The sequence below is a fragment of the Ruegeria sp. C2 genome (genome assembly GCF_056537765.1).
The window spans coordinates 112,000-565,773 of the sequence record NZ_JBQFRZ010000001.1 but is presented as its reverse complement, the minus strand read 5'-3'; the positions used below and the strand labels follow the sequence as shown (position 1 = coordinate 565,773).

At 58.4% G+C, this 453,774-nt stretch carries 450 protein-coding genes, 6 tRNA genes, 1 other RNA gene, 1 pseudogene and 1 riboswitch (2 of these 459 cut by a window edge); of the genes and pseudogenes, 196 read left to right on the top strand and 262 right to left on the bottom strand.

Annotation, left to right across the window (positions count from 1 at the left end; genetic code table 11):
* From ACR0IV_RS02860 to ACR0IV_RS02815, 10 genes are all read left to right on the top strand, one after another.
* Positions 1-145, top strand: the 3' end of a protein-coding gene (locus ACR0IV_RS02860) for a DUF3305 domain-containing protein (RefSeq protein ID WP_480470066.1). It extends 410 nt beyond the left edge of the window; the window shows 145 of its 555 coding nt (coding positions 411-555); the start codon falls outside the window, past its left edge; the stop codon is at positions 143-145.
* Positions 142-723: a DUF3306 domain-containing protein gene (locus ACR0IV_RS02855; protein ID WP_480657958.1), complete on the top strand. Its 582-nt coding sequence runs from the start codon at positions 142-144 to the stop codon at positions 721-723. The genes ACR0IV_RS02860 and ACR0IV_RS02855 overlap by 4 nt, the downstream gene beginning before the upstream one ends.
* Positions 724-727: 4 nt before the next feature.
* Positions 728-1,339, top strand: coding sequence for a TorD/DmsD family molecular chaperone (locus ACR0IV_RS02850; protein ID WP_480657959.1), 612 nt, complete (start codon positions 728-730; stop codon positions 1,337-1,339).
* A gap of 61 nt (positions 1,340-1,400) precedes the next feature.
* A complete protein-coding gene (locus ACR0IV_RS02845) occupies positions 1,401-1,589 on the top strand; it encodes a ubiquinol-cytochrome c reductase iron-sulfur subunit N-terminal domain-containing protein (RefSeq protein ID WP_068334771.1) in 189 nt (62 codons plus the stop codon).
* 105 nt (positions 1,590-1,694) lie between these two features.
* Positions 1,695-4,589, top strand: a complete 2,895-nt coding sequence (locus ACR0IV_RS02840) for a formate dehydrogenase subunit alpha (RefSeq protein ID WP_480657961.1) — start codon at positions 1,695-1,697, stop codon at positions 4,587-4,589.
* Between the two features lie 12 nt (positions 4,590-4,601).
* Positions 4,602-5,195, top strand: a complete 594-nt coding sequence (gene fdh3B / locus ACR0IV_RS02835) for a formate dehydrogenase FDH3 subunit beta (protein WP_037307340.1) — start codon at positions 4,602-4,604, stop codon at positions 5,193-5,195.
* Between the two features lie 73 nt (positions 5,196-5,268).
* Positions 5,269-6,477: a formate dehydrogenase subunit gamma gene (locus tag ACR0IV_RS02830; protein ID WP_480657962.1), complete on the top strand. Its 1,209-nt coding sequence runs from the start codon at positions 5,269-5,271 to the stop codon at positions 6,475-6,477.
* Positions 6,478-7,740, top strand: a complete 1,263-nt coding sequence (locus tag ACR0IV_RS02825) for a c-type cytochrome (RefSeq protein ID WP_480657963.1) — start codon at positions 6,478-6,480, stop codon at positions 7,738-7,740. It begins immediately after the preceding gene.
* A 13-nt stretch (positions 7,741-7,753) separates the two neighbouring features.
* On the top strand, positions 7,754-7,879 hold the full coding sequence (locus ACR0IV_RS02820; protein ID WP_480657964.1) for a hypothetical protein: 126 nt from the start codon (positions 7,754-7,756) through the stop codon (positions 7,877-7,879).
* Positions 7,880-8,752, top strand: coding sequence for a substrate-binding domain-containing protein (locus ACR0IV_RS02815; RefSeq protein WP_480657965.1), 873 nt, complete (start codon positions 7,880-7,882; stop codon positions 8,750-8,752).
* A 38-nt stretch (positions 8,753-8,790) separates the two neighbouring features.
* Here the strand turns inward: ACR0IV_RS02815 and ACR0IV_RS02810 are convergent, their stop codons facing one another.
* From ACR0IV_RS02810 to ACR0IV_RS02765, 10 genes are all read right to left on the bottom strand, one after another.
* Positions 8,791-9,603 carry an ABC transporter substrate-binding protein gene (locus ACR0IV_RS02810; protein WP_480657966.1) on the bottom strand — a complete coding sequence of 271 codons (813 nt, stop codon included), beginning with the start codon at positions 9,601-9,603 and terminating at the stop codon, positions 8,791-8,793.
* Between the two features lie 22 nt (positions 9,604-9,625).
* Positions 9,626-10,360: an ATP-binding cassette domain-containing protein gene (locus ACR0IV_RS02805; RefSeq protein ID WP_480657967.1), complete on the bottom strand. Its 735-nt coding sequence runs from the start codon at positions 10,358-10,360 to the stop codon at positions 9,626-9,628.
* Positions 10,353-11,066 carry an ABC transporter permease gene (locus ACR0IV_RS02800; protein WP_480470076.1) on the bottom strand — a complete coding sequence of 238 codons (714 nt, stop codon included), beginning with the start codon at positions 11,064-11,066 and terminating at the stop codon, positions 10,353-10,355. Before ACR0IV_RS02800 ends, ACR0IV_RS02805 begins: the two co-directional genes overlap by 8 nt.
* A gap of 159 nt (positions 11,067-11,225) precedes the next feature.
* Positions 11,226-12,215 carry an ABC transporter substrate-binding protein gene (locus ACR0IV_RS02795; protein ID WP_480657968.1) on the bottom strand — a complete coding sequence of 330 codons (990 nt, stop codon included), beginning with the start codon at positions 12,213-12,215 and terminating at the stop codon, positions 11,226-11,228.
* Between the two features lie 56 nt (positions 12,216-12,271).
* On the bottom strand, positions 12,272-13,117 hold the full coding sequence (locus ACR0IV_RS02790) for an ABC transporter permease (RefSeq protein ID WP_480657970.1): 846 nt from the start codon (positions 13,115-13,117) through the stop codon (positions 12,272-12,274).
* Positions 13,114-14,031, bottom strand: a complete 918-nt coding sequence (locus tag ACR0IV_RS02785) for an ABC transporter permease (protein WP_480470079.1) — start codon at positions 14,029-14,031, stop codon at positions 13,114-13,116. The genes ACR0IV_RS02790 and ACR0IV_RS02785 overlap by 4 nt, the downstream gene beginning before the upstream one ends.
* Positions 14,028-14,459 (bottom strand): N-acetyltransferase family protein, encoded by a 432-nt coding sequence (locus ACR0IV_RS02780; RefSeq protein ID WP_480657973.1) that lies wholly within the window; start codon positions 14,457-14,459, stop codon positions 14,028-14,030. The genes ACR0IV_RS02785 and ACR0IV_RS02780 overlap by 4 nt, the downstream gene beginning before the upstream one ends.
* The gene (locus ACR0IV_RS02775) at positions 14,459-15,256 is read right to left on the bottom strand and encodes an ABC transporter ATP-binding protein (RefSeq protein ID WP_480657974.1); all 798 of its coding nucleotides are present in this window, start codon (positions 15,254-15,256) and stop codon (positions 14,459-14,461) included. The genes ACR0IV_RS02780 and ACR0IV_RS02775 overlap by 1 nt, the downstream gene beginning before the upstream one ends.
* 54 nt (positions 15,257-15,310) lie before the next feature.
* Positions 15,311-16,765 (bottom strand): dihydropyrimidinase, encoded by a 1,455-nt coding sequence (gene hydA, locus ACR0IV_RS02770; RefSeq protein WP_480657975.1) that lies wholly within the window; start codon positions 16,763-16,765, stop codon positions 15,311-15,313.
* 92 nt (positions 16,766-16,857) lie between these two features.
* Positions 16,858-18,108, bottom strand: coding sequence for a Zn-dependent hydrolase (locus tag ACR0IV_RS02765; RefSeq protein WP_480657977.1), 1,251 nt, complete (start codon positions 18,106-18,108; stop codon positions 16,858-16,860).
* 171 nt (positions 18,109-18,279) lie between these two features.
* On the opposite strand from ACR0IV_RS02765, the gene ACR0IV_RS02760 reads away from it, so the two are divergent.
* On the top strand, positions 18,280-18,888 hold the full coding sequence (locus ACR0IV_RS02760; RefSeq protein WP_480658573.1) for a TetR family transcriptional regulator C-terminal domain-containing protein: 609 nt from the start codon (positions 18,280-18,282) through the stop codon (positions 18,886-18,888).
* A gap of 310 nt (positions 18,889-19,198) precedes the next feature.
* Here the strand turns inward: ACR0IV_RS02760 and preA are convergent, their stop codons facing one another.
* The 3 genes from preA to ACR0IV_RS02745 all read right to left on the bottom strand — a co-directional run bounded on the left by preA (position 19,199) and on the right by ACR0IV_RS02745 (position 22,676).
* Complete coding sequence (gene preA / locus ACR0IV_RS02755; protein WP_480657979.1) at positions 19,199-20,503, bottom strand: NAD-dependent dihydropyrimidine dehydrogenase subunit PreA; 1,305 nt, start codon at positions 20,501-20,503, stop codon at positions 19,199-19,201.
* Positions 20,504-20,548: 45 nt separating this feature from the next.
* Positions 20,549-21,883, bottom strand: coding sequence for an NAD(P)-dependent oxidoreductase (locus ACR0IV_RS02750; protein WP_480657981.1), 1,335 nt, complete (start codon positions 21,881-21,883; stop codon positions 20,549-20,551).
* Positions 21,884-22,043: 160 nt separating this feature from the next.
* Positions 22,044-22,676: a cupin domain-containing protein gene (locus tag ACR0IV_RS02745; protein ID WP_480470087.1), complete on the bottom strand. Its 633-nt coding sequence runs from the start codon at positions 22,674-22,676 to the stop codon at positions 22,044-22,046.
* Between the two features lie 150 nt (positions 22,677-22,826).
* Between ACR0IV_RS02745 and ACR0IV_RS02740 the strand changes: the two genes are divergently transcribed.
* The 3 genes from ACR0IV_RS02740 to ACR0IV_RS02730 all read left to right on the top strand — a co-directional run bounded on the left by ACR0IV_RS02740 (position 22,827) and on the right by ACR0IV_RS02730 (position 25,896).
* On the top strand, positions 22,827-23,822 hold the full coding sequence (locus ACR0IV_RS02740; protein ID WP_480657982.1) for a hypothetical protein: 996 nt from the start codon (positions 22,827-22,829) through the stop codon (positions 23,820-23,822).
* Between the two features lie 72 nt (positions 23,823-23,894).
* Positions 23,895-25,187: an O-acetylhomoserine aminocarboxypropyltransferase/cysteine synthase family protein gene (locus ACR0IV_RS02735; RefSeq protein WP_480657984.1), complete on the top strand. Its 1,293-nt coding sequence runs from the start codon at positions 23,895-23,897 to the stop codon at positions 25,185-25,187.
* A gap of 4 nt (positions 25,188-25,191) precedes the next feature.
* The gene (locus ACR0IV_RS02730) at positions 25,192-25,896 is read left to right on the top strand and encodes a GNAT family N-acetyltransferase (RefSeq protein WP_480657985.1); all 705 of its coding nucleotides are present in this window, start codon (positions 25,192-25,194) and stop codon (positions 25,894-25,896) included.
* 2 nt (positions 25,897-25,898) lie between these two features.
* On the opposite strand, the gene ACR0IV_RS02725 is transcribed toward ACR0IV_RS02730, so the two are convergent.
* Positions 25,899-26,594 (bottom strand): SIMPL domain-containing protein, encoded by a 696-nt coding sequence (locus tag ACR0IV_RS02725; protein ID WP_480657986.1) that lies wholly within the window; start codon positions 26,592-26,594, stop codon positions 25,899-25,901.
* 164 nt (positions 26,595-26,758) lie between these two features.
* Between ACR0IV_RS02725 and ACR0IV_RS02720 the strand changes: the two genes are divergently transcribed.
* A complete protein-coding gene (locus ACR0IV_RS02720; protein ID WP_480733237.1) occupies positions 26,759-28,816 on the top strand; it encodes a hypothetical protein in 2,058 nt (685 codons plus the stop codon).
* A gap of 63 nt (positions 28,817-28,879) precedes the next feature.
* On the opposite strand, the gene hppD is transcribed toward ACR0IV_RS02720, so the two are convergent.
* Positions 28,880-29,977 (bottom strand): 4-hydroxyphenylpyruvate dioxygenase, encoded by a 1,098-nt coding sequence (gene hppD, locus ACR0IV_RS02715; RefSeq protein WP_480657988.1) that lies wholly within the window; start codon positions 29,975-29,977, stop codon positions 28,880-28,882.
* Positions 29,978-30,125: 148 nt separating this feature from the next.
* Here hppD and ACR0IV_RS02710 point away from each other — a divergent pair, with 148 nt between their 5' ends.
* Positions 30,126-30,581 (top strand): Lrp/AsnC family transcriptional regulator, encoded by a 456-nt coding sequence (locus ACR0IV_RS02710; protein WP_480561468.1) that lies wholly within the window; start codon positions 30,126-30,128, stop codon positions 30,579-30,581.
* A 20-nt stretch (positions 30,582-30,601) separates the two neighbouring features.
* On the top strand, positions 30,602-32,485 hold the full coding sequence (locus ACR0IV_RS02705; RefSeq protein WP_480470095.1) for a monovalent cation:proton antiporter-2 (CPA2) family protein: 1,884 nt from the start codon (positions 30,602-30,604) through the stop codon (positions 32,483-32,485).
* 24 nt (positions 32,486-32,509) lie between these two features.
* Here ACR0IV_RS02705 and cobT read toward each other — a convergent pair whose 3' ends face one another.
* Positions 32,510-33,520, bottom strand: a complete 1,011-nt coding sequence (cobT, locus tag ACR0IV_RS02700; RefSeq protein WP_480657990.1) for a nicotinate-nucleotide--dimethylbenzimidazole phosphoribosyltransferase — start codon at positions 33,518-33,520, stop codon at positions 32,510-32,512.
* 79 nt (positions 33,521-33,599) lie between these two features.
* Between cobT and cobS the strand changes: the two genes are divergently transcribed.
* Positions 33,600-34,364, top strand: a complete 765-nt coding sequence (gene cobS / locus ACR0IV_RS02695) for an adenosylcobinamide-GDP ribazoletransferase (protein WP_480657991.1) — start codon at positions 33,600-33,602, stop codon at positions 34,362-34,364.
* Here the strand turns inward: cobS and ACR0IV_RS02690 are convergent.
* The 6 genes from ACR0IV_RS02690 to ACR0IV_RS02665 all read right to left on the bottom strand — a co-directional run bounded on the left by ACR0IV_RS02690 (position 34,361) and on the right by ACR0IV_RS02665 (position 40,259).
* A complete protein-coding gene (locus ACR0IV_RS02690) occupies positions 34,361-35,122 on the bottom strand; it encodes an ion channel (protein WP_480657992.1) in 762 nt (253 codons plus the stop codon). The genes cobS and ACR0IV_RS02690 overlap by 4 nt on opposite strands.
* Positions 35,123-35,245: 123 nt before the next feature.
* The gene (locus ACR0IV_RS02685) at positions 35,246-35,755 is read right to left on the bottom strand and encodes a CarD family transcriptional regulator (protein WP_170792284.1); all 510 of its coding nucleotides are present in this window, start codon (positions 35,753-35,755) and stop codon (positions 35,246-35,248) included.
* A 284-nt stretch (positions 35,756-36,039) separates the two neighbouring features.
* Positions 36,040-36,378 (bottom strand): ferredoxin FdxA, encoded by a 339-nt coding sequence (gene fdxA, locus ACR0IV_RS02680; RefSeq protein ID WP_010439399.1) that lies wholly within the window; start codon positions 36,376-36,378, stop codon positions 36,040-36,042.
* A gap of 66 nt (positions 36,379-36,444) precedes the next feature.
* Positions 36,445-36,810 (bottom strand): RNA-binding S4 domain-containing protein, encoded by a 366-nt coding sequence (locus ACR0IV_RS02675; protein WP_480657994.1) that lies wholly within the window; start codon positions 36,808-36,810, stop codon positions 36,445-36,447.
* A gap of 6 nt (positions 36,811-36,816) precedes the next feature.
* Positions 36,817-39,627: a helicase-related protein gene (locus ACR0IV_RS02670; RefSeq protein WP_480657995.1), complete on the bottom strand. Its 2,811-nt coding sequence runs from the start codon at positions 39,625-39,627 to the stop codon at positions 36,817-36,819.
* Between the two features lie 23 nt (positions 39,628-39,650).
* Positions 39,651-40,259 carry a tetratricopeptide repeat protein gene (locus ACR0IV_RS02665; protein ID WP_480470100.1) on the bottom strand — a complete coding sequence of 203 codons (609 nt, stop codon included), beginning with the start codon at positions 40,257-40,259 and terminating at the stop codon, positions 39,651-39,653.
* Between the two features lie 30 nt (positions 40,260-40,289).
* On the opposite strand from ACR0IV_RS02665, the gene ACR0IV_RS02660 reads away from it, so the two are divergent.
* The 3 genes from ACR0IV_RS02660 to ACR0IV_RS02650 all read left to right on the top strand — a co-directional run bounded on the left by ACR0IV_RS02660 (position 40,290) and on the right by ACR0IV_RS02650 (position 43,451).
* Complete coding sequence (locus tag ACR0IV_RS02660; RefSeq protein ID WP_010439389.1) at positions 40,290-40,580, top strand: SCP2 sterol-binding domain-containing protein; 291 nt, start codon at positions 40,290-40,292, stop codon at positions 40,578-40,580.
* Positions 40,580-41,551: an alpha/beta fold hydrolase gene (locus tag ACR0IV_RS02655; protein WP_480657997.1), complete on the top strand. Its 972-nt coding sequence runs from the start codon at positions 40,580-40,582 to the stop codon at positions 41,549-41,551. Before ACR0IV_RS02660 ends, ACR0IV_RS02655 begins: the two co-directional genes overlap by 1 nt.
* A 79-nt stretch (positions 41,552-41,630) precedes the next feature.
* A complete protein-coding gene (locus ACR0IV_RS02650; RefSeq protein WP_480657998.1) occupies positions 41,631-43,451 on the top strand; it encodes a M3 family oligoendopeptidase in 1,821 nt (606 codons plus the stop codon).
* 28 nt (positions 43,452-43,479) lie between these two features.
* Here the strand turns inward: ACR0IV_RS02650 and ACR0IV_RS02645 are convergent, their stop codons facing one another.
* From ACR0IV_RS02645 to ACR0IV_RS02625, 5 genes are all read right to left on the bottom strand, one after another.
* On the bottom strand, positions 43,480-44,376 hold the full coding sequence (locus ACR0IV_RS02645; RefSeq protein WP_480657999.1) for a DMT family transporter: 897 nt from the start codon (positions 44,374-44,376) through the stop codon (positions 43,480-43,482).
* Between the two features lie 15 nt (positions 44,377-44,391).
* Positions 44,392-44,661: a DksA/TraR family C4-type zinc finger protein gene (locus tag ACR0IV_RS02640; RefSeq protein ID WP_480470104.1), complete on the bottom strand. Its 270-nt coding sequence runs from the start codon at positions 44,659-44,661 to the stop codon at positions 44,392-44,394.
* 56 nt (positions 44,662-44,717) lie between these two features.
* Positions 44,718-45,692 (bottom strand): Gfo/Idh/MocA family protein, encoded by a 975-nt coding sequence (locus tag ACR0IV_RS02635; RefSeq protein ID WP_480658001.1) that lies wholly within the window; start codon positions 45,690-45,692, stop codon positions 44,718-44,720.
* A gap of 140 nt (positions 45,693-45,832) precedes the next feature.
* Positions 45,833-46,729: an RNA polymerase sigma factor RpoH gene (gene rpoH / locus ACR0IV_RS02630; RefSeq protein WP_480470106.1), complete on the bottom strand. Its 897-nt coding sequence runs from the start codon at positions 46,727-46,729 to the stop codon at positions 45,833-45,835.
* Between the two features lie 147 nt (positions 46,730-46,876).
* Positions 46,877-47,911 carry an RluA family pseudouridine synthase gene (locus tag ACR0IV_RS02625; protein WP_480658003.1) on the bottom strand — a complete coding sequence of 345 codons (1,035 nt, stop codon included), beginning with the start codon at positions 47,909-47,911 and terminating at the stop codon, positions 46,877-46,879.
* Here ACR0IV_RS02625 and ACR0IV_RS02620 point away from each other — a divergent pair.
* Positions 47,910-48,212, top strand: a complete 303-nt coding sequence (locus ACR0IV_RS02620; RefSeq protein WP_480470108.1) for a DUF6476 family protein — start codon at positions 47,910-47,912, stop codon at positions 48,210-48,212. The genes ACR0IV_RS02625 and ACR0IV_RS02620 overlap by 2 nt on opposite strands.
* Here the strand turns inward: ACR0IV_RS02620 and nagA are convergent.
* The 4 genes from nagA to ACR0IV_RS02600 are packed head-to-tail and all read right to left on the bottom strand — an operon-like array spanning position 48,209 to position 51,998.
* Positions 48,209-49,330, bottom strand: a complete 1,122-nt coding sequence (nagA, locus tag ACR0IV_RS02615) for an N-acetylglucosamine-6-phosphate deacetylase (protein ID WP_480658004.1) — start codon at positions 49,328-49,330, stop codon at positions 48,209-48,211. The two genes, ACR0IV_RS02620 and nagA, sit on opposite strands and share 4 nt — an antisense overlap.
* A complete protein-coding gene (locus tag ACR0IV_RS02610) occupies positions 49,327-50,355 on the bottom strand; it encodes an SIS domain-containing protein (RefSeq protein WP_480658005.1) in 1,029 nt (342 codons plus the stop codon). Before ACR0IV_RS02610 ends, nagA begins: the two co-directional genes overlap by 4 nt.
* A gap of 13 nt (positions 50,356-50,368) precedes the next feature.
* Complete coding sequence (locus ACR0IV_RS02605) at positions 50,369-51,124, bottom strand: GntR family transcriptional regulator (protein WP_480470111.1); 756 nt, start codon at positions 51,122-51,124, stop codon at positions 50,369-50,371.
* Positions 51,111-51,998 carry a glucosamine kinase nucleotide-binding domain-containing protein gene (locus tag ACR0IV_RS02600; protein ID WP_480658006.1) on the bottom strand — a complete coding sequence of 296 codons (888 nt, stop codon included), beginning with the start codon at positions 51,996-51,998 and terminating at the stop codon, positions 51,111-51,113. Before ACR0IV_RS02600 ends, ACR0IV_RS02605 begins: the two co-directional genes overlap by 14 nt.
* 147 nt (positions 51,999-52,145) lie before the next feature.
* On the opposite strand from ACR0IV_RS02600, the gene ACR0IV_RS02595 reads away from it, so the two are divergent.
* The 7 genes from ACR0IV_RS02595 to ACR0IV_RS02565 all read left to right on the top strand — a co-directional run bounded on the left by ACR0IV_RS02595 (position 52,146) and on the right by ACR0IV_RS02565 (position 61,676).
* Entirely contained in the window at positions 52,146-53,069 is a 924-nt protein-coding gene (locus tag ACR0IV_RS02595) for an N-acetylmuramic acid 6-phosphate etherase (protein ID WP_480658007.1), read from the top strand.
* Positions 53,066-54,316, top strand: a complete 1,251-nt coding sequence (locus ACR0IV_RS02590; protein ID WP_480470114.1) for an ABC transporter substrate-binding protein — start codon at positions 53,066-53,068, stop codon at positions 54,314-54,316. Before ACR0IV_RS02595 ends, ACR0IV_RS02590 begins: the two co-directional genes overlap by 4 nt.
* Before the next feature lie 66 nt (positions 54,317-54,382).
* On the top strand, positions 54,383-55,297 hold the full coding sequence (locus ACR0IV_RS02585; protein WP_480658008.1) for a carbohydrate ABC transporter permease: 915 nt from the start codon (positions 54,383-54,385) through the stop codon (positions 55,295-55,297).
* A gap of 10 nt (positions 55,298-55,307) precedes the next feature.
* Positions 55,308-56,147 (top strand): carbohydrate ABC transporter permease, encoded by an 840-nt coding sequence (locus ACR0IV_RS02580; protein WP_170393445.1) that lies wholly within the window; start codon positions 55,308-55,310, stop codon positions 56,145-56,147.
* The gene (locus ACR0IV_RS02575) at positions 56,144-57,178 is read left to right on the top strand and encodes a Gfo/Idh/MocA family protein (RefSeq protein WP_480658009.1); all 1,035 of its coding nucleotides are present in this window, start codon (positions 56,144-56,146) and stop codon (positions 57,176-57,178) included. The genes ACR0IV_RS02580 and ACR0IV_RS02575 overlap by 4 nt, the downstream gene beginning before the upstream one ends.
* Positions 57,175-58,170 (top strand): ABC transporter ATP-binding protein, encoded by a 996-nt coding sequence (locus ACR0IV_RS02570; RefSeq protein ID WP_480658010.1) that lies wholly within the window; start codon positions 57,175-57,177, stop codon positions 58,168-58,170. Before ACR0IV_RS02575 ends, ACR0IV_RS02570 begins: the two co-directional genes overlap by 4 nt.
* 770 nt (positions 58,171-58,940) lie before the next feature.
* The gene (locus ACR0IV_RS02565) at positions 58,941-61,676 is read left to right on the top strand and encodes a hypothetical protein (protein WP_480658011.1); all 2,736 of its coding nucleotides are present in this window, start codon (positions 58,941-58,943) and stop codon (positions 61,674-61,676) included.
* Positions 61,677-61,718: 42 nt separating this feature from the next.
* On the opposite strand, the gene ACR0IV_RS02560 is transcribed toward ACR0IV_RS02565, so the two are convergent.
* The 4 genes from ACR0IV_RS02560 to ACR0IV_RS02545 form a co-directional block, all read right to left on the bottom strand.
* The gene (locus tag ACR0IV_RS02560) at positions 61,719-63,059 is read right to left on the bottom strand and encodes a phosphatase PAP2 family protein (RefSeq protein ID WP_480733216.1); all 1,341 of its coding nucleotides are present in this window, start codon (positions 63,057-63,059) and stop codon (positions 61,719-61,721) included.
* A gap of 58 nt (positions 63,060-63,117) precedes the next feature.
* Positions 63,118-64,899 (bottom strand): adenylate/guanylate cyclase domain-containing protein, encoded by a 1,782-nt coding sequence (locus ACR0IV_RS02555; protein WP_480658014.1) that lies wholly within the window; start codon positions 64,897-64,899, stop codon positions 63,118-63,120.
* Between the two features lie 193 nt (positions 64,900-65,092).
* Complete coding sequence (locus ACR0IV_RS02550) at positions 65,093-65,356, bottom strand: hypothetical protein (RefSeq protein ID WP_480658016.1); 264 nt, start codon at positions 65,354-65,356, stop codon at positions 65,093-65,095.
* Between the two features lie 520 nt (positions 65,357-65,876).
* Positions 65,877-65,963, bottom strand: a tRNA-Leu gene (locus tag ACR0IV_RS02545).
* Between the two features lie 129 nt (positions 65,964-66,092).
* On the opposite strand from ACR0IV_RS02545, the gene ACR0IV_RS02540 reads away from it, so the two are divergent.
* Both ACR0IV_RS02540 and lipB read left to right on the top strand, forming a co-directional pair.
* The gene (locus ACR0IV_RS02540) at positions 66,093-66,752 is read left to right on the top strand and encodes a DsbA family oxidoreductase (protein ID WP_480658017.1); all 660 of its coding nucleotides are present in this window, start codon (positions 66,093-66,095) and stop codon (positions 66,750-66,752) included.
* Positions 66,753-66,791: 39 nt separating this feature from the next.
* Entirely contained in the window at positions 66,792-67,448 is a 657-nt protein-coding gene (gene lipB / locus ACR0IV_RS02535) for a lipoyl(octanoyl) transferase LipB (protein WP_480658019.1), read from the top strand.
* A gap of 389 nt (positions 67,449-67,837) precedes the next feature.
* On the opposite strand, the gene ACR0IV_RS02530 is transcribed toward lipB, so the two are convergent.
* Complete coding sequence (locus ACR0IV_RS02530) at positions 67,838-68,257, bottom strand: HIT family protein (protein WP_480658020.1); 420 nt, start codon at positions 68,255-68,257, stop codon at positions 67,838-67,840.
* 279 nt (positions 68,258-68,536) lie between these two features.
* On the opposite strand from ACR0IV_RS02530, the gene ctaD reads away from it, so the two are divergent.
* The 3 genes from ctaD to ACR0IV_RS02515 all read left to right on the top strand — a co-directional run bounded on the left by ctaD (position 68,537) and on the right by ACR0IV_RS02515 (position 71,472).
* Positions 68,537-70,195, top strand: a complete 1,659-nt coding sequence (ctaD, locus tag ACR0IV_RS02525; RefSeq protein WP_480470124.1) for a cytochrome c oxidase subunit I — start codon at positions 68,537-68,539, stop codon at positions 70,193-70,195.
* Positions 70,196-70,341: 146 nt separating this feature from the next.
* The gene (locus tag ACR0IV_RS02520; protein WP_480658021.1) at positions 70,342-70,941 is read left to right on the top strand and encodes a DsbA family protein; all 600 of its coding nucleotides are present in this window, start codon (positions 70,342-70,344) and stop codon (positions 70,939-70,941) included.
* Between the two features lie 45 nt (positions 70,942-70,986).
* Complete coding sequence (locus tag ACR0IV_RS02515) at positions 70,987-71,472, top strand: DUF2244 domain-containing protein (protein WP_480658022.1); 486 nt, start codon at positions 70,987-70,989, stop codon at positions 71,470-71,472.
* On the opposite strand, the gene ACR0IV_RS02510 is transcribed toward ACR0IV_RS02515, so the two are convergent.
* Positions 71,473-71,955 carry a GatB/YqeY domain-containing protein gene (locus ACR0IV_RS02510; RefSeq protein ID WP_480470127.1) on the bottom strand — a complete coding sequence of 161 codons (483 nt, stop codon included), beginning with the start codon at positions 71,953-71,955 and terminating at the stop codon, positions 71,473-71,475. It abuts the gene before it with no gap.
* Positions 71,956-72,138: 183 nt separating this feature from the next.
* Between ACR0IV_RS02510 and carA the strand changes: the two genes are divergently transcribed.
* Positions 72,139-73,305 (top strand): glutamine-hydrolyzing carbamoyl-phosphate synthase small subunit, encoded by a 1,167-nt coding sequence (gene carA / locus ACR0IV_RS02505; protein ID WP_480658024.1) that lies wholly within the window; start codon positions 72,139-72,141, stop codon positions 73,303-73,305.
* A gap of 80 nt (positions 73,306-73,385) precedes the next feature.
* Positions 73,386-75,296 (top strand): glycosyltransferase family 2 protein, encoded by a 1,911-nt coding sequence (locus ACR0IV_RS02500; RefSeq protein ID WP_480658025.1) that lies wholly within the window; start codon positions 73,386-73,388, stop codon positions 75,294-75,296.
* On the opposite strand, the gene ACR0IV_RS02495 is transcribed toward ACR0IV_RS02500, so the two are convergent.
* Entirely contained in the window at positions 75,253-75,900 is a 648-nt protein-coding gene (locus ACR0IV_RS02495) for a GntR family transcriptional regulator (RefSeq protein WP_480470130.1), read from the bottom strand. The genes ACR0IV_RS02500 and ACR0IV_RS02495 overlap by 44 nt on opposite strands.
* 100 nt (positions 75,901-76,000) lie before the next feature.
* On the opposite strand from ACR0IV_RS02495, the gene ACR0IV_RS02490 reads away from it, so the two are divergent.
* From ACR0IV_RS02490 to ACR0IV_RS02480, 3 genes are all read left to right on the top strand, one after another.
* Positions 76,001-76,645 (top strand): pyrimidine 5'-nucleotidase, encoded by a 645-nt coding sequence (locus ACR0IV_RS02490; RefSeq protein WP_480470131.1) that lies wholly within the window; start codon positions 76,001-76,003, stop codon positions 76,643-76,645.
* An 87-nt stretch (positions 76,646-76,732) separates the two neighbouring features.
* Positions 76,733-76,981: a hypothetical protein gene (locus tag ACR0IV_RS02485; protein ID WP_480470132.1), complete on the top strand. Its 249-nt coding sequence runs from the start codon at positions 76,733-76,735 to the stop codon at positions 76,979-76,981.
* A gap of 88 nt (positions 76,982-77,069) precedes the next feature.
* Positions 77,070-78,266 (top strand): UbiH/UbiF family hydroxylase, encoded by a 1,197-nt coding sequence (locus ACR0IV_RS02480; RefSeq protein ID WP_480658026.1) that lies wholly within the window; start codon positions 77,070-77,072, stop codon positions 78,264-78,266.
* Positions 78,267-78,276: 10 nt separating this feature from the next.
* Here the strand turns inward: ACR0IV_RS02480 and ACR0IV_RS02475 are convergent, their stop codons facing one another.
* A complete protein-coding gene (locus tag ACR0IV_RS02475) occupies positions 78,277-79,404 on the bottom strand; it encodes an aminotransferase class V-fold PLP-dependent enzyme (protein WP_480658027.1) in 1,128 nt (375 codons plus the stop codon).
* Between the two features lie 233 nt (positions 79,405-79,637).
* On the opposite strand from ACR0IV_RS02475, the gene ACR0IV_RS02470 reads away from it, so the two are divergent.
* Positions 79,638-80,339, top strand: coding sequence for a GntR family transcriptional regulator (locus tag ACR0IV_RS02470; RefSeq protein WP_480658029.1), 702 nt, complete (start codon positions 79,638-79,640; stop codon positions 80,337-80,339).
* Here ACR0IV_RS02470 and ACR0IV_RS02465 read toward each other — a convergent pair.
* Both ACR0IV_RS02465 and ACR0IV_RS02460 read right to left on the bottom strand, forming a co-directional pair.
* A complete protein-coding gene (locus ACR0IV_RS02465; RefSeq protein WP_480470136.1) occupies positions 80,336-80,794 on the bottom strand; it encodes an Lrp/AsnC family transcriptional regulator in 459 nt (152 codons plus the stop codon). The two genes, ACR0IV_RS02470 and ACR0IV_RS02465, sit on opposite strands and share 4 nt — an antisense overlap.
* A complete protein-coding gene (locus ACR0IV_RS02460) occupies positions 80,791-81,246 on the bottom strand; it encodes an Lrp/AsnC family transcriptional regulator (RefSeq protein ID WP_480470137.1) in 456 nt (151 codons plus the stop codon). Before ACR0IV_RS02460 ends, ACR0IV_RS02465 begins: the two co-directional genes overlap by 4 nt.
* Before the next feature lie 131 nt (positions 81,247-81,377).
* On the opposite strand from ACR0IV_RS02460, the gene ilvC reads away from it, so the two are divergent.
* Complete coding sequence (gene ilvC / locus ACR0IV_RS02455) at positions 81,378-82,400, top strand: ketol-acid reductoisomerase (RefSeq protein ID WP_170689671.1); 1,023 nt, start codon at positions 81,378-81,380, stop codon at positions 82,398-82,400.
* Between the two features lie 45 nt (positions 82,401-82,445).
* On the opposite strand, the gene ACR0IV_RS02450 is transcribed toward ilvC, so the two are convergent.
* Both ACR0IV_RS02450 and ACR0IV_RS02445 read right to left on the bottom strand, forming a co-directional pair.
* Positions 82,446-82,901, bottom strand: a complete 456-nt coding sequence (locus ACR0IV_RS02450) for an SRPBCC family protein (RefSeq protein WP_480658031.1) — start codon at positions 82,899-82,901, stop codon at positions 82,446-82,448.
* The gene (locus ACR0IV_RS02445) at positions 82,898-83,209 is read right to left on the bottom strand and encodes an ArsR/SmtB family transcription factor (RefSeq protein WP_480658032.1); all 312 of its coding nucleotides are present in this window, start codon (positions 83,207-83,209) and stop codon (positions 82,898-82,900) included. The genes ACR0IV_RS02450 and ACR0IV_RS02445 overlap by 4 nt, the downstream gene beginning before the upstream one ends.
* 78 nt (positions 83,210-83,287) lie before the next feature.
* On the opposite strand from ACR0IV_RS02445, the gene ACR0IV_RS02440 reads away from it, so the two are divergent.
* Positions 83,288-84,190 carry a DMT family transporter gene (locus tag ACR0IV_RS02440; protein ID WP_480658033.1) on the top strand — a complete coding sequence of 301 codons (903 nt, stop codon included), beginning with the start codon at positions 83,288-83,290 and terminating at the stop codon, positions 84,188-84,190.
* Here ACR0IV_RS02440 and glmM read toward each other — a convergent pair.
* From glmM to ACR0IV_RS02395, 9 genes are all read right to left on the bottom strand, one after another.
* Positions 84,187-85,530: a phosphoglucosamine mutase gene (gene glmM / locus ACR0IV_RS02435; RefSeq protein WP_480658034.1), complete on the bottom strand. Its 1,344-nt coding sequence runs from the start codon at positions 85,528-85,530 to the stop codon at positions 84,187-84,189. The genes ACR0IV_RS02440 and glmM overlap by 4 nt on opposite strands.
* Before the next feature lie 34 nt (positions 85,531-85,564).
* Complete coding sequence (gene folP / locus ACR0IV_RS02430) at positions 85,565-86,563, bottom strand: dihydropteroate synthase (RefSeq protein WP_480470142.1); 999 nt, start codon at positions 86,561-86,563, stop codon at positions 85,565-85,567.
* The gene (locus ACR0IV_RS02425; RefSeq protein ID WP_480658035.1) at positions 86,560-87,480 is read right to left on the bottom strand and encodes a dihydroneopterin aldolase; all 921 of its coding nucleotides are present in this window, start codon (positions 87,478-87,480) and stop codon (positions 86,560-86,562) included. Before ACR0IV_RS02425 ends, folP begins: the two co-directional genes overlap by 4 nt.
* 102 nt (positions 87,481-87,582) lie before the next feature.
* Positions 87,583-88,956: a multicopper oxidase family protein gene (locus ACR0IV_RS02420; RefSeq protein WP_480658037.1), complete on the bottom strand. Its 1,374-nt coding sequence runs from the start codon at positions 88,954-88,956 to the stop codon at positions 87,583-87,585.
* 73 nt (positions 88,957-89,029) lie between these two features.
* Positions 89,030-89,668 carry a cell wall hydrolase gene (locus tag ACR0IV_RS02415; protein ID WP_480658039.1) on the bottom strand — a complete coding sequence of 213 codons (639 nt, stop codon included), beginning with the start codon at positions 89,666-89,668 and terminating at the stop codon, positions 89,030-89,032.
* A 186-nt stretch (positions 89,669-89,854) separates the two neighbouring features.
* The gene (locus ACR0IV_RS02410) at positions 89,855-92,416 is read right to left on the bottom strand and encodes a putative PEP-binding protein (protein ID WP_480658041.1); all 2,562 of its coding nucleotides are present in this window, start codon (positions 92,414-92,416) and stop codon (positions 89,855-89,857) included.
* Between the two features lie 36 nt (positions 92,417-92,452).
* Complete coding sequence (gene glyS / locus ACR0IV_RS02405; RefSeq protein WP_480658042.1) at positions 92,453-94,654, bottom strand: glycine--tRNA ligase subunit beta; 2,202 nt, start codon at positions 94,652-94,654, stop codon at positions 92,453-92,455.
* Positions 94,655-94,663: 9 nt separating this feature from the next.
* Positions 94,664-95,872 carry a sodium/glutamate symporter gene (gene gltS / locus ACR0IV_RS02400; RefSeq protein ID WP_480658043.1) on the bottom strand — a complete coding sequence of 403 codons (1,209 nt, stop codon included), beginning with the start codon at positions 95,870-95,872 and terminating at the stop codon, positions 94,664-94,666.
* 3 nt (positions 95,873-95,875) lie between these two features.
* The gene (locus tag ACR0IV_RS02395) at positions 95,876-96,397 is read right to left on the bottom strand and encodes a DUF6446 family protein (protein WP_480658044.1); all 522 of its coding nucleotides are present in this window, start codon (positions 96,395-96,397) and stop codon (positions 95,876-95,878) included.
* A 78-nt stretch (positions 96,398-96,475) separates the two neighbouring features.
* On the opposite strand from ACR0IV_RS02395, the gene ACR0IV_RS02390 reads away from it, so the two are divergent.
* On the top strand, positions 96,476-97,108 hold the full coding sequence (locus ACR0IV_RS02390; protein WP_480658046.1) for a MarC family protein: 633 nt from the start codon (positions 96,476-96,478) through the stop codon (positions 97,106-97,108).
* An 8-nt stretch (positions 97,109-97,116) separates the two neighbouring features.
* On the opposite strand, the gene ACR0IV_RS02385 is transcribed toward ACR0IV_RS02390, so the two are convergent.
* Positions 97,117-98,046 (bottom strand): glycine--tRNA ligase subunit alpha, encoded by a 930-nt coding sequence (locus ACR0IV_RS02385; protein WP_480470151.1) that lies wholly within the window; start codon positions 98,044-98,046, stop codon positions 97,117-97,119.
* A 205-nt stretch (positions 98,047-98,251) separates the two neighbouring features.
* Here ACR0IV_RS02385 and ACR0IV_RS02380 point away from each other — a divergent pair, with 205 nt between their 5' ends.
* Entirely contained in the window at positions 98,252-99,988 is a 1,737-nt protein-coding gene (locus ACR0IV_RS02380) for a serine protease (protein ID WP_480658047.1), read from the top strand.
* A gap of 54 nt (positions 99,989-100,042) precedes the next feature.
* Here the strand turns inward: ACR0IV_RS02380 and ACR0IV_RS02375 are convergent, their stop codons facing one another.
* The 5 genes from ACR0IV_RS02375 to metZ all read right to left on the bottom strand — a co-directional run bounded on the left by ACR0IV_RS02375 (position 100,043) and on the right by metZ (position 106,715).
* Complete coding sequence (locus ACR0IV_RS02375) at positions 100,043-101,617, bottom strand: thiamine pyrophosphate-binding protein (RefSeq protein WP_480658049.1); 1,575 nt, start codon at positions 101,615-101,617, stop codon at positions 100,043-100,045.
* Positions 101,617-103,065: a TrkH family potassium uptake protein gene (locus ACR0IV_RS02370; protein ID WP_480658050.1), complete on the bottom strand. Its 1,449-nt coding sequence runs from the start codon at positions 103,063-103,065 to the stop codon at positions 101,617-101,619. Before ACR0IV_RS02370 ends, ACR0IV_RS02375 begins: the two co-directional genes overlap by 1 nt.
* Before the next feature lie 51 nt (positions 103,066-103,116).
* Positions 103,117-103,959 (bottom strand): hypothetical protein, encoded by an 843-nt coding sequence (locus tag ACR0IV_RS02365; RefSeq protein ID WP_480658051.1) that lies wholly within the window; start codon positions 103,957-103,959, stop codon positions 103,117-103,119.
* A gap of 281 nt (positions 103,960-104,240) precedes the next feature.
* Positions 104,241-105,344 (bottom strand): GTP cyclohydrolase FolE2, encoded by a 1,104-nt coding sequence (gene folE2, locus ACR0IV_RS02360; RefSeq protein WP_480658052.1) that lies wholly within the window; start codon positions 105,342-105,344, stop codon positions 104,241-104,243.
* A 180-nt stretch (positions 105,345-105,524) separates the two neighbouring features.
* The gene (gene metZ / locus ACR0IV_RS02355) at positions 105,525-106,715 is read right to left on the bottom strand and encodes an O-succinylhomoserine sulfhydrylase (protein ID WP_480658053.1); all 1,191 of its coding nucleotides are present in this window, start codon (positions 106,713-106,715) and stop codon (positions 105,525-105,527) included.
* A gap of 60 nt (positions 106,716-106,775) precedes the next feature.
* A riboswitch (SAM riboswitch) is annotated at positions 106,776-106,853 on the bottom strand.
* Positions 106,854-106,982: 129 nt separating this feature from the next.
* On the opposite strand from metZ, the gene ACR0IV_RS02350 reads away from it, so the two are divergent.
* From ACR0IV_RS02350 to ACR0IV_RS02335, 4 genes are all read left to right on the top strand, one after another.
* Positions 106,983-107,672 (top strand): glutathione S-transferase N-terminal domain-containing protein, encoded by a 690-nt coding sequence (locus tag ACR0IV_RS02350; RefSeq protein ID WP_480658055.1) that lies wholly within the window; start codon positions 106,983-106,985, stop codon positions 107,670-107,672.
* Between the two features lie 114 nt (positions 107,673-107,786).
* Positions 107,787-108,620: a TPM domain-containing protein gene (locus ACR0IV_RS02345; RefSeq protein WP_480658057.1), complete on the top strand. Its 834-nt coding sequence runs from the start codon at positions 107,787-107,789 to the stop codon at positions 108,618-108,620.
* A 194-nt stretch (positions 108,621-108,814) separates the two neighbouring features.
* Complete coding sequence (locus tag ACR0IV_RS02340) at positions 108,815-109,138, top strand: 2Fe-2S iron-sulfur cluster-binding protein (protein ID WP_480658059.1); 324 nt, start codon at positions 108,815-108,817, stop codon at positions 109,136-109,138.
* 62 nt (positions 109,139-109,200) lie between these two features.
* The gene (locus ACR0IV_RS02335; protein ID WP_480733196.1) at positions 109,201-109,899 is read left to right on the top strand and encodes an FG-GAP repeat domain-containing protein; all 699 of its coding nucleotides are present in this window, start codon (positions 109,201-109,203) and stop codon (positions 109,897-109,899) included.
* Between the two features lie 94 nt (positions 109,900-109,993).
* Here the strand turns inward: ACR0IV_RS02335 and purD are convergent, their stop codons facing one another.
* A complete protein-coding gene (gene purD / locus ACR0IV_RS02330; RefSeq protein WP_480658063.1) occupies positions 109,994-111,256 on the bottom strand; it encodes a phosphoribosylamine--glycine ligase in 1,263 nt (420 codons plus the stop codon).
* Positions 111,257-111,331: 75 nt separating this feature from the next.
* Here purD and xseA point away from each other — a divergent pair, with 75 nt between their 5' ends.
* On the top strand, positions 111,332-112,819 hold the full coding sequence (gene xseA, locus ACR0IV_RS02325) for an exodeoxyribonuclease VII large subunit (RefSeq protein ID WP_480658064.1): 1,488 nt from the start codon (positions 111,332-111,334) through the stop codon (positions 112,817-112,819).
* 2 nt (positions 112,820-112,821) lie between these two features.
* Positions 112,822-113,469 carry a glutathione S-transferase family protein gene (locus tag ACR0IV_RS02320; RefSeq protein WP_480658065.1) on the top strand — a complete coding sequence of 216 codons (648 nt, stop codon included), beginning with the start codon at positions 112,822-112,824 and terminating at the stop codon, positions 113,467-113,469.
* A gap of 2 nt (positions 113,470-113,471) precedes the next feature.
* On the opposite strand, the gene ACR0IV_RS02315 is transcribed toward ACR0IV_RS02320, so the two are convergent.
* Positions 113,472-113,867: a hypothetical protein gene (locus ACR0IV_RS02315; RefSeq protein ID WP_480470164.1), complete on the bottom strand. Its 396-nt coding sequence runs from the start codon at positions 113,865-113,867 to the stop codon at positions 113,472-113,474.
* A gap of 130 nt (positions 113,868-113,997) precedes the next feature.
* Between ACR0IV_RS02315 and ACR0IV_RS02310 the strand changes: the two genes are divergently transcribed.
* The 5 genes from ACR0IV_RS02310 (at position 113,998) to ACR0IV_RS02290 (ending at position 118,211) form a co-directional block, all read left to right on the top strand.
* Positions 113,998-114,636, top strand: coding sequence for a lysoplasmalogenase (locus ACR0IV_RS02310; protein ID WP_480658067.1), 639 nt, complete (start codon positions 113,998-114,000; stop codon positions 114,634-114,636).
* Positions 114,637-114,695: 59 nt separating this feature from the next.
* Positions 114,696-115,823: a signal recognition particle-docking protein FtsY gene (ftsY, locus tag ACR0IV_RS02305; RefSeq protein WP_480658069.1), complete on the top strand. Its 1,128-nt coding sequence runs from the start codon at positions 114,696-114,698 to the stop codon at positions 115,821-115,823.
* Between the two features lie 88 nt (positions 115,824-115,911).
* Complete coding sequence (locus tag ACR0IV_RS02300; protein WP_480658070.1) at positions 115,912-116,814, top strand: EamA family transporter; 903 nt, start codon at positions 115,912-115,914, stop codon at positions 116,812-116,814.
* A 16-nt stretch (positions 116,815-116,830) separates the two neighbouring features.
* On the top strand, positions 116,831-117,436 hold the full coding sequence (locus tag ACR0IV_RS02295; RefSeq protein ID WP_480658072.1) for an inner membrane-spanning protein YciB: 606 nt from the start codon (positions 116,831-116,833) through the stop codon (positions 117,434-117,436).
* Positions 117,437-117,542: 106 nt separating this feature from the next.
* Positions 117,543-118,211, top strand: coding sequence for a Crp/Fnr family transcriptional regulator (locus ACR0IV_RS02290; RefSeq protein WP_480470169.1), 669 nt, complete (start codon positions 117,543-117,545; stop codon positions 118,209-118,211).
* Between the two features lie 228 nt (positions 118,212-118,439).
* On the opposite strand, the gene ACR0IV_RS02285 is transcribed toward ACR0IV_RS02290, so the two are convergent.
* From ACR0IV_RS02285 to rpiA, 6 genes are all read right to left on the bottom strand, one after another.
* Positions 118,440-119,879: a Do family serine endopeptidase gene (locus ACR0IV_RS02285; protein WP_480658574.1), complete on the bottom strand. Its 1,440-nt coding sequence runs from the start codon at positions 119,877-119,879 to the stop codon at positions 118,440-118,442.
* A gap of 184 nt (positions 119,880-120,063) precedes the next feature.
* The gene (locus ACR0IV_RS02280; protein WP_480658074.1) at positions 120,064-120,258 is read right to left on the bottom strand and encodes a DUF2065 domain-containing protein; all 195 of its coding nucleotides are present in this window, start codon (positions 120,256-120,258) and stop codon (positions 120,064-120,066) included.
* Positions 120,258-121,154: a protease modulator HflC gene (gene hflC, locus ACR0IV_RS02275; protein WP_480658075.1), complete on the bottom strand. Its 897-nt coding sequence runs from the start codon at positions 121,152-121,154 to the stop codon at positions 120,258-120,260. Before hflC ends, ACR0IV_RS02280 begins: the two co-directional genes overlap by 1 nt.
* Entirely contained in the window at positions 121,154-122,296 is a 1,143-nt protein-coding gene (gene hflK, locus ACR0IV_RS02270; RefSeq protein ID WP_480470172.1) for an FtsH protease activity modulator HflK, read from the bottom strand. The genes hflC and hflK overlap by 1 nt, the downstream gene beginning before the upstream one ends.
* 81 nt (positions 122,297-122,377) lie before the next feature.
* Positions 122,378-123,736, bottom strand: a complete 1,359-nt coding sequence (gene gor, locus ACR0IV_RS02265) for a glutathione-disulfide reductase (RefSeq protein ID WP_480658077.1) — start codon at positions 123,734-123,736, stop codon at positions 122,378-122,380.
* Positions 123,737-123,866: 130 nt separating this feature from the next.
* Positions 123,867-124,652 (bottom strand): ribose-5-phosphate isomerase RpiA, encoded by a 786-nt coding sequence (gene rpiA / locus ACR0IV_RS02260; RefSeq protein WP_480658078.1) that lies wholly within the window; start codon positions 124,650-124,652, stop codon positions 123,867-123,869.
* Between the two features lie 167 nt (positions 124,653-124,819).
* Here rpiA and ACR0IV_RS02255 point away from each other — a divergent pair, with 167 nt between their 5' ends.
* Genes ACR0IV_RS02255 through ACR0IV_RS02240 form a run of 4 tightly spaced genes read left to right on the top strand, consistent with a single transcriptional unit; the run spans position 124,820 to position 128,294 of the window.
* A complete protein-coding gene (locus ACR0IV_RS02255) occupies positions 124,820-125,521 on the top strand; it encodes a glutathione S-transferase family protein (RefSeq protein WP_480658079.1) in 702 nt (233 codons plus the stop codon).
* 1 nt (position 125,522) lies between these two features.
* Positions 125,523-126,896 (top strand): L-serine ammonia-lyase, encoded by a 1,374-nt coding sequence (locus ACR0IV_RS02250; protein ID WP_480658081.1) that lies wholly within the window; start codon positions 125,523-125,525, stop codon positions 126,894-126,896.
* Positions 126,897-126,918: 22 nt separating this feature from the next.
* The gene (locus ACR0IV_RS02245) at positions 126,919-127,335 is read left to right on the top strand and encodes a GFA family protein (protein ID WP_480658083.1); all 417 of its coding nucleotides are present in this window, start codon (positions 126,919-126,921) and stop codon (positions 127,333-127,335) included.
* Between the two features lie 44 nt (positions 127,336-127,379).
* Entirely contained in the window at positions 127,380-128,294 is a 915-nt protein-coding gene (locus ACR0IV_RS02240; RefSeq protein ID WP_480658084.1) for a DMT family transporter, read from the top strand.
* Here the strand turns inward: ACR0IV_RS02240 and ACR0IV_RS02235 are convergent.
* Positions 128,239-128,850, bottom strand: coding sequence for a thiamine diphosphokinase (locus ACR0IV_RS02235; protein WP_480692615.1), 612 nt, complete (start codon positions 128,848-128,850; stop codon positions 128,239-128,241). The two genes, ACR0IV_RS02240 and ACR0IV_RS02235, sit on opposite strands and share 56 nt — an antisense overlap.
* Positions 128,851-129,068: 218 nt before the next feature.
* On the opposite strand from ACR0IV_RS02235, the gene ACR0IV_RS02230 reads away from it, so the two are divergent.
* Both ACR0IV_RS02230 and ACR0IV_RS02225 read left to right on the top strand, forming a co-directional pair.
* Positions 129,069-130,718 carry a hypothetical protein gene (locus ACR0IV_RS02230; RefSeq protein ID WP_480658086.1) on the top strand — a complete coding sequence of 550 codons (1,650 nt, stop codon included), beginning with the start codon at positions 129,069-129,071 and terminating at the stop codon, positions 130,716-130,718.
* Positions 130,719-130,942: 224 nt separating this feature from the next.
* Complete coding sequence (locus ACR0IV_RS02225) at positions 130,943-131,485, top strand: GNAT family N-acetyltransferase (protein WP_480658087.1); 543 nt, start codon at positions 130,943-130,945, stop codon at positions 131,483-131,485.
* Here the strand turns inward: ACR0IV_RS02225 and ACR0IV_RS02220 are convergent.
* The 5 genes from ACR0IV_RS02220 to nthA all read right to left on the bottom strand — a co-directional run bounded on the left by ACR0IV_RS02220 (position 131,482) and on the right by nthA (position 134,851).
* Complete coding sequence (locus tag ACR0IV_RS02220; RefSeq protein ID WP_480658089.1) at positions 131,482-131,724, bottom strand: DUF2842 domain-containing protein; 243 nt, start codon at positions 131,722-131,724, stop codon at positions 131,482-131,484. The two genes, ACR0IV_RS02225 and ACR0IV_RS02220, sit on opposite strands and share 4 nt — an antisense overlap.
* Complete coding sequence (locus ACR0IV_RS02215) at positions 131,724-133,016, bottom strand: adenylosuccinate synthase (protein ID WP_480470183.1); 1,293 nt, start codon at positions 133,014-133,016, stop codon at positions 131,724-131,726. The genes ACR0IV_RS02220 and ACR0IV_RS02215 overlap by 1 nt, the downstream gene beginning before the upstream one ends.
* A 214-nt stretch (positions 133,017-133,230) precedes the next feature.
* Positions 133,231-133,566, bottom strand: a complete 336-nt coding sequence (locus ACR0IV_RS02210) for a nitrile hydratase accessory protein (protein ID WP_480658091.1) — start codon at positions 133,564-133,566, stop codon at positions 133,231-133,233.
* Positions 133,563-134,240, bottom strand: coding sequence for a nitrile hydratase subunit beta (gene nthB / locus ACR0IV_RS02205; RefSeq protein WP_480658092.1), 678 nt, complete (start codon positions 134,238-134,240; stop codon positions 133,563-133,565). The genes ACR0IV_RS02210 and nthB overlap by 4 nt, the downstream gene beginning before the upstream one ends.
* Positions 134,237-134,851, bottom strand: coding sequence for a nitrile hydratase subunit alpha (nthA, locus tag ACR0IV_RS02200; protein WP_480658576.1), 615 nt, complete (start codon positions 134,849-134,851; stop codon positions 134,237-134,239). The genes nthB and nthA overlap by 4 nt, the downstream gene beginning before the upstream one ends.
* 151 nt (positions 134,852-135,002) lie before the next feature.
* Here nthA and secG point away from each other — a divergent pair, with 151 nt between their 5' ends.
* The 10 genes from secG (at position 135,003) to ACR0IV_RS02150 (ending at position 143,022) form a co-directional block, all read left to right on the top strand.
* The gene (gene secG, locus ACR0IV_RS02195) at positions 135,003-135,368 is read left to right on the top strand and encodes a preprotein translocase subunit SecG (protein WP_480658093.1); all 366 of its coding nucleotides are present in this window, start codon (positions 135,003-135,005) and stop codon (positions 135,366-135,368) included.
* Positions 135,369-135,529: 161 nt separating this feature from the next.
* Positions 135,530-137,173: a CTP synthase gene (locus ACR0IV_RS02190; RefSeq protein ID WP_480470187.1), complete on the top strand. Its 1,644-nt coding sequence runs from the start codon at positions 135,530-135,532 to the stop codon at positions 137,171-137,173.
* Between the two features lie 92 nt (positions 137,174-137,265).
* Positions 137,266-138,042, top strand: coding sequence for an isocitrate lyase/PEP mutase family protein (locus ACR0IV_RS02185; RefSeq protein ID WP_480658094.1), 777 nt, complete (start codon positions 137,266-137,268; stop codon positions 138,040-138,042).
* Between the two features lie 71 nt (positions 138,043-138,113).
* Entirely contained in the window at positions 138,114-138,407 is a 294-nt protein-coding gene (locus ACR0IV_RS02180) for a DUF1330 domain-containing protein (RefSeq protein WP_480470189.1), read from the top strand.
* Between the two features lie 41 nt (positions 138,408-138,448).
* The gene (locus tag ACR0IV_RS02175; protein ID WP_480470190.1) at positions 138,449-138,898 is read left to right on the top strand and encodes a tellurite resistance TerB family protein; all 450 of its coding nucleotides are present in this window, start codon (positions 138,449-138,451) and stop codon (positions 138,896-138,898) included.
* Between the two features lie 77 nt (positions 138,899-138,975).
* A complete protein-coding gene (locus ACR0IV_RS02170; protein ID WP_480658096.1) occupies positions 138,976-139,413 on the top strand; it encodes a tellurite resistance TerB family protein in 438 nt (145 codons plus the stop codon).
* A gap of 279 nt (positions 139,414-139,692) precedes the next feature.
* Entirely contained in the window at positions 139,693-140,469 is a 777-nt protein-coding gene (locus ACR0IV_RS02165; protein ID WP_480470192.1) for an ABC transporter ATP-binding protein, read from the top strand.
* Positions 140,470-140,500: 31 nt separating this feature from the next.
* Positions 140,501-141,250, top strand: a complete 750-nt coding sequence (locus ACR0IV_RS02160; protein ID WP_480470193.1) for a transporter substrate-binding domain-containing protein — start codon at positions 140,501-140,503, stop codon at positions 141,248-141,250.
* Positions 141,251-141,331: 81 nt separating this feature from the next.
* A complete protein-coding gene (locus ACR0IV_RS02155) occupies positions 141,332-142,219 on the top strand; it encodes an ABC transporter permease (RefSeq protein WP_480658097.1) in 888 nt (295 codons plus the stop codon).
* A complete protein-coding gene (locus tag ACR0IV_RS02150; protein WP_480470195.1) occupies positions 142,216-143,022 on the top strand; it encodes an ABC transporter permease in 807 nt (268 codons plus the stop codon). Before ACR0IV_RS02155 ends, ACR0IV_RS02150 begins: the two co-directional genes overlap by 4 nt.
* Here the strand turns inward: ACR0IV_RS02150 and ACR0IV_RS02145 are convergent.
* Positions 143,019-143,828, bottom strand: a complete 810-nt coding sequence (locus tag ACR0IV_RS02145) for a M90 family metallopeptidase (protein WP_480658098.1) — start codon at positions 143,826-143,828, stop codon at positions 143,019-143,021. The two genes, ACR0IV_RS02150 and ACR0IV_RS02145, sit on opposite strands and share 4 nt — an antisense overlap.
* Before the next feature lie 194 nt (positions 143,829-144,022).
* Here ACR0IV_RS02145 and ACR0IV_RS02140 point away from each other — a divergent pair, with 194 nt between their 5' ends.
* On the top strand, positions 144,023-145,222 hold the full coding sequence (locus tag ACR0IV_RS02140) for a DegT/DnrJ/EryC1/StrS family aminotransferase (RefSeq protein WP_480658100.1): 1,200 nt from the start codon (positions 144,023-144,025) through the stop codon (positions 145,220-145,222).
* Here ACR0IV_RS02140 and ACR0IV_RS02135 read toward each other — a convergent pair whose 3' ends face one another.
* From ACR0IV_RS02135 to ACR0IV_RS02120, 4 genes are all read right to left on the bottom strand, one after another.
* Positions 145,223-145,981 (bottom strand): trypsin-like serine peptidase, encoded by a 759-nt coding sequence (locus ACR0IV_RS02135; RefSeq protein WP_480658101.1) that lies wholly within the window; start codon positions 145,979-145,981, stop codon positions 145,223-145,225.
* Between the two features lie 8 nt (positions 145,982-145,989).
* The gene (phaR, locus tag ACR0IV_RS02130) at positions 145,990-146,544 is read right to left on the bottom strand and encodes a polyhydroxyalkanoate synthesis repressor PhaR (RefSeq protein WP_480658102.1); all 555 of its coding nucleotides are present in this window, start codon (positions 146,542-146,544) and stop codon (positions 145,990-145,992) included.
* A 137-nt stretch (positions 146,545-146,681) separates the two neighbouring features.
* Positions 146,682-147,128, bottom strand: coding sequence for a phasin family protein (locus ACR0IV_RS02125; protein WP_480470200.1), 447 nt, complete (start codon positions 147,126-147,128; stop codon positions 146,682-146,684).
* 131 nt (positions 147,129-147,259) lie between these two features.
* Positions 147,260-149,062: a PHA/PHB synthase family protein gene (locus ACR0IV_RS02120; protein ID WP_480658104.1), complete on the bottom strand. Its 1,803-nt coding sequence runs from the start codon at positions 149,060-149,062 to the stop codon at positions 147,260-147,262.
* Positions 149,063-149,173: 111 nt separating this feature from the next.
* On the opposite strand from ACR0IV_RS02120, the gene phaZ reads away from it, so the two are divergent.
* Together phaZ and ACR0IV_RS02110 are read left to right on the top strand one after the other, a co-directional pair.
* Positions 149,174-150,448 (top strand): polyhydroxyalkanoate depolymerase, encoded by a 1,275-nt coding sequence (gene phaZ, locus ACR0IV_RS02115; RefSeq protein ID WP_480470202.1) that lies wholly within the window; start codon positions 149,174-149,176, stop codon positions 150,446-150,448.
* Positions 150,445-151,029 (top strand): DUF6151 family protein, encoded by a 585-nt coding sequence (locus ACR0IV_RS02110; protein WP_480658106.1) that lies wholly within the window; start codon positions 150,445-150,447, stop codon positions 151,027-151,029. Before phaZ ends, ACR0IV_RS02110 begins: the two co-directional genes overlap by 4 nt.
* Here ACR0IV_RS02110 and ACR0IV_RS02105 read toward each other — a convergent pair.
* The 4 genes from ACR0IV_RS02105 to ACR0IV_RS02090 all read right to left on the bottom strand — a co-directional run bounded on the left by ACR0IV_RS02105 (position 151,026) and on the right by ACR0IV_RS02090 (position 154,194).
* Positions 151,026-151,736, bottom strand: coding sequence for an alpha/beta fold hydrolase (locus tag ACR0IV_RS02105; RefSeq protein WP_480658108.1), 711 nt, complete (start codon positions 151,734-151,736; stop codon positions 151,026-151,028). The genes ACR0IV_RS02110 and ACR0IV_RS02105 overlap by 4 nt on opposite strands.
* Positions 151,737-151,820: 84 nt before the next feature.
* The gene (locus ACR0IV_RS02100) at positions 151,821-152,435 is read right to left on the bottom strand and encodes a hypothetical protein (RefSeq protein ID WP_480658577.1); all 615 of its coding nucleotides are present in this window, start codon (positions 152,433-152,435) and stop codon (positions 151,821-151,823) included.
* A gap of 17 nt (positions 152,436-152,452) precedes the next feature.
* Positions 152,453-153,445 carry an alpha/beta hydrolase gene (locus ACR0IV_RS02095; protein WP_480658110.1) on the bottom strand — a complete coding sequence of 331 codons (993 nt, stop codon included), beginning with the start codon at positions 153,443-153,445 and terminating at the stop codon, positions 152,453-152,455.
* Positions 153,445-154,194, bottom strand: coding sequence for an alpha/beta fold hydrolase (locus tag ACR0IV_RS02090; protein ID WP_480658111.1), 750 nt, complete (start codon positions 154,192-154,194; stop codon positions 153,445-153,447). The genes ACR0IV_RS02095 and ACR0IV_RS02090 overlap by 1 nt, the downstream gene beginning before the upstream one ends.
* A 219-nt stretch (positions 154,195-154,413) precedes the next feature.
* Here ACR0IV_RS02090 and thrS point away from each other — a divergent pair, with 219 nt between their 5' ends.
* From thrS to ACR0IV_RS02065, 5 genes are all read left to right on the top strand, one after another.
* Positions 154,414-156,372, top strand: coding sequence for a threonine--tRNA ligase (gene thrS / locus ACR0IV_RS02085; RefSeq protein ID WP_480470207.1), 1,959 nt, complete (start codon positions 154,414-154,416; stop codon positions 156,370-156,372).
* 222 nt (positions 156,373-156,594) lie between these two features.
* On the top strand, positions 156,595-156,897 hold the full coding sequence (locus tag ACR0IV_RS02080; RefSeq protein ID WP_480470208.1) for a BufA1 family periplasmic bufferin-type metallophore: 303 nt from the start codon (positions 156,595-156,597) through the stop codon (positions 156,895-156,897).
* Positions 156,898-156,967: 70 nt separating this feature from the next.
* Positions 156,968-157,825, top strand: a complete 858-nt coding sequence (gene bufB / locus ACR0IV_RS02075; RefSeq protein ID WP_480658114.1) for an MNIO family bufferin maturase — start codon at positions 156,968-156,970, stop codon at positions 157,823-157,825.
* Positions 157,822-158,583: an HvfC/BufC family peptide modification chaperone gene (locus ACR0IV_RS02070; RefSeq protein WP_480658115.1), complete on the top strand. Its 762-nt coding sequence runs from the start codon at positions 157,822-157,824 to the stop codon at positions 158,581-158,583. Before bufB ends, ACR0IV_RS02070 begins: the two co-directional genes overlap by 4 nt.
* Positions 158,580-159,098 (top strand): hypothetical protein, encoded by a 519-nt coding sequence (locus ACR0IV_RS02065; RefSeq protein ID WP_480470211.1) that lies wholly within the window; start codon positions 158,580-158,582, stop codon positions 159,096-159,098. The genes ACR0IV_RS02070 and ACR0IV_RS02065 overlap by 4 nt, the downstream gene beginning before the upstream one ends.
* A gap of 1 nt (position 159,099) precedes the next feature.
* Here ACR0IV_RS02065 and ACR0IV_RS02060 read toward each other — a convergent pair whose 3' ends face one another.
* Both ACR0IV_RS02060 and ACR0IV_RS02055 read right to left on the bottom strand, forming a co-directional pair.
* Entirely contained in the window at positions 159,100-159,468 is a 369-nt protein-coding gene (locus tag ACR0IV_RS02060; RefSeq protein WP_480470212.1) for a hypothetical protein, read from the bottom strand.
* A 43-nt stretch (positions 159,469-159,511) separates the two neighbouring features.
* A complete protein-coding gene (locus tag ACR0IV_RS02055; protein ID WP_480658117.1) occupies positions 159,512-159,829 on the bottom strand; it encodes an ArsC/Spx/MgsR family protein in 318 nt (105 codons plus the stop codon).
* Positions 159,830-160,044: 215 nt separating this feature from the next.
* Between ACR0IV_RS02055 and ACR0IV_RS02050 the strand changes: the two genes are divergently transcribed.
* Positions 160,045-160,251, top strand: coding sequence for a cold-shock protein (locus ACR0IV_RS02050; protein ID WP_008758035.1), 207 nt, complete (start codon positions 160,045-160,047; stop codon positions 160,249-160,251).
* 121 nt (positions 160,252-160,372) lie between these two features.
* Here ACR0IV_RS02050 and thyX read toward each other — a convergent pair whose 3' ends face one another.
* Positions 160,373-161,284 (bottom strand): FAD-dependent thymidylate synthase, encoded by a 912-nt coding sequence (gene thyX, locus ACR0IV_RS02045; RefSeq protein ID WP_480658118.1) that lies wholly within the window; start codon positions 161,282-161,284, stop codon positions 160,373-160,375.
* Positions 161,285-161,461: 177 nt separating this feature from the next.
* Between thyX and ACR0IV_RS02040 the strand changes: the two genes are divergently transcribed.
* Together ACR0IV_RS02040 and ACR0IV_RS02035 are read left to right on the top strand one after the other, a co-directional pair.
* Positions 161,462-161,890, top strand: a complete 429-nt coding sequence (locus ACR0IV_RS02040; RefSeq protein ID WP_480471907.1) for a VOC family protein — start codon at positions 161,462-161,464, stop codon at positions 161,888-161,890.
* The gene (locus tag ACR0IV_RS02035; RefSeq protein ID WP_480658120.1) at positions 161,887-162,591 is read left to right on the top strand and encodes a DUF1194 domain-containing protein; all 705 of its coding nucleotides are present in this window, start codon (positions 161,887-161,889) and stop codon (positions 162,589-162,591) included. Before ACR0IV_RS02040 ends, ACR0IV_RS02035 begins: the two co-directional genes overlap by 4 nt.
* 117 nt (positions 162,592-162,708) lie before the next feature.
* On the opposite strand, the gene ACR0IV_RS02030 is transcribed toward ACR0IV_RS02035, so the two are convergent.
* The 3 genes from ACR0IV_RS02030 to ACR0IV_RS02020 all read right to left on the bottom strand — a co-directional run bounded on the left by ACR0IV_RS02030 (position 162,709) and on the right by ACR0IV_RS02020 (position 163,931).
* Entirely contained in the window at positions 162,709-163,206 is a 498-nt protein-coding gene (locus tag ACR0IV_RS02030) for a MarR family winged helix-turn-helix transcriptional regulator (protein WP_480470216.1), read from the bottom strand.
* 78 nt (positions 163,207-163,284) lie between these two features.
* Complete coding sequence (locus tag ACR0IV_RS02025; RefSeq protein WP_480658121.1) at positions 163,285-163,542, bottom strand: succinate dehydrogenase assembly factor 2; 258 nt, start codon at positions 163,540-163,542, stop codon at positions 163,285-163,287.
* Positions 163,539-163,931 (bottom strand): helix-turn-helix domain-containing protein, encoded by a 393-nt coding sequence (locus tag ACR0IV_RS02020; RefSeq protein WP_480658122.1) that lies wholly within the window; start codon positions 163,929-163,931, stop codon positions 163,539-163,541. Before ACR0IV_RS02020 ends, ACR0IV_RS02025 begins: the two co-directional genes overlap by 4 nt.
* A gap of 92 nt (positions 163,932-164,023) precedes the next feature.
* On the opposite strand from ACR0IV_RS02020, the gene ACR0IV_RS02015 reads away from it, so the two are divergent.
* Both ACR0IV_RS02015 and ACR0IV_RS02010 read left to right on the top strand, forming a co-directional pair.
* A complete protein-coding gene (locus tag ACR0IV_RS02015) occupies positions 164,024-165,226 on the top strand; it encodes a pyridoxal phosphate-dependent aminotransferase (protein ID WP_480658124.1) in 1,203 nt (400 codons plus the stop codon).
* 7 nt (positions 165,227-165,233) lie between these two features.
* Positions 165,234-165,635 (top strand): hypothetical protein, encoded by a 402-nt coding sequence (locus ACR0IV_RS02010; protein ID WP_480658126.1) that lies wholly within the window; start codon positions 165,234-165,236, stop codon positions 165,633-165,635.
* 3 nt (positions 165,636-165,638) lie between these two features.
* On the opposite strand, the gene ACR0IV_RS02005 is transcribed toward ACR0IV_RS02010, so the two are convergent.
* Entirely contained in the window at positions 165,639-166,991 is a 1,353-nt protein-coding gene (locus tag ACR0IV_RS02005) for an MATE family efflux transporter (RefSeq protein ID WP_480561474.1), read from the bottom strand.
* A gap of 146 nt (positions 166,992-167,137) precedes the next feature.
* Positions 167,138-168,067: a polyphosphate kinase 2 gene (gene ppk2, locus ACR0IV_RS02000; protein ID WP_480470222.1), complete on the bottom strand. Its 930-nt coding sequence runs from the start codon at positions 168,065-168,067 to the stop codon at positions 167,138-167,140.
* Between the two features lie 111 nt (positions 168,068-168,178).
* Between ppk2 and ACR0IV_RS01995 the strand changes: the two genes are divergently transcribed.
* The gene (locus tag ACR0IV_RS01995) at positions 168,179-169,057 is read left to right on the top strand and encodes an alpha/beta fold hydrolase (protein WP_480470223.1); all 879 of its coding nucleotides are present in this window, start codon (positions 168,179-168,181) and stop codon (positions 169,055-169,057) included.
* Positions 169,058-169,121: 64 nt separating this feature from the next.
* Here the strand turns inward: ACR0IV_RS01995 and ACR0IV_RS01990 are convergent, their stop codons facing one another.
* A complete protein-coding gene (locus ACR0IV_RS01990; RefSeq protein WP_480658128.1) occupies positions 169,122-169,730 on the bottom strand; it encodes a carboxymuconolactone decarboxylase family protein in 609 nt (202 codons plus the stop codon).
* Between the two features lie 113 nt (positions 169,731-169,843).
* Complete coding sequence (locus tag ACR0IV_RS01985; protein WP_480658129.1) at positions 169,844-170,491, bottom strand: TIGR02466 family protein; 648 nt, start codon at positions 170,489-170,491, stop codon at positions 169,844-169,846.
* A gap of 251 nt (positions 170,492-170,742) precedes the next feature.
* On the opposite strand from ACR0IV_RS01985, the gene ACR0IV_RS01980 reads away from it, so the two are divergent.
* The 3 genes from ACR0IV_RS01980 (at position 170,743) to parE (ending at position 174,075) form a co-directional block, all read left to right on the top strand.
* Positions 170,743-171,309 carry a hypothetical protein gene (locus tag ACR0IV_RS01980; protein WP_480658130.1) on the top strand — a complete coding sequence of 189 codons (567 nt, stop codon included), beginning with the start codon at positions 170,743-170,745 and terminating at the stop codon, positions 171,307-171,309.
* Between the two features lie 36 nt (positions 171,310-171,345).
* Entirely contained in the window at positions 171,346-171,846 is a 501-nt protein-coding gene (locus tag ACR0IV_RS01975; RefSeq protein ID WP_480470227.1) for a helix-turn-helix transcriptional regulator, read from the top strand.
* Positions 171,847-172,116: 270 nt separating this feature from the next.
* Positions 172,117-174,075 carry a DNA topoisomerase IV subunit B gene (gene parE / locus ACR0IV_RS01970; protein ID WP_480470228.1) on the top strand — a complete coding sequence of 653 codons (1,959 nt, stop codon included), beginning with the start codon at positions 172,117-172,119 and terminating at the stop codon, positions 174,073-174,075.
* Between the two features lie 4 nt (positions 174,076-174,079).
* Here parE and ACR0IV_RS01965 read toward each other — a convergent pair whose 3' ends face one another.
* Positions 174,080-174,517, bottom strand: a complete 438-nt coding sequence (locus ACR0IV_RS01965; RefSeq protein WP_480658132.1) for a hypothetical protein — start codon at positions 174,515-174,517, stop codon at positions 174,080-174,082.
* An 800-nt stretch (positions 174,518-175,317) separates the two neighbouring features.
* On the opposite strand from ACR0IV_RS01965, the gene ACR0IV_RS01960 reads away from it, so the two are divergent.
* Complete coding sequence (locus ACR0IV_RS01960; protein ID WP_480658134.1) at positions 175,318-175,650, top strand: hypothetical protein; 333 nt, start codon at positions 175,318-175,320, stop codon at positions 175,648-175,650.
* A gap of 451 nt (positions 175,651-176,101) precedes the next feature.
* On the opposite strand, the gene ACR0IV_RS01955 is transcribed toward ACR0IV_RS01960, so the two are convergent.
* On the bottom strand, positions 176,102-176,899 hold the full coding sequence (locus ACR0IV_RS01955) for a matrixin family metalloprotease (protein WP_480658136.1): 798 nt from the start codon (positions 176,897-176,899) through the stop codon (positions 176,102-176,104).
* Between the two features lie 147 nt (positions 176,900-177,046).
* Here ACR0IV_RS01955 and ACR0IV_RS01950 point away from each other — a divergent pair, with 147 nt between their 5' ends.
* Positions 177,047-177,169, top strand: a complete 123-nt coding sequence (locus tag ACR0IV_RS01950; protein ID WP_480658139.1) for a hypothetical protein — start codon at positions 177,047-177,049, stop codon at positions 177,167-177,169.
* A 7-nt stretch (positions 177,170-177,176) separates the two neighbouring features.
* Here the strand turns inward: ACR0IV_RS01950 and ACR0IV_RS01945 are convergent, their stop codons facing one another.
* The 8 genes from ACR0IV_RS01945 to ACR0IV_RS01910 all read right to left on the bottom strand — a co-directional run bounded on the left by ACR0IV_RS01945 (position 177,177) and on the right by ACR0IV_RS01910 (position 185,947).
* The gene (locus tag ACR0IV_RS01945) at positions 177,177-177,947 is read right to left on the bottom strand and encodes an alpha/beta hydrolase (RefSeq protein ID WP_480658140.1); all 771 of its coding nucleotides are present in this window, start codon (positions 177,945-177,947) and stop codon (positions 177,177-177,179) included.
* A gap of 58 nt (positions 177,948-178,005) precedes the next feature.
* Positions 178,006-179,151, bottom strand: coding sequence for an iron-containing alcohol dehydrogenase (locus tag ACR0IV_RS01940; protein ID WP_480658141.1), 1,146 nt, complete (start codon positions 179,149-179,151; stop codon positions 178,006-178,008).
* A 67-nt stretch (positions 179,152-179,218) separates the two neighbouring features.
* On the bottom strand, positions 179,219-180,601 hold the full coding sequence (locus tag ACR0IV_RS01935) for an aldehyde dehydrogenase family protein (RefSeq protein ID WP_480658143.1): 1,383 nt from the start codon (positions 180,599-180,601) through the stop codon (positions 179,219-179,221).
* 128 nt (positions 180,602-180,729) lie between these two features.
* Positions 180,730-182,082: a glutamine synthetase family protein gene (locus ACR0IV_RS01930; RefSeq protein ID WP_480658144.1), complete on the bottom strand. Its 1,353-nt coding sequence runs from the start codon at positions 182,080-182,082 to the stop codon at positions 180,730-180,732.
* A 90-nt stretch (positions 182,083-182,172) separates the two neighbouring features.
* Positions 182,173-183,207 (bottom strand): TRAP transporter substrate-binding protein, encoded by a 1,035-nt coding sequence (locus ACR0IV_RS01925; RefSeq protein WP_480658145.1) that lies wholly within the window; start codon positions 183,205-183,207, stop codon positions 182,173-182,175.
* A gap of 51 nt (positions 183,208-183,258) precedes the next feature.
* Positions 183,259-184,578 (bottom strand): TRAP transporter large permease, encoded by a 1,320-nt coding sequence (locus ACR0IV_RS01920; RefSeq protein ID WP_480658146.1) that lies wholly within the window; start codon positions 184,576-184,578, stop codon positions 183,259-183,261.
* Entirely contained in the window at positions 184,575-185,159 is a 585-nt protein-coding gene (locus ACR0IV_RS01915) for a TRAP transporter small permease subunit (RefSeq protein ID WP_480470239.1), read from the bottom strand. Before ACR0IV_RS01915 ends, ACR0IV_RS01920 begins: the two co-directional genes overlap by 4 nt.
* Positions 185,156-185,947: an N-formylglutamate amidohydrolase gene (locus ACR0IV_RS01910; protein WP_480658147.1), complete on the bottom strand. Its 792-nt coding sequence runs from the start codon at positions 185,945-185,947 to the stop codon at positions 185,156-185,158. Before ACR0IV_RS01910 ends, ACR0IV_RS01915 begins: the two co-directional genes overlap by 4 nt.
* A gap of 130 nt (positions 185,948-186,077) precedes the next feature.
* Between ACR0IV_RS01910 and ACR0IV_RS01905 the strand changes: the two genes are divergently transcribed.
* Together ACR0IV_RS01905 and ACR0IV_RS01900 are read left to right on the top strand one after the other, a co-directional pair.
* Positions 186,078-186,941, top strand: coding sequence for a MurR/RpiR family transcriptional regulator (locus ACR0IV_RS01905; protein WP_480658149.1), 864 nt, complete (start codon positions 186,078-186,080; stop codon positions 186,939-186,941).
* Positions 186,942-187,012: 71 nt separating this feature from the next.
* Positions 187,013-187,768, top strand: a pseudogene (locus tag ACR0IV_RS01900) (hypothetical protein); the annotation flags it as partial.
* Between the two features lie 7 nt (positions 187,769-187,775).
* Here the strand turns inward: ACR0IV_RS01900 and ACR0IV_RS01895 are convergent.
* The gene (locus ACR0IV_RS01895) at positions 187,776-188,450 is read right to left on the bottom strand and encodes a TIGR04283 family arsenosugar biosynthesis glycosyltransferase (RefSeq protein WP_480658151.1); all 675 of its coding nucleotides are present in this window, start codon (positions 188,448-188,450) and stop codon (positions 187,776-187,778) included.
* A 73-nt stretch (positions 188,451-188,523) separates the two neighbouring features.
* Here ACR0IV_RS01895 and ygfZ point away from each other — a divergent pair, with 73 nt between their 5' ends.
* Together ygfZ and ACR0IV_RS01885 are read left to right on the top strand one after the other, a co-directional pair.
* Positions 188,524-189,261, top strand: coding sequence for a CAF17-like 4Fe-4S cluster assembly/insertion protein YgfZ (gene ygfZ, locus ACR0IV_RS01890; protein WP_480658152.1), 738 nt, complete (start codon positions 188,524-188,526; stop codon positions 189,259-189,261).
* 105 nt (positions 189,262-189,366) lie between these two features.
* Positions 189,367-190,305 (top strand): ABC transporter transmembrane domain-containing protein, encoded by a 939-nt coding sequence (locus tag ACR0IV_RS01885; protein ID WP_480658153.1) that lies wholly within the window; start codon positions 189,367-189,369, stop codon positions 190,303-190,305.
* Positions 190,306-190,352: 47 nt separating this feature from the next.
* Here ACR0IV_RS01885 and efp read toward each other — a convergent pair whose 3' ends face one another.
* Entirely contained in the window at positions 190,353-190,916 is a 564-nt protein-coding gene (gene efp, locus ACR0IV_RS01880; protein WP_420586640.1) for an elongation factor P, read from the bottom strand.
* A 218-nt stretch (positions 190,917-191,134) separates the two neighbouring features.
* On the opposite strand from efp, the gene ACR0IV_RS01875 reads away from it, so the two are divergent.
* Entirely contained in the window at positions 191,135-191,455 is a 321-nt protein-coding gene (locus ACR0IV_RS01875; RefSeq protein WP_170572372.1) for a DUF6280 family protein, read from the top strand.
* 73 nt (positions 191,456-191,528) lie between these two features.
* On the opposite strand, the gene ACR0IV_RS01870 is transcribed toward ACR0IV_RS01875, so the two are convergent.
* Positions 191,529-192,098: a cobalamin biosynthesis protein CobQ gene (locus ACR0IV_RS01870; protein WP_480658155.1), complete on the bottom strand. Its 570-nt coding sequence runs from the start codon at positions 192,096-192,098 to the stop codon at positions 191,529-191,531.
* A 59-nt stretch (positions 192,099-192,157) separates the two neighbouring features.
* Here ACR0IV_RS01870 and ACR0IV_RS01865 point away from each other — a divergent pair, with 59 nt between their 5' ends.
* A complete protein-coding gene (locus tag ACR0IV_RS01865; protein ID WP_480658156.1) occupies positions 192,158-193,615 on the top strand; it encodes a cobyric acid synthase in 1,458 nt (485 codons plus the stop codon).
* Positions 193,616-193,618: 3 nt separating this feature from the next.
* Here the strand turns inward: ACR0IV_RS01865 and ACR0IV_RS01860 are convergent, their stop codons facing one another.
* The 3 genes from ACR0IV_RS01860 to ACR0IV_RS01850 form a co-directional block, all read right to left on the bottom strand.
* Positions 193,619-194,371, bottom strand: coding sequence for a hypothetical protein (locus tag ACR0IV_RS01860; protein ID WP_480658157.1), 753 nt, complete (start codon positions 194,369-194,371; stop codon positions 193,619-193,621).
* A 74-nt stretch (positions 194,372-194,445) separates the two neighbouring features.
* Positions 194,446-195,864, bottom strand: a complete 1,419-nt coding sequence (locus ACR0IV_RS01855) for a TolC family outer membrane protein (RefSeq protein ID WP_480470248.1) — start codon at positions 195,862-195,864, stop codon at positions 194,446-194,448.
* A 96-nt stretch (positions 195,865-195,960) separates the two neighbouring features.
* Positions 195,961-196,614, bottom strand: a complete 654-nt coding sequence (locus ACR0IV_RS01850; RefSeq protein ID WP_480658158.1) for a protein-L-isoaspartate O-methyltransferase family protein — start codon at positions 196,612-196,614, stop codon at positions 195,961-195,963.
* Positions 196,615-196,839: 225 nt separating this feature from the next.
* Between ACR0IV_RS01850 and ACR0IV_RS01845 the strand changes: the two genes are divergently transcribed.
* Both ACR0IV_RS01845 and ACR0IV_RS01840 read left to right on the top strand, forming a co-directional pair.
* A tRNA-Cys gene (locus tag ACR0IV_RS01845) sits at positions 196,840-196,913 on the top strand.
* Between the two features lie 159 nt (positions 196,914-197,072).
* On the top strand, positions 197,073-198,512 hold the full coding sequence (locus tag ACR0IV_RS01840) for a tyrosine-type recombinase/integrase (RefSeq protein WP_480658160.1): 1,440 nt from the start codon (positions 197,073-197,075) through the stop codon (positions 198,510-198,512).
* A gap of 161 nt (positions 198,513-198,673) precedes the next feature.
* Here ACR0IV_RS01840 and ACR0IV_RS01835 read toward each other — a convergent pair whose 3' ends face one another.
* Genes ACR0IV_RS01835 through ACR0IV_RS01825 form a run of 3 tightly spaced genes read right to left on the bottom strand, consistent with a single transcriptional unit; the run spans position 198,674 to position 201,141 of the window.
* Positions 198,674-199,831, bottom strand: a complete 1,158-nt coding sequence (locus tag ACR0IV_RS01835) for a DGQHR domain-containing protein (RefSeq protein WP_480658162.1) — start codon at positions 199,829-199,831, stop codon at positions 198,674-198,676.
* Positions 199,828-200,310: a hypothetical protein gene (locus tag ACR0IV_RS01830; RefSeq protein WP_480658163.1), complete on the bottom strand. Its 483-nt coding sequence runs from the start codon at positions 200,308-200,310 to the stop codon at positions 199,828-199,830. Before ACR0IV_RS01830 ends, ACR0IV_RS01835 begins: the two co-directional genes overlap by 4 nt.
* Positions 200,311-200,325: 15 nt before the next feature.
* Positions 200,326-201,141: a DNA adenine methylase gene (locus tag ACR0IV_RS01825; protein ID WP_480658164.1), complete on the bottom strand. Its 816-nt coding sequence runs from the start codon at positions 201,139-201,141 to the stop codon at positions 200,326-200,328.
* A gap of 362 nt (positions 201,142-201,503) precedes the next feature.
* On the opposite strand from ACR0IV_RS01825, the gene ACR0IV_RS01820 reads away from it, so the two are divergent.
* From ACR0IV_RS01820 to ACR0IV_RS01810, 3 genes are all read left to right on the top strand, one after another.
* Positions 201,504-201,803, top strand: a complete 300-nt coding sequence (locus ACR0IV_RS01820; protein ID WP_480658166.1) for a hypothetical protein — start codon at positions 201,504-201,506, stop codon at positions 201,801-201,803.
* A 138-nt stretch (positions 201,804-201,941) separates the two neighbouring features.
* Positions 201,942-202,283 carry a hypothetical protein gene (locus ACR0IV_RS01815; protein WP_480658167.1) on the top strand — a complete coding sequence of 114 codons (342 nt, stop codon included), beginning with the start codon at positions 201,942-201,944 and terminating at the stop codon, positions 202,281-202,283.
* A gap of 134 nt (positions 202,284-202,417) precedes the next feature.
* The gene (locus tag ACR0IV_RS01810) at positions 202,418-202,990 is read left to right on the top strand and encodes a tyrosine-type recombinase/integrase (protein ID WP_480658169.1); all 573 of its coding nucleotides are present in this window, start codon (positions 202,418-202,420) and stop codon (positions 202,988-202,990) included.
* Positions 202,991-203,101: 111 nt separating this feature from the next.
* Here ACR0IV_RS01810 and ACR0IV_RS01805 read toward each other — a convergent pair whose 3' ends face one another.
* The 5 genes from ACR0IV_RS01805 to ACR0IV_RS01785 all read right to left on the bottom strand — a co-directional run bounded on the left by ACR0IV_RS01805 (position 203,102) and on the right by ACR0IV_RS01785 (position 207,965).
* Complete coding sequence (locus ACR0IV_RS01805; protein WP_480658170.1) at positions 203,102-204,343, bottom strand: DnaB-like helicase C-terminal domain-containing protein; 1,242 nt, start codon at positions 204,341-204,343, stop codon at positions 203,102-203,104.
* Between the two features lie 18 nt (positions 204,344-204,361).
* Positions 204,362-205,222, bottom strand: a complete 861-nt coding sequence (locus ACR0IV_RS01800) for a hypothetical protein (RefSeq protein WP_480658171.1) — start codon at positions 205,220-205,222, stop codon at positions 204,362-204,364.
* A gap of 790 nt (positions 205,223-206,012) precedes the next feature.
* On the bottom strand, positions 206,013-206,390 hold the full coding sequence (locus ACR0IV_RS01795; RefSeq protein WP_480658172.1) for a hypothetical protein: 378 nt from the start codon (positions 206,388-206,390) through the stop codon (positions 206,013-206,015).
* Between the two features lie 120 nt (positions 206,391-206,510).
* The gene (locus ACR0IV_RS01790) at positions 206,511-207,146 is read right to left on the bottom strand and encodes an AAA family ATPase (RefSeq protein ID WP_480658174.1); all 636 of its coding nucleotides are present in this window, start codon (positions 207,144-207,146) and stop codon (positions 206,511-206,513) included.
* Between the two features lie 60 nt (positions 207,147-207,206).
* Entirely contained in the window at positions 207,207-207,965 is a 759-nt protein-coding gene (locus ACR0IV_RS01785) for a hypothetical protein (RefSeq protein ID WP_480658175.1), read from the bottom strand.
* A 236-nt stretch (positions 207,966-208,201) separates the two neighbouring features.
* Between ACR0IV_RS01785 and ACR0IV_RS01780 the strand changes: the two genes are divergently transcribed.
* From ACR0IV_RS01780 to ACR0IV_RS01760, 5 genes are all read left to right on the top strand, one after another.
* Complete coding sequence (locus tag ACR0IV_RS01780) at positions 208,202-209,026, top strand: hypothetical protein (protein ID WP_480658176.1); 825 nt, start codon at positions 208,202-208,204, stop codon at positions 209,024-209,026.
* Positions 209,027-209,127: 101 nt separating this feature from the next.
* Positions 209,128-209,946: a heparin lyase I family protein gene (locus tag ACR0IV_RS01775; RefSeq protein WP_480658177.1), complete on the top strand. Its 819-nt coding sequence runs from the start codon at positions 209,128-209,130 to the stop codon at positions 209,944-209,946.
* A 526-nt stretch (positions 209,947-210,472) separates the two neighbouring features.
* Positions 210,473-212,329: an SLC13 family permease gene (locus tag ACR0IV_RS01770; protein WP_480471909.1), complete on the top strand. Its 1,857-nt coding sequence runs from the start codon at positions 210,473-210,475 to the stop codon at positions 212,327-212,329.
* A 359-nt stretch (positions 212,330-212,688) separates the two neighbouring features.
* On the top strand, positions 212,689-215,283 hold the full coding sequence (locus ACR0IV_RS01765) for a coiled-coil domain-containing protein (protein WP_480658179.1): 2,595 nt from the start codon (positions 212,689-212,691) through the stop codon (positions 215,281-215,283).
* A 31-nt stretch (positions 215,284-215,314) separates the two neighbouring features.
* Positions 215,315-216,370, top strand: coding sequence for a TAXI family TRAP transporter solute-binding subunit (locus ACR0IV_RS01760; protein WP_480658181.1), 1,056 nt, complete (start codon positions 215,315-215,317; stop codon positions 216,368-216,370).
* A 20-nt stretch (positions 216,371-216,390) separates the two neighbouring features.
* On the opposite strand, the gene ACR0IV_RS01755 is transcribed toward ACR0IV_RS01760, so the two are convergent.
* Complete coding sequence (locus ACR0IV_RS01755) at positions 216,391-218,115, bottom strand: AAA family ATPase (RefSeq protein ID WP_480658182.1); 1,725 nt, start codon at positions 218,113-218,115, stop codon at positions 216,391-216,393.
* A gap of 302 nt (positions 218,116-218,417) precedes the next feature.
* Positions 218,418-218,507, bottom strand: a tRNA-Ser gene (locus tag ACR0IV_RS01750).
* Positions 218,508-218,709: 202 nt separating this feature from the next.
* Here ACR0IV_RS01750 and ACR0IV_RS01745 point away from each other — a divergent pair.
* The 8 genes from ACR0IV_RS01745 (at position 218,710) to ACR0IV_RS01710 (ending at position 226,281) form a co-directional block, all read left to right on the top strand.
* Positions 218,710-220,020, top strand: a complete 1,311-nt coding sequence (locus tag ACR0IV_RS01745) for an SPOR domain-containing protein (protein WP_480658183.1) — start codon at positions 218,710-218,712, stop codon at positions 220,018-220,020.
* A 16-nt stretch (positions 220,021-220,036) separates the two neighbouring features.
* Complete coding sequence (locus ACR0IV_RS01740) at positions 220,037-221,203, top strand: D-alanyl-D-alanine carboxypeptidase family protein (RefSeq protein ID WP_480658184.1); 1,167 nt, start codon at positions 220,037-220,039, stop codon at positions 221,201-221,203.
* Between the two features lie 11 nt (positions 221,204-221,214).
* Complete coding sequence (gene tmk / locus ACR0IV_RS01735; RefSeq protein ID WP_480658185.1) at positions 221,215-221,826, top strand: dTMP kinase; 612 nt, start codon at positions 221,215-221,217, stop codon at positions 221,824-221,826.
* A gap of 7 nt (positions 221,827-221,833) precedes the next feature.
* On the top strand, positions 221,834-222,949 hold the full coding sequence (locus ACR0IV_RS01730) for a DNA polymerase III subunit delta' (RefSeq protein WP_480658187.1): 1,116 nt from the start codon (positions 221,834-221,836) through the stop codon (positions 222,947-222,949).
* A 2-nt stretch (positions 222,950-222,951) separates the two neighbouring features.
* Entirely contained in the window at positions 222,952-223,758 is an 807-nt protein-coding gene (locus ACR0IV_RS01725) for a TatD family hydrolase (RefSeq protein ID WP_480658189.1), read from the top strand.
* A complete protein-coding gene (locus ACR0IV_RS01720; protein WP_480658190.1) occupies positions 223,755-224,552 on the top strand; it encodes an MBL fold metallo-hydrolase in 798 nt (265 codons plus the stop codon). Before ACR0IV_RS01725 ends, ACR0IV_RS01720 begins: the two co-directional genes overlap by 4 nt.
* Positions 224,553-224,598: 46 nt before the next feature.
* Positions 224,599-225,531: an AEC family transporter gene (locus ACR0IV_RS01715; protein WP_480658192.1), complete on the top strand. Its 933-nt coding sequence runs from the start codon at positions 224,599-224,601 to the stop codon at positions 225,529-225,531.
* Positions 225,532-225,594: 63 nt separating this feature from the next.
* On the top strand, positions 225,595-226,281 hold the full coding sequence (locus ACR0IV_RS01710; RefSeq protein WP_480658193.1) for a CbiX/SirB N-terminal domain-containing protein: 687 nt from the start codon (positions 225,595-225,597) through the stop codon (positions 226,279-226,281).
* Between the two features lie 22 nt (positions 226,282-226,303).
* On the opposite strand, the gene ACR0IV_RS01705 is transcribed toward ACR0IV_RS01710, so the two are convergent.
* The 5 genes from ACR0IV_RS01705 to ACR0IV_RS01685 form a co-directional block, all read right to left on the bottom strand.
* Positions 226,304-227,302, bottom strand: coding sequence for a diguanylate cyclase domain-containing protein (locus tag ACR0IV_RS01705; protein WP_480658194.1), 999 nt, complete (start codon positions 227,300-227,302; stop codon positions 226,304-226,306).
* Positions 227,299-227,886 carry a heme NO-binding domain-containing protein gene (locus tag ACR0IV_RS01700; RefSeq protein WP_480658195.1) on the bottom strand — a complete coding sequence of 196 codons (588 nt, stop codon included), beginning with the start codon at positions 227,884-227,886 and terminating at the stop codon, positions 227,299-227,301. Before ACR0IV_RS01700 ends, ACR0IV_RS01705 begins: the two co-directional genes overlap by 4 nt.
* Before the next feature lie 116 nt (positions 227,887-228,002).
* Complete coding sequence (locus ACR0IV_RS01695) at positions 228,003-229,562, bottom strand: trimethylamine methyltransferase family protein (protein WP_480658196.1); 1,560 nt, start codon at positions 229,560-229,562, stop codon at positions 228,003-228,005.
* Between the two features lie 119 nt (positions 229,563-229,681).
* Positions 229,682-230,374 carry an HAD family hydrolase gene (locus tag ACR0IV_RS01690; RefSeq protein WP_480658197.1) on the bottom strand — a complete coding sequence of 231 codons (693 nt, stop codon included), beginning with the start codon at positions 230,372-230,374 and terminating at the stop codon, positions 229,682-229,684.
* Positions 230,375-230,393: 19 nt separating this feature from the next.
* Complete coding sequence (locus tag ACR0IV_RS01685) at positions 230,394-230,678, bottom strand: DUF3572 domain-containing protein (protein WP_480658199.1); 285 nt, start codon at positions 230,676-230,678, stop codon at positions 230,394-230,396.
* Positions 230,679-230,767: 89 nt separating this feature from the next.
* Between ACR0IV_RS01685 and ACR0IV_RS01680 the strand changes: the two genes are divergently transcribed.
* A complete protein-coding gene (locus tag ACR0IV_RS01680; protein WP_480658201.1) occupies positions 230,768-232,168 on the top strand; it encodes a diguanylate cyclase in 1,401 nt (466 codons plus the stop codon).
* Positions 232,169-232,172: 4 nt separating this feature from the next.
* Here ACR0IV_RS01680 and ACR0IV_RS01675 read toward each other — a convergent pair whose 3' ends face one another.
* From ACR0IV_RS01675 to ACR0IV_RS01660, 4 genes are read right to left on the bottom strand one after another with little or no spacing between them, the layout of a single operon-like run.
* Positions 232,173-232,646: a periplasmic heavy metal sensor gene (locus ACR0IV_RS01675; protein ID WP_480470289.1), complete on the bottom strand. Its 474-nt coding sequence runs from the start codon at positions 232,644-232,646 to the stop codon at positions 232,173-232,175.
* On the bottom strand, positions 232,643-232,993 hold the full coding sequence (locus tag ACR0IV_RS01670) for a hypothetical protein (protein ID WP_480484978.1): 351 nt from the start codon (positions 232,991-232,993) through the stop codon (positions 232,643-232,645). The genes ACR0IV_RS01675 and ACR0IV_RS01670 overlap by 4 nt, the downstream gene beginning before the upstream one ends.
* Positions 232,980-233,594 (bottom strand): RNA polymerase sigma factor, encoded by a 615-nt coding sequence (locus tag ACR0IV_RS01665; RefSeq protein ID WP_480470291.1) that lies wholly within the window; start codon positions 233,592-233,594, stop codon positions 232,980-232,982. The genes ACR0IV_RS01670 and ACR0IV_RS01665 overlap by 14 nt, the downstream gene beginning before the upstream one ends.
* A gap of 6 nt (positions 233,595-233,600) precedes the next feature.
* Positions 233,601-234,056, bottom strand: a complete 456-nt coding sequence (locus ACR0IV_RS01660) for an EF-hand domain-containing protein (protein WP_480470292.1) — start codon at positions 234,054-234,056, stop codon at positions 233,601-233,603.
* Positions 234,057-234,278: 222 nt separating this feature from the next.
* Here ACR0IV_RS01660 and ACR0IV_RS01655 point away from each other — a divergent pair, with 222 nt between their 5' ends.
* Complete coding sequence (locus ACR0IV_RS01655; RefSeq protein ID WP_480470293.1) at positions 234,279-234,677, top strand: DUF983 domain-containing protein; 399 nt, start codon at positions 234,279-234,281, stop codon at positions 234,675-234,677.
* Positions 234,674-235,375 (top strand): NUDIX hydrolase, encoded by a 702-nt coding sequence (locus ACR0IV_RS01650; protein ID WP_480658203.1) that lies wholly within the window; start codon positions 234,674-234,676, stop codon positions 235,373-235,375. The genes ACR0IV_RS01655 and ACR0IV_RS01650 overlap by 4 nt, the downstream gene beginning before the upstream one ends.
* Here ACR0IV_RS01650 and ACR0IV_RS01645 read toward each other — a convergent pair.
* The 30 genes from ACR0IV_RS01645 to ACR0IV_RS01500 all read right to left on the bottom strand — a co-directional run bounded on the left by ACR0IV_RS01645 (position 235,372) and on the right by ACR0IV_RS01500 (position 263,352).
* Positions 235,372-237,039: a ribonuclease J gene (locus ACR0IV_RS01645; protein ID WP_480658205.1), complete on the bottom strand. Its 1,668-nt coding sequence runs from the start codon at positions 237,037-237,039 to the stop codon at positions 235,372-235,374. The genes ACR0IV_RS01650 and ACR0IV_RS01645 overlap by 4 nt on opposite strands.
* The gene (locus tag ACR0IV_RS01640; RefSeq protein WP_480470296.1) at positions 237,036-237,815 is read right to left on the bottom strand and encodes a type III pantothenate kinase; all 780 of its coding nucleotides are present in this window, start codon (positions 237,813-237,815) and stop codon (positions 237,036-237,038) included. Before ACR0IV_RS01640 ends, ACR0IV_RS01645 begins: the two co-directional genes overlap by 4 nt.
* Positions 237,816-237,826: 11 nt before the next feature.
* Positions 237,827-238,576, bottom strand: coding sequence for a biotin--[acetyl-CoA-carboxylase] ligase (locus ACR0IV_RS01635; protein WP_480658207.1), 750 nt, complete (start codon positions 238,574-238,576; stop codon positions 237,827-237,829).
* Between the two features lie 54 nt (positions 238,577-238,630).
* A complete protein-coding gene (gene nuoN / locus ACR0IV_RS01630; RefSeq protein ID WP_480658209.1) occupies positions 238,631-240,073 on the bottom strand; it encodes an NADH-quinone oxidoreductase subunit NuoN in 1,443 nt (480 codons plus the stop codon).
* Positions 240,074-240,088: 15 nt separating this feature from the next.
* A complete protein-coding gene (locus ACR0IV_RS01625) occupies positions 240,089-241,633 on the bottom strand; it encodes an NADH-quinone oxidoreductase subunit M (protein WP_480658210.1) in 1,545 nt (514 codons plus the stop codon).
* Positions 241,633-243,795, bottom strand: a complete 2,163-nt coding sequence (nuoL, locus tag ACR0IV_RS01620) for an NADH-quinone oxidoreductase subunit L (RefSeq protein WP_480658212.1) — start codon at positions 243,793-243,795, stop codon at positions 241,633-241,635. The genes ACR0IV_RS01625 and nuoL overlap by 1 nt, the downstream gene beginning before the upstream one ends.
* Positions 243,796-243,802: 7 nt before the next feature.
* The gene (gene nuoK / locus ACR0IV_RS01615) at positions 243,803-244,108 is read right to left on the bottom strand and encodes an NADH-quinone oxidoreductase subunit NuoK (protein ID WP_005984024.1); all 306 of its coding nucleotides are present in this window, start codon (positions 244,106-244,108) and stop codon (positions 243,803-243,805) included.
* Between the two features lie 4 nt (positions 244,109-244,112).
* A complete protein-coding gene (locus ACR0IV_RS01610) occupies positions 244,113-244,715 on the bottom strand; it encodes an NADH-quinone oxidoreductase subunit J (protein WP_480658213.1) in 603 nt (200 codons plus the stop codon).
* A complete protein-coding gene (locus tag ACR0IV_RS01605; protein ID WP_170400322.1) occupies positions 244,712-245,122 on the bottom strand; it encodes a carboxymuconolactone decarboxylase family protein in 411 nt (136 codons plus the stop codon). Before ACR0IV_RS01605 ends, ACR0IV_RS01610 begins: the two co-directional genes overlap by 4 nt.
* Positions 245,119-245,613: an NADH-quinone oxidoreductase subunit NuoI gene (gene nuoI, locus ACR0IV_RS01600; protein WP_170769278.1), complete on the bottom strand. Its 495-nt coding sequence runs from the start codon at positions 245,611-245,613 to the stop codon at positions 245,119-245,121. The genes ACR0IV_RS01605 and nuoI overlap by 4 nt, the downstream gene beginning before the upstream one ends.
* A 3-nt stretch (positions 245,614-245,616) precedes the next feature.
* Positions 245,617-246,654, bottom strand: a complete 1,038-nt coding sequence (nuoH, locus tag ACR0IV_RS01595) for an NADH-quinone oxidoreductase subunit NuoH (protein WP_058274400.1) — start codon at positions 246,652-246,654, stop codon at positions 245,617-245,619.
* 204 nt (positions 246,655-246,858) lie between these two features.
* A complete protein-coding gene (gene nuoG / locus ACR0IV_RS01590) occupies positions 246,859-248,880 on the bottom strand; it encodes an NADH-quinone oxidoreductase subunit NuoG (RefSeq protein WP_480658216.1) in 2,022 nt (673 codons plus the stop codon).
* A 3-nt stretch (positions 248,881-248,883) separates the two neighbouring features.
* Positions 248,884-249,288: a DUF5333 domain-containing protein gene (locus ACR0IV_RS01585; protein ID WP_480470303.1), complete on the bottom strand. Its 405-nt coding sequence runs from the start codon at positions 249,286-249,288 to the stop codon at positions 248,884-248,886.
* Positions 249,289-249,386: 98 nt separating this feature from the next.
* Entirely contained in the window at positions 249,387-249,740 is a 354-nt protein-coding gene (locus ACR0IV_RS01580) for a hypothetical protein (RefSeq protein WP_480470304.1), read from the bottom strand.
* Positions 249,741-249,810: 70 nt separating this feature from the next.
* Positions 249,811-251,109: an NADH-quinone oxidoreductase subunit NuoF gene (gene nuoF, locus ACR0IV_RS01575; protein ID WP_480470305.1), complete on the bottom strand. Its 1,299-nt coding sequence runs from the start codon at positions 251,107-251,109 to the stop codon at positions 249,811-249,813.
* 12 nt (positions 251,110-251,121) lie between these two features.
* On the bottom strand, positions 251,122-251,340 hold the full coding sequence (locus ACR0IV_RS01570) for a DUF5337 domain-containing protein (RefSeq protein WP_480471911.1): 219 nt from the start codon (positions 251,338-251,340) through the stop codon (positions 251,122-251,124).
* Between the two features lie 31 nt (positions 251,341-251,371).
* The gene (nuoE, locus tag ACR0IV_RS01565; RefSeq protein ID WP_480658219.1) at positions 251,372-252,472 is read right to left on the bottom strand and encodes an NADH-quinone oxidoreductase subunit NuoE; all 1,101 of its coding nucleotides are present in this window, start codon (positions 252,470-252,472) and stop codon (positions 251,372-251,374) included.
* Positions 252,472-253,695, bottom strand: a complete 1,224-nt coding sequence (locus ACR0IV_RS01560; protein ID WP_480658221.1) for an NADH-quinone oxidoreductase subunit D — start codon at positions 253,693-253,695, stop codon at positions 252,472-252,474. The genes nuoE and ACR0IV_RS01560 overlap by 1 nt, the downstream gene beginning before the upstream one ends.
* Positions 253,695-253,820, bottom strand: a complete 126-nt coding sequence (locus tag ACR0IV_RS01555; protein WP_010442774.1) for a hypothetical protein — start codon at positions 253,818-253,820, stop codon at positions 253,695-253,697. The genes ACR0IV_RS01560 and ACR0IV_RS01555 overlap by 1 nt, the downstream gene beginning before the upstream one ends.
* Entirely contained in the window at positions 253,820-253,993 is a 174-nt protein-coding gene (locus ACR0IV_RS01550) for a hypothetical protein (RefSeq protein WP_170397057.1), read from the bottom strand. The genes ACR0IV_RS01555 and ACR0IV_RS01550 overlap by 1 nt, the downstream gene beginning before the upstream one ends.
* A gap of 3 nt (positions 253,994-253,996) precedes the next feature.
* The gene (locus ACR0IV_RS01545; RefSeq protein WP_480658223.1) at positions 253,997-254,599 is read right to left on the bottom strand and encodes an NADH-quinone oxidoreductase subunit C; all 603 of its coding nucleotides are present in this window, start codon (positions 254,597-254,599) and stop codon (positions 253,997-253,999) included.
* Between the two features lie 11 nt (positions 254,600-254,610).
* The gene (locus ACR0IV_RS01540) at positions 254,611-255,144 is read right to left on the bottom strand and encodes a NuoB/complex I 20 kDa subunit family protein (RefSeq protein ID WP_010442777.1); all 534 of its coding nucleotides are present in this window, start codon (positions 255,142-255,144) and stop codon (positions 254,611-254,613) included.
* Entirely contained in the window at positions 255,135-255,500 is a 366-nt protein-coding gene (locus tag ACR0IV_RS01535) for an NADH-quinone oxidoreductase subunit A (RefSeq protein ID WP_170325678.1), read from the bottom strand. Before ACR0IV_RS01535 ends, ACR0IV_RS01540 begins: the two co-directional genes overlap by 10 nt.
* Before the next feature lie 176 nt (positions 255,501-255,676).
* Positions 255,677-256,465 carry a crotonase/enoyl-CoA hydratase family protein gene (locus ACR0IV_RS01530; protein WP_480658225.1) on the bottom strand — a complete coding sequence of 263 codons (789 nt, stop codon included), beginning with the start codon at positions 256,463-256,465 and terminating at the stop codon, positions 255,677-255,679.
* Positions 256,466-256,468: 3 nt separating this feature from the next.
* Positions 256,469-257,323, bottom strand: a complete 855-nt coding sequence (locus ACR0IV_RS01525; protein WP_480658227.1) for a hydroxymethylglutaryl-CoA lyase — start codon at positions 257,321-257,323, stop codon at positions 256,469-256,471.
* An 81-nt stretch (positions 257,324-257,404) separates the two neighbouring features.
* Entirely contained in the window at positions 257,405-259,333 is a 1,929-nt protein-coding gene (locus ACR0IV_RS01520) for an acetyl/propionyl/methylcrotonyl-CoA carboxylase subunit alpha (protein WP_480658229.1), read from the bottom strand.
* Between the two features lie 3 nt (positions 259,334-259,336).
* On the bottom strand, positions 259,337-259,762 hold the full coding sequence (locus tag ACR0IV_RS01515) for an ASCH domain-containing protein (protein WP_480470312.1): 426 nt from the start codon (positions 259,760-259,762) through the stop codon (positions 259,337-259,339).
* Position 259,763: 1 nt separating this feature from the next.
* On the bottom strand, positions 259,764-261,368 hold the full coding sequence (locus tag ACR0IV_RS01510; RefSeq protein WP_480658231.1) for a carboxyl transferase domain-containing protein: 1,605 nt from the start codon (positions 261,366-261,368) through the stop codon (positions 259,764-259,766).
* On the bottom strand, positions 261,365-261,826 hold the full coding sequence (locus tag ACR0IV_RS01505; protein WP_480470314.1) for a hypothetical protein: 462 nt from the start codon (positions 261,824-261,826) through the stop codon (positions 261,365-261,367). Before ACR0IV_RS01505 ends, ACR0IV_RS01510 begins: the two co-directional genes overlap by 4 nt.
* Positions 261,823-263,352 (bottom strand): AMP-binding protein, encoded by a 1,530-nt coding sequence (locus ACR0IV_RS01500; protein ID WP_480658233.1) that lies wholly within the window; start codon positions 263,350-263,352, stop codon positions 261,823-261,825. Before ACR0IV_RS01500 ends, ACR0IV_RS01505 begins: the two co-directional genes overlap by 4 nt.
* Before the next feature lie 136 nt (positions 263,353-263,488).
* On the opposite strand from ACR0IV_RS01500, the gene ACR0IV_RS01495 reads away from it, so the two are divergent.
* Positions 263,489-264,094, top strand: a complete 606-nt coding sequence (locus ACR0IV_RS01495) for an OmpW/AlkL family protein (protein ID WP_480658235.1) — start codon at positions 263,489-263,491, stop codon at positions 264,092-264,094.
* 47 nt (positions 264,095-264,141) lie between these two features.
* Here the strand turns inward: ACR0IV_RS01495 and ACR0IV_RS01490 are convergent, their stop codons facing one another.
* From ACR0IV_RS01490 to ACR0IV_RS01480, 3 genes are all read right to left on the bottom strand, one after another.
* Positions 264,142-265,305 carry an isovaleryl-CoA dehydrogenase gene (locus ACR0IV_RS01490; RefSeq protein WP_480470317.1) on the bottom strand — a complete coding sequence of 388 codons (1,164 nt, stop codon included), beginning with the start codon at positions 265,303-265,305 and terminating at the stop codon, positions 264,142-264,144.
* A gap of 164 nt (positions 265,306-265,469) precedes the next feature.
* Positions 265,470-266,660 (bottom strand): DegT/DnrJ/EryC1/StrS family aminotransferase, encoded by a 1,191-nt coding sequence (locus tag ACR0IV_RS01485; protein ID WP_480658237.1) that lies wholly within the window; start codon positions 266,658-266,660, stop codon positions 265,470-265,472.
* Between the two features lie 39 nt (positions 266,661-266,699).
* The gene (locus ACR0IV_RS01480) at positions 266,700-267,371 is read right to left on the bottom strand and encodes an HAD-IA family hydrolase (protein WP_480658239.1); all 672 of its coding nucleotides are present in this window, start codon (positions 267,369-267,371) and stop codon (positions 266,700-266,702) included.
* 134 nt (positions 267,372-267,505) lie between these two features.
* Here ACR0IV_RS01480 and glmU point away from each other — a divergent pair, with 134 nt between their 5' ends.
* From glmU to ACR0IV_RS01465, 3 genes are read left to right on the top strand one after another with little or no spacing between them, the layout of a single operon-like run.
* Positions 267,506-268,858: a bifunctional UDP-N-acetylglucosamine diphosphorylase/glucosamine-1-phosphate N-acetyltransferase GlmU gene (glmU, locus tag ACR0IV_RS01475; RefSeq protein WP_480470320.1), complete on the top strand. Its 1,353-nt coding sequence runs from the start codon at positions 267,506-267,508 to the stop codon at positions 268,856-268,858.
* 3 nt (positions 268,859-268,861) lie between these two features.
* Positions 268,862-270,682, top strand: coding sequence for a glutamine--fructose-6-phosphate transaminase (isomerizing) (gene glmS, locus ACR0IV_RS01470; RefSeq protein WP_480658241.1), 1,821 nt, complete (start codon positions 268,862-268,864; stop codon positions 270,680-270,682).
* Positions 270,679-271,371 carry a DNA alkylation repair protein gene (locus ACR0IV_RS01465; protein ID WP_480470322.1) on the top strand — a complete coding sequence of 231 codons (693 nt, stop codon included), beginning with the start codon at positions 270,679-270,681 and terminating at the stop codon, positions 271,369-271,371. Before glmS ends, ACR0IV_RS01465 begins: the two co-directional genes overlap by 4 nt.
* On the opposite strand, the gene ACR0IV_RS01460 is transcribed toward ACR0IV_RS01465, so the two are convergent.
* Positions 271,359-271,775: a hypothetical protein gene (locus tag ACR0IV_RS01460; protein WP_480470323.1), complete on the bottom strand. Its 417-nt coding sequence runs from the start codon at positions 271,773-271,775 to the stop codon at positions 271,359-271,361. The two genes, ACR0IV_RS01465 and ACR0IV_RS01460, sit on opposite strands and share 13 nt — an antisense overlap.
* Positions 271,776-271,867: 92 nt before the next feature.
* Here ACR0IV_RS01460 and moaA point away from each other — a divergent pair, with 92 nt between their 5' ends.
* The gene (gene moaA, locus ACR0IV_RS01455) at positions 271,868-272,875 is read left to right on the top strand and encodes a GTP 3',8-cyclase MoaA (RefSeq protein ID WP_480658244.1); all 1,008 of its coding nucleotides are present in this window, start codon (positions 271,868-271,870) and stop codon (positions 272,873-272,875) included.
* A gap of 1 nt (position 272,876) precedes the next feature.
* Positions 272,877-274,199, top strand: a complete 1,323-nt coding sequence (locus ACR0IV_RS01450) for a 3-deoxy-D-manno-octulosonic acid transferase (RefSeq protein ID WP_480658246.1) — start codon at positions 272,877-272,879, stop codon at positions 274,197-274,199.
* A 45-nt stretch (positions 274,200-274,244) separates the two neighbouring features.
* On the opposite strand, the gene ACR0IV_RS01445 is transcribed toward ACR0IV_RS01450, so the two are convergent.
* Genes ACR0IV_RS01445 through ACR0IV_RS01425 form a run of 5 tightly spaced genes read right to left on the bottom strand, consistent with a single transcriptional unit; the run spans position 274,245 to position 280,784 of the window.
* Positions 274,245-275,408, bottom strand: a complete 1,164-nt coding sequence (locus ACR0IV_RS01445; protein ID WP_480658248.1) for a M20 aminoacylase family protein — start codon at positions 275,406-275,408, stop codon at positions 274,245-274,247.
* Positions 275,409-275,425: 17 nt separating this feature from the next.
* Complete coding sequence (locus tag ACR0IV_RS01440; protein WP_480658250.1) at positions 275,426-276,589, bottom strand: M20 aminoacylase family protein; 1,164 nt, start codon at positions 276,587-276,589, stop codon at positions 275,426-275,428.
* Between the two features lie 14 nt (positions 276,590-276,603).
* Positions 276,604-277,770, bottom strand: coding sequence for a M20 aminoacylase family protein (locus ACR0IV_RS01435; protein ID WP_480658252.1), 1,167 nt, complete (start codon positions 277,768-277,770; stop codon positions 276,604-276,606).
* A gap of 21 nt (positions 277,771-277,791) precedes the next feature.
* The gene (gene argE / locus ACR0IV_RS01430) at positions 277,792-278,958 is read right to left on the bottom strand and encodes an acetylornithine deacetylase (protein ID WP_480658253.1); all 1,167 of its coding nucleotides are present in this window, start codon (positions 278,956-278,958) and stop codon (positions 277,792-277,794) included.
* Between the two features lie 5 nt (positions 278,959-278,963).
* Positions 278,964-280,784: an ABC transporter ATP-binding protein gene (locus tag ACR0IV_RS01425; RefSeq protein WP_480658255.1), complete on the bottom strand. Its 1,821-nt coding sequence runs from the start codon at positions 280,782-280,784 to the stop codon at positions 278,964-278,966.
* 285 nt (positions 280,785-281,069) lie between these two features.
* On the opposite strand from ACR0IV_RS01425, the gene ACR0IV_RS01420 reads away from it, so the two are divergent.
* The 3 genes from ACR0IV_RS01420 (at position 281,070) to ACR0IV_RS01410 (ending at position 284,851) form a co-directional block, all read left to right on the top strand.
* Entirely contained in the window at positions 281,070-282,776 is a 1,707-nt protein-coding gene (locus tag ACR0IV_RS01420) for a peptide ABC transporter substrate-binding protein (protein WP_480470331.1), read from the top strand.
* A gap of 94 nt (positions 282,777-282,870) precedes the next feature.
* Complete coding sequence (locus ACR0IV_RS01415; RefSeq protein ID WP_480479486.1) at positions 282,871-283,878, top strand: ABC transporter permease; 1,008 nt, start codon at positions 282,871-282,873, stop codon at positions 283,876-283,878.
* On the top strand, positions 283,871-284,851 hold the full coding sequence (locus tag ACR0IV_RS01410; RefSeq protein WP_480470333.1) for an ABC transporter permease: 981 nt from the start codon (positions 283,871-283,873) through the stop codon (positions 284,849-284,851). The genes ACR0IV_RS01415 and ACR0IV_RS01410 overlap by 8 nt, the downstream gene beginning before the upstream one ends.
* Positions 284,852-284,857: 6 nt before the next feature.
* Here ACR0IV_RS01410 and ACR0IV_RS01405 read toward each other — a convergent pair whose 3' ends face one another.
* From ACR0IV_RS01405 to ACR0IV_RS01380, 6 genes are all read right to left on the bottom strand, one after another.
* Positions 284,858-285,994, bottom strand: a complete 1,137-nt coding sequence (locus ACR0IV_RS01405; protein WP_480658257.1) for an MFS transporter — start codon at positions 285,992-285,994, stop codon at positions 284,858-284,860.
* Between the two features lie 69 nt (positions 285,995-286,063).
* Complete coding sequence (locus tag ACR0IV_RS01400) at positions 286,064-287,341, bottom strand: DUF3422 family protein (protein WP_480658259.1); 1,278 nt, start codon at positions 287,339-287,341, stop codon at positions 286,064-286,066.
* 106 nt (positions 287,342-287,447) lie between these two features.
* The gene (locus ACR0IV_RS01395) at positions 287,448-287,804 is read right to left on the bottom strand and encodes a VOC family protein (RefSeq protein WP_480658260.1); all 357 of its coding nucleotides are present in this window, start codon (positions 287,802-287,804) and stop codon (positions 287,448-287,450) included.
* Positions 287,805-287,963: 159 nt separating this feature from the next.
* On the bottom strand, positions 287,964-289,418 hold the full coding sequence (locus tag ACR0IV_RS01390; RefSeq protein ID WP_480658261.1) for an NAD(P)(+) transhydrogenase (Re/Si-specific) subunit beta: 1,455 nt from the start codon (positions 289,416-289,418) through the stop codon (positions 287,964-287,966).
* A 13-nt stretch (positions 289,419-289,431) separates the two neighbouring features.
* Positions 289,432-291,003 carry a Re/Si-specific NAD(P)(+) transhydrogenase subunit alpha gene (locus ACR0IV_RS01385; protein ID WP_480470338.1) on the bottom strand — a complete coding sequence of 524 codons (1,572 nt, stop codon included), beginning with the start codon at positions 291,001-291,003 and terminating at the stop codon, positions 289,432-289,434.
* 132 nt (positions 291,004-291,135) lie between these two features.
* Positions 291,136-291,585, bottom strand: a complete 450-nt coding sequence (locus ACR0IV_RS01380) for a methyltransferase family protein (protein ID WP_480658263.1) — start codon at positions 291,583-291,585, stop codon at positions 291,136-291,138.
* 197 nt (positions 291,586-291,782) lie between these two features.
* Between ACR0IV_RS01380 and kynU the strand changes: the two genes are divergently transcribed.
* Positions 291,783-292,976, top strand: coding sequence for a kynureninase (gene kynU, locus ACR0IV_RS01375; protein ID WP_480658265.1), 1,194 nt, complete (start codon positions 291,783-291,785; stop codon positions 292,974-292,976).
* Here kynU and ACR0IV_RS01370 read toward each other — a convergent pair.
* On the bottom strand, positions 292,969-293,547 hold the full coding sequence (locus ACR0IV_RS01370; RefSeq protein ID WP_480658266.1) for a TetR/AcrR family transcriptional regulator: 579 nt from the start codon (positions 293,545-293,547) through the stop codon (positions 292,969-292,971). The two genes, kynU and ACR0IV_RS01370, sit on opposite strands and share 8 nt — an antisense overlap.
* A 98-nt stretch (positions 293,548-293,645) precedes the next feature.
* Here ACR0IV_RS01370 and ACR0IV_RS01365 point away from each other — a divergent pair, with 98 nt between their 5' ends.
* Both ACR0IV_RS01365 and ACR0IV_RS01360 read left to right on the top strand, forming a co-directional pair.
* Complete coding sequence (locus ACR0IV_RS01365) at positions 293,646-294,110, top strand: (2Fe-2S)-binding protein (RefSeq protein WP_480658267.1); 465 nt, start codon at positions 293,646-293,648, stop codon at positions 294,108-294,110.
* A gap of 3 nt (positions 294,111-294,113) precedes the next feature.
* Positions 294,114-296,354: a xanthine dehydrogenase family protein molybdopterin-binding subunit gene (locus ACR0IV_RS01360; RefSeq protein ID WP_480658268.1), complete on the top strand. Its 2,241-nt coding sequence runs from the start codon at positions 294,114-294,116 to the stop codon at positions 296,352-296,354.
* Positions 296,355-296,372: 18 nt separating this feature from the next.
* Here the strand turns inward: ACR0IV_RS01360 and ACR0IV_RS01355 are convergent, their stop codons facing one another.
* The 3 genes from ACR0IV_RS01355 to ACR0IV_RS01345 all read right to left on the bottom strand — a co-directional run bounded on the left by ACR0IV_RS01355 (position 296,373) and on the right by ACR0IV_RS01345 (position 299,907).
* On the bottom strand, positions 296,373-297,152 hold the full coding sequence (locus tag ACR0IV_RS01355) for a gamma-glutamyl-gamma-aminobutyrate hydrolase family protein (RefSeq protein WP_480470344.1): 780 nt from the start codon (positions 297,150-297,152) through the stop codon (positions 296,373-296,375).
* A 132-nt stretch (positions 297,153-297,284) separates the two neighbouring features.
* Positions 297,285-297,710: a GlcG/HbpS family heme-binding protein gene (locus ACR0IV_RS01350; protein WP_480658269.1), complete on the bottom strand. Its 426-nt coding sequence runs from the start codon at positions 297,708-297,710 to the stop codon at positions 297,285-297,287.
* A 61-nt stretch (positions 297,711-297,771) separates the two neighbouring features.
* Positions 297,772-299,907 (bottom strand): malate synthase G, encoded by a 2,136-nt coding sequence (locus ACR0IV_RS01345; protein ID WP_480658270.1) that lies wholly within the window; start codon positions 299,905-299,907, stop codon positions 297,772-297,774.
* A gap of 206 nt (positions 299,908-300,113) precedes the next feature.
* On the opposite strand from ACR0IV_RS01345, the gene pepN reads away from it, so the two are divergent.
* The 7 genes from pepN to ACR0IV_RS01310 all read left to right on the top strand — a co-directional run bounded on the left by pepN (position 300,114) and on the right by ACR0IV_RS01310 (position 309,490).
* Positions 300,114-302,666 carry an aminopeptidase N gene (gene pepN / locus ACR0IV_RS01340; RefSeq protein ID WP_480658271.1) on the top strand — a complete coding sequence of 851 codons (2,553 nt, stop codon included), beginning with the start codon at positions 300,114-300,116 and terminating at the stop codon, positions 302,664-302,666.
* A complete protein-coding gene (locus tag ACR0IV_RS01335; RefSeq protein WP_480658272.1) occupies positions 302,663-303,091 on the top strand; it encodes a hypothetical protein in 429 nt (142 codons plus the stop codon). The genes pepN and ACR0IV_RS01335 overlap by 4 nt, the downstream gene beginning before the upstream one ends.
* A gap of 160 nt (positions 303,092-303,251) precedes the next feature.
* Positions 303,252-304,478: a hypothetical protein gene (locus tag ACR0IV_RS01330; RefSeq protein ID WP_480658274.1), complete on the top strand. Its 1,227-nt coding sequence runs from the start codon at positions 303,252-303,254 to the stop codon at positions 304,476-304,478.
* 77 nt (positions 304,479-304,555) lie between these two features.
* The gene (gene gatB, locus ACR0IV_RS01325; RefSeq protein ID WP_480470350.1) at positions 304,556-306,067 is read left to right on the top strand and encodes an Asp-tRNA(Asn)/Glu-tRNA(Gln) amidotransferase subunit GatB; all 1,512 of its coding nucleotides are present in this window, start codon (positions 304,556-304,558) and stop codon (positions 306,065-306,067) included.
* Positions 306,068-306,220: 153 nt separating this feature from the next.
* Entirely contained in the window at positions 306,221-307,459 is a 1,239-nt protein-coding gene (gene pepT / locus ACR0IV_RS01320) for a peptidase T (RefSeq protein ID WP_480658275.1), read from the top strand.
* Between the two features lie 111 nt (positions 307,460-307,570).
* On the top strand, positions 307,571-308,002 hold the full coding sequence (locus tag ACR0IV_RS01315) for a DUF4177 domain-containing protein (protein ID WP_480470352.1): 432 nt from the start codon (positions 307,571-307,573) through the stop codon (positions 308,000-308,002).
* A gap of 114 nt (positions 308,003-308,116) precedes the next feature.
* Positions 308,117-309,490: a DUF3179 domain-containing protein gene (locus tag ACR0IV_RS01310; RefSeq protein ID WP_480658277.1), complete on the top strand. Its 1,374-nt coding sequence runs from the start codon at positions 308,117-308,119 to the stop codon at positions 309,488-309,490.
* Here the strand turns inward: ACR0IV_RS01310 and ACR0IV_RS01305 are convergent, their stop codons facing one another.
* The 17 genes from ACR0IV_RS01305 to ACR0IV_RS01225 form a co-directional block, all read right to left on the bottom strand.
* A complete protein-coding gene (locus ACR0IV_RS01305) occupies positions 309,491-311,176 on the bottom strand; it encodes a chloride channel protein (protein ID WP_480658278.1) in 1,686 nt (561 codons plus the stop codon).
* 93 nt (positions 311,177-311,269) lie between these two features.
* Entirely contained in the window at positions 311,270-312,919 is a 1,650-nt protein-coding gene (recN, locus tag ACR0IV_RS01300; protein WP_480658280.1) for a DNA repair protein RecN, read from the bottom strand.
* A gap of 36 nt (positions 312,920-312,955) precedes the next feature.
* Positions 312,956-313,816 (bottom strand): outer membrane protein assembly factor BamD, encoded by an 861-nt coding sequence (locus ACR0IV_RS01295; RefSeq protein ID WP_480470356.1) that lies wholly within the window; start codon positions 313,814-313,816, stop codon positions 312,956-312,958.
* A 127-nt stretch (positions 313,817-313,943) separates the two neighbouring features.
* Complete coding sequence (gene lpxC / locus ACR0IV_RS01290; protein WP_480470357.1) at positions 313,944-314,864, bottom strand: UDP-3-O-acyl-N-acetylglucosamine deacetylase; 921 nt, start codon at positions 314,862-314,864, stop codon at positions 313,944-313,946.
* Between the two features lie 214 nt (positions 314,865-315,078).
* Entirely contained in the window at positions 315,079-316,680 is a 1,602-nt protein-coding gene (gene ftsZ, locus ACR0IV_RS01285; protein ID WP_480658282.1) for a cell division protein FtsZ, read from the bottom strand.
* A gap of 350 nt (positions 316,681-317,030) precedes the next feature.
* Entirely contained in the window at positions 317,031-317,450 is a 420-nt protein-coding gene (locus ACR0IV_RS01280; RefSeq protein ID WP_480658284.1) for a hypothetical protein, read from the bottom strand.
* Entirely contained in the window at positions 317,437-318,771 is a 1,335-nt protein-coding gene (ftsA, locus tag ACR0IV_RS01275; protein ID WP_480658578.1) for a cell division protein FtsA, read from the bottom strand. The genes ACR0IV_RS01280 and ftsA overlap by 14 nt, the downstream gene beginning before the upstream one ends.
* A gap of 8 nt (positions 318,772-318,779) precedes the next feature.
* Positions 318,780-319,787 (bottom strand): cell division protein FtsQ/DivIB, encoded by a 1,008-nt coding sequence (locus ACR0IV_RS01270; RefSeq protein WP_480658286.1) that lies wholly within the window; start codon positions 319,785-319,787, stop codon positions 318,780-318,782.
* The gene (locus ACR0IV_RS01265; protein WP_480658579.1) at positions 319,775-320,698 is read right to left on the bottom strand and encodes a D-alanine--D-alanine ligase; all 924 of its coding nucleotides are present in this window, start codon (positions 320,696-320,698) and stop codon (positions 319,775-319,777) included. The genes ACR0IV_RS01270 and ACR0IV_RS01265 overlap by 13 nt, the downstream gene beginning before the upstream one ends.
* A 102-nt stretch (positions 320,699-320,800) precedes the next feature.
* Entirely contained in the window at positions 320,801-321,727 is a 927-nt protein-coding gene (murB, locus tag ACR0IV_RS01260) for a UDP-N-acetylmuramate dehydrogenase (protein WP_480658287.1), read from the bottom strand.
* Entirely contained in the window at positions 321,724-322,017 is a 294-nt protein-coding gene (locus ACR0IV_RS01255; RefSeq protein WP_480470364.1) for a hypothetical protein, read from the bottom strand. Before ACR0IV_RS01255 ends, murB begins: the two co-directional genes overlap by 4 nt.
* 22 nt (positions 322,018-322,039) lie before the next feature.
* Positions 322,040-322,306: a DUF2484 family protein gene (locus tag ACR0IV_RS01250; RefSeq protein WP_480470365.1), complete on the bottom strand. Its 267-nt coding sequence runs from the start codon at positions 322,304-322,306 to the stop codon at positions 322,040-322,042.
* The gene (locus ACR0IV_RS01245) at positions 322,303-322,551 is read right to left on the bottom strand and encodes a DUF2484 family protein (protein ID WP_480470366.1); all 249 of its coding nucleotides are present in this window, start codon (positions 322,549-322,551) and stop codon (positions 322,303-322,305) included. The genes ACR0IV_RS01250 and ACR0IV_RS01245 overlap by 4 nt, the downstream gene beginning before the upstream one ends.
* Before the next feature lie 4 nt (positions 322,552-322,555).
* On the bottom strand, positions 322,556-323,962 hold the full coding sequence (gene murC, locus ACR0IV_RS01240) for a UDP-N-acetylmuramate--L-alanine ligase (protein WP_480658288.1): 1,407 nt from the start codon (positions 323,960-323,962) through the stop codon (positions 322,556-322,558).
* Positions 323,959-325,056, bottom strand: a complete 1,098-nt coding sequence (locus ACR0IV_RS01235; RefSeq protein WP_480470368.1) for a UDP-N-acetylglucosamine--N-acetylmuramyl-(pentapeptide) pyrophosphoryl-undecaprenol N-acetylglucosamine transferase — start codon at positions 325,054-325,056, stop codon at positions 323,959-323,961. The genes murC and ACR0IV_RS01235 overlap by 4 nt, the downstream gene beginning before the upstream one ends.
* Entirely contained in the window at positions 325,056-326,219 is a 1,164-nt protein-coding gene (gene ftsW, locus ACR0IV_RS01230; RefSeq protein WP_480658290.1) for a putative lipid II flippase FtsW, read from the bottom strand. The genes ACR0IV_RS01235 and ftsW overlap by 1 nt, the downstream gene beginning before the upstream one ends.
* A 294-nt stretch (positions 326,220-326,513) precedes the next feature.
* Entirely contained in the window at positions 326,514-327,563 is a 1,050-nt protein-coding gene (locus tag ACR0IV_RS01225; protein WP_480658292.1) for a Hint domain-containing protein, read from the bottom strand.
* 245 nt (positions 327,564-327,808) lie between these two features.
* On the opposite strand from ACR0IV_RS01225, the gene ACR0IV_RS01220 reads away from it, so the two are divergent.
* Positions 327,809-328,987: a BaiN/RdsA family NAD(P)/FAD-dependent oxidoreductase gene (locus ACR0IV_RS01220; protein ID WP_480658293.1), complete on the top strand. Its 1,179-nt coding sequence runs from the start codon at positions 327,809-327,811 to the stop codon at positions 328,985-328,987.
* Here the strand turns inward: ACR0IV_RS01220 and ACR0IV_RS01215 are convergent.
* The 10 genes from ACR0IV_RS01215 to mraZ all read right to left on the bottom strand — a co-directional run bounded on the left by ACR0IV_RS01215 (position 328,984) and on the right by mraZ (position 338,969).
* A complete protein-coding gene (locus ACR0IV_RS01215; protein WP_480470372.1) occupies positions 328,984-329,358 on the bottom strand; it encodes a glycine zipper family protein in 375 nt (124 codons plus the stop codon). The two genes, ACR0IV_RS01220 and ACR0IV_RS01215, sit on opposite strands and share 4 nt — an antisense overlap.
* A 111-nt stretch (positions 329,359-329,469) precedes the next feature.
* A complete protein-coding gene (murD, locus tag ACR0IV_RS01210; RefSeq protein WP_480658294.1) occupies positions 329,470-330,864 on the bottom strand; it encodes a UDP-N-acetylmuramoyl-L-alanine--D-glutamate ligase in 1,395 nt (464 codons plus the stop codon).
* Complete coding sequence (locus ACR0IV_RS01205) at positions 330,861-331,319, bottom strand: hypothetical protein (RefSeq protein WP_480658295.1); 459 nt, start codon at positions 331,317-331,319, stop codon at positions 330,861-330,863. The genes murD and ACR0IV_RS01205 overlap by 4 nt, the downstream gene beginning before the upstream one ends.
* On the bottom strand, positions 331,319-332,401 hold the full coding sequence (gene mraY, locus ACR0IV_RS01200) for a phospho-N-acetylmuramoyl-pentapeptide-transferase (RefSeq protein WP_480658297.1): 1,083 nt from the start codon (positions 332,399-332,401) through the stop codon (positions 331,319-331,321). Before mraY ends, ACR0IV_RS01205 begins: the two co-directional genes overlap by 1 nt.
* Entirely contained in the window at positions 332,401-333,819 is a 1,419-nt protein-coding gene (locus ACR0IV_RS01195; RefSeq protein ID WP_480658298.1) for a UDP-N-acetylmuramoyl-tripeptide--D-alanyl-D-alanine ligase, read from the bottom strand. The genes mraY and ACR0IV_RS01195 overlap by 1 nt, the downstream gene beginning before the upstream one ends.
* Entirely contained in the window at positions 333,816-335,297 is a 1,482-nt protein-coding gene (locus tag ACR0IV_RS01190; RefSeq protein ID WP_480658299.1) for a UDP-N-acetylmuramoyl-L-alanyl-D-glutamate--2,6-diaminopimelate ligase, read from the bottom strand. Before ACR0IV_RS01190 ends, ACR0IV_RS01195 begins: the two co-directional genes overlap by 4 nt.
* A gap of 22 nt (positions 335,298-335,319) precedes the next feature.
* Positions 335,320-337,107 (bottom strand): peptidoglycan D,D-transpeptidase FtsI family protein, encoded by a 1,788-nt coding sequence (locus ACR0IV_RS01185; protein ID WP_480470378.1) that lies wholly within the window; start codon positions 337,105-337,107, stop codon positions 335,320-335,322.
* The gene (gene ftsL, locus ACR0IV_RS01180; protein WP_480470379.1) at positions 337,104-337,472 is read right to left on the bottom strand and encodes a cell division protein FtsL; all 369 of its coding nucleotides are present in this window, start codon (positions 337,470-337,472) and stop codon (positions 337,104-337,106) included. The genes ACR0IV_RS01185 and ftsL overlap by 4 nt, the downstream gene beginning before the upstream one ends.
* A complete protein-coding gene (gene rsmH, locus ACR0IV_RS01175; RefSeq protein WP_480658300.1) occupies positions 337,469-338,461 on the bottom strand; it encodes a 16S rRNA (cytosine(1402)-N(4))-methyltransferase RsmH in 993 nt (330 codons plus the stop codon). Before rsmH ends, ftsL begins: the two co-directional genes overlap by 4 nt.
* Before the next feature lie 4 nt (positions 338,462-338,465).
* Positions 338,466-338,969, bottom strand: a complete 504-nt coding sequence (mraZ, locus tag ACR0IV_RS01170) for a division/cell wall cluster transcriptional repressor MraZ (protein ID WP_170669849.1) — start codon at positions 338,967-338,969, stop codon at positions 338,466-338,468.
* A 902-nt stretch (positions 338,970-339,871) separates the two neighbouring features.
* On the opposite strand from mraZ, the gene ACR0IV_RS01165 reads away from it, so the two are divergent.
* A complete protein-coding gene (locus tag ACR0IV_RS01165; RefSeq protein WP_480470381.1) occupies positions 339,872-340,096 on the top strand; it encodes a DUF1127 domain-containing protein in 225 nt (74 codons plus the stop codon).
* 407 nt (positions 340,097-340,503) lie between these two features.
* On the opposite strand, the gene ACR0IV_RS01160 is transcribed toward ACR0IV_RS01165, so the two are convergent.
* Positions 340,504-343,113 (bottom strand): ATP-dependent helicase, encoded by a 2,610-nt coding sequence (locus ACR0IV_RS01160; RefSeq protein ID WP_480658301.1) that lies wholly within the window; start codon positions 343,111-343,113, stop codon positions 340,504-340,506.
* Between the two features lie 176 nt (positions 343,114-343,289).
* On the opposite strand from ACR0IV_RS01160, the gene ACR0IV_RS01155 reads away from it, so the two are divergent.
* The 3 genes from ACR0IV_RS01155 to ACR0IV_RS01145 all read left to right on the top strand — a co-directional run bounded on the left by ACR0IV_RS01155 (position 343,290) and on the right by ACR0IV_RS01145 (position 349,331).
* Positions 343,290-345,077 (top strand): sensor domain-containing diguanylate cyclase, encoded by a 1,788-nt coding sequence (locus ACR0IV_RS01155; protein WP_480658581.1) that lies wholly within the window; start codon positions 343,290-343,292, stop codon positions 345,075-345,077.
* A 361-nt stretch (positions 345,078-345,438) separates the two neighbouring features.
* Positions 345,439-348,876: a pyruvate carboxylase gene (locus ACR0IV_RS01150; RefSeq protein ID WP_480658302.1), complete on the top strand. Its 3,438-nt coding sequence runs from the start codon at positions 345,439-345,441 to the stop codon at positions 348,874-348,876.
* A gap of 71 nt (positions 348,877-348,947) precedes the next feature.
* Positions 348,948-349,331: an MAPEG family protein gene (locus ACR0IV_RS01145; RefSeq protein ID WP_480658303.1), complete on the top strand. Its 384-nt coding sequence runs from the start codon at positions 348,948-348,950 to the stop codon at positions 349,329-349,331.
* Positions 349,332-349,340: 9 nt separating this feature from the next.
* Here ACR0IV_RS01145 and ACR0IV_RS01140 read toward each other — a convergent pair whose 3' ends face one another.
* Positions 349,341-349,493 carry a hypothetical protein gene (locus ACR0IV_RS01140; RefSeq protein ID WP_480658304.1) on the bottom strand — a complete coding sequence of 51 codons (153 nt, stop codon included), beginning with the start codon at positions 349,491-349,493 and terminating at the stop codon, positions 349,341-349,343.
* A gap of 148 nt (positions 349,494-349,641) precedes the next feature.
* Here ACR0IV_RS01140 and ACR0IV_RS01135 point away from each other — a divergent pair.
* From ACR0IV_RS01135 to ACR0IV_RS01125, 3 genes are all read left to right on the top strand, one after another.
* Positions 349,642-349,716: transfer RNA gene (locus ACR0IV_RS01135), tRNA-Gly, on the top strand.
* A 34-nt stretch (positions 349,717-349,750) separates the two neighbouring features.
* A tRNA-Gly gene (locus tag ACR0IV_RS01130) sits at positions 349,751-349,825 on the top strand.
* 85 nt (positions 349,826-349,910) lie between these two features.
* Positions 349,911-350,777, top strand: coding sequence for a GNAT family N-acetyltransferase (locus ACR0IV_RS01125; RefSeq protein ID WP_480692602.1), 867 nt, complete (start codon positions 349,911-349,913; stop codon positions 350,775-350,777).
* Here the strand turns inward: ACR0IV_RS01125 and ACR0IV_RS01120 are convergent.
* Positions 350,774-351,013, bottom strand: coding sequence for an Lrp/AsnC ligand binding domain-containing protein (locus ACR0IV_RS01120; RefSeq protein ID WP_170615187.1), 240 nt, complete (start codon positions 351,011-351,013; stop codon positions 350,774-350,776). The genes ACR0IV_RS01125 and ACR0IV_RS01120 overlap by 4 nt on opposite strands.
* Positions 351,014-351,167: 154 nt before the next feature.
* Between ACR0IV_RS01120 and hisB the strand changes: the two genes are divergently transcribed.
* Together hisB and hisH are read left to right on the top strand one after the other, a co-directional pair.
* Complete coding sequence (gene hisB / locus ACR0IV_RS01115; protein ID WP_480470387.1) at positions 351,168-351,755, top strand: imidazoleglycerol-phosphate dehydratase HisB; 588 nt, start codon at positions 351,168-351,170, stop codon at positions 351,753-351,755.
* The gene (gene hisH, locus ACR0IV_RS01110; RefSeq protein WP_480470388.1) at positions 351,756-352,394 is read left to right on the top strand and encodes an imidazole glycerol phosphate synthase subunit HisH; all 639 of its coding nucleotides are present in this window, start codon (positions 351,756-351,758) and stop codon (positions 352,392-352,394) included.
* Between the two features lie 3 nt (positions 352,395-352,397).
* On the opposite strand, the gene ACR0IV_RS01105 is transcribed toward hisH, so the two are convergent.
* On the bottom strand, positions 352,398-352,799 hold the full coding sequence (locus ACR0IV_RS01105; protein ID WP_480658306.1) for a DUF2147 domain-containing protein: 402 nt from the start codon (positions 352,797-352,799) through the stop codon (positions 352,398-352,400).
* Positions 352,800-352,933: 134 nt separating this feature from the next.
* Here ACR0IV_RS01105 and hisA point away from each other — a divergent pair, with 134 nt between their 5' ends.
* Positions 352,934-353,653 (top strand): 1-(5-phosphoribosyl)-5-[(5-phosphoribosylamino)methylideneamino]imidazole-4-carboxamide isomerase, encoded by a 720-nt coding sequence (hisA, locus tag ACR0IV_RS01100; protein WP_480470390.1) that lies wholly within the window; start codon positions 352,934-352,936, stop codon positions 353,651-353,653.
* A 1-nt stretch (position 353,654) separates the two neighbouring features.
* On the opposite strand, the gene ACR0IV_RS01095 is transcribed toward hisA, so the two are convergent.
* A complete protein-coding gene (locus tag ACR0IV_RS01095) occupies positions 353,655-354,047 on the bottom strand; it encodes a DUF302 domain-containing protein (protein WP_480658583.1) in 393 nt (130 codons plus the stop codon).
* A gap of 174 nt (positions 354,048-354,221) precedes the next feature.
* Between ACR0IV_RS01095 and hisF the strand changes: the two genes are divergently transcribed.
* From hisF to ACR0IV_RS01080, 3 genes are all read left to right on the top strand, one after another.
* Entirely contained in the window at positions 354,222-354,983 is a 762-nt protein-coding gene (hisF, locus tag ACR0IV_RS01090) for an imidazole glycerol phosphate synthase subunit HisF (protein WP_170466287.1), read from the top strand.
* The gene (locus tag ACR0IV_RS01085; protein WP_480470391.1) at positions 354,980-355,297 is read left to right on the top strand and encodes a phosphoribosyl-ATP diphosphatase; all 318 of its coding nucleotides are present in this window, start codon (positions 354,980-354,982) and stop codon (positions 355,295-355,297) included. The genes hisF and ACR0IV_RS01085 overlap by 4 nt, the downstream gene beginning before the upstream one ends.
* A 74-nt stretch (positions 355,298-355,371) precedes the next feature.
* A complete protein-coding gene (locus tag ACR0IV_RS01080) occupies positions 355,372-355,932 on the top strand; it encodes a hypothetical protein (RefSeq protein WP_480658307.1) in 561 nt (186 codons plus the stop codon).
* 8 nt (positions 355,933-355,940) lie between these two features.
* On the opposite strand, the gene ACR0IV_RS01075 is transcribed toward ACR0IV_RS01080, so the two are convergent.
* From ACR0IV_RS01075 to rlmB, 5 genes are all read right to left on the bottom strand, one after another.
* Positions 355,941-356,399, bottom strand: coding sequence for a GFA family protein (locus ACR0IV_RS01075; RefSeq protein WP_480658309.1), 459 nt, complete (start codon positions 356,397-356,399; stop codon positions 355,941-355,943).
* A 104-nt stretch (positions 356,400-356,503) separates the two neighbouring features.
* The gene (locus tag ACR0IV_RS01070; RefSeq protein ID WP_480658311.1) at positions 356,504-356,974 is read right to left on the bottom strand and encodes a CoA-binding protein; all 471 of its coding nucleotides are present in this window, start codon (positions 356,972-356,974) and stop codon (positions 356,504-356,506) included.
* Positions 356,975-357,176: 202 nt separating this feature from the next.
* Positions 357,177-357,638: a YHS domain-containing (seleno)protein gene (locus ACR0IV_RS01065; RefSeq protein ID WP_480658312.1), complete on the bottom strand. Its 462-nt coding sequence runs from the start codon at positions 357,636-357,638 to the stop codon at positions 357,177-357,179.
* Positions 357,639-357,716: 78 nt separating this feature from the next.
* Positions 357,717-357,866, bottom strand: a complete 150-nt coding sequence (locus tag ACR0IV_RS01060; RefSeq protein WP_480658313.1) for a hypothetical protein — start codon at positions 357,864-357,866, stop codon at positions 357,717-357,719.
* Between the two features lie 138 nt (positions 357,867-358,004).
* Complete coding sequence (rlmB, locus tag ACR0IV_RS01055; RefSeq protein ID WP_480658314.1) at positions 358,005-358,778, bottom strand: 23S rRNA (guanosine(2251)-2'-O)-methyltransferase RlmB; 774 nt, start codon at positions 358,776-358,778, stop codon at positions 358,005-358,007.
* A gap of 116 nt (positions 358,779-358,894) precedes the next feature.
* Here rlmB and ACR0IV_RS01050 point away from each other — a divergent pair.
* Positions 358,895-358,978: transfer RNA gene (locus ACR0IV_RS01050), tRNA-Tyr, on the top strand.
* A 45-nt stretch (positions 358,979-359,023) separates the two neighbouring features.
* On the opposite strand, the gene ACR0IV_RS01045 is transcribed toward ACR0IV_RS01050, so the two are convergent.
* The 6 genes from ACR0IV_RS01045 to ACR0IV_RS01020 form a co-directional block, all read right to left on the bottom strand.
* Positions 359,024-360,466: an ArnT family glycosyltransferase gene (locus tag ACR0IV_RS01045; protein WP_480658315.1), complete on the bottom strand. Its 1,443-nt coding sequence runs from the start codon at positions 360,464-360,466 to the stop codon at positions 359,024-359,026.
* Between the two features lie 156 nt (positions 360,467-360,622).
* Complete coding sequence (locus tag ACR0IV_RS01040; protein ID WP_480470399.1) at positions 360,623-361,147, bottom strand: DUF2478 domain-containing protein; 525 nt, start codon at positions 361,145-361,147, stop codon at positions 360,623-360,625.
* A gap of 72 nt (positions 361,148-361,219) precedes the next feature.
* Positions 361,220-361,885 (bottom strand): NnrU family protein, encoded by a 666-nt coding sequence (locus ACR0IV_RS01035; protein ID WP_480658316.1) that lies wholly within the window; start codon positions 361,883-361,885, stop codon positions 361,220-361,222.
* 103 nt (positions 361,886-361,988) lie between these two features.
* Positions 361,989-364,052 carry an ABC transporter permease gene (locus tag ACR0IV_RS01030; RefSeq protein WP_480658317.1) on the bottom strand — a complete coding sequence of 688 codons (2,064 nt, stop codon included), beginning with the start codon at positions 364,050-364,052 and terminating at the stop codon, positions 361,989-361,991.
* Entirely contained in the window at positions 364,049-365,098 is a 1,050-nt protein-coding gene (locus ACR0IV_RS01025; protein WP_480658318.1) for a quaternary amine ABC transporter ATP-binding protein, read from the bottom strand. Before ACR0IV_RS01025 ends, ACR0IV_RS01030 begins: the two co-directional genes overlap by 4 nt.
* Positions 365,099-365,108: 10 nt before the next feature.
* Positions 365,109-366,059 carry an ABC transporter substrate-binding protein gene (locus ACR0IV_RS01020; protein ID WP_480470403.1) on the bottom strand — a complete coding sequence of 317 codons (951 nt, stop codon included), beginning with the start codon at positions 366,057-366,059 and terminating at the stop codon, positions 365,109-365,111.
* Positions 366,060-366,396: 337 nt separating this feature from the next.
* Between ACR0IV_RS01020 and ACR0IV_RS01015 the strand changes: the two genes are divergently transcribed.
* Positions 366,397-367,059, top strand: a complete 663-nt coding sequence (locus ACR0IV_RS01015; RefSeq protein ID WP_480658320.1) for a DNA-3-methyladenine glycosylase I — start codon at positions 366,397-366,399, stop codon at positions 367,057-367,059.
* A 42-nt stretch (positions 367,060-367,101) separates the two neighbouring features.
* The gene (locus ACR0IV_RS01010; RefSeq protein ID WP_480658321.1) at positions 367,102-367,788 is read left to right on the top strand and encodes a hypothetical protein; all 687 of its coding nucleotides are present in this window, start codon (positions 367,102-367,104) and stop codon (positions 367,786-367,788) included.
* Positions 367,789-367,791: 3 nt separating this feature from the next.
* On the opposite strand, the gene ACR0IV_RS01005 is transcribed toward ACR0IV_RS01010, so the two are convergent.
* Positions 367,792-368,199, bottom strand: coding sequence for a c-type cytochrome (locus ACR0IV_RS01005; RefSeq protein ID WP_480658322.1), 408 nt, complete (start codon positions 368,197-368,199; stop codon positions 367,792-367,794).
* A gap of 96 nt (positions 368,200-368,295) precedes the next feature.
* Between ACR0IV_RS01005 and ACR0IV_RS01000 the strand changes: the two genes are divergently transcribed.
* Positions 368,296-368,733, top strand: coding sequence for a DMT family transporter (locus ACR0IV_RS01000; RefSeq protein ID WP_480658323.1), 438 nt, complete (start codon positions 368,296-368,298; stop codon positions 368,731-368,733).
* On the opposite strand, the gene ACR0IV_RS00995 is transcribed toward ACR0IV_RS01000, so the two are convergent.
* Entirely contained in the window at positions 368,717-369,403 is a 687-nt protein-coding gene (locus ACR0IV_RS00995; RefSeq protein ID WP_480658324.1) for an ABC transporter ATP-binding protein, read from the bottom strand. The genes ACR0IV_RS01000 and ACR0IV_RS00995 overlap by 17 nt on opposite strands.
* Positions 369,396-370,682: a lipoprotein-releasing ABC transporter permease subunit gene (locus tag ACR0IV_RS00990; RefSeq protein WP_480658325.1), complete on the bottom strand. Its 1,287-nt coding sequence runs from the start codon at positions 370,680-370,682 to the stop codon at positions 369,396-369,398. The genes ACR0IV_RS00995 and ACR0IV_RS00990 overlap by 8 nt, the downstream gene beginning before the upstream one ends.
* Positions 370,683-371,064: 382 nt before the next feature.
* Here ACR0IV_RS00990 and ACR0IV_RS00985 point away from each other — a divergent pair, with 382 nt between their 5' ends.
* Positions 371,065-371,415, top strand: a complete 351-nt coding sequence (locus ACR0IV_RS00985) for a hypothetical protein (RefSeq protein WP_480470410.1) — start codon at positions 371,065-371,067, stop codon at positions 371,413-371,415.
* 30 nt (positions 371,416-371,445) lie between these two features.
* Here ACR0IV_RS00985 and proS read toward each other — a convergent pair whose 3' ends face one another.
* Positions 371,446-372,786 (bottom strand): proline--tRNA ligase, encoded by a 1,341-nt coding sequence (gene proS, locus ACR0IV_RS00980; RefSeq protein ID WP_480470411.1) that lies wholly within the window; start codon positions 372,784-372,786, stop codon positions 371,446-371,448.
* A 168-nt stretch (positions 372,787-372,954) separates the two neighbouring features.
* On the opposite strand from proS, the gene ACR0IV_RS00975 reads away from it, so the two are divergent.
* The 5 genes from ACR0IV_RS00975 (at position 372,955) to ACR0IV_RS00955 (ending at position 378,740) form a co-directional block, all read left to right on the top strand.
* On the top strand, positions 372,955-374,319 hold the full coding sequence (locus ACR0IV_RS00975) for an FAD-dependent oxidoreductase (protein ID WP_480658327.1): 1,365 nt from the start codon (positions 372,955-372,957) through the stop codon (positions 374,317-374,319).
* Positions 374,319-375,293 (top strand): isopenicillin N synthase family dioxygenase, encoded by a 975-nt coding sequence (locus ACR0IV_RS00970; protein ID WP_480658329.1) that lies wholly within the window; start codon positions 374,319-374,321, stop codon positions 375,291-375,293. The genes ACR0IV_RS00975 and ACR0IV_RS00970 overlap by 1 nt, the downstream gene beginning before the upstream one ends.
* 89 nt (positions 375,294-375,382) lie before the next feature.
* The gene (locus ACR0IV_RS00965; protein ID WP_480470414.1) at positions 375,383-376,456 is read left to right on the top strand and encodes an AI-2E family transporter; all 1,074 of its coding nucleotides are present in this window, start codon (positions 375,383-375,385) and stop codon (positions 376,454-376,456) included.
* Entirely contained in the window at positions 376,456-377,145 is a 690-nt protein-coding gene (locus ACR0IV_RS00960; RefSeq protein ID WP_480470415.1) for a P-loop NTPase family protein, read from the top strand. Before ACR0IV_RS00965 ends, ACR0IV_RS00960 begins: the two co-directional genes overlap by 1 nt.
* A gap of 50 nt (positions 377,146-377,195) precedes the next feature.
* On the top strand, positions 377,196-378,740 hold the full coding sequence (locus ACR0IV_RS00955) for a Ppx/GppA family phosphatase (RefSeq protein ID WP_480658332.1): 1,545 nt from the start codon (positions 377,196-377,198) through the stop codon (positions 378,738-378,740).
* Here ACR0IV_RS00955 and ACR0IV_RS00950 read toward each other — a convergent pair whose 3' ends face one another.
* The 7 genes from ACR0IV_RS00950 to ACR0IV_RS00920 form a co-directional block, all read right to left on the bottom strand.
* The gene (locus ACR0IV_RS00950; protein ID WP_480733093.1) at positions 378,741-379,100 is read right to left on the bottom strand and encodes a hypothetical protein; all 360 of its coding nucleotides are present in this window, start codon (positions 379,098-379,100) and stop codon (positions 378,741-378,743) included.
* Between the two features lie 49 nt (positions 379,101-379,149).
* The gene (locus ACR0IV_RS00945) at positions 379,150-380,142 is read right to left on the bottom strand and encodes an endonuclease/exonuclease/phosphatase family protein (protein ID WP_480658335.1); all 993 of its coding nucleotides are present in this window, start codon (positions 380,140-380,142) and stop codon (positions 379,150-379,152) included.
* A gap of 3 nt (positions 380,143-380,145) precedes the next feature.
* A complete protein-coding gene (locus ACR0IV_RS00940) occupies positions 380,146-380,826 on the bottom strand; it encodes a TerB family tellurite resistance protein (protein ID WP_480470419.1) in 681 nt (226 codons plus the stop codon).
* A gap of 9 nt (positions 380,827-380,835) precedes the next feature.
* A complete protein-coding gene (locus tag ACR0IV_RS00935) occupies positions 380,836-381,360 on the bottom strand; it encodes an N-acetyltransferase family protein (protein ID WP_480470420.1) in 525 nt (174 codons plus the stop codon).
* Positions 381,357-381,959 (bottom strand): VOC family protein, encoded by a 603-nt coding sequence (locus ACR0IV_RS00930; protein ID WP_480658336.1) that lies wholly within the window; start codon positions 381,957-381,959, stop codon positions 381,357-381,359. Before ACR0IV_RS00930 ends, ACR0IV_RS00935 begins: the two co-directional genes overlap by 4 nt.
* Before the next feature lie 107 nt (positions 381,960-382,066).
* Complete coding sequence (scpA, locus tag ACR0IV_RS00925; protein WP_480658337.1) at positions 382,067-384,193, bottom strand: methylmalonyl-CoA mutase; 2,127 nt, start codon at positions 384,191-384,193, stop codon at positions 382,067-382,069.
* The gene (locus ACR0IV_RS00920; RefSeq protein WP_480658338.1) at positions 384,190-385,005 is read right to left on the bottom strand and encodes a hypothetical protein; all 816 of its coding nucleotides are present in this window, start codon (positions 385,003-385,005) and stop codon (positions 384,190-384,192) included. Before ACR0IV_RS00920 ends, scpA begins: the two co-directional genes overlap by 4 nt.
* Before the next feature lie 170 nt (positions 385,006-385,175).
* Here ACR0IV_RS00920 and ACR0IV_RS00915 point away from each other — a divergent pair, with 170 nt between their 5' ends.
* Positions 385,176-385,622 carry a DUF4174 domain-containing protein gene (locus tag ACR0IV_RS00915; protein WP_480658340.1) on the top strand — a complete coding sequence of 149 codons (447 nt, stop codon included), beginning with the start codon at positions 385,176-385,178 and terminating at the stop codon, positions 385,620-385,622.
* 76 nt (positions 385,623-385,698) lie between these two features.
* Here ACR0IV_RS00915 and ACR0IV_RS00910 read toward each other — a convergent pair whose 3' ends face one another.
* Positions 385,699-387,744 (bottom strand): acetyl-CoA carboxylase biotin carboxylase subunit, encoded by a 2,046-nt coding sequence (locus ACR0IV_RS00910; protein ID WP_480658342.1) that lies wholly within the window; start codon positions 387,742-387,744, stop codon positions 385,699-385,701.
* Between the two features lie 117 nt (positions 387,745-387,861).
* On the bottom strand, positions 387,862-388,065 hold the full coding sequence (locus ACR0IV_RS00905; protein WP_480470426.1) for a hypothetical protein: 204 nt from the start codon (positions 388,063-388,065) through the stop codon (positions 387,862-387,864).
* A 650-nt stretch (positions 388,066-388,715) separates the two neighbouring features.
* On the opposite strand from ACR0IV_RS00905, the gene ACR0IV_RS00900 reads away from it, so the two are divergent.
* Positions 388,716-389,867 (top strand): DcaP family trimeric outer membrane transporter, encoded by a 1,152-nt coding sequence (locus tag ACR0IV_RS00900; protein WP_480470427.1) that lies wholly within the window; start codon positions 388,716-388,718, stop codon positions 389,865-389,867.
* An 86-nt stretch (positions 389,868-389,953) separates the two neighbouring features.
* Here the strand turns inward: ACR0IV_RS00900 and ACR0IV_RS00895 are convergent, their stop codons facing one another.
* From ACR0IV_RS00895 to ACR0IV_RS00885, 3 genes are all read right to left on the bottom strand, one after another.
* Positions 389,954-390,307, bottom strand: coding sequence for a hypothetical protein (locus tag ACR0IV_RS00895; protein ID WP_480470428.1), 354 nt, complete (start codon positions 390,305-390,307; stop codon positions 389,954-389,956).
* Between the two features lie 136 nt (positions 390,308-390,443).
* A complete protein-coding gene (locus ACR0IV_RS00890) occupies positions 390,444-390,923 on the bottom strand; it encodes a DUF6497 family protein (protein ID WP_480658343.1) in 480 nt (159 codons plus the stop codon).
* A gap of 30 nt (positions 390,924-390,953) precedes the next feature.
* A complete protein-coding gene (locus tag ACR0IV_RS00885) occupies positions 390,954-392,486 on the bottom strand; it encodes an acyl-CoA carboxylase subunit beta (RefSeq protein WP_480470430.1) in 1,533 nt (510 codons plus the stop codon).
* 182 nt (positions 392,487-392,668) lie between these two features.
* Here ACR0IV_RS00885 and ACR0IV_RS00880 point away from each other — a divergent pair, with 182 nt between their 5' ends.
* A complete protein-coding gene (locus ACR0IV_RS00880) occupies positions 392,669-393,874 on the top strand; it encodes a multidrug effflux MFS transporter (protein ID WP_480658345.1) in 1,206 nt (401 codons plus the stop codon).
* A gap of 63 nt (positions 393,875-393,937) precedes the next feature.
* A complete protein-coding gene (locus ACR0IV_RS00875) occupies positions 393,938-395,338 on the top strand; it encodes a helix-turn-helix domain-containing protein (RefSeq protein ID WP_480658348.1) in 1,401 nt (466 codons plus the stop codon).
* Between the two features lie 56 nt (positions 395,339-395,394).
* Here ACR0IV_RS00875 and ACR0IV_RS00870 read toward each other — a convergent pair whose 3' ends face one another.
* From ACR0IV_RS00870 to ACR0IV_RS00840, 7 genes are all read right to left on the bottom strand, one after another.
* Entirely contained in the window at positions 395,395-395,634 is a 240-nt protein-coding gene (locus ACR0IV_RS00870) for an HP1242/YdcH family protein (RefSeq protein ID WP_480658350.1), read from the bottom strand.
* 98 nt (positions 395,635-395,732) lie between these two features.
* Positions 395,733-397,391: a choline dehydrogenase gene (gene betA / locus ACR0IV_RS00865; protein ID WP_480658352.1), complete on the bottom strand. Its 1,659-nt coding sequence runs from the start codon at positions 397,389-397,391 to the stop codon at positions 395,733-395,735.
* 76 nt (positions 397,392-397,467) lie between these two features.
* Positions 397,468-398,928, bottom strand: a complete 1,461-nt coding sequence (gene betB / locus ACR0IV_RS00860; protein WP_480658353.1) for a betaine-aldehyde dehydrogenase — start codon at positions 398,926-398,928, stop codon at positions 397,468-397,470.
* A gap of 29 nt (positions 398,929-398,957) precedes the next feature.
* The gene (betC, locus tag ACR0IV_RS00855; protein ID WP_480658355.1) at positions 398,958-400,466 is read right to left on the bottom strand and encodes a choline-sulfatase; all 1,509 of its coding nucleotides are present in this window, start codon (positions 400,464-400,466) and stop codon (positions 398,958-398,960) included.
* Complete coding sequence (gene betI, locus ACR0IV_RS00850) at positions 400,463-401,035, bottom strand: choline-binding transcriptional repressor BetI (RefSeq protein WP_480658356.1); 573 nt, start codon at positions 401,033-401,035, stop codon at positions 400,463-400,465. The genes betC and betI overlap by 4 nt, the downstream gene beginning before the upstream one ends.
* Before the next feature lie 58 nt (positions 401,036-401,093).
* Complete coding sequence (locus tag ACR0IV_RS00845) at positions 401,094-402,038, bottom strand: DMT family transporter (RefSeq protein WP_480658357.1); 945 nt, start codon at positions 402,036-402,038, stop codon at positions 401,094-401,096.
* A gap of 40 nt (positions 402,039-402,078) precedes the next feature.
* Positions 402,079-402,678 carry a LysE/ArgO family amino acid transporter gene (locus ACR0IV_RS00840; RefSeq protein WP_480658358.1) on the bottom strand — a complete coding sequence of 200 codons (600 nt, stop codon included), beginning with the start codon at positions 402,676-402,678 and terminating at the stop codon, positions 402,079-402,081.
* Positions 402,679-402,764: 86 nt separating this feature from the next.
* Here ACR0IV_RS00840 and ACR0IV_RS00835 point away from each other — a divergent pair, with 86 nt between their 5' ends.
* Positions 402,765-403,652 (top strand): LysR family transcriptional regulator ArgP, encoded by an 888-nt coding sequence (locus ACR0IV_RS00835; RefSeq protein ID WP_480658360.1) that lies wholly within the window; start codon positions 402,765-402,767, stop codon positions 403,650-403,652.
* Here the strand turns inward: ACR0IV_RS00835 and ACR0IV_RS00830 are convergent.
* Together ACR0IV_RS00830 and ACR0IV_RS00825 are read right to left on the bottom strand one after the other, a co-directional pair.
* The gene (locus ACR0IV_RS00830) at positions 403,649-404,920 is read right to left on the bottom strand and encodes a permease (protein WP_480658362.1); all 1,272 of its coding nucleotides are present in this window, start codon (positions 404,918-404,920) and stop codon (positions 403,649-403,651) included. The two genes, ACR0IV_RS00835 and ACR0IV_RS00830, sit on opposite strands and share 4 nt — an antisense overlap.
* A gap of 143 nt (positions 404,921-405,063) precedes the next feature.
* Positions 405,064-405,804 (bottom strand): YebC/PmpR family DNA-binding transcriptional regulator, encoded by a 741-nt coding sequence (locus ACR0IV_RS00825; RefSeq protein ID WP_171175476.1) that lies wholly within the window; start codon positions 405,802-405,804, stop codon positions 405,064-405,066.
* Positions 405,805-405,915: 111 nt separating this feature from the next.
* Between ACR0IV_RS00825 and ACR0IV_RS00820 the strand changes: the two genes are divergently transcribed.
* The 4 genes from ACR0IV_RS00820 (at position 405,916) to ACR0IV_RS00805 (ending at position 411,042) form a co-directional block, all read left to right on the top strand.
* On the top strand, positions 405,916-407,688 hold the full coding sequence (locus ACR0IV_RS00820; RefSeq protein ID WP_480658363.1) for an SLC13 family permease: 1,773 nt from the start codon (positions 405,916-405,918) through the stop codon (positions 407,686-407,688).
* A gap of 16 nt (positions 407,689-407,704) precedes the next feature.
* Positions 407,705-408,439: a glutamine amidotransferase gene (locus ACR0IV_RS00815; protein WP_480658365.1), complete on the top strand. Its 735-nt coding sequence runs from the start codon at positions 407,705-407,707 to the stop codon at positions 408,437-408,439.
* 72 nt (positions 408,440-408,511) lie between these two features.
* Positions 408,512-409,369: a bile acid:sodium symporter family protein gene (locus tag ACR0IV_RS00810; RefSeq protein ID WP_480658366.1), complete on the top strand. Its 858-nt coding sequence runs from the start codon at positions 408,512-408,514 to the stop codon at positions 409,367-409,369.
* Between the two features lie 11 nt (positions 409,370-409,380).
* Complete coding sequence (locus ACR0IV_RS00805; protein WP_480658368.1) at positions 409,381-411,042, top strand: FAD-binding dehydrogenase; 1,662 nt, start codon at positions 409,381-409,383, stop codon at positions 411,040-411,042.
* On the opposite strand, the gene ACR0IV_RS00800 is transcribed toward ACR0IV_RS00805, so the two are convergent.
* The 3 genes from ACR0IV_RS00800 to ACR0IV_RS00790 all read right to left on the bottom strand — a co-directional run bounded on the left by ACR0IV_RS00800 (position 411,043) and on the right by ACR0IV_RS00790 (position 414,569).
* Positions 411,043-411,789 carry a YbaY family lipoprotein gene (locus ACR0IV_RS00800; protein ID WP_480658370.1) on the bottom strand — a complete coding sequence of 249 codons (747 nt, stop codon included), beginning with the start codon at positions 411,787-411,789 and terminating at the stop codon, positions 411,043-411,045.
* Between the two features lie 97 nt (positions 411,790-411,886).
* Positions 411,887-413,665, bottom strand: a complete 1,779-nt coding sequence (locus ACR0IV_RS00795; protein ID WP_480470448.1) for an SLC13 family permease — start codon at positions 413,663-413,665, stop codon at positions 411,887-411,889.
* A gap of 91 nt (positions 413,666-413,756) precedes the next feature.
* Positions 413,757-414,569 (bottom strand): TIGR00282 family metallophosphoesterase, encoded by an 813-nt coding sequence (locus ACR0IV_RS00790; RefSeq protein ID WP_480658372.1) that lies wholly within the window; start codon positions 414,567-414,569, stop codon positions 413,757-413,759.
* A 253-nt stretch (positions 414,570-414,822) separates the two neighbouring features.
* Between ACR0IV_RS00790 and ACR0IV_RS00785 the strand changes: the two genes are divergently transcribed.
* Positions 414,823-415,662: a 2OG-Fe(II) oxygenase gene (locus ACR0IV_RS00785; RefSeq protein ID WP_480658373.1), complete on the top strand. Its 840-nt coding sequence runs from the start codon at positions 414,823-414,825 to the stop codon at positions 415,660-415,662.
* Here the strand turns inward: ACR0IV_RS00785 and ACR0IV_RS00780 are convergent.
* Together ACR0IV_RS00780 and mgtE are read right to left on the bottom strand one after the other, a co-directional pair.
* A complete protein-coding gene (locus tag ACR0IV_RS00780) occupies positions 415,659-416,231 on the bottom strand; it encodes a 5-formyltetrahydrofolate cyclo-ligase (protein WP_480658375.1) in 573 nt (190 codons plus the stop codon). The genes ACR0IV_RS00785 and ACR0IV_RS00780 overlap by 4 nt on opposite strands.
* Complete coding sequence (mgtE, locus tag ACR0IV_RS00775) at positions 416,228-417,622, bottom strand: magnesium transporter (protein ID WP_480658376.1); 1,395 nt, start codon at positions 417,620-417,622, stop codon at positions 416,228-416,230. Before mgtE ends, ACR0IV_RS00780 begins: the two co-directional genes overlap by 4 nt.
* 138 nt (positions 417,623-417,760) lie before the next feature.
* Here mgtE and guaD point away from each other — a divergent pair, with 138 nt between their 5' ends.
* On the top strand, positions 417,761-419,050 hold the full coding sequence (gene guaD, locus ACR0IV_RS00770) for a guanine deaminase (RefSeq protein ID WP_480470453.1): 1,290 nt from the start codon (positions 417,761-417,763) through the stop codon (positions 419,048-419,050).
* A 66-nt stretch (positions 419,051-419,116) separates the two neighbouring features.
* On the opposite strand, the gene ACR0IV_RS00765 is transcribed toward guaD, so the two are convergent.
* From ACR0IV_RS00765 to ACR0IV_RS00755, 3 genes are all read right to left on the bottom strand, one after another.
* Complete coding sequence (locus ACR0IV_RS00765; RefSeq protein WP_480658377.1) at positions 419,117-420,451, bottom strand: 8-oxoguanine deaminase; 1,335 nt, start codon at positions 420,449-420,451, stop codon at positions 419,117-419,119.
* A 115-nt stretch (positions 420,452-420,566) separates the two neighbouring features.
* Complete coding sequence (hisN, locus tag ACR0IV_RS00760; RefSeq protein ID WP_480658378.1) at positions 420,567-421,358, bottom strand: histidinol-phosphatase; 792 nt, start codon at positions 421,356-421,358, stop codon at positions 420,567-420,569.
* A gap of 45 nt (positions 421,359-421,403) precedes the next feature.
* Positions 421,404-421,775 carry a helix-turn-helix domain-containing protein gene (locus ACR0IV_RS00755; RefSeq protein WP_480470456.1) on the bottom strand — a complete coding sequence of 124 codons (372 nt, stop codon included), beginning with the start codon at positions 421,773-421,775 and terminating at the stop codon, positions 421,404-421,406.
* A 324-nt stretch (positions 421,776-422,099) separates the two neighbouring features.
* Here ACR0IV_RS00755 and ACR0IV_RS00750 point away from each other — a divergent pair, with 324 nt between their 5' ends.
* Complete coding sequence (locus tag ACR0IV_RS00750; protein ID WP_480658379.1) at positions 422,100-423,059, top strand: NADPH:quinone oxidoreductase family protein; 960 nt, start codon at positions 422,100-422,102, stop codon at positions 423,057-423,059.
* On the opposite strand, the gene ACR0IV_RS00745 is transcribed toward ACR0IV_RS00750, so the two are convergent.
* Positions 423,052-423,930: a LysR family transcriptional regulator gene (locus ACR0IV_RS00745; RefSeq protein ID WP_480470458.1), complete on the bottom strand. Its 879-nt coding sequence runs from the start codon at positions 423,928-423,930 to the stop codon at positions 423,052-423,054. The genes ACR0IV_RS00750 and ACR0IV_RS00745 overlap by 8 nt on opposite strands.
* 127 nt (positions 423,931-424,057) lie before the next feature.
* Here ACR0IV_RS00745 and ACR0IV_RS00740 point away from each other — a divergent pair, with 127 nt between their 5' ends.
* From ACR0IV_RS00740 to ACR0IV_RS00730, 3 genes are all read left to right on the top strand, one after another.
* Entirely contained in the window at positions 424,058-424,276 is a 219-nt protein-coding gene (locus ACR0IV_RS00740; RefSeq protein ID WP_480470459.1) for a DUF1127 domain-containing protein, read from the top strand.
* A gap of 173 nt (positions 424,277-424,449) precedes the next feature.
* Positions 424,450-425,187 (top strand): Bax inhibitor-1/YccA family protein, encoded by a 738-nt coding sequence (locus ACR0IV_RS00735; RefSeq protein WP_480470460.1) that lies wholly within the window; start codon positions 424,450-424,452, stop codon positions 425,185-425,187.
* A 195-nt stretch (positions 425,188-425,382) separates the two neighbouring features.
* Positions 425,383-425,511, top strand: coding sequence for a hypothetical protein (locus tag ACR0IV_RS00730; RefSeq protein ID WP_480658381.1), 129 nt, complete (start codon positions 425,383-425,385; stop codon positions 425,509-425,511).
* Positions 425,512-425,704: 193 nt separating this feature from the next.
* Here ACR0IV_RS00730 and ACR0IV_RS00725 read toward each other — a convergent pair whose 3' ends face one another.
* Positions 425,705-426,211 (bottom strand): membrane lipoprotein lipid attachment site-containing protein, encoded by a 507-nt coding sequence (locus ACR0IV_RS00725; RefSeq protein ID WP_480658383.1) that lies wholly within the window; start codon positions 426,209-426,211, stop codon positions 425,705-425,707.
* 184 nt (positions 426,212-426,395) lie between these two features.
* Positions 426,396-426,563: a 50S ribosomal protein L33 gene (gene rpmG, locus ACR0IV_RS00720; RefSeq protein WP_010441901.1), complete on the bottom strand. Its 168-nt coding sequence runs from the start codon at positions 426,561-426,563 to the stop codon at positions 426,396-426,398.
* Between the two features lie 365 nt (positions 426,564-426,928).
* Between rpmG and ACR0IV_RS00715 the strand changes: the two genes are divergently transcribed.
* Positions 426,929-427,261 (top strand): GYD domain-containing protein, encoded by a 333-nt coding sequence (locus ACR0IV_RS00715; protein ID WP_480470463.1) that lies wholly within the window; start codon positions 426,929-426,931, stop codon positions 427,259-427,261.
* 6 nt (positions 427,262-427,267) lie between these two features.
* Here ACR0IV_RS00715 and rnpB read toward each other — a convergent pair.
* The 5 genes from rnpB to gatC all read right to left on the bottom strand — a co-directional run bounded on the left by rnpB (position 427,268) and on the right by gatC (position 430,964).
* An RNA gene (gene rnpB / locus ACR0IV_RS00710) (RNase P RNA component class A) lies at positions 427,268-427,667 on the bottom strand.
* Between the two features lie 114 nt (positions 427,668-427,781).
* Positions 427,782-428,486, bottom strand: a complete 705-nt coding sequence (locus tag ACR0IV_RS00705; protein WP_480658384.1) for an N-acetylmuramoyl-L-alanine amidase — start codon at positions 428,484-428,486, stop codon at positions 427,782-427,784.
* Entirely contained in the window at positions 428,437-429,144 is a 708-nt protein-coding gene (locus ACR0IV_RS00700) for a hypothetical protein (protein ID WP_480470465.1), read from the bottom strand. The genes ACR0IV_RS00705 and ACR0IV_RS00700 overlap by 50 nt, the downstream gene beginning before the upstream one ends.
* A gap of 41 nt (positions 429,145-429,185) precedes the next feature.
* Positions 429,186-430,673, bottom strand: a complete 1,488-nt coding sequence (gatA, locus tag ACR0IV_RS00695) for an Asp-tRNA(Asn)/Glu-tRNA(Gln) amidotransferase subunit GatA (protein ID WP_480658385.1) — start codon at positions 430,671-430,673, stop codon at positions 429,186-429,188.
* A 3-nt stretch (positions 430,674-430,676) separates the two neighbouring features.
* Entirely contained in the window at positions 430,677-430,964 is a 288-nt protein-coding gene (gene gatC / locus ACR0IV_RS00690; protein ID WP_480658387.1) for an Asp-tRNA(Asn)/Glu-tRNA(Gln) amidotransferase subunit GatC, read from the bottom strand.
* Between the two features lie 211 nt (positions 430,965-431,175).
* Here gatC and ACR0IV_RS00685 point away from each other — a divergent pair, with 211 nt between their 5' ends.
* Positions 431,176-431,334 (top strand): hypothetical protein, encoded by a 159-nt coding sequence (locus ACR0IV_RS00685; RefSeq protein ID WP_480470467.1) that lies wholly within the window; start codon positions 431,176-431,178, stop codon positions 431,332-431,334.
* A 153-nt stretch (positions 431,335-431,487) separates the two neighbouring features.
* Positions 431,488-432,051, top strand: a complete 564-nt coding sequence (locus ACR0IV_RS00680; RefSeq protein ID WP_480658389.1) for a DUF4202 domain-containing protein — start codon at positions 431,488-431,490, stop codon at positions 432,049-432,051.
* Here ACR0IV_RS00680 and ACR0IV_RS00675 read toward each other — a convergent pair.
* The gene (locus ACR0IV_RS00675) at positions 432,028-432,705 is read right to left on the bottom strand and encodes a ceramidase domain-containing protein (RefSeq protein ID WP_480658390.1); all 678 of its coding nucleotides are present in this window, start codon (positions 432,703-432,705) and stop codon (positions 432,028-432,030) included. The two genes, ACR0IV_RS00680 and ACR0IV_RS00675, sit on opposite strands and share 24 nt — an antisense overlap.
* Before the next feature lie 57 nt (positions 432,706-432,762).
* Between ACR0IV_RS00675 and ACR0IV_RS00670 the strand changes: the two genes are divergently transcribed.
* From ACR0IV_RS00670 to ACR0IV_RS00660, 3 genes are read left to right on the top strand one after another with little or no spacing between them, the layout of a single operon-like run.
* Positions 432,763-433,455 carry a metal-dependent hydrolase gene (locus ACR0IV_RS00670; RefSeq protein ID WP_480658392.1) on the top strand — a complete coding sequence of 231 codons (693 nt, stop codon included), beginning with the start codon at positions 432,763-432,765 and terminating at the stop codon, positions 433,453-433,455.
* Positions 433,455-434,624, top strand: a complete 1,170-nt coding sequence (locus ACR0IV_RS00665) for a M24 family metallopeptidase (RefSeq protein ID WP_480658393.1) — start codon at positions 433,455-433,457, stop codon at positions 434,622-434,624. Before ACR0IV_RS00670 ends, ACR0IV_RS00665 begins: the two co-directional genes overlap by 1 nt.
* Positions 434,621-435,589: an adenylate/guanylate cyclase domain-containing protein gene (locus tag ACR0IV_RS00660; protein ID WP_480658395.1), complete on the top strand. Its 969-nt coding sequence runs from the start codon at positions 434,621-434,623 to the stop codon at positions 435,587-435,589. The genes ACR0IV_RS00665 and ACR0IV_RS00660 overlap by 4 nt, the downstream gene beginning before the upstream one ends.
* A gap of 4 nt (positions 435,590-435,593) precedes the next feature.
* Here ACR0IV_RS00660 and ACR0IV_RS00655 read toward each other — a convergent pair whose 3' ends face one another.
* A complete protein-coding gene (locus tag ACR0IV_RS00655) occupies positions 435,594-436,043 on the bottom strand; it encodes a nucleoside deaminase (RefSeq protein WP_480658397.1) in 450 nt (149 codons plus the stop codon).
* Between ACR0IV_RS00655 and ACR0IV_RS00650 the strand changes: the two genes are divergently transcribed.
* From ACR0IV_RS00650 to ACR0IV_RS00580, 15 genes are all read left to right on the top strand, one after another.
* Positions 436,024-436,920 (top strand): pseudouridine synthase, encoded by an 897-nt coding sequence (locus tag ACR0IV_RS00650; protein WP_480692600.1) that lies wholly within the window; start codon positions 436,024-436,026, stop codon positions 436,918-436,920. The two genes, ACR0IV_RS00655 and ACR0IV_RS00650, sit on opposite strands and share 20 nt — an antisense overlap.
* A 175-nt stretch (positions 436,921-437,095) precedes the next feature.
* Positions 437,096-438,010 (top strand): 5-bromo-4-chloroindolyl phosphate hydrolysis family protein, encoded by a 915-nt coding sequence (locus tag ACR0IV_RS00645; protein WP_480658399.1) that lies wholly within the window; start codon positions 437,096-437,098, stop codon positions 438,008-438,010.
* A 30-nt stretch (positions 438,011-438,040) separates the two neighbouring features.
* Positions 438,041-439,231: a toxic anion resistance protein gene (locus tag ACR0IV_RS00640; protein WP_480470476.1), complete on the top strand. Its 1,191-nt coding sequence runs from the start codon at positions 438,041-438,043 to the stop codon at positions 439,229-439,231.
* A gap of 14 nt (positions 439,232-439,245) precedes the next feature.
* Positions 439,246-440,202: a DUF2927 domain-containing protein gene (locus ACR0IV_RS00635; protein ID WP_480658401.1), complete on the top strand. Its 957-nt coding sequence runs from the start codon at positions 439,246-439,248 to the stop codon at positions 440,200-440,202.
* 22 nt (positions 440,203-440,224) lie between these two features.
* Entirely contained in the window at positions 440,225-441,373 is a 1,149-nt protein-coding gene (locus ACR0IV_RS00630; RefSeq protein WP_480658403.1) for an SPFH domain-containing protein, read from the top strand.
* 34 nt (positions 441,374-441,407) lie between these two features.
* Positions 441,408-442,499, top strand: coding sequence for a TFIIB-type zinc finger domain-containing protein (locus ACR0IV_RS00625; protein WP_480658405.1), 1,092 nt, complete (start codon positions 441,408-441,410; stop codon positions 442,497-442,499).
* 59 nt (positions 442,500-442,558) lie between these two features.
* The gene (locus ACR0IV_RS00620) at positions 442,559-443,227 is read left to right on the top strand and encodes a nitroreductase (protein ID WP_480658407.1); all 669 of its coding nucleotides are present in this window, start codon (positions 442,559-442,561) and stop codon (positions 443,225-443,227) included.
* Between the two features lie 33 nt (positions 443,228-443,260).
* Positions 443,261-443,698, top strand: a complete 438-nt coding sequence (gene dtd, locus ACR0IV_RS00615; RefSeq protein ID WP_480658408.1) for a D-aminoacyl-tRNA deacylase — start codon at positions 443,261-443,263, stop codon at positions 443,696-443,698.
* Positions 443,698-444,801, top strand: a complete 1,104-nt coding sequence (locus tag ACR0IV_RS00610; RefSeq protein ID WP_480658409.1) for a glycerate kinase type-2 family protein — start codon at positions 443,698-443,700, stop codon at positions 444,799-444,801. Before dtd ends, ACR0IV_RS00610 begins: the two co-directional genes overlap by 1 nt.
* A 44-nt stretch (positions 444,802-444,845) precedes the next feature.
* Positions 444,846-446,840 (top strand): CocE/NonD family hydrolase, encoded by a 1,995-nt coding sequence (locus ACR0IV_RS00605; protein ID WP_480658410.1) that lies wholly within the window; start codon positions 444,846-444,848, stop codon positions 446,838-446,840.
* 125 nt (positions 446,841-446,965) lie between these two features.
* Positions 446,966-448,552: an ABC transporter substrate-binding protein gene (locus ACR0IV_RS00600; protein WP_480470484.1), complete on the top strand. Its 1,587-nt coding sequence runs from the start codon at positions 446,966-446,968 to the stop codon at positions 448,550-448,552.
* 1 nt (position 448,553) lies between these two features.
* Complete coding sequence (locus ACR0IV_RS00595) at positions 448,554-449,510, top strand: ABC transporter permease (RefSeq protein WP_480470485.1); 957 nt, start codon at positions 448,554-448,556, stop codon at positions 449,508-449,510.
* Positions 449,507-450,364 (top strand): ABC transporter permease, encoded by an 858-nt coding sequence (locus ACR0IV_RS00590; RefSeq protein ID WP_480470486.1) that lies wholly within the window; start codon positions 449,507-449,509, stop codon positions 450,362-450,364. The genes ACR0IV_RS00595 and ACR0IV_RS00590 overlap by 4 nt, the downstream gene beginning before the upstream one ends.
* On the top strand, positions 450,361-451,998 hold the full coding sequence (locus ACR0IV_RS00585; protein ID WP_480658413.1) for an ABC transporter ATP-binding protein: 1,638 nt from the start codon (positions 450,361-450,363) through the stop codon (positions 451,996-451,998). The genes ACR0IV_RS00590 and ACR0IV_RS00585 overlap by 4 nt, the downstream gene beginning before the upstream one ends.
* A 149-nt stretch (positions 451,999-452,147) precedes the next feature.
* Positions 452,148-452,984, top strand: a complete 837-nt coding sequence (locus tag ACR0IV_RS00580) for an alkaline phosphatase family protein (protein ID WP_480658415.1) — start codon at positions 452,148-452,150, stop codon at positions 452,982-452,984.
* Between the two features lie 3 nt (positions 452,985-452,987).
* On the opposite strand, the gene ACR0IV_RS00575 is transcribed toward ACR0IV_RS00580, so the two are convergent.
* Positions 452,988-453,774, bottom strand: partial view of an alpha/beta hydrolase gene (locus tag ACR0IV_RS00575; protein ID WP_480658416.1) — the 3' portion only. Its footprint extends 137 nt past the window's final position; the window shows 787 of its 924 coding nt (coding positions 138-924); its start codon lies off the right edge, out of view — the gene reads right to left on this strand; its stop codon occupies positions 452,988-452,990.

The window sequence follows — 453,774 nt, the reverse complement described above, 5'->3', positions numbered from 1 at the left end:
CACCCTGCAGCATCACCATGATGAGGTGTTTGTAAAACGCCGCCGCGACAAGAAACGCGTTGATCTTGTCGAAGACGGGAAAGGTGACGCGCGCATTCGCCAGGATTCGGATGTCTATCGCGCACCGCGCAGGGTGCTGCAATGACCGAGACCCGCGATTTTTGGTCCCGCCGCAAGGCTGCCGTTCAAGCCGAAGCCAAAGCCGACGCTCTGGTGGCAGAAGAACAGACCATCGCAGCACAACAAGCTGAACTGGAAGAAAAGAGCGACGCCGAGATTTTGGCCGAGTTTGATCTGCCCGATCCCGACACGTTGCAAGCAGGTGATGATGTCTCGGGCTTCATGGCCAAGGCTGTCCCAGATCGTCTGCGCCGCCGCGCCTTGCGTCGCCTATGGCGGCTAAACCCGGTGTTGGCCAATGTCGACGGGCTGGTCGACTACGGAGAAGATTATACAGACGCCGCCTGCGTGATCGAGAACCTCCAGACGGCCTATCAAGTTGGCAAGGGCATGCTGGCGCACATCGAAGCGCTCGCTGCCGAGGCAGAGGTTTCCGAAGCGGAACCAGAGGCTGACGCGCCCGAGACGATCGAGTCAGGTGAAGAACCGATCAACGCCGTCGAACCTGAACCGGAAGCCCCACAGATGGCTGAGATGGAAGAGCCGGAGGAGATCGAACTCACCCCCGCTCCACGCCGCATGAAATTTGAATTCGAAGGATAATTCTATGACCGCAGACAACGCGCAAACCATTGATATCTCGACTGAGGATCGTCTGCGCGCGGATTTCTACAATTTTCTAGGGCTGCTACTGGCCGGTCCGCCCGATCAGTTGCTACTGGATCAGATGGCCGGGCTGGGCGGTGATGACTCGGATCTGGGTCAGGCCATTCAGGCGATGGCACGGGTGGCCAAGGTCACCAAACCTGCCGCCGCAGAGCGCGAATTCAACGCGTTGTTCATTGGCTTAGGTCGGGGAGAATTGTTGCCCTATGCCTCTTTCTATCTGACCGGGTTCCTGAACGAAAAACCGCTGGCCCAGCTGCGCAATGACATGGCAGCGCGTGGGATCACGCGGGCACAGAATGTCTATGAACCCGAAGACAACATCGCCTCGCTGATGGAGATGATGGCGGGCATGATCGTCGGTCGGTTTGGCGCGCCTGCTTCGCTCGACGATCAAAAGGCGTTCTGGAACAAACATATCGGCCCCTGGGCCGCGCATTTCTATTCGGATTTGGAAGGTGCCGAGAACTCGGTCCTCTATGCCTCGGTCGGCACGGCCGGTCGGGTGTTCATGGAGATTGAGCGTGAAGCCTTCCGAATGACGGCAGCGTGAACCGCTGTCATTCGCCAGCGTCCTTCGGGGCGCTAAACTGCAAATGGGAAAGGAGAAACCCATGAGCAAGACCAAGGAAGAAGGCGCAACCCGCCGCGACTTCCTCAAACTGGCCGGAACCGCAGCACCCGCTGCTGTCGCCGCCGCCAGCCTGACCGGACAAGCCGAAGCAGCCGAGCTGCCGACGGACGAGACCCGGATGCAGGACACCGCGCACACGCGCGCTTACCTCGACAGCGCCCGGTTCTAACCCGGACGAAGTCACACCCGACAGACGGTTGCGATTGGCCCTGACGTCGGTTTTGCGAAGTACCAAGCCAGCCGTGGCTTACACGGCGCGCAAGGGAGGAAAGAAATGCTTAGGAAAAAGACCAACGGGGTTGCGAGACGCCCCCAGCGGACAAGTATCCTGTCCCAGGTCGGCGAGAAAACCGTCGATCGCCGCGCATTCCTGCGTGGCTCGGGCCTGACGATCGGCGGCCTTGCCGCGATCAGCGCCACGGGTGGAACCGTGACGCCAGCCAGCGCCCAGACGGCGGCAAACACCGCCGTTGAGAACATCAAATCCGTATGCACTCACTGCTCGGTCGGCTGTACGGTCGTTGCCGAAGTTCAGAACGGTGTCTGGGTCGGGCAGGAACCCGGCTGGGACAGCCCGTTCAATTTGGGAGCACATTGCGCCAAGGGGGCCTCGGTCCGCGAGCACGCCCATGGCGAGCGCCGCCTGAAGTATCCAATGAAAAAGGAAGGCGGCGAGTGGAAGCGCATCAGTTGGGAACAGGCGATCAACGAGATCGGCGACGGCATGATGAGCATCCGCGAAGAGTCCGGTCCAGACAGCGTCTATTGGCTGGGATCGGCCAAGCATAACAACGAACAGGCCTATCTGTTCCGCAAGTTCGCCGCCTATTGGGGCACGAACAACGTGGACCATCAGGCCCGTATCTGCCACTCGACCACTGTTGCGGGCGTTGCGAACACATGGGGCTACGGCGCCATGACCAATTCGTACAATGACATGCACAACAGCCGGGCCATCTTCATCATCGGTGGTAACCCGGCCGAGGCGCACCCCGTCTCGCTGCTGCATATCCTGCGCGCGAAAGAGCAGAACAATGCGCCTTTAATCGTCTGCGACCCGCGCTTTACGCGCACCGCGGCCCATGCGGATGAATATGTCCGCTTCCGCCCCGGCACCGATGTCGCGCTGATCTGGGGTATCCTGTGGCACATCTTCGACAACGGCTGGGAAGACAAAGAGTTCATCCGCACCCGTGTCTGGGGCATGGACCAGATCCGTGAAGAGGTTGCCAAGTGGAACCCGGATGAGGTTGAACGTGTCACCGGCACGCCCGGCTCACAGCTGCGCCGCGTCGCGCGGACCATGGTGAACAACCGCCCCGGTACCGTTGTATGGTGCATGGGTGGTACGCAGCACACCAACGGCAACAACAACACTCGCGCCTACTGCGTGCTTCAGCTTGCGCTGGGCAACATGGGCACCTCGGGTGGTGGCACCAACATCTTCCGCGGCCATGACAACGTGCAGGGCGCGACCGACCTTGGTGTTCTGTCTCACACGTTGCCCGGCTACTACGGTCTGTCGAAAGGTGCATGGGGTCACTGGGCCCGTGTCTGGGGTGAAGAGCCCGAGTGGCTGGCTGGTCAGTTCGCCACGATCAAGGACAAGGAAGGCAAGGACAAGCCGCTGCAGAATGAGCGCGGCATCCCGGTCTCCCGCTGGATCGACGGTGTTCTGGAAGACCCGGCCAACATGGATCAGGACAACAATGTCCGCGCCATGGTTCTGTGGGGCCACGCGCCCAACTCGCAGACCCGGATGACGGAAATGAAGACGGCGATGGAGAAGCTGGACATGCTGGTCGTGATCGACCCGTATCCCACCGTCTCGGCCGTTCTGCATGACCGCACTGATGGCGTCTATCTGTTGCCCGCTTGTACCCAGTTCGAAACCCGTGGCTCGGTTACGGCGTCGAACCGGTCGCTTCAGTGGCGCGACAAGATCGTCGAACCCCTGTTCGAGAGCCTGCCGGACGAGGTCATCATGGCCAAGTTCGCCAACAAGTTCGGCTGGGCGGATCGGTTCTTCCGCAATATCGAGATGGACGACCCGGAAACCCCGAATGTTGAAAGCATCACGCGTGAGTTCAACTCGGGCCTCTGGACTATCGGCTATACCGGTCAGTCACCGGAACGTCTGAAAAGCCATATGGCCAACCAGCACACGTTCGACAGAACAACGCTGCAAGCCATTGGTGGACCCAACGACGGTGAGTATTACGGTCTGCCCTGGCCCTGCTGGGGAACGGCTGAGATGGGTCATACCGGGACACCGAACCTCTATGACATGTCCAAACCGGTGGCCGAAGGTGGCCTGACTTTCCGCGCCCGTTTCGGTGTGGAACGCGATGGCGACAACCTGCTGGCCGAAGGGGTCTACAGCGTTGGATCGGAGATTCAGGATGGTTATCCCGAATTCACGATGCAGATGCTGATGGACCTTGGTTGGGACGGCGACCTGACGGCTGAGGAACGCGCGGCGATCGATGCCGTTGCAGGACCAGAGACCAACTGGAAAACCGACCTGTCCGGCGGCATCCAGCGGGTTGCGATCAAGCATGGCTGTGCGCCCTTCGGGAACGCCAAAGCCCGCGCGGTCGTCTGGACCTTCCCGGATCCGATCCCGCTGCATCGCGAGCCGCTCTATACCAACCGGCGCGACCTGGTGGAGGACTATCCAACCTATGAGGACCGGCATGCCTATCGCCTGCCAACCCTTTATGCTTCGATCCAGAAGAACGACTTTTCAAAGGATTACCCGATAATCCTGACGTCTGGTCGTCTGGTCGAATATGAAGGCGGCGGCGAGGAAACCCGGTCGAACCCGTGGCTGGCCGAGCTTCAGCAGGACATGTTCGTCGAGATCAACCCGCGCGATGCCAACAACCTTGGTATCCGTGACGGGCAACAGGTCTGGGTCGAAGGCCCTGAAGGCGGCAAGGTCAAGGTGATGGCGATGCTGACCAACAGGGTCGGCGCCGGCGTGGCCTTTATGCCCTTCCACTTCGGCGGCCATTTCCAAGGTGCGGACCTTCGGGAGAAATACCCTGCTGGTGCCGATCCCTATGTACTGGGTGAAAGTTCCAACACCGCACAGACCTATGGCTACGATTCAGTGACCCAGATGCAGGAGTCCAAGTGTACTCTCTGCAAAATCTGGGCAGCGTAAGGAGGACGATTAATGGCTAGAGCAAAGTTTCTCTGCGACGCTGAACGCTGCATCGAGTGCAACGCCTGTGTCACCGCGTGCAAGAACGAGCACGAGGTACCATGGGGCATCAACCGCCGCAGGGTGGTAACGATCAATGACGGCAACCCGGGCGAACGCTCGATCTCGGTGGCCTGTATGCATTGTTCGGATGCGCCTTGCATGGCGGTGTGCCCGGTCGATTGCTTCTATCAAAACGAAGAAGGCGTCGTCCTGCACTCCAAGGACCTGTGCATTGGTTGCGGCTATTGCTTCTACGCGTGCCCCTTCGGCGCGCCGCAATACCCGCAGGCGGGCAACTTCGGATCGCGCGGCAAGATGGACAAGTGTACCTTCTGTGCCGGTGGCCCCGAGGAAACGCACTCGACAGCAGAGTTCGCCAAATATGGTCGCAACCGGATCGCCGAGGGCAAACTACCTATCTGCGCCGAGATGTGTTCTACCAAGGCCCTGCTCGCCGGTGACGGCGACGTGGTCTCGGCCATCTACCGTGAGCGCGTTGTTGCACGCGGGTTTGGCTCGGGCGCATGGGGTTGGGGCACTGCCTACGACCAGAAAGACGGCTGATCCCGTCTGCTAAAGCAAAGCGGATGACCCGCATCTGCGGGTCATCCTGCATTGGATTTTTATTGAGGTTCCGATGTTGCGCTTACTCATCGCATTCCTGCTGTCGCTGACACTGACCCAAGTTGCGGTCGCCCAAACCAATGAGGATCCTGCCTCTGCAGAGATGGCCGACCGGTCCACGACTGGCGGCGCAACCACGCTTGAGGACATTCTGGCCCGTCAACGCGGCGAGAAGGTCGACAACAGCTACCGGTCGGAAAACACCGGACAGGGCAATGTGGAAGGCTTGCTGGGGCAGTTCGGCACCCGCGGTGTCTCCTCTGACAGCGACGTCTACCGCGCCCTGCGCTACGGATCTGCGGATGTCACCGTTTCATCTCAGGGTCCTGCGGACAGCGTACTGATTCAAGACGGGGGGATGTGGTGGTTGAATTTCCGCACCGGCCCATTGCGTGAATACGGAACCTACATTCTGGGCGGAATGCTTGCGATCATCGTTTTGTTCTTCCTGATCCGAGGAAAAATCCGCATTGACGGAGAAAAAACCGGTCGCACGGTCCTGCGCTTCAACAGTTTCGAACGGTTCGGTCACTGGCTGTTTGCGGGGTCGTTCCTTGTGCTCGGCATCACTGGTCTGCTGACGCTATATGGTCGCGATTTCCTGATCCCGATTTTCGGCAAGGAAGGGTTCGCCACCATTGCGCAGGGGTGCAAGTGGCTGCACAACAACCTCGCCTGGGCTTTCATGTTGGGTCTGATCATCGTCACTGTGAACTGGATCGCCCATAACATCCCCAACAAGACCGATCTGAAATGGCTGGCCGCTGGGGGTGGACTATTCACCAAAGGAAGCCATCCACCCGCCAAGAAATTCAACGCAGGTCAAAAGGTTATCTTCTGGGCCTGCATCCTGTTGGGCGCTTCGATCAGCCTGTCTGGCCTGTCGCTGCTGTTCCCGTTTGAACTGCCGATGTTCGCCAAGACATTCCAGATCGCCAATTCGACCGGTATTCCGCAAGCATTGGGCTTGAATCTACCCGTACAGATGTCACCGCAGGAAGAGATGCAATATGCCCAAGTCTGGCACGTGATGATAGCCTATGTCTTCATCGCGATCATCATCGCTCATATTTACCTCGGCTCGGTTGGCATGGAAGGCGCATTCGACGCCATGGGAACGGGCGAAGTCGAAGAGCAATGGGCGCGTGAGCATCATTCGCTGTGGCTGGAAGAGGTGCAGGAAAAAGAAGCCGGCAAAGTGGCGGCCTCACCCGCAGAATAGATGCGCTGGCTGGTTCTCGCGATTGTACTGATCCCCCTGCCCGCCTGGTCCGAGTTCTTTACGCTCAAAGGCCATGGCGGTCCGATCATGGGGATCGCGACGGCACCGGACGGGCGCATCGCAACCGCCAGTTTCGACAATTCGGTCGGTCTTTGGACAGGGCAGACCCCGGAATGGCTGGAGGGGCACGAGGCGGCGGTCAATTCCGTCGCATTCAACGGCACCGCGATCTATTCCGCCGGAGATGATTTCACATTGCGACGCTGGCCCGGAGGTGACGTGGTCGGTCGGCACAAGGGCAAGATCGTCGGCATCGCGGCATCAAAAACCCACGTTGCGACGGCAAGTTGGGACGGCACCGTCGGGCTGTGGCCCGTTGACGGGTCAGAACCGACTATGCTTGGACCAACTGGCAGCGGCGTGAATGCCGTTGTCTTTACTCCGGACGGGTCGCAGCTCTATTCGGCAGGCGTTGATGGTGCCCTTCGTATCTGGGATGTCGCCAGTGGTCAGGAAACGGACCGATTGATCGAACATGGCTTTGGCATCAACGAATTGGTCCTAAACACTCAAGACGGCTGGATCGCCTATGGTGCCGTTGATGGCGTGACCCGCATTCTGAACCTGACCAACAGGGAAGAGCGAGACTTTACCCTCGATCGGCGTCCTATCCTTGCCATGGCGCTGAGCCCCGATCGCAAGCTTTTGGCGGTGGGCGATGGCGAGGGCTACATCATGGTCATCGACACGGCTGACTGGCGCATCGCTCAGGATTTCCGTGCCACACTGCGCGGTCCGGTCTGGGCGCTGGCTTTTTCTGCGGACGGCCGGAACATCCATGCAGGCGGCATTGATGAGGCAATGTACAGCTGGCCCGTTTCAGCGCTGGGCGATCGCGAGCAGATGGCCGCTGCCGAGCCCAGCTTTCTGAAAGACCCAGACGAGATGAGCAACGGTGAACGGCAATTCGCACGCAAATGTTCGATCTGCCACAGCCTGACCCCGGACAGTGAACGGCGCGCAGGCCCCACCTTGCATGACATCTTCGGTCGGCAGGCTGGAACCCTGCCCGATTATTTGTACTCGGACACGCTGCAAGACTCTGATATCATTTGGAATGAAGAGACTATAAATGCTCTTTTCGACGAGGGCCCGGACCATTACATTCCAGGGTCAAAGATGCCGATGCAGCGGATCACGCAAGCTCAGGACCGGATCGATCTGATCGCGTTCCTGCGCCGCGCCACCGCTTTACGGGACTGAGCCGGAGGAAACTATGAAAGCCTTTCTGACCGCCGTCGCCGCGATGGTCGTGATCACTGTCGCCGCTCCGTACACGCTGGATCAGTTCGGTTTCAGCGCTGCTGACACGACGACCGGTGCGGCTGTACGCATCGACTGAATGCCGCAATACCTGACCACCCGCGAACTGGCGGATCTGCTACGTATTGGCGAGCGGAAGGCCTATGACCTGGCATCGTCGGGCGAAATCCCTTGCGTACGCGCCATGGGTAAGCTGCTGTTTCCCAAGGCCGAGATCATTGCCTGGCTCAACGCCTCACGCTCTGGCCCGCATGTGGCCGAACCGCCGCTGCCACCAATCGTTGCCGGCAGTCACGATCCGCTTCTGGACTGGGCGTTGCGGGAAAGCGGATCAGGGCTTGCTACTTATTATGACGGGTCCTTTGACGGGCTCAACCGTCTTGCGGATCGCAGCGCCCAAGCTGCGGCCCTGCATATCCACGAGCCTGATGGTTTCAACACTCGGACCCTAAGCGACACAATGGGCGATGCCCCGATCATCCTGTATCAGATCGCCCACCGTCAACGTGGCCTGCTGCTGGCCCCCGGTACTTCCGGAATCTCGGGCTTCAAGGATTTGAAAGGTCGACGCGTCATCTTGCGTCAGGACAGCGCCGCGAGCCAGCGGCTGTTTGATGCCGAGCTCGACGCACATGGGCTGAGCCGCGATGATCTGAACACCTTGCCCGTCTGCGCACGAACCGAGGAAGAGCTGGCCACCGCCCTACGCGATGGCAAAGCCGAGGCCGGGTTCGGCCTTGGGGCACTCGCGCGGCCCTACGCCCTTACATTCGTTCCCACCCATTCCGAGCGCCTGGACCTCGCTATCTGGCGTCGTGCTTTCTTCGACCCGCCCATGCAGACTTTGACCCGGTTCCTTTGGTCCGAACGTTTCGCCGAACGGGCCACCGAACTGGGTGGATATGACCTAAGCAATCTTGGCCAAATCCACCACAACGGTGCCAGCGGTTAAACTTTCACCATTTCCCAAAGCGCTTGCTTAAGAAGCAATTACTGCGCGTTGGGGAAGAACAGCTGCTCACCATCCAGCGTGTATGACGCTATTGCAGCCTGCCCATCAGGGCCGGTCAGCCAATCAATGAACCGTTGCCCGGCGGCTGCGCGCACACCAGAATGCTTCTCTGGATTCACGAGAATCACACCGTATTGATTGAAGAGACGCGGATCGCCCTCGACCAGAATCTGCAGGTCACCCCGGTTGCCGAATGACAGCCATGTCGCCCGGTCGGTCAGCACATAGGCGTCCATACCACTGGCCACGTTCAATGTGGCCCCCATGCCCGACCCGGTTTCACGATACCACTCGCCCGAGGCCGCGGTCGGGTCGACACCCGTCGCGTCCCAATGGCGCAGTTCGGCCTTGTGTGTGCCGCTATCATCGCCACGTGAGGCAAACGGGACCTCGGCCTCGGCCACCGCGGTCAGGGCGGCCACGATGTCGCCGCCGCCGGCAACCCCGGCAGGATCGGAATTTGGACCAACCAGCACAAAATCATTGTACATGACGTCCAACCGCTCGACGCCCCAGCCATCAGCCACGAACTGCTCTTCGGCAGGCTTGGAGTGCACCAGCAGCACATCGCCGTCACCGTTGACCGCGTTTCGGATCGCCTGTCCGGTGCCTACGGCGACGACACGCACATCGATACCGGTTTCAGCTTCGAAACCCGGCAAGATGTAATCCAACAGGCCCGAGTTCTGGGTTGAGGTGGTGGATTGCACCACGATGAACGGCGATTCCGCGGTTGCCGGGGCTGACAGCCCAAGTGCAACCGCCGACGCCAGAATAAATTTCCGGATCATTCCAAACTCCATCTTTCGTAAATCAGGTTACCAATCCGCCAGCCAGATAGCGGCGGGACTCGGCGCTGCGCGGTGCGTCCAACACCTGCTGTGCGGGTCCATGTTCGACCACGCGACCGGCCTGCATCATCACAATATCTGCGGCCAATCGGCGGGCTTGTCCGATGTCATGCGTCACCATCACGATGCGTACACCGCGCGCCGATGCGCGCAACACCATCTGTTCGATCTTCTGCGTGGCACTCGGGTCCAACGCGCTGGTAGGCTCGTCGAGAAACAGCGTCTCAGGCTCAAGCGCCAGGGCGCGCAAAATCGCCAGGCGCTGCGCCTCGCCCCCCGACAGCGAGCGTGCGGACTGACGTGCCTTACCTTCCAATCCGCCTTCCGCGAGCAGTTCAACGATACGCTGCTTGCGCAAGCTGCGCGGCATAGCCTGCCGCTTCAGCACAAATTCAAGATTGGCCGCAACCGATCGGCGCAGCAGGACCGGGTTTTGAAACACCATTGCCTGTCGCGCCTTATGTGCAGCGTTAAGCGAACGCCCATCCTGAGTGACACCCCCACGATCCGGAGCAATCAACCCATGCAAACACCGCAGCAGAAGGCTTTTTCCTGCCCCGTTCGGCCCAAGGATCAAGGTCGGCCCCGGCCCATCGAGACAGAGCTGCGACACGTCAAGAAGCACCTTGCCTTTGCGGCTGATATGCAGATCGCGCACTTCAATCACGCCGGGCATCGCGGTTACCACATCACGCATGGCGCAACCCCTCCTGCTCGGCCCTCAAAGTCAGGGCGCTGACCATCGCATTCACCGCAACAGCAATCCCGATCAGAATAGCCCCCAATGCCAGCGCAAGCGCCAGATTGCCTTTCGAGGTTTCAAGCGCAATCGTCGTCGTCATCACACGCGTCACATGGTTGATGTTGCCACCCACGATGATCACCGCCCCAACCTCGGCAATGGCGCGCCCAAACCCAGCTAACAGCGCCGTAACCAAGGCCAAACGCGCATCCCAGAGCAGCACCGGAACCGAAGCCAGCCGGGATACGCCCAAGGATCGAAGCTGTTCAGAATACTCCTCAGCCAACATCTCGATCACTTGTCGGGTCAGGGCTGCCACAATGGGCGTAACCAAAACCACCTGCGCGATAATCATGGCGGTCGGCGTGTAGAGCAGTTCCAAGACACCCAGAGGGCCGGAACGCGACAGCATCAGATAAACCAGCAAGCCCACGACGACCGGCGGAAATCCCATCAGTGCGTTCATCAGGATAATCAGAACCCGCCGCCCCGGAAATCGCGCAACGGCCAGGGCTGCGCCGATTGGCATGCCGATCGCGGCAGAAATCAGCACTGCAAAGACCGAAACCCGCAGTGAGAGCAGCACAATCGCCCAAAGCTCTGCATCCACTTTCAGGATCAGAGTGAATGCCTGATTGAATTCTGATGCAAAATTCTGCATTTTCTTCTATGTTCGAGCTTTGCGTTCGTTAATTGCGTTATTTTACAAGTAAATTCTAAGGCATTCATCGCGCAAGTACAGACACAAATCCGACGTCGCAAAGAAAAACGCGGCCCCAACAGGAGCCGCGTTCAAAGCATGGTCAAAGATCTTTGCGTCTTAGTTCAACGCCGCATCCGTGATCTGGTGAGTCCACGCACCTTCGGGCTGGGCGGTAATCACCGGGTCCGAGCCACCGGCCAGCAAAGTGGCCACCGTGCGCTCGAAATCGGCGGGGTCGAGCGCGCCGTTCGATCCGGCCGTCAGCTTGGCGATTTCACCCATCATGCGCTTTTGATGCTCTTCCGTCTGAGCGCCTGTCGCATCGTTTTCCAATACGATCTCAGCCGCTTCATCCGGGTTCTCTTCGGCGTATTTCCAACCCTTCATCGATGCGCGCACGAAACGCTCCATCTTATCGGTAAAGGCCGCGTCGCTCAGGTTCTCTTCCAGCACATACAGACCGTCTTCCAGCGTGGCGACGCCCTGATCTTCGTACTTAAAGGTCACCAGCTCTTCGGGCGTAACGCCAGCATCAATCACCTGCCAGTATTCGTTGTAGGTCATGGTGCTGATGCAATCGGCCTGACGCTGCAGAAGTGGATCAACATTAAAGCCCTGTTTCAACACCTCTACACCGCTTTCGCTTTTGCCATCGGTGCTGATACCCAGCTGGCTCATCCAGCTCATGAAGGGGAATTCGTTGCCGAAGAACCAAACGCCCAGCGTACGGTTTTTCAGATCGTCAGGTGACGAAATTCCGGCATCCTTCCAGCAGGTCAGCATCATGCCCGAGCTTTTGAAAGGTTGTGCGATATTGACCAGCGGCAGGCCCTTCTCGCGAGCGGCCAGTGCGGCGGGCATCCATTCGACGGTCACGTCCGCGCCGCCCCCGGCGATGACCTGAGTGGGTGCAATGTCAGGCCCACCGGGCAGGATGGTGACGTCCAGCCCTTCTTCATCGTAGAACCCTTTGTCCTTGGCCACGTAGTAGCCTGCAAACTGTGCCTGCGTGACCCACTTCAATTGCAATGTGACCTCATCCGCCGACCAAGCTGCAGTGGCAGCCAGGCTAAAGGCGGCAACCGCCCCGCTGAGTAGCTTCTTCATCTTCAAGTCTCCTAGTTGCTGTTATTGCCCCGTTTTCGGGGTCTGTTGAATTCCTCTTATCCTCGCTGCGACGGGTGCCAGAAGGTCACCGTTTTCTCGATCAGTGCGACCGCGCCGTAGAAAGCCGTTCCGGCAAGTGCAGCCACCACGATCTCGGCCCAGACCATATCAAGCGCAAGCTGCCCTACGCTGGTCGATATGCGAAAGCCCATGCCCAGCGTGGGCGAGCCAAAGAACTCGGCCACGATAGCGCCGATCAGCGCCAATGTGGTAGAAATCTTCAACCCGTTGAAAATAAACGGCATCGCAGCGGGCAAGTGCAGTTTCAGAAAGCTCTGCCAATAGGTCGCTGCATAGGTCTCCATCAGGTCGCGCTGCATGGTCGTTGCCTCGCGCAGTCCTGCCACGGTGTTCACCAGCATCGGGAAAAATACCATCACCACCACGACAGCGGCCTTGGAATGCCAGTCAAACCCGAACCACATGACCAGTATCGGAGCGGTCCCCACGATGGGTAAGGCGGCGACGAAATTGCCAACCGGCAACAACCCAAGGCGTAGAAAGTCCCAACGATCAACTGCGATCGCCATCAGGAAAGCGGCGGTGCAGCCGATGATATACCCACTCAATGCACCTTTGATGATGGTTTGCGTGAAATCGGCCCACAGGATCGACATACTGTCACCAAACCGTACAGCTATGACCGATGGCGCGGGCAGGATAACCAAGGGCACTTCGAGCCCGCGCACCAGCAATTCCCAAACGCCGATAACCGTCAGACCGAAGATCAACGGGGCCAGGAACCGGACCAGAGGCGTATCCGCCATGGGCCCACTGGCCAACCGGCTGTTGAGCCACCACCCCGCAAGCCAAAGAAGAAGGGCCAAGAAAATCATGATCATTGCGCCATCCCCATCCGTCTAAGGACCGTACGCTCAATCAAACCCAGCAAGCCCACGAGGCATCCCGCAAGAATGGCCGCTGCAAACAGGGCCGACCAGATCTGCACAGTCTGGCCATAGTAGCTGCCTGCAAGCAAACGTGCGCCCAGACCTGCAACCGCTCCGGTAGGCAATTCGCCCACGATGGCACCAACCAATGACGCTGCGATCCCGATCTTCAGCGAGGCAAACAGATAGGGCATGGACGCAGGCAACCGCAGCTTCCAGAACCCTTGCGATTGACTGGCATTATAGGTGCGCAGCAAATCCAACTGCATCGCGTCCGGACTGCGCAGCCCTTTCACCATTCCGACGACAACCGGGAAGAAACTCAGATAGGCTGAGATGATGGCCTTGGGGATGATCCCCTGAACACCGACCGAATACAGGACAACAATGATCATAGGCGCAAGCGCGATGATCGGGATGGTCTGACTGACAATCGCCCAAGGCATCACCGACAGGTCCATGACTTTGCTGTGCACGATCCCGACTGCCAACAATATGCCCAACCCCGTGCCGATCGCAAAACCCAGCATTGTAGCGCTCAGCGTGACCCAACCATGATAGATCAACGAGCGCTTGGAGGTGATCTTTTTGTTGATCGTCGTGTCCCACAACTCCAGCACCACGTCATGGGGTGTCGGCAACCGAGGACGATCCTGTTCCCATGTCTCGGGGATGGCAAAGCTGTTGTCCCAGACCAAAATGATATCATACTCCAGCAACCGCTCCTTCGCGGTTGGAGGATCGACCTCCTCACCTGCGCGTTCAGCGGCATTCAGTGCACTGTCGATGTTCATCGGTATGCAGGCGATGTACCAGATGGCGACAATCGCGGCGATCACCCACATGACGGCTGTAATCTGTTTCATGCCCGCCACTCCATCCGAATGACCGGCACTGTTTCTGGAGGTGTTGGAGGCTCAGTACCGATTTCAGTGAAGCCTTCGCGCCGATAAAATCGTTGCGCGCCCCTATTTGGTACATGCGTGGTCAGCCACAGAAAATCTCGGTTTTCCTTGGCCTTATCCAGCAATCTTTTACCGATACCTTCACCGGTTCTCAGACAATAAAGCGCGCCAACTTTGCTCTCGACAGGATCAAGCGACATGTAACAATCAACCGGATCGCCCGAGACCCAGATATCGCGATGTGGAAACGCCTCGCGGATCAGCTCTTCGAGTTTCTCTTGAGGCAGATCGTCGGGCATCCAGTCGGTTTCGTCGATCCATGTCCAGATCACTTGCGCACAAGCCGCCACGTCATCGGGTTTTGCCCTTCTGATGTCGATCTCGTGCATCAGACTTCGTCTCCATGCCCTGCGCGCAGACCTTCGCGCACACGATGGGCAACTTCGATGAACTCCGGCGTGTCCCGGATGTCCAGAGGCCGCTCTTTCGGCAGAGGGCTGTCGATCACATCGGTAATCCGCCCAGGTCGAGGGCTCATCACGACGATCTTGGTGCTCAGGTATACTGCCTCGGGGATCGAGTGCGTGACAAACCCGATGGTCTTCTCCGTCCTTGCCCAAAGATCCAGAAGCTGTTCGTTCAGATGATCGCGCACGATCTCATCCAAAGCCCCAAAAGGCTCATCCATCAGAAGGATGTCCGCATCAAAGGCCAAGGCCCGAGCGATGCTGGCCCGCTGCTGCATTCCACCCGATAGCTGCCAGGGAAACTTGCCACCAAACCCTTCAAGATCAACCAGTTCCAGAACTTTGCTAACACGCTCCTCCTGCTCGGCTGCGGAATAGCCCATAATCTCAAGCGGTAGTTTGATATTCTTGGCTATCGTGCGCCAAGGATAGAGACCCGCGGCCTGAAACACATAGCCATAGGCCCGCTTACGCCGTGCTTCATCCGGTGTCATCCCATTCACGGTTAGTGACCCGCCCGTCGGCGTTTCCAATGCCGCGATACAGCGCAGGAACGTGGTCTTGCCACAGCCCGAAGGCCCAATGAAGCTGACGAACTCGCCTTTGCCAATCGACAAGTTCACATCTTTCAATGCATGGACAGGCCCGTCATTCGTCTGAAAAGTCAGGTCCAGCTGCCTTGCCTCAATAACAGGCTGAGTCGTGTTTTCTGTATTCATTCCATTGCCTTGAAGAAGCCTGAAACCGGGCCACCAACAGGCGGCCCAAAAACCTTACACACCAGATGCCGGTATTCCCGTCCGTTCAACCGGTCGCGGAGCAGTCAGCTCTTTCCAGGTGCTCAGCGCTTTGTTCACGTGGGTATTGGCTTCGCGCGCCACGAATTTCCCATGTCCCTCCTGGGTCTGGATTTCACCATCATGCACAGCCACCACGCCACGGGTCAGCGTAAAGCGTGGCAATCCGCGCACCTCTTTGCCCTCAAAGACGTTGTAGTCGATAGACGATTGCTGCGTCTCGGCCGAGATCACCTTGGCCTTATCCGGATCCCAGACCACAAGATCCGCATCCGCACCCACCAGAACCGCACCTTTTTTAGGATAACAATTCAGTATCTTGGCGATATTAGTTGAAGTCACAGCTACGAATTCGTTTGGCGTCAATCGCCCGGTGTTCACACCATGTGTCCAAAGCATCGGCATCCGATCTTCCAACCCTCCGGTCCCGTTCGGGATCTTGGTGAAATCGCCCACACCATAACGTTTCTGTTCGGTTGTAAAGGCGCAGTGGTCCGTCGCCACAACGCACAGCGTTCCGGACTGCAGGCCATTCCACAGGCTGTCCTGATGCTGCTTATTCCGGAACGGCGGGCTCATGACCCGCTGCGCAGCGTGCTCCCAATCGTGGTGGAAATATTCGCTCTCATCCAAGGTCAGATGCTGGATCAGAGGTTCCCCCCAAACACGCTTGCCCTGCATCTTGGCACGCCGGATCGCCTCGTGTGCCTCTTCGCAGGACGTATGCACTACGTACAACGGCACACCGGCCATATCGGCAATCATGATCGCCCGGTTGGTCGCTTCACCCTCCACCTGCGGTGGTCGCGAATAGGCATGCGCCTCTGGCCCCGTGTTGCCTTCAGCTAGTAACTTGGCACTCAGCTCAGCCACCACGTCACCATTCTCGGCATGCACCATAGCGGTGCCGCCCAACTCGGCCAGACGCTTGAACGAGGCAAACAGCTCGTCATCATTCACCATCAGCGCGCCCTTGTAGGCCATGAAATGCTTGAACGTGTTGATCCCGCGCGTCTCGATGACGGTCTTGATGTCATCAAACACCTGTTCGCCCCACCAGGTCACCGCCATGTGGAACGAATAATCACAATTCGCACGCGTCGACTTATTGTCCCAGCGCTTCAACGCATCCAGCAGGCTCTCGCCCGGATTGGGCAGCGCAAAATCGACAACCATGGTGGTTCCACCCGCCAACGCCGCCCGCGTCCCGCTTTCGAAGTCATCACTGGAATAGGTCCCCATAAACGGCATCTCCAGATGCGTATGCGGATCAATCCCACCCGGCATGACGTAACAGCCCGTTGCGTCCAGTTCCTTATCGCCGCGCAAGTCCGGGCCGATCTCGGTAATCACTCCGCCTTCAACCTTCACATCCGCCTTATAGGTCAGATCAGCCGTCACAACGGTTCCGTTCTTGATCACAGTGCTCATCTTAAACTCCCTGATGCGGTCTGCGCCGCTTGCTTCATCTGGCTAAAAATATCCCGGGGGAGTCGCCCATCGGGCGACGGGGGCAGAGCCCCCTATTCCACGATCCCCGCCGTCTCAACGACCGCATGAAACAGAACATCCGCCCCAGCTGCAGCCCAACCTTTGCTGATCTCTTCGGCCTCATTGTGACTCAACCCATCTACGCAAGGGCACATCACCATTGCAGTCGGAGCCACCCGGTTGATCCAACAGGCATCATGCCCGGCACCCGAAATGATATCCATATGCGAATAACCCAACCGCTCAGCCGCATCGCGCACCGCAGCCACGCAGCCCTCATCGAATTTCACCGGATCAAAGCCCCCAACCTTCTCGAATTCGATCTGCAGCCCCATCTCGTCGACAATTTTCTCTGCAGCAACCCGCAGACGGTTCTCCATATCGGTGATCACATCCAACTCGGGTGAGCGGAAATCGACCGTGAACACCGCTTTACCCGGAATCACGTTGCGCGAATTCGGATAGACATCGATATGCCCAGCGGCACCAACGGCGTGCGGCGCATGCGACCAGGCGATCTCATCCACTTTTTCAAGAATACGCGCCATCGCCAGCCCGGCATTCTTGCGCATCGGCATCGGGGTAGACCCGGTATGCGCATCCTTGCCGGTCACGGTGATCTGGGTCCAGCTCAACCCCTGACCATGAGTAACGACGCCAATATCCTTGCTTTCAGCTTCCAGAATGGGGCCCTGTTCGATGTGCAGTTCAAAGAACGCGTGCATCTTTCGCGCACCCACTTCTTCGTCGCCGCGCCAGCCGATACGGTTCAGTTCATCCCCAAATCTCTTACCTTCGGCATCCTCGCGATCATACGCCCAATCCAGAGTATGCATTCCTGCGAACACGCCCGATGACAGCATTGCGGGCGCATATCGCGTCCCCTCTTCATTGGTCCAGTTGGTCGCCACGATTGGGTGCTTGGTCTTGATGCCAAGATCGTTCAGCGTGCGAATAATCTCCAACCCGCCGAGCACGCCCAAAACACCATCATATTTGCCGCCTGTGGGCTGCGTATCCAGATGCGAGCCCACGTAGACCGGCAGAGCGTCCGGGTCCGTTCCCTCGCGATGGGCAAACATGTTACCCATCTGATCCAATCCCATAGAGCAGTCCGCGTCCTCGCACCATTTCTGGAACAATGCACGCCCTTCTGCGTCCTCGTCAGTCAACGTCTGGCGATTGTTTCCGCCCGCGACACCAGGGCCTATCTTGGCCATCTCCATCAAGCTGTCCCACAACCTGTCACCATTGATCCTGAGGTTCTGCGCCGGAGCTGCCATCTTGTTCTTCCCTGTTGCTAGCGATTTGGCTCGCTTTTGGTGTCTTGATTTGACCATCTGGTCAAACTCACGCTATCACGGGTTCGACATCAGTCAAGAAATTGCAGTGACCTGCCGGAATTTTCGACATATTCGACACCCAACTGGCCGAAAAAGAGACATCAGGTGAACATGCCCAAAGACCGCGCCCCGACACGGATTCAGCAAAAGAACCGCGCAGCGATTCTCGAGGCAGCTCTGAATGTATTCTCAGCGCATGGGTTTCGTGGAGCAACTGTCGACCAAATCGCGGCTGAGGCAGGGCTGAGCAAACCCAACCTGCTCTATTACTTCCCGTCCAAAGAAGCGATCCACACCGCCCTTTTGTCAGGCCTGCTTGAGGTCTGGCTGGCACCGCTGCATACCCTGGACGAAGACGGCGACCCGCTCGAAGAGATTCTGTCCTACATTCATCGCAAGCTCGAAATGAGCCGCGATCTTCCCCGCGAAAGCCGCTTGTTCGCCAACGAGCTGGTTCAAGGAGCGCCACGCATTCATGATGCGCTGTCTACAGATCTGAAAAAGCTGGTCGACGAGAAAGTTGAAATCCTGAACCTATGGATGGATCAGGGCAAGATTGCACGCGTGCATCCCTACCATCTGATTTTCTCAATCTGGGCACTGACCCAGCACTATGCGGATTTCGATGTGCAGGTCCGCGCGATCCTCGGCGAAGAAGACCCTTTTGAAGGCGCAACGCCCTTCGTCGAAACGCTTTATCGAAAACTGCTGGCACCTTAACAAAAGCTTTACCCTATTGGGAAAAGCTCGCGTTATGTTGACACGCAGAGACAACCCCGATCCCTGGATCGCCCAGCTTTTCTCGTCCCGCTCCGCACGAAGCGGCGCGGTAGTCCGCCGCTCGGTTGCCTGAGTTGAACGTGAAGTCGGTCACTCCGCTTTTCAAAGTGAAGTTAAGCGGCGCGGATATCACCTTATCCGCACCGCAAACCAATACATCGTCATCTGCCATAACGGCCCGATCGACATCCTGTTCTGAGAAAATTCTGCGAATTTTCTCGCCTAAGATTTTTCGACGAAAAATCTCGGCCTATTCAGCTGCCTTCGCCATCGGATTGTTGGGGTGAGTCGTCCAGTTGGCATATTCCGGATCAACGACCTTGCCCGTACGCGGATCAACTTCTCCGGCGGCCATCGGCACCATGGAAATACAGCCCTCAACCGGACAGACATCCACGCAGAGGTTACAGGCCACGCACTCGTCGTCGATGACATCGAATACCCGATCTGCCGACATTGAAATCGCCTGATGGCTGGTGTCTTCGCAGGCGGCATAGCAGCGCCCACATTTGATGCACTGATCCTGATCGATCTTGGCTTTGGCGATGTAGTTGAGGTTCAGATATTGCCAGTCCGTCACGTTGGGTACGGCGCGCCCGATCACTTCGTCGATATTGGTATAGCCTTTTTCGTCCATCCATTCCGACAAGCCAGCGGTCAGCTCGTCAATGATCTTGAACCCGTATGTCATCGCGGCAGTGCAGACCTGAACATTACCGCAACCCAGCGAGATGAACTCAGCCGCATCACGCCAAGTGGTCACGCCACCGATACCTGAGATCGGTAGCCCACGAGTGGCCTCAGCCCGAGCAATCTCTGACACCATGGACAGGGCAATCGGCTTCACTGCCGGTCCGCAATAGCCACCATGACTGCCTTTGCCGTCAATCGAGGGTTCGGGGCTGAATGTATCCAGATTGACGCTGGTGATCGAATTGATGGTGTTGATCAACGATACCGCATCCGCGCCGCCGTTCTTGGCCGCCGCCGCTGGTTTACGAATATCGGTGATGTTCGGGGTCAGTTTCACAATAACCGGGCGGTCATAATACTGCTTGCACCAACGGGTCACCATTTCGATATATTCCGGTACCTGCCCAACGGCCGAACCCATGCCGCGCTCGCTCATCCCATGTGGGCAGCCAAAATTCAGCTCAATCCCGTCTGCACCGGTTTCGGCCACACGTGGCAGAATGGCCTTCCAAGCGGCCTCTTCACAGGGCACCATGATCGAGGCGATCAGAGCACGATCCGGATAATCCGCCTTTACACGGGCCATTTCCTCAAGGTTCACCTCAAGCGGGCGATCCGTGATCAGCTCGATGTTGTTGAGACCCAACAACCGGCGGTCCGCGCCGTAGATCGCACCATAGCGCGGCCCATTCACATTCACGACCGGAGGCCCCTCGGCCCCCAATGTCTTCCAAACCACTCCGCCCCAACCGGCCTCGAAAGCGCGGCGGACGTTATATTCCTTATCCGTCGGCGGCGCCGAAGCCAGCCAGTATGGGTTTGGACTTGAAATTCCCAAGAAATTTGATGTTAAATCAGCCATTTATCCGGCCTCCCTGATGCAGATTTGCATCTTTAACTTTGAGTTTCACACGCTCAGACTTGCGTGGATATCCATCGCGGCATCGCGGCCCTCGGCCACAGCGGTCACAGTCAGATCCTCGCCACCTGCCGCGCAATCACCGCCAGCCCATACACCGGTCATCGACGTGCGCCCGGCCCCGGTCACAGTGATCTTGTTACCGTCCAGCGTCAGCCCTTCCGGCGCGCCATCCAGAGTCTGGCCGATGGCCTTGAGAACCTGATCGGCGGGGACACGGACGGTTTCTCCCGTTCCGGTCAAACGACCATCATTGCTAGCAGTATACTCCAATTCGATCTCTGCTGCGGCACCATTTCCGTGAATGGCCAATGGCTGGACATTGCACAAAATCCGAACGCCGTGCGAGGCTGCCAAGTCCTGTTCGTAGCGGCTGGCCCCCATCGCGTCGCGCCCCCTGCGGTAGGCGATGGTCACATGCTCGGCCCCCAGCAATTTAGACTTCACTGCCGCGTCCACCGCAGTCATCCCCCCACCTATCACAACGACATTCCGCCCTACCGGAAGATCTGCCAGATCGCTGGCCTGCCGCACATCGGAGATGAAATCGACCGCCGGACGCACCCCGTCTTTATCGACCCCGTCAGCACGCAGCGCGTTCACCCCTGCCAGACCGATCGACAGAAAAACAGCATCATAGTTTTCCTTCAGGCCATCCAGCGAAATAGTCTCACCCAGAACAGATCCGGTTTCGATAGCGATTCCACCGATTTTCAGCAGCCAATCGACCTCGGCCTGCGCAAAATCGTTGGTCGATTTATAAGCCGCAATGCCATATTCGTTCAAACCGCCCGGTTTGGGCTTGCCTTCGTGGATCACCACATCATGTCCCAGCATCGCCAGACGATGCGCACAGGCCAGACCGGCGGGCCCTGCTCCGACCACGGCAATTGTCTTGCCGGTTGATGCGGCGCGCTCGAAGGGATGCGCGCCCGATGCCATCACGTCATCGGTTGCATAACGCTGTAGGCGCCCAATCTCGACCGGTTTGCCTTCGGCCGTTTCACGTACGCAGGCCTCTTCACACAAGGTTTCGGTCGGACAAACCCGGGCACACATACCGCCCAGAATGTTCTGCTCCAGAATAGTCTGACCTGCCGCCTGCGGTTGCCCGGCCTGAATCTGGCGAATGAACAACGGAATATCGATATCCGTCGGACAGGCCGTCACACATGGCGCGTCATAGCAGAAATAGCAGCGATCCGCGGCCACGGCGGCCTCGTGCGGGGCCAGTGGCGGATGCAGATCGGTGAAATTCGAGGTCAGCTCATCGCTGGAAAGCCGCCCGGAGACGATCCCGGGTGCCATCTGGCCCTGTGCCATCACTCTACTCCCTGTAGATATGTTTGTTATGAGGTACAGCTTGCCACAAACAAATTTTTTATCAATTGGTAAAATTTGCCAAATGGTCAAAAAAAGAAAAATCCGGGCGGAATGGCCCGGATTTCAAAGAAATCTGCGTAATTTCGCAGCAGATGCTGCGTCAGACCATCCCGTCGAGATGTCCGGATTTGATCCAGACGCGCGCTCCGACCTCGCCAGCGACGGCAACCGAGCCCGATCCGGGCGGCAGGCGCAGCCAGTCCCAGGTGCCGAACTCTTCGCCCGCCTCAGCAAAGCTGCCCTCAATGACGAAGACCTCAAGCCCCTTGCTGGCATCCAGTTCAATACGCGCGCCAGCGGTCCAGCTTTGAACACGGACATCCTCATGCGCATCTTTGAACAGATCAACATCCCTGCCCCCGTTGATCGAGCGACGCACCTCGGTGCGATCATCCGGATCAAACTGATGCAATTTGACCAGAATGGTCGCGCCTTCGCTGGCCGAGGGCGTATGAGATGACGTCGGAGGATTGCGTACATAGCTGCCAACCGGGAAATCTCCGGTCTCGTCCTGGAACACACCATCCAGCACCAGATATTCCTCACCCCCATCATGGGTATGCGCGGAAAACGCACTGCCAGGGGCAAAGCGCACAATGGTCGTCGCCCGGGCGACTTCCTCACCGATGCGGTCCAGCATCTTGCGTTCGACGCCGGCGGCCGGGGAGGCGACCCATTCTGTCTGATCAAAGTGAACGGCGACCCGCCGCGTGAAATCCGCATTGACCCGCATCTGCAATCCTCCTGCGTTGCTGCCCCATAAGATGGCATCCGGAACCGGAATTTCAAACCGGATCCGTTTGGGGTTTTGACGCCCCTCACGGCTTGTTGTACTCCCGGTTGAGGCAGATGCCGAATTCCGGCCCGATCAGAGAGCGACAAGATGCAGGCAAGCCCGGCGACATTCAACATCCTCATCATCGGGCAAAACAACCGGCTGCAATATGAGGCGTTGCTGTTTGCCGCATCATTGCGCCACAGTTCCCCAGGCTTCAAGGGTCGGTTGTTTGTGGGCGTACCACAGCCCGGCCCGCGCTGGCCCCAGAACCCGAGCATACAGGACATCGAGGTGCTGGAAGCGCTGCAGCATCTGGGTACTGAGATCCTGCCCTTCGATTCCCATACTTTCGGCGCAAGCTATCCCCACGGCAACAAGATCGAAGCCCTGCTGGCAATGCCCGAGGACGAGCCATTCGTCTTCTTTGACAGCGACACGCTGATCACCGGCGAGCTTGCCGATGTTCCATTTGATTTCGACCGACCCGGTGCCTCGCTTAGGGTCGAAGGTTCGTGGCCCAAACCGACGCTCTATGGTCCCGGCTATGAAGGTATCTGGCGAGCGTTATATGACCGGTTCGGGCTGGATTTCGAAAGCTCTCTCGATCCCAGCCAACCGTCGGGATATTGGCGGCACTATCTGTATTTCAACGCCGGATACTTCTTTTACAAATGCCCCCGCCTGTTTGGTGAGCGCTTTCTCGACTACGCCCGCACCATCCGGGACGAGGAAATCCCCGAGCTGACAGGACAGGTTCTGGATCCTTGGCTTGATCAGGTTGCGTTGCCGCTGGTCATCCACTCGTTCGGCGGTGGTCGGGATGCATTGCCCGAGGGTCTGCTGGACGGATCGATCAGTTGTCATTATCGCCTGTTTCCGATGCTCTACGCCCGCGAAAGCGATCATGTGATCGAGGTGTTGGAAACCGTTGTGGCCCCGAACAAGATCAAGAAGGTGCTCAAAGGATATGACCCGCTGAAGAAGCTGGTGATCCAGCGCAAAGGTGCGAAGATCCGGGCCTTGTTCGACCAGGACAACTTGCCTGCGCGTGAACAGGTCATACGCAAGACAATCAAATCCAAGGGGCTTTGGCTGCGGTGACGCAAGCGTTGTGCGTGACGGGTCAATGTCTTAGAGATTCATCAACAAACATTCCAACAGGAGATTTCTTCGATGTCCGACGGCCCGACCTACGGTTTTGACACGCTACAAATTCACGCCGGGGCCCGCCCCGACCCCGCCACGGGCGCACGTCAGACGCCGATCTATCAGACCACTGCTTACGTGTTCCGCGACGCCGAGCACGCCGCAGCTTTGTTCAACCTGCAGGAAGTAGGTTTCATCTATTCCCGTCTGACCAACCCGACCGTCGCAGTGCTGCAGGAACGTGTCGCGACCCTTGAAGGTGGCGTCGGCGCGGTTTGTTGCTCGTCAGGTCACGCGGCGCAGATCATGGCGCTGTTCCCGTTGATGGGGCCCGGCTGCAACGTGGTGGCCTCGACGCGTCTGTATGGCGGCACGGTCACGCAGTTCAGCCAGACGATCAAACGCTTTGGCTGGTCGGCCAAGTTTGTCGACACCGATGATCTGGACGCCGTGAAAGACGCCATCGATGAAAACACCCGCGCGGTGTTCTGCGAGTCTGTTGCCAACCCCGGCGGTTATGTCACAGATATCCGCGCGCTGGCGGATGTGGCGGATGCTGCGGGCATTCCCCTGATCGTCGACAACACCTCGGCCACGCCGTACCTGTGCCGCCCGATCGAACATGGTGCGACTCTGGTCGTGCATTCGACCACCAAGTACCTGACCGGCAACGGCACCGTCACCGGTGGCTGTATCGTGGATTCAGGCAAATTCGACTGGTCGGCGAATGACAAATTCCCCTCGCTCAGCGAACCCGAACCCGCCTATCACGGCCTTAAATTCCACGAGACATTCGGCCCGCTGGCCTTCACTTTCCACGGCATTGCCATCGGCCTGCGCGATCTGGGCATGACGATGAACCCGCAGGCGGCGCATTACACGCTGATGGGGATCGAGACCTTATCCCTGCGGATGGAACGCCACGTCGAGAACGCCCAGAAGATCGCAGCATGGCTGGAGGCTGACGACCGCGTGGACTACGTGACTTATGCTGGTCTGCCCTCGTCGCCGTATCATGATCGGGTCAAGGCGCATTACCCGCGCGGCGCGGGTGCTTTGTTCACTTTCGCGGTCAAAGGCGGCTATGACGCCTGCGTCAAACTGGTCAACGCGCTTGAGATCTTCAGCCACGTGGCCAACCTGGGTGACGCGCGGTCGTTGATCATCCACTCGGCCTCGACCACGCACCGCCAACTGACGCCCGAGCAGCAAGAGGCCGCGGGCGCCGGACCGGGCGTTGTACGTGTCTCGATCGGGATTGAGGATGCGGACGATCTGATCGCCGATCTCGACCAAGCTCTCGCCAAAGCGAGCGCCTGATCCGATGGCCGGGCACGACACCAACGATCTGGGCCAACCCATCGGTTTGCCGGTAGAGGGCGAATACCCGCGCCCCACCCCGCCTTATACGCCGATGGTTGGCCGGTTCTGCTCGGTCGTGCCGTTGGATGTAAACAGACACGCGCCCGGGCTTTACCGGGCGTTTGCCAATGATGCGGATGGCCGCAACTGGACCTATCTGCCCTACGGTCCGTTTAGCGCCGAGGCGGAGTTCATCGACTGGGCGCATTCCAACTGCATGGATGCCGATCCGATGTTCCACACGGTGCTGGATGTAGACGAAACACCTGTTGGGATGGCGTCATATCTACGCGTCGAACCCGCGGCCGGTGCAATTGAAGTCGGTCACATCCACTTCTCACCACTGTTGCAGCGCAAACCGCAATCGACTGAAGTCTTGTTCCTGATGATGCAGCGCGTTTTCGATGAATTGGGCTATCGCCGCTATGAATGGAAATGCGACGCTTTGAATGCGCCGTCACGTCAGGCTGCCGAGCGGTTGGGCTTTACCTTCGAGGGCATCTTCCGGCAGGCAACCCATTACAAGGGCCGCAACCGTGACACCGCCTGGTACTCGATCATCGACAGCGAGTGGCCCCGCATCAAGCAGGCCTTTCAGACTTGGCTATCACCTGAAAATTTCGATGAGGTGGGCCAGCAACACCAACCGCTGCAAGCCCGCGCCTGAGATTACTCGGATATCTCGTAGTCCATCGAGATGTTGACCGAGACCGAAATCTCGCCGCCCGCAACCGGAACCCCTGCGGAATCGGACATCGCCATTTCACGCATCTGAGCGACCGGGCGCACGCCGCCACCGTGATCGTTGATCGAAATCACTGGGCCCAGCGTAATGCCTGCCGCTTGCGCCAGTTGCTGCGCCTTGGCTGTTGCATCCGCGACCGCTTTGGCCCGCGCCTCGGCCTCAAGTGGTTTGGGGTCCTGAACGCCAAAGCTCAGACCACCGAAATCATTGGCACCATCCTTGATGACCGCGTCCATGATCTGACCTAGCTTATCCAGATCGCGCACTCGGACCGACACCCGGTTCGAGGCCGTAAACCCGGTGATCTTGGGTGGTGCATTGCCGGAACTGTTCCGCCCCGACCAGACAGGAGACAGCGACAGGTCGCGGGTCTGCACGTCACGCGCCTCCAACCCCATTTCATCCAACCTCTTGAGAATCTGTGCCACCGCATCCGATGTCGCCTGCATCGCAGCCGAGGCCTGCTCATCTTGATTTGTCACCCCCAGCGTGATGGTTGCCATATCAGGCGCGGCGAGAGTGGTTCCGGTACCGCTGACCGAGATTCGGCGTTCTTCCGCATAGGCGGGCATGGCCGCGACCGCTGCGGTCATCGCAGCCAGAAAAGCAAGTGTCTTCAAGGTGATCCCTCCTAGTGACTTGCCTACAAGATGGGTATCACACGCGGCACACGGCAAGAGGGTAACGCGCCTTTTTCTTTCCCTCGGCGGGTTCCTGCTCTAATCTCGGACGGCAAACATCCAAGCGTTTGCATTAAAGCTGACAATTATGGTTCATCCGGATTATGAAACCCGCCTTTGCGCTGTCATTTTCTGAAAACGGTATTTCCCTGCATCACCAGTCGGATGGCGACTGGTATTGCATCGGGACCGTTCCGTTGGATGCTCCGGATCTGCAGGATCAGATTCAAGCTCTGCGAGATCAGGGATTCGCGCTGGAAAACGATCTGAGTTGCAAGCTGATTATCCCTTCGGACCAGGTGCGGCTGTTGACGGTTGAAACCGATGGTCTGGACAGTGACGCAGCGGCGCAGAAGGTCGAAGGCACGCTCGCCTCGGCGACGCCCTATGAACTGTCGGAACTGGCCTATGTCACCGATGTCGACGGCCCTTTGACGCGTGTTGCCGCCATAGCGCAACAGACGCTGAACGAGGCCAGCGCATTTGCGACTGATCACGGATTCATCCCCGAGGCAATCTGGGTCAGCGCAACGGGCAAAGATACGCTGGACGAGCCGTTTTTCGAATTGCCGGTCACCAAGAATGAAACGGTCGAGGCCGCACCTGCTGCCTCAACGCCAGAGGTCTCGCCTCCGACCCCAGACCCCCAGCCAGAGCTGAAACTGGAGCCAGAGCCAGAGCCAGAGCCAGAGCCAGAGCCAGAGCCAGAGCCAGAGCCAGAGCCAGAGCCAGAGCCAGAGCCAGAGCCAGAGCCAGACAAGACACCGGATATCCCGGTGCATGCAATAGCTGATGAAGCCAAAGCGCCTGCCTTCGAGCCTACCTCTCTCACCCTGCCCACCGCAGCAAAGTCCGGGACTGATCTAAAACGCTTTGTCCTTCCCGCTATTGCCGCGTCGGTTTTGGTCGGGATGCTGCTGGGCGTCTGGTCCTTCAACAGCTCTGAACCCGAAGCCATCGAGGTAGCCGAACCGCTGAATCTGGACCCGGAGCTGCAGCCGGAACCAGAAGTTGCGATGACAGAGCCTCAGCCCGAGGCACCTGAGTCGCAAACCCAGGACCCCGAGACCGCAAGCCTGACGCCGGAACCTGAGACACAAGATCCCTCGACCGAGGAGGAACCGGCCCTCTCGGCAACGGATGCGGCCATCTTAGAAGCGCTGAGTGTTGAACCGGAACCGGTCGAAGACATCGCGAAGCAGCCGGATGACACAACCGAATTTCATGCGTTTACGGGCACTGCTCCGGTTGAGCCCTCAGAACTCGACTCGGCGCCTGAACAGAACGTCGATGATCTTTATCTGACTTCGGTCGACCGCTCGGACCTGTCGACCGATATCGTCGCCCTCCCCTCGCTTGCCAGCCTGGATACGGATGCGCCAGTCGACCAGATCACCTTGCCCGGTCAGGCTGGGCAACGGTTCGAACTTGATGAGCGTGGCCTCGTGACGCCAAGCTCTGACGGCACGCTGAACCCCGCCGGGGTAATGGTCTATCTTGGGCGACCGTCTTCTGTTCCGCCCGAAGCACCAACCCGGTTTGAGACAGAACCAGCCGTTATTGAAGAGATTGACGAACGGCTCGCAGCGTTCCGCCCGCGCCCGCGTCCGGAAAACCTAGTGGACCAGTTCGAGCGCCAGCAGTTGGGTGGTCGATCCCTGCAAGAGCTTGCCTCGGTTCGCCCCAAGCTGCGGCCCGAGTCGCTGCAGGTCAAACCGGTAGTCGATGAAACGCCAACGGCGCTGGCGGTTGTGCGGGTGCCGCGCCCGAAGATCCGGCCAGCCGGCCTCGCACCGCGCGCGACGTCACAACCAAGCACTGGCGGCACTGCCCCGCTTGCGTCGACAGCCAACGTGGCCAGCAATTCCGATGAGGCCGGATCGTTCCAGCCCAAGGCGGTGAACCCCAAAATCCCGTCAAGCGCATCGGTCGCGCGACAGGCAACCATCGACAACGCCATAAACCTGCGCAAGCTCAACCTGATCGGCGTCTACGGTACCCCGGCGAACCGCCGCGCATTGGTCCGCCTGCCCAGCGGGCGTTACAAAAAACTGAAGGTGGGCGACCGTATCGACGGCGGCAATGTCATTGCCATTGGCGATAGCGAGTTGCGCTATCAGAAACGCGGCAAGAACGTCACGCTCAAAATGCCGCGTAGCTGATAGTCGAACGAAAAAGAGCGCCGCATCAAACGGCGCTCTGTCATCGATCCGATGTATTTGCGATCAGGCTGCCGAGATTTCACCCGATTCGATCTGCTCGCGCTCGATGGATTCGAACAGGGCTTTGAAATTGCCCTCACCAAACCCATCATCGCCTTTGCGCTGAATGAACTCGAAAAAGATCGGGCCGATTACAGTTTTCGAGAAGATCTGCAGCAGGATCTTTGTTTCACCACCATCCACGACGCCTTCGCCGTCGATCAGGATGCCGTGCTTCATCATACGGTCCTTCGGCTCGTCATGGCCGGTCACGCGGTCATAGGACATATCATAATATGTCTCATTCGGGCCGGGCATGAACGTCAGGCCCTTCTCGGCAATCGCATCGGTCGAGCTGTAGATGTCGTCGCTGCCAACCGCGATATGCTGGATACCTTCGCCTTTGTATTTCTTCAGATAGGACACGATCTGCCCGGTCTCACCGCGATCTTCATTGATCGGAATACGAATACGACCGCAGGGCGAGGTCAGCGCCCGGCTAAAGAGACCAGTGAACTTGCCCTGAATATCGAAAAACCGGATTTCGCGGAAGTTAAACAGGTCGCCGTAGAACTTGAACCACTTGTCCATGTTGCCCTTGAAGACGTTATGGGTCAGGTGATCGAGGTAATAGAACCCGTCACCCCGCGGTTTGGATTGCTTCAGCCACTCGAACTCTTCGTTATAGGGCGAGGTGTCATGGTACTGATCGATGAAATAGATCAGTGAGCCGCCGATGCCTTTGATCGCTGGAACATCCATGGCCTTGTCGGCAGCGTCGTAGGGCTCGGCCCCCTTGGAAACTGCGTGCTCATAGGCTTGCTGAGCATCCACGACGCGCCAGCCCATCGACGGGGCGCAGGGGCCGTGTTCGGCCACGAACTTGGCGGCAAAGCTGTCGGGGTCTGCGTTCAGGATGTAGGTCACGTCGCCCTGCTGCCAAAGCTCTACTTTAGGCGTGTTGCGATGATAGCCGACATATTCGAAACCCATGCGCGCAAACAGGTCACGCAGTTCTTGCGGTTCGGGATGGGCAAACTCGACGAATTCGAACCCATCGGTCCCTGCAGGGTTTTCATCACTGATGACAGATTTCGGGGCGTTATGCGGGAAAGGACCCATGGCGCGTCTCCTTGGAAAACAGGAATTTCTTTGCTGATTCAAAAAATACGCCTTATTGAGCGCTGTTTCTGCGCATTGTTTTCGTATAAACTTAGTTCATATGCGTATTCCCCGCATCTTATCGACGAATATTGAGGAAACGCCGCACGTGCTTGATCGGATTGATATCGGAATACTCGCGGCATTGCAGCGCGACGCGCATCTGACTTCGCAACAACTGGGCGACGTGTTGAATCTGTCTGCCAGTCAGGCGGGCCGCCGCCGACAACGGCTTGAGGCCGAAGGTTACATCACCGGATACACCGCCCGACTGGACCCACTGAAGCTGGGGCTGCAGGTGCAAGGGTTCATTCAGGTGCATCTGGGCACACACGGCCCCGAACAATCCGCAAGCTTCGCCCGTATGGTCAATACGCGCCCCGAGATCTGCAGTGCCTGGACCATGACCGGAGAGGCAGATTACCTGCTTCACGTCTATTGTGACGACTTATCAGCACTCAACAGCTTGCTTCACGAAGTGATCCTGCCGCATCCTGCTGTTGCACGGGTGCAAAGCCAGATCGTTATGGACCAATTAAAACGCGACGCGCCACTCCCGACCTGAGCGCACAAGAGAGAGCATTAATGAACGAATTCCTTTATCAGGCATCGATCTATCTGGCAGCTGCGGTAATCGCGGTTCCACTATCTGCCCGTCTCGGGCTGGGATCGGTCCTGGGGTATCTAGCCGCAGGCATCGCCATTGGTCCAATTCTGGGTCTCGTCGGTGCGGAAACAGAAAGCCTGCAGCATGTGGCCGAATTCGGCGTCGTGATGATGTTGTTCCTGATCGGATTGGAACTTGAGCCCCGCGCCCTGTGGGATATGCGGGACAAGTTGTTGGGCCTTGGCGGGTTGCAGGTCGCCCTTTCAACCGCCGCCATTGCGGCTGTGGCCTTCTATGCGGGTCACCAATGGTCGGTTGCGCTGGCGGTTGGGTTAACTCTGTCTCTGTCATCAACGGCGATTGTACTGCAGACCCTGTCCGAAAAGGGCCTGATGCAAACAAATGGCGGGCGCGCGACCTTCTCGGTTCTGCTGACACAAGACATCGCGGTGATCCCGATACTGGCCTTCCTGCCGCTACTGGCTTTGCCCGCAAGTATCCAGATTGAAGACGACGGCTCGATCAACCGCGGCATAGAATCGGCAAAGAACGGGGAGTATCATGCTTCTTTGTCACTGGTCGAAGGGCTGCCCGGCTGGGCCGTGACACTGGTCACGATCGGAGCGGTCGCCTTTGTTGTTCTGGCTGGCATCTACCTGACCCGTCCCCTGTTCCGGTTCATTCACGCCACCCGCTTGCGCGAAATGTATACCGCACTGGCGTTGATGATCGTGGTCGGTATCTCGTTTCTGATGACGCTCGTGGGGCTCTCGCCGGCTCTGGGCGCATTTCTGGCCGGTGTCGTATTGGCCAGTTCTGAATTCCGGCACGAAATGGAAAGTGACCTTGAGCCGTTCAAGGGGCTGCTGCTGGGCTTGTTCTTTATCACCGTGGGTGCGGGAATCGATGTGGGGTATTTCTTTGCCGATCCGTTTGATCTGATCGGGCTCGCCCTGCTTGTCATTCTCGCCAAGGGGATCATCCTGTTTATCGTCGGGCGCGCGTTCAAGCTGCGGGGGCGCGATCACTGGCTGTTCACACTTGGGCTGGCACAAGCCGGTGAGTTTGGTTTTGTGCTACTGGCATTCTCGACGCAGCAGAATGTGATCCCGCCTGGCCTGTCGCAAAAGCTGCTGATGATCATCGCGCTGACCATGCTGATCACGCCGCTGCTGTTCATTATCTACGACTTGCTTTCACGCTATATGGGCGAGAGCAAGCCACAGGTCGAACCCGATCAGATCGATGAAAAAGGGCCCGTCATCATCGCCGGGATCGGTCGCTTTGGGCAGATCGTCAACCGGTTGGTACAGGCCAGCGGGTTCAAGACGGTGGTGTTGGACCATGACATCGAAACCATCCAACTGATGCGCCGTTTTGGGGTCAAAGGCTTTCTGGGCGATCCTACGCGCCCCGAATTGCTGCGCGCCGCTGGTATCGAAAAGGCCGCCGTGCTGGTGGCCGCGATGGATGACTACAAACAAGTGACCCGGCTGGTCAGCTACGCCCGCCGTCAACGGCCCGACCTGCATATTATCGCGCGCGCGCGCGACCGCACGCATGTCTACGAACTCTATCAGGCCGGAGCCAACGATATCGTGCGCGAGATGTTCGACGGATCGCTGCGCGCAGGCCGCTATGTTCTGGAAAATATCGGGCTCAGCGAATACGAAGCCGCGCAGGCAGAACAGACCTTTTATCACCATGACCGGACATCAGTCCGCCAACTGGCGGAACTGTGGATACCTGGCATGCCCACTGCCGAGAACAAGAAATATATCGAACGCGCACAAGAGCTCGAAAAGGACTTGGAGACCGCCCTGCTGGAGCTCGCCGAGGAACACGCCAAGAAATCGGCCTGACCCTTACCGGATCAGGCCGTTAAATCAGCCGTCCGAGACCCCTGCTTCGGCAAAGGTAGCCATGCCGGAATGGCAGGCCACCGCGCTTTTGAGAATGTTGATCGCCAGCGCCCCGCCCGAGCCTTCGCCCAAGCGCAGACCGAGGCTTAATAAGGGTTCCTTGCCAAGCTTATCCAGCATAGCAGCATGCGCTCCCTCGGCGCTTTGGTGCCCCGCCACGGTGTGATCGAGCGCCGTCTCTGAGATCTGCGCCAGGCAGGCAGCCGCGGCAGTGCAGATAAACCCGTCCAGAATGACCGGAATGCGCAACACGCGCGCGGCGGCAATCGCGCCGGCCATGGCCGCAATCTCTCGCCCGCCGAGGCATCGAAGGATATGCAGACCGTCGCCCTGACCGTGCAGCGCGACGCCTTCCGCAACAACGCGGGTTTTGTTTGCCAGACCTTCATCATCCACACCGGTCCCGCGTCCGGTCCAGTCGGCAGCTTCCCCTCCGAACAGCGCGCAGGCAATGGCCGCGGCAGGGGTGGTGTTTCCGATCCCCATCTCTCCGACCACAAGCAGATCAGCCTGCGGATCAACCGCCTGCCAACCCGTGCGCAGGGCGCTCAGCAATTCCTCTTCGCTCATCGCTGGCGCTTGCGTGAAATCTGCGGTGGGACGTTCCAGCTCCAGCGCATGCACGTCCATCTTCGCGCCCGCGGCCTTAGCCAGTTGGTTGATCGCCGCCCCGCCATGTTCGAAATTCATGACCATCTGCACCGTCACCTCGGATGGGAAGGCCGAAACGCCCTGCGCCGTAACACCGTGGTTGCCCGCAAATACGATGACCTGAGGCGCGGTGATCTGAGGCCGCGCATCCCCGCGCCAACCCGCATACCAGATCGCCAGATCCTCAAGCCGGCCCAATGCGCCGGGTGGTTTGGTCAACTGGCCATTACGCGCTTCTGCTCCTTGTACGGCAGATGTGTCCACGCCGGGAGCGCCGGTCAGCGCATTGCGGAAACTGTTCAGATCATTGAGTTCGGGCAGCATTGAAAGCCTCGTTGCATCAGAGTGGTTGTGTGTGTTTAACCAATGCTGGCAAAGCAACAAGACCCTGAAAGGCCTGGGAGTGACCAAAAACGACACCGCCCCGTTTTCTGCGTGGGATATCCCGCTCGCTCTGGTCCTGCTGACCCGCCTGCCCCTGCCGCGCCTGCCTGACGAGGCATTTGCCCGCCAGTCGCGCGCCGCATGGGCTTATCCGCTGGCGGGGGTTGTTGTTGGCGCGCTGGCCTGCGGCGTCGCCTGGATCGCGATCTGGGCGCAGTTGCCCACCTTCGCAACCGCCGCTTTGCTGGTGGCCACGCTGATCATCGTGACCGGAGCAATGCATGAAGACGGGTTGGCCGACACCGCCGACGGGCTCTGGGGCGGTTTCACATCTGAGCGTCGTTTGGAGATCATGAAGGACAGCCATATCGGCACCTACGGCGTGCTGGCTTTGCTGCTCGCGCAGATGCTTCGAGTTGCTGCCATCATGGCCATGATTGGCGCGGATTTGCTGACGGGCGTGCTTGCAGCGTGCATTTTCTCTCGCGCCATGATGCCTGCGCTGATGCGTGCGCTGCCGAACGCTCGCAAATCGGGGCTGAGCCATTCGGTTGGTGCGCCTCCCCTTTCTGCGGTTCTGACAGGCATCGGATTGGCCATCGCTCTTTCGTTGCTACTGCTGGGCGGATCAGCCATCGCACCAATGCTCTGCGCGCTGCTCGCAACGGCCTTTGTCGCGCGCCTCGCAAAGATCAAGATTGGCGGCCAGACGGGCGATATTCTGGGTGCCACTCAGCAGATTTCGGAGATCGCATTCCTTTTGGCGCTGACCGCATCGCTTTAAGATGCACCCCCGGTTTCGATGCGCAACGTCGCGCCACAGTGTTTGCAATGCACGGCATCCGGATCGTGCCGAAACAGACCACAGCTTGGGCATTTGTAGCGTACCTTCTGCGGCATGAAGATCGCCTGCGCCAGACGGACAAAAAGCGCCACGCCAACGACCATGATGAAAACCGAAAACAGCTTCCCCGCAGGTGTGCCGAGCGTGATATCCCCGAAACCGGTCGTCGTCAGCGTCGCCATGGTGAAATAAAGCGCGTCAATATAGGGGGTCTGCGCATCCTCCGGGACAAAGAAGACCAGTACGGCAGTCGAGGTCGCAAAGACAAAGACCATCAGATTGATCGCCGCGATCACGGCATCTTCGTGGGTCCTGAAAAACGGACTATCCCGGCGCAGGTCCCGCAGCAGATGATAGGAATGTATCAGCCGCAACGCCCGCAAGATCCGCAGGAATGCCAGATTTCCGGTTAGGAATGGGTCAAGCAACAGGGAAGCGATCACCACGATATCGGCCAGCGTATAAACCTGACGCAACAATTTCCAACGGTCTTTGGCGATCCACATGCGCGCCGAGAAATCCAGCAGGATAATCAGCCCGACCCCGAGACTTGCAGCCGTAAGTCCCGGTCCGTGCGGGATGTTCGCAGTAGCAACAAAAAAGATGATTGAGGCGATGTCGAACAGGATGAGGCCATAGCGAAACCAGACCGAAACTGGCTCATGGCTGATGTAGAGGAACTTCACCGTCTGCTTCATCATGTCCCCGTATCTTCCCGCAGTTACAGAAAAATACCCGACAAGCGTCTCTGCACCAAGCGTCGACCACAAAAAAGGGCCGCCCCGGATATCGGGACAGCCCATGAAAGAGTTTGATCGCGATCAGGCTGCGCGCGAGGTCAGAACTTCGTCGACCTGTTTGGCCGCAGAAATCTCATCCGCACCGGACACCGCAGCCACTTCGCGGGTCAGACGCTCAAGCGCGGCTTCATACAGCTGACGCTCAGAATAGCTCTGCTCGCGCTGGTCATCGGTGCGATGCAGGTCACGAACAACTTCAGCGATCGAGATCAGGTCGCCGGAGTTGATTTTCTGTTCATATTCCTGCGCCCGGCGCGACCACATGGCGCGTTTCACCTTGGCTTTGCCTTTCAGCGTTTTCATCGCCTGAGAGATCACATCCGGAGAGCTGAGCGAGCGCAGACCAGATTCGGTGACCTTGTTGGTCGGAACCCGCAGCGTCATCTTGTCCTTTTCAAAGGAAATCACGAACAGCTCAAGCGAGAAGCCTGCGACTTCCTGTTCCTCGATCGATATGATCTGCCCCACGCCATGGGCGGGGTAAACAACATAATCGTTCGGGCGGAACTCAAGCTTTTTCGACTTCGACATTCAGATACATCCTTCGTTATGGACGGGGATATGAGACAACAAAAACACCCCAGCCGAGGCCCAGCACGGCCTCGTCAGGCACATCTATTGTCACAAAATCAGGACTCCATAGTGAGCATACTTACGGAGCACGTCCCCATCACAGTCATCATTCAGACCTGAGTATATCACAAAATTGCGACACTCAAAAGACCGGCCCTGATCAAAGGCAGAAAAATCGCTTTATCTCAATGCGATAATGTGTCGATTGGCGCGGATACGGCTTTACTTGACCACCGAATCGCTTAACCGCCCTCACCAGGCGCTTCGGAGAAATACTTCTCCATCTTGCCTTCTTCGCCATCGCGTTCTTCGGCCTCGGGCAACGGGTCTTTCTTGGTGACGATCACCGGCCACATTTCCGAATACTTCCGGTTGAACTCAACCCATTGCTCCATGCCCGGCTCGGTGTCAGGGCGGATGGCATCTGCAGGGCACTCAGGCTCACAGACGCCACAGTCGATGCACTCATCAGGGTGAATGACCAGAGTGTTCTCGCCTTCGTAGAAACAGTCCACCGGACATACCTCGACACAGTCGGTGTATTTGCAGCCAATGCAGTTTTCGGTGACAACGTAGGTCATTGTATGGTTCCCATGTGCGCTTTGGGCGACTAGCTAATTCAGTCTGCCCGCCTCTTCAAGAGAAGATCACCCCTTTGAGGTGCGAGAAAGATCAAGCGCGCGCCTTTCTTTCTTGGTTGGGCGACCTTTTCCCTCAAAACCCGGATTCCTGGGCGGTGCATCCTGTTTTTCAGTCATATCAAAGTACAATGTTTGCGCCTCAGGCGCTGGACCACGGCGTTCACCCAGCTTTTCGATACGAACCACGCGGACGATCCGCCCCTGCGGGAAGGTCAGAACGTCTCCGGGTGCCACGGCTTGCGCCGGTTTCAGCACCCGGTTTCCGTTCAATCTGACATGTCCGCCGCTGACCTGTTTGGCGGCCAGGCTACGGGTCTTAAAGAACCGCGCCTGCCATAACCATTTATCAATCCGCAGCTTGGCCTCGGCCATTGTCGGTCAGTTGCCGTCCTTCAAACCCATCAGCGCGGCGGCGAATGGGTTGTCAGGATCAATTGCCTTTTCCTTTTTCGGAGGACGTGACGAGAAGCTCTTGGCACCCTGCGGCTTGCCGCCCTTCTTGCCCTGCGGTCTACGACCATCCTGCGGCTTACCACGTGGTTTGCCCTTGCCCTGCCCTTGCTCGCGGCGCGGGCCGCGATTTTGCTGGCGCTGACGGCCCCAGGTAAAGGTATAGAGCACCTCTACCTCCGGCTCATCCGATGCTGGTTCCGCAGCGGGGGCCTCGGCTGCCGCTTCGGTGCTTTCGGGGGCTTCGGCCGATGCCTCGGCAGGTGCGCCAACCTCTTCCGTTGCAGCCTCTGGTGCAGGAGTCTCTTCGACCGCAGGTTGCTCCGCCGCCTCTGCCACAGGCTGTTCTGCGACGACCGTTTTAACCTTTTCACGCTCGCCGCGTTCGGCCTTGTATCCCAGGCCCTGCATCAGATCGGCGAACTGATCCAGTGTCATGCCCGTGATCGACAGCATGTCGGGTTTGGCTTCGAACCCACCCCGACTGTCTTCGGACCGCAACATATCGGCCAGGCGTTCCAGCATGTCGATCCGGATCGAGCGTTCGCCCGCGTCGCGGTAGCCGCACATGGTGTCATAGCCCTGCGGCGCATCCTTGGCGACCGGTACAGTGACCAGACCCGGAGGCGGTGCTTCGGGGAATTCCTGCAGACCACTGGACAACGCCCACAGCACAAGACGCAGGCGCGTGGGCGCAGGTTTCAGCAACAGTGGCATGAAGATGGTGAACTGGCCAAAGCGGATGCCGTGCTTGCGCAGCGCGCCGCGGGCGTCCTGATCCAGATCCTTGACCTCTTGCGCGACTTGCGCGCGGGGCAGAACGCCCAGCGCCTCGACCATGCGGAAGGCGAAACCTTTGGCCAGACCGGACAGTTCCTCGTCCCGCGACAGGTTCAGCAGCGGCTCGAACAGCGCGGCCACTTTGCGGTCGATGAAGTGCTGCAACCGGCGCTGCACTTTCTGTTCGACATCTGGCCCTGCGGCTTCATCCACAAAAACCTCGACCATCGGTTTGAGAGGCTCTGCCCCGGCAACCAGTTTGCCGACGGCATATTCGCCCCACATCAGGCCACCCTGATCGGTGAAATCAATTTCGGTATCGGGCGCGTTGTAGAAGCGGTCGGCACGCAGATGGAATTGCGGCGCGAGAGCTTGCAGGGAAGCCGATTTCAAAGCTTTCGCCTCAGCCCCTTGCGCGCTTTTGTCCGGTGTAAACCGGAACCCTTCCAGACGACCGACGAATTCGCCTTCGACGGTCACTTCACCCTTGTCATTTACTTCGGCCAAAAGGGCCTCCTTCTGTTTGAGCCGGCGCAGCAAGACGGATGTGCGCCGGTCCACAAATCTCTGAGTCAGACGGTCATGCAGAGCGTCCGACAGCCTGTCTTCTACAGTGCGTGTTTCCTCACGCCAATGCGATTCGTCACGCACCCAGCCGTTTCGTTGCGCAACATATGTCCAGGTGCGAATATATGCCAACCTTTTGGAGAGCGCATCAATATCTCCGTCCGTTCGGTCGATGCGGCGGATTTGCCGCGCCATGAAATCGTCGGGGATGGATTGGCGTTCGTGCAGGTGACCATAGATCACTTCGAGCAGGCTGGCATGTTCCGCGTGGCTGATACCGCGAAAATCGGGGATTCTGCACACATCCCAGAGCAAGCGGACGGATTGGCCATCGCTGGCACGGGCCATGATTTCGGTAATCTGCGACAGCGATTTCAATACGTTCAGATCGTCGGCGGGGCGCGCTTTGATCAGGTTTTCACTATCGGGGCTGACCTCAAGCGACTCGATCAGCGCTTCGATAGAGCCGAAGCGCAAAGCAGCATTCCGCCAGTTCAGCTTTTTCATCGGCGTAAATCTGCTGTCCATGATGGCCTGCGCGACGCCCTCATCCAGCGGCGGGGCTTCACCGGTCACACCGAAAGTGCCGTCAGACATGCCGCGCCCGGCACGGCCAGCGATCTGGGCCAGCTCGTTCGGAGCCAGCGGACGCATCCGACGACCATCGAACTTGGTCAGGGACGAAAACGCCACATGATTGACGTCAAGATTCAAGCCCATCCCAATGGCATCGGTGGCAACCAGATAGTCGACCTCGCCATTCTGATAGAGGTCCACCTGCGCATTCCGCGTGCGCGGGCTGAGCGCGCCCATGACCACAGCCGCCCCACCCTTTTGACGGCGAAGCAGTTCAGCGATGGCATATACGTTTTCGACCGAAAACCCGACGATGGCACTGCGTGGGGGCATCCGGCTGATCTTCTTGGACCCGGAGTAGACAAGCTGCGACATCCGCTCGCGCCGGACAAACTGCGCCTCGGGCACAAGCGCAGCGATCGCGCCGCGCATCGTGTCGGACCCCAAGAACAGAGTCTCGTTTGTCCCACGGGCGCGTAGCAGGCGGTCAGTGAACACATGGCCACGTTCGGGATCAGCACAGAGCTGGATTTCATCGATGGCTACGAAATCCGCACCCATGCCCTCGGGCATAGCTTCGACCGTGCAAACCCAATATTGCGTCCGGGGCGGTACGATCCGTTCCTCACCCGTCACCAACGCGACAACCGATGGGCCGCGAATAGCGACGATCTTGTCGTAAACCTCACGCGCGAGCAGACGCAGAGGCAGGCCGATGACACCGGTCCGGTACCCCAGCATACGTTCAATCGCGTAGTGAGTTTTACCTGTGTTCGTTGGGCCAAGTACGGCCACGATTCGGGATGACCCGCTCACCTTTGCCCCCTGCGCCCTGAGACTTACAGCGCCTTGCCTTCAACCTGAGGCTTCAGCCGATTCACGGCATTGGTTACTTCTTCGTGGTGGGGATGTATAGCCAGCGCACGCGAATAGGCATCAAGCGCTTGTTCGGGCTTTCCAACGATCTCGAAGATCAGGCCGAGGCCGTAAATGGCCTCATAATTGTTCGGATTGAGAGTCAAAGCATGCTCAAGATCCGCCGCCGCCATTCCAAACCGATCGATACCAAAGAAGGCCGAGGCGCGCACGTGCCAGCCTTCAGCAAATTCAGGCGCGTGATCCGTGAGTGCGGTCAGATGATCCAACGCGGCTTCGACATCGCCATCCTCAAGCGCCTCGCGTCCACGCTCCAACAGCAAATCCGCCGAGGCCGATCCCGACAACGACCACAACGCCTGCAATTGCCGATCAAGACCGATGGCTTGCTCGGGCGTCGATTGCGCCAGTTGTTGCAGCAGCACCGCCTCATCCCGCGAATCCGCCTCTTGCGCAGCGCAAGTGGTGGAAAACGTGACTATCGCAGCAAGTGCCGCGACGGTACCTTTGAGATTGTTGATTGCAATACCCATAACAATGGTCAGTGTAGCGTAGCGACCGGGGATGTCCATTCACGGCGCATGAACAATATGAGGAAGACCATGAGCGATATTCTGGAAAAAGCCGCGGCGGCATTGAATGAGAAACTGTCGGGCGGTGATTTCGACGCGTCAGCCAAATTTGCAATCGCCGATCTGGGGTCAATCATTCTGGACGCAAGCGGTGCGCGGGTCAGCGATGACGAAGCTGATGTGACCCTCAGCGCTGATGCAGATACGTTCGAGCAGATCCTCAGCGGTGACCTAAACCCGACCGGGGCCTTCATGTCCGGCAAGCTGAGCGTAGACGGCGACATGGGAATTGCCATGAAACTCGCCTCGGTGCTGGCCTGATGGAGTACACGCCGGCCCCCTTATTCGAAGACGTGGCCGGCGGCCCTGCCGGTGGTGCGGCGCATTGGCTGACCACCGAAGACGGTAAACGCATCCGGGCGGCGCATTGGCGCCCCGATGGTGACGCGCGCGGTACGGTGATGCTGTTCCCCGGCCGTACGGAGTATATCGAGAAATATGGCAACGCAGCCAAAGAGTTCGTGAGTCGCGGCTTTGCCAGCATGTCCATAGACTGGCGAGGTCAGGGCCTTGCAGATCGCCTGTTACCAGATGCGCGTGTCGGACATATCGAACAGTTCACCGATTACCAGCATGACGTTCGCGCGGTGCTCGAGATGGCGGAACGTCTTGAACTGCCCAAACCCTGGTACGTGATCGGTCATTCGATGGGCGGAGCCATTGGACTGCGCGCCGTGCTGGAAGGCTCTGATTTCGCCGCCTGCGCCTTCACGGGGCCGATGTGGGGCATTTTCTTCACGCCGATCATGAAGCCGCTCAGCCAATTGACCGCCTATTGGGGGCCGCGTTTGGGATTGGGTGAGAAAACTCCACCCACAACGTCACTGGAAAGCTATGTGGTCTCGCAACCCTTCGAAGGGAACGTTCTGACCCGCGATCCCGAGATGTACCAGATGATGCGGGACCAGTTGGCTGCGCATCCGGAACTGGCGTTGGGCGCACCATCCACGATCTGGCTGCGCGAGGCGCTGGACGAATGCGTCTGGCTGATGGAGCAGAACGCGCCCGACATCCCTGCCCTGACCTTCCTCGGAAGCCATGAACAGATCGTCGACCGCAAGGCGATCCGTGCCCGCATGGCGAACTGGCCCAGCGGTACTCTGGTCGAGATACCCGACGGCGAACACGAGGTTTTGATGGAAGGACCCGACGTGCGCGGGCCAGTGTTTGACCAATTGGCCGCGCATTTCTTGGCAGCTAGCGCAAAGCCGAAACCCGAGCCCTGTCACTAAGGCATCGGCCTACAGGTTGCTTGTGATCCGGGTGCGCCGGGCCTAGATGTTTGCCAAAGCTATTTATTCGAGGTGATCCATGCGCGACCTACCCTTTCCCGTCCGTGACGCAAATGCCAGCGGCGGTTCCGATGATCTGGGCAATCTGCCGGAATGGGATTTGGCGGATCTCTATGCCTCGGAAGACGCACCAGAACTGTCCCGCGATCTGGATTGGCTGGAAGGCGAATGTGCGTCCTTTGCCGCGGATTATGAGGGCAAGCTGGCCGATCTGGATGCCGCTGGTCTACTGACCTGCGTACTGCGCAACGAAAAGATCAACGCCATCGCTGGACGGATTATGTCTTTTGCGGGCCTGCGCTATTACCAGCTGACCACTGATGCAGATCGCGCCAAGTTCCTGTCGGATATGCAGGAGAAGATCACCGTCTTTACCACGCCGCTGGTCTTCTTCACGCTTGAAATCAACCGCATAGACGATGATGTGCTGCAGGCGCATTTCGACGCCAATGCTGATCTGGCGCGGTACGAACCCGTGTTCCGCCGCATCCGTGCGATGAAGCCTTATCAGCTGTCCGACGAGTTGGAAAAGTTCCTGCACGACCTCGGCGTTGTAGGTGACGCTTGGGAACGTCTGTTCGACGAAACCATCGCGGGCTTGACCTTCACCGTCGATGGCGAGGAACTGAATATCGAAGGCACGTTGAATCTGCTGACGGAACAGGACCGCGCCAAACGCGAGGCCGCCGCGCGTGAGCTGGCCAGCGTTTTCCAAAGCAATATCAAAACTTTCGCGCGCGTTCATAACACTCAAGCCAAAGAAAAAGAGATCGTCGACCGCTGGCGCAACATGCCAACCGCTCAAACCGGTCGCCATCTGTCCAATGACGTCGAGCCCGAAGTTGTGGAGGCTCTGCGCGAGGCTGTCGTGGCCGCCTACCCCAAGCTGAGCCATCGTTATTATGAGTTAAAGCGCAAATGGCTGGGTCTGGACGTCATGCAGGTCTGGGACCGTAACGCGCCGTTGCCAATGGAAGATACCCGCTTCGTCGACTGGGACGAAGCCGAGAAGATGGTGATGGATGCCTACAACGCCTTTGATCCGCGCATGGGCGAAATCGCGGCCCCTTTCTTCTCGAAAGGTTGGATCGACGCGGCGGTGAAGCCCGGCAAGGCTCCGGGTGCGTTCGCCCATCCCACCGTCACTGAAGTTCATCCCTACGTGATGCTTAACTATCTGGGCAAACCGCGCGACGTGATGACCTTGGCACACGAGCTTGGTCACGGCGTACATCAGGTGCTGGCCGCCGATCAGGGTGAGATGCTGTCGTCGACCCCACTGACGCTGGCGGAAACCGCTTCAGTCTTCGGGGAGATGCTGACCTTCCGCAAGATGCTGGATAAGGCCGAAACGCCGGAACAGCGCAAGGTGCTGCTGGCGGGAAAGGTCGAGGATATGATCAACACGGTTGTCCGCCAGATCGCGTTCTATGACTTCGAGTGCAAACTGCACGCGGCGCGACGCGAAGGTGAGTTGACCCCCGATGACATCAACGCGCTGTGGATGAGTGTTCAGGCCGAAAGCCTTGGGCCCGCGTTCGAATTCATGGACGGGTATGAGACCTTTTGGGCCTATATCCCGCATTTCGTCCATTCGCCCTTTTATGTCTACGCCTACGCCTTTGGCGACGGCCTCGTGAATGCGCTCTACTCGGTTTACGAAAGCGGGGCCGACGGGTTCGAAGACAAATATTTCGAGATGCTGCGCGCCGGTGGATCAAAGCACCACAAAGAGCTTCTGGCCCCGTTCGGGTTGGACGCCAGTGACCCGGAGTTCTGGGACAAAGGCTTGTCGATGATTTCAGGCTTCATTGACGAATTGGAAGCGATGGAAAGCTAAATGGATGAGGCGGCCACTACGGGCCGCCTCATCCATCTTTGGCCTTCGTTATCGTGGTCAGAAAGATTGCGGCGACAATTAAGACCGCTCCGACAACGGCCAGAGGTGTGATGGTCGCGCCAAGGAACAGCGCCGAATTTATAAAGGTGAACACAACCGATGCTGCGAACAGCAGTGTTGCCGTCAGCGTCGATACCCGCGCAGCGGCCTCATACCAAAGATAGTAGGCAAGTGCGGTGGGCAGAACGCCAAGCAGGAACAGGAAAACCAGATCATTGGCGGTGGGCATCTGCAGCGAGAAGGCCGCGAGTGGTACCAACAGCACTCCGGAACACAGGAAGATCCCAAACAGGAAATTCAACCTTTCTGCGGTTGTTTCCGAAGACTGCATTGCTCGACTGCTTGAGATCAGGAACACAGCCCAACTGAGCCCTGCCCCGATCTCCATCAGATCGCCCAACAAGGGCTCACCTCCGCCTTCAAAGTCACGATAGACGGTGAGGACCACGCCCAATATCGCCAGCAGCGTCGCCAGAACCTCGGTACGACCGACAGGTGTATCGGCGAAGAAGTACAGGAATATCAACACGAAGAACGGCGCGGTATTCTCAAGCACCATCGCATTTGCGGCGCCGGTGTGCTCCAGACCGATATGGAAGAGAATATAGTTCACTACCGTCGACAACACCGCCAACCGGAAGTTCCAATCTCCAAACCGGATAGAAACTTGCGCCCCCATCAGGCGTAACATGCAGTACATCGCTAGGGCCGCAATGAATAGCCGAGATACAGCGATCTGCAACCCACCCAGATCGCTGGTCAGGTATCGCACGATTACACTATGCGTGCCCCACAAAAACGCGGCGAGAAAGCCAAGAACCAAACCGTTTTGCAGCACTGAATTTTTCTGCGACTGATCCTGCACCGGTTGCTCCAAGCGCTATTTCAATTGGCTGTCCTTCGATCCGCGTCGATTGATCCCGCCACGCGCCTTGAAACTGCTGTCACGCTCCTGCTGGCAGTCCAGACATAGCTTAACACCTGGCAGAGCGGTGCGGCGCTTCTCGGGGATCGGCTCTTCGCATTCGGCACAATGGGTCAGGCTTTCGCCCACGGGACGTTTTTGCGCCTGCATCCGCGCCAACTCGTCCGAGATCGATGCTTCGATTTGTTCGCTCACCGCGCCGTCGCGCGCCCAACCACCGGCCATGGAGCCCTCCTGATCCAGTCGAAGCAGAATAGTCGATACGCCCGGCCCGAGGCAAGCTACAGCGATACGGCGTTGTCAAAGACCTGATCGATCACCTCTTGCGTGCCGCGCACAAATTCCAACGGGCAAGGATATTCTGCGCCTTCGCGTATCGTCCGACCAAACGCCTCGACCTGCAATTCATAGTGGTTGTCACCGGGGAAGCGGGTCACTTGCATATCAAGGCCGGGGCGATGCAATTCGACCCGTGCTTCGCCAAAGACGCGCGCATTGAAAGGCGCGGTCAGGCGGATCACACCGCCCTCACCGTGAAACTCCATCTCTTGGTGGGGATGCATCCGGGTTGAGACATAGCTGGAGTAGGTAAAGTCGGGAAACTGCGCGCGAATTTCGGTGAAGACATCAACGTCATTCTCCCACCGGATGGCTCCGCTAACCGAGGTCGGCTCTTGCCCAGTTGCATATCGCGCGCTGCCGATCACATAGACGCCAATGTCGCGCAATCCGCCGCCGCCGGTCTCTGGCCGGTTGCGAATATTGCCTGTGTCCGCGCGATTGTCATAGCTGAACACGCCGGTTACGTGCACAAGCTTTCCGATCGCCCCCTCAGCAATCAGTTTACGAGCCAGCTGCCATTGCGGGTGATGTACGATCATGTATGCCTCAGCGGCCAGCAGACCAGTCTGATCGCGTTTAGCAATCAACTGATCGAATTCTTCGGCACGCATGGTTATCGGCTTTTCGCACAAGACATGCTTGCCTGCGTCCAGCGCCTTGAGGCTCCATTCCACGTGCAGGTGATTGGGCAATGGTATGTAGACCGCATCAATCGACGGGTCGGCCAGCAGATCATCATAGCTTTGATAAACGCTAAGATCGGGGCAGAATTGCTGGAACGGTTCGGCCTTGGAAGGGTCAGAGGTCGCCAGACCGGATAGGCGCGCGCCCTGGGCTGCATGAATTGCCGGCCCCATATGCTGGCGCGCAAATTTCGAGGCCCCCAGAATGCCCCATTGAACCGGTTTTTGCATGATCGTTCCTCCCCTGCCTCGTTAGCGCTATCGCATCATTATCAGCGCAGGACATTCCTGTCATGCGCTCCGCCACCCTTGCCAAAAGAAAACCGGCCTGAGCACGTCAGGCCGGTTGTTGTTTCAACAGTGCGACAGGATCAGACTGAGCCCAGCATGCCTTTTTCACGCGCCAGCTCACGCATCTTTTTCTGCAACTTCTCGAACGCGCGCACTTCGATCTGGCGAATACGCTCGCGGCTGACATTGTACTGCGTGCTGAGTTCCTCAAGCGTCACAGGCTGATCCATCAACCGGCGCTGGGTCAGAATGTCTTTTTCGCGATCATTCAGCACATCCAGCGCAGCGGCCAGCAATTCACGCCGAGCCTCAAGCTCATCCCGCGCTTCATAGTCACCCGCCTGGTCAGCGTCTTCATCCTCCAACCAGTCCTGCCATTGCATAGTGCCTTCGCCTTCGGACCCTACGGTCGCGTTCAGCGAGGCATCGCCACCGGACATTCGGCGGTTCATGCTGATCACTTCTTCCTCGGTCACGCCGAGGTCTTGGGCAATCTTGGCAACGTTTTCGGGACGCATATCGCCCTCTTCCAACGCACCGATGCGGGCCTTGGCCTTACGCAGGTTGAAGAACAGCTTCTTCTGCGCCGAGGTTGTACCCAGCTTCACCATCGACCACGACCGCAGGACATATTCCTGAATCGAGGCGCGAATCCACCACATGGCGTAGGTTGCCAGACGGAACCCTTTCTCGGGGTCGAATTTCTTGACCGCCTGCATCAGGCCCACATTGGCCTCGGAAATCACCTCAGCTTGCGGCAGACCATAGCCGCGATATCCCATGGCGATCTTGGCCGCGAGACGCAGATGCGACGTGACCATTTTATGCGCGGCCTCGGTATCCTGTTCCTCGACCCAGCGCTTGGCCAACATATATTCCTCTTCCGGCTCCAGCAGTGGAAACTTGCGAATCTCCTGCATATAGCGGTTCAGACCACCCTCGGGTGTCGGTGCCGGAAGATTTGAGTAATTTGCCATTTATTTCCGTCCCTTGGACAAATGTTTAAGCCCTTAACATGGGATATGGGTACCAGACCCGACATATTCAAGAGGATCAACTACCAGTCTGAAATTAACCTGATGTAAAGAAAAGCTGAAATTGCCGGTTTCACAAGCCTTTGCAGTTTATGTCACCGGCTGCCGCAACGCAGAAATCAGATCTTCCATATCCTGCGGCAACGGCGCCTCAAATCGCAGCATCTCGCCCGAGACCGGATGTTCAAAGCCCAACACAGCAGCGTGCAGAGCCTGCCGGGGGAAAGAACGCACAGCCTCGGACGCCTCAGGCGCAAAGGCCTTCGCGGCCAATTTGCGTTTGCCACCATAGACCGGATCGCCAACCAACCCATGGCCGGCATGGGCCATGTGAACACGGATTTGGTGCGTCCGCCCTGTCTCAAGCCAGCATTCAATCAGTGACAAGCCACCGGGTTTGCCAAAAACCTCAACAATCCGCGCCCGGGTCACAGCGTGGCGGCCACCGTGAAACAGCACGGCTTGCCGTTGCCGGTCGGTCTTGTGCCGCGCCAGTTGCGTCGTCAGTCGCATGATGTTGCCCGGCTCAAAGCTCACGCCCTTTATCCCACGCAAGCGCGGATCGTTCGCATCGGGAACACCATAGCAAACCGCGCGATAGTAACGTTCAACGCTGTGCGCCTCGAACTGAGCTGCCAGCCCGTGATGTGCCGCGTCCGACTTAGCCACGACCAGCAGGCCGCTGGTTTCCTTGTCGATCCGATGCACGATGCCCGGGCGCTTCACGCCTCCTACGCCCGATAAATCATCGCCGCAGTGATGCAGCAAAGCATTGACCAGAGTCCCATTCGGGGAGCCCGGCGCCGGATGCACCACCATCCCCGCAGGTTTATTAATGATGATCAGGTCGTCATCCTCATAGACAACTTCCAGCGGGATATCTTCGGGACCAATATGGCTGTCTTCAGCCTCGGCCACGGTGATCCCGACCTGCGCACCTTCGGCAATTCGAGCTTTTGGATCATCGACAACCGCTCCATCGACCGTCACCGCCCCGTCACCGATCAGGCGGGTCAGGCGGGTGCGCGACAGGTTCTCTTCCGCTGGCACATCCCGCGCAAGCGCCTTATCAAGGCGGGGCGGCGGCGCGGCCGCGATGTGAAACTCTATCAGGCGGGTGCCCATGACTGTCCCTTCCGAACCTCAGGAACCGCAGGAAACACCACAGCTTCGGTTGCTGCGGCGCATGGTCATGCTGTTGACCGCGGTAATGATTGGCGGGGTTCTAGTGACATTCGCCCTGATTGTCATCCGCCTATCGGATCGCACCCCGACGCTGCCGGATCAGATCGAATTGCCCGATGGCGCGCGCGCGCAGGCGCTGACCATTGGCAGCAACTGGTATGCTGTTGTCACCGACGACAATCGCATCCTGATCTTCGACAAGACGACAGGGAAACAGCGGCAGGAAATCACGCTGGATTAAACCGGGTTCGCTTTGCTCAGGTCTGAGGTAATCCGAATTGTGCCGCTGAGCGTCAATGGTGTCGGACCCGCGTTGATCAGTTGAGCGGGAATGCGTGTGGCCGCAGCCAATGCATCGGCCAATGAGATACCCACCTCACCCGTCAGGACCCGAATTGCGGTCGTCAGATCGAGATCGGCCCCCGCCAGAGTACCGTCCTCTAAAGTCAGCCTACCCTGCTCTCTCTGGATGAGCCGCCCTTCCAGTTGGAACTCATGAAGGTCAGTGCCCGCGACGGCCATCGCGTCACTCACCAGAAAGATCTTCCCGGGACCGCGTTTGGCAGCAAAAGCGGCGCGCATCGTTTCGGGATGCACGTGCACGGTATCCGCGATCAGTCCGGCTGACAGATCCCCGTTGGAGAGCGCCGCACCCACTAAGCCGGGTTCCCGGCTGCCAAACTGGCTCATCGCGTTGAACAGATGTGTCACGCAGCGCGCGCCAGCTTTCACATATTCCGTGCAGGTGTCGAACGGCGCATCGGTGTGGCCTAGCGAAACGATGACGCCTGCGCGGCTCAGAGCATCAACCTGATCAGTCGTCACGTTTTCCGGTGCCAAAGTGACCATCAACGCAGGCAATGCACGCGCCGCTGCCAGATATTGGCTTAGGTCGTTGTTGTCCATCGGACGTATCAGAGCACCGTCATGCGCCCCTTTACGTTTAACTGACAAATGCGGCCCTTCAAGGTGCAGACCCGCAATGCCCGAAACCCCACGCTGAACAGCCTGTATCGCGGCCTCAATAGCAGCTGAAGTCTTCTCAGGCGTGTCCGTAATCAGCGTCGGCAAGATCGATACCGCCCCAAGCCCACGATGCGCCTCAGCGATTCTCTGCAGGGTGTCGACCGAGGGATCGTCGTTGAACATCACCCCGCCCCCGCCGTTCACCTGCAGATCGACGTAGCCGGGGCTGAGGATATCTCTGGAAAGGTCCTGGATCTCGGTACCAGACGGCAGGTCGGCTCTTGGCACAATCGCATCGAGCGTCCCATCGACGAACCGGGCGGCGTGGTCGGTGAACAAAGTCTCTCCGTCAAAGATCGGGCCGCCTGCAAAGGTGATGGTCGACGTGTTCATACCGTTTCCGTCACTTTCCTCAGATGGCGCGGGGTGTCGGGGTTGATGCCGCGACCCGTCGCGACGGTTTCCACCATGCCATAAAACGACGCAATCGCTGCGACGGGGTCCGTCATCCAATGCGCCGTCCGAACATGTGGCAGCGAGACCGCATCCTTTACCCGGTCGGTCGTGGCGAAAACCTGAGCGCCTTTTGCGGCCAAGGCATCGGCAACCTCAGCAATGTTGGCCTCAGCAGCATCGCCGGATGAGAACGCAAGCACTGGGAAACCCTGATCCACGATGGATACGGGCCCATGCAGCACCTCGGCTGAAGAGTAGCTTTCCGCGTGGATCTGGCAGGTCTCTTTGAATTTCAACGCGGCTTCGTTCGAGATCGCCCAGGAGGTCCCGCGCCCCAAAGTGAACAGGGATTGGCCATTGATCGCCTCTATCACACTACCCCAATCACAGGTGATGGCCCGCGCCAGATCCTCGGGCAGTTTGCGGATCGCCGACAGCAACGCGCCGTCGCCCTTGACCTCGGCCAGCAGCCATAGCCCTGTGACCAACGAGGTCACGAAGGTCTTGGTCGCCGCCACGCTCAGTTCCGGCCCCGCATGGATAGGTAGTGCCGCCGAGGCCGCATCCGCGAGCGCTGAATTGGTGTTGTTGGTGATGGCGACCGAATAGGCGCCGCCTTGCGTCAGTGATCGAGTCAGGCGCACGATATCGGGGCTCTGACCCGACTGCGAGACCGAGATACACAATGCGCCAGGGCAACGCATATCCACGCCATAGATCGATTTGACGCTTGGCCCCACCGAGGCCATCGGCAGCCCCAACAGCAGCTCGGAGGCGTATTTCAGGTAGCTGCAGGCATGATCGGATGACCCCCGCGCGACCGAGATCAGAAAGCTCGGATCATGATCACGAACCGCCTGCGCCGCACCCTCAATGGCCACTGCACCGTCGGTCAAAAGCCGATCAACAGCGCACGGTATCTCATTGATTTCTTGCCTCATTTGCGTGGTTTTGGTGGACATTGTGCCCGGCCTTTCAGTTTGACAGACGCAGCTCTGCCACGAAATCGTAGGCATCGCCGTGATAGATGGATCGGGTGAGTTCCGCGACGCGCCCGCTTTCAAGATAGGATGTGCGCTGGATGCGAAGACCAGCCGTGCCTTCGGCAACGTCCAAAAGGCGCGCCTCGGGGGCTTCGAGATTGATGGCCGAGATTTTCTGGATCGCGCGCACAGGGCGATAGCCTGATTGCTCCAGAAACGCATAAAGCGACCCGGTGACCTCGGTCGGGTTGGGCAGGATATCCAGCGGCAGCGCCGCGCGCTCCAATGCCATTGGCCTCCCTCCGGCGGCGCGCAAACGGTGGATGCGGGCGACCTGATCATTGGCCGACAGGCCCAGCGCCAGCATCTCATCCGGCGACGGCAGGAATATCCCCCGCTCCAGCCAGGTCGAGGTGGTTTCAAACCCGCGACGTTCCATATCCTCGGTGAACGAGGTGAGATGCGATAGCGATTGTTCAACCCGCGCAACCGGCTCGCGCACGAATGAGCCCGACCCCTGACGCTGCTCGATTGTTCCCTTACGCACCAGTTCCTGAATGGCCTTGCGCACAGTGACACGCGACAGATCAGTGAGTTCCGCGATCTCGCGTTCTGGCGGGAGGGAGCTGTTGGGCGGCAGGATGCCTTCCGCAATCCCCTGCTCAAGCCTTTGACGTAACTGCACATAACGCGGACCGGCAGTATGGCCCAGCCAGCCCTCTGGCCTCAGGAAATCAGCAACGCTCATGTTCGATCTCCTTCCTGAAAGCGTGGGCTAGCGCGATTGCGCCCGATAGCGGATCACCCAACGGCTTCATCAAATCCTGCTGCATGGGTTCTGGAAGATAGGCAGCGTATTGCGGCCCAATGCCCCCGGTCAGACAGATTGGAAGACCTGAGGTCCAGCCCATTTTCTCCAACCGGTCCCGCAGATACTCAGCGCCTGCCTGCATGATCGACTGCGCGAACGGATCCCCCTGCCCGGCATATTGAGTGACGACAGGTGCCAGAGCGCCAAACTCGGTGGGCGACATGTCAGATGCGGCTTTGACGATACCTGCCGTTCCTTTGAACCGTGACAAAAGCTGCGCAGACAGCTCAGACGGCTCACACACCGCATCAACACAATCCAGCACCTGGGACAGCGCCCGCCGCCCAACCCATTGGGCCGAGGCCTGATCCCCCAGAACCGGCCCCCATCCTCCGGCGAAGCGCGGCTTGCCTTCAAGCTGCGCAGCCAGGAAAGACCCTGTGCCACAATGGGCTACAAAGCCATCACCCGGCCCGAGCGCCCCACGCAGGGCCGACGGTCGGTCATCCTCTATGCGCACATCTGAAAAAGGCAGCGCCCCGGCCAAGCGATCCGCGATAGATTGACTGGTAATCCCTGCCAACCCCAGATAAGCCGGCGCATCTGCGACCTCGGTCAGGTCAACACCCGCCTGCCGACTCACCGCAGCTAAACCCTGCTTAAGCTCAGCACAGGATGCGTCAAAATCAGTAGATACATTCGCCGCCCCAACCTCGACCTGCCAGATCCGATCACCATCGGACAAGGCAACACGGCACCGCGTGCCACCGCCATCGGCGGCCAGAACAATGGTATCAGAGGCGCGAGTCATGTTGAGACCTTTATAATACCTTTAAAAGAATTTGAAGACCAAAAAGCAACCTAACAGGCTAAATATCGCGATTTCGGCCGTCGCAAACAAAATGGTAGACTAATGGTATCTAAAAGGTATGATATTGAAGAACTGGGGGAGAATCACTTGCGCACACCTGTGACGGAACAATTGCATCAGAAGGCCATTGGGCTCGACACACGTCCGCTGACGGATGTCGCTGCCCTATTGGCTCAGTCGCAGGCCACTGCAGCCTCGGCTCCGCTGGCAGCGACCGATCCGATCTGCGCAGGTGCGCGCGCCATGGCAACCACGATCCGAGCGGGTGGCAGCCTGTGTTACCTTGCTGCTGGATCCTCGGGCCTGATGGCCGCCGCCGACGCGTTGGAGCTTGGGGGTACGTTCTCGATCCCGACAGATCAGATCCGGATACATATGGCAGGCGGTCTGCCCTCCGGCGCGGAAATGCCCGGAGATGTCGAGGATATCTCTGCCACTCTCACAGATGAGCTTGCCGATCTATCACCTCAGGACACCCTGATCGCCGTCTCGGCCAGTGGCACAACCCCTTACACTGTCGCAGCGGCCCAAATCGCACGCGGCATAGGTACGACGGTCATCGGCATCGCCAACAACGCGGATACCGAGCTTCTGCGGTTGTCGGATCATGCGATCCATTTGCCGACACCGCCCGAACTGATCTCCGGCTCAACCCGGATGGGCGCAGGTACGGCGCAGAAGATTACGCTGAACATGCTATCAACGCTGATGGCGGTGGAGCTGGGGCATATTCAGGACGGCATGATGATTAATCTGCGCGCAGACAACGACAAGCTGCGCGCCCGAGCCAACGGAATCGTGTGCCAATTGACGGGTGTTAACCCCGAACAGGCAGCGTCTGCGCTGACGACGGCGCAAGGCAATCTCAAATGCGCAGCATTGCTGGCGGCGGGCGCTGCGTCGCTGGATGTGGCGCAGGCGATGTTGCGTGAGACCAACGATCACCTCCGCCCCGCTTTGAAGCGGCTGAAACAAAACCAAGAAACCATCAACCTGGGAGACACGAAATGAAACGCAAAGTTCTAAGCCTTGCCTTGATGAGCACGGCGCTAGTCACAAGCGCTTATGCGCAAGACGCCACGCTGACGATTGAAAGCTGGCGCAATGACGATCTGGCCTTGTGGCAGGAAAAAATCATACCGGCGTTCGAAGCTGAGCATCCCGGTATCAAGGTGATTTTCTCACCTTCTGCCCCTGCGGAATATAACGCTGTGCTGAATTCCAAGCTTGAGGCCGGATCAGCTGGCGACCTGATCACCTGCCGCCCGTTCGATGCCTCGCTGGCACTCTATGAGGCAGGCCACCTGACAGACCTTTCCGATCTGGAGGCGATGGGCAATTTCTCGGACGTCGCCAAATCCGCCTGGCAGACCGATGACGCATCAGCCAGCTTCTGCGTACCGATGGCATCGGTGATCCACGGCTTCATCTACAACAAAGACGCGTTCAATGAGTTGGGCATCGAGGTTCCAACCACTGAGGCCGAGTTCTTTGCCGCCCTCGACAAGATCAAGGAAGACGGCACTTATATCCCGATGGCGATGGGCACCAACGACCAGTGGGAAGCCGCCACAATGGGCTATAACAACATCGGCCCGAACTACTGGAAAGGTGAAGAAGGCCGTCAAGCGCTGATCAAGGGCGAGCAGAAGCTGACCGATCCACAGTGGGTTGCCCCTTATGCGACGCTGGCCAAATGGGCGGACTATCTGGGTGACGGATATGAAGCGCAAACCTATCCCGACAGCCAGAACCTGTTCACGCTGGGTCGTGCGGCGGTCTATCCAGCAGGAAGCTGGGAGATTTCGGGCTTCAACACGCAGGCCGATTTCGAGATGGGCGCCTTTAAGCCACCGGTCCAGAACGCGGGCGATACCTGCTATATTTCGGACCACACCGATATCGGCATCGGCATGAACGCGGCGAGCGAGAACCAAGAAGCTGCACGCACCTTCCTAGCTTGGGTCGCAAGCCCCGAGTTTGCCAGCATATTCGGTAACGCCCTACCCGGTTTCTTCCCGCTATCCAGCACTCCGGTCGAGTTGGAAGATCCACTGGCCAAAGAAATCGTAGGCTGGCGCGAAGAATGCGAAAGCACGATCCGTTCGACCTACCAGATCCTGTCGCGCGGCACACCGAATCTCGAAAACGAGACTTGGGGTGCATCCGTTGCCGCCATCAAGGGTGCCGAAACACCCGAAGCGCTGGGTCAGCAACTGCAGGACGGTCTGGCCAGCTGGTACGCACCACATCAGTAACACCTAGGCCGCTCACACCGGACGCGGCTACCGCGTCGCGTCCGGACCTTTTCCCCGGAGATTCCCATGCAGACCCGCCGCATACGCTGGCACATTGCCGTTTTCCTCGCCCCTGCGGTGCTGGTCTACACGGCAGTGATGATCTTCCCCTTGTTCAACACCCTGCGCCTCGCATTGTTCACCGAGGTCGATCAGACACGCATCTACGTGGGTCTGCAGAATTTCCGCACCCTGTTCTTCGATCCGATCTGGTCCGAGCAGTTCTGGAACGCCTTGGGCAACAACTTCTGGTTCTTCCTGATCCACATGCTGGTGCAGAACCCCATCGGTGTCGCTCTGGCGGCATTACTTTCGCATCCCCGCCTGCGGTTTGCGGCACTCTACCGGTCCGCGATTTTCATTCCGACCATTCTGAGCTTTGTCATTGTCGGCTTCGCGTGGAAACTAATCTTGTCCCCGCTTTGGGGCATCGCACCTTCGATGCTGGACGCCGTTGGTCTTAAGTCGCTGTTTGCACCTTGGCTGGGCAAAGAAGAATATGCCCTGACGACGCTGGCACTTGTCTCGGTCTGGCAATTCGTCGGCATCCCGATGATGTTGATCTACGCCGCCCTGCTGTCGATCCCCGAAGAAATCCTTGAGGCCGGGGAAATAGACGGCATCACCGGAGCCTCGGCATTCTGGAAGATCAAACTGCCGTTGATCATCCCTTCGATTGGCATCATCTCAATCCTAACATTTGTGGGCAATTTCAACGCCTTCGACCTGATCTACGTCTCGCAAGGCGCGCTGGCGGGGCCGGATTTCTCAACCGATATCCTCGGTACCTTCATGTATCGCACCTTCTTTGGCTTCCAGCTGCAACTGGGCGACCCGCATATGGGCTCTGCCATCGCTGGCGCCATGTTCGCCATCATCCTCGTGGGCGTCTGCATCTATCTCTTCGGTATCCAGACCCGGATGCGCCGGTATCAACTGTGAGGATCGCCGGATGAACAAAGCACGCCATAACCCGCTGAACACAGCCGCCATGCACGGGGCGCTGATCCTCTATACCCTGATCGCCCTGTTCCCGGTCTTCGTGATCATCATCAACAGCTTCAAAACCCGACGCTCGATCTTCCGCGAGCCGCTCGCCCTGCCCGATGCCGAAAGCTTTTCTCTGATCGGTTATCAGACGGTGATGAAACAAGGGGATTTCTTCCTTTATTTCCAGAACTCGCTGATCGTGACCGTGGTTTCGTTGGCCTTCGTCTTGCTGTTCGGCGCGATGGCCGCTTTTGCCCTGAGCGAGTACAAGTTCAAAGGCAACACCCTGATGGGTCTCTATCTGGCGCTTGGGATCATGATCCCGATCCGCATAGGCACAGTGGCCATTCTAGAGATGATGGTGGCGACCGGGTTGGTGAATACCCTCTGGGCCCTGATCCTTGTCTATACTGCGCAAGGCCTGCCTCTGGCTGTGTTCATCCTGTCCGAATTCATGCGACAGGTCTCAGATGATCTAAAGAACGCAGGCCGCGTCGATGGCCTATCCGAATACACCATCTTCTTCCGGTTGGTACTGCCTCTCGTCCGCCCCGCTATGGCGACCGTCGCCGTGTTCAATATGATCCCGATCTGGAACGACCTCTGGTTCCCGTTGATCCTCGCCCCGGCTGAGGAAACCAAAACACTGACACTGGGCAGCCAGGTCTTCATCGGCCAGTTCGTCACCGACTGGAACGCGGTTCTGTCGGCGCTCAGCATGGCGATCCTGCCTGTGCTGGTGCTCTATGTCATCTTCTCACGCCAGTTGATCCGCGGCATCACTTCAGGAGCTGTGAAATGACCAAAGTTCTGATCGCTGGCCTTGGCAATATGGGGCTGAGCCACGCGCTAGCCCACCACCATCACCCGGACGCGCAGATCGTGGGATTGGTGAACCGGTCCGGTCACGTGGACCATCCCGATCTGTCAGGCTATCCGGCCTATTCAGACTTTCAGGCAGCTCTGACTGAGACGAAGCCGGATTTGGTGGTCGTCGCCACCTACTCCGACAGCCACGCCGATTTCGCCTGCACCGCGATGGAGGCCGGAGCGCATGTCTTCGTCGAAAAACCACTAGCGACGACTGTGGCTGATGCCAAACGAGTTGTAGCGAAAGCCATTGAAACCAAACGCAAACTGGTCATCGGCTACATCCTGCGCCATCATCCTTCGTGGATGCGCCTGATTTCCGAGGCCCGCGATCTGGGCGGGCCATACGTGTTCCGCCTGAACCTCAACCAGCAAAGCAGCGGGGCCGAGTGGGAAACACACAAAGCTCTGATGCAGACCACCTCGCCCATCGTCGATTGCGGTGTGCATTATGTCGACGTGATGTGTCAGATCACTGACTCCGACCCCGTGCGAGTCCACGGCATGGGCCTGCGCCTAAGCGATGAAATCGACGAAGACATGTATAATTACGGCCAGTTTCAGGTGGTCTTCGAGGACGGCTCGGTTGGCTGGTACGAGGCTGGCTGGGGCCCGATGATGTCCGAGACTGCGTTTTTCGTAAAAGACATCGTCTCGCCCAACGGCTCGGTCTCGATCACCGATGGTAACAAGGGTGCGTCAGCCGATATCGACGGCCACACCAAAGTCGGCGGCCTTCTGGTCCATCGCCCCGATGGCGACCAAACAATCGACATGCCCGATGAGCCCGGCCATCAGCAGCTCTGCGATGCCGAACAAGCCTATATGCTGCGCGCCATCGCCGAGGACATCGACCTGACCCGCCATATGAACGACGCCGTGCAATCGCTGGCCATCTGTCTAGCTGCCGATGAAAGCATCCGCACTGGCCAACCCATTTCGCTGAAAGAGGCAAACCCATGACCGCCCTGACGCTTACGAACGTGAACAAGTCCTTCGGTACAGTCGAAGTCCTCAAGGATATCAACATCGAAGTGGAAGACGGCGAGTTTGTTGTCTTCGTCGGCCCTTCGGGCTGTGGTAAATCCACCCTTCTGCGCGTGATCGCGGGGCTTGAGGATGTGACTTCGGGCGAAGTGCGCATCGGTGGAGATCTGATGAACCTCACACCGCCCTCCAAGCGCGGCATCGCGATGGTGTTTCAAAGCTATGCGCTCTATCCGCATCTGAATGTGCGCAAGAACATGTCGCTGGCACTGAAACAGGAAGGCCAGAGCAAGCAGGTCATCGAAGAACGCGTCGCTAAGGCCAGCAAGATGTTGAATCTTGAGCTATACATCGACCGCTACCCTTCTGAATTGTCCGGTGGCCAACGCCAACGTGTCGCCATCGGTCGCGCCATCGTGCGTGAACCCAAACTGTTTTTATTCGACGAGCCTTTGTCCAATCTGGACGCCGCCCTGCGCATGAACACGCGGCTGGAAATCGCCAACCTGCACCAGCAGCTCGATGCTTCGATGATTTACGTCACCCATGACCAGACCGAGGCGATGACGCTCGCCGACAAGATCGTCGTCCTGCGCGACGGGCGCGTCGAACAGGCCGGCAGCCCGATGGAGTTATATAACAACCCCGCCAACCAGTTCGTTGCAGGCTTCCTCGGCGCGCCCTCGATGAATTTCTTCCCCGCCAGTGTAATCGGCGACAGTGCAGACACGACTCTGGGCATCCGACCCGAGGACCTGTACCTGACCGACGAGGGCCCCCTGACCGCGAACGTGACTCATGTCGAGCATCTGGGCGGTGACACCAACGTGATCGCGATGATGCAAGACCACCAGATTACCGCGCGTCTGTTCGGCCAGCATCAGGTCAATGCTGGTGAATCCGTGCAATTCGGCTACGCCCAGGATCGAACCTATCGCTTCAACCAACAGGGTGCCCGTCTCACCTGACATAATTAAACTACGATTTCGGGATGATTGTGCCGTCGTGATATATTGAAGACCTGAACACAACTCCGTCCGTACGTTCCCGAATATCTCAAAACCCAGCAGAACCGTTTTAAAACATACGAATAGTGCTTCCATTCGCCTCCAGATGGATCACCATGTCTCACAGTAGAAGATGGGCCAATACTAGCACTTATTAAGCTATCATCATTGCAGGTAATGAATGCCCAACCCGGCAAATACTCCGATGGTCCTAGCTTCTGGCTGCACAAAAAATTGGTGAAAGTGGCAAGTGGTTTCTTTGAGTTCATGCACAAGAGTGTCGCATCAGAATACAGTTTAATAGATTGGCCTTCTGTTCTGCTGAGACAAACCAGAACTGAAGTCTAGTAAGATGCGGGTTGTTGCCTGCAAGGGAAAGAGCGCACTTTCATGGCATTCGGTGGTTGTTCAGACAACAACAAGCTAATCGCTCGCAATGGTACAAAACCCATTACGCGTGACTTTGGCGCACTCAAATGCCAATGAGCTCGTTTCATGAGGGTCAAAGGCTAATTCAGCGACCCCAGAAGCATACATTCTTCTGATCTCACAAAAATAAGCGTAGCTCGAATATCAAGTGGCCGAATGAGTCTGAGGCAAATTCGACATGAAAACCCGGCTTAAATGGTCGAAAGGTCAAACTTATGACGGCTTTTGCTCAAGACGCTATGTTTGGATTAAGCAGAAAATCTATGCTATAAATTGGGCATTGTAGAAATACATACAGGGTTTTGATTTTCGAATTCGTACAGAAGGGTTTAATTTTCATGGAATGGTCACCTCCAAAAGAAGCCCTACACCTAGTTCGCTTTGGATCTGGAAACGACAACCGACGCCCTGTCATTGTTGCGCAACATGCCGACTGGCCATACGCGTTCGAAGCTGACCCTGCATCGACAAATCTTGAGGATGAACTCCAAAAGGCAGCGTTTGATTATCTAAACGATCTCAAAGCTCGCTTTGACCATAGATACCCGCCAAATCCCGGCGAAGTTTCAGGCTTCCTGCCCGATGAGTGGCTGAGTGCACTGGACCCTTCGAAGATGTTTCCGGGAAAAATCCTATTCGGTTGGTATCCTTTGATCCGCCCCGGAGAGGCAGCCAAACCGATCTCATCTCGCGAGATCGACATACATAAGGAAAAAGGATCAAGAGCTTTTATCCTTGTAGCTGGCGAAAACTCTAACACAAACGACCCGGCGGATCCGGTTACCAGCGGATTTGGCGTGCGTGTGTTTATGCGCGCGCACAAGGATCAAGTAAAAATCTCGTCTATGGTCGCGCATCTGCCCTACTCGCCCTACACCACGTTTGTTGCCCAGTTTGCCCAAGGTATACGTGGGCTTGATGACGTCGCCATCACGACATACGCGGAAGCATTTCTTGATAGATTAAGACGAATTTTCGCTCGAGAAATTAAAGCTGAAATCGCCGACGCGGCAGGACAGAACATCGATACTCTCAGGATCGCGCAGCTTCGCCTTGTCAATTCTGGTGAGCCTTTTCTGAATGAGCGTGGATTCCTTTCCGATTGGGTAACATACGGTGTCAAAAAGACACCACTGGATGATATTTATTCCAATCAGCAGGCTAAGCCATTCATTGCCGCGCAAACGCGTATGTTATTCGCGTTGGAACGAGTGCAAAGAATCAGATTTCAATTTGGCTGGTCTTTGTTTTCGGATTCCGGTCCGATGGTGACAGTGAAAACAATTGATCAGGATCCCGTTTCCGACCCGGGCATCGAGGACCCACCACCTTATATGTTCATTCCCAGACCGGCGACAAATCTCGATGAAATTGACCGGACGACTGTAAATATTCGCAGAAAACTGGAAACTTCTAGTTTTGCGATTTTGAATTGCCCCGGTTTCGTGGAAGCCGACAAAGATGAGAACCCGAACACTACGAGGGAAATCCGGATCGCAAGCGGAGAGGATATAAACCCCAGATCGGACGAGCAATCGGCAATCTCCTCTTACGTGTCATTCAAGTACTTCTTTGATCTGCTTGAATTTCTAAAGATCGACCTCAGCGCGCTTATGCGAACAACCGAGGCGCCGGTTCATGTTCGGTACCGCTCTGGCATCCCCGGTGGGCCGGGAAAAGACGGGCGAACTGTGAACGCACGTGTCGAGCTTGGCCCGCTTGCGGCCCCCACACCGCCGAAACTTGGTAGAACCATTGTTCATCTTGCGCTTGCGAACTTGAACCACTGGCATCGCGAAACACCAACTCCTGGAAGTTTCAGGCCCCCTAGGGCGCAACCACTGGGTATTGCCAACAGCCGTCGCTGGATCTTACACGAGCTTGGGCATGTGGTGATCCTTGGTGCGCTGGGAGAGCTAGAGTTTCGTTTCGCGCACAGTATCGGGGACGCATTCGCGGCTATCATGTCCGACCCGCTTTCACGAATTGCTGAAGCCAAATCAACCGGGCCGTGGAACGACTTCCGCTATCAAACGTTTCCTTGGGTGTTCTCAACCCGCCGCCACGACAGAAGCGTGTTGAACGGCTGGGGTTGGAGCGGCTACATGCACCAGGATGTCCTGTCTGCCCCCGAGGCGCAATTGCGAAACCTCAAGGGCTATACTAGCGAACAAGTACTTTCGACCACCTTGTTCCGCCTTTATCGAATATTGGGCGGCGATACGCATCGGGCAAACGATCCAGATAATCCGGAACCTGATACTGTGCGACGCACAGCAGCGGCCAATCTTTGCCTCTACCTCATGGTTCGCGCCATAGACAGTTTCGGCCACGCTCCCTTGCGGGCAGAGGAACTGGAAACGGCAATGATTGATGCCGATACCTCACTTAGCGCAGGTTTTGACTTGAAGGGTGGGCACACCTGGACCGGCGGACAGGCGCGCAAGGCGATCCGATGGGCTTTCGAAGTGCAAGGGATGCACCCTGAAATTCCGGACATGATCAACAACGGCCCCGGCGCACCGCCGCCCGTTGACCTATATGTACTCGATCGACGTGAACTTAAGGAAATTACCGTGGCTGGTGAAGTCCACCATGGGGAAGGGAACTATTTACCGGTATCATTGCACACGGGCATGGACGCCGAATGGTTGGGCCACGGTCCACCCAATAGATTCACTGTCGGGAATCGAGGATCAAATTCCGCTTCGAGTTTTGTCATTCGTATCTGGAATGGTGACGATATGGGTGACACAGTTAACTGGACCGGCGGTCCTAATAAAATTTTAATCGACCAGCCCCTAGAGGCCCAAAGCACAATTGATGTTGATTTGTCGGAACACGGCGTGGACCTCTTAGGCTCAGACTGGACGTTTGTCGAAATCAGTACACCCGCGGATCGAGCCAATACCGATCCTATGGCGATGCTAGCGTCAAAAATAGAAGACGCGGACACGCCGCCAACCACGAAAAGCCGGCTTGCTGACCTTGTAGCGACGGATAACAATCTGGGCCTGTTCCCCACAGTCCAGCCTTAAGATCTAGATCAGTTCATGCCTGCGACGTGCTGGCCTAACTCGTCAAGGCATAGGCCATTCTGCCGTCGAGCGCTGGAACACCATTTCCAGCATAGGTGATTTAATGTCTTGTTTTTTGCCGGTAATCACGCCACCGGCGATGTTCCTGTTTTTTTCATTACCCCGGAAACCGGGGGCGGTTGTGCTAGTATTCACTTGGGCATCCAGAACAAGCGCGTCCCAAACCCCCGCTGCCAAATGCCTGGAGGCGGATGTATCCGATGGGTAATGAACGCCGATCCGCTCTCGATTCACGGCGATCCGTTGGGCGAGAAGAAGCAGTGGCGACAAAATCGGCGCCGTGCCAGCTAAATCTGCCCATTTTGGAGCCCGGAAAGGTGCTCCATCGCCCGGCGGACTGATTGCTACACCCAATCGTTGGGCTAACGCAGGAATTTCGAGCAGAAACAGCGAGATGAAATGTGCCAGAAACGCATGGCCGCTTGGAAAGGCCGGATGCATCGGTGGTCCGAACGGCGGCATCAATCCGGGACAGATCAATGATGGGCGGACTCGTTTGAAGAACGCTTTGTACGCGAAATACACCAGATTACCGATTGCCAAACCACATGAAATCAGCTCCAGCGTCCACGGGTGATCACGGCGGTTAGCGCCAATGAACTGGATGACATAGTCGTGCAGGTTGTCCGCCTGTAAATCGGCCTCGTTCAGATAGGAGGCGCGATCCTGTTTCATGTAGTTGTCCAACTGAGATAATTCGGCTTTGATATAGTCCCAATAATCCGGCTCAGCTGGCGTACGGGGAGAAGGAAGCTCGGGGTGCCAGTACAGATCCTGGCGTGTAATCCATTCCAGCACTGCATATTGGACCTTATCCGGCAACCATTCATCAGACTGCGTTGCAACTTCTCTGGCAGCAACAATGCTTGGAGCATCCGGATCTGCCGACTTCAGCCATTCTGTCAGATTGGGGTCAAAGGGCCGGGACCAGAAACGCAATGCCGGATCCCAATCGCGGGGTCGCCATTCAGCATACCACTTTCCCACTTCAGGTTTGATTTTATGCGCACTGGGAAACGAAGGCGCGCCTGTATTGTCAGGAGAGAACTCAAGTGCCCAGGGTCTGCGTCTTAATTCGAATGGTGTCGCATAATAGCTTCTAGGAAAGCCACCGCCATCGGGAATTGATCCTGCAGTGGCGAAGACTTGGCCTTGTCCTTGGCCCTGACCCTGTCCTTGGCCCTGACCCTGACCCTGTCCTTGCCCCTGGCCTTGGCCTTGCCCCTGGCCTTGGCCTTGCCCCTGGCCTTGGCCTTGCCCCTGGCCTTGTCCCTGACCTTGACCTTGACCTTGACCTTGACCTCGTCCCTGACCATAAGTCATTTTGGATACCCCCATTTTATAACTATTTCAAAAACTTCGTGGCATTTCTTCTTTCAATTTAATGCGGCAACCCTGCCTTCAACAATCCTGACTTCAAAGCCTTCTTGTCCTTCGCTCTTGCCAGAGGATACCACGAAATAAAACGTTCGACCGAAAAATCCTGATCAAGATTCAAAAGCTCATTTGCAATCGATTTTGCTTTACTCAAGTTACCATCATTTGCCAGCGCGGCAGCAAGCATACGTAGTGTTGCAGCATAACGAGGATTTGCCTGATAGGCTTTCGTTAACCAGTGTACGGCCTCTTCGTAGTCTTCGTTCATAAATTCGGCCATTCCCGCTCCACACCACCACGAGAAATTCAGACTATCAAATGGGCTGAGCCTGAAAGCATTACGAAATCGGGTCATCGCTTCATCGCCACGCCCCAAATAAGAAAGAGTGATAGCGCTCGTCGCCCATCCCATCGCATTGTTTTGATCCAGCGATAGCGCGTTGTCGAACAACTGCATCGCAGATGCCGGATCGCCTTTGACAAGACTGGTTAGATGAGCTGCAACGACCTGACAGAACGCATCGTGTGGATCCAGCGCAATTGCCCGTTGTGCGTGATTGAATGCCAGTGCTTTGTCCCGCTCCACGTCGTCTGAACGTTCCTCTCCATAAAGAAAGTTCAATCGCCATGCAGCCATCGCGTGGGCCCTGGCAAATTCTGGATCAAGTTCCAGCGCTCGTTGAAGCGCTATTTCCGAAAGCACAAAACTCTCTTGTGTGAATAAATAAAGTTGGGAGCTGGCCTTGAGCACACAATCATATGCGTGAAGGCTATGTGTTGGTCTATTTCGAACGCGCGCCGTTTCTGCGGCCTGAAGACGCGGCTCAAAGGAACCCACCACAGACGACACGATCTCATCTTGGAAATCAAAAATATCCCGAGTTTCACCCCTAAATTGCTCTGCCCAGACAGTGTGATTCAGGGAGGCATTCACCAATTGAGCGGAAATGCGCAAACGCCCTTTGTCCCGACGCACAGTGCCGCAGAGCACATAGTTTACGCCCAGTTTAGCTGCGATATCCTGAATATCGCCCGTTTTCTCCACAAATTTCTGAGAGGAAGCTCGTGCAATTACATGAAATGCATGACTTCTGGATAATCCGGTAATTATGTCTTCGGTTATTCCAGTTCCAAAATAAAGTTCCTCTTTATCTCCAGTCGCTGAATCAAAGGGTAACACCGCCACCGCCGGTCTCGACGACCATTCCAAGTAGGGATGATGTAGTTTCGAGGATATGCTTTTATCTCCGTCGTTGGGCTGAACAAGATAGGCATGCACTATACGCTCGATGTTCTTTAATCTTGGTGTACCAATATCCTGAAAGGTCGCATCAACTCGCCCCCCGACTAGCTCGCGAACGAGACTGGTAACGATAATTTGTCCTGGCTCTGCTGCAGAATGCAACCGAGCCGCGATATTTATCCCGTCTCCAATAACAGAATCTTCGTAGTCCAACACCTCATCAACGTTAACTGAGATACGTAATCGAATTGTGTCGTCACGAAGTTCGGAAGCCCAATCCTCAATAGCTTTTTGGCTCTCAACAGCCCATTCTAAGGCCGAGATAGCGCTTTCGAAACTGACCAGAAGGGAGTCACCTGCAGAACCGACCAATGCACCATCAAATCTAGCAATCAGGGGCATCAACAAGTTCTCTTGCAATTCCTGCCAAATCTCGCCAGTTCGCAGGTCGTCCTGTGCCACCAATCTGGAAAAATTTGCGACGTCAGCAAAGGCGATAGCAATCAGTCTTCTTCGACCAACAGTATTTACTTTGCGAGCCAATCCGATAACTCCAATCGAAAACAGTAAATTCGATAACTGATGTATTTTGTCGAATATTAGACAATAGGCTCTTGTTGCCGCAAGTCCCCGTCCTTGAAGCAACGTGCTGTTTGACGGTCGATGCTTTCAATGCTGACTTTTTTCAAAGGCTTCTTCGGGGCGTCTGTAAGGCAGCCGAACGTGCGGTCTATTCTCACCATGCCTTTCGGTCATCAGCCAGTCCCTTGTCTTGAGCGTAGACGTCTCGCATATCGGCTAAAGTTGGTTGTGGAGGTTCTGCATGCGGGTTCAGTACCGCAGACGCCACTTCAGGCGCTTGCCCTTGCTTCGCGAGACCCTCGGCGAAGATACCTCGCATCAAGCTGTTATCTTCGAGACCTTGGATGACAGTCATGTAGTGTTCGGCCAAGCGATGCACGTCGATGAACTTCTGTGTTGGTGACCGAGCATCAACCATCGGGTTCCGCCTAAGGGGTCTTCAACAATGGTGTCAAAGTTACTCCGGTGAAATTGATACTCACGCTGAAAGTCAGCCCCTACACACGCCTGTATATGTTTCTGGTAGGCGGCGCCCTCCTCGCGGATTTCACGTACCCACTTCTGCCACCTTCTATGGAAACGCCTTTGGATGTCACTGATGCAGTTGATGTACCTGATCGGCATTCAGGGCCCCTTCTTGAGGATTATGTCGAGCGAACTGCTTAACCATCGGTTCAGGCATTGAGTACTCACCAATCGACACCAGAATCTCTGGCAGACCTAATTTCGCCTGACCAGAGCCTCAGCCAAGTCCTGCGTTCCGAGACCCCGCACGATCTGCTTCCTACCTATTATAGCTTGATATTCGTTGAGTACTGCGACTCTGCCCGCGTGCCCCTTGCTTCTCATAAAGAGACCCTTTGGCACCCGTACATCCATCTCAAAAGGCTCCATTTGCCATTATATTCAGCGAAGAAACCTGTTGAAAATCAAGTACTTGGTGCGGTCGAGAAGACTCGAACTTCCACGGGTGTTACCCCACAGCGACCTCAACGCTGCGCGTCTACCAATTCCGCCACGACCGCACTGCCAATGACTTGGTAGGGGGCGTATAGACGCTGGACCGCGCGATGTGAAGAGGCAAAAACACACGTGATTGAATTCACTCGCTTTAGCCATATCTAAACGCAAAAGGAAGCATTCTGGAGCAGCAAATGGTCTCGCCCGATCCCCGCCCCACCGTACAGATTGATGTTGTATCTGATGTGGTCTGTCCCTGGTGTATTGTTGGCTTTCGCCAGCTTGATGCAGCCCTGAAGCAAGAGAATGTGCTGGCCCGGTTACGCTGGCATCCGTTCGAACTAAACCCTGCCATGGGTTCCGAAGGACAGAACTTGCGCGAGCATATTGCCGAGAAATATGGCTCTACACCTGAGCAGAGCCAGCAAGCGCGCGAGCGGCTGACCGCTTTGGGGGCCGAACTCGGCTTTACTTTCAGTTTCACCGATGAAAGCCGGATCGTGAATACCTTCGCCGCGCATCAATTGCTGGATTGGGCGGAAATGCAGGGGCGTCAGCATCCGTTGAAGCTCGCCCTATTCGAGGCCTATTTCACCAATCAACAGGATGTTTCCAAAACAGAGGTATTGCTGGACGCGGTCGTGACAGCCGGGCTCGACCCGAATGCGGCACGCGCGGCGCTTGAATCGGGTGCACATGCCCAACCAGTGCGTGAGAAACAACAATTCTGGACCAGCCGGGGCATTTCTGGTGTGCCTTCAATGGTTTTCGGCGGGAAATACCTGCTGACCGGCGCGCAAGGCGCCGACACCTATGCGCAGGTACTGCAACGTTGTCTGGCCGAGGCTGCCTGACCCCTTCACCCTACCCCGCGGACGGTTTAAGAGACGGCTATGGAATGGAAGACCACTGACGGCCTCGTTGATTACGAAGATGCCACCGCCTTCATGGAGGCGCGTGCCGCTGCGATTGCAGCGGGAGAGGCGGATGAATGCATCTGGCTGCTCGAGCACCCGCCGCTTTACACAGCCGGGACATCTGCGAAGCGTGAAGATCTGACCGACCCGGATCGTTTTCCGGTCTATGAGAGCAAACGTGGCGGTCAATATACCTATCACGGCCCTGGACAGCGGGTGGTCTATGTCATGCTTGATGTAGGCAATCGCGGACATGACGTGCGCCGCTTTGTGCAGCAGCTTGAGGAATGGGTGATCGCGGCCCTTGCCGAATTCAATGTTACTGGCGAGATACGCGAAGGTCGCGTGGGTGTCTGGGTACAGCGGCAAGACAAACCTCTGACGGTGACGGGACAGCTGGCCGAGGACAAGATCGCTGCCATAGGAATCCGCCTACGGAAGTGGATCAGCTTCCACGGCATTTCGATCAATGTCGAACCAGACCTGTCTCATTTCGCAGGTATCGTACCTTGTGGGATTCAAGAGCACGGGGTTACGTCTTTGGTAGATTTGGGGTTGCCGGTGACGATGGATGACGTCGACGTGGCGCTCAAAAAGACCTTCCATGAAGTGTTCGCGACTGAAGCTGTCTGACGTATACGTGATTCCACGTACTGGGAATGATCAGGGTCAAAATCCCGGACAACAATGTCGATTTTCCGGGCATTCTGTTTCGCAAACCATGCGGGTGTTTCCTTTGAATCGCCCCAATTCGCCTTAAATTCAGGGATTCTTCACATCCCCTCCTTACAAACGCCATCTAACCACATAGTATGTACTGGCCGTTCATGAGTGAGTGGTGTGTTAACCGGTGATCGCAGGGCTGCCCAGCGAAATCCGAGAAGTGTTTGGTTACGAGTCTGCCGTTCCGACCCCATATCGGAACGGCAATTCTCGTTTTAGGAGCCTGTTTTCCAGAACGTCCGAAACGGGACAAGCTCGCGCGTCAACCCCGAACTCAATCGCTAAGCTTGTCTGCCAGCTCAGGCCAATGCCGCACGGATCTTATCGGCATGTTCAGCGATCAGGTCGAAATCACCCATCTTGCCCGGTGGACGCATTGATACGTCCTCGTGTCGCGGCAAAACATGGACATGCAGATGAAAAACCTCCTGCCCGCCCGCGGCCTCGTTGAATTGCTGAATGGTAACGCCATCCGCATCAAAGGCGTCTTTCACGGCACGCGCCATTTTCTGCACCGTTGTCATCACCGCCATCAGTTGCTCGGGTGTAGCGTCAAGCATGTTACGGCACGCGGTTTTGGGGATGACCAGCAGGTGCCCATCCGCTCGAGGCATGATATCCATCAGAGCCACCGTTTGATCATCTTCGTAGACGCGGTTCGACGGGATTTCCCCGCGCAGGATCTTGGCAAAGACGTTTTCGGGATCATATGCGGTCATCTCGGGCCTCCGATATTGCACTTCTGTGCTGTTCTGAGCCGCTGCCCGATGCGGGTCAAGCAGGTTTCCCTGATCACCACTTGAAATGACGGGCGGAATTCCCAAATCCTTCGCATCTGAGGCCGGATCGTCGCGCGGCACAGCCTGCCCGCGACAATTAATCTTGATCCAGATCAAACTCGACCATTGAAGGTCGCCCCTTCGCATTCTAAAACCAGCAGGAATCCCGCGCGTTGGAGAGGTCCGACTGCGCGGTGTAGTTGCAACAGGAGGCACCTAATGGCAGACGCAGCCATTCATGGTCACGACCATGAAGACCAGCGCAGCTTTTTCACGCGCTGGTTCATGTCGACCAACCACAAGGATATCGGGATTCTCTACCTGATTTTCTCGGCGATTGCCGGGTTCATCTCGGTGGCGATGACCGTCTATATGCGGCTCGAACTGATGCACCCCGGTGTGCAGTACATGTGCCTTGAAGGCTTCATGGCCGATCCTTGTACACCTAATGGACACCTGTGGAACGTGATGATCACCTATCACGGTGTTCTGATGATGTTCTTCGTGGTCATTCCCGCCTTGTTCGGCGGATTTGGCAACTATTTCATGCCGTTGCAGATCGGCGCGCCGGATATGGCGTTCCCGCGGATGAACAACCTGTCCTTCTGGCTGTATGTCGCCGGTACCTCGTTGGGTGTCGCTTCGCTGCTGAGCCCCGGTGGTAACGACCAACTGGGTTCAGGCGTGGGCTGGGTTCTCTACCCACCGCTGTCGACGACCGAAGGCGGCATGTCCATGGACCTTGCGATCTTCGCCGTACACGTATCGGGCGCCTCCTCGATCCTCGGCGCGATCAACATGATCACCACCTTCCTGAACATGCGTGCGCCGGGCATGACCCTGTTCAAGGTGCCGCTGTTCAGCTGGTCGATCTTCGTCACATCGTGGCTGATTCTGCTGTCGCTGCCGGTTCTGGCGGGCGCTATCACCATGCTGCTGATGGACCGCAACTTCGGTTTCACCTTCTTTGATCCGGCCGGTGGTGGCGATCCGATCCTGTATCAGCACATCCTGTGGTTCTTCGGCCACCCGGAAGTGTATATCGTGATCCTGCCCGGTTTCGGCATCATCAGCCACGTGATCGCGACCTTCTCGCGCAAGCCGATCTTCGGTTACCTGCCGATGGTCTGGGCGATCATCGCAATCGGTGTTCTGGGCTTCGTCGTTTGGGCGCACCACATGTACACCGTCGGCATGTCACTGCGTCAGCAGGCATATTTCATGCTGGCCACGATGGTCATCGCGGTTCCGACAGGGGTTAAGGTCTTCTCGTGGATTGCGACCATGTGGGGCGGTTCCATCGAGTTCAAGACGCCGATGCTGTTTGCCTTCGGCTTCCTGTTCCTGTTCACCGTTGGCGGTGTGACCGGCGTTGTGCTGTCGCAGGCGGGTGTGGACCGTGCCTATCACGACACCTACTACGTCGTCGCGCACTTCCACTATGTGATGAGCTTGGGTGCCGTATTTGCGATCTTTGCCGGTGTGTACTTCTACTTCGGCAAGATGACTGGCCGTCAGTATTCCGAGTTCTGGGGCAAGGTTCACTTCTGGCTGTTCTTCATCGGCGCCAACCTGACCTTCTTCCCGCAGCACTTCCTGGGCCGTCAGGGCATGCCGCGCCGCTACATCGACTACCCCGAGGCATTCGCCCAGTGGAACTTTGTTTCGTCGATTGGTGCCTTCGTGTCCTTCGCCTCGTTCCTGCTGTTCTTCGGCATCGTGTTCTACGCCCTGTTCCGTGGCGCACGTGTGACCCAGAACAACTATTGGAACGAATACGCGGATACGTTGGAATGGACCCTGCCCTCGCCGCCGCCCGAACACACGTTCGAGCAGCTGCCAAAGCAGGAAGACTGGGACAAGGGCCACGCGCACTGATCCCGACCTGAATGACAAGAAAACCCCGCCCATTGAGGCGGGGTTTTTCGTTCAGGCCCGGCCTAGGCTGGCTGAGCAGTCGCCAGAACAGCAAAAATAGGCTATTCTGGTCCGGGCGTTATATCCGGCCAACCGGAGGGTTCATGATGCCCGAGATCGACTTCTGGTATTCTATCGGCAGCACCTACAGCTTCCTGACGATCAAACGTCTGGACGATTGGTGCACTGACCATGATGCCACGGTGAACTGGCGCCCGTTCAACGTGCGCACCATCATGTCCGAACAACAGAACATCCCCTTCGCCGGTAAACCAATCAAGACCGCCTATATGTGGCGCGATATCGAACGTCGTGCGGCCAAGTACCATATCCACGCCAACCTGCCTGCACCCTACCCGATCTCGGATCTTGCGCTGACCAATCAGGTCGCCCTGCTAGGGATGGCCGAGGGCTGGGGCGTGACCTACACCCAAGCGCTCTATGGTATCTGGTTCGAAGAGGGCATCGAGGCGGGATCTGAGTCTGCCATCACCGAAGCTCTGCACCGCGCCCAGCAAGACCCGCGACTAACCCTCGCGCGGGCACGCAGCCCGGACATTGTCTCAGCACTGGAGACCGAGACCAAAACCGCGATCCGGCTGGGAGTCTTCGGCGCGCCCAGCTTCGTCGTGCGCGATGAGGTGTTCTGGGGAGATGACCGACTGGATGACGCGTTGTCATGGGCACGTGTTGGACACGTGATCTGACAGTTTAGGCTTCGACTTTGTTATAGGCTGCGCTAGGTTCCGGCCATGCCCTATCGATGGACAGAAAATTCGGACACCGAACATGAGTTACGCCTTTGGCCGCATAACTCTCTTCCTCCGCGTGGCGCCATGATTGTCATCCTATCGGTGTTCCTGTTCGGGTTGATCCCGCTTCTGGCGATGTTAGGCTCGGTCGTCCTGTGGGGGCTGCTGCCTTTCCTGCTGTTGACGGTGTTGGGCCTCTGGCTGGCGATCCATACAAACTATCACGCGCGCAGCGTGTTCGAGGTGTTGACGCTAGACAAGACGCAAGCGCGCCTTGTGCACCACCACCCGCGCAAGGGTGATCAGGAATGGATCTGCAACCGCTATTGGGCCCGCCCCGAGATGCACGCAAGCGGCGGGCCGGTGCCCCATTACGTGACACTGATTGGTGATGGGCGCGAAGTTGAGATCGGTGCGTTCTTGTCCGAGGACGAACGGATCGCGCTCTACGATGATCTGAACCGGAAACTGCGTGATCCGGCGTGATTAACCGCCATTCGACGCAGCACAAAGGTGGTCTTTGACCATCGGTCCGACCTTGCCGAAATCCATCTGACCGGTATAGCGCGTTTTCAACTCGCCCATCACCTTGCCCATATCGCGGATTGAACCCGCACCCGTCGCGGTGATGGCGGTCTGAATGGCCTTGCTGACCTCATCGTCATCCAGCTGTTTGGGCAGGAATTCCTCGATCACCTCAACTTCGCGCAATTCGCGCTCAGCCAGATCCAGGCGACCGCCCTCCTCGTATGCACGCGCGCTTTCCTTGCGCTGCTTGGTCATTTTCCCAAGAATTTCAAGTACCTCGGCATCGCCGCAGCCCTTGGCCTCTTCATTGTCAGACGCCCGCGAGGCGATGTCACGATCCTTGATCGCGGCATTGATCAGGCGCAGCGTCGACAGACGCTCGGCGGCTTTGTCTTTCATAGCTTGCTTCAGGGCGGCATTCACCCGTGATCGCATATCCATATGATCTGTCCATCCCCATGGAAAAGGAACCCCGACCATATCGAAACAAAAAGGCAGGCACAATGGGCGTTGGATATGGTTAAGTTATTGATTTTCAACAATAGCCCAAATTTTGAACAGGCTTGACCCGGCGCTCTATCCCCCTTAGGTATGCGCCCGTTTACCTTGCAGGAGAGTCGCGCCATGGCACAGAACGCCCCGTCCAAGCCCACCGCATGTCTGGCATTGGCCGATGGAACGCTGTTCTACGGAGTAGGCTTTGGCGCAACCGGCCAAACCGAGGCTGAGCTGTGCTTCAACACCGCCATGACCGGCTATCAAGAGATCATGACCGATCCCTCATATGCGGGCCAGATCGTGACTTTCACGTTCCCGCATATCGGCAATGTCGGCGTGAATCCCGAAGATGATGAGACCGGCGATCCGGTGGCTGCTGGAATGGTCGTCAAATGGGACCCAACCGAGCCGTCGAACTGGCGCTCAGCCGAAGAGCTGAAAGCCTGGCTGGCGCGCCGTGGTCGCATCGCCATCGGTGGCGTCGATACCCGCCGCCTGACCCGCGCCATCCGTCAGCAGGGTGCGCCACATGTGGCGCTGGCTCATGAACCTGAGGGCAATTTCGATATCGAGGCCCTGATCGCCGCAGCGCGTGGTTTTGCAGGTCTCGAAGGAATGGATCTGGCCAAGGAAGTCACCTGCGCCCAAAGCTATCGCTGGGATGAGATGCGTTGGGCGTGGCCCGATGGCTATCAGCGACAGGAAGCTCCGGTGCACAAGGTGGTCGCGATCGACTATGGCGCCAAGCGCAACATCTTGCGCTGCCTCGCCTCGGCGGGCTGCGACGTAACCGTATTGCCCGCGACTGCAACGGCTGCCGAGGTGCTGGCGCACAAGCCCGACGGAGTGTTCCTGTCAAACGGACCTGGCGATCCGGCAGCCACCGGTGAATACGCGGTTCCGATGATCAAGGAAGTGCTGGACACAACCGATCTTCCCGTTTTTGGCATCTGCCTTGGCCATCAGATGTTGGCGCTGGCGCTAGGTGGGCGGACGATCAAGATGAACCACGGCCACCATGGCGCTAACCATCCGGTCAAGGATATGGAAACCGGCAAGGTCGAGATCACCTCAATGAACCACGGCTTCGCGGTCGATGCCGAAACACTGCCCGATGGCGTGGTCGAGACGCATCGCTCGCTGTTTGACGGCTCGAACTGCGGCATCCGCATGACAGGTCGCCCGGTTTATTCGGTACAGCATCACCCCGAAGCCTCGCCGGGCCCGCAAGACAGTTTTTACCTGTTCGAACGCTTTGCCACAGCCATGGCAGACCAGAAAACACAGGCTTAATGCCGAATTCAACAGCGTTAACCGCACGTTAACCCTGATCAAGCAACCCTGCCCAGCGTGACTTGCGGCAGGGTTTTCTTATGGTCGAATTGAATCTTCAGCGTCAGACACTGGCGCAACCTGTGCCCGGACCGCATTCGCGCAAACCACTTGGCACCTGTCTGCTTGATCGAGGCATCATTACGTCCGACCAGCTGGCACGGGCTTTGCGGATGCAGGCACAGCAGAACGCCCCACTGGGGGAAATACTGGTCGGGGAAGGTTGGGCCACACGTGCACAGGTTCTCTCGGCGCTATCTGATCAAACTGGCCTGCAGATCGCCGATCTTGAGCAGGTCCCACCCCCTGCAGATCTCTGTGCGCTGAAACCGGTCAAGTTCTGGCTGGATCACAATGTGCTGCCCTGGATGCGCGTTGGGCCAATCCTTTTGATCGCTACAGCGCGCCCCGACGCATTCCCATCGGTAGAGGAAGCTTTGAAGGACGACGGTTATACGATCGTTGCGGTTCTGGCCGGATCCGAGCAGATCGACGCCGCAATCGCCCGTCATTACGCCATGCCACTGGCACAGGCCGCAGAAACCCGAGTTATGGCCAGACAGAGCTGCCGCAATTGGTCTGCCAAGGCGCGGAGCGGACCCATCATCGGATTTCTGCTGCTGGCCATCCTCTTCGTCCTCTTTCCAATGGCCGGCCTCAGCCTTCTTTTGGGCGTTACTTTGCTGACGCTGCTGTTGTTCCTCATCCTCAGGCTGTCGGGGCTCGCCGCCTATCTGTGGCCCGGAAAGGCGCCATCAGAGCCTGACACCGATGCTCCTCTCCGTCTGCCCTGCGTCTCGATCCTGGTTCCACTTTATAAGGAACGAGAGATTGCAGATGTCTTGATCGCGCGGCTAAGCCGCCTCACCTACCCCAAAGCACTGCTGGATGTCATCCTTGTGCTGGAAGAACAGGACGATGTGACCAAAGCAGCTTTGGAACAGATCAACCTACCAAGCTGGATGCGCGCCATCACCGTGCCTCAGCGCGGTGATCTGACCACGAAACCCCGCGCCATGAACTATGCGCTGGATTTCTGCCGCGGCGACATTCTGGGCGTCTGGGATGCGGAGGACGCTCCGGTTCCGGATCAGATCGAAACCGTCGTTCGCCATTTCGCGACAGCTCCTGAAGACGTCGTCTGCCTGCAAGGCGTGCTGGACTATTACAACCCGCGTACCAACTGGCGGTCGCGCTGCTTCACAATTGAATATAACGGCTGGTTCCGAGTGATCCTGAAGGGCATCGCCCGTTTGGGCCTGGTCGTTCCTCTGGGTGGCACAACTTTCTTCTTCCGTCGCGACAAGCTGCTGGAACTGGGCGGTTGGGATGCCCACAATGTCACCGAAGATGCCGATCTGGGCGTCCGCCTCAGTCGCGCCGGATATCGGACCGAGATTGTGGATACCGCTACCTATGAAGAGGCCAACTTTCACGCCTGGCCTTGGGTCAAGCAGCGCTCACGCTGGCTCAAAGGGTTCATGGTCACCTACCTGGTGCACATGCGCGAACCGCGAAAACTACTGCATGATCTTGGGGTTCTGCGGTTTATGGGCCTGCAGGCGTTTTTTCTGGGAACACTGGGTCAGTTTCTTCTGGCCCCGGTTCTGTGGGTGTTTTGGCTGATCTTCCTCGACCTGCCCAACCCGGTCCAACCGATCATGACGCCGGGCTTCCTGACCGCCTGCGTCTATGTTTTCCTTGTTGCCGAGGCCGCCAACCTTCTGGTCGGAATGCTGGGCGTCATAGCAGGAAACCGGAGGTTCCTGCTGCCATGGGTGCCAACAATGGCGCTCTACTACCCGCTGGGCGTTCTGGCCGCTTACAAAGGTCTGTGGGAACTGGCGGTTAACCCGTTCTTCTGGGACAAGACCCAGCACGGTCACGCAATCGAGGAATGCGAAACCCCTATTTCTCGCGCCGGATCGCATCCTGCTTCAGCCGGGTCATGAACGCGACCGAGATATGGTCCTGCAACGCCTTGGCTGCCGCCTCTTCATCCCGCGCGGCAATGGCCTGAACGATGCCTTCATGCTCGCTCTGCGCAATCTCGCCACGCCCTTCCGCTGCCAGCGATGTTGTCGCCATCAGCGCCATGGTTCGGTGAACAAGATCAAGCTGCTGCACCAGATAGCGGTTGTGTGAGGCGAGGTGGATCTGCTCATGAAAGCGACGATTGGCCCGCGACAGCGCCGAAGGATCCCCGATCAATTCATTGTCGGCAATCACCATCTCCTGCAACACGCGGATCTCTTCTTCGGTAGCGTGTTTGGCCGCCAGCCTCGCAGCCAGACCTTCCAGTTCACGCCGCACGATATAGAGTTCGGCCATCTGGTTGTGATTGAGCGACGCCACAATAAGTGACCGTCCGTCCCGTTCTAGCAGGGATTGTGTTTCCAGCCGCTGCAGGGCTTCCCGGATCGGGGTGCGTGAGACGCCGAAACGCTCGGCCAGCTCGCTTTCCACCAGCCGGTCGCCGGGCTTGTAGATGCCCACATCGATCGCTTCGAGAATAAGGCTGTAGGCGTCCGTGTTGGACTGTTTGGATTGGGGCATCGGCTGTAGTGTCTCCTCGTTCGGACCTGTCTATCCGCCACACGCCCTGGCAATCAAGAGCGGCATTGAAAACCTCAGCCTACCGCCCTAAACCCAAAGCATGGTCAAACCTGCTTTTGCTCACGTCACCCAATGGGTGTTCGACCTCGACAATACGCTCTATCCGCCACATATGCGCCTGTTCGATCAGATCGAGGTGCTGATGACGGATTACGTGGTGCAAGCCATCGGTGTCGACCGGCCCGAAGCCGACCGGCTCCGCTCTCACTATTGGCGGGAATATGGTACCACGCTCGCTGGTCTGATGGCCGAGCATGATCTGGACCCCGATCCCTATCTGCACGCGGTCCATCAGGTGGATATGAGCCATATGGAGGCCGACATCGCGCTGGCGGACCACATCCGCGCCCTGCCCGGGCGGCGCATTGTCTACACAAATGGCAGCGCGCCTTATGCCGAACGGGTACTTACCGCGCGCGGTTTGGATGGGCTGTTCGATGCAATCTACGGCATTGAACATGCAGGCTATCGTCCCAAACCGCAAAAGGCCGCGTTCGAGGCGATCTTTGCACAGGATGGTATCGACGCCGCAAAAGCCGCAATGTTCGAAGATGATCCACGCAATCTGGCTGCCCCGCATGAAATGGGAATGCGCACTGTTCATGTTGCACCCGACCCGCATGAAGCCGACCACATTCACCATCACACAGATGATCTGACCGGGTTTCTGGGCCGCCTGCGATAGGCTGTCACACTGCGACGATCTGTGCGTTTCGCAGTCGCAGCATATCGCCCATATGCACCTCAGCGACGAACAGAATCGGAGACCCCAATGACCGCGCTTGAGATGCCGCAGCGTCTGCCCCTGTGGCAGCGCCTTTTGTTTGCAGTTCCCCTGTTTGGCTGGATGGCCCGCGACGCGGTCAACGCCGAGGCTGAAGACCTGTACTACACCGCCGCAGCCCTCATTAGCATGTGGGGCTGTTCTATCCTGCTGTTTGGCCTGCCCGGCCTTTACATCCCGGCCCTGATGATGGTTCCGATGATGTTCCTTGTTCTTCTGCTGATCTCTCGGGGTTAGGAAGATACGAGACAGGATGTCACTTGGCACCTGCCGGTCAACGGCACTAGTGTCTGCGGCAACGGAGACTTGCCCCCATGACAAACCAATGACCGACAGCTGTGACATCCTGATTTCCGGTGGTGGAATTGCCGGATTGACTGCCGCCGCCGCCTTCGGCGCAGCCGGGTTCGATGTAATCTGCGTCGACCCAACCCCCCCGATCACTGAGCGGGACGTAGACGGTTCAGACTTACGGACCACGGCATTCCTGCAGCCCGCCCGTGGGTTGCTGGAGCAATGCGGACTTTGGGCCAAACTGGATGCCCATGCCGCCCCGTTGCAGGTCATGCGCATCGTGGATGCGGGCGGCGACGTACCCGAACCCCGCGTGGTGCGAGATTTCAACGCCGCCGATATCTCGGATCAACCGTTCGGATGGAACTTGCCCAACTGGCTGCTGCGGCGCGAAATGGTGACACGGTTGGGCGAGCTGCCAAATGTCGATTTTCGGCCCGGCACCGGTACCGTTAGCCTGTTTACACGCACCAATGAGGCACGTGTTGGCCTGAGCGACGGAACCCGTATCCGCTGCAAACTGGTAATCGCTGCTGATGGGCGCAATTCTCCGATGCGCGAGGCCGCCGGTGTCCATGTCCACACCACGCGCTATGGCCAGAAAGCCTTAGCATTTGCGGTTACGCACCCCATCCCGCACGAAAACGTCTCAACCGAAATTCACCGCTCGGGTGGTCCGTTCACGTTGGTCCCCCTGCCCGATTGGAAAGGTCAACCATCATCGGCGATTGTCTGGATGGAACGCGGGCCGCGCGCCGTCGAACTTCTGAACCTAGAAGCCGAGGCGTTTGAGGCTGCGATGACGGAACGCTCATGCGGGTTGTTCGGGCCTCTGAAACTGGCTTCGCGCCGGACGATCTGGCCAATCGTCAGCCAATCGGCGGAGCGGCTCTCGGGAGAACGCCTCGCGCTGATGGCCGAGGCCGCGCATGTGGTCCCCCCCATCGGTGCGCAGGGGCTGAATATGTCATTGGGCGATCTGCGCAGCCTGCTGGAACTGGCGCAGGCCCGCCCCGAAGATCTGGGCGACGCACAGATGCTGGAGACTTATCACAAGGCGCGCCATACCGAAATCGAACTGCGCGTCAAAGGCATCGACCTGCTGAATCGCGCCTCGATGATCGAGGCGCGCCCTCTGCGCGATGCTCGGGCGATGGGTTTGAATGCACTCTATTCCTTGCCGCCCGTGCGCAAGACGCTGATGCAGATGGGCCTCGGCGTGCGCTGAAACCCTGCGCTTACAGAACCTGATCCAGAACCCGTTTCAGGCGTGCGATCGTGCCATCGACATCATAAAGCTTGTCTAAGCCGAACAAGCCCAATCGGAAGGTGCTGAACCCTTCAGGCTCGTCACATTGCAGCGGTACTCCTGCTGCGATCTGCATGCCCAATGCGGCAAATTTCTTGCCGTTCTGTACGTCTGGATCGGCGGTATAGCTGACGACCACGCCAGGTGCTCCGAACCCGTCAGCGGCGACAGAGATGACGCCTTTGCCCTTCAGATAGGCCCGTACGCCATCACCCAGCGCCCATTGCGCCGCCCGCAGCTTCTCGAACCCATAATCTTGCGTCTCCGCCATTGTATCCCGGAATGCACGCAGCGAATCCGTGGGCATCGTCGCGTGATAAGCGTGGCCACCATTCTCATAAGCCTGCATGATCTGTCGCCACTTCTTCAGATCAATCGCAAAACTGTCCGAACTGGTCTGTTCCAACCGCGCTTCGGCCCGCTCGGACAACATTACCAGGCCAGCACAGGGCGTCGCGCTCCATCCTTTTTGCGGAGCAGAGATCAGGACATCCACGCCAGTCGCCTTCATATCGATCCACGCGCAACCCGAAGCGATGCAATCAAGCACCATCAACGCGCCGACCTCATGGGCCGCAGCAGCCATTGCAGTCACATAGTCATCAGGCAGAATCACTCCGGCGGATGTTTCGACATGCGGAGCAAAGACGATATCCGGCCGATTATCGCGGATTGTTGCCACAACCTCATCAATCGGAGCCGGGGCAAAGGGCGACGGGCTAGCATTGCCGGTTTCACGTGCTTTCAGAACTGTCGCCTGAGCGGTCAGCGCGCCGGATTCAATAATCTGGCTCCAGCGATATGAGAACCACCCGTTCCGAACCACCAGTACATTGGCATCGCGCGCAAACTGCCGCGCGACGGCTTCCATACCGTAAGTGCCACCTCCGGGAATGACGGCCACACCGTCAGCATTATAAACCTCGCGCAGCATGCCCGAGATATCCCGCATCACTTGCTGGAAGCTGGCGGACATATGGTTAAGTGAACGATCCGTGAAGACCACCGAGAATTCTTCGAGGCCATCGGGGTCAACTGTATCCAGCAATGCAGGCATCTGGCATCCTTTTCTTTTGCTCTATCTGTTTCTGCCCTGTCTCGCGCCGTGCGTAAAGCGTCATGCGTCAGGCATCAGTTGACCCAAAGTAATCTACAACCATAAGTTTTACTTTGAAACTTTACGTGCAACAATTAGAGGAAATGACGCCAATTAGAGTCAGCCTCTCTTTACACCCTGACGTGTTTCTGAACAGATACACTCACTTTGAACAAGAACGGATAAGTTAACTCGTGACTGCGCAAAAGCGGATTAGTTTTCAGGTCGTCCGGGACGAAGTTAAACGGCGGATTGAATCCCGCATCTGGCCTCAGGGCTCACTTCTGCCCACAGAAACCCAACTCGCGGAAGAGTTCAATTGTGCCCGTGCCACGGTGAACCGGGCACTCAGGGAACTGGCCGAACAGGGTTTCGTCGAGCGTAAGCGCAAAAGTGGGACCCGGGTCAAGAAAGAGCCGCGCAAGCAGGCCAAACTGGAAATCTCCCTGGCCCGTCAGGCGGTTGAGAATCAAAACTCGGCCTATCGCTACTCGCTGGTCGAACGAAACGTAGTCTACAGCCCCGGTTGGTTGACCTCGCAACTGAATGTCGAGCCGGATGCGCGTGTGCTGCACGTGATCTGCATGCACTACGCCGATAACCGCCCCTTCCAGCTCGAAGAACGCTGGATCAATATCGAGGCCGTGCCCGATGTCGAGCATGCCGACCTCAACAAAAGCGGCCCGCATGAATGGCTACTGAACGCCGCACCATTTACCGAGGCCGAGATCGCCTTTTGTGCAATTTCAGCCGACAGCCGCCTGGCGGATTTCATGGGCACCACCACCGGCACCTCGATGATCCAGTTGGAGCGGACGACGTGGAAAGACGGGCAGCCGATGACATTTGCCCGCATGACGCATCATCCAGGCTTTCGCATCCGCACGAAATACTAACCAATCGGTCCCGGCAGACGCTCCTCGCTCAGCAACACATTGGCCTCGACCTCTCCGGCCCCTGGTAACGTCATCACCCTCCGCCGCAGTACCCGCTCGAAATCAGCGAGGTCCCGCGCCACAACGCGCAGACGGTAATCATAGAGCCCAAGCACATGCTCGACCGTCTGTACCTCGGGGATGGCGCTGACGGCGCGCTCGAAATCCTCAAGGCTGACCTGTCCTTTCCGCGCGAGCTTCACCCCCAGAAACACGGTCACGCCAAAGCCCAGAGCCTCGGCATTCAGGCGCAGTCGCCGCCCCTTGATCACGCCCGCCTCTTCCAGCCGTCGTATCCGTCTCCAGGTCGCTGGCTGCGACAGGCCGAGGCGACGCCCCAGCGCACCGGCGCTTTGCGTGGCATCCTGAACCAGCGCGCGCAGGATTTTGCGGTCGATCTCGTCCAATTCGATCATACCGGCAATACCTCATCCCGTTTGACCCGGGCGATATGCATTAATGCCTCGATATCGGCGATATGCGGCAGGGTCAGAATGCGGTCACGATAGACTTGCTGATAATGGCTCATGTCGCGCGCAAGCACCGACAGTCGCACGTCGACACGGCCCAGAAAGGTCTGGATCTCGATCACTTCGGCCACATCGCGCGCCGCTGCGGTGAATTCATCAAACGCCCGCGCCTGCGTTTTGTCCAGAGTGATCCGCAACGAGACCTCGACCGCATAGCCCAAGGCGGCCCAGTCGATCACCGCTTCCTGACCCTCGATCACCCCTGTGGCCTGCATCTTTTCAATCCGCCGCCAGCAGACGCCCGAACTGATGCGGCAGCGCTCAGCCAACTCTGCCGTGGTCAGGCTTGGTTCGGCCTGAAAGTGGCGCAGTATACGTCGATCAACATCGTCAAGCATGATTTTTTCATGTTTCTCTAAATTGAAGAATTATTCTTCACCTTTTTATCAAATACTCAATCCCAACCCTATCGCCAATAGCAAACCCGCAGGATAGAAGCACAGCAATCGAAACTGAAAGGACCGGCGAAATGCGCGTCTATTACGATCGCGATTGCGATATCAACCTGATCAAAGACAAGAAAGTGGCCATCCTGGGCTATGGTAGCCAAGGCCACGCCCACGCGCTGAACCTGCGCGACTCAGGTGCCAAGAACCTGGTTATCGCTCTGCGCGAAGGTTCGCCCTCGGCCAAGAAAGCCGAAGGTGAAGGTCTGCAAGTGATGGGCATCGCCGAAGCCGCAGCATGGTGCGACGTCATCATGTTCACCATGCCCGACGAATTGCAGGCCGAGACCTACAAGAAATACGTCCATGACAACATCAAGCCGGGCGCGGCCATCGCGTTCGCCCACGGCCTGAACGTCCACTTCGGCCTGATCGAGCCAAAAGAAGGCGTCGACGTCATCATGATGGCCCCCAAGGGCCCCGGCCACACCGTGCGTGGCGAATACACCAAAGGCGGCGGCGTGCCCTGCCTGGTCGCTGTAGACAACGACGCGACCGGCAAAGCGCTGGAAATCGGCCTGTCCTACTGCTCGGCCATCGGTGGCGGCCGCTCGGGCATCATCGAAACCAACTTCCGCGAAGAATGTGAAACCGACCTGTTCGGTGAGCAGGCGGTGCTGTGCGGCGGCCTGGTAGAGCTGATCCGCTGCGGCTTTGAAACTCTGGTCGAAGCGGGCTACGCGCCCGAGATGGCTTACTTCGAGTGTCTGCACGAAGTGAAACTGATCGTTGACCTGATTTATGAAGGCGGCATCGCCAACATGGATTACTCGATCTCGAACACGGCCGAATACGGCCAGTACGTCACTGGCCCGCGTATCCTGAAATACGACGAGACCAAAGCGCGCATGAAAGCGGTTCTGGACGACATCCAGCAGGGTAAATTCGTTCGCGACTTCATGCTGGAAAACGCCGTTGGCCAGCCCACCATCAAAGCGTCGCGCCGTGCCAATGATGAGCACATGATCGAGGAAACCGGTGCCAAACTGCGCGCAATGATGCCCTGGATCTCCGCCGGTAAGATGGTTGACAAAGAAAAGAACTAAGTCTGGCGTCAGCTAGAAAAAGGGCGGCCCCGGTGGCCGCCCTTTTTATTTGGCAACCGCGTTCGCATAGCATTCGCCAAGAACAAAGTCCCAGCCTTTGTCATAATTCGTACGCTTGTCTTTCGCCTCAGCCGCCCAGACTTCCCAACCGGAATGGGTCAAAGTCACTTTGGTTTGACCGTCCCCATGTGCATCAAACTGTACCTCTACCCGGGTGGAGAAATCTGCGTTCGTACCGGGATGCCATGTGAAGGCCAGCCGCTTACCCTCCTCGAAAACCAAGACTTCACCCCAGTCCGCACGTGCGCCGTCAAACATAGTCTCATAAATCGCGCCGCCGGCACGAGGCTCGATGACGACCGCAAGGGCCGGATTACCTTGGGAGGCAGATACCGCGTGCCCGTCCAGCGGCCACCATTTGGCAATCCTGTTGACGAAGATGTCAAAGGCACGCGCAGATTCGGCGTTGACCACAACGGTTTTCACAATTGGATCTGTCACGAACCTTCCCTCCCTGAATTCACTTCATCTGCAAAACTGCTCATGACATCTGTCCAGTATTTGTCGAGCCACGACCGAAGCGCATCCAACCCATCCGGGCACACCGCATAGATCCGCCGCGTGCCTTCCGCTCGGCACATCACCAGCCCCGCGTCCGACAGAACCTTAAGATGTTGCGAAACAGCGGGGCGGCTCACCGGCAATTCGGCGGCAATGTCCCCCACTGATCTGGGCGTACGCGCGACCGCTTCAAACACTTGCCTTCGGGTGGTGTCCCCCAATGCTGATAATGCCTTATCGTAAGTCATTACTTACGGTAAGTTAAAACTAACGGAATGTCAATTTCATCTCGTGACATGTTCAACATAGAGGGATAAGGGGATGGAATGGTTGAACAACCCTCAACACGTGATTGGAGCGGCGTCTTCATTCTGGGCCTCATCTGGGGTGCCACATTCATGGTCGTCGCCATGGCGCTTGAGGGGTACGGCCCCATCACGGTCGCCACCTCGCGCACCACGCTGGGCGCGGTGACACTGTTGATTCTGATGCGGATCACGGGACGCCGCATTCCAACCCTGACATCTGAACTGAGCATGTCGATCACGCTGATCGGTTTGCTGTCAACAGCAGTACCCTTCATGCTGCTGAGCTGGGGGCAGCAATTTGTCCCTTCCGCATTTGCCGGGCTATCCATGGCAGCGATCCCGCTGATGGTTTTACCTCTGGCCCATTTCTTCTCGGACGAGCCGCTGAACCTGCGCCGCCTGGTCGGGGTTTGCCTCGGCTTCACCGGCGCTTTGGTGTTGATCGGGCCCGGCCTTGCGCAATTGGGCCAAGGGGCCGAGCCTCTGGCGCAGCTGGCCTGCATCCTTGCTGCACTGTGCTATGCCAGTTCGTCGATCATGACGCGTCGCTGCCCCCCAATTGATCCGCTGGTCCTTGCGGCCCTGACGTTGGTTGTGGGGGCCATCGTATTGGTACCCACCATGCTGCTGACCGAAGGGCTACCGGCCTGGCAAGGCACCCGCCCGACCCTGGCGCTTATCGTGCTGGGCTTATTGCCCACGGCTTTTGCCACCCTGCTGCGGGTTTCGATCACGCGCAGTGCTGGGTCGGTCTTTCTGACGCTGGTAAATTATCAGGTGCCTGTCTGGTCGATGGTCTTCGGCGCCTGGATCTTGTCCGAGGCGCTGCCGCTACGCTTCTTCGTTGCACTTCTGCTGATCCTGACCGGCATGGCCATCAGCCAATGGTTCAGCCTGCGCAAAATGCTGATCGGGCGCTAACCCGCGACCGCTTCAACCTCGGCCACGATACCGTCAACCACCTGAATTAGCAGAGCAGCGTCCTCGCATTCGGCCATCACCCGGATCAAAGGTTCCGTGCCCGATTTGCGGATCAGCAGACGACCCTGCCCGTTCAGTCGCGCCTCAGCTTCAGAAATGGCGGTTTTGACATTGGCCGCCTCTAGCGGAGCCTGCCCAGCGGTGAACCGTACATTCTTGAGCAATTGCGGAACCGTTTCGAACTGGCGCGACAGCTCTGAAGCTTTCCTTTCGGACAGAACCATCTCGGCCAGGAAATGCAGGCCCGCCATCAAACCGTCTCCGGTGGTGGCATAATCACTCATCACGATATGGCCCGATTGCTCACCCCCCAGGTTAAACCCACCTGAACGCATCCGTTCGACCACATAGCGATCCCCGACCGAAGTACGCTCCAACCGCAGTCCCTGCCCGGCCAGATGCCGTTCCAAACCGAGGTTCGACATCACGGTGGCAACCAGCGCATCGCCTTTCAGCCGCTCCGCTTTTGACCAGGCAGAGGCGAGCAGTGCCATCAGTTGATCGCCATCGGCAACTGCACCGGTTTCGTCAATCACCACAACCCGGTCAGCATCACCATCAAGGCAGATACCCACGTCGGCCCCATGCGCCACAACGGTTTCGGCAGCGGTCTGCGGTTGCGTCGAGCCACATCCCAAATTGATGTTCTTGCCATCCGGCGCGATACCGACAGGGATCACATCGGCGCCAAGCTCCCAAAGCACCTCGGGCGCAGTGCGATGTGCAGCGCCGTTCGCGCAATCGATCACGACCTTTAATCCGTCCAGCTTCACGTCTCGGGGCAACGAGGATTTCACGCGTTCGCCATAACGGAAGCGCGCATCATCCACGCGGCGTGCACGACCAATATTCTGCGCCTGAGCCGGCTTCACGCCTTCTTCAATCAGCCGCTCAATCTCAAGCTCGGCCTGATCGGACAACTTGAATCCGTCCGGTCCAAAGAATTTGATCCCGTTATCCTCGGCCGGGTTGTGGCTGGCCGAAATCATAACGCCAAGGTCCGCCCGCATCGAGCGGGTCATCAGACCAACTGCAGGCGTCGGCACCGGTCCCAGCAGCAACACGTTCATCCCGGTCGAGGTCAGACCCGCCGTCAGCGCGTTTTCCAGCATATAGCCCGACAGTCGTGTGTCCTTACCTATGACAACCCGGTGAACGCCCGAAGCGTCACGGCGGAAATATCGACCCACTGCCGCCCCTATGCGCAAGGCCATATCAGCCGTCATCGGATAGGTGTTGGCGGTCCCCCGCACCCCGTCGGTTCCGAACAGCTTGCGCATAAGTCTTAACTCCTGAAATTCCTTTGTGCCCGGATTACCGGACGGCGGACCAAAGACGCAAGGCTTGAGCAGTCTCGGCCACGTCATGGACACGTATAATCTGCACACCCTGTGACAATCCCGCCAGAGCAACTGCAATTGACCCCGGTGCACGGGCATCCTTGCGCGGCTCTTTGCCGATCTGGCCGATAATCCCCTTGCGGGACACGCCCAACAGGATCGGGCAGCCAAGCCCGTGGAATAAGCTGAGATTGCGTAGCAGGATCAGGTTGTGCTCCGTGGTCTTGCCAAATCCAATGCCTGGGTCGACGATGATCAGATCGCGGCTCAGGCCAAGGCTCTCAAGATGCGCGATCTGCGCCGCGAGAAAGTCATATACATCCAGCAAAACGTCATCATATTGCGGATCATCCTGCATCGTCGTCGGATCGCCCTGCATGTGCATCACACAGACAGGCGCACCAATCCGGGCACAAAATGGAGCAAGCTGTGGGTCGAAGGTAAAACCCGACACATCATTGATCAGCCCTGCCCCAGCCGCATGCGCCGCCTCAGCGACGCGGGCCTTACGCGTATCGATCGAAATCAGCGCATCGGTCTCGGCCCGGATTGCTGCGATCAATGGTTCCGTGCGGGCGATCTCTTCCTCGGCGGGTACGAAATCGGCGCCAGGGCGGGTGGATTCTCCGCCGATGTCCAGAATGCTGGCCCCGTGACCGACCATCCCGACAGCGGCTGCGCGGGCCGCGTCGACCGAATTATGCACGCCCCCATCCGAGAAACTGTCGGGCGTTGCATTCAGAATACCCATGATCTGCGGCTGCGCCATATCCAGTCCGGCTATGGTCGCGCGTGGATAGGTGAGATACTCCATGTATGCATCTGGAATATCACCGATTTCTACAATCTCTGAGGTTTTGCCTCGCTGCAGCTTTTCAGCTTGCGTGAACCACAATTGCTGACCCGCCAGCGGCACAGCGCCCGACGGGCGCAGAGGCCCGTGCTGAACAAGCGGTCGGTAATAGACTGTCACAACCGCGCCTGATCCACGGAAATTGCACGCAGCGGCGTCTTTGGCGCGTCTGGCAGTTCACCACCGATCACCATCATCTCGCTGGCCTCGAAGGTCGCGGCAAACCACGCTGCCAGCGCAACCGCATCTGACGGCGCCGCAGAGGGGCCATCCACAGCGTCCAATACGATTTTGGACGGTGCCCAAACACAGATCTGGTCGTTTTTCATCGCCCAATCCAGCTCGGTCCGGGTCGAAACGACCACGCATCGATGGTCGCGAGCAGCCAAAACCCAGGCGTTCTGCTCGATCGCCAACAGGTCAATCCTGCGCTGGGTCATCGCATGCCCGGTTTGCGGGACTGCAAGATCGGATGCGCCGACACAGAGGATCAGAGGGCGTTGCCGGTTCTGTAGCTGGTCGATCCAACCAGCCAGATTGCTCGACGCTATCGCCTCGTTCGACAGAAAGACCAGCCGGGGATGCGGTCGTTCTTCCTCGGCCACATCATGATGTACCGCATCTTTGCCGCGCACGATCTCGACCCCCAGAGCACCGGGCCCGCGATCCAGCTTTTCGATGCGAACAAAAGCCCTTACAGCCTGAGGCTCAAGCAGGATACGTTCAGCCACGCGGTCTGCCAAAGTTTCCAGAAGGTTCAACCGCTCAGCGGCAAGTTCAAACGCAATCGCTTCGGTTACGCGATCATAGGACAGGATACGATCCACATCATCGTCGATCGGATCGGTCAGCGGGCGCACTTCGACCACGATGTTGAAACAGATGCGCTGTGTGGTGCCGCGCTCGGCCTGAAAGGCCCCGATCTCAACCTCTACGATATGATCGCGCAGAGAGATTCGATCCAGCGGACCGCGCGTGGCGGTTGCTTCGGACCGTTCAGACGGATGCGCGAAGGCAAGGCGGATTTCAGAGCTCATCTGATGGACCTTTTCAGACGTGGAGGGCTAATCAGCCCACATTAAGCGATGTGCGGGCATATAACACTGCAGCAAACGCCTTTCCAGCCATCGAATCCGGCGTCAGGCGACCCGGTACCAGCTCATCATACCCGAGGCGGCATGACCCAGCATGTGGCAATGCAGCAGCCAATTGCCGGGATTATCGGCCAGCAACGCGATCTGCCGGGTCTGTCCCCGCTCGACCAACACGGTGTCACGCCACGGGCCCAGACTGCCATCCGGCAGGATTAGCCTGAAATGGTGGCCGTGCAGATGCATCGCATGCGGAAACGCCGTCTCATTGACAAACTCAATACGGTGGACGTTGCCCAGATTCGTATCCAGAAACGGATCAGAAGGTCGCTCAGCATAGCCGTTGAGCGCCCAGAACCGTCCCAGTTGCGCTAGTTCCTGGCCCGAAAGTTCAGTATCCCCCAATATTGCGCGATCCAGCCAGCGCATCGCGCCACCTTGTATCGCCATGCGATGCAGCGGCGCACCCTCCAGTGCCACCTCAGGTAACGGATTTGCGGGTAACGGCTTCACCCCGGAACGAACGGAACTTGCCGCAGCGCCTGTCACATCGAACCTAACCAACCCAAACGCGCCGTCACGCTCGATACTGACGACACTTGCGGTCTGCCCTGCCTCTGCCGAGACATCGACAATCAGGTCAGCCCGTTGTGCCGGTGCAAGCGGAAAGCTATCTTCAACGGCGATTGGCGTCTCGAGCGGCATCCCATCAAGCGCCACGATCCACCCCGTCAAACCGTCGAGCGAAACATCGAATATCCTGGCATTTGCGGCGTTAATCAACCTCAGACGCAAACGTTCGGCGGATTTCACCGGGTAGGATGGGTCAAACCGTCCGTTAACAGACATAAGATTGCCTAACCGCCCAGCGTGGCTCAGGTCATGGCCATTGTCGAAGTCATCGGTGATCTGACCGGTCTCGGGATCCAACCGCCAATCGTCCAGCATCAGAGTAAGATCCTGATCGACATCCGGAGCGACGGCCTCTTCCACGATCAACGGACCATAGAGCCCGCGCGCCACCTGTTCGACCGAGCGATTATGTGCGTGATACCAAAAGGTTCCCGCATCCGGCACAACGAAATCATAGTTAAAGCGGGCCCCCGTGGGCACCGCATCCTGCGTCAAGCCGGGCACACCGTCCATCGCATTGTCGATCCGGATGCCATGCCAATGCACCGCGGTTGCCTGAGGCAGATCGTTCACCAGCGTACGCTGAACCCGTTTGCCTTGACCGATCCGAATTTCGACCCCCGGAACGCCCGCACCATAACTCCATACCGACGTCTGCGGATAACCGTCGGGCGCAATCTGTTGCGTAGATTGTTGGGCGATCAATTCGATATCTGACGCCAATGCTGCACGCGGCAACATCGACATTGCCAGAGCCGATTGCATGAACTGTCTGCGCGTAGTGATCATCGCGAGCCTCCCGGCTCGCAACATAGAGGCAAAATCGGACTGCGCCAGCACCCTTCCAGCGCTGGTGCGTCAATCAGTTGCTCGCTGTCCGATAATTGTGGCGATAGAAAATATGCACACCAATCCGCGCGGTTTCCTTGTAAACCCGCGACCATGAGGGGCGAACCGCCTTGGTATGGTAATGCGTCGCCCCGGCGGTCATCTCTTCCGCCACGCCGTCAATCGCGGCGCGCGCCACCTTGGATACACGCTCATACGCCCGCTTTTCATGGATGACCTCTTTTTGACCATCGCAAGTGTAGGTGAACTGGCACTGATAACGTTTGCCGGTGCCCTGCTTAATCACGCCACACAGCGAATCCGGGAAACGGGCGCTGTCGACACGGTTCAGGATCACTTCGGCAACTGCGAACTGGCCGCGCACGCTTTCGCCGCGGGCCTCGAAATACAGCGCCTCAGCCAGACAACGGAAACCCTCGTCCCCGGTCGCTTTGGGCTGCTGATCCAGCCAATCCTTGGTGTAAGAAATCTCGATCTTTTCCGGCGTCTGACGCGGCTTGAACAGCTTCAGATAGTCGCGGAAATTCTGTGCTGGTAACTCGTTACGGGCAACCAACTCAACAGAGTTACCTTCGTTCTGCCTTTCGGCAAACGACAAACTTGGCAGCAAGGCTGCAGCCCCCACGGCAACAGCCAATATGTAGCGTCTCATCAGATAACCTCGCACAGGCACTTCCGCGCCAAACCCTCCCCCGGCGGGCGCGACGAGGCTGATACCCTACTTAAGGGCAGACGTCCAGTTTTCTGAAAAAGGCAAGAGAAAAACCGCTCACACCGCCGATTTTTGTCGACAGCGGAACGTTTCCTTAGCCACTATTTCTAGGTAGGAGACAGTTAGTCAACCCCCAAGTTTGGACGAAATTGCCAGTTGAGCGGCTGACAGCCGAGCGACGGGAACCCGGAACGGAGAACAGGACACATAGTCGAACCCGAGCGCCCGGCATATAGCGATTGATTCGGGGTTGCCGCCATGTTCGCCACAGACAGAAAGTGTAACGTCTGGTTGAGCTTGGCGCCCACGCTCTGCCCCTAGCTTGAGTAACTCACCCACCCCGTCTGCATCCAGAACGTGAAACGGATCTTCGCCAAACACGCCTAGGCGGACATATGCCGACATGAACCGACCAGCGTCATCTCGGGACAAACCATAGGTCATTTGGGTCAGGTCATTGGTCCCGAAACTCAGGAAAGACGTATTCGGCGCGATTTCATCCGCTCGCAGACAGGCACGTGGCGTTTCCACCATGACACCCAACCTATAGTCGAGCTCTTGTCCACGCTCCGAGGCCACCTCGGCAGCCACCGCATCGATGCGCGCTTTCACCAGTTCGACTTCGCGCTTGGCCGACACCAGAGGGATCATCACCTCGGGAACCACGGGTGCGCCCTCTTTACTGGCCTCAAGCGTCGCTTCGAATATGGCGCGGGCTTGCATGTCATAGATCTCGGGCACGGTCACACCCAGACGTACGCCGCGCAGCCCCAGCATAGGGTTGTATTCGCGCATCGCCTCGACCCTGCGTTCGACATCCGAAACCGGAAGATCCAACGCCTCGGCCAGTTCTCTCTGACCCGTGCGTGTGGTGGGTAGAAATTCATGCAAAGGCGGATCGAACAGCCGGATGCACACTGGCTGCCCCTCCATGATTCGGAACAACTGCACGAAATCCTGCCGCTGCATCGGCAGCAGACGTTCCAGCACCGCAGATCGTCCCGAGGGCGTCTGGGCAAAGATCATTTCACGCATCACCGTCAGGCGGCCCGGATCAAAGAACATGTGCTCGGTCCGGCACAGGCCAATGCCCTGCGCCTGAAAGTTACGCGCTGTTTGCGCGTCGGCAGGCGTATCCGCATTGGCGCGAATTTCGATGTCACGCTCGGCGTCCGCCCAACCCATCAGCGTTTGAAAGCAATCGTCCAGTGCCGCCTCAAGCATCTCGGGTTGTCCGGCCAGAACTTGACCTGAGGTGCCATCGATGGTCAGGACATCGCCAGTTTTGAACACGCGCCCGTCCGGCGCAGTCAGCATCTTTTTCTTGGTCTGGAACCGCATCTCGGACGCGCCCACGATACAGGGCAATCCCAGGCCCCGGCCAATCACGGCAGCGTGGCTGGTGATCCCGCCCTTTTCGGTCAACACCGCCACGGCTGCATGCATTCCCCGCACATCCTCGGGCGAAGTTTCACGACGCACCAGAACACAAGGCTCGCCACGCGCGGCGCTGGCCTGTGCCTCAGCAGCCGTGAAAACGATGCGGCCGGTCGCGGCACCGGGGCTAGCGGCAATGCCAGTGGTCAGCACGTCACGCGCTGCCTCGGGGTGGACCTGACGGTGTAGCAATTCATTCAGCGAATGCGGGTCGATCCGCATCACCGCCTCTTGCGGCGGGATGATACCGTCTTCGGCCAGACGGACGGCAATCCGCATTGCCGCGCGCGAGCCACGCTGAACCCGGACTCCATCCAGAATATGTACGTCGCCATTCTGCACGACGAACTCAACCTGCATCTCTTCACGCAGTTTTTCACGCATTAGCGCCGCGTGGGTCTTGAGATCGGCAAAAGCCCCGGGCGCGACGTCTTCCAGCGATTGTCCGCGCTCATCCCTTTCCAGATACAGCGCCGAGACGCCTTCGCCCAACGCATCCCGACCCTGGCTCTGGCTCAGATAACGACCGGTGATCTGCGGCATGCCCGTCGTCGGGTCGATCAACTGCAGCACACCCGAGCCGCACTCGCCCTGCCCGACACCCGGGATCATCTCTTGAACGACCAGCCCCAGCCCGGCATCCGCCGGCGCGCCCTTGGCCTGCCGTAGCAAACGGGCCGAAGTTCCGTCCCACGCCCGCGCCATCGACCGCAGCACGCCGATCAGTTGCTCGCCCCGATCCTGCGGAAATGCTTCGTCGGTTTCATCTTCGTAGGCGCGCAAAGACAAGCTCAACCCTTCACGTCCATCCGCCTCGATGTCATCAAATACATCCGGGTCCAGCCGGGCCACGTGGATCGCATAGCTCTGCACGAACCGCAAATAGAGCGCGGCCGCTGCATCACGTCCCATACCCGCGGACAAGTCCAGATAGCGGGCATCGTTCATGCCGATATTCAGGACCGCCCCCGGACCGCCCCAATCGGGGTCTTCGGAACTGGGCCGCACACATAACAGCGCTTCGGCGTCGAACTGTTCCATTATTGCCGCGATATCGGGTACATGCCCTTCGGCAATTCGCTGCACCGCGTCAAAAGAGAGCGCTACGGTGCGCGGCACCGGCATCTTGAGCCGAACCAGGCGTTGCAGGCATTTCGCCCGCCCGCCATGGGTATTGGCGGCAACGGGCGCTTTCGAGGTAATAAGCGTGGTCTGCGGATTATTCTGCACTGCGGCACCTTTTGGTTTCACCGCAGCATAAGCCCCTGCGCCCTTGGCGCAAGGGCGTTATCCCTCGATCAGGGTCAGATCGGCAACGCTGGAGCAGACCTTGCGGATCTGGCTCAGTAGGTTCAGACGGTTGCGGCGCAGGATGTCATTGTCGGTGTTGACCTGCACATCCTCAAAGAAAGCATCCACCGATGCCCGCAGCGCAGCCATCGCCGCCATAGCGGTCGGAAAGTCCTCGGCCTTCAGAGCGGGATCGATTTTGGCCTCTGCCGTATCAAGCGCGGCGAACAGCGCCTTCTCGCTGTCGGTTTCGGCAAATTTCACATCCGCACCATAGGAGTATTCCACCCCATCCTTCTCTTCCGCCTGAGACAGGATGTTGTTGGCCCGTTTGAATCCCTGCACGAGGTTCTCTCCATCCTCGGTCGCAATCACCGCGTTCAGCGCACGGGCGCGTTTGACCAACAGGTTGAGGTCGTCGTTGCCGTCCATCGCGATGCAGGCGTCGATGATATCGTGACGGATGCCCTCATCACGCAGGAAGACCTTGAGGCGGTCGTGGAAGAAGGACAACAAGTCCGACGGGGCCGCAGCAACGATTGCGTTCGCAGCCTCGACCTGATGCGCCAGATCATGCACCCGCTTGGCGGCGGCCTCTGCCTCGTCGTCAGACGCCTGCGTTTGGCGCGCTTTGGCCTCTAGCAGAGCTGCCTGCCATTCCGGCAGTTTCAACAGATTACCTAGTGCAGTTGCAAAAGTCTGGCCCAGCGGCAGGCGCAGATCGTTGGTCAGGATCAGGCGGATTACCCCAAGCGCAGCACGGCGCAGGGCAAACGGGTCTTTCGACCCGGTGGGTTTCTCGTCAATCGCCCAGAACCCGGTCAGCGTGTCCAGCTTATCGGCCAACGCCACTGTCACCGACAGCGGCGCAGTCGGCACGTCATCAGACGGTCCCAACGGCGAATAGTGTTCTTGTGCTACGGCAGCCAATTCGGGGCGCATACCTGCAGCCGCGATATAATAGCGGCCCATCAAACCCTGCAGTTCGGGGAATTCATAGACCAATTGCGAGCTCAGGTCGGCCTTGGCCAGATGCGCCGCATCTTTGGCCTGACGCGCATCAACACCCATGACATCGGCCAGATCACCAGCCAAGGCAGCGATACGCTCAATCCGCTCAGCCTGCGTACCCAGCTTGTTGTGGAAGGTCACGTTCTGCAGATCGTTGCTCCAGACGGTCATGTCCAACTTGGCGATGCGCAGGTCATTCTCCCAGAAGAACTTGGCATCCGCCAAACGCGCCGACAGCACCTTCTGATTCCCCGCCAGAATGGTAGCGCCATTGTCGGCGGTCTCACGGTTGGCGACGGTTATGAAGCGCTCGATCCGGCCCGTTTTGGGGTTCTTTACAGAAAAGAACTTTTGGTGCTCTTTCATCGAGGTCTGCAGCACCTCGAGCGGCAGTTCCAGAAACTCCTCGTCGATCTGTCCCATCAGCACGACAGGCCATTCAACCAGACCGGCCACCTCGGCCAGAAGGCCCTTGTCATCAACAACTTCCAGACCCGCGGCGAAAGCCATGTTCTGGGCATCGTTCCAGATATGCTCGGCGCGCTCCTCGGGCGAAAGCACCACAAAGGCGCGTTTCAGCTTGGCGGCGTAGTCCTCGAACGAAGAAACGGAAAATCGGTTCGGGGCCATGAAGCGGTGGCCCTCGGTGGTATCACCAGAGGTGATCCCTTCGACCTCAAGCGGCACAACCTGCGCGCCCGCCTCATCGCTGAGGACACACAGGATCGAGTGCAGCGGCCGCACCCAGCGCATCGAACCCGCGCCCCAGCGCATCGATTTTGGCCAGGGGAAGTTGCGGATCGTCGCTTCCAGCACTTCAGCCACAATCTCAGCCGCCGGACGACCGGCTTTCTCGATGGTCGCGAAATAGACCGCGCCTTTGGGCGTATCACGCTCTTCGAGTTGGTCGCGGGTCAGTCCCGCCCCGCGCAGGAACCCTTCAATGGCTTTGTCGGGCGCTCCGACCTTAGGGCCTTTACGCTCTTCCCGGATGGTGGGGCTTTCGGCCAACAACCCTTCGACCGCCAGTGTCAGGCGGCGCGGCGTGGTCAAGGCCGCAGCCGAGGCATAGGTCAGTCCACCCTCGACCAAGCCGTCCGTGATCCGCTTTTTCAGGTCTTCACCAGCACGGGTTTGCATCCGCGCGGGGATCTCTTCGGAAAACAATTCGATCAGCAGGTCGGGCATAGTCGGTCCTTAGAAACTCACAATCGTCTGGATGACGATTGCATTGGCGATATCCACAAAGAAGGCGGATACAAGGGGCAGTACGATAAAGGCAATAGGCGACGGGCCATATCGCTTGGTCACGGCGGTCATATTTGCAATCGCGGTTGGGGTTGCGCCCAAAGCGAATCCGCCAAAGCCGGCGGCCAATACAGCAGCGCGATAATTCGAGCCCATCAGCGGGAACAGGACCCAGATCACGAACACCACTGCAAAGAGCGTCTGGGCGGTCATGATCAACGCTATCGCAAGGCCAAGCTCAGCTATAGTCCACAGTTGCAGGCTCATCAGGGACATCGCCAGGAACGCCCCCAATGCGAATTCCGAGATCAGCGCCAGCGATGGCGTCCGCGCCACGGGAGGGGCGTTGGGCGCAAGCAGCGCGCGCAGATTGGCAATGATAATCCCCATGATCAGGCAGGGCACGAACAAAGGCAGTTTCAGCCCCGCAGCGCTGATGGCTTCACTCAGGATCACGCCTGAAATGATGGCAAGGTTGAGATATAACAGAACCCGCATAACCGTCTGATGGTCGATTGCGGATTTCTGGTCGACCTCATTGGGCAAACCAACTGTGTGCTCTTCCTCGGGACGACTGGGGTTGAGCTTGCGCCCTTCGACCAACAGCCGCGCAATTGGACCCCCGACTAGAGCGGCCAATACAAGGCCCAAAGTGGCAACAGCAACACCCAACTCAGTCGCGCCTTCGAGCCCGGTGGCTTGTGCGACCTCTGGCGCCCAGGCGATCGCGGTGCCATGGCCGCCGATCAATGCCGCCGAGCCAAACAAAACGCCCGCCTGCGCCGGATAGCCGAACAGAGCCGCCCCTGCCGCCCCGATCACGTTCTGTGCAACGATAGTCAGTAGCGTCAAAATCAGAAGCAGGAGCAATGGCTTGCCGCCTGCGATCAAATCCGAAAGTCGTGCATTCAATCCGATACCGGCGAAGAACAACACCAACAGGAAATCCCGTGTGGTCAGACCAAAGGACAGCTCAACGCCAAATAACAGATACAGAGTCAGTACCACGAGGGAGGCCAACAGACCCCCAGTCACCGGCTCGGGGATATTGAAGCTGCGGAGCGTTGCGATACGGGCATTGATCTCAGCCCCAATCAAGTAGACCGCGAAACCCAGCGTCGCGGTCAAGAAATTCGGGATCTCAACGACCAACTCCACGTGTCACTCCTGCGGTCTGGGCGGGCAGTCTTCTCCCACTACGGTGCCGTCATAGGCTTTCTCACCGCAATTGTTCAGCGCGTGCCAGATATAGCCCTTGCCGTCCCGCGAGATCGCGACGATGCGGTCGACGCCGTAATGGATGTTCTTCGCGCCCATGAAAGCCTGCGCCTGCCCCGATTTCAGCGCATCGGCCAAGGCGACTGCATCGTAACAATCGAACCATCCTGGCGCGGTCAGCGGTTCGGCGTCTTCAACAGCAACAAACCCGACCAGTTGATCGGGCGTCAGATCGGTTTCGAAACAGGCCCGATACCGGATCGGAGAGCTGTCGGCATCTATCGCCTGAAATGCGCTGTAGCTGATCGGTTCCGGCACCTCGGCTCCTGCGACCATCAGAGTAACATCCTGGCCTGGCTTCGGCGTGACATCATAATAGAAGCCGTAAACCTGCAGGTAATACATGCTCCCACCCGCCAGAGCGGCCGAAAACAGAAGGATCAGCGCCAGAAGCTTCCCGGTCATCGTTTATGCGGCCTCTTTCATATTCTGGGGAAATAGGTCAGGTTTCAAACCATTACAGGCAGATGTAAGGCGACAGAGATGGAAACCACCCTTGCCGTTGGATTCTTCGGTGCATTGTTCGCGATCATGAACCCGATCACGAATTTGCCAGTTTTTCTGAGCGTCACACAAGATCTGCCTGCTGCTGATCAGCGCAAGGTGGCGCTGAAAACGGCGCTGTACTGCCTGATACTGGGAGGCGCCTTTGCCTCGGCCGGAAGTCAGGCCCTGGGCCTTTTTGGCATCAGCGTTGACCATTTGCGCGTTGCCGGTGGACTGGTTGTTCTGATGATCGGGCTGAACATGCTGAACGGCAACGAAAGCAGCTCGCATCACGGCACCGACGGCGAGAAGCAATCCTATCCCGCGCCCGAGACGGTCGCGTTCTACCCGCTGGCCTTTCCCATTCTGGTTGGTCCCGGTACGATCACCACACTGATCCTGTACGCACACCACATCAAAAATCCGATCGAAGCTATTGCTTATGCAGGTGTTTTTCTGGTCGTGGTCGCCCTGCTTTTGGTGACATTCTGGAATGCCGCCTGGCTGGCCGAACGGCTGTCTGACAATGCCCGCGTGATCATGAGTCGTTTTATGGGCATGATCCTGTCTGCCATAGCGATCAGCATGATCGCAGACGGCCTGAAGGCGTTGCTGCCCGGTCTGGCCTAAGCCCGCCATCAAGCTTCGAACCCAGCAGCCTCGGTCTGCACAAACGCGTCTGCGCATTGCTTGGCCAGCGCCCGGACGCGGCCGATATAGGCCTGCCGTTCGGTCACCGAGATAACCCCTCGCGCATCAAGCAGGTTGAAGATGTGGCTGGCCTTGATGCACTGATCATAGGCCGGATGCGCCATGATGATACGCTTGCCGGTTTTTGGGTCGTCATGCTCCTGCGCCAGAATGGTCGCACATTCCGCTTCGGCCTCTTCGAAGTGACGCAGCAAGACCTCGGTATTGGCCACGTCAAAGTTCCAGCGCGCGTATTCCTCTTCGGTCTGCTTGAAGATGTCGCCGTAGGTCAGCGGGCTGGGCGACTGAGGATCGTTGAACGGCATGTCCATCACGTGATCGATGCCCAGCACATACATGGCCAGCCGCTCAAGCCCATAGGTCAACTCGCCCGAGACCGGTGCACAGTCGTGGCCGCCAACCTGTTGGAAATAGGTGAACTGGCTGACTTCCATGCCATCACACCAAACCTCCCAACCTAGCCCCCAAGCACCGAGCGTCGGGCTTTCCCAGTCATCCTCAACAAAGCGGATGTCGTGCAGGTCCATATCGATGCCGATGGCTTCGAGCGAGCCGAGATACAGGTCCTGTAGATCCGGCGGGCTGGGTTTGATCAGCACCTGATACTGATAGTAATGCTGCAACCGGTTGGGGTTCTCGCCATACCGCCCGTCCGTCGGTCGACGCGAAGGCTGCACATAAGCCGCGGCCCACGCCTTGGACCCCAACGCGCGCAAGGTGGTCGCCGGGTGGAACGTGCCCGCGCCAACTTCCATGTCATAAGGTTGCAGGATCGCGCAGCCTTTCGTCGCCCAATAGGTCTGAAGCCGCAGGATGATCTCCTGAAATGAACGTGGTGCGCTTTTGGGTTCGGTCATGACATATCCCTTGGACGCCCAGGCGCCCGGTTCCGGTGGGTTCGGCCCTTCCTATGCAAGCCACCAAAGGGCGTCAACGGGCCAATGAGCCACTCTGTCACTGCGCGGCCACACACAGAATTCCCCGTAATCCGGGCATGGTCATCAGGCGGCGATTCCGCGTAATCTGCGCCAAAGTGAAAACACTGCATAAAACGGGCAGACAATGACACGCGTATTTACGGTTATTACATTCTTTTTCCTCTTCGGCCTGCGCGCCGCTTTTGCCCAACAGGACGCGGGCGTCTGGGTTCAGATCGAAGCGCAGCCGTCGCTGCGTGAGGCGCAGGAACGGGCGCAGGCCTATGCCAACGCCCTGCCTGACGTAAACGGGTTTCAACTGAACTCTGGCTGGTATGCCATTGTTATCGGGCCCTATTTGCGCGATGATGCCGAGCAGGTTCTGCGTGTCTATCGCGCTGAACGCCAGATCCCATCTGACAGCTTCATCGCTTTCTCCAGCGCACTGAGGCAGCAATTCTGGCCTATCGGCGCCAATATCCTGAACCGCGGGGTGATTACAGCCCCGGTCCAACCCGAGCCGCAGGAACAACCACAAGCCGGTCTGACCCCGCAAGACTCAGACCAAACGCGCGCTGAGGCATTGCAGGGCGAACGCCTTCTGACCGCGCAGGAACGCAAGGACCTGCAAACTGCATTGCAAGCCGCCGGTTTCTACAACTCGACCATCGACGGTGCCTTTGGCCAGGGCACCCGCCGCTCGATGGCGGATTGGCAGCGGTTCAACGGCTTCGAGGCGACCGGTGTTCTGACCACCCTGCAGCGCAAGTCGCTGATGGATGACTACAACGCACCGCTGATCAGCGTCGGGATGGATCGGTATTCCGACCCGCAAGCCGGGATTGATTTGGATATGCCGCTGGGTGTGCTGGGTTTTGATCGCTATGAGGCCCCATTTGCCCATTTCAAACCCAACTCCGATCTGAACGCCAAGGCGCTGTTGATCTCTCAGGAAGGCTCCCCGGCCACGCTACGCGCGCTGTATGAAGTGATGCAATCGCTTGAGATCATCCCATTGGAAGGTGAACGCGCCCTGCGCGGCAACAGCTTTACCATCGAAGGACGCGGCAACGGGAGTGTCTCATTCACTCAAGCGGCGTTGAAAGACGGCAAGATCAAAGGGTTTACCCTGGTCTGGCCTGAAGGGGATGAGGCGCGTCGTGCGCGCGTTCTGGCGGCGATGCGCGCCAGCTTTGCTACCAATGACGCTGTGCTGGATGCTGGCGCAGGCGCGGACGCCGAACAACGTATCGATCTGCTCTCAGGCCTGCAAATCCGCAAACCGAGGTTGTCCCGATCGGGCTTCTTTGCCGACGCCGACGGAACTGTACTGACTGTCACAGAGGCCGCAGACAACTGCACGCGCATCACGTTGGATGGCGATCAAGAGGTTCAGGTGGCGTGGCAAGATACCAATCTGGGCGTTGCTGTTCTGCGCCCAAACCGGACGCTCGCCCCGATCAGCGTCGCCGAGTTCCGAGCCGATCAACCACGAATCCAGTCTCAGGTTGCTGTGTCAGGCTTTTCTTACGAAGGCGCGTTGGGGGCTCCGACCCTGACCTTTGGTGAAATCGCTGATATTCGCGGCCTCAACGGCGAAAACGGTGTCAAACGTCTTGCACTGGCCGCACAGCCCGGAGACGCAGGTGGGCCGGTCTTCGATGACAGCGGCAGTGTGGTTGGCATGCTGCTGCCTACACCATCCGACGGGCGCGCCCTGCCGGATTCGGTGAGCCTTGCAGCAAATGTCGAACGGCTGACCGAGGTTCTGACCAAGGCGGGTATCTCGGGTCAACCGGCGCAGGGCTCGGCCCAGATTTCCCCAAATGAGCTGAGCCGCAGGGCCAACGGAATGACCGTTCTGGTGCATTGCTGGGACTAATTCGCTAAGATCAGGAAAAAAAGCGCGGCCCTTAGGTGCGGCGCCTTTTTTAGCTCACAAGATGTCCGGCGTGACCCTGATCAGTGTCGGCTTCCCCGCTTCAAAAGCGTCGTGCACAGCAGTTTGCATCTCATCCAGAGTTTGCGGCGCGGCAGACCGCGCCCCGAAGGCTTCGGCCAGTTTACAGAAATCAGGGTTGCGTGCGACGACCGCATTAGGCGCGATCTGTCCGCGCACCATGCTGTCTTCAATCTCTTTCAGCTTGCCATTGTCCCATAGGATGATGGGCAACGACAGGCCAAGTTCCACGGCAACCCCAAGCTCTTGCATCGTATAGTGAAAGCCATAATCACCTACGATCACCGCAGTAGGCTTACGCCGCCGCGCCACTGCGCCACCAATCCCTGCAGGCACGGCGTAACCCAGCGTGCCAAACCCGGTCGGGTGGTGCCAGTGATGGGGGACAGCCATGTCCCAGACCTCTTTCGAAGCGTAGGCAAACTGGGTCATATCCGAATAGATCATCGTATCCGCTGGCATCGCCGCCCTGAGCGCATCAGCCACCGGGACAATCCCCGGACGTTCCGCATCCACATCAGCCCGCCAGCGGGCGCGGGCTTCGCGCACCTCTTCCTCGGACCATCCGACAGCTGGTTTAATCTGCTGGATAGCTTCCCAGAGCGCTTGTGCAAAGCTCTCACCATCTGCCTGCAACTTTACGCCAGCGCGGTGGCGATCCGATAGAACCTCAGGGTCCAGATCGACACGCACCATGGTCGCGGAGTGACCCAAATCATGCCGCCAAAGATCAACCTCGCCCAATTCGGCACCGACAACCACGATCAGATCCGCCGAGCTGATCACTTCGACGCTGCCCGGACGGGGCAGCATTGATCCAAAATCCAACGGATAATCGGCCCCAACCAAGCCGCGCCCGGCATAGGTCGTGAAACAAGCAGCCCCCAGCTGCGTCAATATCTGCCGCCATAGGTTCGACCGGCAGCCACCGCCCAGCATAAACAATGGCCGCTGCGCGTCATTGAGCAAGGTTAGAACTGACGACACATCTGGCGGCAGGGCGTTTTTATCCAGCGCAGAAGGATTCGGGATCGGCGCAGCGCTGGCCTCGGCCTGCAGTTGCGCAATTGGCACCTGAATATGCTTCGGGCGCGAGCGTGAGAGTTCAAACTCTTCAAACGCACGTTCAATCAATCCGTATGCCGCCTGCGCATCGTTTGCCTGACAAGACCAGTCCGCCACCGTCTCGGCGGCGGCGCGCTGGTCTTTCATCTGATGCAATTGACCGCGCTGCGCATCAATCTCGTCCAGGCAAGAAGACAGCACCAGCATCGGCACCGAATCCGAGTATGCCTGCCCCATCGGCGTCATGATATTGCACAACCCCGGCCCGGTAATGACGTAGGCCACACCCGGCTTGCCGGTTGCGCGGGCATAGCCATCGGCCATGAATCCGGCCCCTTGCTCATGCCGAGCCAAAACATGGGTGATCCCGGCCTCTTCGATGCCGCGATACATCTCTTGATTATGCACGCCGGGAATGCCGAAAATCACATCGACGCCGCGATCCTTCAACATATGCGAGATTTGCGCGCCCAGCGGTCGCTTCATTATCCCCTCCAGAACTGAACCGTGAAGATTGCGTAGACGGCCAGCAATTCCAGGCGACCGACCAACATGCCGATGGTCAGCAGCCATTTCGCACTATCATTCAAACCCGCAAAGTTGCCCGCAGGCCCGATCTGGTCCCCCAGCCCCGGCCCGACATTGGCCAGCGCCGTCGCCGCCCCCGAGACAGATGTGATAAAATCCAGCCCTGTCAACGCGAGCGCCCAGGACAGAACCCCCATCGAGAGCACGAAGAACATGAAGAAGCTCATGACCGATGTCAGAACATCCCTGCCAATTGCCCGCCCATCATAGCGCGGCACAAACACACCATGCGGCGAACGGATGCGGCGGATCTGGGTTTTGATCGAGGCAAACAGCAACTGATAACGAAACACCTTGATCGAACATGCGGTCGAGCCCGCACAACCGCCGATCAGCCCGATCAGAAAAAACAGCATGACCGGAAAACTGCCCCAGCCCATATAGTCGACACTCGCATAGCCGGTGCCCGAGATGATCGAGGTTATGTTGAACAGCGACTCGCGAAATGCCCGCTCCCAATGGTGGGGAAAGACCGAGGTCAGGAAGATCGACATAACCACCACAAGAACCGCTATGGTCGCCAGAAACGCCCTGATCTGGCTGTCTTTCCACAGTGAGCTTGTATATCCGTTGGCCAATTGCACATAACGCACGAAAGGTAGCGCCGCGAGGATCATGAAGACGGCAGCGGCGTATTCCATCGGCCCGGAGAAGCGTGCGAATGAGCTGTCGTAATTCGAAAAACCACCCGTCGCGATAGTGGTCATGGAATGTACAACAGCGTCGAAGAAGCTCATGCCGAAGCCCGCATAAACCAGAGCGCAAACGACGGTGAGGAATACATAGATCAGCGAAATCTGCCCCGCGATCTCCTGCGCGCGCGGCAGGATTTTCCCCATCGTTTCAAACCCCTCCGAGCGGAAGATCTGCATACCACCCACCCGCAATTCGGGCAAGAATACCATGGCGACGACGATAATGCCGATACCGCCCAACCATTGCAGTACGCCGCGCCACAGCAGCAGACCCTGTGGTAAATCATCGAGCCCGGATATCACGGTCGAGCCGGTGGTTGTCAGACCCGACATCGCCTCGAAATACGCATCGACGAAACGCAGTTCCGTCTCGCCGAACAGAAACGGGATGGCGCCAAAAATCGGTAGCGCCACCCAGACCCCTGAGGTCAGCAGAAAGGTCTGACGGATGGTAAGACCCTCGCCAACCCCATTCGAGCAACTCATCGCAAGAACACTGCCGGTCAAGAGCGTGATGACCGCGCTTTCAAAGAAAACGTGCCACTCATCCCGCCCTTCGATCAGGTCGGCAAGCATCGGCAACAGCATGGTCACCCCTAGAATGGCGACCAACAGGCCAATCACGTATCCGACCGGGCGAAGATCCATCATGACGGGCAGCGTTGGCGCGCTAGCCCGACGGTGTCAAGCAGATGATCCGCGTTAAGTGTCGGATTTCGCAGATGCGGGCGGCATTGCGGGCGGTTTCGATGGTGCCCGCGTGCGACGAGCGGCGGATTTGGCCTGCTCTATATTTGCTGTGGCGATGGGCTTTTCAAGCGCTGGCTTGGCCGGGGCGGTTTTCGCTGCCGTAGCTTTGACCGGAGCGGGCTTTACTGCAGCGGTTTTCGCAGGTGCTGGCTTTGTCGCTGCGGGTTTGGCCGGGGCGGGTTTCGCAGCCGTGGCTTTGACCGGAGCGGGCTTCACTGTTGCGGGTTTTGCAGGTGCCGCCTTGGTCACCGCAGGCTTGGCCGGGGCGGGTTGCGCAGCCCTAGCGGCTGGCTTTGGGGTCACCGCAGGTTTAGGAGCGTTTGTGGCTTCCCTCGCCTTTGCCGCGGCCGCTGATTTAAACGCAGCAACAGCTTTCGCTTCGGTCGACACGGGTTTCGCAGCAGCTTTGGCAGGGGCGGGCTTGGCCACAGGAGCCGACTTGGCCGCAAGTGTGGGCTTGGCCGCAGGAGCGGGCTTAACCGCAGCAGGTTTCGTCTTGGGTGCAGCCTTTGCCTTAGGGGCGGCCTTGGGTTTCGCGGCCGCTTTGGGCGTTGCTGCCACTACTTTCGGTTTAGTTGCGGATTTCGCTTTCGGCGTCGCTGGTTTTGCCGGTGCCACCTTGCGCGCCGTAAGTGCCGGTGTTTCGACCGTTTTCAGCCCTTGCAAGGGCGCCATCGGCAGTTCAAAGGCTGCACGGGTCATGATCTGCATGATCTCCATCTGGCTGACCATCGCATAGCCGGCCACACGAATGGCCGCTGCCTGAAACTCAAGCGGTTGAGAAATCGGATTCATTGCATGTCTCTCCTGATAAAACCGAGGCAGCCGGAAGAAGAGTAAAGGACCTCGTCCGCCCCAATCGTCCGGGCGGATTTGCAGGTTCGCGGTCCAAGGCGTCGCACGTCCCGGCTTCCTTTCGGGCTGCACGACCCAGCATGCGCGGGCGTGCAGCAGCTGCACTCGGGCTCAGTTTAACGCAAGTCAGGGCGCAGATGCAGCATTTCCTGCTGCATTGCGGCAAAAAGGCGCCCATTCGGGATTTTTGATCGTTTTTCCAGCAGCTTCCGTTGGGTCAATCAACCAACATGGAACAACGTGGTGAACAAACGCGGGTCCAGGCTGGCAGATTCGAAGGTTGGACCCTCGGTCAGAATCGATACGGCATCGTGGCTGTGCAGGCTTTCCTGATGACTCGCGATCACCCGAAAATCGCCGACATGGTGATCGGCCTGCAGCTCGGCGCAGAACAGACGCGCGGCATCCTCGACAAAGATCGGATTCGCGGCGTTCAGCTCGGCAAAGGCCTGTTCATCCTCGCGCTTGACCATCACTTGCGTTTCGGTCGGAACCGCACGACGGCAGAGCGCGATCAGATCCTCGAACCACAGGCAGTCGGCGTTGCAATCGACCACAACGGAAATCCGGGCCACCGAGCGCTGCGAATGCGGTGTTGCCAACTGTCCACGCGTGGCGCGCGCGTGCTCGCTTAGCTCAAGTGAACATGGGCATGTCGAGGAATAGACATAGTCCAGATGCATGATCTTCAGACGCTCACCGCCCCGCTCGACCAGTTCCAGCGCGATGTCGTAGTATTGGTAACCGGACAAGCCCGAGCGCAAGCTCTTGATCTGATCCGGATAGGAAAAGCGCATCTGAATGCGCGCATCCAGGCTGTCCAGATCAGATAGATAATCGCTCAAGGCCGCTTCCATCACCTCAAAACTGAAGGTGCGTTCGGCGTGCTTGTAGAAAGACCGCATGATCCGGGACATGTTGATGCCCTTCTTCTCGGCCTCAAGACTGACCGAACCGGTCACTGAAGTCTCAAGCGTCAGTTCTGCACCATTCTTGCGGTGAAATCGGATAGGCAGTCGAAAATTCGAAATGCCAACGTGCTGGATTTGCTGTTTCGATCCCCGGATCAAGCTGGAGGGACCGTTTTGCAGGTCGGGCAAGGTGACCTTGTAAGCCGCGTTCGACTCGAAATCCTCGGGATACTCGCGCGATAGGGCCGGGTAATTCGTCGACACAAGACCCGGAACAAGTTGCGCAACCGCCGGATCAAGCTGACTGATCTCGGCAGCCGAAGCAGATTTCGCCCAGTCGCGCAACAGCTTAAGCGCTGCTGCGGCCTGATTGTGATCAGGCGTCTCGTTGATATCGCGCGGATGAATGTTCATTTGCACGGGTCCCTTGCTAGGCCGTCGGTTATATACGACCGAGGTTTAATTACCAGTCCGGAACGATACGCGCGGGATAGCATCCCGGATCGAAATTAAATGAGAAAAACCGTCACTTTTCAACCAAAAGCGGCCAATCAGGCGGGTTAAACCCGCCTGACCAAGAATTACCAGCGGGCGTTAACCCTGAGATGCAGCCAAAGCCCGCTCAATATCCGCCAGCAGATCGCCCGCATCCTCAAGCCCCACTGACAGGCGGATCAGGCCCGGCGTGATACCTAATTCATCCCGCTGCTCTTCACTCAGACGCTGGTGCGTAGTGGTGGCTGGATGGGTTGCAATTGATTTGGCATCGCCAAGGTTGTTCGAGATTACCGGGATCGTCAGCGCATTCAGGAACGCAAAAGCGCCTGCTTTGCCACCCTTGATGTCCAACGACAGAACGGTACCGCCTTTGCCGCCCAACTGTTCCTGCACCAATGCGTTCTGTGCATGCGTCTTCAGACCGGGATACAGCGTCCGCTCCAGTGCCGGATGCCCCTCCAGAGCTTCGGCAATTTTCTGTGCGCTGTCGGCCTGCGCATTCACGCGCAATGCCATGGTTTCAATACCTTTGACCATGATCCACGCGCTAAACGGGCTGAGCGCACCGCCAGTGTGTTTCATGTAAGGCTCGACCGTACCGCGGATGAACTCTTTTGTACCGATGATCACACCACCCAGCGCACGCCCCTGCCCGTCAATATGCTTGGTCGCCGAATAGACGACGACGTCTGCGCCCTGTTCGATCGCGCGCGAGAAGACCGGGGTCGAGAACACGTTGTCGACGATCACGGTTGCACCAACTGCATGAGCCAGTTTCGACACCGCAGCAATATCGATCACTTCAAGCGTTGGGTTTGACATGGATTCGAAGAACACCGCCTTGGTCTCAGGCCGGATTGCAGCCGCCCACGCATCCAGATCGGTGCCATCCACAAACGTCACCTCGACACCGTAGCGGGTCAGGATGTTTTCGAGGATGTACAGGCAGGACCCGAACAGCGCCTTGGCCGAAACCACGTGATCGCCTGACTTCAGCATCGAAGTCAGCGCACCATTCACAGCAGCCATGCCTGAGGCGGCAGCAAACGCGTCCTCGCCCCCTTCCAGCGCGGCAATGCGTTGTTCGAACATCGAAACGGTCGGGTTTCCGTAGCGGGCATAGATGAACTCATCCGGGCCGGTCTCAATGAACCGGGCCTCGGCCTGCTCAGCATTCTCATAGACAAACCCTTGCGTCAGAAAGATCGCCTCGGAGACTTCGTTATATTGACTGCGACGAATGCCGCCATGGACGGCTTGGGTGCGTTTGTTCCAGCTCTCGCTCATGTCATTCCTTTCAGCCCTCGAGGGGGCAAACAAAAAACCCCAGACGCGGTCAAGCGAAAGGGGTCTTTCATCCTGACCTTTTAGCGGTGTTGTTTAGCGTGGCCCGCAATCCGGTAACAAATCGCCACGTATTGGGCATGCGTTTACGCCGCGTCCCGCCGATGGTCAAGACCGGTCGGATGCCGGTCACGCTTTCGTAACACTGCAACGCTGCCCCTTGCCGCGCGCGCCTAAACCCTCATGATCGCGATAAGCTGAGGAGGTATCATGATCGATCTGTATTTCTGGCCCACGCCGAATGGCTGGAAGGTTTCCATCGCTCTGGAAGAGATGGAGTTGCCCTATTCGACCCACCTGATCAATATCGGCAAGGGCGACCAGTTCGACCCCGGGTTTCTGAAGATCTCTCCCAACAACCGCATGCCTGCGATTGTCGACCCTGATGGCCCTGACGGCGCACCTGTTTCGATCTTCGAAAGCGGTGCGATCCTGATGTATCTGGCGCGTAAAACGAGGCGTTTCTACGGCAAGACCGAGCGTGAACGGATCGCGGTCGAGGAATGGCTCATGTGGCAGATGGGTGGCGTTGGCCCGATGGCCGGCCAGGCGCATCACTTCCTGAAATACGCCCCGCAGCTGGAGCCACCGCAAGACCTTCCCTATCCCAAGGACCGCTACCGTTCCGAAGTCGCCCGCCTATATGGCGTTCTCGATCGCAGATTGGCCGAACACGAGTATGTCGCAGGCGATTTCTACTCCATCGCCGATATGTCGATCTGGGGTTGGGCAAGCCTCTGGGAAGGGCAACAGCAGGTACTGGAGGACAAACCGCACTTCACCCGCTGGCTCCACATGATGAGCGCCCGCCCCGCAGTGCAGGCCGGCCGCGCGCTACATGCGGAATTGCGCGGGGACCATCGGGACAAACAGGCTCAGGGGGTCTTGTTCAGGCGGTGATCACGGTCAAAACCGCTAATGGAATACGGCGAATAAATCTCTCAGGTTCTGATCAAATCCTGATTGCCGCGGCATAACCTTATGATATGCTTCAGCAAAAATCCGCGAGTAGTCATGAGAATTTTATTCGTCTTATTAGTAGTTTGGGCCAGCGCTGCGCTTGGACAAACCTATCCTGATTATCAAAGTACGACCGTCAATGACTTTGCCAATTTGCTCAGCCCGTCGGATGAGGAGACACTTTCCAAACAACTAGGTAAGCTCAGACGCGAGACAGGGGTTGAATTGACCATCCTGACGCTGCGCACTCAAAGCGACTATGCCCACAATCTGACGCTCGAACAATTTGCAACCGAACTGTTCAACCACTGGGGGATCGGCGACGCTTCGCGAAACGATGGTGTGCTTGTGATGGTCTTGCGAGACGACAGGGCCATGCGAATCGAGCTTGGCGCCGCTTATGGGCGAAATTGGGATCAGGCCACGCAACGCATTGTTGACGAAAAATTCCTCCCGGCCTTCAAAACAAACAATTATGCAATTGGAATCAAGGTCGGTACCACAGCTGTCATAGATCAGATCGTACAACCTTTCCGCACTGGAAAGGCCGCACCCGCCAAGAAAACAAATGATGATCCGGGTCTCTGGATGTTTGGTCTCTTTGCAATGATGATTATGATGCTCAAGGGCCGCAATTTCATAAGCGATAGCTTGGTGCGATTTCGAACCTGCCCAAGATGTGGCAACCGCAGTCTGCGGCAGAGGCGCCGCATCACACTTGCCGCAAGCACAACCACGGCTGGTTCAGGCGTGCGCCGAATTGAATGCCTTAAATGCGATTATGTTGAAGAAACAAACTATTACATCCCTCAGGTTTCCAATAGCTCCCGCGGAGGTGGTTTCGGCGGTGGTCGATCTGGTGGTGGTGGCGCATCCGGGCGTTGGTAGCATCCATCGGGCAAACGCTTTGCCTAAATCCCCCTCCTTTGTCGCATTGTGACTGTGTCGCCCGAAAAGTACATCAGGCTTCACCAAGGCCGCAAATATCCGTTCGCGGCATCCAAGGTCGCAATTCCCACTAGAAACACTTAACTCCCTTCACTAAGGAAGAATTCGACAATCGAAGAAGGAAGACGCACGCAATGGCAAAGATCACCTATGTCGAGCATGGCGGTACCGAACACACAGTCGAGGTCGCCAACGGACTGACGGTCATGGAAGGGGCCCGTGACAACAATATTCCCGGCATCGAGGCCGATTGCGGCGGCGCCTGCGCCTGCTCGACCTGCCATGTCTATATCCACCCCGACTGGGTCGAGAAAATCCCGGCCAAGGACGACATGGAAGAAGACATGCTGGATTTCGCTTACGAACCCAATCCTGCCCGCTCGCGCCTGACTTGCCAGATCAAGGTCACCGACGCGTTGGACGGCCTTGTTGTGCAGATGCCCGAAAAGCAGATCTGATGTTCTCCAAAGCGCCGCGTCCCCCGGTTCGCCTATGGCAATCTCGGTCGCGCGGCGCGTTGTTGACATCACTCGTGTGGCTGATCGGAACGCTCCCCGCGCTTTCGGCAGACAGGATCGCATCCGCACATTTTTCCGAACCCACCAAACGCTATGCACATGGTGTACTCGGTGACGCTATTGAGTATGGCGCGCTCGATCTGGTCCTTGATGGTATAGGCTCGGACCAATCCACTCTTACCATTCGCCTCTCATCGGATCGCGTGTTCGAAGATCTCATGCCTCGGTTGGCAGATGTGGATGGCGATGGAGCACCCGAAGTTATCGTCGTCGAATCCCAGGCTCAGACCGGCGCACAATTGGCGATCTATAACGCGCGCGGCACGAAAGTTGCCGCCACACCACATATCGGTACCCGCAATCGCTGGCTCGCCCCAATCGGTGCAATCGATCTCGATGACGACGGCAATGTCGAGATCGCTTATATCGACCGTCCCCATCTGGCCAAAACCCTGCGCATATGGCGCTACAAAGATGGCGATCTGACCGAAATCGCGACGATCCCCGGCCTGACCAACCACCAGATCGGAGAGGACTTCATCTCCGGCGGCCTACGCCAATGCGACGGCGCACCTGAACTGATCGTTGCCAGCGCCGACTGGTCCCGCATCGTCAGCGTCTCCTACAATGGCGGTTGGGAAACCACCGACCTCGGCCCACTCAGGAACCGCAAGGATCTCACCACAGCTCTGACCTGCTGATCCAGCCTTCATCTGGCTAAAAATACTCCGGGGAACGCGAAGAGTAGCGCCTCTCACCCAAAACAATATAGACGGGCAAAGCCTAACAATCAGATCAGAGCGCCCGCCAGCCGATATCGCGGCGATAGAACCCCTCGGGCCAGTCCACGCCATCCACCATCGCATAGGCCCGGTCCCGCGCCTCCTGCAGTGTTTCGCCGCGTGCCGTCACATTCAGCACGCGGCCACCGGATGCCACGACCTGCCCGTCGACTGCTTTGGTGCCTGCGTGAAACACCATGTTGCAGCTGTCCTCCGGCAACTCGCCCAAACCAGAAATCGCCGAACCTTTCTCGTAAGCACCCGGATACCCTTTCGCAGCCATAACTATGGTCATGGCGTGATCGTCAGCCCAGTTAACCCGTGTCTCACCCAATCGCCCTTCGGCAGCGGCGTGCATCAGGTCCATGGCTTGCGCCCCCAGACGCATCATCAGAACCTGGCATTCCGGATCGCCAAACCGCACGTTGTATTCTACCAGCCTGGGCTGACCGTCCTTGATCATAAGGCCAGCATACAAAACCCCTTGAAACGGCATCCCCCGCCGTTTCATTTCGGCCATGGTTGGGCGAATGATTTCGTCCATCGCACGTGCCTCAACCTCTGGGCTCAGAACAGGCGCCGGAGAATAGGCCCCCATACCACCGGTATTCAGGCCGGTATCCCCCTCTCCGACACGTTTATGATCCTGAGCGGTGCCAATCGACAGAATTTCATCCCCGTCACAGAGTACGAACAGCGAGGCTTCCTCACCCTCCATGAACTCTTCGACGACCACCTCAGCACCGGCACCGCCAAAAACACCACCAAACATATCATCAATGGCGTCCAGTGCGGTCTGCTCGTCCATCGCCACGATCACGCCCTTGCCTGCAGCGAGACCGTCAGCCTTGACCACGATGGGCGCACCCTGTTCACGGATATATGCTTTTGCGGGATCCGCTTCGGTAAATCGCGCGTAAGCTGCTGTCGGTGCCTTCGCCGCGTCGCAAATCTCTTTGGTGAAGCTCTTGGAAGCTTCCAGCTGCGCCGCCGCGGCCGAGGGGCCAAAGACCAACACGCCTGCTTCGCGCAAACGATCCGCAACACCCGCCGCCAGCGGGGCCTCAGGGCCAACGATCACAAAATCGATTGCGTTTTCCTCGGCAAAACTGACCACGGCTCCACCATTCTCGATATCCAATGCAGCGCAATCGGCGATCTGAGCAATTCCGGCATTACCCGGTGCCACGATCAGACGGTCGCATTTGGGATTCTGCATCACTGCCCAGGCCAGACTGTGTTCGCGCCCACCGCTCCCGAGAATGAGGATATTCATGACTGCTCTCCGATCTGCTTGGCCTCGCTTGCCGCGCGTTCTAAGCTGGGCGAGCATTTGACACAAGGCGCTGAAATGTCCGACCTGCTTGACGACCCCATTCCCGGCCAAAATACCCCTGAATACACCGTCTCGGACATTTCCGGAGAGGTGAAGCGCACGCTCGAAGGCACGTTTGGGCGAATCCGGGTACGCGGCGAGGTCGGGCGCGTGTTCAAGGCCCGCTCAGGGCATCTGTATTACGACATCAAGGATGATCGGAACGTATTGGCCTGTACCACGTGGAAGGGCCAGATCTCTGGCCTGTCGGTTGTGCCTGAAGAAGGGCTCGAAGTGGTCGTCACCGGCCGCCTGACGGCCTTCGGTGCCCAGTCAAAATATAACCTGAACGTCGATGAAGTCGCAGTCGCCGGACAAGGCGCTCTGATGGCGCTGTTGGAGAAGCGAAAAAAGCAGCTCGAATCCGAAGGTCTATTTGCGCCTGAGCGCAAGAAACCCCTGCCCTATCTGCCAGAAATCATTGGCGTCGTCACCTCACCTTCGGGCGCGGTGATCCGTGATATCCTTCACCGCTTGCGCGACCGCTTTCCCCGTAAAGTCCTGATCTGGCCCGTGGCCGTCCAGGGCGCCAACTGCGCCCCTGAGGTGACCCGCGCCATCGAAGGTTTCAATGCGCTCACACCAGGCGGCGCGTTGCCCCGCCCCGACCTGATCATCGTCGCGCGCGGAGGCGGTTCAATCGAAGACCTCTGGGGGTTCAACGAAGAAAGCGTCGCCCGGGCCGCAGCCGCCTCAGACATTCCACTGATTTCAGCCGTAGGTCACGAAACGGACACCACACTGATCGACTATGTCTCGGACCGCCGCGCGCCGACCCCGACGGCCGCTGCCGAACTCGCCGTACCTGTTCGCATGGAACTGCTGGCCTGGACCGGAGAACAAGGCGCCCGCCTGTCCCGCGCCGCCACCGACGCCGTGCAACGCCGAAGCCAACGCCTGCGCGACCTGTCCCGCGCCCTGCCGCGCCCCGAGGCACTGCTGGACAGCCCGCGTCAACGGCTCGATCAGGTGGCCGAGCGCCTGCCCAGCGCATTGATCCGGGGCGTACAAAATCGACGTGTCAAACTGCTTGATACCTCGGCTCACCTGCGCCCCTCGACCCTGCGCAACCTGGTCGAAACCCGCCGCGACCGCTGGCGCAACCTGTCGTCGCGCTTGTCCCTGCGCCCGATTCAGCGAGAACTGCAAACCCGACGTGAGACACTGGATCGCCTGTCAGAGCGTCTGAACACCGCGCAAACCACACGCCTGGATCGCATGCGTCAGCAACTAGACGCCACCGACCGCCTGCGCGAAACCCTCAGTTACAAAGCAACGCTGGAGCGCGGCTATGCCGTTGTCCGCGCAGGAGATCAGGTTCTGACCCGTAAAGCCGAAGCCGAGAAGCACACCAGCCTGGAGATCGAATTCGCAGATGGCAAGTTCAGCACCGGCCAAAGCGACACGATCAAACCCAAACGCACGCCCAAACCGCCGACTCCCGATCAGGGGTCACTTTTTTAGCTATGCTTAAAATCTGGGGCCGAAAAACATCTTCGAACGTACAGGCGCTGATGTGGTGCATTGGCGAACTAGGCCTGAAGTATCAGCGTCACGATGTCGGGCACAGGTTCGGCGGTCTGGACAGCCCCGAATTCGCCGAACTAAACCCGAACCGAACCATCCCGGTTCTTCAAGATGGAGATAATACCCCGCTGTGGGAGACCGGAGCTATCCTGCGATACCTCTCATCCCGATATGGCGATGATGCATTTTGGCCTTCAGACCCCGTGCGGCGCGCAGAGATCGACAAATGGGCTGAGTGGGCCAAGATCAACATAGCCATGGCTTTCACAGTGCCCGTCTTCTGGCGTGTGACAAGAATAGCACCCGCGGATCGTGACGATACTATGATCACACAAGCTGTTTCTCATTTGGAATTCAGACTGGCCATAGCTGATGCGCAACTATCTCAAACGGAGTATCTAACGAGTTCGAGTTTAACACTGGCCGATATACAGCTGGGACATATCCTGTACCGATACTACGATATCGATATCAAACGTGCGTCATTTCTCAATCTTCGCCGCTACTACGAAACACTGACCCAGAGGCCCGCATACCAGCATCACGTCATGATCAGTTATGAGGAATTAGAGGTCTCAGATCTCTGACATCAAACCCCGATTTCGGGTCCGTAACAGATCATCTCTTCGCCGACATCCTCGGCCTCATAGAGCTCTGTCGCTGTCGGATCACCTTCGAACTGCGCAATCAGCCTGCCCCCAAACTCGGTGAAAACCCAGCATTGCGGGTCCAACCTGTCTTCGTACAGAAAACATATCTGGTCTTCGCGCTCGTACCAGACACCTTCCTTGCAGTCCCCATCCAGAAATGACCAGATCACGCGCCGATTGGGTAAATATCGCTCAACCCCATAGGCCTGACCGTCAAAGCCATAGAACAAGGTCTTTCCACGGGTATAGGCGTCAAACTCGGTCCCCGATAACGGCGATTGCGCCGCAGCGGATTGCGCAAGAAGCGCCAGCAGAATCATAGACAGTCTGTACATAGCAGCATCTTGTCAGATGCCGCCCACTTGCACCAATCAACCTTTCCACAGCGCAGACTACCCTCACGTCACATCTTGATGACCTCACGCAATCATGACGACATGAACGTAACACTCTTGGGGAGGAACAATGCCGACACTTCTTTTCTGGGCGGCGGCCGCCTGCGCACTGGCCTACCTACCGCTCACGGCCCGCCCCGCTGGTATTCTACGCACCCAGTTGAAGACCGCATCCGTCGCGTTGTTGGCGCTCATTGCATGGCTCACGGCTGCACCTTGGTTGCTCGTCCTCGCTCTGGCCCTATGTGCCATCGGCGATGCCCTGTTGTCGCGCGAAACCGAGGCCACCTTCATGGCCGGGATCGCAGCGTTCGCCACCGGACATCTCGCCTACATCGCGCTGTTCCTGACACATCCGGTCAGCGATCCAAGCCTGATCCTGACGCAACCCGTTATCTTCTGGTCATTGCTGGTTCTGGGCATCGTCATGGCCACCCTGCTTGCCCCGCGCGCCGGAGATATCAAGGGGCCAGTCCTCGCCTATATTCCGATCATCCTGGGCATGGGTATCGCCGTTCTGTCCCTGCCGGACGCGGGTGCATTGCGCTGGGCCATGCCCGCTGCAATGGCGTTCATCGCGTCGGACCTGATCCTTGCGACCGAGAAGTTCCTGCTGCCTGCAGACCACCCCGCTCTAAAGCTAACGCCCTACATGATCTGGCCACTCTACTGGGGTGCGCAGGCCGGGTTCCTGATCGCCTTCACCTGACCCTTTGCAACTGCCGCCAATCCGCATTAGGTGAGGGGAACACCTGCGGAGACCTAGAAATGGCGTTTTTCTCAAAGCTCAAGGACAAGCTGTTCAAATCCTCCTCACGCCTCGAAGAGGGGCTGGACGCGATCGTCGAGGATGGCGGCGAGGAAACTGCACCCGATCCGGTGATTCCGCAGCCCGAACCGGAACCGCAACCGGTCCCCGAGGTGCCCTCACCGGCACCCACGCCCCAACCCTCCGAGCCGCCCTCTCCCGCACCTGCAGACCCCGCACCAGCCCCGCCGCCGCCCGAATCTAAAGGACTGCTGGGCCGTCTGTTCAGTCGCAGCGATACCCAAACCGTTGTCCGTCGTACGCTGGACGACGACATGCTGGAACAGCTCGAAGAGCTGCTGATCGCCTCCGATATGGGCGTCGACACCGCCCTGCGTGTCACGTCGAACATGGCCGAGGGGCGCTTTGGCCGCAAACTTTCGACCCAGGAAATCAAACAACTGCTGGCGCAAGAGGTGGCCCGCGTGATGGAGCCTGTGGCCAAACCCATGCCGCTTTATCCAAAGCGGCCGCAGGTGGTTCTGGTCGTGGGCGTCAACGGCTCCGGCAAAACCACAACCATCGGGAAACTGGCCAGCCAGTTCAAAGCTGCAGGCAAAAAGGTCGTCATCGCCGCCGGGGACACCTTCCGTGCCGCCGCCGTCGAACAACTGCAGGTCTGGGGCGACCGCGCCGGCGTGCCCGTCCTGACCGCACCCGAAGGCTCCGATCCCGCCTCGCTGGCCTTCGACGCGTTGACCAAGGCGCAAAACGAAGGCGCTGACCTGCTGATGATCGACACCGCAGGCCGCCTGCAAAACCGCGCAGACCTGATGGAAGAGCTGGCCAAAATCGTTCGCGTCATCCGCAAGGTCGATGACACCGCCCCACACAACACCTTGCTGGTACTGGACGCCACCACCGGCCAGAACGCCCTCAGCCAGGTGGAGACCTTCCGCAACCTCGCCGACGTCTCAGGCCTCGTGATGACCAAGCTCGACGGCACCGCCAAAGGCGGCGTACTCGTCGCACTGGCCGATAAGTTCGGACTTCCTATTCACGCCATCGGCGTCGGCGAACAAATCGACGACCTCGCACCCTTCGATCCCGAAGAATTCGCCGCCGCCCTCACCGGCTTGCAAACCTGATCCGCCCCTTCATCTGGCAAAAAATATCCTCGGGGGGTGTGGGGGGCAGACAGCCCCCCACCTTCTCCACCCAAGCGAAAGCCCCGATTTGAGCGACTGGCTGATCTCCCTTGAAGGCACCGAATCCGGCCACCACCTCGCCCTCGGCCTCGCGCTGATGGCGGCGTTCCTGCATGCAGTCTTTGGTGCCTTGCAAAAGGGCCGCCACGACCCCTGGATGTCACGCGGGGCGATTGACGCCTGTTATTGCCTGATGGCCATGCCTTTCGCCTTCTTCGTCGTTCCATGGCCCGAACCCTATATGTGGCCCATTTTTGCCGTCGTTTGGCTGATCCATATCGGCTACAAGATCCTGCAAGCGATGGCGTACACCAAAGGCTCCTATACCGTCGTCTATCCTGTGGTGCGGGGGACCGGTCCACTATTCACAGTGATTGGGGCTTATCTGCTATTCGGTGAGACGTTCTCGACCATCCAATGGCTCGGCGTGGGCACTCTGATGGCAGGCATCTTCGGACTGGCAGCGTATAACCTGCGCTATCTCGAAACCAATCGTGAAACTCTGGGGATCGCCCTGGCGCTGGCGATCGCCACCGGTCTCTTCGTCGCTCTCTATACCACCTATGACGCCTACGGAATCCGTGCCACAGCCGACCCGTTCACCTTTCTAGCGTGGTTTTTCATGATCGACGGGGCTGCCATGCCGATCTATGCAGCTCTCAGATACCGCGCCATGATCCATCGTCCGGCGCTCGGGCCTCTGATGCTACGTGGCCTTGCGGGCAGCATCATTGCCCCCATGTCTTTCGGTGCCATCATGCTCGCCACACGGCTCGACAAGGTCGGAGAAGCTGCGGTCCTACGCGAAACCTCCACCGTCTTTGCCGCGCTCATCGGCTGGCTGGTTCTGAAAGAAACTGTGGGACCCAGACGGATCACATTGATGGCATTGATTGCACTCGGCGCCGTAATAGTTGAAATGGGCGGATAAGCAGCAGGTCGGAATCATGGCAGAGAAAAAAGACATCAACCCATTCCTCAAACAGGTGCTCGAACTCGGGCCCCCGCTTGCCTTCTTCTTCATTTACTTGCGCCTGCGTGATGACAATTTCGTGATCGGCGGCATCGAGTATTCGGGTTTTATCGTCGCCACCATCCTCTTTGTTCCCCTGATGCTGGCCGCCATGGGCATCCTTTGGTATCTGACGGGAAAGCTCAGCCGGATGCAAATTTTCACCGCCTTCATGGTGATTTTCTTCGGTGGCCTCACCGCATGGTTCAACGACGAGCGCTTCTTCAAGATGAAAACCACGCTGGTCTACGGCTTCTTTTCCGTCATCCTCGGGATCGGTCTTTTGCAGGGAAAGTCCTATCTGGCTTACGTTCTGGACGAGATGCTGCCCATGCGTCAGGAGGGCTGGATGATCCTGACCCGCCGGCTGTGCGCTTGTTTTGCGGTGCTTGCAATGGCCAATGAACTGGTCTGGCGCACGCTGTCGACCGATCTCTGGGTCAAGATCGAAACCTTTGGATTTCCGATCGCGCTCATGGCGTTCCTGATGCTGCAATTCAGCATGCTGCAACGCTATATGGACGATCCGGACAAACAATAGAGCGCGGCCTGACCCAAGGAAAAGCCGACAAAAACCTTGGCTTAGGCGCAAAGCTGTGGAAAGTTTATCGAACTCGCACCACTCACCACCGGAGACCTGCGCCCGTATGATGGCATTTCCCAACAGTGGATTTCTTTCTGAAGCTTCTGAAGAGCTGCGCAAGATGCTGGCCTCTCTGGCCTCCGAAGTTACTCTCGACAGCGGCGACGTCCTGTTCGAACAGGGCGATCCGGGAGAGGCGCTTTATGCAATTCTCACAGGCACGCTCGAAGTGTCTTTTCTGGCCATGAGCGGGCGCAAGCTGTCGCTCAGGCTGATGCGTCCGGGTGAGGTGTTTGGCGAGATTGCGCTTTTTGACAGCGGCCCCCGCACGGCCACGGTTACAGCCGCCGATCCTGCCAAAGTTCTGCGGGTTCGGCATAAGGATGTGATGGATCAGATCCGAAAGAACCCCGATCTGGCGGTTGACCTGATCCGTTTGGCCGGTGTGCGCATGCGCTGGATGGGTGACCAGTTGAACGAACAGGTCTTTCTGCCAATGCCGATCCGGCTGGCGCGCAAGCTGCTGCATTTGGCCGGCCAGCAGGACACACCGACCGCGCGCATCACCCTGTCGCAAAGTGAACTGGCCGAATTTGTCGGAGCCACGCGTGAGGCGGTATCGAAAACCATTTCGACATGGAAACGAGACAACGTGGTCGAAGCCTCACGCGGAGGATTGCAGATTCATGATCTCGATGCGCTGCGGCAACTGGCCGAATCCGATTTAATCTAACTTTTCGGCACAGATGTGATCCGCTTCACATACGCGGCTTGAAGATTGCCCTAAGGTCAATCCTGTTACCGTAGGAGGTCGGTTTTATCATCCCCGATATCTGTCCACCGACCTCTCCCTGTACCAGAGCCATATGCCTTCCCCGGCATATGGCTTCTTTCTTAACAAAGTATTAAAAAAGGCCGGGGTCGTGACCCCGGCCTGTCATTTTCCAGACTAATCGTCTGATTACTGTTCTAAGCTCAGCGCCACGAATCTGGGTTCTCCACCACGGCGCACCAACAGCAACAGCGACTTGCGACCAGCCTCACGCGCCTCATCCATCCGCGCCTCAAGATCGGCGATCGAATCCACCTTCTGCTGGCCAGCTTCAGTGATCAAATCACCAGCGCGTAGCCCCTTCTCAAAAGCTTCGGAAGAGTCATCGACATTGGTCACCAGCAGCCCCTCGGCGTCGGCATCCAATCCCAGCTCTTCACGCTGGCTGTCACCCAAAGGTGCGATGGTCAGACCCAGAATATCCTTGTCCTCTTCCGTCGGCGTCTCAGCCTCAGGTTCTCCACCCTCATCTGTGCGCTCAGCATCCTCACGACGGCCCAAGGTCACCAGAACGGTTTGCGTGCCGCCGTCGCGATGCACAACCACGCGCACGGATTTGCCCACGGTCGTCTCACCGACCTGACGCACCAGCCCACGCGTATCTTCAACTTCGACGCCATCAAAGCTGATGATTACATCTCCGGCCAGCAGACCAGCTTCTTTCGCCGGTCCCTCGGGCACGTCACTGATCAGCGCGCCGCCGGGTTTATCAAGACCCATCGCCTCAGCCATATCTTCGGTCACATCCTGAATGCGCACACCCAGCCAGCCGCGGCGCGTCTCACCGAATTCGCGCAACTGATCGACAACCTTGATCACCACGTTCGAAGCCATCGAGAACCCGATCCCGATCGAGCCGCCATTGGGCGACAGGATCGCGGTATTCACACCGATCACCTCGCCATCCATGTTGAACAACGGTCCGCCCGAGTTTCCCCGGTTAATCGCCGCATCCGTCTGGATGTAGTCGTCATAAGACCCGCTCAGCGCCCGGTTCCGGGCCGATACAATCCCCGCTGAAACCGAAAAACCCTGCCCCAGCGGATTGCCCATCGCGATAACCCAATCACCGACGCGCATGGTGTCGCTATTGCCGAACTGAACGTATTGCAGCGGCCCCTCGGCTTCGACCTTCAGCAGCGCGATATCAGTTTTCTCGTCAGTGCCGATCACTTTAGCAGGCAGTTCCTTTACCGGCTGCCCGTCGCCAGGGAAGAATTCGATCAGAATTTCATCCGCTTCGGCAATGACGTGGTTGTTGGTGACGATAAAACCGTCTTCCGAGATCACAAATCCCGACCCCAGCGCATTGCTGCGGCGCGGGCGGTTTTCGCCGTTGCCGCCATTGCGGTCCTGGAATTCACGGAAGAAATCTTCGAACGGAGAGCCTTCGGGCACGATCCCCTGCGGACCAGTCTGCCCTTCGATCAGGGTCGAGGTAGTGATATTCACCACCGCCGGGCTGATCTTTTCGGCCAGCGGCGCAAGGCTGTCACGGGCCTGCGCGGCCAATGTCTGCGCCAGAACCAGCACCATCCCCATGAAGGCCAGCCACATCAGCCGTACCATCACACCAACATCGTCCCGCCGGACGGACACACTGCGCGCTTTCGCCTGCACTTGGGGTTCTCCTTGTCGATCGTTCTTCAGCGGGACCTAGCTTGAGGTCCCCTCTTAGCAACCAATGTAGTCAGTTTGGCCAAGCCCGCAACTCGGGATCGCGGGGAAATCACCGGCAAGTGAGAACCTTGTATCAAAAGCCGACCTGATAGGCTCCCCAGAGCAGGATAACGCCACTGACTACGCACAGCAGCCCCATCAAGCGCCGCGCCTGTTCTGGCAGTGCTCGCAATGCCTCTAACATGCGTTCAATAAGCGAAGGGGCCAGCGCATAGGCCAGCCCCTCGACAATTAACACCAGCCCGAAGGCCAGAAGGATCATACCCATTACTCAGAAGCCGCAGCCGCTGGCGCCCGCCGACCAGTCGGCGAGGCAAGGTAGTTGAAGAACTCGGAATCCGGGCTCAGGATCAAAGAGCTGTTGCTCCCTTGCAGAGCATTCTCATAGGCGGTCAGCGAGCGATAAAACTCAAAGAATTCCGGGTCTGCGCCATAGGCTTCGGCGAAGATCGCGTTGCGTTCGGCGTCAGCCTCACCGCGAATGATCTCGGCCTCGCGGTTGGCGTCCGATACCAGTTCGACCACGGTCCGGTCGGCCTGCGCACGGACACGCTGAGCAGCCTCGTTACCGCGGGCACGTTCGTCGGTTGCTTCACGTTCCCGCTCGGCCTTCATCCGGTCAAAGGTCGCCTCAAGGTTGGCTTGCGGCAGATCGGTCGCCTTCAGACGCACGTCGATCACGCTGACCCCCAGTGCCCGCGCCTCGGCAATCGCGCTGTTGCGGATGCGCAGCATCAGCGCGGCACGATCCGAACTCAGGATATCGCGGGACGAGACCGAACCCAGAACCTCACGCGTTTCAGCGCGCAGAATGCGGTCCAGACGATCCTCGGCCACCGGGATACCGCCGACACCAACGGCCTGACGGAACTGTTCCAGATCGGAAATCCGATAGCGCGCGAAGGCATCAACCACCAGACGACGATCATCCAGAGGCGTCACTTCCAGCGGTTGAACATCAATGGACAGGATGCGGTCATCATAGCGAACAACTTCCTGAATCAGCGGGATCTTGAACGCCAGACCGGGTTCTTCCTTGACCGCTACAACGCGACCAAATTGCAGAACCAGCGCGCGTTCGCGTTCATCCACGATGAAGATCGAGGACAGAACACCTACAATCGCGATGAAGACGACGGGCAGTATAAATGTCGCTTTACGCATCAGTTGTTCCCTTCGGTCTGGCTACGGCGCAGTTCGTTCAGCGGCAGATATGGCACGACGCCCTGCCCTGATCCGGTCGAGTTTTCATCCAGAATGATCTTGTCCACATCACCCAGAACCTGCTCCATCCGCTCCAGATACAGACGTTTGCGGGTCACGTCCGGCGCTTTGGAATATTCCTCGAGAACCGCGCTGAAACGGCTGGCCTCACCCTGCGCGCTGTTGATCTGCTGGGCGCGATAGGCTTCAGCCTCTTCCAGAACCTGCGCCGCTTCACCACGCGCTTCGGCCAACACACGGTTGGCATAGGCGTCAGCGACGTTTTGCAGCCGGTCACGCTCCTGCGCAGCGGCCTGAACGTCTCGGAAGGCGGCGATCACGTCCTGCGGCGGGTCAGCCTTGTCAAAGTTCACACGGACGATATTCACGCCCGAGTCGTAGCTGTCCATTGTCTGCTGAATCAGCTCCTGCAGACGTTCGGCGATGATACCACGATCCCGGTTCAGGATCGGGGCCAGTTCGCTTTGCGCAATGATCTCGCGCATCGCCGATTCTGACACGGCACGGATCGTCTGACGTGGGTCGCGCAGGTTGAACAGGTACTTGGCCGGGTCATTGATGTTCCAGACGACCTGATAGTCGATATCGACCACATTCTCGTCACCGGTCAGCATCAGGCCATCGTCGCTGCCACGCGCGCCGCCCATGTCTTCGTTCTGTTCGCGGGTGACCGGGATAACCTCGGCAGTCACAAACGGCCACGGGGCAAAGTTCAGACCGGGATTACCAACGGCCGAGAACTCACCCAGGAACAGTTCAACCGACTGTTCTTCGGGCTTGACGGTGTAGAAGCTGGCCAGCCCCCACAAGACCGCAGCGGCCACAAGACCAATCGCAACGGTGCCCTTGGTAAACGCCGGACCACCGCCGCCGCCCGAGCCGTTCGTGCCACGGCCACCGCCGCCACGACCGCCCATCAGGACGCGCAGCTGCTCTTGACCCTTCTTCATCAGCTCATCGATCTCGGGGATCTGCGGGCCGTCGCCTTCGGGGGGCTTGCGCCCGTCCCCGTTGTTACCCCGATTTCCTCCGCCTCCGGAAGAGCCTCCGCCCCCCCAGGGGCCACCGCTGTTGCCCGCCATATTTGTCTTTTCCCTTGTTTAGACCGTGTAGGACCGTGTGATCACGGGTTCCCTTGTAACTTGTGTGCGCCCGGTTGCAAATCAAGCCGTGCGCACAGGTTGCCGCATTGTCACCAATTCCTCGGCCATGACCGGGTGAACGGCGACCGTACGGTCGAAATCTTCCTTGGTTGCGCCCATCTTTACGGCAATACCTGCCAGCTGGATCATCTCGCCCGCACCGGGTGCAACAATGTGGCATCCCAACACCTTACGCGTTGCCTGAGACACGATCAGTTTCATCAAAACCCGCTGTGTACCACCGGCAAACGCCTGTTGCATCGGCTTGAACGAGGTGGCGTAAATCTCAACCGGCTCTTGCGACGCTGCCTCTTCCTCGCTCAGACCCACGGTGCCGAATTCAGGCTGTGTGAAGATGGCAGTGGGTATTAGCTCGTGATCAACCGGGGTTGGGTTGCCTTTGAACACCGTTTCCACAAAAGCCATACCTTCGCGGATCGCCACCGGAGTCAGGTTGACCCGATCCGTGACGTCGCCGATGGCGTAGATCGAAGGCACGCCGGTCTGGCTGTACTCATCCACGATGATCTCACCTTTGCGGCCACGTTCGACGCCCAGCGCTTCCAGTCCCAGATCATCCGCATTCGGTGCACGACCCGTGGCATACATCACCACATCGAAGTGGTCCTGAGTGCCATCGGTCGCTTTGACACGGATCTTGTCGCCGTCCTTGGTCATCTCAAGCACGTTGGTGCCCAAGCGCACGTCGATACCGTTCTGGCGCATCTCTTCGCAGATCAGGCCGCGCGCCTCCTCATCAAAGCCGCGTAAAATCTGCGCGCCGCGATAGAACTGAGTCGTCTTGACCCCAAGCCCATTCATGATCCCGGCAAATTCACTGGCGATATAGCCTCCACCAACGATGAGAATGCTCTCGGGCAATTTCTCCAGGTGGAAAATCTCGTTCGAGGTGATGGCCAGTTCCGATCCGGGAAACTCGGGCACAACTGGGCGACCACCTGTAGCGATCAGAATATGTTTGGCCGTCTTGCGAGTGCCATCGGCCAGTTCGACCGTATGGGGATCAACCACGCGCGCGCGCTGATCAAAACTTTCAACGCCATTGTTCTTGAGGATGTTGCGATAGATGCCTTCCAGCCGATCCAACTCGGCAACCAGCTTGCCGTGGAACGTATCCCAATTGAACGCACCTGACTGAATATCCCAACCATATGCCTGCGCATCGCCGACCATCCCGGAATACTCGCTGGCAAATACCATCAGCTTCTTGGGCACGCAGCCCCGGATCACGCAGGTCCCGCCATACCGATCCTCTTCCGCCAGCGCCACCTTGGCCCCGTTTTCACCCGCCGCCACACGCGCCGCGCGAACCCCGCCCGAGCCGCCTCCGATGACGAACAGATCATAGTCAAAGCTCATGGGTGCGTTCCTTTTTTATTCCGCTTGGCCAAAATGCATTGGTTATCTGGGCCTGAATTCCGGGCTGCCAACCCCTTGGCAGCTGAAACTCTGGTTTTATTTCAGTGTCCACCAAATCGACATCCAGCACTCATTCCGCCAGATCCGAGAACAGATTATCCCCATTCTCACCCAGCATGTCAGTCTGGACCGTGCCTGCGTTGATATCACGCATCTCGACGCGGCCATCACCGTAACCGACCACGACCTTGTCGCAGATATCAATGAACAAGCCATTCTCAACCACGCCGGGGATCTGGTTCAATACAAGCGCCAGTTGCCGCGCATTGCCGATGCGTTTCAAATGCAAGTCCAGAATGTGGTTACCCTCATCCGTGACCTTCGGTGCTTCGCCATTCATGCGCAGGGTAACCGACGTGCCCAGCACATCAATCGTGTCCAGCGCCTCTTCGATCAGGGTGCGGGTGGTCTGCCAGCCAAACGGGATCACCTCGACCGGCAAGGGGAACGCACCCAGCGTTTCGACCTCTTTGCCCGCGTCGGCGATCACCACCATCTGATCGCTGGCCGTCGCCACGATCTTTTCCTGTAACAGCGCGGCACCGCCGCCCTTGATCAGATTGAACTCATTATCGAACTCATCCGCGCCATCGATGGTCAGATCCAGCCACCCGGCCTGATCCAGCGAGACGACTTCGATCCCCACCTCAAGCGCCAACTGTGCCGTTGCGGTTGATGTGGGAACCCCTTTGATCTTAAGCCCTTCGTCTCGTACGCGTTCACCCAGGCGACGGACCAACCAGGCAGCTGTCGATCCGGTGCCGAGCCCCACGCGCATACCGTCTTCAACCAGATCTGCCGCACGATAGGCCGCAACATACTTAGCTTTGTCGATCGGCGACAAATCCTTGCTCATAACTTCATCCCCTAAGCCTTCTGTTCGCCTTATACGGAATGCCCCTATCGACTGCGAGAGGCAAATCGCCCTGCAACTGTGCTAACATGCCGCTGAAATACGCCTTTCTAATAGGAAAGGTCGCAATCAGGTCTGTGTAGGATCGACTTGCGACATAGATAGATGCCATGGAAACGCCGTACCGTCTGCATTACGCCCCTGACAATGCTTCGCTGGTGATCCGGCTGACGCTGGAAGAGATGGGGTTGCCCTATCACACCGTTCTGGTCGACCGCACCCAGAACGAACAGGATAGCGCGGCCTATCGCGCGCTGAACCCAAACGGGCTGATACCGGTACTGAACACGCCACAAGGACCGATCTTTGAGACCGCAGCAATTCTGCTGTGGCTGGCTGACACCCATGGCAAAATGGCACCTGGACCAAACAGCCCGGAGCGCGCGGCCTTTCTGAAATGGCTGTTCTTCGCCTCCAACACGGTGCATGCCGACCTGCGCATCCTGTTCTACGCCGAAAAGTACATTGCTGCCGCGCAGGCCAACACACTGCGTGAGGGCATCCGCCCCAGGCTGCTTCAACACCTGAAGCTACTGGATACGCTCGCCCAGAACGCGCCCGAATGGTTTCGCGCCGACCACCCCTCGGTTCTCAGCTATTATGTGGCTTGCATGATGCGCTGGATGGCACTTTATCCCACACAGGCCGATCGCAGCTGGTATCAGCTGGCCGATACACCTTATCTGCAAAAAATCCTGATGCAGTTGGAGTTGCGACCAGCTACACGCGCAGCCAACACCGCCGAGGGGCTGGGAGCTACGCCCTTCACCTCACCTATCTATGCCAACCCGCCAGAAGGCTCAGCTATCTGATATGTTTCTCTCTGTCTTCGATATGTTCAAAGTGGGCATCGGCCCGTCCTCGTCACACACCATGGGACCGATGGTCGCCGCCGCACGGTTTCTGGACCTGATGCGCGCATCTCCGTTTGAATTCTCGGGTCTGCGCGGCTCGCTGCATGGATCACTGGCGTTTACCGGCGTCGGCCATGCGACTGATCGCGCCACGATTCTCGGCTTGGCAGGATTCGCGCTCGACACGTATGACAACGACAAGGCCGAGGTTGCACTGGCCCAGATCAATGAGACCCACACAGTCACGCCCGAAGGGCTGCCGACACTCAAGTTCAACCCCAAGACCGATCTGGTCTTCGATTTCGAACACAATCTGCCCGGCCATGCCAACGGCATGATCCTGATGGCCACCGATGCGCAGGATGACGTTATCTTGCGGCAGGTTTATTACTCGGTGGGTGGCGGTTTCGTCCTGACCGAAGAAGAACTGGCCGAAGGCAAGGATACCGAAGAAGGCGCGCCCGTTCCCTTCCCGTTCAAAAGCGCCGCTGAAATGCTGCAGATGGCAAAGGACACCGGCAAATCGATTGCTCAGATGAAACGCGAAAACGAAATCGCGCGTGGTTGCCCCGAAAGCTTTGCCAAGGGCTCTGCCCGGCTGTGGCAGGTGATGAATGACTGTATCGAGCGTGGACTGACCACGGATGGTATCCTGCCCGGTGGTCTGAATGTGCGTCGGCGCGCCAAGGGCATCCACGATGCGCTGGTGGCTGAACGCGGCATGAACCTGAATGCTCCGCACACAATCAATGACTGGATGAGCGTTTACGCCATGGCCGTGAACGAGGAAAACGCCGCCGGCGGTCAGGTCGTCACTGCGCCCACCAACGGCGCGGCCGGTGTGTTGCCTTCGGTGTTGCGCTACTACCTTGATCACGTTCCGGGTGCCTCGGAAAGCCATATCGAAGATTTCCTTCTGACTGCCGCCGCCATTGGCGGGTTGGTAAAATACAATGCCTCGATCTCGGGTGCTGAAGCGGGCTGCCAGGCAGAGGTTGGAAGTGCATCGGCAATGGCGGCGGCAGGTCTTTGTGCTGTCATGGGTGGCACGCCTGAACAGGTGGAAAATGCCGCCGAGATTGCGCTGGAACATCATCTGGGCATGACCTGCGACCCTGTTGCCGGTCTGGTGCAGGTGCCATGTATCGAGCGCAACGGGCTGGGTGCGATCAAGGCGGTCTCAGCGGCCTCGCTTGCACTGCGCGGCGACGGCAAGCATTTCATGCCGCTGGATGCCGCGATCGAAACCATGCGCCAAACCGGACATGACATGCACGCCAAATACAAAGAGACCTCACTAGGAGGGCTCGCCGTCAACGTGCCGAACTGCTGAGCCGATACAGGAGGCGATCAAGATGCGCGGACACTGCTTATGTGGCAGGATCAGTTTCGAAGTCGATCCTCCGGTTCTGTCCTGCGTCACCTGCCACTGCGACAGTTGCCGACGCCAGTGTGCCGCCCCGATGACCACCTATTTCGGGGTGCGCGACGGCCAGTGGCGCTGGACTGGTGAGGAACCCAAGCGCTTCCATTCCTCCCCCGGGGTCGAGCGCAGCTTCTGCCCCCATTGCGGCACTCCGATCTCGTTTCGGTCGACAAAAATGTCGGATGTACTGCATCTCTATGTTGCGACGCTCGAGAATCCTGAGACCTTGGAACCCACCCTGCATGTTGCACATGAGGAAAAGCTGCGGTGGCTGCACCTGGGCGACGGACTGCCCACCTGCATCGGCCCGGACTACACCAAAGCCCAGCCGCTGCCCAAGGCGTGATGACAGAGCTTCCCAGCGCGAAGCGAAACCGCTAGCGTCGCGCCATGACTCAGGATCGCCCCGTATTCGGCATCGTTTTGATGCTCGGTTTTTGCGTGCTCGCCCCGCTGGGCGATGCCATGGCGAAAGTGCTGGGAGAAATCACGCCAATCGGCCTGTTGGTTCTGGTGCGCTTCGCGGTTCAGGTCATGATTCTGGCCCCGCTGATTGCCGCAACCAACCGCTCATGGCGGATGCACGGGCGAGTTCTGCGGCTGACCGTAATCCGGACCCTGCTGCATATCGCCGGTATCTCGGCCATGTTCAGCGCGTTGCTGTTCCTGCCGCTGGCCGATGCCGTGGCCATCGCGTTTGTCATGCCCTTCATCATGCTGATGCTCGGCAGGTTCGTTTTGGGCGAACAGGTCGGACCCCGACGTCTGATCGCCTGTGTCGTCGGGTTCATCGGCACGTTGCTGGTGATCCAGCCCAGCTTTGCCGAGGTCGGTGCCCCCGCCCTTCTCCCTCTGATCGTCGCGGTGGTATTCGCACTGTTCATGTTGGTGACACGACAGATCGCAAAAGAGACCGATCCGGTTTCGCTGCAAGCGGTGTCAGGCGCAATGGCGACAGTAATCCTGCTACCGACCCTGCTGCTCGGATCAAGCACTGGCATCGATCAACTATCATTCGTTATGCCAAACGGAGAAACACTCTGGCTGCTCTTCGCGATCGGAGCGCTTGGCACCGTTGCGCATCTGTTGATGACATGGTCGCTACGCTATGCGCCGTCGGCAACTCTGGCACCCATGCAATATCTCGAAATCCCGGTCGCAACTGTGATCGGCTGGATGATCTTCCATGATCTTCCCAACGGCATAGCCGCCATCGGCATCCTGATCACGATTGCCGCAGGGCTTTACGTCATTCTGCACGAGCGGGCCAACGCCCGGTCTGGCCCGACAGAAACGCCCGCATGACCTGATCCAGCGCCTCGCGCGGCACCATCATCAGCAACCCGGGCTGATCCAGTTCAAGCGTCAATTCTCCAACAGCGCGGTTTGACGTCCCGATCCGTCCGTCCGGCGCCAGCTCAATATCGTCAATCGGCCATTCCAATCCTTGGCTCCGCCCGATCACACGCCGAAATGGAAACAATGACACAGTTGAGTCTGCGACAAGGTCTAGCGTGATCCGTGGAGGCACATGAAACACGATCTCATGTGCACCCAACAGAAGACAGGCACGCTCGGGCCAGCGGACAAGGCTGTTGAACACCGCCAACTGATGATCAACGCGCGCGCCAAGGAACCCTGCCGCCAACACCAGTGGTGCCTGAACACTGCGCAGCGCCTTGTCGAAATCCGTGCTGTCCTGTTCTCGAATCGGAAACAACCTATCCTCGGGAATCCGGGCGCGATAGGTGGCTTCAAGCGAGTCAAAATCGCCGATCACCGCATCGGGAATGCGCCCCGAATCAACCAGCGCAGCGGCCCCGCCATCCGCCGCAACCGCAGAATCAACGCGATTCAGCACCAGATTCACGTCACCGGGGCCGATTTCACCCCCTCCAAACAGCCCAATTGGCCCTTCAGACCGAACAATTGACTCATTTTTCGCAAGATTGACCATATTTCCCGGTTTTGGACATAATGAGACCACAAAATGATAGACTCATGGCTACAGTTTGAAGTCGATTGCCGAGATATGTGTTTGGCAATGTGACCTGGTAGTTTGTAGAGGACGTGCGTCTGATGGTACAGAACAACAAGGTGTTAACCGTTTCTTACGGAACCTTCTCGTGCACTTTGGAAGGCTTCGACGATTCATTCGAAACGATGAAAGCCATTGCCGAATATTTCCGGGATCTTGCAGCGGACGACCGCTATTTTGGATCGGAACCGCCTCAGCCGGACGCCGAGATGCTGACTCGCATCGCTCAGCGGGATGTCGCACGTAAAGTGGAAGCCAGTCAGAATGACACCGGTCTGCTCCTGCGGGCGACCGAGACATCAGCCCCCGCGGCGCCGACCCCCGCTGCAATTGCGCCTACACCTGCACCCGAGCCCGTTCAGCCTTTGTCCAACGCCGCCCCCTCAACGCCTCAGGCACAATCCGATGAGCCTGCCGAGGATAGCATCGCGGCCAAATTGCAACGCATTCGGGCGGTGGTTTCGCATTCCGACCAAACCCCCACCACATATTCCGAAGATGAGGATACGAGCTATCTCCAGCCAGCGAAGCCCAAGGTCGACGCGATCTCGGCAGCTTTTGCAGCAGGTGCGCTCAGCCCTTCAGACCTGGAAGACTCGATCGAAGAACCGGCACCCGCCCCCATGCCAGTGGAAGATCAGGCCGAAGATCTTCCGGAACCTGTCGCGTCGACGGATGATGTTGAGGACTTCGTTGACGAGTTGACTGACACCATGTCAAACGCCGACGAACAGGACGAAACCGACGCGACTGATCTGGTCCCCGCCGAGGACGAAGAAGAAGTTGCGCAGCAGGATGAGGTCACAGACAGTGACGTTCTGTTCTCGGACCTTGATGAAGCGTCTGAGACCGAGGATCAATCCAACATTCTGAACGAACCAGTTGCCGAAGACGATGATCGCGACGCGACCGAAGCACTGGCCGAAATTTCCGGCGATGTAATTTCGGCCGAGGATGAGGCACTGCTGCTGGACGAGATCGCGCTTGTCGAATCCGAGCTGGAAACAAAGATCTCACCTGAACGGGCGGAAATGTCCGGGCTGGACGAAGACGTCTCACGCCTGATGGACAAGGCTGACGAACAGTTGGATGATCCATCCACCAATGATCAGCGTGAAACTTATTCGCACTTGCGTACCGCCGTCGCCGCAACCGAGGCCGAGCGCGCCGAAGGCAAAGACTCCGCTGGCGAACGCGAGGACGATTATCGCGGTGATCTGGCGTCTGTCGTCAGCCCCCGCCGCCCCGAGGTCGAAGTGACCAGCGAACGCCCCGCCGCGGAAATCGCAGCACCGCTGAAACTGGTCGCAGAACAGCGCATTGATACCGATGAGGCCGACACCGGCCCTGTCATGCCGCGCCGCGTGACCTCGGTGGATGACAGTGCCGCGGATGAGGAAGGCGGGTTCGCCACTTTTGCGCAAGAACAGGGCGCACAATCGCTTCCTGATCTGTTGGAGGCTGCGGCTGCTTACCTCTCGTTCATCGAAGGCCAGGAACAGTTCTCGCGCCCGCAACTGATGAACAAGGTGCGTTCGCTGAAGCAGGAAGCATTCAATCGTGAAGAAAGCCTGCGCTCCTTCGGGCAACTTCTGCGCGATGGCAAGATCGAAAAGGCCGGTGGCGGGCGTTTCGCTGCCTCGACCCAGATCGGGTTCCGCCCGGATGATGACGAACGCGCTGCGGGCTAAACCCGGCGCATCAAATTACCCCCTCGAAACTCGACAGGGCCGGAGGCAACTCTGGCCCTCTCCTTATGGGCGCGATCAAGCTCCTCAGCGGCAAATCCGCTCATTTTTGGCCTACTAGGCGCTGCTGGTTATGCTGCGGCGCAGAAATTTGCTACGATCACCGCATCGACTGAACCCGACTCTGTGATCTTAAGTGCCCAAGTTTCCGACCTGAGGTATCTCGTATGTACGATCTTGCAATCCGACGTTTGCGCATCTTCGACAAACCCCTTGTAAAAGCCCATCTACAAAACCTCGAACCCGAGGCTTTGCAGTCACGATTTGGCGCTGTTGTGCCTAACGTCTTTCTGGATCGTTATGCCTCGGCCCTGTTCGACGATGCATCCTTGGTCTTTGGGGCCTTCCCCGACAGCTGCCTACGTGGAATGGCCGAACTCCGCCCGGTGCGAGACAGCCTTCCCCGCACTGCCGAGGCCGCCTTCACCGTCGAAGCCCCATGGCAGGATCGTGGTATCGGTGACGCTCTTCTCTCGCGTCTTATCGCGAGCGCGCGCAACCGTGGGGTACGCGAGGTACATATGATATGCCTCGCGACCAACCAGAGGATGCGCCACCTGGCCAGCAAACACAGCGCTGATCTGAACCTGATGACCGGGGAAGTTGCAGCAACTCTCACACCGCCCTGGCCCACGCTATTCAGCATGGCCGAGGAAATTGCCGGGGAATATCATGCATTTGCCCGTGCAGTATTCAGCTGGCCGGACTAGTTTTTGTCCTGATCCGGGTCTTCCTTGCCCACCCCTCGAAAGACAAATTTGAACGGCAAGACCCAGACAATGCCCAGCGCGACATAGACCAGAAGCTCAAGCCAGATCGGCGGGCGATCCAGCCAGTTCACAATCGTAACGACTGCGACAATATAAGCAGGCAGCCCGACCAGCAGCAGCACCAACGACCAACGCCGCCGCGCCTTATAGCTGAGACCGGGCTTTTCGTTCCCGCTCATCAGTCCGCAAACGGGTCAGTTACCAGAATGGTATCCTCCCGCTCCGGGCTTGTGGACAACAAGGCGACCGGGCATTCGATCAATTCCTCGACTCGACGCACATACTTGATTGCGTTCGCAGGCAAATCTGCCCAGCTGCGCGCGCCTTCCGTGGATTCACTCCAGCCCGGCATCTCTTCGTAGATAGGCGTGCAGCGCGCCTGCTGGTCGGCGGCGGTAGGCAGATAGTCGAGGCGTTCGCCGTCCAGTTCATATCCAACGCAGATCTTCAGCGTCTCAAACCCGTCCAGAACATCCAGCTTGGTCAGCGAAATGCCATTCACGCCGCTGGTGGCACAGGTCTGGCGTACCAGACAGGCATCGAACCAGCCACAACGCCGTTTGCGACCCGTTGTTGTACCGAATTCATGCCCCCGCTCACCCAGGCGCTGCCCATCGGCATCGTCCAACTCGGTCGGGAACGGTCCCTCGCCCACGCGCGTGGTGTAAGCTTTGACGATTCCCAGAACGAAGTCGATTGATCCGGGGCCAATGCCTACACCGGTCGAGGCCTGCCCTGCGATCACATTCGAAGATGTCACAAATGGGTAGGTCCCGAAATCGATATCCAGCAACGCGCCCTGCGCTCCTTCAAACAGGATGCGCTTGCCCGCTTTGCGCTTTTCGTTCAGCACCTTCCAAACAGGTGCCGCAAAAGGCAGAATCTGCGGCGCAATCTCTTTCAGCTGTGCAATCAACCCATCCCGGTCAATCGGCTCAAGTCCCAAGCCGTTGCGCAAAGCGTTGTGGTGTACCAAAGCCCGGTCCACCCGCAGCGCCAGCGTTGCATCATCCGCCAGATCTGCCACCCGGATCACGCGCCGCCCTACCTTGTCCTCATAACATGGCCCGATTCCACGGCCAGTTGTGCCGATCTTGGCCACCGAGTTCTGATTCTCGCGTGCCCGATCCAGTTCGCCATGGAATGGCAGGATCAGCGGTGTGTTTTCAGCGATCATCAGCGTCTCGGGCGTAATATCAACACCCTGTTCCCGGATCGTGCCAATCTCTTTCATCAGGTGCCATGGATCCAGCACGACCCCATTGCCGATCACGCTCAGCTTGCCGCCGCGCACCACGCCCGAGGGCAATGCATGCAGCTTGTAAACTTCCCCATCGATAACCAGCGTATGCCCGGCATTATGCCCGCCCTGAAAACGCGCGATCACATCTGCCCGCTCGCTGAGCCAGTCGACGATCTTGCCTTTTCCTTCGTCACCCCACTGGGCGCCGACAACAACCACATTGGCCATATCCGGTCCTTTTGCGCTGAGATATCAAACCCGGCTGATATAGCGAGGCTCAGTCGGCAGGGAAACCGATATTTCGCCGCATCGGGAAATCGCGCTTCGCGCGATGCCTCTGGCGGAGATATTTATAGCCAGATGAAGACCGGATCCCCTGCTTCATCTGGCTATAAATATCTCGGGGGAGTCGCGGCCGGCCGCAGCGGGGGCAGAGCCCCCTCTACCCCTGCGACAAGCACACAGGTTCGCCATGGGGTGTGGTCAGGTAGGCCTCTTCCCACGCATCGCGCACGGCCGAGATATCGGCGAGCGATATGTCACCCTGTTCCGTCAACAACACCTCCAGCGTCTCCAGCCATGCATGGAAATAGTCGTCACCGCCATCCAACTCACGGTCCAGACCATGACGCTTCAGCGTTGCAGAGAACCGAGAGGCCCAATCCGGCCAATCAAAACGACCCGCCTCGTTCAGCGCCACCGTGACAGCAAATATCTGCGCATGCCAGGGTTCGGCAAAGACCGGCTCGGGGACGGTATGGGCGACGCAATCACTCATGCGGGTTCGAGGTAGGATTGCCACAGATCCAGCACGACCTCATCCTCTGAATGTTCGGGATTGGCCCAGAGTTCCGATGCCGGGAAGACCACAGCATAAAGTGGCTCGGGAGCTTCACCCAATCCATGCGCATTAGAATCAGGCAACACATGCGTTCCATGCAGTCGCAGCACCCGCCCTCGGGCACCCGCCGCGTAGATCGGCAGCCGCGTATGACCGCCATCGACCAACCGGTTTGCCGTTGGACGCGCGGTGCGCACCGATTGTCCAACCTCAAACTGAATCGCGACGTTCGATGGGCGATCCGCCGGACCACCCTTGGCAAGGGCTGCGGCAACGGCATCAGCCTTCAGAACACGCGTGGCCAAAGGATGTTCGGCGTCTTCTTCGGCGCCGCGCAAATCATCCAACGTCAGCACGCCGTTTTCGACCAGCAGATCTGCGAGTCCTGAAATCCATTTTTCATAATAGGTAAACTGCGCATAATCCTTGGGGGACAGGCGCTCACGCGCATGGCGCGATACATCGATATTCCATTGCCCCAGAAACCCCGACGCAAGAGTTACCGCCAGAGCACGCGCGTGCCAGTCTTCGGCAAAAACAGGTGCGTCTTCCGCTTCTGGATCAATAGCCCCGTCACCGAACCGCCCTCCCATGTCGTGAACGCGGGTCATGCGTTCACCTTGGGCAAGCTCGTGCCAATCATGCTGTCGCGGGTGACTAAAGCGGCAAGATCGTCTTCGCTCAACCCTTCAGAACCTGCAGGGCGCATGGGCAAAACCAGATAGCGAATCTCCGCCGTTGAATCCCACACCCGAACGGACGTGGTGTCAGGCAAGCTTACACCAAACTCGGCCAATACCTTGCGCGGTTCGCGCACGGCGCGAGCGCGATAGGCATCGGATTTATACCAGCCTGGCGGGATACCCAACAGAGGCCATGGATAACAGCTGCACAATGTACAAACGACCATGTTGTGCTGCGCAGGGGTGTTCTCGACCACCACCATATGCTCTCCCTGACGACCATAATATCCGAGATCGGCAACGACTGGTGTTGCATCTGCAAGCAGAGCCGCCTTGAAGTCAGGATCGCTCCATGCCTTGGCAACAACGCGGGCCCCGTTCTGCGGGCCGATCTTGTTCTGGTAGGTATCGATGATCTCATCCAGCGCCGCAGGGTCGATCAGCCCCTTACGGGTCAGAATCGTCTCCAGCGCTTTGACACGGAGCGCGGGTTCGGGCGGCAACAGGGCGTGCGGGTGGTCGTGGTCATCATGTGGCATGAGCCGCAGCCTGCGCCACGCCTTGCCCGCCTGTCCAGTCCCTTTGGCGTGATCCATCACATCACCAACCGTGATGGCAACTCCTCCCTTGCCCCCAGAACCAAACTTGCATAAGTACCACGCGATACACGCCACGCTGTACAGGACCACCATGGAAAACGTCGTTCTCATCATCCATCTTCTTCTGGCTCTGGGCCTGATCGCCGTTGTGCTGATGCAGCGGTCCGAAGGTGGCGGCCTTGGCATGGGTGGCGGCGGTGGCGGAGCCATGACCGGGCGCGCAGCTGCGACTGCGTTGGGCAAAGTGACCTGGATCCTGGCGGCGTGCTTTATCGTCACCTCGATCACGCTGACCATTCTGGCCGCACAGAAATCTTCGGGCAGCTCGGTTATCGACCGTTTGGGCGTTCCGGCCCCGGCCCCGACCGAGGAAAGCACCCCGGCTGTACCGTCGGCTGATGATCTTCTGCCTCCGACACAGGGCGACAATGCGCCGCTGATCCCGCAGGCCGACTGATACACAAAACCTAGAAACCGGAAAGAGGACTGCAACAGCATCTTGCGGTTCTCTTGCGCTATGGGCGCGAATCCTTTATATGTGAAGTCCCGTGATGCAGCGGTTTTTCGTAAACCGTCGGGCAGCTGATTTTGACGTCTCACGGGAGCAAGCCGAACAACATGGCGCGATTTATTTTCATCACTGGTGGTGTGGTTTCGTCCTTGGGTAAAGGACTGGCTTCGGCGGCTTTGGGCGCGCTGCTGCAGGCCCGAGGGTACTCAGTACGCCTGCGCAAGCTCGACCCCTATTTGAACGTCGATCCGGGTACGATGTCGCCGTTTGAACATGGCGAAGTGTTCGTCACCGATGACGGGGCCGAGACCGATCTGGACCTTGGCCATTACGAACGTTTCACCGGCGTGGCCGCGCGTAAGACCGACTCGGTCAGCTCGGGCCGGATTTATTCCAACGTGCTTGAGAAAGAGCGCCGCGGCGACTACCTGGGCAAAACCATTCAGGTGATCCCGCACGTCACCAATGAGATCAAGGATTTCATCGCCATTGGCGAGGATGAGGTTGATTTCATGCTCTGCGAAATCGGCGGCACCGTGGGCGATATCGAAGGCCTGCCCTTCTTTGAGGCTATCCGTCAATTCAGTCAGGACAAACCCCGTGGTCAGTGCCTGTTCATGCACCTGACGCTGCTGCCTTATATCAAGGCGTCCGGTGAGCTGAAAACCAAGCCGACCCAGCACTCGGTAAAAGAGCTGCGCTCGATCGGTCTGGCCCCCGACATTCTGGTGTGCCGCTCCGAAGGCCCGATCCCGACCAAAGAACGCGAGAAGCTGGCCCTATTCTGTAATGTCCGCCCCGACAGCGTGATCGCAGCACAAGACCTCAGCACCATTTATGACGCCCCGCTGGCATATCATCGCGAAGGTCTGGATCAGGCGGTTCTGGATGCCTTCCAGATCAGCCCTGCCCCCAAGCCCGATCTGGCGAAATGGGAAGATGTCAGCGACCGCATCCACAACGCCGAAGGCGAGGTGAAGGTCGCTATTGTGGGCAAGTACACTCAGTTGGAAGACGCCTATAAGTCGATTGCCGAGGCGTTGACCCATGGCGGCATGGCCAACCGCGTGAAGGTCAAGGTCGAGTGGGTTGATGCCGAGGTATTCGACAATGAAGATGTGGCACCGCATCTGGAAGGCTTCCACGCGATCCTTGTCCCCGGAGGGTTTGGCGAACGTGGAACCGAAGGCAAGATCAAAGCGGCTCAATACGCGCGGGAGCACAAAGTACCATATCTGGGCATCTGTCTCGGCATGCAGATGGCAGTGATCGAGGCAGCGCGGAATGCGGCGGGCATCGCCGAGGCGGGTTCGGAAGAATTCGACCACGAAGCCGGGAAAAAGCGTTTCGAACCGGTTGTTTACCACCTGAAAGAATGGGTGCAGGGCAATCACAAAGTCGAACGTAAAGTCGGAGACGACAAGGGCGGAACCATGCGTCTTGGCGCCTATAATGCAGTTCTGGCCGAGGGATCAAAAGTCGCTGATGTCTATGGCGGCACTCAGATCGAGGAACGCCACCGCCACCGCTATGAGGTCGACATCAAGTATCGCGACAAGCTGGAAAAGGCTGGTTTGAACTTCTCGGGCATGTCGCCCGATGGCCGCTTGCCCGAGATTGTTGAATGGTCGGATCACCCATGGTTCATCGGAGTTCAGTATCACCCGGAGCTGAAGTCCAAACCCTTCGACCCGCATCCCCTGTTCCGCGACTTCGTGCGCGCGGCCAAGGACACATCGCGCCTCGTCTAGGTCACTGCAAAGTGAGGGCTGCTGCGAAAAAAACTGTACGCAGCGGCCGTTGTCGCAGTTAACTGTCGGAAGAAACCGACAGGAGACCGGCCATGACAGATCAGATAACCCAAGCAGAAACCTTTGCCGCCCTGCACAAGAAGGGCAATCCGGTCATCCTCTATAACATCTGGGACGCAGGCAGCGCCGCAGCTGTACGCGATGCCGGGGCCAAGGCTCTGGCGACTGGCAGTGCACCGGTCGCAATGGCGCAAGGCTTTACAGATGGGCAGAACATCCCCTTCGACGCGGCGCTGGAAAACGCGCGGCGCATTGTGGAGGCCGTTGACATCCCGGTCACCATGGATCTGGAAGGCGCCTATGCCGAAGATACGTTCGGCATCTCGGCCAATGTTAAACGGGCCCTCGAAACCGGCGTGATCGGCTTCAACTTTGAAGACCAGATCGTTGGAACGAAAGAGCTTTATGACATCGAAACGCAGGCTGCGCGCGTCGCAGCGATGCGTGAGAGCTGTGATGTTGCCGGAATTCCCGCGTTCATCAATGCCCGTACCGATATCTTCCTCAAGGCGGTGCCCGACAGCCATGATCAGACGATGCTGGACGATGCCATGGCCCGCGCCAAAGCCTATGCTGAGGCCGGGGCCAGCGGCTTCTTTGCACCGGGCCTGAAAGATGAAACGATGATCGGTCGCCTGTGTGAAGCAACCGACTTACCCGTCAATATCATCGCCCTTCCCGGCACACCTGACACGCCGACACTGGCGAAACTTGGCGTAGCCCGGATCAGCTATGGCCCTGTGCCCTACCGGCAGATGATTGCCTGGCTGCAGAACAAAGCTCGCGAGGCGCTGCAATCGGGCGGGTGATCCACTTTTAGGGGATTGCATTCCCAGACATTCCTCCGCACCTTGCGCGTGAAAGCACAGGAGGAAGCCCCATGGCCAAAGGATACTGGGTTGCCCATGTCGATGTCGATGATTTCGACACCTACAAGAACTATATAGCCGCAAACGCCGCGCCTTTCGCCGAATATGGTGCCAAATTCCTCGTGCGAGGCGGTGATCGGACCGAGGTCGAAGGCCAGGCCCGCGCCCGCACCGTAGTGATCGAATTCCCCAGCTACGAACAGGCGCTGGCCTGTTATGAAAGCGAAGGCTATCAAGCGGCTAAGGCCCTGCGCGATCCGGTGTCCACCGGCGATCTTGTGATCATTCAGGGCTATGAAGGTTAGCACCGCTTGGCGCGTCCGAAATTTAGGAATATCCTAACCCTATGTTGAAGAAGTTCTTTCAGGCGTTCCGTCCGCCGCAACACGACAACCTTCCAGACCCGGATGCCGAACTGGCCCTCGGTGCATTGATGGTGCGCGTGGCGCAGGCAGATCGTGATTACAAACTGGAAGAGATCAGCCTGATCGACCGCATCCTCGCCCGCCTCTACCAGCACAACGCCATTGAGGCCGCAAAAGTGCGCGCTACCTGTGAAAAGCTGCACGCTGCCGCGCCGGAAACCGATACTTTTGGCAAGCTGATCCGTGAAACCACTGATTTGCAGGAGCGCCTGGCCGCTTTGGACGCCTTGTGGGAGGTCGTGCTGGCCGATGGCAACTCGGACGAAGGTGAGATCAAAATCGTTGAAGAGGCCCGTATTGCCATGGGCCTCAGCTTCAACGACAGCAAAGCTGCCCGCGAACGGGTGCAAAGCCGCTTGGAGGCGACCTAGGCCGGGGCTTTCTTTGACGCACAATTTGCCCCTAATACCGGTTTCCACCTTTCGGATTGCGCACTATATATCTGACTATGTTCAGTGATTTCCTGTCTCGGCTCACACAGCCACAGCCCGACCCGCTTGTCGAAGACGATGCCCGCCTGGCCCTTACCGCCCTACTGGTGCGCATCGCACGTTCCGACAATGACTATGCCGATACCGAGATGGCCCGGATCGACCGTATCTCGGCCGAGCGTTACGGCCTTTCGCCGTTCGAGGCTGCAGCCCTGCGTGCCCGCGCCGAAGATCTTGAGGCCGAGGCACCCGACACCGTCCGCTTCACTCGAGCCATCAAAGAGGCAGTCGCCTATGACGACCGTTTGGCGGTGGTACAGGCGATGTGGTCCGTCGCACTGGCCGACGGGCAACGCACTGGCGAGGAGGATTCGCTGCTGCGCCTCGTTGTCAGCTTGCTAGGTGTCAGCGACGTAGATTCAGCCCTGGCCCGTCAACGGGCTGCGAAAGCCTGATACGCGGCTGATTCGATCACCCTCGATGCCTCCCCAATAACCCATCCCGCCATCACAGCCAGCACCTCGTCGCGCCGACACGGCTGGAAACACCGTGTGTCTCAATAACCCTGGCCCGCCTGCTTGGCGGGCAGAGCGGACGTTAAACTGACGATTTTGGTTAAAGCGACTGGTCATTTTGGCGATTTCGCCACGTGAACTTGTCATTTGCGCATTGCATTGGTTCAATTTTTCAGCCCTAGTACCGCACCAACACCATTCACAATAACTGGACTGCCCGTGACAGAAAACGCGCCCGTCATCGAGATCAAGAACCTGCACAAAAGCTTCGGAAATCTCGAGGTGCTCAAGGGAGTGGACATTACCGCCCATCGTGGCGACGTTGTCTCGCTGATTGGTTCTTCCGGGTCAGGCAAATCTACTCTTCTACGCTGCTGCAACCTGCTGGAAGACAGCCAGCAGGGCGAGATTCTGTTCAAAGGTGAACCGGTGAGCTGGTCCGGTGAAGGGCATAACCGCCGCCCGGCCGACGCCAAACAGGTGCTGCGTATCCGCACCAATCTTTCGATGGTGTTCCAGCAGTTCAACCTCTGGGCCCACATGACCATCCTTCAAAACGTGATGGAGGCCCCGGTCACCGTTCTGGGCCGTGATAAGGCCGAAGTTGAGGACAGCGCCCGCAAATATCTGGAAAAGGTGGGCATTGGCGACAAATGCGACGTCTATCCGGCACAGCTGTCTGGCGGCCAGCAACAGCGCGCCGCCATCGCGCGGGGGCTTTGCATGGAGCCTGAAGCGCTCCTGTTTGACGAACCCACTTCGGCGCTCGACCCTGAGTTGGAACAGGAAGTGATCAAGGTGATCAAGGATCTGGCCGCCGAAGGCCGCACCATGATCATCGTGACCCATGACATGAAGATGGCAGCGGACATCTCCAGCCATGTTGTGTTCCTGCATCAAGGCCTGATCGAAGAAGAGGGCACACCCGAAGATATTTTCACCACCCCTGAATCCCAACGGCTTCAGGGCTTTCTCTCCGCCACTCAGGCGGCATAATCAACGGACAGAACCAATAAGGGGAGTAACAATGAAAAACCTGATTCTGACCACCGCAGCACTGGCTCTGACCGCCGGTGTGGCCATGGCCGAAACCGTGCGCATGGGCACCGAGGGCGCCTACCCTCCGTATAACTTCATCAACGACGCTGGTGAGATCGACGGCTTTGAGCGTGACGTAGGTGATGAACTGTGCAAGCGCGCCAATCTGGAATGCGAGTGGGTCAAGAACGACTGGGATTCGATCATTCCGAATCTGGTCTCGGGCAACTACGACACCATCATCGCGGGCATGTCGATCACCGACGAACGTGATGAGGTCATCGACTTCACTCAAGACTACTATCCGCCGACTGCTTCAGCATACGTTGCGACCTCTGACGCGGCAGATGTGACTGGCGGTATTGTTGCGGCACAAACCGCCACCATCCAGGCTGGCCACGTTGCCGAATCCGGCGCGACCCTTGTCGAATTCGCAACCCCGGAAGAAACCATCGCAGCCGTTCGTAACGGCGAAGCCGATGCCGTTCTGGCAGACCGCGATTATCTGGTTCCTTTGGTAGAAGAATCGGGCGGTGAACTGGTCTTTGTTGGAGATCCGGTTCCGCTGGGCGGTGGTGTCGGCATGGGCTTGCGTGAAAGCGACGGTGAGCTGCGTGGTAAGTTTGACGAGGCCATCACTTCTATGAAGGCCGACGGCACACTGAACGAAATGCTGATCAAGTGGTTCGGTGAAGGAATCGCCACATACGGTGCTGACGGTTCAGTCGTCACCAACTAATACCTATCGTATCCCGGTCCGGCGCCTCAGCGCCGGGCCGCGGCATCGGCTTTGCCGGTAAAGACGTTCGAAAGACGCCATATGTTCTCCTACTGCGCTGATCCTGACACGCTCGGCACGTTCCACTGGTTCTCGTGCTATCTAACCAATGGCGTCCACTGGTCATTCTACCTATCCTTTCTCAAAGTGTTGGGCTTGTTAGCCGTCACTGCCCCAGTCGCGCTCAGCTTCGGCTTTGCCGGTGCCATGGCGGCGCGGTCGCATTTCCCACCGCTAAGCTGGCTGGGCAAAGCTTACATTTCCATTGTGCGCGGCGTGCCAGACATCGCCTTTTTCCTGTTTTTCGTGATCGCATTGGATCAGGGTTTCGAGTGGATCCGGCACAAAGTTATCTGCCCCGACTGGACCGAACCAGTTCGGCAAGGCAATGACTTCCTCGTCTGCCAAGCCGCCAAGCTGCCGCTGGGCACCGCGCCTGAATGGGTGCACGAAACTTATGGGTTTTTCCTCGCGGTCATCACCTTTTCCATCGTTTTCGGCGCCTTCGCCGCCAACGTCCTATTCGGCGGCATGCGTGCCGTGCCCCACGCCCAACTGGAAACCGCCGAGGCCTATGGCATGACCCGCCGCCAGACCTTCTGGCGCATCCTCGTGCCACAGATGTGGGTCTACGCCCTGCCCGGCCTGTCGAACCTCTGGATGGTGCTGATCAAGGCCACGCCGCTGCTGTTCCTGCTGGGCATCGAAGATATCGTCTATTGGGCACGTGAACTGGGCGGCACCAAAACCTCGCGCTTTACCGACTACCCCCACGGCGACTGGCGTATGTGGTACTTCCTCGCCCTGTTGATCTTCTATCTCGGCATGACCCGCGTCTCGGAAGTCGGGCTTGAGAAACTGATGCGCCGCCTGTCCCACGGTCAGGCCACATCGGGCGGAGAGCTTCTGCGCAAGGAGACCACCGCATGAGCTGCCTCCAGACCATTCAGGATTATGGCCTCCGGTCACTGGGCTTCGGCGAGCGCCTGCTGCCCAAAACCGATTTCACTCTGTGCGAGCATTTCACGCTGATCGGCTCGGGCATGATCTGGAATATCTATTTCGGGATCATGGCGATGGTCACAGGGTTCTTCCTCGCCACCGCGTTGGCCGTCGGCAAAGCCTCATCGAATAAATGGCTGCGCAAACCGTCCGAGTGGTTCATCTTCCTGTTCCGCGGCTCACCGCTCTTTATCCAGTTCTTCTTCGCTTATTTCTTCTTCCTGTCGCTGAAGAAGCCCTATCCGATGTTCGATGCTTTCACCTCGGCCTGGCTGGGGGCGCTGATCGTGCTGTTCCTGAACACATCCGCCTATTCGGGTGAGATCTTCTATGGTGCGCTACGCTCGATCCCCAAAGGGGATACCGAAGCCGCAGACGCATATGGCATGTCTGGCTGGTCCCGGTTCCGCCGCATCATCTGGCCCACCATGCTGCGGCTGGCTTGGCCTGCTTATACGAACGAAGCCATCTTTGTGTTCCAATCCACGACGCTGGTCTTCTTCTCGGCCTTCCCCGCCTGGCAACAGCGCGGAGACGCGCTGTATTACGCAAGCTACTTCGCCGACAAGACGTTCAACCCGTTCATTCCTTACCCGATTCTGGCGTTCTACTTCATCTTATTGACGTTGGTCATCGTCTGGTGTTTCGGCATGGTCAACAAACGTCTGAACCGGCACCTGCCCGCCGAGCGAAAGGCCAAGATGCGGTTCCGTCTGAATCTGGCACGCTAATCCCACTCGACCGGGTTCAAACGGAACAGTTTCGAGAGCTGCTCGTACACCTCAGGCACCTCGCGCTGTAACGCGCGGGGGCGTTCAAAAAACACTTCGACCGAGACGGCAAAAAACTCCTCGTGTCCAGTCGCACCATAGGGGTCAATCACCGTGCGTCGACCGTTTTCGACAGCGTGTACATACGCGTCATAGGCGGTCAGAAATACCTTTTCCCATTCGGCAAAGCTCTGGCCTGCGCTTAGAATTGGCACGCCGTTCGTACCGCCTGAAAGATCGTCAATCTGATGCGCAAATTCATGCAGCACCACGTTCTGACCATCCCGATCATCCAGCGCCCCTTGCTGGCTGTGCGCCCAGGACAGAATAACCGGCCCGCGATCCCAGCTTTCACCGGTGCGCACGATTTCTTTCTCAGACACGACATAACCCGAGCGCCGCTGCTGCTTTGACTTGAAGGCGTTGGGATAAATCAGGATCGTCGTCAGGTTGTCGTACCAAAGGTCACTGTTGATCACGAGCAGACAAGCCTGTGCCGCAATCGAAAGTTCCATCTCTTCCGTCACATCCAACCCATCGCAACCGTAGTAACTCACCTGATCCAGAAACAAATTCACCTTGCCATCCAGATGCTGGCGCAACGGCTGTGGAAGCCGCCGGATGATTGGCACCTGACGATCAATGATATCGCGCTGATGGGCGCTCAGCGGCGTGGCAAGCAATTCGGCGCGGGCCTGTCGTTTTGACCAGAAATAATAGCCGAGGCCAGCGGCGACGAGGAACAGAATGGTGAGAAAGATCAACATGGAAAGACACTATATGCATCAGTTGCTCGGGCACAATTGGCCACCAGCTCTGGCACCGGCGAACCTGCGGCTGACACTCTGATCCCTGAGTTTACGATAGATTGGTGAAATTTCGCCAATTGGGCAAAACAAGCCTTGGCTTGAGCGTTATATGACTTTATCTTTCCCAAAGATAAAATTCGGGAAAACCAAATATGACGCTTGTACCCAACGTTCATGACGCCGAACCCATCCCCGCAGCCGCAAGAGACGCAATTGACGCCCTGATGCAATCTGGCGACCTGTTCCGCTATACTGCGCCACAGGATGCACCAGTTGCACTGCTTGAGGCCGAGTTTGCCGCGCTGCTGGGCAGCAAATACGCTCTGGCCGTGTCTTCCTGCTCTGCTGCGCTGTTTCTGTCGCTCAAGGCATTGGACCTGCCGCGGGATGCGCGGGTTTTGATTCCAGGATTTACCTTTGCCGCCGTGCCGTCCTCGGTCGTTCACGCGGATTGCATTCCGGTTCTTTGCGAAGTTGGCAGCAACTATCGCATCAACATGGAGGATTTCGCGGCCAAGCTGGATAGCGTTCAGGCGGTGATCATCAGCCATATGCGCGGCCATACCTCGGACATGGATGCCATAATGGAGCTGTGTGACGCGCGCGATATACCTGTGATTGAGGACGCAGCGCATTCGCTTGGCACCACCTGGAATGGGCGCAATATCGGTACGATCGGCAAGATCGGCTGTTTCTCGTTCCAGTCCTACAAGATGATCAACGCGGGCGAAGGCGGAATCCTGATTACAGATGACGCTGATCTGGTAGCCCGCACCGTCATCATGTCAGGCGCATATGAACATAACTGGAAAAAACACTCAGGCGCACCCGAGCTTGAGCTGGCCTTTGCCCGCTGGCAAAACCAGTTGCCGCTTTACAACCTGCGGATGAGCAACCTCAGCGCCGCCGTGATCCGCCCGCAGATTCCGGAACTGGCGCGTCGGGTACGTGACGGACTGGAGAACCATGACTATGTCGCGGATCGCCTGAACGCGTCGCCCCATATCGACGTGCCCGCACCGCTGACAGCTGAACGCCGCGCGCCGGATTCGATCCAGTTCAATCTGGTGGACCTTGGTGACGATGAAATCAAAGCTTTCGCGGCAGCTGCCGAGGCACGGGGTGTTAAGGTGCAGGTCTTCGGTCTGAGCCAGGATAACGCGCGCGCCTTCTGGAACTGGCAATTCCTGCCCGAACAGGTCGATCTGCCACAAACCCGCGCCATGCTGATGAGCGCCTGTGACGTGCGCCTGCCCGTCCGCCTGACGCGCGAAGAACTTGACGTGATCGCGGATATTCTGCTGGCCTCAATAGGTGAAGTGGTCGGCCCGATGCCGGTCTACGGTACCTGATCAGCTCTCACCAAGATCAAACGCTTGAACGGACAAAAACAACGCGTCGATCCCATCCGGGGTCGGCGCGATGCGCGACAATATCCCAGCGACTGCCGGACCTTCCTCCGTCTGAACCAGTAGTGGCGCGCCGGAATCTCCCATCATGACAGGACATATTGCGTGCAGGAGGTGCTGACCCGCAGGCTGAGGCACGCAAGCTCCGGTACGGCTCAAGACATGGGAGCGCAAGCCGGGATACCCCGACACAAACCCTTCGCTTGTGTCGTCGGCGAGCGCCAAGAACCCAAGCTCTGCTCCGATCGGATCGGTCAGTTCCAGCACGGCCCAATCCAAGTCGGCGCGATTGTTGAAAGCTCCATCCACACCTTGCGATGCGGACAGCCGGTAGGCATTGACGGCAGAGACCGCGACAGCCTCACCGCGCTGATATCCTGCGGCAAACCGGATGCTTGAAGGCGGTATCCATCGCTGGCGGGCAGAATTGTAAAGGCAATGCGCCGCCGTAAGCACCAACTGCTCCGACACCAGAACACCTGTACAGTGAGACCGCTGGCTGCGGCTGGCAAAATTGACGCGCCCAATAGCCCGCCAAGGCTCCTCGAAGGCGTTCAGGATTTCGCGATCCCGGATATCCGCGCAGCCAGCCGAAGTGTCCTGCCCCATTGTGCAGATCGGCTCCCACACGTTCGAGAATTTACCTTGCGCCAGCGCCGTCTGCGCCCAGAGCAGTACCGCAATCGCAAGCAGTCGGCGCATCAGCCCGATCAGCTAAGCTTGGACAATTTCTGCTGCAATTCCGCGAGTTGCTTTTTGATGTCGTCCAGATCTTCTTTGGGTTCCGACGACGCCTCTTGCTCGTCATCCGAACCGGACCATTTGCCCGACAACCCGCCGGTCATGGCTTTCAGGAACGCCTGCTGCTGCGCCTGCATCGCCTCGAACCCAGGCATCTGCGACATCGGGTTCATGGCGTTCATGTTCTCCATCATCTTGGACTGGCTTTCGCGCAGCATATCGAACGAGCTTTGCAGGAATTGGGGCATCATGCCCCCGCCGGGCACCATGTAGCTGCGGACCAGATCGTTGAGAACATTGACCGGCAGAACGTTTTCCCCTCGGCTTTCATGTTCAGCGATGATTTGCAGCAGATACTGGCGGGTCAGATCATCCCCGGTTTTCAGGTCGATGATCTGCACCTCGCGCCCATCGCGGATGAACCCCGCGATATCTTCAAGTGTGACATAGTCGCTGGTCTCGGTGTTATACAGCCGACGGCTGGCATAGCGCTTGATCAACAACGGCTTTTCTTGTTCCGACACCGTTTACCCTCCCCAAGGATGATGCGTTGCAGCAGAGGTTATGCGACTGCAGAACAAAAAGAAAGGGCAGGTCAAACGACCTGCCCTCTTGCGATTGCACCGCTTGGGAGGAATGGGTGCTAGTTCGCAGACTTGCCTTACTTGGTGGTTGCTGCTTTCTTAGCGGCAGCGGTCACCTCGTTGGTGGCTTTTTTGACGGCTGCGGTTGCGTCTTCTGCAGCGTCTTTGCCAGCCGCCATCAGCAGCTCAACGGTTTCGGTCTGAACTTTTTTCGCGATTTCAGCGAAAGCAGCCATGTTTTCTGCGGCAACTTCAGCCGACGCGCTTGCGAAGTCGGTTGCGGCTTTTGCGTAGTCAGCAGGCTCTGCCTTTGCTTTCGACATCTCGGTCAGCTTGGCCAGGGTTTCCTTGGTCCATTTGTTCGAGATTTCAGCCGACTTCTCAGCTGCGTCCAGGGCAACGCCCGACAGCTTTTCGTTCAGCGATGCGGTCGATTTGAACGCGTCTTCCAGAGCGCTTGTGTCAACCGGGAATGCACCCATCATGTCTTTCAGGGTCGCGGTAAAGTCTTGAGTCTTTGCCATTGTCCTAATCCTTTTAGCCTGTCCGGGCCCACCCCGGGTTTCATCAGCTTGAGGACAATATGATTGCTGCATCGCAGCATTGCAAGTTTTTTCTTGCTGCAATGCAGAAAAAGTTGAGTTTCAAAATGATATCAGCGGTTTGCCTTGACCAAAACATAGGTTCCAGGGGCCGGGCACAGCCGCGGATGATCCGAATCGCCGGTGTCGCGGGCCGGAACCTGCTTGCCAGAGCGCTTTTTCAACCATGCTTCCCACATCGGCCACCAGGAGCCCTCGTGGAAGTCGGCGTCATTCAACCAGGTTTCGGCATCCGCCTTCATATCCGGGTTGGTGTAGTGGCCGTATTTCTTCTTGCTGGGCGGATTCACGATGCCCGCGATATGACCCGATTCCGAGACCACAAAGGTTTTGGACTTCGAGCCCATCTGCTGCACGCCGCGATAGCAATCCTTCCACGCAGCGATGTGATCCGTCTCGCAGGTGATCGCCATCAGAGGCACGTCGACATCCTTAATGTGCAGCTTGTGACCCAAAAGCTCGAACCCGTCTGTGACGAAATCATTGCTCTGGCACAGCCCTCGTAGATACTGGATCGCCATTTTCCCGGGCAGGTTGGCCCCGTCTCCGTTCCAGAACAGCAAATCGAAGGCGGGCGGTGTTTCACCCATCATGTAGTTCCGGATCGCCGGGGTATAGATCAGATCCCTCGATCGCAGGAAGGACATGGTGCGCCCGATAATCCAAGCCTTGAGAATCCCGTCTTTCGTGACCTGATCCTCGATACCATCGACAAAATCGTTCTGCAGGAAGGGCGTGAACTCGCCCTGCTCACCGAAATCCGTAAGGGTCGTGAAGAAGGTCGCTGACTTCACCGATTTGTCACCCTGCTGTTTCATCAGCGAGAGCGTCAGGTTCAGCGTCGTACCCGCGATACAGTACCCCACCGCGTTGACCTGCTTGACCTTGCAGATCTTCTTGACCTCGTCGATGGCAGTCAGGAAACCATCCTGAACATAATCCTCCAACCCGATATCGGCATGAGAGCTGTCGGCATTGACCCAGCTGACAACAAACAGCGTATAGCCCTGTTCGGTCACCCATTTGATCAGGCTGTTCTGTGCCTTGAGATCGAGGATATAGAATTTGTTGATCCAGGGCGGGAACAGCACGATCGGCGTTTCATGCACTGTCTCGGTGACTGGTTTGTACTGGATCAACTCCATCAAACGATTGCGATAGACGACATCGCCGGGTGTGGTCGCGATATTGCCACCAATCTCGAAGGCGCTTTCGTCGGCCAGCCTGACGACCATCTCGCCATCATTGGCCTCAAGGTCCGAGACAAGATTTTCCAACCCCTGGATCAACGACTGGCCCTCGGTCTCGACCGCCTTTTCCAGCGCATCTGGATTAGTGGCCAGAAAATTCGTTGGTGCCATCATGTCGATAATCTGTTGCGAAAAGTACTGAAGCCGCTGCTTGTCCTTGGCCTCAAGATCCTCAACCGACGCAACAGCCTGCGAGATGGCCTCCGCGTTGGTCTGGTACTGCTGGCGAATAAGACGGAAATACGGGTTGGTTTCCCACATCGGGTTCGAGAATCGCTTGTCCTTGGACAGAGATTCAGGCGCTTCGTTTTCACCGCTTGCAAAGGCCTGTTGAGCCTCGGCAAAGTTCAGGACAGACTTTCCCCAATATTCGATCTGATGTTCAAGCAGCTTGGTCGGGTTCTGAAAGGCTTCGGTCCAATAGGCCGTTGCTGCTTTTGCAAAAAGCTCTTGATTCGGACCATCGAGCGCGGGGGTATGCGGCGTTTTTCCGGCCATGACCTCGACAAGTCGCTTGGACAATTCTTCGACTTTGCCCATATTTTCTTTAAGTCGATCAATGGTTTCTTCGGTCAACTTCGGCGTTTGGCCGTCAGCAGTTGTCATTTTAACAATTCCCCCCTAACCTCGCTGCTATGCAGAATAACGTCGTAGCCATCGGGGAGCAAAGCGGCGAATGGTCCAAACTTTCAGGCTGATACCCAGGAGGCACATTCGATGCGCTACATGATGACCTACGACCTGATGGAAACAATGCGTAACACCAACCAGTGGCTTGGTGCAACTGCCAGTGCGATGGCGTCCTACCCGTTGTTTTCGATGACACCTAACCCGGCCTTCAACTGGATGGCAGCCTGGGGTGAGGTGACGGAGCGTACTTTTCAGCGCATGGTGGTCAAGCCCGACTGGGGCATCCGCACCTTTACCTGCGAAGACGGCAAAGATCATCTGGTTGACATAACCACGGTTCTGGAGCGCCCATTCGGTGACCTGATCCACTTCCGCGTCAATGGGCGTGAAGAACAGCCGCGCAAGGTTTTGCTGGTTGCGCCGATGTCGGGTCACTATGCAACGCTGTTGCGGTCGACCGTCAAAAGCCTGCTGGTCAATTGTGAGGTTTACATCACCGACTGGCATAACGCGCGCGATATCCCTGTGTCCGAAGGCAAGTTCGATGTCGAGGATTACACGCTCTACCTTGTCGATTTTATGAAAGAGCTGGGCCCCGACACGCATGTTGTTGCTGTTTGCCAGCCCGCGCCTCTGACTCTGGCTGCAACCGCCTATCTGGCCGAGGTCGAGCCCAAGGCACAGCCCAGCACCCTGACCCTGATCGGCGGTCCGGTCGACCCTGACGCGACCCCAACCGAGGTCACGGATTTCGGTCGCCGCGTCACTATGGGTCAGTTGGAAGAAACCATGATCCAACGCGTTGGTTTTAAATACAAAGGTGTGGGTCGGATGGTTTATCCCGGCCTTCTGCAGCTGGCCTCATTCATGTCGATGAATGCCGAGCGCCACAGCAAGGCCTTCTCGGACCAAATTCAGCGCGTTATCCGCGATGAAGCCTCGGACCACGATGCCCACAATCGTTTCTACGATGAGTATCTGGCCGTGATGGATATGACGGCCGAATTCTATCTGTCGACGGTTGAGCGTGTGTTCAAAAACCGCGAGATCGCGCGCAATGAATTCGTAGTCGCCGGACATAAGGTCGATATCGGCAAGATCACCGATGTCGCGGTGAAATCGGTTGAGGGCGCGAATGACGATATTTCGGCCCCCGGTCAGTGTATTGCGGCGCTGGACCTGTGCACCGGTCTGCCCGACAGCAAGAAGGCAAGCCATGTTGAGCCCGGCGCGGGCCACTATGGTATCTTCGCCGGGCGCAGCTGGCGCGATAATATCCGCCCGCTTGTGATTGATTTCATGAACGAAAACAGCCGCAAGAAGCCCAATCGCCGGGCGGCCAATAGCAACAAGGTTGCATGAGTGAACCAACCGCAGATGCACTTCCCTTTTCATGCACCTGCGGTGCATTGTGCGGGCATCTGACACCCAGAGGTGTCAGGTGCGGCACCCATGTTGACTGCTATTGTCACGATTGCCGCGCCGCGCAGCTGTATTTTAAACAACCCGACCCCGCCCCCGGCCCGGTCGAAATCCTGCAGACCACGCCAGAAGATATCCGCATCGATAAGGGTCTAGAGCATCTTGCAACCATGCAGCTTAGCCCGAAGGGAATGTTGCGGTGGTACGCGAGCTGCTGTGACGCGCCTCTGGCGACCACACCGCAAACTGGTAAATTTCCATTCGCGGGCTTTGTCGTGAAACGTATTCCCGATCCATCCAGGCTCGGCCCGATTACCACACGCGGGTTCGTGCCTGCGCCAAATGGCAAGCAGAAGCACGAAAAGGTGCAATATGCAGCGTTTGGATTGATCAGACGCGTAATCGGATCGCGCCTGTCAGGTCGTTGGAAGACATCGCAATTCTTTGCCGCAGAAACCGCCGCACCCGTCGTCACCCCGACCATCCTGACCAAAGAACAGCGTTATGCGTTCTACGACTAAAGCAATCGCAGCGGCACCTGCAGCCACTCCACCAAAGCGCTGTTGACGACCCCCGGGGCCTCCAGCGTTGGCAAATGACCCGCATCATCCAATACCAGCAACTCGGTTTCAGGGATCATATCTGCCATGAACTGGTGTTTTCGAACCGGGGTCACAGTGTCGTAAGCACCGCACAGAACCAACGTTGGCACTCCGATCAAGCGCAGCGTGGCCTGCTGATCCGGTCGGCGCTGCAAAGCCCGCATTTGCCGCGCGAACAGATCAGACCCCAGCTCAAGCGCCATCTGGATCATATTCTGCAGAATGGGTATTCGCCGCGGCCCCGGTGCCAGAGTGTCCGAACCGATGACTTTGTGCATCACCTCGTCCAGACGTCCGGCCTGCGCCCCAATCATCAACTCTTCGCGCCCTGCCGCGATATGCGGGGTATCAGCTTGCGCATCCGTCGATATCAGGCAAAGCCTCCTCACCCGATCCGGAGCGCGGCGGATCAGCTCCAACGCGATCATTCCGCCCATGCCGTGCCCGGCAAGCGCGAACCTTTGTGGCAGTTGGTCAAGTAATCCCGAGGCGATCTCCTCGATTCGCTCCCCGCCCGAGATCGGCGCAACCGTTACGGCCCTGTCTCGCGACAGAAGTTCGATCTGCGGTCGAAACAGCCTTGCGTCACTCATCAGTCCGGGCAGCAAAACCAGCGGCTCGATCACGCGGGTCCTCCCTCTTTTGACGGTTCAGTCGTTCTTGCTTTGCTTCAGGATGAGAGTTTTGAGCGTGTGCGGCAAGCGCAAAATTCAGGGATACTGAATGCCGCGAAAAGTTGGGAAATCAGCATACCGGGCCTGCCGCTGCTCCGGCGTTTCATCCGGCTCTTCGCCCGCGCTCAGCAGGCACCCACGCGGCGCTATATAGCTGTCGATCCGACGCTGCGGCTTGGGTCGCCAGACCAGATTGAACGCACAAAGCTTGGGAAAGAACCAGATTTCGGAGTAATCAAGATGGTCGTGCATCCACCAGGCCAGATCGCGCCAGTCGCGGCCTTCGGCATAGCGATCCGCAAACCATGGGATCACCACCGAAGCCCCTGCAATCCGCGCATCACCCTGCCCCCAATCCCAGATGTGGCACTCCAGCGGATTGTCATTGCGGGCACAGTTCAGACGGTTTTCATTCCCGAACCGGTTCAGGGACGGAGAGCGATAACCCGACCGCACAGCAACCCGCCCAAAGGTCTCTTCCAGCGGGTCCATCAGAGCCTCGCAAAACGCCCGACCTGTCTCGATGGCAAGATCGGGGTTCTCGGGGATATTCTGTTTTTGGTGAAAATTCCCGATCTCGGAATACAGGAAGTCACGCATAAAGAAATGCTTGGACAGACGCATCCGGCCCAAGGTCTCAAGACTCCACATGCTCCCGGGTTTGCGCATCACTCAATACCCTGATCTGCAAGCCATCCAAGCATCCCCGAAACCGCAGCATCTGTCTGCCCCGGAGACATCAGCCGCCCGGCAACCACATGTGAGGCCGGATCATCCCCCGGCCCCATTTCCACCAGTTGAACCATCGATGGCCCGCCCCACGCCTCAGCCACCTTGTGCGTCCGATCTGGTCGGACCACCTGATCATCATCTGAGAACCAGAATAAGGCGGGGACCTGAGCCGACGAGAAATCCAGTGCATAAACCGCCTTCGTTAAAACTGACATCGGCACCACCGCTTCCCACGGATAAACAACTGTCCAGTATCGGTTCTTTTCAGGGTCAGGTCCCGACACATCCCGTTCGGCGCCCATCAGCAAGGGCAGCCAGTTGCGCGCCCAAGGCAATGTCGGGATCCAGGCCCCTACCATGTTCACACCAAAATTTGGTGAAACAAATATCATCGCCGCAACGTCTTCGCTCAACACCGGGTCCAGAGCCGCGGCGGCAGCCAGAGAACCGCCGGTCGAAGTCGACATCACGATAACCTGATTTCCCACCGCCCGAGCCGCAGCCAACCCTTCGGCTGTGTCTTGCATCCAATCCGTAGCAGTTGCCTTGCCCAACGCCGCTCCATCGCGTCCGTGGCCCCGCAATCGGGTATAGACCAGATTGGCACCCAGAGCGTCCGCGACGAGGTCAGGTACGGGCCGAATCTCTTCAGAAGAGGCCGAAAACCCGTGCAGATACAGGACAGCATAGGGCGTGCGGCGTTCATAGAATCCGTCCCGCCAGACAACCCGCTTTTCGGTACCGGGAACAATGTCATCATAGGCGGCCTCGGTGCTTTCGAAATACACCTGCACCCCTTCGCAGAACTTGCGCGGATCAAAACGCGGATGCAGGTCGATCTGCTCGCGTGGCCCGAAGGCGTAAACCAGCCCACCGACGAGCACGAGCCCCAGCAACACACGCCCCAAGACCCATCCAAAGCGCCGCACTAGGCCTCATCCATCACATCCAGAACGGCACGCTCAATCAACTCCAGACACACACTATCCGAAAACCGGTGATCGGCATCCTTTACCAAAAGCAACCGCATATCGGTGCCTGTCGCATGTTCAAGCAATCGTACTGCTGTCTGCGTCGAAACAGCTGTATCCGCCGTTCCTTGCAAAAATCGCGTCGGAAACGGCAGTTCCAGCGGCGACCGGAGCACCAAACGCTGACGCCCATCCTCGATCATCCGCTTGGTGATAATGTACGGCTCCATGTAATCCGAAGGCAGCTCAACCTGGCCTTCGTTTTCCAAAGCCGCTTTCTGGTCGTCTGAGAAGGATTCCCAATACCCGTCTTCGGTAAAATCCGGCGCTGCGGCTATGGTCACCATCCCGGCTACACGCTCTGGCATCACACGGGCCAACAACAACGCCTGCCAACCGCCCATCGACGATCCGACAACAATCAGGGGGCCCTCGGTCAGGCGCGAGACGGCCGCCAGTGTATCCTCGTGCCAATCCCCGATGCAGCCCTCGGTGAACGCACCGGAACTCTCACCATGCCCCGAATAGTCAAACCGCAGGAAGGATTGCCCCCGCGCCTGTGCCCAGGCCTCAAGATGCACCGCCTTGGTGCCTTCCATATCCGACTTCAACCCGCCTAAGAAAACGATGGTCGGCCCTGCCCCCGCGCTCTTATGGTACGCCAACCGCCGCCCCTGCGCCGTCTCCAGGAATTCTGTCTCTGCCATGAAACCCTCGCTACTATTCCCACGCATCATGCACGTCCCTGCACTCTCCGCAATTCCCCGATCCTTCTTCATCTGGCCCAAAATACCTCGGAGAGAGCGTGGGGCTGGCCCCTCGCACCCACCCTTGACACAAGCGCAACCACCTGCCAAAGCAGCCGAACACACATAACCCGCAACCGGGCGTTCAGTGGGCGCCAAACCGACGAGGAGAGCCAGACCATGGCCCTGGATTCAAAATCCGTCTCACTCACCTTCCCTGATGGCAACGCACGATCCTATGACGCAGGCGTCACGCCCGCCGAGGTCGCAGCCGACATCTCGACCTCTTTGGCCAAAAAGGCCATATCGGCCACCGTCAACGGCAAACACTGGGACCTGCAATGGCCCATCGAAGCCGATGCCGACATCGCCATCCATACCATGAAGGATGAAGACCAGGCCAACGAACTGATCCGCCACGATCTGGCCCATGTCATGGCCCGTGCCGTGCAGGAAATCTGGCCCGCCACCAAAGTCACCATCGGCCCCGTCATTGAAAACGGCTGGTATTATGACTTCGACCGCGAGGAACCGTTTACGCCCGAAGATCTCGGCCTCATCGAGAAAAAGATGAAAGAGATCATCAACAAACGCGACCCCGTCACCACCGAAGTATGGGACCGTGACCGCGCCATTGAGTTCTACAAGGCCAATAACGAGCCCTACAAGGTCGAGCTGATCGAGGCCATTCCGGGGGATGAACCCCTGCGTATGTACTGGCACGGTCATTGGCAGGATCTGTGCCGCGGTCCGCATTTGCAGCACACCGGTCAACTGCCCGGCGACGCTTTCAAGCTGATGTCCATCGCGGGGGCCTACTGGCGCGGCGACAGCGATCGCGCCATGCTGCAACGCATCTACGGCGTGGCCTTCACCGGCAAGGAAAAGCTGAAAGCGCATCTGCATATGCTGGAAGAGGCCGCCAAGCGCGACCACCGCAAACTCGGCCGCGAAATGGACCTGTTCCACATGCAGGAAGAGGCCCCGGGTCAAATCTTCTGGCACCCAAACGGCTGGACCATCTACACGCAGTTGCAGGACTACATGCGCCGCAAGCAACGCGACGGTGGTTATGTCGAGGTCAACACCCCTCAGGTCGTTGACCGCAAGCTGTGGGAACGCTCCGGTCATTGGGAGAAGTATCAGGAGAATATGTTCATCGTCGAAGTCGACGAGGAACACGCCCGCGAAAAGGCCGTCAACGCTCTGAAGCCAATGAACTGCCCCTGCCATGTCGAAATCTTCAAGCAGGGCCTGAAATCCTATCGCGATCTGCCGCTGCGCATGGCCGAGTTCGGCTCTTGTGCCCGTTATGAGCCGTCAGGCGCATTGCACGGGATCATGCGTGTGCGTGGCTTTGCGCAGGACGATGCGCATATCTTCTCGACCGAAGACCAGATCGGAGAGGAATGCGCGCGTTTCATCGGTTTCCTGACTGATGTCTACAAAGACCTCGGCTTCGAAAGCTTCAAGGTCAAATTCTCGGACCGCCCCGATACCCGCGCCGGTTCCGACGAGGTCTGGGACAAAGCCGAAGAGGCACTGCTGACTGCCACCCGCGCCGCGGGTGTCGAGCCCGAACTGAATCCCGGCGAAGGGGCGTTTTATGGTCCCAAGCTGGAGTTCGTCCTGACCGATGCCATCGGTCGCGACTGGCAATGCGGCACATTCCAGGTGGATTTCGTGCTGCCTGAACGTCTCGACGCCACCTATGTCGGAGCCGACGGGGGCAAGCACCGCCCCGTCATGCTACATCGCGCCTGTCTTGGTTCGTTCGAACGTTTCATCGGCATCCTGATCGAGGAACACGCCGGCAAACTGCCGTTCTGGCTGGCCCCGCGTCAGGTCGTCGTCGCCTCGATCACTTCCGAGGCCGATGACTATGTGGCCGAAGTGGTTGAGACGCTCAAAGCCGCCGGTGTGCGTGCAGAAGCGGATATTCGCAACGAGAAGATCAACTATAAGGTTCGCGAGCATTCAGTCGGCAAAGTGCCGGTAATTCTGGCCGTCGGGCACCGCGAGGTCGAGGATCGTACCGTCAGCGTTCGCCGTCTGGGCGAAAAACAGACGCAGGTTCAACCGCTTGAGTCTGTAACAAACGAGCTTTCCCAAGCGGCAACTCCGCCTGATCTGCTGTAACATTCGGCATCATATTGCCGGGATTCCGGCCCCGCCCCCGGGGCCGGATTGAAATATTTCAACTTTTCCCCTTCAAAAACAGTTTGTTAACACGCAAGATGCCATGACTATCTTTGACGCGCTTGTGAGACACGGGCTCGTGAATTCAAACACGGCCATCAAGCCACTAACTTGGATGGTGTCACAAGCAGACAAACACAGTCAGCAAGAGGATTACTCGAGATGTCGAACACCGCAAAAACCCTAGTTATCGCAAGCGCCGTTGCAGCCGCCGTATCGGGCGTAGCCACAACCGCAACCGCACAAGCGAAAGAGAAATGCTATGGCGTATCGCTGGCCGGTCAGAATGACTGCGCCGCAGGCCCCGGCACCACCTGCGCGGGCACCTCGACCGTCGATTATCAGGGCAACGCATGGACCCTGGTTGACGCAGGCACCTGCGCCGACATCGAACTGCCGGCCGAAGCCAACGGCACCGCGCGCAAAGGCTCGCTCGAGCCGCTGGAACGCGACCTGCCGGCATAAGACTGTCCGTATGAATTACGAGGGGCGGGCAGGTTCGCCCGCCCCTTCGTTACGAACAGAGGATTTGTAGATGTTGGATGACGCTTTGAGATCGAACCGGTTGCCTGCGGCGCCCGGCGTTGGCTACAAACCGCAGCATTTTTCGCAGATCCTCGAGCAGGCCAAGCCTGTGGCGTGGCTGGAAATCCATGCCGAAAACTATATGGGAGACGGCGGACGCCCTCTGGCGCAACTGCGCCACCTGTCAGAACAATTTCCTATTTCCGTCCATGGTGTCGGCCTTTCCATCGGTGGCGAAGGCCCGTTGGACCCCGATCATCTGGCCCGTCTGAAACATCTTGTCGGTTGGCTGAACCCTGCCAGCTTTTCGGAACACTTGGCCTGGTCGACCCACGACAGCCATTTCCTGAACGATCTGCTGCCGCTGCCCTATACCGACGCTACCCTGGCGCGTGTCTGTGATCATATCGATCAGGTGCAAGAGGTGGTGGGACGGCAAATGCTGCTGGAAAACCCCTCCAGCTATCTGGCTTTTGAGGAAAGCACCTGGTCCGAGCCCGATTTCCTGCGCGAGATCGCGCGCCGTACTGGCTGCGGACTGCTTTTGGATGTGAATAACGTCTTTGTCTCGGCCACCAATCTGGATTTCTCGCCGCAAGGCTATATCGATGCCTACCCGCTGGATCAGGTCGGCGAAATCCATCTGGGCGGTCATGACGAGGACGAGGACGACCACGGGCGCCCCCTGCTTATCGATAGCCATGGGCGCGAGGTGGTCGATCCGGTCTGGGCCCTACTGGACTATGTTCTGGATCAGTCTGGCCCTAAACCTCTACTTATCGAATGGGACACTGATGTCCCTGACTGGCCTATCCTGCGGGCAGAAGCCGAGCGCGCGCAAAAGGCCCTGGATCGTGTGCCCGCATGAGTGTGTCCCAGACAACATTCCACAGCGCCCTACTGGACGCCAACCAGCCGATCCCTGAGGGATTGCTCGACGCCGAAGCGCAACCAGCCGGACGCCGATTCAGCGTTTACCGCAACAATGTCGCTGTTTCGTTGACCGAAGCGATGCACCAGGCTTTTCCGGTGATCACCAAATTGCTGGGTACACAGAACATGGATGGGCTTGCCGGGATTTTCCTGCGACAACATCCACCTGCCTCGCCATTGATGATGTTTTACGGCGAAGAGTTTCCCGCGTTTCTGGAAAGTATGCCGCAGCTGTCGCATCTGGGGTATCTACCCGATGTTGCCCGGCTGGAGCTGGCCTTGCGCCGATCCTATCACGCTGCTGACGGCGAGGCGATTGCACCGGAAGCTCTGGCAATTCCACCTGAGGATCTGATGCAGGCCAAGCTGGTGCTGGCTCCCGCTGTACATGTCCTGCGCTCGGATTGGCCGGTGCATGCGATATGGCAGTTCAACACGCAGGACGGCGCGCCAAAACCGCAGGCCGAAGCACAGGGTGTTCTGATCACGCGCCCTGAATATGACCCTGCGCCCCATCTGCTGCCCGCAGGTGGCGCTGCCTGGATCGTGCGCATTCAAACGGGTCAGACCATCGGCAACGCATTCGAAGCAACCGTGGCGGAGACGCCCGAGTTCGATCTAGGAACCACTCTGGCACTGCTTTTACAGGGCGGTGCAATAACTTCTGTGACTATCGAAAGGCTGGACACATGACTGCCCTGATATCAACCTACAACACCGCGATGGAAAAGGTGGACCACTCCTCGGGCTGGCTGACACCGACTCTGGCGCGGGTGATCTTCGTCGCGGTTCTGTTTGTCTATTACTGGAATTCAGCGACACTTAAGATCGACGGCTCGATCTTTTCGCCTTCGGCTGGCGCTTTCGGTCAGATTTTCCCCAAAGCTGCCGAAGCCGTTCTGTATGACGTCACCCAAATGACATTCTTCCAGCGTATCGTGATCTTCTTCGGCACGGTAGCGGAGTTTGTTTTGCCCGTTCTGCTGCTGGTCGGCCTGCTGACCCGTGTTGCGGCCCTGGCGATGATCGGCTTCATCTGGGTGCAGACCTTCACCGACGTGGTTGGCCATGGGGTCAAACTGGGCGGGTTGTTCGACAACGCAATCACCTTGATGGATCAGCGGGTGATGTGGAGCTTCCTGATGTTGGTAATCGTGATCAACGGCGCAGGTCCCTTGTCGCTGGACCGGGTCCTGCGCCTGAAATAACTCAGAAATGCACCTTGGGCTCGTCCGGCTTTCCCGCGGCGAGCCCAAGTACACCCGCGACGCCCGCAAATGCGATCGGGAACATCGTGAAGACGCCAAAACCAAAGGCGTAGTACATCCCCGCTGCCGAGAATATCAACAATATGCCCCCGACGAGGGCACGGGCGTGTGCCATCGCTCCGCCGACAATCGCCAGCAAAGGCGCTACAATCGACGCGGTTTGAATCAGGCCGGGGTTGTCCACCTGCTCGGCGATGCCCTCGATTTCACCGAACCAATCGACGAAAGCCACAAAGCCGTAGCCGAAAAATCCAACAATCATTCCGATCAGCCCGGCGATCACGCCCAGTATCATGGCTGCATTGCGCATAAACAGGTCTCCGTCTGTTGCCCCGTGTCACATAGGCAGTTGTTCAGGCAACACCAAGCCCTTTACGGGTTTCAGGTGTCCAACCCAGGTACATCTGGCCGTCATTCTCGATCAGCGGACGCTTCATCAGCGTCGGATGATCCGCCAGAAGTTCCAGCACCGGGCGATTGCGCGTGTCCTCATCCAGTCCACGCCAGGTTGTGGAGCGGGTATTGAGCAAAGCTTTGCCGAAAATCTCGTACGCCTGAGACATTACATTTTTCGGTACGCCCTGCGCCCGCACATCAATAAAATCCGCATCTTGAAGACTTTTCAATGCCTTACGGCAGGTGTCACAGTTCTTTAACCCATATAGGCGCATATTTTGGCTGATCCTGTATTTGCTGCAAATTCGGGCAAACCACTTGGCCTGCCTCGGTTATTCTTGATTTTTTACTTCACCGTGCAATGTTGAAAAAGACGAAACACGCAATCCGGGCTGTATCGTTTGGGCGAACAGTGATGTGTTGCGGTATTGTCGGAGCACTGCCCCCACCAATTTGTGGGACAACGTGAAAGTAGAAGGAGACACGGGAAATGCCAACCGGCACCGTGAAATGGTTTAATACGACAAAAGGCTATGGTTTTATTGCGCCTGATGAGGGTGGCAAAGATGTGTTTGTTCATATCTCGGCCGTAGAACGATCCGGTCTGACCGGACTCGCTGACAATCAGAAAGTCTCGTACGAGTTGCAGGACGGACGTGACGGCCGCCAGATGGCTGCTGATTTGAAGCCGCTATAAGGCAAGGCCCGCCAAGGCGGGAAGGATAAGAAGGTTGGCGGCCAATTTCCGGCCGTTGACCGTTAAACCCCAAAACACGCGCCCGCACTGGGACGCGAGTTTTTTTGTTATTTCTCGGGAATCAGCCCTCGCGAATGACGGCTTCAAACTCGCGCCATTCGCGCGCAGTCATACCTGAGTTTTCCTGCGTAACTGCCTCACCCGCCAGCATCCGGCGCAAGCAGGTGACCATCTGGGCCGAAAGATTAACCGCGCCCAAGCGGTAATCCTCGAACGCTCGATAGGCGAACGGCACCCAGTCAGCCACGATCTTGCACATGGTTTCTGCATAGACCCGAATCTCGTATTGCGCGTGCGGGTCGGCGCGCAGGCGCAGGAAATGGAACAGATTGTGCAAATCAACCTTCCAGTACCACTGCGTATAGATATTCGCAGGCAGATTCATTCGCGCCAATTCACGCGCCAATCCTTGCTGACCGTCCTGACCGATCATTGCCTCGTAGTTGTCATAACAGCGGGCGCTATCGGCCTTGAGGATTTCCAGCACGCGTGCGGCTTCTTCGCCCTGCAACGTATCACCCCGGCCCTGATTGTTGACTTCGGATTGGGCAGCTACGTGTTCGGGTGCCGGAATATAGAACTCCCGATCCAGGATCGAATAACGGGCTGAATATTCATTCACATTCGCCGTCCGATGGCGGATCCACTGGCGGGCAACGAAGACCGGCAGTTTGACGTGGAGCTTGATCTCGCACATTTCAAACGGCGTCGAATGCCAGTGGCGCATGAGGTACCGGATCAGGCCTTCGTCGTTCTGAACCGATTTGGTCCCCTTGCCGTAGGACACGCGCGCGGCCTGACAAATCGCGGCATCATCGCCCATGTAGTCGATGACGCGGACAAATCCGTGATCCAGAACCTGATGCGCCGTGTACAGGTGGTCTTCCATACCTTCGGCTACGACGCGGCGGGTCGGGCTCGACTGTGCGCGTTGAGCTTCGATCTCGGCCAGTTGGTCGGCAGACAGAGGCATGAAATTATCCTTTCCAGCAATGAGTCGCCTACCACTATATATCGGCCAACACTTCACCGGAACCGCGATATGTGCGGCACAGCGCGCAAATTCGGAAATGTGTCCAGGCTGCCCCTCGACATGAGGAGAAGGCGCGCTAAGGTGCTGAAGATCACTATCAATGTAAGGAAAGTCGCGATGGGGCTGACATACCTCCATACTATGGTCCGCGTGAAGGATCTTGAAAAATCCATAGCGTTTTATGAGCTTCTGGGGCTGAAAGAAACACGCCGCTACGAAAGCGAAGCGGCACGATTCACCTTGGTCTTCCTCGCCCCGCCGGGACAGGAGGACGCCCCGATCGAGTTGACTTATAACTGGGACGGCGATGATGCATTGCCCAGTGACAGCCGTCATTTCGGGCACCTCGCCTATGGTGTCGACAATATTTACGAGACCTGCCAGCACCTGCAAGACAACGGTGTCGTGATCAATCGCCCTCCGCGCGATGGGCGCATGGCATTTGTGCGATCGCCCGACAATATCTCGGTGGAGCTGCTGCAGAACGGCGAAGCGCTGGAACCGGCGGAACCCTGGGCCAGCATGGAAAGCACCGGCCACTGGTGATCCGTTGGCTGGGAACACTGGGGTTGGCCGTCACGGGCAGCCCCCTTTGGGCCGAGAACTGCCGCCTCGCGCTGGCGCTGGCAATGGACATTTCAACCTCGGTCGATGCGTCTGAGGACGCACTGCAGCGCAAGGGGCTGGCCAATGCTTTGATCGCACCCGAGGTGCAAGAGGCCTTCTTCCTTTCTCCACAACCCGTTGCATTGGCAGCGTATGAATGGTCAGGCCGGTTCAATCAGACTTTGCTGCTTGATTGGACATTGATTCAGACACCCTCGGATCTGCTTGCCGCTGCAGAGCGGATTGGTCGTTCAGATCGATCCGAAAACGAATTCCCAACCGCGATGGGGCATGCTTTGGCCTATGGGGCAACCTTAATGCAACGCGCGCCGCGGTGCCTGTTTCAGACCATCGACATCTCGGGCGACGGCAAAAACAACGACGGCTACGGGCCGCTGACTGCCTATAAGCACTTTCCGTTTAGGAACATGACCGTCAATGGTCTTGTTATCAACGCAGCGGATTTCGAAGGTGAGATCGACCTGATCCCCTTTTTCCAAGACAATGTCCTGCGCGGGCCCGGTGCCTTTCTTGAAATCGCTGCTGGCTTCGAGGATTTCGAGCGCGCGATGCGTCGTAAATTGGAGAGAGAGCTCAAGGGGTTGGAACTCAGCGATCTTGGACGGCACCAATCAGAATGATCCGACCGTCTGGCGCGTGTTCATCAGCCTATAGCGCTGAATTTCTGGCAACGGGTGAACAGAAACGGATCAATCCAAGCTCCACCCAATCTACCGGTTGCAGAATTTGCCGGACGGTCAGTAGATATAGCGGATCTGATCCGTCCAATACCGTTCGACCCGGCGCAATGAATCCGTGATATCTTCGATGCCTTCGGCCCCGATCACACCTCTTGTCTGCAGCCCCGTGGCGTGGCGGGAAAACAGCTCAGCCACGATATCCCGAATCTCGCGACCGCGCGGTGTCAATCGCACGCGGACGGACCTGCGATCAATCTCGCAGCGCTGGTGGTGCATATAGCCCATCTCAACCAGTTTCTTGAGATTATAACTGACATTGCTGCCCTGATAATATCCACGGCTTTTCAATTCGCCTGCGGTTACCTCATGATCGCCGATATTGAATAAAAGCAGCGCCTGAACCGCGTTGATCTCTAACACACCCACCCGTTCAAATTCATCCTTGATGACATCCAGAAGCAGCCGGTGCAGACGCTCGACCAGCGCAAGCGCCTCAAGATAACTGGTCATGAACCCCTTGGTTCCGGGCGCGGAGACTTGCATTTCCAAACTCATCCGATCCTCCGATTCAATCGCGCTGTTTCTTGCAAGATGACGCGAATTCCCGAAAAATCGGTTAAGTTGGAATAATCCTTATTTTTGAAAGGTCTGAGAGATATCGGCGATCAAATCAACTAAGTGCGCGGGCGCAGATGCCTGGCCGGTCACCCATTGATAGAGGTCCTGATCGTTTTCATGCAGCATCGCATCATAGAGATCCAGTTGCGCCTCATCCATCGCAGCCAGATTGCGATCTGCATAAGCGGTCAGGATCAGGTCCATCTCTTTGATGCCCCGGCGCATCGAACGCATCTTCATACGCTTGATCCGATTTTCGCGTGTCTCGCTCATTGATCACGTTCCAGTTTCAGCCGCAGCGCTTTTTCGACGCGGGCTAGGCGTTCAGAGCTGGCACGCATTTCGCCACGGATAGAGCGCAACTCGGCCACCAGTTCGCTCAGCTCCGAATCCGCATTTCCATCCAGGCTGGTCGCGTCCATGCCGTCGCCTTCGCCGGTCAGCAGCCACATGATAGAGACGTTCAACAGCCCGGCCATCATCGACAGCTTGTTGGCGCGGGGTTCAGACAGATCATCCTCCCACGCGGCGATGGTGGCTTTTTTCACACCAAGCCTGCGGGCCAGCTGTACCTGAGTCATTCCCGCGACCTCACGTGCACCTGCGACCCGGTCCCCGAAGGTTGCCGTATCGGGGCCGAACCAGTCCGTTTCGTCGGTCATCACTGTCTCCAATCCTCGACTGCCATATGGCTTGATCGTTATTCGGGCGCACCCTATGACAGTCAAAGCCAACATACAAACCGAGGCCTGCAATGAGTTTCCTGTCTGCGACATTGTCGCGCGTCAAACCCTCGCCCACCATCGCGATGACGGCCAAAGCGGCTGAACTGAAAGCCGCCGGGCGCGATGTCATCGGGTTGAGTGCCGGAGAGCCGGATTTCGATACGCCGCAGAACATCAAGGACGCAGCCGTTGCAGCCATCGCTGCAGGCAAGACAAAATACACCGCGCCAGACGGCATCCCTGAGCTCAAACAGGCCGTCTGCGCCAAGATGAAGCGGGATCATGGGTTGGACTATGCACCGGCACAGATTTCGGTTGGAACCGGGGGTAAACAGACGCTGTATAACGCGCTGATGGCCACGCTGAACGAGGGGGATGAGGTAGTAATCCCTGCGCCCTACTGGGTCAGCTACCCGGATATGGTGTTGCTGGCAGGCGGGACTCCGGTAGTGGTGGAAACCAGCCTTGAGAACAGTTTCAAGCTGACGCCCGATCAGCTTGAAGCCGCTATTACTCCGAACACCAAGTGGTTCATCTTCAACTCACCCTCGAACCCCACCGGTGCGGGCTATAGCTGGGATGAGTTGAAGGCGCTTACCGAAGTGTTGATGCGGCATCCACAAGTCTGGGTGATGACCGACGATATGTATGAGCACTTGGCCTATGACGGGTTCGAATTCTGCACACCGGCGCAAGTCGAGCCGGGCCTTTACGAACGCACCCTGACCTGCAACGGCGTGTCCAAGGCCTATGCCATGACCGGCTGGCGCATTGGTTATGCTGCGGGTCCGGTCGAACTGATTGCAGCCATGCGCAAGGTGCAGTCTCAATCGACATCGAACCCGTGCTCAGTCAGCCAATGGGCCGCGGTAGAGGCGCTGAACGGTACTCAGGCGTTCCTTGCGCCCAACAACGAAATATTTAAACGCCGCCGTGATCTGGTGGTCGATATGCTCAGCCAGATCGACGGCATCACCTGTCCAACGCCTGAAGGCGCATTCTATGTCTATCCATCAATCGCGGGCCTGATCGGCAAGACGACTCCCGCAGGCACGGTGATTGATACGGACGAGGCTTTCGCAACCGCGCTGCTGGAAGAGGCCGATGTCGCTGTCGTCTTTGGTGCGGCCTTTGGCCTGTCGCCGAACTTCCGCGTCAGCTATGCAACCTCTGACGAGGCGCTGACCGAGGCCTGCACCCGCATCCAGCGCTTCTGCGCATCGCTCAGCTGAGGTTCCGATGTCCACCGCCCTGCCCGAATATTACTTTCGCGTTCGAGAAAACGGTGCAGCGGTGTTCCGGATCGACACGGAAAACCGTCAGCGCCGGATCGATATGGATCAGATCGCCGTCATCAATATTCGCAATGGCGAGGTCAAACCACACGGGCAACGCGCGCTGAGCGAAGCGGACAAGGCTGAGATCACCCGTTGGATGGAGGAGCGCAAGGCCCTTTTAGCCCGGCGCGATATCGATGATATCCATCGCGCGATTGATCACCTGAATCTGACCACGCAATGGGCTCAGTCCAAAGCCAGTGATGAGCAACTGGAAGCGATCACAGATGCGCTCCTGATGGCAATGCACGATCTGCGCTCGGTATTGGTGCGCAAAAAATCGGATCGTATTGCGAAGGGCTGAGTTCTAAGCGGCCACCGGTCCTACTTCGCGCACCGAGCGCAACCAGAACCGCGCCATCAGCAGCACTCCGGCGCAGGCCAGACCCAGCACCAAACCTAGCCAGACGCCGATCCCGTCCAGCCCCTGAACAAAGCCAAAGAAATACGACGCCGGGATACCCACAACCCAGTAGCTGAGCGCAGCCATCACCATCGGAATCTTGGCGTCCTGCAACCCGCGCAACAGGCCCAGCGCAATCACCTGCGCACCATCAACCAATTGGAACAGGGCCGCCATCGCCAGCAATCCAACGCCGATTGCCAAAATTTGCGGACGTTGCGGATCATCCGCCTCCATGAACAGCGAAATTAACGGCTCGGCGCAGGTCAGGAACAAGATGACCGTCAGGACCGACATCACCAGCGACATACCGGTCACTGCAATCGCACCCTTCTCAAGATGGGCGCGATCCCGACGCCCCAGGGCATTGCCCGCCCGGATTGTCGCCACGTTCGACAGGCCCAGATGCACCATGAATGTTGCCGAGGCGAGGTTGAGTGCAATCCCGTGCGCCGCCAGCGGGACCTGCCCCAACCAGCCCATCATAATGGCGGAAGTCGCGAACAAGGACACTTCTGCCAGCGTGGTCAGACCAATCGGCACACCCAGACGCAGCACGCTATAGAACATCTCCCAATCCGGACGCCAGAAACGTTGAAACAGGCTGTGTTCCGGAAGCGCCCGCACTGCATAGATCACCACCGCGACCAGCGATACGATCTGCGTCACGACCGAGGCGATGGCGGCACCGATCACTCCCAATTCCGGCGCGCCCCAATTACCAAAGATCAGCGCATAGTTCGTAACGCCATTGACCAAAGCGGCAACGACGGTAATCCAGAGCACGATCTGCGTCCGTTCAAGCGCGGCCAGATAGGATTTCAGGACCATAACAAGCAACGCCGGGAACAAACCCCAGCCGGCAACACGCAGGTATTCCGAAGCCGTTTCAGCAACTTGCGGCTCTTGCTTCAACGCAATCAGCATCGGATAGGACCACCACAAAAGAGGCATCATTACCGCCGCATAGATCAACGACAGCCACAGTCCCATTCGGGTCGAACGACGAATGCTGGTCTCATTCTCCTCTGCCGCAGCGGTCGCAACCATGGGCATAACCGCCCAACCGAACCCCGCGCCAAACAGAAACAGAACAAAGTAATAGCTGCTGGCCAGCGTCACCGCAGCCAGGGCTTCAACCCCGTACCACCCCAGCATGATGGTATCGGTCAGGCCGATGGCGAATTGCGCCAGATGCCCACCGATCAGTGGCAGACCCAAAACCGCAATAGCGCGGTAATGTTCAGGATATGTCATTACCTTCTTCATGCTGCCAGCCTTAGGCTTGCCTTTTGGCATAGACAAGAGCGGATCATACTTATTTCATAGTGAGACTTTATCGATCAGCAACAAAAAGCCACCGCCCTGCAGGCGATGGCTTTGATCGACTTAGTATGGAAAGGTCAGCCGACCTTGGCATCCGGATGCAGTGCGGTGCCAAGGATGTGATCCGAACGATGTATTACATGATGCGCTTGGCCGACGATCAACGGATCGGGCTCACCCACGATCTTGCGGTCCTTGTCCGGATAATCCAGCGTCGACAGGAAGTGCCGCATACAATTCAGACGCGCACGTTTCTTGTCGTTCGACTTGACGATAGTCCAGGGTGCATCTGCGGTGTCGGTATAGAAGAACATCGCCTCTTTCGCCTCGGTATAATCGTCCCATTTGCTCAGGCTGGCCTTGTCGATCGGCGACAATTTCCACTGTTTCAGAGGATCGGTTTCCCGACTTCTAAAGCGGCGCTGTTGCTCTTCCTGCGTAACCGAGAACCAGTATTTGTAAAGCTGTATGCCCGAACGCACGAGCATCCGTTCAAGCTCGGGCGTCTGGCGCATAAATTCCAGATATTCGTTGGGCGAGCAGAACCCCATCACCCGCTCAACACCCGCGCGATTGTACCAGGAGCGGTCGTAGAACACCATTTCCCCCACGGTCGGCAGTTGCTGCACATAGCGCTGATAATACCATTGGCCCTTCTCTTCCCAAGTCGGCTTGTTCAGGGCAACCACACGCGCCTGGCGCGGGTTCAGGTGTTCCATGAAACGCTTGATGGTGCCGCCCTTACCAGCCGCATCGCGACCCTCGAACAACAACACAAAGCGCTGGCCGGTCTCCTGGGCCCACAGCTGAACTTTCAGCAGCTCAGCCTGAAGCTCGGCCTTCTGTGCCTCATAGGTTCTGCGAGCCAGCTTTCGGACATAGGGATATTTCCCACTTTCAAAAGCCTGGCGGATCTTCTCGGGGCTCGGCGCATTCGCTTCTGGCTGCTTAGAAGGAACAACCTTTATTTGAGACGCGTTCTGGGGGGTCTGGGGCGCTGAATCCATGCATGTTCTCCTTGGCTTCACTGTCTGGCCAAGTGCTATCAGAAACTGCTGGTTTTCGCTTTGATTGGTGTCAAATTGAGTTACCTTTTAGGCGCATTCAGGGGGCACTCCATGCGAACCGAACACGTGATGCTCAACGGTCAGCCATTCTTTCTCCGTCACTGGGGCGAAGCCAACCTACCGCCGCTGTTGATGCTGCACGGTTTCCCGGAATACGGCGGTGCATGGGCGGACCTAGCCCCGCATCTGGCCCACGATTTCCACTGCATCGCCCCGGATCAACGCGGCTATGGTCAAAGCTGGACGCCTGAAGGGGTTGAGAACTACAAGCTCTCGCAGCTGACTTCCGACATGGCGGCGTTGATTGAACGCATTGGCCACCCCGTCCATGTCCTTGGTCACGATTGGGGGGCGTCAGTCGCTTATGGACTGGCGATGTTTCACCCGGATCTGGTCAGTCACCTGATCATCGCAAACGGCGTTCATCCGGCTCCTTTCCAGCGTGCAATGGCGGCTGGCGGCGCACAATCTAAGGCGTCGCAATATATCAACCAACTCCGCGCGCCCGCATCCGCAGAGCATTTCTCAGCCAACAATTTCGCCAGACTCGAGCGCTTTTTTAGGCACGGTACGGGGCTCGATTGGTTGTCAGATACACGTATGGAGGATTACCGCCGCGAATGGGCCCGCCCCGGTCGCTTGAATGCGATGCTGAACTGGTACCGCGCCTCGCCGCTTATCGTGGCAGAGCCCGACAAACCACGCACAGACCTCCCCAACCTTCCCCTCGACCGTTTGCAGGTCACCTGCCCTCACCTGCTACTCTGGGGCCCCGAAGACCACGCCCTTCTGCCCGAATCCACCGACGGCCTCGAACGCTTCGCCCCCAATCTGACCCGCATCACGATCCCTGGCACCGATCACTGGCTGCATCACCAGCAACCTGAGCCACTTGCCCAGTCAATCCTACGCTGGGCACAAAAAGCCTGATCCGCCTCTTCATCTGGCCCGAAATATCCCGGGGAGCGCGAGGGGCTGGCCCCTCGCTCCGACCTCACCGATGTCCCCAGTCTTCGGGATTATCCGAATTGTTAGGCGACAGCCCCAGCACATCCCCTTTTGTTGAACACCCCAACCCCAGAACTGTGCGATTGGCATAAGAAAAGTAGGCACAGACCTGATTGATCTCCAGAATTTCCCCCTCACCCCAACCAGCGGAGCGCAAACGCTCAACATCGGCCTCGATCAAATCCGCCGGAGCTTCGGTCAGCATGCGTGCATAATCCATCGCAGCAACCTGCGCCGCGTCCAAAGGCGCCTGCCCCGGCTCGCCTGCCTCAATCGCCGCCCGGATCGCGTTCCCTCGCGCTTCATCCTGCAACAACCGCTGCAGACCCGCGAAATGATGCTCGACACAATACCCGCATCGGTTCAGAGAACTGACCCACACGCCCAGCACCTCAAGAAACCATTTCGGGATCGCGTTGCCTGAATGATGCAGCACCGCCTTATACATCGCCATATGGCCTTCCATCGAGTGCGGGCGCAGGCTGTGCGCCATCATGATGTTGTCCACATTGTTGTCTGGGCCGGTGACCCGGTCATAGAGTTTGCGCAGCCTGCCCGTCGCCTCGGCATAGGGTATGGTCTTGATCCAGCTCATTTGGGTTCCTGTTGTCGTGACTGATTGATGTCCGCAGACTAGGAGTGCTTTGAGCAGGTGGCGAGACGAATTCGACAAGTATCCGTTAGATATCGTATGCGCAGAATGAAGAACTACTTACTTTCTGACATTTTCAGCGTGCCTGGCTTAGGACGACGAAAAGTTGCGTTGAACGCAACAGTTACACGGCTATCCTCGCTTTGATTTGGGTGGACCCAATGGGTCAGATAGGATGGAAAAAGGATCATTTCACCCGGAGATGGGCGCAGCTTCTTTTTGTTCCGAAATGCACTCGCCTCAAGTATCCGCCAATGAGGCAACTCATTCCGAGGGTCGAGAAATTCGATCATTCCAGAGGAACCATCTTCGACCTCGGGTTGAGAGACATAGTAAACACCGGACCAATGCGCTCCGGGGTGCGTATGTGGTGCATTGTAACCGCCGGAGGGATTGGCGTTCATCCAGCCGAACAGTTTCAGGCGGAGTTCATCCGGCTCAACCTTATCTGAGACCTTTCGTGTTATCTGGAACACCGCATCTTTTGCCGCGTCGCGCAAAGTCTGAATGGCCGGCGCATCGCGTTCAAAGAGATTCCCTCGTGAGTGCCACCCCCCTCGATTGGACTTTGAGACGCCTTCATCTTCCTCACGCATCTTTTCTGCCTCAAACAACAACGCCGCATTTAATGCTGCGCTGTTGGGCACTTCAAATCGCATCATTGGAGTGGAGAAAAGCTTCTCGAACTTCTTGGCTTCGGGCATGTCCTTGGCGTTACCTTCAACTAAACTGTTGGTTAAAATATTCAGATCACCCCGAGCGCGCCTGCAAGAGTTTTCCTTGCCAGATCTCCTAGGGCTCTCCAAACCCGCACCTTAGTACTTTACGTGCGTTATCCCCTATCGTTGAGGAAATAGATCTTTGGTTCAAGTATGGCGAAACCATCCAAAGTTATATTCCCAGCTTCAGCGGCGAGTGGTCTAATTTAATCAGCAAAATCGTTGAGGATAGGAACATGAACAAGAAAACTATGGGTCTTACGACAACCTTTGTTTTGATGGCTACAACAGCACTCTCGCAAACCACCAAACAAGACGTCATCAACGAGCTTACGGAACAAGGTTTCCAGAGAATTGAAATAACGAACACGCTTTTTGGAAATCTCCGCTTTGAGGCAACTGGGCCTGGGATCGAGAGAGAAGTGGTATTGGGAAAAGATGGAACCATCGTCCGCGATCGATCTGAGCGTGACGATGAGTACGATGACGAAGAAGACGACGACAGAGATTTTGACGATGAAGATGATGATGAAGGATTTGATGACGAAGAAGATGACGACGAAGGTGATGACAGCGAACGTGACGACGAAGAAGGCGATGATGGCGAAAGCGATGATGGCGAGCGTGACGACGATGGTGAAAGCGACGGCGAAGGTGACGACGGCGGCGAAAGCGATGGCGAAGGCGACGACGGTGGTGAAAGTGACGGCGAAGGCGACGACGGTGGCGAAAGTGACGGCGAAGGCGACGACGGTGGTGAAAGTGACGGCGAAGGTGACGATGGTGAGGGAGATGATGACTAAGGTATATTTCCGCTTGCCCGCAAGTGAGTCCCAGGTTTGAACAAATGGTTTAACAAGGACGCCATGTTCAAAGTGGGGATCGCCATATATGCGATCTCCGCATTTGCGTTTGCGGCTGAATTGGTTGGCGAAATCACCGGATATTATCTTTTGTCTGTCAGCTGGGTGGTGCACGAAATCACCGCGCTTATCACCCTGTTCGGCTTTGTTATTGGGGGGGTGTTGATCTGGCAGAGCCACAAACTTTTTTTGCGGCGGCATCAGGAGATCAAGCACAATCTGCAGATGGCTCAGGGTGAGTTTTTCCGGATGCTGAAGCTGCAATTCGACCGCTGGAATCTGAGCGCTGCGGAGCGAGATGTTGCGCTACTCACTGTGAAGGGTTTGTCTGTCGCAGAGATAGCTAAATTGCGTGAGACCAGTGAGGGCACAATTAAGTCGCAGAACAACTCCATCTACAGAAAGGCCAATGTTAAATCGAGAACGCAACTTTTGTGTATTCTGATTGAAGAGCTATTGATTGAAGAGAAAGAGTGAACTCCTCAGTCCATCGAATCTAGTTTCTTAAGTGTTCTGAAAGCCCGTCCGGAAATCGCCTAAAAGCAAACGTTCAAGAGCGTTTAAAGCGGAGGCTAAGCGTGCTTACAAAGTCCCGTTCTCGCGTAACGCAACAAGCGGTTGATTCAATGCCGCAAAAGCTGCTCAGACCAATCGCAGTTCAAAACACCCACAACACCTCGCGTCCCTCTTCCCCCGGACCACATCACCTGCCATAATAGGGGAAACTCAAAAACAAGAGCAGCACCCATGCCCGACGATCTGTTGACGCCAGAAACAACGACCGCTTACGACGCCTCGTCCATCGAGGTGTTGGAAGGTCTGGAACCGGTCCGCAAACGACCCGGCATGTATATCGGCGGCACCGATGAGCGCGCTCTGCACCATATGGTGGCCGAAATCCTCGACAACTCGATGGACGAAGCGGTCGCGGGCCACGCCAACCGGATTGAGGTGGAGCTGCATGCCGATTACGCCCTGACAGTGCGCGACAACGGGCGCGGCATTCCGATCGACCCACACCCCAAGTTTCCCGACAAGTCAGCGCTGGAAGTGATCTTGTGTACCCTGCACGCAGGCGGTAAGTTTTCGGGTAAGGCCTATCAGACCTCGGGCGGTCTGCACGGCGTGGGCGCATCGGTGGTCAACGCGCTATCGGATTCGATGGTCGTGCAGGTTGCCCGCGACAAACAGCTGTTCGAACAGCGTTTCTCGCGCGGTATTCCGTTGGGACCGGTTGAAAAGATCGGTGCGGCCCCGAACCGGCGCGGTACCACTGTGACCTTCCACGCCGACGCTGACATCTTTGGCCACCACAAGTTCAAACCCGCACGCCTGTTCAAGTCCATCCGCTCCAAGGCCTACCTGTTTTCGGGCGTCGAAATCCGCTGGAAATCTGCCATCGATGACGGCGAAACGCCAACCGAGGCCACGTTCCACTTCCCCGGCGGTCTGTCCGATTACCTCAAAGAGACCATGAACGGATCGTCCACCTATGCCGAGCAACCATTCGCCGGAACCGTGGATTTTCAGGAAAAGTTCGGCACCCCGGGCAAGGTTGAGTGGGCAATCAACTGGACGCCTTCGCGCGACGGGTTCATCCAATCCTACTGTAACACCGTCCCCACGCCCGAAGGCGGAACGCACGTGGCGGGGTTCTGGGCTGCGGTCCTGAAGGGGATCAAAGCCTACGGCGAGCTGATCAACAACAAAAAGGCCGGTCAGATCACCCGAGACGACCTGATCACCGGCGGCTGTGCGCTGGTGTCCTGCTTCATCTCCGAACCGGAATTCGTCGGCCAGACCAAGGATCGCCTCGCCACGGTCGAGGCCCAGCGGCTGGTCGAAAACTCCGTCCGCGACCATTTCGACAACTGGCTGGCCGCAGATACGAAATCCGCCGGCGCTATCTTGGACTTCCTCATTCTGAGGGCTGAGGAACGTCTGCGCCGACGGGCCGAGAAGGAAACACAACGTAAGTCCGCTACTAAGAAACTTCGTCTCCCCGGCAAGTTGGTAGACTGTAGTAGTTCAACACGGGACGGCACGGAATTATTCATCGTCGAGGGCGACTCGGCGGGCGGGTCCGCCAAAATGGGCCGAGACCGCAAAACACAGGCCCTGCTGCCCCTGCGCGGCAAAATCCTGAACGTGCTGGGTGCCGCCAGTTCCAAGCTGGGCACCAATGCTGAGATCAATGACCTGACACAGGCGCTCGGTGTCGGCCTTGGCACCAAGTTCAACGTCGACGACCTGCGCTATGACAAGATCATCATCATGACCGACGCGGACGTGGACGGGGCGCATATCGCCTCGCTGCTGATGACGTTCTTCTTCACCCAGATGCGTCCGATGATCGACGCGGGCCACCTATACCTCGCCTGCCCGCCCCTCTATCGCCTGACCCAAGGCGCCAAACGCGTCTATTGTCTGGACGAGGCCGAGCGTGACGAGTGGCTGGAGAAAGGTCTGGGCGGCAAAGGCAAGATTGACGTTTCCCGCTTCAAGGGTCTGGGCGAAATGGACGCCAAGGACCTGAAAGAGACCACGATGGACCCGGCATCCCGCAAACTGATCCGCGTCACCATCGACGAGGATGAACCCGGTGAGACCGGCGACCTTGTCGAACGCCTGATGGGCAAAAAACCCGAACTGCGGTTCCAGTACATTCAGGAGAACGCGCGGTTTGTGGAGGAGTTGGATGTATAGCGAACTATTTTGACAAGCGTCTGAAACGGCTGCCTCTGTCAAAAACAGAGAAGATTGCGTCTTTTGCTTTCTCCCACGTATCCGAACTGGAGTAAATCAAGTTGCAGTCTTCAAGAGCGGTCTGTTCCATATCAGCGCCGAGCAAAAAAGCAGCCTCTAATTCGCCCCGATCTAGACCGATGGAATTTGCCGATTTGGCAAACAAACTAACAACTCCCGGGGGCAGCATTGACCTTTTGGGTTGGAATGCTGCTTCCGAAGCATCAAAGGGCCTTCCGTTTGATAGCCCATCATTGTTTGGACCATTGAATGAAATGAATAGGTGTCGTGCGGATTTGATCAAAACTGCCCGGTAGTCGGCAACCTTCCGTGCTCTCTCAATCTCCACCAATAATTCATTTGCATAGAGGCCAAGCTGAAGGTTTTTAAGATGCGCGGCCATTTCGCTTGTCAATTTAGAACTCCAAATTAGAGAGCGTAAGATGTGTGCTCGCACACATCATGTTGCCCACAACGAGGCGGATACAACCACCCACCGTACCTAACAGATTTGCCGCGCCTACGCATGTGGGCAAGTCGGACGCTTGCGTGATACCAGCATCACGCATTGGTTGTATAGCGAGCGTAGGATGGGTGCCCGCGCCCATCAAATTCCAGTCATTAAGAAGGGTGTAGACACCCATCTTACTTTATCACAACCATCACACTCGCCCATTCGGGCGATTTGGGCGCTTGCAGAATGCCTCATACCGGGCATTGAGCGGAGAGTGTAAGACAACTCAACCCACCGTAGGTCGGGCTTCAGCCCGGCACACCGCAACCCCCTTGCTTAACCCGTTGATCCCATTCACACTTACCCTCAGCCCATCATCCAAAACGACATTTGAGATTCCGAGCGTCAAAGACCCAATTTGACCAAGCATCAGATTCCAAACGGCAAACGAAATACATACATTCAACCTCGGTCTGGACCTGTCGACCACGCGTGCAAATGCAGGATGGTGCTCTCACCCATCGCTTGACCACCGCTGGACGGCGCAACCACGCATTCTTCCTTACCAATCCTCACGCCGTCCGAATGGCCGCACTCGGCCCCTCCCGCCTTGAAACATCTCTTGGCGCAATCGTGACTGCGACGACCCAGAGTCAAGCTTGGAGCTGGCCTCTTCCCGACCTACCAGCCGTATACGAGTATCCGGCAAGCTCTGCTGCCGGGCGAACGACTTATAAGGACAGTAAAATATGAGTTTCACTTTTTCCCGTAAAACCCTGATCGCATCCGCGCTGGCCCTGACAACGGCGCTGGCCGCTTGTGGTGCCCCGCATCCCGCGTATGAAGATGCCGGATATCTCGCGGCGCTGGACAGAGGGGACCGGGCCATTCAGAGCAACCCGAATTACGTGAGACTGCCGATCGGCACCGAGGCGCAGACCGATCAGTTCCGTGATCTGAGCTATGCCCTGTATAAAGGTGACATCAGCAAGCAGCAGTTCATCTCGCAATTGCAGACCGAATATCCTGAGCCGAAATACAACGACACCATTCGTTGGATCGCAGGCAATTTCACACAATGAATGACGGGTGGGTGACAACGCCCATCCCTCAACAAATGTAGGGCACCACATTGCGGCAGCCCTAGGCCGGGCTTCGGCCCGGCCTCAGAAACATCACCATTGCCCTACCCGTTGGCCCCGTCACACTGGCCCTCAGGCTGGACCTGCTGGCCTCACAAGCGTCCGCGCAGCCGATGCTCAGCACCACATCTTCCATTCTAAACGGGACCGAGACGCAGTTTTACTACTACGGCATGACCCTACTCACCGGGTGCATTCATCCTGCTGACCGGCGACAACACCGTCTGCACTCCAGAGGAAAGGCTGCTGCCGTGTCATCGCGATGACGATGGCTCGCTCAGCTGGAAACCGTAGAGTACGTTTCGTTTGGGCAAATAAGCCGACAGGATATCCGCCACCGAGACAAGGCTAAAAAGACCTCAACTCTTTTCGGAAGCTCGGTCTTTTTTGATCATATGATCAGAAAAGGATTATCCCCCGCATCCGCCAGCCGGAAGAAACTGAACGGGCGCATCTGGACGATCGGAGTGCCGTTGATGTCCGACAAGGAGCCATTCCAGACCATTTCATACAGCGTCGTTAGGTCCTCCCGGTCATTGTCGGTGAGCATGCTCTCTGGCCCGTAATTCATGATCGAGAACTTCTCGTGCTCACCAAAAATCTCAACCGGCCATGCGGTTTCGGATACATCGGCGAAGAAATGGCGCAGGCCGAAGACGTGGCCCAACTCATGCGCCATGGTCTCGACCATCTCGGCGCGGGACTGGGTGAACATGGTGGGATACAGCAAAAGATCATGCCGCCCGGCATCGGGGAAAAACGCCCGCGCCAGCGTACATCCGTTGATCGAGCAATTTTCCTGCGGGCTGACCGCGATCTCGAAATCCCAGGCATCGTGGCGTTCAGTGAACTGCACCGGCACCGCATCACCCCAGGCCAGCAGTGCTTCGGCGAACAATTGGCGGATCGCGGCCTTGGCCCCTTCGGGATCAACGAATATCGCCATCGACTGTTCCTGAAACCGCCAGCGCAGTGTGGTGCCCTCGGCCCAGAGCGGGATGAACCCTTCGGAGGCATCCACCACCAGTTCCTCGGGCGAGCGGTTGTCGGGTGTCTTGTGGCCCTTGCTATCAGTCTCACAAACCGCGTGGTTGTGATAGATATGAATGTCGTCCTTGGTGATCCTGGCCGCATCGTCGCGGTCGCGGAATTTGAAATGCGGGTCGGAATAGTTCTCAGACTTGGCCATGAAATCCTCGCAACAAAGTATTGAAATCGAAAAAGAGCTGACCTGCATCAGCCCTTGCATGGTACCAGAAACCGGCATTTTTCTCAAATTGGACCATCAGGGATTGCCCCGCTTGGTCGCTCATCAGGCCGCGGTTTTGACGGTTGAATGAGGTTTTCTTTTGTCACTTCAACCGTCAGCGTGCGCGAGGAACGGCTGCTGCGAGGTCATCGCAATGACGATGGCTCGCTCAGCTTGAAACCGCCGATCACGTTTCAGCTTGGCAAGTAGGCGCGCGCTAACCCGGCTTTTGATCCAGCCAATCGGCAATCTGATCGGCAGGTCCTTCCCAGCCGGGCTCTATGAACAGGAAATGCGCGTGGTTTTCGACGGGCAGGAAAGTCGCGCGGTCTCCGTAGAGTTTCGCCAACGCGCGGCAGGTATTGGGGTTCACGGCTCGGTCCTCAGTGCCCGAGACGATCAGTACCGGGCAATCAACCTTGTCGATATCCACCTTCATCGCGTGATGGTCATCGAACATCCAGAAGAACATCTCGAACATCACTCGCCCGCTTTCCGGGCCGAGCTGATCGAAGACCTCATGCTGCTGCGCCTCGGGCATCTTGTTCAGCGCAAAGGGGGCCATCAGGCCGAAATCGACGCGCATGGGCTGTTTCCAGAACGCCCCGCCCTCCATCAACGCGCGCGGCACGGCGCGTTCGTCATCGGTTTCGGGCAAGGTGCCCCAGGCCGCGTTCGGGTTGATCAGGACGATGGCACTGGCCAAGCCCCGAGACGCCACCTGCTGCGCCACCACCCCTGCGATAGCGTGCCCGAGCAGAACCGGTTTGCCGTCCAACCCCTGCACGAAGTCGGCAATGTCATCGGCGTAATCCATGACGCTGGTATCCGTCAGGCCGGGATCGGGATCCGCTTTGGGATCTCCGCCATGAAAGCGCAGCGCGGGTGTATGCACTGTCCAGCCGCGTGCGCGGAAGAACTCGGCGTAATCCTGCATGCACCACGGCCCGGCAAAGGCCCCGTGGATCAGAACAATCTCTTTTGTCATGAAAATCTCCCTCACCTCTGGTCAGTATGAGAGGTGAGGGATAGGGTCCGCAACCCTGTTACAGCGCCACTTTAAACAGCTCAGTTAGGTTTTGTTGGTTGAGTTCGATTGGGTTGCCGCCGCATGAGGGGTCGATGAGGGCGGCTTTGACGAGGTCTTGCATGGCGTCCTGGGTGACGCCCAGGTCGGAGAGTTTGCGGGGGATGGCGAAGCTGTCGTTGAACTCTTGCACGAAGCTGCGGAAACCGTCGAAGCCGCCGTCGATGCCCAGATAGGCGGCGGCCTGCTGGAAGCGGTCGGCGATGGCGGGGGCGTTGAACTCGAGCACGGCGGGCATGCAGACCGCGTTGGTGGTGCCGTGGTGGGTGTTGAACACCGCGCCGACGGGGTGGCTCATGGCGTGGATCGCGCCCAGGCCTTTCTGGAAGGCGGTGGCGCCCATCGCCGCCGCGCTCATCATCTGGGCGCGGGCTTCGATGTCGGTGCCATCCGCATAGGCGCGCGGCAGGTAGTCCTTGACCAACCGCATCCCCTCCAGCGCGATGCCCTGGGACATCGGGTGGTAATGCGGGCTGGAGAACGCTTCGACACAATGGGCAAACGCATCCAGACCGGTGCCTGCGGTGATGAACTTGGGCATGCCGACCGTCAGCTCGGGGTCGCAGATCACGACTGTGGGCAGCACCTTGGGGTGGAAGATGATCTTCTTGGCGTGGGTTTCCGAATTGGTGATGACGCTGGCGCGCCCCACTTCGGACCCGGTCCCGGCGGTTGTGGGCACGGCGATGATCGGCGCGATGGCATCGGCGTCGGCACGGGTCCACCAATCGCCGATATCCTCAAAATCCCAGACCGGGCGCGTCTGACCGGCCATGAAGGCCACCATCTTGCCCAGATCCAGCCCCGAGCCGCCGCCAAAGGCGATCACCCCGTCATGGCCGCCCGCGTTATAGGCCGCGACCCCGGCTTCGAGGTTCTTTTCGTTGGGGTTCGGGTCCACCTCCGCAAACAGACCCCGGCCCAGACCGGCGGTCTCCATGATATCCAGCGTCGCGGAGGTGATCGGCAGATCGGCCAACCCTTTGTCGGTGACCAGCAGCGGTTTCTCCATGCCGGCCGCAGCACAGGCTTCGGGCAATTCCTTGATCCGCCCGGCGCCGAATTTGATTGCGGTTGGATAAGACCAGTTTCCAACAGGTGACATATTCTCTTTCCTTCGTGTCAAAAGGCCTGCCCCGGCGAGGGGGTCATTCCGAGACAGGCCGGCGTCCTTAGCCCGTGACCTTTTTCAGGTGATAGGATTTTGGACGTGTCAGGTTGTGATAGCCGATGACGGACAAGCCGCCACCGCGCCCGGTATTCTTGCAACCGGTCCAGCACAGGCCGGGATCCAGATAATCGGCCCGGTTCATGAAGACAGTACCAGTCTCGATCTGATCCCCCACGCGGGCCGCGCGATCCAGATCGCGGGTCCAGAGGCTCGCCGTCAGGCCAAATTCGCTGTCATTCATCAGCCGGATGGCCTCATCATCCGTGGACACTTTCATGATGCCCACCACGGGCCCAAAGCTTTCATCCCGCATCACCCGCATGTCATGGGTGACATTGGTCAGGATCTGCGGTGTCAGATATGCGCCGCCATCATCCTCGGCGAAGGTGTCGATATGGGCCACTGCTCCGGCCTCAATCGCCTCGGCAATCTGCGCCCGCACCTCATCGGCAAAGCGCACATTGGCCATCGGGCCCATCGTTGTCTCAGCATCCAGCGGATTGCCCAGCTTATAGCCCTTCACGATCTCGACCGCTTTGGAGACGAATTGATCGTAAAGGCTTTCATGCACATAGATCCGCTCGATCCCGCAACAGCACTGACCCGCGTTGAACATGGCCCCGTCGATCAACGTCTCAACCGCCGCCTCCAGATCCGCGTCGTCCATGACATAACCGGGATCCTTGCCGCCCAACTCAGTCCCGACACCGGTAAAGGTGCCCGCCGCCGCACGCTCCATCGCCTGGCCGCCGCCGACCGAGCCGGTGAAGTTCACGAAGTCGAACGCATTGCCCGCGATCAGATCGTTGGTCACGTCATGGCTCAGAAAGACATTCTGGAATACGTCTTCGGGCACACCCGCCGCATGGAAGGCCTGCGCCATGCGCTCACCCACCAGCAGCGTCTGCGTGGCGTGTTTCAGGATCACCGTATTGCCCGCGATCAGCGCCGGGGCTACCGTATTGATCGCCGTCATGTAGGGGTAGTTCCACGGCGCCACCACAAACACCACCCCATGCGGGATGCGCTTGATATAGCGTTTGAACGTCTCATCCTCACCCACCGCGATATCGGCCAGCGCCTCTTCGGCAATCCCGGCCATATGGCTGGCGCGCTCGTTGAAGCCGCCAAACTCACCGCCATAGCGCAACGGACGGCCCATCATATGGGCCAACTCGGGCACGATCTCATCATTCATCGCGCCCACAGCGGCGACGCCCGCCATCACGAGATCAACGCGTTCCTGCAAGGGCCGCGCCGCCCAAGCCGCCTGTGCGGCCCGCGCCCGGCCCGCAGCCTCAAACGCCGCCTCCCGCGACAGTACTTCGCGCTCCGCAAAAACCGACCCATCGATCGGCGAGACACATTGCAACATCTGCCCCATAGTCACTCCATCTCTAAAGAGAGCAGGATCCCTGCTTCATCTGGCCATAAATATCTCGGGGGCCGCCATTGGTGCGCCATTGGTTCGAGCGCCAATGGCGGCGGGGCTGGCCCCTCGCTTTCACCCTCTCAAGCCCGCTCAAACCCGCGGGCAATTTCCCAATCGGTCACCACGCGCTCAAACTCTTCGATCTCCACCTCGGCCGCGCGCGCATAGTGATCGACAACCTCATCTCCCATCGCAGCCCGCAACATCGCCGAGCCATGCAGCGCATCTCGCGCCGCGCGCAGATTGCCCGGGATCATCCCCGTCTCTCCCTGATAGACGTCGCCCGTGGTCGGCGGCTGCAACTCCAGCCCTTCTTCGATCCCAGCGATCCCCGCCGCCAGCATCCCAGCCATCGCCAGATAGGGGTTCATATCCGAGCCCGGGATACGGCATTCCACCCGCACCGCCTTGGTGCCGTCACCGCACAGGCGGAACCCGGCGGTGCGGTTGTCCACCGACCAGATGATCCGCGTCGGCGCAAAGGTCCCCTTCATGAACCGCTTGTAGCTGTTGATGTAGGGCGCCATGAAACAGGTGTAATCGGCGGCGTATTTCAAAAGGCCCGCCATGTAGCTTTTCATCACATCCGACATGCCGAGCGGATCTTTTTCGTCGAAAAAGATCGGCCGCCCCTCGGACCAGAGCGACTGATGCACGTGGCTGGAACTGCCCACCTTCTCATGATGCCATTTCGGCAGGAAGGTCGCGGCATGCCCATGCTGCCAGGCAATCTCTTTCACTGCGTTCTTGGCGATCGAGTGATACTCGGCCGTCTCCATCGCAGGCGCATATTTGATGTTCAGTTCTTCCTGCCCGGTCTCGGCCTCACCTTTCGTGTTCTCGACCGGTATCCCCGCATCCCACAGATGGTTGCGGATCGGGCGCATCACATGCTCTTCCTTGGTGGTCTGAAGGATGTGATAGTCCTCGTTATACCCCGAGATCGGCTCAAGGTCGCGAAAGCCTTCCTTGCGAATCTGATCAAAGCTTTTCTCGAACAGGAAAAACTCCAGCTCGGTGGCGCACATCGCCTCATAGCCCATCGCCTTCAGCCGGTTCACCTGACGCTTCAGGATCGAGCGTGGCGCGTGCGGCACCTCTTCGTGCGTGTGATGATCCAGCACATCGCACATCACCATCGCCGTGCCTTCCAGCCACGGCACTGGACGCAGAGTGCTCAGATCCGGCTTCATCACATAATCGCCATAGCCCCGCTCCCAACTGGTCGACGCATACCCATCCGGCGTCCCCATCTCGAGATCCGTCGCCAGCAGATAATTGCAGCAATGCGTCTCTTCCCACGCCCCCGCAATAAAATGACCCGCATGAAACCGCTTGCCCATCAAACGGCCCTGCATGTCAACCAGACAAACCAATACCGTATCAATCTCGCCAGACGAAACCTCAGCCTTCAAATGCTCAAATGTCAGCATGCAATACCTCTGTGATATGCGAGAATTTTCGACGAAAATTCTTTGTCCCTGTAACGACCGGCCCGCGAAAGAACGGGCCGGTCCAGTGTTTCATCCGTAACGATAGGGCCGCCCGGCCTTGAGCATTTCAGCGTTGTAGCGCTTGAAGATATCCACGACCTTTGCCTTGGTCTCGGATTCCGCAGCAATTTCATCCCAGAATTTCACCGCAGCCTCTTCCACCGTTGCCCATTCCGCGTCCGGGATCGTCGTCAATTGCATCTTGGTGCCGTTAACCCGCAGGTTGGCCTCGCCGCCCCAATACCACCATTGGCGATAATAATGCGACTGATCGCAGCATACTTTGAACAGCGTCTGCAGATCTTCCGGCAGCTCGTTCCAGCGATCCATATTGGCAAAGAAGTGGCCGGCCCAGGCCCCCGAAATATTGTTGGTTAGGAAGTAGTTAGTCACATCCGCCCAACCCACGGTGTAGTCTTCGGTGATGCCCGACCAGGCAATACCGTCCAACTCGCCGGTTTGAACTGCAACTTCGATGTCTTCCCACGGCAGCGTGACGGGAACAACGCCAAACTGGCTGAGGAACCGGCCTGCTGTCGGGAAGGTGAAGATGCGTTTGCCCTTCATATCCTCCAGCGAATTGATCGGATCCTTGGTCGCAAAGTGACACGGATCCCACGCGCCGGCGCTGATGTGTTTAACGCCAACCTTGGAATACTCTTCGTCCCAGATTTCGTTCAAGCCCCACTGGTTGAACAGCACCGGTACGTCCAGCGAATAGCGCGAAGCGAACGGGAAGTAGCCGCCGAAAACAGTGACTTCGGTGGGCGAGGCCATCGAGTCATCATCCGATTGAACCGCGTCGATGGTTCCCTTCTGCATAGCGCGGAACAGCTCTCCGGTCGGGACCAGTTGATCGGCGTAGAACAGCTCGATCTGCATACGGTCACCGGCGATCTGGTTGAACATCTTTATAGCCGGGTCGATCACATGCTCGGCCAGTGCAGGACCGGCATAGGTCTGCATCCGCCATGTGATCGTGCTTTGCGCCAGTGCAGGCGTTGCCAAAGGTGCCGCCGCAACCCCTACCCCCGCAGTTTTCAGAAACTTACGTCTTGTCGTCATGTCAATTTCCTCTCCGTTTAAGTTTGGGTGCCCGTGTGTCGGGCCTTCTGGTTAATTTCCGTAAACATACCCGGGCAGCCACAAGGCGATCTCGGGGAATATCATGATTATTGCGAGCGCCAGGATCATCACCCCGACAAAGGGCACGATTGAGCGGTAAATGTCCCGCAGGCTGATTTCTGGCGGAGCCATTGCGCGCATCAGGAACAGGTTATAGCCGAAAGGCGGCGTCATATATGCGATCTGAGTGGTGATTGTATAAAGCACGCCATACCAGATCAGATCGAACCCAAGCGCACCGACCAGCGGCACATAGAGCGGGGCCACGATCACCAACATCGCCGTGTCGTCGAGAAACGTGCCCATGACGATAAAGCTGAGCTGCATCAGGATCAGGATAAGCCAGGGCGACAAACCCAATTGCTCGGTGAACAGGTTCTCGATGGCCTTGACCGCACCCAACCCGTCGAACACCGCACCGAAGCCCAACGCGGCGAGGATGATCCACATGAACATGCACGAAATCGCCAAAGTCTGCTTGGTGCAGTCTTCGAAAATCTTCCACGTCATCCGACGTTTGAGAATAGACGCCACCAGTGCCGCCAGCGCCCCGATGGCCGAGCTTTCCACCAGCGAAGTCCAGCCGTTCACGAACGGCAGCATCATCGCAGCAAAGATGAACAGCGGCAGAGCCCCTGCCCCAAGAAGCCGCAGCTTCTCGGCCCGTGGCACCTCATGCGCGTCTTCCATCGCCGGGCCCAGATGCGGCTGCAGCCTGCATCGAATCCAAATATAGAGGATGAACATCGACGCCATCAGCAGCCCCGGCACAATGCCAGCCAGCCACAACTGGCCCACGGGTTGCCGCGCGATCATGGCGTAGAGCACCAGAACCACCGACGGCGGCACGAGGATACCAAGGCTCGACCCGGCCTGAATGACCCCGGTCACCATGGTCTTGTCATATCCGCGCCGGAGCAACTCGGGCAGAGCAATCGTCGCCCCGATGGCCATACCAGCCACGCTGAGCCCGTTCATGGCCGAGACCAACACCATCAACCCGATGGTACCGATGGCAAGCCCCCCATTCACCGGCCCCATCCAGACGTGGAACATGCGGTAGAGGTCGTCGGCCAGACGGCTTTCGCTGAGGACATAGCCCATGAAGATGAACATCGGCAGCGTCAGCAGCGGGTACCATTTCATCAGCTTCATCGCGGCTGAGAACGGGATATCCTGCCCGCCTGTGCCCCATAGCGCCAGCGCCGCAATGGCCGCGACCGCGCCGATGGCACCAAAGACGCGTTGCCCCGTGAACAACATCAGCATCATCGAGGCAAACATGAAGATTGCGATAAATTCCTGGCTCATGCCCGCGCTGCCCCGATCTCTTGCCCGTTGATCCGCGCAATGTCTTTGAAAAATTCTGATATCGCCTGCAGCAGCATCAGGAAGAAGCCGAAGACCATGATCGCCTTCACCGGCCAGATATAGGGTCGCCACGCGGTCGAGGATCGCTCCAGCCGCCCAATCTCTTCGCTGCCGGTCAGAAGACCGGTGAAATAGGCAATAGGCTCATCGCCCCAATAGCCGAGGCTGTAAGCAGTGGACCCAAGCCCACCGTAGAACAGCACACCCAGATAGAGGATCAGCAAGAGAACCGTGAAGGCATCGAACCAAGCTTTCCGATGCGGGCTCCAGTTATGATAGAACAGATCCATCCGGACGTTTGAACCCAGCTGGATCGAGTATGGCCCGCCCACGATGTAATAGGTCACCATCGCAAATTGCGCCATTTCCAGTGTCCAGAGGGATGGCAGGAAGAAGGTCTTCGAGATCGACGACCACAGCAGGATGCCCATCATCACGAACAGACCCCACATCATGACGCGCCCGATCCGGTAGTTCACCGCATCGACAACCCGAACATATGCCGCCATCGCTTTGATCATGCGATTTCACTGCCTCGCAAAGCTGTCAGTGTTTGTCCGATCCAGGAGGCCAGGCAATCGGCGATTGCTTGTTCCTGCTCTGATGTCTGGATCAGATCGTTCCGTATCTCGATCATGACGTTCAGCAGCCCATTGGGCAAAGCATGGTGATCCAGAGTGTGCGCCACGCCGTCCGCCGCCGAATAGGGTTCATTCAAACGCGTGATCAGGGGCAGCTCAGAAGGTGCGCTGGCAAGCATCTCTTTTGCAAATCGGGCATCCTTGCCATGCAGCAAGCCCAGCTCAACCTCCCGCCGCTTGCCTCGATAAACCGGGGTGAAACTGTGGACTGTCACCATCAGCTCCAAAGTGGAAGCATGACGGGTCAGTACGTCCGCCAACCCATGGCAGAACGGCGCGTAGATTCCATCGACCCGCTCCTGCCGAGCCTCAGCACTCAGAGCAACATTGGCGGGGATCGTTGTATCCTCGCTCCGCTCTGGCATCGCATCATGGGCTTCGGGCGGTCGGTTGCAGTCATAGACCAACCGTGAAACTTCGCCATGAACCAAAGCACCCTTTAGCTGCCGGGCAAGCGCCTGCGCGACCGGCAGCGCGCCCGGATCCCATGCGATATGGCTGCTTAGCTCTGCGGCGCTCAACCCCATATCCCCCAACCAGTCCGGGATACGGCGCGAGGCGTGTTCACAGACCACGATGACCCGAGGATCGCTCGGTGCCTCATCAATGTGAACGACAGGACCGAAATCCGGATGCACGGCAGAAGGAGAGGTCTTGTGTGATTCCATGTGGAAAAATTTCTACAGCTATTCTTCACCTGTCAATTATTTTCCTGTACAAATCTCCCCACACGAGATTGCTTTGTCAAATTTTCTACATCAAAGCGATCACCAACGAACCGAGGAACTTGCCGTGCGAGTGACAGAAAGGCTCCTTGCGCATCGCGAAACGATGACGCCTTCCGAGCGGCAGTTGGTGAATGTGCTGCTGGATGATTATCCGATGGCCGGTCTTGGCAGCATAACGGAACTGGCCAGCGTTGCTTCGGTCTCGACGACCACGGTTGCGCGGATGCTGCAAAAAACAGGGTTCGACGGTTACCCTCAGTTTCAGGCCGCAATCCGCGGCGAAGTAAAAGAAATGATCTCGGGGCCTGTCGCCAAGCGGGATGTCTGGCAGAATGACCTGCCCGAAGAACACATCCTCAACCGCTATTCACGTCAGGCATTGGATAATCAAAGGCGTTCGATCGATGAGGTCGATCCAGAAGAGTTTGACAGCTTCTGCCGCCTGCTTTGCGATCCCAATCGGCGTGTTTTCATCACCGGGGGCCGCATTACCGGCACGCTTGCGCAATACCTCTACCTGCATCTGCAAATGATCCGTCCGGATGTAAAGCTGCTATCAGACGCTGCCTCATGGACGCATGATCTGCTGGAAGTCCGCGAGGGTGATGTGTTGGTGGCGCTTGATGTGCGCCGGTATGAAAACACGACCCTTCTGATCGGCCAGCTCTGCCACGAGCGTGGAGCCGACGTTGTTCTGCTGACGGATCAGTGGAGATCTCCTATCCACCGGCTGGCAAAACACACATTCGCGGCCCGGATCGCAGTGCCGTCCGCATGGGATTCGATGGCATCACTGATGGTGCTGCTGGAATGCGTGATTGCCGAGATGCAGGAACGCCTCTGGGATAGCGTCAAACAGCGCACGGATGAGCTGGAGCAGGCGTTCGATCGCACAAAACTGTTTCGCAAATTCGGCCAGAGCTCGGGATCGTAACACAATCGCATGCGTTACAACTGCGCGTGAGGACTGTTGCCAGTTCGCATGCAGACCGTACACTCTGAGCCATGACTTTTGTTGCTGAAAACCAACTACCGCTGCTGATCCTGTTCTTCCTGATCGGGTTGGTCGGCACGGGCTTTCTGTTTCGCAAACCTGCCGGACACCGGGCATGGAAGCTTGCCGATCTGGTCTGGGTCGTGCTGGGCGGAATTGGTGCGCTGGTGGCCGTGCTTGCGGGGCTTTATACCACGGACAGTTCCCGTCTGGATCGCCAGATCGATGTCGCGTATGCCGCCACGCTGGCCTTTGACCGCGATGCAGCGCGGTTCCGGCTGCGGTTCTGTGATCCCGCCTATGACCCCGATACAGCCGTCTTGTGTGAAAAGGTCGAATTCCTGTCTGCCTCCACCGCTAGCAACTCTGAGCTACCCCTGTTCATCGCCGTGACCAATGAGGTCGCGCCACTGCAGGGATTACATTTCCTGTTCGGCGGCAGCGCGAAAGACGACATGGACGAAGCGCGCGAAATGGCGGCAAAAGCAGATGCGTTCAGCATCGATCAGTTTCTTGTCTTCACGTCGCTCGACGAAGAAACACAGGCCGCAATCGACAACATGCGACGCAAGGTGCCTGCGATTGCGGGCGACTATCTGATCCTGGCCCAGAGCTATGATGACCTGATCGAGCAGGTCAGCAAGCTCAAGGATGAGTGGGAATATCTGCAGGCGAACGCGCATATCCTGGTGCTTCAGATCATCGCGCTGTGTCTGGTCAGCTTCGCAGCACCCTTTCGCCTTGGTAAATCCATTGTCGAGCTGCGCACAGCTTTCAACGCCGATACGTCTGCGCCAGCTGCTCTGGATCAGTCCCCAGAAAATAGCGCATCAGAGTCCAGAGATTCCGCGCGCCGCGACGAAACCAGCCCTGACGGATATAGCGTTCCCCACTCGTAAACGCGTCGGCCTTCAACAGCGTAACCGACGACAAAGCCCCGATCAGGGCCACATCTTCCATGAGCGGTTGGTCGGGGAACCCACCCGCCGCATCATAGTCTGCGCGACGGACTAGCAACCCCTGATCGCCATAGGGCAGTCCAAAGACACGGCTGCGCAGATTGGCCCAGCCCGCCACCCAACGCGCACCAAAGCCGCTGGTGCGAAAGCGAAGCCGAAAGACTGCCGGTCGTCCCGAAGGCAAATGGTCGGCGACAACGCTGCTCCACCCGGTCTGCAATTCGGTATCGGCGTGCAGGATCAGCAGCCATGCGCCCTTTGCCACTGCGCAACCACGCCGCAGCTGCCCCCCGCGCGATGGCGGACCCGTGATAATCTCGGCCCCCGCTTCGTCGACCATCTCAAGCGTTGCATCTTCCGAACCGCCATCGGTCACGATCAGCTCGCAAATCAGCCCGGTATGTAGTCCCTCCATCAACGCCTGCAGCGTTGCGGGCAGGACCTGCTCGGCATTCAAGGTAGGGATCACGATAGAGATCGGAGCGGGCACGTCTGAAACCCTCTGGTCATGGCGGCGCGAACTCCTATATCACGGGGCCAGACCAGATGACGAGGATCAAACCATGCCCAATCGCCGCATTCTGCGCCTGTCCGGCAAGGACACAGTCAGTTTTCTGCAGGGGTTGATCACCAACGACGTCCGGCGGTTGGATGATGGACTAGTCTATGCCGCGCTGCTGACGCCACAGGGCAAATATCTAGCCGACTTTTTCTTGAAGCGAGACGGGGATTCGATCCTTCTGGACATAGCCGAGGCTTTGGCCGATGGGATTCAGAAACGCCTGACCATGTACAAGCTGCGCGCTGATGTGCAGATCGAGGTCACCGATCTGAACCTGCAACGTGGAACCGGTCCCGCGCCTGAAGGTGCCCTGCCCGACCCGCGCCACCCGGATCTTGGCTGGCGCACATATTCAGCAAGCCCCGAAAACGAAGACAGCACCGATTGGGACTCCATCCGCGTGCGGCATTGCATCCCCGAAAGCGGCATCGAACTGCACCCCGACAGCTATATCCTGGAATCCGGGTTCGAGGCTCTCAACGGTCTGGACTTCAAGAAAGGCTGCTATGTGGGTCAAGAGGTCACCGCGCGGATGAAACACAAAACCGAGCTACGGAAAGGTCTGCGGATTGTCGAGATTTCTGGATCAGCCCCAGTAGGTACGGAAATTCAATCCGGAGGCAAACCAGCAGGCGTTCTATTTACACAGTCGGGTGGCAAGGCCATTGCCTATCTCCGACTTGATCGTGCGGGCGATGACATGCAGGCAGGCGAGGCAAACTTGCGTTTTCCTGGCTGATACTTGTTGCCCTCGCGGCACGCGGAGGAAGCAACCCGTCATGTATGTTTGACCCCTGCCCTACACGCGGTATCACTGGGGTTACTCAGGTATCGGGATATCCGCATGTTACGTCTTTACTCCGCTATCTGGCGCGTCAGCGCCGGTCGTCAGATCATCCTCATCCTGCTCTCATTAGCGATCGCCGCGCTGGCCGCCGCCCCGCTGGAGTTTCAGCGCGACATCGTCAATCACCTCACCTCGGACAATATCGACGTCAATCATCTGGTCCTGCTGTGCGCGGGTATGATGGCGATCATCCTGCTGAGCCTCGCATTGAAATGGGTGCTGGGCTATCGGGCCGGAACCTTGGGCGAAGACCTCATACGCCTGATCCGGGGGCGGTTGCTGGTTCGCGCTGTGGATATCGACCAGGCCGGAGAAGACCTGCGCACCGGCACGATGACAACCGCCGTTTCCGCCGAGGCCGAAGAACTGGGCAAATTCGCCGGCGGCGCGTTTTCAGACCCTGTGGTGCAGATCGGCACGTTGATCAGCGTCATCGGCTATATCTCATCGACGCAACCCGGGCTGGGTCTGATCGCCTTTTCCATGATCGTGCCGCAGATCGTCATCGTTCTGATCTCACAACGCAAGGTGAACGTCTTCGTGGCCGAGCGTGTGCGAATCCTGCGGGACTCGACCGACCGGCTGACTCAACAGGATATTGACGCGGCCGCGCAGGACATCGAACGGCTGTTCGACGACATCTACGAGACGCGTCGCAAGATGTTCCTGTGGAAGCTATCCGCGAAATTCCTGCTAAGCGTCATCAATGGCGCAGGCACGGTTGGCGTTCTGATGCTAGGGGGCTGGCTGGTGCTGCAAGGCCGGACAGATGTCGGCACCGTCGTGGCTGCCACCAGCGGGCTCAGCCGTATTCAGGGGCCAACTGCGTTCCTGATCGCTTTCTACCGGCAGGTAAGCGCCAATCGCATCAAATACGAGCTTGTGCTAGAGTTGTTCGGCGACCATCCCGAACGGTACCGTCGCACCAACGCATAAAAAAAGGGGCCGCGAGGCAGCCCCTTTGGTAACCTTCCGGCGCAGTGTCAGGCGCGCTCGGAATAATCCATGGTCTCGGTGTTCACTACGATCATCTCATCCTGGCCAATAAAAGGCGGAACCATGACCTTGACGCCGTTGTCCAATATCGCCGGTTTGAACGAGTTCGCAGCGGTCTGACCTTTGACCACCGGTTCGGTTTCGACGATCTTGCAGGTTACTTTCTGGGGCAACGTGGCGTTCAGTGCTTCGGATTCATAGAACTCAACAACAATGGTCATGCCGTCCTGCAGAAACGGACGACGCTCGCCCAGCAGGTCCGAAGGCAGCTCGATCTGCTCATAGGTCTCAGAGTCCATGAACACCAGCATGCCATCAGATTCGTACAGAAACTGCTGATCCTTCTGCTCCAGGCGTACGCGTTCAACTTTATCCGCTGACCGGAAACGTTCGTTCAGCTTCGAGCCATTGCGCAGGTTGCGCAATTCGACCTGCGCAAAAGCGCCGCCTTTACCGGGCTTTACGTGATCTACTTTGACCGCCGCCCACAGCCCGTCGTTATGCTCAAGCACATTGCCGGGGCGAATTTCGTTCCCATTTATCTTGGGCATGACTTAAATCCTTCATAAACGGTTGATGCGTCAGTTGCCGTCCCTATATCTGGCGTGACCACACCTGACAAGACAACGAGACCTAGTGCTGCAACCGCAGCAAGCCATGCAAATGACGCAACGCAACTATGCATTTTAGGTGTATCCGAATCGCACCTAATAGGTCATAAGGACCGTCACGCCGAAAATGCAAGAGCAAGAACAACAAGGAAAACGAGATGAGAGATTTCGTTGACGGCACTGCCTTTAACAACGAGCAAGGCAATCGTGCACGCAAACTTTTCGCGGCCGTTGTACTGGCTGCTCTGGACGACGCCATCGCCGATGACAAGAAGTACGGTAATGGTCCTGAACAAATCGCCCGTTGGGCCCGTTCGCGCGATGGGCGCGAAGTGCTGTCCTGCGCTGGTATCGACCCGAACGAGCGGGTTGTCGATGGCCTGATGGAATTCGTAGGCCGCGGTGTGCGGACCTCGGTTGCGCTATCGCGCGAGGAAAGCGAACGCCGGAATGCAGCACAACAGGCAGAAGCCGCCTGATCACGTTCTGTATTTCGTGCAAAAAGCGCGCCCTCTCAGCAGGGCGCGCTTTTTCGTTGTCGACCAAGTAAGTTCAGAAAAACAGCAGCCATTGCCGCGCGACCCAAAGCTCAGCAGCGAGCATCAATGCAAATACCAGCTTGGTCGAGGTTGATAACCCTCGGTGCCACAGAATTCCGTAGGACCCGATGCACATCGCGATGGAAATCGGTGCGATCCACAGCGCATGGTGCGCGCTGTCCCAATAGCTTAACGGACTGTGAAAAACCCAATTGCTGAACGGCCAGAAATGCGGTCGCCCGTCACCCGCATGCAACAGGAAATCCAGCGCCAGATGCAGAAGACCTGCCGACGCGCCAACCGTCAACAGATGCCATCCGCGCCAAAGCCCCAAGGCCAGAGCCATCCCCCACAAGAAAAAGGAGTTGTCGACGGCAAACACCGTCTGCCAGCCCGGAGAGAAGTAGAGCTGCCCGAACACGACCTGTTCTGGGATATTGAGCAGGAACAGCGACACCCCTGCCATCAGATACAAGGACAGATCAGGCAACAGGGATCCGACCACCACCGCCCACAAGACGGGCCCTCGGGCCGGGCGGGCAAAGGCGGCAGCGCCAATCAAAAGATGCGCAGGTGTGTTCATCTAGGCTTTTCCTTTGCCACCAAATCAGGTCATGTGCGCATCAACATAGGAGAGGGTCCATGGCGCGGTCCATCATGATTCAGGGCACTGGCAGCAATGTCGGAAAATCGGTTTTGGTGGCCGGGCTGGCGCGTGCCTACACGCGGCGTGGGTTGAGGGTAGCACCGTTCAAGCCGCAGAATATGTCGAACAACGCTGCCGTCACCGAAAACGGGGGTGAGATCGGGCGTGCTCAGGCGCTACAGGCGCGGGCTGCGAAACGGCCAACCCACACGGATATGAACCCGATCCTGCTCAAGCCCGAAACCGATACTGGCGCTCAGATTATCGTTCAAGGCCAGCGTGCAGGCACAATGCAGGCGGGTGATTATCGCAAAGATAAATCCAAACTGCTGAACGCGGCGCTGGAAAGCTTTGATCGTTTGTGCGGTGATGCCGATCTGGTTCTGATCGAGGGCGCCGGCAGCCCCGCCGAAACAAACCTGCGCCAGGGGGATATTGCCAACATGGGCTTTGCCTGCGCCGCCGACGTTCCGGTGGTGCTGGTCGGCGATATTCATCGTGGTGGTGTGATCGCCCAGATCGTAGGAACGCAGGCGGTTCTGGACGCCAAAGATGTGCAGATGATCCGGGGCTTCGCCGTGAACCGGTTTAAAGGCGATGTGTCGCTTTTCGATGAAGGGCGTGACGATATCGCCGTCCGCACCGGTTGGCCCTGTCTGGGCGTGGTACCGTGGTTCCATGACGCGTGGAAACTTCCCGCTGAGGATATGATGGATATCCGCTCGCACACGGGTGGAGACTGCAAAATCGTAGTGCCTCAGCTGGAGCGGATGGCGAATTTCGACGATCTCGATCCACTCTCGGCTGAGCCGGGTTTGTCGGTCGAGATTATTCCAGCCGGTCGCCCCCTGCCCGGCGACGCGGATCTGGTTCTGCTGCCGGGCAGCAAGTCAACCATCGGCGATCTGACTCATTTCCGCGCACAGGGCTGGGATATCGACCTCTATGCGCATGTGCGCCGGGGTGGGTATGTTCTGGGGCTCTGTGGCGGGTATCAGATGTTGGGCAAGACTATCTCTGACCCCGATGGCGTGGATGGCCGCCCCGGCACGGTCGAAGGGCTGGGCCTGCTGGATGTCAGAACCACGATGGCGGGGCAGAAACAAGTCACGCTCCGCAACGCGACCGCCTTACCCAATGGCGAACCAGTAAGTGGTTACGAAATCCATATGGGCCGCACCGATGGGCCGGACTGCACCCGCGCATGGCTACAGATCGAAGGACGGCCCGAAGGAGCCGCAAGCGCCGATGGTCGGATACGCGGCAGCTATCTGCATGGAATCTTCACCTCGGATGCGTTTCGCGCCAGCTATCTGGCGCAATTGGGTGTGAGCGCAGAAAACGCATATGAAGATGGGGTCGAGCAGGTTCTGGACGATCTTGCCGACCATCTGGAGAAGCATATGAATCTGGATCTTTTGCTGACGCTTGCGCAAGAACCCCGACGCGGTTAGCGATTATTTGGCGCTTTGCCCCGCAATAGCCCGGGCAATCTCGCGCCGGACCATTTTGCGCAGGTTGCGTGTGATCCGTTCCCCGAGCGCGCCCTGCAGCTCTTCCCTGACGATCTGAGTCACGATTTCGCGCAGCTCCTCTTCGCTCAGGTTCAACACAGACGGCTTGGTGGCCTTATCTCCGGCAACAGCTGGGGCGCGCACGAAGGTCGCGGCCTGTTCTGCCTCGGGTTCGGTGGTTTTGGCTTGAGCGAAACCATTTTCAACTGGCCATTCAACAGCCTTGGTCCTGGTTCCCGAATAGTCGTCATCGCTTTCGCCATCGGGTTCCCACTGATCCTCGGTCCGAGCGATAGCGGCTTCAAGGGCCTCAATCTTGGCGCTCAAACTGCCAGCCAGATCGCGTTTGGGGGCCTCTTCTTGAGCGACCTTTGTCTTCGCGTCGCCCTCGCGCACGACATCACTGGGTTGCAAGCGCATCGGTTCGGCAGGGGATCGAGGCGCATTCGCAGCCTCCGCAGGCGCACTCTGTGGGGCGCTGTGCTGTGGCGTCAATTTGAGCGGCGCAAGCTTCTCGGGCATCAGCGGTTCGTCGCTTACGCGCAGCGCATCGGTCAAAACGAGCCGACCCGGCTTGGGCGCCGGAGCGGTTGGGATAAAGATAAATTCTGATTCCTCATGCGTATCTTCGTTGACCAAGCGTTTGACCGACGAAAGAACGTCCTGAGAACCGGTATTTACAACACTATCTGACATAATTCACTACCGCTCTAAGCCTAAGTCCGATTGTAGCCAATCCGGACCCTTACCACAACCGGTAGTGATGCCACTTAGTCGCGGCGCAACGCCTTGAGCACCCGATCCAGATCGCGGCTTTGCTTGCTGATCTGCGACGGTGCCTTCTTAACCAGGTTGTAATACAGCGTCGGATCATAGATCTGAACGGCCAATCCCAGGCGTTCAGCAGTCAGCAACCCCTGAGCCTGCAGCAACTCATACGCGGCGCGGGACCGTTCTGTGCGTGACGCAACCTCGGCAAGTTGCGCATCCAGCAAATCCTGCTGCGCGTTCAGAACATCCAATGTGGTCCGCGCACCCAGAGTTGCCTCTTCGCGGATGCCGTCGAATGCGACCTGCGAGGCGCGAACCCGTTCGGTTGAGGCTCGCAAGCTGGCTGAGGCAGCCTGGAATGCCGCATAACGATCCGTGACACCCTGCGTGATGTCTTTCTGAACATTCAGCAGATTTGCGCGCGACGCATCTCGTGTCGCCATTGCGCGACGCACAGCCGCGGCTAGCCCACCGCCGGAATAGATCGGCTGATTGAAGTTCAGCGAGATCGTCGCGTCGTTGACATAGTTGTCGTTGTCGTAGCTTTCCGTAATGCCCGCATCCGCGTTCAAGCTGACATTCGGACCCAGATTTGCGCGTTGTTGCTGCACGATCAGGTCCAAAGCGCGAACCTGATGCTGCGCTGAAAGGATGGCAGGGTGGTTTCGCTGCGCCAGATTGATCGCATCGCCCTCTGATCGCGGGAGATTGGGCAATCTCGGCTGACCTGCCGTGCGTCCCGGCGCCTTGCCGACCGCGTTTACATATTCGGCCTGCGCGATGCTCAGGTTGCCGCGGGCGACCGCCAGATCCGCCTGCGAGCTGGCAAGCTGCGCTTCCGACAGCGCCACGTCTGTACGGGTGACCTCACCAACTTCGAAACGGTCCTGAGAGGCACGCAATTCTTCCGCAGACACTTCGACGTTGTTCACGCGAATCGCCACGGTTTCTTCCTGCAACAGCACGCCCAGATAAGCATTCGCCGCGCGGATCAGGATTTGTTGTTCGATATCGATCAAGGATTGGCGGGTGGACAGCACGGTTTCCTGCGCCGACTGTTTTCCCAGAACAGATGCCCCACCATCATAGATCAATTGACCCAAAGTAAGACCACTGAAAAAGTTCGATGGCTCATTCGTGGTGACAATTCCACCGGTGCGCGATCGCGTGTAGTCCCGGCTCACCTGTACCGTCCAGCTGATGATCGGGCGCAGCGCAGAGAGGGCAATTGCAACATCTTCATCCGCTGCCCGCAACAAGGCGCGGTTCTGTTCAAGCAGGCCGCTGGTGTTATATGCACCGATAAACGCATCGGTCAGATTATCCGCCCAAACCGGTCTTTCGGGCACCGCACTCAATGCAATACCAGCTGCCAAAGCCAATCCTTTGACCAGCTTCCCTGTTGCCGTCCCGCGCATCACCAAATCCTCTCAAATCGAAATTACGCAACCACCAAGGCAGTTTGCGCCGTTGTTTTCAAGTAATCAAGGCGTCAAAAAACTTCTATTTATTAACTATAGCGAAAATGCACACTCAGCGCAAAAAGCGGGTAAAACCGGGGCGCTGGCATTAAAGGCATAGCGCCAGGATACACGGCCTGAGGATTTGTGACCGATTTTTACTGTGCCCAAATCGCCTTCCATGAACAGACAGACGATCCGACCCCGATCTTTGAGCTGATCCAGCAGAGTGTCGGGCACCTGTTCCACCCCACCCTGGATCATGATCACATCATAAGGTCCGTGCTCGGCCGCGCCCTGCTCCAATGGTCCTGTGTGCACGATCGCATTGTCGGCATCCGCTTCCATCAGCAAGGATTGTGCTTCAGCAGCCAGATCCTCATCCGATTCAACGGCGACCACCAGTTCAGCCATGCGCGCGGCTACCGCGGTCGAATATCCAAGTGCCGGAGCGATATCCAACACCACTTCGTCGTTGGAGATATTCAAAGCATCAAGCATCTTGGCCAGCGTCCGGGGCTCCAACAAGCAACGTCCGGCACCCAATTCGATCAGATCGCCGACATAGGCGGCCTCACGCTGCGCATCTGGCACGAAGTTTTCGCGCTTAACGGTCAGCATGGCATCAATGATCGGGAATTTGGTCACGTCCGAGGGCCGGACCTGCGTATCGACCATGGTAAGGCGTCGTGCTGCGAAATCTGTCATGTGATCGCTCATTCTTTTTCGCTCAGTTATCGGGCTTGTGCCACATCCGCCCCCCTGCGGCAACGGGCCAGAGCGCAAATCCGTCCGCGGCAAAAAAGACCTGTCGACACAGCGTCGAATTCGCAGGCCGGGACCCCAGAATTGCATGTTAGGCTCTGGACCTTCATTTAGAAAGCTGTTAGAACCCCACCCACACCACGGCAAGTGATTGATTTCACTGGGAAAGGCGAGTTGGCGGAGTGGTGACGCAGCGGATTGCAAATCCGTGTACACCGGTTCGATTCCGGTACTCGCCTCCAACATATTGTGGTTTGGTCCGCAAATCTCAGAAATATCCACAAGATATAGCCAAGCATCGCGCCGACGCCCCATAGCACACCTGCAGCACACTTTTTGAAAGCTTTCCTGATTCAAAAAGTGTAGTGTCAACATACACTTTGAAATCAATGGTTTGACACATGGCGGCCGACAACAAGTCGATAAAAGTGAACGAACGTTTGACGCTTTACAGGCGTGGTCGCAGTAGTCGGTGGCAAGCGCGGATCAAACTCGACAATGGAGACTGGCACCGCTTCTCGACGGGCACCAGTGACTTTGAAAAGGCGAAGGAAGCCGCTCAACAGGAGTATTACACCGCCGACTACCGTTCTCAGAACAATCTACCCCAAAGCACTCGCAAGTTCCGCCGTGTAGCTGAGTTTGCCAAGCAGCGAATGCGTGATGAGCTTGAAGCAGGCGGTGGACGCATCGTGTTTAAAGACTACATCACAGCAATCGATCGTTACCTCGACCCCTACTTCGGCAAAATGGATGTCGCATCTATTAAGGTTGCCCACCTACAAGCTTTCGATACATGGCGCACAAAAAAACTTGGACGCAAAGCTTCGCATAGCACTATCAACACTCATAACAGTGCCCTGAATCGCGTTTTCGATGAAGCTCTGCTCCAAGGGTGGATTACCACCTCCATACGACCCACCCTTCTCAACAAAGGTACGAAAACTCAGAGAAGGGGTTCCTTTTTGGTGGAAGAGTATCGGACTATCTACAGAGGTTTACGAACTTGGCACAATCACACCAAAAATCGGATAACGCGCGAGACGCGCGAGGTTCTTAGGAACTATGTGCTCGTTCTGGCCAACACAGGTATCAGGCATGGCACGGAGGCACTTAACCTTAAGTGGAAGAACATTGCGTGGGTCGATATTGAAGGCGAGAGGTACATAAGTTTTTTTGTCTCTGGGAAGACTGGCGGTCGACAGTTGATTGCGCGCGATAGAACACGAGCGTACCTGGACAGACAGCGAGACCTTAACCCCGCTCTAGCCAACATGACTTTCGACGAGTTAATAAAAAAACGAAGCGATGAGTGGGTTTTTCAAACGCGCAGCGGAGACAAAGCAGATCTTTTTAACCTCAGCCGAAGTTTCAGAGCGTTTCTTGAACACAATGACATGAGAATAGGAAGCGACGGCAGAACACGAACGCTGTATAGTTTTCGCCACTTCTACACAACTCAAGCCTTGAAACGTGGCATGAACACTCACGCGCTTAGTCGCCAGCTTGGCAACAGCACAAAAGTAGTGGACCAATTCTATAGCGATCTGAGCCCACTGATGAACGCCGATCAGCACTCGGGGCGTGATCGACAAAAATTGAAAGAGCAAGCGCAAGGCAAAGAAACGAGCGTTCACGGATCAAACAACGTTGCGACAAAAGCTTTTGAGTTGCTTTTAGCAGGCCAACTTAGCGAAGAGGCGCTTCTTAGCGTTGTAGGCGCGGGACATGCAGCGTACGAACCCGATGAGCACCTTAAGATGCTCGCGCTCGAAGCAACTGCGGCTGGAAAGCTCACCGAGAGTGGATTGATGCAGATTCTAAAACCAATGCAACATTAGCGCTCCAGGTAATAAGAAAAATTCTGAACGCGCTGTATACGACCTCCACACGCCACAAACTCCTTAGTTCACTTGTTTTCTTTTGCTTTCAGATGCCTGAACAACTTAGGGAAATATTTTTTGGTTCTTAAAACTATGAAAAGAAATGCTATGTGAGTGCATTACAGCAGCGTTAACTCTTCACGATCTTGCTCTGATAAAGATGAAATAAGGATTTTATATAGCCGAGACTCCCCAGATGTCCCCGGGGGGAATGTCACGGTGTTAAAGTCCTCGTCGTTCAACTCTACCTTAGCCAAAAATTCTCCAAATTCTTCTTTTGAAGGCACATATTCGCGTCGTTCCCCGGCAATTAGTAGGTAAAGAGGCTTCAAGTAACGCATTAAGGCTTTCAGGCCATTCGTTTTAGGAAGGACGTTACCCTTTCGGTCGAGATCGCCCCACGAAGTCGGCCAACGATGTTCCACAGCTTGGAAAAAGTGCAATACGACCTTGGTAATATCGGTATCGTGTCCTTTCAAAAACATTTGCCGAAACGGATATTTCATGTGCTGCTCATTTGTTGGTAACTCCAACTTGAATGCACGAAGAAACGAGTTTCTATCTGACATTGGGTCAGGTGACATTAAGCCTAACAACGATTCCACGACGGCCGCTTGTGTTACCGTTTCGTTTTTTCGCCCCTCCGTGGCGCTTCCCAACCGTTTTATTCGATGCTGGAACGGGCTGGTCTTGATTTGATCAAGAGCAACAGCAATGTGGTGAGCTGCTTTTTGCGGGCTACGTTTCTTTTCGTAGTCCAACAAATCATAAACCAAACTACGATTGACCTTGGTTTGGGCCAAGTTAACCGTTGCGAAAATATTCGCTTGTGTAGCAATGTCAGCGCCCACAAAAATCGAAACTGAAACTTGAAAGCCGCGCTCATGGATCGCGGTAAGACCATCCACCCTGTGCTGTCCATCAATGATACTTGCGACTTCCGTTATCGGGACTTCATCAGTACCGCACAGCGTCATCATTCCAGTTTTTTCGTCCCAATCAGCATTTTCCATTCTAACCGCTAAAATTACAGCTGTCGGAAAAGTCGCATCGTAGGACTGGACGTATTTCTTCAGTTCTTTCGTCCTTGACGGAGACAATCGTCTTTGAATTCCAATATACTCGTCGAATTCATTCTCATGAAGACGGCGAACATCAGCAACTGAGACCGCCACCAAATCTCTCGCATCCATTACACCCACGTAGAAGGTACCAATAGGCTGCTCAACTGGGATTGCGCGAAATGATATTTCGCTCTGCTCAAACATATCGCTCATCCCTCAATCTCCTTAACAATTCGGCGCGATGCAGAGTGCCCAGTCAAATGCACGTCAAAAAAAGCTCGTGACTGATAGAGCGCGTAGACCCATAAAACCGCCGAAAACAGCAAAACACCCAACACATACCAAGCCGCAAATAACTCATTCTCTACTTGCCCATCGAGATCTTGAATATAAACGGGAACAGCTAACAAAATTGCCAAAAACGGAAAGAGAATAAGCCAGATCATATGGCCAGGTTTCGCTCGAAAAACTCCAATTTTCATAATTGCATAAGCTGTTGACGAACCAAGAATACCTGCTGCATAGCTTAAAACATCCCCGGGCGAATACTTGTTTGCAAGCACATCCAAAGCGGTGCTCATCGTCGCATCTTTGTCGCCCAAAGCGTAAACGACCAACCCCAACCAAATAGGGATCTGGGTAATAAGTAGAACCAGACACGCCTCAGCTATGGCTTGAAAGAAATTCTTCATACAGAATTAACCCGCCTAAATTTCAACTAAAATTTCCTGCACAGTGCCTCGTGCTTCCTTTTTGCCCGCCAAGACACTTCCACGTAGGAGTTCTCTGGTACTTCCAAGATCAGAATAGAGTTCTCGCACTGACGAATGGGCCGCGTTTGAAACCAAGACTTTTGCACCTCGTGACGCTGCTCGTGACACAGCGTCTCTTAAGCGAACCTGATCATCCCAACTGAATATCTTCTCGTTGTACTTTAGAAATCCGTTGAAATTGTGTTTCACTGTGTAGGGCGGATCAACAAAGACGAAATCACCATCAGCAGCCAAGTTGATCGTTTCTTCAAAGTCGCACTGCTTCAACTCAGTGTTGTGCAAAGCGCGACTAATCTCAGCGAAGTCCTCGTTCTCAAATACGACCTTAGACTTTGTACCAATCGGGACATTAAACTTTCCCTTCAAGTTGACCCTATATAGGCCATTCCAACAGGTTCGGTTTAGGTACAACAGTTGAGCTGCTCGAGCGCTCGGTGTGTCAAACTCCGTTTCCCTAACCTCATAATAATGGTCACGAGAATGTAACTTTTGGTGCTCCTGTAGTAGCGACTCAACGGTTACGTGATCATCTCTAATTTGCTTATAACATTCGATTAAACGTCCATTCGCGTCCGACAGCGTTGACGAGCCAGGTCGCAGAAAGAAAAAGACAGAACCACCGCCTAGGAAGGGCTCAAAGTAACGTCCGCTAAATGAAGGGAACAGTTCAGCGTGCCGGTCCACGAGCCAGCGCTTCCCCCCTGCCCACTTAAGAAACGGAACTAGTGACTTTTGTTTGTGCTCGATCAAGTAGGTGCGCTCTCAGCCAGATTCGAACGTCTATGCGTTTCAATAATTTGGGCTCACAACCTATACAAGTATCCAAGCAAGTAAAGCTTAATGCTACATCTTTCATCAGCACCGGATCGTCCAACAAGAAGCGAACTTTGGAGTCGTTCGGCAGCGCAAGTCGACAAGACGTCTTTTTCTTGCTTGCCTTCGTCAAAGTCGCCGCTGCCTGAGCCGGCCTAAACAAGTACCGCGCTTACTTCCATTGTCTTAAGCTGACTACATTTCGCGTTACCCGGTCACTCTTAGCCATCGCAGTATTCGATCCCTCGAACGTCGTACTTAGCCCACTCAAGATAAATAGCTTGAGGAGAACCACACCGATGAACGAATTGGAAAAGAGGCTGCAAGCGCTACAACAAACATTCGATACCCTGCCCAAGCGCCAGCAAATACATGCAACTCGACGACTTTTGGAAACGACCAGTGAATGCCTGCGTCGTTTGAAGTTGAATGAGGCGCAAGCGAGGCTAACGCCAACGGCAAATAGAACAACCGCGAAGCGCCGGGAAACACAACTTGATCCGAAACCTCCCCAAAAGCCTGTTCGCGTAGCGGAACCTTCAAGACCAAAAAAACCAAAATACTCAGGCAATCACAGCCCTGCTGCAAGTAGAAGATAAATAACTTAGTCAGCTAAGGCAGATACTCGGTAGTTCGGGGCAAGTGTTGCGCCATGCAGTTCGAGGATTTGAATGGCCGTAGATCGGACACGGCCACCGCGCCCTGATCAAAACGCAAAAATAATAGGGAGAACTTAAATGTTATTGATGGAGCAGGTTTACAGAAAACTTAGAGCAGAAGAATTAATCAGCACAGCTGAAGACTTTAGTATGAACTGGTGCAACTGCAGTCGGAGCTGGTTTGCGGTGCAAAGGAACAGCAAAAGCGACTTTAGCGTGAAAACTGCGATTGATTGCCTTCGTCACGCTCAAGCCAAACTCGCGATCACGCATGTGCGCAAAAAGCGCGTGGGCAGTATCGTTGACTCAGAAATTGTAGCGCTACGAGAAGTAATTTCTTCCTTGGAAGAATACTTGCGGGAGCAGCACAGTATTTTGGCTGTGGTTACAGAAAGCGTGCCTAAACCCAAAATGTTATAAATTTCATAATCTCTAACATTGTTTCAATTTTCGGTTTTAGATCAAAAGATTAGCTTAAGAAAACTTTTTGGTCGCTTGCCAAAATGTGTGAATTTACAATGCATTACAACGAAATCACACATTTTAGGTGAGTTATGAAACAAGCCAAGCTACTCACAGAAGCGGAACAAAAACGCGTATATGCAGTGATCGACACGCATCGTTACAGGTCAAGAAACCGTGCAGTTTTCGCGCTAAGCTTTTTTGCCGGCCTACGCGCGTGCGAGATAGCAGGATTGAAAGTTGGAGATGTATACGATGCTCAAGGACGAGTACGTGACACGCTCTTCTTAGCAGCGGGACAGACCAAAGGCGACGAAGCAAACACAGTACTGGTAAGCAAGCGCCTTGCTAAAGTCCTTGCCAAATACGCCGCCACCTACCCTCGTCACATGAAAAATCCGCACGCAGCGCTAATTTTTAGCGCAAAACGCGGCGGGTTTAGTGCGCAAACAATTGTTAACCTGTTTGCTCGGATTTATGACCTAGCTGGCGTTAAAGGCGCTAGCAGCCATAGCGGCCGCCGACAATTTTTGACTGAGCTCGCTGATAAGGGCGTAAACGTTCGAGTCATACAGGTCCTGGCTCGCCACAAAGATATCTCCACTACCCAGCGATACATTGACTACAACGAGAACAAGCTACGAAATGCCATTGAACTGATCTAAACAACTTGATCAGTGTTCTAAAATTGCCCTCCTGAGTACTACGTAGCTCAAGACGTGCGTAAAAAATGGTAATATCAAGCTCCAAACACACGCTAGTTTCAATGCTCGCTATTAATACTCCTCGAATGCGTCCCAAGGTTTCGCTAAATTTTCAAAGCGAGCAAACATGCTTTCATACCCCAATTCAACCAATCCGGTTGCCCCGTCACGCTGTTTTGCTACAGTAATTTCTGCAGAACCGTGCACTCGCTCCATTTGCTCCACCCATTGTGTCATTGCATCAAAATCGTAATCAGGAGGTTTTCGTTGCTCGACGTAAAACGCTTCACGATGTAAGAACAAAACTGTATCTGCGATCCGATTGACAGGATCAATTTCGTTAAGATCGGATAACTTAGGGCGTTTGTCGCTTCTTCGTAGGATCTTTTTTCCGATACTTGTGGTTACCAGAACACAGATTTCTTCATTTCTAGCCAATTGTTTGAATAAGCTCAAGATTCTATCGATATCCACCGCATGTTTTGCTGTGCTTTCATGATTGTCCGACAGGTCATCTATCATGTCGACAACAAGCAAATTGAGCCCAATGTCGCGTTTCAGCTTCTCAGCTCTTTCGACTAACTCTTCTGCACTTCCATATGTATCATCTATAAACAGAGGGATGCTTTCTAGGGTTTTGGCGGCTGTGACATATCGTTGAAACTCCAGTTCAGTCAAATCGCCCCGCCGAATTCTTTCGACGGGCACCTCGCATTCAATTGCCAATATTCGTTGCGCAAGTTGACCAGCTTTAAAATGAAGAGAAAAATATCCAACACTGCCGCCCCTGAAGTTTCGTGTAGAACTATCGTTGAGCTGAGTGACGTTAGCCACATTGAACGCAATTTGCGTGGCAAGCGCAGTTTTTCCCATTGAAGGGGCTGCTGCTAAGACTACTAGCTCGGACTGATGCAACCCGCTCAATCTTATGTCTAGATCACGAAAACCAGTTGAAATACCAGAAATTCTCTCATCTCTTTGGAAAGCTAGGTTGGCTTCATTAACTGCGTCGACTACCGAGTGCATAAACGGTTTGAAACCGGTTTCTTCAATCTTCTTCGGAAGAGGCGCAGACACCTGTTCAGCCATTTCTTTCATCTGCTCCGCAGTCAAGTGCTTTGGCAAGTCGGTGTCAATAATAAAGGACGAAAGGTCAGAACCACGGAAGTCCACGTCCGCGAACGAAAGCTGCTTAAAATCCGAATTTGGATCAAGTCCTGCAATCGCACACAGATCTGTCAGGACTGCTGAGTTTGATTGTCGAATAGCCTTCAACAAAGGCAGATCGGGCGAGAATACGCTGACTTTTTTCATTTTTTCTCGCTGAGTTTGTTACTTAATAGAACGCGATTTTTTAACTTCGATGCTGCCACGCGCAAGAACAACTTCACCTTCGGGCGGAGTCAAACCATCGCTTCTGTTTTGCTCCTCTAGCATTTTCATTACCAGCAACCGCTCAATTTGCGTTCTGTTTTTCTTAGCCCAACGTTCCTCATTACGTTCTTCTCCCAACGGAGCGTATACGCAGTCACGCTTTCGTGCGCGAAGCTCAACGGTTGCAGCAAATTTCTTACCTTTAGTTGGGTTGAGAAAGCACAGAGGGTTCGACGCACCTTCCACAACACCATCCCCCAGAGGTGTTAGATAACCACCACGCAAGTCGCCATTTGGCTCGTTCGGATCTCCAATTACCTCATGACCAATTTGCCATCGGTTCGCACCGACCCAACGAACAATCCTAAAATTTAGGTGACTCTCTATTGAGAGTGTATCACCTGTTTGCAGGGATTTTCTAACTTCACCATGCATCGAACTTTCAAAACCCAGCGCAGACAGGATTTTTGAAAACTTCAGAGATATGCCACCAGACGCAGACACTTTCTTCGCATCTGAGCTTTCGCTCTCTCTCCTTAACAAGTGTTGAAACTGTTCCTTTGGAAGCGATCTTTGATATCGGCCTTCTCGAGAGATTTCACAATCGGCCGCAACAATTTCGACAAAAGCCCTTCGAAAGCTCAATTTGAAACCAAACCCATCTGCGTCAGTGAACTCTTGTTCACCAAAAGACGCTTCGATTTCGAAAGGTACATTGGCAAATACTGCCTCTCCTTGCCGAGGTAAAAACAGTTCAAGATCTGCTGCGTAACGTGCAGCGCTCGTAGGGCCGAAACGAGAAATACGGGCATCTTCCATTTTGCACATCATATGGTTGTGGAGCTTCGATGCAACACAGAATAAAGACGAGTTTCCCACACATGTTCAAGCAGTTGCGCTAGAGATGGACTAGAAGATTTGATCAACGTCGTGGCACGTACCGCAACAAGAGCCAAAAGTTGCAGAACAAGCCCGTTTTATAGCCATTCCTTAGCAATCTAATAAATAAAAACATGTGCAAGAGCAGCGACCCACTGCCGGGACACATATCCGCGCATAGCGCCCTATCAACGACATTGAGTTTGCCAGCAAATGCTGTAGCCATCGGAACTTGTCAGCGCAGAACGTCTTAGCGGAGGCGAGCAACAAGCAAAATCGCAACTGGCTTGGAAACAATTATGCGATGGAACGAGAAGAGAGGCTGAGAAATCAGTAACTCGTATGTGCTGCGGTGGCGGCTGATGGCTGCCGTAGTGTTGCGTTGGGAATAACTCTACGCACTTAAAGGTAACAGCCTAACCCTACCTCCCAGATTTAGCTGGTTGTGCGCATCAGATGGTGGACGGTCCTTACAGAATGCCGAAGCAGATGAGAGGCGTACAGCCTCTCTATGGCTTCAAATCCTACAGAATACCCGCTTTTAAACAAATGAAATGAAAATGCGTTGATGTGACCATTGAAGGTTTGCGACGCAAAACTGAAGATGACACAGATAACGCCTGTGGAACTGCAGAGCAGTGACACATGAAAATCTCTCAGAAATGAAGATGAAATATTAGCTCCTCAATTTCTTAGTGATGAACTATGCCGCGTTGATATGTCCTGTGGATCATTGCGAGACACAGTTTTGCCATTCAGCAACGAACTTGTCGGTGATGTAATAAATACCCCACTCAGCACTCATAAGCATGACACGCTCTTTCCACTCGTACCCCTCACTAGCACACTGAGCATCATACAAGACTGCCGACATTCCGTTTACTTGTACTGGGTTGTTGAGTTTGCAGCGGCTTTCAACGCCGAGCAGAACGCTGTTCTCAATAGCAACAGCCCCACCATCTCGCCCGACTAATTTGCAGTCCCAGTGCGCAAAGTCTTCTCCACGTGGTTTGAACACTCCCTCGAACGTGCCGGTTTGCGCTAAAGCAGATGTCGATACAAATGCAAACGTTGCAATGCTAACGCGCTTTAATACTTGCCTAGGCATGAAAGACCTTTGTTACCAATGTTTTCTGACTGCTATAGCATACTGTGCATTGAATTTGTCGCGACCAAAAAGTGTCTGTTAACAGACAAAAAAGCGCCACTGTTCGTGGCGCTTTTTCTCTCATGCTGCTGCACGTTTTCCAACTTCGACCACAATGCGCTCAAGTTGTCTCAACACATTTCTTACGTCCCCATTTTCATGTTGAATGGCTTCTAAAATTTGTCCGTCGGTAAGCGACACACGCTCGTTGGACAGAATGCGTTTGCAGAGCGGTAAAAGCGATTCAGGTGACAAAGCAGGCATTTCGATAACATCACAACGGCTTTGAATTGCGCCATCGACTCGATGCAGGTGATTGGTCGTAAAAATAAATCCGTGTTTGCCCCAATACTTGTCCATAAGCGCACGCACTTTGGCTTGCTGTTGTGGGTGAACAAGGTCGAACTCATCAATAACTGCATAGGCATAATATTGTTCTGACAAGAGCCAACCACGCGCTATCAAATTCAGATTCTTCGTTTCAAAATCAGCGCCGTTTAGTACGTCAACACCTAACTCAAAGCCCATGCTAACCTCTTGCCTCGACTGATTTGCCACAACCTCCGCAACTGCCGATTTTGCGCTTCCATAAGGTCCGTAGAGCAATATGTTACCTGTTGCTGCGCCAGTTGCGTATTTCTCAAGTTTCTTGCGCGATATATCGGTTTGAAAGACCAAGTCGGTAAAGGTCGTTGGTTTGTATTTATTTGCAAACATTTTTTCTCCATTCCTTTGATTATTTGGGCGGGAAACTTGCCCCGCCCGTGTGCACTGTGTTCAAGCGGCTTGAGCCTGCTCAATGGCACTGGCGGCAGCTTGGTCGCTGTCCATCGCGTTTTGGCTTTGCCTTGCCTCAGACTCTTGCAGTTGCTGCTTTTTACCTTGCTCTTTGCCCACTTGCTCAAGCGCAGCGTTGACAATTGATTTTGCACTGGTCTCATAGACCATGCTGTACTTGCCATCTGCTTCCTGTCGCATGACCGCGACAAACAAGCTGTGTTCCGCGCCGTCGTCGGCTTTACGGGTCGGTGCGCTGATTTCAAAAGGCTCGACAAGCGCGTCGATTTTGCTGAGCGTCTCTTTGGCAAATGCAATGTTGTCTTTGCGTACTTGCGTAGGTGTTTTACCGTTTGGCGTAGAACGGCGCAGTTCTTCAATACCGCCGCGCTTGGTAATAAACTCACTCATACTTTCGTTTGGCGACTTTTCATCATCGGCGATTGTGATGACGCGAGCATAGCTGTAAGCGCGCTTTTGGAAACTGGAGTTAAACACAGCGCGGACAATGCGTGTGGCGAGACTGGCGCCTTCGTTGAATGCGATGTTGTTGGCGCGCAGGTGATCGTTGAGCGCCTTGCACTTGGCCGTGTCGCCTTTCAATTCATTATGGAAATCAAGACACTCGCTGAGTAGCTCGTAGAGCTCTTCATTGCTGCGTTTGTAAGTGCCCTGCTCCCAGGTCTTACGCTTTTGCGCCAGTTCGATGGCCTTGGTTTCGATGTAGGTTGCGATTGCGGTATTAATTTTGTTGCTCATTTTAATCTCCTTTGGCTGAGCTTCGTTTCTGCCGCTCTCTTCGGCGACAATCACAACGTATCAGTAGCTATCCCACTATCTGGATATCTGCGAAGAATTGTGCATTATTGGGTTAATGTTTTTACCCCAATTCAAGTCTCAAACGCTGACTGACAATGACCAATAGAACCCCTCTCAAAACACTTCAGTCTGATTTTAGGAGGAGCGATCTTTGGGCTACCAAAGTGGGCTTTTACATGCTGTGGATCGAATATCTGGCACTAAGCCCAAGCTACGAGCTGGCGCGCCTGTATCGGTCTGGCAACTTGACAACTGAACAGAACAAGCGCTTGCCTGAAGACTTCGACAAGATACTACAGGTGTTTGACGATTTCGGTAACGTACAGAGAGTTCTCTTCTTAGACTGGTGGCGAGAAAGAGGAATGGAGCTCTGCGGTTATAGAGGGGAAAAACCAAAAGTCTCAAAAATCGCTGCGATAGGAAAGAAGCGCGGACCTACGACGGAAGTTGCTGATCGCGTAGCAGACTTCTTCGACAGTGATTGGTGCGCACAGGGAAATCAAAATACTCTACTCGTCGCAGTGCCGATCGGCTTGCCAAAGTCGCGGATAGCAAAGGAAATTAGCGCCTTGCTGGACACCTATCCAAAGCGCGACAAGGTAATTTCGCCACCAAAACCAAAGTACATTTTGGCAGGCAAACGACAAAACAAGGACATGCTGTTTAGATACCTGCATGTGTTGCGCTTTAAGGCATTATACCCTTCGCTCGAACTATGGCGTTTGGGTGTCCGAACAAATGTCAGCGACACCTACAGCCCGGAGCTCGAGCACGACGCGAAGGTCATCGCAAATGAAGATAGCTATGATCGTATGATGCTAACGATACTGACGAGTCGAGCCATTCAACGAGGCCGACAAATAGCTGAAAACGCAGCGCGGGGTATTTTCCCAAGCTACACGAACTGCGAGCATGCCGTCGATTTTGACTACAGGGAAACCAACAAAATGTTTCAATCTCGGCACAAGTGGCAAAAAGCGCAAGCCACCAAAATACGATGATTACACGAGAGCTACAGCGGCATCTTTCGAGTAGAAGATGGGTCATGGTATCATATACTTATTAAAATTTAGAGTGTTACATAGCAAAGCAGGCAACAATCTTGGATAAACAAGTGACCTTGAACATGTCGAACAGACTTAGTCTTTTTGTTTTTACTTTTTCTATGATTTGGGCGGCCATTTCAGCGCAAGCACAATCTGTAGGCGGCTTTGGCAACGGCGCACGACCACCCTTCATTCAAAAAGAAGTTAGCCAACCAAATAGCCATAGTTTGGTTCGAGACCCACTCACTGGATCAGGCAAACGCAATGTCCATCGGTTTCAGATTGATGGCAGCGCTTGTCTGGCAGGTGACTGCCGATACAACTCTGTTCGGAGCGAACTAGTTGAGAATGTTTACGAACGTAAGAAATACGGAAAAGGTCAACCGAAAGAAGCATGGTACGGTTGGGATGTTTTATTCCCGAAGGGCTTTCCTTTTGGGCCCCGGCAAACAAAAGGTGGATACATTTTTGGACAATGGCACAACAGCGAATGTCCACATATTTCGTTCAATCAACCAACTTACCAAGGTTACACTCTTTTTTTTAGAACGAACCATCGTGAGAACTGCCAACCGGCGCAAAAAATACCCGTTCTCGATATGCGAGAAATTGAAGGGGAATGGACCACTTTCGAAGTTTTTGTTCGTTGGAGCGAAGGCAATGACGGCAGAGCTATTGTTTTTGTAAACGGTGAAAGGAAGGTGGATTTCACAGGCCGCACTTTAACCCTTGATGTACCAGAAATTAACCACTTTGATTTCGGTATCTATCTACCGAACACCCCCGGATTGAACAGCATTAAGCCAGCGGTTGCGTATTATCGGAGGGTCAATCGTCAAAAGTCACGCAAACGTCTGCATCAATATAAGGGGTAGAGGCACAGCGGCGCTTGCAGTTCTGCGTAGCTTGCAGACTATGGCTTAGTTGATTTGAGGATGAGCGGGTTTGTATGCTTTGCTCCAATTTTCTGCACTATTGAGGTGACAACCAACACTTGTAAGAAACTCTGTTCGACACACACTTTTGCGCAAACCCTTGCACGAAGGACTTGCACAAAGTATAGCACACTTTAGATTTATCCATGTAAATTGTTATTTTTAAATTATTTTTTTTGAATTAATCTATTGCAAATCCGTGTACACCGGTTCGATTCCGGTACTCGCCTCCAAATACTCTCAAATTCATAGCACAGGCCTGCGTGGTTCGGACTGGTGACTTGATATCTTCCACCTCCAAAACGCTGGTTTCGCCAGAGTGGACCGCGAGACATCAGGTTGCTTGTGATTGAGCTTACTTCCAAAAAACCATGACAACTTGCCGGGCATCACCTAGAAATACGAGTTACGCTCTCGACGAAAGGACCCTGGTGACCGCGTGGAACAATTGACATTCACCTACGAAATGGGCGTCGTCTGCGCGCTGCTGGCTTTTACTGTATTCCTCTTTGTTTCGGAAATCGTCCGAATTGACCTCTCGGCCATTCTGGTCCTCGTTCTGATTGGCCTTCTGAGCTATTTGCCTGGTCTGGGCAATCTGGCGGACGTCCCGCACCTGTTTGATGGATTTGCTTCAAACGCGGTGATTTCGATCATCGCAGTTATGATCGTTGGTGCCGGTCTGGACAAAACCGGCATCATGAACAAGGTCGCCGCAGTCATCCTGAAGTATGGCGGAACGGCCGAGAACCGGGTGCTGCCGATCATTTCGGGGACCGTAGGTGTCATCTCGTCCTTCATGCAGAATGTGGGCGCGGCAGCGCTGTTTCTACCGGTTGTCAGCCGAATATCTTCGCGATCCGGAATCCCTTTGTCGCGCCTACTGATGCCGATGGGGTTTTGCGCCATCCTCGGCGGTACGATGACCATGGTAGGGTCGTCACCTCTGATCCTGCTGAATGATCTGATCCAGACCGCGAACGACGGACTACCGGACGATCAAAAGATGCAACCCTTTGGCTTGTTCTCCGTCACTCCCATTGGCGCTGCGCTGATCCTTACCGGCATCGCTTATTTCCTTTTGCTGGGGCGCTGGGTTTTACCGGGCGACGCGGGTTCGGACAGCACCGGAACCAGTCAGGGGACACAGGAATATCTGCAGCGCGTTTACGGGCTGAAAGCGGATGTATTCGAAGTGGTTGTCCCGGCAGACAGCCCGCTCGTGGGGCAGATTCTGGCGGATATAAATTACGAAAACCATCTCTACATCATTTCGACTTTCTATCGCGGCAAAACCTCGATGGTACAGGTGCTGACAGCCGAGATTGCGGCCCCGTGTCGGCTGGCCATTGTGGGGCGCCGATGGGTGGTTGAGAAATTTGCCGAGAAATACGGGCTGACAGTTCTTCCGGATCTGGATGTGTTTGTCGAAGAGTTCGCCCCCACCAACGCTGGCATCGCCGAAGTCGTGGTAACCCCGGACAGCAAACTGATCGGAAAGTGCCCGCGCGAGCTGTTGTTTCGCAAGACCTATGGGATGTCCCTTCTGGCAATCCATCGCGGTGAAGAAACGCTCAGCCATGTTGAGACCGAGGATCACGAATCCACGCAGATCGGGCTTGAGAAGTTTCACGCGGGCGACATGTTGGTGGCCCATACCCGTTGGGACAACCTGATGCGGATCAAACGGGATCCTGATTTCGTTGTTGTGACTTCGGATTTTCCGCAGGACGAACTGCGCCCGCAAAAGGTGGGTTGGGCGCTTGCTTTCTTTGCGATTTCGCTATCGATGATCCTGTTCACCGATATCCGCCTCTCTCTTTGCCTGCTGACCGGAGCAGCCGGGATGATGCTTTCAAAAGTGCTGAGTGTTGATGAGGCGTATCGCGCTGTGGGATGGAATACGGTCTTTCTGCTGGCTTGTCTCATCCCCTTGGGTCAGGCCGTTCAGAATACTGGAACGGCGGCGTGGATAGCCCAACAGATCATGACCATTTTGGACGGTTGGCCAATTTGGTCGCTACAGACCGGCGTAGCCATTCTGGCCACCGCATTCTCGCTCGTGATGTCGAATGTCGGGGCGACGGTTCTGCTGGTTCCTCTGGCGGTATCGATCGCTGTCGCAGCGGGCGCCAGCCCGGCGCTTTTCGCGCTGACCGTGGCGATTTCGACATCGAACAGTTTCATAATCCCCACCCATCAGGTGAACGCGCTGATCATGGGGCCTGCCGGTTACAAAGTGACCGATTTCGTCCGCTCGGGCGGAGTGATGACGTTCCTCTTTCTCATCGTTTCACTCGTCATGCTCAACCTGCTGTTCTGAGCATGTTTGGGTTGGCGAGTTAACACACGCCACACGGTCACGCGGGGTATGTCCGGCGCGTGACCAAGGGCGTCAGATATATCGGCCGATACATCCCGTTCGCGCAGGACATCGATTGCAACGGCTGCAAGTTCGTTCAGTCTGCCCCGCTGACTGGGACGACCTGCCGGTTCTGATTGAGCTATCGCCGTTGGCGAGCGCCCGGCGAACCGGCAAAACCGCCCACTGGATACTCAAACTGCGCAAAAAAGATGGATTTTGTGATTATATCTTCTGACCTTCGGCAAGGCTGGGGTTAGACTTTTTCACAGATGTGTGAGAGATTTAACGAGCCGCTTTTTGGTGTGGAGAGTGGATATATGGTCCCGTTTCGGTTGTTTGGTTTAATTGTATTCGTTCTGGTCATGGGAGCTTGGACGCCAGTTGCTTTGGCGCAAGATACCGAAAACCCGGCAGCCGACACTGAAGAGCCTCCGCAAACTGCGGCGACGTTGCGAAAGATTCTGGCCCTGTTGGAAGAAGAAATCACCCGTGCTCAATCTACCAAATCCGGGTTGATCGAAGATATCGCCAAAGCCGAAGCCGAACTTTCCGAACTGCAGGCGCAGATCACGTCGGTGGATTCTGAACGACGTGACAATGCCTCGCGCCTGGCTGAACTTGAAGAAGCACGTGGCCTTCTGGAACAAGAAAGCGAGGCCAGCCAGAACGCAGTTGCGGAGCGGCGGCAGGAACTGGGCCAACTCGAGGCTTCAACACAGGCCGCTGAAGTTCGGCTTGCTGACCTCAATGTGCAGATTGAGACAGCGGCAGCCGAGGCTGGCAATCTGGAGCAAGTAAAGCTCGAGATGCGCGATCTTCTGACCAAGATGGAAGCCGACCGGATGCTTGCGGGTGAGCTTGCAGCCGATGTTGAGAACCTGACCCGCAGCCAGTTAGAGGCGAATACCGAGCTTGATGCGCTGAAAGAAACACTGGCGCAGAACAGGTCGAGCCTGGAAGGTGTAACCTCGGACCTCGCTGAAAAACAAAACGAACTTGAGCAGATCGCTACGACCCTAGGTGAACAGCAAGCTGAGATGGCGCAGGGGCAGGCAAGCCTGTCCGACCTTCGCGAGAGCATTGCCAGCGCGACTGAGGATCTGCAGGGTCTTCAAAAGGTGGTTGACACCCGGCGCGCCGAGGAAGAGGCGCTGACAACTGCAATCGCGACGGCAACAGCGCGCGAAACGGAACTCAACGCTTCGCTCAATACGCTTCAACAACAAGAGACAGCATTACGTGACGAGATTGAGTCGCTGACCTCGGAAAGCAACGCGCAGTCGCAGAATGCCGCGGAAATCGCTTCTGCGGAACAAGCTCTGCAGGCGCTTTCCGAACAGAAAGCCTCGGTGGATGCAGAACTGGCGCGCAGTACGGAACAGCTGGAAGGCCTGCGCACTAATATGAGTGAGACCGAAGCCGCATTGGAAGCAGCGCTTGGTAGCCGATCATCGGCAGAAACAGAGTTGGCCGCGATACAGCGGGAGCTTGAGGCGGCGCGAAGCGAGCTTGATCAGGCCCAGACTGAACTGGCCGAAAACCGCGAAGCAATGTCGGTCGAAATGGCGTCTTTAGAGGACGCTCGATCGAGTGCCGAGGCTGCCGTAGCAACCGCTCAGGAAGAACGGGCCACTGCAGAAAACCAGTTGTCCGAAATTCAGAACCAACTTGCTGCTTTGCAGGAACAGGAAACCGAGACGCAGCAGCTGGTCACGGACAAGTCCGCGATTGAAAGCGAACTGGCTCAAGCACGGCAATCGCTTGAGGCCATCCGCGGGGAAATCGGCGAAGCAGAAGCCCAGCGGGCAACTGCGACCGAAGGGCTTGAAGCAATACAGGCCCAAACTGCCTCGGCCCAGGATAATTTGACCCGGCAAGAGGCCGAATTGGCCGAGTTGAACACGGCCTTGCAAACCCTGTCAGACGAAGTTAGCTCGGGAGAGCAAAGCAAAGTAGATCTCTATGCTTCACTGAACGATCTGCGCACCGAACGAGAGCAAAAGGCTAGTGAGCTTGCCGTGGCGCAAGAGGAGCTTACGCAATTACAAGCAGCAAATGATACGCGATCACAGGAGGCAGCCGATCTTGAAGCTGCTTTGGCAAACCTTCGCACCGAGTCGGAATCGGTAACCACAAGCCTTACGGAGGCGACCAGCGAGCGCGATTCAGTCAGCGCGCAGATTTCAGAACTTGCAGCCCAACGCGATGCATTGCTCGCTGAGACGGAAGCCGCTGCCGAGGAGCGCGACCGCGCTGCGGAACTGATTCAACAAGCTGCAACGGCTGAAACGGAATTGAATGCGGTTCTCGATGAAATCGCCATTGCGCGGGATGAGTTGGACCGCGCCAACACCGAAACTGCCGAACTGATATCTGAACGCGAGACCGCGGCGTCCGAGATTGCGGAACTGGCTGAGATCAAGGCCCAAGCAGCACAAGCCTCGCAGGCCGCGCTTGAGGAGCAACAGACCGCATTGCTGCAAGCCGAAGCGCAGGTGGCCGACACACGGGCTGAACTGGAGGCGCTTCGCGAACAAGCGTCGTTGTATCGAGGCCAACTGTCGAACCTTGCCGCAAGTCTGCAGGCGTTGGAGGCACCGGCCATTGCTGAAACAACGCAGCCTGCACCGGTTGCAGTCGCGCCTGATGAAGAAATCGCTGTGGAAACGCCGGAGCCCGAACCGCCGGCTGCCGAAATCAGCCGGGCCTCTGGTCCGCAGATATCCATTGACGTTGTACGCACGGTCCTGAGCGGCGCACCCGGCCTCGGCGGCCTTCCACGTGGTGTCGTCGACGCGCTGGCGGCGGAACTGGCAAGCGGAACCTGTGCAGTCGACGCTCTTCAGGCCGCTACCGGAACAGTCAATCGCCAGATGCTGCTGCATTTGGTGCGCTCAGGAGAGTTCTGTTAGTTTCTATTGGTGATTTAGAGGGAGGTAAGACATGAATTTGTTCAGGCTGGGGAAGCTGCTGACCAGAACCGTCCTATTGGCGGGCCTGAGCCTTGTGCTGCCCGCGACTGCTTCGGCATTCGAGCGCAATATCCTGACCGGAGGGCCGACAGGCACCTATATTCAGATCGGTGGGGATCTGAGCGGTTTGGCCGCATCCTGCGGGATTGAATTGAACGTCCGCGAAAGCGCCGGATCGCTCGAGAATTTTCTGGGCGTCCGTCAACGTCGCCACACTCAGTTGGGCATCGTACAAAGCGACGTGCTTGAATATCTCAAAACCTATTCCAGCGAAGACCCCGAGATCGCGCGCGCCATTTACGGCGTCCGCATCGCATTTCCGCTCTATAATGAAGAGGTGCATATTCTTGCCAAGCGCGACATCAACACTCTTTCGGACCTGAATGGTCGCAAGGTTGCGGTGGGCGTTGAAGACAGCGGCACCTTTCTGACCTCCTCTCTGGTTTTGGATCTGGCTGGTGTCACCCCGGCTGAGCGTCTGACCATCAACGCCGATACATCGCTGCAGATGCTGCTTGATGGCAGCATTGATGCATTTTTCTACGTTGCGGGCGCGCCGACAAAGCTGTTCCAGACCGACCAGATCGACCCGGAAAAGCTGCATCTGCTCTCTGTGACCGATCCGACTCTCTCTGCCGTTTATACACCGTCCCAGATCGAGGCCGGCACCTATCCATTCCAGCAGGAGACCATCGACGTGGTGGCGGTAAAAGCGGTACTCATGACCTATGAGTACACGCCAGAGCGGAACGGTTATCACCGGGCCAGCTGCAACTCTGTCGCTGATGTAGCGCATCTGATCGCGAAAGAATTCCAGACGCTTCAGCAATCGGGTCATCCCAAGTGGAATGACGTCGATCTCAACGACATTCCACCGGGCTGGAACATCGCACAATGCGTGAATTTGGGTCTGAGCGAGAATTATCAGCTCGATTGCGGTCCAACCGAAGTGCCCGCACAGACATCCATCGAAAGCGAAGCCAACTCCGCCTATCGCGCCCGCATTTGCGCGGTCATCGGATGTTAAACAAGGATCGGGCTGGAGATTTACTTCAGCCTGATTTCCATCCAGGGTGAGGCCACTTCCCGCCCGTTCTGATCGAGCGCAATAACCCGCCACGTCCGCGCCGCCTGAGGCGGCCTCAGCCGCAGCGCAGATGTTGAAACTTCAGCCGAATAGAGCGCCGTATCACTGAACGTCGATGACAATTCGATGCGATAAGCCGAAGGGTCAGCCCCCTCGCCACTGGTCCAGACCAGTTGCAGCGACCCATCGGGCATCTTCTTCGAAAACAGCGGCGTAGGCACCGAGACCGGCCCGCTCTCAGTGGTGGATTGCATGTCTTCCAGACGCGCGGCAGCGCCCTCGATTCCCGAGGCAGCCCGGTTATACCAGATGCGTGCGAGCGTAAGATCTACAGGCACGCCCTCTCCGGTCTCATAGATCTGCCCAAGATAGTAGGCCGAGCGTTCGTGCCCCGAAAGCGCCGCAAGCGCATATCCGACTGCAGCAGCGTCCGGAGCGGTATCTGCCAGTTCCAGCGCCGCCAGATACTGACCGTTTGCAGAGGGCTCAGCCCCGGCCAGAGCGCCCGAGATCCGCTCGACCCGCGCTTCCGCTGCAGCTGCTGTGCCCGGTAATAGCCGCCTAAGTACCGAAGTCCCTCCACCCGCGTTGACCGAGCTTGCGACAGCTTCACGTGTCGTCGCCTCTTTTCGTTCTCCTGAGAGCCCACCTACCCCAAGCAAATAAGCCGCAGTCCCAGCCCCAATCAGAGCAATTGCACCTAATGCGAGCCCCGTTTTGCGACCAAACTTGCTTTTGGCCGGTTCAGTCGAAACATGCTCTTCGTTATCGGTGTCTGATACGCTCTGCAGAATACCTGCTACATGATTGGCGCGCGCCAGAAGCTCTGCATCGGTTGGCACATGGCGCAGGCCTTCTTGATCTCCGCTGGTTCTATCATCCGCATCGGGCGTTCTGATCAAAGAGGCAATCCGGCGGACCTCTGCCTTGTCGAGTTCCGCGGGATCAGCGCTGCTACCATGCTGCTTCAATGCCTCGCAAAAGGCGTCCAACTTGGCCGGAATACCGTTTGAAATCACGAACAGTTCTCGGGTCGCGCCTTTGTCGAATGAGAGGTTTTCCAGACCCATCTTGCTCAGACGCATGTGAACGTAGCCACCGACGTCCTTCTCGTTCATGCAATCCAGCGTAAAGGCCGGACCAACAAGATCCGGCCTCACGCCGGACAGAATATCAGCCATTCCCGTTTGGCCGACAAAGACGAGCTTAAGCAACGGTCGCTGGTCAACCAACTGGTCACACAAATCGCACAACGCACCAAGATACAGATTCGACAGGTCATCTGCATCATCGACCACAAGCACCGGAAACCGCTGCGCAGTATGCAGTGACTGCAGCAGCGAGATCAGTTTTTCACGGCTCTGCTCGGCACTCGCAGTGGGGTTCTGTTTTGGATTGAATACGGTCAGCACATCCCAGAACACTTCGCCCGACAGATTATCCAGGCCCTTGAGCATCCGGATGACAAAGGCCGTGGTGTTGGTCGAAATCCTGTCGCGCACCAGCAGGGTCCGCCCGGTCCCGGGACGACCGACAAACAGGGTCATCGGCACGCGGCTGGCCACCGCGAAATTCAACCGCTCCCGCGCGAGTTCGTGTGCCTGGCTCCAATAGATCGTGCTGGACTGTTCTGATACGACCGCCCTGCCCGAAGAGTCTGTCGGTTGCGCCCTATTGCCTTCCATAACCCCCAAACTCGCAGTTCACGCCGACTGTTTCAGTGCAATGGCCTCGTCAACCCGAGGGCAAAGATCTGAAGGCTTCAAGGCAGAAAGCCATTGTCGAAACGTGCGAAATCCCCACATCAAACTGCAACAGGCAGCCCAATTCCCAGCATGCTGCAGCAATAATTGGTATAGTGTCGCAAAGTCGGTGGAAAATCTAGGCTGCGGACAGATATCTCTTAACGCAAAGACAATTTAGATATTTGATGAGCATTGAACACTCATACAATCAAGCAATCCTATGTGCGGTTGGGCTGTTCAAGTGGCGGGGAGACAGGGATTCGAACCCTGGGGACGCTCTCACGCCCAACGGTTTTCAAGACCGCCGCATTCGACCACTCTGCCACCTCCCCGCGTGGGGCAGGGTCTAAGGCGAGTTGTTGGCAGAGGCAACCCATAAAGCGGGATTTATTGCCGAAGCGAAAGCAGCGGTCTTTCCATGGCCCGGTGCCCGCGCTATGATCCGCACAAGAAACCGCTGGAGACTGGCAAAAAGAACCAGCACGCACGCGGTGGGGCGCGGCCGATATGGCCTGTCAGGCAAGGGATGAGACAATGAAGCGAGCGACTGGCACACGCTTTGGGCCGCAGCGGCTGGCGTTTCTGGCCGTGAGTATGGTGGCCTTGGCGGGCTGCGAAGAAGGGTTCAATCTGCAGGAACCCTCGACCGAAGAAACGGCAAGTGAGGATGCGGACAACACCAACAGGTTTGAGCTGTTCCCCGAAGCCAGCGCCAGCAATCAGCGCGATGTCGAGGCACCCGAGGTGTTTCAGGTGACCGAGGCGGGTCTTTGGGACGGGCGTCCGTCGCTTGGCGGCGTCTGGGTGGCGCACCCTGATGTCTCACAACCCGAGCGGGTACTGATCAAAAATACCACCAACAACAAAACCGTCACCGGCGCGTTGTTCCGCCGCGAACGGAACTTGCCGGGGCCCGCGCTGCAGGTGTCATCGTCGGCAGCATCGCAGCTGGGAATGCTGGCCGGTGCTCCGACCCGGATCGAGGTGGTAGCGCTGCGACGAGAAGAGATCGCGCCTGCTCCACCGCCGATTGCGGAAGAGCCCGTTGAGGAAGAGACAGCCGAGACCAGCACTGAGATTGCAGCCGTAGACACGACCGAAGCAGATGCACCCGAGAAACCCGCAAAGCGGAAATGGTGGCAAAAGAAACCTGCTGACGAGACTAACGCCGCCGGCGCAGCTGTAGCTGCCGGGGCTGCCGCGGGCGCGGTTGTCGCCTCGACCGGAGATGATGCTGCTGAGACCGCCGTTCAGGCGGCTGACGCAGCCACCGAGGTCGTCGAACCTGAACAGCCTGAGAAACGCAAGTGGTGGCAAAAGAAGACACCTGAAGAGGCAGACGCCGCAGCAGCCGAAGTGGCGACCGCTCCGCTTGCCGAAACCGGGACGGAGGCCGCATTGGCCGGTGCCCAGACTGCAGCCTTGTCGGACCCAGAGATCACACCTCCGACCGAGAAACCCGCCAAGCGGAAATGGTGGCAGAAGAAAGACCCCAACGCCATCACCGAGACGCCGCTGGACCCGATCGCCGGTGCAGCCGCAGCCATTGAGGCAAGCGAGCCGACCACCGCAGCCGCAGTTGCCGCCGCCACCCCCGAGACAACTGGCGGGTTGGCAAAGCCGTTTGTTCAGGCTGGCACATTCAGTGTCGAGGCCAACGCCAAAAGCGCCGCCGAGAAGATTCGTCGCAACGGAATGTCCGCAGAAGTAGCAGAGTTGAAAAGCGACGAGAATACGGTTTGGCGCGTGCTCGTCGGCCCGGCTTCGACACGGGCCGAGCGTCGCGCCTTGCTGAACGATGTCAAAGACCTCGGTTTTGCCGACGCCTTCACGGCCAAGAATTGAGATGAGGAAGCCCAAAATGCTGTCTGCATTCAGATCCACATGCCTGGCCATTGGCCTGACTGTGCTGGCCCTGCCCTCTTACGCCTTTGATACAACGGCGCGGGCGGCTTATGTGATGGACCAGGGAACCGGAACGGTGTTGCTGTCGAAAGACGCCGATCAGCCGCTTCCTCCGGCCTCGATGTCAAAGCTCATGACTCTGTACGTGGCGTTCGAGGCGCTGCGTGACGGGCGATTGACCTTGCAGGAAACACTGCCCGTCTCGGAACACGCGATGAGCTATGGTGGCTCGACCATGTTCCTGAACACGCAGGACCGCGTGACGGTCGAGGATCTTCTGCGTGGCATTATTGTGCTGTCGGGCAATGATGCCTGTGTGGTGATCGCCGAAGCGCTCAGCCCCGATGGAACCGAAGCAGGCTTTGCTCGTTTCATGACCCAGCGCGCGCAGCAAATGGGCATGAACAACTCGAACTTCGCCAATTCCAACGGTTGGCCTGCTGCGGGGCACATGATGTCGGTGCATGATCTGGCCATTCTGGCCGATCGTCTGATCACCGATTTTCCGGAATACTACCCGCTGTTCGCCGAAGAGGTGTTCGAGTTCGATGGTCGCGCGCCATCAAACTCACGCAACCGCAATCCGCTGTTGAAGCTGGGGATTGGGGCGGATGGGCTCAAGACCGGCCACACGCAAGAGGCCGGGTATGGTCTGGTCGGATCGGCCAAACAGGGTGATCGTCGGGTCGTCTTTGTCCTCACGGGTCTCGACAGCACCCGCGCCCGTGCAGAGGAGGCTGAGGCCGTGGTTAACTGGTCGTTTCGAAATTTTGTCGAGAGGACAGTTGCCAAAGCGGAAGAACCGGTAGCCCCGGCAAAGCTTTGGATGGGGGCTGAAAAGACAGTTGGACTGGTGCCTGAAGAGGACCTGACACTGCTGTTTCCGGTCTTGGGCGGCAAGGAAATCAAAGCCGAGGTGGTCTATGACGGCCCGATCAATGCTCCGGTATCGAAGGGTCAGCAGCTTGCCGAACTGGTGATCCAGCCGGAAGGCCTGCCGGAAATTCGCCGCCCTCTCGTGGCTGACAGGGACGTCGCACAGGGCGGGTTTGTTGTGCGAATGATGACCGTTGGCGGCATCGTTCTGAAAGACTTCATCAATATCCCGCTGGAACAAATGTGACGCCGCGCGGAATGTTCCTGACTTTTGAAGGCATTGACGGATCGGGCAAATCCACGCAGGCGCGCCTGCTGGCCGAACATTTGCGCCGCGCAGGCCGAGATGTAGTTCTGACTCGCGAGCCCGGAGGCTCAGACGGGGCCGAGGAAATCCGCAATCTGGTCCTGCAAGGCGACCCGGATCGCTGGTCTGCCGAGACTGAGATTCTGCTGTTCACCGCTGCCCGTCGCGATCATCTGGAGCGTACGATTGAGCCGGCTCTGGCTGCGGGTAAGGTTGTTATCTGTGATCGGTTCGCCGACAGCACTCGCATGTATCAAGGCCTGTCGCGCGGAGATTTGCGCGGGTTGGTCGACCAGTTACATGCGCTGATGATCAAACGCGAACCGGACCTGACACTACTGATCGATATGGACCCCGAAACGGGCTTGTCCCGCGCCAAAGGACGTCAGGGTGCCGAGGAGCGATTCGAGGATTTCGGCATCGACCTGCAACAAAAAATGCGCGCCGGGTTTCTGGCGCTCGCAGATGAGTTTCCGGACCGTTTCCGCGTTGTCGATGGCAACAGAGACATGGACAGCGTCGCGCAGGATGTGACAGATATCGTCTCAACAGCCCTGCGATAGACGAGACATGAGCGACGATACTCCAACCCCGGATCAGGCCCCTGGCGCCCCGCACCCCCGCGAAACGGAGCGGCTGTTCGGGCAGGACAACGCCGAACAAGCCTTCTTGACCGCCTATAACTCGGACCGGCTGCATCACGGCTGGTTGCTGACCGGCCCCCGCGGAGTTGGCAAAGCAACTTTGGCATGGCGCATTGCCCGGTTTTTGCTCGCGACACCTCCGGCAGATGACGGTGGGTTGTTCGGTGCACCCCCTCCGCCGGATACATTGGACATCGACACAGATCACCCCGTCTCGCATCGCATACTGGCAGGGGCCGAGCCCGGACTGGCCGCGATTACCCGATCCGTGAACGATCAGGGGCGTCTGCGCAATGAAATCGTGGTTGACGACATCCGCAAGCTAGGGCGCTTCTTTGGTCTGTCCTCGGCGGATGGCGGTCGGCGGGTTGTCATTGTCGACTCGGCAGATGAGATGAACACCAGCGCTGCCAACGCTCTGTTGAAAATGCTCGAGGAGCCTCCGGCGCGCACGACGCTATTGCTGATCTCACATCAACCCTCGCGCTTGTTGCCCACCATCCGGTCTCGTTGCCGAACTCTGCGTTTATCGCCTTTGTGGGTCGAAGATATGCAGGCGGCACTTGCGCAAACCGGGGCGGAACTGCCTGCACAAGCGGACCATCTGGCCGCTCTGGCTGCAGGCTCAGTCGGCGATGCCGTGCGCCTGATCAATCTGGGTGGGTTGGAGCTTTACGCCGAGCTGATCGCCATTCTGGGCACCCTGCCTCGACTCGACCGGCAACGTGCGCTGAAGCTGGCAGAAACAGCCGCCCAACGCGGTGCGGCTGAACGGTTCGACCTGCTTTTGTCCCTGATCGACATAGCCCTGTCCCGCCTCGCCCTGACCGGCGCAACAGGCGCGGCCCCGATGCCCGAAGCCGCTCCGAACGAGGCCGAAACGCTGGCGCGCCTCTCCGGCTCACCACACAAGGCCCGCCAATGGGCCGAGGCTGCCGCCCTGATCACATCACGCGCGCGGCATGGGCAGGCGGTGAACCTTGACCCTGCCTCGCTTGTCCTAGATACGGTGTTCAAGATACAGGAAACCGCCGGTCATTAGTGATGAGCCCCACCCCTGAAATTACCGACAGCCATTGCCATCTGGACTTCCCGGATTTCGAAGGCCAGTTGGACGAGATCGTAGCCCGCGCCGCCGAAGCTGGCGTGACGCGGATGGTGACGATTTGCACGCGCTTGCGTAACGAACCCAGCGTACGCGCCATCGCCGAAGCTCACGCTTCGGTCTTCTACGCCGCTGGCACGCACCCGATGAGCGCAGCGGACGAACCCATGGCTACGGTTGACGAACTGGTCGCTCTGGCGCGTCATCCGAAATTTGTCGGCATCGGTGAAAGCGGTTTGGATTACCACTACACCGCCGACTCAGCTGAGATTCAAAAACAATCGCTGCGCATTCATATCCAGGCAGCGCAGCAAACTGGCCTGCCATTGATCATCCATGCGCGTGCAGCCGATGACGACATGGCCCGTATTCTGACCGAAGAACATCGCAATGCCCCCTATTCCTGCGTGATGCATTGCTTCTCGTCTTCGGCGGAGCTGGCCCGAGCCGCACTGGATCTGGGCTTTTACCTGTCCATGTCGGGCATCGCCGCCTTCCCCAAAAGTCAGGAGTTGCGCGATATCTTCGCCGCTGCCCCTGTCGACCGCATTCTGGTGGAAACCGACGCGCCTTATCTGGCCCCGCCGCCTCATCGTGGCAAACGCAATGAGCCCGCCTATACCGCCCACACCGCTCGCAAGGGGGCCGAAGTATTCGGGATGGACTACGCCGAGTTCGCCGCCCAGACGCAGGCAAATTTTGACCGGCTGTTCACCAAGGCCGCGACATACAAGGCCGCCGCATGACTGAACTGCGCTGCACTATCCTGGGCTGCGGATCGTCTGGCGGCGTTCCCCGGCTGGGCGGTCATTGGGGGGCTTGTGACCCCGACAATCCAAAGAACACGCGCCGCCGATGCTCGATGCTGGTTGAACGGGACGGGCCGGATGGCACGACCTCTGTCCTGATCGACACCTCACCCGACATGCGCAGCCAGTTGCTGAGCAGCGGCACAGGCCGTCTGGATGGTGTTGTTTACACCCACTCCCATGCCGATCACACCAACGGTCTGGACGACTTGCGGATGATCTTCTTCAACATGAAGGCGCGCGTTCAGGTCTGGGCGGATGGCGATACACAAAACGACCTTCTCAACCGCTTCGGCTATGCGTTCGTGCAGCCCGAGGACTCGCCCTATCCGCCTATTCTCGATCTGCGCACAATTGACGGACTGTTTGAAATCGACGGGCCGGGTGGTGCGATCCCGCTAGAGCCGTTTGTGGTGAATCACGGCAGAATTGATTCACTGGGCTTCAAGATGGGAAACCTCGCGTACCTTCCCGATGTTGCCGAGATTTATGACGAGGCCTGGCAGGCACTGGAAGGGCTCGATTGCCTGATCATTGACGCTCTGCGCCGCACGCCCCACCCGACCCACGCACATCTGGAAAAGACATTGGGCTGGATCGAGCAGCTGGAACCGAAACGCGCCATTCTGACCAACATGCATATCGATATGGACTATGCCACGGTCGAGGCCGAAACCCCGGACCACATCACGCCCGCGTTTGACGGCATGGTGATCCGGCAAGCGCTCTGAGGGCCGGGCCGCTGCCTGCCCCCATCCCCTCTGCTATGGCCTCGCCATGTTTCAAAGCCTGATCGATGTTGTCCTACCAGTCTTTCTGGTGATCGGAGCCGGGTATCTGTCGACCCGATTGGGATATTTTCGCGAAGTTCATATCGACGGGCTGATGAAATTCACGCAGGGCTTTGCGATCCCATGCCTGCTGTTTCTGGCAATTGCCAATCTGGACCTCAGCGCCAGTTTCGATCCTCGGCTGCTGGGCAGCTTCTATACTGCCGCAGGATTATGTTTCCTGGCCGGTATGCTTGGTGCACGCCTGATCTTCGGTCGCGAGTGGGAAGATAGCGTCGCAATCGGTTTTTGCTGTTTGTTTTCGAACTCGGTTCTGCTGGGCCTGCCGATCACCGAGCGCGCTTATGGCCCCGAGAACCTGACCGGCAACTTCGCGATCATCGCTTTTCATTCACCCTTTTGCTATTGCGTCGGCATCACGGTGATGGAGGTCTTCCGGAACCGCGGCCACGGTAGCGCACGGATGATCAGATCGGTGCTGACCGCGATGTTCAAGAACGCATTGATCCTGGGCATTGGCCTGGGTTTCATCGTCAATCTGTCAGGTGTCGACATCCCCACGGTGGTAGACGACGCGCTGAACCTGATCACACGTGCTGCGCTGCCGGGGGCCCTGTTCGCTTTGGGCGGCGTCTTGGTAAAATACCGCCCCGAAGGTGACCTGCGCGCAATCATGTTTGTCTGCGGCGTTTCGCTGATCCTGCATCCCAGCCTCGTGTGGCTGTTCGGCGCATCGTTTTCTCTGCCGCAGGACCTGTTTCGTTCGGGCGTCCTGACCGCCGCGATGGCACCGGGCTTCAACGCCTATATCTTCGCTAACATGTATGGCCGGGCAAAGCGGGTCGCCGCCTCGTCGGTTCTGATCGGAACAGGAGTTTCGATTTTGACGGTCTGGCTATGGCTGACTCTTCTGAACTGACCGAAAGCATTGACTTTGCCCGAGCCCGAGACACCTATCGCAGGACCAAACTGGAGCCCGCATATGCCAAACGCAGTCATTGTTGCCCACGGTCAACCTTCTGACCCTGCCCCCGCCGAGGCGGCGCTGGCAACGTTGGCTGCGCAAGTCGATGCTCTGTGTGAACACGTTTCAGTTTGTTCGGCAACTCTGGCAGCTCCGGGCGCGTTGGAAGCCTGCCTTGATGGTCTGCCTGCAGATACCGCTGTTTATCCACTGTTCATGGCTCGTGGCTGGTTTGTAACCAGCGCGCTCCCGAAACGGATCGGCGATCGACCGGTCAGAATTCTCGACCCTTTGGGCACTGATCCGGAACTGCCCCTGCTGGTAGCCGAGTCGCTAAGCGACGTGATGATCGACAAAGGCTGGAGACCTGAGGACACCGATCTTGTCATTGCAGCTCATGGATCTGGTCGCAGCCCCAATCCGGCCCGTGTTGCACAGGATTTTGCCTGCGAATTGGTCCAGCATATTCCGTTCAAATCCGTCCATACGGGCTTTGTGGAGCAATCGCCTTCCATTGCGGATGCGGCGACCGGTTTTGAAGGGCTAGCAATCTGCCTGCCATTCTTCGCCTGTACCGGCGGGCACGTATTGGAGGATGTTCCGCAAGAACTGAAGCACGCCGCCTTTACCGGCCATGTCATGCCGGTAATATCCGAGTTGCCACAAGTCCAGCGCCACATCGCCAGAGTTCTGGGTCAGCTCTGAACCCAACCGTGCAGCTTTGCGTTCAACCGGGTTTATGCGCGCCCGACAGTTCCGAATAGAAACGGTGACAAGATCGACCATCTCGCTTTGCGGCATAAAGCGCCAGATCGGCAGCATGCAGGATATCGACTGCTTTGGGCGCCTCGAACTGAGTTGATAAGGCGGTTCCGATACTGCAGGAGATCCGACACTCTGTCCCGTCGAATTGCATCGGCTCGCATAAGCTCGAAATCATCCGACCAGCGACCCTGCCAAGCTTATCGCGATCTGTCATACCTTTGAAAATCAACACAAACTCATCCCCGCCAACCCGGGCAACCGTGTCCTCACCGCGCGTTTCGGCAAGCATGATACGGGCAGCCTGCTGCAATACATAATCCCCGGCGGCGTGGCCCAAACGGTCGTTGATAGACTTGAAGTAGTCCAGATCCAATTGCATCAGCGCAAAGGTCGCCTTCATCGAGATCAAATGGCCCAGTAGATGATCCATTGCTCGACGGTTCTTCAATCCGGTCAGCGTATCGGTATATGCCTGTTCTTCCGCCGCGAGCATGGCCCCCTGCAACCGCAAATTCAGCGACCTCGAAGCCTCCATCGCCGCAGACTTCGCCTCGACCAGATACAAAAGCTCAATCGCAAGATCGGTGCCCGAGAAATCCGCGCTTGTCAGAGCATAGTCCCGAACCGCATCCAGAATGGAAATGCCAAACGACAAATTGACGACGGTCCCTCCGCCATTTGGCATCGGCGCGATCAGACCTTTCAACGCAGTTAGAGGCGTGTCCTTGAACCTGAGATGCAACCTGGTTCCCGGCGTCGCTATCAAATCCGCGATGTTGGTAACCGATCTGGGCCGCAAGAGCTCAAAGATATCCAGAAAACTCTCGCCCGCCATTTGACGTTCAGGTCGCAACTTCTGAAGTGTTGGCCCAGCCTGAATGATCCGTCCCGTATCGTCCACCAGCACGAACATCGGACAAAGAGTTTCCAGCAACGAGGCCAGATCGCGCGTACACTTCATCCGCTCCGTGCCCCCAGATCGAAATGACGGCCTTTTGCAAACGCACTCTCTACCAAGGTGATCGAAATGACCTCGGCACCGTTTTGTTTTCCCTCATGGGTGAGAATTACCAATGCACCATAATCATCTGCCATGGCCCGCAGGACCCCCGTCATGACACTTGAATAACCCGGAAGGCCGGGAAAGCAGTGCAAACGATATTCAGTTGGTGAGTGTTCCCGCAACTCCAGCGCGGGCAGAACAAGATCTGAGACGGCAAGCCGAACCCGATCCGACAGATCATCCAGCGAATGCAGGAACTCGACATAGGTCACGCCGCCAAAGCGTAAAAGCCTGCGCAACCCTTCCATATTCGGGTGCGAAACGAGATAGGTGCCCAGATCCTCGAGAAATTCTGGCTTCGAACGTTCCAGATCCGCACACAACACATCCAGAACACGTACCGAGACATCTGCCCCGTAAATTAACATCGCTTCGAATTCGTCGAAATCCAACCCCGCGGCCTGCATCGCACGCAGCCAGCAGTGACGGCCATAGGTGGCGCAAACAAAGGATTGGATCGCCCTGTTGATCAGCCCATGCATGAAAAGCCCCGGATCAGAAATCCGGTCTAGATGACCCCAGAAAGCTTAACAAAAGCCCAAAATCCATGACTGGATTGAGACAATGCGTTGTAATCTCAGCTTGAAACCAAAGGGCATCAGAAGTCGGTCGGTGCGCCCCCTTCCGACTTTCGGCGGGCGACAAAATCGGCCAATTCGTCGCGGATCGCTTCGTCCAGCGCGGGAGGCTCGAAGGTGTTCACGATCTCCTTGAACATGTGATGCGCGCGTTCTGCAGTCCATACACCGCCAGCCGCTTCCCAGGCCTCGAAGTTCTTCCAGTCACTCAGGAAGGGCTGATAAAACGCGGTGGAGTAACGATCTTGCGTGTGTTGGATGCCAAAGAAATGCCCATCGTTGCCGACGGCACGTATGGCATCCAGCGCGATCTCATCCGGGCCGGTCGCATTTATCTCTGGCTGCATATATCGCTGAATTTGCTGTAATATTTCGCAATCCATAATGAATTTCTCGGGGCTGGCAATCAATCCACCCTCTAACCATCCCGCTGCGTGATAGACCATGTTGGTCCCCGACTGCACTGCCGCCCAGAGCGAATTCGACGTCTCCCAGATCGCCTGACCGTCGGGCACATTGGCCGCGCACACTCCGGATGAACGCATAGGCAGCCCATAAAACCGCGCCATCTGTCCCGTCATCTGAGTGGAGCGCATGTATTCCGGCGTCCCGAACGCGGGCGCGCCGGATTTCATGTCGACATTCGAGGTAAACGTCCCAATCACACAGGGAATACCGGGTCGAACGTATTGGAACAACGCAATTGCGCAGAGCGCCTCGGCCAGAGATTGCGCCACCGCGCCCGCCATGGTCACGGGCGCCATGGCCCCGGCAAGTGTAAAGGGTGTCACCACGATCGCCTGCCCGCGCCGCGCCAACCTCAGACAGCCATCGATCATTGGATGGTCGTGTTTCAGCGGCGAGGTCGAATTGATGTTGGTGTACATCCGCGGCGCGGCCTCGAACTCCTCGTGGCTGAGACCGCCGGCGATACGCACCATCTCCATCACATCTTCAACGCGCTCTTTGCCCAGAGAATAGGCGTGCATGGCCTTATCGGTCAGCGTCAGTTTGTCATAGAGCACATCCAGATGACGAATGCTGGCATGGATATCGACCGGCTCAACCGGGTAACCGCCCGCAAAATGAATACAGTTAAAATATTGCGTCAGTTTTAGCAGGTCCTGGCACATCCGCCTGGTACCCGGGACCTTCTTGCCGATCTCCATATCCCAATAATTCGGCGGAGATGACACGTTTCCGAACAGCAGTGTGCGGCCACCTACCTCGATCCTGTGATCAGGGTTACGCGGGGTGATCGTGAATTTTCTCGGGGCCTTGCGCACCATTTCCATGACGAAATCGCGACCCATGCGAACATTGTCACCGTTGATGGTGCAGCCTGCCTCCCGCAGGATATCAAGCGCTTCCTTGTTGTAGAACTCGATCCCGATCTCTTCGAGGATACGCATCGCACCCTCATGAATCGCCTCAACCCCTTCGGGCCCCAAAGGCTCGGTCGGCCGATCTATGTTTATCGGCGGGTTCCAAGGCATTTGATCGATAATGGCACTGCCGCGACGTGCGGCAGCGCCAGCGCGACCGCCACTGCGTCGTTTGCGAGTTCTGCTGTCGGCCATGGCTATCCTCCGGACGCTGCTTTCCTCAAGCAAGCCTCGAAGACCGAGTGATGGCCGCTCTGTCTGCGACAACAGATGTCGGTTTCACTCTATATCATGGCGATTTTCAACTCAGTTGTTCAGCAATTGGCCAACCAGCCGGGGATATGCCCGATATCGGGCAGCACAACATCCGCCAACGGCTCCAGCATCTGTGCCGGAGCCATTCCCGTCAAAACACCAATCGTCACCATGCCCGCTGCACGCCCGGCCTCGAGGTCATGCAGGCTGTCACCCACCATGGCAATCCGCGACGGGTCGATGTCGATATGTTTGGCAAAGGCCAGCAACTGCCCCGGTCCCGGCTTGAACCCATGGCCACTGTCATATCCGGCGACGAAATCGAAGTGATCCCGCACACCAACCGATTCGAGATGCTGCAGCGCCGGCATCTCTCCATCATTTGTGGCAACGCCTAGCTTCAATCCAGCCTGCCTCAAACCTTCAAGAAACGGTGCCAGTGGCACAGATGGAATCTGCTGCGCCTCTGCCGAGGCTCGGTTTAAGGTGTCAATAAGTTCTGACCTAGGCGTCTCGGGCAGATGTGGCTGTAAAACCTCGGCGACTTCATCGACTGTTCCGGCGATTACGATGCTGTCAGCCTCATAGGTTTCTTCCGCATAATCAAATCCGATGGCTTTACCCATTTCGGATGCAAGCTGCGTGTCGCCTACTGACAAGCGCTCCAGTGCGACGCGCCCGAAAGCACCCCATGTGGCGGCAAAGTCAAAAAGTGTTCCGTCCTTGTCGAACAATAAGGCATCGATGGGCATTCAAAGAGGCTCCTGCAAATTAAGTCCAGTGCATTTCCGATGGTCCCAACAGCATCACACGGGCCTGACCCGGCTGATCATAAGGGACGGAATTGGCGTCACAAAAAGCGATCACCCACGAATCGTCAAGCATCAGGAAATCGAGAACCGAGGTCAGAAACTCCGTCTCACCCGCACGTGCGCGCAGGTCTTCAGCAGATGCCCCACTGGCCCCCAGAAAAACAGGCAAAAGCTCATCATTTCCAACCAGCCAGCTCAGAACTTTCAGGGCCAGGGTTTCGGCGGCATCGGCAGATATCGGCATTATCTGGTCCCGGATCGTCTCTTGGAAAGGGTTTATTAACCAGACTCATAAACACTTTGGCAATGCATGCAATCAAACGGTGAACGGCCATGTCCGAGCAAGGCACCATACTCGTCCTCGATGGCGTTTCGACCAATCGCATCATGCTCAAGGTGCAGTTGACAGCGGCTTGGTATCACGTCGTACAGGGCGAGAAAGTGGCGGGCCTGTCCGCTTTGCTGCGGCGTACGCGGCCTGATCTTGTTCTGACTGCTCAAACTCTGCCGGATGGATCAGCAGCAGATGTCAAAAGGTTGATGCAGTCGGACCCTGCTTTGGCGGACGTGCCGATCGTGGCCATCGCTCCACAAAATGACAAGGCAGCACGGCTTCGCGCGCTTTCAGACGGGTTGGACGATGTGCTTGGCTATCCTCTGAAAGATACGCTTTTGCTGGCCCGTGTCCGCAGCCTTTTGCGCGCGCGCGCTGATAGACAAGATCTCAGTGTCAAAGACGCATCGCAGTCGATCGGGTTTGCCGAACCCGCTGCCACGTTGATCGCACCTCACCCTGCGGCTCACATCGCGGTTCTGACACATACGCCCCGTACCGGAGCGCTGTGGAGTAAAGCACTGTGTGCTCAAACCCGACATCGGTTGAGCATCCATACCTTGCCGAACCTGCAGGGTGTCCTCGGCGAAGCGCCTCCGGATGCCATCGTCGTCGAACTTGGAGCGGACAGCTCTGCATCCAAGTTGCTTGCCGATTTACGCTCGCGCAGTGGCACGCGGCACACGGTATTGATCGCGGTACTGAAGGACAATGACGCAAACCTTGCCGCCGAAGCGCTTGACCGAGGTGCGGACGCCGTTTGCATTGGAGGCTTCAACGCCGACGAAATATCCCTGCGACTTGAGACGCAGATTGCCCGTAAAACCCGCGATGACAGGCTGCGCGACACATTGCGACAGGGTCTGACGGAGGCGTTGACTGACCCTCTGACGGGTCTGCACAATCGACGCTATGCCTTGCGCGCGCTCGACCAGATTGCGCATGATTCACTGCGCACCGGGCGTGGTTTTGCCGTCATGCTGGCCGACCTTGATCATTTCAAATCCATAAACGACCGTTTTGGTCATGCCGCAGGCGATTGTGTGCTGTGCGAGGCCGCGCGCAGGATTCGGACCGCAATGGGTCCTACTGGATTCGTCGCCCGCATTGGCGGAGAAGAGTTCATGATTGGCCTGCCCGAAACCTCGACCAAGCAAGCCTTGCAGCAGGCTGACAGCGTCTGCAAAAGCATTTGCAGCACACCCTTCCAATTGCCCGATCACCCCACGTTGATCCCGGTTACGATCAGCGTCGGCCTCAACTTGTGTGCCCCCAGAGATCTGAGCCTGCCCAGCGAAGCTGATCCGGTCAATCAACTTATCCGATCTGCTGACAAGGCGCTTTATGCGGCCAAAAAAGCAGGCCGGAATCAAGTACATATCCGGCTATCTGCGGCCTGACAGGTCAGTCCCGTTTTTTGTGTTTGCGTGCCCCGTGCTTGACCACTTCCTCCAGCCGATCGGCATAGGCTGTACGCTCTTCGTCATTCATGGCCGAGATCTGCGCCAGCCATTGTTGATGAAGCGCTTCTTGAAGATCCGCAGTTGCCTGCGCCTGTTGTTCCAGCAGCGCCTGAACCGCAGCGGGTTCAAATGGCACAACCCTCAGCGCTTGACTGAGCGTGCTGAAATCCTGCTGGCGCCGGTGCGAACCTTTGCCACGCAGAGCTGACAACTCACCCCGCAGCGCTTTGCGTTCTGATTTCGGGAGTGCATGATAAAGCGACGGCCCGAAACCAGGAGGGGCAGCGACGCGGTCCTGGCCTTTGAATCTCAGGACTGTCCCAAGGGCGACCCCGGCCACCATCAAGTTCAGAGCCAGCGAAACAACCAGCAGAATCGGCATCCATCGACGTTTGGGTGCAGGCGCATCTGTCATTCCGCATCCTCCAGAAAGTTATCATCCAAGCTCAGGTCGGCGATCAGAAAAGTCGTCTCTGATGACACAAAATACTCTGCCGGGTCCGGCAGGAAAGATGGTGCAGAAAATCCAATCCAAACGCCCGCGGCGCTGGCAGCCACAAGTCCGCCCAACCCTTGCCAGCCGCCGATCGACCCCATGCGCCAACGCCATGTCGGTCGCGCCGCCTGTGCAACACGCGCCAATCGCAGCGCTTCGGCGTCAGTTTCGATCCGAACTGCCAGATCGTCAGGAAACTCGTCACGCGTGGCGCGCGCCTGCGCAAACAGACCTTCCAGTTCCTTGCCATGATCAGCCATGTTCATACCCCAGTTCATCCTTGCGCCCAGCCAGTATCGCCGTCAAAGCCCGTTTGCCCCGCGCGGTCAGACTTTCAACCGCTTCAACAGAAATCTCCATGATCCCTGCGATCTCGGGATTGGACAATTCCTCGATATGCCGCAAAACGACGGCCTGTCTTTGCCGGTCCGGCAACTGATCCAAGGCATTCTGCAACGCGTCCCGTCGCGCGACCTCCTGCATCTTGTCGACCACACTGGCAGAGCCGTCTTCGGGTTCGGGCGCATTCTCCAACGTATCAGGCCGCTTTTGGCGCCGCAGATCCACGCACAGATTCAACGTCACACGATAAAGCCAGGTCGATATCTGCGCCTGCCCGTATACCCAGTCCGGGGCCATCTTCCACAGGCGCATCATCGCCTCCTGTGTGACGTCTTCGGCCTCGGCCCGATTGCCCAGCATTCGCAATGCTACCGAATAGCAGCGCGGCCCCAACCTGTCTGTCAGCAGACGAGCGGCATTGGCATCGCCATCAGCGAACAGGTCCAACAACGCTTCGTTGCTGGGCTCGGGCATGGCGGATGAACCGCCATGCACCATGTCCGGATAAGAGGTCAGATCCTCCATCCTGCATCAGTTGTCGTTAGAATCCGACTTGTGATGTCGCTTGTGCTTGCGACCCATCCGATCCTTTGCATCCGCATATTCCTGTTCCGAGATCGACCCGTTACCATCAGCATCGATACGCTCGAACATCTTGGAGGCCCGGCGCGGTTTGGGCAATTCATCTTCGCTCAGAAACCCGTCCGCGTTGGCATCATATTTTTCGAACATCCCCTTTACACGATCCGCAGCCTTGGCCTGAGCGGCGGCCTGCATTTCCTCGACGCTCAGTTGCCCGTCCCCATCGGTATCGGCAGAAGTGTAGTTCTTCATGCGATGCTCGGTGATCTCGGTCAGCGTCACCTGACCGTCGCCATCAATGTCCAGCTCTTCAAACGTCGCCCGCGGTCCTTTGGCGAATGCCGAAGTTGCGGTGATGACCAGTGCGGCCCCAACGACGACGGAGATGAAGATTTTTCTGTTCATAACTTATTCCCCTGATATGCGCGGCCCCTTGCCGCTGCTGATACCAATTCAAACGCTGCATGTGCGGGTTTCCGTCGCCGCCTGATCAACTTTTTTCCACCCGGTTTGAATGCGGGGCATTTCCTGCTAGGTTCGGCTTCGCCGCCGCAAAGCGACGCACCCCCCTTTCCTGCATGGCCTGGCCAAGCCTATATGACCTCAGGATAAACGCGCGAGATTCATATGACTGATCAGACTGTTGAAACGACGATCGAGGAAGAACGCCCGACCAAACCCGCATTGATCCGGGGATTTCGGGGCAAATGCCCGAATTGTGGCGAAGGCAAGTTGCTGCACAGCTACCTCAAGGTGAACGATAGCTGCTCGAATTGCGGGCAGGAGCTGTTTCATCATCGCGCCGATGACGGACCGGCCTATCTGACAATTCTGATCGTTGGGCATCTTCTGGCACCAGCATTGCATGTCTCTTACGTGCATTGGCGGCCCGGCCCCTGGACCATGGCAATCGGGTTTTCGATCGCTTGTGTCGCCTTGTCGCTGTATCTATTGCCAAGACTTAAGGGGGCAGTCGTCGCCTATCAATGGGCACGCCGCATGCATGGGTTCGGCAGATCCGCATGAGTGCGGACAAGACCGCCATTCGCAACGCTGCAACTGTCATCGTTCTGCGTGACAGGCTTGGCGATCCCTCGATTCTGATGGGGCAACGCGGGGCAAAAGCCGCGTTCATGCCAAACAAATTTGTCTTCCCCGGTGGAGCGGTCGACCCGGCGGATGCAAATGTACCCCTGGTGTCCGCCCTACCCGATCTGTGCAACGAGCGTCTGTCGCAGCAGTCCGAGGCCGGGCTGCAAGGTGCTCTCGCTGCCGCTGCAATCCGCGAATTGTGGGAAGAAACCGGGTTGATCCTTGGGCAACCGGGCGTCTGGCAAGGTGCCGTGCCCCCGGATTGGCAGAGCTTTGCTCAGATGGGTTTCCTCCCCTCCGCGTCAGCTCTGCAATTTGTGTTCCGCGCGGTGACACCACCCGGACGACCACGCCGGTTCGATGCCCGGTTCTTTCTGGTTGATGCCGATGCAATACAAGGTGATCTGGACGACTTCACCCACGCGTCGGACGAGCTGTCGCATCTGCAATGGGTGAAAGTCCGGCAAGCCCGTGAATACGATCTGCCATTCATCACCGAGGTCGTTCTGGCCGAAATCGCCGCCCGCGCGGCAGACCCGAACCCGCCTGAAACCGTGCCCTTCTTTCTCAACAACGAAGAGGCCAGCCTGTTCCTGCAGCTTCGGGGCTATCCGATGCCTTACGCGGATTAGCGCATCCGACTGACCACCACGGTCACTTCTGGTTTCTTTCCGATCTCGGCCTGCGCAGTCTGGCGCGCGATCCGGCGCAAGCCTTCCTCAAGCTTGTCATCATCACGCAGGGTCTTGGCTCCAGCGCGCATCAGAAACTGATTGAGGTCTTCTTCGAGCACCTCGACCAGCCCCGCACGGGACGAGCCCACCTCGGGCAGCCCCATGGTGTCGCACCAAGGTTCGCCCAAAGGTTCGTCTTCTTCATCCAGAATGACCGTGATCGTGACATGGCCGTTCAGCGCCATACGGATACGGTCGCGTACAACACCATCCAAGGCACCCACCTTCACGGAACCATCCAGATAGGTCCGACCTGTTTCGACATAATCTGCCACCTTGGGCGCATTGCCAGTCAGATCCAGCATGGTGCCGTTCACTGCCAGAACCCCGGTGCGCCCGCCCGCTTCGGCCAGCTTGGCATGTTCGCGCAGGTGACGGTGTTCGCCATGCATCGGAATAACCATCTGGGGATCGACCAACGCGTGAACACGTTCCAGATCAGGCCGGTTGGCATGACCCGAGACATGATAAAGCCCCGAGCTGTCATCGACCACATCGACGCCCTTCTCGCTCAACTGGTTGATGATACGGATCACGCCGCGCTCGTTTCCGGGGATGGTTTTGGACGAGAACAGGAACAGATCGCCCTCTTTCGCCTCAAGCCCACGATATTTGCCGCGCGCGAGTTGGGCGCTGGCTGCACGGCGTTCGCCTTGGCTGCCGGTGACGATCAGCATCAGGTTCTGGCGCGGCACGTCGACGGCCTCTTCAGCGCTGATAACCTTGGGGAAATCGGTCAGGATACCGGTCTCAGTCGCAGCCTCGATCATGCGCCGCATCGCGCGACCCAGCAAGACAACCGAGCGTCCGGCTTTCTGCCCGGCCTCGGCCAGTGTTTTTACGCGCGCCACATTCGATGCAAAGGTCGTCGCGATCACCATACCGCTTGCGCCCTGCACAAGACGCGTGATCTCGGGACCCACTTCGGATTCCGAACGTCCGGGATGAGACGAGAACACGTTGGTGCTGTCACAGACCAACGCCTTGACACCCGGCTTGGCAACCTCAGCCCACAGATCAGGGTCAAAGGGCTCGCCCACAACCGGGTCTGCATCCAGCTTGAAGTCTCCAGAATGCACAACACGGCCTTCAGGCGTATCGATCACCAGCCCTGCACTTTCGGGGATCGAGTGTGACACGGGCAGGAAACCTACCGTAAACGGACCCGCCTTGATCTGTTCGGGCCAGGCCGAAGCCGTCCGCACCGCCTCGGTCGGGTGGCCATGTTCATCCATCTTGCGCCGCGCAATATTGGCTGTGAAGGCACGAGCATAAATCGGTGCGCCCAATGCTTCATAACAGTGGGCCACGGCTCCGATGTGATCCTCATGCGCGTGGGTGACAAAGACGGCCTCAAGCTGGTCGGCACGCTCTTTCAACCAGCTGATATCGGCAAAGATCAGATCGACGCCGGGCGAGGTATCCATGTCCGGAAACGCCACGCCCAGATCGACGAGGATCAGTCGTTCTTTTCCCGGCGCGCCATAGCCGTAGACATAGGCATTCATGCCGATTTCGCCTGCACCGCCCAGCGGCAGATAGATCAGTCGTTCACTGCTCATGTTGAGCCATTTTCCTTGTTATAGCGATGGATCACGGTCAACCCGTGCATCGTCAAATCATCCTCGATAGCGTCAAAGCCCACATCTGCCTGATCGAACAGAGGCGCCAGCCCACCGGTGCCGACGACCTTCATCGCCATTCCGTATTCGGCCTTCACGCGCGAGATCAGCCCTTCGATCAGACCGGAATATCCCCAATACACGCCAGACTGGATACAGCCAACCGTGTTTGTTCCGATCACTTTTTCGGGTCTTGTAATGTCGATATGCGGCAGCGCCGCTGCACCCTGATGCAATGCCTCAAGGCTCAGGTTCACGCCGGGAGCAATGATACCGCCGACATAGGCACCATCCGCCGCGACCACGTCGAAATTTGTTGCCGTACCAAAATCAACCACCACCACGTTTCCGCCATGGCGATCAAACGCAGCCGCCGCGTTGGCCAAACGGTCCGGGCCGGGCACGGTTCCTTCATCCACACGCGGGTTCACGGGCAGCAGGCAATCGGGCTTGCCGACTACAAGTGGCCTACATCCGAAAAACCGGTCTGCAAAAACCCGCAAGTTGAACACCACACGCGGCACGGTTGAGGCAATGATCACATCCGAGATGTCAGCCTCGATCCCGTAGTGTTTCACCAAAGTCGAGTACCATGTGAAATACGCATCCGCTGTGCGCGCGTGGTGGGTCGAAGTACGAAGGGTGCACAGAAATCTCTCGCCATCCCAGATCGAGAAAACGGTGTTCGTGTTGCCGCAATCAATAGCCAGAAGCATAGGCGCCCCCTTCAGAAATAGACATCCGCGGCAGGTATGCTGACGCGACCCTTGGCGGTGTTTAGGACAAGGTTGCCGGCCGCGTCCACCGTTTCAAAGGTTCCGACCGTTTCCGACGTTGCGGTACGGGCGGTTATGACCTCTCCCAATTTGGCGGCGCGGGACAACCAGGCGGTGCGAATAGGCTCAAACCCATAGGTGGTGAACTGCGTCTCATACCGCGCATAAGATGCGGCCAGTTCGGTCAGGAAATCCTCAGGCGTGACCTGAGCGCCGGTCTCGGACATCAATGAAACTGGGCGCACCGCACCCGGTTCGACGTTATCCGCCGTGGGTGCTTCGGACAGGTTGACACCGATGCCGATAGACAGATGCGCGACACCCCTGCCTTGCCCGGTGCTTTCCAGCAATATACCTGCGAGTTTGCCGCCATTCAGCAAAACATCGTTCGGCCACTTCAGAGACAACCCCTGCGCACGCCCTGTCACTGCCACGCAGGCATCAAACAACGCCAACGCAGCCACGAAGCTGCGCAGCGCCGCTTGTTCAGGGTTTCCAGCTGGCCGCATCAGAAGCGTCGCCGCCAGGTTTCCTTTCGGATTGGCCCAAACTCTACCGCGTCGTCCGCGCGCTGCTGTCTGGTGATGCGCCATGATCCAGACGGGGCCTGTCGCAGTCGGTGCCAGCCGCGCCGCCTCATTCAGCGTGCTGTCGACCTCTTGCAGAACGTGCAGGCCATATCCCTGCGGCCAGTCGCTCATGTCAAAAAGGCCCGGTCAAGCGACCGAGCCTCAGGTGATTGGGGTGCGACAAGATCAGTTGACAAGCGTCGCCGCCGCAGCTGCTGCTGCACCTTCCACGCCGAATTGGTAGAACACGCCGATCAGCATCAGGGCCGCAGATCCCATCAGCGCCGCCCAAAGAACAGGTGTCGAACGGGTTTCAATCGGGTCTTCATTCTCGGCGCCGAAATACATGTAGAACACGATCCGCAGATAATAGAATGCACCGATGACCGAAGCGATAGCCGACACGATCACCAGCCCGAACAGGTCAGCGTCAATACCCGCCTGCCAAACGCCGAACTTGGCAAAGAAACCCAGCATCGGCGGTACACCCGCAAGGCTGAACATCAGGATCAGGACAGCCAGCGCCTTGCCCGGATCCCGTTTCGAGAACTGCCGTAGTGCGTCGATATCTGTTACCGGTTTGCCGTCACGCTCCATCATCAGGATGAAGGCGAAGGTGCCGATATTCATCGTCACATAAATCGCCAGATACATCAGCATCGCCTTGATACCCATCTCGGTACCGGCGGCCAGGCCAATCAGCGCATAGCCCATATGGGCAATCGAGGAAAACGCCATTAGCCGCTTGAAGTCGCGCTGCCCGATGGCCGCGACCGCACCCAGCAACATCGACAGGACCGAGAGCAGGACGATCACTTGCTGCCAATCCTTGATCACACCTCCGAACGCGTCATGCATCAAGCGCGCGAACAGGGCCATAGCTGCCACTTTCGGCGCCGTAGCAAAGAACGCCGTGATCGGGGTCGGAGAGCCCTCGTACACGTCCGGCGTCCACATATGGAACGGCACAGCCGAGACCTTGAAGGCCAGACCAGAGATCATGAAGACCAGACCAAACAGCAGGCCAACCGATATTTCCCCGTGTTGTACGGTCTGAATGATGCCAGAGAACAAAGTGGTTCCCGTAAAGCCGTAAACCAGCGACGCACCGTAAAGCAGAAGACCCGAACTCAGCGCGCCCAGCACGAAGTATTTCAGACCGGCCTCGGTGGATTTGGCGCTATCGCGCCGCAGGGCGGCCACAACGTAAAGTGACAGCGATTGCAGTTCGAGCCCCATATAAAGCGACATCAGATCGCCCGCGCTGACCATCATCATCATGCCCACAGCTGCAAGCGCGACGAGCAGCGGATATTCAAAGCGCAGCAGATCACGGCGCGCCATGTATTCCTGGCTCATCAGCAATACGGCTGCAGCAGACAGCAGGATTGCCACTTTCGCGAACCGGGCAAAGCCGTCATCCACGAACATGCCATTAAAGGCCACATTGGTCCCGTCGCCATTCATCGCGATCCAGATCGCCAGGACCGCCATCAGCCCCGAAGTGGCCCAGACCAGAACCGGCGCCAGCGCGTCCTTGGTGGTGTAGACAGCCCCAATCAGCGCCGCCATCGCATAGATTGCCAGAACGATTTCTGGCAGGATGATTGTCAGATCAGCCTGGATCATGTCTCCAAAGCTCCCTTAATGCGAGGCGGCCGTCTGGGTCGCGGCCTCAGCCGCGGCCAGAGCCGTGTCATAGTTCGAGATTAGCGCAGTGGTGGATTGCCCGATCACGTCGGTCACCAGCGAGGGATAAACCCCAAGCAGAATGGTCATCACGATCAGCGGCGCGAAGATCAGCCGCTCGCGCGAGCTCATGTCGGTGATGGCTTTCAGGCTTTCCTTGATCAGGTCACCGAATACCACGCGGCGATACAGCCACAGCGCATAACCTGCCGAGAAGATCACACCGGTCGCGGCCACCGCCGTAACCCAAGTGTTAACCTGGAAGGCACCCATCAGGGTCAGGAATTCTCCGATGAATCCGGACGTACCCGGCAGGCCCACATTGGCCATGGTGAACAGCATGAAGACCAACGCATAAGCCGGCATCCGGATGACCAAGCCACCATAGGCCTCGATATCACGGGTGTGCATCCGGTCGTAGATCACGCCGACGCAGAGGAAGAGCGCCGCCGAGATGAACCCGTGGCTGAGCATCTGGAAAATTGCCCCATCAATGCCCTGCTGGTTTGCCGCGAATATCCCCATGGTCACAAAGCCCATATGCGCGACCGAGGAGTAAGCGATCAGCTTCTTCATATCCTCCTGCACCAGCGCCACCAGCGAGGTGTAAACCACCGCAATCGCCGACATCCACAGCACTACATCGGTCATCACCGCCGAGCCCACAGGGAACATCGGAAGACTGAACCTCAGGAAGCCGTAGCCGCCCATCTTCAACAGGATCGCCGCCAGAACGACCGAGCCCGCCGTCGGCGCCTGCACGTGTGCATCCGGCAGCCAGGTGTGGACCGGCCACATCGGCATCTTCACCGCAAACGACGCGAAGAAGGCTAGGAACATAAGCGTCTGCATACCGCCGACGATATACACGCCCAGCACGCTGAACCCTTCCGACGAGAACTGATGGCTCATCAGCGCCTCGATATCCGTGGTGCCCGCATCCGCGTACATAGCAACCATCGCCACCAGCATCAGCACCGAGCCAAGGAAGGTGTAGAGGAAGAACTTGAAGCTGGCATAAATCCGGTCTTTGCCACCCCAGATACCAATGATCAGGAACATCGGGATCAGGCCTGCCTCGAAGAACAGGTAAAACAGCACCAGATCCAGCGCCATGAACACGCCAAGCATCAGCGTTTCCAGCAGCAGGAAGGCGATCATGTATTCCTTGACACGATCCGTGACGTTCCAACTGGCCAAAATTGTCAGCGGCATGATGAAGGTGGTCAACAGGACGAACAGAACGCTGATCCCATCCACACCCATCTTGTATTTCAGACCCAGCAGCCACTCGCCCTCTTCCACCATCTGGAAGCCGGTGTTGGACGGATCAAAGCCGGTATAGATGCCGATCGAGACCAGGAAGGTCACAGTTGTGGCAACCAGAGCGACCCATTTCGCGTTGCGCTGTGCGGCTACGTCCTCACCATGCAGGAACAGGGCCAGAATGCCTGCTGCGATGGCGGGGATGAAGGTGACAATAGATAGGATATTGTCCATTAGTGTGCGCCTCCGCCGATAGACATCCAGGTGACAAGGGCAGCAATGCCCAAGACCATCCAGAAGGCGTAAGTAAAGATGTAACCGGTCTGAGCTTTCCCGGCGAGGCGGGTGAAGAAGGGCACGACACCCATCGAAACCCCGTTCAGGAAGCCGTCAATCGTGTTGCCGTCGCCGCGTTTCCACAGGAATCGGCCAAGCGCCACAGTGGGTTTGACGAAAATCGCGTCGTAGATCTCGTCAAAGTACCATTTGTTCAGCAGGAACAGGTACAGCGGACGCTGGTTCGCAGCCAGACGTGCAGGTAGTGAGGTGTTCACGATGTAGAACCAGTAGGCCACGATGAACCCAAGCAGCATCGCGACGAAGGGCGAAACCTTGACCCATTTCGGGGCCGCATGCGCATCGTCCAGCACATGGTTGTCAGGTGCCATATAAAGCGCACCTTCACCCGGTTCTCCGGCAAAGACATAGTGGTGATCGCCGCCATGCGAGTCCTTCTCACCATGCCCGTCATCCGTATGGGCGGTATCGGCATGGCTATCGTCTGCGTGGCTGTTGTCGGCATGGCTATCCTCGCCATGCAAATCTGCTTTGGCGTGATCGCCCGCCTCTGCATGCTCTGATGCCTCGGCCACCGGAATACCGTAGAATTTACCAACCTTGTCCGCATGTCCGAAGAACTGGCCGTACCACAACATGCCCGAGAACACGGCGCCCAGTGACAAGACGCCAAGCGGGATCAGCATGGTCATCGGGCTTTCATGCGCATGCTCGTGCGTATGCTTGTCACCACGTTCTTCGCCATAAAACGTCAGGAAGATCAGGCGCCAGCTATAGAACGACGTGAACATCGCCGCGATCACCAGCATCCAGAAAGCGTAGCCCGTGCCGCCTGCAAAGGCGCTTTCGATGATGGCATCCTTGGACAGGAAGCCAGCAAAGCCAAAGGTAGTCAAAGGGATACCAACGCCGGTGATGGCCAGCGTACCGATCATCATCGCCCAGAACGTATACGGGATCTTCTTCCGCAGGCCACCGTATTCGGTCATTTCCTGCTCGTGATGCATCGCATGGATGACCGAGCCCGCGCCAAGGAACAGCAGCGCCTTGAAGAACGCATGGGTCAGCAGGTGGAACATCGCCGCTGAATACATGCCGACGCCAGCGGCCACGAACATGTACCCCAGCTGGGAACAGGTCGAATAGGCGATGACACGTTTGATGTCGGTCTGCACCAGACCCACGGTCGCCGCGAAGAATGCGGTCGAGGCCCCAAGGAAAGTGATGAACCCGGTCGCCCCCGGCGCGAACTCCATCAGCGGCGACATGCGGCAGACCAGGAACACACCGGCGGTCACCATGGTTGCGGCGTGGATCAGGGCCGACACCGGGGTCGGGCCTTCCATCGCGTCCGGCAACCACGTGTGCAGGATCAACTGCGCCGACTTACCCATTGCGCCGATGAACAGCAGAACACAGATCACTTCGATTGCGGTCCACTCACCCCACAGGAAGTGCAGCTTCTCTTCTGCCAATGCCGGTGCCGAAGCAAAGATGTCCGAGAAATTGATACTGTCAGTCAGGAAAAACAGCGCGAAAATCCCCAACGCAAAGCCGAAGTCACCAACCCGGTTAACGATGAACGCTTTCATCGCCGCCGCATTAGCCGAAGGCTTGCGATAGTAGAAGCCGATCAACAGATACGAGGCGACGCCCACGCCTTCCCAGCCAAAGAACATCTGAACCAGATTGTCCGCCGTCACCAGCATCAGCATCGCGAAGGTGAAGAACGATAGATACGCAAAGAAGCGCGGCTTATAGCTTTCGCCCTCGCGCCACTGCGGATCGTGATCCATGTAGCCGAAGGAATAGAGGTGCACGAGCGCCGAAACGGTCGTCACCACGATCAGCATGATCGCCGTCAGACGGTCCAGACGAATGGCCCAGCTTGTCGACAGCGATCCGCTCTCGATCCAGCGCATGATTTCGATCTGCTGGGTGTGGCCGTCAAAAGTGAAGAACACGATCCATGACAGCAGACAAGCCAGAAACAGCAGGCCCGTTGCGGTCCACATGGCCGCCTTCTCGCCAATAAAGCGCCAGCCAAATCCGCAGAGCAGCGCGCCCACCAGCGGGGCAAAGAGGATGGTGGTTTCCATAGTTCTCTTAGCCCTTCATCATATTGACATCTTCAACCGCGATGGTGCCGCGGTTGCGGAAGAAGCAGACCAGAATGGCCAGACCAATCGCCGCCTCAGCCGCCGCAACGGTCAGCACGAACAGCGTAAACACCTGCCCGACCAGATCGCCGAGAAAACTGGAGAATGCCACGAGGTTGATATTCACCGCCAGCAGCATCAGTTCGATGCTCATCAGCAGGATGATGACGTTCTTGCGGTTCAGGAAGAGACCGAAGATGCCGATGACAAACAGCGTCGCCGCGACCGTAAGATAGTGTTCAAGTCCGATCATCGTCTTATAGCCCCTGCCCCGGTTTCACGTCCTTCAACTCCATCGCTTTGGCCGGGTCGCGCATCATCTGGCCGATGATGTCCTGACGCTTGATGTCCTGACGGTGGCGCAACGTCAGCACGATGGCGCCAATCATGGCCACCAGCAGGATCAGGCCTGCCAGCTGGAACAGAAGGAAGTATTGATCGTAAAGGATAACGCCGAGCGCCTCGGTGTTATGACGGTCCGACGGGACCGGCTGGGCCAGATTGGCCGCGGCTCCTTGCGCGCTGTCCCAGGCCCCGAAGGCCATGACAAACTGCATCAGGATCACCAGACCGATCAGCAGGGCAAGCGGCATATAGCGCGCCATCTCGGCCTTGAGCTCGGCAAAGTCCACGTCCAGCATCATAACAACAAACAGGAACAGGACCGCGACCGCGCCGACATAGACGATGATCAGCAGCATCGCCACGAACTCGGCCCCCAGAAGCACGAACAGCCCCGCCGAGGACAGGAAGGACAGGATCAGCCACAGCACCGAGTGCACCGGCTGACGGCTGATCACAGTGAACAGCCCGCCGGTGATGGCGCTGATGGCAAACAGATAGAAGGCAAAGACGGTCATTGATCCTCATCCTCGTTATCGCCCATGACCTCTTGCGCCAGATCCAGCGCGCGGGTCATGGCCGGGATGCCGGCAAAAACCGACATCTGCCCGATCGTTTCCACGATCTCTTGTTTCTTGGCGCCCGCTTCCAAAGCATGGCGCACAGTCTGGCGCACCGCCGAGTCCGCCTGCGCGCCCTGACAGGTCAGCCCGGCCAGCGTCAGCAGCAGGCGGGTCTTAGCGTCCAGCCCGTCCTTGTTGACGGTGTTGCCGAACATCATCTCCATGACCTCTTTCGGCATGGTCGGCCACAGCGCCTCAAACCCTTTGGGCGAGAAATTCTCCATCGCCGGGTTCATCGCCTTGGCCATGTCCTGAGCTTGCTTCATCATCAGCTCAAACGGATTTGTCGGCGTGTCACTCATCTGTACGGCGCGTCCATTTCCAGATTGCGGGCGATTTCGGCTTCCCAGCGCTCGCCGTTCGATAGGAGTTTTTCCTTGTCGTAAAACAACTCCTCGCGGGTTTCTGTGGCGAATTCAAAGTTAGGGCCTTCGACAATGGCATCGACCGGGCAGGCCTCTTGGCAGAAGCCGCAATAGATGCATTTGGTCATGTCGATGTCATAGCGCGTCGTGCGGCGGCTGCCGTCTTCGCGCGGCTCGGCGTCAATGGTGATGGCTTGAGCCGGGCAAATCGCTTCGCACAGCTTACAGGCGATGCAGCGTTCTTCGCCATTCGGATAACGACGCAGAGCGTGTTCACCGCGGAAACGCGGCGACAAAGGGCCTTTTTCGTGTGGATAGTTCACAGTGGCTTTGGGGGCGAAGAAATACTTAAGCCCCAGCTTCATACCGACCCAGAAGTCCTGCAGTAGGAAGTATTTGGCGGCGCGGGTATAGTCGATTTGGGTCATGGGTCAGCCTCCTACGCTCCAACGGGCGAACGCGCCCCAGAACCAGTCGAATTTCGCCGCGAAGGCCACGAAGACCACCCATGCCAGTGAGAACGGCAGGAACACTTTCCAACCCAGCCGCATCAGTTGGTCATAGCGGTAGCGGGGCGTGATCGCCTTGACCATCGCGAAGAGGAAGAAAAAGAATGCCATCTTGGCGACCATCCACAACACACCATCCGGCAGACCGGGGATCGGGGACAGCCAGCCGCCGAAGAACAGCAGCGTGGTCAGCGCACACATCAGGAAGATCGCGATGTATTCACCCGCCATAAACAGCAGGAACGGCGTGGCCGAGTATTCGACCTGATAACCTGCGACCAGTTCCGATTCCGCCTCGGGCAGATCAAACGGCGGGCGGTTCGTTTCCGCCAATGCCGAGATGAAGAACAGGAAGACCATCGGAAAATGCGGTAGCCAGTACCAGCTGAAGAAGCCGAAGCGACCGTCCTGAGCCTCGACAATGTGGCCAAAATTCATCGAACCCGTCGAGATGATCACACCAATGATGATCAAACCAATGGAAACCTCATAGGAGATCATCTGCGCGGCCGAGCGCAACGAACCCAGAAACGGATACTTTGAGTTCGACGCCCAACCGCCCATAATCACGCCATAAACTTCCAGTGAGGATACGGCGAAGACATAGAGAATTGCGACGTTGATATCCGACAGAACCCAACCGTCGTTGAAGGGGATCACCGCCCAAGCGATCATCGCCAGAACGAAGGACGTCAGCGGCGCGAGGATGAAAACTGTCCGATCCGCACCAGCAGGGATAACGACCTCTTTCACCACATATTTCAGCGCATCCGCCACCGATTGCAGCAGGCCATAGACGCCCACCACGTTGGGGCCGCGGCGCATCTGGACAGCGGCCCAGATCTTGCGGTCTCCGTACACGAGGAACAACAGCGAGATCATCACAAAGGCAACGACTGCAAGTACTTGCGCCAGAATGATGATGGCTATTCCGCCTGGGGTGTTAAAGAAATCAGCCATTGGTCCTCACACCGTGGGTATTCCGTTTTCCGCGAGCGATGCAAAGGCCAGATGCCTGCGCAATCTGCGGCTGGGTCGGCGCGTTGGTGTAAACAGCATCTGCCACCATTGCGCCACCCTTAATCTTGGGTTTCACACACAAATCAGGCGCGGCGAACTGCCACCCGGCCGCCGCGTTTGTCTGTGATATGAAACGGGTTGGGTTCATTCTGCCGCAATCTTCTCGGATTTGCGGGCCTGCGCCTGCGCCGAAAGCTCGGCCATCAGTTGCGAGGCGCGCGCGATCGGATTGGTCAGGTAGAAATCCTTGATCGCGTAGCGGAAAGTGGCCTTGCCCAGCGGGCCAGCCTCCAGCGCCTGAACTTTGTTCTCGATCACTTCGTCAATCTGGGTCAGGTGCGGAACCGCCTCAATCAGAGCCGTGCGCAGTTGTGCCAGTGAGTCATAGGGCAGCGTCGCGCCCAATTCAGCAGACAAGGCCCGCAGGATCGCCCAGTTTTCCTTGGCCTCACCCGGCGCGAAGCCCGCACGCATGGCCAGTTGCGGACGACCTTCGGTGTTCACGAACAGACCGTTTTCCTCGGTATAGGCGGCACCCGGCAAGATCACGTCGGCGCGGTGGGCACCCCGATCACCGTGGCTGCCCTGATAGATCACGAAAGCACCCTCGCCGATATCAACCTCGTCCGCACCAAGGTTGTATATCACATCAGCTGCACTCACAGCGTCCATGCCGCCTTCGTTTGTCGCATCCACATCCATCGCACCGACACGCGAAGCGGCAGTGTGCAGTATGATCAGACCACTATCTGTATTTGTTGCAATGGTTTGCGCGGCGGCCAGAACCGCAGCGCCATCAGCCTCTTGCAGCGCGCCCTGACCAACGATGACCAACGACGACTTGCCTTTGATCTCATCATCGCCCCCCATGTCGACGACTTTTTGCAGCGCAGCGCGGTCGTCACCCATGTGATGATACGCATAGGTCAGATCGACGGCAGGCCCGACCAGAGCCACTTCGGCCCCATGCGCCCATGCCTTACGGATACGCGCGTTCAGAACCGGAGCCTCATCACGCGGGTTGGTGCCGATCAGCAAAATACGCTCGGCACTATCGATGTCCTCAATGGCAGCAGTCCCGGCATAGGCCCCGCGATTGCCAGCAGGCAGCTTGGCACCATCAGTCCGGCATTCAACAACACCACCCTGCCCTTCGATCATCTGTTTCAGAGCAAAGGCAGCCTCAACCGGAGCCAAGTCACCCACGATCCCGGCGGGTTTCTCGGCGCCTTTCAGCGCCTGCGCGGCTTTGGTCAGCGCCTCGGACCAAGTGGCGGGCCGCAGCTTGCCGTTCTCGCGGACGTAAGGCTTGTCCAAACGCTGACGGCGCAGCCCATCCCAGACAAAGCGGGTCTTGTCGCTGATCCATTCCTCGTTCACACCGTCATGGTTACGCGGCAAAAAGCGCATAACCTCACGCCCCTTGGTATCCACGCGGATGTTCGAGCCCAATGCGTCCATCACATCGATGGACTCGGTCTTGGTCAGCTCCCATGGACGGGCGGTAAAGGCATAGGGCTTGGACGTCAGCGCCCCAACCGGACACAAGTCGATAATGTTGCCTTGCAGGTTCGAATCGAGTGTCTGATTCAGATACGACGTGATCTCAGCATCCTCACCACGACCGGTCTGACCCATCTGGGTGATCCCGGCCACCTCGGTGGTAAACCGCACGCAGCGGGTGCAGGAGATACAACGGGTCATCGCAGTACCGACCAGCGGCCCCAGATCCAAATCATCCACCGCGCGCTTGGCTTCCTTGAAGCGTGTGCCCGACAGACCATAGGCCATCGCCTGATCCTGAAGATCGCATTCACCACCCTGATCGCAGATCGGGCAATCCAGCGGGTGGTTGATGAGCAGAAACTCCATCACCCCTTCACGGGCCTTCTTGACCATGGGAGAGTTCGTCTTGACCACAGGCGGCTGCCCTTCCGGACCCGGACGCAGATCGCGTACTTGCATCGCGCAAGAGGCCGCCGGTTTCGGCGGGCCACCGACGACCTCCACCAGACACATCCGGCAGTTCCCGGCAATCGACAAACGCTCATGATAGCAGAAGCGCGGCACCTCGACCCCGGCCTGTTCACAAGCCTGGATCAGGGTCATCGCCCCATCGACTTCAATTTCTTGCCCGTCGATATTGATCTTGCGGAGGTCAGACATGGTCTAGTTCGCCCTCAAATACACGCCAATGGCGCTGTTTCTTTCGATTTCTTTCTTGCCCAACGTGCAGAAAGAATTGGGATTTTCATAGGATACGCCGTTCTGCGCCAGATACGCTTCGCCCTTGGCGCGCATCCGGTCCTTTTCGGCATCCGAATCCACGTAGGCGCGGATTTCACCGTCCGAATATCCCAGTTTGTTTGCTTTGGACCTCAAGCCCCACATCACCCCGATCGCCTTCATCCGGCGCCCGCTGATCGACGAGCAATATTCGGAAATCTCGTTTGCGATTGCGATGTAGTAGAGTTCGTTGTCGATCTCTTTGACTTCGCGCAAAGGCGGCTTCGCCTCGGCGGCAATAGGGACAACCAGTGCTGTGGCCAGCGCAAGCTTCTTCAGAACAGACATGGATTTTCCTTTCGTCTTGGGTTTCCCAAGACGCACCCCGTCTGATGCGCTAGTCAATAACGCCACGCGACCCGCGTCGTGATATCCGATAACACGGCTCATGGACGCTGACACGTTCCTGCAAAAGTCAGCTTGTCCTTCTCGATCCGCAGCTTCTGCGGCTCTGTATCCGGGCCTACCGCCCAGTCGATGCGCGACGACCCGAAATTCTGCACGCAGTATTTGGTGCCCTCAAATCGCCCAGCCTCGCGCGCGCCGTCCACAGAAGCAGAGACGCCATTCACCGTGACCGTGAAATCGGTCGGAGACACGCGTTTGTTGACCGGCTTGGCCTTGGCGTTAAAGAACTGTCCGTCAAAGGCCACTCGATTGGCCCGAGAAGGAGCCTCACCGCAAGCCGACACAACCGTCGCTGCAGCCAAAAAAAAGATCAGGGATCGTTTCACGCGCATCTTTTCCCCCATCAATACGTCATCACAAACGTGACAGCGTGCAAGTATTCGACAGCCTGCCCCATTATGATCACTCCGCCGCCATCGCGCCCATACGGCCCGACTTCTGGGCTTTGATGCGATCTTCGATCTCTTCCCGGAAGTTGCGGATCAGGCCCTGGATCGGCCACGCCGCCGCGTCACCCAGCGCACAGATCGTATGCCCTTCGACCTGTTTGGTTACGTCGAACAGCATGTCGATCTCTTCGAGTTCGGCCTCGCCGCGCACCAATCGGTCCATCACACGCATCATCCAGCCGGTGCCTTCGCGGCACGGTGTACACTGACCGCAGCTTTCGTGCTTGTAGAACTTGGACAGTCGCCAGATCGCTTTGATGATATCGGTGGATTTGTCCATCACGATGACCGCAGCCGTGCCAAGACCCGAGCCCAGCTCACCGCGCAAATAGTCGAAATCCATGATCGCGTCGCGCATGTTTTCTCCACGCACACACGGCACGGACGAACCGCCCGGGATCACGGCCAGCAGATTATCCCAACCGCCGCGAATACCGCCACAATGGGTTTCGATCAGTTCTTCGAAGGAAATCGACATCGCCTCTTCGACGACGCACGGGTTGTTCACATGACCTGAGATCGCAAACAGCTTGGTGCCTGCGTTGTTCTGACGGCCAAAACCCGCAAACCAGTCCGCGCCACGGCGCAAGATGGTAGGAACAACGGCAATGGATTCCACATTGTTCACGGTGGTCGGGCAGCCATAAAGACCTGCCCCTGCCGGGAACGGCGGCTTCATCCTCGGCATCCCCTTCTTGCCCTCAAGGCTTTCGATCAGGGCGGTTTCTTCGCCGCAGATATAGGCCCCAGCCCCGTGATGCAGAAACAGGTCGAAATCCCATCCAGAGCCAGCCGCATTCTTGCCCAGCAAACCAGCGTCATAAGCTTCGTCAATTGCGGCCTGCAGCGCTTCGCGCTCGCGGATGTATTCACCGCGCAGGTAGATGTAGCAAGTGTGCGCATTCATCGCGAAGGACGCAATCAGGCACCCTTCGATCAGCGTATGCGGATCATGGCGCATGATCTCGCGGTCTTTGCAGGTGCCGGGCTCGGATTCATCCGCATTCACAACCAGATAGGCCGGACGTCCGTCACTTTCCTTGGGCATGAACGACCATTTCAGACCAGTCGGGAAGCCCGCACCGCCGCGGCCACGCAGACCTGAATCCTTCATCGTCTGGATGATCCAGTCCCGCCCGTTGCCGATCAGGCCAGCGGTGCCGTCCCAATGCCCGCGGGCCTGCGCGCCTTTCAGCGTGCGCTCATGCATCCCGTAGATGTTGGTAAAGATCCGGTCCTGATCCTTCAGCATCGCGTGTTACCTTCAGCTGTCCTGACGCATGCGCCAGAGTTGAAAAATGTTGACGCCCGCATAAATGAACCCTGCCAGAGCGGCAAAATCAAAAAGCAGCGCATAGCGGCCCGGCAATCCCAGTTGCGGACCCACAAAGGACATGGCAAGCCAAAGGATCATCGTCACCGCGATGACGATGCCGATATGGCGGCCCTTGCGGGCTATGGCCTGTTCCTTGTCCTTATCCATCTCATCCCGATGCCCTAAAGGGGCACCTGTTCTAGTCGTCGTATGTGCCATCTTCCTTGGCACGTTTGGCAAATTCTGTCTCTTCACCCGCTGCCAGCTTGGCCGCTTGTTCGATCCAACCGTCGCGTTCGATCCGGCCTTTGAATTTCAGCCGAGCATCAACCCAGGCCACCTGCTCGGGTGTCCATTTAGCGATCTGGTCGTAGTGGAAAAAGCCCAAACCGTTCAGCGTTTCTTCCAGTTTCGGCCCAACGCCTTTCAGCATCTTCAGATCATCCGGCTTACCATCGCGTGCACCGCTAAGAGTCTCGGGCTGATCTTCTTTGGCCGCCTTCGCCTCGGCGGCCTGTTTCACCGCAGGTTTCGCCGGGGCCGGAGCCTTAGGCGGTTTCGGTGCAGCTTTGGTTGCCGCCGCCTTGCCATCTTTGCCCAGCCAAGGTGTCAGGATTGGTACCTCGGTGCCGTCGATGCGCTTGACCGTATCGCCCAGATCGGAAGCGAGTTGAACACTAGCGTTATACTGCGTTCTGCCACTGTCATAATTCGTCAGACTGGTCAGCCCTTTCAGGGGCTCAGCCGCATAGCGCCCGTTTTGCGGACCCGGGGTTGGTACTTTTCCAGCGGCCAGATCATCGATGATCTTACCAAAACTCTCGGCAGTCAGGTCCTCGTAGTAATCCTTGCCGATCTGAGCCATAGGTGCATTGGTGCAGGACCCGAGGCATTCCACCTCTTCCCAACTCAGCTTGCCATCAGCAGAAAGTTGATGCGGCTTAGCGGCAATCTTTTCCTTGCAGACCGCAATCAGATCCTCGGCCCCACAGATCATGCAGGAGGTCGTGCCGCAAACCTGAATATGTGCGACCGAACCAACCGGTTTCAGTTGGAACATGAAGTAGAACGAGGCAACCTCGAGCACGCGGATATAGGCCATACCCAGCATGTCAGCGACGGATTCAATCGCCGGACGGCTTAGCCAGCCCTCCTGCTCCTGTGCGCGCCACAGCAGAGGAATGACCGCGCTGGCCTGACGGCCTTCGGGGTATTTGGTAATCTGCGCTTCAGCCCATTGCTGGTTGGCGGCAGAAAAGGCAAAGCTTTCGGGTTGTTCGGGATGAAGACGGCGGAGCATTAGCGGTCAATCTCTCCAAATACGACGTCCATGGTGCCGATGATGGCAGCGACGTCGGCCAGTTGATGCCCTCCGGCAACGTGGTCCATGGCTTGCAAGTGCAGGAAACCCGGCGCGCGGAGTTTGGCGCGGTAGGGTTTGTTGGTGCCGTCGGCGACCAGATAGACGCCGAATTCGCCCTTGGGGGCCTCAACGGCGGCATAGACCTCGCCCGCGGGAACGTGGAAGCCTTCGGTGTAAAGCTTGAAGTGATGGATCAGGCTTTCCATCGAGGTCTTCATGTCCGAGCGTTTCGGCGGGGTGATCTTGCCGCGGGCCAGAACGTCGCCGGGGCATTCACGGATTTTGGCGATGGCCTGACGGATGATCAGCAGCGACTGGCGCATCTCTTCCATCCGCACCAGGTAACGGTCATAGCAGTCGCCGTTTTTGCCGACGGGGATCTGAAACTCGAACTCGTCATAGCACTCATAGGGCTGCGCGCGACGCAGGTCCCAGGCCAGACCCGATCCACGCACCATGACGCCCGAGAAACCGTATTTCTGGATGTCATCTTCGCTCACTACGCCAATATCGGCGTTGCGCTGTTTGAAGATGCGGTTTTCGGTCAGCAGACCGTCTATGTCGTCCAGAACGGCGGGGAATTCGTGGCTCCACGCCTCGATATCGTCCAGCAGTTCCGGCGGCAGGTCCTGATGAACGCCACCGGGGCGGAAATAGGCGGCGTGCAGGCGGGCACCACAGGCACGCTCATAGAACACCATCAGCTTTTCGCGTTCCTCGAAACCCCACAAAGGAGGTGTCAGCGCGCCCACATCCATTGCCTGAGTCGTCACGTTCAGCAGATGGTTCAGAATGCGGCCAATCTCGGAATACAAAACGCGGATCAGAGAGCCCCGGCGCGGCACTTCCACTCCGGTCAGTTTTTCGATGGCCAGACACCAGGCATGTTCCTGGTTCATCGGCGCCACATAATCCAGACGGTCGAAATACGGCAGGTTCTGCAGATACGTCCGGCTTTCCATCAGCTTTTCGGTGCCACGGTGCAGCAGGCCGATATGCGGGTCGCAACGCTCGACGATCTCGCCGTCCAGTTCGAGTACCAAACGCAAAACCCCGTGCGCCGCAGGGTGTTGCGGGCCGAAGTTGATGTTGAAGTTGCGGATCTTCTGTTCTCCGCTCAGCGCGTCCGTGCTGCCGTCATCATATCTTGAGCCGTCCATCAACGCCCTCGTTTCTTTTTCGCTTCGGCCCGAACCCGGACCTTTTCCGCTTCAGCCGCCTTGGCAGCGGCACCGGCCAGCAGAACACCCAGCGCCCCAAGCGCGATCAGTTCCCCAAGCCCCATCAACGGCGCTCCATCTCTTGTAGTTTCATGGCCATGATCCAGATCAGGATCAGCGTTCCGATCGGTATGACGCAGGCGACGACCCAGTATTTCTCGATCCCGAAATGCGGTAGCAGTTTCAGCATCGGGATAATCGTGGCAACCGTGACGGCAATCCAGATCAGGAACTCCATGACTTACGACTCCTGCTTCTCATCCCCCGGAAGAATGTAGTTCGCACCTTCCCACGGGGACATGAAATCGAATTGACGGTATTCCTGCACCAGCGAGACAGGCTCATAGACCACGCGCTTTTGCGCCTCGTCATAGCGAACCTCGGTATAGCCGGTGGTCGGGAAATCCTTGCGCAGCGGGTAACCCCTGAAGCCATAATCCGTCAGGATACGCCGCAGGTCCGGATGGCCCGAGAACAGGATGCCGAACATATCGAACACCTCACGCTCGAACCAGTTGGCCGAGGGGTGAACATCGACAATCGAGGGCACCATGTCATCCTCGCGGATCGAAACCCGCAGGCGGATACGCTGATTCTGGTACATCGACAGGAAGTGATAGACCACGTCGAACCGTTTGGCGCGCTCGGGATAATCAACTCCGGTGATATCGACCAGAGACGAGAACTTGCAGTTCTGGTCGGATTTCAGAAATTCGACAAATTCCACCAGATTCGACGGGGCAACATCCACGTTCAACTCGTCATGGGTCACGTCCCAGGACAGAACGCAATCTGCCCGCTTCAGTTCCAACTGCGCGCCGAGTTCCTTGAGTGCTTCGCTCATCTGCCCTCTCCTCAGCGTACGATTGTGCCGGTGCGGCGGATTTTGCGTTGCAGCTGCATCAGACCATAAAGCAGCGCTTCAGCGGTTGGAGGGCAGCCGGGTACGTATATGTCGACCGGCACAACGCGGTCGCACCCACGCACAACAGAATAAGAATAGTGGTAGTAGCCACCGCCATTGGCGCAGGAGCCCATAGAGATCACATAGCGCGGCTCGGGCATCTGATCGTAGACCTTGCGCAGCGCAGGGGCCATCTTGTTGGTCAGGGTTCCGGCCACGATCATCACATCCGACTGACGCGGAGACGCTCGGGGGGCAATGCCAAACCGTTCTGCATCGTAGCGCGGCATCGAAGTGTGCATCATCTCAACCGCGCAGCACGCCAGACCAAAGGTCATCCAGTGCAACGAGCCGGTACGGGCCCAGTTAATGATGTCCTCGGTCGATGTCAGCAGAAAGCCTTTGTCCTGCAACTCGGCATTCAGGGCCTGGGTGGCGACTTCCTTGTCGACGCCAGCGGTGTTTGCACCCGTCATCACTCCCATTCCAGGGCCCCCTTCTTCCATTCATAGGCAAAGCCGATGGTCAGCACCGCCAGGAACACCATCATGGACCAGAACCCAACATCGCTGATGTCCTTGAAACCAACGGCCCAGGGAAACAGGAAGGCGATTTCCAGATCGAAGATGATGAAAAGAATCGAGACCAGATAGAATCGGACATCGAATTTCATCCGCGCATCGTCGAAGGCGTTGAAGCCACATTCATATGCGCTGACCTTTTCGGGGTCTGGATTGCGGACAGCCAGGACCACAGCAGCCAGAATCAGCACGATTCCAAGGCCCACGGCAACGGCAAGAAACACCAGAATCGGGAGGTACTCCCGCAGCAGGTCTTCCACGTATAGCTCCTTTCCTGCGCATGTCCCGGAAGGGTGCGCCGTCAATTGGCGATTTGACTGGACATTCTCTATCCCTGTGGGGTCAGAGGGTCAACCGAACAGAAACGCGCAGGCAGGCAATATTACCATTCCCCAACCGGCTATGGCTACAAAGGCTCTTCGATCCGCCTAATCGGTTAAACCTGTCTATTCCATACAGGTTTTCGCTTGTCGAAGAAGGCTGCGATTCCCTCTTTTGCTTCGTCGGTTTCCCAGCGCGCGACAAGCTGTTGAATGGTGTGATCAATCACAGCATCGTCAATGCGCGGCCCAAGCGACTGGATCATCTGCTTAGCCGAAGCGACTGCGCCCGGCGCGCAGGACAAATAAGGTTGGATTTCCGCTTCAACCGCCTCTGTCAACGAGTCGGCGGGCACGGCGCGGGCCAGCAGGCCCAGTTCAACTGCTTCTGCGGCGTCGAACAGGCGAGCGGACATAAAGACACGCCGCGCCCGCGCTTCTCCCATGCGGGCAATGACATAGGGGCCGATCGTAGCCGGGATCAGCCCCAGACGGGTCTCGGTCAAACCCATCTTCAGGCCGTTCACCCCAATTGCCACATCACAGACCGAGGCCATCCCCACACCGCCACCAAACGCATTACCCTGCAACGCGCCGATCAGGGGTTTGGGCAGCGTGTTCAGGGCGTTCAGCATCTCGGCCAGCTTGCGCGCCTCTACAAAGCGCGTCTCGGGATCGGCCGCCATTTGTGCCTGCATCCAGCCAAGATCACCGCCGGCGCAAAAGCTCTTGCCCGATGCGGCCAGAACGACCACCCGCACCGAGTCATCACTGGCCAGTTGCCCGGCGGCCTGTGTCAGCTCTGCAATCATCTGCGCCGACAGCGCGTTATGCTTCTCCGGACGATCCAGCGTCAAAGTGGCCATGCCGCGTTCGTCTGTTTTCAGGGTAATAGTCTCGAACATATCTTATTCCGTCCGCATTGCCCGCGCCATGTCCGCCGCCTGTTCCAGAACAGACGCATCCAGACCCGTCTCATATCCCAGCCGTTCCAGATGCGCAGCCACCGCTTCAGTCGCAACATTGCCTGCCGCTCCGGGCGCGTAAGGGCACCCCCCCAACCCGCCCACGGCGGAATCAAACACCCGCACGCCCAGCGCCAGCGAGGCGTCGATATTATCGATCGCACGCCCGTTGGTGTCGTGGAAATGACCCGCAAGCCGGGTCACTGGTACCCGCTCACGAACTGCCAGCAGCATATGCGCGATCTTGTCCGGTGTCCCCTGTCCAATCGTATCGCCCAGCGAAATCTCGTAGCAGCCGTGGGCAAACAAGGCGTCTGCCACCTCGGCCACCTTCTCGGGCGGGGTTGGGCCGTCATACGGGCAATCGGTCACGCAAGAAACATACCCTCGAACCGGCAGATCGATGTGGCGTGCAGCCTCAAGGATCGGGGCGAAGCGTTCGATGGACTCAGCAATGGTCGCATTGATGTTGGCTTTCGAGAACCCTTCGGACGCCGATGCAAACACCGCAATCTCATCTGCCTTGGCTGCCAAAGCATCCTCATATCCACGCATATTCGGCGTCAGCGCCGCATAGCGTACGCCCTCGGCCCGCGTGATCCCGGCCAGAACCGCACCGCTGCCCGCCATCTGTGGCACCCATTTCGGTGAGACAAAGCTTGCAACTTCAATCCGGTTAAACCCGGCACGGCTGAGGCAATCGACCAGAGCCACCTTCTCGGCCACCGGGATCTCGCGCCTCTCGTTCTGAAGCCCATCCCTCGGCCCGACCTCGAAAATCTCGACCCGTTCCTTCATCAGCACGTCCCTCCCCGGCTTATTCTTGTTTCAAAGTAGGATGTGACCCGACTGTGCCACGCAATGCACGGGCCGAACAGATCAATCCTCGGCCAACCGAACCAGTGCCGCACCGGCCTCGACCTGTGCACCCGCCTCGGCCAGCACCTCGGCCACCACCCCATCTCGAGCAGCCAACAGAGAATGTTCCATCTTCATGGCTTCCAGAATCGCCAGACGATCGCCTTCCTTCACCGCCTGCCCTGCAGAGGCAAACACCGCCTTGACCAGACCGGGCATCGGCGCCTCGATTACATTTGTATCGCCCGCGGCACTTGCATCGCGGTCCAGAGGGTCAACAATCTCGAACACCTGCCCGTAGTCGTCGAATACGGTGATCTGGGACCCGGCAACAGCGACCTTGGGCATGGGTGCGCCATCAAGGACCCAGCCATTTCGGCGCTGCGCGATCAGCTGTGCGCCCTCGACCTGCCAAATCTGCCGGTCCTGACTTTCGACCTGCACATCCAGATCAACAACCTCTCCATTCCGCAACAACTGCACCGCTCGATGCAGTGGCCCCCACAGGGTAAAGCCCGTCTCTGGATCCGTCTCGACCAGACCAAGCGCCGTCATCGCGGCAGCTACTGTCGAAACGTTATTCGTGCCGGCTTCTTTCACCAGTTCATCAAGGTCTCTACCGATGAGACCCGTATCCACGTCACCAGATGCAAACCCATTATGACGCGTCAGAGCACCAAGAAATGCAAGGTTGGTCACTGTTCCGGCAACCTCGGTCCGGCGCAGGACGCGATGCAGGCTTTCCAAAGCAACCGCGCGGGTCGGGCCATGCACCACGACCTTGGCAATCATCGGATCGTACCAGGGGCTGATCGTATCCCCGGCCCGCACGCCACTATCGGCGCGGCAGCCTGCCGGGAAGCGCAGATGGGTCAGAGTGCCTGTCGCCGGCAGAAAGCCCTTAGGCACGTCCTCGGCATAAAGCCGTGCCTCAAACGCATGACCATTGATCGACAGATCATCCTGCCGCTTTGGCAGGCTCTCCCCCGCCGCCACGCGCAACTGCCACTCGACCAGATCAATGCCGGTGATCGCCTCAGTCACCGGATGTTCCACCTGCAGGCGCGTGTTCATCTCCATGAACCAGAACCGATCAGGCCGCAGCCCGTCCGAGGCATCGACGATGAACTCGACCGTGCCCGCGCCCTTATAGCCAATTGCCTCAGCCGCACGCACGCCCGCCTGCCCCATCGCCTCGCGCATCTCAACGGTCATGCCGGGGGCCGGGGCCTCTTCGATCACCTTCTGATGCCGCCGCTGCAACGAACAATCGCGTTCAAACAAATGTACTGCATGGGTGCCGTCGCCGAACACCTGCACTTCGATATGGCGGGGCTTGGCGACAAATTTCTCGACCAACACAGCATCATTACCGAACGCCGTCTTCGCCTCACCACGCGCGCTGTCCAAAGCAGCCGAGAACTCCTCGGGCTTCTCGACCAGCCGCATCCCCTTGCCGCCGCCACCTGCAACGGCCTTGATCAGGACGGGATAACCAATGGTAGCCGCCGCCCCGGCCAGATGTTCGGGGTCCTGATTGTCGCCATGATAACCGGGCACCACAGGTACCCCCGCTTCCTCCATCAGTACCTTGGCCGCATCCTTCAAGCCCATCTTGCGGATCGCGCCTGCCGATGGCCCGATGAAGGTCAGACCGGCTGCCTCAACAGCGTCCACAAAGTCAGGATTCTCGGACAGAAAGCCATAACCCGGATGGATCGCTTGGGCCCCCGTATCGAGCGCCACCTGAATGATCAGATCGCCCTTTAGATAACTCTCAGCCGGAGCCGCGCCGCCGATATGTACAGCCTCATCCGCCATCTGCACATGCTTGGCCGAAGCGTCCGCATCGGAATAAACAGCCACGCAGGATACGCCCATCTTCTGAGCGGTTTCCATCACACGACAAGCAATCTCGCCCCGGTTGGCAATCAGGATTTTGTTGAACATAGCTTACCCCTCAGCCGCCAGATCTTCGACAAGGCGGAACCGTTCGCACAGCAATTCCATCTCAGGATCGAACCCGCCATTGCGCTCAAAATACCGGCGGTGATCTTCGCGCCATCCCTCAAGCGTTTCGTTTTCACCCTCCGCCAATGCGAAATCTTCGGTCACATCGCAGTATCGACAGGTCGACACCTCGACCGTTTCGATCACCAAAGCCGGACGATCATCCCATTCCAATGCAATATCCCGTCGCCCAACGACCGGAGTGTCAGCGCTGCCCTCTGGGTAGTCGCGCAAAGCACCACAGGTTGCCGTTTTCCGACCTGAACGCACCAACGACAACAACTCTGCACTCAGCGTTGCGCTGTCTCCAAACTTGAAGGTTTGCGCGCCTGGATAGCGGACCATGACATCATTCAATGAAACGCTCATCTTACATCCTGAACACGCCGAAACGTGTCTCCTCGATCGGGGCGTTAAGCGCGGCGTTGAGTGACAGGGCCAGCACGTCGCGCGATTTACGGGGGTCGATAATGCCATCGTCCCAGAGACGGGCCGAGGCATAGAGCGGATGCGACTGCTCCTCGAACATATCCAGCGTCGGGCGTTTGAACTCGGCCTCTTCCTCGGCTGACCAAGTACCGCCCTGCCGCTCGATCCCGTCGCGTTTGACGGTGGCCAGAACGCCCGCCGCCTGCTCGCCGCCCATCACCGATATCCGAGAATTCGGCCAGGTCCACAGGAACCGCGGCTGATAGGCGCGACCTGCCATTCCGTAATTCCCGGCCCCGAATGAACCACCGACAAGCATCGTGATCTTGGGAACCGAGGTCGTCGCCACCGCCGTCACCATCTTGGCCCCATGCCGCGCGATACCTTCGTTTTCGTATTTGCGGCCGACCATAAAGCCGGTGATGTTTTGCAGGAATACCAGCGGTATGCGACGCTGCGAGCACAGCTCAACAAAATGCGCGCCCTTCTGCGCGGCCTCGGAAAACAGCACGCCGTTGTTGGCGATGATTCCGACTGGACAGCCTTTGACATGGGCAAAGCCCGTGACAAGCGTCTCGCCAAAGCGCGGCTTGAATTCATCGAACCGAGAGCCATCAACCAGACGCGCAATCACTTCACGGATGTCATAGGGCGTGCGCAGATCGGCGGGGACGACGCCAAGGATTTCCTCGGGGTCATAGGCCGGGTCCTCGGGGCTGGCCCAATCCACCGTCTGTGGCTTGCGCAGGTTCAGCGACCCGACCGCACGGCGGGCCAAGGCCAGCGCGTGGGCGTCATCCTCGGCCAGATAATCCGCCACCCCGGACAGGCGGGTGTGGACGTCACCTCCGCCCAGATCCTCGGCGCTGACAACTTCTCCGGTTGCGGCCTTGACCAGAGGCGGGCCGGCCAGAAAGATCGTGCCTTGCTCTTTCACGATGATCGTCACATCCGACATCGCGGGTACATAGGCCCCGCCCGCCGTACAGGATCCCATCACCACGGCGATCTGAGGGATGCCCTTCGCGCTCATCCGCGCTTGATTGTAGAAGATGCGGCCAAAATGGTCGCGGTCGGGAAAAACCTCGTCCTGATTGGGCAGGTTCGCGCCGCCGCTATCGACCAGATAGATGCAAGGCAGATGGTTTTCCTCGGCAATCTCCTGCGCGCGGAGGTGTTTTTTGACGGTCATCGGGTAATACGTGCCGCCCTTCACGGTGGCGTCGTTACACACCACCATGACCTCACGCCCCTGTACCCGACCAATCCCGGCAATCACACCGGCAGAGGGCGCAGCATCGCCATACATCCCATGCGCCGCCGTCGCGCCGATTTCGAGGAACGGAGACCCCGGATCGAGCAGGTTCGCCACCCTACGCCGAGGCAGCATCTTGCCCCGAGATTCATGCCGCGCGCGGGATTTCTCACCGCCGCCCATGCGCGCTGCTTCGGCGGCGACGGAGATTTGTGACAGTGCCCCGAGATGGGAGGTGCGGTTGTTCTGGAACTCCGCAGAGGTTGTTATTGCCTTACTAGTGAGCTTCACTGGCTCTCCTCCCTCTGTTCTACCCAATTGGCCAAAGACACTGCTCCTAAATATCGTCCGAAGGACACTAGTGCAGCGCATTCCGTGTCAAAGCTTGGTGTTTCACAACGACTGGCAACGCTTGTTTCATTCAAAAGTTCCAATCGCTTTTCATAGAAGTGTTTTTGAGGAGACAGAGCATCCAGATTTTCTGGAAGCCCTTCCACAACTGCCTTGGACCGGTCTGAGAAATTTGTCGCCAAGTTGCTAAAGCAAGAATGACTGTCCATGGAGAACCGGCAATAGCCGAGGATCACCGCTATACACTCTTGCGTTTTTCCAGCCCGATCCAGTTTACCACCAGCGCTCGCCAGGCAACGTTCTGTCCAAGCATAGGGATTCTTTTCGTCGGCCAAGCTCTTGACTGGCGTTGCAATGCAGGCAACGACGAACAGAGCTGCGAAGTACAGGCTGTTCATCGTAGCGCCCCCTCATTAGCAGCCCGCGCCTTCAAGTCCTTGCGGATCACCTTCCCCGTCACTGTCATCGGCAGCTCCTCCAAAAACGCGACCTCACGCGGATAGGAATACTGCGCCAGACGGTCCTTGACCCAATCCTGCAACTCCTGCTCCGCAGCCTCGACGCCCGGCTTCAACACCACATACGCCTTCACGATCTCGGTTCGCAGCGGGTCAGGTTTGCCGACCACGCCCACTGTAGCCACAGCCGGGTGGGTCAGCAGACAATCCTCGATCTCGGCGGGGCCGATGCGGTAGCCCGACGAAGTAATCACGTCGTCATCGCGGCCCACGAAGCGCAGATAGTTGCCCTCCCACTTGCCGCGGTCTCCGGTGATCAGCCAGTCGTCGCGAAACTTTTCTGCGGTGGCCTCAGGCCGGTTCCAGTATTCCAGAAGCATCGAGGCCGAGCCGCGCCGGATGGCAACATCGCCTTCCTCAGTCGTCGGATTGCCGTTAGAGTCGATCACCGCCACATCATGCCCCGGCACCGGCTTGCCGATACAGCCGGGCTGCACCGGGAAGTCCTCGGCGCAAGAAGACACGACCATATTGCACTCGGTCTGGCCATAAAACTCGTTGATCGTCAGGCCAAACGCCCGCTGCCCCCAAGCCAGCATCTCGGCCCCCAAAGGCTCTCCGCCCGAGGCGACGGAGCGCAAGCCGGGGACGCTCTGATCCACAGCCTTCAGCATGCGCAGCGCGGTTGGGGGAAAGAACACATTGCGCACCCCGCCTCGTGCGATGACCTCGGCGCAGGCTTCGGGGGTGAATTTGTCCAAGCGTGCAGCTACCACAGGAACTCCTAGCGCAAGCCCTGGCATCAGCACGTCGAACAGCCCCCCGATCCAGGCCCAGTCAGCGGGTGTCCACAGACAATCACCGTCTCGCAGATGGTTGTGACTGATCGAGACGCCCGGCAGGTGGCCCGTTAGCACCCGGTGCCCGTGCAATGCGCCTTTGGGGCTGCCGGTGGTACCGGACGTATAGATCAGCACCGCCGGATCCTCGGGCCCGGTATCAGCGAAGAGAACTGCCTCGCCCTGTTGCCCAATCTGATCGGCCAGCAGCGGCTGTGCCAGATCGCCCAGCAACGTGGCACCTTCGGCGTCCGTCAGGACAAGTCGCACACCTGCATCACCGACACGAGAGGCCAAAGCATCGCGTTTGAACAGTTTGAACAGCGGCACCGAAATCGCACCGATCTTCCAGATCGCAAGATGCGCTGCGGCGCACCAGGGCGACTGGCTAAGCAGCACGCCCACCCGTTCGCCCGGTTGAACACGGTCTAGTAACACCCGGGCAATGCCATCTACCATTTCATGCAGATCAGCGACACGGATCGCGCGATTTTCGGATGCAGTCAGATCAAGGATGGCGACCCGGTCAGCGGGCTGGGACAAGCATTGGCGCGCCATGTTCAGCTGGGCGGGAAGCTCCCAGCTTTGATCAGAGCGCAGGCCCGGTATGATCTCAGCGGGACACATGCATATTTCTCTTTGTTTTGCAGCGATTTAGCGCCCCATCGGCCGACTCATGAATCACAGAAACTTGATGCAGATCAGAGTTCTGCGTCCGCGGAGTCATCACAACACGTGCATCAACAGAACCAAAGGCATGAATATGACAAAGAAACTCGCCGCTTTGACCCTTTCTACCGCACTTGTCGCGTTGGCTGCCCCGGCCTTCGCCCAATCCCAGGGTGACTGGACCGTTGGTGTCGGTGTCGGCTATCTGGACCCCAAGTCCAACAACGGCTCTCTGGCCGGATTTGACGCCGATGTCGACTCGGACACCCGCCCGATCTTCACTGTCGAGTATTTCGTGCAGGACAACCTCGGCATCGAGCTGCTGGCCTCGACCCCCTATAAGCATGACGTCACCCTCGGCGGCAGCGTCGATGCGGGCAGCGTCAAACACCTGCCGCCCACCCTGTCGCTGAACTATCACTTCCCGACCAACAGCGCGTGGAAGCCTTATGTCGGCGCCGGTATGAACTACACCATCTTCTTCGAAGAAGATTCGCCCCTGGGCGATCTGGACCTGGACAATTCCTTCGGCGTCTCGCTGCAGGCCGGTCTGGATTACATGGTCACCGAAAAAGGTGCCATTCGCCTGAACGTGCGCTGGTTCGACATCGACTCGGACGTCAAACTTGACGGAGCCGATATTGGCACCGCAGAAATTGATCCCTGGCTGATCGGCGTTTCCTACGTCCATCGCTTCTGATCCAATCGTAAAAAGCCCCGCGGCTCACTGAATCGCGGGGTTTTCCGTCACAGCATCTCGTTCATCATTTCGCGACCGATCAGCATCCGGCGGATTTCGCTGGTACCTGCGCCAATCTCCATCAGTTTTGCGTCGCGGAAAATCCGACTGACCGGCGCATCCGACAGGAACCCGGCCCCGCCCAGCGCCTGCACGGCCTGATGCGCCTGCACCATCGCCTGCTCCGAGGCATAAAGACAGCACGCCGCCGCATCCTGACGGGTCACATCCCCTCGGTCGCAAGCCTTAGCGACCTCATAGACATAGGCGCGCGCCGAGTTCATTGCGGTATACATATCCGCAATCTTACCCTGCATCAGCTGGAATGATCCAATAGGCTTACCAAACTGTTTGCGTTCGGCCAGATAAGGCATGACCTCATCCAGGCAAGCGGCCATTATGCCCGTACCGATTCCGGCCAGAACGACGCGCTCGTAGTCAAGCCCGGACATCAGAACCGCGACGCCTTTGCCCTCTTCGCCCAGCACGTTTTCAAACGGCACTTCTACATCTTCAAAGATCAGCTCTGCCGTATTCGACCCTCGCATCCCCAGTTTGTCAAAATGGGGCGAGGTCGAGAATCCCTTCATCTCTTTCTCGATCAGAAAGGCGGTAATCCCCTTGGATCCTGCCTCCGGATCGGTCTTGGCATAAACAACCAGCGTGTCCGCATCCGGCCCGTTGGTGATCCAGTATTTGTTGCCGTTCAGTCGGTAGTGATCGTTGCGCTTCTCAGCACGCAGCTTCATCGACACCACATCCGACCCGGCTGAGGACTCAGACATAGCAAGCGCCCCTACATGATCGCCCGAGATCAGACGTGGCAGATATTTCTGTTTCTGCTCGTCATTCCCATTCAGCTTAATCTGATTCACGCAGAGGTTCGAATGCGCCCCGTAAGACAGAGACACCGAGGCCGAGGCCCGCGCCACTTCTTCCACCGCGATGGTATGCGCCAGATAGGACATCCCCGCCCCGCCATACTCTTCGGGCACAGTGACGCCCAGCAGCCCAAGCTCTCCCATCTCTTTCCACAGCTCATTCGGAAAGGCGTTCGAGGCGTCAATCTCAGCCGCCATCGGCTTCACGCGTTCCTGCGCCCAGCGGTGGACCATCTCACGCAGGGCATTCACATCCTCACCCAGATCGAATTGCATAGTGGCCATAAACATGCGGGGCTCCTCCAGCAGCGTTAATGAACAAGTGTTCAATAAACAGATAGCAGCGATTCCGCGTCCGGTCAACGACGCCGCGCGGATCAACGCAAAACGCCGCCCAGCAAGGGCGGCGTTTTCACAAAAGAACCGAGCGTGCGCCGAAAGCGCACTCCGCTGGATTACGATTGATAAACCGCGCCCACCTCTGCCCGAATGATCCGCGCGATCAGGCGACAATCCTCCAGCGAGAACGTCAACGGAACGCGCATATCCATGATCCCGGCCAAAATCCTGTCGCTCTTGGGCATCGGCGAGCTGTCCGCATACCGCCAGCTGTCATAGCGTGAAGTAAAGCCCGTGGGTTCCGCCCCGCCAAACCACTTCAACTCGACCCCGCGCGCAGCGCAGCGGTGGGTGACTTCGGCAATGCGCTCCGGAGTCCAATCCAACAACAGAAACTGGATAGACGAGCCGACATAGGTTTCCCCTGCAGGACGCTCGACAACCGTAAGACCCGGTGTTTCGCGCAACCCACGCTCGATCTCATCATACCGTTCGTTCCAGCGTGCAACCTGGCGATCCAACGCCCGCAACTGAGGACGCAGGATTGCAGCACGCAGATTGTCCATGCGGCCCGAAACGTTGGGGGTGGTGTATTTGATCTGCTCAAACACCTCCGGTTCTGGCGCGGCCAGATGGCGTTCATAGAGCATATATGACCCGGACAACATGGTAGCTGTTGCAGCCAGCTCCGGGTCATCCGTAACCAGCAACCCGCCCTCGCCCGAGTTGACATGCTTATAGGTCTGGCACGAATAACAGCCGATTGCCCCTTGTCGCCCGGAGAGCTGACCCCGCCAGGCCGCCCCCATCGTATGCGCGCAATCCTCGATCACAATCACTCCGGCCGCGCTACACATCTGCATCAGCCGATTCATATCGCACAGATGCCCACGCATATGGCTGAGCATCAGCACCCTGGCCTGATCCAGCTTGGCCTCAAGATCATCGAGATCAATGGTTAGCGCCTCAGTCACGCCGACAAAAATTGGTTTCGCCCCGACCGACGCAATAGCTCCCGGCACAGGGGCCAGCGTAAACGCGTTTGTCAAAACCGGATCACCCGGCCCGATCCCCATGGCACGCAGCGCGGTGGCCAAAGCGTAACCGCCCGACGAGACAGCCAAACAGTATTTCGCCCCCATCTGAGCGGCAAATTCCTGTTCCAGCAATGCCGTCTCGCTTAATTCATCAGGCGCGACGTTATAGCGATGCAAGCGCCCATGGCGCATCACGGCCAATGCGGCCTCGATCGCTTCATCGGGGATTGGTTCCTGTTGGGTGAAACTGCCAGTGAAAATCTCGGTCATGGATTGGTTCTGAGGCCGAAATGATCAAGGGTCAAGAGATCACGCCGCCGCTCCGATCAAATCGGAAACCAGTTTCGGCAAATCATCAAAATGATGCAGCAGCGCTTCGGGCTCCAGCGCGGCCATATCCTCCCCGGAGGGGCCAAATGTGACCAGTACCGAAGGCACACCCGCAGCACGTGCGGTATTTCGGTCCGTATCTGAATCGCCGATCAGAACGCAATGATCCGGATGCCCCCCTGCACGCCGTGCCGCTTCGCGCAGCGGCTCGGGGTCGGGTTTGCGCACGGGCAGTGTGTCTGCCCCCACCAGCGAGGCGAATTTGTCCCGCACGCCCATTCGAGTCAGCAAGAGATCTGCGAGACCCTCGGGCTTGTTGGTGCAGATACCTACGCCATACCCCGCTTGCGACAGACGCTCGACAGCATCCAAAGCACCAGGATAGAACCGGGTGTGCGTGTCAATCGCTTCAGCATAAGCTTCAAGCAAGACCGGATAGTAAGCCAGAACTGTATCGTCGGCATAGGCTCCGACGCGCCTGAGCCCATGCGTCAGCATCATCCGCCCGCCCCGCAGGGCGACCCCGGCATCCTGCTCGTGAACCAGCACATCCCCATGCCCCATCTGCCGGAAACAGTGGTTGGCCGCTGCCAGCAGATCACCGGAGGTATCCGCCAAAGTCCCGTCCAGATCGAAGATCACCGTACGCATGTTGCCTCCTGCCTCAGCGGTTTTTCGCCGCCCCATGTTGCAAACGGCAATCTTGTTTGATGGCTGAACCGCTTGCGCCTTTGACCTCAGCGGATAAAACGGGGCGCAACAAAACACAAAGAGAAAACGATTTCATGACCACCGCCCTTGTCATTCTTGCCGCCGGGAAAGGCACAAGAATGAACTCTGACATTCCCAAAGTCCTGCACCCGATTGCACAGGTACCGATGCTGATCCACGCCATGCGCGCCGGAGCCGTCCTGTCGCCCGAACACACCGTGATCGTCACGGGCCACGGGGCCGAGGCTGTCTCGAAGGTTGCGAAGGCCGAAGACGAGACTGCACAGATCGCTGTGCAGGAAGAACAGCTTGGAACCGCACATGCAGTGGCGCAGGCGCGCAATGCGTTGGACGGGTTCGAGGGTGATGCGGTCGTGTTGTTCGGTGATACGCCTTTTCTGCAACCCGAGACGCTGGAGCGGATGATCGCTGCGAGGGCTGAGAATGATCTGGTCATTCTCGGCTTTGAGGCTGCCGATCCCGCACGGTATGGTCGTTTGGTGATGCAGGGCGATACGCTAGAGCGGATCGTCGAGTTCAAGGACGCGACAGATGAAGAGCGCACCATAACCTTTTGTAACTCGGGTCTTATGGCGTGTGATGCGCCAACGCTGTTTTCGTTGATCGATGCGGTGGGCAACGATAATGCTTCAAGCGAATACTACCTGACCGACGTGGTAGAAATCGCGGGCGACCGCGGCTTGCGCGTGACCGCAATCGCCTGCGATGAGGCACAAACGCTGGGCGTGAACTCTCGTGCCGACCTGGCGGCGGCGGATGCAATCTTTCAGGTGCAGGCGCGGGCCGATCTGTTGGATCTTGGCGTCACGCTGATGGCCCCCGAGACCGTATATCTTGCCGCAGATACCGTCATCGGGCGCGATGCCGTGATTGAACCACATGTTGTCTTCGGCCCAGGTGTCACCGTCGAAAGCGGTGCCACGATCCGCGCGTTTTCGCATCTGGAGGGCTGCCACGTCAGCCGAGGTGCCACTGTTGGCCCATATGCGCGCTTGCGCCCGGGAACCGAGTTGGCCGAAAACACCCGCATCGGCAATTTCGTCGAGATCAAGAATGCCGAGATCGCCGAGGGCGCGAAGGTCAATCACCTCAGCTATATCGGCGATGCCACGGTCGGGGCGGCAACAAATATCGGGGCCGGTACGATCACCTGCAACTATGACGGCGTGATGAAACACAAAACCACGATTGGCGAGAATGTGTTCATCGGCTCAAACACGATGCTGATCGCTCCGGTGTCGCTGGGCGACGGAGCGATGACCGCAACGGGAACCGTGGTGACCAAGGATGTCGAACCGGACGCACTGGCCGTTGCGCGCGCCAAGCAGGAAAACAAGCCCGGCTATGCCCGTAAATTGTTTGATATGTTGAGGGCGAAGAAAGCGCGCCGCGACAAAGGAGCCTGATTTATGTGTGGAATTGTTGGTGTTCTGGGCAGTCACGAAGCAGCCCCCATTCTGGTCGAGGCGCTGAAACGGCTGGAATATCGCGGCTATGACAGCGCCGGGATTGCAACGGTCAATGATGGAACGCTTGGACGGCGCAGAGCTGTAGGTAAACTCGTCAATCTAAGCGACCTTTTGGTTCACGATCCCCTACCCGGCAAATCCGGCATCGGTCATACCCGCTGGGCTACGCATGGTGCGCCTTCGATCAGCAACGCGCATCCGCATCAGGCCGGACCTGTCGCTGTTGTGCATAATGGCATTGTCGAGAATTATCGCGAACTGCGCGCAGAATTGGCCGAACACAGCATCGGCTTTCAAACGGAAACCGACACGGAAACCGTCGCCTTGATGACCGAGCACTACATGTCACAAGGTTTGAACCCGGTTGACGCTGCTTACAAAACGATTGATCGGCTTGAGGGCGCATTTGCGCTCGCCTTCCTGTTCAACGGACAGGACGACCTGATTGTTGCTGCCCGAAAGGGATCGCCTTTGGCCATCGGGCATGGCGATGGTGAGATGTATGTGGGCTCGGACGCGATTGCCCTGGCGCCGCTGACTGATCGCATCACCTATCTGGAAGAAGGCGACCGGGCGGTGCTAACCCGCACATCGCTTGAAATCCGCAACGAAGCTGGTGAGATCGCCAATCGCGAGATGCGCCAAATCAAAGTGGATCAGTCGCGCGCTGACAAGGCCGGGCACAAGCACTATATGGCCAAGGAAATCGCCGAGCAGCCGGTTGTGGTAGCCGAGGCGATCCGGTCGTATCTGCCAACTGGCGGCGACCAGGTGGTTCTGCCCGAAGAATTGAACTTCACCAAGCTCGACCGCCTGACCATGGTGGCCTGTGGCACCGCTTTCTATGCCTGCCTGACCGCCAAGTACTGGTTCGAACAACTGGCCAAAATGCCCGTGGAGGTCGATATCGCCAGCGAGTTTCGGTATCGCGAACCTCCGATCACCGACCGCACATTGGCGCTGTTTGTCAGCCAGTCGGGTGAGACCGCAGATACGCTCGCCGCGTTGCGGTATTGCGAAGGCAAGGCAGACAAGATCGTTTCTGTCGTCAACGTTCCTGAAAGCTCGATTGCGCGGGAAAGCGATATTACTCTACCGATTCACGCCGGTGTCGAGATCGGCGTGGCCTCGACAAAGGCCTTTACCTGTCAGCTGAGCATTTTGCTGATGCTGGCGCTCAAAGCCGCGGTGGATCGTGGTACTCTGAGCGACGAAGAACTGGCAGACCACGCAGCGGCGCTGCGCGGGCTGCCTTCGGTTCTGAATACCGCACTGGACGAAAATAGCGCCATCCGCAAATCAGCCCAACGCCTGTCCGAGGCGCGTGATGTGTTGTTTCTGGGGCGTGGCCTGATGTATCCGCTCGCCATGGAAGGTGCGCTGAAATTGAAGGAAATCAGTTACATACACGCTGAAGGTTATGCGTCAGGTGAACTCAAGCATGGACCCATCGCCCTGATCGACAAACACATGCCGGTGGTGGTCATGGCCCCACGCGACACGGTGTTCGACAAAACCGTGTCCAACATGCAAGAGGTCATGGCACGCAAAGGCAAAGTCATTCTTGTGTCCGACGATGACGGTATCGCCGAAGCCGGAGATGAAGCCTGGAGCACGATCCGCATGCCGCATGTGCACCCGAGCCTCACGCCGATCCTCTATTCGGTTCCCGCGCAGTTGCTCGCTTATCATACTGCCGTCGCCAAGGGGACGGATGTGGATCAGCCGCGCAATCTGGCGAAATCCGTGACTGTCGAATGAGCGACGCTCTGCTAAAGACTCATCTGGATCAGATCAAAATCCATAGCGACCCAATGCGGGCGGCACAGGTGGCGGACTATCACAAGGCCGACCGCACCTATCTTGGCGTCGCTAACCCGATCCTGAATGATCTGACCAAAGGTTGGCGGCGCGAACTCGACGTGCCCGGACGGGTCGAGCTGGCATCGGCCCTTTGGCAAACCAACATACACGAGGCCCGCGTAGCCGCTGCAAAGCTGCTGACGCAAGCACGCATCCGCCCGGATGATGTCGTATGGGATCTGTTACAAAGCTGGCTACCCGATTTTGACGCATGGGCCATAGCGGACCATGCCTGCATGGCAATGCAAAAGCGGCTCGCTGCCGATCCTTCGCGGCTGGATCAAGTTGAAAACTGGACCCAGTCCGACCACATGTGGACCCGGCGCGCGGCGCTGGTCGCCACCTTGCCCTGGACCAAGCAAAACCACCCGAAGCCCGAGGAGCTGGCATGCCGAGACCGCGTGCTGAGCTGGGCCGCGAGATATGTGCCTGACCGGGACTGGTTCATTCAGAAAGCCATAGCCTGGTGGCTGCGCGAGCTTTCCAAGCATGACCCCAAACGCGTGACAGATTTCCTCGATCAGCACGGCGCAGCGATGAAACCTTTCGCCCGCAAAGAGGCCGGGAAATACCTTCAGTCTGAATAAACATCCAGCTCAACCAGCTCATCAAACGGGATCAGCAGGGCGCGCATCGCTTCAAGCGACAATCGTCCGCCGCCCCCCTCAGGCCCGGGCGCGGGTACAAGCGTCACATAGGCCTGCGCACCTGTCCGAGGCACAACAACGCGACCATTAATCTCGGTTTCAACCAAAGGTGTCTGCAGCCAGCGTCCCGGTGTGTTTGGGTCACCCAAACCTGCGATGGTACGTTTCGCACCAGCCCAGCCCGCATTGGCAACCACCTCGGTGGGTGCCGCTTCTACAGGTTCAGCAACGGCGGGTGCAGGCTCCGGCTCTGTCGGCGCACCTCCAAAAACCCGGTCGGTCGTGGACCGAACCGCATCACAGCCCGCGACAAGGCCACAAACCAATAGCAACGCATATCTCATGCTCAAACATCTAGAGCGCCGCACCGATCTGTGCCAGCCAAAAACACAAATCGCCCTTGCCGGTAGGCCACCCGCGCTTTACCTATACCAGCATGACTGCTCCGCTTATCGATCCATTTGCCCGCGCCATCACTTATCTCCGCGTTTCTGTCACGGACCGCTGTGATTTCCGCTGTGTCTACTGCATGTCGGAAGACATGAAGTTCCTGCCCAAAAAAGACCTGCTGACGCTGGAAGAACTGGACCGCATGTGCACGACCTTCGTAAACCTCGGGGTGCAGAAACTGCGCATCACCGGGGGGGAACCATTGGTGCGCAGGAATGTTATGTCTTTCTTCAACAGCATGACGCGGCATCTGGACAGCGGCGCGTTGAAAGAACTGACGCTGACCACCAATGGCTCACAACTGCATCGCTTTGCAGATGATCTTTATGCGGCGGGTGTACGTCGTGTGAACATCTCGCTCGATACGCTGGACGATGACAAGTTTGCCAAGGTCACCCGCTGGGGGCGCTTGAAGCAAGTTTTGAACGGCATTGATGCCGCCCAAAAGGCAGGGCTGCGGATCAAGATCAACGCGGTGGCGCTAAAAGGCTTCAACGAGCCTGAACTGCCCCGTATTACCGAATGGTGCGCCGAACGCGACATGGATCTGACCTGGATCGAAGTCATGCCCATGGGGGATATCGGTAATGAGGATCGTCTGGATCAGTACTGGTCTCTGAAAGACGTGCGCAAGGAATACGAGAACCACTATTCGGTTACCGATCTGACCGAACGCACTGGCGGCCCGGCCCGCTATGTCCGGCTTGAGGAAACAGGCCAGAAGATCGGCTTCATCACGCCGCTGAGCCATAATTTCTGCGAAAGCTGTAACCGCGTACGCCTGACCTGCACCGGTGAACTGTATATGTGCCTCGGACAGGAAGATATGGCTGACTTGCGCGCACCACTACGCGACCACCCCGATACCGAGAAACCACTCGAAGACGCTATCCGCGCGGCGATCAATCTCAAGCCCAAGGGCCATGATTTCGACTATTCCCGGCAAGCTGTCGATGGCCAGATGAGCCGCCACATGAGCCACACAGGCGGCTGACTTGCCTGGCCCCGACGAACAGCCAACACTGTTGTACAACCTGTACTGCGGCCTGACCTCGTTTGTCGGACCACTGATCTGGCGCAAAGTACGCACCAAGTTGCAGGCTGCCGACGTCCCCGAAACCCGCCAACAAGAGCGGCTGGGCCACGCCAGCCTACCCTGCCCCAACACCCGCCTTATTTGGTTTCACGCCGCCAGCGTTGGCGAAAGCTTGTCGGTCCTCAGCCTGATCAACCGATTGGCGGCGCGCCTGCCCGACGCAGAATTCCTCATCACTTCGGGCACGCCAACCTCGGCCGAACTGATCGCCAAACGCATGCCCCCGCGTACGCGTCATCAATATCCGCCGCTCGACAGCGAAAGCCCCGTGCGCCGGTTTCTGAACCACTGGAAACCGGATGCGGCAATCTTCGTCGAAAGCGAGATCTGGCCCCGCCTGATCGTTGAGACGGCAAAGCGAGGAACTCCACTGGCCTTATTGAATGCCCGATTGTCCGAGAAATCTGTGGCCGGTTGGATCAAACGACCCAAAACTGCACGCTTCATCCTGAGCCATTTCAACCTGTTCCTGACCCAGAACGACAGGACCGCCAGCAATCTGATCGCCATGGGCGCGTCGCCAGATAAAGTAAGGCCCGGCACCAATCTCAAGGCCATGTCCGATCCGCTACCCGTAGATACTGAGGCCCTGTCTTGGATCAAAAACCAGATCGGCGACCGCCCGGTCTGGATCGCCAGTTCCACTCACCAAGGCGAAGAAGAAACCGTGCTCGCAGCGCACAAAGCCCTGCTCAGCCGCTGGCCCGACTTGCTGCTGCTGCTGATCCCGCGCCACCCCGAGCGTCGAGATGAGGTCAGCAAGCTGATCGGTACCGAGGGACTCCCCCATGCACAGCGCAGTGCAAACCAGTCGATCGCTGCACAGACACAGGTCTATATGGCAGACACGCTGGGTGAATTGGGCACTTGGTATGCGCTCTGCCCCATCGTATTCCTCGGCGGCTCTCTGAAAGAGATCGGAGGCCACAACCCCTTTGAACCTGCCCAAGCCGGGGCCGCCGTCCTCACTGGCCCCGGATACTTCAATTTTGCCGAAACCTTCGCCCCCCTGATCGAAACCGGCGGTGCAGTGCAGGTCGAAACCGCATCCGAACTCTCAGCAGCTGTTGCCCACTGGCTCTCAGACCCACAAGCGCTTCAAAGCGCGCGCGATGCAGCAAAATCCTGCGTCAACACACAGTCCAACGCCCTGAATTCCGTCATCGAAACCCTGTGCACCCAACTCAACCTGAGTGCACGGGATCCCTCTTCATCTGGCTAAAAATATCTCGGGGAGCGCGAGGGGCTGGCCCCTCGCTTCACTCCGTCAAGCGGCGGGCATCCGCTGTTCAACAATCTCGGCCCACCAGCTGCATCCCGCCGGAATAGCCTCATCATTGAAGTTATACTCGGGGTGGTGAACCATAGCCGTATCGCCATTGCCGACCAGGATATAAGCGCCCGGACGTTCCTCCAGCATGAAGGCAAAATCCTCACCTCCCATGACCAGAGGTGCCTCATCACAGCTGCCAGAAACCGACTTGGCAACCTCGGCTGCAAAGTCCGTCTGCTCATCGCTGTTCACCATCACCGGATAGCCGCGAATATAGGTCACAACCGCTGTGCCACCAAAGGTCGCCGCCACTCCTGCGCAGATCTCGTTGATCCGCTTCTCTGCCAGATCGCGCATCTCTTTGCTCATCGTACGCACGGTGCCTTTGATCTGGACCGTTTGCGGAATGACATTGAACGCCTTGGACGAGGTCTCAAACGAGGTCACCGACACCACGACCTGATCAATCGGGTCGGCATTGCGCGAGGCAATCGTCTGCAACGCCAGAACCGCCTGCGCCGTCATCACGGTCGTGTCTACGGTCTCCTGCGGCTTCGCAGCGTGACCACCACGGCCTTCAAAGGTAATGTCGAACTGATCGGTCGCCGCAAAGAACGAGCCCGGACGGATCGCAAAACTGCCCACCGGACGTCCCGGCCAGTTATGCATGCCGTAGACTTCTTGAATGTTCCAACGCTCCATCATGCCGTCTTCGCACATCTCGCGACCGCCACCGCCGCCTTCTTCGGCGGGCTGGAAGATCACCACGACAGTGCCGTCGAAATTGCGCGTTTCCGACAGGTATTTCGCCGCACCGAGCAGCATCGCGGTATGCCCATCATGGCCACAAGCGTGCATCGCCCCATCGGTTTTCGAGGCATAGTCCAGCCCCGTCGCCTCATGGATCGGCAATGCGTCCATGTCAGCCCTCAGACCAATGACATTCCCTTTCGAGTCGGATTTGCCCTTGATCACACCCACAACACCTGTGCGTCCGATCCCGGTGACGACCTCGTCACAGCCGAACTCTTTCAGCTTGTCCGCGACCAAAGCACTGGTGCGGTGGGTCTCGAACAGAATCTCGGGGTTCTCATGAATATCCCGTCGCCATTCGGTGATTTCATCCTGCAATTCGGCAAAACGGTTCTTAACTGGCATCTTTTCTCTCTCCTAATTCAAGCCGCCGGCATCCGGCGCTCGACCATTTCGGCAAACCACGAACACCCCATCGGGATGATCTCGTCGTTGAAATTGTATTCGGGGTGGTGCAGCCCGGCACTGTCGCCATTGCCCAGCACGATGAAGGCCCCGGGGCGTTCATCCAGCATGAACGAGAAATCCTCGCCCCCCATCACCATCGGCGCCTCGCCGCAACTGCCGCCCACGGAAATGGCGGCGTCAGTGGCATATCCCGTCTGTTCTTCGGCATTGATCGTCACCGGAACACCACGCGTGTAGGACACTTTGACCGTGCCACCGAATGTTTCAGCAATGCCTTCAGTCACCTCGGTCAGCCGCGTCTCGATCAGGTCGCGCATTTCATTCGAATGCGTCCGCACTGTACCGCGCACCTGCGCCGATTGCGGGATCACGTTGAACGCCTTGGATGAGGTCTCGACCGAAGTTACCGACAAAACCGCCTGCAAGACCGGGTCCGCATTGCGCGACACGATGGTCTGCAGCGCCACGATCAGTTGCGACAACATCACAGTCGTATCAATGGTTTCATGCGGTTTGGCCGCGTGGCCGCCACGGCCTTCCAGATGAATGTCGAACTCATCCGCAGCCGCCAGCAGTGGTCCGGACCGGATGGCGAACTGACCCGTCGGCACACCGGGCACATTGTGCATGGCATAGACTTCCTGAATGCCGAACCGATCCATCAGGCCGTCCTTGCACATTGCTTCGGCCCCGTTGCCGCCCTCTTCCGCCGGTTGGAAGATCACGATGGCTGTGCCATCAAAGTTCCGCGTCTCAGACAAGTATTTCGCCGCCCCCAACACCATCGCCGTATGCCCGTCATGGCCACAGGCATGCATGGCCCCTTTAGTTTTCGAGGCATAATCGAGGCCCGTCTGCTCCTGCATTGGTAGCGCGTCCATATCGGCGCGCAGCCCGATCACGCGGCCCTGCGTGTCGGTTTTACCCTTGATCACGCCAACAACACCGGTCCGGCCAACGCCGGTCACGACCTCATCGCAACCGAACTCTTTCAGCTTTTCGGCCACCAAGGCGCTGGTGCGGTGGGTGTCATAGAGGATCTCGGGATGTTGATGGATATCCCGCCGCCAACCGGTGATCTCTGCGTGCATTTCGGCAAGTCGGTTCTTGATTGGCATCTGATCCTCCCAAATCAGGCGACGGGCAATCGTCGTTCCACCAGTTCAGCAAACCAGCTGCAGCCGGCGGGGATGGCGTCGTCGTCGAAATTGTATTCCGGGTGGTGGCACATCGCCGTGTCCCCGTTTCCGATAAAGATGTAGGCTCCGGGCCGTTCTTCAAGCATGTAGGCGAAATCTTCTGACGGCATGATCGGATCGGTGCTGTCATTGACCTTGCCCGACACCGCCTCGGCCGCCTCAGCCGCATATCCGGTCTCGACCTCGGAGTTTACAGTCACCGGATAGCCCGGCGTCCACGTCATTTCGGCAGACGCGTCGAAGGCCGAGGCCGTGTCTTCCGCGATCCGGCGCACGCGATCTTCGGCGATCTTTCGGTATTCGGGATCAAGCGTGCGAACGGTTCCCCGCAACCGCACCGTATGGGCAATCACATTCGAGGCCACACTATCGGTTTCAAAGGTCCCGACCGTCAGCACCACCCGTTTGATCGGATCCACAGTACGCGCCACAACCGATTGCAAGGCCACAACAATATGAGATGCCACGAGCGTTGTATCCACCGCTTCATGCGGGGCGGCGGCATGACCACCCTTGCCCGTCACAACAATTTCGAACTCATCCGAAGAAGCCAGCAATGCGCCCGGCCGAATGGCAAACTCACCAACCGGCATCCCCGGCATGTTGTGCATACCATAGACTTCCTGAATGCCCCAACGGTCCATCAGCCCGTCCTGACACATGGCCAAACCACCTGCACCACCTTCTTCGGCAGGCTGGAAAATCAACACAACGGTGCCGTCAAAGTTCCGCGTCTCGGCTAAATACTGAGCCGCGCCCAACAGCATCGAGGTATGACCGTCATGACCACAGGCATGCATCTTGCCCGATACGGTCGAGGCATAATCCAGACCCGTCGCCTCTTCGATCGGCAGAGCATCCATGTCAGCGCGCAGCCCGATCACCCGGCCCTGCGTATCCTGACGCCCTTTGATGACGGCAACCACTCCGGTCTTGCCGATCCCCGGCGTGATCTCATCAACGCCGAACTCCTTCAGACGATCGACCACAAACCCTGCTGTTTCTTCAACATCATACATCAGCTCGGGATGCATATGCAGGTGACGTCGCCATTTGGTGATCTCGCCATGCATTTCGGCGAGCCGATTCTTGACGGGCATCTTTAACCTCCCCTTCGAGGGCTATTCGCAGAGCCGTTCTACCAAACGTTCCATAAATTTTTGGCCTGCGTTGAATTGAGAAATCGTAATGAACTCATTTGGCTGATGGGCCTGCGCAATATCGCCGGGGCCACAGATGACAGCGGAATAGCCCGCTTCCTGAAATTGCCCAGCCTCAGTGCCATAGCTGACCACATGTGATGCGTTGTCACCGGTGAGCGAGCGTACCAGCGCCTCGGCCTCGCCATCTTCTTCGGGCACAAGACCGGGGATCGAGAAATGCTCGGACAGTTCAATCCTCGCTTCGGGATGAACTGCCTGCATCCGCGCCTCGATCTCTCGGACTTTATCGAAATAGGCCTTTTGCCAGATCGCTTTTTTCTCGTCCGGAACGGTGCGGAAATCCATCATGAAGCGGCAGTCTTTAGCCGTGATGTTATGCGCAGTGCCGCCTTCGATCATACCCACATGACAGGTTGTCCACGGCGGATCGAACACGGCGGCTATGTCCGAGGGCTGTGCTGCCCTGCTCTCGGCATTGCGCTCGTTGGCCCAGTCGATCAGCGGCGCGGCCTCCATGATCGCGTTGACGCCCGTATGCATGATCGAGCTGTGAACCTCGAATCCAATCATATGGGTGTCAAAGCCGAAGCCACCTTTATGGCCGGTGACTGCCTGCATCACAGATGGTTCCCCCACGATCACTGCCGAGCCTTTGGGCAGCGTCGCCTGCATCGCCTCGATCATCGGTGGTGCGCCGGTACATCCAACCTCTTCGTCAAAGCTCAGCGCCAGCTGCAGGGGGCGTTTGACATCGGCGTGATGCGCCTCGACCAGCGCCCAGATGGCCAAAGCGTCGAAACCTTTCATATCGCAAGTGCCGCGCCCGAAATACTTGCCGTCTTTCTCGGTGACGGCGAATGGATCGGTATCCCACGGCTGGCCATCGACAGGCACAACATCCGTGTGACCTGACAAAACGACTGCGCCGTCTTCCCACGGGCCGACATGCGCGAACAAAGCCGCCTTATGGGGCTGCTCCGGATCCGGCCAGCGATGAGAGTCGATCCCATGGCTGTTCAGATATCCCTCAACCCAGTCAACCAATGGCAGATTGGTTTCGCGACTTACCGTTGGGAAAGAGATCAGCTTGGTCATGATCTCAAGCGGGGTCAGACGATGTGACATAAAGCTCAGTATCCGCTGTCGGTCGTCAGGACGAAATGTCCCGGCTCAACCTCGTTATAGTTCGAGGGTTCCGGCGCATAGCCGATTGGATGAATCGGCGATGGGATCGGCTTGAAGTTCAGATCCTTTTCCGACTTTCTCTGGTTCGGATCAGCAATCGGAACCGCCTTCATCAAAGCCTGCGTATACGGGTGCTGTGGATTCTCAAACACCCGTGCGCGCGGTCCGAGTTCAACGATCCGGCCCAGATACATCACGCCGACATGGTGGCTGACCCGCTCGACCACGGCCATATCATGGCTGATGAACAGGTAGCTGAGGTTCAGTTCCGATTGCAGCTCCATCATCAGGTTCAGAACCTGTGCTTGCACCGAAACATCCAGGGCAGAGACCGCCTCGTCCGCCACAATCAGCTTGGGGTTCAACGCCAGCGCGCGGGCAATCGCAATCCGTTGCCGCTGACCACCCGACATCTCGTGCGGGAAGCGGCGCATGAAGCTGCGCGGCAATTGCACCTTGTCGAACAGTTGCGCGACCCGATCCTGCAGCTCAGAACCAGAAGCAACACCATAGTTGCGCATCGGTTCCGCCACCTGATCAACCAGCTGCATTTGCGGATTCAGCGAGGCAAACGGATCCTGAAAGATCATCTGCATGTCCAGCCGCGCCTTACGCAGACCCGCCGGGTCCAGACTCATGATATCGACACCGTCCAGATTGACCTCACCTGCCATCGGCTCGACCAGCCGCAGGATCGACCGCCCGGCTGAGGACTTTCCGCAGCCTGACTCCCCTACGAGGCTGAGCGTTTGACCCCGATTGATGGTGAACGAGACATCCTCGACCGCGTGAACGTTGGAAATCGTCCGCCGCAGCAGACCACCTTTGACGGGGAATCGCGTGGTCAGATTATTGACCGTCAGCAAGACCTCTTCGGTGCCGGGAATGGGCGCGATGTTCTGGCCTTCGACACCCAGCAGTTTCATCGGTTCGGGCGCGGCTTTGCCCCGCATTTCGCCCAGCTTCGGAACCGCCGCCAGCAGAGCCTTGGTATAATCATGCTGCGGGTTCTCGAAGATTTCGTTGACCGTGCCCTCTTCGACCTTGTTGCCCCGGAACATGACCACAACGCGGTCGGCCATCTGGGCCACCACTGCCATGTCATGAGTGATGAACATCACCGCCGTGCCGGTTTCTCGCTTGAGCCGGTCCATCAGAGCCAGGATCTCGGCCTGAATGGTCACGTCCAGCGCGGTTGTGGGTTCATCCGCGATCAGCAGGCGCGGTTCGCAGGCCATGGCCATTGCGATGACAACACGCTGGCGCATCCCGCCGGAGAGTTCGTGCGGATACTGCTTCAGGCGGCGTTCGGGTTCGGGGATTCGAACCTGGCGCAGCAGCTCCAGTGCCCGTTCCTCGGCCTGCGTCTTGGACATGTTCTTGTGGATACGCAGCCCTTCGGTCAGTTGACGGCCAACGGTGAACACCGGATTCAGCGCCGTCATCGGCTCCTGAAAGATCATCCCGATCTCATTGCCGCGAATCTGTTTCATCAGATCCTGGTCGGCACCTGCCAGATTCAACTCATCCCCGTCACGCCGGTCGAACAGCAACTGGCCGCCCGCGATCTCACCGCCGCCGAACTCCACCAGCCGCATCAGCGACAGCGAAGAGACCGACTTTCCCGATCCTGATTCCCCAACGATACATACGGTTTCGCCCGGGTTGACCTCGAACGAGACATCCTCGACTCCCACGACGGGGCCGTCCTTGGTCTGAAACTCGACACGCAGTTTTCTGATCTGGGCAATTGGCTGATCCAGCACGCGTGCACTCCCCTTCGCGGCAAATCTAAACGAATGCCAAACGCTAAGGCGGCAGGACGGGAAAAGTCAAACCGATTGGTCAAATTTCGCAAGCCAAGGCTTGCAATTTTTTAAAACTCTGTTTCGATACGCCGCGTAACCGTTTTTGGGAGAGGACGGAATACACGTTCGCGTGAAAATTCTTATCGTTTTAAATCAAAACGTTAACTCACCAAACGGCAACGCCCAATCCGCGGGCATCGCGGAGAAAATCGAGACACGTAAGTGTCCAACATGGAGTGTATGATGAAGATCAAAACCCTTTTGCTAGGTGCGATTGCAAGCACGGCAATGGCCCCGATGGCCATGGCCGAGCGTGGATCGGACGGCAATGTCAGCATTATTTACTGGCAGGCTCCGTCAATCCTGAACCCGTTTCTGTCGGGTGGCACCAAGGATGTGGAATCTGCCTCGCTGGTGATTGAACCGCTGGCACGCTACGACCAGGACGGCAACATGGTGCCTTATCTGGCGTCTGAGATTCCGACCGTCGAAAATGGTGGCGTCAGCGAAGATCTGACCTCGATCACGTGGAAAATCGCGCCCGGCATTACCTGGTCCGACGGCACAGCGTTCACATCGGCAGACGTGGTTTTCACTGCGAACTACTGCATGGACCCTGAAGGCGGTTGTGCGCAGGTGACCAAGTTTGAAGGCGTCACCAATGTCGAAGCAGTGGATGACTTGACCGTAAAAGTCACATTCGACGCGCCGACACCGTTCCCCTACGGCCCGTTCGTGGGCGGCGAAAGTCCGATCATTCAGGCAGCACAGTTTGCGGATTGCCTGGGCGCAAAAGCCCCCGAGTGCACCGAGCAAAACTTCAACCCCATCGGCACCGGCCCGTTTGTCGTGACCGAGTTCAAACCGAACGACGTGATCACGTTCGCTGCGAACGAAAACTATCGTGATCCAGCGAAACCGGCCTTTGCCACCGTGACCTTCAAAGGCGGCGGCGATGCAACGGCGGCGGGTCGTGCGGTTATGGAAACTGGCGAGTTCGACTATGCCTGGAACCTGCAGCTGGCACCCGAAGTCATCGCGCAGATGCAGGAAGGCGGCAAAGGTACTCCAGTCGCAGGCTTCGGTCCGCTGGTCGAGCGTATCATGCTGAACCAGACCAACCCATCGCCCGATCTGCCGGAAGGCGAGCGTTCGACAGCCACGCATCCGCACCCGTTCCTGCAGGATCCGGCTGTCTATCAGGCGATGTCCATGGCAATCGACCGCCCGCTGCTGGTCGAGATCGGCTATGGTCAGGCGGGTAAAGTGACCTGTAACTGGGTTCCGGCACCTGCTGCGTTCAACTCGACCTCGATGACCTGTGACACGCAGGATATCGATGGCGCGAACGCGCTGCTGGACGAAGCTGGCATCGTTGATACCAATGGTGACGGCGTCCGTGAAAAAGACGGTGTACCGCTGAAAATCGTCTATCAGACCTCGACCAACGCCGTTCGTCAGGACTTCCAGGCGCTGATCAAGGAATGGTGGAGCCAGATCGGTATCGAAACCGAACTGCGCAACATCAACGCATCGGTCTTCTTCGGCGGTGACCCGGGCTCGCCCGACACGTTCCAGAAGTTCTATGCCGACGTTGAAATGTATGCGAACACCTTCAACGGCACCGACCCGCAGTCCTATCTGGGCAACGGTCTGTGCGACAAGGCACCCAAGCCGGAATCGCAGTGGCAGGGTGAGAACATCAGCCGCTTCTGCAGCGACGAGTTTGACGCGCTGCACGCAAAACTTGCCGAAACGGCCGGTCTGGAACAACGCGCGGAAATTGCGAAACAGCTGAACGACATCATCGTACAGGAAGGCGGTATGATCCCGCTGGTACACCGTGGTCGTCTGTCGGCGCACGCCAACACTCTGGGTGGTGTTGTCCTGAACGTTTGGGACAGCGAGCTGTGGAACATTGCGGACTGGTACCGCAAAACCGGTTCCTAAGCGTTAATCTTGCAAAGCCGCGCCCCGACCCGTATCGGGGCGCGGTCATTTGCACGCCACTCCAACAAGAAGACGCATATAAAGGCGCCTCTTAATGCTCAACTTTACCATCAGACGACTGATCCTGGCCGTACCCACGCTGCTGTTCATCAGCCTCGTCATATTCCTGCTTCTCGAACTCGCCCCAGGCGACCCGATGGCGCAGGTTCCGCTTACCGTTCCGCCCGAAGTCAAAGAGAAGATGCGCGAGGCGCTTGGCCTCGGCCAGCCGATGCATATCCGATTCTGGAAATGGATCGTGCAGTTCTTCTGGATCGAACCTCAGGTTCTGATCGACCACATGTTCGGCACCACCTTCTCCGAGGGTGACCTGCGTGTGATTTCGTGGCAGACCCGCTCGCCCGTCATGGACATCGTGGTTCAGCGTATCCCGCAGACCCTGTGGGTTGTCGGCACCGCGTACGTGGTCGCCATTCTGATCGCCCTGCCCATCGGCATCTATTCGGCCTACCGCCAGTATTCCTGGTTCGACCAGATGGGCACATTCGTGTCGATGGTCGGCTTCTCGGTCCCGCCCTTCTTCTCGGGCGTTCTGGTGATCGTGATCTTCTCGGTCCAGCTGGGCTGGTTCCCGTCGATCTATGACACCACCCATGTGGTCAACAGCTGGGACAGCTTTGTCGTGCAGCTCAAACAAATGATCATGCCGGTCATGGTTTTGGCGTTGCAGATCACCGCACAGCTGAGCCGCTTCATGCGCGCCTCGATGCTGGACAACCTCAATCAGGATTACGTCCGCACTGCCCGCGCCAAGGGTCTCAGCGAATATACCGTGGTTATGGTCCACGTTCTGCGCAACTCGATGATCCCTGTGGTCACCGTGATCGCACTGGGTATCCCGGCCATCTTCGGTGGTGCCATCATTACCGAGCAGGTCTTTAAGGTGAACGGTATCGGCCAATTGCTGATCGGCGCCATTCAGGCCAATGACCTGCCAATGGTTCAAACCCTGACCTTCATCTTTGCCGTGCTGATCGTGCTGTTCAACCTGATCGCCGATGTGCTCTACGGCATTCTGGACCCGAGGATTCGCTATGACTGATCATGATCGTACCGATACTCTGATCCCCGACGAAGGTCTTGCGCCTGCTTCGACCGCATTGCCCACGGCCGATGTGATGGAGGAACTGACCACCCCACCCCGCAGTCAATGGCGCGATGTTTGGGATCAGTTCAAAACCCACAAAGGCGCGATGATCGGAGCCATCCTTTTCATCTTCATCGTCGCTGCGGTGTATCTCGGGCCGTACATTTGGACCATCGACCCGACACAGATCGACATCCGGTCACGTAACCAAGGGCCGAGCCTTGCGCATCCCTTCGGCACCGATCAGCTGGGCCGCGATATCATGGCGCGGATGATGTCCGGCGGTCAAACCTCGGTCTCGGTGGGCATCACCGCCATGCTGCTGGCCCTGTTCCTGGGCTCGTTCATCGGCGTTCTGGCCGGGTTCTTCAAACGGCTCGACGGCCCGCTGATGCGCCTGACCGACCTGTTCCTGGCCCTGCCCCTGCTGCCGTTGCTGCTGGTTATGATGCTGCTGTTCCGCGAACCTCTGTCAGCGGCCTTCGGTCTGGAGCGCGGGATCTTCATCCTGATCGTCTGCGCCATCGGCATCACCTCGTGGATGCCCACGGCCCGGATCGTACGCGGAGACGTGTTGGCCATCAAAGAGCGTGAATTCGTTCTGGCTGCGCGTTCGATTGGCACTAGCAACAGTCAGATCATCACACGGCACATCCTGCCGAACGTGCTGTCCCCGATCATGGTGTCGGCGACTCTGGGCATCGCGACGGCGATCATCACCGAAAGCGCGCTGTCCTTCCTCGGCCTCGGGTTCCCGCCCGATTTCCCGACATGGGGCCGCCTGCTGTTCGATGGTGTCGACTATCTGCAGCAATATCCGGAACGCGTGTTCTGGCCCGGCCTTGCGATCTCGTTGACCGTTCTCAGCGTGAACTATCTGGGCGACGGCCTGCGTGACGCGCTGGACCCGCGTATTCGCGGACGCTAAGCAAATTCAGTCGGCGCGCTTCAGCGCGCCGGCCAACACGACGATCAGGACCGACAGCGGCAACAGAACGGCAAAAGCCAGCCTCAGGGTCATCAGCTCAGCGAGAAAACCGATCAGGGGCGGCCCGATCAACAAGCCTCCGTAACCCAGAGTCGCCACGCTCGCGATCGCCTGCCCGGGCGGCACATGCGGATCAGTCGCCGCGCGACTGAAGGCCAAAGGCATGATCACCGCATAGCCCACGCCCATCAGGGCAAAGCCTGCCAATGCCAATACGGGTTCGCCTGCTGACACCACCGCAAAAACACCCAAAGCCGCACTGACACCGCCAAACCGTGCGGTCGCAACAGGACCAAACCGGGCGATGACTACCCCACCTGCCAACCGGAACACGACCATTGTCACCGAGAAGACCGCGTAACCTAGCGCGGCAATGCTTTCAGCCGCGCCTGTCACATCGCGCAGGAATATCGCGCTCCAATCCGCTACGGCCCCTTCACCAAGCGCTCCGCAAAGCGCCGTGAACCCCACAAGGATCAATGCGCCCGACGGCAAAGCAAACACCGACCCCTGCTTCGAGGCCGTTCGCTTGGACGTCCAGCACACCCAGGACAATACGAGAGCAAATGCAACGACAATGCCACCGGCAAGCAGAAAATGCTGCAGGACCGTCAGGCCCATCTGAACCGCCGCATATCCGCTAAGCGCCCCCAGCCCAGCCCCAAGGCTCCACATCGCGTGAAACGACGACATGACCGGCTTGTCATAAGCCTGTTCGACCTCTGCAGCCCACGCATTCATCGCGACATCCATCGAGCCATGGAAAGCTCCGAACACAAACAGGAATGCCGCGAGCCACCAGAAATCCCCCGCAAAGGCCAACAAAACAAGCGAAAATGTGTAAAGAACAGCAATGACCCGTGTGATCGCCACCGCTCCGAACTTATCCGTCAGACGACCCGTGATTGGAAACGAGCACACCGCACCGGCCGCCATGAACAACAAGCCAAGCCCCAAAGCCTCATGCGTCAAATCCAGCTTGTCCCGAACAGCCGGAATGCGCGAGGCCCAAATCCCGAACAGCGCACCGTTCAGGATGAACATGGCGGCGACAGCCCGCCATGCAGCCACAATACCGATCACAGGCAGCCCTCGCGCATTCAGTCAAACGCTGCCCGTTTTACAGATCATTCGTCGATTGGCAAAGGCTGCTTATTCCAGACGCTTTCGGATTTTGCGGATACTGAACCAGACAGCCAGAACAACGGGCAAGGTCACCACCGCCGTCAACATTCCCTTACTGAGTCCGGCCTGCGTCAGCGGATAGAGCAAGTAGCTGACCAACGACACTGCATAATAGCTGATCGCCACCACCGACAGCCCTTCGACAGTGTGCTGCAACCGCAAGGCCAGATCGGCGCGGCGGTCCATGCTTTCCAGCAATGCCTGATTCTGCGCGCTGCGTTCTACGTCCACGCGAGTCCGCAGCAATTCCCCGGCCCTGATCGCCCTGTCGGACAGGGCCTGCAACCGACGCTCGGTCGATTTGACGGTGCGGATCGCAGGATCATACCGACGCATCATGAAATCAGCAAAGCTCTGACGGCCGTCGAACCGTTCCTCGCGCAAAACTTCGATGCGCTGGTTGACGATGGCCTCATAAGCACCCGTCGCGCCAAACCGGAACGAACAGCGCGCCGAAAGCGTTTCCAGTTCAATGGAAGTGGACAGCAGATCGGGAAGCAGCTCATTAGGGTGCACCGAATTGTTGGTCATTTGTTCCATCAGCCGGGACAATTGCCCATCCAGTTCTCCGATCCGGGGCATAAGTTGTTTGACACGCGCGAAACCCAACATGGACATCGCCTTGTAAGTCTCGATCTCACACAGCCGTTGAATAACCCGCCCGGTCCGACGTCGCCCGGTGCCTTTATCGACGAACATCGCGAACCGCATATGCCCCGCCGGGTCGATGCGGAAGTCGCAGGCACAGATGGCGGAATCGTCCAGGACGCGCGCCACCGCCAGACTTTCAGGTTCGAACCAGTCGGCCAAAGACGCCTGCACCACGTCGTCCTCCTGACGTTCGACGACACGGATCATCGCCGACGTCACCCGCTGGCCGGGGCTCGCCATCAGCCAGTCTTGTGGAAAGACTTCGAAATCAGCCGGATTGAAGGCGCGGTCACTGACGTTGGGAGTGATCGCAGTGTAAGTGACAAATTCGGTATGCTGTTCCCATTTCAACCAATGTCGGCCGATCTGACCCGCGTAATGCGTGGCCTCGGGCTGCGGATGCGGTGCCCCGTGGCGATCCAGCAGATTGATCAGATGCGCCATATCCTCGCTGCGATCACGCACAGCAGCGGCTTCCGGTTTCTTGATCGCCAGAAAGACCACCGTGCACGGCATTGTCGCCACCGGAAAAGGGCGTGCATGCAGTTCATTGGCCAGCGCATAGCGCAGGGGATGGTCGTCTATTGGCGTCATTCAGTGCTCCGCTTCGTTCGGCGCACTATACGGCACGTGCGAAATACATCAATTATCTTTTATTTCATATACTTACAGGAATACATCGGTATACAAGCCCGCTATCTTATTGATTTGGCTCCCACAGCTCTATGGGATTGCCCTCCGGATCGTGAATGCGGGCAAATTTTCCCACCTCGCTATCCCAATCCGGGTTCGTCTCGACCACAATTCCGGCAGCTTCAAGCTGGCTGATCAGCGCGGCCAGATCATCGACACGAAAATTGATCATCCATTGCTGCTCGGCCCGGCCAAAATACTCCGTATCCTGCGCGAACGGAGCAAAAACCGTATACCCTTCCTGTTGCCTCCAGGGCTCCGGATCATAGTGATTGACGCCCAGATGCGTCTCATACCACGCGCTCAGGGCTTGCGGATCTCGCGCCCGAAAGAACACACCGCCTATGCCGTTCACTTTCTGCATCGCTCACCTCCTGCGCACCTTCGCACGACCCAGTGTAGCACAGTCCGCCTGCTTCATCTGGCCACAAATATCCTGGAGGTCAGGAGGCAAAGCCTCCTGCAAACAAAACAAGAAAAGGGCGCCCGCAGGCGCCCTTTGCAATTTGATTGTGCACTCGGATCAGTCGATCATCGGCAGCAGCTTGTCCAGCGACTGCTTGGCGTCGCCATAGAACATGCGTGTGTTCTCTTTGAAGAACAGCGGGTTTTCGATGCCCGAATAACCCGTCCCCTGACCGCGTTTGGACACAAACACCTGCTTGGCCTTCCAGCATTCCAGAACCGGCATTCCCGCGATGGGGCTGTTCGGGTCTTCCTGTGCCGCAGGGTTCACGATGTCGTTCGAGCCGATCACGATCGCCACGTCCGTATCCGGGAAATCGTCGTTGATCTCGTCCATCTCCAGAACGATATCATACGGCACTTTCGCCTCGGCCAGCAGCACGTTCATGTGGCCCGGCAGACGGCCGGCAACGGGGTGGATCGCAAAGCGCACCTCTTTGCCCTTGGCGCGCAGCTTGCGGACCAATTCGGACACCGATTGCTGTGCCTGAGCAACAGCCATACCGTAGCCGGGGATGATGACAATGCTATCCGCATCGTTCAGAGCAGCGGCCACGCCGTCGGCCTCAATCGCGATCTGTTCGCCTTCGACAGCCATCTGCTCACCCTGCGGGCCGCCAAAGCCGCCCAGGATCACGCTGACAAAGTGACGGTTCATCGCCTTACACATGATATAGGACAGGATCGCACCAGACGAGCCCACCAGAGCACCCACCACGATCAGCAGGTCGTTGCCCAGCGAGAAGCCAATCGCCGCAGCGGCCCAGCCCGAGTAGCTGTTCAGCATCGACACAACCACCGGCATGTCGGCACCGCCGATGCCCATGATCAGATGATAGCCAATGAACAGCGCGGCCAGTGTCATCAGGAACAGCGGGAACAGACCACCGGTCGAAGTGTACCAGATCAGACAGATCAGCGAGAGACCCGCCGCCGCCGCGTTCAGCGCATGACCACCGGGCAGCTTGGTCGCCGCCGAAGTCACTTTGCCCGCCAGTTTGCCATAAGCCACAACCGAACCGGTAAAGGTGATCGCACCGATGAAGATACCCAGGAACAGTTCGACATGCAGGATCGCCAGTTCAGCAGCGGTTTTCTTCGCGATCAGCTTGGCAAACGCGCCCAGATCGGAGAGATCCGCTTCTTTCGCACTGTCGGCAATCGCCATGACCTGCGCCACGTTGCCGATCTCAAAATGCGCGTTGAAGCCAACGAACACAGCCGCAAGACCCACCAGCGAGTGCATCGCGGCAACCAGTTGCGGCATCTCGGTCATCTGCACGCGCTGCGCCACATATTGACCGATCAGGCCACCGCCCGCGATCAGCAGCAGCGACAGCAGCCACAGGCCCGAGCCCGGACCAACCAGCGTGGCAAATACCGCCAGCGCCATACCGACGATGCCATACCAGACCGCGCGCTTGGCGCTTTCCTGGTTCGACAGACCGCCGAGCGAAAGGATGAAAAGGACAGCCGCAACGACGTAGGCGGCAGTGGTGAAGCCAAAATCCATCTACCCGGCCTCCTTAAGATTTCTGGAACATGGCAAGCATGCGCCGGGTTACGAGGAAGCCACCGAAGATGTTGATCCCGGCCATGAAGACGGAAAGCGCCGCCAGCAGAATAACGAGGAAAGACCCCGACCCGATCTGCATCAAGGCCCCGACGATAATGATCGACGAGATCGCGTTGGTGATCGCCATCAGCGGAGTGTGCAGGCTGTGCGAGACGTTCCAGATCACCTGGAAACCCACAAAGATCGCCAGCACAAAGACAATGAAGTGCTGCATGAAGCTGGCCGGAGCAACCAGCCCCACCAACAACATCAGCGCACCACCGATACCCAGCAAAGTGAATTGCTGCTTCGTCTGAGCCTTGAAGGCTGCAATCTCCTGTACCTTTTTCTCTTCCGGGGTCAGTTCCTTGACCTCGGGCTTCTTCTGCGCCGCGATCGCCTGTACTTTGGGCGGCGGCGGCGGGAAGGTGATCTCACCCTCATGGGTCACGGTCGAGCCGCGGATCACGTCATCTTCCATGTCATGGTTGACCTGACCGTCCTTCTCGGGCGTCAGGTCGGTCATCATGTGACGGATGTTGGTCGCGTAGAGCGACGACGACTGCGCTGCCATCCGGCTTGGGAAATCGGTATAACCGATGATGGTCACGCCGTTGTCGGTGACCACTTTCTCATCCGGCACGGTACCTTCGACGTTACCGCCGCGTTCCGCAGCAAGGTCAACAATGACCGAGCCCGGCTTCATCGCCTTGACCATGTCCTCCAGCCACAGCTTCGGCGCCGGGCGGTTGGGGATCAGCGCGGTGGTGATGACGATGTCCATCTCGGGTGCCAGTTCGCGGAACTTGGCAAGCTGTGCCTCACGGAACTCCTCGGACTGAACCGAGGCATAACCACCGGTGGCCGCGCCGTCCTGCTGTTCTTCCTCGAAGTCCAGATAGACGAATTCTGCCCCCATGGATTCGACCTGTTCGGCCACTTCCGGGCGCACGTCGAACGCATAAGTGATCGCCCCCAGCGAGGTCGAGGTGCCAATAGCTGCCAGACCAGCGACGCCAGCGCCAACAATCAGAACTTTCGCGGGCGGCACTTTACCAGCCGCCGTCACCTGACCGGTGAAGAACCGGCCGAAGTTGTTACCGGCCTCGATCACCGCGCGGTAGCCTGCGATGTTGGCCATCGACGACAAAGCGTCCATCTTCTGCGCCCGCGAAATACGCGGCACCATCTCCATCGCGATCACGGTCGCGCCCTTGGACTTGGCCAGCTCCATCCCCTCTTCATTCCCGGCAGGATTGAAGAACGAAATCAGGGTCTTGTCCTTGGTCAGACGCTTCAGCTCGGTCTCGTTCGGCTGGCGCACCTTGGCGATGATGTCTGCCGCTTTCCACAGCGCGGCAGCGGTCTTTACGACCTCGACACCGGCAGCCTCATAGGCCGCATCTGAAAAGCCTGCAGCAGCACCTGCGCCTTTCTCGATCAGGCACTCATAACCCAGCTTCTGCAGCTGAGCCGCCGAGTCCGGAGTCATCGCGACCCGGTTCTCGCCTTTGAATATTTCCTTTGGCGTTCCAATTTTCACCAGTCGGTTCCCCCTAATTTTTGGTTCAGGCCAGGTGGGTATCCGGCATTGATTGACAAGCAGACATTTATCTTGCGCAAGATTGTTTCGCAAGCGCAGCAATTATTACGTTGTGTCATTAGGCCCACACCCTCAGATCCACCTTCTGGTTTTGCGTTCATATCGCGCAAAATCGGTGCGGAAGGTGCGTCGCAGGCGGTTCTCTTCCGGTATGATAAAGCGCCGTTCAAGCAGCCAGACGAAGACCGGGATCAACACCAGAGACAACACCGCGTCAAACCGCAGGATCAGCCCAGCCAGTATGAGGACGTCGCCCAGGTAGATTGGATTGCGACTGCGCTTGTAAATCCCGGTTTGCACCATGGATGAGGGTGTTTCGTGCGGAATCACCGTCGTCTTGTGACGCCGAAACTCAATGACGGCCATGATGGCCAGAATGATACCGCCGCCGATCAGGATGCCGCTGAGAAGATCGGTCACCGCGCCATCCAACGACAATCCCAAAGGGAGCATGCGCGCTTGTACCCACGCAAGCACGGCGAAGCCCACAAGCCAGACAGGCGGTATATCGATCAGGCGCATGGCCGTCCCCCAGTGCGGCGACACACAGTGGCACATGTCGCTTCTGATCGACGTCCTACCGCTTTCTGACCTCAATGGCAAAAGCGCAGGGTGTCGCATCGGTCAAAGGCGCATCACAATCCACAGCAATAGACAGCGCAGACGGGATCAGATAGGCCAGTTACAATCTGATCGCTTCCGAAAGACAAAGCCCTGTTATGACTGACTTTGCCAAGACCAAATCCATGTTCCACCTGCCCGAAGGCGTTTTGTATCTGGACGGTAACTCTCTGGGTCCGCTTCCGAAATCGGCCAGCGACCGTGTAGAGAGCATTATGCAGGACGAATGGGGGCAGATGCTAATCACCGGCTGGAACAAGGCCGGGTGGATGGGTATGCCTACGGCGCTTGGAGATCGGATCGGACGCCTGATCGGGGCCGAACACGGCAGTGTCGTGGTGGGTGACACTTTGTCGATCAAGGTCTATCAGGCGGTCGCCTCAGCGCTAGAGCTGAACCCGACCCGCAAGGTGGTTCTGTCTGACAACGGCAACTTTCCGTCTGATCTCTACATGGCGGATGGCCTGCTGCGGTCGCTTGGCCCGGACTATGAGTTGCGCGTGGTCGACCCCGAAGACGTTTCCGCGCATATCACCGAAGAGGTCGCAGTGCTAATGCTGACCGAGGTCGACTATCGCACGGGCCGCATGCATGACATGAGGGCGCTGACGGAACTGGCCCACGCAAACGGTGTCGTTACAGTTTGGGATCTTGCGCATTCAGCCGGGGCCATCCCCGTCGATCTGGCCGGCTGCAATGCCGATTTCGCTGTGGGCTGCACTTACAAGTACCTCAATGGCGGCCCCGGTGCGCCCGCCTTCGTCTATGTCGCCCCGCGGCTGTCGGACAAGGTACGCCCTGCGCTGTCGGGATGGCTAGGGCACGAGGCCCCTTTTGCCTTCGATCTTGACTATCGCCCCGGCGCCGGGATCGAGAGGATGCGGGTCGGAACCCCTCCGGTCATTCAGATGGCGGCGCTGTCGGCTGCCATGGATATCTGGGACATGGCCGACATGGCGGATGTCCGCGCCAAGTCCATCGAATTGACGGAGTTGTTCATCACCCGGGTCGAGGCCACTTGCCCCGGCCTGACACTGGCCAGTCCCCGCGATCCGCAGCAGCGCGGCAGTCAGGTCTCGTTCCGGTTTGAAGAAGGCTATGCCGCCATGCAGGCGCTGATTGCGCGGAGCGTCATCGGAGATTTCCGGGCACCGGATGTTATGCGATTCGGGTTCACGCCGCTCTATATCGATGAAACCGACGTTGAGCAGGCGGTCGAGATTCTGGCAGATATCATCGCCAACAAGCTCTGGGACAAACCGGAATATAAGATCCGTCAGCGCGTCACCTGACCTCAAGCCCAGCGCCCAGCAATTCAGCCAGTTGCGAAGTGCGCTGTTCGAATTCTTCGGCGCTGGAGGCCGTCATCTTAACGCCCATCAAGGTCGCAGTGATGGTCTTGGCTGTCTCCTCCGGCCCATTGGGCAGACGGACACGTCCAGCGTTGTCTTCACGCCGCAACCAATCGGCATAGAGGGCGGTCATCTCTGCCTCACCTTCTGCCAGTATGTCTGCTGCTGTCGATTTGCTGGTATCCAGCATCTCCCTGCCGTGGGGCGAAGTGAGGATCTCGGCCAACCCCCTGATCTGACCATCAATCGCACGCGACAGCCTTTCGGAAACGCTGCCGTCACCGGACAGCGCGCGCGCAACGTTGTCGATTTTGTCGGCATAATGCGCCTGTGTCAGGCTGCGAACGATCGCCTCTTTGTTCTTGTAATGCAGATAGACCGCCGGGCGCGACATGCCCGCGCCCTTCGCGATGTCATCCATCGATGTCTTGCGAAATCCATAGATTGCAAAGGCCTCCAACGCCGATGCGAGGATCGCTTGTTGCTTGGGATCGTCCAGTTTGTCTCTCATAAATCTGCTTTGACATTTTTTGTAAATTTTGTCAATTGACACACTGACACTTTCCGGCAATTATGTCAGGAACCAGCCACAGCCAAATGAGGTGCGCCATGGCGACCGCCCTTAAGATCAATGGTCAGACCCATCAGGTCAACCTTCCCGATGATGTTCCCCTTTTGTGGGTTCTGCGCGATGAGATCGGCCTGACCGGAACCAAATTCGGTTGCGGCGTCGCCGCTTGCGGGTCTTGCACCGTCCATATCGATGGTGAGGCCGTGCGATCCTGTCAGGTCGCGCTGTCCGATGTCTGGGGCGATGTGACCACGATCGAGGGTCTTGGCACGCCCGACACTATGGCCACGATCCAGCAGGCCTGGGTCGATCATCAGGTTGCGCAATGTGGCTATTGCCAGTCCGGCCAGATCATGCAGGCCGCAGCCCTTCTGGCCGAAAACCCCACCCCTACCAACGCGGATATCGACGAGGCGATGCAAGGCAACCTCTGCCGCTGTGGCACTTATCCCCGCATCCGCGCCGCCATCCACGACGCCGCATCCAAGCTGAAGGAGGCCTGATCCATGGCACGCATCGGAAAAATCCTGCGCCGTACCTTCCTGATCGGATCAGCCGCTATCGTGGGCGGTGTGGCATTCGGCGCCTACTACGTCACCCGCCCTGCTGCGAACCCGCTGAAACCGCGAGACGGAGAAACCGCGCTCAGCCCCTTTGTTCTGATCGACCAGCAGGGCGTCACCCTGTTCGCCCCCCGGGCTGAAATGGGCCAGGGCGTCATGACCACATGGGCCGCGTTGATTGCCGAGGAACTGGACGTCGAACTGGACGATATCCGCGTACTGCACGGCCCAGCGGCGGCGGCGTATTACAACCATGCGCTGGTTGGAGAGGGCCTGCCGAACAAAGGCTATGACATCTCGGACTTTCAACACAATCTGGGTGAGGCTCTGGGTGTTCTGGGCCGCACGCTCAGCCTGCAGGTCACCGGCGGCTCGACCTCGATGAAAGACGGGTTCGAGCGGATGCGGATGGCCGGTGCCACCGCGCGCGAGACATTGAAGCAGGCTGCGGCGGTTCAGTTGGGTGTGAATCGCGATCAACTCAAGACCGAGAGCGGCGCGGTGGTTGCCCCGGATGGCACGCGCATTCCCTATACCGAACTGGCCGAGGTCGCAGGCCAGATCGAACCGCCCGAGGTCATCCTGCGCGACCCCTCCGAGTGGCGCCTGATCGGCAAGTCCCTGCCCCGGGTTGATATTCCGGGCAAGTCCACCGGTACTGCGGAGTTTGGGATCGACGCACGGCCAGAGGGTCTGAAATTCGCCTCGGTCCGCATGAACCCCAAGCTGGGCGGCGCGATGAACGGCTTTGACGCCAGCGCGGCTGAGACCATGCCCGGCGTTGAAAAGATCGTTGATCTGGGCACTGGCGTCGCGGTGATCGCCAACAACACATGGCTCGCGATGCAAGCGGTCGAAGCCATCGACGTGGACTGGGGTGAAGCCCCTTATCCACCCGAGACCGCCGCAGTATTCGAACAGATCGCCAAAGCGTTTGATGAGGCCCCGAACTCGACCATGCGCGATGATGGTTATGTCGATACCCTGCCTGACGGCGCAACCGAAATCACGGCGGACTACACCGTGCCCTATCTGGCCCACGCCACCATGGAGCCGATGAACGCAACCGCGCTTTATACCGGCAGTAAGCTGGACCTGTGGTGCGGCAATCAGGCTCCGACGCTGATCCAGATGCGTGTGGCTAACACCGCCGGTCTGGATACCGAGGCGGTAGAGATCCACACCACCTATCTGGGTGGCGGCTTCGGGCGCCGGGGTGAGCTGGATTTCGGAGAAATCGCCACCAAAGTTGCCATGGCCAAGCCCGGCACTCCGGTCCAGACCACATGGAGCCGCGAAGAGGATATGCGCCACGACTATTACCGCCCCGGCGCGATGGCTCGGATTCGTGGAGCGGTCAAGGATGGCAAGGCCGTTTTGATCGACGGCAAGGTCGCCTCGCAATCTCCGACGCAACAGGCGGTCGAACGCTACACCGGTTTCCCCGGCGGCGGGCCTGACAAGGTTCTGGTCGAAGGATTTTTCAATCAGCCCTACGCCGTGCCAAACTATCGCATGGCCGGACATATTGCCGATCTCGCTGTCCCCGTGGGTTTCTGGCGCTCGGTCGGCAACAGCCACAATGGTTTCTTCCATGAAACCTTCATGGATGAGATGGCCCACGCCGCAGGCCGCGATCCGCTGGAGTTCCGGCTGGAGCTGGCCAGAAACGAACACGCACCCTCAGCCGGGTGTCTGGAAGCGGTCAAAGAGATGTCTGGCTGGACCGGCAAGACCCCCGAAGGTGTAGGACGTGGTGTGGCGCTGACCTACAGCTTCGGCACGCCGGTTGCACAGGTGATCGAGGTGGTGGACGAAGACGGCACCATCCGCATCTCCAAGGCGTGGATCGCCTGCGATGTCGGTCTGGCGCTGGATCCGGCGACAGTCGAGGCGCAGATGATCGGCGGTATGATCTATGGGCTTTCGGCCGCGGCGTACGGCGAGATCACCTTCTCTGACGGTGAAGTCGAGCAATTCAACTTCCCCGACTACGATGCCTTGCGGATGCACACGACCCCGGTGACCGAGGTTCGCGTGCTGGAGACCAACAAGCATTTGGGCGGGGTGGGTGAACCCGGAACGCCTCCATCCATGCCCGCTTTGGGAAATGCACTGTTTGATCTGACCGGAGAGCGGGCCCGCAGCCTGCCGCTGAACAAGCAGTTCGACCTGCTGGTCTGACCCCCTCGCCAGCGTCCGTCAGGCAGAGCGCTGCAATCGCGTGGCGTCTTTGCCTGCGGCCCAACCGTGAACGGCGCGGCCGAATTCTTCGAACAAGGGGCGCGAAACCGGATCATTGGCCGCGTCCCATTCGGGATGCCATTGGACCGACAGGGTAAATCCGGGCGCATCCTTCACATAGATTGCTTCGGGCGTGCCATCGGGGGCGTGGCCGTCGATCACCACATTCTCGCCCAGCGTTTTGATCCCCTGCCCGTGCAGCGTATTGGTCATCACCTCAGCGGCCCCCAGCAACTGGTGGAACACGCCCCCTTCGGTCAGCGTCACCACATGGCGCAGTGCAAACTTCTCTTCCAGAGTGCCATCTGGCGGCATCCGGTGGTTCAAACGCCCCGGCAGATCGCGGATTTCAGGATACAGAGTACCGCCCATGGCAACGTTCACCTCCTGAAACCCTCGACAGATACCGAAAAACGGCTGGCCGCGCTCAGCACAGGCTCGTACCAGAGGAAGCGTGATCGCATCGCGCGCGCGATCAAACTCGCCATGCGCCTCGGTTGCGGGCTCGCCATATTCCTCGGGGTGAACGTTCGGACGGCCGCCTGTGAGCAGAAAGCCGTCGCAAACCTCAAGCAGTTCCTCGACCGAGACATAACGCGGGTCTGCAGGGATGAGCAGCGGAAGGCAGTCCGACACGTTGGACACGGCGTCCGAGTTCATCGTACCGCCTGCATGCGTCGGATACTGATCGTTCATCAGATAAGAGTTGCCGATTATTCCGACGACAGGGCGCGCCATGCGTTTTCCTTTGTTTCAGTGGTATTCGGAAAAACCTATCGGCAGGTTTGGCCCCGCGCAACGGCACAGGACCTGCATGTCAGCGCAAGCGCGTGTTCAACGACGCACAATCGGGGCATACCCGGCCTCAGATCAAATCTCGCCAGTTAAACCCGCTGCCTCGATGCCGGCCAGCGCCGCCTGCGCATCGTTGTCCGAGGTGTCGCCCGTCACCCCGACCGCGCCGATCACCACGCCCTTTCGGTCGCGCAGCAGGACGCCACCGGGTACGGGGATGACTTGCCCGCCATAGACGCCATTCACCGCAGCCATGAAATAGGCCTGCCCCTCGGCGCGTGCCATCTGCGCAGTGCCCGCCATGCCCAACATCACCGCGCCGTAAGCCTTACCATGAGCGATGGCAAAACGGCCGGGTGCTGCGCTGTCTTCACGCTCGAACGCAATAACATGACCGCCCGCGTCCAGAATCACGACCGAGAGAGGCTTCAACTCCATCTCGCGCCCTTTTTCCAGGGTGCGTCGAATGATTGTCCGGGCTTTGCGCAACGTTACCAGCATGAGGGTGTCCTTTGTTGTGAATTTGCGGCAGAGCCGGACGGCTCTGCCGCTGCAAGATGTCTTAGCCGTGGCTGGCCTTCAGTTCCAGCCGACGCGCATGCAATACCGGTTCCGTATAGCCCGAAGGCTGCACCCGTCCGCGGAATACCAGATCGCAGGCCGCCTGAAAGGCGATCCCATCAAAACCGGGTGCCATCGGTTGGTAAGCCGGGTCGCCTTCGTTCTGTCGATCGACCACTGCGGCCATTTTCTGCATCGCCGCCATCACCTGTTCCTGACTGATCAGATCGTGATGCAGCCAGTTGGCCAGCGCCTGAGACGAAATACGGCAGGTCGCACGATCCTCCATCAGGCCGATATCGTTGATATCCGGCACTTTCGAACAACCAACGCCCTGATCGACCCAGCGCACCACATAGCCGAGAATGCCCTGCGCGTTGTTTTCAATCTCACGGGTGATCTCATTGGCGCTGAGGTTACGCCCGCCCAGCAACGGCGCGGTCAGCAGATCATCCAGCGTACCCCGGGCACCGCCAGCGGCCAACTCGTCCTGACGCGCCAGTACATCGATCTTGTGGTAATGCGTCGCGTGCAGGGTTGCGGCGGTGGGCGACGGCACCCAAGCACAGGTCGCGCCCGCCTGAGGGTGGCCGATCTTGGCCGCCAGCATATCCTCCATCCGATCGGGCATCGCCCACATGCCTTTACCGATCTGCGCCTTACCCTTCAGGCCACAAGCCAATCCGATATCAACGTTCCGATCCTCGTAAGACGCAATCCACGGCGTATCCTTGATGTCGCCCTTGGGCAGCATAGGGCCAGCCTCCATCGAGGTATGGATCTCGTCCCCGGTGCGATCCAGGAACCCAGTGTTGATAAAGGCCACACGCGATTTCGCCGCGCGGATACATTCCTTGAGGTTGGCCGAGGTGCGACGTTCCTCATCCATGATGCCCAATTTCACGGTGTTGCGTGGCAGGCCCAATATGTCCTCGACCATGTCGAAAATCTCGACCGAGAACGCGACCTCTTCGGGGCCGTGCATCTTGGGTTTGACGACATAGACCGACCCTTCGACCGAGTTTCCGCCCTCGCGCTGCAGGTCATGCATGGCGATCAGAGTGGTGCAGAGCGCATCCATCAGCCCCTCACCAATCTCACGACCTTCAGCGTCCAGAACGGCTGGGTTCGTCATAAGGTGACCCACATTGCGCACAAGCATGAGCGAACGCCCTTTGAGCGTAGCCGAAGCGCCATCCGGCGCCGTGAAAGCCAAATCCTTTGCAAGCTTGCGGGTAAATGTTGTGCCACCCTTTGCGACTTCTTCGGTCAGATCACCGGTCATCAGACCCAGCCAGTTTCCATAGGCCAACACTTTGTCGGAGGCGTCGACACAGGCAACGGAGTCCTCACAATCCATGATGGTGGAGAGCGCGGATTCCAGACGTACATCTGCAATGCCCGCAGGATCGGTTGCACCGATTGCGCTATGTGCATCAACCCTGATCTGGATGTGCAACCCGTTGTTGCGAAGCAGCACGAATTCCGGCTTGTCAGCCGCGCCACCGTAGCCTGCGAACTGAGACGCATCGGCCAGGGTCGGCATCAATGCCCCGTCCTGAACGCTCAACCCGGACACATCCGCCCAGGACCCGAAAGCCAGCGGCACGGCCTGATCCAGAAACGCCTTGGACCACGCGACGACCCGGGCACCGCGTTCAGCGTCATAGGCTTTACCCGTCGGCAAATCGCCCAGCGCATCCGTTCCGTAAAGCGCATCATAAAGACTGCCCCAACGGGCATTCGCCGCATTCAGCGCAAAGCGTGCATTGGTGATCGGCACGACCAGCTGTGGACCCGGGGTCAGGGCGATTTCAGGGTCGACATTGGCGGTCTCGATCTCGAAGTCGCCGCCCTCATCGACCAGATAGCCAATCTCACGCAGAAAAGATTGATACTCGACAGCATCGATAGGCAAACCTCGCCGCGCCGCGTGCCAGCCATCAATCCGGCCCTGAATATCGGCGCGTTTCTCAAGCAGTGTGCGGTTCTTCGGCCCCAATTCATTGACCAAACGCGCAAGCCCCGACCAGAATTGCTCAGCCGATACCTGTGTTCCGGGTAGCGCCCTCTGTTCGATGAAGTCCACGAAAACCGGGTCGAGTTGCAGCCCGTTTCGGGTCTCTCTACTGCTCATGATCCGAATCCCCTCAGATTGTGTGCCGTTGTATGCGCTCTTCAATTAGGGCGTTCGTTTCCGATAGGCAACTTTTGCATCGCCATTACCGGCTTTGGGTCCCGCCATAGGCTGGTTCAAGCCAGCAAAGAAAGCGGCCTGTCGGTTGCAGCCGCGCGGTGAAGACCATAACGTCGCGCCAGAATTCTAGCCGATGAGGTCTCCAGATGCGCGACGCCGCCCCCACCACGATCTACCTAAAAGACTACACGCCGTTCGGTTATGTGGTGGAGAGCGTGCATCTTACCTTCGATCTCGCCCAACATGCGACGCGCGTTACCTCTCGCATCGCATTCAGCCCGATTCCGGATGCCAAAGACCGGACCTTTTTCCTGCACGGGGAAGACCTGAAACTGATCCGCGCCGCGATTGATGGTGTCGAGATCTCGCCTGATGTGACCTCCGAAGGTCTGACCGCGACGGTTCCGGATACACCTTTCGTATGGGAAGCCGAGATCGAGATCGATCCCGGCAACAACACCGCGCTCGAAGGGCTATATATGTCCAATGGCATGTATTGCACCCAGTGTGAGGCCGAAGGCTTTCGAAAAATCACCTACTACCCCGATCGCCCCGATGTGATGTCCACTTTTACCGTGCGCATCAACGGAGACCTTCCCGTGCTGCTGTCGAACGGCAACCCTACGGGCACAGGCGAGGGTTGGGCCGAATGGGTCGATCCATGGCCCAAACCCGCCTATCTGTTTGCTCTGGTCGCCGGGGAACTGATCGCCCATCCAGGTCAGTTCACCACTAAGTCGGGTCGCGACGTCGAATTGAACCTCTGGGTCCGCCCCGGCGATGAAGGCAAATGTGCGTTCGGCATGGAGGCCCTGAAAAAGTCGATGAAATGGGACGAAGACGTCTATGGCCGCGAATACGATCTGGACGTGTTCAACATCGTCGCCGTGGACGATTTCAACATGGGCGCGATGGAGAATAAGGGGTTGAACATTTTCAACTCCTCCGCCGTTCTGGCCAGCCCCGAAACTTCGACCGATATGAATTTCGAACGGATCGAGGCGATCATCGCGCATGAGTATTTCCACAACTGGACCGGCAACCGGATCACCTGCCGCGACTGGTTTCAGCTGTGCCTGAAAGAAGGGCTGACCGTGTTTCGTGACGCACAGTTCACGTCCGACATGCGCTCGGCCCCCGTTAAGCGCATCCATGACGCCATCGACCTGCGCGCGCGGCAATTCCCTGAAGATAACGGGCCGCTGTCGCACCCGGTCCGGCCGGAAAGTTTCCAGGAAATCAACAACTTCTACACTTCGACCGTCTATGAGAAAGGCGCCGAGGTGATCGGGATGCTGAAACGTCTGGTCGGAGATGAGGCCTATGCACAGGCGCTGGACCTCTATTTCGAGCGCCATGATGGTCAGGCCTGCACCATTGAGGACTGGCTGAAAGTGTTCGAAGACACCACAGGCCGTGATCTGAGCCAATTCAAACGCTGGTACAGCCAATCGGGCACGCCACGCGTCTCGGTTGCTGAGGACTGGATCGAGGGCACCTATACCCTAACGCTCAGCCAGCGGACCGAGCCGACGCCGGGTCAGGCAGACAAGCAGCCTCAGGTCATACCCGTTGCCGTGGGCCTGCTGGGCCCGAACGGAGATGAAGTGCACGCGACCGAGTTGCTGGAGCTGACCGAAGCCGAGCAAAGCTTTACCTTCACTGGTCTCGCCGCCAAACCCGTGCCTTCGATCCTGCGCGATTTTTCGGCCCCTGTGATCCTCGAACATGATCATTCGAATGCCGAGCGTGCGTTCCTGCTGGCCCATGACACCGATCCGTTCAACCGCTGGCAGGCAGGCCGATCGCTGGCCGAAGACACTCTGCTGCGCATGATCACCGATGAGGCAACACCGAATGCCGACTATCTCGACGGCCTACTAGCGGTGTTACGCGATGAAGCACTGGACCCGGCCTATCGGGCGTTGATGCTGGGCCTGCCAACGCAATCGGAATTGGCCGCAGCGTTGCACGACAGGGGCATCACCCCTGATCCGACGGCGATCTGGAGCGCGGTTGAGACCTTGCGCCAGGCCACCGCCCAACACGTTCAGGACCTTTTACCCCGGCTGCACGGTGAAACACTGGTAGATGAGCCCTACCAACCAGACGCCGAGCAATCCGGAAAGCGTGCGCTGGGTGGTGCGGCGCTGGCACTGACTTCACGGCTGGATGGAGGCGTCAAGGCGACAGAGGAATACGCGCGCGCCGACAACATGACCCTTCAGCTGACCGCGCTGTCCTGCCTGCTGCGTGCCAGTAAAGGTGAAGCCGAGCTGGCGGCCTTTTATGAACAGTGGCAGCATGACCGGCTGGTCATGGATAAATGGTTCGCCCTGCAGGTCTCAATGACCGGACCAGACAAAACCGTCGAGACAGCTCGCAGATTGACCAAGCATGCTGATTTCAATTGGAAAAACCCCAACCGCTTCCGCGCGTTGATGGGATCGCTGGCCGGCAGCCATGCGGGCTTCCACCAGCCGGACGGAGCGGGATATGAACTGCTCGCGGACTGGCTGATCCGGCTTGATCCGGTGAACCCGCAGACCACCGCCCGGATGTGCAGCGCCTTCCAGACCTGGAAACGCTACGACGCCGACCGTCAGGCCCTGATGCGTGCGCAGCTGAGCCGCATTTCTGAGACGCCGGACCTGTCGCGGGACACGACCGAAATGGTCTCACGCATCCTCGGCGCATGACCGCATTTACGTTCACTCGCCAGAACCGCAACCAACGCACGGTTCTGATCCTGATCGGTATCTATGCCGTACTGATTGGCCTGATGATCTTGCTGGACGCGGTCTGGTGGCTGGTGGCGTTGCTGGCCCTGACCACCCTGCCCGCGCTGTGGGATGTCATCAAAGATACCAGCGCAGGAATGGAGATGACCGGTGATACCCTGCGCTGGCACACAGGCCAGAGGCAGGGTGAACTCCTGCTATCCGAGGTCGACCATTTCCGGTTCGACACCCGTTGGGATTTCTCGGTGCGCGTGTCAGCAATGCTGAAATCCGACAAGCGTCTGCGCCTGCCGGATGAATCACTGCCCCCGCACAAACAGTTCGAAGACGTCCTGCAACGGGTTGGTTTTAAAGTTGAACGTCATCATTTTAGAGTATTTTGAAACGATACCACCGCCTCGACCGGGATTGATTACTGAATCTCCATATCACCGCTTTGTTTCCTTGATTTGCGCTTAATTTTTAGCAAAACTGAGAGTGTTAAATGTTTGTTCCAGTTCGAGTTTCGCCATGTTTTGGTCTGTCAGGGCAGTTTTCGCCCGTATGTTAGGTACTTCTACCCCTACCCCAACGCCTCTGCCTGCGTCAGTCGCCGATGCCACCGCGTGGCTTGTCGCCTCGGGGCAACTGAATATTCCCGTCGCAGAACCGAATGCCAATGATGTGATCGCGCATCAGGTGATCGAGCGTGGCCGCTATCTTGCACGACAGGATATGTGGGCCGAGTTGTCGCAAGAGATGCGCGAAGCGGATGCCGAGCGCAAAGCCACACCCTGCGGACAGCCGATCACGGATCTGCTGGCATTTGGTGCGCGCTCGGATGTGGTGTTGGCAGCCGAGCACGCCTTGTCTGACGGCAAAGCACTGTCGGATTATGATCTGTTGGGCGGGATCTCTGAGCTGGAAGGTGAAATTCAGAACCACCCCGATGATCCAATGATTCCACTGGTCGTGGCGTTGGCTCATATCGATCTGGCCTGGGCATGGCGCGGGACGGCGCACCCCGAGGCCCTGCCGGCGCTGCACCAATCGCGCTGCGCGGCACATTTCGACCGCGCCGCCGCCCTGCTGCCGCAATGCCGCGAGGCTCTGCCCGACAGCCCGGCAATCGCTGCTGCGGACTGCGCCCTGCTGGCCGGACACATTGACCCCCGCACCCGTGTGGCTGAAAAGTATGAAGCGCTGATCACACTGGACCCGCAGAACCACCGCCATATGCGCGCGATGGGTAATCATCTGCTGCCACGCTGGTTCGGCAGCTATGCGCAGCTTGAGGTTCAGGCCCTGCGCAATGCCGCGCGCACTCAGAAAATTTGGGGCGCAGGCGGCTATACCTGGGCTCAGTTCGATGCAATCGCGCTGGATGACGAGGCCTGCGCGCGTGTCGATGTCGAGTATTTCCTCGAAGGCCTGCGCGATATTGTTGCGCGCCGTCCGGATCAGGAGACGATCAACTTGCTGGCCGCTTATTGCTCGATCACGTTGCAGAAAGGCATGGGCCAGAACCCGCAGGCCGATATCGCCCGCAAACAGATCTGCGAGGCCGCGAACTGGCTGATCCGCGATCACCTGACCGAGCTGCACCCGCTGATCTGGGCTCATGCGGCGAACGGGTTCAATAACAGCCTGTGTGTTAACTCGGCTGAGCGGTTTGCCGCCCGTGGCCGCCGCGACGCGCTGAAAGCCATCGCCAATCTGCTGCGGGACGAGCTGCGCAACGGGCAGAGCGTCACCTTCACACCAACGGGTCTGCAATTCTCAGAGAGCTAAAGCGCCTTTGCCCCTTGCTCCTTTGGCGCGCCGGGCCTAATACGCAGGCTTAGACTTCTGCGGATATGAGGCGCGCCATGCTCGACCTGACATACGAAATGCCCAAACCCAAAACCATTGCCGGGGCCAAGCACGATTGGGAACTGGTGATCGGGATGGAGGTGCATGCGCAGGTCTCGTCAAATGCCAAGCTGTTCTCGGGTGCGTCGACCCAATTCGGGGCCGAGCCGAACGCGAACGTGGCCTTCGTGGATGCGGCGATGCCGGGGATGCTGCCGGTGATCAACGAATATTGCGTCGAGCAGGCCGTGCGCACCGGGCTGGGCCTGAAGGCGGATATCAACCTGAAATCGGCCTTTGACCGCAAGAATTATTTCTACCCTGACCTGCCGCAAGGTTACCAGATTTCCCAGCTTTATCAGCCCATTGTGGGTGAAGGGGAAGTTCTGGTCGAGATGGGTGACGGCACCGCGCGCATGGTCCGTATCGAACGCATCCACATGGAGCAGGACGCGGGCAAATCGATCCACGACATGGACCCGCATATGTCCTTTGTCGATCTAAACCGGACCGGTGTCTGCCTGATGGAGATCGTTTCACGTCCCGATATACGTGGTCCGGAAGAGGCTGCGGCCTACATCGCTAAGCTGCGCCAGATCATGCGTTACCTGGGCACCTGCGACGGTAACATGCAGAACGGCAACTTGCGGGCGGACGTGAATGTCTCGATCTGTTTGCCGGGTGCCTATGAGAAGTATCAGGAAACACAGGACTTTTCGCATCTGGGCACGCGCTGCGAGATCAAAAACATGAACTCGATGCGCTTTATCCAGCAAGCGATTGAGGTCGAAGCCCGTCGTCAGATCGCCATCGTCGAAGGCGGCGGCACGGTTGATCAGGAAACCCGTCTGTATGACCCGGACAAGGGTGAGACACGCTCGATGCGGTCTAAAGAAGAGGCGCATGACTATCGCTACTTCCCTGACCCCGATCTGCTGCCGCTGGAGATCGAGCAGGCATGGGTCGATGATATCGCCGCCAAGCTGCCGGAACTACCTGACGACAAAAAGGCACGCTTTATCAGTGAGTTCGGGCTGACTGACTATGACGCCTCAGTGCTGACCGCGGAGGTGGAATCGGCTGCGTATTTCGAAGAAGTCGCCAAGGGTCGCAGCGGCAAGCTGGCCGCGAACTGGGTGATCAATGAGCTGTTTGGCCGCCTGAAAAAAGAAGACCACGACATCACCGAGTCTCCGGTGTCTCCCGCTCAGTTGGCGGGTATCATTGATCTGATTTCGTCGGATGCAATCTCCGGCAAGATCGCCAAGGACCTGTTCGAGATTGTCTATACCGAAGGCGGTGACCCGGCGCAGATCGTCGAAGAGCGCGGCATGAAACAGGTGACCGATACCGGTGCCATCGAGGCTGCTTTGGATGAGATCATCGCCGCCAATCCGGCGCAGGTTGAGAAGGCCAAGGTGAACCCGAAACTGGCGGGTTGGTTCGTCGGTCAGGTGATGAAAGCCACCGGCGGCAAGGCCAATCCGAAGGCCGTTAACGAATTGGTCAGCAAGAAGCTGGGTTCGTAAATCTTCCGAGTTGTACAAACCCCAGACAGGGGTTTGTTCGACTTGTACATAACAAAAACTTAATTTCAGGCACCTGAAAAGGGGCGAGCCATCGGCTTGACTCCTCGCCCGAATGCGCATTCTCATCTCGCCAAGTCAGAGAGGTGAGCAGTCATGAAAAATCGTTTCGATCAGGAACTGGAAACCCGGTTGGTGCGCTATGCCGCCATCGACAGTCAGAGCGATGAGACCTCGCCCTCGACCCCTAGCACCGAAATCCAGTTCGACATGCTGAACCTGCTGCAGCAGGAGCTGACCGAAATCGGTGCGCAAGACGTGCAGATGACTGGCGACAGCGTGGTCATGGCGACGATTCCCGGCACGGCTGAGGGGCCGACCATCGGGTTTCTGGCGCATGTGGACACGGCACCGCAGTTCAACGCGACCGGCGTCAAGCCGCGGGTGATCAAGGGGTATAATGGCGGTGAAATCACCTTCCCCGATGATCCCGATCTGGTGTTGTCGCCGGAAGAGCACCCCTATCTGGCCGAGAAGATCGGGCATGATCTTATCACCGCGTCGGGCACCACCGTGCTGGGTGCGGATGACAAGGCGGGTGTCTCGATCCTGATGACGCTGGCGCGGCATCTGCTGGAGAACAAGGATGTGCCCCACGGTCCGATTCGCATCGCCTTTACCCCGGATGAAGAGATCGGGCGCGGTGTTACCGAACAACTGCCGAAGGATATGAACGCCGATTTCGCCTATACGCTGGACGGTCAGGAACTGGGGGAGATCGAATACGAAAGCTTCTCGGCCGACCGCGCGGTGATCAAGATCACCGGCGTGTCGATCCATCCGGGTCTGGCCAAAGACAAGATGGTGAATGCGGCGCATCTGGCGGCGAAGATCGTGCAGACGCTGCCGCAGGCGACGATGACGCCCGAAGTCACTGACGGACGTCAGGGCTTCATCCATGTCACCGACATGAATGGCGGCTCGTCCGAGATGGAGATCAAGCTGATCCTGCGCGATTTCGAAATGGACGCGCTGGAGGCGCAGGGCGATCTGGTCCGTCAAGTCTGCGCCGCCGTGCAGGCGACCGAGCCGCGCGCGACCATCACTTGCGACATCTCTCACCAGTATCGCAACATGCGTTATTGGCTGGAAAAGGACATGACCCCGGTCGATCTGGCGCGCGAGGCCTGTCGGGAACAGGGGATCGAGCCCGTCTCGGTTCCAATCCGGGGTGGCACCGATGGCTCTCGGTTAACCGAATTCGGGACGCCCTGCCCCAATATCTTCACCGGAATGCAATGCATTCACGGCCCGCTGGAGTGGATCTCGGTTCAGGATATGGCGGTCGCGACCGAACTGTGCCTATCGCTGGTCGGCAAGGCAGCGCGGGGCTAAAGCCACAGTGCGGGCCGAAATTCGCCCACAAATTTCATCTGGGCGTGATCTTGGCTTTCACCCGTCTGTCAAAATGTTAACTTGCCCCGACACGGCAATCAGGACCAGTTGATGCAGCGCTACGAATACAAAGTTGTCCCCGCTCCGCAAAAGGGCACCAAGGCGAAAGGCGTGAAGACGCCCGAAGGCCGGTTTGCCACCTCGATCGAGCAATTGCTGAACCAGTTGGGACAGGATGGCTGGGAGTATCAGCGCGCCGAGTTGCTGCCTAGCGAAGAACGCTCGGGGCTGACCGGATCGACCACCAACTGGCGCAATGTGCTGGTGTTTCGTCGGGCGGTTGCCGTTGAAAACGCGGCGCAGCCTGAGCCTGAGGACAGCACCGTCACGCCGCGTGCGGTTCCCGGCCCTGATGAGGTTCTGACCACGCCACCTGCCGCCCCGGCCCCAATCCCGGAAGAGCCGCAGGACCCGCCGCTGACGCTGAAAGCGTCGGAAGAGATCGAGCCCGTCGCGGAGGACGAGGTTAAAGACAAGGCCTGACGCGGGGCAATCCTTCGAAACCAGGATTTGATATTACACCCTGCTCACGCGGGTGTTTCGTGTATGTGAGCGCGATTGCGGGCAGATTGGGGTTGCAGCCAATCGGAGGATGCCATGTCGATCACACGTCGCAGTTTCACCGCTTTGTTGGGGGCCGGTGCCGTCGCGCCCTCGGAGCTCTGGGCGCAGCAGGAAGATCCGGTGCTGGAGGCGGTGCGGTCCACGCTCTATGCCGGACGCACAGATTTTGAGGCTGGGATGGCCTTTCTCAGGGACCGTGGCAATCCGGATGTCGTGCCCGCCCTGCTGACTGCGATGCGGTTCGGGCGACGGCGCGAGGTCGATATTGCCGAAGTGATGGAGGCGCTGACCGGGGAAACGCTCGGCACCGATTGGTTCGGGTGGATGCTGTGGCAGGAGAAGAATCCCCAGATCGTACCGCATGCCTCATTGGCGCCGTTCAAGCGCGAAGTGCTGCTGGGGATCGACGAGAACTTTGACCTGTTCCTGCGGCCTGAATACCTGCAGCGCGACAAGATGAAGATCCGGCTGGAAGAAATCACGTGGGGCGGTGTGGTCAAGGACGGCATCCCGTCGCTGGACAATCCCAAGCTGATCCCCGCGGCGCGGGCGGACTACATGAAAGACGACGATCTGGTCTTTGGTGTCTCGATCAATGGCGATGCGCGCGCTTATCCGCTGCGGATCATGGGTTGGCACGAGATGTTCAATGAGGTGATCGGAGGAGTTCCGGTCGCATTGGCCTATTGCACGCTCTGCGGGTCGGGGATTTTGTTCGAAACGCAGCTCGAAGGGCGGCGCAAGCCGTTTGTCTTTGGCTCGTCGGGGTTCCTGTATCGCTCGAACAAGCTGATGTTCGACCGCGAGACGCATTCGCTGTGGAACCAATACACGGGCAAGCCGGTGGTCGGACCGCTGGTCAACAGCGGGATCGAGTTGAAGCAGCGTCCGGTGGTGATCACCCGCTGGGACAGCTGGAAGGCGTCGCATCCGGATACGCAGGTGCTGTCGCTCAGCACCGGGCATCGGCGCAACTATGGCTCAGGTGTGGTATATCGCGAGTATTTCGCCTCACCCGATTTGATGTTCCCGGCGCTGGTGGATCAAAGGCAGCATCGGCAGAAGGATTACGTGTTTGCGGTGCGTCAGTTCGGGGCGGCACGGGCATGGCCGCTGCAGGCATTCAAGGGCAAGCCGGTGATCAATGACGCGATTGGCGGGCGGGCGTTAATGCTGATGGGCGACCCGGACAAGCGTAGCGTGCGAGCCTATGAGCGCGGATCGCATCAGTTCCGCGCAACGACCGATGGCGGGTTACTGGACGAGGCTGGCAACGCTTGGCGGGTCACCGAAGAGGCGCTGGTTGCCCCGGATGGCGCAGAGTTGCCGCGTGTGGCCGGGCATATCTCGTACTGGTTTGCCTGGGATAATTATCTGGGCGACGTAGCCAGCGTTTACGGGCGCTGATCAGGAATGTTCCTCGGCCGCGGTCGCGGCCAGCGCACGGTTATAGGCCTTGAGTGCGTCGACGTGGTACAGCGCGCCGACCGGGTTTTCACAGCCATCCTTGTCGAAGATCACCACCGGGATACAGGGGATGTCATCGCGGTCGAAATAGGGCATCGCGGCCTCTAGCGTGGCGCTGGCCTTGACGCAGAGGCCCTGTTCGATCAGCGCCTGCGCTTCTTCTTTGGTGATCGAACGCGGATCGCCGATGGGCCGCATCACCGCGCCCGCGCGCAGCATGGCCAGCAGATAGGCTTGCGGCCCGGCGGCCAGATGCACATTGCGGCGTTCGAGCTGGGTCAGGAAAAACGACCGGTCGACAAGGCGTGAGGCCAGCGCGGTGGACATCGAGACCGAGACCATCACGGCGAGGCCGATCTGCCAATCTCCGGTCAGTTCAAATACGATGAGCGTGGTCGAAATCGGCGCACCCAGAACGGCAGCCGCCACGGCCCCCATCCCGGCAAAGGCATAGAGCGTATGGGTGCCCGACACATCCGGCAGCAGGCCGGTGGCGATCAGGCCGAAGGCCAGACCGGTGAGCGCCCCGATCATCAGCGAGGGTGAAAACACGCCACCACCCATGCGACCGCCCATGGTGATCGCCACAGCGGCGGTCTTGATGATGGCGAACAGGATGGCAGTTGTCAGCACAAGGTCTCCGGTCAGGGCACGGATCGTAGTCTCATAGCCGACGCCGATGATATGCGGGAACCAGACCGCAAGCAGGCCCAGCATCGCGCCCGAAACACCGGGGCGCAGCCAGCGTGGCAGGGACAGGCGGTTCTGGATATGGGTGCCGATATCCTCGGCAAAGAAGATCGAGCGCATCAGCACCAGCGCCACCAGCCCGCAGATCAGGCCAAGGATCAGGAAGGCGGGCAGTTCGACGTAGAATTGCAGTGAGCCGGGGGTTTCAAGCGTGAATTCGGTCACGTCGCCATAGGCCAGCCGGTTGATCACCGTGCCCGCGACCGAGGCGATGACGATGGGGGCAAAAGCGTGCACGGCGAAATGGCGCAAAACCACCTCAAGCGCGAACAAGGCCCCGGCGATGGGGGCGTTGAAGCTGGCCGAGACGGCAGCGGCCACGGCGCAGCCGAGCAGGTCACGCCCGGTGATGCCGTCGGCGTGGATACGGTCGCTAACCCAGGTCGAAATGACGCCAGCCATGTGCACAACCGGCCCTTCCCGCCCCGTGGACCCGCCGGAGCTGAGCGTGATCAGCGAGGCGATGAAGGACGCAATACCGGCCTTTTTCTCGACCCGACCATCGCTGATGGCAGAGCCTTCGATCACATCGGCGACCGAACGCACGCGGCCATCATCAGTGTACCTGTTCAGGATGATCCCGACGACCAACCCGCCGACCACAGGGGTAAGGAAGATCCAGAGCCAGTGCAGCTTTTCGGCATGGCTGTGGAGGTACAGGATATCGTCGGTATTGTAGAGATAGGCCTGCAACGCGGCGATGGCCATGCGGAACCCAAGCGCCATGAAGCCTGCGGCGACGCCGATGATCAGGGCGATGAACCAGAACTGTATCTGGCTGGGGCCACGGTGGCGCATCACCCGCCATGCATCCCGCAGCGCCGAGAGGGCCTGGTTGAGCTGATTGCGCAGCACGGTGCGGGTCGATTGGGTCATTGGCCCTCGGTTAGCGTGGTCGCCTGACCCTTAGTAAGCCACTCGGGGGCCTGAGAAAAGTCGGTTCACGACAAGATGTTCACAGAATGCGCGTTATGCATCCAACAGGGCACGGGCGGCGGCGCGCGCCTCGTCCGTGATGGTGTCACCTGCGACCATGCGGGCGATTTCATCCACCCGGTCGGGCTCGGCCAGCGGGATCACGGTTGAGAGCGTTTGACCCCCTGTCACCTGTTTCTGCACCCGCCAGTGATGCGCCGCGCGGGCGGCAACCTGCGGTGAGTGCGTCACCACCAGAACCTGCCCGCCCTGCGCCAATGACGCCAGACGGCGGCCAACTGCATCGGCTGTGGCGCCGCCAACGCCGCGGTCGATCTCGTCAAAGATCATGGTGCGGGCGCTGTCATCTCCGGTCAGGCAAACCTTGAGCGCCAGCAGGAAGCGGCTGAGTTCACCGCCCGAGGCGATCTTGTTCAACGGGCCAGACGGCGCGCCGGGATTGGTGGCCACGGTGAAGGCGACCGCGTCGGTGCCTTCGGGGCCGGGATCGGTCGCGGTGATTTCGGTCCGGAACACGGCGCGTTCCATTTTCAGCGGCGCGAGTTCGGCCATTACGGCGCTGTCCAGCGCCTGGGCCGCCTTATTGCGCGCTTCGCTGAGTGCGTTGGCGGCAGCGTCATAAGCCGCTTGCGCCTCAGCGACGGCGGCGCGCTTGTCGCTGAGGACAGCATCGCCCGCATCGAGCCGGTTCAGCCGGTCCCGCAGCGTGTCGGCGAAGGTCCCCAGATCATCCGCGGCCACGTCATGTTTGCGCGCCAGCGCGCGGATGGCGAACAGGCGTTCTTCGGTCTGTTCCAGCTCCGCCGGGTTAAAGTCGAGCGCCTGCAGGCAGGTATTCACACCGTCCTGCGCCTCACCCAGTTCGATCAGGGCGCGGCCCAAGGCGGCGATAGGCTCTTCCAACTGACCGTCTGCACTGTCTGACACGCCTTCGAGCCAGCGGACGGCGTCGGCCATCGCGCCCTCGGCCCCGTCGCCGCCCAGCAGCGCGAAGGCGCGGGCCACGTCACCGCGGATGCGTTCGGCCCCCTGCATCATGCGGCGACGGGCGTCGAGCTCAGCATCCTCACCCGGCTGCGGGTCAAGCTGATCCAGCTCGGCCACGGAATGGCGCAGGAATTCCTCTTCGGCGCGCATGGCCTCCAGCGTCGCTTCGGTCTGGGCCAGTGCCTTGCGGGCACGAGACATTTCGGACCACGCGGCGCGCACGGCGGCAAGCTGGTCCCCTGTCCCGGCATAAGCATCAAGCATCGCGCGGTGGCCGCGTGGGTTCAGCAGGCCCCGGTCATCATGCTGGCCGTGCAGCTCGATCAGGGTTTCCGATAACGCACGCAGCACTTCGCCCGAGCAGCGGCGATCGTTGACCCAGGCGGTCTTGCGCCCCTCGGCAGTGTTGACGCGGCGCAGGATCAGTTCCTCTCCACCGGGCAAACCGGCCTCGGCCAGAACCGCATGGGCGGGGTGATCATCGGGCAGTTCAAATTCGGCCACAACCTCGCCCTGCGCCGCGCCCTGACGAACCAGTTCGGCGCGCCCACGCCAGCCCAAAACAAAGCCCAGTGAATCCAGCAGGATCGATTTGCCCGCGCCGGTTTCACCGGTCAAAGCGTTCAGACCCGGTTGGAAGGTCAGTTCCAACCGGTCGATGATCAGCATGTCGCGGATATCAAGGGCGCGCAGCATCGGGTCTTTAGCATCCCACGCCTGTAGCCATGGCCGTTACAACCACTCACCCTTGATGGTCTGGCGATAAATCTGGCTGAGCCAGTTGTTGCCACGGCTCTTGAGATCAAGCCCACGCGAGGTCAGCAGCGCGTACCCTGCTTCGTACCATTCCGAGGACTGGTAGTTGTAACCCAGAATCGCACCGGCGGATTGCGCCTCATCCACCAGACCCAGCGCCAGATAAGCCTCGATCAGGCGATAGAGCGCTTCGGCGGTGTGGGATGTGGTCTGGAAATCCTCGACCACAACACGGAAGCGGTTGATCGCGGCGGTGAAGTGGTCCTGACGCAGATAATAGCGCCCGATCTCCATTTCCTTGCCGGCCAGATGGTCGAAGGCCAGGTCGAATTTCAGGATCGCCGAGGTGGCGTATTCGCTGTCGGGATAGACCTCGATCACCGTGCGCAGGGATTGCAGCGCCTGAAAGGTCAGGCCCTGGTCGCGGCCCACTTCGTCGATCTGGTCATAATAGCTGAGCGCCAGAAGATACTGCGCATAGGCTGCGTCTTCGTCGGTCGGGTAGAAATCGATATACCGCTGCGCGGCGGCACGGCTTTCAGCATAGTTCTTGTCGGAGTGGAACGAAAACGCCTGCATGATCAGCGCGCGCTTGGCCCAGTCGGAATAGGGGTACAGGCGTTCGACTTCCGAGAAATACCACGCCGCATCATCCGAGCGATTCTGCGACAGTTCGTATTCGCCGCGGGTGAAAATCTGTTCGGGCGTATACCCTTCGAGATTCTGATTACGGTCTGCGCCGCGGCTGCCGAACAGGCCATTGTCGCCGCACGCGGTCAAAACTGCTGCCACGAGAAGCGCGCCTGCGATTCTGACTGCCGCCTTGGTGCCAACCATTCCGCCCATCCTTGTCGTCTTACTTAGCGGGATTTGTCCCTGATCGGACCTCGGTCTAGCACATAAAATTCCGGGGCAAAACGCCTTATGCACCCTCGTGACGCAATTGTCGCCAGAGTTGATCGGCTTACGCCACCTGAGGAATTTCGCTGCGGACAAGGCCCTGACCGGGCAGACGCGCAGCCTGTTCCGGGGTGCACAGCACCGGACGCACCGCGCCGGGTGTTTCGAACAGTTTGCGCAGCAGGGTGTTGGTCATGGAGTGGCCCGACTTTTCACCGGTGAACCGTCCCAGAATCGGACCGCCTGCCAGATAGAGATCGCCCAGAGCGTCCAGCATCTTGTGGCGTACGGCTTCGTCCGCGTGGCGGAAGCCACCGGGTGTCAGCACTTCGTCGCCCTGCACGACCACAGCGTTTTCCAGCGTACCGCCCAAGGCGAGCCCGTTTTCGCGCATCGCCTCGACATCGGTGCGGCGGCAGAAAGTGCGGCTGTCGCAGAGTTCGCGGGCGAAAGATCCGTTGCGCATGTCCAGAACCTTGGTCTGGCTGCCAATGGCGTCGTCTTCGAAATCGATGTGGAATTCGATCTCGAGCCCTTCGGCCGGGGCAATCGACGCGCTTGCGCCTTCGCGCGAAACGGTGATCGGCTTGAGCACTTCATAAGCCAGAACCGGGCTGGCCTGACGGCGCACGCCTTTGGCCATGATGCCGCGCACGAATTCAACGGACGAGCCATCCATGATCGGAACTTCGGGGCCGTCGATCTCGATCAGTGCGTTGTGGATACCGCATCCGGCCAGCGCAGCCATGATGTGTTCGATGGTTGAAACGGATACGCCTGCGTCATTCACCAGACGGGTGCAGAGCGGTGTGCGCTCGACCACGTCATAGATCGCCGGGATCAGTGCATTGCCCAATTCGATATCGGTGCGCTTGAACCAGATGCCGTGACCGGCTGCGGCTGGCTTCAGGACCATCGTTGCAGGCTTGCCGCCATGCAGGCCGACGCCTGTAAACGTGACCGAAGATTTGAGCGTATGTTGCAAAATGAACCTCAGCGCGTGGTGTCCAGCCTAGGGTCGGCTGTGTTGAACCCCCAACTAAGGAAGCGGGCGCTAAGGCTCAACTCACTCTTTGCAACCGATTGAAACATGATTGTGACAGATCGGCAAAACCCTGCTTAGCCCTTGTCAAAACCCTGTAATTAAAAAGAAAAGGGCCGCCAAATGGCGACCCTTTCCAACGATTTTGTTACCGCGATCAGTTAGCCTGACGGCGCAGGAAGGCCGGAATTTCGATGCGATCCTGCTCTGGGTCAGCCTCTTCGCGGGCCGGTGCCGTTGCGTCAGTTGCCCGCATTGAGGGCTGTTGGCGCACGGGTTGGGCCGGCGTATCGGCAGCGTGGCCGGTCATCCGATCGATCAGACGATTGAACCCGAAACGGGGGCGATCCTCAGCCGATTGCTGCGGTTCGGGGGCCGCTTCGCGTGGTGCTTCGGTCTGCCGCAGACGGTTCTGCGGAACCTTCTGCACAGCTGCCTGCAACCGCTGCATCGCCTCGGGCGATGGGGTGCCGGGGGTCTGGGCACGCGGGGCGGCATAGGAGTCTGCGATGTCTTCCGGCTCGGGCTGAGGCTCGAACTGCGCCACCTGCGGCTGGTAGGCTGGCGGCGGCAGGCCGTCATCCTCTTGCGCGGCGGGTTGTTCTTCATGCCAGCCTTCGTTCAGCTCAACATCTTCGATCGATTCAAACAGCGTGGGGGCGATGTTTGCATCCTCTGCCGCGGGGGCCTCATCCGCGGCTACGTGTTCCTGTGCTGGCTCTTCCGCGGACACCGTCCGGGTCAGCGGTGCCGACATCGAGCGGCGCGCGACCGGCACATCGTCGGTTTTCTCGCTGGCGTCGATACCGGTGGCAACGACCGAAACGCGCATGCCGCCTTCCATCTCAGTGTCGAGGGTCGAGCCGACGATGATGTTCGCCTCGGGGTCCACTTCCTCGCGGATGCGGTTGGCGGCCTCGTCCAGTTCGAACAGGGTCAGGTCGTGCGAACCGGTGATGTTGATCAGCACACCCTTGGCGCCCTTGAGGCTGATTTCGTCCAGCAGCGGGTTGGCAATCGCTTTCTCGGCCGCCTGAACCGCGCGATCCTCACCAGTGGCCTCACCGGTACCCATCATCGCCTTGCCCATCTCGTCCATCACCGCACGAACATCGGCAAAGTCGAGGTTGATCAGGCCCGGACGGACCATCAGGTCGGTCACGCCTTTGACGCCTTGATAGAGTACGTCATCGGCCATCGAGAACGCCTCGGTAAATGTGGTCTTTTCATTGGCCAGACGGAACAGGTTCTGGTTCGGGATGATGATCAGCGTGTCAACGACCTTCTGCAGAGCATCGACGCCGTCTTCGGCCTGGCGCATGCGCTTGGCACCTTCGAATTGGAAGGGCTTGGTCACAACACCAACTGTCAGAACACCCAGTTCACGGGCGGCTTGCGCGATGATCGGAGCCGCACCCGTACCGGTGCCGCCGCCCATGCCGGCGGTGATGAAGCACATATGCGCGCCCGCCAGATGATCCACGATCTGTTCAATGCTTTCTTCGGCAGCCGCGGCACCCACGGTCGGACGTGCCCCTGCGCCCAGACCTTCGGTGACCTTGACGCCCAGCTGCACCCGCGCCGACGAGCGGCTTTGCTGCAGCGCCTGCGCATCGGTGTTGGCAACGACAAATTCCACGCCGTCCAGCTGTTTTTCAATCATGTTGTCGACAGCGTTGCCCCCAGCGCCGCCAACGCCAAATACGGTAATCCGAGGCTTGAGTTCGTCGTGCCCGGGCATCGAAAGATTTAATGTCATGCTCTGTCCGCCTGTTTTTATGTTGCCGCAAAATGCGGTTTTTTCTGACCTATCCACAGATTATTTTACTGTGTCATTTCAGAAACGTCACCAGAAAAATCGCCAGAATCCACAAAATATGGAGGAAATAAGGCATCGAACAGCGGCATTTCGCTGTTACCGCGACATGTTGCGGCGAAAGGCTCATGTACCACTACACACGGAAAAACCCCACCCGCTCTGCGGGGGTGCGAAAACTCATTGATCACTCGTTTTGATCGCGGAAAACTGCTCAATGTCCTGCCGCTGGGCCTCTATCGGGCCTTAAATAGTATTTTGCGGGAAATTGGCGGTCGCCGCAACCGATTTCTTTAGCTTGTCGGGGCACTTGGGCAGTTCAGGCTGTTCTCGGAAATGCTGCGGACCTCTTGCGTTTCACTGCCAACGAAACGCGCCAGAAGGACCATCAGCCGGTCATCATGCAAAAAAGGCCACCAGCAGACCGGCAGGCCATCGGGCGCATCGTCATAGAGAAAGCAGATCTGGCCGTTCGGCGTGGTGATCTGGCCGTAGACGCAACCCCGCCCCTCCATCCGCCAGACTGAGAGAGTCGGGCTGAGGAATTCCTCGGTCCCGACCAGCATGCCGCTGCGGATTTCGTGGAAAGTGATTGTCTTGCCGACGACGGCGTTCAGAAACGCCTCGGGCGAGATCAGGGTCTGGGCCGCAGCCGCAGCGGGCAAGAAGGCCGCGCCAAGGGTTGCCCGGCGCAGACGTTTACCAATTGTCACGGAACCAGCGCACGGCGCGTTTGAAGGGGCGTGCGGCGTAGGTGTCGACAGGGATTTCGAAATCCCACCATTCGTCCTGCGGGTGCGCCGCAAACAGGCTGAGGCCCACCGCCGAGGAAAAGCCCGGCCCAGTCGCGGATTGCGGCAGGCCATGCACGCGCAGCGGGCGACCCAAACGAACACGTTGACCCAGAATGCGGCTGGCCAGCCCGTCGAGCCCCATGATCTGGCTGCCTCCGCCAGTCAGAACGATCTGTTGGCTGGGCAGGTGGTCAAAACCTGCAGCGTCCAGACGGGTGCGAACCTCTTCGAGGATTTCCTCGACGCGGGGACGCATGATGCCGATCAGCTCGGCGCGGCTGACGGTGCGGCGGTCGTGTTCCCAATCGCCGGTATCGCCGCCGATATCGATCAAGTCGCGATCATCGGCCCCGGTTGCGTGGACACCGCCGTTGAAGGTCTTGATGCGTTCGGCCACCGCAGCGGGCACGCCGAGGCCCATCGAAATGTCGCTTGTCACGTGATCGCCGCCCATGCGCACGCAATCGGCATAGATCATGTGTTTCTTCATGAAAATCGACACGCTGGTGGTGCCGCCGCCCATGTCGATGCAGGCCGCGCCCAACTCCTGCTCGTCCTCAACAAGCGCGGAAACGCCCGAGACATAGGCCGAGTTCGCAATCCCTGCCAGCTCCAGATCGCAGCGCTTGATACAGCGCACGATGTTCTGGATCGCCACCGCATCGACGGTGAGCATATGCATATCCACCGCGAGGCTCTGCCCCAGCTGACCGCGCGGGTCGATCAGGCCCGAGCGGTTGTCGAGCGCGAAATTCACCGGCTGGGCGTGCAGCACCTCGCGCCCTTCGCCGTAGTCGGGCACATCGCAGGCATTCAGGACGCGACCCACTTCGGCCTCGGTGACCAGTTGGCCTTCCAGATCGACCTGCGCGTCAAGGCCATAGGAGCGCGGATTGGCCCCCGAGAACGACGCGATGACGTGATCGACGCGGATATCGGCCATCTTCTGCGCCGCCTGCAGGGCGGTGCGGATGGCGCGTTCGGTTTCCTGCATCGCGGTAACTTCGCCGAACTGCACCCCGCGCGAGCGGGTGGTCGCAGCGCCGATGACCCGGAACCCGGTCTGACCGGCCATGGAGCCGATCGAGTTATCCTCGGACAGCCGCCCAGTCCCGTCAAAACGCAGGACGAGGCAGGCGATTTTGGAGCTGCCCACATCCAGAATGGCGACGACGCCGCGTTGCATCGCTTGGCGGCGCATCTGCCGCATGGCGCGTTGGGACTGATAAAGATCGGTCATCATGGTCGTTACTGCCCGCTACTCACATCTACTTTTGTGTTCCACCAGTCTGCGCTGGCTGTTTCGTTCATTCGGATGGTTGGCCGCTGACCGAGTCGCATATCGACCACGGCCACATCGCGTTCCAGAAGGTCCTGCACTTCGTTCACCGCCAGCACGCGCTCCAGCGCGCGCGCAGGGCGTTCGGTCGGCAGCATGATGCGCTGCTTGCGATCCAACACCAGATCCCAGCGCCGCTCGCCAACGCGGACAAGGCCGCGGACCCGCTCGCCCAAACTGCGGGCGGTAGAGAGGATTTGCAGCGCTTCCGGTACGTGTTTATCCGCGCCCTTCCCTGCGATCAGCGGAAGGTTCGCGTGATCGGCGCGCGCTGCGATCATGTCCACATGGGCACCGGTCTCATCCAATAGCTCGATCCCGTCACGGGTGCGCCAGACGATCACCGGCTGACGTTCGATCACGTTGACCTGCAGGATTCCGCCGGGACGGATGCGTACGGTGGCCGATTTCACCGGGTCCAGCCCGGTGATCGTGTCGCGGATCTGTTCGACATCCAGATCCCAGGAGCTGAGCGGAAAGTCGAGCGGCACGACCTCGCGGATATCCTCGGACAATGTGGTCCCTGCCCCATCGATGGCCATCAGGTTGACCATGAATTCGGGGCGTTCCTGGATCGAGGTCTTGATGTCGGCAATATACGTCTCGAGCGCCATGCGGCGATCTTCCGAGGCGAAATACAGACCAATGGCTGTCACGACGGCCAGAATTGGCAGGCCGATCTTCAGGCCCCGGCGAATCCCGGGCGTCAGCATCCAGCGCTGCAGCCGGTAGCTGAGCTTTGACGGGGCCGGATCAACAAACCGGCCCGACCGGCCAAACATGCGCATTCCACGCAGACGCAGCCTGGGTTCCGCCTTGGGTTCGGGCCTTGGTGCGGTATTAAAGTCGGCATCCGGCCCGGCCAGCGGTTTGGTCCGGTGGATCACCGGCGCGCGGGTGGCGATCAGCGGTCGCATGAGGCGTCCTCCACCATCCAGGCGCAGAGCTGGCCGAACGTCATGCCGCAATACTCGGCCTGCTCAGGTACCAGCGAGGTCGGTGTCATACCCGGCTGGGTATTGGTTTCGAGCAGGAACAACCCGTCGACCCCCATGCTGTCATCCCAGCGATAGTCGGTCCGTGACACGCCGCGACATCCCAGCGCTTTATGCGCCTTCACCGCATAGTCCATGCAGCGATCAAAGATATCCTGCGGGATGTCGGCGGGCAGCACATGCCACGATCCGCCGGGCTTGTACTTGGCGTCATAATCGTACCAGCCGCCATCGGTCATGATCTCGGTCACGGTCAGGGCGCGGTCGCCCATCACGGTCACGGTGAGTTCGCGGCCCGCGACGTATTTCTCGACCATCACCAAATCGGGCATGGCCTCGTCCAGTTGCGGCGGGCCATTGGCGTTTTCATGCACGATATAGATGCCGACGCTGGAGCCTTCGTTGTTGGGCTTGGCCACATAGGGTGGCTCCATCACGTGGACCTCGACCACCTCGACCTTGGGCACGATCAGGCTGGGCACGATCGGCAGGCCTTCGGTCTGGTAAATTTCCTTGCTGCGCTGCTTGTCCATCGCCAGCGCCGAAGCCAGCACGCCGGAATGCGTATAGGGAATGCGCATCCATTCCAACAGTCCCTGTACACAGCCATCCTCGCCCCAGCGGCCATGCAGGGCGTTGAAAACCACATCCGGCTTGATCTCTGAAAGGCGCGCGTAGAGGTCGGGACCTGCGTCCAGTTCGACCACTTCAAAGCCTTCTCCCACAAGGGCGGCTGCGCATTCGCGCCCAGAGCTGAGAGACACCTCGCGTTCCGCCGAGGGGCCGCCCATCAATACCGCCACTTTGGGGTTTGTCCTGCTCGACATACCCAATGTGCGCCTCAATGTCCCCGGACCTTATGTGGTGGTCCGTACTGCGTTTATGCCTTTGATCCGTCGCCTGAATTTGCCTGTTTTGGTCTGACGGTTGGGGCTTTATTCATTCAGCGGATCACCGACCCGCATGATTTCCCACTCTAGCGTGATGCCGCTTGTTTCGTAAACCTTTTTTCGCACCTCTTCGCCCAGACCTTCGAGGTCAGCGGCGGTGGCTGTGCCGGTGTTGATCAGGAAATTCGAGTGCTTGGGGCTCATCTGCGCGCCACCTTTGATGGCGCCACGCATGCCTGCGTTGTCGATCACCTTCCACGCCTTGAGGTCATGCACGTCATCCGCGCGCCCGGTCGAAGAGAACCCGGCGGGATTGCGGAAAGTCGATCCGGCGCTGCGATCCTTGGTGGGCTGGGTTTCGTCGCGCTTTTGCAGTTGCGCTTCCATGCGGGCGTGCAGGTCCGCAGGATCGCCAGAGGGGCCTTGGAACGTCGCCGAGACCAGCACAGCGCCTTCGGGCAGGTCGGACTGGCGATAGCGGAAGTTGAGGTCTTGCGGGGTCAGGTCCACGACCTCTCCGGTCCGGGTGACGATGGTGGCCTTTTGCAGCACATCCGCGGTGTAGCTGCCGTAACAGCCCGCGTTCATGCGCACGGCCCCGCCGATGGAACCGGGGATCGTGCGCAGGAAAGTCAAGTCCACACCCGCATCCGCCGCTTTGCGCGCCACATGCGCATCCAGCGCCGCAGCGCCTGCGGTAACCGTGTTGCCATCGACCGAGATATCGTTGAAGCCGCGCCCCAGCCGGATCACCACGGCCCGCAGGCCGCCGTCCCGCACGATTAGGTTGGAACCGACGCCCATGGGAAAGACCGGAACATCGGAAGGAAGGTCGCGCAGAAAGGCCTGCAGGTCCTCGATATCTGCGGGTTGGAACAGATAGTCGGCTGGTCCGCCGACCCGCAGCCATGTCAGGTCGCTCAATGGACGGGCCTGAGTCAGACGGCCCCGAACATCGGGCAGATGCATCATGTGTTTGCCCTTGCCGCCAGACTGCGTCCGCCAACGCCGCCCATGATCACCGCGAACAGGAAAGGCAGAACACCGCCCGTTAGCCAGACAAAGGGACCGAAGGCTTGTTCTTCTTCACCGGTTTCGACGCCCGCAAGCATCACGATCAGCGCCAGCGCCACGGCCGAGGTCAGCCCGATCAACCACAGCAATCCCTTGGTGCCGATCCAGCGCCCGGCGACAAAGCCCGCAACGGTGCCGAAGACGAGACAGATGAGTGGCAGATAGGCGAAGGTGGCGACGTTGACCATTGGGACCTCCTGAAACGGTCGGTTACTTGTTGGCCGCCTTCATGCCCTGCATTTTCGCCTTTGTCCAACGGGTGAGGTAAATCACCGGCCAGCGCAGCACCGACATGCCTGCGGCAAGGACAAGTAACCCAACCCAAGGGCCGTTTTCATAGGTGACATAGCCCAGAATGGGAACGCCCACAGCGATCAGGAAATAGGCACGTCGCCAGTGGTTGTCCTTGCTGGGCAGCATGGCCAGAATATTGGCGGTCAGCCCCCAAAGACCGGCAAGCGCGATTGACCAGTTCACTCAGACACCTCTCTGCCCGTCCATTTGCGCCAGTAATAGCGGATCGGGTTGCGGTACATCGAGGCAAAGCCGGCAATGGCCAGCACTCCGATGAACCAGCCATAATCGTAGCTCAGCCACAGGATCAGTGCGGGCGCGCTGACAAACAGCACCAGGCCCGGCGGGAATTGCAGGCGCATGGGCAGCATCGCCACGATGGTCGAGGCGAGCACCCAGCCGCAGGCGATTATGAGCGACCACGCCATAGTATCAGCTCGCTTTGGCGATCAACCGGTCGGGCAATCCGTTGGCCCAGGCGCTGATCGTACCTGCACCGAGGCAGACGACCATATCGCCGGGACGGGCCTGTTCGCGCACGAGGCGTTCGAGGTCACTTTCATCCAATATGGCCCGCGCATGACGGTGGCCGTGGCGGATCAGACCTTCGACCAGATCGTCGCGGGATGCGCCCTCAATCGGGTCTTCGCCCGCAGCAAAGACCTCGGCAATGGCGACCACATCGGCGTCGTTGAAGCAGGTGCAGAAATCGTCGAACAGGTTGGAGAGGCGCGAATAACGGTGCGGCTGGTGGACGGCGATGACGCGGCCCTCGGTGGCCTGACGTGCAGCCTTGAGAACGGCTGCAATCTCGACCGGGTGATGGCCGTAATCGTCGATGATGGTGACGCCGTTGATTTCCCCGACCTTGGTAAAGCGGCGGTTGACGCCGCCGAAATTGGCCAGCGCCTCGCGAATTTCGCTGGCCTTCATGCCTAGATGGCGGGCCACGGCCACGGCGGATAGAGCGTTCGAGACGTTGTGGTCCCCCGGCATCGGCAGGGTACAGCCCTCGATCACCTTGTCTTCGTATTGCAGGTGGATGTCGAAATGGGCGACGCCGCCTTTGTAGGTCAGGTTCTCGGCCCGCACATCGGCCTGCGCGTTGAAGCCATAGGTGCGCACACGGCGGTCGGTGATGCGCCCGACCAGAGCCTGCACCTCGGCATGATCCGTGCAGCAGACGGCCAGACCGTAGAAGGGCAGGTTTGAGACGAACTCGTGGAAACCGTCGCGCAGTTGGTCGAAATCGCCCCAATGCTCCATATGCTCGGGGTCGATATTGGTGACGATGGCGATGGTTGCAGGTAGGCGGTTGAAGGAGCCATCGCTCTCATCCGCCTCGACCACCATCCATTCGCCCTGCCCCATCCGCGCGTTCGAGCCATAGGCGTGGATGATGCCGCCATTGATGACGGTGGGGTCGAAATCGCCCGCGACCATAAGCTCGGCCATCATCGTGGTCGTGGTGGTCTTGCCGTGGGTTCCGGCGATTGCGATGTTCGAGCGCAAGCGCATCAGTTCGGCCAGCATATCGGCACGGCGGACCACCGGAAGACCTTGCGCGCGCGCCTCGTCCAGTTCCGGATTGCCCGGCTTGATCGCGGTCGAGACCACGACCACGGCGGCGTTCTGCAGGTTTTCGGCGCGCTGGCCGACAAAGATCTCAGCCCCCAGCGAGGCCAGACGGTCGGTGATTTTCGACGCCTTGAGGTCCGACCCCTGAACCCGGTAGCCAAGGTTCAGAAGCACCTCGGCAATACCCGACATCCCGATCCCGCCGATGCCCACAAAGTGGATCGGCCCAACGTCCTGCGGCAGTTTGGTTGCTGGATTCATGAGGTCTCCTTCTGCGCCAGTTGTTCGACAAGGGCGACCAGACGCTCGGTCGCGTCCGGAGCCCCAACCGATAGCGCGGCATGGGCCATTTGCTGTGCGGCTTCGGGGTTGGTGAAAACCGTGGTCATTTGCTGTGTCAGCGCGGCAACGTCAAGGGCGTTTTCGGGGATCATGATCGCCCCGCCCGCCTGAACCAGCCCACGCGCGTTGGCGGTCTGGTGATCTCCGGCGGCTGCGGCGAAGGGGATCAGGATCGAGGGTCGCCCAATCACCGAGATATCAGCAACGCTGGACGCGCCCGAGCGCGAGATGACCAGCTGCGCCTCGGACATCCGCCGAGGGACGTCTTCGAAGAAGGGTTGTACATCGGCAAGGATGCCATGTTCGGCATAGAACGCGGCCACACGCGCCTGATCTTCCGCGCGCGCCTGATGCGAAACCCGGATGAAGCCGCGCAGATACTCTGGCAGCGCCGCAATCGCGTCGGGCACCACGTCGCTGAGGATGCGTGCGCCCTGCGAGCCACCCATGACCAGCACCGACATCGGATAATCGCCCGGCGGGATATAGGGAGCAGCGGCGCGCTCCAGTACGGCGGCGCGTACCGGGTTGCCGGTGTGCAGACCCTTCGCGCCTTCGGGCAGGTCTGTGGGCCAGACGCCGCAGGCCACCTGTGCCACGCGGGTGGCAAAGAGCTGGTTCACGCGTCCCAGCACTCCGTTCTGTTCGTGGATCATGCGGGGGATTTTCAGCAGCGTCGCCGCGCCCAGCGCCGGGATCGACGGATAGCCGCCAAAGCCCACCACCACGTCCGGCTTGTCACGCATCATCCCTGCTGCCATGCCGGTCACGCCCGCAGCAATCTTCGGCCCGACCATCACCTTGGCGGCCAGGCCGCCACGGGCGAAAGTGGCGGAGGAGGCCTCGACGATTTCGACGCCTTTGGGAAACGCGCCGGTATAACGTGCGCCACGGGGATCGGTGGACAGGCGCACGCGCCAGTCCTTGAGCAGCATCGCCTCGGCCAACGCCTGCGCGGGGAACATGTGCCCCCCGGTACCGCCCGCCGCAATCAGAAGGTAAGGTTTGCCCATCAGCCTCGTCCGCGCAGAATGTCGCCAAGCTCGCCTTGTGGGCGGGTTCGGGTGAAGGCCAGCAACATGCCGACCGCGATGCCGCCTGCGATCAGGGACGAGCCGCCATAGCTGACGAAGGGCAGCGTCATGCCCTTGGCGGGCAGCAGGCGCACGGCGACGCCCATGTTGATCATCGCCTGAACGCCGAACATGCAGGCCAGACCGGTGCCGGCCAGACGGATGAACATGTCGCGTTCGCGCATCAACCGCAGCAGCGAGCGCACCACGATCAGCGAATAAAGCGCGATGATGATCAGGACGAGGATCAGGCCGTATTCCTCGGCCGCCACCGCGATGATGAAATCCGTATGCGCATCGGGCAGAGACCATTTCACCTGCCCCTCACCGACGCCAACACCGAACAGGCCGCCTTCGCGGATGGCGTTGGTGGCATAGCCCAGCTGGGTGGTCGGATCGACCTCTTGGTTCAGGAACCCGTCAATGCGGCGGGCGAAGTGCTCGGAATTGGAATAGGCGAACATGCCGCCCAACACGACCGCCCCGGCCATGCCCAGCAGCAGCAACATCGGTGCGCCGGCCACGAAATACATCACGCCCCAGCCAAAGAGGATCAGACAGGCCTGCCCGAAATCTGGCTGCATCACCAGCATCGCGACGATGGACATGCACAGCGCGAACGACCAGAGCCGCCCCGGCGGGCCGTTGATCTCTTGCGAGGCGGCCAGCAGCCATGCGGCGACGACGACGAAACCGGGTTTGAGGAATTCTGATGGCTGCAGCGAGGCGAAACCCAGCGAATACCAGCGTACCGCGCCCTTGCCGAAATCGGTGCCGAAGATCGGCAGGAAAGCCAGCGCCACGAAAGCGCCGAGGAAACCCAAGATCGCCAGACGCCGAACCAACGTCGGCGACATCATCGAGGTCAGCAGCATCGCAACCAGTGCCAGCCCGCCAAACAGCGCCTGACGTTCAACATAGTGGAACGGATCGAACCCGTTGCGCCCCGCGAGCGGCGGCGATGAGGCCAGCCCCAGCAGAAGCCCGATGACAAACAGGATCAGAACGCAGGACATCGTCCAGCGGTCAATCGTCCGCCACCACTTTGGAAGAATCGGTTCGCCGCGCTGGTCCTGGACCGCGCCATACACCATCTCAGTCATGAGATACCGCCACTATCTGCCTCGTACACGTCCCGTTTTCGGGATCTGATTGAGAGTCTACAGCGATTTTTGCATTCAGGCCAGTGGAATGACGGCGTTTGAGCGATTTCTGAGCGGCACTGTTTCAATCACAGGCGACCGTCTTTCCGGCTGAAGATTGCAGATGTCAGTCGAAGCGTCGAAACCGACCCAAACGCGGTGATTAACTTCGCTTTATAAAGGCCCATTTTCGTTGCGAAATGCGGGCGCCACGGTGCTTTCACGGCAAGGCGATGAGGTGATGTTCAGGATGTTCTACCCTGCCAGCAGCGGTTTGCGGTTCTTCACATGACGGCGGATCAGCGAGCGAACCTGCCCGCCCCGCGCCGGTGTCAGACGCGCAAGTTGCGGTGCATGAACACCAGTCGCGACCTCGGGGAACAGCGCCTCGATTTCGGCCAGAGCGTCTTTGCCGACGCCTTTCAGGGCTTCGGGTCCTGTGAACAGGCTCTCGGATGGGGCGCCTTCGGCGAAGACCACCTCGTGCCGGTCGAACAGCATGTGAACATAAGTGATCGAGGTTGCGTCTTCGTCAACAGATACGCCTGGCAGATCCAGAAGCTTCCCTGCCGGGATCAGAACTTCGCCCGTCTCGAACATGCGCACCGCAATCGGAGACCGCACAAGCATGCGATGCTGCGGCGATACACGCAGGTCGCGTGCTGGCAGGCCCTCGCCCAGCGCACCTTTGGCAATCCGGATCGGGCGCAGCTTGGGTTTGGCTGCTAAATCAACGCGATCCAGATCGCGTGAACCGATCCAGCGAATGATCTGTGGGCCATGGTCAAGGGTCAGCACCGCATCCCCGGCCTTGAGCGTTTCGATCGCGCGAAGCCCATCCGGGGTTTCGATCCGGGTGCCCGTGACAAAGCATGGCACAACCGTATCGACATCGATGTTCGGGCCGTTATCAACAACGCCATTGATCGTGAGCGTTGTGTTCAGAGGCGGAACAGAGCCCCCGATAAAGGCCAGGAAAAAGCCTGCTTCTTCGTTGATCGTGAGGGAGTTTCCATCACCGTTGATGTCGTAGTCGAAGACGCCGATCTCATAGGTGTTGGTTCCGTCCGTCACCTCAATCGTGAAGTCCCAATAGATGGCATTTCCCGCAAGGGTTTGCGTCGGATCGTTGGGGGTTTCGTTGCTCTGGTCGTCGCCGTCGAAAATGGTCCCGTCCGCCCCATCCTCGATCGTGATCTGACTATAGCTCGAAATCTGGAAGGTCGTGCCCGTCGCGTCGAACGTGACATCTGCAGCAGACAGCGTGGAATCGGTGCGAAACGCACCAAAGATTGTTGTCGGCATTGGGGGCAACTCCACCAGAACTGAAAAACACGCGCTCTGTTTCTTAACCAAAAGCACTAAGGTTTTGCTAAGGACAGCTTGCACACCGGTCAAGTGAGTCTAACCAATTCGTCAGATCTTGTGACCGATGCACATCCTTCCGGGCGACCACGAACCAACACTGGCTGTTCAGAGATCCGAATTCGCCGGGGCTTGAGCACGTCAGCCCCTTGCCTTCGCGCCGATTACAGGCCAAGGGCGGAGGCATGAATTATGACACGATCATCCTTGGCGCCGGGGCTGCCGGCATGATGTGCGCCGTCCATTGCGGCGGGCGCGTGCTGGTGATTGATCATGCAAAAGCGCCGGGTGAAAAGATCCGCATCTCAGGCGGTGGGCGATGCAATTTCACAAATATGTATGCGGGGCCGGGCAATTTCCTGTCGAACAATCCGCATTTCAGTAAATCCGCGCTGGCACGGTATACGCAGTGGGATTTCATCGATCTGGTCGGTCGCCATGGCATTGCATGGCATGAGAAAACGCTGGGGCAGCTGTTCTGCGACGGGTCGTCGAAGCAGATCATTCAGATGCTGCTGGACGAGATGGAGCGCGCCGGGGCCACGCTTTGGGTTCAGACCAGTTTGCGCGATCTGCGCAAGACCGAGAGTGGCTTTGCCCTGGACGTCGAACGCGAGGGCAAGCGCATCCCCCTGACCTGCCGCAATCTGGTGCTGGCCACCGGCGGCAAGTCGATCCCCAAGATGGGCGCGACCGGGCTGGCCTATGACATCGCGCAGCAATTCGGGCTGCAGGTGACCGAAACGCGGGCGGCGCTGGTGCCGTTCACCTTCTCGGACGGGCGTTTCAAGGACCTGTCCGGCGTCTCTCTGGCCGCGCGTCTGTCCAATGCGCGCACCAGCTTTGACGAAGCTCTGTTGTTCACCCATCGCGGGCTGAGCGGACCTTCGGTGCTGCAACTGTCTTCCTATTGGCACGAGGGGGAGGAGATCAGGGTTAACCTGATCCCCGATCTGCCGCTGTTCGATCTGCTGCGCGATCAGCGGCAGGCCGGTGGGCGCAAAGCGCTGACCACCGAGTTGGCGCGCCACCTGCCCACACGGCTGGTGGACCATCTCAAGCATCATATACCGATGAAGGGCAATCTTGCGGATCAGTCCGACGCGGCGCTGTCCGATCTGATCGCTGCGCTGTCCGACTGGCGGCTTACGCCGTCAGGCACCGAGGGCTATCGCACGGCCGAGGTGACTCTGGGCGGGATCGACACCGAGGGCCTGTCGTCGAAAACGATGGAGGCCAGGGATGTCCCCGGCCTCTATGCGATTGGTGAAGCGGTGGATGTCACCGGCTGGCTGGGTGGCTACAACTTCCAGTGGGCGTGGTCCTCGGGCCACGCCTCGGGAAGCGCCATCGCAGGTCGTTAGCCGACGACGTTGTAGCCACGTCCGCGCATGCAGTTGCGCACGATGACTTCCTTGTTCTGGTTCTTGTTGATCACATCGGCACCAGCCCCGACCAGAGCACCGGCAACGGCTGCACGACCCAGATTGTCGCTGCTGTCCTGAACGATGCCGGTGACGGCAGCAGCACCTGCCGCGCCGATGGCCGCGTTCCCTGCGGTCGATCCGTCAACACCGGGCTGCGAGGCGGCCAGTTGCTGGCACTGCGCCAGATCAGAGTTGTAGTTCGGGCCCACCGGACCGTCGATCACCGGCTGATAGCTGGCGCCAGTGTTGGTGCAGGCCGCTACAGCCAGCAGAGCGGGAACGACCAGAAAAAGTTTACGATTTGGCATATTCATGACCTCGTGTTGAATTTCCTGAAGGCAAAAACCAATGCGCATGGCGCGTCAAGCAGATAGGCCACAGCTTCGCCGAACCGGCAATCTATTGCAAATGCCCCGCTTTCAGAGGCGTTTTTTGACCTCAGCCACGAAATCATCGCCGCGCTGTTCAAAGTTGTCATACTGGTCAAAACTGGCCGCGGCCGGGGCCAGCAGGACCACTTCACCTGATTGCGCGTCAGCCATGGCCTGTTCGACTGCGGCGGCCATGGTGGTGCAGACCTGCGCCTCTGCGGCCAGTTGCATGGCAAAGCCCGCCGCTTCGCGCCCGATGACATAGGCCTTGATCACATGATCCCCTGCCCCGTTCAGCGCTTCAAGCCCGCCTTCTTTCTCAAGCCCGCCGCATATCCAACGTATCTTCTTGAACGCGCTCAGCGCTTTCAGGGCGCTGTCCACATTGGTTGCCTTGGAGTCGTTGACATAGGTCACGCCGTCCGCCTCCGCGATGATCTGACTGCGGTGCGGCAGGCCCGGGAAGCTGTGCAGCGCGTCTTCGATCACGCGCGGGGCAAGGCCCAGAGAGCGGCAGGCGGCATAAGCGGCGCAGGCGTTCTGGTGATTATGCGCACCGGGCAGACCCCTGATCTCACGCAGGTCGATCGACCCGGCCTGGCGGCCTTTGCGGTATTCCGACAGGAAGCCTTTGCGGGCAAAGACCTGCCAGCCCGGTCCGGTCAGCTTGCGGGCAACCGAGATGCGGATCACCCGGTCATCCGATGGCCCCTCGGCCAGTTGGCCCGCGAGAAATGCGCCCTCGGCCTCATCTATCCCGATCACGGCGCGATCCGGGCCACCTTCGGCAAAGAGACGACGCTTGGCTGCAAAATAACCGCCCATGCCCCCATGCCGATCCAGATGATCCGGTGAAAGATTGGTGAACACCGCCACATCCGGGGTCAGCGCGCGGGCCAGTTCGGTCTGATAGCTGGAAAGCTCCAGCACCACGACCGATCCATCGCCGCCCGGATCGATATCCAGCACACCGCGCCCGATATTGCCCGCCAACTGCGAGTCGCGCCCGGCCTCTGCCAGTATATGATGTATCAAAGCGGCAGTCGTCGATTTGCCGTTCGAGCCCGTCACCGCGATCACCCGAGGCGGGGTATCATAGTTATGCCATTCCGGCCCCGCGAAAGAGCGGAAGAACAGGCCGATATCATTGTCGACGGGCACACCGGCATCCAAAGCAGCGGCCACGACCGGGTTAGGCGTGGGGTAGAGATGCGGAATGCCCGGTGAGACGATCAGCGAAGTTATGTCATCAAACGCCCCGTGACGGCGCAGATCGGCGCAGGCGAAGCCTTCACCCTCGGCGGCCTCACGCGCAGCGGGGTTATCATCCCAGCAGATCGGCGCGGCCCCGCCCGCGCGCAATGCCCGCGCCGTGGTCAGACCCGACCGGCCCAGTCCCAGAACTGCAACTTTCTGTCCTGAAAATCCTTTGACCGGGATCACTGTACTTTGTTCCTTTGCAACCAATCAGAGCACAACGGTATGACTATGCTGAGCACAAATACAAACGCACCAAGAGAGATCAGGTAAGCTGTCCTGTGACCATTGAAGACACCAAGCAGAGCGAACGGGGTCAAAATGGAAGTCATAGCAAAAATCACTTCGAGCACTTTGATTTGAAGGCGCTTACCTCTTTTTCCCACTGCCTCAAACCCTTCGGTTTCGGCGATGATACCAACTCCTCTCAAGCCGATTAAAACGGCATTACACAGTAGCGCGTAGAGCATCGGAACCACGAACACCAATGCAGCAATCAATGCCCAGAATCTATTCAGATTATTTTCACTACCCAGCAGCGCGGCCACATGAAACACACCCCAAGTCAGGACTATTGCAGCAATCAAACTTTGTGATGCGTTGGCAACCCAGCCTATTTGTTTTCTGATCCAATCCACCATTATCGCACCTTCAGCGTCGCCAGACCGATCATCGCCAGGATCAGCGAGATGATCCAGAAGCGGATCACGATGGTGGGTTCGGCCCAGCCTTTTTTCTCATAGTGATGATGGATCGGGGCCATCAGGAACACGCGCTTGCCGGTGCGTTTGAAGTAAAGCACCTGGATGATCACGCTCAGCGCCTCGACCACGAACAGCCCCCCTACGATGGCCAGCACCAGCTCGTGCTTGGTGGCCACGGCAATTGCGCCCAGTGCGCCGCCCAGCGCCAAAGACCCGGTGTCGCCCATGAACACCGCCGCCGGAGGGGCGTTGTACCACAGAAACCCAAGACCCGCGCCGAAAAGCGCTGAGGTGAAGATGAAGATCTCACCCGTACCGGGCACATAATGCACATCGAGATATTCGGTGAAGTCGACCCGGCCCACCGCATAGGCAATCACGCCGAGGGTCGAGGCCGCGATCATCGCGGGCATGATGGCCAGACCGTCCAGACCGTCTGTCAGGTTCACCGCATTGGCGGCCCCGACGATCACGATCACCGCGAACGGGATGTACAACAGACCCAGATTGATCAGAGTATCCTTGAACACCGGCAGCGCCAACTGGTTCTGCAAATCGGCGGGGTGATGCAGCGAGGCCCAGAGCGAGGCCAGCACAGCAATGATAATCCCCAGCGCCAGCCGCATTTTGCTGGAGACACCCTTGGTGTTCTGCTTCGACACCTTGGCATAGTCGTCGGCAAAGCCGATGGCCGCATAGGCCAGCGTTACGAACAGCACCATCCAGACATATGGGTTGTCCCAGCGCGCCCAGATCAGGGTCGAGGTCACCAGCGCACCCACGATCAGAAGGCCGCCCATGGTGGGGGTTCCGGCCTTGGACAGATGCGCCTCGGGGCCGTCATCGCGGATCGGTTGGCCTTTGCCCTGCTTGCGGCGCAGCACGTTGATCAGGGGCTTGCCGAACAGGAAGCCAAAGATCAGCGCGGTCAGAAAGGCTCCGCCTGCCCGGAACGTGATATAGCGGAAGAGGTTCCAGAAATCCCCTCCGTCCGACAGGGCGGTCAACCAATAGAGCATTACAAAACCTTTCTCACAAAATGACGGCTCTCTGGCGCGCTGCCATGCCCCATTTGCCGCAGACCGTCAACGATCCGCGCCAATGCCATACTCAGCGACCCCTTGGCCATCACGACGTCGCCGCTTTGGATCAGTTCCGGCAGGTGGGCTGCCATCTCATCGCTGGTTGCCGTCCACAGCCCGCGCTTGCCCTCGGGCAGGGCCTGATGCAGCGCCTGCATCAGCGGGCCGATGCAGTGCACCTGATCGACATGCGCCATCGCGGGCACCTCGGCCATGGCGGCATGCATGGCGCGTTCTTCAGCACCCAGCTCTTTCATGTCGCCCAGAAAGGCAATCCGGCGGTCGCCCTGAAGGGCTCCCAACACGTCCAGCGCGGCCTCCATCGAGGTGGGGTTGGCGTTGTAGCTTTCGTCCAGCAGTTTAATCGCGCCGCCGTCCGGCAGGCTTATGAGTTCGCGCACGCCGCGCCCTTTGACCGGCGACCACCCGCGCAGGCCCGCAATCGCCTGAACCAGATCGACGCCCAGAGCGACACAGGCCGCCAGAGCGCCCAGCGCGTTCATGGCAAAGTGGGTTCCCGCGGATTGGACATCGAAGGTGATGTCGGCGCCGCCAACAAGTCCGTACCCCTGCACTGAGTCGGGGCCCTGGAGCACGTTGGTCAGGACAAAATCCCGCGCCTTGTGGCCGAATTCGACAATCTTCACACCTTGCGCAGCGGCGCAGTCGCGCAGAATGCCCGCGTGTTCGATATCGGCATTGACGATGGCGGTGCCGCCCTTGGTCAGCCCGTCGAAGATCGCGGCCTTCTCATGGGCGATGCCCGCAACCGAGTCGAAGGCTTCCAGATGGACGGCAGCCACGGTGGTCACCAGCCCCACATGCGGCTGTGCCTGGTGGGCCAGAGGGGCGATTTCGCCCGGATGATTCATACCGATCTCGATAACGGCGAATTCAGTATCCCGTGGCATCCGTGCCAGCGTCAGCGGCACGCCCCAGTGGTTGTTGTAGCTGGCCACGCTGGCATGGGTTTTTCCTTGCGTTTCCAGAATGCTGGCCAGCATTTCCTTGGTCGAGGTCTTTCCGACACTGCCAGTCACCCCCACCACGCGCGCCTTGGTTCGGGCGCGGGCCGCCTGCCCCAACGCCTCTAGACCCGTCTGCACATCGTCGACGATCAACAGCGGTGCATCTTCGAGCACGCCTTCGGGAATATGCGACACAAGCGCTGCGCCTGCGCCTTTTTCAAGCGCTTGGGCGACGAAATCATGGCCGTCGCGGGCAGCCTTCAACGCAACGAACAGGTCACCCGGCTGCAGGGTGCGCGTGTCGATGGAGACGCCGTTCACCTGCCAATCGGTGGTGGCGCGCCCGTTGGTGGCCTTTGCGGCCTCGGCTGCGGTCCAGAGCGTCATGCGACCCTCCCGTCCAGAGCGGCAACGCTGATACTGGCCTGTTCCACATCGTCAAAGGGCAGGACCTGATCTCCGACTATCTGGCCGGTCTCGTGCCCCTTGCCCGCAATCAGCAGAGCGTCGCCCGGTTGCAGCGCGTCGATGCCGCGCAGGATGGCCTCGGCCCGGTCACCAACTTCTGCGGCTTCCGGCGCGCCAAGCATGACGGCGGCGCGGATGGTGGCCGGGTCTTCGCTGCGCGGGTTGTCATCGGTGACAAAGACCAGATCGGCATTTTCCGCTGCCGCCTGCCCCATGAGCGGGCGTTTAGTTGCGTCGCGGTCACCGCCTGCACCGACGATAGCAATCAGGCGGCCCATGACATGGGGGCGCATCGCTTTCAGCGCGGTGGCCACGGCGTCCGGCGTGTGGGCGTAATCGACAAACACCGCCGCACCGTTGTCGCGGGTGGCGGCCAGCTGCATCCGGCCCCGAACGGTTGTCAGGTGCGGCAGGGTTTCGAACACGCGGTCGGGGGCCTCTCCCGCCGCGATGACAAGGCCACAGGCGAGCAGGACGTTTTCAGCCTGAAACCCGCCGATCAGGTTTAGGCGGGTTTGATAGGTCTTGCCCTTCCACGAAAAGCGTAAATCCTGCCCAGTCGCATCAAAACGTTGATTCAGAAGGCAAAGATTAGAGTTCTCAGGACCCACGGTGATGATGCTCTGACCCCGCGCCTCGGCAATCTTGCGCATCTCGGCGCCCTTCGGGTCGCTAAGGTTGATCACCGCGACCCCGTCTTCTGGCAGTACCCGGTCAAACAGCCCCGCCTTGGCGGCAAAATACGCCTCGAACGTGTCGTGATAGTCCAGATGGTCCTGCGTGAAGTTCGAGAACCCGGCGGCGGTCAGATGCACCCCGTCCAGACGGCGTTGTTCGAGCCCGTGGGAGGAAGCCTCCATCGCAGCATGGGTCACGCCGTTCTCGGCAGCCTCGGCCAGACAGCGATGCAGCGTGATCGGCTCGGGCGTGGTGTGGGCCAGCGGCGCGGTCCAGGCGCCTTCGACGCCGGTTGTGCCGAGGTTGACGGCGGCCAGCTCCAGCTCGGTCCAGATCTGGCGGACGAAGCTGGCCACGGATGTTTTGCCATTGGTGCCGGTGACAGCAACGATGGTTTTCGGCTGCGCGCCGAACCACAGCGCCGCGGCACCGGCCAGTGCCTGGCGCGGGTCTTCGGTCACGATCAGGGCAGCGTCGGATGCGGCCAGTTCTTCGGCGGCGATTTCCGCCCCTTCGGCATCCGTCAGAATGGCAGCAGCGCCCATGCGCAGGGCAAACTGGATGAATTCACCGCCATGGACGCGGGTGCCGGGAAGGGCTGCGAAGAGGAAACCGTCTTTGACCTCACGGCTGTCGACGGCCAGACTGGTGATGTCGGGATTGGCCCCGCCCCGTGCGGTCAGGGCCAGTTCGCTGAGTTTCTTTGACTGATTGCCCATGACCCACCTTTCGCCGGACAGCCTAATTTGAGGTCAGCGTTATAGCAGCGCGCGCCTCAGGCTCAAGCCGGGGTCTGAGGCCCAGCAAGGGTGCCACGCGTCCGATCAGTTCGGCGGCAACGGGGACGGCGGTCCAGCCAGCGGTACGGCGCTTTTCACCGTAAGCGACGATGGACGGCTCATCGAGCGTGACAATCAGCACATATTTTGGATCGTAGGCCGGGAAAATGGTGGCAAAGGTGGCGATCACCTTGTCCTCATAATAGCCACCGCGCGGCTTGGGTTTGTCGGCGGTGCCGGTCTTGCCTGCCACGTCATAACCTTTGACATCACCAAAGCTGGCGGTACCGTCGGTCACGACTTTGCGCAGCATATTCTGCGCCTGCTTGGCGGTATTTTCGGACATCACCCGGGGCCCGTATTGTGGACCGTTACGGCGCAGGATGGTGGGGCTGACATAATGCCCGCCATTAGCAATCGCTGCGTAACCCGCGGCCAGATGCATCGGACTGGTCGAGAGGCCGTGGCCATAGGAGATGGTCACAGTGCTCAGCTCACCCCATTTCTTGGGCTTGAGCGGTTGCCCACCCTTGGCCTCGACAATCTCAAACGGGGTCGGGTCGAACATGCCCAGCGCGTTCAGAAAATCCTGCTGTCGCTGCGCACCAATCTGCAATGCCAGCCGTCCGGTGCCCCGGTTCGAGCTGTGCACGATCACATCGGCGACACTGATCTCGCCATAGTTCTTGCCGTTGAATTCCCCGATCGGGAAACGACCGATTTTCATCGGGCCCGAGGTGTCAATGATCGTGTTGGAGTTCACCAGCCCCAATTGCACCGCCTGCGCGGCAGTGAAGATTTTGAACACCGAGCCCAGCTCATACACGCCCTGCACATAGCGGTTGAACAGAGGGCTGTCCGAGGGGTCAAAGCCCGAGGTCGGCGGGCGTGGGCGGTCGTTGGGGTCGAAGGATGGCAGCGACGCGGCCGAGACGACCTCGCCCGTATGGGCGTTCATCAGAACTGCCGAAGCGCCCTTGGCGTTCATGATCTTCATGCCGCCATAAAGCACCTGTTCAACAGCCGCCTGAACGGTCAGGTCCAGCGACAGTTGAAGGGGTTTGTTGCCGTTGGCCGGGTCACGCAGGTAGTCGTCGAACTGTTTCTCGACACCTGCCACGCCGATCACCTCGGCAGCACTTACGCCCTCGCGGCCAAAGCCCGAGCCGCCCAGAATATGTGCGCCCAGCTTGCCGTTCGGGTACAGGCGCATCTCACGCGGACCGAACAGGATGCCGGGATCACCGATGTCATGCACGGCCTGCTTCTGCTCGGGCGAGATACGTTTCTTGATCCACAGGAACTTGCGATTGCCGGTGAAGTCTTTGACCAGACGCTCTTTTTCCAGATCGGGAAAGATCGCAACCAGCTGATCAGCCGCTGCGATAGGATCGATCATCAGGGGCGGCTGCGCATAGACCGAATAGGTGTCCAGATTGGTCGCCAGAATGCGCCCCTCGCGGTCGACGATATTGGCGCGCTGCATGGCAATGGAGGCGCCCGGCGCGCTGGCCAGAGGTTCCTGTGCTTCAGACGTCGCCAGAACGCCCATGCGGAAGCCCACGACCGAGAAGGCGCAGAAGAAGAACAGACCCAGCACCAGCAGGCGGCCTTCGGCGCGCGCGCGGGCGCGATCTTTCATGTCTTCGTGGCGTTTGCGGATGTTCTCACGCTCAATCGCCTTGGGGTTTTCACCCTTGGCACGGGCGTCGAGAATACGGGCCAGAGGGCGGAGCGGTGTACGGGTCATGGGATCTGCACCTCGATCAACGCTTGGACATCGGTGATGTCTTCGAGTTCAAGCGGGTCGACGATGGGCAGGTCCGGGTCCTCGCCATAGCTGATCTGATCCGCACGGCCAAACTGTTCGGCCCGCAGGGGTAGCAGGCCGAGACGTTCGAAATTCAGGTCTGCCAGTTCGCGCAGCCGGTCAGGACGGTTGAGATAGGCCCATTCAGCGTTCAGCACGGCCAACCGCGCCTGCGCCATCCCGATCTGACGCTGCAGCGATTGCGTTTCTTTCACCACCTGCTGGGTGCGGTAGTTTTCCTGATAGGCCCAGAGTGCCAACCCGAACACAGAAAGGGCCGTCAACACATACAGAATGCTCTTCATCTTGCTCTTCCCCCCAGTTGCGGCATGCCGATGGCGCGGGCCTCAATTTCCCCCGCCGGGGCGTCCGTCCGGACCGCGACGCGCAGCTTCGCCGAGCGCGCGCGCGGATTTTCCTGTAGTTCCTGCTCATCCGGGCCGACGGCCTTGCGGGTCTTGAGCGTGAATTGCGGCTGATCCTGCGCCATCTCGGGCGCGTAGCGGTTGGCGCGCCCGGTTTTTCCGGCGCGCGATTGGAAGAACCGCTTCACCATCCGATCCTCGATGGAATGGAAGGTGACGACCGCCAGTTGCCCACCGGGCTTCAGCGCACGTTCGGCGGCCATGAGGCCCTGAAACAGCTCCTCATATTCCGCATTTACCGCAATGCGCAGGCCCTGAAAGCTGCGCGTCGCCGGGTGCGACTGGCCGGGTTTCGGGCGCGGCAGGCAGGACTCGATGATCTCGGCCAGACGCAGAGTCGTGGTGATCGGTTCCTCTGCCCGCGCCTTGACGATGGCCTTAGCGATGCGGCGACTGGCGCGCTCTTCCCCGAAATGGAACAGGATATCGGCCAGTTGCGCCTCGGTCGCCGTGTTGACAAGATCGGCGGCGCTTTCGCCTTCCTGGCTCATGCGCATGTCCAGCGGGCCGTCTTTCATGAAGGAAAAGCCGCGTTCGGCCTGATCCAGTTGCATGGAAGAAACACCAAGGTCCAGCACCACACCGTCGAGACCCTGCGCATAATCATCCATGCGAGAGAACACGCCCTGCTGCATCACCAGCCGCCCCCCGTATTCCCCGGCCCAATCGGCAGCCATTTCAAAGGCCAGCGGATCACGATCCACGCCAATGACTTTCTCGGCCCCGGCCTCGAGCAGACCACGGGTATAACCGCCTGCGCCGAATGTGCCATCCAGCCAGACACCGGAGACCGGTGCCACGGCAGCCAGCAACGGGCGCAGCAGAACGGGGATGTGAGGTTTGTCCGATGAGGTCTGAGCGCCGGCCATGCCGTCACCCGTCCCCGATGCCGTCGAGATACTGCATCGGATCGAAATCATCCGGCAGATCGTCGAGCCATTCCTCGGTTGTGGCCAGTTCCTCGGCCTCATATGTCTCGGGCTTCCAGATCTGGAAGGTGTCACCGGCGGCGATAAAGAACGCCTCATTCTCAAGATCGATCTTGTTGCGCAGCTTGGCGGGCAAAACCAGCCGCCCGGTCTCGTCCACATTGGTCGGGAAAGACTGACCATGGAACATCCGCTGCAACATCCGGCGCTGCATTGAGCCACGCGGCAAAGCATCAATCTTGGCGTCCACCTCGTCGATCGCTTCCATCGTATAGCATTCAAGGTATTTGCGGCGGTGATCGCCATAGACAATCACCAGTTCAGGATTGTCACCGGGCTGCCAGTTGGGATCGGAGGCTTCAAGCACACGGCGAAACGAGGCCGGGATCGAGACCCTGCCCTTCGTGTCCACCTTATGGTGGCTTTCACCTCTAAACCTGCGCGCCAAGACGACTGTCCCTTTCGCTTGCGCCCCACCTCAAAATTCACGTTCCCCCCGGATGAAGAACGGCGGGTTGATCTGCTGCCACTGATCAACCCGCCGCATTGACCCGCTGAGCGGGATGTCCAGCTGCGCGCGCCACCTGGGGGGATGTCTGCTCGCCCGCGCGCCGGATCTGTTAAGTGATGAAAGCGAGATGCCTGTATGAAACCTGTTTTTTGTATTTTTGGTTCGGGGTCGTTTGGTGCCCCTTAACTGTCCTCGCCCTCATCGGGTAAACAAGGGATGCCATGGGAAATCATGGAAATCAACAGGAATTTTGTAAGAAGAGAACCGATTCTGGCTTCAAAATAAGATTAAAGCAATCGAAATCCGGATTAAATACACCACAGATTGTGATTCTGGCACCCATCAACACCACATATGCGCAACTCGGCGTTGAAAAATTTCCTCCCATGATTTCCCAATAATTTTCCTGAATGGCGGTAAATCCGGTGCAAGCACCCATGAAACCCAGCCGACCAGGACGAATCGCGATCGCTTAGGGGGCCAGCCCCATAGGCGACCCATGCTTTCCCATGGCACTGTCACACCACGGGCTGGATCAGAGAAGAACAGCGCTGCCCCCTCTTGATCTGACACAACATGCCCAAACAAACGCCAATCCTGCTTAAGGGATAAGCACCTTTAATCACGGCACCTGAACTGGCAAAAAGCCAACCGCATACGAAAACCTATATTTTAAAGGCAATTATTGGGGCAGCCTGGATTATCCCGACAATCCATGCATTTGCTGCATAGCAGCATTGACGACGCGAGCTATTGTGCAATCGCAGCATTTGCCTATCTTCAGTCTCAAGCAAGCGCCGGACGATGCCGGCAGCAACAAGAATGAACGGATGATGAAGATGGCAGTCGCAAGCACACAAACAGGTCTGAAAGGCGCTCCGGTATTTGGAGTCGCAGCACTGGTCGAAACCGTAAAGACCCGCGTTGCGCGCTACCGCCTGTACCGCCAGACGGTAAACGAACTGTCGGCACTGTCAGATCGCGAGCTGGCCGATCTGGGCCTGCACCGTTCGATGATCCGCCGGCTGGCCCAACAGGCCACCGAAGAGCAAACCGCGCAGTAAGCGCGACACAGATACTGAGATCAGACCCATCCTCCTCCCTTTTGGGTCTGTAATCAGCGGCAACGTCTCTCCTCCTCCCTGACGTTGCCGCACCTTATACCGGCCCTGACCGCCGGAACCTGATACATCGGGGCTCTCCTCCTCCCTGCCTCGATGTTGAAAGCGCGCGGCGACGTCACCCTCCTCCCAGACGTCGCCGCGTCTTCCTCATACCGGGATCAAACCCGGGTTCGGATACTTCGGGGCTCTCCTCCTCCCTGCCTCGGAGTTGAAAAGAACGGCGGTTCCCCTTCCTCCTCCCTGGGAACCGCCGTTTTTCTTTCCGACAACAAAAAAGGGGCGCGAACGCCCCCCTACTTCACCTGGCTAAAAATATCCCAGAGCGCGAGGCAGAGCCTCGCAAATAGTCAGAACGGCACGTCGTCCTTGGCGGTCAGAAAGCGCGAGACCACTTTCTTCACCCCTGCCTTGTCGAAATCGACCTCGACCTTGTCACCCTCGATACCGATCACCGCGCCATACCCGAATTTCTGGTGAAACACCCGCTCGCCCAGCGTGAAACTGGCGACAGCGGTCGCATCAATCACCGTGTTCCGGCTTTCTTTCGGCTGAGACATCCCATACTGCCCCTGCCGCGCCTGCAGACGTTTCCAGCCCGGAGAGTTATAGACATTCGCCTCGGCCGCGCGGCTTTCGATCCCAGCCGTTGTCTGACCGCCACCATAGAGCCCCGGCGGCGTCAGCACCTCGACATGATCCTCGGGCAGCTCATCGATGAAACGCGATGGCATCGAGTTCTGCCATTGCCCGAACACCCGCCGGTTGGCCGCGAAGGAAATCGTGCAGACCTCTTCGGCACGGGTGATGCCGACATAGGCCAGCCGCCGTTCCTCTTCGAGGCCCTTAAGGCCCGATTCGTCCATCGAGCGTTGCGAGGGGAACAAGCCATCCTCCCACCCCGGCAGGAACACGGCAGGAAACTCCAACCCTTTGGCCGCGTGCAGGGTCATGATCGAGACCTTAGCCCCGTCGTTATCCTGCTCGTTATCCATCACAAGGCTGACATGTTCCAGAAACCCCTGCAGGTTCTCGAAATTGTCCAGCTGATTGACCAGTTCCTTGAGGTTTTCCAACCGCCCCGGAGCCTCAGGCGTCTTCTCGTTCTGCCAATGCGCGGTATAGCCGGATTCGTCCAAGACGATCTGCGCCAGCTCGATATGCGTATGCTCAGGCGCGCCATAGCGGATCGGCGACACCCCATCATCGATCACCGAATCGTCGTCCATTTCGATCCGCGGGCCGCGCGTCATCGCATTCCACCGCGCCAGCCCGTCGATCAATTCACGCAACGCCTTGCCGCCCTTGCCCTTGATCAGACCATTATCGACCGCAATCCGCGCCCCATCGACCAGAGAGACCCCGTTTTCCCGCGCCACCACCTGAATGGTCTGCTGCGCCTTGTCGCCAAGGCCGCGTTTGGGCGTGTTGACGATGCGCTCGAACGCCAGATCGTCCTCGGGGCTGACCACCAGCCGGAAATAGGCCATGGCATCGCGGATCTCCATCCGCTCGTAGAATCGCGGCCCTCCAATCACCTTGTAAGGCAGGCCAATGGTCAGAAACCGGTCCTCAAAAGCGCGCATCTGGTGCGAGGCGCGCACGAGGATGGCGATTTCATCGAGATAGAATCTTGGGAAAGCCGCTTCCAAAGAACGCCCTTCTTGTTGCCTCATTGTTAATTCCCAAATGAGGCTTTTCCTACTGTCATCAGCCAAAAAGCTTTTGTGCTTTTTCAACTTGTCGAGCACATCCTCTCTTCGATTGAGTCCTTTCAAGGCACCCAATTCATCAAGACGCTCTACTTCCCTCATCATTTGATCGGATCGAGAGTTTTGCCTTCGTTTTGCAACAGGCGAACTACCACTAACATAGTCTTCGATCTGCTCTCCGACCCAACGAGCCTCTTCTTCGCCGTCCCAGTGACCGATTAGACGGACCTCTTCACCGTCTCGCGCTGCCGTCCACAGTTCTTTGCCCAGTCGGTTCTCGTTACCACGAATAACATTCGACGCAGCCGCCAGAATATGCGGGGTCGAGCGGTAGTTCTGCTCCAGCCGCACCACGAAAGCGCCGGGAAAATCCTTTTCGAACCGCAGGATGTTGCCCACCTCGGCCCCGCGCCAGCCATAGATCGACTGATCATCGTCGCCGACGCAACAGATGTTCTTGTGCCCCCCAGCCAACAGGCGCAGCCAAAGGTACTGGGCGACGTTTGTATCCTGATACTCGTCCACAAGGATGTAGCGGAACCAGCGTTGATATTGCTCCAGCACATCCGGATGCGTCTGAAAGATCGTAACCATGTGCAGCAGCAGGTCGCCAAAATCCACTGCGTTCAGCTCGCGTAGGCGGGTCTGGTATTGGGCATAGAGTTCGATGCCCTTGTGATTATAGGCCCCCGCATCCGCAGCAGGCACCTTGTCGGGCGTCAGCGCTCGGTTCTTCCAGTCATCGATGATCCCGGCCAGCATCCGCGCGGGCCAGCGTTTGTCATCGATATTAGCCGCTTGCGTCAGCTGTTTCAGCAGCCGCTTCTGATCGTCCGTATCCAGAATGGTGAAGTTCGATTTCAGATCGACCAATTCCGCATGGCGGCGCAGCAGCTTGACGCAGATCGCGTGGAAGGTGCCCAGCCACGGCATCCCCTCGGCAGGTCGGCCCAGCATACGGCCCACCCGCTCTTTCATTTCACGCGCGGCCTTGTTGGTGAATGTTACGGCCAGAATCTCATTCTCGCGCACCCGATGGGTTCTAAGCAGATGGGTGATCCTCGCGGTCAGTGCCTTGGTCTTGCCCGTCCCGGCCCCGGCCAGCATCAGCACCGGACCATCCAGCCGCTCAACCGCTTCGCGCTGCGCCGGATTTAGGTCGTTGAGGTATTCTGCCGAGGCCGCAGGCATCGCCCGCGCCGACAGCGATGCGCCTTCGAAGGCGTCCATTTCGTCAAAACTGCTCATGGCTCCAAACTACGCCGGATGGGCGCGAAGGGAAAGGGTTTGTTCACGGCTTGTTCACAAGGAATTTGCCAGTCGATCCGATCAATTCTAAACAAACATCCGGCGTCATTAACCCCTTGTCAAACCTTGCCAAACATCCTGATCCCATTGCTGTGGGAGCGTGGGTTATGAAACAGATGGATCAGACAGGCCGAACCTCGGGCCTGAAAATTGCGGGCATCTCGCTGATGCTGATGGCGCTGACTGCGCTGGCGGGCTGGGGGATTTACGCAATTCCGGCCCCGGTGGTGGACCGAATGCTGGAATCAGATCTGCGACACCGCGCGGCGCAATTGAACCAACAGGTCGCCTCGCACCTGTTCGATGTCGAGGCAACGTTCCAAAACGGCGTTCTTGACGAACATGATGAGGAGTTTCTGGAGCTTTTGCCCGAAACTTCGGACATTTATCGCTTCAAGCTGTTCGACAGCGAAGGGCGCGTGTTCTGGTCAACCCGTCCAGGCGATGTCGGAGCCGTGAACTCCGATTCCTACTTTCAGGAAATCGTTGCAGCGGGAGGATCCTATTACAAACATGAGGAAAAACCGATCTCTGAGGTCAATTCCCTTGACCATGAAGCGATGGCCAGGTCGGGCAAGAAAACCTGTCACGTGGCCGAAATCTATACGCCTGTCATCAAGGATGGCCAGTTTCTGGGCGCCATTGAGTTCTATTCGGACATCACGCCGCAGCGTGATCTGTTCATCACCCGCGTCCGGTGGTCGTTGGCCGTGCTCTGCAGTGTGGCCCTTCTGGCGCTGACAGCGGTGATTCTGGTGATCTATTGCACGAATCGCAGGCAGGTCCGCGATCTGCGGGTGCGCGCCGCCAAGGAGCGTGAATTGATGGATGACCAGCTGCGCCTGGCGCGCGAAGTGCGCCTGCTGGGCGAGTTGAATGAGTGGCTGCAATCCAGTCGCTCTCTGGATGAACTCTTCGACATGGTATCGCGCTTCATGACCCATATCCTGCCCGAGGCTGAAGGCAGCGTGTATGTCTATTCCAATTCACGCGACGTGCTGGATGGATGCGCCAGCTGGAATGGCGGCTCGCACAAGGCGCATATTCATCCCGAAGGCTGCTGGGGGCTGCGGCGTGGGCGAACATATGAATTCGGAGCCTCCGAGATCGATTTCGTCTGCGAACATGCCGAACCGCATGACGGGCGGCCTTATTTCTGCTTCCCCATTCTTGCCCATGGCGAGACCGTAGGCCTGTTGCATCTGCGCGCGCATGATGGCAGCGGCGCGGAGTTCCACGACAGCAAGAAGCTGGCGCAGCTCTGCGCGGAACAGATCAGCATGGCGATTGCCAATGTTCGGATGCGCGATCAGTTGCACGACCAGTCGGTACGTGACCCTTTGACCGGGCTGTTCAATCGTCGCCATATGACTGAAACCCTGCGCAAGTCGATCAGCCGCAGCCAGCAGACGGGTGCTCCGCTCAGCATGATCGCGGTGGATGTCGATCATTTCAAAAAGTTCAACGACACCCATGGGCATGACGCTGGCGACATGGTGCTGCGCGCGGTTGGCGCGGCGCTCGAACAGGGATGCGACCGTGATGAGATTGCTTGCCGGATAGGGGGCGAGGAGTTCATGCTGATCCTGCCCGATAACACCCCGGATGACGCCATGACCCGCGCCGAACAGGTGCGGCAGGCGGTCGAGGCGGTCTCGGTTCGCTATGGAGAGAAATCGCTGCCCCGCATCACCATCTCGGTCGGAGTTGCGCATTATCCGATGCATGGCGTGATGCCGCAGGATCTGATGCGGACCGCCGACGATGCGCTTTACGCGGCCAAAGACAAGGGTCGCAATCAAGTACAGGTCGCGCGATCCGGAGCTATCACCGAGACCTCGGCTGTGGCGGGTGGTGCTACCGCGCGGCCCGCCAAGGGGGCATCCAAGCGTCCAGCAGCCTGATCCCGGCCGGGCAGGACGTATTGCGCAGTCAGCTCGACGTCATTGCGAGGCCCCGAGCTGGCCTTGGGCCCGAAGCTCGCCGATTCGTGTCTCTACACTTGTGTAACGTTTGATTCGGCCAGGCTGTATTCGCCCGTTCGGGCGGCTGGAAGGATGGTGGCGCTTAGCACCGCTGAAAACTGGTCATTTTCTTTGCCAATAAAACAATATTTGGTGCTGCGCCGCAGCATGTGTAAAAGAAAAGCGCCAAAAGGCGGCGTTTGCGAGCGATAACATGCCGGTTCTACCCAGAACTACAGATGTACGTGGCCGTATTGTCCGCCTAATCACAAGGCCACACCTATAATGACCGGGACCTGAAATGACAGACTTCAAGAAAATCCTGATCGCCAACCGCGGCGAGATTGCGATCCGCGTGATGCGGGCCGCGAACGAGATGGGCAAACGCACCGTCGCGGTCTTTGCTGAGGAAGACAAGCTGGGCCTGCACCGGTTCAAGGCGGATGAGGCCTATCGCATTGGTGAAGGATTGGGTCCGGTCGCGGCTTATCTGAGCATTGATGAGATCATCCGCGTTGCCAAGGAAAGCGGTGCAGATGCCATCCACCCCGGTTACGGCCTGCTGTCCGAGAACCCGGATTTCGTGGATGCCTGTGTGCAGAACGGCATTACCTTCATCGGCCCCAAGGCCGAGACCATGCGTGCGTTGGGAGACAAGGCCAGCGCCCGCAAAGTCGCCATCGCGGCAGACGTACCGGTCATCCCGGCGACCGAGGTTCTGGGCGACGATATGAAGGCCATCAAGGCCGAAGCGGCCGAGATTGGCTATCCGCTGATGCTGAAAGCCAGCTGGGGCGGCGGCGGGCGCGGGATGCGCCCGATCCTGTCCGAGGATGAGCTGGAAGAGAAAGTGCTGGAAGGCCGTCGCGAGGCCGAAGCAGCCTTCGGCAACGGCGAAGGCTACCTGGAAAAGATGATCACCCGCGCCCGCCATGTCGAGGTGCAGATCCTTGGCGACAAGCATGGTGAGATCTACCACCTGTATGAACGCGATTGCTCTGTCCAGCGGCGCAATCAGAAGGTCGTGGAGCGCGCGCCTGCCCCCTATCTGACCGAGGAGCAGCGCGCCGAGATTTGCGAACTGGGCCGCCGCATCTGTGCCCATGTGAACTATGAATGCGCGGGCACGGTCGAGTTCCTGATGGATATGAACACGGGCAAGTTCTACTTCATCGAGGTCAACCCGCGCGTGCAGGTGGAACACACCGTCACCGAGGAAGTCACCGGCATCGACATCGTGCAGGCTCAGATCCTGATTGCCGAGGGCAAGACTCTGGCCGAGGCCACCGGAAAGGCCAGCCAGGACGAGGTGCGCCTGAACGGCCACGCGCTGCAGACCCGAGTGACCACCGAAGACCCGCTGAACAACTTCATCCCGGACTATGGCCGCATCACCGCCTATCGCTCGGCCACCGGCATGGGCATCCGTCTGGATGGCGGTACCGCTTATGCGGGCGGGGTGATCACGCGGTTCTACGATTCACTGCTGACCAAGGTCACCGCCTGGGCGCCGACGCCTGAGAAGGCGATTGCCCGGATGGATCGCGCGCTGAGGGAGTTCCGCGTGCGCGGTGTTTCCACCAACATCGCCTTTGTCGAGAACCTGCTGAAGCACCCGACCTTCTTGTCGAATGAATACACCACCAAGTTCATTGACGAGACGCCGGACCTGTTCCTGTTCAAGAAGCGCCGCGACCGGGGCACCAAGGTTCTGAACTATATCGCGGACATCACCGTGAACGGCCATCCGGAAACCAAGGACCGCCCTGAGCCCCGCGCCGATCTGAAAGAAGCCAAAGCGCCCGCGCCGAAGGCCGAGCCGCAAATGGGCACGCGCAACCTGCTGGAGCAGAAGGGCCCGCAGGCGGTTGCCGACTGGATGAAGGCACAGCGTCAGCTGCTGATCACCGACACCACCATGCGCGATGGGCACCAGTCACTGCTGGCGACCCGGATGCGTTCAATCGACATGATCAAGATAGCACCGACCTACGCGGCCAACCTGCCGCAGCTGTTTAGTGTCGAGTGCTGGGGCGGCGCGACCTTTGATGTGGCCTATCGCTTCCTGCAGGAATGCCCGTGGCAGCGTCTGCGCGACCTGCGCGAGGCGATGCCGAACCTGATGACCCAGATGCTGCTGCGCGGGGCAAACGGGGTTGGCTATACCAACTACCCCGACAACGTGGTGCAGGAATTCGTGCGTCAGGCGTCGACGAATATCGATGTGTTCCGTGTCTTCGACTCGCTGAACTGGGTTGAGAATATGCGGGTCGCGATGGATGCGGTCGTTGAGAACGGCAAGATCTGTGAGGGCACAGTTTGTTACACCGGTGACATTCTGGACCCGGATCGCGCCAAATATGACCTGAAATACTATGTCGGCATGGCGAAAGAGCTGCGCGACGCAGGCGCGCATGTGCTGGGTCTGAAGGACATGGCGGGGCTGCTGAAACCGGCCTCGGCCCGCATCCTGATCCGCGCGCTCAAGGAAGAGGTCGGCTTGCCGATCCATTTCCACACTCATGACACCGCCGGCATCGCCAGCGCCACCATTCTGGCCGCGTCCGAAGCGGGCGTGGATGCGGTGGACTGCGCGATGGATGCGTTCTCGGGCAATACGTCTCAGGCTACGCTGGGCACTGTGGTCGAGGCGCTGCGCCATACCGAGCGTGACACCGGATTGGACATCAAGGCGATCCGCGAGATCAGCGATTATTTCGAGGCCGTGCGTGGTCAGTATGCGGCCTTTGAGTCGGGCCTGCAGGCCCCGGCCTCCGAGGTCTATCTGCACGAGATGCCGGGTGGTCAGTTTACCAACCTCAAGGCACAGGCACGCAGCCTCGGCCTGGAGGAGCGCTGGCACGAGGTCGCCCAGATGTATGCGGATGTGAACCAGATGTTCGGCGATATCGTCAAGGTGACGCCGTCGTCGAAGGTTGTCGGTGACATGGCGCTGATGATGGTCAGCCAGGGCTTGACCCGTGATGACGTGGAAAACCCCGGAACAGAGGTGGCCTTCCCTGACTCGGTCATCGACATGATGCGCGGCAATCTGGGCCAGCCTCCGGGCGGGTTCCCGGATACGATCATCCAGAAGGTTCTTAAGGATGAAGCGCCCAACACCGAACGCCCCGGCAAACATGTCGAAGCCGTCGATCTGGAGGCCACCCGCGCCGATCTGTCCAAACAGCTGGACGGGAAAGAGATCGACGACGAGGACCTGAACGGATACCTGATGTATCCCAAGGTGTTCCTGGATTACATGGGCCGCCACCGCACCTATGGTCCGGTCCGCACCCTGCCCACGCGCACGTTCTTCTACGGCATGGAGCCGGGTGAGGAGATCACTGCCGAGATCGATCCGGGCAAGACACTGGAAATCCGCTGTCAGGCAATTGGCGAAACGGATGAGAATGGTGAGGTCAAGGTGTTCTTCGAACTCAACGGCCAGCCCCGCGTCATCCGGGTCCCGAACCGTCTGGTGAAAGCTTCGACGATACAACGCCCGAAAGCCGAGGTAGGTAATCCGAACCATATTGGCGCGCCAATGCCGGGTGTCGTCGCCACCGTCGCCGCTGTCGCGGGCCAGGAGGTCAAGGAAGGCGATCTGCTGCTGACCATCGAGGCAATGAAGATGGAAACCGGCATCCATGCCGAACGCGACGCGGTGATCAAGGCCGTGCATGTGCAGCCCGGCGGTCAGATTGACGCAAAGGACCTGCTGGTGGAACTGGATTAACCGGTTTAGCGTTCTAAGCTGACAGGGGCCGCTCGGAGAACCGAGCGGCCTTTTCAACATCAGGAGACCCCATGCTGACCATCACCCCGGTCTACGCCGCGCTGATCGCATTTCTTTACGTCGCGCTCAGCGTAAATGTCATCCGGCAACGTCGGGCGGGCAAAATCTCGGTTGGAGATCATGGCGACAAGGCCATGATCAAGGCGATGCGAACCCACGCGAACTGCGCCGAATACGCCCCTTTTGCATTATTGCTAATCGCTATGGTCGAATTACAGGGTGCTGGCGGCTGGCTTGTGAACCTGCTGGGGCTGTCACTATTGGCGGGACGGTTGCTGCACGCTTATGGCTTTGGCAAAACACCACAGATCATCATATTGCGCCAGATCGGCATGGGTCTGACATTCACCGCAATTCTGATTGCAGCGATCGCGAATCTCGTATTGGCAGTATGAGCGCGCGATTTAACCCGTCAGAACCTGTGTCTCGATCAAAGGAGCATGCGGGAAGTTAGGCTGCACCTCTGCCAGTGTTTCATCGCTTTGACCGCAGATCAGGGTGGTCAGAACAATCAATGCGGCCAGCGCTGCCATTTTAATATCTGCAATATCTGTCATTTCCTGTGCCCAAGCCCTCGTTTCGTTCACTGCGATAGTTCTTAAACACGCCAACCCCTGAATTCCGTCGAAAGATTTTTGCCGTTTTTTGTGTTTTTCCGCTTGCAGCCTCGTGTGGGAATTTATACATCCCTCCTCACTCAACGGCGCGGGCGTAGCTCAGGGGTAGAGCATAACCTTGCCAAGGTTAGGGTCGGGCGTTCGAATCGCCTCGCCCGCTCCATTGAGAGGTCTTCGGACCAACATATGTATCTGATGCGGGCGTAGCTCAGGGGTAGAGCATAACCTTGCCAAGGTTAGGGTCGGGCGTTCGAATCGCCTCGCCCGCTCCAGATACCAAACTCTCCGAACATGCTGGTTCTTTGGCAGGCAATGCGCCATTCTGGCCGTGATTTCAATCATGCACGGAATTCGCCTATGTCGGACTATGTCATTCGCCCCCTTACCGCTGATGAAGTCGAACATGCCGTGGATTGGGCCGGTCGCGAGGGCTGGAACCCCGGCGTGCACGATGCGAAGTGCTTTCGCCCGACAGACCCCGACGGGTTTCTGGGCGGGTTTCTGGATGATGCGATGATCTCATCCGTTTCAGCCGTGAATTACGATGACCGGTTTTCCTTTCTGGGATTCTATATCGTGAAGCCCGAGTTCCGGCACCATGGCCATGGGCTTGAAATCGCGCAGCACGCGCTGGCCCATTGCACGGGACGCAACATGGGGCTGGACGGTGTGGTCGAACAGCAGGACAATTATCGCAAGTCCGGCTTCACCTTTGCTTATAACAACTATCGTTTCGCCGGGACGAAACACCTGATACTGGCCAAGCTAGAAACCGGGCCGAACGATCATATTGTTGATCTGAACCGCGCGTCAGATGAATTGAAGGCATATGATCGCGCGCTGTTCCCCGCACCTCGCGACCTGTTTCTGGAAAGCTGGCTGAGCGCTTACAGCCACGTTTCAAAACTCTATACCGAGAATGGCAGGATCAGGGGCTATGCTACGCTGCGCCCCTGTCTGACGGGTTACAAGGTCGGCCCCCTGTTTGCGGACACGACAGAAATAGCGAGGGCGTTGCTGGCCGCTGTCCTTTCGACGATTCCCGAGGACCACAACGCGCATGAGGTATTCGTCGACATGCCTCAACCCAACCCCTCGGCCTTTGCGCTGGCCGACGAGCTTGGGCTGGACAAGGTCTTTGAAACCGCGCGGATGTACTCCGATCACGAACCGGATATTGATCTGAGCCGAATCTTCGGCGTGACGACGTTTGAGCTGGGTTAGAACGCCTTGAACGTCATCGTGGTCAGCGAGCGTTCGATATTGGGAATCACCAGCAGGTTTTCATTGATGAAATGGCCTACATCCTCGGTTTCGGGGATGTAGAGCTTCAGCAGCAGGTCATATTCGCCGCTAGTGGAATACAGTTCGGAATGGATTTCACGCAGGGCGATCTCTTCGGCCACCTTGTAGGTGGAGCCGGGTTTACAGCGGATCTGGATGAAGACGCAGGTGGACATGGGCCGGGCCTTGTTGGTTCGTGTTGACCGCAGGCTGGCACGGGCCGCGCCCGGGTGCAATCCCCTGCAACAGTTTGCGATGAAGGCTCAAAGCGGTCTGGATAGGCCGCCCGTCCGCGTCTATAAGCGCCCCTGTAGCAAAAGGAATTCGCCCATGCGCAGCGCTAAGATCAACCGTCAGACCGCCGAGACCGAGATCTCGGTTCAGGTCAATCTGGACGGCACCGGCCAGTATGACAATCAGACCGGCGTTGGGTTTTTCGACCATATGCTGGACCAGTTGGCGCGCCATTCGCTGATCGACATGACGATCCGGACCAAGGGCGATTATCACATCGATGATCACCACACAGTCGAGGATACCGGAATCGCGCTGGGTCAGGCGCTGACACAGGCTCTGGGCGACAAGAAGGGCATCCGGCGCTATGGCGAATGCCATCTGCCCATGGATGACGCGCAGGTGCGCTGTGCGCTGGACCTGTCGGGCCGCCCGTTCCTGATCTGGAACGTAGATTTGCCGACGCAAAAGATCGGCACGTTCGACACCGAGCTGGTGCGCGAGTTCTTTCAGGCGCTGAGCACCCATGGCGGTATCACGCTGCATATCGACCAGTTGCACGGCTTCAACAGCCACCACATTGCCGAGGCTGCCTTCAAGGCCGCCGCTCGCGCATTGCGCGATGCGGTCGAGACCGATCCGCGTAAGGCGGATGCGATTCCGTCCACCAAAGGCGCGCTGTAAATGCTCACCGCCATTATCGACTACGAGAGCGGCAACTTGCACTCGGCAGAGAAGGCGTTTCAGCGCATGGCGCGCGAGGTGGGTGCAGGTGAGGTTGTTGTGACCTCGGACGCGGATGTTGTGGTGCGGGCGGATCGTTTGGTGCTGCCCGGTGACGGTGCTTTTCCGGCCTGTGCCGCCGAATTGCGCGGCCATAAAGGCATCTATGACGCGATGGTTGAAGCCGTCGAGCAGAAAGGCCGCCCGTTTCTGGGCATCTGCGTCGGCATGCAACTGATGGCGTCCAAAGGCCACGAATATACCGAGACCGACGGTCTGGACTGGGTGGCCGGAGACGTCGTGAGGATCGAGCCCTCGGACAGCGCCCTCAAGGTGCCGCATATGGGCTGGAACAATCTGGTGCTGGAAAGCGATCACCCGGTCTTTGATGGGGTGAAATCAGGTGATCACGCCTATTTTGTCCACTCCTACCATTTCCGGGTGACCGATCCGGCGCAACGGTTGGCTTATGTGGACTATGGGCAAGAGGTCACGGCCGTGATTGGCCGCGACACGATGGTTGGGATGCAGTTCCACCCTGAGAAAAGCCAGGATGTCGGCCTGCGCATGATCGGCAACTTCCTGACCTGGGCGCCCTAAGCGCTATTGCACGCGGGTCCAAACCTGCCCGCGGCACACCAGACCACCGGCGACGCATCCTTTGACGGTCAGCTTGTTATGGCCGTCCAGCGACATTTTCGAGCTGTAGGTCTTGTCGCGATCCGGGGCCCAGATCTTGCCGTCGTCATAATTGCCACCGCCTTCGGGGATCATGTCCCAGATGATCTGCTTGCCGAGGTTCTCATATTCCAGCTGCTGGTTGCCGTCAGCATCAAAGGCGCTGTCGATGGTGCCGCAGATGGCGCTGCCGCATTCGGAAATCGACACATGCAGATAGCCACCCGTATCCCCCGGAGCAGTCTTCCAGAGGCCGTCCACCGGATCGGCGGCAAAGGCGCTTGTCGCCATCGCGGTGAATACCGCCGCAAGAGTATATGTCTTCATGGTTGTCTCCCTGTCTTTCCGGTCAGTCTGACCTGCCGTTCGGCACCGGGCAAGATTGACTTAGCGTCGCGTTGCGCCCCTGCCCTGCCTGTGCGATATCCCGCGCGTGTAACAGAGATATAGGGCCGCCCGACATGATCCTCTACCCCGCTATCGACCTTAAAGACGGCAATGCCGTGCGCCTGCTGCGTGGTGAAATGGATAAAGCGACGGTCTTTAACGAAGACCCAGCGGCGCAGGCCCGCGCCTTTGTCGAGGCGGGATGTGAATGGCTGCATCTGGTGGACCTGAACGGCGCTTTTGCTGGGGAGCCCGTCAATGCAGCACCCGTTGAGGCCATTCTGAAAGCCTGTGACGTGCCCGCGCAGCTGGGTGGTGGGATCCGCGATATGGCCACGATCGAAACCTGGATCGAAAAAGGTCTGGCGCGGGTGATTCTGGGCACCGTTGCGGTCGAAAACCCCGATCTGGTGCGCGAAGCGGCCAAAGCCTTCCCCGGCAAGGTTGCCGTGGGCATCGACGCGCGCAACGGCATGGTCGCCACCAAGGGCTGGGCCGAAGAGACCGATGTGCAGGTCACTGATTTGGCCCGCAGTTTCGAGGACGCAGGCGTCGCCGCGATCATCTACACCGACATCAACCGCGACGGAGCGATGCAAGGCCCGAATATCGAGGCCACGGCAGCGCTCGCGCAGGCGGTTTCGATTCCAGTGATTGCTTCGGGTGGCGTCAGCTCTCTGGACGATCTGATCGCCCTGCGCGATTGCGGTGTCGAGTTGAACGGTGCGATCTCGGGCCGCGCGCTTTATGATGGCGCGATTGACCTGAAAGAGGCCATTCGCGCCCTGAGCTGAGTTACTGCGTGGCAGCGGCGGTCAGTTTCGCCAGCGCACCACGCATTTTCTCGACAACGGGTGAGTTTTCGACGCCATCGAGCTCGTCCATCGTCTCTTTCGGGTCCTCATAGGCCAGCCACACTTGCCCGTTCGCGTCCTCATAGGCCTGCACCTTCAGCGGCAGGAACAGTCCCGCGCGCGGGTCGATCTGCATGGCGGGGGTGCCCAAAGCTGGGTTGCCAAAGATCAGCACCTGATTGGGCGGGATCGGCGTGCCGACCTTTTCCGCCCCTGCGGCATGGTCCACACGCGCAAACACAGTCGCGCCCGCGTTGCCAACTGCTGCTTCGAGCGCGTCCAGCGCTTCGGCCACGGATTTGTTGGTCTCTACTTTGATGATGTCTTCAGCCATGGCGGAAAGTGCGCCTCCGAATGTGAGTATTGAAGCCAGAATAAGATGTCGCATCTCGATAATCCTTTTCATGAATTTCACCTCTAATTTCCATGGCTTCACGTCAGATCACAATCACAAGTCTGGCATCGGCAGGGCTTTGCCGGTAAGGGTGCCCGCAATAGAGGACACCCCATGCTGAAAACCCGCATCATTCCCTGTCTGGATGTCGCCGATGGCCGCGTGGTCAAAGGTGTGAATTTCGTTGGTCTGCGCGATGCGGGCGACCCGGTGGAATCGGCCAAGGCCTATGACGCTGCCGGAGCGGATGAGATCTGTTTTCTGGACATCCATGCGACGCATGAGAATCGCGGCACCATGTTCGATGTGGTCCAACGCACGGCAGAGCAGTGCTTTGTGCCCCTGACCGTAGGTGGTGGCGTGCGCACCAAAGATGACGTGCGGGCCCTGTTGCTGGCGGGGGCCGATAAGGTCAGCTTCAACTCGGCCGCCGTCGCGAATCCGGACGTCATCGCCGAGGCGGCAGACCAGTTCGGCAGCCAGTGCATCGTCTGCGCCATCGACGCCAAGACGGTCAGCCCCGGCAAGTGGGAGATTTTCACCCATGGCGGTCGCAAACCCACCGGCATCGACGCGGTTGAGTTCGCCAAAACCGTAGTTGCCAAAGGTGCGGGGGAAATCCTGCTGACCTCGATGGATCGCGATGGCACCAAAGCCGGGTTCAACCTGCCCCTGACCCGCGCGATCAGTGACGCGGTGGATGTGCCGGTGATCGCCAGCGGAGGCGTCGGCAATCTGGATCATCTGGTCGAAGGCGTTACCAAGGGCGGGGCCAGCGCGGTTCTTGCCGCCTCGATCTTCCATTTCGGCGAATACACCATCCGCGAGGCCAAGGAGCACATGGCCGCCGCTGGCATTCCGATGAGGCTGACATGAGTATCCTTCACGATCTGGCCGCCACGATCGAGGCCCGCAAAGGGGCAGACCCTGACAGCAGCTGGACCGCCAAGCTGCTGGCCAAGGGTCCTGAGAAATGCGCCGAGAAGTTCGGCGAAGAAGCGATCGAGGCAATCATCGAAGCGGCCAAGGGGGACAGGGAGAAGCTAACCTCCGAAGCGGCAGATGTGCTCTATCACCTGCTGGTCATGCTGGCCGCGCGCGAAGTGGCGCTGGACGATGTGCTGACAGAACTGGCCCGTCGACAGGGCACCAGCGGCATTGCTGAAAAAGCGGCCCGCCCTCAGAGCTGATCATCCGGGTTCCGTGCGCAAGCTCAGCCCGTTATACTCTGACGTCGGAGTATAGCGAGGCGAAGGGCGCGTGAATGATCAGAATATTGGCGTTTGCAACTGTGCTTGCCACCCTCGCCGCCTGCGCCATGCCTCCGCCGTCGACAGGGGACGAGGTGCAGCGCCTGGCTGCGGAAATCCAAAGCCTCGGCCCCGATATTGACCCGGAAGAGGCCACCCGAGCCGCCCGTATCACCTATGCCTACACCGCTCAGCTGGTGCAGGAATACGAAATCACCGACCCGCCCTTGATCCACAACGCCAAGGTCAACAAGGGCCTGCGCCCGCGTGGCCTGTGCTGGCATTGGGCCGAGGATATTGAGCGCCGGTTGGATCGGGAACAGTTCCGCACGCTGGAGATGCACCGCGCCATCGCCAACGCGGACAATCCGTTCCGCATCGACCACAGCACCGCCATCATCAGCCGCAAGGGTGAGAGCATGTATGACGGCGTCGTACTGGACCCGTGGCGATATGGCGGCGTGTTGTATTGGGGGCCGTTGGTCGAAGACACGCGCTATGATTGGCTCCCGCGTGAAGTGGTGTTGGAGAAGCGGCGTCTGGAACAGGCGGCCCAACTAAAACCAGTGAACTGAACCATAGCCTAACGCCCGCGTTCGGAATACGCCTCCATGAGGGATTGCAACTCGTCGCGGCTTGCAGGGGCCTGCGCATAGCTGTGAACGGCGGGAACCTGCGCCCACGGCATCTTTTCATCGGTCATGACCTCGACAAATGGCTCGAATAGCGCGGCCTGATTCAGGATCGATGTGCGCAGGTTGATGCGTTCGGGGGCGTGGTCAAGTTGGGAATAGACGATGTTCAGGCAGGACTTGCAGAAATAATGCGCCCGCCCATCAGAGCGGAGCCCGCCCCGAACCAACGCGCCGGTACAGGAAACCGCATCGACCGGGAACATGGTGGTCAGGGTATATGCACTTGCGCTGAGTTTCTGGCAGTCGCGGCAATGACAGGCCACGGTCAGAAGGGGCAACGCAGCTACACGGACCTGCACGGACCCACACAGGCAGGCACCCTCGTAGGGAGGTTGGGGAAATGCCATAGATGATCACTCATTTTCTGTTTGTTTCTACGCTTGCGGGGAATTTGTTCGCGGATCGGACCGCGCACCGCGGTCAGGCCAAAGATGCGCAGACCGCCGGATGCCTACAGCTTAGACGAGATCACCCCGGTGGCAAACCCACCCATCCGCAATTCCCCAAACAGGCGCTGATATTCGATCTTGGGGCAGCGATTCATGACCACGTCAACCCGGCGCGCCTGCGCCTTGGCTGCGGCCTCGTCATGCTCAACACCAATCTGCATCCAGATGGTACGCAAGTCGGGAAACGCGGCCAGCGCTTCATCAACGATGGGCGGCACGGCCTCGGAGCGGCGGAATATATCAACCATATCGACGGGCTCGGTTATCTCGGACAATGAGGCCCGCACCGTCTGGCCAAACAGCAGCTTGCCCGCATGACCCGGATTGACCGGAATCACCGTGTAGCCTTTGAGCGACAGATAACGGGCGACGTAATAGCTGGGCCGCACCGGGTTCATCGATACGCCAACCACGGCCACCACCTTGGTACGCTTCAGAATATGGGTCAGGAACTCGTCGGAATAGTCAGCCATGACCGCACCATAAGCAGGAGCGCCAAAAGAAAAAAGCGCCCAGGTAAGAACCTGAGCGCCAGTTGTTGGAACGAGGGACAGTGAAATGACCCGCGGCAGTTCCATTCCGCGGTCACTGTGACATTTAAGCACGAGTTCGGCAAAAAAAAGAGGGTGCGCTCATTTTTGTGATGACAGATCACGAAATGCGGAAAACTGCCGATCACTGGTAAAGCGCTGACGGCCAGTGGACCTCGGCCTTTCTGATATTCTGCGATACGTTTTGCTTCCAGATACGTTCTATTTCCACGGAATGCGTGAGGTAGAGCTTGCCCTGAACAATCTGCCACGCCTTCGGGTCCGTACTGCTGAGCCAGCCCTTGATCATCGCATAGGCACAGTAGCCACCAAACTGCGGTGCAAAGGCGCGCGGGTTTCGTTCAAACCGATCGCGATTGTCTTCGGAGGCAAACTGCCAGCGGGCACCTTTCCAGATCAAGGCTATATCCGGATCGCCCGGCACCGGAGATCCGACCTGAAAGTAAGAGACCGCGTCGTAACCCGAGACCGCCGCGCCTTTGTCGACGTAAAACATAGGATTGTCCTGCGCCAGAGCCATTGGCGCGGCTGCAAGGCAGGTCAAACTGGTTACAAAGGAACGACGGGACAACATCAGGTGATTCATGGGCTTGATCTTCGAAGATTCTAAAATGCATATTTCCTGGTTGCTTCGAAACCCCTATGACGCCGATGTGAACATTCGCTAGTCGAACACATCCTCGATCACATCCCAGGCTTCGTCCAGCACGCGCGAAAACAGGCTTTTCTTCTTCTTTTTCTTATACTTCTGGGGTTTTCGTGCGGGTTTGTATTTTCCATCAGGCCGATCAACCAGCTTGGACTTGGGCACCATCTTGAGGTTGTGTAGCGGCGCACCACAGCTTGAGCAGCTCAGCTCATGCTGCTGCTTGCCCCTCAGAACCAGTGTAGCGCGGGTGCCGCAATAGCAGCAGGTGGCGATTTTATGCGAGGTGGAAATTGGGGCCTCCTGTCATCTGTGCTGTGACGCATATAGGGCAATCGCCGCGGCATTTGAGACGTTGAGTGACCCAAATCCACCCGCCGCGTCAATCTTGACCAGTTGATCCACCGTCTCTTTGGTCTTTTGCCGCAGACCCGGCCCCTCGGCCCCCAAAACCAGCGCGACCGGCTGCTTGCGTTTGTCGTGAAGAGCGGTCTCGATGGTTTCCTCCGCCTCGCCGTCGAGCCCGAGCACCAGAAAACCCATATTCTGCAACTCCACGATTGTATCGGCCAGATTGCGCACCCTCAGATAGGGCTGGCGTTCCAGCGCGCCGCTGGCAGTTTTGGCCAGCGCGCCGGTCTCGGGCGCCGAATGGTGCCGCGTACCGATTACGGCGCTGGCGCCCAGCACCTCGGCCGAGCGCAGAATCGCCCCAACGTTATGCGGATCGGTGACGCGGTCCAGAAGCAGCACGCGCGGGTTTTCCCGCCCGATACAGTTTTCCGCAAGCCCGCCCCAATCCAGCGGTTTCACCTCAAGCGCCGCCCCTTGGTGGACCGAACCGGGATCAATCGGAGCTGTAAATTTGCGCGGATCGACCATTTCGGCCTCGATCCCAGCAAAATCAATGGCTTCCGCCAGTTTATCACGCGCGTTCCGGGTTACGATCAGGCGCAGTTTTTGCCGTTTCGGGTTCATCAATGCATCGCGAACTGCATGCAGGCCGAACAGCCAGACGGTCTCCGAGGCCGTTGCTTTGCGTGCCTGTTCCTTCTCAACGACCCACTTTGGTTTCTTCATGTCACGGGCCTCCGGGCCGGGAATTCGGTTTCCTGCGTCAAAGCAGTATTTTCCTGTTGACGCCCTTTAGACGCGCTAGTAATCACGCCTCCACGTCAGGTGCAACGCCTGACAGTGGGCGACAGGCCGCAAGGTGTGGCAGGGGACTGTAACTCCCTCGCGGAGACGCACGCCTGGTTCGATTCCAGGGTCGCCCACCATCTTCTTCCCCAACAAATTCGCGCATCTTCGGCCCGTGGACCGGGTTATTCCGCGACCGGCGCGAAAGACAGCGACATTTCTTCACCATCGTCAAAACGATATGGGGCCGTCACCGTGACAACGCGCGCCGGATCGATATCTTCCGGAGCTTTCCTATCCGCCTCCCACACCCGCAGGACCGGGCCCGACGGCTGCATGCCGCGCTCGCTATAGATCGCTTGCCCGGGGTTTAGATAGGCGATGTTACCCGCCAGCCAATTCTGCGCGACAATGGACGCATCGGGCGGAGATTGCGCGAGTATCTGCGATGTCAGCTCAGCAAAGGGTGCTGCGCGTTTGGCGTCTCCGGCCAGGTTATAGTGCAGAATCGCGAGGCAGATCAGCCCTGCCAGACACGCGATCAACTGAGCGAATTTGCGGGTACCGGGTGCTCCGATCCGCGGCAGGAGCCATAGTGCGATGGCAGGGCCCGCAAAAATCAGAAACGGTTGCAGCCAGCGGTCCTTCACATTGGTACTGCCGCTGAACACCACAATCAGCGCCATGAGGGCCAGCGCCCAGACCAGAGTTCGCACCATCAAGCGCAACAGGTCATCCGCGGGAACCGCCGCACCCTGTTCGCGGTAGATCAGCCAAAGCGCGCCAAGGACGACCAGAAGAAGCGCCACAAAGCTCAGCGCGGCCAGCAGAAGCTCGGCCACGCCTTGCACCGCGATCAGGGCGACAGGCCCGGTGCTGGTCATGTCGAGCTTATGCGAACTTGCAAAAGCAAGCTCCGGGTTGTTGAGAATCCACAGCATCGGTGGTGTCAGCAGCAGACCCGCGATACCAAACGACAGCAGTATGCGGACCGACAGGAACGGTTTACGTGTCTCAGAATGGCTGAGCGCGGCCAGCAGCATGGCCAGCAGCGCGATGGCGTAATTGTACTTCGACAACCCACCCGCCGCGATCACCACGCCCAGCAGAACGTAGCCCTTGGTCGAAGGGTTGCGGATCAGGTGCCAAATCGCCGCAATGCTGAGTACCGAACAGAGATTGGCCAGAACGGTATGTGTCAGCGCGCGCTGCGATTCCCAACTGACCTGATAGAGCATCAGTAATGACAGCACAGCCAGCCCCGCGATCGGTGGCGTTTGCCGGGTGCGGATGGTCAGGTAGAGCGTGGCCACCGTGGCCAGCAATATTCCGTTTTTCAGCAGTGACAGACCAAGAAGGCCGGGGCCGGTGATCTGAAACACCGCCCATTGCAGCCAGGCATAAAGCGGCAGTTGCGGGCCGTAGCCCCAATCCAGCTGACGGGCGTCCAGCAGGATTTCGGCCTCGTCCAACCCAAGCGCACCGCCGGTGGCAAGCCGCAGGACAACGTGCAGAAGAAAGTAGCTGGTGAAAAGCCCGAGCCAGAAGCGATCTGTTGCCCATAATCGCGGCTTCAAACCACCATCGACAGATAGCGGATGATAAGAGCCCGACTGAAAATTGGTCATGGCGCGCCCCGACTTGCCCGGCGCGTCTGCAACTTGCAGGTCACCGGGTGCTTCGCTTGCCGAAGCTAGACCTGAAGCAAGGACACAAGTCCAGTTTTTTCACGCTTCCGTAACCGTGACAGTCAAGCGCAGCGCGGAATTGCACAATCGGTGCGTTCAGGCCGTCCGCTGCGCGCCGGTCTGGGTGATATTGTCGAGCCAGTCGGTCAGGCTGCCCAGATCGGGATCAAGCGCATCCGCCATGCCGCCTGCGAATTCCTGAAACCGTTCGATGTTGAGCTGATTGAGGCCCACCAGCACCGGAATCCCGCGTTCCAACGCGTCGGCAATAAGCGGGCGGAATCCGCGACCGTCCGCCTCGTGCTTGCCGAATTTGTTGATGATCAGAAGCTGCGGTGCGTTGTCCAGCGATTGCGTGACCAGACCGACAGCACGCTCAAGTTCGGCCGGGTCCAGACGGCAGCCGCGCGCGTTCTTGCCCAAGGACTGCGAGATGCGGATGATCTCGCCGGTGGGCAGTACCTTCAGGTCCATATCGCATTTGTAACCTTCGGCGCATTCGGTGTTGGTTTGCACCACTCCGGCCAGCGCAGTGCCCGTATCTGTCAAAGCCTCGGCAAAGGCGCTGAGCAGGCGGTCGGTGGCACCGCGATCGGTGGTTGTGACATAGGCCAGATGCATTTTGGGACCTCAAGACTTCGGATGGTGACAGATCAGATAGCACGCATAAGGTGGTTCGGCCACTCTAAGGCATCAGGGCAGCGGAGAAAGCCCGATCACAGCTTCGTGCAGATACAGGAGGGCCGCATAAGTCGCGAAGGCTGTCAGCCAGACCCAAAGACGTGGCCATGGCCGGGGCACGCGCAGGGACAGGCGTGCAGTGTTGCGGGACAGGCGAGGCCAGTCTGGCCCCATGTTGCGGGCGGTGCGCCGGTCGATCAGCCCCATGCCCATCGCGGCAAATCCGGCGAACAGGCCAAACAGGATGACATGCGACAGGCTGCCATTGGCCAGCAAGTGCGCAACCGCCCAGAGCATCAGCGCCACAAGGATCGGGTGGCGCGTGGTCCGCAGGATACCGGGGTTTTCGGGATCGAACGGGCGATGCCCCAGCCCGCCGAACGAGAACGGGTTCTGGATCGACAGCCCTACAATGGCCAACCAGCAAACGATGGGCATGGCCAGCAGTGGTATCCAGCGGAGAAGCGGGAATGGCGGGATGACCTCGACATAAGGTGCGTTGGCGGCGGCGATGACCAGCCAGCCCAGAACAGCCAACGAGACCAGTGAATAGGTCGCGAAATACCCGGTACGGCCCAGCGTGCCTATCAGCCAGCCACGTACTGCCGGGCGCGCCGGGATCATGTGGCTGAGAAGAAAGGTGGCAAGCGCTGCGAGGAAAAAGCCCCAACCGGTCATGGTCATCTCCGAACGTGTCGCGCCCGGTTTAGGGGATGGATGCGCGCTGGTCTTTGTCCAAAATCAAGTGAGGCCTGGGGCGGTTGCCCGCCCCTGCCCTATTTTACAGGCCCAGCGCCTTGCGGCGCTCCTCGGCAAAGCCCTGCACCATGCGATCGGCGATCAGGGCCAGAATGGCCATCGCTGCCCCGGCGGAGATGCCGAGCCCCACATCCGCCTGTCCCAGCGCCAGATAGATCGACTGACCCAGACCGGTGGTACCGATCAGCGCCGCGATCACCAGCATCGCAAAGGCGTAAAGAATGGTCTGGTTCAGACCCAGCAGGATGGTCGGCGCAGCATAAGGCGCGCGCACGTCACGCATGATCTGCCACTCGGTCGCTCCGCTGGAGATGGCGGCCTCCATCATTTCCTCGGGCGTGTTGACCAGCCCGTGTCGCGTGTAGCGGATCATCGGGACGATGGCGTAAGCGCAGATGGCGAGGAAAGCCGAGAATTCTCCGATCTGGAACACCATCAGAACCGGGATCAGGAACACGAACAGCGGGATCGTCTGCAGCATGTCGCAGATCGGGCGCACGATGGTCCAGACCGGCGACCAGACCGCACTGGCCAGACCGATCAGCCCGCCCAGCACGGCGCAGAAGAACACCGCCGCGCCGCTGAGGTAAAGCGACAGCAAGGCGCGTTCCCACAAGCCCGAAACGAGGATGGTGCAGAGCAGCCCCACCGAAAGCGCTGCAAGCCGCCAGCCTCCGGCGACCCAGCCCAAAGCGGCAGCGCCGGTCAGGACAAAGGGCCATGGCAGGTTGGCAATACCGGTTTCCAGCATGCCGATCAGGATCAGAACCACCAGCCCTCCGGTCAGGTGCCCGCGCCATGCCATCAAAAGGGCAATTGCGGCACCAATGGCAAAGAGGCCGTAGCTCATGGCCGGTGTCCATGCAAAACCCCAAGTGAAGGGCAGCACTGCCTGATCCAGTCCGATCCGCAGCGGCAGAAGCACATAGAACAGCGAGTTGTTCTTGAGCGCATCCAGCCACGGCCCGTTGGCCTGCGTGAACGCGGTCAGGCCGCTGTCGATGGCCCCGGCCATCGGGTCCAGCACGGTCAGCTCGGACGGGTTCGGCAGCCACGCCCAAAAGGCGGCTGTGAACAGCACGGCAAAACCCAGCATCGCCCAGACAACGCGGCTGTCATAGCGTTTGCGCTCGGTGGCCAGAGTACCGCTCATCCGGTCGATAACAACAGCGAAGACGACGATAACGAGGCCAGCCATCAGGGATTCACCGAACTGCGCCTTGCGCATGGTCAGCAGAACCTCCCATCCGATGTCGTTGAAGCCACCGATGACGGCGGCAATGATGACCATCGACAGGGCGGCCATCAGGCACTGGTTCACACCGACCATGATCTGTGTCGTGGCGGCGGGGATTTCGACCTGAAACAGTTGTTGGATCCGAGTGCCGCCGGACATGATGGCGGCCTCTTTGATCTCGGATTCGACCCGTTCCAGCCCCAGCATCACGTTACGCGCCATAGGCGGCGCCGCATAGATGGCCGAGGCGATCAGGCCGACCACCGGACCAAAACCAAAGAGCAGCAGCAGCGGCGTCAGGTAGGCAAAGGTCGGCACGGTTTGCATGATATCCAGCACCGCTTGCACAAACACCTTCACGCGCGGGACTTCGTTGGCGAGGATACCAATCGCGCCGCCCATGATCAGAGCAACGGGCACGGATACGGCGACAAGGGCCAGCGTGTTCATGCTCTCGGCCCAATAGCCCGAGGCCAGAACGAAACTGAGGCCGATAAAGCCCAGTGCCGCCATCGGCAAACCACCCAGATACCAGCCGAGGGCAGTCACGATGCCGATCAGGATCGGCCAAGGGGTGTTGCCCAGCACATAGTTGGCAGCATCCATCGGATAGGTCATCAGGTCCGAAAACAGCCGCATGGCCGGTTTGATACCATTCAGAAACCAGTCGAGAAACGCCCCGACCCATTGGGTTGCAGGCAGTTCCCACGCGGCGGGCCATTTGACCAGCCACGGGGCCACGCCCTCCAGCGCGAGACAAACCGCGCCAACGATCACGGTGATCAGGGCAGCCTGCGCCCCTGCGGTCAGGCGCGCTTGCTGCGCGGGGATGTCCGTCACGGCGGTCATGCTTCATCCACCTGCAAGGCGGCGGCGAGATCGGACGGATGAACCGTGCCGACAACATTGCCGTCTGCATCACGAACGGGCACGGGCTCATAAAGTTCCATGCAATGCGCAAGCGCGGCATCCAGCGTCATCGAGGTGGTCAGGCCAGGATCATCGGGGCCGCAGCCGGTCTCGTCCCGCATAACCGAAGCAACCTTGGCGTGCTGACCTTTGGCCACATCCTTCGAGAATTCGCGCACATAGTCGTCTACCGGGCGCAAAACGATATCCGTGGGCGTGCCGATCTGAACGATCTTGCCATCGCGCATGATGGCGATGCGGTCGGCCAGCTTCAGCGCCTCTTGAATGTCGTGGGTGATGAAGACGATGGATTTCTTCAACGTCGCCTGAATGCGCAGGAATTCGTCCTGCAACTGGCGGCGGATCAGCGGATCGAGAGCCGAGAACGGCTCGTCCAGGAACCAGATGTCCGGGTTCACCGCAAGGCTGCGCGCGATCCCCACGCGCTGGCGCTGGCCGCCTGAAAGCTGCCGGGGGAAGCTGTCTTCGCGGCCTTCCAGACCAACCAGAGAAATCACTTCCTGCGCGCGGGCCAGACGTTCCTTTTTGCCTACGCCCTGCACCCGCAGCGGATAGGCCACGTTTTCAGCCACGGTCATATGCGGGAACAAGCCGAAATGCTGGAATACCATGCCCAGCTTCTTGCGCCGCAGATCGGTCAGCACCTTCTTGGACGCGCCGATGACGTTCTCGCCATCCACACGGATTTCACCACCCGTACCGGGCAGCAATTGCGAGATGCATCGGATCAGCGTCGATTTACCTGAACCAGACAGGCCCATGATGACGAAAAGCTCGCCCTCTTTGACCTCGAAATTGGCGTCCTGAACGGCGGGGATGAAACCCTGTTCACGCAGATCGGTGGCGGCTTTGTCGGCGTCATTCCCTGACCGAGACAGCGCGTCGGCCAGGGCTTTGTCAGCACCGGTGCCAAACACCTGCCAGAGGTTCTGGCAGGCGATGGCTGGCGTCGTAGCGTCAGTCACTTAGGCAAGCTCACTGCGTTGCCGCGTCAACGACCGGACGCCACTTGTCTTCGTTTTCGGCCATCCATGCCGCAACGACTTCTTCGACCGCGCCACCGTCGACGTCAATCGCGCCCATCATCGGTTGCTGATCTTCGACCGACAACTGATAGTTGGTCAGGATCTCATAGGCGGCGGGCCATTTGTCTGCCATGCCGCTCCAGCCCGCTTTGAAGATGCGCGAAGGCGAGAAGTCGCAATCGTTTACCGCGTTGGGGTTCGGGCCCCATGCGGGATCGTTAAAGCACGCCTCTTCGCCCGCAGGCAGTTCAACGAACTGCACGTCGTAGGCCGACATCGCCCAATGCGGCTGCCAGAAGGTGATGAGCAGCGGCGACTTACGCTCGGTCGACGCACGCAGTTCAGCGATCAGCGCGCCTTCGGAACCGGCAGGAACGGCTTTGAAGGGAAGCTCAAGACCGGTCATACGATCAGCACCCGGTGTACCCCAATCGGCGGGGTAGTCGACCAGACGGCCACCGGGCAGAGTTTCAGCCGTTGCAAAGACCTGAGCACACTCTTTCAGCGCTTCCCAGGCGGGCAGGCCCGGGCACAGTTCAGCCACGTGTGCGGGATAGGCAATACCTTCCTTGGCATTCAGGCCCAGATCACCGATTTCGACAACAGTGCCCTCGTCGATCTTCTTGGCATATTCGTCGGACACGTTGGAGGACCAGATTTCCAGCGTCGCGTCGATGTCACCATCCGCCAGCGCCTGGAACTGATTCATCATACCGGCGGTCACGTACTCCACGTTGTAGCCTGCGGCCTTCAGCATCTCACCCGCCACATGTGTGGTGACATGCTGACCGGTCCACTCGTTGATCGCCAGCTTGATCGGCTCGTCCACCGCGCCCATGTCGGCGGCCTGGGCCGACCCGGCAACGGCGAGGGCCAAAAGGCTTACGCTAAGCTTTTTCATGATTTTACTCCCTGTTTTATTCTACTTGCCCTTCATCGCACCAAAGTACGCTGGGGAATTCAATGGTAATAGCACCTGACGCAACATGCACAAATTCGACCGGAAAAGGAAAGGGAACAGTAAAACCCGCCGCAAGTTTCCGCGCCGGGCTCAAAGTCAGCCCACTTATCCAGTCCCGACCGCTTTCTCATGCATAAGCAAGGTACCGTTCATGTCGCCAGGTTAGGGATATTGATTGACTAGTCAATTATAAAAAGACTCTGCAGCTGCGACGCCACAATCACCCTTGTCACGCGAACTCAAATAAGACCAACTTCGAGCGAAGGGAGATCAGGCAATGCATCATTTTGACGATATCTTTGATATGGCGGCCAACCGTCATGGCGGGCCCGATGCATTGGAGGCCAAGCTGAGCAAACCGAAAACCCCTGCCGAGCTTGCAGCACTGCCTGAGGATCGGTGGCTGTCCATCATCACCAAGACCGTGTTTCAGGCCGGATTCAACTGGAAGGTCATCGAGTCGAAATGGGAGGGCTTTGAGACCGCCTTCGACGGATTCGATGTCGGGCGTTGCGCCTTTATGGATGACGAGAAATTCGACGCCTTGCTGCAGGACACGCGGATTGTGCGCAACGGAACCAAGATTGCCGCCGTGCGCGACAACGCGGCCTTTTTGCTGGAACTGAGAGAAGAAGGCGGTGCTGGGCAGGTGCTGGGCGGGTGGCCTTCAACGGATTTCATCGGCCTGTTGGCAATGCTGGGCAAACGCGGCTCACGACTGGGCGGTACAACCGCTCAATTCGCGATGCGCTTTGCCGGACGGGACGGTTTCATGCTGTCCCGCGATGTGACTGCGCGGCTGATCGCCGAAGGGGTCATCGATAAACCCGCCACATCGAAAAAGGCCATGGCGGCAGTTCAGGAGGCATTCAACACCTGGATGGACCAATCCGGGCGCTCACTGACCGAAATCAGCCGGGTTCTGGCGATGAGCTTGTGAAAACGGCTTGCAGAGACGGGCGGGCGTATTAGGCTTTGTAATATGGCCCGCCCCCTGCTGATTTTGATCATGTTGCTATTTGCATCCTGCGGTCGCCCCCTGACCGAGCATGAACGCGCATTTGCCGCGAACATTCAGGGCGATACGCTGAACCTCGATCGGGTGCGACTGGTCGAGGGCGCTCCGGTCGCGGCGATCACATATAAACGCAAGGCCCGCCCGAGGTTGGCTTGTCGCGAGCGGATTCTGCCGCCGGTGAAAGAGGAAGTCGTCACCGGGAGGCCCGCAGCCGTTGCACTGTTCAATCGGGTGTACTTTACCCGCGACTGGTATCTGGACGATTACATGTCGCAATACCCCGAGCGAGTGAACCTGATCGCCGCGATGTTGCTGGCGCATGAGTTAACCCACGTATGGCAATGGCAGAATCGCGAGGTCACAGGCTACCATCCGTTGCGCGCCGCGGCTGAGCACGGGCGCAACGACGACCCTTATCTGTTCGATCTGGAGACGTCGCCCGACTTCCTGTCCTACGGCTTCGAACAGCAGGGTGCCATTGTCGAGGAATATGTCTGCTGTCGTGCACTGGACCCGGATGCACCGCGCACCAAACGGCTGCACGATATGCTGAGCGCGCATTTCGATGTTTCGACCTTACCTGGCAACAGGCGCGAAAGCGCCGTGGAGTTGCCTTGGGCGGGGGTAGAGGTTGAAGGCATCTGCCGCTGAGGCTCAGCCCTCTTGCAGGGTTTTCAGAAAGGCGACCAGATCGGCGATGGGCTTGCTGGTCAGGATGGGCTGTCCGGCCGGGGTTTTGATCGCGGTGTCATTGCCTTCAAAAAAGGGGCCATAGACAGGCATGGGGCTGCCGTGGCTGACCAAAGGATCGCGTCCGTCGATCCGCGACACCACACGAGCGGTCGGGAAGACACCATCCGCATCGGCCAGAACCTTCAGATTTGTTGGCTGGATTACCAGCACCCCGGCCATCGGCCCGTGCCCTGTTGCGTCCAACCCGTGACAGGTGGCGCAATAGTGCTGATAAAGCTCAGCCCCCGCTTCGACGTCCTGCGCCAATGCGGATTGCGGTATCGTAAAGAGCGCAGCCAGCGAAGCTGCGCCAAGTGTCGACCGGATCATGCTTTTCTTCCTTCTGCCTTGCAAATCGAGACTTGCCCGACAGCCTTGCGGGCGCAATGATCCAGATCAACGAAACCGGAGCAGGGATCAAAGGCAATGACACAATACGCAGCCATCATGCTGGCCGCAGGGATCGGCGTTCCCATCCTTGCCGCCCTGAACGCTGCCTTGGGCAGGCTGATCGGATCACCCAATGCGGCGGCGGTGGTCCTGTTTGCCATCGCTTTTGTGGCCTCGGCCCTGGCGCTGCTGGTGCTCGGTGGCGGTGAAGCCTTCGCCAAGATCGCGCAAGCCCCGCGACATCTGCTGTTGGGCGGTATTCTGATCGCGTTTTACGTGCTGTCGATCACCCATGTCGCTCCGCATTTCGGGGTGGGCAATGCGGTGTTTTTTGTGCTGCTGGGCCAGTTGATCAGCACGGCAGCGATTGACCATTTCGGCCTGTTCGGCGCTCAGGTCACACCGCTGACCCTGATGCGGGCGGGCGGCATTGCGGTGATGGCGATCGGTGTCGCAATCACGCAGCTGGCCTGAGCACGCCCCCCTCCAGCCGCAACACGCGGTCCATCCGCGCCGCCAGATCAAGGTTATGCGTGGCGATCAGCGCCGAGAGCCCCTCGTCCCTCACCAGCGCCATCAACGCCGCAAACACCTGATCCGAGGTTTCGGGGTCCAGATTGCCGGTTGGCTCATCCGCCAGCAGCACGCGCGGCTGATTGGCCAGCGCCCGGCAAAAGGCCACACGCTGTTGTTCCCCGCCCGACAAGGCCGCTGGCCGATGATCTGCGCGCGCCGCGACGCCGACACGGTCAAGCAACTGCATCGCCCGCGTCTGTGCCGTTTTTTCTGATGCGCCGTTGGCCAGTTGCGGCAGTACGATATTCTCAAGCGCCGTAAACTCGGGCAGCAGGTGATGGAATTGGTAGACAAAGCCCACGTCGCGCCGCCGGATCGCCGTGCGTGTGCGGTCTCCTTTGCCCGTTGCCCCCTGCCCTGCGATCTCGACCTCGCCGGTATCCGGCGTGTCCAGCAAGCCCGCGATATGCAGCAGGGTCGATTTGCCCGCGCCTGATGGCGCAACCAGCGCCACGGCCTCACCCGCGCGCAGTTCCAGATCGGCACCGCGCAGCACCTGAACCTCGCCGGGCGTGCCCGGAAGATAGGTTTTGGTCAGGCTGTTCAGCCTCAGCGTCACATCATTCATAGCGCAGCGCCTCAACCGGGTTCAGCCGGGCCGCACGGCGGGCCGGAAAATAAGTGACGAGGAAGGACAGGCCCAGTGACAGGCCGATGGCCTTCAGAACATCGCTCAGATGCAATTCAGCGGGCAAGGCATAGATGCCGCGAATGGAGGGGTCCCAGACGCCACCACCCATGATGTAGTTCACGAACGAGAAAATCGGGTCGATGTAGATCGCGAAGAGACACCCCAGAATGACCCCCATCGCGGTGCCGATGATACCTGTGAACGCGCCGCAGATGAAGAACACCCGCAACACCGAGCCTTCGCTGAGTCCGATTGTGCGTAGGATGCCAATGTCACGGCCCTTGTTCTTCACCAACATGATCAGGCCCGACACGATGTTCATCGCCGCGATCAGCACGAGGATCGACAGAATGATGAACATCACGTTGTCTTCGACCTCTAACGCGCGCAGGAACCCGCCCGAGGCGTCCTGCCAGGTCCAGATCTGGCTGCGCTCTCCAGCGGCTTCGAGGATCGGGATCAGGATCGGCGTCAGCTCTTCCGGGCGTTCGACCATCACCTCGATCTCGTCCGCCACACCTTCACGGTTGAAGAAACTCTGCGCCTCGGCAAACGGCATGTAGACCCGGGTGCGGTCGATGTCGTAGCGCCCGGCGGAGAAGACATAGACCACCTCATAAGCGTTCACGCGTGGAGACGTCCCAAAAGCGGTTTTCACCCCATTGGGCGAGGTCAGCTTTACCCGATCCCCCACCGTCGCCCCGATGGATCGTGCCACGCCCGAACCGATGGCGATACCTTCGGCGAACCGGGACAGGTCACCATAGGCTTGCTCGCTCTCGGCGATACCCGGCAAGTCGGCCAGATCGTCGGGGCGGATGCCAAAGACCTGCACGCCCGCGCTGCGGTCGGCGTTGGTGATCAATACCTGTCCTTTGACAAGCGGGGCGGCACGCTCGACCCCCGGCACCTGTGCGATCCGATCCGCCATACCGTCGAAATCAGTGATGGTGCGATCCAGCCGACCCTGTGCATTGACCTCACCTGCCGAGAAAACGGTGACATGCGCGTTGGCCCCCAGAATGGTGCCCACGAATTCTGACCGGAACCCGGACCGCACCGCCAGCGTCGCGATCAGCGCAAACACCGCCAGCGTGATCCCGATCAGCGAAATCCACGTCATCACGCTGACGCCGCCCTCGGCGCGGCGGGCACGCAGATAGCGCCAGGCGATTTTCCATTCGAATGGGGCGAAGGGCGGTGGTGTCTTGGCCATGCTGCCTCGGTGATCGGTTTGGCGCGACCCTCTCGGCATTTCGCCCAATGGTCAAGCCGGTTCTCACCTCGTGAACCCGGCTCGGCAAATCTGCGGCTCACTGGGCGCGGCTCGGAACCCGAATCGATATGAGCTCATGTCTGACGGCTCTGTCTTCGCGGGAAAGGTTCGAATTTCAATTATACCGGTGGTTGTGAACACCTTCACAGACAAGGGCTTATTGTTTCAGCTATGAAGTCAATGTGAAACGTTAGCGGGTCAACTGAGTCACAATCGCAACATTGGACGCGCAATTTTATTTCACAAATTGATTATTGTGAGAAACTTTGTACCCTATATTTGGGGGACACATTTTAAAGAGTTAAGAGCGGAGGTACGCTCAATGAGTATTCAGGAACACATAGAAGGATCGGGCCCGTTTATAGCCCGGCCAGCAGCAACGGAATTGGATTGTGAAAGCGCCGCATTGTTAAGGGCCGCGATCCGCCCCTTGTTCAGCAGCGCAGCAAGCTGGTCCAGCCTGGCAGATATTCTCAAAGACAAGGGATATCATCTGGCATTTCGTCAGGGACGTCTGTGCATCACGGACCGAAAGACCGGAGATCGCATTTGCGGCCTGCGGTTCCTTGGTTTCGAACTGCGCGATCTGGTCCGGCGCATGGGACGCCCCATTGTCATCGCGCGCGGCAGCGACGCGGATGGGGACATCGTGTCGGTGCGCCCAGCACCCTGAACGCACGCAATCAAATTTACATCGCCTTGATCAGGCGATGCCCTGATAGATTTCCGCGACTTTGGTCACGGCTGCCTCGGGGCTAAGTTCTTCGCTTTCACCCGTGCGGCGGCAGGTCAGTTCAACCACACCGTTCTTCAGACCACGCGGACCCACGGTGATCCGCCACGGCAGACCGATCAGGTCCATGGTGGCAAACTTGCCCCCCGCCCGTTCATTCCGATCATCATAAAGCGGCTCCAAGCCCAGCGCCGTCAGCGCGCCGTAGATTTTCTCGCAAGCCGCGTCCGCCTCTTCGTCACCTTGCTTCAGGTTCACAATGCCGCAATGGAACGGTGTCACGCCTTCGGGCCAGATGATGCCCTTGTCGTCATGGCTGGCCTCGATGATTGCGCCGATCAGGCGGCTGACGCCGATACCATGGCTGCCCATGTGAACGGGAACCGGCTTGCCATCCGGTCCTTGGACGGTTGCGCCCAGAGGTTCGGAATACTTGGTACCGAAATAGAAGATCTGGCCAACTTCGATACCGCGCGCCACGCGGCGACGCTCTTCCGGGATCTGGTTGAACAGCGCTTCGTCATGAGTTTCGTCGGTGCGCGCGTATTTCGAGGTGAACTCTTCGAGGATCGCCTGGCACTGCTCGCGGCTGTCATAGTCGATCTCGCGGTCGCCAAAGGTCAGATCGGTGACTGCGCTGTCATAGAACACCTCGGATTCCCCGGTATCTGCGAGCACGAGGAATTCGTGGGTGTCGTCTCCGCCGATCGGGCCTGAGTCTGCACGCATCGGGATGGCTTGCAGACCCATGCGTTCATAGGTGCGCAGATAGCTGACCAGATGGCGGTTATAGGCGTGCAGCGCGTCCTCTTTGGTCAGGTCGAAATTGTAGCCGTCCTTCATATAGAACTCGCGCCCCCGCATCACGCCGAAACGCGGGCGGATTTCGTCGCGGAACTTCCACTGGATCTGGTAGAGCGTCAGCGGCAGATCTTTGTAGCTGCTTACATGACCGCGGAAGATATCGGTCACCAGTTCTTCGGCCGTCGGAGTATAGAGCATGTCGCGGTCATGCCGGTCTTTCATCCGCAGCATTTCCTGACCGTAGTCATCATAGCGTCCGGATTCGCGCCACAGGTCTGCCGATTGCAGGATCGGCATCTGGATCGCGATATGCCCTGCCCGCGCCTGTTCCTCGTGCACGATGTTTTCCAGCTTGCGCAAGACTTTGAAGCCCAGAGGCAACCAGGAATAAATCCCGGCCGCAGCCTGCTTGATCATTCCTGCGCGCAGCATCAGCCGGTGGCTGACGATCTGAGCCTCGGAGGGGTTTTCCTTGAGAACGGGCAGAAAGTAACGGCTGAGGCGCATTGTTTAACCTTTAAAGGTGAATTTCGACATCAAAAGGTGATTATGCCAAAGCCTCGCCGGGGGCAATCGCGCATTGGCGATTTTGCGACCCAAGGTCAGTCGGTTTTTTGATTGACCCGCCAGTCAGGGTTCTGAATTCTGACAAGACTGCAATTTCATGAGGCGCCCATGCAGACCATCCAGGAACCCGCTCGCCAAATCCCCGTGATCCACCAAACCGACATTCTGGTGGTCGGCTCAGGCCCTGCCGGGTTGGCCGCCGCGCTGGCTGCCGCGCGCGCGGGAGCAGAGGTTACCATCATGGATCGCTTCGGCTGCATGGGCGGCAACATTACCGCGGTCGGTGTCGAGGGGTTTGCCTGGTATCGCCATGAGCAAACCGTCGAAGCGGGTGGCATCGGGATGGAGTTCGAGACCCGCGCCAAGGATATGGGCGCTGCCGTGCCCGAGAGCCAGTCGCTGAGTTATGAGTTGGACAGCGAAGGTTTCAAACTGGTCGCAGATCGCCTGATCGAAGAGGCGGGCGTACATCCCATGCTGCATCGGCAGTTCGTAGCTCCGATTATGGAGGGTGACCGGATCACCGGCGTGATCACCGAATCCAAAGCCGGGCGCGAAGCGATTCTGGCCCGTGTCGTGATTGACGCCACCGGCGATGCCGATGTGGCCCATCGTGCGGGTGCCCCGACACATAAGACCCCGCGTGAAGACATGATGGCCGCATCGGTCATGTTCCATCTGGCGGGCGTGGACAAACGCGCCTTTATGGAAGGCGTCAAGGCCGATCCGCAGACCTACAAGGACTGGGGGGGTGGCGGAGAGTGGAATATCGAAACCTCGGGCAAAGAGGACGACATGTTCTCTCCGTTTGTGAAAAAGCCTTTCCAGCAGGCCATAGAAGAGGGGCTGATCCCGCCGCATCTGAACACCATCGCGGGCACCTGGGGCGCGATGCATGATACCGGGGAGCTGACCTATATGAACCTGATCCACCTGGATCAGGTCGACGGCACGGACCCCGATAGTTTGACGCGGGGTGAGATCGAAGGGCGCCGTCAAACGATGCTGGCCATCGACGCACTGCGCCGTTTCATGCCCGGTTGCGAAAACGCCCGTTTGCGGAATTTCGGAATGACCATCGGCATTCGCGATACCCGCAAGATCGACGCGGTTTACAACATGACCGAGGATGATGCTCGCCATCAGGGTCGGTTCGAGGATACAATCGGTATCTATCCGGAATTCATCGACGGCTATGGCATTCTGATCCTGCCGACGACGGGGCGCTACATGCAGGTCCCTTATCGCTCGATGCTGCCGAAAGGCATCAAGGGCCTTCTGGTCGCCGGGCGGTCGCATGGGGCGGATCGGGTCGCCCACGCAGCGACGCGCAATATGGCCTGCTGCGCGGTCATGGGTCAGGGCGCGGGTATTGCCGCGGCTATATCTTTGAAAAGCAATCAGGAACTCGACAATATGAACCTGACCCCCGTGCATCGGGAACTGGAGCGGCAAGGTGTGAGGATCACCTGATGGACCATATCCCAACCATCGACATCGCTCCGCTCGCCAATCCTGCTGATCCGCAGTTTCAGGCCACAGTCGCGCAGATCATGGACGCGTGCACAAGCATCGGGTTTCTGTCGATCACCGGAACAGGCATTGAACCTGAAAGCATTGATCAGGTACGCGACTGCGTGCGGGCGATCTTTGATATCGAAGAGACCAGCAAATGGGATCAGGCCATCACCCGCGAAAATTATCGTGGGTATATCCCGATGGGATTCTTTACGCCCAATGATGGTTCGGGCGCGGCAGACAAGTACGAAGGGTACAAGCTGCATTTCGAAGCGGCTGAGAATGCTCCGATCCGAGCGGATTGCCCGCTTTACGGTCCCAACATCTGGCCTCGCGAAGTGCCGCAGGCTTGCGATGTGATCCTGAGTTACTGGCGACAGTTGGATGGCGTGACCGATCTGCTGCTGGGCGCGTTGGAGGTGGGGCTTGCGGTGTCGCCAGATACCCTGCGCGCGGCATTTCGCGATCCGATGACCAATATGACCCTGCTGCATTATCCGCCGCAGGCCCCGGATGAAGGCGGCTATGGCATCCACCCGCACAAGGATACCGACGCGCTGACGATCATCGCACCCGATCCGGTCGGTGGACTTGAAGTGCAAACCCGCACCGGAGGCTGGATTACGCCAGACTGTCCACCCGGCGGTTTCGTGGTCAATATCGGCGACATGCTGGAGCTGTGGTCAGGCGGGCGGTTGAAATCGACCCCGCACCGGGTTGTCAATCGATCCGGGCGTGAACGCTATTCCTTCCCCTATTTTGCTGTCCCACGCCACGATGTGGTGGTCGCACCGCTGCTACCCGCCCTGCCCGGCTTTGACCGGCCTTCGGTACATTGCGGACATTGGTCGGCGGAAATCTGGCGCACCAACTGGCCTGACGAAACGGCCACGGGGGATACTCCGGAACTGGGCACTCTGACCGACTGACGCATGAAAACCGCGCCCGATGAACCGCTTGCATCATGGGGCATCATGGGTCAAGAACACGGCAACGCTGTGCAACGAGGGAGGGCGCCATGGCCTTGCCGGTGAAGGATCAGCTCAGATACTGGGGCTTCGCCACCGCGATCTTTGTGGTGATTCTATACCTTCTGGGTGACGTGCTGCTGCCTTTCGTGATCGGCGGAGCAATTGCCTATTTCCTCGACCCCGTGGCCGACCGGCTGGAAAAGCTGGGTCTTTCGCGGATGGCCGCGACAGGCATCATCACAGTTGTCGGCGTGCTTGGCTTTGTCCTGATGATCTTGATGGTGGTTCCCGCGCTGATCACCCAGTTGCTGGATCTTGTCGATACGTTACCAAGTCTTTTCAAACAGCTGCGCGCCTTTATCGAGAAACAGTTCCCAGCCCTGCTGGACCGCGAATCCAACACGCACCAGATGTTGGTCTCGTTCGGAGAGACGTTGAAATCCAAGACCGGGGATGTGCTGCAGACCGTCCTCACCTCGCTGGGATCCGCGATCAACGTTGTTGTGCTGCTGGTCATCGTCCCCGTCGTGGCCGTCTATCTGCTGATGGATTGGGATCGCATGATCGCCCGGATCGGAGAGCTGCTGCCCCGCGATCACGCGCCCACGATCAAGCGTTTGGCGGGTGAAATCGATGCGGTTCTGGCCTCGTTCGTGCGCGGAATGGGAACCGTTTGCCTGATCCTTGGCACCTACTATGCGGTGGCGCTGATGTTGGTCGGCCTGCAGTTTGGCCTGATCGTTGGTTTCATCGCCGGTCTGGTGACGTTCATTCCCTATCTGGGCGCATTGATCGGAGGCACCCTGGCCATCGGTCTGGCGTTGTTTCAGTTCTGGGGTGACTGGGCACATGTCGGCATGGTCGCGGGTATCTTTGCCATCGGGCAGGTGACCGAAGGCAACTTTCTGACCCCGAAATTGGTTGGCAGTTCGGTCGGCCTGCATCCCGTCTGGTTGCTGCTGGCGTTGTCTGTCTTCGGCGCCCTGTTTGGCTTTGTGGGCATGCTGGTTGCGGTGCCAGTCGCTGCGGCCCTAGGCGTGCTGGCGCGGTTCGCAACCCAGCAATATATGGGCAGCCGCCTCTATACCGGGCTTGAAGGGCTGCCGCAGGAAGACGAATAATGGCCACCCAGCTGAGCTTTGATCTGCCGTCCAAGACCGCCTTGGGCCGCGAGGATTTTTTTGTCTCGCCTGCCAATGCGCTGGCGGTTGCGATGATCTCGGCCACGTCCTGGCCCGGCAACAAGCTGGTGCTAAGCGGCCCTGCTGGATCTGGCAAAACCCATCTGGCCCATGTCTGGGCAGCCGAGACCGGCGGGCGGATCGTGCAGGCAGCCGCCCTGCGCTATGACGACGTACCCGATCTGGCCCGCGCGCCCGTTGCGGTTGAGGATGTTCCGGTGATCGCGGCTGATGCAGAGCAACAGAAAACCCTGTTTCACCTGCACAACCTGGTGCTCGCAGAAGGGCACGCCCTGCTGATGACCGGACGCGCCGCGCCGAAGCATTGGCAATTGCCCCTGGCCGATCTGCAAAGCCGGGTCGAGGGCGCGCATCACGTCGCGCTTGAGGCACCCGACGATGCGCTGTTGGGCGCGGTACTGGCCAAACTTTTTACCGACCGACAGCTCAATCCCGGGCCGGATGTGATCGCCTATCTTGTCAAACACATGGATCGGAGTTTTGAAGCCGCCGCGCGGATGGTCGAGCAACTCGATGACATTGCGCTGACTGAAAAGCGTGACATCACCCGTACGCTGGCGGTGCGTCTATTGAACACAGAAGCCGAACAATCGGATGTCGACAATTGACCGGTGCGGGGTGATCTCGCATCCTGTCGCGCAAAAGACCTGGGGACACCATGACCAAGACCGCCGAGACTGATTTCCCGGATCACGGGCTTTTCGGAAAGCCTCTGTTCGAAGACCCGGGTGCCCGCGCGCTGTCTCGGGTCGGGGTCGTCGATATCGGGTCGAACTCGGTCCGAATGGTGATCTTTGACGGTGCAGCACGTTCGCCCGCCTATTTCTACAACGAAAAGGTAATGTGCGAACTTGGTGCGGGCCTGTCTGAAACGGGCCGGCTGAACCCGGCGGGCCGCAAACGGGCATTGGCCGCCTTGCGGAGATTTCAGTTTCTCGCCAACGATCTGGGTTTGCCTGCCCTGCATGCGGTTGCGACGGCCGCGGTGCGCGAGGCCAGCGACGGGCCGGAATTCTGCGCCCAAGTCGAAGCTGAAACCGGTCTGATCATCAACGTAGTCGATGGCGAGGAAGAGGCCCGGCTGTCAGCGCAGGGCGTGTTGTTGGGTTGGCCGGGCGCTTATGGGCTGATCTGTGATATCGGCGGATCTTCGGTCGAGCTGGCCGAGATTGGCGGCGGCAAGGTCGGGCGGCGCATGACATCCCCTCTGGGGCCGCTGAAGCTGCGCGATATCAAGGGCGGACGACGTGCGCGCAAGGCCTATATCAAGAAAACTCTGGAAGAGATGCGCGACCGGATGGGCCCCCAGCGCGACCGTCTGTTTCTGGTCGGCGGCAGCTGGCGCGCCTTTGCCCGGCTGGACATGCTGCGCCGGGGTTATCCGCTAAACGTTCTGCACGAATACCGCATGACTCAAGGTCAAGTGCGTGAAACCATAAAGTTCATCGAAAATAACGACCCGGATACGCTGCGCGCGCAGGCCGGCGTTTCGGGATCACGTATGGCGTTGATCCCGTATGCGATGGATGTGCTGACACGGTTGATTCGCACGTTCAAACCCAAGGATATCGCGATCTCAAGCTATGGGATTCGCGAGGGTTTGCTGTATGAGCAGATGCCTCAACGTCTGCGCGACCGTGATCCGCTGATCGAAGCCTGCCGTTTTGCCGAGGCCAAGGATGCGCGCCTGCCCGGCTTTGGAAAACACCTGTTCGATTTTGTCACGCCTCTGTTCCGTTCGGCCCCCGATCAAAAGATACGGCTGATCAAGGCCGCCTGTCTTTTGCATGACGTAAGCTGGCGTGCCCACCCGGATTACCGGGCCGAAGCCTGTTTCGAATACGTCACCCGCGCCAATATGAGTGGGATCAAACACTCCGAGCGGGTGTTCATCGGGCTTGCGTTGCAACACAGATATCGCAACAAGCGCGAGGGTAGCCGGTTCATCGACCTCTATGAACTGCTCGACGAGCGCGGGCAGGAGCAGGCCGAGATTCTGGGTAAGGCGCTCCGCTTTGGAGCGATGCTATGGATGCAGAGTGACGCGACCATGGGGAAACTACGCTTTTACCCTAAGAAACAAGTGCTTGAGCTGCGCCTGCCCAAGGCGGCTGGCCCGCTGTTCAACGAGGTGGCCGAGGCACGATTTAACTCTCTGGCATCGGCGCTGAAATCCGAACCGCGCGTGATCCTGCGGGGATGATCAGATATCAGTGAAGCCGTCCGAAGGTTCTTCTTGCGGAGCGCGCTCCTCAGGTTTTTCTTCGGATTTCTTGCGGATGATAATATCACCATTCGGCAGCATCTCGGGCGCTTCATAAGCGCTCCAATCCCGCACCTGAGCGGCCAGTTCAGCCAGTGCCGGACCCATTTCCTGCATGAAAGACTGCAAGGCCGGGCCGAACTGATCTGCAAGCCCCCACAGGTCTTCGAGCGTGGGTTCCATTTCCTGGCGCAGGCCTTCCAGGAACAACTCGGCGCCCCGCTCCATAAGAGATTTGTCCGAATCTTCCTGCGCCTGGGCAGGCAGGGCCAGTGCGGTACATACCGCAGAGATCAGCATAAGATGTCTCATATCGTGAATATAAGCAGCTGCAGCGAAGGTTGAAAGGTCAGAGCTTGATATCCAGCGTCACCGGGAAGTGATCGGACGCGGCGAGCAAGGCTTCGCGCAGCTCGGGATTGGCCCAACAGGCAGTGTCACGAAACGGATGCCAGATGCGCCAGTCCGGCTCATAGGCGCGCAGGTCATCGCTGATCATGATGTAATCCAGAAGCGCTTCAAGATATCGCCCTTCTTTCGGGCGTGCAAAGCGCGCTGTTGCCGGAACCGAGCCGGGGCGCAGTTCCAATGCTTGCGCGGCATGGGGGTCGTACAATCCCGCTTGCAACAGAATCTCGACCGATGAGCGGCCAAAGAGATGTTCAAATTCGTCCAACCCCGGCCCGTCATTCAGATCCCCCAACAGGATAACCGGTTCCTGCTCTGCCAAATGGTGCTTGACCCGCCGGGCCAGCCAAACCGCCTGGGCCAGCTGCTTGCGACGGTTGGCAATCGAGATACGGATCATCTCGTCGCGCGACCCGGCCCCATGCGGGGCTTTGGATTTCAGATGCGCCCCGATCAGACGGAACACCTGCCCCGAGGTTGTCTCAATCGCCAGCTCCATCGGCGGTTTTGAGAACTGTACCTGATCCTCGGTCGCATCCACATCCAGATCTATGCGAAACTCGTGGTCGAACCGAGGGGCATCGTTGGTCTCCATCGGATCGTGACGGGCCTTCAGCACCTCAGGGTCGTAGAGCAATGCCAATTCCTGATGGGTGTTGTTGGCAAATCCCATGATCGCATGGTTTGTACGCAGATCGAAGGCCGCAGCAAAACCCTGCAGGGCACGCACCGTATTCTGAGTTTTGCCCGTATTCGGGGCCTCGACGATCAGCACGGCATCGGCGTCAATCGCCGTCAGAACCTTGGCAATTGCTTCGATCTGCTGGGCCTTGGTCACATCGTGGCGACCCGACCAGCTGTCGTCGACCACGAGATTATCCTTACGATCAAACAGGTTGGCGAACCATTCGATATTGTAGGTCGCCAGACGCACGGCTCAGACCCGAGCGCCGTTGATCTCATCCCAGGCGCGGTTGATGTCGATCATCTTTTTCTCGGCCAAACGCACGGCCTCTTCCGGAACGCCACGGGCTATCATTGCATCGGGATGCGTTTCCCGCACGAGCTGTCGCCAGACCTTGCGAATTTCCGACAGTGGAGCATCGCGCGCCACGCCCAGAACGGTATAAGGGTCCTTCGGGGCATCCGGCACGAAACGCGCCCGCAACGCCATAAACTGCGCGTCGGTCTGGCCGAAGATGCGGCTGACATCTTCCAGAAACTGGTTTTCGTTGGGGTGATAAAACCCATCCGCCATGGCGATGTGAAACAGCCCCTCCATCAAATCGCAGAGCGTCGTGCTGTCTTCGGCAAACATGCCGGCAATCTTGCGGGCATAGTCCTCGTAGCCCGCAACGTCGGTTCGGGCCATGTCAAAGACCTTGGCCGCGCCGTCTTCATCCTCGGGCGCGATCTGAAACACTTCGCGGAATGCCGTCACCTCATCCCGTGTCACCTGACCATCAGCCTTTGCCATCTTGGCCCCAAGTGCCACGACGGCAATCGCAAAGGCCACCGAGCGCTCGGGCGGCGTGCGCAGTTTTTCGAAAACTGCGGTCAGGCTTTCGCCTTGGGCCAGCGCGTTCAGCGCGTCGGCTATTCTGCTCCAGATTGACATGGGCGCACCCTAGCGTGACTTGACGCGACTGTCAGGTGCGACAGATGACTGCGGGCCGAGTATTTTTTGCATTAGAACAAGATCCAACCGTTGCCCCCATTTGAACCCCACTTCGGGCATACGGCCCACCTGTTCGAAGCCAATCGCCGAATGGAAGGCGATCGCTGCAGGGTTAGCCGATGAAATACCCGCGACAAGAACATGTACTTTGCTTACGGCTGCGATGTCCTCCAATGCCTGCATTAACGCCCGGCCCATACCCTGCCCTCTGGCTTGCTGCACCAACTGGATCGAATGTTCGCAGCATTGCGCGTATCCGGGACCCGCGCGGAAGGTCCCGTAGGTCGCAAAACCCTGAACCTCGCCATTGCGCTCGGCCACCAGAAAGGCAGGGCCTCGGGTTTCGATCTCTGCGGCCACACTTTCGACGCTACGCTCATCGGTGGTGAAGGTTATCAGCGTGTCACGGATGATCGCATTCGCAATCGCCGCAATTTCGGGTGCGTCTTCGGCTACCGCTTGACGGATATTCATTCCAGCACGCGCAGCCCGTGGGGTGTCTCAATTTCGGCGCACAATGCAGCGGGGCCGCTGTCAAACACGACATGATCCAGCGCACCCAAGCTCTTGGCCAGATCCAGAGCATCCGGGTGGCACACGATCAGGCGGCGCAACCGGCAGCCGCTGTCTTGCAGCATTTGCGCCGGATGCAGATCACCCTCCCATTGGATGAGTGCGGGAAAGAGATTGTCGAACGGCAGACGTCCGTTTGGTGGGACCGCCATCCGCCAGCGTAGAGCCCCCCGGGCCAGATCGATAGGCTGGCCGACACCATCGGGAAAGACGGTCAGCGATGCCTCAAGATCCGGAACCCGACAAATCCAGTTTGTCAGGCGGGGTGATCCGGCGAACCGATCCAGATCGAACCAACGGGTCCTTTGAGGGTTGGGGGCTTCGGGGTCGATTGCAATAGCTTCCAGATAAAGCCCGTCGCGAAGACCCAGTAGCCGGTTATACGTTCCGAATTTTTCGTGCTTGCCGCCCGCCTGCAACCGCACGCCCAGCGCCTGTTCGATATGGGCAGAGGCCTCTTCCAGCGTTTCGCCTGCAACGGCCAGATGATCCAGTAACATGAAGACGCCTCCCAAAGACAAACGACCAGACCGCATGGGTCTGGTCGCATGTTTTCCGCAAAGGCGCAGGATCACAAGATTTTTCGTACGAAAAATCTTGGCCCGCGTCAGGTTTTGGCTTCGCCGATCAAACGCAGGATATCTTGCGCAGCATCGGGGATATTGGTTCCGGGACCGAAGATTGCCTTGACGCCGTGGTCATAAAGGAACTGGTAGTCCTGCTGCGGGATGACACCACCACAGATGACGATGATATCCTCGGCCCCGGCCTTTTTCAGCTCCTCGACCAGCTGTGGCGCCAATGTCTTGTGCCCGGCAGCCTGTGATGAGATCCCAACCACGTGCACATCGTTGTCCACCGCGTCCTGTGCCGCTTCTGCAGGGGTCTGGAACAGAGGGCCAACGTCCACGTCAAACCCGATATCCGCAAACGCCGTCGCGATCACCTTGGCACCCCGGTCGTGACCGTCCTGCCCCATCTTGACCACCAGCAGACGCGGACGACGACCCTCGGCCTCGGCAAAATCTTCAATGGATTTCTGGATCGCGGCAAAGCCTTCGTCGCCTTCGTAAGCGGCACCATAGACACCGGCCAGGGTTTTCACTTCGGCGCGGTGGCGGCCGAATTCCTTTTCCATTGCCATGCTGATCTCTCCTACGGATGCGCGGGCGCGGGCGGCCTCGACGGCGGCGGCCAGCAGGTTGCCGCCTTCTTTGGCGGTGTTGGTCAGGGCGCCCAGCGCCGCTTGGCAGGCGGCCTCGTCTCGAGTGGCGCGGATGCGTTCCAGACGGGCGACCTGTGCTTCGCGCACGGCCACGTTGTCGACGTCCAGAATGTCGATCGGGTCTTCCTGTTCCTTGCGGTATTTGTTGACACCGACGATGACTTCTTCACCCCGGTCGATCATGGCCTGACGGCGCGCCGCGCTTTCCTCGATCCGCAGCTTGGGCATGCCGCTGGCGACGGCTTTGGTCATACCGCCCATTTCCTCGACCTCTTCCATCAGGGCCCAGGCTTTTTCGACCAGCTCGTTGGTCAGGCTTTCGACATAATAGGAACCCGCCAGAGGATCGACCACATCGGTCACGCCGGTCTCTTCCTGCAGCACCAGCTGCGTGTTCCGCGCGATGCGGGCCGAGAAATCAGTGGGCAGCGCAATAGCCTCGTCCAGAGCGTTAGTGTGCAGCGACTGCGTGCCGCCCAGAACCGCGCTCATGGCCTCATAAGCAGTACGGATCACGTTGTTATAAGGGTCCTGTTCCTGCAACGACACGCCCGAGGTCTGGCAGTGGGTGCGCAGCATCTTCGAGCGTTCGGATTTCGCACCAAACTCGGTCATCACGCGATGCCACAGGGTCCGCGCGGCGCGCAGTTTGGCGATCTCCATGAAGAAGTTCATGCCGATGGCAAAGAAGAACGACAGACGGCCCGCGAACTTGTCCACGTCCATCCCGGCCTCGGTTGCGGCGCGGACATATTCGCGCCCGTCCGCCAGCGTATAGGCCAGTTCCTGCACCAGGTTCGCCCCGGCTTCCTGCATGTGATAGCCCGAGATCGAGATCGAGTTGAATTTGGGCATCTCGTTCGAGGTGTAGTCGATGATGTCCGAGATGATCTTCATCGACGGCTCAGGCGGATAGATATAGGTGTTGCGCACCATGAACTCTTTCAGAATGTCGTTCTGAATGGTGCCCGACAGCACGGATTTGTCATGCCCCTGCTCTTCACCCGCAACAATGAAGCTGGCCAGAACCGGGATCACCGCGCCGTTCATCGTCATCGAGACCGAGACCTTGTCCAGCGGGATACCGTCGAACAGGATTTTCATGTCCTCGACACTGTCGATGGCCACACCTGCCTTGCCGACATCGCCCACCACGCGCGGGTGGTCGCTGTCGTAACCCCGGTGCGTCGCCAGATCGAAGGCTACGGAAACACCTTGCTGACCCGCGGCCAGATTGCGCCGGTAAAAGGCGTTCGATTCCTCGGCGGTCGAGAAACCGGCATATTGACGAATGGTCCACGGGCGGCCCGTATACATCGTCGCCTTCACGCCCCGTGTAAACGGACCAAAACCGGGCAAAGAATCCATATGCGGCAGATCAGCGGTATCTGCCTGCGTATAGAGCGGTTTGACGTCGATGCCTTCCAATGTTTCCTTGGTCAGATCGTTCAACGGGCGTCCGCGCAGCTCTTTCTCGGCCAGCGCCTGCCAGTCTTTCGTGTCGGTCATGTCGGTTTCCTCTGTTCAATTCCGGTTTCGGCGGGGGTGGCCCCGCACATATTTTCATCTGTCCGGCAGATCAGTTCGGCCCGCCCATCAGCACCTGAGGCCAGCCATTCCAAATCATCGGCGTAGTCGGCCCAAAGCTTCATCGCCTGTTCAGCGCTCAGTCCAAAGGGCGCGGGCATGGGTGCAGCATTCAGCGCAAGGCCGTCGCTGAATGCGGGCGCGGGGCCAGTCATCAGCGCCGCAAGCTGCGCCTGCTGACAGCCCGCGAAATCCTCGAAAGGCAGAACGAGCAATGGGACGTTCGGGAAGACGTGACTTAAGTCGGTGATGACATCGCGCCAGCTCCGCTTGCTTTGCACGATGCGTTTCCATTTTGCCGGCTCTATAGGGTCACCGCCACGTTTGAACTTGTAGGCGGCCACGGAAGACCAATACGTGTCCAGCGCTCGGATATTCAGAGCGATTTTGGTCACTCTGCCACCAAAGGCCTGCGCCAAGAGATGCCCGCGCTTCTGCAGTCCGGGATAAAGTGACGCGAAGGCAATATTGCGCGACATCGAGCCCACAAAGTTTTCTTGGCTGACCAAAAGCTGCATCGCACCATCTTGCTGACATGCGTCCAACTCGCGACGTATCCTGTCACAGACCTCGGGCGTTAGTTTGTTCAGGCTGTTGAGGCCATTGGAACGTGTTCGTTCCGGCCCCCAATATGCCAATCCTTGATTGGCGAGTATCTGAGTATTCCGGCTCAGATAGTTCTGGAAACTGGTGCTTGCACACCGATGTGCGCCGCAATGCAGGATAATTTCCATCCGCTTACACTCCTGTCCGAAAGATCGAAGGAATGGCGGGTTTTCTGTACCCTCTGGTGGCTACTTGATGGATAGAACCGCGTCTGATGAACATATTTTTGATGCTTATGGACATTTCGCCAGTCGCATTCGCCCAAGCAGAGGCTATATTCATCACAACAGGAGGCCACATGACACGCACGCTTGCCCTTGTTTTCTCGGCACTATTCCCGCTGGCTGCCATAGCAGCCGACGGGTCCGCACCTGCGGATGACGCTTTTGTCCGGCCCGCGGGCGATAGCACGCTGGATGAGTTCCTCTGGGTCAATCGCCCAATCGTCGTCTTCGCCGACACGCCCGCTGACCCGCGTTTCCAACAGCAGATCGACATGCTGCTGGAAGGTGAAGAGGCGATGCGGGATCGCGACGTGATCGTACTGACCGATACCGATCCAAAGGCGCGGTCGCCAATCCGCTCGCAGCTGCGCCCACGTGGGTTCCAGATGGTGTTTGTCGACAAGGATGGCGTGGTCAAGCTGCGCAAGCCCAGCCCCTGGAGCGTGCGCGAGATCGGCCGGTCCATCGACAAAACCCCTCTGCGCGAACGCGAAATCCGCGAACGGCGTGAGGGCGGCTGAGCGCTTTCGCCACGCCCGAAGACCCCGGCGCGGAACGCCGGAGACCCGGTGTGATATTGCGAAAGCGCGAACATGATCATTCGAACTCGATGATCACATCGTCGACGGCCAGGCTGTCGCCCGGGCCTGCGTTGATCTTGGCGACCACGCCCTTCTTCTCGGCGCGCAGGATGTTTTCCATCTTCATCGCCTCGACAGTGCAGAGCGCCTGCCCCTCCTGCACTTCCTGCCCCACTTCGACATCGATCTTCACGATCAGACCGGGCATCGGGCAGAGCAGCATCTTGGACGTATCTGGCGGCAGCTTTTCGGGCATAAGGTGGGCCAGTTCGGCCTGACGCGGAGTACGCACATGCACCTTGAGGTCCGCGCCGCGATTGCGGATGCGGAAACCGCCCGAAACCTTGCCAACCTTCAGAACCAGCGGGCTGCCGTCCACGTCCAGCACGGCCAGTTGGTCGCCAGGCGTCCAGTCCGATGCAACACGTGAAGTGGTGCCATCTGCGAAAGTCACGGTCGAGCCATCCTTGTCTGCATCGATGGCAACGGCAAATTCCTGACCCTGCAGGGTGACAACCCAATCAGAACCAACTTTGCGTTCATGGTTGTCCATCCTGCCCGACACGCGAGTGCGGCGAATCTCGGCCACCCGGTGCATTGCAGCACAAGAGGCTGCGATCCGGCGCAGATCGGCCTCGGGCAGTTCTACGCCCTCGAAACCTTCCGGATATTCTTCGGCGATAAAGGCCGTGGTCATGTCGCCGCTGATGAATTTCGGATGATCCATCACCGCCGACAGGAACGGCAGGTTGTGGCCAATGCCTTCGACCTCAAAACTATCCAGCGCCACGCGCATGGCCTCAATCGCCTGCTCACGAGTCGGTGCCCATGTGCAGAGCTTTGCGATCATCGGGTCATAATACATGCTGATCTCGCCGCCCTCATAGACGCCGGTATCGTTGCGCACAGCTGACGGTCCTTCGGGGGCATCACCCTGCCATTTGCCATTCACCAGCATCGGACCAGCCGCAGTTTCCTGTGGCGGGCGATAACGGGTCAGACGACCGATCGAGGGCAGGAAGCCGCGATAGGGGTCTTCGGCATAAAGGCGGTTTTCAATGGCCCAGCCGGTCAGCGTAACGTCATCCTGGTTGATCGACAGTTCCTCGCCGGCGGCCACGCGGATCATCTGCTCCACCAAGTCCACGCCGGTGATCAGTTCGGTCACCGGGTGTTCCACCTGCAGGCGGGTGTTCATTTCGAGGAAGTAGAAATTCTTTTCTCCGTCTACGATGAACTCAACAGTGCCGGCACTGGCGTAGTTCACAGCCTTGGCAAGGGCCACCGCCTGCTCGCCCATCGCCTTGCGGGTCTCAGGGTCAAGGAAAGGCGATGGTGCCTCTTCCACCACTTTCTGGTTGCGGCGCTGGATCGAGCATTCGCGTTCGCCCAAATAGATGCCGTTGCCGTGGCTGTCGCACAGAACCTGAATTTCGATGTGGCGCGGTTGGGTCACGAACTTCTCGATGAAAATACGGTCATCACCGAACGAGTTCGCAGCCTCGTTCTTGGACGACTGGAATCCTTCGCGCGCTTCCTCATCGTTCCAGGCGATCCGCATGCCTTTACCGCCACCACCGGCGCTGGCCTTGATCATGACCGGATAGCCAATGTCGTTGGAGATCTTGACGGCTTCATCCGCATCCTCAATCAGGCCCATATAGCCGGGCACCGTCGAAACACCCGCATCCTGTGCGATCTTCTTCGATGTGATCTTGTCCCCCATGCTTTCGATCGCGCCCACCGGAGGGCCGACAAAAGCCACGCCTACAGCGTCCAGCGCCTCAGCGAATTTAGAGTTCTCGGACAGGAAGCCATAACCGGGATGCACCGCCTGCGCGCCGCTTTGGCGGATCGCATCCATGACTTTGTCGATCACGATATAAGACTGGTTGGCAGGCGGCGGGCCGATATGCACCGACTCATCCGCCATCGACACATGCAGCGCGTTCTTGTCCGCGTCCGAGTAAATGGCAACGGTGCTGATTCCCATCTTGCGCGCGGTCTTGATGACCCGGCAGGCGATCTCGCCCCGGTTGGCGATCAGGATCTTGTTGAACATGGAACGTCCTTTGTCTTGGTGTTCTGGAAACGCAAAACGCCGCCGTGGGGCGTGAACCCCACGACGGCGTGATGCGCGATGACGGACGGGACTTGGACCGCCCCGATCAATTCAGAGTTAGTTGCAGTTGTTCTGCGTCTTGCAATACAGCACGTTGCCCGCGGCACCGACCGCAGCGCCGAACAGCGGGTCCGCACTGAGGACCGCTGCACCGACCGCCCCGGCACCGCCGCCAAGGATGGCCTGTTCGCCCACTGTGTCACCGCAGGCCGCAAGGCCCGCGCAGGTCGCGAGTACAAGGAAAATTCGTGAGGTTCGCATAGATACTGCCCTTTCAGGTTTCTTGACGTCTTTGTCGCCAGATGCCGAAACCCAGCATTGTTATGCAATATCAAAGCCGACAAATCGGCGTTATGCGCAGCTTTTTGCCGTTCTTTTCGTGCTTGCGCAGAAAAGAAAAACGCGGGCAGGACCATGTGGGGAACACAAGCCTGCCCGCGGAAGGAAGGGGTACGGAATAGTAGGTGCTTGTGCGACGCAGGCAAAGTAGAGCCGCACGGCCCGTTCAGCTTGCATTGTACAATCCGGGGCGCAACAGACTCATTGTTTCCAATGGAAAATCCGGCTGAAATCTGCCCATCCGGCGAAATCCCGCGCAGATTTGTGCCTATGCGTGGTTTGGGGCGCACAGACGATTTACCCGCCGCCGTTGTCACGTTCCCGTTACAAATCACACCCGGGCGGATGAATGCTGCGCCTCGCAATTCACGTCGAATATCCAGGCTGTGAGTAGAATTCACCCATAGAAACAGCGATTTACAAATTGGTCTCACTGAGCTGTGAAACGATGAACATTCGTTAACACTTTTGTTTGAGAATTCGCGCTGATTCTCTCTCAATTTGGTGATTTCCCTCACACACACTTGCGTGAAACGGTGTCGTTGCACACTCGCACACAAGGAAGTATCCCCATGATATTTAAGGGTAAAACCGCAAGCCTGCTTGCTGCCAGCGCGCTTTCCATGACTGGAATGCAAGCCTTGGCGCAAGATGCACAAACTCAGGCCGAACTGGACGCGCTGCGCGCCCGGGTCGAAGCACTTGAGGCTGGCAAAGCCGGGTCGGGCACCGGCGATCTGCAGATCGGAAACACCACGCTGGACGTCTATGGTTACGTCAAGGCCGACTTCTTCTATGACTTCGATTTCGATCAGGGCGACACCGCGTTCGTGAACGTGGTCGGAGAGCCCTCGGCTGCCACCAGCGGTACCTTTGGTGCCACGGTCCGTCAATCGCGGATCGGACTGCGCACCAACACCCCTTCGGGAATCGGTGACATTCAGGGCCAGATCGAAGTTGATGCGTTTGGCTCGGGCGGCACCGCAGAATTCCGGATCCGTCACGCCAACATCCGGATTGGCGACCAATGGCTGATCGGTCAATATTGGACCAACTTCCAGCCACTGGACACTTATCCGACTTCGGTCGAATTCAATGGCCCTGTTGGTATTGCTTTCGCGCGGGTTCCGCAGGTGCGTTACACCAACACATCGGTGAAAAACACCAGCTTCGCCGTCTCGATCGAAGAGAATGTTGGAGGCTCGAACTCGGATGATCCGGTCTTCACTGCTTCGGCCGAATATAATGACGGCAAGTACATTGCCCGCGGTGCCCTTCTTTACGGTAAAGCCGAAGATGGCGGCACTGAGGTTGACCAGACAGGTCTGACTCTGTCCGCCTCGGCGCGTCTTTGGGAAGGTGGCCTGATCCAGGCCAACTATGTCACCGGTGAAGCCCTTGGCCCCTGGTTGATTGGCCTGGGTGATCCCATCGTTGGTGGTGAAGCCAACGATGTTGACGGTTTCACTGTCGAACTCCGACAGCAGTTGACCCCCAAATGGAATGTGGGTGTCTCGTATGGCTACGAGGACTATGACCTGCCGACTTCGACTGGGACATTGTCGTTCACCGAACTCGAAACGATCCACGTCAACGCCTTCTATCAGGCAACTGACAACCTGACGCTCAGCGCCGAGTACATCTATGGTGAGCGGAACGATACGATTTCTGGCGACGACTTCGATGCCAGCCGCGTTCAGTTTGCCGCGCAGTTGAACTTCTGATCCAAACAGCGCACCCTGCCCGTTCGCGGGCAGGGTCACACCGTCATGACCCGAGTTCAGGTTATGCGCGACGCCCCCATACACGATCAGTTTGCCCCATCGAAAATTTCGGGAAACGACTGACGTGCGATATCCAGATCGATCACCAGCAAAGCCTCATAGCTGGCTGGGTCGAACGGGTCTTCCGCCGCCACTACTTCGCGTCCGAACAGCCAGCTGAGGCGTCCGGCATCCAGATTTCCGCGCTCAAACGGCTGATCGCCGAAATGCGCCCAAAGCGCCTCGATGAAAGCTGCATCGGCGCGTTTGTCGGCGGGTTTGCGATCCCGAAACCGCTCACGCCGGGTCAACGGCGTTACACCCTTGGGGTTGGCACGCCGAATGGTGAACTGAAAATCTGTGCCGGTAAGCCGGCCGGGGAATCCACGATGTTTCAACATATTGACACCATCGGGGTTTGGACGTTGAAAAGGCAGGAAAACCCGCCTTGTTGCAGGGGTAGAGCGATCATGCGCACCTCCGAAGCCGCAGTATTGGAATGAACTGCCCTGAGCGTATGATTGTCATTGATCATGCTCAGAGCCCCTCCCAGATACACTTGGATTGCTCCAGCCGGTAGGCCTCAAAGAACTGAGTTGCATCCGGTTCTGAGGTGCCGAATTCAACAGGTCGATCCGAGAATGAGATCACTACGCGTGCGGGCTCTAGCCCATGCTTGGCGACATATGGAACGGCCAGCGTCTGACACAGGTGCTCCATGTCGATCACGGCGATATCATAGGTGATGTGCCCCGCCGTTGACCCGATCTTGGGCGCAATGAACCGGAACCGCACCCAGAGCTCGCCGGGGTTGTTATCCAACAGGACATTGTTGAGTTCGACCGGCTGGCCCGAAGGCACCGGCAGGGTGTTACCCGCCTGTGCCGGGCTGACCAGATGCGCCATCAAGGCTGCAAAGACCAAACCCCGGACCCCCCGTTGGCGGGCTCCTCCCTCCGGGGTCAGCCGCACTGACCTGCGGGTCAGTGCGGTCTTATGTCTGGCAAAGTGGGTCATGCAACAACGGCTCAGGATTGCTCAGTTCACTTAAAGCGGAATATTGTCGTGCTTCTTCCACGGGTTCTTCAGCTGCTTGCCGCGCAGGCTTGCAAACGCGCGCGACACGCGGCGGCGTGTGGATTGCGGCATGATCACCTCATCAATGAAGCCCCGCTCTGCGGCGACGAAGGGATTGGCGAACCTGTCTTCATAGTCCTGCGTGTGCTGCGCGATCTTCTCCGCATCGCCCAGATCGGCGCGATGGATGATCTCGGTCGCGCCTTTGGCCCCCATCACCGCAATCTCAGCGGTGGGCCAAGCATAGTTGAAATCGCCGCGCAGGTGTTTCGAGGCCATCACGTCATAAGCCCCGCCGTAAGCTTTGCGGGTGATGACGGTGACCTTTGGCACGGTTGCCTCACCATAAGCAAACAGCAGCTTGGCGCCATGCTTGATCACTCCGCCATATTCCTGGCTGGTTCCCGGCAGGAAGCCCGGTACATCCACGAGAGTCAGGATCGGGATTTCAAAACAGTCGCAGAAGCGTACGAACCGCGCCGCCTTGCGCGAACTGTCGATGTCCAGACAACCGGCCAGAACCATCGGCTGGTTTGCAACGATGCCAACGGTCTGCCCTTCCAGCCGGATGAAACCGGTGATGATGTTCTTGGCGTAGTCTTCCTGAATCTCGTAGAAATCACCCTCATCCGCGATCTTGGTGATGAGCTCTTTCATGTCATAGGGCGTATTCGGATTGTCCGGGATCAATGTATCCAGCGAGGTTTCGACCCGGTCAGGCTCATCAAAGAACGGGCGCACAGGAGGCTTTTCCCGGTTGTTGAGCGGCAGGAAATCGACCAAGCGGCGCACTTCGGCCAAGGCTTCGACATCGTTTTCAAACGCGCCGTCCGCGACCGAGGATTTCTTGGTATGGGTCGAGGCCCCGCCCAGCTCTTCGGCGGTGACAACCTCGTTTGTGACCGTCTTCACGACGTCGGGGCCCGTGACGAACATATAAGATGTGTCTTTGACCATGAAGATAAAGTCGGTCATGGCAGGGCTATAAACCGCGCCACCGGCGCAGGGGCCCATGATCACGCTGATCTGCGGCACCACGCCCGAGGCCATGATGTTGCGCTGGAATACCTCGGCGTAACCGGCAAGCGAAGCGACACCTTCCTGAATCCGCGCCCCACCCGAGTCGTTGATCCCGATCACCGGCGCGCCGTTCTGCACCGCCATATCCATGATCTTGCAAATCTTCTGTGCGTGGGTTTCCGACAGCGAGCCACCAAACACGGTGAAATCCTGGCTGAACACATAAACCATACGGCCATTGATCGTGCCCCACCCGGTTACGACACCGTCCCCCGCGGGTTTTTGTTTTTCCATCCCGAAATCGGTGCAGCGATGGCTGACGAACATGTCAAACTCTTCAAAGCTGCCCTCATCGACCAGCAATTCGATCCGCTCGCGCGCGGTCAGCTTGCCGCGCGCATGCTGCGCGTCGATCCGTTTCTGCCCACCGCCAAGCCGGGCGTTGGTGCGGCGATCTTCAAGCTCGGAAAGGATGTCTTTCATGACGGTAGTCCCCTGTGAAATTTTGCGGGACCATAACGGGCCTGATCTGAACCCCAAAGACATTTTCGGCAAATTTGCAAATATATAGCAATATCTCGTGAAGTAAATGCAAATTTGCTAATTAACACATCAAGCCACAACTGCCGATGGTAATTCACACGCACAGGCTCTAAAGGTGAACCATGCAGTTCAGCTCACACTCAGTCTGCCGTACGCCACCTTCGCTTGCAACGCTCGTCTTGTTGTCAGGTCTGTCCGCGCTTAGCATGAATCTGTACCTGCCCAGCCTGCCCTTCATGGCGACCTATTTCCAGACCGATTACAAGACGATGCAGCTGTCAATCGCGCTTTATCTGCTGGTCAATGCTGTTCTGCAAATCCTGATTGGCCCGTTGGCTGACAAGGCCGGGCGCAGACCGGTTCTGCTTTGGGGGCTCGCGCTGTTTCTGCTGGCCACGTTAGGTTGCATCTACGCGCCGACGATCGAGATATTTCTGGCCTTCCGGATGAGCCAGGCCGTGATCGTTGTGGGCATCGTCCTCAGCCGCGCCGCAGTGAGGGACATGTATGCTCAGGACAAGGCCGCATCAATGCTCGGCTATGTCACGATGGGGATGGCCGTGGTCCCGATGATCGGCCCTGCGGTTGGTGGCCTGCTTGAGGAAGCATTCGGGTGGAAAGCCAATTTCTGGCTACCTTTCGGATTGGCCGCCCTCACCCTTTGGCTGACCTTTCAGGATTTCGGAGAAACGGCCGCATCAAGCGGTAAAACACTGGTGCAGCAGTTCCGCGAATACCCCGAATTGCTGACCTCTCCGCGCTTCTGGGGCTATTCGCTGTCCTCGGCGCTGTCGTCTGGGGCCTTCTTCGCCTATTTGGGCGGGGCGCCATTCATCGGAACCGAAGTCTTCGGTATGACTGCGGCTGAGGTCGGTGTGTATTTCGGCGCCCCGGCACTGGGCTATTTCTTCGGGAATTTCATCAGCGGGCGCTACTCCGTGCGTTTCGGAGTCAACCGCATGGTGCTTTGGGGCTGCTGGCTAAACGCCACCGGCGTCATGATTTCAGCCACCCTGTTCCTGATGGATATGGGCACCGCAATCAGCTTCTTCGGGCTGATGACCTTTGTCGGTTTGGGCAACGGTATGTCGATCCCCAATGCCACCGCAGGGGCCTTGTCCGTACGCCCGCATCTGGCCGCTACCGCCTCGGGCCTCAGCGGGGCGATCATGTTGGGCGGCGGCGCTGGCCTCAGCGCCTGGGCAGGTGCGTTGCTGACGCGCGAAACCGGTGCCATGCCTTTGCTGTGGCTGATGCTGGCAACTTCGATCCTTGCGATCTTCGCGATCAGCAGCGTCATCTGGCGTGAGAAGCAATTGGGCCTATAGACGCTTGCGCGCGAGGGTTTGCAAAGTTAGCCTGCAATTTCAGGAAAGCTGCAAAGAACCATTATGGCCACCCAGAAACTCTATGCCGGTGCAAAACTGCGCGAAATGCGCACGCGCCTAACCCTGACGCAAAAAGAATTCGCTACAAAACTGGGCGTTTCTCTGCCGTATCTCAACCAGATGGAGAACAACAACCGCCCGATCTCGACGACGGTTGTTCTGGCTCTGGCGCAGGAGTTCGGCATGGACGTCACCGAACTCAGCACCGGTGACAGCGAGCGCCTTGTTTCAGACATGCGCGAAGCTCTGGCCGATCCGGTCTTTGCCGACACCATGCCGCCTTTGGCCGACCTGCGCCTGACCGCATCCAATGCCCCTGCTCTGGCGCGGGCGTTTATCGAACTGCATCGCACGTATCGGCAAACGCATGAACGCCTCGCCTCTCTGGACGAGGCATTGGGACGCGAAGACGCCCGTATTCAGGCCAGCCCGTGGGAAGAGGTCCGCGACTTCTTCCATTATTGCGACAACTATATCGACGCCGTGGATCGCGCAGCTGAACGGTTTGCCGCCCGCGCGGAAGAGGCCGGAAGCATTCGACAAGCCGCCCTGAACAGCCTGTCCGAACGCGGCATCCACGTCACCTTTGCCGATACCGAAACCCTGCGCAGCTACAGCGCCGAAGACAAGACCTTGCGCCTGTCCTCACGCGCGGCGCCTCAGACGCAGGTGTTCCAGTTGTTGCTGCAGGTGGCTCTAATCAGTCAGGACAAACTGCTTGAGGCGACGCTGGACTTCGCCCGCTTCCAAAGCGAAGAGGCCCGCGCGATTGCCAAGATCGGTCTGGCCAATTATTTCGCCGGTGCCTCGCAGATGCCCTACAGCGCCTTTCTCGCGGCAGCGCAGGATTACCGGCACGATCTGGAGTTGCTGAGCAATCGGTTCGGGGCGTCCATCGAACAGGTCGCCCACCGCCTATCCACCTTGCAACGGCCCGGTGCCAAGGGCATTCCGTTTTTCTTTGTCCGCGTCGATCAGGCCGGAACGATCACCAAACGCCACTCGGCCACGCGGCTGCAATTTGCGCGCTTCGGCGGGGCCTGCCCGTTGTGGAATGTCCATCGTGCTTTCGAAACGCCCGGCCATTTCCTGCAGCAGCTAGCAGAAACACCTGATGGCGTCCGGTATATTTCGCTCGCCCGCGATGTCTCGAAATCCGGCGGTTCCTTCGGTGCGCCGGTGCGCCGCTATGCTATTGCTCTGGGTTGTGAAATCCGTCACGCCGAGGCGCTGGTCTATGCCGATAATCTCGACATCAACAACGCCAGCGCGTTCGAGCCCATCGGCATTTCCTGTCGCATCTGCGAACGCCAAACCTGCCACCAGCGCTCGGTCCCACCGTTGGAACGCCGCCTGACAATCGACGCTCATACCCGCGGCACGCTGCCCTACGAGGTCACCTGATTTTCTTGTGTTGGAAGTAACTCAAATAAGACGGGGGCAGAGCCCCCGACTTGCGTTCAGCTTTTCGACAAAATCGCCCAGATTTCGTCCTTGAGCGCCGCGCGCTTCTTACGAAGATCAACCTCGGCCAGCTCTTCCATCGGCTCGACATTGGTTTCAGCACGATGCACGACGCGATTGACCTCGTGATATTCATCCGCAAGGCGCGCGAAATGCGCGTCCGTTTGCTTGAGCTGGCTCATCAATTCGACCTTTTCGGGGAATTCCTCGGCCAGTTCATGCGGGGTGTGGGACATTCTGTGCGCTCCTATATCTGCATTACGTCCCAAGGCTAAAGATACCCGGCAAGTGTTGCTTTGACGCGGATCAAATCCGCGCCAAAGAATACCGGTATTTATCGCTGCGCAACCGTCCATTCCGGATGGATCCACGGCCGGTCATTGGCCTTCGGCAGCGCCTCCTTGCCAAGCAGATGGTCCGAGACCTTTTCCCCCACCATGATCGAGGGCGCATTGAGGTTACCGTTGGTGATCTGCGGAAAGATCGAACTATCAGCCACGCGCAGCCCGTCGACCCCAATCACGCGACCCTGCGGATCGACGACTGCGTTTTTGTCATCCGCGCGCCCCATACGGCAGGTGCCGCAGGGGTGATACGCACTTTCGGCATGTTCGGCGATAAAGGCATTCAGTTCGTCATCGGTCTGAACATCAGCGCCGGGCTGGATTTCTTTTCCGGCAAAGGGCTTGAACGCGTCTTGCCCGAATATCTCGCGGGTCAGTCGAATGCAGGTGCGGAAGTCCTCCCAGTCTTCCTCATGGCTCATGTAGTTGAACCGTATCACCGGCGCATCTTCGGCCTTCGCCGAACGCAAAGTCACCGCCCCGCGCGACGGGGATCGCATCGGCCCGACATGCGCCTGAAAACCGTGCCCTTCGGCAGCAGCCTGACCATCATAGCGCACCGCCATGGGCAGGAAGTGATACTGAATATCCGGATATTCGACGCCAGGTTTGGAGCGGACGAAGGCTGCACTTTCGAACTGGTTCGACGCCCCCAGACCTGTTTTGGTAAACAACCACTGCGCCCCGATCACCCCCTTGCTGATCAGATTCCAGTGCTTATAGAGCGTGATCGGCTGCAATGAGGCCTGCTGGATGTAAAGCTCCAGATGGTCCTGCAGGTTGGCACCCACACCGGGCCGATCCGCGACCACCTCGATACCATGTTCAGCCAGTTGCGCTGCCGGGCCAATGCCCGATAACATCAGCAACTTGGGCGAGTTGATCGACGAGGCCGCCAGCACCACCTCGCGCCGCGCACGGACGACCTCAGGCTTGCCGCCACGGATCAGCTCAACGCCTGTGGCACGCCCGTTTTCCATCACGATTCGAGACGCCAACCCGCGCACAACCTCGCAATTGTCCCGCTTGAGGGCGGGCCTCAGATAGGCATTGGCCGCCGACCAGCGCCGTCCTTTCCAGACGGTTTGCTCCATCGGGCCGAAGCCTTCCTGTTTTTCGCCGTTATAGTCGCCGGTCACCTCATATCCGGCCTGCTGTCCGGCATCGACGAAAGCCTTGAACAACGGGTTCTGACGAGGGCCGCGCGATACATGCAGCGGCCCGTCGGTTCCGCGCCACGTAGCGTCGCCACCATGGCCACCGTCATGCCATGTCTCCATCCGTTTGTAATAGGGCAGCACGTCAGCGTACGACCAGCCATCCGCGCCCATCTCAGCCCAGGTGTCGAAATCGCGTGCATGGCCGCGCACATAGACCATCCCGTTGATCGATGAAGAGCCGCCGATCACCTTACCGCGCGGACACGCCAGGCGGCGGTTGTTCAGATGCGGCTCGGGTTCGGACCTGTAACCCCAATCATAGCGCGACATATTCATTGGATAGCTGAGCGCCGCCGGCATCTGAATGAACGGACCCGCATCGGTGCCGCCATGTTCGATCACCAGAACCGAAGCTCCGGCTTCACTCAGCCGATAGGCCATTGCGCATCCGGCGGATCCGGCGCCTACGATGACAAAATCTGCTTCCATTTAAGTCCCCTGGGCCCTTGACCCTGCAGTGGGCGGCACTGGGCACGCCCGGAATTCGTATTACGCGCCCTTGGTGTCAGAAAGGCGCTTCCAGATCGCCCATCCGGACGTATACCGACTTGAGCTGCGAATAGTGCTCGATCGCCGCCGCTGAATTCTCGCGCCCGACGCCCGACTGTTTTGAGCCGCCGAAGGGCACTTCGACCGGGGCGTCGTTGTAGCTGTTGATAAAGCATGTTCCTGCCTCGAACCCGGCTGCGACGCGATGCGCACGGGTCAGATCACGGGTGAACACACCCGCAGCCAATCCGAATTCCGTATCGTTGGCACGGGCCAACACCTCATCTTCGTCCGCGAAATCCAGAACCGCCATGACGGGGCCAAAAATCTCTTCGCGGGCGATGGTCATCTCGTCGGTGACATCGGCAAAGACCGTGGGCTGCAGATAGAAGCCGTCGCGATCCACACGCGCGCCTCCGGTGACCAGACGTGCGCCTTCCTCGACGCCCTTAGCGATGTAGCCCTGTACGATCTCCATCTGCCGTTGGCTGACCATCGGGCCGAAACTGGTGTCCGTATCCATCGGGTCACCGATTTTCGCCTGCTGCAACCGTTCGCTAAGCCGTGCCAGAAACGCCTCTTTGATACCGTTCTGCACAAACACGCGGGTCCCGTTCGAGCAGACCTGACCGGAGGAATAGAAGTTCCCGAGAATGGCGCCCGATACCGCATTTTCCAGATCGGCATCGTCGAACACGATCATCGGGGATTTGCCGCCCAACTCCATCGTGACATGCTTCAACCCGGCGGCCGCAGCCGCATAAACCTTTTTTCCGGTCGGCACGGAGCCGGTCAGCGACACCTTATCGACGCGCGGATCGCTCACCAGCGCTGCACCAACCTCACTCAGACCCTGCACTACATTGTAAAGCCCGGCTGGCAGCCCGGCCTCATGCATGATTTCCGCCACCTTCAACGCGCAAAGCGGTGTGGTCTCGGACGGCTTGAAGATCATCGCATTGCCGCAGGCCAGCGCAGGTGCGCCCTTCCAGCATGCGATTTGAGTGGGATAGTTCCACGCGCCAATCCCGACACATACCCCCAGCGGTTCACGCCGTGTGTACGCCCAGTCACCATCGGCAAGCGGGATATGTGAGCCGGTCAGTGTCGCGGCCATGCCACCGAAATACTCCAGCGCATCGGCACCGCTGGTCGCGTCGGCGACCGAGGTTTCCTGATAGGGTTTACCGGTGTCGAAGGTTTCCAGCACGCTCAGGTCATGATTGCGTTCGCGTATCATGTCGGCGGCCCGACGCAGGATACGGCCACGCTCGGTTCCGCTGGTGGCTGCCCATTGTTTCTGGGCCGCACGGGCGCTTTCGATGGCACGTTCGACAATTGCCGGCGTGGCCGAATGCACGGTCGCGATCACCTCGCCCGTCGCCGGATAGATCACCTCAATCGCTGTGCCAGAAGTGTCTTCAACATATTCACCACCGATGAAGTGGCTGGCGGTGGGTTGGGTTGGGTAGGTCATTTGTTGGTATTCCGGTCTTCGGGGTCAGGTCATTCGCCACGCGGGAAACGCTGGCTTTCCTCGACAATGTTCAGGTCCATGTGGTTGCGCATGTAGCGTTCGGACGCTTTCTGCAGCGGCTGGTAGTCCCACGGGTAATAGCCACCCTGCCGCAAAGCCTCGTAAACGACCCAGCGGCGGGCCTGGCTGGCGCGGACATCGGCATCGAAACGATCCAAGTCCCAGCGGGTTTCGGACTTGGCGCGCAGGGTTTGCAGCGTACCCGCATGCTCGGGGTTATCCGCCAGATTGGTGAGCTCATGCGGGTCGGCCTCAAGGTCGAACAGCTGATCAGGGTCCAGCGCGCAACGGTTGTATTTCCACTTGCCATAGCGCAGCGAAACCAGCGGCGCGTAAGACGCCTCGGCCGCGTATTCCATCGCCACCGGCGCGGTTCGTTCGACACCCTGCGCCAACGGCACGAGGTCCTCACCATCTGTCCAGGGCGCTATCTCGGCCATGTCCACGCCGGCCAACGACCCGAGCGTGGGGGTCACATCAATCGTGGACACTGGCGCATCAATGCAGCCCGCAGGCAGGTCCGGCGCCGAGATCATCAGAGGCACCCGCGCTGAGCCTTCGTAGAAGTTCATTTTGAACCACAATCCGCGCTCACCCAGCATGTCGCCGTGATCGGAAACAAAGAGGATGATCGCCTCTTGCCGTGTGGTTTCCAGCACTTCCAGGATCTCTCCGATCTTATCGTCGAGATAGGAGATGTTGGCAAAATACGCGCGCCGGGATTTCCGAACGTCTTCTTCCGTGATGTCAAAGCTGCGCCAGTCATTGGCGTCGAAGATGCGTTTGGAATGCGGGTCCTGATTGTCGTAGCCGATATCCGCAACCTCGGGCAGCAGGTGCTCGCAATCCTCATAGAGATCCCAGTATTTGCGACGTGCCACATAGGGATCATGTGGATGGGTAAAGCTGACGGTCACACACCACGGACGGTCATCCTTGCCACGCGCCAGATCATAGAGCTTGGCCGTGGCGTTGTAGGCGACCTCGTCATCATACTCCATCTGGTTCGAGATTTCGGCGACACCTGCGCCAGTGACCGAGCCCATGTTGTGATACCACCAATCGATCCGTTCACCGGGTTTGCGGTAATCGGGCGTCCAGCCAAAATCGGCGGGGTAGATATCGGTGGTCAGGCGGTCTTCGAACCCGTGCAGCTGATCGGGGCCAACAAAATGCATCTTACCTGACAGACAGGTGTAATAACCCGCGCGACGCAGGTGATGCGCGTATGTCGGGATATCGCTGCGGAACTCGGCGGCGTTGTCATAAACCCCGGTGCGCGAGGGCAACTGACCGGACATGAAGCTAGCCCGCCCGGGCGCGCACAAAGGCGACGCAGTGTATGCATTGGAAAACCGGGTTGAGCGCTCGGCCAGTTTCTTCAGGTTCGGTGCATGAAGCCAGTCAGCGGGACCGTCGGGAAAGAGGGTTCCGTTGAGCTGATCCACCATCAGGATCAGAATGTTCGGTTTTGTCATTTTTCGGCCTCGAGAAAGATCTCTAGAACACGCAGGGCGTGATTTACCGCGAGCTGCGGTTTTTGCGGTGCATTGAGGGCGGCGTGGATATACAGCCCGTCGATCAACGCGATCATATCTTCCGCTGCTTCAATCGGGTCTCGCATCAGTGGGCGCAGCGCATGGATCAGGTTCGACCGGATGCGAGCCTGATAGATTTGCCAAAGACGCAGCGCATCGTCATTGGTTTGTGCAAGCACATAGAACGTCATCCACGCTGCAATCACATCAGGGGTGAAACAGGATGGTGCAAAGCAGGCACGAATAATGGCTTGTGCGCGCTCATCAGGGGCGGCAGCGTCAAGCTGGGTTCGCGCTTCGGCGCCAAAATCTGACAGAATACGGCGCATGGCGGCCAGAAAGATCTGTTCCTTGCCGCCGAAATAGTGATGGGCGAGCGCGCTGGACATGCCAGCCCGTTTGGCGATTTGACTAACCGTAACATCAAGGGATTTCTGCACGCCAAGCTCGGCAATCGTCGCCTTGACGATCGCTTCCCGCCGGATCGGCTCCATTCCGAGTTTCGGCATCTCCGCCCCTCTGCACCAGCTGCTGATGAGTGGAGGCTAAGGCGTTTTTATTGACTCGTCAATCAATAACCATTTTTCGGCCTTCCGCCGGGTTCTCTGACCCTTGCGCAGGTGTTGGCGGCGTGGACCCTCTCCGCGCGATCTTGGCTTCGCGCCAGGTGATGAAGCTGACGGCGGTCAGGATCAGCGTGCCTCCGGCGATGACCCAAAAATCGATGCGTTCATGAAAGACCAATGTGCCCAGTAATGTCGCCCAAATCAACTGCAGGAAGGTAACGGGCTGCGTGACCGCAACGGGCGCGGCTTGCAGTGCAAGTGTCATGAAATAGTGCCCGGCGGTTGCGAAACTGGCGATGACGAACAAGATCCCCAAATCGCGCAGGCTGGGCGTCTCCCACACCGCCAAGGCAAAGGGGATCAGGGCAATGGTGACCCAGATCGACAGATGCGCGACCACGACCGAGGGCCGGACATCGCGCACCAGCAGCTTGGCCAGCAGATAAGACCCTCCGAGCGCGAGCGTGGTGCCCAGCATGGCCAGATGGCCCGGCAGCACTTCCCGAAAACCGGGCCGCAGGATGATCACGACGCCGATCAGTGCCACAGCGATAGCCGCAATGCGACGGAAGGCCAGCTTTTCCCCAAGGAACAGTGCAGCACCCAAGGTCACGTAAACCGGCGTGAGGTAGTTCATCGCCGTTACCTCGGCCAGCGGGATGCGGGTCATCGCGAAGAACCACAACATGACCGCAATCGCATGGACCACGCCGCGCACTCCGAACAAGGTTAGATTTCTGCGCGTCAAAGGGGTGCCAAAGATCGCTCGCAAGGCCGGCAGCAGAAAAACCAGCCCCAATACATATCGCAGGAACGCCGCCTGAATCGGGTTCATGCTGGTACCAAGGATTTTCACCAGTGCATTCATGCCAACGAAAGACAACCCGGCGGCAAGCATCCAGAACATGCCAATCAGCGGGCGGTAGGTGTCAGGGCGAGAGGTCATGCAAACGGTTGAACACCGGAATCTCGCCGGGGACAACCCTTCACATGATAACAAGTTTCAGAGCGATCATCATCATGACCACGCCGATCCCCACATCCAGCACCTGCCAGGCACGTGGGCGGGTAAAGACGGGCGTCAGAATGCGCGCGCCATATCCCAGCGTGAAGAAGAACACGAAGCTTGAGGTCATAGCACCCAGCGCAAATCCCAAACGATCATCATATTGGGCCGAGATCGACCCGATCAGCACGACCGTATCCAGGTACACATGCGGGTTCAGCCAGGTGAAGGCCAAGACGGTCAGCAGCGTGACGCGCAGGCTGGAACGTCGCGTCTCGTCCAATTCGATCGCGGCGCCCCCCTTCAGTGCAGACTGGAAACTGCGCAGCGCGTACCAGATCAGAAACGCGGCACCCCCGTACCGCATCACGGTTTCAAACCACGGTACAGCCTGCGCCAGCGAACCAAACCCGGCGACCCCTGCCGCAATCAGAATCGCGTCAGACACCGCGCAGGTCAGGCACAGCACAAAGACATGCTCACGCCGCAGACCCTGCCGCAGGACAAAGGCGTTCTGCGCACCGATGGCGAGTATGAGGCTGAAACCCAGGGCGAACCCGGCGATTGGTGCTGAGAACATGCGACCTCCTAGTATCTGAGCCGTTGACTATCGGTTACCCATCCGCCTATCAAATTAAAGATGTTTAACTAAATTAAGTTTGACTAATGCTGCTCGATCCCCATCACCTGTCCGCCCTCTCGGCGATCCTGCGCCATGGCAGCTTTGATGCAGCCGCGGCAGAGCTGGCGGTCACCCCCTCGGCCATCTCGCAACGGATCAAGGCGCTGGAGGATCGGGTGGGTGCAGCTTTGATCAATCGCGGCACGCCTTGCACCGGAACGCCGACGGGTTTGCGCATTGCCCGGCACGCCGAAGATATCGGGCTGCTGGAGGCGCAGCTTGCGCGCGAAATCACGCTGGATCAACGCGATGGCCCGGCCCGCGTGCGGGTTGCTGTTCCTGCCGATATCCTTGCCACCTGGTTCATTGAGGCGATGGCGCAGGCAGACGATTTGCTGTTCGATCTGGTTATTGATGATCAGGATCATTCAGCTGACTGGTTGCGACGGGGTGAAGTCAGCGCCGCGATTACCGTGGGCGGTCAGCACGTTCCGGGATGCGAGGCACTGTCACTGGGAACGCTGCGCTATTTGCCGACCGCAAGCCCGGCCTTCATGCACAAATGGTTTGCCGATGGTGTTTCGGACAAATCCTTGTCCCGCGCGCCCTGCCTGATTTTCAATCGCAAGGACAATTTGCAAAAAACCTGGCTCGCTGCGCACACCAGCAGCCGGATTTCACCGCCATCGCATTTTCTGCCTTCCTCACAGGGATTTGTCGAAGCTGCCATCGCCGGGCTGGGATGGGGCATGAACCCCGAAGGGCTGGTGCGCGCGGCGATATCGGATGGGCGACTGGTAGAAGTCCTGCCCAACGCCCCGCTGGATATCGCGCTGACATGGCAGATCGGACGGGTTCTGGCCCCCGCCCTGACCCCGCTGACCCAAGCGGTCCGACGCGCGGCGGCTCAGGCACTGATCCCACAGAATTAGACCTGCGGCGCCTCGGCCTTTTGCGGCTGCACGATACGGTAACAGGCAAACGCCGCCCAAAGACTGACCAGCACGATGAAGACAATCGCCGAGGCGACCTCATGCATATGTGCCACGCCCGCCATTGCCGAGGACAGGATCACACCAGCCAGCCGACAGATCGCCTTGATTGCCGCGGCCCCCTGCACACGCTGATCCTTCGGGGCCACATCCAGAAAATAAAGCTTGCGCGCACTGGCAATCCCCGTGGCCGCGATCGAAACGATGAACAGCGCGACCGCATGCAGATGAACCGCATGATCGATATGCAGATAGTGAAACGCCAGAAGCACGATTCCGGTCACCGAAACCATCAGATTTCCGGTCACCATAACCGCGCGGTGCGATTTCATGTTCACCAGTTGCCACAAAGGGGCAGAGACCAGATAGCCGGACGCGGACGAGATGATCATTGCGGTCAGGCCTTTGGCCGACGAATGATGCGCCTCAGCCGCGATCAGAGCGAAGAACGGAACAGACAACGTAACGACCACCAGCGGCAGGCGCATGGTCATATAGCGGCGGAACCATTCCTGTTCGAACATGCGCACGATGCCAGAGATGATATCGCTCAGCGATTGATGTTGTCTTTTGGCCGATTGGTCAGATTCGTCGTCAGGCGCAGATTCGGCCATCCCCAGAATGCACAGCGCTGAAAACAGAAAGAACACCACTGATGCGATGATCACGGCAGAGTGTCGCGAGAAGGGCGGGTTCTCTTTGGTGATCTCGTGCAGCAACAGCGCCAGCCCGATCGCGCCGAGGCCGCCCGCCCCCAGCTGCAAATAATGGATGATCATCCGTGATTTCGATTTCAGATGGTCCCCCAACAGATCTGATAGCATCAGCGACTGACTTTCTTCGATCATCCCGATCAAGAAGAACGCCATAATAAAAGCAATCGCAGTCAGAGAGACGCTACCCGTGGCCGCAATCAACAGGGCCATGAGAAGGCAACCGCCAATGCCGATCTCGGTCAGGGCAATCCCGCGCTTCTTGCGGGCCTGCGCCGCAATTGGCCGGGCAAAAAATACATCCGAGATCATGTTGCCAGCCATGCGGATCGACACCAAAGCTCCGGCCAGAAACATGGGCAGTTCAAGCGATACCGCCAGAAACGGCAGAACGACGGATGGGCTGCCCAGCGTCCATGCCACCTGCGACAGGATGCTTTGCCCAGCCAAAACCGGCAGATTTCGCCGCCCCGGATCAGTGGTTTTTGCTGCCATTTGCGCTTGCCTTACGTCGCGCCTTTCGCGGTGTTCTTACTTCTCCGGAATGACTGTATAAGGGCAGACCTTATGGGCCAAGGCCCCTCAAAACGCAAAAACCCGGCACATGGCCGGGTTCTGTGTTCGATTGCCGCGATGCATCAAAGCTGCGCCATAACCTCGTCGGTTGCTTCGAAATTGGTGGTCACGCGCTGAACGTCATCGTCATCTTCCAGCGCATCCACCAGCTTCATCAGCTTTTGCATGTCTTCCAGACCCAGCTCGGTCGTGGTGGTGGGTTTCCACACCAGCTTGGTGGATTCGGATTCGCCCAGCGCCTCTTCCAGCGCGCTCGATACATCGTTCAGGTCGGTATCGGCACACCAGATGATGTGACCATCTTCCGAGCTTTCGACATCCTCGGCGCCAGCCTCAATCGCAGCTTCGAAAATGGTATCCGCGTCGCCTGCGTCCGCCTGATAGACCACCTCACCCTTACGGTCGAACATGAACCCGACCGAGCCGGTTTCGCCCAGGTTCCCACCATTCTTCGAGAAGGTCGAACGCACGGTCGAGGCGGTCCGGTTGCGGTTATCCGTCATCGTCTCGACGATCACGGCCACGCCATTGGGGCCATAACCCTCATACCGGATTTCTTCGTAATCGTCGCCTTCACCGGCCACCGATTTCTTGATCGCGCGGTCGATCACGTCCTTGGGGACCGAGTTCGACTTGGCCTCTTTCACCGCCAGACGCAGGCGCGGGTTCTTGTCGGGATCAGGATCGCCCATCTTCGCCGCGACGGTGATCTCTTTCGACAGTTTGGAAAACAGTTTGGACCGCGCGGCGTCCTGACGTCCCTTGCGGTGCTGGATGTTGGCCCATTTGGAATGGCCTGCCATGGTGCGTCCTCGTTATTCGTGATTGCGTGTTCGGCGCTCATATAGACGTTTGCGGGGGGCAGGATCAAGGGATCGGCTTGCCCCGTCCTCGCCTACGGCTATGGTGGCGGTATGACGACAGATCAGATCATTCTTTTTTCCCTTTTCATCGCCGTGTTCGGAATTCTGCTGTGGGGGAGGTTCCGCTATGACCTTGTGGCCTTCACCGCCTTGATGATTGCAGTCACATTGGGAGTTGTCCCTGTCGACAATGCCTTCGCCGGGTTTGGACATCCCGCCACGATCATTGTCGCTTTGGTGCTCGTGGTTTCTGCCGGTCTGGTGCGGTCGGGTGCTGTGTTCATGATAACGCGAACATTGGTCGATGCCTCGCGCGGGCTTGGCGCGCATATCGCCCTGATGGGCGGGATCGGGGCGGTTCTGTCGGCCTTCATGAACAACGTCGCAGCGCTGGCACTGTTGATGCCGGTCGACATTCAGACGGCCCGCAAGGCGGCGCGCCCGGTGGGCCTGTCACTGATGCCGCTCAGCTTTGCCACCATCCTCGGCGGTATGGCCACGCTGATCGGGACGCCCCCGAACATCATCATCGCTTCGATCCGGGCCGAAACGCTGGGCGAGCCGTTTCATATGTTCGATTTCGCCCCGGTCGGCGGGATCGCCGCAATTGCCGGACTGGCCTTCGTCGCATTGATCGGCTGGCGTCTGATCCCAAATCGGGGCGTGCAACAGGAAAGCACCGAAGCGTTGGCCGAATACATCGCCGAGCTGACGATCCCGCCCGAGTCACCGCATATCGGCAAGCGGGTCAGTGAACTGTATGAGGCCGCCGAGAAATCCGATGTGGCCATTATCGGCCTGATCCGAGACGGAAAGCGCCGCTATGGCCGCTCGACCCATGCCACGCTGCACGAAGGCGATGCGCTGGTGCTTGAGGCGCGGCCCGAGGCGTTGGATGAATTCCGCGCCGCGCTCAATCTGGATTTCTCGGATACGCGGCGGCAAGAGGTGCTGACCGCCGAGGGTGACGGGCTGGAAGTGATCGAGGTCGTCGCCCCCGAAAGCGCCCGCATCACCGGGCGCACCGCGCAGGCACTGGGGTTGGCGTGGCGGCAAAGTACGGTGCTGATGGGCATTTCGCGTCAAGGGCGTCGGATCACCAAACAGGTGCGCAAGACCGAGGTTGAGGCCGGGGACATCCTGTTGCTGCTGTGCCCCCGTGACCGCAGCGCGGATGTGACGGAATGGCTGGGCTGTCTCCCATTGGCTGAGCGCGGACTGAATGTGACAGCCAATGACAAGGCGTGGCTGGCCATTGGCCTGTTTGCAGCGGCCGTGCTGGCCGCCAGCATCGGGTTAATCTATCTGCCCATCGCACTGGGTCTCGTCGTGGTCGCCTATGTGCTGACCAAAATCATGCCCATTGCGGATATCTATAATCACATCGAATGGCCTGTGGTTGTCCTGCTGGGCTCGATGATCCCGCTGGGCAGCGCGCTGGAAACCTCGGGCGGAACCGAGTTGATCGCCAACGCCCTGATCCAGCTGACGAATGGCTTGCCCGCTTGGGCGATCCTCACAGTGCTGATGGTTGTTACGATGACCTTATCGGATGTGCTGAACAACACCGCTACGGCCATTGTCGCGGCGCCTGTCGGGATACAGATGGCGCGCACGCTTGATGTCTCACCCGATCCGTTCCTGATGACAGTGGCCGTAGCCGCTTCGGCTGCGTTCCTGACCCCGATCGGGCACAAGAACAACACGCTGGTTTTGGGGCCCGGAGGCTATCACTTCGGAGATTACTGGCGCATGGGTCTGCCGTTGGAGATTCTGATCATCGCCGTTTCAATCCCCGCGATCCTTGTGTTCTGGCCGCTTTGATGGCTAAAGGCTGCGTATGAAACGCTTTCTGATCCTGCAACTGCGCCCGGAAACCGATGCGTCGGACGCCGAATATGCCTCGATTCTGGACAAAACTGGCCTTCAGCCCGCGCAAACCCACCGCATCCGGCTGGATTGCGAAGATCTGCCCGAGGGGTTGGATGTCACCGACTACGCCGGTGTTATCGTGGGCGGTGGTCCGGGCTGCGTCAGCGACGATCCGGCCAGCAAATCCGCACAGGATGCAAAGATCGAGGGTGCGATCATGGGGTTGATGCCGCAGATCACCGCGCAGGATCATCCGTTCATGGGCTGCTGTTATGGTCTGGGCATCCTCGCCGCGCATCTGGGAGGCGATGTCAGCAAACGGCAATATGGCGAACCGGTCGGACCATCGGATTGCCGCCTGACCGACGATGGTGTGCAGGACCCCCTGACCGCAGGCCTGCAGTCGGAATTCGAAGCATTTGTCGGTCATAAAGAGGCGGTGCAATCCCTGCCGGACGGTTGCGTGCATCTCGTCGCTTCGGACCCCTGCCCGATTCAGATGATCCGCTGGGGGCAGAATGTCTATGCCACCCAGTTCCACCCCGAAGCAGATGCCAGGGATTTTGAACAGCGCATCCATATCTACAAAGATCACGGCTATTTCCCGCCCGAAGATGCGCAGGATCTGATCGATATGTGCCATGCCGCTGACGTGACTCAACCGGGTGAAATCCTGCGCCGGTTCGCTCAACGCTACGGGTGACTTAACGGCGTGGTTGCCTGATTCACGCCCCCTCGCATAGGCTGGCCCGAACGGCTTTGGGAGGAGTTGTTCTTGGACTTGCTAATAAATGTTGGCCTGCCGCTTTCGCTGGCCATAATCATGTTGTCGCTGGGGATCGGGCTTGAGGCCGCCGATTTCCGACGCGTTCTCACCCGCGGATACCCATTCGCCATCGGTGCGATCAGTCAGGTTGTGTTGATACCACTGGCTGCCTTCACAACTGTCACGATGTTCGGGCTACCCGCTGAGATCGCCGTGGGCGTGATGCTTCTAAGCTTTTGCCCCGGCGGCGTAACCAGTAACATCCTCGCAAAGTTTGCCAAAGGCGACGTTGCGCTATCAGTCAGCCTGACAGCTGTGATCAGCCTGTTGTCGATCCTGACAGTTCCTATCCTGGCCGCATGGTCCATCGATTACTTCATGGGTGAGACAGCCCCGGAAGTATCCATTGGCGCACTTGCTACCGCATTGTTCTTGATCACAACGTTGCCTGTCGCGATAGGCGTCAGCATTCGCCACTTTGCCAGAGCGTTCGCAGTTCGGATCGACAACCCTCTTTCGACACTTGCCTCGATCCTGTTCGTGCTGATCGTTTTGGCTGCGCTGGCCGGGAATTGGCAGTTCTTCATTGAGAACCTCAGCTCTATCGGGGCTGCGTTGATCGCGCTGAATATCACGCTGTTGCTTATCGGACTTGGGCTGGCGCGGATCGCCAAGCTGACATGGGATGAGGCGAAAACTATCTCGGTCGAAACAGGCATTCAGAATTCGGCTATGGGGATTACTTTGGCGGCACTGATCACAGGCACCACAACGGGATTCAGCCCTCTGGCCGTGCCTGCGGCCGTCTACGGAATCACCATGTATGTGGTGGTAACCCCCTTCATCCTCTGGTTCCGCAACCGCTGAAAGGAGATCCGATGACCAACAACACAGCAGACGCGATTGTGGTCGGAGCCGGCCTTGCCGGTCTGGCAGCCGCAGCGGAACTGGGGGATCGTGGCAAGCGCGTGATCATCGTGGATCAGGAGCCCGAGCATTTCCTCGGCGGACAAGCGTTCTGGAGCCTCGGCGGCCTGTTCATGGTCGACACCCCTGAACAACGCCGTATGGGCATCCGCGACAGCCATGATCTGGCGCTGCGTGACTGGATGGGCAGCGCGCAATTTGACCGGGATGAGGACGCATGGCCGCGCAAATGGGCGCGGGCCTATGTCGAATTTGCCGCCGGAGAGATGCGCCCGTGGCTGCATGAGATGGGCTTGCGTTGGTTTCCTGTCGTTGGCTGGGCCGAACGCGGCGGGTCTTATGCCGACGGGCATGGCAACTCGGTTCCGCGCTTTCACATCACGTGGGGCACCGGGCCGGGTGTGCTGGAGCATTTCATTCGTCGTGTGCAGGAGCATGTCAGCGCCGGGCTGATCCAAATGAAATTCCGCCATCAGGTCAGCCACATCATCATGCAGAACGGCTGTGCCAAGGGCGTGTCCGGAGAGGTTCTGGCCACCGACTCCGCCCAGCGCGGCGGTAAAACCAACCGCGATGAGGTGGGCGAGTTCGAGGTCTATGCCCCCTCGGTCATCGTCACCTCGGGCGGCATTGGCGGTAACTTTGAGATGGTGCGCAAGAACTGGCCGCGCGACCGGCTGGGGGAACCACCAAAGGATATGGTGGCGGGCGTTCCGTTCCACGTGGATGGTCGGATGATCCCGATCACCGAAAAGGCTGGCGGGCACGTCATCAATGGCGACCGGATGTGGCACTACACCGAAGGTGTGCGCAATTGGGATCCGATCTGGCCCGCACATGGCATTCGCATCCTGCCCGGCCCAAGCTCCATGTGGTTCGACGCGCGCGGCAATCGCTTGCAACCGCCCTGTCTGCCGGGGTTCGATACGCTCGGGACGCTGCGTGAAATCCTGAAAACTGGTTATGAATACAGCTGGTTTATCCTGACGCAGAAGGTCATCAAGAAGGAATTCGCACTGTCGGGGTCCGAGCAGAACCCCGATTTCACTTCGGGAAGTTGGAAAGAGGTAATCCGTCAGCGCATCCTGTCTGGTTCAAAGGCCACAGCCCCGGTCGAGGCGTTCAAAGAAAAAGGCGAAGATTTCATCGTTGCCAACACGCTGACCGAATTGGTCACCGGCATGAACCAGCTTGGCGGAGGACTGATTTACGAGACCCATCTGCGGGCCCAGATCGAGGCGCGGGATTCTCAGGTCGACAACCCGTTCTCGAAGGACGCTCAGATGATGGCGATCCTCGCGGCGCGGAACTATCGGGGCGACAAGCTGATCCGAACAGCCAAACCGCACAAGTTCCTTGATCCGTCAAACGGCCCATTGATCGCGGTCAAACTGCACGTGCTGACCCGCAAAACGCTCGGTGGGTTGCAGACCAACCTCGACAGCCAGATGATCGGTGCAGATGGTCAAGTTGTCCCCGGCCTGTTCGCAGCCGGAGAAGTCGCAGGCTTCGGCGGCGGAGGCTATCACGGATACAACGCGCTGGAGGGCACGTTCCTTGGTGGCTGCATCTTCTCGGGCCGCAATGCAGGACGATCCCGCGCCGTTGCCTGATTACGGGGTGTGGAAGAACTTCAAAACCGGCTCACCCGCTGCATCGAGCAGGACAAGGCTGTTGCCCGCAACGGCATAGGTCGTGACACCCTGCAACGCGGCAAAAAACTGATCCTCGACCTCTTCCAGCGCGGGCGGGCAAGCCATCAGGGTTGCCGCAATATTATCTGGAAACTCCAGATGCTCCCCGGATATCTCAGCTTGCCCCGTAAACCGATTGCAACCTCCGAAACCGCTGAATGAGCCACCTTGCCCGAATGACAGCTGCGGCGGGCGCTCGACATCAATAGTGGCCCCGTTGATGCCGATTGCGGTCCAGCTCGTATCTTCCAAAGTCGCCGCGCCCAGACCGCCGACCTGCACCAATACAAGATCGGTCTCGTCCCCGGCCCCGTTGGTCAACACCGGGTGGACCGTATCGGTGATAAACAGCAACTCATCGCCCCGATAAATCGACCCGCTTACCGCATAGGTCATGCCATCCCGGATCAGCGCGTCATCGAAACTCAGCTCGAACTCGGTCGGCACCCCGGTCAAAGCATAACGTTGTGCCGCCAGAGTGACCGCCGGCGCATCCGCCAACGAGATGTCCTGCAACTCCACATACAGCGTCGCATCCTTCGGCACGGCTATCCGTTCGCGATATGTAGCGGAACCGGTCACCGTTCCGGCATGGCTTTGACTGCCCAGCAGGGCCAATAGGACTGCACCAACTACGATGGCCTGTCCGAGTTTTGGAAAAGGCATGATCCCATCCTTTCGCGTAGGTCGTTATCGAAAAGATTGTGACCGGATCGTAGTTTACAAGACCCGACGCATTCAGGTCGGCGATTCCGCGCCGGTCTTATAGCGGCCAGATGAACGGAATCAGCAGCGAAGCCAGCAGGCCGACCGTCAGGTTCAGCGGTACACCAACCTTGAGGAAGTCGGTAAACCGGTACCCGCCGGGACCATACACCATCATGTTGGTCTGATAACCGATGGGCGTCGCGAACGAGGCCGAAGCCGCGACCATCACCGCCACAACAAGCGGGCGTGGATCGATCCCCACGGCCTGCGCCAGAGAGATCGCGATGGGGGTGACGACCACAGCGACCGCGTTGTTTGACACCAGCTCGGTCAGGACCGAAGTCAGCAAATACACCGCCCAGATGATCAGGAAGGGCGGCAGCATGCCCAAGGCCGGGGCGATGGCTTCGACAATCAGCGACACCGCGCCCGACTTATCCAGCGCAGCGCCAATGGCCAGCATCGCAAAGATCAGCGCCAGCAGGCGGCCTTCGACAAATGAAAACGCTTCGTCGGCATCGATACACCGGGTCAGCAGAACAACGGCAACCGCGATTATTGACAGGGCCAGGATCGGCGCAATCCCCAGCCCAGCCAGCGCGACGATCCCGACAAGGGCTCCGATGGCAATCGGGGCATGGCTGCGCCGGAACGCGCGCGCCGACGGTTGGGTGACGTCGACCATATCCATATCGGCGGCCAGTTTCTGGATATCGGCGGGCGAGCCTTCAAGCAGAAGTGTATCGCCGACGCGCACGGTCAGATCATCCAATTGACGCCCGATATTCTGGTTCCTGCGATGCACCGCCAGCACATAGACGCCATAACGACGACGCAGCCGCATGGCACCCAGCGTGCGCCCAACCATCCGGCATCCGGGCGTGATCAGCACCTCAACCGTCTTGGTTTCAACCGCCGAAACCTGATCGACCCGTTTGAGTTCCTTATTGGTCTGCAAGCTCAGAAGCTCGGTCATTTCGGTGCGCAGAACCACCCGGTCGCCCACCCGCAGCTCGACCCCCTTGAGGTTACGCCGCAGCGACTCGTCGCCTCGGATCACATCGATCAGGCGCACGCCGGGGCGCTTGAACAATTGCACCCCGGTAACCTCACGTCCGATCAGGTTACTTTCGGGGGGGATCACGGCCTCGGTGAAAAACTTCATCTTAGACCGGTCGCTCAGCATTTCGGCCATGCTGTCACGGTCGGGCAGCAGTCGCGGCGCGATGAAACGCAGATAGATCATGCCATAGATGACGAGGGCTATGCCCAGCGGCGTCACCTCGAAGATGGTGAAGGCGGTCATGCCCTGCGCGCGGGCCACACCATCGACCAGCAGGTTGGTCGAGGTACCGATCAGCGTCAGCGTGCCGCCAAGAATCGCCGCATAGCTGAGCGGGATTAGCAGCTTGGACGCCGGAACATCCAAGGTCCGTGCGATCTGAATGAAGACCGGAATCATCACCACAACAACAGGCGTGTTCGACACTACAGCCGAAGCGACGACGACAAAGCCCATCAGCAAGCCGATGGCGATACGCGGATTGACCTGTGCCTGCTTCTGGGCGACCGAAGTGAAAGCATCGAGGGCACCGGTACGCACCAAGGCACCCATGATGATGAACATCGCCGCAATCGTCCACGGCGCAGGGTTGGACAGCACCGCCAAGGCACTTTGATAGGGCAGAATGCCGGTAGCCAGCATTAACGCAGCCCCGCCGATGGCCACGACTTCGGTCGGATAGATCTCGCGCAGGAACATGACGAACATGCCCGCAACGATTATCAGCGCCAAGACCGCGCTGCCTGTTTCTGTCAGTTGAAGGAATTGCATTCTTGGTATTCTGTCCGAACCCTGGCCTGGCATACGCGCCTGACAGCCAGTTTCACGCATTGCGTGCGTCAGAGCAAGCCTGACATGGTTCTCAGAGGCCCGCCTGCTGCAACCGCCCGCCCACGCGGACCATCTGCACAGATTTTGCGCGCCCGTCGCGATCGTCGGTTTCGACAAATACACCGCTCAGCGTCGCCTCGCCATTCGCAGGCGTGAACCGGGCTTTGGGCATTCCGGTGATGAAACGGCGCATCGGTTCTTGCTTGTCCATTCCGATCACCGAGTCATAATCCCCACACATCCCCGCGTCGGTGAGATACGCGGTGCCGCCCGGCAGGATCTGAGCGTCCGCTGTGGGCACATGCGTATGCGTCCCCACCGCTAGGCTGACCCGCCCGTCGCAATAATGACCCATCGCCATCTTCTCGGATGTCGCCTCGCAATGCACATCCACGATGATGGCATCGGCCTGCCCGCCGCGCGGGTGCGACTTTAGGATCGGCTCAATCCCCGAAAACGGATCGTCAAAGGGTCGTTTCATGAAAACCTGACCCAGCACCTGAACCACCAACACCTTGCGTCCGCCCGGTGCCGTGTACAGCCGATGCCCCCGCCCCGGTGCGCCTTTGGCAAAATTCACCGGCCGCACGATGCGCGATTCTTTCTCGATGAACTGCAGCATATCTTTCTGATCAAACGCATGATCGCCCAGCGTGATACAGTCTGCCCCCGCATCCAGCAACAATTTGGCGTGATCGCCGGTCAGCCCCATCCCGTTCGAGGCGTTCTCGCCATTGACCACAACGAAATCCAGCCGCCATTCGTCTCGCAGACGTGGCAGATGCTGCTGTATGGCAGCGCGTCCCGCGCGCCCCATCACGTCGCCCAAAAAGAGTATCTTCATGCAGACTGTCCTAAGTCCGGCATCCTGCAAGCGCAAGCGGTTCCCACACGACCCCGAGCCTGAGGCACTTAGTTCCGGCACCCATCAAAATCCAAGCGAACAATGGCGTCTTGGCGGCGGGAATTGTTCACTATTACCCGCTGACCACTGGTTGGAACAGTTCGACGCAGCTGAAACGGTTGACACTCGACTTGTGTCGACGGCAAAATTCGCAGAGAAAGCGGTGTTTTAATTTATTGTTAGGTCTCGTGTTATGTCTTCTCCTGTCCTTGCCCTTGATCCTGAAACCCTCCTGCTGCCCACCAAAGACGCACGGGCTGCAGCGCAGAGTATCTCTGAAGATTATCAGTCGAAGACGCCGTTTCCCTATGGCGGTTACGACAATTTCCTCGACCCTGCCATTCTGGAGCGTGTGCTTGAGGATCTTGAGCAACTGCCCGAGGCCGAAACCAGCTTTGACCGCGCGCAGGAGAAACTGAAAACCAGCTATCAGCCCAACCGCCTGCCGCCCTATACGCGGCAGCTGTTCTATGCATTGAATTCGCGCCCCGTTCTTGCGTTCCTTGAAGAATTGACCGGCATCAAAGGACTGATCCCGGACCCCTATTTTGCAGGCGGCGGTATCCACGTCGTGTCGAATGGCGGGCACCTCGATATTCACGCGGATTTCAACCACCATGCCGGGTTGAACCTTGAGCGCCGGGTGAACATGCTGATCTATCTGAACAAGGACTGGCGCGAGGAATATGGCGGCTCGTTCGAGGTCTGGAACGAGGACATGTCCGCTAAGGTCGCGGGGTTTGTGCCGCAGTTCAACCGTATGTGCATTTTCAACACCAGTTCGACCAGCTGGCACGGCAACCCTGAAACCGTGAACCACCCGGATGGCGAGCCCCGCAAGTCCATCGCGCTGTACTACTACACCGCGACCTGGGACAGTTCTCGCAAATCTCACACAACGCTGTTCAAGCCGCGCCCCGGCACGGCAGATCAGCGGGACAAACAAGTCGCACGCCGCGCTCTGCTAGAAGATATACTGCCACCGGTCATTCACCGGAAAGTGGCCGGGCGACTTTATAAACTTGGGTTTTAAGAGCGAAAGCTCAGTACACGACTTTCCGTGATCACCATGTCAAGCGGCTGATCTGTCGGCTCCAGCGGCAGACCGTCGTCTTCCTGCGCGTCGAAGGCGAACCCGATGGCCAGAGTCGGGCGTTTAGTGCGCAAACCTTCCAGCGTTCGGTCATAGAACCCTCCGCCATAGCCCAGTCGACCACCCTCTGCGTCGAAGGCCACCAGCGGCACGATCAGGATCTCGGGGTCGAAATAATCGTCGATCTCGGGCACCTTGGCGCCGAATGGTCCGTCTTTCAAAGCCCCTTCAGGCGTCCAGCGCGAAAAACGCAGCGGTTGGCCTGCGGCCTGAATAACCGGCACACCAACCGGGCCATAAGCAGCGGCTTCGGCCATGGCGGGTAGCGGATCAATCTCGGTGCGGATGGGCATGTAGCCGGAAATGGGAACGCCACGGTGCCCGGCCAGAACCTCGGACAGGCGGCCCGCTGCGCCGGGAGGCCGCGCGTTAAAAGCAGCCTTGCGGCGGGCAAAGGCCGCTTTCCGGGCGGCAGCTTTGATTTCGGTCAGATCGGTCGTTTCGGTCACAGTAGCACCATGCTGGCCAGCCCCAGGAAGATGAAGAACCCCATGACATCCGTTGTGGTGGTCACAAAGGTCCCGGACGCCAGCGCCGGGTCAACGCCCAGACGATCCAGCACCACCGGTACTACCGTACCCGCTAAGCCTGCGATGATCATGTTCACGACCAAGGCCGACCCGATCACGACACCCAGCAATGGAGAATCGAACCACATCATCCCTACCGTGCCCAGTACAATGGCAAAGCACAGCCCGTTCAGCATTCCGACCAGCAGTTCCCTCCGGATAACCCGGCCCACGTTCGAGCCCGTCAGGTCGCGTGTTGCCAGCGCGCGCACCGCGACCGTCAGCGATTGCGTGCCCGCGTTCCCGCCCATCGACGCCACGATGGGCATCAGAATCGCCAGCGCCACCAACTGGTCAATCGCCGCCTCGAACTGTGAAATCACCAGAGATCCGCAGATCGCAGTGACCAGATTGACACCCAGCCATGGCAACCGCCGCCTACTGGTTGCGGCAACACTATCCGAGATCGAGCTTTCGTCAGACACACCGGCGAGGCGCAACATGTCTTCTTCGTATTCCTCATCCAGAACCACCATCGCGTCATCGATGGTGATCACCCCGACCAAACGCCCGTCGGCATCCACCACCGGGGCCGAGATCAGGTGGTATTGATTAAAGGCATAGGCGACATCTTCTTCATCCTGATCGACAGGGATCGTATGCAGTTCCTCGTCGGCGATATCATGCAGAGGAATTTCGCGCCGGGTTGCCATCAGTTTGCCAAGAGACACCTGCGCAACGGGTTTGAGGCGCGGGTCGACCAGGATCACGTAATAGAACTGCTCAGGCAGATCGTCGTTTGCACGCAGGAAATCGATCGCCTGCCCCACCGTCCAATGTTCGGGGGCCATGACGACCTCGCGCTGCATGAGGCGGCCCGCCGAGTTTTCCGGGTAAGAGAGTGCCTGCTCGGCCGCGATCCGCTCGGAATCCTCCAGCGCATCCAGAATGGTTTCCTGCTGCGGCTCTTCGAGATCCTCCAGCAGATCGACGACATCGTCGCTTTCCATGTCCCGCACGGCTTCGGCCAGCACGTCCGGCTTTAGAACGGCAATGACCTCCTCCCGAACAGATTCATCCAGTTCTGACAGGATATCGCCGTCGAATTCCTTATCATAAAGACGGATTAGCCGGGTCCGGTCATAGGGGTTGATCTGCTCAAGAAGGTCAGCAATGTCAGCCGGGTGCAGCGGCTCCATCAGCTCGATCAGCTTGTCGCGATCCTCGACATCCACGGCATAAAGAATGGCCGCGACAGTTCGCCTGGCCAGCGCATAGGCATCCTCATCCCGCGGCTGATCTTGTCCGGCTTCGTCAATGCCTGTGGTCATGCTCTGCCCCTCATTCCGCGCGATTGCTTCTAGATAGAAGAAGCAGCTACCGGAAAACAATGACAATGCTTGGATTTACCCACATCTTTTGCACCCCTATGCTGCCGAGCGATCCCAAACGGGCGGAGAACAGGGAAAATGGCGCAAAAGACGCTTTTGAAAGGGCGCGTACTCAGCTTCAATGGATCGCCATTCGAAGGCGAGCCTACCGAGGCGGCGGTAATACACGAGGCCTTGGTGATCGAAGACGGGCGCATCGCAGCGCTTGGCACGGCGTCGGACCTGACGCGAGCGCATCCTGAGGCGGCGATCAAGGACTATGGCCGCCATCTGATCATGGCAGGATTCGTCGATCCGCATGTGCATTACCCTCAGACCGCGATGATCGCCAGTTGGGGTAAGCGCCTGATCGATTGGCTGAACAGCTATACCTTCCCCGAGGAGATGAAGTTTGGTGACCTGGCCTATGCATCGGAGATTGCCAACCGATATCTGGACCTGACAACCGCGCATGGCACAACGACGATGTGCAGCTTCTGCACGATTCACCCTGAAAGCGTCGATGCGTTCTTCACGGCAGCTCAGGCGCGCGGTCAGCGGGTTGTGGCAGGCAAGACCTGCATGGACCGCAATGCCCCCGAGCGTCTGCGCGACACGGCCCAGACAGCCTATGATCAGTCGCAAGCCTTGTTGGAGAAATGGCACGGGATCGATCGGCTTTCTTACGCCATCACGCCGCGCTTTTCACCCACGTCGACACCGGAACAGCTTGAGGCCATGGGGGCGCTGTGGGGTGAATATCCGCATTGTCTGATGCAGACCCATTTGTGTGAACAGACAGATGAGATCGAGTGGGTCCGATCCCTCTTCCCCGACGCGCGGGATTATCTGGATACCTATGAGCAGTTTGGTCTGCTGCGGAAAAATGGCCTTTATGGCCATGTCATCCACCTGGAACAACGAGAGCGGGATCGGCTGCACGAAATGGAAGCGGCGCTAATTCATTGCCCGACCTCGAACACGTTTATTGGCTCCGGGCTGTTCGATATGGAGGGCCTGATGCGTGAAGGACATCGTGTGGGACTGGCCACGGATACCGGTGGCGGGTCCAGCTTTTCGATGTTGCGGACCATGGCAGCCGCCTACGAGATCGGACAGCTGCGGGGCGCTCCGCTGCATCCGGCGCAACTGTTGTGGTTGGGAACCGTGGGGTCGGCGCGGACATTGCATATGGACGATTGTATCGGCAACGTTGCAACCGGAATGGAGGCGGATCTGGTTATCCTCGACCTTGCCTCGACCCCGGCGATTGCGCAGCGTGAAGCACACGCAGATGATCTGTGGGAGGCGGTGTTTCCCACGATCATGATGGGCGATGATCGGGCGGTGGCGGATGTCTGGATCGGTGGCTCAAAGGTGCAAGCGTGAGAGGGATGCGCCTGTGGCGCATGCCTCCGGCGGGGATATTTTTTGGCCAGATGTAGGGCGGATCCGCTAGTCGATCAGAGCGCGGGCGAGGCGGTTTTGGGTTTCAATGGCTTTGGGCAGATCGATGGTGATGATCTGACTGTCCCGGACAATCTGCCGGCCTTCGACGAAGAGGTGTTTGACGCGCGTTGGTCCTGCAAGCAGCAAGGCAGCAGGATCCCAGTTGCCGGCGCTTTCGATGCCGGAGACATCCCAGATGGCGATATCGGCCCGTTTGCCCTGCATAAGGCGACCGCAATCCGGACGATTCAGCACATCCGCCCCACCACGCGTGGCAATCTCAAGCGCTTCGCGCGCAGACATTGCATCAGCCCCATTCGCGACCCGTTGCAGCAACATGGCCAGACGCGCCTCAGCAACCAGGTTGCTGCTGTCATTGCTGGCTGATCCATCGACCCCGAGGCCGACCGGAACGCCACGATCACGCATAGCACGAACCGGGGCAATGCCTGAACCAAGACGGCAGTTTGAACACGGGCAGTGAGCGATCCCAGTTCTGGTGCGGGCGAAGAGATCGATCTCGGCCTTGTCCAATTTGACGCAATGCGCATGCCACACGTCCGAACCCGTCCAGCCGAGGTCTTCGGCATACTGGCCGGGGCGGCAGCCAAATTGGGCTTGCGAATAGGCGATGTCTTCGTCGTTTTCGGCCAGATGCGTGTGCAACATCACGCCCTTGTCTCGGGCCAGCAGAGCCGCATCGCGCATCAACTCGCGACTGACTGAGAATGGAGAGCATGGGGCGAGGCCGACACGGCACATTGATCCCGCGGAAGGGTCATGAAAGGCATCTACGACACGGGTCATATCGTCGAGGATGGCTGTTTCCGCCTCGACCAGGGCATCGGGCGGCAGGCCCCCATCGCTTTCACCGATACTCATCGCGCCACGCGTCGGGTGGAAGCGCAGGCCCAGTTCAGCTGCGGCGTGAATCGTGTCTTCAAGCCGCGCGCCGTTCGGATAGAGGTAGAGGTGGTCAGAGCTGAGCGTGCAGCCCGACAACGCGAGCTCTGCGAGGCCGATCTGGGTGGAGACGAACATCTCTTCCGGGCCAAACCGAGACCAGATCGGGTAGAGCGTTTGCAGCCAGCCGAACAACAGCGCATCCTGCCCGCCCGGCACCGCGCGCGTGAGAGTTTGATAGAGATGGTGGTGAGTGTTCACCAAGCCGGGTGTCACCACGCAGCCGGACCCATCGTGGATCTCTCCGCTGGTGGTCAACCCATGGCCGATGTCGGCAATCTGCCCGTCTCGGACCAACAGATCGGCGTTCGCGAGCTCTTGCCGCGTATCATCCATCGTCACGATGACATCGGCGTTTCGGATCAGGAATTCGGTCATTTCTTGCACTCCCGCATAAGCCCGTCTCATGCGTGAAGTGCGAGGCTGGTGGAAAACGGGCGCAAGAACCAGCCACGTTTAGCATACGGTCGCCGCGATCATGCGGCAACCCGTTTCAGTGGTTGCGCAAGATCTCGAGAGCGACCGCGTGGAGTTCGGGGGTGGCCGCAGCCAGCGCACGCCCACCTTCATGGGCCGGATTACCTTGCCAGTCGGTAACGACACCTCCTGCCGCCTCGATCACCGCGATTGGGGCCTGAATGTCATAGGCGTTCAATCCGGCCTCGATCACCAGATCAATCTGCCCGGCTGCCAGAAGCGCGTAAGCGTAGCAATCCATGCCATAGCGGGTCAATTTTGCCTGTGAGGCGACTGCGTGGAAAGCAGCGCCCTCGGCCTCAGTGCCAACTTCGGGGAAGGTGGTGAAAACGATCGCCTGATCCAGTGAACGCGTCGGGCGCGTGCCAAGTTTGGTCTGGCCAAGGGGGCCTTTGACAAAGGCATGTCCGTTGCCGCCGACAAAACGCTCGCCGATATAGGGTTGATCAATCACACCCATGACCGGGCCGGTATCCGTGCTCAGCGCGATCAATACCCCCCACGTCGGTGTACCGCTGATGAAACCACGCGTGCCGTCGATTGGGTCCAGAACCCAGACGCGCCCGCTTGTTCCGGCGCTCTGGCCAAACTCTTCTCCGAATATACCGTCGTCCGGGCGATGCCGCGCCAATACGGCGCGCATGGCTTTCTCGGCCTCACGATCGGCGATCGTGACCGGATCAAACCCGTCTGCGAGTTTGTTGTCGGTTTCCAGATTTGTCTGGCGGAAATAAGGAAGGATGGCCGCCCGCGCCGCGTCGGCCATTTCTTCTGCAATATCAAGATCACTCAGTGGGGTGTGTTGCATGGTTTACCCGTGCGACCGAAGCCCCCCGAAGTCAAGTCGATTGTGTCAGGCGACGTCGCTTAGCACACGGGCCAATTCAAACAGGCGGCGGCGCTGGTTTTCCGGAATGGCGTAGTATGAACGCACCAGATCGAGTGCTTCCTTATCGCCCATCAGGTCAGCCGGGACAGATTTCTTGTCAGCGTCCGATTTTTGAGTCTCTTCCAGTCCTTCAAAGAAGAAGGCGACAGGTACATCCAATGCCTCAGCGATATCCCAAAGGCGAGACGCGCTAATCCGGTTGGCACCTGTTTCATATTTTTGGATCTGCTGAAACTTAATGCCAACTTGCTGCGCCAACTGCTGCTGGGTCATGCCAATCAGCCAGCGGCGATGCCGGACGCGTTTGCCCACATGGACATCGACGTGATGGGTCATTGGTAGTCTCCTTTACACAAACACCTGTCCGGGAAAACGCGACAGCAGCCGTCTCCGCTAAGTTAGCGGGTCGCTGCTTAAGAACTCCCTAATCCGGATCGTGCCCCCCGAACAGCACCATAGGGTAATATTGCCGCAATAGAATATTTTTTCAAGCGGGTTGAGTCGCGGAATGCACACAGTGGTTTGTGGTTGTAGGGTTTTTTGAGATCAATGCGTTTCCACTTAAGAAACAATGCCCTCCAGTCTCAGCTGCTTTTCGGATTGGAATTGACAAAGCGCCCCGACCCCACGCCTATAGCGGCCAAAACCCGGAGAGCGTTGATGCTGGCATACCATATCAAAACCCAGGGAGCCCCTGCACAGTTGTGCGAGGTCGAACTGCCCTCACCCTCCGAGGGTTATATTCGCGTTTCGATCCGTGCTTGCGCGTTGAACTTTGCGGACCTGCTGATGCAAAAGGGAACATATCAGGACACGCCGGATGCGCCGTTTACGCTTGGCATGGAAATCGCCGGGATTGTCGACGAAATCGGAAACAATGTGATGAATCTGAAGCCCGGAGATCGCGTTGCGATCTATTCCGGCCATGGCGGTCTTGCCGAATCAGGTATATTCGAGGCCGCGAGAGCGGTCCCCATCCCCGATTCCATGAGTTTCGAGGACGCCGCGGCGATACAGATCGCTTATGGCACAAGCCATATTGCCCTCGACCATCGGGCGCGTCTGCAACCGGGCGAAACGCTGTTGGTGACGGGCGCTGCGGGCGGTGTCGGGCTGACTGCTGTCGAGATCGGCAAGCTGATGGGGGCAACAGTGATTGCGCAGACGCGCGGCGCAGACAAGCTGGCCGTGGCACAGCAGGCCGGTGCAGACCATCTGATCGACGCAGGTGAGGATTTGCGTGAAAGGGTTCTAGCGCTTGGCGGCGCGGATGTCGTCTACGATGCGATCGGAGGAGATGTATTCAACGCCGCCTTTCGCGCCACAAACCCCGAGGGTCGTCTGCTGCCGATCGGGTTCGCCGGGGGTGATGTTCCGCAAATTCCCGCCAACCATCTGCTGGTCAAGAACCTCAGCGTGATCGGTGTCTATATCGGAGGGTATCTGACTTTCCGGCCCGAGGTTGTCCATAACAGCTTCAACACGCTGTTCCGCTGGCATTCAGAGGGTAGGATCAAACCTCATATCAGCCATGTGCTGCCCCTGCAGGAGGCAGCACAGGGCCTTGAGTTGCTGCGCGCGCGCAAATCCACCGGAAAAGTGGTGATCCGGATCAACTGACCGCCTTGAGTGGATGTGCACTCGGGCGTGTGAAGTTCTGGCGCAGCAGGTTGGCAAGCTCGGCCACATATTCCTCACGCACCCGCTCGGCCCCGTAGAGGTTGATGAACTGTACCGGCAGGTCCGGCAGTGCGCCGCCATGGTCGATCAGTTCCTGATGGTTGGGTTGCGTGCCTTCCAGCAGCACACCGACGGCTAGATCGGCGCTGACAGTGGCCTCGACCGTACGGTCCGAATCGCTGTCTATGCTCATATCCCAGTTGATCCCGGCATCATCCAGTGCCGAGGTCGCGACAGGACGGAAAATGCAGTTACGGCAGAACCCCAATCGCAGTGGCTTTTGCCGCCAGGCAGACCCGTTCAATGCTCCGACCCAACGCAACGGCATGTGGTGCAGCGTTTCAGCCCCCTCACCTGCCCCGGATTCGGTCGTGACAATCAGATCGAAGGCCCCCCGCGCGAACTCATCCTTCAATTGGCGCGTATTTGATGTGACGAGATTTACGCTGACCCGGGGAAAACTCGCATTGAAGCGCTGCAGCACCCTTGGAATAAACGGATGCACTACATCGTGCGGCACACCCAGGGTGACCTCTCCCTCAAAGGCCTGATCCGTCAGACGCCCAATCACCTCATCATTCAATGCGATCATGCGTCGGGCATAGGCCAGCAACTGCTCACCCGAGGCTGTCAGGGCAATGGTTCGGCCTGAACGGTCCAGAAGTTCTAATCCCAGCAGCTCTTCCAAACGCTTGAGCTGCATCGAAACGGCAGATTGCGTCAGGTGAAGAAAACCGGCGGCCCGCGTCACGCCGCCGTAATCAGCAACAGCCACGAAAGAGCGCAAGGTGGTGATGTCCAAATTTCGCATCTTCACGATTCCTTATGTGACAGTTCATAAACATTCATTTTCAAAATATGTCAGATTGATCCATATAGATCAAGGAAATTGATTGAAGCGCAGTGTTTCATCAAGCAACCACGAAAGGGCAAAGATTATGACCCATATAGCTATCTCAACCCGTCGCCCCGTTCGGAATGCGGCGTTTGGTACGCGGATACTGAGCCTGCTCAGCCTCGCCCGACAGCGGAGAGCGCTTGCACAGCTGGATGATCGTGCACTCGAGGATATCGGTGTCACCCGGTCCCAGGCCGAGGTTGAAGCGAAACGCCCTGTCTGGGATGCCCCGGACAATTGGCACAAGCACCTGTATTAATACGGAAATGCCAGGTATTTGGCGGCGTTTTCAACACTGCCGCCAAATTTGCTGACAGTTTTGCTGAGTTTTAGGCCTAAAACCCTTGAAACGCGGGCCACACTCTCCGATATTTGCTGGGAAACCGGCCTGCAATCGCAGGCTGAGAGCAGAATATCAGAGGGAGACCCTTTATGGCACAATTCGACACGATCCGGACGGCGTCCGGCGCGCGCGCTGCCGAGATCGATGAGGGCCTGCGCGCCCATATGAACAAAGTCTACGGCACCATGTCCGTAGGCATGCTGATCACATTTGCAGTGGCCTGGGCCGTCGGCACCAGCCCGCAATTGCTGTCGGTATTCCGCGATCCGGTAACGTTGAGCCCGAACATCCTGGGCTGGATCGTGATGTTTGCGCCCTTGGGCATGGTGTTTGCGTTTGGCGCTGCCATCAACCGCCTGTCCGCAGCCGGCGCACAGTTGTTCTTCTACGCTTTCGCGGCCGTCATGGGCCTGTCGATGAGCTGGATCTTCGTTGCCTTTACCGGCATTTCGATCGCACAGGTCTTCCTAGTGACTTCGATCGCCTTCGCAGGTCTGTCACTCTACGGCTATGTCACCAAGAAAGATCTGTCCGGCATGGGTACTTTCCTGATGATGGGCGTGATTGGTCTGGTAGTCGCGATGATCATCAACCTGTTCCTGCAATCGCCGGCCATCATGTTTGCCGTGTCGATCCTGGGTGTTCTGATCTTCGCCGGTCTGACCGCCTATGACACGCAGAACATCAAGAACACCTACCTGCAGATGGCCCATGCGGGCGATCAGGAATGGCTGGGCAAAGCTGCCATCATGGGAGCGCTGAACCTGTATCTGGACTTCATCAACATGTTCATGTTCCTGCTGCAGCTGCTTGGAAACCGCGAATAACGCGGTCGCATATCACAAGCCACAGGGCGGGTCAAAAATGACCCGCCCTTTTTTTGTTTCATGGGGACCAACAAATGTTTGTCACTAAACTCTGACCGTCTGAAGCCAATCGGCTTCAGCCCCTTCTGCATCAGGTTCATGACCTGCACCTCGAGCACCAGCCCGCTCGCTACGTCCCTCTCCCTGGAGGCGGAATTGATTGCGTTTATAGAAGGTTGGCTTGATCAGTCCGGTCTTTATGCGCTGATCTATGAGCGCAACGAAGAGCTTCTAAGCTATGCAGAACACCGTGATCCAACCCCGTTTCGTCGCGCGAAAACCTGACCGATGCTGCATCATATCTACATGGACAGGTGATGGCCGACAGCTTTGGCACGTTCAACACTGCGTCTGCAGCGTTCATGACCAGCGCAGGTTTGCGTCCGGTCATGCCTTTGCTGAATGGCGGAACAGTGGTGTATAACGAAAAAACCCCGCCGTGCTGGCGGGGGTTTAGCTTGATTGGGGTCTTGCTGATTTAGCTGCAATTCAGTGGCACCGCAAAGCCCGAACTACGCTCGGAAGAGCCTTTGCGGAAAACATCGCCAGCGGGCAAGCAGCCGGTAAAGCGTTCGGTTTGTTCTCCGAATGCTGCACCAATAGAGTTATCGACCCGCGTGTCGCCTTGGGTCGTGCGCAATACGGCATAGAGGGTGCTGTTCACTTCGACGGTGCTGAGCAACAGATTGGTGCTTTGCCCCGAAAGCGGAACTGCGGTCGTGTCAGTCCGGCCACCGTTGTCGATCGCGACACGCGCCAGTTTGTTCGGGTCCGTTTCATTCGAGGCCACGCGAACGGTTGGCAGCTCAGCCAGTTCCGCAGGGATATTCGTTGATTGAGGTACAAAAGCTGCCGCGCCTTCGACCTCAGAGATCGTGCGCGGCTCGCCATCGATACCGGTGAACCCGACGCCTTCACGGTTGAACGGGTCTTCGCAGGCTGACAGGGTCAGAACGGCAAGGGCGGGCAACAAGATTTTTTTCATGGCGGTCAACATTTTGGAAAGGGTTGCTAAAGCCTAGTGGCAGCGAGTGCGAAAAAGCAAGCCGCTGCGGATCAGAACACTGAAAATGCTGATGCGCCCCTGCAACGCCCTTTCTGAGCGCCTACAACAAAAAAAGGACCCTGCCAGACAGGGTCCTTTTCAGAAATTCACGTCAGAGGGCAGATTACTTGATCTTGCCTTCTTTATACTCGACATGCTTCCGAGCGACCGGGTCGTACTTACGAATGGTCATTTTCTCGGTCATGGTGCGCGCGTTTTTCTTGGTCACGTAGAAGTGGCCCGTGCCCGCGGTCGAGTTCAGACGGATCTTGATTGTCGTCGGCTTCGCCATGGTTATCTCCTGCGTCCGAAAAGGCAGGGGCCTTTCGGTTGAAATCCTTATGAGCGTGCGCTTTTACCTGCTCGCGCGCCCGAGTCAACCGGATTCGGCGGGTTTGGGGAACAATTCATCAGAGGTGACCTGGTGCCACGGTTTGGCGTGTTCACGAGTTTGTGATAGGGTGCGTCATACCCTGCGCCAAATCTGCTCCCAACCACCGGAGCGGGGCGCGGACCACCCGCACCACTCACGCAATTGCTTTGGCTTGGTCGCCTTTTCGACCGGGCCAGTTCGGTTTCGCGCGCTGATGCGTGCGAGAGGCCACGGAACCGGTCGGCATAAAGGTTCCACAAAACTCAAGTCCAAAGGAGAGACCCATGCCTGTTTTCATTACTTACGCATCCTATTCGTCCGAGGCCGTCAAGGCGATGGTGGCAAAGCCTCAGGATCGTACCGGCCCGGTCAGAGCGCTGCTTGAGAAGGCGGGCGGAAGGCTGATCTCCTTCTACTTCACCACAGGGGGCAATGATGTTGTTGTCATCAGCGAAGTTCCCGATGGTACAGATGCGGTTGCAATCGGGATGGCGGTTGCCAGCACCGGTGCGGTTTCGAGGATCGAAACCGTGCGCGCATGGCCTGCCGAAGATTTTGTCGCGGTGGCCCAAAAGGCTGCGACACTGACCGGAGCTTACACCCCACCGACAGGCTGAGAAGATACGCGCGGAGGGCCTGTAAGCCGGATCCTGTTCCGGGGTTGCCCCCTTCGATGACCATTCCTCTAGGCCGTGCATTGCTGCGCGGCTCGAGCTGCCAACCCGGTCCCTCTCGGCCAAGGCGAGCCTAGCGGCGGTATCGGTTTGCACCGACCGGCCCGCGCGGGGACCCTATTCGGCATTGCTCCCGGTGGGGCTTGCCGTGCCGCCGCTGTTGCCAGCGGCGCGGTGGGCTCTTACCCCACCGTTTCACCCTTACCCTGGACCGAAATCCAGGACGGTTTGATTTCTGTGGCGCTTTCCGTCGGGTTTCCCCGCCCGGGCGTTACCCGGCACCGTTGCCTTGTGGAGTCCGGACTTTCCTCTCGGGCTTTGCGGCCCCAGCGGCCATCCGGCCCTCCGCGCAGTGGGTTGGGTATGCTTTGGGATCGGGGACGTCAAGAGGAGAAGGGGCCAGCCCCTTCTTGGCCTGCGGCCAATTCATCCCCGGGATATTTTTGGCCAGATGAAGGGCGGATCAGGTTATCACCCGGGATGAGCCGAGAGCCTTGAGATCGTCGGGTTGTGCGGGGCCAGTGGCCCAGGGACGAAAGCGCAAGCGGGTGGCGGCGAGGAGCGTGGCGTCGTCGATCGGGGCAGTATAACCACGGGTTTGGGCAAGGGCACGGAGTGTGGTGCCCTCCGGAGCGGTGCTGCCGCGTTGGGCGGCCAGGCTCTGGCGCTCCAGTCGTTGCCAGTCAAATCGGGGGCCGGGGTCGGTTTTGCGTCCCGGTGCCATGTCCGAATGGCCGATCACGCCCTCTGAGGAAATGGCCCAGCGTTGCATAATCTGCGGCAGAAGCTGTTCGAGCACTCGCATTTGGGGCTCGGCAAATGGATGGTCGCCTCGGTTATCCAGTTCGATACCAATAGAGCGGGAGTTTATGTCTGTCTGCCCGTGCCACTCCCCTGCCCCGGCGTGCCAGGCGCGATCTTCCTCGCGGACAAGCTGCCAGAGTGTGCCATCGCCGCCGATCAGGTAGTGCGCAGAGACTTCCGGACCGGGATCGCAGAGGCGTTCGAGTGCGGCCGCGGCGCTCTCCATAGCAGTATAGTGCAGTACGATCAGCGTGGGCTTCAGCCCATCCCTTCGAGGGCCGAAATTAGCCGATGGCTGCCAGATGGGAGAGAGTTCAGTTGTTGACAGCACTGCGGAACGGGCTGGGATCCCAGCCGCAGGCATAGCCGTCACCGTCCGGATCCAGCCCTTTACGATCACGCTGAGGACCGCCGTTAGACAGGAACTCGATCTGGGCCTGATCGGGCGAAGCGAATTGTGCGCAATTGCGTTCTGCCTTGGCCTGCAAGTTGAATCCGGCACGGCTGTAGAGCTGGGTGCCGACAGGGTTTGAGGTGCTCAGCGCATATTGTACGATATTGGGCTGACCGTCAGAGCCGCGCTGGGGCACAACGGTGGGCGCGACGACCTCGTAGGTCTGTCGGTTCTGTTCGATCCGGGCGGCGTCATCGTCGATGGTTCGCCGGTTCGAGACGGCCTCGAAATCCTGTTCGTCGGAGATACTGTTGTTGTTTGTTGCAGTCAGAGGCGCGGCGTTCGCTTCCTGACCGGATGTATTCGCCAGGGCAATGGCCGTTTGGTTTGCAATATCTGACGCGTCACCCACCGGCGCATCAGATCCAACCGTCCCCTGCGCCGAAAGCGGTTGTTCCGAGATCGCCTCGGGCGGTGCAAGAGGGTTGCCCCCCAGGCCCTGCCCGGCCAATTCAGCCTCGCGTTGCGCCTGATATTCCGGCGTATTGAAACCCGTACCCGAGACCGGTGCCACGGTGTTACAAGCCGCAATCAGCCCCAAGGCCGGGATCAGAAGCAATTGGCGCATTTGGCTGCTCCGGTTGTGTAGTGCCGTATCTGGCTTGAGGATTACCACCATTTTCCAGGCTTGGCCACAAACCCGGCAGCATTCTCAAGCGCGTAGGCGGTGTTGAGCAGATCGCCCTCGTCCCATGGACGACCGATCAGCTGAAGACCCAGTGGCAACCCCTGTTTGTCCAGACCTGCAGGCACCGAAATACCGGGGAGACCAGCGAGGTTCACGGTCACGGTGAACACGTCGTTCAGGTACATCTGCACTGGATCCGCCTCAGTCATCTCACCCAGTCCGAACGACGCCGATGGTGTCGCCGGGGTCAGGATCGCATCGACGCCTGCGGCAAAGACATCTTCGAAGTCTTTCTTGATCAGGGTGCGAACTTTGCGCGCCCGGTTATAGTAGGCATCATAGAAGCCTGCCGAGAGCACATAGGTACCAATCATCACGCGGCGCTGAACCTCGTGGCCGAACCCTTCCGCGCGAGTCTTTTCGTACATCTCGGTGATGCCATCGCCCTGCGCCAGCTGCGCGCGGCGGCCATAGCGGACACCGTCGTAACGGGCGAGGTTCGAGGACGCCTCGGCCGGGGCGATCACGTAGTAGGCGGGCAGCGCGTATTTGGTGTGCGGTAGCGATATATCGACGATCTCGGCACCTGCGTCTTTCAGCATAGCGGCGCCATCGGTCCACAGTTTTTCGATCTCAGCGGGCATTCCGTCCATGCGGTATTCTTTCGGGATACCGATCTTCTTGCCCTTGATGTCGCCGGTCAGCATCGCCTCGAAATTCGGGACGGCCAGTTCGGCGCTGGTCGAATCTTTGGGGTCGTGGCCGCACATGGTTTCCAGCATGATCGCCGCGTCGCGCACGTTCTTGGTCATCGGTCCGGCCTGATCCAGCGAGGACGCGAAGGCCACGATGCCCCAGCGAGAGCAACGGCCATAAGTCGGTTTGATGCCGGTGATGCCCGTGAACGCAGCAGGCTGACGGATCGAGCCACCAGTATCGGTGCCGGTTGCAGCCAAGCACAAATCGGCGGACACAGCCGAGGCCGAGCCGCCCGATGAACCGCCGGGTGTCAGCTGAGCATCGTCATTGCCGCGTCGCCAAGGGCTGACGACGTTGCCATAGACCGAGGTCTCATTGGACGAGCCCATGGCGAATTCGTCCATGTTCAGCTTGCCCAGCATCACGGCACCAGCATCGGCCAGTTGCTGAGACACGGTGGATTCGTATTCGGGCTTAAAGCCTTCAAGAATTTTCGAGGCCGCCTGCGAGGGCACGCCCTTGGTACAAAACAGATCCTTGATACCGATCGGCAGACCACACATCGACGGCGCATCGCCCGCCTTGATCCGTTCGTCCGCTGCTTTAGCGCGCTCCAGAGCGATCTCGGGGGTTTTGTGGACAAACGCGTTCAGCGCATTGGCCTCATCAATCGCCTTGAGGCAGGATTCGGTCAGCTCAACCGAGGTCACATCACCCTTGCGAAGCGCGTCGCGGGCCTCGGCCAGGCCCAGTTTGTTCAGATCGCTCATGACTTACTCCACAACTTTGGGAACAGCGAAGAACCCTTCGCGCGCATCGGGGGCGTTGGACAGGACCTTGTCCTGCTGGTTTCCGTCGGTGGCCACATCCTGACGGCGCTTCAGGCGCATTGGCTCAACTGAAACCATAGGCTCGACACCTTCGACATCCACTTCGTTCAGTTGCTCGATAAACCCAAGGATATTGTTGAACTCGGACGCCAGCGCAGGCAGCGCGTCATCCTCGACCTTGATCCTGGCCAGTTTGGCCACCTTGGCGGCTGTGCTTTGGTCAATCGACATCGGAAACCCTCATATACGCTTAAGGAGGGCGTTTACCTGTCTGCCGCAGCACCCGCAAGACCGCTGCTGGCCCACTTGGCGTAATTCACCCCATGCATTTTTGAATGACCCATATGCACATAAGTAAACCGAATAGTTCATTTTGCGCCTTGAAAAAGTGAACTGAACGGTTCATCTCAGGGATGTGACAAACGCAAATCGGAGAAACCCCATGAAAACCTTCGTCACCGCCCTTGTCCTGTCTGCATCCGTCCTGAGCGCTCCGGCCATGGCGCTGGGGATCGACATGAACAACCTGACCCGAAACCTCAGCTTCCCCGAGCCGGTGTCAGAACCCGTAACCAAGGGCCAGTCCGAGGCGGGTAAATAACCTTGCCTGAAGCGCCGGATCAGTCCTCCCCCTCCTGATCCGGCGCATGTGTATTTGTCCGCTGTACACGCGGCGATAAGCCGTTAGCATGGTGTAGAAAACCCAGCCTCCCGCCTTGATGGGCGATGTGCAGGCAAGCTAACGGAGCGGAAGATGAGCACTCGCAAGCAAGCAGTTCTGAACGCAATCGATGCGGCCAACGCAGAGGACCCCAACCTTGAGGATGGCCAGCCCGAAGCGCTGCTTTACGGCCAGCGCATGAGTGCCGAACTGGATCGACTATTTCCCGACTCATCAGATGCCCTGCAGATTGCAGCGCGCGGACAGCATGTCGAGCGCTGGAAGCTGAAGCGCACCGAGTATCCCGAAGGCCGCGCGGGCTATCTGGCCTGGCGCAAGGCACAGGGCGTGTACCACGCCGATGTCGTGCGCGGCCTGATGGAGCAGGCCGAATACGGCGCAGAACAGATCGAGGCCGCCGAGAAGATGCTGCGCAAACAGGGAATCAAGCGTGATACCGACGTTCAGGCCCTTGAGGACGTAATCTGCTTTGTGTTCCTGAAATGGTATTTCGCGCCGTTCGCAGCCAAGCATTCAGCCGAGAAAATCCAGCGTATCGTTGAAAAAACGGCTCTCAAGATGTCTGCCGAAGGCCGCGCGCGGGTTTTGGAAGAGTTCGATCTGCCTGACGCACTAGCCGCCGCGTTTCGAGACTGACGCAAAGCGATTTGCGATAGCGGCTCTGCGATAGACTTCGATCATCCAGCCCAGCATCGTCGCATTCAGGATGTGCCACATGAAATGCGTTCCCATCGGCAGGCGCATACACATGGGCTCATCCAGCGCTCGGAAAGTGATTGAGACGATTAGGATCACCGCCCCTATTGCCAGACCACGTGCGGTTTCCGGCTCTCTCTGACGCAATAGAAAAGCATAGACGAGAATCAACAGAGGAACTGGTGCATAGACCGCCGAGCCCCCAAGCCCGGGCAACAGCTGAAAGATGGGAACGGTCAGGGCTGCATATGGAAAGAACAGTGCCGTTAGCCCAAGCGCATAGAGCGTCCGCATTCCCCAGACATCACGGTTAACCGCGAATATGTAAACAAGGATGTACAGCAGGATCGGAGTGACATCGGCCAGCGCCGCCCAGACCTGCGCATGAGTGTGAAACAGGTAGCTTCCGATTCCGATCAGCGCCAGCACCGTCACCAAAGCCATTGCCAACGGCATCCCCTGCCCTTGCACGCGCCGCCACATGATGAACGCCGCGATCAGGAATGCGGCATTGGTCACGGCGTTAATTGGCTCGGCCCAATAAGCGGGCGAAAGCCGCTCACAATAACCATCGATTTCCTGCGTCCAATCCATGGATTTTTACATAGCCGATGCTAGGCTGGCTCCAAGCACAAAGTGGGAGGAATCTTTATGAATATCATCTGGCTGGGGCATGGCAGCTTTCGCATTGAAACCGCAGGACAGGTTCTGCTGATCGATCCGTGGCTGACGGGCAACCCGGTGCTGTCTGAGGATCAGCATGACGCGGCGGTCGCTGGCGCGACCCACATACTGCTGACCCATACTCATTTCGACCACGTTGTTGATGTATTGCCGCTTGCAAAGCACCTGAAAGTCCCCGTTGTCGGGCAATATGATCTGATGGGCTATTGGGCCGAAGCCGAAGGGATCGAGACCGTTGGCTTCAACAAAGGCGGCACGGTGGATCTGAACGGCGTGAAGGTCTCGATGGTTCCGGCGTCTCACAGCTCGACTTTCTCAACGCCCGACGGGTTGCGCACGGGTGGGACCGAGGTTGGATACATGATCGCCGCCGAAGGTGACATGGTCTATGTCTCAGGCGATACCGACATCATGGCGGATATGGAGTGGATGGGGGATTACTATAAACCCGATATCGGCATTCTGTCGGCAGGCGGCCATTTCACCATGGACATGAGAGGCACGGCCTATGCGGCCAAGCGCTATTTCAACTTCAAGACCGTTATTCCCTGCCACTACAAAACCTTCCCGATCCTTGAGCAGTCGGCTGAGGCTTTGAAAGAAGGTCTGCCGGGGGTCGATGTGATCGAACCTGAAATCATGCAGGCGATCACACTCTGATGCTAGCTTCTGATTTCAGCGTGCAGGAATACGCGACTCGCCTCAGCACAACCCGCGAAGCCATGGCGCGACGCGGGATTGAGACCCTGCTGATCACCGATCCCTCTAACATGGCCTGGCTCACAGGCTATGACGGGTGGAGTTTCTATGTCCCGCAGATGGTGATCCTGCCCGCGCAAGGCTCACCGCTCTGGTGGGGCCGGACGCAGGACAAAGCGGGTGCGGCGCAGACCACATGGCTGGAACCATCGGACCTGCTGGACTGGCCCGAAGAGCATGTGCAGCACCCTGATCACCACCCGGTCGATGCTCTTGTCCTCGCATTGCGCGAACGCGGTTGGACCACAGGGTTGGGGGTTGAGATGGACAACTATTACTACTCAGCCGCCAGCCACCGCATTCTTGAAACCGCTTTCGGGACACTGGTTGACGCCACCGGCCTCGTGAACTGGCAGCGCGCCGTCAAAAGCGACGCCGAGATCGGGATGATGCGCAAAGCGGGCCAACTGACAGCGCATATGCACGGCGTTCTGCGCGACGCGTTTCGGGAAGGTCTGCCCAAAAACCAACTGGTTGCCGAAGTGCAGGCCGCCGGTATCGCCGGACTGCCCGGTCTTGCGGGGGATTACCCGGCAATCGTGCCGATTGCCCCTTCGGGCCGTGAAGCTTCCGCCTCGCACATTACCTGGAACGACCGGCCTCTGGCGCGCGGAGAGGCAACCTATTTCGAGATTTCAGGCTGCTATCGCCGGTACCACTGCCCGGCCAGTCGCAGCCTCTATCTCGGCGATCCCCCCAGCGATATCCGCCGGGCCGAAGCTGCGGTTCTGGCGGCCATCGACGATGCCTTGGCCGCTGCCCGCCCGGGTACGACGTGCGAAGAGGTGGCGGCCTGCGTCTATGATAGCTTCGCCCGCGCCGGATATGTCAAAGCCAACAGAACCGGCTATCCCATCGGGCTCAGCTATCCACCCGATTGGGGCGAACGCACCATGAGCCTGCGGCCCGGAGATACGACAGAACTTCAGGAAAACATGACGTTTCACCTGATGCCCGGCCTCTGGACTCCGGATTGGGGGTTGGCAATTACCGAGAGTTTTGTGGTGACAGGCGATGGCGGCCTGCCTCTGGCTGATATCCCACGCGAAATGGTGGTGAAAGGGGTATGAACCAGCCAATCCGCCCTTCGCCAGAATTGATCGCGGTGGTGCGGCGGTGGAACCAAGCGGTTCGTGACAAGGACGGTGCGGCACTGTTCAATATGCTGTCGACTTCAGAACATCTGAGATATCAGGGCTCAGCTCACGGCGAGTTCTGGTCTGGCTCCTTGTTTCGCAAAGGCTTTCCCGATCACGTGGCCGAAATTCCGGAATACGACTGGCAGGAACACAGTCTGGAGGCGTTTGAATGCGGCCCGGTTGGCTGGGCCAACTGCGTAGCCACGTTGCGCTTTGCCAGTAACCAGAGGGCGATGGTGCACCGCTTTACCTTTATCCTGCATCTGGAAGACGGTGTGTGGAAGATGGTGCACTGCCACGTGTCAAACCCGATCCCGAACATGGAGAAACTCGGTATCGAGCACAAAGCGTTGGACGCGTTGGTTGCAGCCGCGCGTGACGGGTTTCGTCAGGCTCAGCGCGAGGGAATGGCATCAGTCATGTTCACTGACATCGTCAACTCTTCTGCCATCGCCGAAAAGCTCGGAGACCGGGTGTGGGCCGATGCAATTCAAAAACACTTTGAATTGGCTCGTGAAGTCATCGAAGCGCAAAGTGGAACGCTGGTGAAATCGCTGGGGGATGGAACTATGTCCAGCTTCTCCTCGGCGCGGGCGGCGTTGATGGCCGCCGCCGACCTGCAACGACGCAACGCGACAGAGAAGGGCGAGCCGCCCCTGCAGATTCGCGTAGGTGTACATACGGGGGATGTAATCCAGACCGATGACGATTTCTTTGGAACGGTGGTGAACAAGGCCGCCCGAGTTGCGGCCTCAGCCGCACCGGGAGAGGTCTGTTTGTCTGACGCAACCCAGCTTTTGGTGGACGGGCATGAGGCGCTGACTTTTGGTGCACCTAGATCGGTTTCCCTGAAAGGTCTACCGGGTAATCACACAGTTTACAGCCTGAGATGGTAGCGTGCTAACGTCGCTTGGCGAAGAAATCTTTGAGCAATCGCGCGGCCTCTTCGGCACCGATCCCATCATAGATTTCAGGTGTATGATGTGCCTGCGGATGCGAAAACACCCGCGCGCCATGGGCGACGCCGCCCGATTTCGGATCGGGTGCGCCGTAATACACACGCCGGATACGCGCCGCAGCCAGTGCCGCCGCACACATGGCGCAGGGTTCCAGCGTCACGTATAGATCGTGATCTGGCAGCCGTTCTGACTCGGCCGCAGCGCAAGCGGCACGCAGCGCCAATATCTCGGCATGCGCAGTGGGGTCGTTTAATTCGCGGGTTCGGTTGCCATCTACCGCAACGACCTGCCCATCTGGCCCAATGATGGCCGCACCCACAGGCACTTCACCGCGATCCGCTGCAGCTTGCGCCTGCTCCAGCGCCAGTTTCATGTGCGATCTGAACTCCATACCTATGACTGCCTCAGAAACCTGCCTTTCGCAAGCCGCCGGGATAGGCTATGGCCGGGGGATGACCAATACCCCTCCTCCCGGCGACCGGATCGCCAAAGTGCTGGCCCGCGCCGGTGTTGCTTCGCGTCGCGAAGCTGAACGCATGATCGAAGCGGGTCGTGTGACGGTGAATGGCAAGGCGATTAGCAGCCCTGCCCTTAACGTCACTTCAAAGGACAAAATTACTGTCGATGGTAGGCCGGTATCGGAACCCGAACCCTCGCGCCTGTGGCTGTACCACAAGCCGCCGGGTCTGGTAACCACAGCGCGCGACGAAAAAGGCCGCAAGACAATCTTTGACGACTTGCCCGAGGATATGCCGCGGGTCATGAGCGTTGGGCGGCTCGATCTGAACTCAGAAGGGTTGCTGCTGCTGACCAATGATGGCGGCATCAAGCGCAAGTTGGAACTGCCCTCGACCGGATGGCTGCGCAAATACCGGGTGCGGGTGAACGGGCGGCCCAAGGATGAAGACTTCGCACCGCTGCGGAAGGGGCTGGTGATTGACGGAGAGCGGTTTCAACCCATGACAGTCACACTGGATCGTCAGCAGGGTGCGAACGCCTGGCTGACCATCGGGTTGCGCGAAGGCAAGAACCGCGAGATCCGTCGCGCCATCGAAGATATCGGCTATATGGTGAACCGACTTTTGCGGGTTTCTTACGGCCCGTTCCAGCTGGGCGATCTGAAATCCGGTGAGGTTGAGGAAATCCGGCGCCGTGTCATGCGCGACCAACTGGGGCTGGAGGCTGAGGATAGCGGGAACCCCCCGTCCAAACGCCCCGCACGGCCACAACGCAAAAGACCGGCGGTCGGCAAGAAACCTCGCAAGTGACGCGGGTTATTCAACCTTCCCCCTAGCGCCAAGCCCGCGTATCGCCTAACTTTTCTGTGACAGCCATAGTTGGGGGGCACCATGTCCGGCACCGGAGTACAAAAATTGGCCTATGCGGCCCTGTTGGTGCTGCTGTTCGGCGTTTGCACCGGTCTGCTGGGGGGCCTGTAAGGATATGGCCAAAAGGTACGGCGGCAAATTCAGCCCGCAAGGCGATGCTTCTGCACAGGATCAGCCGGGGCGCGGTCAGTTTGATGGCGCCCGTGTCGAACCCGCAGGCGCGCGCGCGAATGTGCTGTTTGTTCCCGCCATTCCGCTGGTGTTCCTGTCGCTGAACGATGGCGCCATTGGCATGACCATCGGCTTGGTCGCGGCGGGACTGCTGACTGCGGCCGCCTTTCTGCTGCGCGAAGGATTGCGGGCCGAGGCCGCCTATAACGCGCGCCGTACCGCGCGCAGACCTGCCTTTCCGCGCAAGATTTTCTCCAGCGTTCTGACCGGCTTGGGTGCTGCTTTGGCCTCGTACCGAACCGAGTTTCTGGGCGCAGAAACAGCCTCACAAGTGAGCCTGCTGGCCCCGGTGTTGTTTGGCGTCGCTGCAACGGTTTTGCATTCGGTCTCATTCGGCCTCGACCCAATGAAAGACAAGGGGATGGAGGGGATCGATACCTTCCAGCAGGACCGCGTGGCGCGCGTGGTTGAAGATGCCGAGACCCACCTGACCGAGATGACCGATGCAATCAAGCGCGCCGGCGACCGCCGTATCGAAGCGCGTGTCGAACGCTTTCAGGACACCGCCCGCGATCTGTTTCGCACGGTCGAGGAAGATCCGCGTGATCTGGCGAGTGCTAGGAAGTATCTGACGGTCTACTTGCAGGGTGCGCGCGATGCGACCGTGAAGTTCTCGGACGTCTACGCCCGCACCCGCGATGCGCAAGCGCTTGAGGATTACTCGACACTTCTGGACGATCTGGAACAGAATTTCGCGGCGCGGACGCGAAAAATGCTATTGGATGACCGTAGTGATCTGACGGTTGAAATTGATGTGCTGCGCGATCGGTTGCAGCGCGAAGGCGTCCGGTTGGATTGACCGGCCACTATTTGAACGAGGATTATCCCCATGTCCGATGATATCAAGAATAAAGCGGTCGAAGCGGAAACGCTGGTGCAGGAAGTGACTGCAGTAACGCTGCCCGAACCGCGGACCGACATTATCCCGCTGGAAGAGGCGGACGAGCCCGTGAGCGCCGAGATCCGCAAACGGATGGGAGAGATCGACATGGACGACACCAACTCGATCGTGTCATTCGGCTCCTCTGCTCAGGCAGAACTGCAAGAGATCAGCCAGGCGATGCTGGCCGATGTACGAAACAAGGATGTGGGGCCAGCGGGCGACAGCCTGCGCAACATCGTCACCACGATACGCGGCTTTTCGGTCAGCGAGCTGGACGTTCGGCGTGAACGCAGCTGGTGGGAAAAACTGCTGGGCAAAGCCGCGCCCTTCGCCAAATTCACCGCGAAGTACGAAGAGGTTCAGAGCCAGATCGACCGGATCACGGACAACCTTCTGGGGCATGAGCATACGCTGCTGAAAGACATCAAATCCCTTGATCTGCTCTATGAAAAGACGCTGGATTTCTATGACGAACTGGCGCTTTACATCGCGGCCGGAGAAGAAAAGCTGACCGAATTGGACAGCCACGACATTCCTGAGAAAGAGGCCGAGGTTCAGGCCGCGCCCGAGGACCAGCAAGTGATGAAAGCACAGGAACTGCGTGACCTGCGCGCCGCCCGCGACGATCTGGAACGCCGGGTGCATGACCTGAAACTGACACGGCAGGTGACGATGCAGTCGCTGCCCTCGATCCGGTTGGTGCAGGAGAATGACAAATCGCTGGTGACCAAGATCAACTCGACTCTGGTCAACACCGTACCGCTGTGGGAGACGCAGCTGGCACAAGCGGTCACCATTCAGCGCAGCGCCGAAGCGGCTGCAGCGGTTCGCGATGCCAATGATCTGACCAATGAGCTGCTGACCTCAAACGCGGCTAATTTGCGCGAATCCAACAAGATGATCCGCGAAGAGATGGAGCGCGGCGTGTTCGACATCGAAGCGGTCAAGCAGGCCAATGCAGACCTGATCGGCACGATCAACGAAAGCCTTGCGATTGCGGATGAAGGCAAAGCCAAACGCGCCGCAGCCGAAGAGGAGCTGCAGAAGATGGAAGCAGAGCTGCGCGATACGCTGGCTGCGGCAAAGGCGCGACAGGATGGCATTGGCGACAATGCCGGAACCGCCGTTCCCGGGTAAGGGGAACAACGCGCGTGTGGCCGTTTCCAAGGATCAACGCTGCTGTGCTTGGCCTGTCACTGCTAGCTCTGGCCAGCTGTGACGAGGTACTGACCACCTCAGTCGTACCCGAGCCGCGCCCGGTTCAGCCGCAGGGGCCCAGCAACGCCTATGTCGAACCCTCTGCCGCAAGCCTCGATCTGGCACGGTATTATCAGAGTGTAGAGAACAATCTGTTGACCCGCGGCTTGCTGCGCACGGATGGAGGGGGGCCGGATACGCCATATGACGCGGATGATCTGGCCCGCAATTTCGAGACGATCGCCTTCTACAACGAATATCCTGGTCAGGGCGTGTCAAACGGCGCAGGCCGGACTCGTAGGCAGTTGAGCCGCTGGTCAGCCGCAGTTCGCATCAAACCTGAGTTCGGCCCTTCGGTCGCGCCTGAGGTCCGGCAGCTGGACGCGGCTCAGATCAATGCCTATGCGGATCGCTTATCCCGGCTGACGGGCCATCCGGTCTCAACCGTAAGCCGCAACGCAAATTTCCACGTCTTTGTGGCGGGTGAAGATGACACGGCTTATGTACAAGCGCGGTTGCGGCAGTTGATTCCCGGCATCGGACAGGCGCAACTTGATCTTTTTGATAAGCTGCCACGGTCATTCTATTGTTTCGTCTTTGCCTCAGCCTCGAGCGGATCACCGCAGACTTATACAAGAGCGGTCGCCCTGATCCGGTCCGAGCACCCCGACCTTGTGCGCCTCAGCTGCATTCACGAAGAGCTTGCGCAGGGGCTGGGTCTGCCAAACGATAGCCCTCAGGCCCGACCGTCGATCTTCAATGATGATGACGAGTTTGCCTTGCTCACCAGCCATGATGAAAAGCTGCTGACCATCCTCTACGACCCACGCCTGCGCTCTGGCATGACCGCTGAAGAGGCGCGCCCGGTGGTCCGTATCATTGCACGCGAATTGATGGGGCAGTCGCTCTGACCCCGAAGACAGGAGTAATCCAATGGGAATTTTTGATTTTCTGACCGGCGAATTCATCGACGTCATTCACTGGGTCGATGATACCCGCGACACCATGGTTTGGCGGTTCGAACGTGAGGGGCACGAGATCAAATACGGGGCCAAGCTGACCGTGCGCGAAGGTCAGGCGGCGGTCTTTGTGCATGAGGGGCAGTTGGCGGATGTGTTCACGCCCGGTCTCTATATGCTCGAAACCAACAATATGCCGATCCTAACGACGCTGCAGCATTGGGATCACGGGTTCCAGTCGCCCTTCAAGTCCGAGATCTATTTCGTCAACACGACCCGGTTCAATGACCTGAAATGGGGCACCAAGAATCCGATCATGCTGCGCGACCCCGAGTTCGGGCCCACCCGCATTCGGGCGTTCGGCACCTACACAGTGCGCGTGAAAGATGCGGCCAAGTTTTTGATCGAGATCGTCGGTACCGATGGTGAATTCACCATGGACGAGATCAGCTTTCAGATCCGCAACATCATCGTGCAGGAATTCAGTCGCGTTATCGCCGGTTCCGGCATCCCGGTTCTGGACATGGCGGCCAACACCGCCGATCTGGGCAAGTTGATCGCTGCGGAAGTCTCGCCCGTTCTCGACGGTTACGGGTTGGAGATGCCCGAGTTCTACATCGAGAATATTTCGCTGCCGCCTGCGGTTGAGGCTGCGCTCGATAAGCGCACCTCGATGGGTCTTGCCGGTGATCTGGGCAAATTCACACAATATTCGGCAGCCGAAGCGATGACGGCGGCGGCCAACAACCCCGGTCAGGGCGGCGGCATGGGCGCAGGGCTCGGCATGGGAATGGGCATGGCGATGGCGCAGCAGATGTCGAATATGGCAGCGGGTCAGCCAAGCGGCCCTTGGGGCGGTTCCGCCCCCGCTGCCCCGCAACCCTCGGCGCATGCGGCACCGCCGCCTCCGCCACCCGTCGAGCATGTGTGGCATATCGCGGTTGACGGACAAACCAGCGGGCCGTTTTCGAAGGCCAAGATGGGGCGTATGGCCGCCGAAGGAGAATTGACGCGCGACACCCATGTCTGGACCGCCGGTCAGGACGGATGGAAAAAGGCGGGCGACGTGCAGGAGCTGGCGCAGTTGTTCACGATCCTGCCCCCGCCGCCTCCGGGCGCGTGATCTGGCCATTGGCAACCTGAGATCGGAATCTGGAATGGCCAAAGACGAACACCGTTTTCCCTGCGATCAATGCGGGGCGGATTACCGGTTCAACCCTGGTGACGGCACGCTCACCTGTGATCATTGTGGCCATTCCGAACCCATTGGCGCAGGCCCGTGGGGCGGTGCCAGCTTGCGCGAACTGGATTTCGACGCAGCCATCGCGGAGCGGTTACCAGACAGCGAGATCGAAGAAACCCGCGTACTGACCTGCCCGAACTGCGCTGCGCAGGTCGAGTTCGACCCGAACACCCATGCGGCTGAATGCCCATTCTGCGCCACTCCGGTGGTTACGGATACGGGCGTGAACCGTCACATCAAACCACGCGGCGTGTTGCCGTTCGCCCTGGATGAACGCAGCGCCCACAAAGCGATGGGCGACTGGTTGGGGCGGCTTTGGTTCGCGCCGAATGGCCTTAAGGAGTATGCGCGCAAGGGGCGAAAAATGCAGGGCATCTATGTGCCCTACTGGACCTTCGACGCCGACACCAAATCGAGCTACCGGGGCGAGCGCGGGGTCGTATACTACGAAACCCGCACCGTGATGCGGGACGGCAAACGTGTGCAGCAACAGGTGCCAAAGGTGCGTTGGACGCCGAAATCGGGACGCGTGGCGCGGTTCTTTGATGATGTTCTGGTGCTTGCCTCTCGATCCTTGCCAAAATCCTATACCGATGCGCTGGAGCCATGGGACCTGCCCGCGCTTGAGCCCTATCAGCCAGAGTATCTGGCCGGATTCCGGGCCGAAGCCTATACCGTTGAATTGCAGGACGGATATGCCGAGGCGCGTGCGCACATGGCCCGCGTGATCGAACGCGATGTCCGGTTTGACATAGGTGGGGACCGGCAGCGCATCCATGCGATCGACACGGACGTGCGTGATGTCACGTTCAAGCACATCCTCCTGCCAGTGTGGATGGCCGCGTACAAGTATCGCGGCCAAACTTATCGCTTTGTGGTCAATGGCCGGACCGGACGCGTTCAAGGTGAGAGGCCCTGGTCCGCAATCAAGATCACCATCGCTGTCGTTCTGGGTCTGCTGATCGCGGCAGGAGTTGGCTATCTGGTGGCCACCGGTCAGCAATAGCGGCCTTGCGCATCGCACACCATCAGGTCATCTTCGCGCCGACCGGATCGGAGGGCCAAGTGACCTTTTCAACATTGAACCAGCTGCTGCACGCGCGCCATTCCTGCCGCGCGTTCAAGGCTGATCCTGTGCCCCGCGATCATATCGAACAGATCGTGACCAGTGCCAGCCGCGTGCCCAGCTGGTGCAACGCACAACCATGGCAGCTGACGATCACCAGCGGGTCCGAGACCGACGCGTTCCGCGCGGCTCTCCTGCAAGAGGCAACAAGCGGCACACCGTCCCCTGACCTGCCCTTCCCCACTCGATATTCCGGCGTCTATCAAGAGCGCCGACGCGCCTGCGGTTGGGCACTTTATGACGCCGTGGGGGTTGAACAAGGTGACCGCGCTGCCTCGGCCCGGCAGATGATGGAGAATTTTTCTCTATTCGGTGCGCCGCACAGTGCGATCCTGTCGAGCCCGGCGGAGTTGGGCGCATACGGCGCGATGGATTGCGGCGGGTTCGTGACAGGGTTCGCTCTGGCGGCTCAGGCTTTGGGCGTGGCCACCATCCCACAGGCAGCGGTCGCATCATATGGCCCGTTTCTGCATCGCTATTTCGATATCCCGGAAGATCGCCTCATCCTTTGCGCGATCTCTTTCGGCTATCCCGACGCTGACCACCCGGCCAATGCGTTTCGGACAGAACGCGCCGAGGTAGAGCAGATTATCGAGTGGCGCGGTTGAGCCCAGAACCTGACTGAACGAGAAGACAAGAACATGCGCGCATTGCTTCAACGAATTTCCCGAGCTTCGGTTCGCGTCGATGACACCGTGATCGGTCAGTCGGGGCCAGGGTTGATGATCCTGGTTTGCGCGATGCAAGGAGATGGTGAGGCTCAGGTCGTGCAACTGGCAGAAAAGATTGCAAAGCTGCGAATATTCAAGGATGAGGCAGGGAAAATGAACCGCTCGATCCTGGATGTTCAGGGCTCAGCGCTGGTGGTCAGCCAATTCACACTTGCAGCGGATACCTCGCGGGGAAACCGGCCCGGCTTTTCAGCGGCAGCGCCCGCGGCCGAAGGTGAGCAACTGTATGAAGCGTTCGCGCGCAAATTGGCAGCTTTGGGCATTCCGGTCGAGACCGGGGCGTTCGGGGCCGACATGGCGGTGGAACTGGTCAATGATGGGCCAGTCACGATTTGGATGGAAAGCTGATGCAGACTTCTCAACAGGCACTAGAGTTCTGGCACGCGGGCGTCGCAGCCGTTGATGGCTATCGGTCGACTTTGGAGGCGACGCAAGGCATTGGCCGCCCCGACCAGATACTGGCCGTTGGAAAAGCCGCAGGCGCGATGGCGCGCGCGGCGGCAGAGCGGTTTGGCGATGTGCCCGTGCTGGTCGTAACCAAGGATGGCCATGGTGAGGGGCTACCCGCGCATATCCAGGTTCTTGAAGCCTCGCACCCGGTTCCCGATGCCCGCAGCCTGGTCGGAGGGCGCGCCCTGCGCGAAACCGTTGAGGGGCTGCCCGCCGGTAGCCATCTGCTGTTGCTGGTGTCGGGCGGCGCTTCGTCGCTGGCCGAGGACCTCGTGCCGGGCAAAACACTGGACGATCTCGAAGCGTTGAATCGCCAACTGCTGGCAGATGGTCTGGATATCGGTGCGATGAATGCAGAACGGCGCAAACTGTCCCGGATCAAGGGCGGTGGTTTGCTGTCTCATTTTCACGGCGCGCGCGCAACGGTTTTGGCAATTTCAGATGTACCCGGCGACGATCTGAGCGTGATCGGATCGGGCATCGGTTCGTTGCCCGATACCCCGGATTTTGAGGCACAAACCTCGATCATCGCATCCAATGCCCATGCCCGCCATGCGGCGGCGCTGACCGCGCAACAGGCCGGGTTTCAGGTTCTGGCCGATGAAGAAGCGATGCATGACGACTATTTAACCGTCGCAACCCGGATCGGCGCGCAGCTGTGCGATATGCCGAACGGTGTGATGGTGTTCGGAGGCGAACCGACGGTTGTCCTGCCCGACACCCCGGGGCGCGGAGGACGCAATCAGGGGCTGGCTCTCGCCCTGGCGCGTGAGATCGCTGGACAACCTGGGCTGACGGTCATCGTGGGGGGCACCGATGGCACCGACGGACCAACAGATGCGGCCGGAGCGATCGTGACAGGTGAGACATGGGCGGACGAGGCCGAGGGTTATCTTGACCGTGCAGACAGCGGCAGTTTCCTTGATAAGGCCGGGGCTTTACTGATTACGGGTCCCACGGGCACAAATGTCATGGATCTGGTGATTGCAATCCGGGACTGATCTGACATCTTGGCCGGGTCAGTTTCGGCCCGGAGATCAGACCCATGGCTCAGCCCCCCAATACACTTCGTGAAATCGAAGACATCGCCGACATGGGTATCGTCATGCCCGATGGCTGCCGCCTGTCGGCACGCGTCTGGCGGCCCATTGATGCGCTCGACAATCCTGTTCCGGCTATTCTGGAGCACTTGCCCTACCGCAAACGTGACGGAACGACGACGCGCGATGCGCTGACCCATCCGTGGTTTGCCAAGCGTGGCTACGCCTGCATCCGGGTCGATATGCGCGGCAATGGCGATAGCGAAGGGCTGATGGAGGATGAATACACGCAACAGGAGCTGGATGACGCCGTTGAGGTGATCCGGTGGCTAGCAGATCAGCCCTGGTGCAACGGTTCGGTCGGGATGATGGGGATCAGCTGGGGCGGCTTCAACTCCCTGCAGGTTGCCGCGATGCAGCCCGAGGCTTTGAAAGCGATCATCACGCTCTGCTCGACAGCGGATCGTTATGCCGATGACATCCATTATAAAGGCGGGTGTCTGCTGAACGAAAATCTGGGTTGGGGGGCGACGATGTGGTCTTATTCGTCGCGCGCGCCGGACCCGGCACTGCGGGAAGACTGGCGTGATCTCTGGCTGAAACGGCTTGAAGCTGAACCTTTCCTGCCATCGGTCTGGCTGCGCCATCAGGCTCGCGATGCCTATTGGCAGCATGGTTCGGTCTGCGAAGATTTCAGCGCAATTCGCGCGGCCACCCTTGCTGTGGGCGGCTGGGGCGACGCCTACAAGAACACTGTGCCATGGCTGGTCGAGTCGCTCGACGCTCCAGCGAAAGGAATCGTCGGCCCTTGGGTTCACAAATATCCGCATTTTGCGATCCCCGAGCCCCGCATCGGGTTTCTGCAAGAGGCGCTGCGCTGGTGGGATCACTGGCTTAAGGGCGAAGACACCGGGGTTGCAGATGATCCCGACTATCGTGCCTATGTGATGAACGGCGTCCGACCGGCGCGCTGGTACAGTGAAAGACCGGGCCGATGGATTGCCGAGACCGAGGGGGCGACCACGCATCTTCCTAAGGTGGCGATGCGCCTTGCAGATGATGGGCTAGGCTGCGATGGCCCGCTGGATGCACGCATCCGGTCACTGCACACATGCGGGATGGAAGGCGGAGAATATTGCGCGATCTGGCTTGGCCCCGACATGCCGGGTGACCAGCGGAGCGACGATGCGCTGTCGGCCTGTTTCGACAGCACCCCATTGGGCGATGATATCGAGATCGTCGGCGCGCCCAAAATCCGGCTGCGCCTGAGTGCCGACAAACCGCAGGCTCAGATTGCCGTTCGGCTGAACCATCTGCACCCCGACGGGGCCTCGACCCGGATCACCTATGGTGTACTGAACCTGGCGCATCGCGAAGGCCACGCCGAGCCAGCCGTTCTGACCCCTGGTGAGAGCTATGACATCGAACTGGACCTTGATCATATTGCCTATCGCATACCCAAGGGGCATCGCTTGCGGGTCGCAATCTCAAGTTCCTATTGGCCATTGATTTGGCCCTCGCCCGAAACAGCAGAGCTGCACTTGACCGGCGGTGGAATCGTCGTGCCAACGCGTGAGCTGGGCCACAGGGACGAGTGCGGCTTTGCTCCGCCAGATGCAGAATCCCCCCGTCCAGTCTCGACAGTGCGCGAATCGCACAACGCGCGTTGGGTTGAGATCGACATGAACACGGGTCAAACGCATATGATCATCGAGGATGACTTCGGGAAAATCCGCGACGAGATGCATGGCCTGATCAACGGCAGCACTGCATATGAAAAATGGTCAATCCATCCAGACGATCCCCTGTCGGCCCGCGGCGAATGCCGCTGGACGCAAGAGCTGGAACGGGATGATATCCAACTCAGAACCGAAACCGATTGTGAAATGTGGTCGGATTCCCAGCATTTTTTCCTGCGCGCACAGATAAACGCCTATGAAAACGAGGTTTTGGTTTTTTCGAAAAAGCTAGAGGATACCATACCACGCAAGCTTATATGACTTTCAGGCCCATTGAGTGACAGATTATTGCTTGCCCGTCGGCCTGAAATGCGCCTAGTTTGACTCATGCGTCAATAAAAAGCCCGAAAACGGGCTGACCATCCAACCAATTGGGAGATTTCTGGATGAACGATCAACTCACTCACATGTCTAAACTCGTGGCGGCAGGCAGAATGTCGCGCCGTGAATTCATGGGCCGGGCAGCTGCTCTGGGTGTATCCGTCGCAATGGCGGGCAGCGTATTCGCAACCGCGGCACGGGCGGCAGGACCGGTCAAAGGCGGTACCATCCGCGTTGGTATTCAGGGCGGCGGCTCCTCTGACAGCCTCGATCCGGCGCTGGCCGCAAACGCGACTGCAACGCAGGTGCTGCGTCTGTGGGGCGAACCGCTGCTGGAACTGGACCCCAAAGGCGGTCTGTGGCCGCGTTTGGCCGAAAGCTTCGAGGCATCCGCCGATGCGCGCGTCTGGACCTTCAAGATTCGCTCGGGTGTGAACTTCTCGAACGGTAAGACCATGACCGCCGACGACGTGCTGGCCACAATGGAGCGCCACGCCGGCGAAGAATCGCAGTCAGGTGCGCTTGGACTGCTACGCGGCATCAAGGCCATGAGCGTCGAGGGTGATAAATTCATTGTCGAACTGGACAAACCCAACGCCGACCTGCCCTATCTGCTGACCGACTATCACCTGCTCATTCAACCCAATGGTGGTAAAGACGATCCAACCGCGGCAATCGGAACCGGGCCCTATGTCCTGAGCGATGTCGAACCTGGCGTGCGCTTCGTTGGTGAAAAGAACCCCGACTATTGGGATGATAATGTTGGCCATGCCGACACGATCGAACTGATCGTCATCAACGACGACACCGCGCGTGTCGCGGCGCTGCAGTCGGGTCAGGTGCATATGATCAACCGCGTTCCGCCGCGCACGGCAAACTTGGTTGGCCGCGCGCCAAACATCAACCTGCGCACTACGTCTGGTCCGGGTCACTATGTGTTCATCATGCACGCCAACACCGCCCCCTTCGACAACAAAGACCTGCGGATGGCGCTGAAGTACGGCATCAACCGCCAAGAAATGGTCGATAAAATCCTGTTCGGCTTTGGCTCGATTGGCAACGACACACCAATCAACAGCTCATACCCGCTGTTTACCGAGTTGGAGCAGCGCGAATACGATCCGGACAAGGCCAAGTTCCATCTGGAGCAGTCAGGCTTTGACGGAGCGGTATTGCTACGCACATCTGACAACTCGTTCCCGGGTGCGCCAGACGCAGCAGCTCTGTTCCAGCAATCCTGTGGCGCTGCCGGTATCAATATCGAGATTAAGCGCGAGCCCAATGACGGCTATTGGTCTGAGGTCTGGAACAAACAGCCTTTCTGCACCAGCTACTGGGGTGGTCGCTCGACGCAGGATTTCATGTTCTCAACCGCTTATCTGTCGACCGCCGACTGGAATGACACGCGGTTCAATAACGAACAGTTCGACCAGCTGTTGTTCGCAGCCCGCGGCGAGCTGGACGAAACAAAGCGGATCCAGATGTATGCCGACATGTCCACCATTCTGCGTGATGAAGGCGGCCTGATCTGTCCGATGTTCAACCAGTTCATCGACGCGACGACTTCGGACGTGGATGGCTGGATCGATTCCGAGAACGGATTCGATCTGAACAACTTCTACGCTCCGATGACCATGTGGGTTGCTGCCTGATATGGGAATCGCGATGAAACTTGTGGTCCAGCGCATTGCGCTGGGCCTTTTGCTGCTATTAGCTGTATCTGTGCTGATTTTCGTGGGCACGCTCATCCTGCCCGGTGACGTGGCCCAATCCATCCTCGGTCAGTCCGCTACGCCCGAAGCCCTCGCCAACCTGCGCGAAGAGCTGGGATTGAATGAACCCGCCATCACCCGCTATTTCGACTGGCTATTTGCCGCGTTGCAGGGTGATTTAGGTACTGCGCTGACCAATGGTCGTGACATTGCCGAGAGTATCGGTCAACGCATGTCCAACACTCTGTTTCTTGCCTTTTGGGCCGCCCTGATTTCGGTACCTCTGGCAATCCTTCTGGGTCTGATCGCGGTGCGCTATAAGGACCGCTGGCCCGACAAGCTGATCTCGGCCGTTACGCTGGCATCAATCTCGATCCCGGAATTCCTGATCGGTTATCTGCTGATGTATTTCGTCGCGGTGAAGCTGGGCTGGTTCCCATCCGTTGCGATGATCGGTGACCACATGAGCCTGCTGCAGAAGCTTCAGGCGATTGCATTGCCCGTGATGGTTCTGACGCTTGTGGTACTGGCACATATGATGCGCATGACCCGCGCGGCAATTCTGAACGTGATGCAATCGGCCTATATCGAGACGGCCGAGCTCAAGGGATTGACCGGGTTTCAGGTTATCGCGCGCCACGCCTTCCCGAACGCCATCGCTCCGATCGTCAACGTGGTGATGCTGAACCTGGCCTATCTGGTGGTCGGCGTCGTGGTGATCGAGGTGGTGTTCGTCTATCCCGGCATGGGACAGTACCTTGTTGACCACGTGGCGAAACGTGACGTTCCGGTGGTACAGGCCTGCGGTCTGATCTTCGCCGCCGTCTATATCGGCCTCAACATGATTGCAGACATCGTCTCGATCCTGGCCAACCCGCGTCTGAGGCATCCGAAATGAAGAACATCCCTATTTCTGCACTGATCGGGCTGTTCCTGACGGCCCTCTACTTTCTCGTGGCGCTGTTCGCGCCGCTCATCGCGCCTTACGGCATGGCTGAAATTGTCGGCGGTGTGTGGGAACCCTCGAAGATCGAGATCATGCTTGGGATCGCTCCCGAAGGTTTCACCGAGTCGAATTTCTGGCTGGGCACCGACAATATCGGCCGCGATCTGCTGAGCCGGATGATCTATGGCGGGCGTACCACCATCTTCATCGCGACGGCTGCAACGATACTGTCCTTCGTGACCGGTTCGGTCCTGGGCTTCTTTGCGGCGGTGATGGGCGGCTGGGTCGATCAGGTGCTGTCGCGCTTTGTCGATCTGATCATGTCGATCCCGACACTGATCTTCGCCCTCGTGGTCCTCTCGGTGATGCCGGTGACCGTCCCGATCCTGATCGTCGTCATGGGTCTGCTGGATTCGACCCGTGTCTATCGTCTGGCCCGTGCTGTTGCCGTCGACATCACCGTCATGGACTATGTCGAAGCCGCGCGTCTGCGGGGCGAAAAGATCGCTTGGATCATCTTCCGCGAAATCCTACCCAACGCGCTGTCACCGCTGGTGGCCGAGATGGGCCTGCGCTTCATCTTCGCCGTGCTGTTCGTCTCGACTCTGTCATTCCTGGGTCTCGGCGTGCAACCGCCCGAGGCTGACTGGGGTGGCATCGTGAAAGAGAACAAGGAAGGCATCGTCTACGGCATTCCCGCCGCCCTGCTGCCCGCTGTCGCCATCGCGACGTTGGCAATCTCGGTCAATCTTGTGGCTGACTGGGTTCTGAACCGTACCACATCGCTGAAAGGAGGCCGGGGATGAGTGATACCCTTCTCAAGGTCCGCGACCTCAAAATCGGCGCGACCGTCTATCCGCCGGGTGAGAAACCCCATGACATCGAAATCGTGCACGGGGTCAGCTTTGACCTTGAGCGCGGCAAGGTGCTGGGGCTGATCGGTGAATCCGGGGCGGGCAAGTCTACCATCGGTCTGGCCTCGATGGCCTATGGCCGCGGAGGTGTGAAAATCACCGGTGGCGAGGTCTGGGTCAACGGGCGCGATATCCTCAAGACATCTCTGCGTGATATCCGCAAACTGCGCGGGGGTGAGGTCACTTATGTGTCTCAGTCCGCTGCGGCGTCGTTTAACCCTGCCAAGAAGATCATGGATCAGGTGGTTGAGGCTGCGGTCGAACAGAAAAAGTTCAACCGCAAGGAGGCCGAAGCCCGCGCGCGCGAGCTGTTTGCCAAGCTGGGTCTGCCTGACCCTGACAATATCGGCAATCGCTATCCGCACCAAGTCTCGGGCGGTCAGCTGCAACGCTGCATGACCGCGCTTGCCCTATGTCCGGAACCGGATCTGGTGGTGTTCGACGAGCCCACCACAGCGCTGGACGTAACCACGCAGATCGACGTTCTGATGGCCATCAAAGAGGCCATTGCCGATACCGGTGTCGCCGCTCTCTATATCACTCACGACCTTGCTGTTGTTGCGCAGGTAAGCGATGACATCATGGTTCTGAAGATGGGTAATACCGTTGAATACGGCACAACCGATCAGATCATCAACAATCCGCAGGAGGAATACACTCAGGCGTTGGTCTCGGTCCGGTCCATCGAGCACGAAGAAAAGAAACCCACGCCGGAACCTGTGCTGACCGTCGAGGGTATCACCGCGCGCTACAAGGGTCTGAACTTCGACGTCCTGCACAACGTCAATGTTGAGCTTCATCCGGGGCAGACTTTGGCGGTCGTGGGCGAATCCGGCTCAGGTAAGTCCACACTGGCGCGGGTGATTACTGGCCTGCTGCCGCCGCGTGATGGAGAGATCACCTTTGCCGGGCGCAAGCTCAGCCCTGATCTGGCTGGCCGCTCACGCGAGGACCTGCGCGAATTGCAGATGATCTACCAAATGGCTGACGTCGCGATGAACCCACGCCAAACCGTCGGGACTATCATCGGTCGCCCGTTGGAGTTCTACTTCAACATGCGCGGTGCCGAGAAACGCAAGCGGATCATCGAACTGCTGGATGAAATCGAACTGGGCGAAAAGTTCATCGACCGGTATCCGGCGGAACTGTCGGGTGGTCAGAAACAGCGTGTCTGCATCGCGCGGTCGCTGGCGGCCAAACCGAAGATGATCATCTGCGATGAAGTCACCTCGGCGCTCGATCCACTGGTGGCGGATGGCATCCTGAAACTGCTGCTGGACCTGCAGAAGATCGAGGATGTGGCCTATCTGTTCATCACTCACGATCTGGCGACGGTGCGTGCGATCAGCGACAGTATTGCGGTGATGTACCAAGGACGCGTCGCGCGCTACGGCTCGAAAAGCCAGGTGCTCAGCCCGCCATTCGATGATTATACCGACCTTCTGCTCAGCTCGGTGCCAGAAATGCATCTGGGTTGGCTGGAAGAGGTTGTCGCACATCGCAAGATGGAGAGCGCTGGCAACTGATCACATCGTAACAGTTCCATGAAATCTCATAATCCCGACATCTTGTCCGATGACAGGTGTCGGGATTTTGCTATTGGAGGCGCGAACGGACGCCCTTGGAATCGCGAATCCAATAGGGTCACTGGAAAGAGCAAAAAGAAGGCTGAAACATGGATCGCAAACTGCTTTTGATCATTCTTGACGGCGTCCCATGGCGCAATTTCCGCCGCCTCTTTGGCAACCTCGAAGGCTGGGTCGACACCGGTGAAGCGCGCGTGTGGAAGCTGCGCGCCGTCCTGCCCTCTACCTCGGCCAGTTGCTATGCGTCGATCCACACCGGCGTGACACCGCAAGAGCATGGTTGTACCGGCAACGGCAACGTTTTCCGTCTGAGCTATAAGGATGTGTTCAGCCAGGTGCGTGAGGTCGGGGGAGTGACAGGCGCCGTCACCCACAGCTATTGGTCGCAGTTCTTCAATCGCCACCCGTTCGATTACGTTCGCGACGTGGAATATGACGAGCCGGACAGCAAGACCATCAACCATGGCCGGTTCCACACCATGACCGGCTATGGCAAAGCCAACCAGATGACACCATGCGATGTGGATCTGTTCGCTTCGCTCACCAACCTGTGCCTGCGCTTCGGGCTGGACTACGGCATTCTGCACACCTGCACGCTGGACAGCATGGGCCACCGTTTCTTCCACGACTGCCCCGAGATGGATCACGCCTGTTTTGTCGCGGACGAAATGCTCGCCCCTTTCATCCCCCGCTGGCGGCAACTGGGGTACGAGGTCATCGTTACAGCTGACCACGGCCAGGATGAGCGCGGCCACCACGGCGGGCGCAGTCCGCTGCAACAGGAGACAGCCTTATATTACTTCGGTGACGCCGGAGGTCCTGAGGCCGCTACGGTGATCGATCAGCTACAGCTGGCACCGACCATCCTGACCCGGATGGGCGCGCCCGTGGCAGACACGATGAAAGCCGAACCTTTCCTGATCTAGGCTTCAATCGTAGGACCAGATCCCCTGCCCCAGCGCCTCGATGGCGACCGATATTCGTTCAAAGCTGTCGGCGGCACGCTTTACCGTGCTTCGGGCGCGCAAATAGCCGTGGATCAGCCCGGGTTCATTGACGCAATGCGCATGCCCACCGGCGGCTGTGATGCGCTCGCAATAGGCAGGCCCGTCATCGCGTAACGGATCACAATCGGCTGTCACCACAACCGTAGGCGGGAGGTTCGAGAAATCGCGATCCTGCAAAGGCGCAAATGTTGGGTCATTATCCGGCACGTCGCCCGCACAGCGGATCGATTGGTAGAATAGGACATCATCGCGCGTAAGCATCGGGGCGTTAGCGTGTTCGATATATGAGCCATACGAGGGATCCCCGCCCAGCCCCGGGTAGATCAGAACCTGCCCGAGCACATTCTCCAACCGCCCCCGGCCATGATGTGCAACAGTTGCGGCAAGATTGCCGCCCGCGCTGTCCCCGGCCAATACGATGGGATCGCCGAATTCCCGGGCAACCCAGCAGGTTGCAGTCCAGCTGTCCTGAAACTGGGCGGGGTGCGCATGTTCCGGACACAGCCGGTAGTCGACCGACACGACGCGGTATCCGGTCTGCACACAAATCTCGGCGCAGACATCGTCATGGCTGTCCAAACCGCCGACGACGAACCCTCCGCCATGAAAATACACAACGCTTCGGGTCGGATCACCCGCAGTATAGAGGCGAACCGCAACACCATCCGCATCGCAGTCTTCTACTTCAACACCCGATGGACGAGGCTGA

Bases quoted from the DNA above. Each gene is read 5' to 3' on its own strand.
- ACR0IV_RS02855 (WP_480657958.1), top strand. From the start codon at position 142: ATGACCGAGACCCGCGATTTTTGGTCCCGCCGCAAGGCTGCCGTTCAA.
- ACR0IV_RS02850 (WP_480657959.1), top strand. From the start codon at position 728: ATGACCGCAGACAACGCGCAAACCATTGATATCTCGACTGAGGATCGT.
- ACR0IV_RS02845 (WP_068334771.1), top strand. From the start codon at position 1,401: ATGAGCAAGACCAAGGAAGAAGGCGCAACCCGCCGCGACTTCCTCAAA.
- ACR0IV_RS02840 (WP_480657961.1), top strand. From the start codon at position 1,695: ATGCTTAGGAAAAAGACCAACGGGGTTGCGAGACGCCCCCAGCGGACA.
- fdh3B (WP_037307340.1), top strand. From the start codon at position 4,602: ATGGCTAGAGCAAAGTTTCTCTGCGACGCTGAACGCTGCATCGAGTGC.
- ACR0IV_RS02830 (WP_480657962.1), top strand. From the start codon at position 5,269: ATGTTGCGCTTACTCATCGCATTCCTGCTGTCGCTGACACTGACCCAA.
- ACR0IV_RS02825 (WP_480657963.1), top strand. From the start codon at position 6,478: ATGCGCTGGCTGGTTCTCGCGATTGTACTGATCCCCCTGCCCGCCTGG.
- ACR0IV_RS02820 (WP_480657964.1), top strand. From the start codon at position 7,754: ATGAAAGCCTTTCTGACCGCCGTCGCCGCGATGGTCGTGATCACTGTC.
- ACR0IV_RS02815 (WP_480657965.1), top strand. From the start codon at position 7,880: ATGCCGCAATACCTGACCACCCGCGAACTGGCGGATCTGCTACGTATT.
- ACR0IV_RS02810 (WP_480657966.1), bottom strand. From the start codon at position 9,603: ATGATCCGGAAATTTATTCTGGCGTCGGCGGTTGCACTTGGGCTGTCA.
- ACR0IV_RS02805 (WP_480657967.1), bottom strand. From the start codon at position 10,360: ATGCGTGATGTGGTAACCGCGATGCCCGGCGTGATTGAAGTGCGCGAT.
- ACR0IV_RS02800 (WP_480470076.1), bottom strand. From the start codon at position 11,066: ATGCAGAATTTTGCATCAGAATTCAATCAGGCATTCACTCTGATCCTG.
- ACR0IV_RS02795 (WP_480657968.1), bottom strand. From the start codon at position 12,215: ATGAAGAAGCTACTCAGCGGGGCGGTTGCCGCCTTTAGCCTGGCTGCC.
- ACR0IV_RS02790 (WP_480657970.1), bottom strand. From the start codon at position 13,117: ATGATCATGATTTTCTTGGCCCTTCTTCTTTGGCTTGCGGGGTGGTGG.
- ACR0IV_RS02785 (WP_480470079.1), bottom strand. From the start codon at position 14,031: ATGAAACAGATTACAGCCGTCATGTGGGTGATCGCCGCGATTGTCGCC.
- ACR0IV_RS02780 (WP_480657973.1), bottom strand. From the start codon at position 14,459: ATGCACGAGATCGACATCAGAAGGGCAAAACCCGATGACGTGGCGGCT.
- ACR0IV_RS02775 (WP_480657974.1), bottom strand. From the start codon at position 15,256: ATGAATACAGAAAACACGACTCAGCCTGTTATTGAGGCAAGGCAGCTG.
- hydA (WP_480657975.1), bottom strand. From the start codon at position 16,765: ATGAGCACTGTGATCAAGAACGGAACCGTTGTGACGGCTGATCTGACC.
- ACR0IV_RS02765 (WP_480657977.1), bottom strand. From the start codon at position 18,108: ATGGCAGCTCCGGCGCAGAACCTCAGGATCAATGGTGACAGGTTGTGG.
- ACR0IV_RS02760 (WP_480658573.1), top strand. From the start codon at position 18,280: ATGCCCAAAGACCGCGCCCCGACACGGATTCAGCAAAAGAACCGCGCA.
- preA (WP_480657979.1), bottom strand. From the start codon at position 20,503: ATGGCTGATTTAACATCAAATTTCTTGGGAATTTCAAGTCCAAACCCA.
- ACR0IV_RS02750 (WP_480657981.1), bottom strand. From the start codon at position 21,883: ATGGCACAGGGCCAGATGGCACCCGGGATCGTCTCCGGGCGGCTTTCC.
- ACR0IV_RS02745 (WP_480470087.1), bottom strand. From the start codon at position 22,676: ATGCGGGTCAATGCGGATTTCACGCGGCGGGTCGCCGTTCACTTTGAT.
- ACR0IV_RS02740 (WP_480657982.1), top strand. From the start codon at position 22,827: ATGCAGGCAAGCCCGGCGACATTCAACATCCTCATCATCGGGCAAAAC.
- ACR0IV_RS02735 (WP_480657984.1), top strand. From the start codon at position 23,895: ATGTCCGACGGCCCGACCTACGGTTTTGACACGCTACAAATTCACGCC.
- ACR0IV_RS02730 (WP_480657985.1), top strand. From the start codon at position 25,192: ATGGCCGGGCACGACACCAACGATCTGGGCCAACCCATCGGTTTGCCG.
- ACR0IV_RS02720 (WP_480733237.1), top strand. From the start codon at position 26,759: ATGAAACCCGCCTTTGCGCTGTCATTTTCTGAAAACGGTATTTCCCTG.
- hppD (WP_480657988.1), bottom strand. From the start codon at position 29,977: ATGGGTCCTTTCCCGCATAACGCCCCGAAATCTGTCATCAGTGATGAA.
- ACR0IV_RS02705 (WP_480470095.1), top strand. From the start codon at position 30,602: ATGAACGAATTCCTTTATCAGGCATCGATCTATCTGGCAGCTGCGGTA.
- cobT (WP_480657990.1), bottom strand. From the start codon at position 33,520: ATGCTGCCCGAACTCAATGATCTGAACAGTTTCCGCAATGCGCTGACC.
- ACR0IV_RS02690 (WP_480657992.1), bottom strand. From the start codon at position 35,122: ATGAAGCAGACGGTGAAGTTCCTCTACATCAGCCATGAGCCAGTTTCG.
- ACR0IV_RS02685 (WP_170792284.1), bottom strand. From the start codon at position 35,755: ATGTCGAAGTCGAAAAAGCTTGAGTTCCGCCCGAACGATTATGTTGTT.
- fdxA (WP_010439399.1), bottom strand. From the start codon at position 36,378: ATGACCTACGTTGTCACCGAAAACTGCATTGGCTGCAAATACACCGAC.
- ACR0IV_RS02675 (WP_480657994.1), bottom strand. From the start codon at position 36,810: ATGGCCGAGGCCAAGCTGCGGATTGATAAATGGTTATGGCAGGCGCGG.
- ACR0IV_RS02665 (WP_480470100.1), bottom strand. From the start codon at position 40,259: ATGGACATCCCCGGTCGCTACGCTACACTGACCATTGTTATGGGTATT.
- ACR0IV_RS02660 (WP_010439389.1), top strand. From the start codon at position 40,290: ATGAGCGATATTCTGGAAAAAGCCGCGGCGGCATTGAATGAGAAACTG.
- ACR0IV_RS02655 (WP_480657997.1), top strand. From the start codon at position 40,580: ATGGAGTACACGCCGGCCCCCTTATTCGAAGACGTGGCCGGCGGCCCT.
- ACR0IV_RS02650 (WP_480657998.1), top strand. From the start codon at position 41,631: ATGCGCGACCTACCCTTTCCCGTCCGTGACGCAAATGCCAGCGGCGGT.
- ACR0IV_RS02640 (WP_480470104.1), bottom strand. From the start codon at position 44,661: ATGGCCGGTGGTTGGGCGCGCGACGGCGCGGTGAGCGAACAAATCGAA.
- ACR0IV_RS02635 (WP_480658001.1), bottom strand. From the start codon at position 45,692: ATGCAAAAACCGGTTCAATGGGGCATTCTGGGGGCCTCGAAATTTGCG.
- rpoH (WP_480470106.1), bottom strand. From the start codon at position 46,729: ATGGCAAATTACTCAAATCTTCCGGCACCGACACCCGAGGGTGGTCTG.
- ACR0IV_RS02620 (WP_480470108.1), top strand. From the start codon at position 47,910: ATGACTGTCCCTTCCGAACCTCAGGAACCGCAGGAAACACCACAGCTT.
- ACR0IV_RS02625 (WP_480658003.1), bottom strand. From the start codon at position 47,911: ATGGGCACCCGCCTGATAGAGTTTCACATCGCGGCCGCGCCGCCGCCC.
- nagA (WP_480658004.1), bottom strand. From the start codon at position 49,330: ATGAACACGTCGACCATCACCTTTGCAGGCGGCCCGATCTTTGACGGA.
- ACR0IV_RS02610 (WP_480658005.1), bottom strand. From the start codon at position 50,355: ATGTCCACCAAAACCACGCAAATGAGGCAAGAAATCAATGAGATACCG.
- ACR0IV_RS02605 (WP_480470111.1), bottom strand. From the start codon at position 51,124: ATGAGCGTTGCTGATTTCCTGAGGCCAGAGGGCTGGCTGGGCCATACT.
- ACR0IV_RS02600 (WP_480658006.1), bottom strand. From the start codon at position 51,998: ATGACTCGCGCCTCTGATACCATTGTTCTGGCCGCCGATGGCGGTGGC.
- ACR0IV_RS02590 (WP_480470114.1), top strand. From the start codon at position 53,066: ATGAAACGCAAAGTTCTAAGCCTTGCCTTGATGAGCACGGCGCTAGTC.
- ACR0IV_RS02585 (WP_480658008.1), top strand. From the start codon at position 54,383: ATGCAGACCCGCCGCATACGCTGGCACATTGCCGTTTTCCTCGCCCCT.
- ACR0IV_RS02580 (WP_170393445.1), top strand. From the start codon at position 55,308: ATGAACAAAGCACGCCATAACCCGCTGAACACAGCCGCCATGCACGGG.
- ACR0IV_RS02575 (WP_480658009.1), top strand. From the start codon at position 56,144: ATGACCAAAGTTCTGATCGCTGGCCTTGGCAATATGGGGCTGAGCCAC.
- ACR0IV_RS02570 (WP_480658010.1), top strand. From the start codon at position 57,175: ATGACCGCCCTGACGCTTACGAACGTGAACAAGTCCTTCGGTACAGTC.
- ACR0IV_RS02560 (WP_480733216.1), bottom strand. From the start codon at position 63,059: ATGACTTATGGTCAGGGACGAGGTCAAGGTCAAGGTCAAGGTCAAGGT.
- ACR0IV_RS02550 (WP_480658016.1), bottom strand. From the start codon at position 65,356: ATGGTTGATGCTCGGTCACCAACACAGAAGTTCATCGACGTGCATCGC.
- ACR0IV_RS02540 (WP_480658017.1), top strand. From the start codon at position 66,093: ATGGTCTCGCCCGATCCCCGCCCCACCGTACAGATTGATGTTGTATCT.
- lipB (WP_480658019.1), top strand. From the start codon at position 66,792: ATGGAATGGAAGACCACTGACGGCCTCGTTGATTACGAAGATGCCACC.
- ACR0IV_RS02530 (WP_480658020.1), bottom strand. From the start codon at position 68,257: ATGACCGCATATGATCCCGAAAACGTCTTTGCCAAGATCCTGCGCGGG.
- ctaD (WP_480470124.1), top strand. From the start codon at position 68,537: ATGGCAGACGCAGCCATTCATGGTCACGACCATGAAGACCAGCGCAGC.
- ACR0IV_RS02520 (WP_480658021.1), top strand. From the start codon at position 70,342: ATGCCCGAGATCGACTTCTGGTATTCTATCGGCAGCACCTACAGCTTC.
- ACR0IV_RS02515 (WP_480658022.1), top strand. From the start codon at position 70,987: ATGCCCTATCGATGGACAGAAAATTCGGACACCGAACATGAGTTACGC.
- ACR0IV_RS02510 (WP_480470127.1), bottom strand. From the start codon at position 71,955: ATGGATATGCGATCACGGGTGAATGCCGCCCTGAAGCAAGCTATGAAA.
- carA (WP_480658024.1), top strand. From the start codon at position 72,139: ATGGCACAGAACGCCCCGTCCAAGCCCACCGCATGTCTGGCATTGGCC.
- ACR0IV_RS02500 (WP_480658025.1), top strand. From the start codon at position 73,386: ATGGTCGAATTGAATCTTCAGCGTCAGACACTGGCGCAACCTGTGCCC.
- ACR0IV_RS02495 (WP_480470130.1), bottom strand. From the start codon at position 75,900: ATGCCCCAATCCAAACAGTCCAACACGGACGCCTACAGCCTTATTCTC.
- ACR0IV_RS02490 (WP_480470131.1), top strand. From the start codon at position 76,001: ATGGTCAAACCTGCTTTTGCTCACGTCACCCAATGGGTGTTCGACCTC.
- ACR0IV_RS02485 (WP_480470132.1), top strand. From the start codon at position 76,733: ATGACCGCGCTTGAGATGCCGCAGCGTCTGCCCCTGTGGCAGCGCCTT.
- ACR0IV_RS02480 (WP_480658026.1), top strand. From the start codon at position 77,070: ATGACCGACAGCTGTGACATCCTGATTTCCGGTGGTGGAATTGCCGGA.
- ACR0IV_RS02475 (WP_480658027.1), bottom strand. From the start codon at position 79,404: ATGCCTGCATTGCTGGATACAGTTGACCCCGATGGCCTCGAAGAATTC.
- ACR0IV_RS02465 (WP_480470136.1), bottom strand. From the start codon at position 80,794: ATGATCGAATTGGACGAGATCGACCGCAAAATCCTGCGCGCGCTGGTT.
- ACR0IV_RS02460 (WP_480470137.1), bottom strand. From the start codon at position 81,246: ATGCTTGACGATGTTGATCGACGTATACTGCGCCACTTTCAGGCCGAA.
- ilvC (WP_170689671.1), top strand. From the start codon at position 81,378: ATGCGCGTCTATTACGATCGCGATTGCGATATCAACCTGATCAAAGAC.
- ACR0IV_RS02445 (WP_480658032.1), bottom strand. From the start codon at position 83,209: ATGACTTACGATAAGGCATTATCAGCATTGGGGGACACCACCCGAAGG.
- ACR0IV_RS02440 (WP_480658033.1), top strand. From the start codon at position 83,288: ATGGTTGAACAACCCTCAACACGTGATTGGAGCGGCGTCTTCATTCTG.
- glmM (WP_480658034.1), bottom strand. From the start codon at position 85,530: ATGCGCAAGCTGTTCGGAACCGACGGGGTGCGGGGGACCGCCAACACC.
- ACR0IV_RS02425 (WP_480658035.1), bottom strand. From the start codon at position 87,480: ATGAGCTCTGAAATCCGCCTTGCCTTCGCGCATCCGTCTGAACGGTCC.
- ACR0IV_RS02420 (WP_480658037.1), bottom strand. From the start codon at position 88,956: ATGATCACTACGCGCAGACAGTTCATGCAATCGGCTCTGGCAATGTCG.
- ACR0IV_RS02415 (WP_480658039.1), bottom strand. From the start codon at position 89,668: ATGAGACGCTACATATTGGCTGTTGCCGTGGGGGCTGCAGCCTTGCTG.
- glyS (WP_480658042.1), bottom strand. From the start codon at position 94,654: ATGCCCGACCTGCTGATCGAATTGTTTTCCGAAGAGATCCCCGCGCGG.
- ACR0IV_RS02395 (WP_480658044.1), bottom strand. From the start codon at position 96,397: ATGACCGGGAAGCTTCTGGCGCTGATCCTTCTGTTTTCGGCCGCTCTG.
- ACR0IV_RS02390 (WP_480658046.1), top strand. From the start codon at position 96,476: ATGGAAACCACCCTTGCCGTTGGATTCTTCGGTGCATTGTTCGCGATC.
- ACR0IV_RS02385 (WP_480470151.1), bottom strand. From the start codon at position 98,046: ATGACCGAACCCAAAAGCGCACCACGTTCATTTCAGGAGATCATCCTG.
- ACR0IV_RS02380 (WP_480658047.1), top strand. From the start codon at position 98,252: ATGACACGCGTATTTACGGTTATTACATTCTTTTTCCTCTTCGGCCTG.
- ACR0IV_RS02375 (WP_480658049.1), bottom strand. From the start codon at position 101,617: ATGAAGCGACCGCTGGGCGCGCAAATCTCGCATATGTTGAAGGATCGC.
- ACR0IV_RS02370 (WP_480658050.1), bottom strand. From the start codon at position 103,065: ATGATGGATCTTCGCCCGGTCGGATACGTGATTGGCCTGTTGGTCGCC.
- ACR0IV_RS02365 (WP_480658051.1), bottom strand. From the start codon at position 103,959: ATGAATCCGATTTCTCAACCGCTTGAGTTTCAGGCAGCGGCCATTCGT.
- folE2 (WP_480658052.1), bottom strand. From the start codon at position 105,344: ATGAACATTCATCCGCGCGATATCAACGAGACGCCTGATCACAATCAG.
- metZ (WP_480658053.1), bottom strand. From the start codon at position 106,715: ATGAGCGAGAGCTGGAACAAACGCACCCAAGCCGTCCATGGCGGCATT.
- ACR0IV_RS02350 (WP_480658055.1), top strand. From the start codon at position 106,983: ATGATCGATCTGTATTTCTGGCCCACGCCGAATGGCTGGAAGGTTTCC.
- ACR0IV_RS02345 (WP_480658057.1), top strand. From the start codon at position 107,787: ATGAGAATTTTATTCGTCTTATTAGTAGTTTGGGCCAGCGCTGCGCTT.
- ACR0IV_RS02340 (WP_480658059.1), top strand. From the start codon at position 108,815: ATGGCAAAGATCACCTATGTCGAGCATGGCGGTACCGAACACACAGTC.
- purD (WP_480658063.1), bottom strand. From the start codon at position 111,256: ATGAATATCCTCATTCTCGGGAGCGGTGGGCGCGAACACAGTCTGGCC.
- xseA (WP_480658064.1), top strand. From the start codon at position 111,332: ATGTCCGACCTGCTTGACGACCCCATTCCCGGCCAAAATACCCCTGAA.
- ACR0IV_RS02320 (WP_480658065.1), top strand. From the start codon at position 112,822: ATGCTTAAAATCTGGGGCCGAAAAACATCTTCGAACGTACAGGCGCTG.
- ACR0IV_RS02315 (WP_480470164.1), bottom strand. From the start codon at position 113,867: ATGTACAGACTGTCTATGATTCTGCTGGCGCTTCTTGCGCAATCCGCT.
- ACR0IV_RS02310 (WP_480658067.1), top strand. From the start codon at position 113,998: ATGCCGACACTTCTTTTCTGGGCGGCGGCCGCCTGCGCACTGGCCTAC.
- ftsY (WP_480658069.1), top strand. From the start codon at position 114,696: ATGGCGTTTTTCTCAAAGCTCAAGGACAAGCTGTTCAAATCCTCCTCA.
- ACR0IV_RS02295 (WP_480658072.1), top strand. From the start codon at position 116,831: ATGGCAGAGAAAAAAGACATCAACCCATTCCTCAAACAGGTGCTCGAA.
- ACR0IV_RS02290 (WP_480470169.1), top strand. From the start codon at position 117,543: ATGATGGCATTTCCCAACAGTGGATTTCTTTCTGAAGCTTCTGAAGAG.
- ACR0IV_RS02285 (WP_480658574.1), bottom strand. From the start codon at position 119,879: ATGGTACGGCTGATGTGGCTGGCCTTCATGGGGATGGTGCTGGTTCTG.
- ACR0IV_RS02280 (WP_480658074.1), bottom strand. From the start codon at position 120,258: ATGGGTATGATCCTTCTGGCCTTCGGGCTGGTGTTAATTGTCGAGGGG.
- hflC (WP_480658075.1), bottom strand. From the start codon at position 121,154: ATGCGTAAAGCGACATTTATACTGCCCGTCGTCTTCATCGCGATTGTA.
- hflK (WP_480470172.1), bottom strand. From the start codon at position 122,296: ATGGCGGGCAACAGCGGTGGCCCCTGGGGGGGCGGAGGCTCTTCCGGA.
- gor (WP_480658077.1), bottom strand. From the start codon at position 123,736: ATGAGCTTTGACTATGATCTGTTCGTCATCGGAGGCGGCTCGGGCGGG.
- rpiA (WP_480658078.1), bottom strand. From the start codon at position 124,652: ATGAGCAAGGATTTGTCGCCGATCGACAAAGCTAAGTATGTTGCGGCC.
- ACR0IV_RS02255 (WP_480658079.1), top strand. From the start codon at position 124,820: ATGGAAACGCCGTACCGTCTGCATTACGCCCCTGACAATGCTTCGCTG.
- ACR0IV_RS02250 (WP_480658081.1), top strand. From the start codon at position 125,523: ATGTTTCTCTCTGTCTTCGATATGTTCAAAGTGGGCATCGGCCCGTCC.
- ACR0IV_RS02245 (WP_480658083.1), top strand. From the start codon at position 126,919: ATGCGCGGACACTGCTTATGTGGCAGGATCAGTTTCGAAGTCGATCCT.
- ACR0IV_RS02240 (WP_480658084.1), top strand. From the start codon at position 127,380: ATGACTCAGGATCGCCCCGTATTCGGCATCGTTTTGATGCTCGGTTTT.
- ACR0IV_RS02230 (WP_480658086.1), top strand. From the start codon at position 129,069: ATGGTACAGAACAACAAGGTGTTAACCGTTTCTTACGGAACCTTCTCG.
- ACR0IV_RS02225 (WP_480658087.1), top strand. From the start codon at position 130,943: ATGTACGATCTTGCAATCCGACGTTTGCGCATCTTCGACAAACCCCTT.
- ACR0IV_RS02220 (WP_480658089.1), bottom strand. From the start codon at position 131,724: ATGAGCGGGAACGAAAAGCCCGGTCTCAGCTATAAGGCGCGGCGGCGT.
- ACR0IV_RS02215 (WP_480470183.1), bottom strand. From the start codon at position 133,016: ATGGCCAATGTGGTTGTTGTCGGCGCCCAGTGGGGTGACGAAGGAAAA.
- ACR0IV_RS02210 (WP_480658091.1), bottom strand. From the start codon at position 133,566: ATGAGTGATTGCGTCGCCCATACCGTCCCCGAGCCGGTCTTTGCCGAA.
- nthB (WP_480658092.1), bottom strand. From the start codon at position 134,240: ATGACCCGCGTTCACGACATGGGAGGGCGGTTCGGTGACGGGGCTATT.
- nthA (WP_480658576.1), bottom strand. From the start codon at position 134,851: ATGCCACATGATGACCACGACCACCCGCACGCCCTGTTGCCGCCCGAA.
- secG (WP_480658093.1), top strand. From the start codon at position 135,003: ATGGAAAACGTCGTTCTCATCATCCATCTTCTTCTGGCTCTGGGCCTG.
- ACR0IV_RS02190 (WP_480470187.1), top strand. From the start codon at position 135,530: ATGGCGCGATTTATTTTCATCACTGGTGGTGTGGTTTCGTCCTTGGGT.
- ACR0IV_RS02185 (WP_480658094.1), top strand. From the start codon at position 137,266: ATGACAGATCAGATAACCCAAGCAGAAACCTTTGCCGCCCTGCACAAG.
- ACR0IV_RS02180 (WP_480470189.1), top strand. From the start codon at position 138,114: ATGGCCAAAGGATACTGGGTTGCCCATGTCGATGTCGATGATTTCGAC.
- ACR0IV_RS02175 (WP_480470190.1), top strand. From the start codon at position 138,449: ATGTTGAAGAAGTTCTTTCAGGCGTTCCGTCCGCCGCAACACGACAAC.
- ACR0IV_RS02170 (WP_480658096.1), top strand. From the start codon at position 138,976: ATGTTCAGTGATTTCCTGTCTCGGCTCACACAGCCACAGCCCGACCCG.
- ACR0IV_RS02160 (WP_480470193.1), top strand. From the start codon at position 140,501: ATGAAAAACCTGATTCTGACCACCGCAGCACTGGCTCTGACCGCCGGT.
- ACR0IV_RS02155 (WP_480658097.1), top strand. From the start codon at position 141,332: ATGTTCTCCTACTGCGCTGATCCTGACACGCTCGGCACGTTCCACTGG.
- ACR0IV_RS02150 (WP_480470195.1), top strand. From the start codon at position 142,216: ATGAGCTGCCTCCAGACCATTCAGGATTATGGCCTCCGGTCACTGGGC.
- ACR0IV_RS02145 (WP_480658098.1), bottom strand. From the start codon at position 143,828: ATGTTGATCTTTCTCACCATTCTGTTCCTCGTCGCCGCTGGCCTCGGC.
- ACR0IV_RS02140 (WP_480658100.1), top strand. From the start codon at position 144,023: ATGACGCTTGTACCCAACGTTCATGACGCCGAACCCATCCCCGCAGCC.
- ACR0IV_RS02135 (WP_480658101.1), bottom strand. From the start codon at position 145,981: ATGCGCCGACTGCTTGCGATTGCGGTACTGCTCTGGGCGCAGACGGCG.
- ACR0IV_RS02125 (WP_480470200.1), bottom strand. From the start codon at position 147,128: ATGGCAAAGACTCAAGACTTTACCGCGACCCTGAAAGACATGATGGGT.
- ACR0IV_RS02120 (WP_480658104.1), bottom strand. From the start codon at position 149,062: ATGACAACTGCTGACGGCCAAACGCCGAAGTTGACCGAAGAAACCATT.
- phaZ (WP_480470202.1), top strand. From the start codon at position 149,174: ATGCGCTACATGATGACCTACGACCTGATGGAAACAATGCGTAACACC.
- ACR0IV_RS02110 (WP_480658106.1), top strand. From the start codon at position 150,445: ATGAGTGAACCAACCGCAGATGCACTTCCCTTTTCATGCACCTGCGGT.
- ACR0IV_RS02100 (WP_480658577.1), bottom strand. From the start codon at position 152,435: ATGTGGAGTCTTGAGACCTTGGGCCGGATGCGTCTGTCCAAGCATTTC.
- ACR0IV_RS02090 (WP_480658111.1), bottom strand. From the start codon at position 154,194: ATGGCAGAGACAGAATTCCTGGAGACGGCGCAGGGGCGGCGGTTGGCG.
- thrS (WP_480470207.1), top strand. From the start codon at position 154,414: ATGGCCCTGGATTCAAAATCCGTCTCACTCACCTTCCCTGATGGCAAC.
- ACR0IV_RS02080 (WP_480470208.1), top strand. From the start codon at position 156,595: ATGTCGAACACCGCAAAAACCCTAGTTATCGCAAGCGCCGTTGCAGCC.
- bufB (WP_480658114.1), top strand. From the start codon at position 156,968: ATGTTGGATGACGCTTTGAGATCGAACCGGTTGCCTGCGGCGCCCGGC.
- ACR0IV_RS02070 (WP_480658115.1), top strand. From the start codon at position 157,822: ATGAGTGTGTCCCAGACAACATTCCACAGCGCCCTACTGGACGCCAAC.
- ACR0IV_RS02065 (WP_480470211.1), top strand. From the start codon at position 158,580: ATGACTGCCCTGATATCAACCTACAACACCGCGATGGAAAAGGTGGAC.
- ACR0IV_RS02060 (WP_480470212.1), bottom strand. From the start codon at position 159,468: ATGCGCAATGCAGCCATGATACTGGGCGTGATCGCCGGGCTGATCGGA.
- ACR0IV_RS02055 (WP_480658117.1), bottom strand. From the start codon at position 159,829: ATGCGCCTATATGGGTTAAAGAACTGTGACACCTGCCGTAAGGCATTG.
- ACR0IV_RS02050 (WP_008758035.1), top strand. From the start codon at position 160,045: ATGCCAACCGGCACCGTGAAATGGTTTAATACGACAAAAGGCTATGGT.
- thyX (WP_480658118.1), bottom strand. From the start codon at position 161,284: ATGCCTCTGTCTGCCGACCAACTGGCCGAGATCGAAGCTCAACGCGCA.
- ACR0IV_RS02040 (WP_480471907.1), top strand. From the start codon at position 161,462: ATGGGGCTGACATACCTCCATACTATGGTCCGCGTGAAGGATCTTGAA.
- ACR0IV_RS02030 (WP_480470216.1), bottom strand. From the start codon at position 163,206: ATGAGTTTGGAAATGCAAGTCTCCGCGCCCGGAACCAAGGGGTTCATG.
- ACR0IV_RS02025 (WP_480658121.1), bottom strand. From the start codon at position 163,542: ATGAGCGAGACACGCGAAAATCGGATCAAGCGTATGAAGATGCGTTCG.
- ACR0IV_RS02020 (WP_480658122.1), bottom strand. From the start codon at position 163,931: ATGACCGACGAAACGGACTGGTTCGGCCCCGATACGGCAACCTTCGGG.
- ACR0IV_RS02015 (WP_480658124.1), top strand. From the start codon at position 164,024: ATGAGTTTCCTGTCTGCGACATTGTCGCGCGTCAAACCCTCGCCCACC.
- ACR0IV_RS02010 (WP_480658126.1), top strand. From the start codon at position 165,234: ATGTCCACCGCCCTGCCCGAATATTACTTTCGCGTTCGAGAAAACGGT.
- ACR0IV_RS02005 (WP_480561474.1), bottom strand. From the start codon at position 166,991: ATGACATATCCTGAACATTACCGCGCTATTGCGGTTTTGGGTCTGCCA.
- ppk2 (WP_480470222.1), bottom strand. From the start codon at position 168,067: ATGGATTCAGCGCCCCAGACCCCCCAGAACGCGTCTCAAATAAAGGTT.
- ACR0IV_RS01995 (WP_480470223.1), top strand. From the start codon at position 168,179: ATGCGAACCGAACACGTGATGCTCAACGGTCAGCCATTCTTTCTCCGT.
- ACR0IV_RS01990 (WP_480658128.1), bottom strand. From the start codon at position 169,730: ATGAGCTGGATCAAGACCATACCCTATGCCGAGGCGACGGGCAGGCTG.
- ACR0IV_RS01985 (WP_480658129.1), bottom strand. From the start codon at position 170,491: ATGCCCGAAGCCAAGAAGTTCGAGAAGCTTTTCTCCACTCCAATGATG.
- ACR0IV_RS01980 (WP_480658130.1), top strand. From the start codon at position 170,743: ATGAACAAGAAAACTATGGGTCTTACGACAACCTTTGTTTTGATGGCT.
- parE (WP_480470228.1), top strand. From the start codon at position 172,117: ATGCCCGACGATCTGTTGACGCCAGAAACAACGACCGCTTACGACGCC.
- ACR0IV_RS01965 (WP_480658132.1), bottom strand. From the start codon at position 174,517: ATGGCCGCGCATCTTAAAAACCTTCAGCTTGGCCTCTATGCAAATGAA.
- ACR0IV_RS01960 (WP_480658134.1), top strand. From the start codon at position 175,318: ATGAGTTTCACTTTTTCCCGTAAAACCCTGATCGCATCCGCGCTGGCC.
- ACR0IV_RS01955 (WP_480658136.1), bottom strand. From the start codon at position 176,899: ATGGCCAAGTCTGAGAACTATTCCGACCCGCATTTCAAATTCCGCGAC.
- ACR0IV_RS01950 (WP_480658139.1), top strand. From the start codon at position 177,047: ATGAGGTTTTCTTTTGTCACTTCAACCGTCAGCGTGCGCGAGGAACGG.
- ACR0IV_RS01945 (WP_480658140.1), bottom strand. From the start codon at position 177,947: ATGACAAAAGAGATTGTTCTGATCCACGGGGCCTTTGCCGGGCCGTGG.
- ACR0IV_RS01940 (WP_480658141.1), bottom strand. From the start codon at position 179,151: ATGTCACCTGTTGGAAACTGGTCTTATCCAACCGCAATCAAATTCGGC.
- ACR0IV_RS01935 (WP_480658143.1), bottom strand. From the start codon at position 180,601: ATGGGGCAGATGTTGCAATGTGTCTCGCCGATCGATGGGTCGGTTTTT.
- ACR0IV_RS01930 (WP_480658144.1), bottom strand. From the start codon at position 182,082: ATGCTGACATTTGAGCATTTGAAGGCTGAGGTTTCGTCTGGCGAGATT.
- ACR0IV_RS01925 (WP_480658145.1), bottom strand. From the start codon at position 183,207: ATGACGACAAGACGTAAGTTTCTGAAAACTGCGGGGGTAGGGGTTGCG.
- ACR0IV_RS01920 (WP_480658146.1), bottom strand. From the start codon at position 184,578: ATGAGCCAGGAATTTATCGCAATCTTCATGTTTGCCTCGATGATGCTG.
- ACR0IV_RS01915 (WP_480470239.1), bottom strand. From the start codon at position 185,159: ATGATCAAAGCGATGGCGGCATATGTTCGGGTTGTCGATGCGGTGAAC.
- ACR0IV_RS01910 (WP_480658147.1), bottom strand. From the start codon at position 185,947: ATGGAATCACACAAGACCTCTCCTTCTGCCGTGCATCCGGATTTCGGT.
- ygfZ (WP_480658152.1), top strand. From the start codon at position 188,524: ATGCCCAATCGCCGCATTCTGCGCCTGTCCGGCAAGGACACAGTCAGT.
- ACR0IV_RS01885 (WP_480658153.1), top strand. From the start codon at position 189,367: ATGTTACGTCTTTACTCCGCTATCTGGCGCGTCAGCGCCGGTCGTCAG.
- efp (WP_420586640.1), bottom strand. From the start codon at position 190,916: ATGCCCAAGATAAATGGGAACGAAATTCGCCCCGGCAATGTGCTTGAG.
- ACR0IV_RS01875 (WP_170572372.1), top strand. From the start codon at position 191,135: ATGAGAGATTTCGTTGACGGCACTGCCTTTAACAACGAGCAAGGCAAT.
- ACR0IV_RS01870 (WP_480658155.1), bottom strand. From the start codon at position 192,098: ATGAACACACCTGCGCATCTTTTGATTGGCGCTGCCGCCTTTGCCCGC.
- ACR0IV_RS01865 (WP_480658156.1), top strand. From the start codon at position 192,158: ATGGCGCGGTCCATCATGATTCAGGGCACTGGCAGCAATGTCGGAAAA.
- ACR0IV_RS01860 (WP_480658157.1), bottom strand. From the start codon at position 194,371: ATGTCAGATAGTGTTGTAAATACCGGTTCTCAGGACGTTCTTTCGTCG.
- ACR0IV_RS01855 (WP_480470248.1), bottom strand. From the start codon at position 195,864: ATGCGCGGGACGGCAACAGGGAAGCTGGTCAAAGGATTGGCTTTGGCA.
- ACR0IV_RS01850 (WP_480658158.1), bottom strand. From the start codon at position 196,614: ATGACAGATTTCGCAGCACGACGCCTTACCATGGTCGATACGCAGGTC.
- ACR0IV_RS01840 (WP_480658160.1), top strand. From the start codon at position 197,073: ATGGCGGCCGACAACAAGTCGATAAAAGTGAACGAACGTTTGACGCTT.
- ACR0IV_RS01835 (WP_480658162.1), bottom strand. From the start codon at position 199,831: ATGAGCGATATGTTTGAGCAGAGCGAAATATCATTTCGCGCAATCCCA.
- ACR0IV_RS01830 (WP_480658163.1), bottom strand. From the start codon at position 200,310: ATGAAGAATTTCTTTCAAGCCATAGCTGAGGCGTGTCTGGTTCTACTT.
- ACR0IV_RS01820 (WP_480658166.1), top strand. From the start codon at position 201,504: ATGAACGAATTGGAAAAGAGGCTGCAAGCGCTACAACAAACATTCGAT.
- ACR0IV_RS01815 (WP_480658167.1), top strand. From the start codon at position 201,942: ATGTTATTGATGGAGCAGGTTTACAGAAAACTTAGAGCAGAAGAATTA.
- ACR0IV_RS01810 (WP_480658169.1), top strand. From the start codon at position 202,418: ATGAAACAAGCCAAGCTACTCACAGAAGCGGAACAAAAACGCGTATAT.
- ACR0IV_RS01805 (WP_480658170.1), bottom strand. From the start codon at position 204,343: ATGAAAAAAGTCAGCGTATTCTCGCCCGATCTGCCTTTGTTGAAGGCT.
- ACR0IV_RS01800 (WP_480658171.1), bottom strand. From the start codon at position 205,222: ATGGAAGATGCCCGTATTTCTCGTTTCGGCCCTACGAGCGCTGCACGT.
- ACR0IV_RS01795 (WP_480658172.1), bottom strand. From the start codon at position 206,390: ATGCCTAGGCAAGTATTAAAGCGCGTTAGCATTGCAACGTTTGCATTT.
- ACR0IV_RS01790 (WP_480658174.1), bottom strand. From the start codon at position 207,146: ATGTTTGCAAATAAATACAAACCAACGACCTTTACCGACTTGGTCTTT.
- ACR0IV_RS01785 (WP_480658175.1), bottom strand. From the start codon at position 207,965: ATGAGCAACAAAATTAATACCGCAATCGCAACCTACATCGAAACCAAG.
- ACR0IV_RS01780 (WP_480658176.1), top strand. From the start codon at position 208,202: ATGCTGTGGATCGAATATCTGGCACTAAGCCCAAGCTACGAGCTGGCG.
- ACR0IV_RS01770 (WP_480471909.1), top strand. From the start codon at position 210,473: ATGGGCGTCGTCTGCGCGCTGCTGGCTTTTACTGTATTCCTCTTTGTT.
- ACR0IV_RS01765 (WP_480658179.1), top strand. From the start codon at position 212,689: ATGGTCCCGTTTCGGTTGTTTGGTTTAATTGTATTCGTTCTGGTCATG.
- ACR0IV_RS01760 (WP_480658181.1), top strand. From the start codon at position 215,315: ATGAATTTGTTCAGGCTGGGGAAGCTGCTGACCAGAACCGTCCTATTG.
- ACR0IV_RS01755 (WP_480658182.1), bottom strand. From the start codon at position 218,115: ATGGAAGGCAATAGGGCGCAACCGACAGACTCTTCGGGCAGGGCGGTC.
- ACR0IV_RS01745 (WP_480658183.1), top strand. From the start codon at position 218,710: ATGAAGCGAGCGACTGGCACACGCTTTGGGCCGCAGCGGCTGGCGTTT.
- ACR0IV_RS01740 (WP_480658184.1), top strand. From the start codon at position 220,037: ATGCTGTCTGCATTCAGATCCACATGCCTGGCCATTGGCCTGACTGTG.
- tmk (WP_480658185.1), top strand. From the start codon at position 221,215: ATGTTCCTGACTTTTGAAGGCATTGACGGATCGGGCAAATCCACGCAG.
- ACR0IV_RS01730 (WP_480658187.1), top strand. From the start codon at position 221,834: ATGAGCGACGATACTCCAACCCCGGATCAGGCCCCTGGCGCCCCGCAC.
- ACR0IV_RS01725 (WP_480658189.1), top strand. From the start codon at position 222,952: ATGAGCCCCACCCCTGAAATTACCGACAGCCATTGCCATCTGGACTTC.
- ACR0IV_RS01720 (WP_480658190.1), top strand. From the start codon at position 223,755: ATGACTGAACTGCGCTGCACTATCCTGGGCTGCGGATCGTCTGGCGGC.
- ACR0IV_RS01715 (WP_480658192.1), top strand. From the start codon at position 224,599: ATGTTTCAAAGCCTGATCGATGTTGTCCTACCAGTCTTTCTGGTGATC.
- ACR0IV_RS01710 (WP_480658193.1), top strand. From the start codon at position 225,595: ATGCCAAACGCAGTCATTGTTGCCCACGGTCAACCTTCTGACCCTGCC.
- ACR0IV_RS01705 (WP_480658194.1), bottom strand. From the start codon at position 227,302: ATGAAGTGTACGCGCGATCTGGCCTCGTTGCTGGAAACTCTTTGTCCG.
- ACR0IV_RS01700 (WP_480658195.1), bottom strand. From the start codon at position 227,886: ATGCATGGGCTGATCAACAGGGCGATCCAATCCTTTGTTTGCGCCACC.
- ACR0IV_RS01695 (WP_480658196.1), bottom strand. From the start codon at position 229,562: ATGGCCGACAGCAGAACTCGCAAACGACGCAGTGGCGGTCGCGCTGGC.
- ACR0IV_RS01690 (WP_480658197.1), bottom strand. From the start codon at position 230,374: ATGCCCATCGATGCCTTATTGTTCGACAAGGACGGAACACTTTTTGAC.
- ACR0IV_RS01685 (WP_480658199.1), bottom strand. From the start codon at position 230,678: ATGCCGATATCTGCCGATGCCGCCGAAACCCTGGCCCTGAAAGTTCTG.
- ACR0IV_RS01680 (WP_480658201.1), top strand. From the start codon at position 230,768: ATGTCCGAGCAAGGCACCATACTCGTCCTCGATGGCGTTTCGACCAAT.
- ACR0IV_RS01675 (WP_480470289.1), bottom strand. From the start codon at position 232,646: ATGACAGATGCGCCTGCACCCAAACGTCGATGGATGCCGATTCTGCTG.
- ACR0IV_RS01670 (WP_480484978.1), bottom strand. From the start codon at position 232,993: ATGAACATGGCTGATCATGGCAAGGAACTGGAAGGTCTGTTTGCGCAG.
- ACR0IV_RS01665 (WP_480470291.1), bottom strand. From the start codon at position 233,594: ATGGAGGATCTGACCTCTTATCCGGACATGGTGCATGGCGGTTCATCC.
- ACR0IV_RS01660 (WP_480470292.1), bottom strand. From the start codon at position 234,056: ATGAACAGAAAAATCTTCATCTCCGTCGTCGTTGGGGCCGCACTGGTC.
- ACR0IV_RS01655 (WP_480470293.1), top strand. From the start codon at position 234,279: ATGACTGATCAGACTGTTGAAACGACGATCGAGGAAGAACGCCCGACC.
- ACR0IV_RS01650 (WP_480658203.1), top strand. From the start codon at position 234,674: ATGAGTGCGGACAAGACCGCCATTCGCAACGCTGCAACTGTCATCGTT.
- ACR0IV_RS01645 (WP_480658205.1), bottom strand. From the start codon at position 237,039: ATGAGCAGTGAACGACTGATCTATCTGCCGCTGGGCGGTGCAGGCGAA.
- ACR0IV_RS01640 (WP_480470296.1), bottom strand. From the start codon at position 237,815: ATGCTTCTGGCTATTGATTGCGGCAACACGAACACCGTTTTCTCGATC.
- ACR0IV_RS01635 (WP_480658207.1), bottom strand. From the start codon at position 238,576: ATGAGCGACTGGCCGCAGGGATATGGCCTGCACGTTCTGCAAGAGGTC.
- nuoN (WP_480658209.1), bottom strand. From the start codon at position 240,073: ATGATCCAGGCTGATCTGACAATCATCCTGCCAGAAATCGTTCTGGCA.
- ACR0IV_RS01625 (WP_480658210.1), bottom strand. From the start codon at position 241,633: ATGGACAATATCCTATCTATTGTCACCTTCATCCCCGCCATCGCAGCA.
- nuoL (WP_480658212.1), bottom strand. From the start codon at position 243,795: ATGGAAACCACCATCCTCTTTGCCCCGCTGGTGGGCGCGCTGCTCTGC.
- nuoK (WP_005984024.1), bottom strand. From the start codon at position 244,108: ATGATCGGACTTGAACACTATCTTACGGTCGCGGCGACGCTGTTTGTC.
- ACR0IV_RS01610 (WP_480658213.1), bottom strand. From the start codon at position 244,715: ATGACCGTCTTTGCCTTCTATCTGTTTGCCATCAGCGCCATCACCGGC.
- ACR0IV_RS01605 (WP_170400322.1), bottom strand. From the start codon at position 245,122: ATGAGTGACACGCCGACAAATCCGTTTGAGCTGATGATGAAGCAAGCT.
- nuoI (WP_170769278.1), bottom strand. From the start codon at position 245,613: ATGACCCAAATCGACTATACCCGCGCCGCCAAATACTTCCTACTGCAG.
- nuoH (WP_058274400.1), bottom strand. From the start codon at position 246,654: ATGGCTGATTTCTTTAACACCCCAGGCGGAATAGCCATCATCATTCTG.
- nuoG (WP_480658216.1), bottom strand. From the start codon at position 248,880: ATGTCTGACCTCCGCAAGATCAATATCGACGGGCAAGAAATTGAAGTC.
- ACR0IV_RS01585 (WP_480470303.1), bottom strand. From the start codon at position 249,288: ATGTCTGTTCTGAAGAAGCTTGCGCTGGCCACAGCACTGGTTGTCCCT.
- ACR0IV_RS01580 (WP_480470304.1), bottom strand. From the start codon at position 249,740: ATGCGCGTGAAACGATCCCTGATCTTTTTTTTGGCTGCAGCGACGGTT.
- nuoF (WP_480470305.1), bottom strand. From the start codon at position 251,109: ATGCTGAAGGATCAGGACCGGATCTTTACCAACATCTACGGGATGCAT.
- ACR0IV_RS01570 (WP_480471911.1), bottom strand. From the start codon at position 251,340: ATGGATAAGGACAAGGAACAGGCCATAGCCCGCAAGGGCCGCCATATC.
- nuoE (WP_480658219.1), bottom strand. From the start codon at position 252,472: ATGCTCCGCCGTCTTCATCCCGAACAACCCGAAAGCTTTGCCTTTTCT.
- ACR0IV_RS01560 (WP_480658221.1), bottom strand. From the start codon at position 253,695: ATGGACGGCTCAAGATATGATGACGGCAGCACGGACGCGCTGAGCGGA.
- ACR0IV_RS01555 (WP_010442774.1), bottom strand. From the start codon at position 253,820: ATGGGGCTTGGGGAACTGATCGCGCTTGGGGCGCTGGGTGTTCTGCTG.
- ACR0IV_RS01550 (WP_170397057.1), bottom strand. From the start codon at position 253,993: ATGGAGTTCCTGATCTGGATTGCCGTCACGGTTGCCACGATTATCCCG.
- ACR0IV_RS01545 (WP_480658223.1), bottom strand. From the start codon at position 254,599: ATGAGCGAAGCACTCAAGGAACTCGGCGCGCAGTTGGAACTGAAGCGG.
- ACR0IV_RS01540 (WP_010442777.1), bottom strand. From the start codon at position 255,144: ATGGGAGTGATGACGGGTGCAAACACCGCTGGCGTCGACAAGGAAGTC.
- ACR0IV_RS01530 (WP_480658225.1), bottom strand. From the start codon at position 256,465: ATGTTCGAGACTATTACCCTGAAAACAGACGAACGCGGCATGGCCACT.
- ACR0IV_RS01525 (WP_480658227.1), bottom strand. From the start codon at position 257,323: ATGAAGGAACGGGTCGAGATTTTCGAGGTCGGGCCGAGGGATGGGCTT.
- ACR0IV_RS01520 (WP_480658229.1), bottom strand. From the start codon at position 259,333: ATGTTCAACAAAATCCTGATTGCCAACCGGGGCGAGATTGCTTGTCGT.
- ACR0IV_RS01515 (WP_480470312.1), bottom strand. From the start codon at position 259,762: ATGAGCGTTTCATTGAATGATGTCATGGTCCGCTATCCAGGCGCGCAA.
- ACR0IV_RS01505 (WP_480470314.1), bottom strand. From the start codon at position 261,826: ATGAACAGCCTGTACTTCGCAGCTCTGTTCGTCGTTGCCTGCATTGCA.
- ACR0IV_RS01500 (WP_480658233.1), bottom strand. From the start codon at position 263,352: ATGTGTCCCGCTGAGATCATACCGGGCCTGCGCTCTGATCAAAGCTGG.
- ACR0IV_RS01495 (WP_480658235.1), top strand. From the start codon at position 263,489: ATGACAAAGAAACTCGCCGCTTTGACCCTTTCTACCGCACTTGTCGCG.
- ACR0IV_RS01490 (WP_480470317.1), bottom strand. From the start codon at position 265,305: ATGTTTATGGCCACTATGCAATTCGATCTGGGTGAGGATGTGAATGCC.
- ACR0IV_RS01485 (WP_480658237.1), bottom strand. From the start codon at position 266,660: ATGACCGAGATTTTCACTGGCAGTTTCACCCAACAGGAACCAATCCCC.
- ACR0IV_RS01480 (WP_480658239.1), bottom strand. From the start codon at position 267,371: ATGCGTACGGTGATCTTCGATCTGGACGGGACTTTGGCGGATACCTCC.
- glmU (WP_480470320.1), top strand. From the start codon at position 267,506: ATGACCACCGCCCTTGTCATTCTTGCCGCCGGGAAAGGCACAAGAATG.
- glmS (WP_480658241.1), top strand. From the start codon at position 268,862: ATGTGTGGAATTGTTGGTGTTCTGGGCAGTCACGAAGCAGCCCCCATT.
- ACR0IV_RS01465 (WP_480470322.1), top strand. From the start codon at position 270,679: ATGAGCGACGCTCTGCTAAAGACTCATCTGGATCAGATCAAAATCCAT.
- ACR0IV_RS01460 (WP_480470323.1), bottom strand. From the start codon at position 271,775: ATGAGATATGCGTTGCTATTGGTTTGTGGCCTTGTCGCGGGCTGTGAT.
- moaA (WP_480658244.1), top strand. From the start codon at position 271,868: ATGACTGCTCCGCTTATCGATCCATTTGCCCGCGCCATCACTTATCTC.
- ACR0IV_RS01445 (WP_480658248.1), bottom strand. From the start codon at position 275,408: ATGCCAGTTAAGAACCGTTTTGCCGAATTGCAGGATGAAATCACCGAA.
- ACR0IV_RS01440 (WP_480658250.1), bottom strand. From the start codon at position 276,589: ATGCCAATCAAGAACCGACTTGCCGAAATGCACGCAGAGATCACCGGT.
- ACR0IV_RS01435 (WP_480658252.1), bottom strand. From the start codon at position 277,770: ATGCCCGTCAAGAATCGGCTCGCCGAAATGCATGGCGAGATCACCAAA.
- argE (WP_480658253.1), bottom strand. From the start codon at position 278,958: ATGTCACATCGTCTGACCCCGCTTGAGATCATGACCAAGCTGATCTCT.
- ACR0IV_RS01420 (WP_480470331.1), top strand. From the start codon at position 281,070: ATGAAGATCAAAACCCTTTTGCTAGGTGCGATTGCAAGCACGGCAATG.
- ACR0IV_RS01415 (WP_480479486.1), top strand. From the start codon at position 282,871: ATGCTCAACTTTACCATCAGACGACTGATCCTGGCCGTACCCACGCTG.
- ACR0IV_RS01410 (WP_480470333.1), top strand. From the start codon at position 283,871: ATGACTGATCATGATCGTACCGATACTCTGATCCCCGACGAAGGTCTT.
- ACR0IV_RS01400 (WP_480658259.1), bottom strand. From the start codon at position 287,341: ATGACGCCAATAGACGACCATCCCCTGCGCTATGCGCTGGCCAATGAA.
- ACR0IV_RS01395 (WP_480658260.1), bottom strand. From the start codon at position 287,804: ATGCAGAAAGTGAACGGCATAGGCGGTGTGTTCTTTCGGGCGCGAGAT.
- ACR0IV_RS01390 (WP_480658261.1), bottom strand. From the start codon at position 289,418: ATGGATTTTGGCTTCACCACTGCCGCCTACGTCGTTGCGGCTGTCCTT.
- ACR0IV_RS01380 (WP_480658263.1), bottom strand. From the start codon at position 291,585: ATGCGCCTGATCGATATACCGCCTGTCTGGCTTGTGGGCTTCGCCGTG.
- kynU (WP_480658265.1), top strand. From the start codon at position 291,783: ATGACTGACTTTGCCAAGACCAAATCCATGTTCCACCTGCCCGAAGGC.
- ACR0IV_RS01370 (WP_480658266.1), bottom strand. From the start codon at position 293,547: ATGAGAGACAAACTGGACGATCCCAAGCAACAAGCGATCCTCGCATCG.
- ACR0IV_RS01365 (WP_480658267.1), top strand. From the start codon at position 293,646: ATGGCGACCGCCCTTAAGATCAATGGTCAGACCCATCAGGTCAACCTT.
- ACR0IV_RS01360 (WP_480658268.1), top strand. From the start codon at position 294,114: ATGGCACGCATCGGAAAAATCCTGCGCCGTACCTTCCTGATCGGATCA.
- ACR0IV_RS01355 (WP_480470344.1), bottom strand. From the start codon at position 297,152: ATGGCGCGCCCTGTCGTCGGAATAATCGGCAACTCTTATCTGATGAAC.
- ACR0IV_RS01350 (WP_480658269.1), bottom strand. From the start codon at position 297,710: ATGCTGGTAACGTTGCGCAAAGCCCGGACAATCATTCGACGCACCCTG.
- ACR0IV_RS01345 (WP_480658270.1), bottom strand. From the start codon at position 299,907: ATGAGCAGTAGAGAGACCCGAAACGGGCTGCAACTCGACCCGGTTTTC.
- pepN (WP_480658271.1), top strand. From the start codon at position 300,114: ATGCGCGACGCCGCCCCCACCACGATCTACCTAAAAGACTACACGCCG.
- ACR0IV_RS01335 (WP_480658272.1), top strand. From the start codon at position 302,663: ATGACCGCATTTACGTTCACTCGCCAGAACCGCAACCAACGCACGGTT.
- ACR0IV_RS01330 (WP_480658274.1), top strand. From the start codon at position 303,252: ATGTTAGGTACTTCTACCCCTACCCCAACGCCTCTGCCTGCGTCAGTC.
- gatB (WP_480470350.1), top strand. From the start codon at position 304,556: ATGCTCGACCTGACATACGAAATGCCCAAACCCAAAACCATTGCCGGG.
- pepT (WP_480658275.1), top strand. From the start codon at position 306,221: ATGAAAAATCGTTTCGATCAGGAACTGGAAACCCGGTTGGTGCGCTAT.
- ACR0IV_RS01315 (WP_480470352.1), top strand. From the start codon at position 307,571: ATGCAGCGCTACGAATACAAAGTTGTCCCCGCTCCGCAAAAGGGCACC.
- ACR0IV_RS01310 (WP_480658277.1), top strand. From the start codon at position 308,117: ATGTCGATCACACGTCGCAGTTTCACCGCTTTGTTGGGGGCCGGTGCC.
- ACR0IV_RS01305 (WP_480658278.1), bottom strand. From the start codon at position 311,176: ATGACCCAATCGACCCGCACCGTGCTGCGCAATCAGCTCAACCAGGCC.
- recN (WP_480658280.1), bottom strand. From the start codon at position 312,919: ATGCTGCGCGCCCTTGATATCCGCGACATGCTGATCATCGACCGGTTG.
- ACR0IV_RS01295 (WP_480470356.1), bottom strand. From the start codon at position 313,816: ATGGTTGGCACCAAGGCGGCAGTCAGAATCGCAGGCGCGCTTCTCGTG.
- ftsZ (WP_480658282.1), bottom strand. From the start codon at position 316,680: ATGACATTAAATCTTTCGATGCCCGGGCACGACGAACTCAAGCCTCGG.
- ftsA (WP_480658578.1), bottom strand. From the start codon at position 318,771: ATGACCGATCTTTATCAGTCCCAACGCGCCATGCGGCAGATGCGCCGC.
- ACR0IV_RS01270 (WP_480658286.1), bottom strand. From the start codon at position 319,787: ATGCGACCGCTGATCGCCACCCGCGCGCCGGTGATCCACCGGACCAAA.
- murB (WP_480658287.1), bottom strand. From the start codon at position 321,727: ATGATGCATCTGCCCGATGTTCGGGGCCGTCTGACTCAGGCCCGTCCA.
- ACR0IV_RS01255 (WP_480470364.1), bottom strand. From the start codon at position 322,017: ATGGTCAACGTCGCCACCTTCGCCTATCTGCCACTCATCTGTCTCGTC.
- ACR0IV_RS01245 (WP_480470366.1), bottom strand. From the start codon at position 322,551: ATGGCGTGGTCGCTCATAATCGCCTGCGGCTGGGTGCTCGCCTCGACC.
- murC (WP_480658288.1), bottom strand. From the start codon at position 323,962: ATGAATCCAGCAACCAAACTGCCGCAGGACGTTGGGCCGATCCACTTT.
- ACR0IV_RS01235 (WP_480470368.1), bottom strand. From the start codon at position 325,056: ATGGGCAAACCTTACCTTCTGATTGCGGCGGGCGGTACCGGGGGGCAC.
- ftsW (WP_480658290.1), bottom strand. From the start codon at position 326,219: ATGACTGAGATGGTGTATGGCGCGGTCCAGGACCAGCGCGGCGAACCG.
- ACR0IV_RS01225 (WP_480658292.1), bottom strand. From the start codon at position 327,563: ATGCCGACAACAATCTTTGGTGCGTTTCGCACCGATTCCACGCTGTCT.
- ACR0IV_RS01220 (WP_480658293.1), top strand. From the start codon at position 327,809: ATGAATTATGACACGATCATCCTTGGCGCCGGGGCTGCCGGCATGATG.
- ACR0IV_RS01215 (WP_480470372.1), bottom strand. From the start codon at position 329,358: ATGCCAAATCGTAAACTTTTTCTGGTCGTTCCCGCTCTGCTGGCTGTA.
- ACR0IV_RS01205 (WP_480658295.1), bottom strand. From the start codon at position 331,319: ATGGTGGATTGGATCAGAAAACAAATAGGCTGGGTTGCCAACGCATCA.
- mraY (WP_480658297.1), bottom strand. From the start codon at position 332,401: ATGCTCTATTGGTTGACCGCCCTGTCGGACGGAGGGGATTTCTGGAAC.
- ACR0IV_RS01195 (WP_480658298.1), bottom strand. From the start codon at position 333,819: ATGACGCTCTGGACCGCAGCCGAGGCCGCAAAGGCCACCAACGGGCGC.
- ACR0IV_RS01190 (WP_480658299.1), bottom strand. From the start codon at position 335,297: ATGGGCAATCAGTCAAAGAAACTCAGCGAACTGGCCCTGACCGCACGG.
- ACR0IV_RS01185 (WP_480470378.1), bottom strand. From the start codon at position 337,107: ATGACCCGTACACCGCTCCGCCCTCTGGCCCGTATTCTCGACGCCCGT.
- ftsL (WP_480470379.1), bottom strand. From the start codon at position 337,472: ATGAAGAGCATTCTGTATGTGTTGACGGCCCTTTCTGTGTTCGGGTTG.
- rsmH (WP_480658300.1), bottom strand. From the start codon at position 338,461: ATGGCCGGCGCTCAGACCTCATCGGACAAACCTCACATCCCCGTTCTG.
- ACR0IV_RS01165 (WP_480470381.1), top strand. From the start codon at position 339,872: ATGGCAGTCGCAAGCACACAAACAGGTCTGAAAGGCGCTCCGGTATTT.
- ACR0IV_RS01160 (WP_480658301.1), bottom strand. From the start codon at position 343,113: ATGAGCAGTTTTGACGAAATGGACGCCTTCGAAGGCGCATCGCTGTCG.
- ACR0IV_RS01155 (WP_480658581.1), top strand. From the start codon at position 343,290: ATGGATCAGACAGGCCGAACCTCGGGCCTGAAAATTGCGGGCATCTCG.
- ACR0IV_RS01150 (WP_480658302.1), top strand. From the start codon at position 345,439: ATGACAGACTTCAAGAAAATCCTGATCGCCAACCGCGGCGAGATTGCG.
- ACR0IV_RS01145 (WP_480658303.1), top strand. From the start codon at position 348,948: ATGCTGACCATCACCCCGGTCTACGCCGCGCTGATCGCATTTCTTTAC.
- ACR0IV_RS01140 (WP_480658304.1), bottom strand. From the start codon at position 349,493: ATGACAGATATTGCAGATATTAAAATGGCAGCGCTGGCCGCATTGATT.
- ACR0IV_RS01125 (WP_480692602.1), top strand. From the start codon at position 349,911: ATGTCGGACTATGTCATTCGCCCCCTTACCGCTGATGAAGTCGAACAT.
- ACR0IV_RS01120 (WP_170615187.1), bottom strand. From the start codon at position 351,013: ATGTCCACCTGCGTCTTCATCCAGATCCGCTGTAAACCCGGCTCCACC.
- hisB (WP_480470387.1), top strand. From the start codon at position 351,168: ATGCGCAGCGCTAAGATCAACCGTCAGACCGCCGAGACCGAGATCTCG.
- hisH (WP_480470388.1), top strand. From the start codon at position 351,756: ATGCTCACCGCCATTATCGACTACGAGAGCGGCAACTTGCACTCGGCA.
- ACR0IV_RS01105 (WP_480658306.1), bottom strand. From the start codon at position 352,799: ATGAAGACATATACTCTTGCGGCGGTATTCACCGCGATGGCGACAAGC.
- hisA (WP_480470390.1), top strand. From the start codon at position 352,934: ATGATCCTCTACCCCGCTATCGACCTTAAAGACGGCAATGCCGTGCGC.
- ACR0IV_RS01095 (WP_480658583.1), bottom strand. From the start codon at position 354,047: ATGGCTGAAGACATCATCAAAGTAGAGACCAACAAATCCGTGGCCGAA.
- hisF (WP_170466287.1), top strand. From the start codon at position 354,222: ATGCTGAAAACCCGCATCATTCCCTGTCTGGATGTCGCCGATGGCCGC.
- ACR0IV_RS01085 (WP_480470391.1), top strand. From the start codon at position 354,980: ATGAGTATCCTTCACGATCTGGCCGCCACGATCGAGGCCCGCAAAGGG.
- ACR0IV_RS01080 (WP_480658307.1), top strand. From the start codon at position 355,372: ATGATCAGAATATTGGCGTTTGCAACTGTGCTTGCCACCCTCGCCGCC.
- ACR0IV_RS01075 (WP_480658309.1), bottom strand. From the start codon at position 356,399: ATGGCATTTCCCCAACCTCCCTACGAGGGTGCCTGCCTGTGTGGGTCC.
- ACR0IV_RS01070 (WP_480658311.1), bottom strand. From the start codon at position 356,974: ATGGCTGACTATTCCGACGAGTTCCTGACCCATATTCTGAAGCGTACC.
- ACR0IV_RS01065 (WP_480658312.1), bottom strand. From the start codon at position 357,638: ATGAATCACCTGATGTTGTCCCGTCGTTCCTTTGTAACCAGTTTGACC.
- ACR0IV_RS01060 (WP_480658313.1), bottom strand. From the start codon at position 357,866: ATGGTGCCCAAGTCCAAGCTGGTTGATCGGCCTGATGGAAAATACAAA.
- rlmB (WP_480658314.1), bottom strand. From the start codon at position 358,778: ATGAAGAAACCAAAGTGGGTCGTTGAGAAGGAACAGGCACGCAAAGCA.
- ACR0IV_RS01045 (WP_480658315.1), bottom strand. From the start codon at position 360,466: ATGACCAATTTTCAGTCGGGCTCTTATCATCCGCTATCTGTCGATGGT.
- ACR0IV_RS01040 (WP_480470399.1), bottom strand. From the start codon at position 361,147: ATGCATCTGGCCTATGTCACAACCACCGATCGCGGTGCCACCGACCGC.
- ACR0IV_RS01035 (WP_480658316.1), bottom strand. From the start codon at position 361,885: ATGACCGGTTGGGGCTTTTTCCTCGCAGCGCTTGCCACCTTTCTTCTC.
- ACR0IV_RS01030 (WP_480658317.1), bottom strand. From the start codon at position 364,052: ATGACCGCCGTGACGGACATCCCCGCGCAGCAAGCGCGCCTGACCGCA.
- ACR0IV_RS01020 (WP_480470403.1), bottom strand. From the start codon at position 366,059: ATGAAAAAGCTTAGCGTAAGCCTTTTGGCCCTCGCCGTTGCCGGGTCG.
- ACR0IV_RS01015 (WP_480658320.1), top strand. From the start codon at position 366,397: ATGCATCATTTTGACGATATCTTTGATATGGCGGCCAACCGTCATGGC.
- ACR0IV_RS01010 (WP_480658321.1), top strand. From the start codon at position 367,102: ATGGCCCGCCCCCTGCTGATTTTGATCATGTTGCTATTTGCATCCTGC.
- ACR0IV_RS01005 (WP_480658322.1), bottom strand. From the start codon at position 368,199: ATGATCCGGTCGACACTTGGCGCAGCTTCGCTGGCTGCGCTCTTTACG.
- ACR0IV_RS01000 (WP_480658323.1), top strand. From the start codon at position 368,296: ATGACACAATACGCAGCCATCATGCTGGCCGCAGGGATCGGCGTTCCC.
- ACR0IV_RS00995 (WP_480658324.1), bottom strand. From the start codon at position 369,403: ATGAATGATGTGACGCTGAGGCTGAACAGCCTGACCAAAACCTATCTT.
- ACR0IV_RS00990 (WP_480658325.1), bottom strand. From the start codon at position 370,682: ATGGCCAAGACACCACCGCCCTTCGCCCCATTCGAATGGAAAATCGCC.
- ACR0IV_RS00985 (WP_480470410.1), top strand. From the start codon at position 371,065: ATGAGTATTCAGGAACACATAGAAGGATCGGGCCCGTTTATAGCCCGG.
- proS (WP_480470411.1), bottom strand. From the start codon at position 372,786: ATGCGCCTCAGCCGTTACTTTCTGCCCGTTCTCAAGGAAAACCCCTCC.
- ACR0IV_RS00975 (WP_480658327.1), top strand. From the start codon at position 372,955: ATGCAGACCATCCAGGAACCCGCTCGCCAAATCCCCGTGATCCACCAA.
- ACR0IV_RS00970 (WP_480658329.1), top strand. From the start codon at position 374,319: ATGGACCATATCCCAACCATCGACATCGCTCCGCTCGCCAATCCTGCT.
- ACR0IV_RS00965 (WP_480470414.1), top strand. From the start codon at position 375,383: ATGGCCTTGCCGGTGAAGGATCAGCTCAGATACTGGGGCTTCGCCACC.
- ACR0IV_RS00960 (WP_480470415.1), top strand. From the start codon at position 376,456: ATGGCCACCCAGCTGAGCTTTGATCTGCCGTCCAAGACCGCCTTGGGC.
- ACR0IV_RS00955 (WP_480658332.1), top strand. From the start codon at position 377,196: ATGACCAAGACCGCCGAGACTGATTTCCCGGATCACGGGCTTTTCGGA.
- ACR0IV_RS00950 (WP_480733093.1), bottom strand. From the start codon at position 379,100: ATGCTGATCTCTGCGGTATGTACCGCACTGGCCCTGCCTGCCCAGGCG.
- ACR0IV_RS00940 (WP_480470419.1), bottom strand. From the start codon at position 380,826: ATGTCAATCTGGAGCAGAATAGCCGACGCGCTGAACGCGCTGGCCCAA.
- ACR0IV_RS00935 (WP_480470420.1), bottom strand. From the start codon at position 381,360: ATGAATATCCGTCAAGCGGTAGCCGAAGACGCACCCGAAATTGCGGCG.
- ACR0IV_RS00930 (WP_480658336.1), bottom strand. From the start codon at position 381,959: ATGTTACTGGATCATCTGGCCGTTGCAGGCGAAACGCTGGAAGAGGCC.
- scpA (WP_480658337.1), bottom strand. From the start codon at position 384,193: ATGACCGACACGAAAGACTGGCAGGCGCTGGCCGAGAAAGAGCTGCGC.
- ACR0IV_RS00920 (WP_480658338.1), bottom strand. From the start codon at position 385,005: ATGGAAATTATCCTGCATTGCGGCGCACATCGGTGTGCAAGCACCAGT.
- ACR0IV_RS00915 (WP_480658340.1), top strand. From the start codon at position 385,176: ATGACACGCACGCTTGCCCTTGTTTTCTCGGCACTATTCCCGCTGGCT.
- ACR0IV_RS00910 (WP_480658342.1), bottom strand. From the start codon at position 387,744: ATGTTCAACAAGATCCTGATCGCCAACCGGGGCGAGATCGCCTGCCGG.
- ACR0IV_RS00905 (WP_480470426.1), bottom strand. From the start codon at position 388,065: ATGCGAACCTCACGAATTTTCCTTGTACTCGCGACCTGCGCGGGCCTT.
- ACR0IV_RS00900 (WP_480470427.1), top strand. From the start codon at position 388,716: ATGATATTTAAGGGTAAAACCGCAAGCCTGCTTGCTGCCAGCGCGCTT.
- ACR0IV_RS00895 (WP_480470428.1), bottom strand. From the start codon at position 390,307: ATGTTGAAACATCGTGGATTCCCCGGCCGGCTTACCGGCACAGATTTT.
- ACR0IV_RS00890 (WP_480658343.1), bottom strand. From the start codon at position 390,923: ATGACCCACTTTGCCAGACATAAGACCGCACTGACCCGCAGGTCAGTG.
- ACR0IV_RS00885 (WP_480470430.1), bottom strand. From the start codon at position 392,486: ATGAAAGACATCCTTTCCGAGCTTGAAGATCGCCGCACCAACGCCCGG.
- ACR0IV_RS00880 (WP_480658345.1), top strand. From the start codon at position 392,669: ATGCAGTTCAGCTCACACTCAGTCTGCCGTACGCCACCTTCGCTTGCA.
- ACR0IV_RS00875 (WP_480658348.1), top strand. From the start codon at position 393,938: ATGGCCACCCAGAAACTCTATGCCGGTGCAAAACTGCGCGAAATGCGC.
- ACR0IV_RS00870 (WP_480658350.1), bottom strand. From the start codon at position 395,634: ATGTCCCACACCCCGCATGAACTGGCCGAGGAATTCCCCGAAAAGGTC.
- betA (WP_480658352.1), bottom strand. From the start codon at position 397,391: ATGGAAGCAGATTTTGTCATCGTAGGCGCCGGATCCGCCGGATGCGCA.
- betB (WP_480658353.1), bottom strand. From the start codon at position 398,928: ATGACCTACCCAACCCAACCCACCGCCAGCCACTTCATCGGTGGTGAA.
- betC (WP_480658355.1), bottom strand. From the start codon at position 400,466: ATGACAAAACCGAACATTCTGATCCTGATGGTGGATCAGCTCAACGGA.
- betI (WP_480658356.1), bottom strand. From the start codon at position 401,035: ATGCCGAAACTCGGAATGGAGCCGATCCGGCGGGAAGCGATCGTCAAG.
- ACR0IV_RS00845 (WP_480658357.1), bottom strand. From the start codon at position 402,038: ATGACCTCTCGCCCTGACACCTACCGCCCGCTGATTGGCATGTTCTGG.
- ACR0IV_RS00840 (WP_480658358.1), bottom strand. From the start codon at position 402,678: ATGTTCTCAGCACCAATCGCCGGGTTCGCCCTGGGTTTCAGCCTCATA.
- ACR0IV_RS00835 (WP_480658360.1), top strand. From the start codon at position 402,765: ATGCTGCTCGATCCCCATCACCTGTCCGCCCTCTCGGCGATCCTGCGC.
- ACR0IV_RS00830 (WP_480658362.1), bottom strand. From the start codon at position 404,920: ATGGCAGCAAAAACCACTGATCCGGGGCGGCGAAATCTGCCGGTTTTG.
- ACR0IV_RS00825 (WP_171175476.1), bottom strand. From the start codon at position 405,804: ATGGCAGGCCATTCCAAATGGGCCAACATCCAGCACCGCAAGGGACGT.
- ACR0IV_RS00820 (WP_480658363.1), top strand. From the start codon at position 405,916: ATGACGACAGATCAGATCATTCTTTTTTCCCTTTTCATCGCCGTGTTC.
- ACR0IV_RS00815 (WP_480658365.1), top strand. From the start codon at position 407,705: ATGAAACGCTTTCTGATCCTGCAACTGCGCCCGGAAACCGATGCGTCG.
- ACR0IV_RS00805 (WP_480658368.1), top strand. From the start codon at position 409,381: ATGACCAACAACACAGCAGACGCGATTGTGGTCGGAGCCGGCCTTGCC.
- ACR0IV_RS00800 (WP_480658370.1), bottom strand. From the start codon at position 411,789: ATGCCTTTTCCAAAACTCGGACAGGCCATCGTAGTTGGTGCAGTCCTA.
- ACR0IV_RS00795 (WP_480470448.1), bottom strand. From the start codon at position 413,665: ATGCAATTCCTTCAACTGACAGAAACAGGCAGCGCGGTCTTGGCGCTG.
- ACR0IV_RS00790 (WP_480658372.1), bottom strand. From the start codon at position 414,569: ATGAAGATACTCTTTTTGGGCGACGTGATGGGGCGCGCGGGACGCGCT.
- ACR0IV_RS00785 (WP_480658373.1), top strand. From the start codon at position 414,823: ATGTCTTCTCCTGTCCTTGCCCTTGATCCTGAAACCCTCCTGCTGCCC.
- mgtE (WP_480658376.1), bottom strand. From the start codon at position 417,622: ATGACCACAGGCATTGACGAAGCCGGACAAGATCAGCCGCGGGATGAG.
- guaD (WP_480470453.1), top strand. From the start codon at position 417,761: ATGGCGCAAAAGACGCTTTTGAAAGGGCGCGTACTCAGCTTCAATGGA.
- ACR0IV_RS00765 (WP_480658377.1), bottom strand. From the start codon at position 420,451: ATGACCGAATTCCTGATCCGAAACGCCGATGTCATCGTGACGATGGAT.
- hisN (WP_480658378.1), bottom strand. From the start codon at position 421,358: ATGCAACACACCCCACTGAGTGATCTTGATATTGCAGAAGAAATGGCC.
- ACR0IV_RS00755 (WP_480470456.1), bottom strand. From the start codon at position 421,775: ATGACCCATCACGTCGATGTCCATGTGGGCAAACGCGTCCGGCATCGC.
- ACR0IV_RS00750 (WP_480658379.1), top strand. From the start codon at position 422,100: ATGCTGGCATACCATATCAAAACCCAGGGAGCCCCTGCACAGTTGTGC.
- ACR0IV_RS00745 (WP_480470458.1), bottom strand. From the start codon at position 423,930: ATGCGAAATTTGGACATCACCACCTTGCGCTCTTTCGTGGCTGTTGCT.
- ACR0IV_RS00740 (WP_480470459.1), top strand. From the start codon at position 424,058: ATGACCCATATAGCTATCTCAACCCGTCGCCCCGTTCGGAATGCGGCG.
- ACR0IV_RS00735 (WP_480470460.1), top strand. From the start codon at position 424,450: ATGGCACAATTCGACACGATCCGGACGGCGTCCGGCGCGCGCGCTGCC.
- ACR0IV_RS00725 (WP_480658383.1), bottom strand. From the start codon at position 426,211: ATGAAAAAAATCTTGTTGCCCGCCCTTGCCGTTCTGACCCTGTCAGCC.
- rpmG (WP_010441901.1), bottom strand. From the start codon at position 426,563: ATGGCGAAGCCGACGACAATCAAGATCCGTCTGAACTCGACCGCGGGC.
- ACR0IV_RS00715 (WP_480470463.1), top strand. From the start codon at position 426,929: ATGCCTGTTTTCATTACTTACGCATCCTATTCGTCCGAGGCCGTCAAG.
- ACR0IV_RS00705 (WP_480658384.1), bottom strand. From the start codon at position 428,486: ATGCCTGCGGCTGGGATCCCAGCCCGTTCCGCAGTGCTGTCAACAACT.
- ACR0IV_RS00700 (WP_480470465.1), bottom strand. From the start codon at position 429,144: ATGCGCCAATTGCTTCTGATCCCGGCCTTGGGGCTGATTGCGGCTTGT.
- gatA (WP_480658385.1), bottom strand. From the start codon at position 430,673: ATGAGCGATCTGAACAAACTGGGCCTGGCCGAGGCCCGCGACGCGCTT.
- gatC (WP_480658387.1), bottom strand. From the start codon at position 430,964: ATGTCGATTGACCAAAGCACAGCCGCCAAGGTGGCCAAACTGGCCAGG.
- ACR0IV_RS00685 (WP_480470467.1), top strand. From the start codon at position 431,176: ATGAAAACCTTCGTCACCGCCCTTGTCCTGTCTGCATCCGTCCTGAGC.
- ACR0IV_RS00680 (WP_480658389.1), top strand. From the start codon at position 431,488: ATGAGCACTCGCAAGCAAGCAGTTCTGAACGCAATCGATGCGGCCAAC.
- ACR0IV_RS00675 (WP_480658390.1), bottom strand. From the start codon at position 432,705: ATGGATTGGACGCAGGAAATCGATGGTTATTGTGAGCGGCTTTCGCCC.
- ACR0IV_RS00670 (WP_480658392.1), top strand. From the start codon at position 432,763: ATGAATATCATCTGGCTGGGGCATGGCAGCTTTCGCATTGAAACCGCA.
- ACR0IV_RS00665 (WP_480658393.1), top strand. From the start codon at position 433,455: ATGCTAGCTTCTGATTTCAGCGTGCAGGAATACGCGACTCGCCTCAGC.
- ACR0IV_RS00660 (WP_480658395.1), top strand. From the start codon at position 434,621: ATGAACCAGCCAATCCGCCCTTCGCCAGAATTGATCGCGGTGGTGCGG.
- ACR0IV_RS00650 (WP_480692600.1), top strand. From the start codon at position 436,024: ATGTGCGATCTGAACTCCATACCTATGACTGCCTCAGAAACCTGCCTT.
- ACR0IV_RS00655 (WP_480658397.1), bottom strand. From the start codon at position 436,043: ATGGAGTTCAGATCGCACATGAAACTGGCGCTGGAGCAGGCGCAAGCT.
- ACR0IV_RS00645 (WP_480658399.1), top strand. From the start codon at position 437,096: ATGGCCAAAAGGTACGGCGGCAAATTCAGCCCGCAAGGCGATGCTTCT.
- ACR0IV_RS00640 (WP_480470476.1), top strand. From the start codon at position 438,041: ATGTCCGATGATATCAAGAATAAAGCGGTCGAAGCGGAAACGCTGGTG.
- ACR0IV_RS00630 (WP_480658403.1), top strand. From the start codon at position 440,225: ATGGGAATTTTTGATTTTCTGACCGGCGAATTCATCGACGTCATTCAC.
- ACR0IV_RS00625 (WP_480658405.1), top strand. From the start codon at position 441,408: ATGGCCAAAGACGAACACCGTTTTCCCTGCGATCAATGCGGGGCGGAT.
- dtd (WP_480658408.1), top strand. From the start codon at position 443,261: ATGCGCGCATTGCTTCAACGAATTTCCCGAGCTTCGGTTCGCGTCGAT.
- ACR0IV_RS00610 (WP_480658409.1), top strand. From the start codon at position 443,698: ATGCAGACTTCTCAACAGGCACTAGAGTTCTGGCACGCGGGCGTCGCA.
- ACR0IV_RS00605 (WP_480658410.1), top strand. From the start codon at position 444,846: ATGGCTCAGCCCCCCAATACACTTCGTGAAATCGAAGACATCGCCGAC.
- ACR0IV_RS00600 (WP_480470484.1), top strand. From the start codon at position 446,966: ATGAACGATCAACTCACTCACATGTCTAAACTCGTGGCGGCAGGCAGA.
- ACR0IV_RS00595 (WP_480470485.1), top strand. From the start codon at position 448,554: ATGGGAATCGCGATGAAACTTGTGGTCCAGCGCATTGCGCTGGGCCTT.
- ACR0IV_RS00590 (WP_480470486.1), top strand. From the start codon at position 449,507: ATGAAGAACATCCCTATTTCTGCACTGATCGGGCTGTTCCTGACGGCC.
- ACR0IV_RS00585 (WP_480658413.1), top strand. From the start codon at position 450,361: ATGAGTGATACCCTTCTCAAGGTCCGCGACCTCAAAATCGGCGCGACC.
- ACR0IV_RS00580 (WP_480658415.1), top strand. From the start codon at position 452,148: ATGGATCGCAAACTGCTTTTGATCATTCTTGACGGCGTCCCATGGCGC.